This window comes from Mesorhizobium sp. M0633 (assembly GCF_040320645.1).
Taxonomy (GTDB): domain Bacteria; phylum Pseudomonadota; class Alphaproteobacteria; order Rhizobiales; family Rhizobiaceae; genus Mesorhizobium.
On record NZ_JAMYQC010000001.1, the window covers coordinates 1 to 369417 of the forward strand.

General features: G+C 62.5%; 354 protein-coding genes, 3 tRNA genes and 10 pseudogenes. 157 read left to right on the forward strand and 210 right to left on the reverse strand.

All coding sequences use genetic code 11. The features are described from left to right. Window positions 1–286: 286 nt before the first annotated feature. The 4 genes from NKI47_RS00005 to NKI47_RS00020 are packed head-to-tail and all read right to left on the reverse strand — an operon-like array spanning window position 287 to window position 4135. Window positions 287–532 (reverse strand): MoaD/ThiS family protein, encoded by a 246-nt coding sequence (locus NKI47_RS00005; RefSeq protein ID WP_023675441.1) that lies wholly within the window; start codon window positions 530–532, stop codon window positions 287–289. Continuing rightward, on the reverse strand, window positions 532–2796 hold the full coding sequence (locus tag NKI47_RS00010; protein ID WP_023675442.1) for a xanthine dehydrogenase family protein molybdopterin-binding subunit: 2265 nt from the start codon (window positions 2794–2796) through the stop codon (window positions 532–534). Before NKI47_RS00010 ends, NKI47_RS00005 begins: the two co-directional genes overlap by 1 nt. A gap of 2 nt (window positions 2797–2798) precedes the next feature. Beyond that, window positions 2799–3275: a (2Fe-2S)-binding protein gene (locus NKI47_RS00015; RefSeq protein WP_023675443.1), complete on the reverse strand. Its 477-nt coding sequence runs from the start codon at window positions 3273–3275 to the stop codon at window positions 2799–2801. Then, window positions 3275–4135 (reverse strand): FAD binding domain-containing protein, encoded by an 861-nt coding sequence (locus NKI47_RS00020; protein ID WP_352568098.1) that lies wholly within the window; start codon window positions 4133–4135, stop codon window positions 3275–3277. Before NKI47_RS00020 ends, NKI47_RS00015 begins: the two co-directional genes overlap by 1 nt. A 327-nt stretch (window positions 4136–4462) precedes the next feature. On the opposite strand from NKI47_RS00020, the gene NKI47_RS00025 reads away from it, so the two are divergent. Then, window positions 4463–6763, forward strand: coding sequence for a hypothetical protein (locus tag NKI47_RS00025; RefSeq protein WP_352586589.1), 2301 nt, complete (start codon window positions 4463–4465; stop codon window positions 6761–6763). Window positions 6764–6983: 220 nt separating this feature from the next. On the opposite strand, the gene NKI47_RS00030 is transcribed toward NKI47_RS00025, so the two are convergent. Genes NKI47_RS00030 through NKI47_RS00040 form a run of 3 tightly spaced genes read right to left on the reverse strand, consistent with a single transcriptional unit; the run spans window position 6984 to window position 9896 of the window. Beyond that, a complete protein-coding gene (locus NKI47_RS00030) occupies window positions 6984–8627 on the reverse strand; it encodes an MFS transporter (protein ID WP_352586591.1) in 1644 nt (547 codons plus the stop codon). A 16-nt stretch (window positions 8628–8643) separates the two neighbouring features. After that, entirely contained in the window at window positions 8644–8862 is a 219-nt protein-coding gene (locus tag NKI47_RS00035; RefSeq protein ID WP_352586593.1) for a hypothetical protein, read from the reverse strand. Between the two features lie 2 nt (window positions 8863–8864). Then, complete coding sequence (locus tag NKI47_RS00040) at window positions 8865–9896, reverse strand: histone deacetylase family protein (RefSeq protein WP_352586595.1); 1032 nt, start codon at window positions 9894–9896, stop codon at window positions 8865–8867. Between the two features lie 141 nt (window positions 9897–10037). Between NKI47_RS00040 and NKI47_RS00045 the strand changes: the two genes are divergently transcribed. From NKI47_RS00045 to NKI47_RS00120, 16 genes are all read left to right on the forward strand, one after another. Then, window positions 10038–11741, forward strand: a complete 1704-nt coding sequence (locus tag NKI47_RS00045; RefSeq protein ID WP_352586597.1) for an amidohydrolase — start codon at window positions 10038–10040, stop codon at window positions 11739–11741. Between the two features lie 102 nt (window positions 11742–11843). After that, on the forward strand, window positions 11844–12938 hold the full coding sequence (locus NKI47_RS00050; protein WP_352586923.1) for an ABC transporter ATP-binding protein: 1095 nt from the start codon (window positions 11844–11846) through the stop codon (window positions 12936–12938). Further along, a complete protein-coding gene (locus NKI47_RS00055) occupies window positions 12938–13867 on the forward strand; it encodes an ABC transporter permease (protein ID WP_023675452.1) in 930 nt (309 codons plus the stop codon). Before NKI47_RS00050 ends, NKI47_RS00055 begins: the two co-directional genes overlap by 1 nt. Continuing rightward, complete coding sequence (locus NKI47_RS00060) at window positions 13860–14672, forward strand: ABC transporter permease (RefSeq protein WP_023675453.1); 813 nt, start codon at window positions 13860–13862, stop codon at window positions 14670–14672. Before NKI47_RS00055 ends, NKI47_RS00060 begins: the two co-directional genes overlap by 8 nt. Window positions 14673–14699: 27 nt before the next feature. Continuing rightward, window positions 14700–15728, forward strand: coding sequence for an extracellular solute-binding protein (locus tag NKI47_RS00065; RefSeq protein WP_352586599.1), 1029 nt, complete (start codon window positions 14700–14702; stop codon window positions 15726–15728). Window positions 15729–15790: 62 nt separating this feature from the next. Then, complete coding sequence (locus NKI47_RS00070) at window positions 15791–16987, forward strand: serine hydrolase domain-containing protein (RefSeq protein WP_352586601.1); 1197 nt, start codon at window positions 15791–15793, stop codon at window positions 16985–16987. Window positions 16988–17013: 26 nt separating this feature from the next. After that, window positions 17014–18195 (forward strand): serine hydrolase domain-containing protein, encoded by a 1182-nt coding sequence (locus NKI47_RS00075; RefSeq protein WP_352586603.1) that lies wholly within the window; start codon window positions 17014–17016, stop codon window positions 18193–18195. Window positions 18196–18314: 119 nt separating this feature from the next. Next, window positions 18315–20627: a Tex family protein gene (locus NKI47_RS00080; protein ID WP_352586605.1), complete on the forward strand. Its 2313-nt coding sequence runs from the start codon at window positions 18315–18317 to the stop codon at window positions 20625–20627. A gap of 242 nt (window positions 20628–20869) precedes the next feature. Continuing rightward, window positions 20870–22075, forward strand: coding sequence for an acyl-CoA dehydrogenase (locus NKI47_RS00085; RefSeq protein WP_352448169.1), 1206 nt, complete (start codon window positions 20870–20872; stop codon window positions 22073–22075). A 448-nt stretch (window positions 22076–22523) separates the two neighbouring features. Further along, the gene (locus NKI47_RS00090; RefSeq protein WP_352586607.1) at window positions 22524–25895 is read left to right on the forward strand and encodes a transglutaminase family protein; all 3372 of its coding nucleotides are present in this window, start codon (window positions 22524–22526) and stop codon (window positions 25893–25895) included. A gap of 6 nt (window positions 25896–25901) precedes the next feature. Continuing rightward, window positions 25902–28313 (forward strand): circularly permuted type 2 ATP-grasp protein, encoded by a 2412-nt coding sequence (locus NKI47_RS00095; protein WP_352586609.1) that lies wholly within the window; start codon window positions 25902–25904, stop codon window positions 28311–28313. A 7-nt stretch (window positions 28314–28320) separates the two neighbouring features. Beyond that, window positions 28321–29205, forward strand: a complete 885-nt coding sequence (locus NKI47_RS00100; RefSeq protein WP_352586611.1) for a transglutaminase family protein — start codon at window positions 28321–28323, stop codon at window positions 29203–29205. Window positions 29206–29323: 118 nt separating this feature from the next. Next, window positions 29324–30445, forward strand: coding sequence for a DNA topoisomerase IB (locus NKI47_RS00105; protein WP_352586613.1), 1122 nt, complete (start codon window positions 29324–29326; stop codon window positions 30443–30445). A gap of 263 nt (window positions 30446–30708) precedes the next feature. Further along, the gene (locus NKI47_RS00110) at window positions 30709–31239 is read left to right on the forward strand and encodes a dihydrofolate reductase family protein (protein WP_352586615.1); all 531 of its coding nucleotides are present in this window, start codon (window positions 30709–30711) and stop codon (window positions 31237–31239) included. Between the two features lie 185 nt (window positions 31240–31424). Beyond that, the gene (locus tag NKI47_RS00115) at window positions 31425–31754 is read left to right on the forward strand and encodes a type II toxin-antitoxin system RelE/ParE family toxin (RefSeq protein WP_352586617.1); all 330 of its coding nucleotides are present in this window, start codon (window positions 31425–31427) and stop codon (window positions 31752–31754) included. Further along, the gene (locus tag NKI47_RS00120) at window positions 31751–32032 is read left to right on the forward strand and encodes a helix-turn-helix domain-containing protein (protein WP_352586619.1); all 282 of its coding nucleotides are present in this window, start codon (window positions 31751–31753) and stop codon (window positions 32030–32032) included. Before NKI47_RS00115 ends, NKI47_RS00120 begins: the two co-directional genes overlap by 4 nt. Window positions 32033–32132: 100 nt before the next feature. Here NKI47_RS00120 and NKI47_RS00125 read toward each other — a convergent pair whose 3' ends face one another. After that, entirely contained in the window at window positions 32133–32999 is an 867-nt protein-coding gene (locus NKI47_RS00125; protein WP_352586621.1) for a serine hydrolase domain-containing protein, read from the reverse strand. A 327-nt stretch (window positions 33000–33326) separates the two neighbouring features. Between NKI47_RS00125 and NKI47_RS00130 the strand changes: the two genes are divergently transcribed. The 3 genes from NKI47_RS00130 to amaB all read left to right on the forward strand — a co-directional run bounded on the left by NKI47_RS00130 (window position 33327) and on the right by amaB (window position 36671). After that, window positions 33327–33701 (forward strand): YciI family protein, encoded by a 375-nt coding sequence (locus tag NKI47_RS00130; RefSeq protein ID WP_023675462.1) that lies wholly within the window; start codon window positions 33327–33329, stop codon window positions 33699–33701. Further along, complete coding sequence (locus NKI47_RS00135) at window positions 33698–34972, forward strand: RNA polymerase sigma factor (RefSeq protein ID WP_352586623.1); 1275 nt, start codon at window positions 33698–33700, stop codon at window positions 34970–34972. Before NKI47_RS00130 ends, NKI47_RS00135 begins: the two co-directional genes overlap by 4 nt. Window positions 34973–35159: 187 nt before the next feature. After that, the gene (amaB, locus tag NKI47_RS00140) at window positions 35160–36671 is read left to right on the forward strand and encodes an L-piperidine-6-carboxylate dehydrogenase (RefSeq protein WP_352586625.1); all 1512 of its coding nucleotides are present in this window, start codon (window positions 35160–35162) and stop codon (window positions 36669–36671) included. A gap of 59 nt (window positions 36672–36730) precedes the next feature. Here amaB and NKI47_RS00145 read toward each other — a convergent pair. Beyond that, window positions 36731–37594, reverse strand: a pseudogene (locus NKI47_RS00145) (hypothetical protein). A gap of 708 nt (window positions 37595–38302) precedes the next feature. Between NKI47_RS00145 and NKI47_RS00150 the strand changes: the two are divergent. Beyond that, window positions 38303–39115: a nucleotidyltransferase family protein gene (locus NKI47_RS00150; protein WP_352586627.1), complete on the forward strand. Its 813-nt coding sequence runs from the start codon at window positions 38303–38305 to the stop codon at window positions 39113–39115. After that, window positions 39108–39860: a metallophosphoesterase family protein gene (locus NKI47_RS00155; protein WP_023675466.1), complete on the forward strand. Its 753-nt coding sequence runs from the start codon at window positions 39108–39110 to the stop codon at window positions 39858–39860. The genes NKI47_RS00150 and NKI47_RS00155 overlap by 8 nt, the downstream gene beginning before the upstream one ends. A 4-nt stretch (window positions 39861–39864) precedes the next feature. Here NKI47_RS00155 and NKI47_RS00160 read toward each other — a convergent pair whose 3' ends face one another. The 3 genes from NKI47_RS00160 to NKI47_RS00170 are packed head-to-tail and all read right to left on the reverse strand — an operon-like array spanning window position 39865 to window position 42671. After that, window positions 39865–40032, reverse strand: coding sequence for a hypothetical protein (locus NKI47_RS00160; protein ID WP_084640998.1), 168 nt, complete (start codon window positions 40030–40032; stop codon window positions 39865–39867). Window positions 40033–40092: 60 nt separating this feature from the next. After that, entirely contained in the window at window positions 40093–41706 is a 1614-nt protein-coding gene (locus NKI47_RS00165; protein WP_352586629.1) for a DHA2 family efflux MFS transporter permease subunit, read from the reverse strand. Next, a complete protein-coding gene (locus NKI47_RS00170) occupies window positions 41703–42671 on the reverse strand; it encodes an HlyD family secretion protein (RefSeq protein ID WP_352586631.1) in 969 nt (322 codons plus the stop codon). Before NKI47_RS00170 ends, NKI47_RS00165 begins: the two co-directional genes overlap by 4 nt. A gap of 475 nt (window positions 42672–43146) precedes the next feature. On the opposite strand from NKI47_RS00170, the gene NKI47_RS00175 reads away from it, so the two are divergent. Continuing rightward, on the forward strand, window positions 43147–43578 hold the full coding sequence (locus NKI47_RS00175; RefSeq protein WP_023675469.1) for a hypothetical protein: 432 nt from the start codon (window positions 43147–43149) through the stop codon (window positions 43576–43578). Window positions 43579–43863: 285 nt separating this feature from the next. On the opposite strand, the gene NKI47_RS00180 is transcribed toward NKI47_RS00175, so the two are convergent. From NKI47_RS00180 to NKI47_RS00190, 3 genes are all read right to left on the reverse strand, one after another. Beyond that, the gene (locus NKI47_RS00180) at window positions 43864–45054 is read right to left on the reverse strand and encodes an NADH-quinone oxidoreductase subunit D (RefSeq protein ID WP_352586633.1); all 1191 of its coding nucleotides are present in this window, start codon (window positions 45052–45054) and stop codon (window positions 43864–43866) included. A 66-nt stretch (window positions 45055–45120) separates the two neighbouring features. Further along, a complete protein-coding gene (locus tag NKI47_RS00185) occupies window positions 45121–45546 on the reverse strand; it encodes a hypothetical protein (protein WP_352448156.1) in 426 nt (141 codons plus the stop codon). 147 nt (window positions 45547–45693) lie between these two features. Then, window positions 45694–46368 (reverse strand): DUF2161 domain-containing phosphodiesterase, encoded by a 675-nt coding sequence (locus NKI47_RS00190; protein ID WP_352577760.1) that lies wholly within the window; start codon window positions 46366–46368, stop codon window positions 45694–45696. A 341-nt stretch (window positions 46369–46709) separates the two neighbouring features. Between NKI47_RS00190 and NKI47_RS00195 the strand changes: the two genes are divergently transcribed. The 7 genes from NKI47_RS00195 (at window position 46710) to apnL (ending at window position 55053) form a co-directional block, all read left to right on the forward strand. Then, complete coding sequence (locus NKI47_RS00195; RefSeq protein WP_352586635.1) at window positions 46710–47537, forward strand: phosphogluconate dehydrogenase C-terminal domain-containing protein; 828 nt, start codon at window positions 46710–46712, stop codon at window positions 47535–47537. Between the two features lie 266 nt (window positions 47538–47803). Next, window positions 47804–48745 carry a D-ribose ABC transporter substrate-binding protein gene (locus NKI47_RS00200; protein ID WP_023675475.1) on the forward strand — a complete coding sequence of 314 codons (942 nt, stop codon included), beginning with the start codon at window positions 47804–47806 and terminating at the stop codon, window positions 48743–48745. Window positions 48746–48857: 112 nt separating this feature from the next. Then, window positions 48858–49511: a DUF2291 family protein gene (locus NKI47_RS00205; protein ID WP_023675476.1), complete on the forward strand. Its 654-nt coding sequence runs from the start codon at window positions 48858–48860 to the stop codon at window positions 49509–49511. Further along, window positions 49508–51052, forward strand: coding sequence for a sugar ABC transporter ATP-binding protein (locus NKI47_RS00210; protein WP_352586637.1), 1545 nt, complete (start codon window positions 49508–49510; stop codon window positions 51050–51052). Before NKI47_RS00205 ends, NKI47_RS00210 begins: the two co-directional genes overlap by 4 nt. Further along, window positions 51049–52113: an ABC transporter permease gene (locus NKI47_RS00215; protein WP_352586639.1), complete on the forward strand. Its 1065-nt coding sequence runs from the start codon at window positions 51049–51051 to the stop codon at window positions 52111–52113. The genes NKI47_RS00210 and NKI47_RS00215 overlap by 4 nt, the downstream gene beginning before the upstream one ends. A 1-nt stretch (window position 52114) precedes the next feature. Then, window positions 52115–53149 carry a Gfo/Idh/MocA family protein gene (locus tag NKI47_RS00220; protein WP_352586640.1) on the forward strand — a complete coding sequence of 345 codons (1035 nt, stop codon included), beginning with the start codon at window positions 52115–52117 and terminating at the stop codon, window positions 53147–53149. Further along, a complete protein-coding gene (gene apnL / locus NKI47_RS00225) occupies window positions 53146–55053 on the forward strand; it encodes a D-apionate lactonase (protein ID WP_352586641.1) in 1908 nt (635 codons plus the stop codon). Before NKI47_RS00220 ends, apnL begins: the two co-directional genes overlap by 4 nt. A 78-nt stretch (window positions 55054–55131) precedes the next feature. On the opposite strand, the gene NKI47_RS00230 is transcribed toward apnL, so the two are convergent. Both NKI47_RS00230 and NKI47_RS00235 read right to left on the reverse strand, forming a co-directional pair. Then, the gene (locus NKI47_RS00230) at window positions 55132–56100 is read right to left on the reverse strand and encodes a GlxA family transcriptional regulator (RefSeq protein ID WP_198023535.1); all 969 of its coding nucleotides are present in this window, start codon (window positions 56098–56100) and stop codon (window positions 55132–55134) included. Window positions 56101–56412: 312 nt separating this feature from the next. Further along, window positions 56413–57126: a transcriptional regulator NanR gene (locus NKI47_RS00235; protein ID WP_023675482.1), complete on the reverse strand. Its 714-nt coding sequence runs from the start codon at window positions 57124–57126 to the stop codon at window positions 56413–56415. 184 nt (window positions 57127–57310) lie between these two features. Between NKI47_RS00235 and oiaX the strand changes: the two genes are divergently transcribed. Further along, window positions 57311–58585 carry a 3-oxo-isoapionate-4-phosphate decarboxylase OiaX gene (oiaX, locus tag NKI47_RS00240; RefSeq protein ID WP_352586642.1) on the forward strand — a complete coding sequence of 425 codons (1275 nt, stop codon included), beginning with the start codon at window positions 57311–57313 and terminating at the stop codon, window positions 58583–58585. Between the two features lie 4 nt (window positions 58586–58589). Beyond that, a complete protein-coding gene (locus tag NKI47_RS00245; protein WP_352586644.1) occupies window positions 58590–59924 on the forward strand; it encodes a four-carbon acid sugar kinase family protein in 1335 nt (444 codons plus the stop codon). Between the two features lie 113 nt (window positions 59925–60037). On the opposite strand, the gene NKI47_RS00250 is transcribed toward NKI47_RS00245, so the two are convergent. Next, window positions 60038–60535, reverse strand: a complete 498-nt coding sequence (locus tag NKI47_RS00250) for a hypothetical protein (protein ID WP_352586646.1) — start codon at window positions 60533–60535, stop codon at window positions 60038–60040. A 282-nt stretch (window positions 60536–60817) separates the two neighbouring features. Here NKI47_RS00250 and NKI47_RS00255 point away from each other — a divergent pair, with 282 nt between their 5' ends. The 3 genes from NKI47_RS00255 to NKI47_RS00265 all read left to right on the forward strand — a co-directional run bounded on the left by NKI47_RS00255 (window position 60818) and on the right by NKI47_RS00265 (window position 64597). Further along, entirely contained in the window at window positions 60818–62335 is a 1518-nt protein-coding gene (locus tag NKI47_RS00255) for a S10 family peptidase (RefSeq protein ID WP_352586648.1), read from the forward strand. Window positions 62336–62480: 145 nt separating this feature from the next. Beyond that, window positions 62481–63926: a sensor histidine kinase gene (locus tag NKI47_RS00260; RefSeq protein ID WP_502898014.1), complete on the forward strand. Its 1446-nt coding sequence runs from the start codon at window positions 62481–62483 to the stop codon at window positions 63924–63926. Beyond that, entirely contained in the window at window positions 63923–64597 is a 675-nt protein-coding gene (locus NKI47_RS00265) for a LuxR C-terminal-related transcriptional regulator (protein WP_352448141.1), read from the forward strand. The genes NKI47_RS00260 and NKI47_RS00265 overlap by 4 nt, the downstream gene beginning before the upstream one ends. Before the next feature lie 39 nt (window positions 64598–64636). On the opposite strand, the gene NKI47_RS00270 is transcribed toward NKI47_RS00265, so the two are convergent. After that, window positions 64637–65095 carry a hypothetical protein gene (locus NKI47_RS00270; RefSeq protein WP_352586652.1) on the reverse strand — a complete coding sequence of 153 codons (459 nt, stop codon included), beginning with the start codon at window positions 65093–65095 and terminating at the stop codon, window positions 64637–64639. A gap of 896 nt (window positions 65096–65991) precedes the next feature. Here NKI47_RS00270 and NKI47_RS00275 point away from each other — a divergent pair. From NKI47_RS00275 to NKI47_RS00295, 5 genes are all read left to right on the forward strand, one after another. After that, window positions 65992–66996: a LacI family DNA-binding transcriptional regulator gene (locus NKI47_RS00275; RefSeq protein ID WP_352586654.1), complete on the forward strand. Its 1005-nt coding sequence runs from the start codon at window positions 65992–65994 to the stop codon at window positions 66994–66996. Between the two features lie 73 nt (window positions 66997–67069). Next, entirely contained in the window at window positions 67070–68425 is a 1356-nt protein-coding gene (locus NKI47_RS00280; protein WP_023675491.1) for an ABC transporter substrate-binding protein, read from the forward strand. Between the two features lie 21 nt (window positions 68426–68446). Continuing rightward, a complete protein-coding gene (locus tag NKI47_RS00285) occupies window positions 68447–69373 on the forward strand; it encodes a carbohydrate ABC transporter permease (protein ID WP_031211400.1) in 927 nt (308 codons plus the stop codon). Further along, window positions 69366–70208, forward strand: coding sequence for a carbohydrate ABC transporter permease (locus NKI47_RS00290; protein ID WP_023675493.1), 843 nt, complete (start codon window positions 69366–69368; stop codon window positions 70206–70208). Before NKI47_RS00285 ends, NKI47_RS00290 begins: the two co-directional genes overlap by 8 nt. 24 nt (window positions 70209–70232) lie before the next feature. After that, the gene (locus NKI47_RS00295) at window positions 70233–71429 is read left to right on the forward strand and encodes a glycoside hydrolase family 172 protein (protein ID WP_023675494.1); all 1197 of its coding nucleotides are present in this window, start codon (window positions 70233–70235) and stop codon (window positions 71427–71429) included. Window positions 71430–71505: 76 nt separating this feature from the next. Here the strand turns inward: NKI47_RS00295 and NKI47_RS00300 are convergent, their stop codons facing one another. Then, window positions 71506–71931: a VOC family protein gene (locus NKI47_RS00300; protein WP_245274639.1), complete on the reverse strand. Its 426-nt coding sequence runs from the start codon at window positions 71929–71931 to the stop codon at window positions 71506–71508. Between the two features lie 310 nt (window positions 71932–72241). Here NKI47_RS00300 and NKI47_RS00305 point away from each other — a divergent pair, with 310 nt between their 5' ends. Together NKI47_RS00305 and NKI47_RS00310 are read left to right on the forward strand one after the other, a co-directional pair. Then, the gene (locus NKI47_RS00305) at window positions 72242–72625 is read left to right on the forward strand and encodes a hypothetical protein (protein WP_023675496.1); all 384 of its coding nucleotides are present in this window, start codon (window positions 72242–72244) and stop codon (window positions 72623–72625) included. Beyond that, window positions 72622–73062, forward strand: a complete 441-nt coding sequence (locus tag NKI47_RS00310; RefSeq protein ID WP_352586656.1) for a DUF2267 domain-containing protein — start codon at window positions 72622–72624, stop codon at window positions 73060–73062. The genes NKI47_RS00305 and NKI47_RS00310 overlap by 4 nt, the downstream gene beginning before the upstream one ends. A 12-nt stretch (window positions 73063–73074) precedes the next feature. Here NKI47_RS00310 and NKI47_RS00315 read toward each other — a convergent pair whose 3' ends face one another. The 13 genes from NKI47_RS00315 to NKI47_RS00375 form a co-directional block, all read right to left on the reverse strand. After that, entirely contained in the window at window positions 73075–74070 is a 996-nt protein-coding gene (locus NKI47_RS00315) for a LacI family DNA-binding transcriptional regulator (protein ID WP_352586658.1), read from the reverse strand. Window positions 74071–74138: 68 nt separating this feature from the next. Next, window positions 74139–75473 carry a sulfatase family protein gene (locus NKI47_RS00320; RefSeq protein ID WP_352586660.1) on the reverse strand — a complete coding sequence of 445 codons (1335 nt, stop codon included), beginning with the start codon at window positions 75471–75473 and terminating at the stop codon, window positions 74139–74141. Window positions 75474–75495: 22 nt separating this feature from the next. After that, entirely contained in the window at window positions 75496–76311 is an 816-nt protein-coding gene (locus NKI47_RS00325) for a carbohydrate ABC transporter permease (RefSeq protein ID WP_023675500.1), read from the reverse strand. 7 nt (window positions 76312–76318) lie between these two features. Next, window positions 76319–77272 carry a carbohydrate ABC transporter permease gene (locus tag NKI47_RS00330; protein ID WP_352586662.1) on the reverse strand — a complete coding sequence of 318 codons (954 nt, stop codon included), beginning with the start codon at window positions 77270–77272 and terminating at the stop codon, window positions 76319–76321. Between the two features lie 4 nt (window positions 77273–77276). Further along, a complete protein-coding gene (locus NKI47_RS00335; RefSeq protein ID WP_352586664.1) occupies window positions 77277–78524 on the reverse strand; it encodes an ABC transporter substrate-binding protein in 1248 nt (415 codons plus the stop codon). A gap of 157 nt (window positions 78525–78681) precedes the next feature. Continuing rightward, the gene (locus NKI47_RS00340) at window positions 78682–79926 is read right to left on the reverse strand and encodes a flavin-containing monooxygenase (protein ID WP_352586666.1); all 1245 of its coding nucleotides are present in this window, start codon (window positions 79924–79926) and stop codon (window positions 78682–78684) included. Between the two features lie 223 nt (window positions 79927–80149). After that, window positions 80150–80962 carry an SDR family NAD(P)-dependent oxidoreductase gene (locus tag NKI47_RS00345; RefSeq protein WP_352448128.1) on the reverse strand — a complete coding sequence of 271 codons (813 nt, stop codon included), beginning with the start codon at window positions 80960–80962 and terminating at the stop codon, window positions 80150–80152. After that, window positions 80959–81960: a sugar phosphate isomerase/epimerase family protein gene (locus tag NKI47_RS00350; RefSeq protein WP_352448127.1), complete on the reverse strand. Its 1002-nt coding sequence runs from the start codon at window positions 81958–81960 to the stop codon at window positions 80959–80961. Before NKI47_RS00350 ends, NKI47_RS00345 begins: the two co-directional genes overlap by 4 nt. A gap of 37 nt (window positions 81961–81997) precedes the next feature. Beyond that, window positions 81998–82771 (reverse strand): SDR family NAD(P)-dependent oxidoreductase, encoded by a 774-nt coding sequence (locus NKI47_RS00355; protein WP_352454144.1) that lies wholly within the window; start codon window positions 82769–82771, stop codon window positions 81998–82000. A gap of 4 nt (window positions 82772–82775) precedes the next feature. Next, window positions 82776–83873, reverse strand: coding sequence for an ABC transporter ATP-binding protein (locus NKI47_RS00360; protein WP_023675506.1), 1098 nt, complete (start codon window positions 83871–83873; stop codon window positions 82776–82778). A gap of 10 nt (window positions 83874–83883) precedes the next feature. Further along, window positions 83884–84786 carry a carbohydrate ABC transporter permease gene (locus NKI47_RS00365; RefSeq protein WP_292660005.1) on the reverse strand — a complete coding sequence of 301 codons (903 nt, stop codon included), beginning with the start codon at window positions 84784–84786 and terminating at the stop codon, window positions 83884–83886. Then, on the reverse strand, window positions 84779–85717 hold the full coding sequence (locus NKI47_RS00370) for a carbohydrate ABC transporter permease (RefSeq protein WP_352586669.1): 939 nt from the start codon (window positions 85715–85717) through the stop codon (window positions 84779–84781). The genes NKI47_RS00365 and NKI47_RS00370 overlap by 8 nt, the downstream gene beginning before the upstream one ends. 57 nt (window positions 85718–85774) lie before the next feature. After that, a complete protein-coding gene (locus NKI47_RS00375; protein WP_023675509.1) occupies window positions 85775–87040 on the reverse strand; it encodes an ABC transporter substrate-binding protein in 1266 nt (421 codons plus the stop codon). Between the two features lie 143 nt (window positions 87041–87183). On the opposite strand from NKI47_RS00375, the gene NKI47_RS00380 reads away from it, so the two are divergent. Then, window positions 87184–88380, forward strand: coding sequence for an ROK family transcriptional regulator (locus tag NKI47_RS00380; RefSeq protein ID WP_352586671.1), 1197 nt, complete (start codon window positions 87184–87186; stop codon window positions 88378–88380). 58 nt (window positions 88381–88438) lie between these two features. On the opposite strand, the gene NKI47_RS00385 is transcribed toward NKI47_RS00380, so the two are convergent. After that, complete coding sequence (locus NKI47_RS00385; RefSeq protein WP_352469816.1) at window positions 88439–89398, reverse strand: DMT family transporter; 960 nt, start codon at window positions 89396–89398, stop codon at window positions 88439–88441. Window positions 89399–89739: 341 nt separating this feature from the next. On the opposite strand from NKI47_RS00385, the gene NKI47_RS00390 reads away from it, so the two are divergent. After that, window positions 89740–91071, forward strand: a complete 1332-nt coding sequence (locus NKI47_RS00390) for a PQQ-dependent sugar dehydrogenase (protein WP_352586673.1) — start codon at window positions 89740–89742, stop codon at window positions 91069–91071. Between the two features lie 127 nt (window positions 91072–91198). Here the strand turns inward: NKI47_RS00390 and NKI47_RS00395 are convergent, their stop codons facing one another. The 8 genes from NKI47_RS00395 to NKI47_RS00430 form a co-directional block, all read right to left on the reverse strand. Further along, window positions 91199–92707: an aldehyde dehydrogenase family protein gene (locus NKI47_RS00395; RefSeq protein WP_352586675.1), complete on the reverse strand. Its 1509-nt coding sequence runs from the start codon at window positions 92705–92707 to the stop codon at window positions 91199–91201. A gap of 153 nt (window positions 92708–92860) precedes the next feature. Continuing rightward, a complete protein-coding gene (locus NKI47_RS00400; RefSeq protein WP_352452935.1) occupies window positions 92861–93205 on the reverse strand; it encodes a cupin domain-containing protein in 345 nt (114 codons plus the stop codon). 23 nt (window positions 93206–93228) lie between these two features. Further along, the gene (locus NKI47_RS00405; RefSeq protein ID WP_352586677.1) at window positions 93229–93576 is read right to left on the reverse strand and encodes a cupin domain-containing protein; all 348 of its coding nucleotides are present in this window, start codon (window positions 93574–93576) and stop codon (window positions 93229–93231) included. Continuing rightward, the gene (locus NKI47_RS00410) at window positions 93573–94847 is read right to left on the reverse strand and encodes a glycosyltransferase (protein WP_352586679.1); all 1275 of its coding nucleotides are present in this window, start codon (window positions 94845–94847) and stop codon (window positions 93573–93575) included. The genes NKI47_RS00405 and NKI47_RS00410 overlap by 4 nt, the downstream gene beginning before the upstream one ends. An 18-nt stretch (window positions 94848–94865) precedes the next feature. Further along, window positions 94866–95939: an ABC transporter ATP-binding protein gene (locus tag NKI47_RS00415; protein ID WP_352586681.1), complete on the reverse strand. Its 1074-nt coding sequence runs from the start codon at window positions 95937–95939 to the stop codon at window positions 94866–94868. Beyond that, window positions 95936–96730 (reverse strand): ABC transporter permease, encoded by a 795-nt coding sequence (locus NKI47_RS00420; protein ID WP_352586683.1) that lies wholly within the window; start codon window positions 96728–96730, stop codon window positions 95936–95938. Before NKI47_RS00420 ends, NKI47_RS00415 begins: the two co-directional genes overlap by 4 nt. Then, window positions 96723–97565, reverse strand: coding sequence for an ABC transporter permease (locus NKI47_RS00425; RefSeq protein WP_352586926.1), 843 nt, complete (start codon window positions 97563–97565; stop codon window positions 96723–96725). The genes NKI47_RS00420 and NKI47_RS00425 overlap by 8 nt, the downstream gene beginning before the upstream one ends. Window positions 97566–97671: 106 nt before the next feature. Next, on the reverse strand, window positions 97672–98736 hold the full coding sequence (locus NKI47_RS00430; RefSeq protein WP_352586685.1) for a polyamine ABC transporter substrate-binding protein: 1065 nt from the start codon (window positions 98734–98736) through the stop codon (window positions 97672–97674). Window positions 98737–98966: 230 nt separating this feature from the next. Here NKI47_RS00430 and NKI47_RS00435 point away from each other — a divergent pair, with 230 nt between their 5' ends. From NKI47_RS00435 to NKI47_RS00450, 4 genes are read left to right on the forward strand one after another with little or no spacing between them, the layout of a single operon-like run. Further along, complete coding sequence (locus NKI47_RS00435; RefSeq protein ID WP_352586687.1) at window positions 98967–99905, forward strand: GntR family transcriptional regulator; 939 nt, start codon at window positions 98967–98969, stop codon at window positions 99903–99905. A gap of 5 nt (window positions 99906–99910) precedes the next feature. After that, entirely contained in the window at window positions 99911–101206 is a 1296-nt protein-coding gene (locus tag NKI47_RS00440; RefSeq protein ID WP_352452939.1) for a glycosyltransferase, read from the forward strand. Next, window positions 101199–102584: a glutamine synthetase family protein gene (locus NKI47_RS00445; protein WP_352586689.1), complete on the forward strand. Its 1386-nt coding sequence runs from the start codon at window positions 101199–101201 to the stop codon at window positions 102582–102584. Before NKI47_RS00440 ends, NKI47_RS00445 begins: the two co-directional genes overlap by 8 nt. After that, on the forward strand, window positions 102584–103888 hold the full coding sequence (locus NKI47_RS00450) for an NAD(P)/FAD-dependent oxidoreductase (RefSeq protein ID WP_352586691.1): 1305 nt from the start codon (window positions 102584–102586) through the stop codon (window positions 103886–103888). The genes NKI47_RS00445 and NKI47_RS00450 overlap by 1 nt, the downstream gene beginning before the upstream one ends. Before the next feature lie 174 nt (window positions 103889–104062). On the opposite strand, the gene NKI47_RS00455 is transcribed toward NKI47_RS00450, so the two are convergent. The 10 genes and pseudogenes from NKI47_RS00455 to NKI47_RS00500 form a co-directional block, all read right to left on the reverse strand. Then, complete coding sequence (locus NKI47_RS00455; RefSeq protein WP_352586693.1) at window positions 104063–104320, reverse strand: hypothetical protein; 258 nt, start codon at window positions 104318–104320, stop codon at window positions 104063–104065. 335 nt (window positions 104321–104655) lie between these two features. Then, a complete protein-coding gene (locus tag NKI47_RS00460; protein WP_352586695.1) occupies window positions 104656–105195 on the reverse strand; it encodes an NADH-quinone oxidoreductase subunit B family protein in 540 nt (179 codons plus the stop codon). 12 nt (window positions 105196–105207) lie between these two features. Next, the gene (locus NKI47_RS00465) at window positions 105208–106725 is read right to left on the reverse strand and encodes a hydrogenase large subunit (RefSeq protein ID WP_352452926.1); all 1518 of its coding nucleotides are present in this window, start codon (window positions 106723–106725) and stop codon (window positions 105208–105210) included. Between the two features lie 18 nt (window positions 106726–106743). Further along, window positions 106744–108195, reverse strand: coding sequence for a hydrogenase 4 subunit F (locus tag NKI47_RS00470; RefSeq protein ID WP_352586697.1), 1452 nt, complete (start codon window positions 108193–108195; stop codon window positions 106744–106746). Then, the gene (locus NKI47_RS00475) at window positions 108192–108854 is read right to left on the reverse strand and encodes a hydrogenase-4 component E (protein WP_023675519.1); all 663 of its coding nucleotides are present in this window, start codon (window positions 108852–108854) and stop codon (window positions 108192–108194) included. The genes NKI47_RS00470 and NKI47_RS00475 overlap by 4 nt, the downstream gene beginning before the upstream one ends. Beyond that, complete coding sequence (locus NKI47_RS00480) at window positions 108854–109810, reverse strand: respiratory chain complex I subunit 1 family protein (protein ID WP_352586699.1); 957 nt, start codon at window positions 109808–109810, stop codon at window positions 108854–108856. The genes NKI47_RS00475 and NKI47_RS00480 overlap by 1 nt, the downstream gene beginning before the upstream one ends. After that, the gene (gene hyfB / locus NKI47_RS00485; protein WP_502898013.1) at window positions 109801–111822 is read right to left on the reverse strand and encodes a hydrogenase 4 subunit B; all 2022 of its coding nucleotides are present in this window, start codon (window positions 111820–111822) and stop codon (window positions 109801–109803) included. The genes NKI47_RS00480 and hyfB overlap by 10 nt, the downstream gene beginning before the upstream one ends. Continuing rightward, entirely contained in the window at window positions 111819–112133 is a 315-nt protein-coding gene (locus tag NKI47_RS00490; RefSeq protein WP_023675522.1) for a helix-turn-helix domain-containing protein, read from the reverse strand. Before NKI47_RS00490 ends, hyfB begins: the two co-directional genes overlap by 4 nt. A gap of 474 nt (window positions 112134–112607) precedes the next feature. Beyond that, window positions 112608–112922: pseudogene (locus NKI47_RS00495) on the reverse strand (YoaK family protein); the annotation flags it as partial. 97 nt (window positions 112923–113019) lie between these two features. Further along, window positions 113020–113096 (reverse strand) — tRNA-Met (locus NKI47_RS00500). 236 nt (window positions 113097–113332) lie between these two features. Here NKI47_RS00500 and NKI47_RS00505 point away from each other — a divergent pair. Next, a complete protein-coding gene (locus tag NKI47_RS00505) occupies window positions 113333–114292 on the forward strand; it encodes a Gfo/Idh/MocA family protein (RefSeq protein ID WP_352466761.1) in 960 nt (319 codons plus the stop codon). Between the two features lie 13 nt (window positions 114293–114305). On the opposite strand, the gene mnmA is transcribed toward NKI47_RS00505, so the two are convergent. Continuing rightward, a complete protein-coding gene (gene mnmA, locus NKI47_RS00510; protein ID WP_352586701.1) occupies window positions 114306–115496 on the reverse strand; it encodes a tRNA 2-thiouridine(34) synthase MnmA in 1191 nt (396 codons plus the stop codon). A 260-nt stretch (window positions 115497–115756) separates the two neighbouring features. Between mnmA and sciP the strand changes: the two genes are divergently transcribed. Further along, window positions 115757–116032 carry a CtrA inhibitor SciP gene (gene sciP / locus NKI47_RS00515; protein WP_023679563.1) on the forward strand — a complete coding sequence of 92 codons (276 nt, stop codon included), beginning with the start codon at window positions 115757–115759 and terminating at the stop codon, window positions 116030–116032. 57 nt (window positions 116033–116089) lie between these two features. On the opposite strand, the gene NKI47_RS00520 is transcribed toward sciP, so the two are convergent. Continuing rightward, a complete protein-coding gene (locus tag NKI47_RS00520) occupies window positions 116090–117016 on the reverse strand; it encodes an NADP-dependent oxidoreductase (protein WP_352586703.1) in 927 nt (308 codons plus the stop codon). Between the two features lie 93 nt (window positions 117017–117109). Here NKI47_RS00520 and NKI47_RS00525 point away from each other — a divergent pair, with 93 nt between their 5' ends. Beyond that, window positions 117110–117505 carry a winged helix-turn-helix transcriptional regulator gene (locus NKI47_RS00525; protein ID WP_023679561.1) on the forward strand — a complete coding sequence of 132 codons (396 nt, stop codon included), beginning with the start codon at window positions 117110–117112 and terminating at the stop codon, window positions 117503–117505. A 61-nt stretch (window positions 117506–117566) separates the two neighbouring features. Here the strand turns inward: NKI47_RS00525 and NKI47_RS00530 are convergent, their stop codons facing one another. Further along, window positions 117567–117944 carry a flagellar export protein FliJ gene (locus NKI47_RS00530; protein WP_023679560.1) on the reverse strand — a complete coding sequence of 126 codons (378 nt, stop codon included), beginning with the start codon at window positions 117942–117944 and terminating at the stop codon, window positions 117567–117569. Between the two features lie 452 nt (window positions 117945–118396). On the opposite strand from NKI47_RS00530, the gene ctrA reads away from it, so the two are divergent. After that, window positions 118397–119092: a response regulator transcription factor CtrA gene (gene ctrA / locus NKI47_RS00535; RefSeq protein ID WP_006203583.1), complete on the forward strand. Its 696-nt coding sequence runs from the start codon at window positions 118397–118399 to the stop codon at window positions 119090–119092. A 104-nt stretch (window positions 119093–119196) separates the two neighbouring features. On the opposite strand, the gene NKI47_RS00540 is transcribed toward ctrA, so the two are convergent. Further along, a complete protein-coding gene (locus tag NKI47_RS00540; RefSeq protein ID WP_352586705.1) occupies window positions 119197–119565 on the reverse strand; it encodes a response regulator in 369 nt (122 codons plus the stop codon). 238 nt (window positions 119566–119803) lie between these two features. After that, window positions 119804–120433 carry a histidine phosphotransferase ChpT gene (gene chpT, locus NKI47_RS00545; protein WP_023679558.1) on the reverse strand — a complete coding sequence of 210 codons (630 nt, stop codon included), beginning with the start codon at window positions 120431–120433 and terminating at the stop codon, window positions 119804–119806. A gap of 340 nt (window positions 120434–120773) precedes the next feature. On the opposite strand from chpT, the gene NKI47_RS00550 reads away from it, so the two are divergent. Together NKI47_RS00550 and NKI47_RS00555 are read left to right on the forward strand one after the other, a co-directional pair. Beyond that, entirely contained in the window at window positions 120774–121355 is a 582-nt protein-coding gene (locus NKI47_RS00550; RefSeq protein ID WP_023679557.1) for a DUF1134 domain-containing protein, read from the forward strand. A 147-nt stretch (window positions 121356–121502) separates the two neighbouring features. After that, complete coding sequence (locus tag NKI47_RS00555) at window positions 121503–122666, forward strand: coiled-coil domain-containing protein (protein WP_352586707.1); 1164 nt, start codon at window positions 121503–121505, stop codon at window positions 122664–122666. Window positions 122667–122703: 37 nt separating this feature from the next. Here NKI47_RS00555 and NKI47_RS00560 read toward each other — a convergent pair whose 3' ends face one another. Next, window positions 122704–123501, reverse strand: coding sequence for a TrmH family RNA methyltransferase (locus NKI47_RS00560; protein WP_023679555.1), 798 nt, complete (start codon window positions 123499–123501; stop codon window positions 122704–122706). A gap of 314 nt (window positions 123502–123815) precedes the next feature. On the opposite strand from NKI47_RS00560, the gene NKI47_RS00565 reads away from it, so the two are divergent. Further along, a complete protein-coding gene (locus NKI47_RS00565) occupies window positions 123816–124820 on the forward strand; it encodes a L,D-transpeptidase family protein (protein WP_352586709.1) in 1005 nt (334 codons plus the stop codon). Window positions 124821–124891: 71 nt separating this feature from the next. Here the strand turns inward: NKI47_RS00565 and NKI47_RS00570 are convergent, their stop codons facing one another. The 4 genes from NKI47_RS00570 to NKI47_RS00585 form a co-directional block, all read right to left on the reverse strand. Then, window positions 124892–125230, reverse strand: a complete 339-nt coding sequence (locus NKI47_RS00570) for an ArsR/SmtB family transcription factor (protein WP_023679553.1) — start codon at window positions 125228–125230, stop codon at window positions 124892–124894. Window positions 125231–125403: 173 nt separating this feature from the next. Further along, window positions 125404–126165 (reverse strand): HugZ family pyridoxamine 5'-phosphate oxidase, encoded by a 762-nt coding sequence (locus NKI47_RS00575; RefSeq protein ID WP_352586711.1) that lies wholly within the window; start codon window positions 126163–126165, stop codon window positions 125404–125406. Between the two features lie 16 nt (window positions 126166–126181). After that, complete coding sequence (locus tag NKI47_RS00580; protein WP_352586713.1) at window positions 126182–126943, reverse strand: SDR family NAD(P)-dependent oxidoreductase; 762 nt, start codon at window positions 126941–126943, stop codon at window positions 126182–126184. Between the two features lie 63 nt (window positions 126944–127006). Then, complete coding sequence (locus NKI47_RS00585; RefSeq protein ID WP_352586715.1) at window positions 127007–127561, reverse strand: GNAT family N-acetyltransferase; 555 nt, start codon at window positions 127559–127561, stop codon at window positions 127007–127009. 281 nt (window positions 127562–127842) lie between these two features. Between NKI47_RS00585 and NKI47_RS00590 the strand changes: the two genes are divergently transcribed. Next, a complete protein-coding gene (locus NKI47_RS00590; protein WP_352586717.1) occupies window positions 127843–128832 on the forward strand; it encodes a glutathione S-transferase family protein in 990 nt (329 codons plus the stop codon). 10 nt (window positions 128833–128842) lie between these two features. On the opposite strand, the gene NKI47_RS00595 is transcribed toward NKI47_RS00590, so the two are convergent. Continuing rightward, the gene (locus NKI47_RS00595) at window positions 128843–129316 is read right to left on the reverse strand and encodes a hypothetical protein (RefSeq protein WP_352586719.1); all 474 of its coding nucleotides are present in this window, start codon (window positions 129314–129316) and stop codon (window positions 128843–128845) included. Window positions 129317–129407: 91 nt separating this feature from the next. After that, the gene (locus tag NKI47_RS00600) at window positions 129408–129908 is read right to left on the reverse strand and encodes an NUDIX domain-containing protein (RefSeq protein WP_023679547.1); all 501 of its coding nucleotides are present in this window, start codon (window positions 129906–129908) and stop codon (window positions 129408–129410) included. A 53-nt stretch (window positions 129909–129961) separates the two neighbouring features. Between NKI47_RS00600 and NKI47_RS00605 the strand changes: the two genes are divergently transcribed. Next, window positions 129962–130906, forward strand: a complete 945-nt coding sequence (locus NKI47_RS00605) for a metallophosphoesterase family protein (RefSeq protein WP_352586933.1) — start codon at window positions 129962–129964, stop codon at window positions 130904–130906. A 76-nt stretch (window positions 130907–130982) separates the two neighbouring features. Here NKI47_RS00605 and NKI47_RS00610 read toward each other — a convergent pair whose 3' ends face one another. The 4 genes from NKI47_RS00610 to leuA form a co-directional block, all read right to left on the reverse strand. Next, a complete protein-coding gene (locus tag NKI47_RS00610; protein ID WP_352456424.1) occupies window positions 130983–131600 on the reverse strand; it encodes a hypothetical protein in 618 nt (205 codons plus the stop codon). Window positions 131601–131734: 134 nt separating this feature from the next. Further along, complete coding sequence (locus NKI47_RS00615; protein WP_352586721.1) at window positions 131735–132538, reverse strand: alpha/beta fold hydrolase; 804 nt, start codon at window positions 132536–132538, stop codon at window positions 131735–131737. A 227-nt stretch (window positions 132539–132765) separates the two neighbouring features. Further along, complete coding sequence (locus NKI47_RS00620; protein WP_352586723.1) at window positions 132766–134562, reverse strand: tetratricopeptide repeat protein; 1797 nt, start codon at window positions 134560–134562, stop codon at window positions 132766–132768. Between the two features lie 143 nt (window positions 134563–134705). Further along, the gene (leuA, locus tag NKI47_RS00625) at window positions 134706–136442 is read right to left on the reverse strand and encodes a 2-isopropylmalate synthase (protein WP_352586725.1); all 1737 of its coding nucleotides are present in this window, start codon (window positions 136440–136442) and stop codon (window positions 134706–134708) included. Between the two features lie 810 nt (window positions 136443–137252). Between leuA and NKI47_RS00630 the strand changes: the two genes are divergently transcribed. Beyond that, the gene (locus tag NKI47_RS00630; protein ID WP_352568041.1) at window positions 137253–138419 is read left to right on the forward strand and encodes an ATP-grasp domain-containing protein; all 1167 of its coding nucleotides are present in this window, start codon (window positions 137253–137255) and stop codon (window positions 138417–138419) included. Between the two features lie 4 nt (window positions 138420–138423). Then, window positions 138424–139200 carry an esterase family protein gene (locus NKI47_RS00635; RefSeq protein WP_352568040.1) on the forward strand — a complete coding sequence of 259 codons (777 nt, stop codon included), beginning with the start codon at window positions 138424–138426 and terminating at the stop codon, window positions 139198–139200. Between the two features lie 30 nt (window positions 139201–139230). Here NKI47_RS00635 and NKI47_RS00640 read toward each other — a convergent pair. Continuing rightward, a pseudogene (locus NKI47_RS00640) lies at window positions 139231–139350 on the reverse strand (IS5/IS1182 family transposase); the annotation flags it as partial. 78 nt (window positions 139351–139428) lie between these two features. Here NKI47_RS00640 and NKI47_RS00645 point away from each other — a divergent pair. Then, window positions 139429–139514 (forward strand) — tRNA-OTHER (locus NKI47_RS00645). A gap of 204 nt (window positions 139515–139718) precedes the next feature. Next, window positions 139719–140795 (forward strand): siderophore-interacting protein, encoded by a 1077-nt coding sequence (locus tag NKI47_RS00650; RefSeq protein WP_352568039.1) that lies wholly within the window; start codon window positions 139719–139721, stop codon window positions 140793–140795. 257 nt (window positions 140796–141052) lie between these two features. On the opposite strand, the gene NKI47_RS00655 is transcribed toward NKI47_RS00650, so the two are convergent. The 6 genes from NKI47_RS00655 to NKI47_RS00680 form a co-directional block, all read right to left on the reverse strand. Next, window positions 141053–142267: an MFS transporter gene (locus NKI47_RS00655; RefSeq protein WP_352568038.1), complete on the reverse strand. Its 1215-nt coding sequence runs from the start codon at window positions 142265–142267 to the stop codon at window positions 141053–141055. Beyond that, window positions 142267–144354: a TonB-dependent siderophore receptor gene (locus tag NKI47_RS00660; RefSeq protein ID WP_352568037.1), complete on the reverse strand. Its 2088-nt coding sequence runs from the start codon at window positions 144352–144354 to the stop codon at window positions 142267–142269. Before NKI47_RS00660 ends, NKI47_RS00655 begins: the two co-directional genes overlap by 1 nt. Before the next feature lie 186 nt (window positions 144355–144540). Beyond that, complete coding sequence (locus NKI47_RS00665; RefSeq protein ID WP_352568036.1) at window positions 144541–145629, reverse strand: AbrB family transcriptional regulator; 1089 nt, start codon at window positions 145627–145629, stop codon at window positions 144541–144543. 272 nt (window positions 145630–145901) lie between these two features. Beyond that, on the reverse strand, window positions 145902–146210 hold the full coding sequence (locus tag NKI47_RS00670; RefSeq protein ID WP_352450553.1) for a putative quinol monooxygenase: 309 nt from the start codon (window positions 146208–146210) through the stop codon (window positions 145902–145904). Between the two features lie 49 nt (window positions 146211–146259). Next, a complete protein-coding gene (locus NKI47_RS00675; protein WP_352586729.1) occupies window positions 146260–147057 on the reverse strand; it encodes an SDR family NAD(P)-dependent oxidoreductase in 798 nt (265 codons plus the stop codon). Window positions 147058–147228: 171 nt separating this feature from the next. Then, entirely contained in the window at window positions 147229–147687 is a 459-nt protein-coding gene (locus NKI47_RS00680; protein ID WP_352586731.1) for a DsrE family protein, read from the reverse strand. Window positions 147688–147788: 101 nt separating this feature from the next. Between NKI47_RS00680 and NKI47_RS00685 the strand changes: the two genes are divergently transcribed. Continuing rightward, window positions 147789–148877: a hypothetical protein gene (locus NKI47_RS00685; RefSeq protein ID WP_352586733.1), complete on the forward strand. Its 1089-nt coding sequence runs from the start codon at window positions 147789–147791 to the stop codon at window positions 148875–148877. Between the two features lie 229 nt (window positions 148878–149106). On the opposite strand, the gene NKI47_RS00690 is transcribed toward NKI47_RS00685, so the two are convergent. After that, window positions 149107–150036, reverse strand: a complete 930-nt coding sequence (locus NKI47_RS00690) for a cation diffusion facilitator family transporter (protein ID WP_023679526.1) — start codon at window positions 150034–150036, stop codon at window positions 149107–149109. Window positions 150037–150068: 32 nt separating this feature from the next. Continuing rightward, window positions 150069–152258, reverse strand: a complete 2190-nt coding sequence (locus NKI47_RS00695; protein WP_352586735.1) for an anthranilate synthase — start codon at window positions 152256–152258, stop codon at window positions 150069–150071. 320 nt (window positions 152259–152578) lie between these two features. Between NKI47_RS00695 and NKI47_RS00700 the strand changes: the two genes are divergently transcribed. After that, a complete protein-coding gene (locus NKI47_RS00700; protein ID WP_352586737.1) occupies window positions 152579–153349 on the forward strand; it encodes an isocitrate lyase/PEP mutase family protein in 771 nt (256 codons plus the stop codon). A 14-nt stretch (window positions 153350–153363) separates the two neighbouring features. Here the strand turns inward: NKI47_RS00700 and NKI47_RS00705 are convergent, their stop codons facing one another. The 3 genes from NKI47_RS00705 to NKI47_RS00715 form a co-directional block, all read right to left on the reverse strand. Next, window positions 153364–154413, reverse strand: a complete 1050-nt coding sequence (locus tag NKI47_RS00705; protein WP_352586739.1) for a M14 family metallopeptidase — start codon at window positions 154411–154413, stop codon at window positions 153364–153366. Window positions 154414–154514: 101 nt separating this feature from the next. Then, window positions 154515–155894: an FAD-containing oxidoreductase gene (locus tag NKI47_RS00710; protein ID WP_352586741.1), complete on the reverse strand. Its 1380-nt coding sequence runs from the start codon at window positions 155892–155894 to the stop codon at window positions 154515–154517. Next, entirely contained in the window at window positions 155891–156352 is a 462-nt protein-coding gene (locus tag NKI47_RS00715; protein ID WP_352586742.1) for a DUF4126 domain-containing protein, read from the reverse strand. The genes NKI47_RS00710 and NKI47_RS00715 overlap by 4 nt, the downstream gene beginning before the upstream one ends. 145 nt (window positions 156353–156497) lie before the next feature. Between NKI47_RS00715 and NKI47_RS00720 the strand changes: the two genes are divergently transcribed. Further along, complete coding sequence (locus NKI47_RS00720) at window positions 156498–157055, forward strand: sugar O-acetyltransferase (protein WP_352586744.1); 558 nt, start codon at window positions 156498–156500, stop codon at window positions 157053–157055. A gap of 58 nt (window positions 157056–157113) precedes the next feature. Here the strand turns inward: NKI47_RS00720 and NKI47_RS00725 are convergent, their stop codons facing one another. From NKI47_RS00725 to NKI47_RS00735, 3 genes are all read right to left on the reverse strand, one after another. Next, window positions 157114–157623 carry an RES family NAD+ phosphorylase gene (locus NKI47_RS00725; RefSeq protein WP_352586746.1) on the reverse strand — a complete coding sequence of 170 codons (510 nt, stop codon included), beginning with the start codon at window positions 157621–157623 and terminating at the stop codon, window positions 157114–157116. Next, window positions 157620–158099, reverse strand: a complete 480-nt coding sequence (gene parS / locus NKI47_RS00730; protein WP_502898015.1) for a type II RES/Xre toxin-antitoxin system antitoxin — start codon at window positions 158097–158099, stop codon at window positions 157620–157622. Before parS ends, NKI47_RS00725 begins: the two co-directional genes overlap by 4 nt. Before the next feature lie 187 nt (window positions 158100–158286). Continuing rightward, window positions 158287–159276 (reverse strand): helix-turn-helix domain-containing protein, encoded by a 990-nt coding sequence (locus NKI47_RS00735; RefSeq protein ID WP_352568026.1) that lies wholly within the window; start codon window positions 159274–159276, stop codon window positions 158287–158289. A 128-nt stretch (window positions 159277–159404) separates the two neighbouring features. On the opposite strand from NKI47_RS00735, the gene NKI47_RS00740 reads away from it, so the two are divergent. Continuing rightward, the gene (locus tag NKI47_RS00740) at window positions 159405–160052 is read left to right on the forward strand and encodes a cysteine hydrolase family protein (protein WP_023679515.1); all 648 of its coding nucleotides are present in this window, start codon (window positions 159405–159407) and stop codon (window positions 160050–160052) included. 77 nt (window positions 160053–160129) lie between these two features. Here the strand turns inward: NKI47_RS00740 and NKI47_RS00745 are convergent, their stop codons facing one another. The 8 genes from NKI47_RS00745 to NKI47_RS00780 all read right to left on the reverse strand — a co-directional run bounded on the left by NKI47_RS00745 (window position 160130) and on the right by NKI47_RS00780 (window position 170302). Further along, the gene (locus NKI47_RS00745) at window positions 160130–161809 is read right to left on the reverse strand and encodes a formate--tetrahydrofolate ligase (RefSeq protein ID WP_023679514.1); all 1680 of its coding nucleotides are present in this window, start codon (window positions 161807–161809) and stop codon (window positions 160130–160132) included. Between the two features lie 307 nt (window positions 161810–162116). Continuing rightward, window positions 162117–163241, reverse strand: coding sequence for a DUF2333 family protein (locus NKI47_RS00750; RefSeq protein WP_023679513.1), 1125 nt, complete (start codon window positions 163239–163241; stop codon window positions 162117–162119). A gap of 15 nt (window positions 163242–163256) precedes the next feature. Then, the gene (locus NKI47_RS00755) at window positions 163257–164555 is read right to left on the reverse strand and encodes a DUF6638 family protein (RefSeq protein WP_031212593.1); all 1299 of its coding nucleotides are present in this window, start codon (window positions 164553–164555) and stop codon (window positions 163257–163259) included. Window positions 164556–164753: 198 nt separating this feature from the next. After that, window positions 164754–166664, reverse strand: coding sequence for an AAA family ATPase (locus NKI47_RS00760; RefSeq protein WP_023679510.1), 1911 nt, complete (start codon window positions 166662–166664; stop codon window positions 164754–164756). Between the two features lie 24 nt (window positions 166665–166688). Continuing rightward, complete coding sequence (locus NKI47_RS00765; RefSeq protein WP_352586748.1) at window positions 166689–167834, reverse strand: hypothetical protein; 1146 nt, start codon at window positions 167832–167834, stop codon at window positions 166689–166691. A gap of 35 nt (window positions 167835–167869) precedes the next feature. Continuing rightward, window positions 167870–168958 (reverse strand): hypothetical protein, encoded by a 1089-nt coding sequence (locus tag NKI47_RS00770; protein ID WP_023679508.1) that lies wholly within the window; start codon window positions 168956–168958, stop codon window positions 167870–167872. 215 nt (window positions 168959–169173) lie between these two features. Continuing rightward, window positions 169174–169563 carry a c-type cytochrome gene (locus tag NKI47_RS00775; RefSeq protein ID WP_023679507.1) on the reverse strand — a complete coding sequence of 130 codons (390 nt, stop codon included), beginning with the start codon at window positions 169561–169563 and terminating at the stop codon, window positions 169174–169176. 127 nt (window positions 169564–169690) lie between these two features. Further along, on the reverse strand, window positions 169691–170302 hold the full coding sequence (locus tag NKI47_RS00780) for a thymidine kinase (protein ID WP_023679506.1): 612 nt from the start codon (window positions 170300–170302) through the stop codon (window positions 169691–169693). A gap of 237 nt (window positions 170303–170539) precedes the next feature. On the opposite strand from NKI47_RS00780, the gene NKI47_RS00785 reads away from it, so the two are divergent. The 3 genes from NKI47_RS00785 to choV all read left to right on the forward strand — a co-directional run bounded on the left by NKI47_RS00785 (window position 170540) and on the right by choV (window position 173626). Next, window positions 170540–171475, forward strand: coding sequence for a choline ABC transporter substrate-binding protein (locus NKI47_RS00785; RefSeq protein WP_023679505.1), 936 nt, complete (start codon window positions 170540–170542; stop codon window positions 171473–171475). Between the two features lie 118 nt (window positions 171476–171593). After that, the gene (gene choW / locus NKI47_RS00790; protein ID WP_254819158.1) at window positions 171594–172448 is read left to right on the forward strand and encodes a choline ABC transporter permease subunit; all 855 of its coding nucleotides are present in this window, start codon (window positions 171594–171596) and stop codon (window positions 172446–172448) included. Further along, window positions 172445–173626: a choline ABC transporter ATP-binding protein gene (gene choV / locus NKI47_RS00795; protein ID WP_023679503.1), complete on the forward strand. Its 1182-nt coding sequence runs from the start codon at window positions 172445–172447 to the stop codon at window positions 173624–173626. Before choW ends, choV begins: the two co-directional genes overlap by 4 nt. 236 nt (window positions 173627–173862) lie before the next feature. On the opposite strand, the gene NKI47_RS00800 is transcribed toward choV, so the two are convergent. Both NKI47_RS00800 and NKI47_RS00805 read right to left on the reverse strand, forming a co-directional pair. After that, window positions 173863–175272, reverse strand: a complete 1410-nt coding sequence (locus tag NKI47_RS00800; protein ID WP_023679502.1) for an ATP-binding protein — start codon at window positions 175270–175272, stop codon at window positions 173863–173865. Continuing rightward, entirely contained in the window at window positions 175269–175985 is a 717-nt protein-coding gene (locus NKI47_RS00805; protein ID WP_352568020.1) for a response regulator, read from the reverse strand. Before NKI47_RS00805 ends, NKI47_RS00800 begins: the two co-directional genes overlap by 4 nt. A 237-nt stretch (window positions 175986–176222) precedes the next feature. Between NKI47_RS00805 and NKI47_RS00810 the strand changes: the two genes are divergently transcribed. The 3 genes from NKI47_RS00810 (at window position 176223) to clpS (ending at window position 177380) form a co-directional block, all read left to right on the forward strand. Then, a complete protein-coding gene (locus NKI47_RS00810; protein WP_352586936.1) occupies window positions 176223–176567 on the forward strand; it encodes a hypothetical protein in 345 nt (114 codons plus the stop codon). Between the two features lie 34 nt (window positions 176568–176601). Beyond that, window positions 176602–176817 carry a hypothetical protein gene (locus NKI47_RS00815; RefSeq protein ID WP_352456451.1) on the forward strand — a complete coding sequence of 72 codons (216 nt, stop codon included), beginning with the start codon at window positions 176602–176604 and terminating at the stop codon, window positions 176815–176817. A gap of 257 nt (window positions 176818–177074) precedes the next feature. Beyond that, a complete protein-coding gene (gene clpS, locus NKI47_RS00820; protein WP_023679498.1) occupies window positions 177075–177380 on the forward strand; it encodes an ATP-dependent Clp protease adapter ClpS in 306 nt (101 codons plus the stop codon). 175 nt (window positions 177381–177555) lie between these two features. On the opposite strand, the gene NKI47_RS00825 is transcribed toward clpS, so the two are convergent. Genes NKI47_RS00825 through NKI47_RS00840 form a run of 4 tightly spaced genes read right to left on the reverse strand, consistent with a single transcriptional unit; the run spans window position 177556 to window position 184384 of the window. Then, window positions 177556–179643 carry a hypothetical protein gene (locus NKI47_RS00825; RefSeq protein WP_352456452.1) on the reverse strand — a complete coding sequence of 696 codons (2088 nt, stop codon included), beginning with the start codon at window positions 179641–179643 and terminating at the stop codon, window positions 177556–177558. A gap of 3 nt (window positions 179644–179646) precedes the next feature. Beyond that, complete coding sequence (locus tag NKI47_RS00830; RefSeq protein ID WP_352586751.1) at window positions 179647–182469, reverse strand: DUF4159 domain-containing protein; 2823 nt, start codon at window positions 182467–182469, stop codon at window positions 179647–179649. After that, window positions 182466–183380 carry a DUF58 domain-containing protein gene (locus NKI47_RS00835; RefSeq protein WP_352456454.1) on the reverse strand — a complete coding sequence of 305 codons (915 nt, stop codon included), beginning with the start codon at window positions 183378–183380 and terminating at the stop codon, window positions 182466–182468. The genes NKI47_RS00830 and NKI47_RS00835 overlap by 4 nt, the downstream gene beginning before the upstream one ends. Continuing rightward, window positions 183380–184384, reverse strand: a complete 1005-nt coding sequence (locus NKI47_RS00840) for an AAA family ATPase (protein WP_352450525.1) — start codon at window positions 184382–184384, stop codon at window positions 183380–183382. The genes NKI47_RS00835 and NKI47_RS00840 overlap by 1 nt, the downstream gene beginning before the upstream one ends. A 142-nt stretch (window positions 184385–184526) precedes the next feature. Here NKI47_RS00840 and NKI47_RS00845 point away from each other — a divergent pair, with 142 nt between their 5' ends. Genes NKI47_RS00845 through NKI47_RS00855 form a run of 3 tightly spaced genes read left to right on the forward strand, consistent with a single transcriptional unit; the run spans window position 184527 to window position 187067 of the window. After that, the gene (locus NKI47_RS00845) at window positions 184527–185156 is read left to right on the forward strand and encodes a DUF1285 domain-containing protein (protein WP_352586939.1); all 630 of its coding nucleotides are present in this window, start codon (window positions 184527–184529) and stop codon (window positions 185154–185156) included. 13 nt (window positions 185157–185169) lie between these two features. Further along, the gene (locus NKI47_RS00850; protein ID WP_352586754.1) at window positions 185170–185802 is read left to right on the forward strand and encodes a CoA pyrophosphatase; all 633 of its coding nucleotides are present in this window, start codon (window positions 185170–185172) and stop codon (window positions 185800–185802) included. Then, window positions 185799–187067, forward strand: a complete 1269-nt coding sequence (locus tag NKI47_RS00855) for a CCA tRNA nucleotidyltransferase (RefSeq protein WP_352586756.1) — start codon at window positions 185799–185801, stop codon at window positions 187065–187067. The genes NKI47_RS00850 and NKI47_RS00855 overlap by 4 nt, the downstream gene beginning before the upstream one ends. Before the next feature lie 3 nt (window positions 187068–187070). On the opposite strand, the gene NKI47_RS00860 is transcribed toward NKI47_RS00855, so the two are convergent. The 3 genes from NKI47_RS00860 to hemF form a co-directional block, all read right to left on the reverse strand. Further along, window positions 187071–187256, reverse strand: coding sequence for a DUF1059 domain-containing protein (locus NKI47_RS00860; protein ID WP_023679490.1), 186 nt, complete (start codon window positions 187254–187256; stop codon window positions 187071–187073). A 280-nt stretch (window positions 187257–187536) separates the two neighbouring features. Further along, the gene (locus NKI47_RS00865; RefSeq protein ID WP_023679489.1) at window positions 187537–187797 is read right to left on the reverse strand and encodes a DUF1344 domain-containing protein; all 261 of its coding nucleotides are present in this window, start codon (window positions 187795–187797) and stop codon (window positions 187537–187539) included. 257 nt (window positions 187798–188054) lie between these two features. Then, window positions 188055–188969, reverse strand: a complete 915-nt coding sequence (gene hemF, locus NKI47_RS00870; protein WP_023679488.1) for an oxygen-dependent coproporphyrinogen oxidase — start codon at window positions 188967–188969, stop codon at window positions 188055–188057. Between the two features lie 103 nt (window positions 188970–189072). Here hemF and NKI47_RS00875 point away from each other — a divergent pair, with 103 nt between their 5' ends. Beyond that, on the forward strand, window positions 189073–189330 hold the full coding sequence (locus NKI47_RS00875) for a hypothetical protein (protein WP_023679487.1): 258 nt from the start codon (window positions 189073–189075) through the stop codon (window positions 189328–189330). Between the two features lie 36 nt (window positions 189331–189366). On the opposite strand, the gene NKI47_RS00880 is transcribed toward NKI47_RS00875, so the two are convergent. The 3 genes from NKI47_RS00880 to NKI47_RS00890 form a co-directional block, all read right to left on the reverse strand. Continuing rightward, on the reverse strand, window positions 189367–189717 hold the full coding sequence (locus tag NKI47_RS00880) for a hypothetical protein (protein WP_156937440.1): 351 nt from the start codon (window positions 189715–189717) through the stop codon (window positions 189367–189369). A 119-nt stretch (window positions 189718–189836) separates the two neighbouring features. Beyond that, a complete protein-coding gene (gene soxR / locus NKI47_RS00885) occupies window positions 189837–190280 on the reverse strand; it encodes a redox-sensitive transcriptional activator SoxR (protein ID WP_023679485.1) in 444 nt (147 codons plus the stop codon). 170 nt (window positions 190281–190450) lie between these two features. Beyond that, window positions 190451–190909 carry a tRNA (cytidine(34)-2'-O)-methyltransferase gene (locus NKI47_RS00890; protein WP_352586758.1) on the reverse strand — a complete coding sequence of 153 codons (459 nt, stop codon included), beginning with the start codon at window positions 190907–190909 and terminating at the stop codon, window positions 190451–190453. Between the two features lie 283 nt (window positions 190910–191192). Between NKI47_RS00890 and NKI47_RS00895 the strand changes: the two genes are divergently transcribed. Genes NKI47_RS00895 through NKI47_RS00910 form a run of 4 tightly spaced genes read left to right on the forward strand, consistent with a single transcriptional unit; the run spans window position 191193 to window position 195865 of the window. Next, the gene (locus tag NKI47_RS00895) at window positions 191193–191735 is read left to right on the forward strand and encodes a hypothetical protein (RefSeq protein WP_352586760.1); all 543 of its coding nucleotides are present in this window, start codon (window positions 191193–191195) and stop codon (window positions 191733–191735) included. A 26-nt stretch (window positions 191736–191761) separates the two neighbouring features. After that, complete coding sequence (locus NKI47_RS00900; RefSeq protein ID WP_352586762.1) at window positions 191762–193651, forward strand: ABC transporter ATP-binding protein; 1890 nt, start codon at window positions 191762–191764, stop codon at window positions 193649–193651. Further along, complete coding sequence (locus NKI47_RS00905) at window positions 193648–195528, forward strand: ABC transporter ATP-binding protein (protein WP_352568015.1); 1881 nt, start codon at window positions 193648–193650, stop codon at window positions 195526–195528. Before NKI47_RS00900 ends, NKI47_RS00905 begins: the two co-directional genes overlap by 4 nt. A gap of 22 nt (window positions 195529–195550) precedes the next feature. After that, complete coding sequence (locus NKI47_RS00910) at window positions 195551–195865, forward strand: DUF6665 family protein (protein ID WP_352586764.1); 315 nt, start codon at window positions 195551–195553, stop codon at window positions 195863–195865. 27 nt (window positions 195866–195892) lie between these two features. Here NKI47_RS00910 and NKI47_RS00915 read toward each other — a convergent pair whose 3' ends face one another. Beyond that, on the reverse strand, window positions 195893–196249 hold the full coding sequence (locus NKI47_RS00915) for a cupin domain-containing protein (protein WP_352586766.1): 357 nt from the start codon (window positions 196247–196249) through the stop codon (window positions 195893–195895). 281 nt (window positions 196250–196530) lie between these two features. Between NKI47_RS00915 and petA the strand changes: the two genes are divergently transcribed. From petA to NKI47_RS00935, 4 genes are all read left to right on the forward strand, one after another. Then, on the forward strand, window positions 196531–197091 hold the full coding sequence (gene petA, locus NKI47_RS00920; protein WP_023719206.1) for a ubiquinol-cytochrome c reductase iron-sulfur subunit: 561 nt from the start codon (window positions 196531–196533) through the stop codon (window positions 197089–197091). Window positions 197092–197107: 16 nt separating this feature from the next. Beyond that, window positions 197108–198409 (forward strand): cytochrome b, encoded by a 1302-nt coding sequence (locus NKI47_RS00925; protein ID WP_352586768.1) that lies wholly within the window; start codon window positions 197108–197110, stop codon window positions 198407–198409. Between the two features lie 88 nt (window positions 198410–198497). Further along, window positions 198498–199370 (forward strand): cytochrome c1, encoded by an 873-nt coding sequence (locus tag NKI47_RS00930; RefSeq protein ID WP_352586770.1) that lies wholly within the window; start codon window positions 198498–198500, stop codon window positions 199368–199370. Between the two features lie 213 nt (window positions 199371–199583). Continuing rightward, window positions 199584–200129: an adenine phosphoribosyltransferase gene (locus NKI47_RS00935; RefSeq protein WP_023679476.1), complete on the forward strand. Its 546-nt coding sequence runs from the start codon at window positions 199584–199586 to the stop codon at window positions 200127–200129. 43 nt (window positions 200130–200172) lie between these two features. Here NKI47_RS00935 and NKI47_RS00940 read toward each other — a convergent pair whose 3' ends face one another. From NKI47_RS00940 to NKI47_RS00970, 7 genes are all read right to left on the reverse strand, one after another. Continuing rightward, complete coding sequence (locus tag NKI47_RS00940; RefSeq protein WP_352586772.1) at window positions 200173–200643, reverse strand: MaoC family dehydratase; 471 nt, start codon at window positions 200641–200643, stop codon at window positions 200173–200175. Beyond that, the gene (locus NKI47_RS00945; RefSeq protein ID WP_352575772.1) at window positions 200640–201101 is read right to left on the reverse strand and encodes a MaoC family dehydratase; all 462 of its coding nucleotides are present in this window, start codon (window positions 201099–201101) and stop codon (window positions 200640–200642) included. Before NKI47_RS00945 ends, NKI47_RS00940 begins: the two co-directional genes overlap by 4 nt. 134 nt (window positions 201102–201235) lie before the next feature. Further along, window positions 201236–202210: a magnesium/cobalt transporter CorA gene (gene corA, locus NKI47_RS00950; protein ID WP_352508136.1), complete on the reverse strand. Its 975-nt coding sequence runs from the start codon at window positions 202208–202210 to the stop codon at window positions 201236–201238. 217 nt (window positions 202211–202427) lie between these two features. Beyond that, complete coding sequence (gene ychF, locus NKI47_RS00955) at window positions 202428–203531, reverse strand: redox-regulated ATPase YchF (RefSeq protein WP_352586775.1); 1104 nt, start codon at window positions 203529–203531, stop codon at window positions 202428–202430. A gap of 77 nt (window positions 203532–203608) precedes the next feature. Next, window positions 203609–204172, reverse strand: a complete 564-nt coding sequence (locus tag NKI47_RS00960) for a hypothetical protein (protein ID WP_352568010.1) — start codon at window positions 204170–204172, stop codon at window positions 203609–203611. A 3-nt stretch (window positions 204173–204175) separates the two neighbouring features. Next, complete coding sequence (gene pth / locus NKI47_RS00965) at window positions 204176–204901, reverse strand: aminoacyl-tRNA hydrolase (RefSeq protein WP_352568009.1); 726 nt, start codon at window positions 204899–204901, stop codon at window positions 204176–204178. 23 nt (window positions 204902–204924) lie between these two features. After that, complete coding sequence (locus tag NKI47_RS00970) at window positions 204925–205569, reverse strand: 50S ribosomal protein L25/general stress protein Ctc (protein ID WP_352469743.1); 645 nt, start codon at window positions 205567–205569, stop codon at window positions 204925–204927. A 224-nt stretch (window positions 205570–205793) separates the two neighbouring features. Here NKI47_RS00970 and NKI47_RS00975 point away from each other — a divergent pair. Continuing rightward, window positions 205794–205889 (forward strand): annotated as a pseudogene (locus tag NKI47_RS00975) (alpha/beta fold hydrolase); the annotation flags it as partial. A 65-nt stretch (window positions 205890–205954) separates the two neighbouring features. Here NKI47_RS00975 and NKI47_RS00980 read toward each other — a convergent pair. After that, window positions 205955–206704, reverse strand: a complete 750-nt coding sequence (locus tag NKI47_RS00980) for an SDR family oxidoreductase (RefSeq protein ID WP_352586778.1) — start codon at window positions 206702–206704, stop codon at window positions 205955–205957. Window positions 206705–206909: 205 nt separating this feature from the next. Further along, complete coding sequence (locus tag NKI47_RS00985; protein WP_352586780.1) at window positions 206910–208154, reverse strand: MFS transporter; 1245 nt, start codon at window positions 208152–208154, stop codon at window positions 206910–206912. A 128-nt stretch (window positions 208155–208282) separates the two neighbouring features. Here NKI47_RS00985 and NKI47_RS00990 point away from each other — a divergent pair, with 128 nt between their 5' ends. Continuing rightward, entirely contained in the window at window positions 208283–209164 is an 882-nt protein-coding gene (locus tag NKI47_RS00990; protein ID WP_023678428.1) for an AraC family transcriptional regulator, read from the forward strand. 97 nt (window positions 209165–209261) lie between these two features. Here the strand turns inward: NKI47_RS00990 and NKI47_RS00995 are convergent, their stop codons facing one another. From NKI47_RS00995 to lgt, 6 genes are all read right to left on the reverse strand, one after another. Beyond that, a complete protein-coding gene (locus NKI47_RS00995) occupies window positions 209262–210197 on the reverse strand; it encodes a ribose-phosphate pyrophosphokinase (RefSeq protein WP_023678427.1) in 936 nt (311 codons plus the stop codon). A 253-nt stretch (window positions 210198–210450) separates the two neighbouring features. Continuing rightward, complete coding sequence (locus NKI47_RS01000) at window positions 210451–211071, reverse strand: hypothetical protein (RefSeq protein ID WP_352586782.1); 621 nt, start codon at window positions 211069–211071, stop codon at window positions 210451–210453. Between the two features lie 54 nt (window positions 211072–211125). Next, window positions 211126–212277, reverse strand: a complete 1152-nt coding sequence (locus tag NKI47_RS01005; protein ID WP_352586784.1) for a M24 family metallopeptidase — start codon at window positions 212275–212277, stop codon at window positions 211126–211128. Next, entirely contained in the window at window positions 212277–213149 is an 873-nt protein-coding gene (gene pgeF / locus NKI47_RS01010) for a peptidoglycan editing factor PgeF (RefSeq protein WP_352586942.1), read from the reverse strand. Before pgeF ends, NKI47_RS01005 begins: the two co-directional genes overlap by 1 nt. Window positions 213150–213219: 70 nt before the next feature. After that, the gene (locus NKI47_RS01015; RefSeq protein ID WP_352586786.1) at window positions 213220–214308 is read right to left on the reverse strand and encodes a class I SAM-dependent methyltransferase; all 1089 of its coding nucleotides are present in this window, start codon (window positions 214306–214308) and stop codon (window positions 213220–213222) included. Then, a complete protein-coding gene (gene lgt, locus NKI47_RS01020; protein WP_352450498.1) occupies window positions 214305–215156 on the reverse strand; it encodes a prolipoprotein diacylglyceryl transferase in 852 nt (283 codons plus the stop codon). The genes NKI47_RS01015 and lgt overlap by 4 nt, the downstream gene beginning before the upstream one ends. Window positions 215157–215287: 131 nt before the next feature. On the opposite strand from lgt, the gene NKI47_RS01025 reads away from it, so the two are divergent. From NKI47_RS01025 to NKI47_RS01035, 3 genes are all read left to right on the forward strand, one after another. Next, window positions 215288–215590, forward strand: coding sequence for an accessory factor UbiK family protein (locus NKI47_RS01025; RefSeq protein ID WP_352469829.1), 303 nt, complete (start codon window positions 215288–215290; stop codon window positions 215588–215590). Window positions 215591–215921: 331 nt separating this feature from the next. After that, a complete protein-coding gene (locus tag NKI47_RS01030) occupies window positions 215922–216422 on the forward strand; it encodes a type III secretion system chaperone family protein (RefSeq protein ID WP_023678420.1) in 501 nt (166 codons plus the stop codon). Between the two features lie 6 nt (window positions 216423–216428). After that, on the forward strand, window positions 216429–216788 hold the full coding sequence (locus NKI47_RS01035) for a tRNA-binding protein (protein WP_352568003.1): 360 nt from the start codon (window positions 216429–216431) through the stop codon (window positions 216786–216788). A 12-nt stretch (window positions 216789–216800) separates the two neighbouring features. Here the strand turns inward: NKI47_RS01035 and NKI47_RS01040 are convergent, their stop codons facing one another. From NKI47_RS01040 to NKI47_RS01055, 4 genes are all read right to left on the reverse strand, one after another. Then, window positions 216801–217823, reverse strand: a complete 1023-nt coding sequence (locus tag NKI47_RS01040; RefSeq protein WP_352568002.1) for a glycosyltransferase family 4 protein — start codon at window positions 217821–217823, stop codon at window positions 216801–216803. A gap of 205 nt (window positions 217824–218028) precedes the next feature. Then, window positions 218029–219444 (reverse strand): ATP-binding protein, encoded by a 1416-nt coding sequence (locus NKI47_RS01045; RefSeq protein WP_023678416.1) that lies wholly within the window; start codon window positions 219442–219444, stop codon window positions 218029–218031. Between the two features lie 51 nt (window positions 219445–219495). Continuing rightward, entirely contained in the window at window positions 219496–220215 is a 720-nt protein-coding gene (locus NKI47_RS01050; RefSeq protein ID WP_023678415.1) for a response regulator, read from the reverse strand. Next, entirely contained in the window at window positions 220202–220729 is a 528-nt protein-coding gene (locus NKI47_RS01055) for a MarR family winged helix-turn-helix transcriptional regulator (protein WP_023678414.1), read from the reverse strand. The genes NKI47_RS01050 and NKI47_RS01055 overlap by 14 nt, the downstream gene beginning before the upstream one ends. A 249-nt stretch (window positions 220730–220978) precedes the next feature. Here NKI47_RS01055 and NKI47_RS01060 point away from each other — a divergent pair, with 249 nt between their 5' ends. From NKI47_RS01060 to NKI47_RS01070, 3 genes are all read left to right on the forward strand, one after another. Next, window positions 220979–221872 (forward strand): branched-chain amino acid aminotransferase, encoded by an 894-nt coding sequence (locus NKI47_RS01060; protein WP_023678413.1) that lies wholly within the window; start codon window positions 220979–220981, stop codon window positions 221870–221872. Between the two features lie 145 nt (window positions 221873–222017). Beyond that, window positions 222018–222329, forward strand: coding sequence for a hypothetical protein (locus NKI47_RS01065; RefSeq protein WP_023678412.1), 312 nt, complete (start codon window positions 222018–222020; stop codon window positions 222327–222329). 176 nt (window positions 222330–222505) lie between these two features. Continuing rightward, a complete protein-coding gene (locus NKI47_RS01070; RefSeq protein WP_352586789.1) occupies window positions 222506–223147 on the forward strand; it encodes an MBL fold metallo-hydrolase in 642 nt (213 codons plus the stop codon). Window positions 223148–223216: 69 nt separating this feature from the next. Here NKI47_RS01070 and NKI47_RS01075 read toward each other — a convergent pair whose 3' ends face one another. From NKI47_RS01075 to NKI47_RS01085, 3 genes are all read right to left on the reverse strand, one after another. Beyond that, complete coding sequence (locus tag NKI47_RS01075) at window positions 223217–223627, reverse strand: BA14K family protein (protein ID WP_023678410.1); 411 nt, start codon at window positions 223625–223627, stop codon at window positions 223217–223219. Between the two features lie 192 nt (window positions 223628–223819). Continuing rightward, window positions 223820–224032 carry a cold-shock protein gene (locus tag NKI47_RS01080; protein ID WP_006202521.1) on the reverse strand — a complete coding sequence of 71 codons (213 nt, stop codon included), beginning with the start codon at window positions 224030–224032 and terminating at the stop codon, window positions 223820–223822. A 229-nt stretch (window positions 224033–224261) separates the two neighbouring features. After that, window positions 224262–224474: a cold-shock protein gene (locus NKI47_RS01085; RefSeq protein ID WP_006202520.1), complete on the reverse strand. Its 213-nt coding sequence runs from the start codon at window positions 224472–224474 to the stop codon at window positions 224262–224264. Between the two features lie 491 nt (window positions 224475–224965). Between NKI47_RS01085 and NKI47_RS01090 the strand changes: the two genes are divergently transcribed. Next, window positions 224966–225367: a Kazal-type serine protease inhibitor family protein gene (locus NKI47_RS01090; protein WP_023678409.1), complete on the forward strand. Its 402-nt coding sequence runs from the start codon at window positions 224966–224968 to the stop codon at window positions 225365–225367. A gap of 138 nt (window positions 225368–225505) precedes the next feature. Here the strand turns inward: NKI47_RS01090 and NKI47_RS01095 are convergent, their stop codons facing one another. After that, on the reverse strand, window positions 225506–225751 hold the full coding sequence (locus NKI47_RS01095) for a hypothetical protein (protein ID WP_023678408.1): 246 nt from the start codon (window positions 225749–225751) through the stop codon (window positions 225506–225508). Then, complete coding sequence (locus NKI47_RS01100) at window positions 225748–226014, reverse strand: hypothetical protein (protein WP_023678407.1); 267 nt, start codon at window positions 226012–226014, stop codon at window positions 225748–225750. The genes NKI47_RS01095 and NKI47_RS01100 overlap by 4 nt, the downstream gene beginning before the upstream one ends. Before the next feature lie 367 nt (window positions 226015–226381). Between NKI47_RS01100 and NKI47_RS01105 the strand changes: the two genes are divergently transcribed. The 3 genes from NKI47_RS01105 to NKI47_RS01115 all read left to right on the forward strand — a co-directional run bounded on the left by NKI47_RS01105 (window position 226382) and on the right by NKI47_RS01115 (window position 228682). Next, entirely contained in the window at window positions 226382–226564 is a 183-nt protein-coding gene (locus tag NKI47_RS01105) for a hypothetical protein (protein ID WP_023678406.1), read from the forward strand. A 10-nt stretch (window positions 226565–226574) separates the two neighbouring features. Continuing rightward, entirely contained in the window at window positions 226575–226841 is a 267-nt protein-coding gene (locus NKI47_RS01110; RefSeq protein ID WP_023678405.1) for a DUF1488 family protein, read from the forward strand. 185 nt (window positions 226842–227026) lie between these two features. Beyond that, window positions 227027–228682 (forward strand): tetratricopeptide repeat-containing sulfotransferase family protein, encoded by a 1656-nt coding sequence (locus NKI47_RS01115; protein ID WP_352586791.1) that lies wholly within the window; start codon window positions 227027–227029, stop codon window positions 228680–228682. Here NKI47_RS01115 and NKI47_RS01120 read toward each other — a convergent pair. The 6 genes from NKI47_RS01120 to NKI47_RS01145 all read right to left on the reverse strand — a co-directional run bounded on the left by NKI47_RS01120 (window position 228669) and on the right by NKI47_RS01145 (window position 236429). After that, window positions 228669–229022, reverse strand: a complete 354-nt coding sequence (locus NKI47_RS01120) for a DUF1428 domain-containing protein (protein WP_023678403.1) — start codon at window positions 229020–229022, stop codon at window positions 228669–228671. The two genes, NKI47_RS01115 and NKI47_RS01120, sit on opposite strands and share 14 nt — an antisense overlap. Window positions 229023–229099: 77 nt before the next feature. After that, complete coding sequence (locus NKI47_RS01125; RefSeq protein ID WP_352489020.1) at window positions 229100–229528, reverse strand: VOC family protein; 429 nt, start codon at window positions 229526–229528, stop codon at window positions 229100–229102. A gap of 128 nt (window positions 229529–229656) precedes the next feature. Then, entirely contained in the window at window positions 229657–229830 is a 174-nt protein-coding gene (locus NKI47_RS01130) for a hypothetical protein (RefSeq protein WP_352586793.1), read from the reverse strand. A 103-nt stretch (window positions 229831–229933) separates the two neighbouring features. After that, entirely contained in the window at window positions 229934–231463 is a 1530-nt protein-coding gene (locus tag NKI47_RS01135) for an ABC-F family ATP-binding cassette domain-containing protein (RefSeq protein ID WP_352586795.1), read from the reverse strand. Window positions 231464–231894: 431 nt separating this feature from the next. Further along, window positions 231895–235062, reverse strand: a complete 3168-nt coding sequence (gene uvrB / locus NKI47_RS01140) for an excinuclease ABC subunit UvrB (protein WP_352586797.1) — start codon at window positions 235060–235062, stop codon at window positions 231895–231897. 113 nt (window positions 235063–235175) lie between these two features. Further along, window positions 235176–236429: a hypothetical protein gene (locus NKI47_RS01145; RefSeq protein WP_352586799.1), complete on the reverse strand. Its 1254-nt coding sequence runs from the start codon at window positions 236427–236429 to the stop codon at window positions 235176–235178. A gap of 161 nt (window positions 236430–236590) precedes the next feature. Between NKI47_RS01145 and NKI47_RS01150 the strand changes: the two genes are divergently transcribed. Both NKI47_RS01150 and NKI47_RS01155 read left to right on the forward strand, forming a co-directional pair. After that, on the forward strand, window positions 236591–237631 hold the full coding sequence (locus tag NKI47_RS01150; protein ID WP_352586801.1) for a CapA family protein: 1041 nt from the start codon (window positions 236591–236593) through the stop codon (window positions 237629–237631). A 61-nt stretch (window positions 237632–237692) separates the two neighbouring features. Then, window positions 237693–238664 (forward strand): hypothetical protein, encoded by a 972-nt coding sequence (locus tag NKI47_RS01155; RefSeq protein WP_352586803.1) that lies wholly within the window; start codon window positions 237693–237695, stop codon window positions 238662–238664. A gap of 26 nt (window positions 238665–238690) precedes the next feature. Here the strand turns inward: NKI47_RS01155 and NKI47_RS01160 are convergent, their stop codons facing one another. Continuing rightward, a complete protein-coding gene (locus tag NKI47_RS01160) occupies window positions 238691–239176 on the reverse strand; it encodes a YegJ family protein (RefSeq protein WP_352586805.1) in 486 nt (161 codons plus the stop codon). Window positions 239177–239294: 118 nt separating this feature from the next. Between NKI47_RS01160 and NKI47_RS01165 the strand changes: the two genes are divergently transcribed. Beyond that, the gene (locus tag NKI47_RS01165; protein ID WP_352567988.1) at window positions 239295–240917 is read left to right on the forward strand and encodes an FAD-binding oxidoreductase; all 1623 of its coding nucleotides are present in this window, start codon (window positions 239295–239297) and stop codon (window positions 240915–240917) included. 8 nt (window positions 240918–240925) lie between these two features. On the opposite strand, the pseudogene NKI47_RS01170 reads toward NKI47_RS01165, so the two are convergent. From NKI47_RS01170 to NKI47_RS01180, 3 genes and pseudogenes are all read right to left on the reverse strand, one after another. After that, window positions 240926–241442, reverse strand: a pseudogene (locus NKI47_RS01170) (hypothetical protein). Between the two features lie 160 nt (window positions 241443–241602). Further along, window positions 241603–242733: a hypothetical protein gene (locus NKI47_RS01175; protein WP_352586807.1), complete on the reverse strand. Its 1131-nt coding sequence runs from the start codon at window positions 242731–242733 to the stop codon at window positions 241603–241605. A gap of 6 nt (window positions 242734–242739) precedes the next feature. Continuing rightward, entirely contained in the window at window positions 242740–243174 is a 435-nt protein-coding gene (locus NKI47_RS01180; protein ID WP_023719157.1) for a DUF4383 domain-containing protein, read from the reverse strand. Window positions 243175–243911: 737 nt separating this feature from the next. On the opposite strand from NKI47_RS01180, the gene NKI47_RS01185 reads away from it, so the two are divergent. Continuing rightward, entirely contained in the window at window positions 243912–244850 is a 939-nt protein-coding gene (locus NKI47_RS01185) for a diacylglycerol/lipid kinase family protein (RefSeq protein ID WP_352586809.1), read from the forward strand. 99 nt (window positions 244851–244949) lie between these two features. Here NKI47_RS01185 and NKI47_RS01190 read toward each other — a convergent pair whose 3' ends face one another. The 5 genes from NKI47_RS01190 to NKI47_RS01210 all read right to left on the reverse strand — a co-directional run bounded on the left by NKI47_RS01190 (window position 244950) and on the right by NKI47_RS01210 (window position 250365). Beyond that, on the reverse strand, window positions 244950–246161 hold the full coding sequence (locus NKI47_RS01190) for a mandelate racemase/muconate lactonizing enzyme family protein (RefSeq protein ID WP_352586811.1): 1212 nt from the start codon (window positions 246159–246161) through the stop codon (window positions 244950–244952). Continuing rightward, window positions 246158–247774 carry a GMC family oxidoreductase gene (locus tag NKI47_RS01195; protein ID WP_352586813.1) on the reverse strand — a complete coding sequence of 539 codons (1617 nt, stop codon included), beginning with the start codon at window positions 247772–247774 and terminating at the stop codon, window positions 246158–246160. The genes NKI47_RS01190 and NKI47_RS01195 overlap by 4 nt, the downstream gene beginning before the upstream one ends. A 142-nt stretch (window positions 247775–247916) precedes the next feature. Continuing rightward, the gene (locus tag NKI47_RS01200) at window positions 247917–248519 is read right to left on the reverse strand and encodes an SMI1/KNR4 family protein (protein WP_352586815.1); all 603 of its coding nucleotides are present in this window, start codon (window positions 248517–248519) and stop codon (window positions 247917–247919) included. 354 nt (window positions 248520–248873) lie between these two features. Continuing rightward, on the reverse strand, window positions 248874–249446 hold the full coding sequence (locus tag NKI47_RS01205; RefSeq protein ID WP_198023584.1) for a GNAT family N-acetyltransferase: 573 nt from the start codon (window positions 249444–249446) through the stop codon (window positions 248874–248876). 127 nt (window positions 249447–249573) lie between these two features. Then, window positions 249574–250365 (reverse strand): alpha/beta fold hydrolase, encoded by a 792-nt coding sequence (locus NKI47_RS01210; protein WP_023678383.1) that lies wholly within the window; start codon window positions 250363–250365, stop codon window positions 249574–249576. Between the two features lie 106 nt (window positions 250366–250471). On the opposite strand from NKI47_RS01210, the gene NKI47_RS01215 reads away from it, so the two are divergent. The 4 genes from NKI47_RS01215 to NKI47_RS01230 all read left to right on the forward strand — a co-directional run bounded on the left by NKI47_RS01215 (window position 250472) and on the right by NKI47_RS01230 (window position 253693). Continuing rightward, on the forward strand, window positions 250472–251398 hold the full coding sequence (locus NKI47_RS01215; RefSeq protein WP_352586817.1) for a LysR family transcriptional regulator: 927 nt from the start codon (window positions 250472–250474) through the stop codon (window positions 251396–251398). Between the two features lie 263 nt (window positions 251399–251661). After that, window positions 251662–252633 (forward strand): MBL fold metallo-hydrolase, encoded by a 972-nt coding sequence (locus NKI47_RS01220; RefSeq protein ID WP_023678381.1) that lies wholly within the window; start codon window positions 251662–251664, stop codon window positions 252631–252633. 200 nt (window positions 252634–252833) lie between these two features. Then, the gene (locus tag NKI47_RS01225; RefSeq protein WP_023678380.1) at window positions 252834–253229 is read left to right on the forward strand and encodes an acyl-CoA thioesterase; all 396 of its coding nucleotides are present in this window, start codon (window positions 252834–252836) and stop codon (window positions 253227–253229) included. Window positions 253230–253372: 143 nt separating this feature from the next. Further along, complete coding sequence (locus NKI47_RS01230; RefSeq protein WP_023678379.1) at window positions 253373–253693, forward strand: hypothetical protein; 321 nt, start codon at window positions 253373–253375, stop codon at window positions 253691–253693. A 49-nt stretch (window positions 253694–253742) separates the two neighbouring features. Here the strand turns inward: NKI47_RS01230 and NKI47_RS01235 are convergent, their stop codons facing one another. Then, window positions 253743–254111, reverse strand: coding sequence for a winged helix-turn-helix transcriptional regulator (locus NKI47_RS01235; RefSeq protein WP_023678378.1), 369 nt, complete (start codon window positions 254109–254111; stop codon window positions 253743–253745). A 91-nt stretch (window positions 254112–254202) separates the two neighbouring features. Here NKI47_RS01235 and NKI47_RS01240 point away from each other — a divergent pair, with 91 nt between their 5' ends. Next, complete coding sequence (locus tag NKI47_RS01240) at window positions 254203–254808, forward strand: NADPH-dependent FMN reductase (protein ID WP_023678377.1); 606 nt, start codon at window positions 254203–254205, stop codon at window positions 254806–254808. Window positions 254809–254882: 74 nt separating this feature from the next. Here the strand turns inward: NKI47_RS01240 and NKI47_RS01245 are convergent, their stop codons facing one another. Further along, window positions 254883–255275 (reverse strand): winged helix-turn-helix transcriptional regulator, encoded by a 393-nt coding sequence (locus tag NKI47_RS01245; protein WP_023678376.1) that lies wholly within the window; start codon window positions 255273–255275, stop codon window positions 254883–254885. A gap of 98 nt (window positions 255276–255373) precedes the next feature. On the opposite strand from NKI47_RS01245, the gene NKI47_RS01250 reads away from it, so the two are divergent. After that, window positions 255374–256354 carry a quinone oxidoreductase family protein gene (locus NKI47_RS01250; protein WP_352586819.1) on the forward strand — a complete coding sequence of 327 codons (981 nt, stop codon included), beginning with the start codon at window positions 255374–255376 and terminating at the stop codon, window positions 256352–256354. Between the two features lie 41 nt (window positions 256355–256395). Here the strand turns inward: NKI47_RS01250 and NKI47_RS01255 are convergent, their stop codons facing one another. The 5 genes from NKI47_RS01255 to NKI47_RS01275 all read right to left on the reverse strand — a co-directional run bounded on the left by NKI47_RS01255 (window position 256396) and on the right by NKI47_RS01275 (window position 259988). Further along, window positions 256396–256986, reverse strand: a complete 591-nt coding sequence (locus tag NKI47_RS01255; RefSeq protein ID WP_352586821.1) for an HAD family acid phosphatase — start codon at window positions 256984–256986, stop codon at window positions 256396–256398. Between the two features lie 829 nt (window positions 256987–257815). Further along, a complete protein-coding gene (locus NKI47_RS01260) occupies window positions 257816–258250 on the reverse strand; it encodes an FKBP-type peptidyl-prolyl cis-trans isomerase (protein WP_352450461.1) in 435 nt (144 codons plus the stop codon). Between the two features lie 234 nt (window positions 258251–258484). Next, window positions 258485–259210, reverse strand: coding sequence for an SDR family oxidoreductase (locus NKI47_RS01265; RefSeq protein WP_352586823.1), 726 nt, complete (start codon window positions 259208–259210; stop codon window positions 258485–258487). A 34-nt stretch (window positions 259211–259244) separates the two neighbouring features. Continuing rightward, the gene (locus NKI47_RS01270; protein ID WP_352450460.1) at window positions 259245–259730 is read right to left on the reverse strand and encodes a VOC family protein; all 486 of its coding nucleotides are present in this window, start codon (window positions 259728–259730) and stop codon (window positions 259245–259247) included. 72 nt (window positions 259731–259802) lie between these two features. Next, window positions 259803–259988 (reverse strand): DUF1127 domain-containing protein, encoded by a 186-nt coding sequence (locus NKI47_RS01275; RefSeq protein ID WP_352586825.1) that lies wholly within the window; start codon window positions 259986–259988, stop codon window positions 259803–259805. 208 nt (window positions 259989–260196) lie between these two features. Here NKI47_RS01275 and gcvA point away from each other — a divergent pair, with 208 nt between their 5' ends. After that, on the forward strand, window positions 260197–261090 hold the full coding sequence (gcvA, locus tag NKI47_RS01280) for a transcriptional regulator GcvA (protein ID WP_352586827.1): 894 nt from the start codon (window positions 260197–260199) through the stop codon (window positions 261088–261090). 42 nt (window positions 261091–261132) lie between these two features. Here gcvA and NKI47_RS01285 read toward each other — a convergent pair whose 3' ends face one another. The 3 genes from NKI47_RS01285 to NKI47_RS01295 all read right to left on the reverse strand — a co-directional run bounded on the left by NKI47_RS01285 (window position 261133) and on the right by NKI47_RS01295 (window position 264726). Then, on the reverse strand, window positions 261133–261912 hold the full coding sequence (locus tag NKI47_RS01285; RefSeq protein ID WP_352586829.1) for a class I SAM-dependent methyltransferase: 780 nt from the start codon (window positions 261910–261912) through the stop codon (window positions 261133–261135). Window positions 261913–261996: 84 nt separating this feature from the next. Further along, the gene (locus NKI47_RS01290; protein WP_352586945.1) at window positions 261997–262470 is read right to left on the reverse strand and encodes a VOC family protein; all 474 of its coding nucleotides are present in this window, start codon (window positions 262468–262470) and stop codon (window positions 261997–261999) included. A 258-nt stretch (window positions 262471–262728) separates the two neighbouring features. Next, window positions 262729–264726, reverse strand: a complete 1998-nt coding sequence (locus tag NKI47_RS01295) for an ABC transporter ATP-binding protein/permease (RefSeq protein WP_352586831.1) — start codon at window positions 264724–264726, stop codon at window positions 262729–262731. Window positions 264727–265154: 428 nt separating this feature from the next. On the opposite strand from NKI47_RS01295, the gene NKI47_RS01300 reads away from it, so the two are divergent. Continuing rightward, a complete protein-coding gene (locus NKI47_RS01300; protein ID WP_352456962.1) occupies window positions 265155–265445 on the forward strand; it encodes a hypothetical protein in 291 nt (96 codons plus the stop codon). A 52-nt stretch (window positions 265446–265497) separates the two neighbouring features. Here NKI47_RS01300 and NKI47_RS01305 read toward each other — a convergent pair whose 3' ends face one another. Beyond that, the gene (locus NKI47_RS01305; RefSeq protein WP_352456963.1) at window positions 265498–265791 is read right to left on the reverse strand and encodes a hypothetical protein; all 294 of its coding nucleotides are present in this window, start codon (window positions 265789–265791) and stop codon (window positions 265498–265500) included. A 190-nt stretch (window positions 265792–265981) separates the two neighbouring features. Here NKI47_RS01305 and arr point away from each other — a divergent pair, with 190 nt between their 5' ends. Further along, the gene (arr, locus tag NKI47_RS01310) at window positions 265982–266389 is read left to right on the forward strand and encodes an NAD(+)--rifampin ADP-ribosyltransferase (RefSeq protein WP_352456964.1); all 408 of its coding nucleotides are present in this window, start codon (window positions 265982–265984) and stop codon (window positions 266387–266389) included. 133 nt (window positions 266390–266522) lie between these two features. Here the strand turns inward: arr and NKI47_RS01315 are convergent, their stop codons facing one another. The 3 genes from NKI47_RS01315 to NKI47_RS01325 form a co-directional block, all read right to left on the reverse strand. Further along, on the reverse strand, window positions 266523–267260 hold the full coding sequence (locus tag NKI47_RS01315) for a class I SAM-dependent DNA methyltransferase (RefSeq protein WP_352456965.1): 738 nt from the start codon (window positions 267258–267260) through the stop codon (window positions 266523–266525). 76 nt (window positions 267261–267336) lie between these two features. Then, window positions 267337–268647, reverse strand: coding sequence for a hemolysin family protein (locus NKI47_RS01320; RefSeq protein ID WP_352456966.1), 1311 nt, complete (start codon window positions 268645–268647; stop codon window positions 267337–267339). Between the two features lie 59 nt (window positions 268648–268706). Beyond that, window positions 268707–269648, reverse strand: coding sequence for a LysR family transcriptional regulator (locus NKI47_RS01325; protein WP_352586834.1), 942 nt, complete (start codon window positions 269646–269648; stop codon window positions 268707–268709). A gap of 127 nt (window positions 269649–269775) precedes the next feature. Here NKI47_RS01325 and NKI47_RS01330 point away from each other — a divergent pair, with 127 nt between their 5' ends. Then, window positions 269776–270795 (forward strand): zinc-dependent alcohol dehydrogenase family protein, encoded by a 1020-nt coding sequence (locus NKI47_RS01330; protein WP_352586836.1) that lies wholly within the window; start codon window positions 269776–269778, stop codon window positions 270793–270795. Between the two features lie 45 nt (window positions 270796–270840). On the opposite strand, the gene NKI47_RS01335 is transcribed toward NKI47_RS01330, so the two are convergent. The 4 genes from NKI47_RS01335 to NKI47_RS01350 all read right to left on the reverse strand — a co-directional run bounded on the left by NKI47_RS01335 (window position 270841) and on the right by NKI47_RS01350 (window position 274040). After that, a complete protein-coding gene (locus NKI47_RS01335) occupies window positions 270841–271548 on the reverse strand; it encodes an LssY C-terminal domain-containing protein (protein WP_352586838.1) in 708 nt (235 codons plus the stop codon). 66 nt (window positions 271549–271614) lie between these two features. Continuing rightward, on the reverse strand, window positions 271615–272469 hold the full coding sequence (locus NKI47_RS01340) for an extensin-like domain-containing protein (RefSeq protein ID WP_352586840.1): 855 nt from the start codon (window positions 272467–272469) through the stop codon (window positions 271615–271617). Window positions 272470–272587: 118 nt separating this feature from the next. After that, a complete protein-coding gene (locus NKI47_RS01345; RefSeq protein ID WP_352586842.1) occupies window positions 272588–273538 on the reverse strand; it encodes an extensin-like domain-containing protein in 951 nt (316 codons plus the stop codon). A 76-nt stretch (window positions 273539–273614) separates the two neighbouring features. Continuing rightward, window positions 273615–274040, reverse strand: coding sequence for a DUF3775 domain-containing protein (locus NKI47_RS01350; RefSeq protein WP_023678354.1), 426 nt, complete (start codon window positions 274038–274040; stop codon window positions 273615–273617). A 235-nt stretch (window positions 274041–274275) separates the two neighbouring features. On the opposite strand from NKI47_RS01350, the gene NKI47_RS01355 reads away from it, so the two are divergent. Together NKI47_RS01355 and greA are read left to right on the forward strand one after the other, a co-directional pair. Then, window positions 274276–274833 (forward strand): tetratricopeptide repeat protein, encoded by a 558-nt coding sequence (locus NKI47_RS01355; protein ID WP_254819249.1) that lies wholly within the window; start codon window positions 274276–274278, stop codon window positions 274831–274833. A 328-nt stretch (window positions 274834–275161) separates the two neighbouring features. Then, window positions 275162–275635: a transcription elongation factor GreA gene (greA, locus tag NKI47_RS01360; protein ID WP_023719113.1), complete on the forward strand. Its 474-nt coding sequence runs from the start codon at window positions 275162–275164 to the stop codon at window positions 275633–275635. Window positions 275636–275842: 207 nt separating this feature from the next. Here the strand turns inward: greA and waaC are convergent, their stop codons facing one another. From waaC to rfaD, 3 genes are read right to left on the reverse strand one after another with little or no spacing between them, the layout of a single operon-like run. Then, on the reverse strand, window positions 275843–276826 hold the full coding sequence (waaC, locus tag NKI47_RS01365) for a lipopolysaccharide heptosyltransferase I (protein WP_352517062.1): 984 nt from the start codon (window positions 276824–276826) through the stop codon (window positions 275843–275845). Continuing rightward, window positions 276823–277830, reverse strand: coding sequence for a lipopolysaccharide heptosyltransferase II (gene waaF, locus NKI47_RS01370; protein WP_352517063.1), 1008 nt, complete (start codon window positions 277828–277830; stop codon window positions 276823–276825). Before waaF ends, waaC begins: the two co-directional genes overlap by 4 nt. Then, entirely contained in the window at window positions 277803–278753 is a 951-nt protein-coding gene (gene rfaD, locus NKI47_RS01375; protein WP_352586845.1) for an ADP-glyceromanno-heptose 6-epimerase, read from the reverse strand. The genes waaF and rfaD overlap by 28 nt, the downstream gene beginning before the upstream one ends. 177 nt (window positions 278754–278930) lie before the next feature. On the opposite strand from rfaD, the gene NKI47_RS01380 reads away from it, so the two are divergent. The 3 genes from NKI47_RS01380 (at window position 278931) to NKI47_RS01390 (ending at window position 281764) form a co-directional block, all read left to right on the forward strand. After that, window positions 278931–279563, forward strand: a complete 633-nt coding sequence (locus NKI47_RS01380; protein ID WP_023678350.1) for a LysE family translocator — start codon at window positions 278931–278933, stop codon at window positions 279561–279563. 139 nt (window positions 279564–279702) lie between these two features. Beyond that, window positions 279703–281181: a D-glycero-beta-D-manno-heptose-7-phosphate kinase gene (rfaE1, locus tag NKI47_RS01385; RefSeq protein WP_352586847.1), complete on the forward strand. Its 1479-nt coding sequence runs from the start codon at window positions 279703–279705 to the stop codon at window positions 281179–281181. 7 nt (window positions 281182–281188) lie between these two features. Continuing rightward, window positions 281189–281764 (forward strand): D-sedoheptulose-7-phosphate isomerase, encoded by a 576-nt coding sequence (locus tag NKI47_RS01390; protein WP_352586848.1) that lies wholly within the window; start codon window positions 281189–281191, stop codon window positions 281762–281764. A gap of 283 nt (window positions 281765–282047) precedes the next feature. Here NKI47_RS01390 and NKI47_RS01395 read toward each other — a convergent pair whose 3' ends face one another. Continuing rightward, a complete protein-coding gene (locus NKI47_RS01395) occupies window positions 282048–282524 on the reverse strand; it encodes an Lrp/AsnC family transcriptional regulator (RefSeq protein WP_023678347.1) in 477 nt (158 codons plus the stop codon). Window positions 282525–282779: 255 nt separating this feature from the next. On the opposite strand from NKI47_RS01395, the gene trxB reads away from it, so the two are divergent. Further along, a complete protein-coding gene (trxB, locus tag NKI47_RS01400; RefSeq protein ID WP_352586850.1) occupies window positions 282780–283754 on the forward strand; it encodes a thioredoxin-disulfide reductase in 975 nt (324 codons plus the stop codon). A gap of 97 nt (window positions 283755–283851) precedes the next feature. Further along, entirely contained in the window at window positions 283852–284748 is an 897-nt protein-coding gene (locus NKI47_RS01405; protein WP_023719100.1) for a LysR family transcriptional regulator, read from the forward strand. Between the two features lie 104 nt (window positions 284749–284852). Here NKI47_RS01405 and NKI47_RS01410 read toward each other — a convergent pair whose 3' ends face one another. After that, window positions 284853–285497 (reverse strand): TetR/AcrR family transcriptional regulator, encoded by a 645-nt coding sequence (locus NKI47_RS01410; protein WP_023678344.1) that lies wholly within the window; start codon window positions 285495–285497, stop codon window positions 284853–284855. Window positions 285498–285618: 121 nt separating this feature from the next. Between NKI47_RS01410 and NKI47_RS01415 the strand changes: the two genes are divergently transcribed. Next, window positions 285619–286371, forward strand: coding sequence for an SDR family oxidoreductase (locus NKI47_RS01415; RefSeq protein WP_352586852.1), 753 nt, complete (start codon window positions 285619–285621; stop codon window positions 286369–286371). A gap of 19 nt (window positions 286372–286390) precedes the next feature. Here the strand turns inward: NKI47_RS01415 and NKI47_RS01420 are convergent, their stop codons facing one another. From NKI47_RS01420 to NKI47_RS01430, 3 genes are all read right to left on the reverse strand, one after another. Beyond that, entirely contained in the window at window positions 286391–286888 is a 498-nt protein-coding gene (locus NKI47_RS01420; RefSeq protein ID WP_352586854.1) for a methyltransferase family protein, read from the reverse strand. Between the two features lie 819 nt (window positions 286889–287707). Further along, window positions 287708–289759: an elongation factor G gene (locus NKI47_RS01425; protein WP_023678341.1), complete on the reverse strand. Its 2052-nt coding sequence runs from the start codon at window positions 289757–289759 to the stop codon at window positions 287708–287710. A 163-nt stretch (window positions 289760–289922) separates the two neighbouring features. Next, window positions 289923–290789 (reverse strand): alpha/beta fold hydrolase, encoded by an 867-nt coding sequence (locus NKI47_RS01430; RefSeq protein WP_023678340.1) that lies wholly within the window; start codon window positions 290787–290789, stop codon window positions 289923–289925. Window positions 290790–290933: 144 nt separating this feature from the next. Here NKI47_RS01430 and NKI47_RS01435 point away from each other — a divergent pair, with 144 nt between their 5' ends. Both NKI47_RS01435 and NKI47_RS01440 read left to right on the forward strand, forming a co-directional pair. Next, window positions 290934–291533 carry a methyltransferase family protein gene (locus NKI47_RS01435; RefSeq protein WP_084641386.1) on the forward strand — a complete coding sequence of 200 codons (600 nt, stop codon included), beginning with the start codon at window positions 290934–290936 and terminating at the stop codon, window positions 291531–291533. Window positions 291534–291563: 30 nt separating this feature from the next. Then, window positions 291564–291959: a (R)-mandelonitrile lyase gene (locus tag NKI47_RS01440; protein WP_023678338.1), complete on the forward strand. Its 396-nt coding sequence runs from the start codon at window positions 291564–291566 to the stop codon at window positions 291957–291959. A 6-nt stretch (window positions 291960–291965) separates the two neighbouring features. Here NKI47_RS01440 and NKI47_RS01445 read toward each other — a convergent pair whose 3' ends face one another. Beyond that, on the reverse strand, window positions 291966–293168 hold the full coding sequence (locus NKI47_RS01445) for a pyridoxal phosphate-dependent aminotransferase (RefSeq protein WP_023678337.1): 1203 nt from the start codon (window positions 293166–293168) through the stop codon (window positions 291966–291968). 202 nt (window positions 293169–293370) lie between these two features. Here NKI47_RS01445 and NKI47_RS01450 point away from each other — a divergent pair, with 202 nt between their 5' ends. From NKI47_RS01450 to NKI47_RS01460, 3 genes are all read left to right on the forward strand, one after another. Beyond that, window positions 293371–294264, forward strand: a complete 894-nt coding sequence (locus NKI47_RS01450; RefSeq protein WP_352586856.1) for an EAL domain-containing protein — start codon at window positions 293371–293373, stop codon at window positions 294262–294264. After that, complete coding sequence (locus tag NKI47_RS01455; RefSeq protein WP_352586858.1) at window positions 294261–295115, forward strand: EAL domain-containing protein; 855 nt, start codon at window positions 294261–294263, stop codon at window positions 295113–295115. The genes NKI47_RS01450 and NKI47_RS01455 overlap by 4 nt, the downstream gene beginning before the upstream one ends. Before the next feature lie 117 nt (window positions 295116–295232). Beyond that, window positions 295233–295841 (forward strand): glutathione S-transferase family protein, encoded by a 609-nt coding sequence (locus NKI47_RS01460; RefSeq protein ID WP_352586860.1) that lies wholly within the window; start codon window positions 295233–295235, stop codon window positions 295839–295841. Between the two features lie 332 nt (window positions 295842–296173). On the opposite strand, the gene NKI47_RS01465 is transcribed toward NKI47_RS01460, so the two are convergent. Beyond that, window positions 296174–296386 carry a cold-shock protein gene (locus NKI47_RS01465; protein WP_023678332.1) on the reverse strand — a complete coding sequence of 71 codons (213 nt, stop codon included), beginning with the start codon at window positions 296384–296386 and terminating at the stop codon, window positions 296174–296176. A 300-nt stretch (window positions 296387–296686) separates the two neighbouring features. Between NKI47_RS01465 and NKI47_RS01470 the strand changes: the two genes are divergently transcribed. Continuing rightward, on the forward strand, window positions 296687–297013 hold the full coding sequence (locus tag NKI47_RS01470) for a hypothetical protein (RefSeq protein ID WP_023719370.1): 327 nt from the start codon (window positions 296687–296689) through the stop codon (window positions 297011–297013). Window positions 297014–297065: 52 nt separating this feature from the next. Here NKI47_RS01470 and NKI47_RS01475 read toward each other — a convergent pair whose 3' ends face one another. After that, window positions 297066–297638 carry a methylated-DNA--[protein]-cysteine S-methyltransferase gene (locus NKI47_RS01475; RefSeq protein ID WP_352586862.1) on the reverse strand — a complete coding sequence of 191 codons (573 nt, stop codon included), beginning with the start codon at window positions 297636–297638 and terminating at the stop codon, window positions 297066–297068. 162 nt (window positions 297639–297800) lie between these two features. Here NKI47_RS01475 and NKI47_RS01480 point away from each other — a divergent pair, with 162 nt between their 5' ends. The 7 genes and pseudogenes from NKI47_RS01480 (at window position 297801) to NKI47_RS35095 (ending at window position 303285) form a co-directional block, all read left to right on the forward strand. Further along, a complete protein-coding gene (locus NKI47_RS01480; RefSeq protein ID WP_352586864.1) occupies window positions 297801–298622 on the forward strand; it encodes a transglycosylase SLT domain-containing protein in 822 nt (273 codons plus the stop codon). Further along, window positions 298615–299103 (forward strand): GNAT family N-acetyltransferase, encoded by a 489-nt coding sequence (locus NKI47_RS01485; protein ID WP_352586866.1) that lies wholly within the window; start codon window positions 298615–298617, stop codon window positions 299101–299103. The genes NKI47_RS01480 and NKI47_RS01485 overlap by 8 nt, the downstream gene beginning before the upstream one ends. 169 nt (window positions 299104–299272) lie before the next feature. Continuing rightward, window positions 299273–299695 (forward strand): lysozyme inhibitor LprI family protein, encoded by a 423-nt coding sequence (locus tag NKI47_RS01490; protein WP_031212113.1) that lies wholly within the window; start codon window positions 299273–299275, stop codon window positions 299693–299695. A gap of 299 nt (window positions 299696–299994) precedes the next feature. Continuing rightward, window positions 299995–300732 (forward strand): DUF899 family protein, encoded by a 738-nt coding sequence (locus tag NKI47_RS01495; protein WP_352586868.1) that lies wholly within the window; start codon window positions 299995–299997, stop codon window positions 300730–300732. A 119-nt stretch (window positions 300733–300851) separates the two neighbouring features. Next, window positions 300852–301235, forward strand: coding sequence for a DUF6152 family protein (locus NKI47_RS01500; RefSeq protein ID WP_023678324.1), 384 nt, complete (start codon window positions 300852–300854; stop codon window positions 301233–301235). Then, complete coding sequence (locus NKI47_RS01505) at window positions 301236–301700, forward strand: hypothetical protein (RefSeq protein ID WP_352586870.1); 465 nt, start codon at window positions 301236–301238, stop codon at window positions 301698–301700. Between the two features lie 419 nt (window positions 301701–302119). Continuing rightward, window positions 302120–303285 (forward strand): annotated as a pseudogene (locus NKI47_RS35095) (P-loop ATPase, Sll1717 family). A gap of 363 nt (window positions 303286–303648) precedes the next feature. On the opposite strand, the gene carB reads toward NKI47_RS35095, so the two are convergent. Beyond that, window positions 303649–307152, reverse strand: a complete 3504-nt coding sequence (gene carB / locus NKI47_RS01520; RefSeq protein WP_352586876.1) for a carbamoyl-phosphate synthase large subunit — start codon at window positions 307150–307152, stop codon at window positions 303649–303651. 231 nt (window positions 307153–307383) lie between these two features. Beyond that, window positions 307384–308274, reverse strand: coding sequence for an SH3 domain-containing protein (locus NKI47_RS01525; protein WP_352586878.1), 891 nt, complete (start codon window positions 308272–308274; stop codon window positions 307384–307386). 263 nt (window positions 308275–308537) lie between these two features. Here NKI47_RS01525 and NKI47_RS01530 point away from each other — a divergent pair, with 263 nt between their 5' ends. Next, window positions 308538–310964, forward strand: a complete 2427-nt coding sequence (locus tag NKI47_RS01530) for a DNA/RNA non-specific endonuclease (protein ID WP_352586880.1) — start codon at window positions 308538–308540, stop codon at window positions 310962–310964. 86 nt (window positions 310965–311050) lie between these two features. On the opposite strand, the gene NKI47_RS01535 is transcribed toward NKI47_RS01530, so the two are convergent. Then, window positions 311051–311797: a metallophosphoesterase family protein gene (locus tag NKI47_RS01535; RefSeq protein WP_352586882.1), complete on the reverse strand. Its 747-nt coding sequence runs from the start codon at window positions 311795–311797 to the stop codon at window positions 311051–311053. Between the two features lie 94 nt (window positions 311798–311891). Next, window positions 311892–312245, reverse strand: a complete 354-nt coding sequence (locus NKI47_RS01540; RefSeq protein ID WP_352457526.1) for an ArsR/SmtB family transcription factor — start codon at window positions 312243–312245, stop codon at window positions 311892–311894. A 193-nt stretch (window positions 312246–312438) separates the two neighbouring features. Here NKI47_RS01540 and NKI47_RS01545 point away from each other — a divergent pair, with 193 nt between their 5' ends. Next, entirely contained in the window at window positions 312439–313617 is a 1179-nt protein-coding gene (locus NKI47_RS01545) for an MFS transporter (RefSeq protein ID WP_352586884.1), read from the forward strand. 20 nt (window positions 313618–313637) lie between these two features. Here NKI47_RS01545 and NKI47_RS01550 read toward each other — a convergent pair whose 3' ends face one another. Continuing rightward, on the reverse strand, window positions 313638–314096 hold the full coding sequence (locus NKI47_RS01550) for a MarR family winged helix-turn-helix transcriptional regulator (RefSeq protein WP_023678314.1): 459 nt from the start codon (window positions 314094–314096) through the stop codon (window positions 313638–313640). A 197-nt stretch (window positions 314097–314293) separates the two neighbouring features. Between NKI47_RS01550 and NKI47_RS01555 the strand changes: the two genes are divergently transcribed. Further along, window positions 314294–315085, forward strand: a complete 792-nt coding sequence (locus NKI47_RS01555) for an SDR family NAD(P)-dependent oxidoreductase (protein WP_352586886.1) — start codon at window positions 314294–314296, stop codon at window positions 315083–315085. Window positions 315086–315096: 11 nt separating this feature from the next. On the opposite strand, the gene NKI47_RS01560 is transcribed toward NKI47_RS01555, so the two are convergent. Next, window positions 315097–315696 carry a LysE family translocator gene (locus NKI47_RS01560; RefSeq protein ID WP_352586888.1) on the reverse strand — a complete coding sequence of 200 codons (600 nt, stop codon included), beginning with the start codon at window positions 315694–315696 and terminating at the stop codon, window positions 315097–315099. Window positions 315697–315788: 92 nt separating this feature from the next. On the opposite strand from NKI47_RS01560, the gene NKI47_RS01565 reads away from it, so the two are divergent. Beyond that, window positions 315789–316658 (forward strand): LysR substrate-binding domain-containing protein, encoded by an 870-nt coding sequence (locus tag NKI47_RS01565; RefSeq protein WP_352586890.1) that lies wholly within the window; start codon window positions 315789–315791, stop codon window positions 316656–316658. A 56-nt stretch (window positions 316659–316714) separates the two neighbouring features. Here NKI47_RS01565 and NKI47_RS01570 read toward each other — a convergent pair whose 3' ends face one another. Both NKI47_RS01570 and NKI47_RS01575 read right to left on the reverse strand, forming a co-directional pair. Further along, entirely contained in the window at window positions 316715–317368 is a 654-nt protein-coding gene (locus NKI47_RS01570; RefSeq protein WP_023678310.1) for a dihydrofolate reductase family protein, read from the reverse strand. 151 nt (window positions 317369–317519) lie between these two features. Continuing rightward, window positions 317520–318887 (reverse strand): Nramp family divalent metal transporter, encoded by a 1368-nt coding sequence (locus NKI47_RS01575; protein ID WP_023678309.1) that lies wholly within the window; start codon window positions 318885–318887, stop codon window positions 317520–317522. A 236-nt stretch (window positions 318888–319123) separates the two neighbouring features. Between NKI47_RS01575 and mntR the strand changes: the two genes are divergently transcribed. The 3 genes from mntR to NKI47_RS01590 all read left to right on the forward strand — a co-directional run bounded on the left by mntR (window position 319124) and on the right by NKI47_RS01590 (window position 322139). Continuing rightward, on the forward strand, window positions 319124–319579 hold the full coding sequence (mntR, locus tag NKI47_RS01580) for a manganese-binding transcriptional regulator MntR (RefSeq protein WP_023678308.1): 456 nt from the start codon (window positions 319124–319126) through the stop codon (window positions 319577–319579). A gap of 223 nt (window positions 319580–319802) precedes the next feature. After that, window positions 319803–320720 carry a KPN_02809 family neutral zinc metallopeptidase gene (ypfJ, locus tag NKI47_RS01585; RefSeq protein WP_352586892.1) on the forward strand — a complete coding sequence of 306 codons (918 nt, stop codon included), beginning with the start codon at window positions 319803–319805 and terminating at the stop codon, window positions 320718–320720. A 150-nt stretch (window positions 320721–320870) separates the two neighbouring features. Beyond that, the gene (locus NKI47_RS01590) at window positions 320871–322139 is read left to right on the forward strand and encodes a TCR/Tet family MFS transporter (RefSeq protein ID WP_352577727.1); all 1269 of its coding nucleotides are present in this window, start codon (window positions 320871–320873) and stop codon (window positions 322137–322139) included. Between the two features lie 55 nt (window positions 322140–322194). Here the strand turns inward: NKI47_RS01590 and carA are convergent, their stop codons facing one another. After that, window positions 322195–323412, reverse strand: a complete 1218-nt coding sequence (gene carA / locus NKI47_RS01595; RefSeq protein ID WP_084641355.1) for a glutamine-hydrolyzing carbamoyl-phosphate synthase small subunit — start codon at window positions 323410–323412, stop codon at window positions 322195–322197. A gap of 319 nt (window positions 323413–323731) precedes the next feature. On the opposite strand from carA, the gene NKI47_RS01600 reads away from it, so the two are divergent. Both NKI47_RS01600 and NKI47_RS01605 read left to right on the forward strand, forming a co-directional pair. Then, complete coding sequence (locus NKI47_RS01600; protein ID WP_023678304.1) at window positions 323732–324181, forward strand: GatB/YqeY domain-containing protein; 450 nt, start codon at window positions 323732–323734, stop codon at window positions 324179–324181. A gap of 57 nt (window positions 324182–324238) precedes the next feature. Beyond that, window positions 324239–324796: a GNAT family N-acetyltransferase gene (locus NKI47_RS01605; protein WP_352457535.1), complete on the forward strand. Its 558-nt coding sequence runs from the start codon at window positions 324239–324241 to the stop codon at window positions 324794–324796. A gap of 2 nt (window positions 324797–324798) precedes the next feature. Here NKI47_RS01605 and NKI47_RS01610 read toward each other — a convergent pair whose 3' ends face one another. The 3 genes from NKI47_RS01610 to NKI47_RS01620 all read right to left on the reverse strand — a co-directional run bounded on the left by NKI47_RS01610 (window position 324799) and on the right by NKI47_RS01620 (window position 328115). Then, window positions 324799–325980, reverse strand: coding sequence for an MFS transporter (locus NKI47_RS01610; RefSeq protein ID WP_023678302.1), 1182 nt, complete (start codon window positions 325978–325980; stop codon window positions 324799–324801). A 128-nt stretch (window positions 325981–326108) separates the two neighbouring features. Next, window positions 326109–326318 (reverse strand): DUF2061 domain-containing protein, encoded by a 210-nt coding sequence (locus NKI47_RS01615; protein WP_023678301.1) that lies wholly within the window; start codon window positions 326316–326318, stop codon window positions 326109–326111. Window positions 326319–326450: 132 nt separating this feature from the next. Further along, window positions 326451–328115, reverse strand: a complete 1665-nt coding sequence (locus tag NKI47_RS01620; RefSeq protein ID WP_023678300.1) for a Na/Pi cotransporter family protein — start codon at window positions 328113–328115, stop codon at window positions 326451–326453. A gap of 378 nt (window positions 328116–328493) precedes the next feature. On the opposite strand from NKI47_RS01620, the gene NKI47_RS01625 reads away from it, so the two are divergent. The 5 genes from NKI47_RS01625 (at window position 328494) to NKI47_RS01645 (ending at window position 334471) form a co-directional block, all read left to right on the forward strand. Beyond that, a complete protein-coding gene (locus NKI47_RS01625) occupies window positions 328494–328865 on the forward strand; it encodes an RcnB family protein (RefSeq protein ID WP_352567922.1) in 372 nt (123 codons plus the stop codon). Window positions 328866–329022: 157 nt separating this feature from the next. Then, window positions 329023–330984 (forward strand): DNA primase, encoded by a 1962-nt coding sequence (gene dnaG / locus NKI47_RS01630; RefSeq protein ID WP_352567921.1) that lies wholly within the window; start codon window positions 329023–329025, stop codon window positions 330982–330984. Window positions 330985–331358: 374 nt separating this feature from the next. Further along, complete coding sequence (gene rpoD, locus NKI47_RS01635; protein ID WP_023678297.1) at window positions 331359–333380, forward strand: RNA polymerase sigma factor RpoD; 2022 nt, start codon at window positions 331359–331361, stop codon at window positions 333378–333380. 206 nt (window positions 333381–333586) lie between these two features. After that, window positions 333587–333880 carry a GYD domain-containing protein gene (locus NKI47_RS01640; protein ID WP_023678296.1) on the forward strand — a complete coding sequence of 98 codons (294 nt, stop codon included), beginning with the start codon at window positions 333587–333589 and terminating at the stop codon, window positions 333878–333880. A 210-nt stretch (window positions 333881–334090) separates the two neighbouring features. Further along, entirely contained in the window at window positions 334091–334471 is a 381-nt protein-coding gene (locus tag NKI47_RS01645) for a thiol-disulfide oxidoreductase DCC family protein (RefSeq protein ID WP_352457540.1), read from the forward strand. 62 nt (window positions 334472–334533) lie between these two features. On the opposite strand, the gene NKI47_RS01650 is transcribed toward NKI47_RS01645, so the two are convergent. Then, window positions 334534–334791 (reverse strand): DUF2798 domain-containing protein, encoded by a 258-nt coding sequence (locus NKI47_RS01650; protein WP_352570975.1) that lies wholly within the window; start codon window positions 334789–334791, stop codon window positions 334534–334536. Between the two features lie 270 nt (window positions 334792–335061). Here NKI47_RS01650 and NKI47_RS01655 point away from each other — a divergent pair, with 270 nt between their 5' ends. Both NKI47_RS01655 and NKI47_RS01660 read left to right on the forward strand, forming a co-directional pair. Continuing rightward, window positions 335062–335745: a PadR family transcriptional regulator gene (locus NKI47_RS01655; protein WP_352570976.1), complete on the forward strand. Its 684-nt coding sequence runs from the start codon at window positions 335062–335064 to the stop codon at window positions 335743–335745. Window positions 335746–335858: 113 nt separating this feature from the next. Continuing rightward, complete coding sequence (locus NKI47_RS01660) at window positions 335859–336149, forward strand: HlyU family transcriptional regulator (RefSeq protein ID WP_023678291.1); 291 nt, start codon at window positions 335859–335861, stop codon at window positions 336147–336149. 8 nt (window positions 336150–336157) lie between these two features. On the opposite strand, the gene NKI47_RS01665 is transcribed toward NKI47_RS01660, so the two are convergent. From NKI47_RS01665 to NKI47_RS01675, 3 genes are all read right to left on the reverse strand, one after another. Further along, entirely contained in the window at window positions 336158–338731 is a 2574-nt protein-coding gene (locus NKI47_RS01665; RefSeq protein ID WP_352586896.1) for a polynucleotide kinase-phosphatase, read from the reverse strand. Then, window positions 338728–340110 carry a 3' terminal RNA ribose 2'-O-methyltransferase Hen1 gene (locus NKI47_RS01670; protein WP_352570978.1) on the reverse strand — a complete coding sequence of 461 codons (1383 nt, stop codon included), beginning with the start codon at window positions 340108–340110 and terminating at the stop codon, window positions 338728–338730. Before NKI47_RS01670 ends, NKI47_RS01665 begins: the two co-directional genes overlap by 4 nt. Before the next feature lie 131 nt (window positions 340111–340241). After that, window positions 340242–340886: an FMN-dependent NADH-azoreductase gene (locus tag NKI47_RS01675; RefSeq protein WP_023678288.1), complete on the reverse strand. Its 645-nt coding sequence runs from the start codon at window positions 340884–340886 to the stop codon at window positions 340242–340244. A gap of 110 nt (window positions 340887–340996) precedes the next feature. Here NKI47_RS01675 and NKI47_RS01680 point away from each other — a divergent pair, with 110 nt between their 5' ends. Further along, complete coding sequence (locus NKI47_RS01680) at window positions 340997–341953, forward strand: LysR family transcriptional regulator (RefSeq protein WP_023678287.1); 957 nt, start codon at window positions 340997–340999, stop codon at window positions 341951–341953. Here NKI47_RS01680 and NKI47_RS01685 read toward each other — a convergent pair. Beyond that, window positions 341886–342512, reverse strand: coding sequence for a TetR/AcrR family transcriptional regulator (locus NKI47_RS01685; protein ID WP_023678286.1), 627 nt, complete (start codon window positions 342510–342512; stop codon window positions 341886–341888). The genes NKI47_RS01680 and NKI47_RS01685 overlap by 68 nt on opposite strands. A 66-nt stretch (window positions 342513–342578) precedes the next feature. Between NKI47_RS01685 and NKI47_RS01690 the strand changes: the two genes are divergently transcribed. After that, entirely contained in the window at window positions 342579–343004 is a 426-nt protein-coding gene (locus NKI47_RS01690; RefSeq protein WP_023678285.1) for a VOC family protein, read from the forward strand. Here NKI47_RS01690 and NKI47_RS01695 read toward each other — a convergent pair. Beyond that, window positions 343001–343951 (reverse strand): S1C family serine protease, encoded by a 951-nt coding sequence (locus tag NKI47_RS01695; protein ID WP_023678284.1) that lies wholly within the window; start codon window positions 343949–343951, stop codon window positions 343001–343003. The genes NKI47_RS01690 and NKI47_RS01695 overlap by 4 nt on opposite strands. Window positions 343952–344121: 170 nt before the next feature. On the opposite strand from NKI47_RS01695, the gene NKI47_RS01700 reads away from it, so the two are divergent. The 3 genes from NKI47_RS01700 to NKI47_RS01710 all read left to right on the forward strand — a co-directional run bounded on the left by NKI47_RS01700 (window position 344122) and on the right by NKI47_RS01710 (window position 346615). After that, a complete protein-coding gene (locus tag NKI47_RS01700) occupies window positions 344122–344991 on the forward strand; it encodes a S1C family serine protease (RefSeq protein WP_023678283.1) in 870 nt (289 codons plus the stop codon). Between the two features lie 7 nt (window positions 344992–344998). Continuing rightward, window positions 344999–345634, forward strand: a complete 636-nt coding sequence (locus NKI47_RS01705; RefSeq protein ID WP_352570981.1) for a helix-turn-helix transcriptional regulator — start codon at window positions 344999–345001, stop codon at window positions 345632–345634. A gap of 114 nt (window positions 345635–345748) precedes the next feature. Beyond that, window positions 345749–346615, forward strand: coding sequence for an SDR family oxidoreductase (locus NKI47_RS01710; protein ID WP_352571121.1), 867 nt, complete (start codon window positions 345749–345751; stop codon window positions 346613–346615). Between the two features lie 54 nt (window positions 346616–346669). On the opposite strand, the gene NKI47_RS01715 is transcribed toward NKI47_RS01710, so the two are convergent. Together NKI47_RS01715 and NKI47_RS01720 are read right to left on the reverse strand one after the other, a co-directional pair. Beyond that, window positions 346670–347185 (reverse strand): TIGR00645 family protein, encoded by a 516-nt coding sequence (locus NKI47_RS01715; protein ID WP_023678280.1) that lies wholly within the window; start codon window positions 347183–347185, stop codon window positions 346670–346672. A gap of 239 nt (window positions 347186–347424) precedes the next feature. Further along, a complete protein-coding gene (locus NKI47_RS01720) occupies window positions 347425–348852 on the reverse strand; it encodes an OmpA family protein (protein WP_352586899.1) in 1428 nt (475 codons plus the stop codon). A 30-nt stretch (window positions 348853–348882) separates the two neighbouring features. Here NKI47_RS01720 and NKI47_RS01725 point away from each other — a divergent pair, with 30 nt between their 5' ends. From NKI47_RS01725 to NKI47_RS01735, 3 genes are all read left to right on the forward strand, one after another. Continuing rightward, a complete protein-coding gene (locus tag NKI47_RS01725) occupies window positions 348883–349446 on the forward strand; it encodes a hypothetical protein (protein ID WP_352586901.1) in 564 nt (187 codons plus the stop codon). Between the two features lie 298 nt (window positions 349447–349744). Then, window positions 349745–350191 carry a YcgN family cysteine cluster protein gene (locus NKI47_RS01730; RefSeq protein WP_023678278.1) on the forward strand — a complete coding sequence of 149 codons (447 nt, stop codon included), beginning with the start codon at window positions 349745–349747 and terminating at the stop codon, window positions 350189–350191. Window positions 350192–350433: 242 nt separating this feature from the next. Then, the gene (locus NKI47_RS01735; protein ID WP_023678277.1) at window positions 350434–350793 is read left to right on the forward strand and encodes a hypothetical protein; all 360 of its coding nucleotides are present in this window, start codon (window positions 350434–350436) and stop codon (window positions 350791–350793) included. A 126-nt stretch (window positions 350794–350919) separates the two neighbouring features. On the opposite strand, the gene NKI47_RS01740 is transcribed toward NKI47_RS01735, so the two are convergent. Further along, window positions 350920–351630, reverse strand: a complete 711-nt coding sequence (locus NKI47_RS01740) for an SIMPL domain-containing protein (protein WP_023678276.1) — start codon at window positions 351628–351630, stop codon at window positions 350920–350922. A 184-nt stretch (window positions 351631–351814) separates the two neighbouring features. Here NKI47_RS01740 and NKI47_RS01745 point away from each other — a divergent pair. Next, window positions 351815–351890, forward strand: a tRNA-Ile gene (locus NKI47_RS01745). A 21-nt stretch (window positions 351891–351911) separates the two neighbouring features. On the opposite strand, the gene NKI47_RS01750 is transcribed toward NKI47_RS01745, so the two are convergent. The 5 genes from NKI47_RS01750 to NKI47_RS01770 all read right to left on the reverse strand — a co-directional run bounded on the left by NKI47_RS01750 (window position 351912) and on the right by NKI47_RS01770 (window position 358719). Then, complete coding sequence (locus tag NKI47_RS01750; protein WP_352586903.1) at window positions 351912–353129, reverse strand: tyrosine-type recombinase/integrase; 1218 nt, start codon at window positions 353127–353129, stop codon at window positions 351912–351914. Window positions 353130–353800: 671 nt separating this feature from the next. Next, window positions 353801–355114, reverse strand: coding sequence for an HlyD family type I secretion periplasmic adaptor subunit (locus NKI47_RS01755; protein ID WP_352586905.1), 1314 nt, complete (start codon window positions 355112–355114; stop codon window positions 353801–353803). Further along, the gene (locus tag NKI47_RS01760; RefSeq protein ID WP_352586948.1) at window positions 355089–356858 is read right to left on the reverse strand and encodes a type I secretion system permease/ATPase; all 1770 of its coding nucleotides are present in this window, start codon (window positions 356856–356858) and stop codon (window positions 355089–355091) included. Before NKI47_RS01760 ends, NKI47_RS01755 begins: the two co-directional genes overlap by 26 nt. A 386-nt stretch (window positions 356859–357244) precedes the next feature. Next, window positions 357245–358045 (reverse strand): calcium-binding protein, encoded by an 801-nt coding sequence (locus tag NKI47_RS01765; protein WP_023678272.1) that lies wholly within the window; start codon window positions 358043–358045, stop codon window positions 357245–357247. A 464-nt stretch (window positions 358046–358509) separates the two neighbouring features. Beyond that, a complete protein-coding gene (locus tag NKI47_RS01770) occupies window positions 358510–358719 on the reverse strand; it encodes a hypothetical protein (protein ID WP_023678271.1) in 210 nt (69 codons plus the stop codon). A gap of 35 nt (window positions 358720–358754) precedes the next feature. Between NKI47_RS01770 and NKI47_RS01775 the strand changes: the two are divergent. Next, a pseudogene (locus tag NKI47_RS01775) lies at window positions 358755–358910 on the forward strand (hypothetical protein); the annotation flags it as partial. Between the two features lie 29 nt (window positions 358911–358939). Here NKI47_RS01775 and NKI47_RS01780 read toward each other — a convergent pair. From NKI47_RS01780 to NKI47_RS01820, 9 genes and pseudogenes are all read right to left on the reverse strand, one after another. Beyond that, window positions 358940–359201, reverse strand: a pseudogene (locus NKI47_RS01780) (hypothetical protein); the annotation flags it as partial. Between the two features lie 8 nt (window positions 359202–359209). Beyond that, window positions 359210–360172, reverse strand: a complete 963-nt coding sequence (locus tag NKI47_RS01785) for a LysR family transcriptional regulator (protein WP_023678269.1) — start codon at window positions 360170–360172, stop codon at window positions 359210–359212. Window positions 360173–360239: 67 nt separating this feature from the next. Further along, complete coding sequence (locus NKI47_RS01790; protein WP_352586908.1) at window positions 360240–361028, reverse strand: ABC transporter permease; 789 nt, start codon at window positions 361026–361028, stop codon at window positions 360240–360242. Window positions 361029–361031: 3 nt separating this feature from the next. Continuing rightward, window positions 361032–361943: a nodulation factor ABC transporter ATP-binding protein NodI gene (gene nodI, locus NKI47_RS01795; RefSeq protein WP_023678267.1), complete on the reverse strand. Its 912-nt coding sequence runs from the start codon at window positions 361941–361943 to the stop codon at window positions 361032–361034. A gap of 38 nt (window positions 361944–361981) precedes the next feature. Then, window positions 361982–362230: pseudogene (locus tag NKI47_RS01800) on the reverse strand (carbamoyltransferase N-terminal domain-containing protein); the annotation flags it as partial. A gap of 35 nt (window positions 362231–362265) precedes the next feature. Continuing rightward, window positions 362266–362862, reverse strand: coding sequence for a nodulation methyltransferase NodS (nodS, locus tag NKI47_RS01805; RefSeq protein WP_352450799.1), 597 nt, complete (start codon window positions 362860–362862; stop codon window positions 362266–362268). Window positions 362863–362910: 48 nt separating this feature from the next. Then, window positions 362911–364269, reverse strand: a complete 1359-nt coding sequence (nodC, locus tag NKI47_RS01810; protein WP_352586911.1) for a chitooligosaccharide synthase NodC — start codon at window positions 364267–364269, stop codon at window positions 362911–362913. A 14-nt stretch (window positions 364270–364283) separates the two neighbouring features. Further along, on the reverse strand, window positions 364284–364940 hold the full coding sequence (gene nodB / locus NKI47_RS01815) for a chitooligosaccharide deacetylase NodB (protein ID WP_352586914.1): 657 nt from the start codon (window positions 364938–364940) through the stop codon (window positions 364284–364286). Continuing rightward, window positions 364937–365530, reverse strand: a complete 594-nt coding sequence (locus NKI47_RS01820; RefSeq protein ID WP_023678262.1) for a NodA family N-acyltransferase — start codon at window positions 365528–365530, stop codon at window positions 364937–364939. Before NKI47_RS01820 ends, nodB begins: the two co-directional genes overlap by 4 nt. Before the next feature lie 270 nt (window positions 365531–365800). On the opposite strand from NKI47_RS01820, the gene NKI47_RS01825 reads away from it, so the two are divergent. Continuing rightward, the gene (locus NKI47_RS01825) at window positions 365801–366823 is read left to right on the forward strand and encodes a LysR family transcriptional regulator (protein WP_352586917.1); all 1023 of its coding nucleotides are present in this window, start codon (window positions 365801–365803) and stop codon (window positions 366821–366823) included. A 93-nt stretch (window positions 366824–366916) separates the two neighbouring features. Here NKI47_RS01825 and NKI47_RS35100 read toward each other — a convergent pair. From NKI47_RS35100 to NKI47_RS01835, 3 genes and pseudogenes are all read right to left on the reverse strand, one after another. After that, window positions 366917–367161 (reverse strand): annotated as a pseudogene (locus NKI47_RS35100) (IS1634 family transposase); the annotation flags it as partial. Between the two features lie 414 nt (window positions 367162–367575). Next, window positions 367576–368607, reverse strand: a complete 1032-nt coding sequence (locus NKI47_RS01830) for a LacI family DNA-binding transcriptional regulator (RefSeq protein WP_023678260.1) — start codon at window positions 368605–368607, stop codon at window positions 367576–367578. Window positions 368608–368909: 302 nt separating this feature from the next. Next, window positions 368910–369417 (reverse strand): cation:dicarboxylate symporter family transporter (locus NKI47_RS01835; RefSeq protein WP_352586920.1); only part of this gene is annotated, 508 nt, incomplete at its 5' end.

Genomic DNA, 369417 nt, shown 5'->3' on the forward strand with positions numbered 1-369417 from the left:
GTCATCGGATGCTCCTCTCAAGCTGAAGGTTGACACTTCATGCTCGGAGGCCGATGGCCGTCCGTCACCCCTGATCGATTAAAGCCTCACCGACGCTGCCAACGAAGCTCACGCCTCAAACCCCGCGCCCCTCCCGCGAGCGGGTTCGTTCATTGACACAGAAGCAGTCATCGAAAAGGAGCCAAACTCGCAGGCTGAACTGGCCAAGAATTCTCGTGGATAGCCGAGGTTTTTCTCGAGCCTAGGCCATGTCTTGGTCGTCAATGGGTAGGACAGGGTTGTTCAGTTATCCCCCGGCAAGGCGCGGCAGCAGGAAAATCTCCGCCCCTTCCGGCAGTTCCTTCGACCAGGTGTCGCGATAGATCGTCCCGTCGATGGCGACGGCGATGCCGCGATCGATGTAGGGCTCGAGGCCGGGATACTGTTCAGCCAGTTTCCTGAACAGCTCCCTTATGTCCTTCGCCTCGATTTCGACCTTGCTCTTGCCTCCGGCGATCGCGCCGAGCGACCCCCAGAGCGTTACTTCGACCATCAGCCTCCCCGTTCCGCCTCGATCGCCGCCAGGATGCGCGGCGGCGACATCGGGATATGCGTCATCCGCACGCCCGCGGCGTTCGAGACCGCATTGGCGATCGCCGCCAGCGGCGGCACGATAGAGGTCTCGCCGACGCCGCGCACCCCGTAAGGATGGTTAGGATTGGGGATTTCGAGGATCTGCGTGTCGATCATCGGCAGGTCCGAGCAGACCGGAATCCGGTAATCGAGGAAGCCAGGGTTCTGCAGCCGCCCGTCCTTGCCGTAGATATACTCCTCGTTGAGCGCCCAGCCGATGCCTTGTGCGGCACCCCCCTGGTATTGCCCCTCGACATAGGTCGGATGCACCGCCTTGCCGGCGTCCTGAACGACGGTGTAGCGCAGCACCCTGGTCGAGCCTGTCTCGGGATCCACCTCGATATCGCAGATATGGGTGGCGAAGGAGACGCCGGCGCCGTCGGCGACGAGCTCACTGTGGCCTGCGATCGGTCCCCCCGTCTTCCCTGACGCGGCTGCGATCTCCTTCAGCGACAATGCTGCAAGGTTGTCGTATTTCTCGCCCTTGGCAATCGCGTGACCTTTTTCCCAGACCACGTCGTCGACGGGAATGTCCCACATCTGTGCGGCGCGTTCCCGCAACACCTTGATAGCGTTGCGAGCGGCGGAGATCGTCGCCATCGAAGACGAGAAGGTGCCGCGGCTGCCGTCCGTCATATCGTTGTAGCCGAGGCTGGAGGTATCGGCGACCACCGCCTTGATTTGCTCATAGGGGATACCGAGCTCCTCCGCCGCCACCAGCGACAGCGACGCGCGCGAACCACCCACGTCCACGGTTCCGACGGCAAGGGAGACCGAGCCGTCCATGCCGATGTTGAGGTCGGTGCAGGTCTGGCCACCGAAATTGAACCAGAAGCCGCAGGCCATTCCGCGGCCCTGGTTCTTGCCGAGCGGCGCCTTCATGTGCGGATGATTCTTCACCGCCTCCAGCGTCGGCCCGATGCCGATCGGGCCGTATACCGGTCCATAGGACGATCTGGTGCCTTCCTGCGCCGCGTTCCTGATCCGGAACTCGACGGGGTCCATGCCGATCTCCTTGGCCAGCTCGTCGACCGCACTTTCCACCGCAAACGCCGCCATCGGAGCCGACGGCGCGCGATAGGCCGCGGTCTTGGGCCGGTTGACAAGCACTTCGTAGCCGACCGTCCTGACGTTCTCGAGCTTGTAGCAGGCAAAGGCCGTCATGGCGCCGATCTCGGCCCACGTGCCGGCATAGGGGCCGCAGCTATAGCGCAGCGTCGCCTCGGCCGCCGTGATCGTGCCGTCCTTGCGGGCGCCGATCCGAACATCGATCGAGGTGGCGCTGGTCGGGCCGGAGGCGCGGAACACCTCGTCGCGCGTCATGACCAGCTTGACCGGCCGCCCGGCCTTGCGTGACAGCGCCAGTGCCACCGGCTCGGCCCAGACATGGGTCTTGCCGCCGAAACCGCCGCCGATCTCCGAGGAGGTGACGCGCAGCTTCGAGGCTTCCATGCCAAGCAGCTGGGCGCAGTGTTGGCGGTAGACAAAATGGCCTTGCGTACAGACCCAGAGGTCGGCGGTGCCGTCGGAGCTGACATTGGCCACGCAGGCATGCGGCTCGATATAGCCCTGGTGCGTCTGCTCGGTCTTGAAGGAGCGTTCGACGACGAAATCGGCCTGGCCGAAACCTTCATGGATGTCGCCATGGCCGTACTGGGTGCGCTTGGTGACGTTTGAAGGCTTGACGGGCTTTTGCTCGAGGCCCTCGGTGAAGATGGCGTCGTTGATCAGGGGTGCGGAGTGCTTCATCGCCTCGTCGACGTCGGTGACATGCGGCAGCACCTCGTAGTCGACCTCGATCAGCTTCAGTGCCTGCCTCGCCGTGCGGGCATCGACCGCAGCCACCGCGGCCACGGCATGGCCGTCATAGAGCGCTTTCTTGCGCGCCATGCAGTTGTCGAGGATGTCGTACATGGCGGCATCGCCGTCGGTGAGGTCGGGCAGGTCGGCCGCGGTGATCACGGCCTTGACGCCGGCGAGCTTCTCCGCCTTCGACGTGTCGATCTTCCTGATCGTGGCATGTGCATGGGGGCTTCTGAGAACGCGCCCGACCAGTTGCCCGGCCATGTTGAAGTCGGCGCCATAGCGTGCGCGGCCCGTCACCTTGTCGACGCCGTCGGGACGGATGGGACGCGTGCCGACAGAGGTGAAATTGCGTCCGGAGTAACGCGGATCGAAATTCATCGTCATGCTCCCTTCATCACGCTGGCGGCGTCCTGAACGGCACGCACGATCTTGTCATAGCCGGTGCAGCGGCAGAGGTTCCCGGCGAGGCCGAAGCGGATCTCCTCCTCGGTCGGATCGGGATTCTTGGCCAAAAGGTCCTTGGCAGCCATGAGGAAGCCCGGCGTGCAGACGCCGCATTGGAGTGCGGCGTGTTCCAGAAATTTCTGCTGCAGCGGATGCAGCCTGTCGCCATGCGCCATGCCCTCGATGGTCTCGACGTGCCGGCCCTCGGCCTCCGCGCCGAGCACCAGGCACGAGCACACCAGCCGATCGTCGAGGATGATGCTGCAGGCCCCACAGTCGCCGGTGCCGCAGCCTTCCTTGGCGCCCGTCAGCCCCAGGCGATCGCGCAGGACATCAAGCAGCGTCTCGTCCGGCTGGCAAAGAAACTCGACATTGTCGCCGTTGATTGTCGTTGATACTGCCACACCAGCCATCATTTGCCTCCTGCGCGTGCATAGGCGGTCGTGGCGGCCCGCTTGGCCAGCACACCCGCGACTTTCCGTCTGAATTCGATAGTGCCGCGCTTGTCGTCGATCGGGCGGCAGGCGCCCGAGCAGACCTTGGCGAGCCTCTCCAGCGTGGCTTCGTCCAGCTTGGAGCCGATGAGAACCTCGGCGGCCTCCTCGACCAGAATCACCGTCGGCGCCACGGCGCCCAACGCCAGACGGGCGGATTTGACGCGACCTTGCTCATCGAGCGTCAAGTTCACGCCGGCGCTTACCACCGCGATGTCCATCTCCGTGCGCGGAATGAAACGCAGATAGGCATCGCCCGAACGCGGCAGACGGCTGTCGAGCAGGATTGCCTCGACGATCTCGCCCTTGGCCAGCGACGTCTTGCCCGGCCCAGTCGGCACCGCTTCCACGGCAATCGTGCGCCTGGTTCCCGGGCCGACGACCACAGCCTTGGCGCCAGCGGCCACCAGCGCCGGCACGCTGTCGGCGGCCGGCGAGGCGTTGCACAGATTGCCGACGATGGTGCAGCGTCCCTGCACCTGCTTCGAGCCGATCAGCTTGGCCGCTTCGACGACGCCGGGCCATGCCTTCTGCAGGGCCGTGTTCTCGCCCAGCACGGCGCAGGGGACCGCGGCGCCGATGCTGAAGCCCTCGGCTGTTTCCCTGATCTCGCCAAGCCCGTCGATCGCCTTGATGTCGACGATCAGGTCGGGTTCGATAAAGCCGCCTTTCATTCGCACCAAGAGGTCGCTGCCTCCGGCGAGGATGGCGGCCGTGGCGGCTGAACCGGCCAACAGGCCGGCGGCGTCTTCAATTGAAAGCGGACGTATGTAACGCATCGTCTCCCCTTAGTGGTCATAGTCACACCAACTGATATAACCGTCTCTCCACAATGGCCATCCTGTTCGTGCATTCGCGGATTGGGCCAGGCGCCGCAATTTCATTTGCTCGTCCAATTGGACGCGCCGCCAGCCACTAATGCTCGATCGGTCCCTTCGGCATGACCAGCGCGGTGCCGGCTGTCGTCGGGCGCTCGATCATGCGACGGACGCGAGCGCAGTCCAGCACCGCGCCGACCCATCCGTAAGTCATCCGTAAGTGCGCTCCCTCTATGTCCTGTTTCGAACCAGGCGACATGTCTGCGCCGTACAGAGAGGGAAACGAACATGAGCACGCTCCTTGCACCAATTGTGATTGGCCCCGTATCGGTCTTGAGTACCTCGGTCCGTATCGATGGGCCGCTTCCCGGCTCGAGCATTTCCCTCCTGGTAAATGGCGTACCCGTCCCTGCGGTAAATGCCGGCGCCACAACCAGTACCTTTGTGCCGGTCGCCGCAGGCTCCCTCAACGTGGGGGATGCATTGACCGCACGTTGGACGCTCGGCGCCGAAACCAGTGATCCAAGCCCGGTCCCGATCGTCGTGCTCGGGTATCCCTCGACGCTAAGCGCATTGGTGTATTTGAGTCAGGTGCACGAGTGCGTCGACTGGGTGCTGATAGGCGCAGCCTATCCTGGCGCCACGGTCGAGATTTTCAACGGCGGCGCATTGATTGGCAGCGATACTGCACGCGGAAATGTCGTACCAGTGCGCATTCGCGGGGCGATCCAGGCCAACGATGTGCTTAGCGCAGTGCAGTCCGTTCAGACGCCTGCCGGACAGGTGAAGAGCAGTCAGACCCCGAGCTTGCCCGCCGAACAGACGCCGTATCGGGAAAATACCATGCCGGCACCAGCAGTCGGCCCGGTTCCTGGGTGCGCGCAAGCAGTACCCGTCAGGGGGTTGGCTCAAGGCGCCACCACGAAGGTCCACTTCAATGGCGACGTGCTGGAATATCCTTTCGTCGGTGCCAACCTCCTGGCGCTGCTTGGCCGTGCCGCGCACAATCCGGATGTCTTCAGCGCCACGCAGCACTTCGAGCGCTGCAATGCATCAAGTCCGTCATCTGCCCCTCCGGTGATCGTCGACGAAACCTTGCCGGTTAGAAAGCCCGTAATCGACGCCTCACAGTACTCCTGCCCGGCAGCCCGTGCTTTGCCTATCTCCAATCTCGAGCCCGGCGCGACATTGACGATCCAACTTGTCGATCCGACTTCGGGTGCAGCTACCGTGCTCGGGAGAATCGGAGTCGGCGAGGATGTGAGTTCCGGCCAATACTGGATTCCCGACGTGTCGGCCCTGATCCCGGCCTCGCCACCGTTTCCATCGCTCGTCGTCATCCAGGAGCTATGCGGCAAGACAGCCACATCGGATAAGTTGCTAGTGGTAGGGTCTTACCAGGGCAGCGTATTTCCGCCGACCGTCATGGAGCCTGCATTTGAATGTGCAAGCGGCGCTTTCGTCAACAGCGTCGACAACGCGGTCGTACGTTTGTACTCGGATGCGCCAGATTCTCCTGTAATCAGCAAGCCCGTATTCAGTTTTGGCGGCCTCGTCTGGGTCGAGACATTTCGGCCGTTGCGCGCCGGCGAGCACATTCACGCCGAGCTGGAGCTTACTTGTCAGCCCCTCGCACTTCGGGTCGGGGGCCCGATCAAAGTGTCCGACCTGACCCCACTCAAGACCCCGGATATTCAACAGCCCGTCCGGGTCTTCCAGCGGTTAATTTACGTATCAGGCGTGATCCCCGGGGCGCGCGTGCATGTATTCGTGAACGGGAAGTGGCGCGCCAGCGATACGCCACTTGGTTGGACGACGCTCTTCTTCGGGATTTACGTGGGCAAGCTCAAGGTAGAAGACCAAATTACGGTGATGCAGACATTGTGCACGAAGATGTCTCCGCTCACCAGAGTTCCCGTCAATGTCACCCTCGGGGAAATGCTGCTCTCCGCGGCTCCCCCGTCCCTGATAGCGGGCCAGCCGGCGACGATAACCATCAAAGCAGTCGACGCCGATAACAAGTCCCAATCGGTTGGAGGGACCATATCGCAAGGGGGCGCGGTGGTCGGGGCCACCAACACAGCGTTCACGCTATCTCCGCCGACCGGCCAAGCATCGGTCAGCTTGCAAGTTGCAGCCGTTGGCTACAAGACCGAGACCATCAGTATTCCCCTTACTGCGGCGCCGGTCGTCAAGCCGGCGATGCTGACGATAGCAACGGGTCTCTGGTTCAACGCCACTAAGAAAGAAATCACTGAAATCACCTGGCACCTGCAGGGGCCATCCGGCAGCTTTTCAACGACCGAAAAGCCGAACGCAGAGCCGGCGTTGGTTCAGTTCGCGTTGCCCAAGCCGGCCGGCGGCGGGTTCACGCCGTTCACTCTCAGCTGCGAGGTCACATTCCAGTTCCAGGATTTCAATTTCATCTCAGGCGTATCTGGGACGAGGTCGAGTGACTTTATCGAGGGAGGCCTCATAAAGCCGTCTCCATCAACCGTCGAGATGTATTGGAGCGGTACCGACCTGACGATCAACTTCCTGGTAAAGTGGATACAGCAGGGCGATTATTTCGTCATAGAGCTCATGTAGTCGAATCGCCAGCGGAAGGGCGTCAGGGTGGCTGGAGCGGTTCATCGTTTCACGGAAACGGCGAACCGCTCTGTCTCTTCCGGACGGAAAACCGTTTCACACTTTTCCTGGAATTGCGCTGGAGCGGGATGCGTTCAAATTGAACGGTGCATCCCGCTTTATCTATTTGTTTTAACCGCATTTCTGCGACGTCAAGTGATTCCCTTGGCTGCAAAATGCTTTAATGCTCGATCGGTCCCTTCGGCATGACCAGCGCCGTGCCTGCTGTCGTCGGGCGCTCGATCATGCGACGGACGCGAGGTGGCTCGTTGCCGCTGTGCAGCGCCCTTATGCGCTCGCCGATGACCGCGTCGGCGTAGGTGGCGCGCCGATTGTGGCGGATATATTCGACCCAGGTCGGCGTGTGGTAGTGCTCGATCCATATCGAGGGATTTTCGAGATCGCGCGCCAATGTCCAGTTGCGGGCGCCGTCACGGCGGCGAACGCGGCCGCGCTCGGCCATGGTGGCGAGGAATTCCGGTACGTCCTCGTTGCGGATGACATATTCGATCATGATGGCGATGGGACCGCTGCGCGGCTTGAGATCAAGCGCCAGATGCGGCTCCTGAAAACGGTTGAGCGGGTCGAGGTTGAGCACCGCCTGCTGCGGCAGCGGCAGCAGCAGGCCGATGGCGCCTCCCGCCAGCATGGCGACACTGGCCGCCATCAGGGCGACTTCGGCGCCATGCGCGTCGGCGACGACGCCCCAGACCCAGCTGCCGAGCGCGATGCCGCCGAAGGTCGCGGTCTGGTAGACCGAAAGCACGCGGCCGACCACCCAGCGCGGCGTCGACATCTGGACGGTGACGTTGAAGTGCGAAAGCGCGGTCACCCAGCAGGCGCCGCCGAGCAGCAGGCCGAGCGACGTCTGCCAGGCATGATTGCTGACGGCGGCGTTGAAGGCGCAGACGGCGAAGCCGGCGAATGCCATGCGCACCATGGTTTCGCTGGACAGCAGCTGCCGCAGCCTGACGCTGGTCAGCGCGCCGCCGACGGCGCCGATGCCGAAGGCGCCGAGCATGATGCCGTAGCTCAAGGCATCACCCTTGACGACGTCGCGCGCGACCAGCGGCAGCAGCGCCAGGACCGCGCCGGCGCTGAAGCCGAAAGCCGAGCTCCTGACCAGCACCTTGCCGATGTTAGGCGACATGGCGACGTAGCGCAGGCCGGCGCCCATTGCGGCGCCCAGCGTCTCGCGCGGCAAGGTCGATGCCGGCAGTTCCGGCTTCCAGCGGGCCAGCACGACGATGAGGCCGACATAGCTCAGCGTGTTGACGGCGAAGGCCGCGGCAGCGCCTGCCGCGGCAACGATGATGCCACCGATCGCCGGGCCGACGCTGCGCGTCAGGTTGAAGCCCATCGAGTTGAGCGCAATCGCCGCCGGCACCTTGGTGCGAGGCACCATGTCGCCGACCGAAGCCTGCCAGGACGGGCTGTTGAGCGCGGTGCCGCTGTCGATCAGGAAGGTGAAGGCGAGCAGCGTCCACGGCGTCATCAGGTCGAGATAGGTGAAGACGGTCAGAAGAGCCGAGACGACGAGCATGAAGATCTGCGCAATCAGCATGATTTTGCGCCGGTTGAAGCTGTCGGCGATAGCGCCGGCCAGCAGCGCAAACAGCATGATCGGCAAGGTGGTCGAGGCCTGCACCAATGCCACCTGGTAGGACGAGGTGGCGATCGTCGTCATCATCCAGGCGGCGCCAACGCCCTGGATGAGGCCGCCGAAATTGGAGACGAGGCTGGCGGACCACACCGCCCGGAAGATGCCGTGCCGGAACGGCGCCAGCGCCGAGGCGCTTTCGCTTTCCGGTGTGTCGTCGTTCATAAATGCTGTCCCGGGCTCAAATGCGTTTGTTCTTCCGATCAATCGGCCCCGCAAGCCGTGGGTTCAAAAAATAGAACATCATTTCGCAAAGGGCGAACGCATTCTGGAAAAACATCATGGTCCAACAACAAGATAGCGGGCAGGTCAGCGCGTGCCGCTGCAGGCTGAACGATCGGTCAGGCAGGCGGTACCGCTTGCCGAGCGCTGCCATGTGATTGGCAGGCACCGGCGGCACTTCTAGCGGTCCTCGAAGCCGGTCAGCACGCCGACGGCGTTGATGCCGATCTCCTCGACGGCGTAGCCGCCTTCCATGACGAACAGCGTCGGCAGGCCGAGCCTGGCGATGCGGCGGCCGATCCGGGGATAGTCGGGGGTCTTCAGCTTGAACTGGCTGATCGGGTCCTTCTCGAAAGTGTCGACGCCGAGTGAAACCACGACGACGTCAGGAGCATAAGCCGAAAGCCTCGTGCAAGCGTCCTCGAGTGAGGCGTTCCACACGTCCCAGCCGGTGCCGAAGGGCATCGGGTAATTGTCGTTGAAGCCTTCGCCGTCGCCCTCGCCGCGTTCGTCGGCATGGCCGAGGAAAAAGGGATATTCGGTCATCGGATCGCCATGCAGGTTCAGCACCTGAACGTCACCGCGGCGATAGAATATCTCCTGGGTGCCGTTGCCGTGGTGATAATCGATGTCGAGGATCGAAACGCGCCCGGCGCCATGGTCGCGGAACCATTGCGCGGCGACGGCGGCGTTGTTGATGAAGCAATAGCCGCCCATGAAGGCCGCCCCTGCATGGTGCCCTGGCGGGCGGCAGAGGGCGAAGGCGGAAGGCTCACCGGCCTTGACCAGCGCCGCGGCGGTCAGCGCGACGTCATAGGACGACTTGATCGCATCCCATGTGCCTTTGACGAACGTCGCGCCACCGTCGAAGGAGTAGAAGCCGAGCAGCGCATCGATGCCTTTCGGGCGCACGTCGCCGCGAAGGCCGCGCGTCGGCCAGGTGAAGGGAATGGCCGAACCGCTGCGGCCCGACGCTTCCCAGAGCGGCCACACGGTCGGCAGGAAATCGATGTAGTCGCTGGCATGCACCTTCCTGGCGGCGGCAAGGTCGTGGCTTTCCGGCGGCAGGATCGGACCGAGCTTCTCGCTCTCCACCCGCGCCCTGATGAACTCGGCGCGCGAAGGCGTTTCAAAAGCCGGCACGATGGCGCCGGCGATCAATTCGACATTGCCGGAATGGCCGGCATGGAAAGGCGAAAAAACAGTCTTCATGAAATTGTTCCGTGGTGAGACGCGGCGACCCTAACCGTCCTGCACTGCCTTTCACAAGGCGCTGGGCCAACCAGCCATGGCTTGCTGGCCCGGCAGCCGGTCGTCTAGCCTGCCGGCAGCGCAACCGAACTGCGGGTAATCATGAGTTCAAATGCCGACCTGATCGTCACCAATGCCCGTGTGCTGACCATGGACGAAGGCAATCCGACGGCCGAGGCGGTGGCGATAAAGGACGGCAACATCATGGCGGTTGGCGATCGCCGGACGATCGAGGCGCTGAAAGGGCCGGCCACGAAGATCATCGATGCGCAAGGCGGTTCGGTGGTGCCGGGCTTCATCGAAGCGCACATGCATCTTTTCGGCGGCGCGGCCGAACTCGACAATCTGCATCTTCAGGGCGTGCATGGCTTCGATGCGCTGAGCGACGCGATCCGCGCCTACGCTGCGGCACGGCCGAACGCCAAATTGCTGCTTGGGGCCGGCGTCGACTACACCATCCTTTCCAAGGAAGAGCCGGTCACCCGCCATCATCTCGACCGCATTATCCCCGACCGGCCGTTCGCCATGTCTGCTTCCGATCACCACACGATGTGGGCCAACACCAAGGCGCTGGAACTGGCAGGCATCCTGCACGGCAAGCAACTCGGCCCCGGCAACGAGATCGTCATGGGCGCCGACGGCCTTGCGGCGGGCGAATTGCGCGAGGGCGAGGCGTTCGGGCCGATCCTCGAGCTTTCCGGGCAGAATCGCGTTCGGCTCGGCCTCGCGACAGGCGGTGAGCCCGACCCATACCCTTCCGCCGCTGAAATCGCGGCCGACCGCGACCTGATGCATCGCGGGCTGGAATGGTGCGCCCGCCACGGCATCACCTCAATCCAGAACATGGACGGCAATCTCTACCAGCTCGAACTGCTTGCCGGGTTGGAGCAGGAAGGCCGGCTGCTCTGCCGCACCAAGATACCGTTCCACTTCAAAAATTTCATGTCGCTCGACAGGCTGGAAAAGGCATCGAGCATGGCCAGCTCCTACCAATCGGAATGGCTGTCGTCCGGCATGGTCAAGGTGTTTTATGACGGCGTGCTGGAAGGCTGGACCGCGGTCATGGTCGACGACTATGCCGACCGGCCGGGCTGGCGCGGTGAGCCGCTGTTTACGCCGGAGCATCTCGCCGAGGTGGCGGTGGAGGCCGACCGGCGCGGGCTGCAGGTCGCCGTGCATTCGATCGGCGACGGCGCGGTGCGCGCGGTTCTGGACGGTTACGAGGCGGCGCAGCGGAAGAACGGCAAACGCGACAGCCGGCATCGGGTCGAGCACATCGAGGTCACCACTGCCGCCGACGTGCCGCGCTTCGCCGAACTCGGCGTCGTCGCCTCGATGCAGCCGCCGCACCCGCCCGGCGCCATGGACTTCCCGCTGGAGCCGACGCTCTCGCGCATCGGCCGCGAAAGATGGCCGCTCAGCTATGCCTGGCGGACGCTGAAGCAGGCGGGTGCGCATGTCGTCTTCGCTTCCGACTGGCCGGTGTCGCGGATCGAGCCGATCCTGGGCATTCAGGCGGCGATGCTGCGCAAACCTTGGGCAGACGGCGTTCCCGACCAGAGCTTCTCGCTGTTGGAAGCGCTTGCGGGCTATACAGTCGAAGGCGCTTATGCCGAATTCATGGAGCACCGCAAGGGCCGGCTGAAAACCGGCTATCTGGCCGATCTGGTGGTGCTGTCGGCCGATATCGAGACAACTGAACCGGGTTTGTTACACAAGGTGCATCCGGTGACTACCATCTGCGGCGGCAAGATCAGTCATCAGGTTGATGATGGGGCTGACGATGGCACGGAGCTTGCGTTCTGAACCGAGATTCAGATGCATGGTTGCCAAGCCGACCGGCATATGCTGACAATCGAATGGGAACTGGATCCGCCAACAAGAGCGGACATGAAAATGGGGAAGTGCGTGCCGGATCAGCCGGGTAAGAGTGCAATCGAAGTCCGCGGCGTCCGCAAGGTGTTCGGTACCGGGGACGCACAAGTCGCCGCTCTCGACACGGTTTCGGTGTCGATCCGCGAGAACGAGTTCTTCACGCTGCTGGGGCCGTCGGGCTGCGGAAAGACGACGCTGCTGCGGCTGATCGCCGGCTTCGACTTCCCCAGCGAAGGCGAAATCCTGCTGCACGGCCACGACATCGCGCCGCTGCCGCCGTTCAAGCGGCCGGTCAACACCGTCTTCCAGTCCTATGCGCTGTTCCCGCACATGACGGTCGCCGAGAATATCGGCTTCGGGCTGGAGATGCTGGGCAAGCCGAAAGCCGAAATCAAGGCGCGCGTTGCCGAGATGCTGAAGCTGGTCAAAATGGAGGCGCTCAGCGGCCGCCGCACCAGCCAGATCTCCGGCGGCCAGCAGCAGCGCGTGGCACTGGCCCGCGCGCTGGCGCCGCAGCCAAAAGTGCTGTTGCTCGACGAGCCGTTGTCGGCGCTCGACTACAAGCTGCGCAAGGAGATGCAGATCGAACTGAAACGGCTGCAGCACCAGACCGGCATCACCTTCATCTTCGTCACCCACGACCAGGAGGAAGCGCTGACCATGTCGGACCGCATCGCGGTGATGTCGGCCGGCAAGATCCTGCAGGTCGGCACGCCCTGGGACATCTATGACAAGCCGGCCGAGCGCTTCGTCGCCGACTTCATCGGCGAAACCAATTTCCTGACCGCAGCCATCACCGACATCGGCAACGGCAAGGCTCGCGCGACCCTCAAATCCGGCGCAACGATCGACGCGACCGTGGCTGAAGGCTTCCAGCCGAAGGATAATGCTACCGTGGTGGTCAGGCCGGAACACGCCAAGCTGACCAGCGGCAAGGGCGACCTTTCCGGAACCATCGAAAACATCGTCTATTTCGGTACCGACACGCATATTCATGTCCAACTGGACAGCGGCGAAGCCTTCACCGTGCGCCAGCAGAACACGCGCAGCGCAGGCTGCGGTTTCGAGCGGGGCGACAAGGTCGGCGTCTCGATCGGCAACGACGCCGCGCAAGTGCTGAGGGATTGATGGCGAGCGCGTTTTCCCAAGCTGCATTGTTCGAAGCAGAGGCGGAGAAGGCCAGCGCCAGGCGCCACCGCCTGCTTTCGTTGCCAGCTTTGATAATCATCGGCATTTTCGGCGTGCTGCCGCTTCTCATCATCGTCATCTATTCATTTCTTGCCGCAGCACCCTATGGCGGCGTGCAGTGGCAATTCTCGACCGACGCCTATCTGAACTTCCTGTTCCAGCGCGACATCTTCGACGACACGCTGCAGTTCACGCCGGATTTCCTGATCATCTATCTGCGCTCGTTCGTCTTCGCCGTGGTGACGACGGTCATCTGCCTGCTGCTCGGCTTTCCGACAGCCTATTTCATGGCCACGCGACCGCCAGCGCAGCGCAACTGGTGGGTGCTGCTGATCACCATCCCGTTCTGGTCGAACCTGCTGGTGCGCACTCTTGCCATCATGTTCATCATCCGCGACGAGGGCCTCATCAACAACGCACTGATGGCTCTGGGGGTGATCGAGAAACCGATCACCATGCTCTACACCAACTTCGCCATCCAGCTCGGCCTGCTCTATTCGTTCCTGCCGTTCATGGTGCTGCCGCTCTATTCCAGCCTGGAGAAGCTGGATTTCCGGCTGGTCGAGGCCGCCTACGACCTCTACGCGACACGTCGGCAGGTGCTATGGCGGGTGATCATCCCGCTGTCGCTGCCCGGCATCATCGCCGGCTGCCTGCTTGTGTTCATTCCGGCCCTCGGCGCCTATGTGACGCCGCTGATCCTCGGCGGCGGTATCCACCTGATGATCGGCGATCTCATCGCCCAGCAATTCGGCTCCGGGCGCAACTGGCCGCTCGGCTGCGCGCAGGCGCTGATCCTGATGGCAGCGGTGCTGGTGGCGCTCTACTTCTATGTCCGTAACACGTCGGGGAAGATGAGGCATGGCTGACCCCCGCAGCGCCGATATCAAGGACCAACCGGGCTTCCGCTCGATCGCCATCATCTGCCTCTGCGTGCTCTACGCGCCGATCCTGATCCTGATGATCTTCTCGCTGAACACCGGGTCTCTGGTCACGCGTTGGGAAGGCATCGGGCTCGGTTGGTATGGCAGTGCGCTGCTCAACCAGGAATTCCACAACGCCGCCAAGAACACGCTGATCATCTCTGTCACCGCCACGATCATTTCGACGATCGCCGCGACGCTGGCGGCGATCGGCATGACCCGGGTCAAGCCGTGGCGCGGGCTGTCGGCCGCCTTCATGGTCATCAACCTGCCGCTGATGGTTCCGGAGATCATCACGGCGGTGGCGACGCTCTCGTTCTTTGCGCTGATCGCGGGCACTCTCGGGCTCAATTTCGGCATCGGCAATCTGATCCTCGCCCACACCGTCTTTTGCATTCCTTTCGCCTATATGCCGATCCGGGCGCGTCTCGAGGACATGGATCTGACGCTCGAAGCTGCCGCGGCCGATCTCTATGCCACGCCCTGGCATGCTTTCCGGCGCATAACGCTGCCATTGCTGGTTCCCGGCATCCTGTCGGGTGGGGCGCTCGCCTTCATCGTCTCCTTCGACGATTTCACCATCACGCAGCTGGTCGCCGGCCCCGGGCAGACGACGCTGCCCCTCTACATCTGGAACCAGATCAGGCGGCCGATGACGCCGGAGATCAATGCCATCTCCACCATCCTGCTGCTGGTGTCGATCCTGTTCGTCTCGATATCGTTCCTGATCGCGCGCCGCCGCGCCAAGTGAGTCAATGGGAAGGCAAAGGAGACTGTGATGTCTAGGAAACTGATGGCTGCCGTTTCGACGGCAGCACTTTTATGGGCAGTACCTGCACTCGCCGATGGTGAGCTGCACATCTACAATTGGGGTGATTACACCAACCCCAAGCTGATCGAGAAATTCGAAAAACAATACAACGTCAAGGTGACGCTGGACGACTACGATTCCAACGAGACCATGCTGTCGAAGGTGCGCGCCGGCAATTCCGGCTACGACATCGTCGTCCCATCCGACTACACCGTGAAGATCATGATCGATGAGGGCCTGCTCGAAAAGACCGAGCCCAATGCGATGCCGAACGGCAAGAACCTCGACCCGCGCTTCGTCGACATCTACTGGGACAAAGGCCGTCACTACACCGTGCCGTGGCAGTTCGGCACCACCGCGTTCGAAGTCAACACCGACAAATTCAAGGGCGACATCGACACGCTGGCAATCCTGTTCGACCCGCCGGACGAGTTGAAAGGCCAGATCAACATGCTCGACGATGTCAACACCGTGATGCACGCGGCCGAGCGCTATGCCGGCGTGCCGCGTTGCGGCGCCGACAAGGCCAATCTGAAGAAGGTCAACGACATTCTCATGGCCGCCAAGCCGTCATGGAAGACCTTCAGCTACGACACCATCACCAAGATCACCTCGGGCGATGTGATCGTCACGGAGGCGTGGAACGGCGCAACCTATCGTGCGCGCCAGAAAATTCCGGCGATCAAATACGCCTATCCCAAGGAAGGCATCGAAGGCTGGATGGACAATGTGGCCGTGCTGAAAGGCGCGAAGAACCTTGAAAATGCGAAGCTGTTTCAGGATTTCGTCATGGCCCCGGAAAACGCCGCGCTGATTTCGGAATTCGCCGGTTACGACAACGGCATTACCGGGAGCCACAAATTCCTGCCGTCGGACTTCGCCAGCGCGCCGGAAATCAATCCGCCGGCCGGTGCGCCGACTGCGGAATTCGTGCCACCTTGCCCACCGGAAGTGGTCGAGATCTACAACAAGATCTGGACCAATCTGCGCAAATAGGCTCGACGTGGGATCGATCGAAGGGAGGCTTCGGCCTCCCTTCTTTGCGACAAGGGGATTGGATGAAATCTTATCGCAACAGCGAACCGGCGCCGCCGATCATGCAGGGTTCGCCGCCGCGGATGGTGCCGCCGAAGCTCGACTGGGACCGGCCGCCATGGAATCGTTGGGCGTTCCAGCACATCCGCGAATTTCTGCCGACCGTCGAAGTCTGGCGCGGCAATGGCCATCGGCATCGCTTCGAGCGCGCCGAGGTCGATCTCGACGCGCTGCCGGTGAGCGACAGCATGGGGCAGCCGACGACGCTCGCCGGGCTGCTCGACGAGACCTATACCGACGGGTTCCTCGTGCTCAAGGACGGCAAGGTCGCCTATGAGCGCTACTTCAACGGCATGACCGAGCGCACGCTGCATTTGTCGCAGTCAATGGCGAAGTCGGTCACGGGCTCGGTGTTCGGCATATTGGTCGGGCGCGGACTGATCGATCCGGCCTTGTCGGCGACGGTCTATCTGCCGGAGCTGGAAGCGACCGGCTGGGCAGGCGCCAGCGTGCAGCATGTGCTCGACATGACGAGCGGGGTGAGCTTTTCCGAGGAATACACCGATCCCTATTCGGACATCGGCCAGGTCGATGTCGCCACCGGCTGGAAGCCGGTGCCGCCAGGCAGCGATCCGGCCTTTCGCTGGCCGTCGCATATGTTTGAACTGATCCTCGGGCTCAAGGAAAAAATCCGGCCACACGGCGCCGCCTTCGAATACCGCTCGATCGAGACCGACGTGCTTGCCTTCATCATGGAGCGGGTGAGCGGCAAAAGGCTGGCGCAGCTGATTTCGGAAGAGCTATGGCAAAAGCTCGGCGCGGATGAAAGCGCCTGCTTCACTGTCGACAGCGCCGGTTATGCGGTCGCCGACGGCGGCTTCAACGCCACGCTGCGCGATTATGGCCGCTTCGGCCAGCTGATCCTCGACAATGGAGGCGGCATCGTGCCGGCCGACTGGATCGAGGCGACGCGCAATGGCAGGCATGGACCGGATTTCAGTCCCAGCCTGCCGGAAGGCAGCTACCGCAACCAGTTCTGGATCGAGGACCCGCGCTCGCGAGCGCTGATGTGCCGGGGCGTGTTCGGGCAGCTGATCCATATCGACTGGGATACGAAAATGGTCGTGGTGAAGCTTTCGAGCTATCCGGATTTCACCAACATCGGCTATTCGGTGGCGACGCTGAAGGCCGTGCATGCCATTGCCGCGGCGCTCGCCTGAACCTCAAAGAAATCCGCAGGACCACCATGACCGGCAAGACCGCGTTCGAAACCAGATACGGCTTTGCCCGCAAGCAAGTGCTGCTCGGCAATTGGCGCGAAAGCCCGTTCAGCCGGTGGTCGTTCCAGAATGTCGGCGAGCTGGTGCCGAGCGCTGCCGTGGCGGCACAGCCGGGCAGCAGCGAAGCGCCGGCGCAGGATTTCGGCGGGTTACTTGGTGAAAAGGTCGCTCTTGCAGGCGGCGCGGAGACGGTCGCGGCTTTTCTCAGGCGCTCCGATACCGACGCGCTGACGATCATGAAACGCGGCAAATTCGTCGGCGACTGGTTCGCGCCGCATATGGAGTTTGGGGCGCGCCACATCGTCTTTTCGATCAGCAAGTCGCTGACCGCCATTATTGCCGGCATATTGGAAGGCGAGGGGATTTTCGATCCGCAGGCTCCGGTAAGCCGCTATCTGCCCGAAGCCGCCGGCTCGGCCTATGGCGATGCGCGTGTGCGGCACGTGCTCGACATGAGTGTCAGCCTCGATTTCGAAGAGGCCTATCTCGATCCGGAAAGTGCCTTCGCCCGCTATCGCCGCGCCATGCTGTGGAATCCGGGCGGGGGCACCGAGAGCCTGGCCACTTTCCTCATGACGCTGCAGGGTCTGGCCGAGCCGCATGGCCGGACGTTCCGCTACCGTTCGCCCAATTCCGACCTGCTCGGCATCCTGCTCGAACGTGCGTCTGGCCGGCGTTTCGACGATCTGATGCGCGAAAAATTATGGGAGCCGCTCGGCGCCGTCGGCGACGCCTCGGTGACAGTCGACGTGGAAGGCACGGCGCGCACTGCCGGCGGCATTTCGGTGACGCCGCGCGACCTTGCACGCGTCGGCGAGATGATGCGGCAAGGCGGCGTGGCCAATGGCCGCCGCGTCGTGCCGGAAGCCTGGATGCGCGACACGACCGAAACTGGCGGTGACGTCGAGGCCTGGCGGCGCGGCACGATGGCGTTCCTGTTTCCGCGTGGCCGCTATCGCAACAAATGGTACCAGACGGGCGCGGCAAGCGGCGCCTTCTGCGGCATCGGCATCCACGGCCAGTGGCTTTACGTCAATCCGAAGGCCGAAATTGTGATCGCAAAGATGTCGTCGCAGCCGGTACCGGTCGACGATCCGCTCGATCTGGATATGATTTCTTTCTTCGAGGCGCTGAGCCGGATGGTCTGATCCATCCAGACAGCCCGACCTTTCCTGTGGACCTCTCGCCGGGTTGAAAATGGCGCAGTTGGCGCGGCAGTGCTCTGCGCCTATGGTCGCTGCTCGTTTCGACTAGCGACAGGTACGACATGGCAGCCGATATCAAGCGCATCGCAACTATCATAGCCGCCGAGATCGCCGCCCGGCCCGAGCAGGCCGCGGCGGCGATCGGCTTGCTCGATGACGGTGCGACCGTGCCGTTCGTGGCGCGCTACCGCAAGGAGGTCACCGGCGGCCTCGACGACACGCAGCTACGCGACCTCGCCGAGCGGCTCGCCTACCTGCGCGAACTCGACGCGCGCCGCGACACCATCCTTGGTTCGATCCGCGAGCGGGGCAAGCTGACCGAGGAGCTCGAAGGAAAGATCGCTGCAGCCGGCACCAAGGCCGAACTCGAAGACATCTACCTGCCTTACAAGCCGAAGCGCCGGACCAAGGCCGAGATCGCACGCGAGCGCGGGCTCGGGCCTCTGGCGGAAGCTATTCTCGCCGACCGTACGGCCATGCCCGCCGAGCTGGCGCTGGCCTACATCAGCGAAGACGTGGCCGACGCCAAGGCAGCGCTCGAGGGAGCGCGCGACATCCTGTCCGAACAGTTCGCCGAGAATGCCGATCTGGTCGGCAGATTGCGGACCTACATGAAGGAACGCGCCTTTCTGCGCTCGCGCGTCGTCGACGGCAAGCAGGAGGCCGGCGCGAAATTCTCCGACTATTTCGACCATGTCGAGCGCTGGGCCAACGTGCCGAGCCATCGCGCGCTGGCCATGTTGCGCGGCCGCAACGAGGAGGTTCTGTCGCTCGACATCGAAGTCGATGCCGATGACGCCTCTCCGGTGAAACCGGTTGAGCGGATGATCGCCGACGCCTACGCCATCGGCCGCCAGTTGCCGGGAGACCGCTGGCTGATGGAGGTCGCCGGCTGGACCTGGCGCATAAAGCTGTCGCTGCACCTGACGCTCGATCTGATGCGCGATCTGCGCGAGCGGGCCGAAGAAGAAGCCATCCATGTCTTCGCCCGCAATCTCAAGGATTTGCTGCTTGCCGCGCCTGCCGGCTCGCGGCCGACGATGGGGCTCGATCCGGGCATTCGCACCGGCGTCAAGGTGGCGGTGGTGGACGGCACCGGCAAGCTGCTGGCGACGACAACGGTCTATCCGTTCCCGCCGAAGAACGATGTCCGCGGCACGCAGGCCGAACTGGCCAAGCTCATCCAGTTGCACAAGGTCGAGCTGATCTCGATCGGCAACGGCACCGGCAGCCGCGAGACCGAAAGGCTGGTGGCCGACATGCTGGCTGATATGCCTGCCGGGTCCGGGCCGAAGCCGCTCAAGGTGATCGTCAGCGAAGCCGGCGCCTCGGTCTATTCCGCCTCGGCAACGGCGGCGGCGGAATTTCCCGGCCTCGACGTGTCGCTGCGCGGGGCAGTGTCGATCGCGCGGCGCCTGCAGGATCCGCTCGCCGAACTGGTCAAGATCGAGCCCAAGTCGATCGGCGTCGGCCAGTACCAGCACGACGTCGATCAGTACCGCCTCGGCCGCTCGCTGGAAGCGGTGGTCGAGGATGCGGTCAATGCCGTCGGCGTCGATCTCAACACGGCGTCGGCGCCGCTTCTGGCGCGGGTTTCGGGTCTCGGCGCATCGCTGGCCGAGGCGATCGTTGCGCATCGCGATGCCTCCGGCCCGTTCGCCAGCCGTCGCGAACTGTTGAAGGTCTCCCGCCTTGGACCCCGCGCGTTCGAGCAATGCGCCGGCTTCCTGCGGATTCCAAACGGCACCGAACCGCTCGATGCGTCAGCGGTGCATCCGGAAGCCTATGGCGTGGCCAAGAAGATCGTCGCGGCCTGTGGGCGCGACGTCCGCTCGCTGATGGGCGACAGCGCCGCACTCAAGGCGCTTGATCCGCGCGTCTTCGTCGATGAGCGCTTCGGCCTGCCGACGGTGCGCGATATCCTGGCGGAGCTGGAAAAGCCCGGCCGCGATCCGCGCCCCGGCTTCAAGACCGCGACCTTCGCCGACGGCATCGACGACATCAAGGACCTGAAGCCCGGCATGCAGCTTGAAGGCACTGTCACCAATGTCGCCGCCTTCGGCGCCTTCGTCGATATCGGCGTGCACCAGGACGGACTGGTGCACGTCTCGCAACTGGCCGACCGTTTCGTCAAGGACGCGCATGAGGTGGTCAAGGCCGGCGACGTGGTCAAGGTGCGTGTCGTCGACGTCGATATCAAGCGCGAGCGCATCGGTCTGTCGATGCGCAAGGATGGCGACGGTGGCGCACCGAAGCCGCGCGACAATGGCAGCAGGCCGGTGCCGCGCGCGCCCGCGCCCCAACGCCAGCCGGAGCGGCCGGTGCAGCAGGGCGCGTTCGGCGCCGCTTTGGCCGATGCGTTGAAGCGGAAGTAATTTCGCGAGCCGGGCTGCGCCGCCAGGTCAGACGGCGGCGCTCGACATTGATGATCCATCACCAATGCTCATGGATCGGCGAAGCTATTTCGTTTGATTTTTTCAGGACGGGAGCCGATAAGCCGCGCGTTTCAAGATTTCTGTTTCGATGCATGTCGTTATCTCCAAGCTGCCGAACACCCTCGGGTCAGGCCCGCGGGCAAGCTTTGGGCGACATGCATGAGTTTGGGAGACCGAGAGCCATGGCCGCCGACAAGAACGCATTCGTCTGGGATGATCCTTTCCTGATCGAGGACCAGCTTTCGGAGGACGAGCGCATGGTGCGCGATGGCGCCGCGGCGTTTGCCGCCGACAAGCTCGCTCCGAAGATCGAGGAAGCCTATCTCGAGGAAAAGACCGACGCCGGCATCTTCCGCGAAATGGGCGAGGCCGGTCTGCTCGGCATCACCATCCCCGAGGAATATGGCGGGCTCGGCGCCAACTACATCACATACGGGCTGGTCGCGCGGGAAGTGGAGCGGATCGACTCGGGCTATCGCTCGATGATGAGCGTGCAGTCGTCGCTGGTAATGTATCCGATCCATGCCTATGGCTCGGAAGAACAGCGCAAGAAATACCTGCCGAAGCTGGCGTCGGGCGAATGGATCGGCTGCTTTGGCCTGACCGAGCCGGATGCCGGTTCCGACCCGGGCGGCATGAAGACGCGGGCCGAAAAGACCGCGAGCGGCTACAGGATCTCCGGCTCGAAGATGTGGATTTCCAACGCGCCGATCGCCGACGTGTTCGTCGTCTGGGCAAAGTTGTCCGACGAAAGTGGGGGCGCGCATGACAACCAGATTCGCGGCTTTGTCCTGGAAAAGGGCATGAACGGGCTGTCGGCGCCGAAGATCGGCGGCAAGCTGTCGCTGCGAGCTTCGATCACCGGCGAAGTGGTGATGGAAGGCGTCGAGGTCGGCGAGGACGCGTTGCTGCCCAATGTCTCGGGTCTCAAGGGACCGTTCGGCTGCCTCAACCGGGCGCGCTACGGAATTTCCTGGGGCGCCATGGGCGCGGCTGAGGATTGCTGGCACCGCGCCCGCCAGTATGGCCTCGACCGCAAGCAGTTCGGCAAGCCGCTGGCCGGCACGCAGCTTTTCCAGAAGAAGCTCGCCGACATGCAGACCGAGATCGCGCTCGGCCTGCAGGGCAGCCTGCGGGTCGGGCGGCTGATGGATGAAGGCAAGATGGCGCCGGAGATGATCTCGCTCGTCAAGCGCAACAATTGCGGCAAGGCGCTCGACATCGCCCGCCAGGCCCGCGACATGCATGGCGGCAACGGCATCCAGATCGGCTACCATGTCATGCGCCACGCCCAGAACCTGGAAACCGTCAACACCTATGAGGGCACGCATGATGTGCATGCGCTGATCCTCGGACGGGCGCAGACCGGGTTGCAGGCGTTCTTTTAGCATTGGCAGGTGTCCCCCGCTGCCAGGGCGCCACTGCCTGGCATCTCCCCTCGCAAGGCGGGAAATCGGCAATTTTCGCCAACCGCGCCACATTTTGTTCTTGCTTTGTGCCGGCAGCTATGCTACTAATTTCGCTGTGGTGCCAATTCGCACCGACGACCCGCTCACCGAGGCGGGTTTTTCTTTTCAGCTCTTTTCGACCAAGCATCGCGCGGGCTGCTGACATCAATGTCGGCGGGAAGCGCCCGGTGCTGACCCGCCGGCCTTCGGCTCTGCACCGTTGCAACGTCTTGCCGCCACGCCACGGAATTCCAGGCTCGGCGCTCCGTTCGTGAGGCTGTGAAAGCTGCTTAATTTAGGTGCAGCGCAACATCTCTGCTTGGAGAATGGTCAGCATTCGTGTCAGGGTTCAGCGAACTCCTTTTGAAACGCCGACTTCAGGGGCACCATGGCAATTCTGGCAGCCGTCTATCACCTGACCCACTACAAATACGACCGGCCGGTCGTCTTGGGCCCGCAAGTCATAAGGTTGCAGCCTGCGCCGCATTCCCGCACCAAAGTGCTCAGCCATTCGCTGAAGGTCGGGCCGGCAAACCACTTCGTCAATTTGCAGCAGGACCCCTACGGCAATTTCCTGGCCCGCTTCGTCTTCCCTGAACCGGTGATGGAACTGAAGATCGAGGTCGATCTCGTTGCCGACATGACGGTCCACAATCCGTTCGATTTCTTCGTCGAGCCATCGGCCGAGACGTTTCCGTTCGAATACCCTGAAGAGATCCGGGACGATCTGACCATCTACCGAACGCCGGAACCGGCGGGGCCGCTGTTGGAGGCATTCCTGAAAACCCTCGCGCGCCACCCGACCAACACCGTCAATTTTGTCGTCGACCTCAATGCGCGGCTGCAGCGCGAGATCGCCTATATCGTGCGCATGGAAACCGGCGTCTTCTCGCCCGAGGAAACGCTGGCCGCCGGCAAGGGATCGTGCCGCGATTCCACCTGGCTCCTGGTGCAGATACTGAGGAACCTCGGCATCGCCGCGCGTTTCGTCTCCGGCTACCTGATCCAGCTCAAACCCGACCTCGTTGCGCTCGACGGGCCGCCCGGCACGGCGACCGATTTCACCGACCTCCATGCCTGGTGCGAGGTGTATCTGCCGGGGGCCGGCTGGATCGGCTTCGACCCGACCTCCGGCCTGCTCACCGGCGAAAGCCATGTGCCGCTCGCGGCAACGCCGCATTTCCGCAATGCCGCGCCGATCTCCGGCATGGCGAGCTTCGCCAATGTCGAATTCGGCTTCGACATGCGGGTAGACCGCATCGCCGAGCATCCGCGCATTACCAAGCCGTTCTCCGACGAGAGCTGGCAGGCGCTGGACGCGCTGGGGGTCCAGGTCGATGCTGCGCTCCAGGCCGGCGACGTGCGGCTGACCATGGGCGGCGAGCCGACCTTCGTCTCGATCGACGATTTCGAGGCTGCAGAGTGGAACACCGCCGCCGTCGGGCCGACCAAACGCGAAAAGGCTGATGCGCTGATCCGCCGGCTGCGCGAACGCTTCGCGCCGGGCGGCTTCCTGCATTACGGGCAAGGCAAATGGTACCCCGGCGAAAGCCTGCCGCGCTGGACCTTCTCGCTCTACTGGCGCACCGACGGCGAGCCGGTGTGGAGCGACCCGTCGCTGATCGCGCATGAAAAGAGCGAGGCGGATGTCGGACCGAAGCAGGCCGAAGGCCTGCTGACGGCGATCGCCGACGAACTCGGCATCGACAAGACGATGGTCAGCGAAGCCTATGAGGATCCGGCCGAGTGGCTGCTCAAGGAAGGCAAGCTGCCTGACAACGTCGATCCTTCCAATTCGAAGCTGGAGGATCCGGAGGAGCGCAGCCGCATGGCGCGGGTGTTCGAACGCGGGCTGACCAAGCCGTCGGGCTATGTGCTGCCCGTCCAGCGCTGGAACAGCCAGGCTTCCGGACCGCGCTGGCGCTCGGAGAAATGGAAGACGCGGCGCGGCAGGCTGTTCCTGGTGCCCGGCGATTCGCCGGTCGGCTACCGCCTGCCGCTCGGCACGCTGCCCTATGTGCCGCCGGCGCAGTTCCCCTACATAGTCCCGGTCGATCCATCGCTGCCGCGCGGACCACTGCCGGCGCGTGAGGCGATCTTGCCCGGTTCTGCTTCGTCGCCGGCTGCGGCCGAACTGGAGGGCGCCGACGAGATGGCGCGACGCCAGCAGGCGGTATCCTTTACGGCCGTTACCGGCCAGCAGGACCGCGTTGAACAGGAGATCACCGAGATCGGCGGCGCCGTGCGCACGGCCCTTTCGGTCGAGCCGCGCGACGGACGGCTTTGTGTGTTCATGCCGCCGGTCGAGGCGCTGGAGGACTATCTCGAACTGGTGGCGGCGGCGGAGAACGCGGCAAGGGCGATCGGCCTGCCGGTGCACATCGAGGGCTACGGCCCGCCGCACGATCCGCGCCTCAATGTCATCCGCGTGGCACCCGATCCCGGCGTCATCGAGGTCAATATCCACCCCGCCGCGAATTGGCAGGATTGCGTGGCGACGACCACGGCGATCTACGAAGAGGCGCGGCAGACGCGGCTTGGCGCCGACAAGTTCATGATCGACGGCCGCCACACCGGCACCGGCGGCGGCAACCACGTCGTCGTCGGCGGCGCCACGCCCAATGACAGTCCGTTCCTGCGCCGCCCCGACCTGTTGAAGAGCCTGGTGCTGCAATGGCAGCGACATCCGTCGCTGTCCTACCTTTTCTCCGGCCTGTTCATCGGCCCGACCAGCCAGGCGCCGCGCTTCGACGAGGCGCGCCACGATTCGCTTTACGAACTCGAAATCGCGATGGCGCAGGTGCCACATCCGGACAAGGGCGCGGCACCCCTGCCGTGGCTGGTCGACCGGCTGTTCCGCAACCTTCTGACCGACGTGACGGGCAATACGCATCGCTCGGAAATCTGCATCGACAAATTGTTTTCGCCGGACGGGCCGACCGGCCGGCTCGGGCTGGTCGAATTCCGCGGCTTCGAGATGCCACCCAACGCGCGCATGAACCTGGCGCAGCAATTGCTGGTGCGCGCCATCATCGCCCGCGCCTGGAAGAACCCGCTCGACGGCCGCTTCGTGCGCTGGGGCACCTCGCTGCACGACCGTTTCATGCTGCCGCATTATGTCTGGGCGGATTTTCTCGACGTGCTGGACGACCTCAAGCTGAACGGCTTTGCGTTCCGTCCGGAATGGTTCGACGCCCAGCTCGAATTCCGCTTCCCGTTCTGCGGCGAGGTCCAGCATGCCGGCGTCAAGCTGGAGCTCAGGCAGGCGCTCGAGCCGTGGCACGTGATGGGCGAGCAAGGCGCGATCGGCGGCACCGTGCGCTTTGTCGATTCCTCCGTCGAAAGGCTGCAGGTGAAGACCGAGGGGCTCAACCCGGAGCGTCACGCCGTCGTCTGCAACGGCCGCGTCGTGCCGATGAAGGTGACCGACAACCGCGAGATCGCGGTGGCCGGCGTGCGCTTCAAGGCCTGGCAGCCGGCGTCGGGCCTGCATCCGGCGCTGCCGGTCAACACCCCGCTGGTCTTCGACATCTATGACCGCTGGTCGGGCCGCGCGGTCGGCGGCTGCGTCTATCATGTGGCACATCCCGGTGGGCGCAGCTACGACACGTTCCCGGTCAATGGCAACGAAGCGGAGGCGCGGCGGCTCGCCCGCTTCGAGCCGCGTGGCCATACGCCGTCCAGCTATGTGCTGCGCAACGAAGAAGCCTCTGAAGATTTCCCGATGACCCTTGACCTTCGGCGGCCGCAAAGACTCTGATCAGCCATGGCGAAGGGGAATCACAAAAGGCTGCGCAGGAAGCCGCAGGCCCACAGTCTGCTGGAGCACTATCAGCCGATCGACGGCGTCGTCGACGAGATGGTCGATGCGTCAGGCAATCCGCGGCCGGCGTGGCGGCACTTCATCGAGGCGCTGGAGGACCTGGGGCCGGAAAAGCTTGCCCAGCGCTTCGCCCGCGCCGACCAGTACCTGCGCGATGCCGGCGTCTATTACCGCGTCTATGACAAGGCCGGCGCCAACGAGCGGGAATGGCCGCTGGCGCATGTGCCGTTGCTGATCGAGGAGCAGGAATGGGCTGACATCAGCGCCGGCCTGGTCCAGCGCGCCGATCTGTTCGAGGAGACCATCGCCGACATTTACGGTCCGAACCGGCTGGTCGAGAAAGGCATTCTGCCGGCCGGATTGATCGCGGCCAGCCCGGAATATTTGCGGCCGGTCGTCGGCACCAGGCCGGCCAGCGGCCATTTCCTGCATTTCTGCGCCTTCGAGCTCGGTCGTGGCCCGGACGGCCGCTGGTGGGTGCTTGGCGACCGCACACAGGCGCCGTCGGGCGCCGGCTTTGCGCTGGAAAACCGCGTCGCCACCACGAGGGCGCTGTCCGACATCTACGGCGAGATGCATGTGCACCGCCTGGCCGGCTTCTTCCGTCGCTTCCGCGACGCGCTGATCGGCATGGCCAAGCAAGCCGGCGGCCGTGTCGCCATCCTGACGCCGGGACCGCTGAACGAAACCTATTACGAACATGCCTACATCGCCCGCTATCTCGGCATCATGCTGCTCGAGGGCGAGGACCTGACCGTCTCGAGCGGCAGGCTGATGGTGCGCACGGTTTCGGGGCTGATGCCGGTGAGCGTCTTGTGGCGGCGGCTCGACGCCGCCTTCGCCGATCCGCTTGAATTGCGGCCGGACTCGCAGATCGGCACGCCGGGGCTGGTCGAAGCGGTCCGGCAGGGGGCGGTTTCGGCCGTCAATGCATTGTGCTCCGGCCTGATGGAGACGCGCGCGCTGCTCGCCTTCCTGCCGAAGATTTCGCGCGCCCTGCGCAATGAGGAACTGCTGCTGCCGACGGTCGCGACATGGTGGTGCGGGCAGGAGACGGAGCGCGAGCATGTGCTCGCCAATATCGATAGCATGGTGATCGGCCCGGCGCTGTCGACGCGGCTTGCCTTCGAGGACGACGGCTCGACCAAGCTCGGGTCAGCGCTGTCGGTCGAGGAACGGGCCGAACTCGTCGCCAGCATCGAACGGGACGGCGGCGACTTCGTCGGCCAGGAAGCGGTGACGCTGTCGACCACGCCTGTCTATGTCGGCGGCTGGCTGGAGCCGCGGCCGGCAAGCCTGCGCGTCTATCTGGCGCGGACGCCGGAAGGCTGGACGGTGATGCCGGGCGGCTTTGCCCGTGTCGGCTTCTCGCTCGACCCGACGGCCATCGCCATGCAGCGCGGCGGCCAGGCGGCGGATGTCTGGGTGGTCAGCGACAGGCCGGTCGAGCGCGAGACGCTGCTGCCGCAGGAGCACGACAGCTTCACCCGAACCTTGCCGGGCAGCCTGCCCAGCCGCGCGGCTGAGAACCTGACATGGCTCGGTCGCTATATCGAGCGGTCGGAAGACACGGTGCGCATCCTGCGCGCCTACCATGTGCGGCTGGCCGAGACATCCGATCCCGAGATGCCGCTGCTCGCCGATATCAGCGACTATCTCGCGCCGTTCGGCATCGACGTCGAGACGGCAATCCCATTGGGGCTCATCGGCACGCTGGACAGCGCCGTTTACAGCGCCGGGCAGATCCGCGACCGCTTCTCGCCCGATGGCTGGCTGGCATTGAAGGATCTGTCGAAGACCATCCATCAATTTGCCGCGACAGTGGCGCCGGGCGACGACGCGACAAGGGCAATGACGGTCATCCTGCGCAAGCTGGCCGGGTTTTCCGGCCTGCTGCACGAGAACATGTACCGCTTTGCCGGCTGGCGTTTCCTGGAAATCGGCCGCAGGCTCGAACGCGGCATCCAGATAGCCCGCACGCTCGCCCGGCTGACCAGAGCCCAGGCGCCGGAAGGTGCGCTCGACATGATGCTGGAGATCGGCGACAGCGTCATGACCCACCGTCGGCAATATCCGGTGCAGGCGGGACGGCGCACGGTGGTCGACCTTTTGGCGCTCGATCCGCTCAACCCGCGCTCAATCCTTTTCCAGCTCGAACGGCTGAAGGCCGAAATCGCGCTGCTGCCCGCTGTCGGCGCTGAAGGCCATATGTCGCCGGCGGCCAAGGAAATCCTGCAGCTCAACACGTCGATCGCCATCAAGGAGCCCTCGGACATGACGGCCAAGGCCCTCGGCGATCTCGCCAATGAAATCGGCGGGCTCTACAACAGCCTCGCCAAAGCCTATTTCGGGTAGAGACAGCATGCTCTACGACATCAGGCTTCACCTGCGTTACGACTATGATGCGGCGGCCGGCGGCGGCCGCCATCAGGTGCGCGTGCTGCCGCCGACCATCCCTGGCGTGCAGCGCGTCATCGCCGCTTCACTGTCTTTTGTGCCGGCGCCCAGCGAACGTTCCGACTTTTCCGACTTTTTCGGCAACAGTGTCACCTCGATCGCCTTTCGTGACGCGCATGATGCGCTCGACATCAGGATGAGCGCGCGTATTTCAGTGTCGCGGCCCGAACCCGGGCTCGACGTATCGCCGGACATACGCCGGCTGAGGGAAGAACTCGGCGCAGTGCACTCGCTGGCGCCGGCTTCGCCGCATCACTTTCTGGCCGCCAGCGATCATGCCGGCATCGACGCGGCAATCACTGCCTATGCGAAAGGCAGTGCCGGCAGTTCGACAGTCGGCACGGCCATGGCTCTGTGCAACCGCATTCACCGCGATTTCACCTATGACGGCGAGGCGACCACCGTGCAGACGCGGGCCAGCGACGCCTTTGGCCTGAAGCGCGGCGTCTGCCAGGATTTTTCCCACATCATGATCGCCGGCCTGCGCGGCCTCGGTATTCCCGCGGGCTATGTCAGCGGGTTCCTGCGCACCATCCCGCCGCGCGGGAAGCCGCGGCTCGAAGGCGCCGACGCCATGCACGCCTGGGTCAAGGTGTGGTGCGGGCGCGATGCCGGCTGGCAGGAATTCGATCCGACCAATGGCATGCGGGCAAGCAACGACCATATCACGGTCGGCTACGGCCGCGACTACTCCGATGTGGCGCCGATCGTCGGCGTGCTGAAAACCACTGGTGGACAGGCCGGCGAGCAGGCGGTCGACGTCATTCCGGTCGTGCTCGAAAAGGCGTGACGACGCACGTCTTCGTTGCACGGCGACGTCGATAGGCTGTTCTGGAACCAAGAGATCAAGAGGCGTTGGAACCCGCAGCCGGCAAGCGGCTTATCTACGGAAATTCCGTGGAGAGGACATGCTGGACAAATCCGGATCGTCGTCTGGCCGATCGGCTGTGAGGAAAGCTGCACCAAAAAACGGGGTGCCGCAGAACGGAGGGCTGGAGAACGGCGCGCAAGCCTCGGCCGTTCGGGCCTCGCTCAACTATGTCACCGACACTGAACCCGGTATTCGCCGGCTGCGTTCGGGCAAGGGGTTCTCGTACAAAGGACCCGACGGGCGGATTGTCGACGGGGAGGCGCTGGCACGCATCAAGGCGCTCGCCATTCCACCGGCCTGGACGGATGTGTGGATCTCGCCGGATGCCGACGGTCACATCCAGGCGACCGGTCGGGACCAGCGCGGCCGCAAACAATACCGCTATCACCCGCACTGGGCGGAGGAGCGTGACGGCGTCAAATATTCGAGCCTGATCGCCTTCGCCGAAAGCCTGCCCGAACTGCGGCGGCAGATCGACGTCGATTTGCGCCGTCACGGCCTGCCGCTGGAACGCGTCGTTGCGGCTATCGTCTGGCTGCTCGACAACACGATGATCCGTGTCGGCAATGCCGCCTATGCCCGCTACAACAGGAGTTTTGGGCTGACCACGCTGCGTGACCGCCATGTCGACATCAAGGGCTCGAGCCTGCGTTTTGCCTTCATCGGTAAATCCGGCAAGGAATGGAGATTGAAGCTTGTCGATCGCCGGATTGCCAAGGTCGTGCGCGGAGCGCAGGACCTGCCGGGCCAAAAACTGTTCCAGTATCTCGACGAGGACGGAAACAGGCATCCGGTGCGCTCAGACGACGTCAACCGCTATATCAGGGAGAACGCCGGAGCGGAGTTCAGCTCCAAGCACTTCAGAACCTGGGGTGGCACCATCCATGCGGCGTCGCTGTTTGCGCAAACCGAGCGTCCGGAAAGCCAGGCGCAGCAAAAGCGGGTGATGAACAATGTCATCGACAAGGTTGCCGAGCGGCTCGGCAATACGCGCGCGGTTTGTCGCCAATGCTACATCCATCCGGAAGTGTTCCGCGCCTGGTCCGAAGGACGGCTGCTGGACGAAATGGCGGATGCCAACAAAGGCAAGCGCTCGATCGCTGGGCTCGACGACGAGGAGGCCTTGGTCTTGAGATGGCTGAAGGCGAGAGAGGGCTGACGCCGGGACCCACCTCTCAACCGAAATGTGGAAACCAAGCAGATAGAGGTGCCGAATCCGTTTGCAGCATTGGTGTGCTGGGCGATCTTCTTGCCGAAAATATCCTCGTGCGGCATTCTGCGCACCCGATTGTAGCAAAATGTCCCATTTTGCGGCGTCGCAAAATTCAATCGCAAAACTGTCGCTTTAATCGGGATTTTCGCGACAAAGGAATGACGCAGTAGGGTGGCCATCATACCCTGACCGGCACGGAAACTTACGGCATGGCGAAGCTCGTTTTTGGAATGAACCTCTCCCTCGACGGTTATGTCGACCATCAGGAATTTGGACCTGATCCTGCTCTCTTTCGTCATTGGATCGACCACGTCCGCGACCTGACAGGCAGCATTTACGGTCGACGCATGTATGAAGTCATGCGCTATTGGGATGACAACCATCCTGAGTGGACCCCCGAGCAACGCGACTTCGCGATGGCGTGGCGAAGCCAGCCGAAATGGGTCGTGTCCCGCTCGTTGAAGTCGGTCGGCCCTAACGCAACGCTTGTCATGGATGACGTCGAGGTGGCAATACGCGGGCTAAAGACCCAGCTTACAGGGGAGATTTCCGCTTCCGGACCGGAGTTGGCGCAAAGCCTGACTGACCTAGGTCTGATCGACGAATACCGTCTTTACCTTCACCCAGTGGTGCTTGGTCACGGCAAGCCCTTCTTCACCGGTCCTCGGCCGCCGCTCCGCCTTGTGGCCAGCGATCGGGTCGGCGGGGAGGTCATCAGGTTGACTTACGTTCCTGCCTGACCACGGATTGCGCCGACCGTCATGGCCGCTTCGAGGTCGAAAGCCGCTGTCTTCGTGTCGCGAAAATCCTGACTTTTGCACTATTTGCATCCAGATCTGGGTGCGGCAAGGTGACAAGTAGCCCTTGATGCAGCCCGAAGAAAAGAGGCTTGCGGCGACTATACAAATTTTTGTATAGTCGCCGCATGAAAATGCTCAAGTTCCGGGGCAGCGCCCTCAATGATCTGCGCGCTTTCCCGAACTCGGCACGGCGCGAAGCGGGCTACCAGCTCGACAAGGTACAGAATGAGCAACCTCCAACCGACTGGAAGCCAATGGCGACAATCGGGAAGGGTGTGCAGGAGATCAGGATTCGGGACGAAGCCGGCGCCTTCCGGCTGATCTACATCGCCAAAGTCGCCGATGCGGTCTACGTGCTGCATTGCTTTCAGAAGAAAACGCAGAAGACCAGCAAAATGGATCTGGACCTGGCGGCGAAACGCTACGGCGATCTGATGAAGGAGTTAGGCCAATGAGCAACGAGACTTTTGCAAGCGTGTGGGACGCCATCGAAGACACCCCCGCCGAAGCAGAGAACATGAAGCTCCGCTCCACACTGATGATGGCGCTGGAACAGCATATCCGGGCAAAGGGCTGGACGCAGGTCGAAGCCGCGCGCCATCTCGGCGTGACGCAGCCCCGCGTGTCCGATCTCCTGCGCGGTAAGATCAACCTGTTCGCCCTCGACACCCTCGTCAACATGGTGGTCGCGGCCGGACTGCATGTTGAAATGCGCGTTCTGCAATCTGCCTAATCGGCATTTGCCGGTTATTTTGTCGCTTCAATCGGGAATTTCGCGATACGGCAAGATCGCGGAAGGTTGGAAAACGGCCGATCGGCTTCGGGTGGGGGTGTCAAAAGCCGCCGTTTTCCAAGGCACGGAAAACTTCCGCCTCGGGAATGGTGCTTGAAGCGGCGGTTGCCCAAACGACGCATGTTCTCCCCTGCTGCCCATAGACGGCAATTCGACTTCCGGGACCGCTTCCGCTGTGACCGATGGGATGGGCGAGCGGGTTCGTTGCCCGCAGCATCAGCCCCAATCCGTATGCTGGATCGGGATGGAGTTCAGAGCGGAATTGCGGGAGCGGCCTGTGTTCGAGCATTCTGGACAGCGCGTTCCCGTCGACCAAATTGCCGGCGAGTAGATGGCGAAGAAGTCGGGCCGCATCCATCGCCGTGCCGACAACCAATCCGTGATAGACCCAGGCCGGATGGTAGCCGATCGCGTCGCCCATCTGCACGTCTGCTAAATCAGCCGGAGTGAGGGCGAGCCGGGCCGTGGCGAGTTCGGCAGGGATGAATACGAGGTTGGAAAGAGCCTCGGAAAGAGGGACATTCGTTGCCTCCTCGATCAATCGGGCGACCTCCTGGTAGCCGATGTTCGAATAGGCCCACCCTTGACCGGGTTCGTATCGCAGCCGATCCGCTTCGACTGCATTCAACAGGTCATCAACAGACCACGGCGAACGACCCGCTTCAACATCGGCGTGGTAGGCCGGAAGGGAACCGTAGTCTGGTAACCCCGCCTCGTGCTGTAGGAGTTGGGCAGGTGTGAAAGATTTCCCCTCGACAGCTTCGTCGAGGTTGATCTTGCCGCGTTCCGACAGGCGCAACAGAGCAACCGAGAGCGCCGTCTTCGCAAAGCTCCACCATGGAATCGAATCCGTAACCCCCGTTGCGTCTGTTTCGCCATCGTCACGAATGAACACTTTTGCTTCCATGCCGCATCATAGGCAGCCTGGGATGACGACGCGAGAACCGTCCGCTCTTTGGAGAGAATCCGACGTTCATCAACTTCTCGATTGCATCGATTCCGGTGTCGCGAAACTCCTAAGTTTTGCGACAAAATCGATGGCGTTGAATTTTCAGGGAAGTTCCTGCCGCAAAGTCAGTCGCAAAAATTCGAAGTTATGCGACCGACTTTTGCAGCAGAAAGCATTCCACATTTCAGTTAGGGGCTGGGACACCGGACGGAGCGTATTTTTTTGTCGACGCGGTGTCGGGATCGGTCCTAGTGTTTCGTCCTTTGACAGAGAAAAGGACGACCCATGCTCTACGCGATCCTCTGCTATGCCTCTGAAGACGTCGTCTGCTCCTGGAGCAAGGAGCAGGATGATGCGGTCATGGAAAAACTCCTCGGCGTGCAGGAAAAATATGCCCAGGCGGGACGGCTTGGCCCGGTGGCGCGGCTCTTGCCGACGACGGCGGCGACGACGCTGAGGAAGATCAAGGGCGAAGCGGTGGTCATCGACGGCCCGTTTGCCGAAACCAAGGAACAGTTCCTCGGCTTCTACACGCTCGAATGCGCCGACCTCGATGAGGCCGTCGACTTCGCGCGCGAGCTTTCCGAGGTCAACCCGAGCGGCGGCTCCTATGAAATCCGGCCGGTCTCGCTCTTCAATCCCGCCAAGGTTTCCGCATGACCGAACTCGCCTGGATCAGCACAGCAATCAGCACCGCTCGCCCGCAGGTGATGGGGGCATTGCTGCGCTACTTCCGCGACCTCGACGCGGCGGAGGAAGCATTCCAGGACGCCTGCCTGAGGGCACTGAACAACTGGCCGAAAAACGGTCCTCCGCGCGATCCGGCAGCCTGGCTGATCTTCGTCGGCCGCAACAGCGGCATCGATGCGGTGCGCAAGCGCGCCAAGCAGGCGCCGCTGCCGGAGGAGGACCAGATCTCCGATCTGGAGGATGCCGAGAGCGACGTCGCCGAGCGGCTGGACGGCGCGCATTATCGCGACGATATTTTGCGGCTGCTGTTCATCTGCTGCCATCCCGACCTGCCGGCCACACAGCAGATCGCGGTGGCGTTACGCATCGTCTCCGGCCTGACGGTCAAGCAGATCGCCCGCGCCTTCCTCGTCGGTGAAAGCGCCATGGAGCAGCGTATCACGCGCGCCAAGGCGCGTATCGCCGACGCCGGGGTGCCGTTCGAGACGCCGGGAGCGGTCGAGCGCTCCGAACGGCTCGCCGCCGTCGCCGCCATGGTCTACTTGATCTTCAACGAAGGCTATTCCAGCAACAGCGGCGAGGCTTCGGCGCGTGCGCCGCTTTGCGAAGAGGCGATCCGGCTGGCCCGGTTGCTGCTCAGGCTGTTCCAGACCGAGCCGGAGATCATGGGGCTGACGGCGCTGGTGCTGCTGCAGCATGCACGCTCGCCGGCTCGCTTCGACGAGAACGGCGAGATCGTGCTGCTCGAAGACCAGGACCGCAGCCTGTGGAGCCGCAAGATGATCGATGAAGGCCTGGCGCTGGTCGATAAGGCGTTGCGCCATCGCAAGCCCGGTCCCTACCAGGTGCAAGCGGCGATCGCCGCACTGCATGCGCGGGCGGAAAAGCCCGAGGACACGGACTGGAACGAGATCGACCTGCTCTACGGCCTGCTCGAGCAGATGCAGCCGTCGCCGGTGGTGACGCTCAACCGCGCCGTCGCGGTCTCCAAGGTGCGTGGACCGGAAGCCGCACTCGCCATGATCGAGCCGCTGGAGGGAAGGCTTTCCGGCTATTTCCATTTCTTCGGCCTCAAGGGCGGACTGCTGATGCAGCTTGGCCGCGGCGAGGAGGCGCGCGTCGCTTTCGACCGCGCCATCGCGCTTGCCAATACGGCCGCCGAGGCAGCGCATATCCGCATGCATATCGACCGGCTGATGAAAGAAAGCGCCGTGCCGGAAGCCGCCAAGACGGCACGCTAGTTCGCTCTATCTGGCTGGTTCAACAGTCGGACGCCGGCTTGGACCATGCCGGGGTGGCGATTTCTCCCTGAAACGCGTAATGCCACGCCATGACAGCGCCTGGTATGCCGACCGGCAAGGAACCGGTATGGCGAAAAGCTTGGACCGACGCCATATGAGCGACGGGATCTGAAAGGGACGAAACGAAATGACGATTGCGAAGGAAACGGCCGGGGTTCTGGCGAAACTGGGCGTTGCCGAGGGCGCGCTTACGGGCGGCGACCTCATCGTGCGCAGCCCGGTGACCGGCGAGCAGATCGCCGCGCTGAAGACCATCTCGCCGGCCGATGCGGCAACGACCATCGACAATGCCCACAAGGCTTTCCTGGCGTGGCGGCAGGTGCCAGCTCCCAAGCGCGGAGAGCTGGTGCGGCTGCTCGGCGAAGAGTTGCGCACACACAAGGCCGAGCTTGGCCGGTTGGTATCGATCGAAGTTGGCAAGATCCCATCCGAGGGTCTTGGCGAAGTGCAGGAGATGATCGACATCTGCGATTTCGCCGTCGGTCTTTCTCGGCAATTGTACGGCCTGACCATCGCCACCGAGCGTCCCGGCCATCGCATGATGGAAACCTGGCATCCGCTCGGCGTGGTCGGCGTCATTTCGGCCTTCAACTTTCCGGTGGCGGTATGGTCGTGGAACGCGGCACTTGCGCTGGTCTGCGGCGACGCGGTTGTGTGGAAGCCGTCGGAGAAGACACCGCTGACGGCGCTCGCCTGCGAAGCGATCTTCAAGCGCGCAGCAGAACGTTTCGGCGATGCGCCGGAAGGGCTGGCGCCGGTGCTGATCGGTGATCGCGCCGTCGGCGAGATCCTGGTCGACCATCCCAGGGTGCCGCTGGTCTCGGCCACCGGCTCGACACGCATGGGCAGGGATGTCGGCCCACGGCTGGCGAAGCGCTTTGCCCGTGCGGTGCTGGAGCTCGGCGGCAACAATGCCGGCATCGTCTGCCCGACGGCCGATCTGGACATGGCGCTCCGCGCTATCGCCTTCGGCGCCATGGGCACGGCCGGCCAGCGCTGCACGACGCTCAGGCGCCTGTTCGTGCATGAGAGCGTCTATGACCAGCTCGTTCCGCGCCTGAAGAAGGCTTATGAGAGCGTCTCGGTCGGCAATCCGCTGGAGACAAGCGCTCTGGTTGGCCCGCTGATCGACAAGGCTGCCTACGAGAATATGCAGAAGGCGCTGGAGGAGGCGGCTTCGCATGGCGGTAAGATAACCGGCGGAATGCGGGTCGAGAACGGTCACCCCGAGGCCTACTATGTGCGTCCGGCGCTGGTTGAAATGCCGCGGCAGGTTTCGCCGGTGACGGAGGAAACCTTCGCGCCCATCCTCTATGTGATGAAATATTCGGACTTCGACACCGTGCTAGAAGAACACAATGCGGTGGGAGCGGGGCTGTCATCCTCGATCTTTACCCGCGACCTGCAGGAATCCGAGCGCTTTCTCAGCGTCGACGGATCGGACTGCGGCATCGCCAACGTCAATATAGGCACGTCAGGGGCCGAGATCGGCGGTGCCTTCGGTGGCGAGAAGGAGACCGGCGGCGGCCGCGAGTCGGGGTCCGATGCCTGGAAGGCCTATATGCGGCGCGCCACCAATACGGTGAATTATTCCAAAGCGCTGCCGCTTGCGCAGGGCGTGTCGTTCGACATCGATTGAAAAGCCAGACCTCCGTCGCGGCGGCGCCAAGGCTGCCACGACGGCGGTCGGCTCGCGGTTCAGCTGGTTTCGGAAGTTACAACACAATTGTCGAAGGCTGCATCGATGATGGCGAGCTTGACCGCCTGGGCGGTCATGTATTCCTGATAGAACTCGCTCGACACCCACATGACCGAGTGACCGCGCTGGCCCAGCCAGCCGATGCTGCCGAGTTCCTCGGCATCGCGCAATTTGCGTGACAGGTGAGTGCGGGAAAGCTTGAGCCAGTTCGCGAAATCTCCGATTGAGACGACACCGGTCGGGATTCGGTCCAGGTCGGCATGATCGGGGTCGACGCCGGACATCAGCCAATCCATGACGATGCCGCCATTGTCGAGCCAGGTGAACAAGGAAAAAGTCTGTTTTGGCTGCCGCACGGCATGCGACGAAAGCAGGCCGTCGGCCACCAGCGGCTGCAGTTTGGCGAGCACATCCGGTTGTACGACGAATGCAGCCAGTCGAGATACACCGTCCAGGCTGTCCAGCGTTTTGAGATGAGCCATGACCCAGCCGGCAACCGTCTCCAGAGTGCCCGCGGCCGGCTCAAAGGGGCGGATGCGCCCATATTTAATCGGCAGATGCCGGATGAAACCGTAATGCAGCATCTCCTTCAGGAAGGCATCGGCGGTGTTGCGGCTGGCCACCGAATGCCGGCAGATGTCGTCCATGAACCGTGCGGACGTAAGTCCCTTGCGATGACCGTCCGGCTCTCGATTGAAATACAAGCCAAGGCCGATATGGGCCATCAGCCAACGCTGTTGCGTGGCGAATACGGATGCCAGCCGCGGGTTCGCTTCATAGGTCTAGAGAAGCGTCCGCGACTGAGCCTGGACATGGCGACGCAGTGCCGGATGGCTGGCAATGTCTTCAGAAACCAGCGCCATCCCCGCCGAGCCCAACCAAATTTGCAACTGGAAAATGCCGATCACAATTTCAGCCTTCGCGGGTCGTGTCCAGAGCCGGCGCATCAGGATACGAGCTGAATCCCGCCGGCTAGTGGGCTGAATTCCGCGACTTGATCGCCGAGGCCACTGATTTCGCTGCAGAGGGCCAGCCCGCTCGAACCCACCAATGATGACTTCGCCTGTCCAGCCCGTGCTCCCGCCGATGGCGACGCGGAACCAACACAAGCTTTGCTCGTTGAAGAACGCTGATTGGACTGAGACAGTGAGGGACTACAAAATGGAGAATGGCCTTTTCGCCACACCGCCTGCAGCTTTCCGGCAAACAGAGTCGGTCTGGCCGCGGGCGCTCAGGTGGCTGTTGCGCCGGGTGCGCAGCGCCTCCGACAGCTCGGGAACCATGTTGAAGCCAATCCTCTCCGGACCCAAGGATGATAGCGGGCCTACTCCGCCTCGACGCCCTTGAGGCTGACCGCGCTGCGATCTTGACGCCAAAAATGACCGCTCACATATCCTTTTAGGGCCGCGCCGCAGCCGACAACCATGACCGCTTCGAAGGCCTGCCACGGCGGCGTGTCCGCCTGATGCAGCAGGCGAGAGCGGCAGTGCCGCGTAACGGCGGGAACCATCGGGCATGCTTGGCTATTAGATACAGGCGGCTGCTGGTCTGCCGGGCCAGGAGCCATTGCTATGATCATTAATCCCCCACCGGAAAGTGCTATCCCGGCATCCGTTCCGTCGGTCGATCCAAAAGCCGCCCCGACGCTTCGCAATGCCGAGGCGGAGGTCTTTTACATCGAAGCGATCCGCGAACTTGTCGCGACCGGCATCCCCTTTCTCGTCGCCGGCACCTATGCCGTAAGCGCCTATACCGGGATCATCCGCCAGACCAAGGATCTCGACATTTTCTGCAAGGCCGGCGACTGCCCACGCATCCTCGCCCATTTTAAGCAGATCGGCTACGCCGTCGTGGTCGAGGACGACCGGTGGCTGGGCAAAGTGTTCAAGGGCACCCATTTTTTCGACGTCATTTTCGCCTCGATGAACGGCACAATGCCTGTCGACGACCAGTGGCTGGAGCACGCCCGTCAGGGCGAATTGCTGGGCAGCCAGGTGCGGATCATCGGGCCCACCGAGCTTATCTGGTCCAAAAGTTTCATCCAGGACCGCGGTCGCCACGATGGTGCCGACGTCGCGCACACCATCCTCAAGGCCCACGACCAGATCGACTGGCAAAGGCTGCTTTCCTACATGGAAGTTCATTGGGAAGTTCTGCTGATGCATCTCTTGAACTTCCGATGGATCTATCCGACGGAGCGGGGCCGCGTGCCCGCCTGGCTGCTCGACGAGCTGCTTGACCGGCTGGCCAAGCAGCGCGAATTGCCACCTTCCCGGATGAAAATCTGCCGTGGGCGCATGCTTTCACGAACTGACTATGAGATCGACGTCAACGACTGGGGTTTTGCCGACGTCGGCGGTGAAGGAGAACATAGCAATGGCTGACGAGCTCGAAACTGCTTCGCCGAAGGCGGAAAACGGCAGCGCACTCAAAGTCGCCGCCATTGGCGATCTGCATGTCGGCAAGGAGGACCAGGCCTCGTACCGCGATCTTTTCGGCGAGATGTCGCGTGCAGCCCAGGTTCTCGTGCTGACCGGCGACCTTACCAACCTCGGCAAGCCTCGGGAGGCCGAAATCCTTGCCGAGGAACTGCGTGCCTGCACGATCCCGGTCGTCGCCGTACTTGGCAACCACGACTATGAGTCAGGCGCCGTCGAGCAGGTCACCGACATTCTGCGCCAGGCGGGCGTTCACCTGCTCGACGGCGAGGCGACGGAGATTCACGAGGTCGGGTTCGTCGGGGTCAAGGGTTTCGTTGGCGGTTTTGGATCGCGCATGCTCGGCTCCTTCGGCGAACCGGCCATCAAGTCGATGGTGGCGGAAAGCGTGAACGAAGCGATGCGGCTTGAAAACGCAATGCGGCAGGTCCGCGCCAAACGCACGCTTGTCGTTCTGCACTACGCGCCTGTCGTCGAGACGGTCGAAGGCGAGCCGCTGGAGATCTTCCCGTTTCTCGGTTCGTCACGCCTGGCCGAGACAATAGACCGGTTCCAGGTCAGCGCGGTGGTGCATGGCCATGCGCATCGCGGCGCCTACGAGGGCCGCACACCGGGCGGGGCGTCGGTCTATAACGTTGCCATGCATGTCGCCAAGCCGACCGGCCGCCCCTACGCTGTGCTCGAAATCTAATAGGCTAGATATTGAACGCCCGCTTCGGCGGAATATCGTTTTCATCCGGATTGGGAATGGGGTCCTCGTCGGGGAGCCTGTCGGGGTCCGGCTCACGCACGGGCTTGGGATCGGGGATGGGAGGCGGCGGCACCGGGGTCGGGGTTGGCTCGGGTGTGGGAATAGTGGCCATCGTGATCATCTCCTCTTGGCGCAGAACAACGCAATGGGTCAGCTGGTTCCCGCCTTCTGGTCAGCCCATCTCCGGATTCGCCTGTCTGCTGCCCGACTTGCTTGATCGCAGCAGCAGAGCAAGTGGAACGAGCAGGGCGGTTGCCACCGCGCAGTAGCGGAAGACATCGACATAGGCGAGCAGCGTGGCCTGGCGGGCGATCAACTGGCCAAGCCAGCCGATCGCCTGCTGCTTCGCCTCGACCATCGGCGAACCCTGGGCGACGAAATGCTCGGTCGCCTGCCGAAGCGCCTGCTGATAGGCGGGCGACGACTGCACGGTGTGGCCGACCAGATTCGATTGATGGATCTGGGAGCTTTGCGCAATGACGGTGTTGGACAGCGAGACGCCGATGCTGCCGCCGATATTGCGTGCAACGTTGATCAGCGCCGATGCCTGGTTGGTCTTCTGCGGGGGCAGGCCGACATAGGCCGCGGTCGAGATGGGAATGAACAGGAACGGCAGCCCGACCATCAGGAAAACACGGGCAAAGGCAAAGAAGCGGAAGCTGGCGTCCGGGGTGAGCGAGGTCATATGCCAGAGGGCCACTGCGACCACCGACATGCCCATCATGATCAGATATTTGGGCTGCACGATGCTGCCTACAAATCCGGACACCGGCATCAAGATCAGCATGGCGATGCCGCCCGGCATCATCGAAAGGCCCGAGAGCGTCGCGGTGTAGGCAAATGTCGTCTGCTGCAGCTGCGGCACGATCTGGGTGGTGCTGAACAGGATAGCACCGACCGCCATCATGACCAGGAAGGCCGTGCCGAACTGGCGCGTGAACAATAGACGCATGTCGACGACCGGATCGCTGCGACTGAGCTCCCATGGGATAAGCAGCAGGAACGCGATCGCGGAAATCACTGCGAAAGTGGTGATGAAATCCGAGGCGAACCAATCGTAGCGCTGGCCCCGGTCGAGAAAAATCTCCAGGCACCCCAAGGCCGTCGCCACCAGGACGAACCCGATCCCGTCGATCTTCAGGCCGCCCTTCAGCCGTTCCTTGCGTTCGCGTTCGAGTACGTCCGGTTCGACCAACAGCCATTGCACCAGGGCCAGCGACAGGATGCCGAACGGCACGTTGATGAAGAAGATCCAGTGCCAGGAGAAATGGTCGGTCAGCCAGCCGCCGATCGTCGGCCCGACCGTCGGTGCGACGATGACGGCAATGCCGTAAAGCGCGAAGGCCTGCGAGCGCTTTTCAGGCGGAAAGGTGTCGGCAAGGATCGATTGCTCGCTTGGCGCCATGCCGCCGCCGCCGAGGCCCTGAAGGACCCTGAACAGGATGAGCAGTTCCAGGTTGGGCGCCAGTCCGCACAGCAGCGACGCGACGGTGAAGGTCGCCACGCAGAGCATGTAGTAGCGCTTTCGGCCGATGACGCTTGCCAGCCAGCCGCTGACCGGAATGATCACCGAGTTGGCAACGAGATAGGTGGTAATCACCCAGGTGCTTTCATCCATTCCGGCCGCCAGGCTGCCGGCGATGTTGCGCAGGGCGACATTGGCGATCGAGGTGTCCAGCACCAGCATGAAAGTGGCGATGGAGACGACGACGGCGATGAGCCACGGATTGTGTGTCCCGGCGGCGGATCGGCTTTCGCCCTGATTTCTGGTGGTTTCGCCGTTCATCGCACCTTGACCGTCGGCACCACCGACAGGCCTGGCCCGAGAAGCACATCCGGCGGCTTGTCGAAGACGATCTTGACCGGCACGCGCTGCACCACCTTGACGTAATTGCCGGTGGCATTTTCGGCCGGCAGGAGGCTGAAGGCGGTGCCGCTGCCGGCCTGGATACTGTCGACGCGGCCATGGAAGGACTTGTCCGGGTAGGCGTCGATGTCGATGTCGACCGGCTGTCCCTGCCGCATCAGATCGAGCTGCGTCTCCTTGAAATTGGCCTTCACCCAGACCTCGTCGGGAACGAACATCATCAATACCTGGCCGGGTTGGGCGTAGGTGCCCTTAGCGGCGGAAATGCTCGTTGCGCGCCCGGCTGCGGGTGCTGTGATAGTCGTGCGCGACAGCGTCGTGCGGGCTTGCTCCTGGCTGGCCTTTGCCTGCTCGAGCTGCGCCTCGGCGCTCCTGGCCTGTGCCTGCAAGACCGAAACCTGGCTTTTTGCGGAGGCGACATTGGCCTCGGCGCTGTCCAGCGCGGCCTGGTCCTGACGCAACGTCGATGCCGCCTGCTGCGCCTGCTGCTGCGTTGCTGTGCCCCTGGCCAGGAGTTCGCGATTGCGTTGATCCTCGGCCTTGGCGAAATCCAGCGCTGCCTTGGCCTGTGCAACCTGCCTCTGGGCAGCGTTTACCTTTGCGTTTTGAGCCTCGATCTGGGCGGCGACATTGACGATTTCGGCCTCGGCCGCGGCGACGCCGGCATCGGCCTGCTTCAGGTTTGCCTGATAGTCGCTGTCGTCGATACGCAGGAGGACATCGCCCGCCTGTACATGCTGATTGTCGGTAACCGCCAGCTCGGTAATGCGGCCGGCTATTTGCGCACCGATCGTCACTGTGCGCGCATCTATGAAGGCGTCGTCGGTCGATTCGTACTGGCGAGCGTTCAGCCACCAGATCGCGATGCCTGCCGCGACGAGCAACAGCGCAAGCGCGATGGCTGCGGCCGCATAGGGATGGCGCCTGGGAAAGCCGAGCAGACCGGCCTTTCGTTGCGAGGCATTCCCGTCGGGTTTTTCCTGCCGGGGCTCTGCCGATCGCTCACGAGATTCTCGAACCGGGGCCGGTTGCTCCCGGGTTTCATTTACAGGCTCGACGTCTTGTTCGACGCGTTGAGGCTTCGTGTCCAACGGAATTGCTTTCAAGACTGATATGCAGCCGCCGAAGCGGACGCAAAGCCAAACGGCAAGCTTCCGCAAAAGTTCCTGTTCGGAAAACGGGTTCGGTTAACGGGTCGACATCGAACACAGGCGGGGGCGCGTCGGAATTCGAGCGCCGCTTCACCGGGCAGGTGATCCGTACGCCTCATGTTGCGACGGTCCGGCCTTGTCAGCGCTCCATGGCGCGATAATTGCTCATGTAGGCGTGGGCGAATTCACCTGTCGACAGGAGCCGACCATGAAACATCAAACACTCGACCAACTGCAGGCCGTCGCGGAAGTTGAGTCCTTCGCGGCGTATCCGGCGATGACTCGAACCCAGCGGATTGAACGTTGGGCGGAACTTCTCGAACAAAATCCGACGCGATGCCTTGGGGCGCTTCCAGGCACCGAATATATGAACAGGGAAGCGCGTGACAGATCGCGTGGCGCTGGGACGCCGCTCACTGTCGCCTTTGAGGATCCGGTTCTGCGTGCCATGGGCCTCAGCGATGATACCTATGGTGAGGCAAAGCGCTTCTTCGAACTGAGCGACCGGCAGTTGCACCAAATCGTCTGCCATTGCCATGTCGGCGCTACGATGCAAGCGAGATGGGCCGCTGCCAGGGTGCGCGGGATAGTTCGCGGCAACAGATTTGTTGCCTGGATGAAGGGCTTGATCGTGCATTGAGGCGGTACGAGGAACGGCGGAACACGCGTTCTTTCCGCGCCGTGGAGAGCGCTTCCGAACTTGGAAGGGCTCGTGCCCCGTCGGGCCGCGCAGATTGTGAAACTCCTCGACGCTTGGCTGCGCCTTGTCGCGGCCATGCGTCCGTCTTTGATGTGAGAATTTGAGCTGGCCCGCCGAAGGTGAGAGCCTTCGTCTGACCGGCGTCGAGCGCCGTCCAGGCCTGCCTGCGCGGCTACTAACGACGAATGATCCTGCGATCGGGGAAGATCCTGCGACCTGGCTAAACTAGCGATCGATTTCTCCGAACACGATGTCGAGCGAGCCGATGATTGCGGCAACATCGGCGATCATATGGCCTCGGGACAGGAAATCCATCGCTTGCAGGTGGGCGAAGGAAGGTGCGCGGATCTTGCATCGGTAGGGAACGTTGCCCCCGTCCGACACGAGGTAGACGCCGAATTCACCCTTCGGCGCCTCGACGGCGGCATAGACTTCACCGCTCGGCACGCGAATGCCTTCGGTATAAAGTTTGAAGTGGTGAATCGTCGCTTCCATCGAGCGCTTCATCGTGGCACGCGGCGGCGGCGTGATCTTGCGGTTCGGGATCGCGACCGGCCCCTGACCTTCTGGTGAGCGCAACTTTTCCAGACATTGCCGCATGATCCGGACCGACTGGCGCATTTCCTCCATGCGGACGAGATAGCGGTCGTAGCAGTCGCCATGCTTGCCGACCGGGATATCGAAATCCATCTCCGAATAGCATTCGTATGGCTGCGCCTTGCGCAGGTCCCAGGACGCGCCCGATCCGCGCACCATCACGCCGGAAAAGCCCCAGGCCCAGGCATCGTCGAGGCCGATCACGCCGACATCGACATTGCGCTGCTTGAAAATGCGGTTCTCGGTCAACAGCTCTTCGAGATTGTCGCAGACCTTGAGGAACGGATCGCAGAACTTCCAGATGTCGTCGAGGAGTTCCGACGGCAGATCCTGATGCACGCCGCCGACCCTGAAATAATTCGCGTGCATGCGGGCGCCGGACGCGCGCTCATAAAAGACCATCAGCTTCTCGCGCTCGGCGAAACCCCAGAGCGGCGGCGTCAGCGCGCCGATGTCCATGGCTTGCGTGGTGACGTTGAGGAGGTGCGATAACAGCCGGCCTATTTCGCAGAAAAGCACGCGGATGAGCTGTCCGCGTTTCGGAACCGATATTTCGAGGAGCTTCTCGGCGGCGAGACAGAATGCATGCTCCTGGTTCATCGGCGCGACGTAGTCGAGCCGGTCGAAATAGGGCAAGGCCTGCAGGTAGTTCTTGTACTCGATGAGCTTTTCGGTGCCGCGATGCAGCAGGCCGATGTGGGGATCGGCGCGTTCCACGATCTCGCCGTCGAGTTCGAGCACCAGCCGCAGGACGCCGTGAGCGGAGGGATGTTGTGGCCCGAAATTGATGGTGAAGTTGCGAACTGCAGCCTCGGCCATGACAGTCCTCCGCGATCGGGCGGCCTTCGTTTCCGTGCCGGAGCCGGCTTGTCCGCTTTCAGCCGCTCACGTCGTCGTCTGGATGATCAGCGTCAGCGTGCCGTCGCCGTCGATATTGGCCGCCACGACCTGCGTGGAATTAAGCCCGTTCGCCGCCAGCGCCGATGCCGCCTGCGGCGATGCGTCGATCGAACTTTGCAGGATGCGCAAATCCTCGGCGCTGGTCTGAGTGACGACGGCCTCCGCCTGTGCCTTGATGTCAGGAGGCAGATCCTCCATCGCCACGATTGTCACTGCGGTGAAATTCTGGGCGGAGAAGGCTTGGTCAGGTGTAGCCTGGTCGGGAGTGGTCCCTTCGGGCGTGGCTTGCTCTGGCAGGGTTTGCGGGGCCGTCGGCGGGACAGGGGCAAGCTCTGGTCCCACGGATTGCGCATAGACCGGCGAGGCAAGGGCCAGTGCCGAAAGTGTGGCAATTGTCGTCGATAGGCGCATGGCCGTTCCTTCCGTTTGCTCAGCGGACGATCAATTCGGTGACGACAAAACCATCGTGTCGAAATATGGTTCCGTGACCGAGGTGATGTCTTGCCGAAAGCCGTGATTGTCGCGGAAAGCAGGGCGCGAAATCCGGCGTTGCCTGTCTCAGGCAGCGGTGTGGCTGCGATCGGGCTGCGGCCAGCGCTGCAACGCCTCACGGCCCTGAGCGGTCAGTTCGTAGATCCCGCGATCGGTGCGCGCGAACCAGCGATACACATTGTGCAGCAGGATCTTAGGCGCGTTCGGCAGGTTGGGCTTCAAGTCACGCGGCCGCTTTGGGCCGTCGGCGAGGGCTGCGGCGCATGCCAGCGCCTGCTGGCGATAAGCGGTCATGATCGGCGCACGCGAGCCGCCGCCGGCGACAGGATCGCCCTGCCGACGCCGATGTTCGTCAATTAGCTTCGAGCGGCGCCGGGGATCGCGACGCGGAGCCAATGCCGTCGGGCTGAGCAGCACCTGAACCTCGCCGTTCGGTCGCACGCCAAGCAGGCCAAAGCCGAGCCGACGGCAGAGATTGCGGTATCTCACATCGCTCTCACGGCCCTTGCCACGGGCCGACATGCATGCCGCTAGCCAGACCTCGTCGCTCGCCGCCATACGGTCGACGCCCTGGAGGATGAGTTCGAGATTGAACTTCAGCTTCAGCTCGCAGATGACGACGATCGGTGGAGAGTCGGCACTCAGCGCCAGCAGATCGCAGCCGCCGATCTCGCCCTTGACCATAAATCCCAGGCCTTCGAGGAAGGCCTTGACCGGGCTGTAGAGTGACGTTTCGAGCATGGGCCTTTGTTCGCTGCGAATCATCCCGCCGATCGGCGGTTCAGCGCGATGATTGCTCCTTGCCGTTGAACAGGAGGTAAACGACGACCGAGCAAGTGGTCAGAGCCGTGCCATGGCCGCTTGCCAATTTGGTATGCTGGTATAATGTGTACCTAAGGTAGCATGCTCCGCGTAGCTGCGCTGTGCTGGACATCCGGGCGCCCGAGACATCGTCCATGGCATCGTCATTTGAGCGGCGGCTCCCCTGCGTTCTCTAATCCGCCAACCGGCGGCAATGTGCTCACAAGTCAATGGGATGACGATCGGCAGGGCCGTCGTTGGAATTCAGGAGTAACGGACACATGACAACGATTGCGCTGTTTGGTGCGGGCGGCAAAATGGGTTACCGTCTGTCGACCAATTTTCGCGGATCTCCCTATACGATACGCCATGTCGAGGTCAGCGACGCCGGCCGCGAGCGGCTTAAGTCGGGCCTCGGCATCGATGCCGTCAGCGCCGATGAGGCGCTTGATGGCGCCGATGTGGTGATCCTGGCGGTTCCGGACACGCATATCGGCAAGGTTGCGGCGAGTATCGAGAGCAAGCTTGCGTCAGGCACCATGGTCGTCGTGCTCGACGCCGCAGCACCTTTCGCCGGCCACCTGCCGAAGCGGCCGGACCTGACCTATTTCGTCACCCACCCGTGCCATCCGCCGATCTTCAACGACGAGACCGACATGGCGGCCAAGAAGGATTATTTCGGCGGCGTCAAGGCCAAGCAGCACATGGTCAGCGCCTTGATGCAGGGACCGGAGGAAGATTTCGCCAAGGGTGAGGCGATCGCAAAGATCATCTGGGCGCCGGTCATGCGCTCGCATCGCGTCACGGTCGATCAGATGGCGCTGCTCGAGCCCGGCCTTTCTGAAACGGTGTGCGCCTCGCTGCTCGTCATCATGAAAGAGGCCGTCGACGAGGTGGTGGCGCGCGGGGTCGACAAGCAGGCGGCGCTCGACTTCCTGCTTGGGCATATGAACGTGCTTGGCGCCGTCATCTTCGGCGAAACCAAAGGCGTGTTCTCCGACGCCTGCAACAAGGCGATAGAGTTCGGCAAGCCGGTACTGATGCGCGACGACTGGAAACGGGTGTTCGAACCGGAGGAGATTGCCGCGAGCATTCAGCGCATCACTTGAGGGAGCGCCGACGCGTCTTCCGGAACATGTCACCTGAAATTGTCATTGACTCATTATACCAGTTGGCTTAGCTGTTCGATGGATCGGACCGTCAAGCTTCGCAGCAGGCTCAGGGCTGGATGAGTGGAGGATAGGGGGAGCGATCCGTCGAGGTGAAGCCGGCCAAGGGCTTGTGAATCTGACGCGACCCGCCGCCTACGGCCGGCTAACGAAATCGAATGCATATAGCCTTGGGACAAGGCACGAATTTTCAACGGGAGGAATACATGAAACTGACACGCAGAATGACGCTTGCGGCTTTTGCCGGCATGCTGGCGCTTGGTACCGCCGCACCCGCCTATGCGGCGGATCTCATTGCCATCATCACGCCGTCGCATGACAATCCGTTCTTCAAGGCCGAAGCCGTCGGCGCGGAAGCCAAGGCCAAGGAACTCGGTTATGAAGCGCTGGTGCTTGTCCATGACGACGACGCCAACAAGCAGTCCGAGCTGATCGACACGGCGATCGGCCGCGGCGCCAAGGCGATCATCCTTGACAATGCCGGCGCCGACGCCACGGTCGCCGCTGTGCAGAAGGCCAAGGACGCGGGCGTTCCTTCCTTCCTGATCGATCGCGAGATCAATGCCACCGGCGTTGCCGTCGCGCAGATCGTCTCCAACAATTATCAGGGCGCCCAGCTCGGCGCACAGGAATTCGTCAAGCTGATGGGCGAGAAGGGTAATTTCGTCGAGCTCGTCGGCAAGGAATCCGACACCAATGCCGGCATCCGCTCCAAGGGTTACCACGACGTCATCGACGACTATCCGGACCTGAAGATGGTGGCGCAGCAGTCGGCCAATTGGAGCCAGACCGAGGCCTATTCAAAGATGGAATCGATCCTCCAGGCCAATCCCGATATCAAGGGCGTGATCTCCGGCAACGACACGATGGCGATGGGCGCTTATGCGGCACTTGCCGCTGCCGGCCGCAAGGACGTCATCGTCGTCGGCTTCGACGGGTCGAACGACGTGCGCGACTCGATCACCTCCGGCGGCATCAAGGCGACAGTCCTGCAGCCGGCCTTCGCGCAGGCGCAGATGGCGGTCGAGCAGGCCAACGACTTCATCAAGAACAAGAAGTCTCCGGCCGAGGAAAAGCAGCTGATGGACTGCGTCCTGGTCAATGGCGACAATGCCGCCAAGCTGGAGACATTCGCGCTCACCAACTGAGCCGGTGTAACATCAGCAGCAAGGGACGAGCCTCCGGTTCGTCCCTTGCTTCCATTTCGCCCTTTCTTCCATTTCTTTGGGTGCTCCTGACTGCCATGCCGAACGAGCCGACATGTTCAACACGCTGACCCGGCCGATCTTTGTCGCGTTGTTCCTCGCAGCAATAGGCAGCCTGACCGCCTGCAAGATCCTGCCGACGCCGTCGGCGGAAAACGGCGGCACTGGCTCCGCGTTCAATCCCGACAAGATGGTCGAGGACATCTGGGCGGCGAAAGTGATACCCTATCTGCAGCAGAAGGCCGGGCCGTTTCCCGAGGTTCATGCCTTGGCCAAGACCGATCCCGCCGCTGCCGGCGCCAAATACGGCAATCCGAAAAAGCAGGCGAATTCGCCATGGACCTTCGCGGTTCGGCTCGAGGGCAAGGTCGTGGCAGCCAACACACAGTCACGCGCGGCGACGATGGACATCGATGCCGACGGCGACGGCAAGGCGGACGCGCGGGTGCAGATCGGACCCGCCATGCGCGGAACCGCGCTGCGCGACAGCCTCGACTTCATCCAGTTCAACGATTTCACCAACCAGATCGACTTCGCCCAGTTCGGCAAGGCCTTCAACGCCTACGCCGACAAGACCGTGCTTTCCAAGCTGCCGCGCGAGGCACTCGAGGGCCGCAGCGTCGAGGTACTTGGCGCCTATACGCCGGGCAGTGGCCAGGACCTGCCGCTGGTGACGCCGGCGGAGGCAAAGATCGGGCCGAAGCCATGACCGGCGATCAAGATGTCATCCTGAAGCTGGAGGACGTCTCGAAAGTCTATTCCGGCACCGTCGCGGTCAAGCGGGCGAATTTCGAGGTGCGCAAAGGCGCGGTCAACGTGCTGGTCGGCGAAAACGGAGCCGGCAAATCGACGCTGATGAAGATCATCGCCGGCGTCGAGCAACCGACGCTCGGGCGCATCTTGCTGGACGGCGAGGAGGTTTCATTCTCGTCTTCCGGTGATGCCGTGAGCCGCGGCATCGGCATGGTTTTCCAGGAGCTGAATCTGTTCGGCAATCTGACTGTCGCCGAAAATATTTTCGCCACCCGCGAGATCACCAACCGCTTCCACAAGATCGACCGCAAGGAGCAGGAGCGCCGCGCGGCGGAGTTCCTTGAACGCCTGGAAGCCGGCATCCGGCCCGACATGCTGGTCGAGGATCTGCGCATCGGCCAGCAGCAGCTGGTCGAGATCGCCAAGGCGGTTTCGCTCGATGCGCGCATCCTGATCATGGATGAACCGACCTCGGCGCTCAGCGCGGCGGAAGTCGAGATCCTGTTCAAGGTGATTGCCGACCTCAAGGCACGCGGCGTGGCAATCGTCTACATCTCGCACCGGCTCGAGGAGCTGATCCGCATCGGCGACACCATCACGGTGCTACGCGACGGCCGCATCACCGGCCAGGCGGAGATGAAAGACGTCGACACCCAGTGGATCGTGCGGCAGATGATCGGCTCGGACGCCAAGGACTTCGCCAAGGCCGACGGCCACGTGCCGGGCGAGGAAATATTCCGCGCCGAGGACATTTGCCTGCCGCGCGTCACCGGCGGGCTTGCGGTCGATCACGTCTCGCTATCGCTGCGCGCCGGCGAAATTCTCGGCATCTATGGCCTAATGGGCGCCGGACGCAGCGAGCTGTTCGACTGCATCATGGGCCGCCGCGGCCATTCGACGGGCACGATATTCATTGCCGGCAAAAAAGTGCACGAGCGGGACACGACGCGGCGCATCCGGCGCGGCCTGGCGCTGATCCCCGAAGACCGCCAGCGCGAAGGGCTGGTGTCGATCCTCTCCGTCGCCAGCAATCTGACGCTGGCCAGCCTGTCGCGGTTCGTGCGCCTGTTCCACATTCGCGGTGCCGCCGAAAGACAGGCGGTGGCCCGGACGGTGCGCGAACTGGCGATCAAGGTCGCCGATCCGGCGCAGGAAGTCTCGTCGCTGTCAGGCGGCAACCAGCAGAAGGTGGTGATCGGCAAGGCGCTGCTCACCGGCCCGAAGGTGCTGCTGATGGACGAGCCCAGCCGCGGCATCGACGTCGGCGCCAAGGCCGACGTGTTCCGCACCATGCGCAAGCTGTCGCGCGACGGCCTGGGGATTCTGTTTGCCACCTCCGATCTCGACGAAGTGATGGCGTTGTCCGACCGCATCGCGGTAATGAGCAATGGAAAACTGACCGGCATGTTCGACCGCGCCGAGGCGACGGAGGCCGCACTCGTCGCTGCCTCGGCCTTCGGCCACGGACCGGTCCCGCACGGAGAGCAAGGCGCATGACTGACATCCCAGCCAAGGCGGCGGTCAACTCCATGTCGGGCGGGTCGGTCCTGCTGACGCTGATGAAGGCGAGGACGTTCATCGCGCTGATCGCCGTGCTGTTATTCTTCTCGATAGCCGCCCCCAATTTCCTATCGGCCGCCAATCTTATCCTGATGTCGAAGCACGTGGCGCTGAACGCATTCCTCGCAATGGGCATGACCTTCGTCATCATCACCGGCGGCATCGACCTGTCGGTCGGCTCGATCGTCGGCCTGTGCGGCATGGTGGCTGGCTACCTCGTGCTCAACGGCATCGACCTGCAGGTCGGCTACACCATCTATTTCAACGTCTTCGAGATCGCGCTGATCACGCTTGCCGTCGGCATATTGATCGGCGCCGTCAACGGCTTGCTGATCACCAGGCTTAACGTTGCGCCTTTCATTGCCACGCTCGGCGTGCTCTATGTCGCACGCGGCCTGGCGCTGCTGTCGTCGGACGGCCGTACTTTCCCCAATCTCGTCGGCAAGTCCGAACTCGGCACCACAGGGTTCGGCTACCTCGGCGCCGGCCGGCTGCTCGGCTTGCCGGTTTCCATATGGATCTTGGTCGTTGTTGCGGTAGGGGCGGCCTATCTCGCCAAATACACCCCGCTCGGCCGCCACATCTTCGCCGTCGGCGGCAATGAGCGGGCGGCGCGGATTTCAGGCGTCCGCGTCAACATGGTGAAGATGTTCGTCTACATGTTCTCCGGCTTCTGCGCGGCGATCGTCGGGCTGATCATCTCGTCCGAACTGATGGCCTCGCATCCGGCGACCGGAGAGAGCTTCGAACTCAACGCCATTGCCGCGGCAGTGCTCGGCGGCACCTCGATGTCGGGCGGACGCGGTACCATCGGCGGTACCATTGTCGGCGCCTTCGTAATCGGCATCCTTTCGGACGGGCTGGTGATGATGGGAGTGAGCTCGTTCTGGCAGATGGTGATCAAGGGCCTCGTCATCATCGTCGCCGTCGTCGTCGACCAGGCACAGCGCCGGCTGCAGAGCCGTGTCACGCTGATGCAGATGGCAAAGGCCGGCTGAAATGGCGGAGCTGCGGGGAGCGCTGATCGGCTGCGGCTTCTTTGCCCTCAACCAGATGCATGCCTGGCGCGACATAGAGGGCGCCTCGATCGCCGCCATCTGCGACCGTGATCCGGACCGGTTGAGGGTCGTTGGCGACCAGTTCGGGGTCGCACGGCGCTATACCGACGCGGCGGCGCTGTTTGCTGGCGAAAGGCTGGATTTCGTCGACATCGCCACCACCGCACCAAGCCACAGAATGCTCGTGGAGATGGCGGCGCAGCACGGCGTGCCGGCAATCTGCCAAAAACCGTTCGCGCCGACGCTTGCCGACGCCGAGGCGATGGTAAAGGCCTGTGCTGACGCCGGCGTGCCGCTGATGGTGCATGAGAATTTTCGCTGGCAGTCGCCGATCCAGGCGGTGCGTACCGTGCTCGACAGCGGCGAAATCGGCACCCCCTTTTTCGGACGGATCTCGTTCCGCTCTGCCTATGACGTGTTTTCCGGCCAGCCTTATCTGGCGACGGGAAAGCGCTTCATCATCGAGGATCTCGGCATCCACATCCTCGACATTGCCCGCTTCCTGCTGGGCGACGTCTCGACCGTCACTGCGCGAACGGCGCGCATCAATCCCGGCATTGCCGGCGAGGACGTTGCGACGATGCTGATGGACCACACGAGCGGCGCCACTTCCGTGGTCGACTGCAGCTACGCGAGCAAGCTCGCTACCGAGCCGTTTCCGGAGACGCTGATCGAGATCGACGGCAGCGACGGCACGATCCGGCTGGCGCAGGGCTACCGGCTCACCGTCACGGGAAGAAGCGGGACAGTCGTCAGCGATGTCTCGCCACCGCTGCTGGCCTGGGCATCGCGGCCGTGGCACAACATCCAGGAAAGCGTCGTCGCCATTCAAAAGCATTGGGTCGATTGTCTGACCAAGGGAACCGACCCCGCGACCTCGGGCGCGGACAACCTCAAGACATTAGCGCTGGTCGAGGCTGCGTACGCTGGCGCCGCAAGCCGGGAGCCGGTGCAACTCGACGCCTTGCTGAAATGACAGCCGACGCCTTCCTCCTCTACGGTACACGTGCCGTTGAAGCCGAACCGGTCAGGCTGCGCGCCGGCGCGCTGACGGCGGACTTCGTCAACGGCAATCTGCGCACCATCCGGCATGGCGGCACCGAGGTTCTGCGCGCCGTCGCCTTCATCGTTAGGGATCGCGACTGGGGCACCTACGAGCCGGCGCTCACCGATTTAATCATCGACCAGGGCGATGACGCTTTCTTCGTCAGCTATTCGGCAGGTTGTTTCGGACCAGAGGGAAGCCGGCTCGACTTCCGTGCGACCATCAAGGGCTCGGCTGACGGCCAGCTGATCTTCGACGTGAGCGCTCTTCCCGACAACGATTTCGAGACCAATCGCTGCGGCTTCTGCATCCTGCATCCGATTGCCGGCCTGGCCGGCAGCCCGGTCACGGTCGAGCATACCGATGGCAGCGTGGTCGCGACGCGGCTTCCAGAGCTGATCGATGCCTGGCAGCCTTTCAAGGATCTGCGGGCGATCACCCATGAGGTCCGGCCGGGCGTCACCGCCGAATGCCGTATGCAAGGCGATACTTTCGAGATGGAGGACCAGCGCAACTGGTCGGATGCCTCCTACAAGACCTATGTCCGGCCGCTGGCGCTGCCATGGCCATACGTGCTGCCGGCCGGCGAGACCTTCCGCCAGACCATCAGCTTGCGGATAGAGGGTCGCGGGAAAGTGCCGGCGGCTGCGGCAACCGTCGAACCAATTCGCGTCACGCTCGGCAAAGCCGGACCGGCGCTGCCGGATATCGGCGTGATCGTCTATCCGGATGAGGTCGAGGCGGCGCTGGGCAAGCTGCCGATGCTGTCCGAGCTTGGTCCGCAGCAATTGATGTTCCATTACGACCCGACGCGTGGCCATGGGCTCGACGCCTTGCGGGCTTACGCCCGGCTCGCCGCCGCCTATCCGGTCCGGACAATGCTCGAATGTGTCATTGCCGGCGACGGCGATCTCGACGCCGAGCTTTCAGGCGTCGCCGACATGGTGCGCCAGGTCGGGCTCAAGCTTTCGGCCATTGCCGTCTCGCCCTCGGTCGACCGGCAGTCGACGCCGCCGGGCAGCGCATGGCCGCAATGCCCACCGCTCGAAGACGTCTATGCCGCGGCGCGGCGCGCCTTTCCCGACACCCGCCTCGGCGGCGGCATGTTCAGTTATTTCACCGAACTCAATCGCAAGCGTGTGCCGGCTGACCCGCTCGATTTCGTCACGCATTGCACCTGCCCGATCGTGCACGCCGCCGACGATCTCAGCGTCATGCAATCGCTGGAGGCACTGCCTTTCATCACGGCGTCAGTACGAACGATCTTCGGAACAATACCTTATAGGATCGGGCCGTCGACCATTGCCATGCGCCAGAACCCTTATGGCGGCGCGACCAAGGCCAATCCCGACAATCAGCGCATTGCCATGGCCGACCGCGACCCTCGCCATGCCGGGCTGTTCGGGGCCGCGTGGACGATCGGCTATGCCGCGCGCGTTGCGCCGGCCGGGCTCGAAATGCTCACGCTCTGCAGCTTCACCGGACCATTCGGCGTACTGGCCTCGTCGGGCGAACCTGTCGAAGAAGGTGCACCCCGGCCGATTTTCCACGCGGTGAAAGGACTTTGCGATCTGGCCGGCCATGCGCATGTGGCGGCGACAACGACCGATGAGACGCGGGTGCTGGCACTGGCCGGCCGCTCCCAGACAGGCAAGATCATCGTCTGGCTGGCGAACCTTACCTCGGACGACGTTCCAGTCGATGTTTCCGGGCTCGGCTCCGATCGGGGTCCTCTGAAGATCTGGGATGGACGAATATCGCGCAAGATTCCGCGAGATACGTCGGTCCGAGACCATCTTGTGATGACACCCTATGCAATCGTCCGGATCGGCTGAAGTCATTTGCCGAGGCTCATGGATAGCCGCACTTCCGCGGCGGTTGCCCGTAGCCGCAGCACTTCCGTTGCCGACTTGTCACCGGATTTGCTTTCGAAACTCGCCTGGTGCCATTCCAGTTGTCTTGGAAAAAAGACGGCTGAACGAGGCGACGTCCTGATATCCGACGCGATAGCAAATTTCTGAAACACTCAGTTTCGTTTCCTCAAGCATGGATTTTGCCAACTCCAGCCGCCGTTCCTGGATCCATTTTCCCGGCGTTGTCTGGAGTTCGTCGAAAAATCTGCGAGACAGGGTTCGCGAAGACATGCCCAATTCAGTTGCGAGAAATTTCAGATCGATTTCCGACATCTTGTCTTTCGAGAGCTCGCGCAGCTTGTTCTCGAATGGGCTGGCCTCGTTCGAAATTTCGTCGAGAGAAAATTCGTAGGGACTCTGGAATTTGCGCGGCGGAGGAAGAACCAGAAGTTTTCGAATGATCCGCTCCTCTTTCGAGAAGCCCAGATCGATCAGCAAAGCCCTGGCGAGTTCGAGTCCGGAAAACCCGCCTCCGCATGTGTAAAGGCGGTCCTGGCGAATGAGCAGGCGGGAAGCGTCCCATCGCACTTGCGGAAACCGGCGGCTTGCCTCGGCTTTCAGCCACCAGGATATCGTTGCGCGTTTACCGTCCAATAATCCCGAATTGGCGAGCAGATAACACGCGCCGCAATGTGCTGCGATGATTGCGTCCTGCTGTTGCGCGAGCGCGATCAGCGGTTTTGAATGTTCACTCTCCTCGTCGAGCGAGCGCAGAAGCTCCGGAATCTCGACGCCCGGCATCGCAATGAGAATCAGGACATCCATTTTCCGGGATGGTTGAGCCTTCGTCGGGAAGGAAATTCCTGTACTTGATGTCGACGGCGCGCCCCTTGAAACGAACTCACAGGAGAGAACCTGTGACCGGCAGACGTCATTCACAAGCTGAAACATTTCCACGAGCGTCGAGACGACGGCCGAATAGAAATTCGTCGGCAGCCAGATCACGACGTGGAGGCTCCTGTCAGCCATTGCGGTTCTCCGGGTGTCGTTCTCGCCGATTGGCAAATCTAGCATAGTCTTTGCAAGAATTGCCAATTCAAGAAGAAGCCAGGCGCCTCCAAGACGGGCCTATGCGGGCCTGCTGACGAAAGCGGGCGGCGGAAATCCACGGCTGGGAAGATGCAAATGCTGAAATCGCTGAATGAAAACAACGCGGCACATACACCGGATTCAGACGGCAACATAAAACTGCGTCGGTCCGGGCTCAGGCTGATCTGTGGTCAGCCAGTAGGCCGAGAACAAGGTCCGACCGCGACGCCGGTCGGGACCTGCACTTGATTTTCAGTTGCCGGAATTCATCACGTAGAGCGCGCGCGAGCGTTCGAGGTGCTTGATCATCGCCTTCTCGGCGCCATCCGCATCCTTGACTTCGATGCGTCCGACGATCTCTTCGTGCTCGGTCAGCGTGAACTTTTCCTTGCCGGTCCAGATCAGCATTTCGGTGTGGTATTCCTTTAGCCAGCCTAGCATTGCCTCGCTGACGGCGACATAGATCGGGTTACCGGATATTGCCGCGATCTGTGTGTGGAATTTCATGTCGGCGGATATGAAGGCTTCCGAGTTGCCACGATGGCTGCGCTGCTCGGCGACCGTTTCCCGCAGCCGCTGCACGTCCTCGGCTGTGGCCTTTTCTGCAGCTTCCTTGACCATTCCGCGCTCGAAGAAGATGCGCGCGTTCTTGAGGTGCTCGAGCGTGTCTTTCGATGACGACAGGATGATCTTGGCTGCGCCGTCGACCTGCTTGATGATCGACTTGGCGGTGAGCTGCAGCACCTTGGCACGCTCGCCATGCGAGATCGCGACCAGCCCCATATTGCTCAATGCCTGCATCGCCTCGCGGATCGCCGGCCTGCCGACCTCGAAACGCTCCATCAATTCGCGCTCCGACGGCATGTCGTCACCCGGCAGCAATTCGCCGCCGGTGATCAGGCGCTTCAGTCTCAAGAATACTTCGTCGGAAAGCTTGCGCCGGACGATCGGCTCCGAACGGTTCATCGTCGCGAATCACTCCTTTGGCCGGCCCCCTATCTAGCATTTCCGGCGTGAATTCCGGAACGCCTGCTGCCGGCTCGCCCGGCCCTGCCCAGCCGGATAGGGCTTGCAAAGCTTATGTACTCATTATACCAGATTTCAAGGGCCAAGGAACCTTTTTCGAACCACCCCGGCAGGCCGCGCGAATATGATTGTTCTTACCTATCGCATCGAAACGCCCGGCAATATCGAGGCGCTGGCGGCCAAGATTGCAAGCGACCAGTCGACCGGGACCTTCGTCGCGCTGGCCGGCGAGACGGAAGAGCTCAAGGCCAGGGTCGCAGCGCGAGTCCTGGCGATACGGCATCTGCCGGACGCGGACCGGCCGTCCCTTCCCGAAACCGGTTCCGGAGCAAGCCCCGAAGCACGCAACGGCCCGGTCAAGCGCGCCGACATCGATATCGCCTTTCCGCTGGACGCCATCGGCACCGACCTGTCGGCGCTGATGACCATCGCCATCGGCGGCGCCTTTTCGATCAAGGGCCTGTCCGGCATCCGTGTCGTCGACATGAAGCTACCCGAGGAGTACCGGGGCGCGCATCCGGGCCCGCAATTCGGCGTCACGGGCAGCCGCAGGCTGACCGGTGTCGCGGATCGTCCGATCATCGGGACCATCGTCAAGCCGGCGCTGGGACTCCGCCCGTACGAGACGGCCGCAATGGTGCAAGAGCTGATTGCCGCTGGCGTCGACTTCATCAAGGACGACGAGAAGCTGATGAGCCCGGCCTATTCACCGCTGTCGGAGCGAGTGAGGGCAATCATGCCGCTGATCCTCGGCCACGAGCAGAAGAGCGGTAAGAAGGTCATGTATGCCTTCGGCATTTCACATGCCGATCCCGACGAGATGATGCGAAACCACGATCTGGTGGCAAAGGCCGGTGGCAATTGCGCGGTGGTCAACATCAATTCGATCGGCTTTGGTGGCATGGCTTACCTCCGAAAGCGCTCTAGCCTGGTGCTCCATGCCCACCGCAATGGCTGGGACATTCTCACCCGCCATCCCGGCCTCGGCATGGATTTCAAGGTCTGGCAGCAGTTCTGGCGGTTGCTCGGCGTCGACCAGTTCCAGATCAACGGCATCGCCTCGAAATACTGGGAACCCGACTGGTCCTTCGTCGAATCCTTCAAGGCGGTGACCACGCCGATCTTTTCGCCGGCCGATTGCGCATTGCCGGTCGCCGGCTCCGGCCAGTGGGGCGGGCAGGCGCCTGAAACCTTCCAGCGAACCGGCCGAACGGTCGATCTTCTCTATCTCTGCGGCGGTGGCATCGTCAGCCACCCGGACGGGCCGGGCGCCGGCGTGCGCGCCGTGCAGCAGGCCTGGCAGGCGGCGGTCCAAGACATTCCGATGGCGGATTATGCCTTGAGCCATGTCGAGCTGGCGCGGTCGATCGAGAAGTTCGGCGGCGGCGAGGCGGCCTGACGCCATGCAAAACCTCCTTCTGAGTTACTATGGCGACGACCTGACCGGCTCGACCGACGTTATGGAGGCGCTCGAGCTCGGCGGCGTGCCGACCGTCCTGTTCATGCGCCAGCCGGACGAGGCGCTGCTTTCGCAATTTGCGCATTGCCGCGCCCTCGGGCTGGCCGGCACCAGCCGCAGCGAGACGCCGCAGTGGATGGACACGCATCTGCGAGATGCCTTCGCCTGGCTGAAGACCGTCAACGCCGAGATCTGCCACTACAAGGTTTGCTCGACCTTCGATTCCAGCCCGGCAATCGGCAGCATCGGCCGGGCGATCGAAATCGGCCGCTCGGTTTTCCGGCAAGACGGCGTGCCGCTGGTGGTCGGCGCGCCGCAGCTGAAGCGCTACACCGCCTTCGGTCATCTGTTCGCGGCCTATCGCGAAAAATATTTCCGCATCGACCGCCATCCCGTGATGAGCCGCCATCCGACCACGCCGATGGACGAATCCGACCTGCTGATCCATCTGTCGCGCCAGACCAGCCTCGCCTCGGGCCTGGTCGACCTGGCGACGCTGCAGTCTGCGTCGCGGTCGAAAGCATTCGACCGGCTTGTGGAGAATGGCTCAGGTATCGTGCTTGTCGATGTCGATAGCCTGGAAACCCAGGCACTTGCCGGCAAGGAGATTTGGCGCGCTCGCAAGCCGGGCGGTTATTTCGTCGTCGGCTCTTCAGGCATCGAATATGCCTTGCTGGTCGAATGGGCATCGAACCGGATCGTGGATACCAAATCCGCCTTTTCGCCGCCGGGCGCTGCCGACAGGATCGCCGTGGTCTCGGGGAGCTGCTCGCCGACGACGGAACGACAGATCCGTCATTCTCTGGCCGACGGCTTCGACGGGATCGAGCTCGACCCGGTCGAACTGGTTTCTGAGGCTTCGAACGACGCGATTGCGCGCGCGGTGGCAACCGGCCGCTCCAGCCTACGGGCCGGGCGCAGCGTCATCCTCTACACCGCGCTCGGACCTGCGGCCGACCGCGGTGCAGAAATCGATCTCCGGGAAGGCGCCCGCCATAAGCTCGGCCGCGGCCTTGGCGAGGTTCTCCGCGAACTGACGCTTCAAGAGAAGCTACTGCGCGTGGTCATCGCCGGCGGCGACACGTCGAGCCATGCACTTGGCCAGATGGGCGTCGACGCGCTGACTGTGCGAATGCCGCTGCCGGCATCGCCGGGCTCGCCACTTTGTGTGGCGCATTCAAGCATTAAGGCGATCGATGGGCTGGAAATTGCCCTCAAGGGCGGGCAGGTCGGAACCGACCGCTATTTCTCCACTATTCGCGATGGGGTCGGCGGTTGAGAGCGGGGAATATCAGGTCAAATCGGTGATGCTCGATCGGGATCGAGGATAGTCACTAGCCGGCAAACCAGAAATCTCAGGCGTTCAGATCAGCGGCAATGCCACTCATCCCGCTATCTGCCCATTGCCCTGCCTGGATGATACTGACGGGCGTAGGCGACACAGGCGTCCACCGTGCTGACACAGAGCGCATCGCGGTTGTTCGGCAGGTTATTGTCGCCGGCGTAGGCAACCTCGGCAACATGACCGTCAACCATTCGAATTTGTGTGTTGCAATAGCCGCCGGGGGCGACGTTGACGGAACCTCCGAGCGCCGGGACCGGGCCAATGGCCACCGTCGGAACCACAATGTTGAGATTGCCGCGTTGAACGACGCGCTGATAGGTCCAGATCTGGCCGGATTTGCCGACCTCGGCAGTGGCGGTCGGAAAGCCGGCGCACATTCGAACGTCCGCCTCGCTAAGGCCGACCATCTCCCTGCGGGCTGCCGCCGCCGTGGCGTCCTCCTTTGCAGTGCTCGACGTGTCGTCGGGCATGACGCAGGAAGACAGGATGGCGGCGCTTGCCGATAGAAGGAGAAGGGCAAGCTTTCGGGTGTGGAAAGATGTCATACCAACTTCGGATTGCACGGGAGCCCCGAATGCCAACCTAGGAAGTGGGCCAATCGAGTCAACCAGCAGAAAATTCACGAAGTCGTTTGGTCCGCCATTCCGCCGCACGCATCTGCTGGAAGAGGTTGAGGCTGCCGCCGTGACCCTCGCGCCCTATCTTCCGCCTGGGCATCGGATTTCCAAATCCGACCCCTCTTCTTGTCAGATGTACTGGCGCACGGTGCTGTGACTTTGGTTCGGCCGACGGTGTGCTAGTTTCCAGCCAATTGCTCCGGAGACATCATGCCTATCAAGCTGCAAGAAATCGCCGTCGCTCTTCTGCTGTTGGTTGCCGGAGTTGGGGTGGGTCACGCCGAGACGGCCCAGCGGCCGCCGCCCACAGGCGGGGTTCTCTCGCTCCTGCCACCGCCGCAGACTTCCGATCATTCGACCGTCATTGCCGGACGCACACTCGATTACGAGGCCAAGGCCGGCACGCTGTCATTGCCGTCCGGCAAAGGCGATATCACCGCCGAGATTTTCTACGTCGCCTATGCACTGCATTCCGGGAAAGAAACGGGACCGGATCCGCGGCGCCCGATCACCTTCGTGTTCAATGGCGGTCCGGGAGCAGCTTCCGCTTATCTTCATCTCGGCGCGCTCGGTCCGCGGGTCCTGGCGACGGCGGCCGATGGAAGTTTCCTGCCGCCGCCGCAGAGGCTGTTCGACAACCCCGACACTTGGCTCGACATGACCGACTTGGTCTTTGTGGACCCTGTTGGAACCGGCTACAGCCGTGAAGCGCCCGGCACGGAAGCACACAGCTTCTGGGGCGTCAGCCAGGACGCCGCGTCGATAGGCGCGTTTATCCGGCTCTATCTGGCGCAGACGAACCGTACGGCATCGCCTGTCTTCCTGGCTGGCGAAAGCTATGGCGGCTTTCGAGCAGCATTGCTCGCCAGGAAGCTTCAGGAAGACATCGGCATCAGCCCGAGTGGCGTCGTGCTGATTTCGCCGGCGCTCGAATTCACGCTGGTGCGCCCGGACGAGTTCCAGCCGCTCCACTGGGCGCTGGAACTGCCGTCGCTGGCGGCAGTGCGCCTACACAGCGAAGGCGTTTCCGGCCCGGCCCTGCAGGAGCGGCTGGCGGAAGTCGAACGCTATGCGCTCGGCGATTATCTGGCCGCGCTGGCAGGTGGGCTGGAGCAGGGTGGACGCCTGGCGAGCCAGCGTGTCGCCGCAATCACCGGTCTGCCGCTCGATCTCGTCCAGCGGCACTTTGCACGCATTCCCATAGGGCTGTTCGCCAAGGAGTTTGCACGGGCAAAGGGCAATGTTCTCAGCGCCTATGACGGCAACATCGCGACAGCGGACGTGGCGCCAGAGAGCCTGGGAGTCGAGGGTCCCGATCCGGTGCTCGACCGAAGCGTGCCGGCGCTCACCTCCGCTTTCGTCGGCTATGTGCGTGATGAATTGAACTTCCGCACGGATATCAGCTATCGGCTTCTCAACCGTGAAGTCAGCGGCAATTGGGACTATGGGACGAGCGCGACGCGTCAGGGCTATGCGGGTGTCATGGACGACCTTCAACAGGCGCGCGTGCTAAACCCCAGCCTCGGCGTGCTGATCGTCAACGGCTACAGCGACCTGGTGACGCCGTACATGGGCTCGCGCTACCTGCTTGGTCAAATTCCTTCGCTTGCCGGCGCAAAGCCCATTCGCACCGAGGTGCTGGAGGGCGGGCACATGATGTATCTGAGGCCGGATGGACGGGCGGCACTGAAGCAGGCCGCGTCCGAGCTTTACCGAACGACGCAATGAGACGGTTTGCCCAAAAAAGCGCCGGATACGCTGTTCGCCCTCTCATCAGGCCCTAGTTCCATCGCGATTGATCGGTTACACACCTAGGATGGCGTCTTTCAGCGACGTTCGACAACGGATTAGCCGGCTCTCCAGAATCGCGCCACTGGTGCGGCGTGCCGTCGAGCGGGCCATTCGGAACACCAAGCCACACAGGCTGACAAGCCTTGTTGACCGTTGGAATGCGCTGTCGCTGGCAACGCAGTTCCTGCTCGCGGGCGGTCTATTTTCCCTGTCAGCCATGGTGGTGGTGGGGATTTCCGTCACGAACCATATAGAAACCGTGGTCACGCAGAATTCGGCATCCGCAACGGCTCTTTACGTGGACAGCGTTATCGCACCGCTGCTTCCGGATATGCGCAAGAGCGAAGTGCTCGACGAGAGCGTCGCCCACGCGCTCGATGAAACGCTGGGACAAGGGGCACTCGGCACAAGGCTCGAATCCTTCAAGCTCTGGCGTCGCGACGGAACCATCCTGTATTCGACCGACAAGACATTGATCGGCAAGCGCTTTGAACCCAGCGACAATCTCCGGACGGCATTCGCAGGCCAAATGGTTTCGGAGTTCGACAAGCTTGACGATCCGGACAGCGAGGCCGAAAGAGCCAGCGGCTTGCATCTCCTCGAGATCTACAATCCGGTGCTGCAGCCATGGTCGGGGGAAGTGGTGGCCGTTTCGGAATTCTACGAGGTCGCCACTGATTTTGAAAGAAACCTGCATCAGGCGCTCATTCGAACCTGGCTGGACGTTGCCGCCGTCACAGCGGCCTTCTTTCTCGGGCTGTCGGCAATCGTGTTCCGTGGCAGCCGCATGATCAGTTCGCAGAGCCGCTCGTTGAAGCAGCGCATTGCCGAGCTTTCCGATCTGCTTGCGCAAAACAGACTGTTGAGGCTGCGGGTGCAGCGTGCCTCGCAGCGTGCCACCGCACTTAACGAACGCTATCTCAGGCGCATCGGTGCGGACTTGCACGATGGCCCCGCGCAATTGGTTGCTCTCGCGGCGCTAGGGATCGACAGCCCCGTCATTGCCGATCCCGCTACGCCGCAATCGAAGCGTGCACAGGAATTGCTGGCCATCAAAGCACATCTGGACGATGCCATGCGCGAGATCAGGAGCATCAGCAAGGGCCTTGTCCTGCCGCATATCGAGCATGCCGAACTGGGTGAAATTCTCCAGCTAGCCGTACAGGCGCACGAAGAACGAACCGGCGTCAAAGTGAGATTATCGATGACCGGCGGCCATGCGCCGTTGTCGCCGGCGGCCAAGATCTGCATCTTCCGCTTCGTCCAGGAGGCGCTGAACAATGGATTCCGTCATGCCGGAGGTGAAGGTCAGTCGGTCGAGAAACATTTCGACGGCGAGCGCGTTTGTATCGAAGTGGCCGACGCCGGCGCTGGCTTTGACCCGCAAATCGTGCGTCCCGAGAGGCTGGGACTCGTTGGGCTGCGCGAGCGGGTGGAAAGCCTCGGGGGCCAGTTTACCGTGACTTCCTCACAGAGTGGCACAGTCGTAAGAATGGCCCTCAACATCGTTGAAATGGGGCAGACATGACAGTAGCCATCAAGCTCGCCATCGTCGACGACCACCCGCTGTTCAGGGAAGGCGTTGTGCGCACGCTCGATCAGATCGGCGGGTTCGAGATCGTCGGTGAAGGAAGCAGCAGAGACGATGCCCTGCGGATAATCGAAGACCAGCGGCCCGACATTCTGCTGATGGACATCTCGGTTCCTGGAGGTGGCCTTGGCGTGATCGGACCGGCCCTTGAGCGGCATCCGGCACTGAAAATTGTGATGCTGACCGTTTCGGAAGAAAACCAGCACGTGATGACCGCGTTGCAGAGCGGGGCAAGGGGCTATGTTCTGAAGGGGGTCGGGTCGAGGACGTTGGCTGCGATCCTGCGCACGGTAGCGTCGGGCGAACGATATGTCTGTCCACAATTGTCGGCGCGCCTGTTGGCCGATCTCTCGGCTCAATCAAAAGAGCCGGCGAAAGCTGACGGACTTGCCGACCTCACCAGCCGCGAAAGGGAGATCCTGACGCTGGTTGCCGCGGGACTGAGCAACAAGCGGATCGGGCTTCGGCTGAACCTCCATGAAAAGACGATAAAGCACCACATGACGCGAATCCTGGCCAAGCTCAACGTCAGCAACAGGACCGAAGCCGCCATGACCTTGCGCGACGCGACTGAGCGCCGCCATCCGCCTGTTCGCGATCATGCTTGAGCCGAAATTGCCGCACTGCGCGGCCATGTGAACTGGGCCTCAGTTGATCATTCCAAGCAACCTGTCCCGATCGGAACGCGTCGCCAGGCGCCGAATGATGATGCGGCCCTCGGCATCCCGCATTTCATATTGGTCGCTGTCGATGCGCTCACTGAGTCCGTTCGAATGCACCACGCCAATGCTCGGGCCGCTCACCTCGACCCGGTCTCCTGTGGATGCGTTGACAAAGAGTTTTGGCTTGCTATCGGGGTTTACCGCAGGGGCGGGATCAGGGAGATTGTCGTCCTGCGACTTTGCTTTGCCCTTGCCGGCACCAGCGTTCGAGTTCGAATTGCCGGAGTTTCCACCCGAATTGCCCGAATTGCCGTTCCCATTCCCGTTCCCGTTCCCGCCATTGCCGTTCCCGCCATCTTTGGCCCAGGCAGCCTGCGGGCCGAGCGGCTGCGATGATCCATCGACCACGACGCGATAGGGGCTCACGACGAGAATGAAGGTCAAGACGACTACAGAAATGCCGACATGACGTCCTCGTGAAGATCCGGTCCTTCGTTTCCGGGTCGTCATCAATGAACTTGTCAGTCGCATGTCGGAACTCCCCTTAATCATACGGCTTTGTCGTACTGCCTCCTGTTCGAATTCGTGTGATGCTTAAAACAATGGTTTGCGTCCGGAACGTCAAGGCCCACCAGTCCCACGATGGTAACTGGTGGGTCTCGCTAGCGCAGGAAGGGACTATTTACTGCGCAAGTCTTTTGCCTTCCCGTGGTTGCGTCTCTCCGCGATAGCGCCGAGTTCCCACTGTCAGCCAACAATAAATCCAATGGCCGCGATCCCGAAACACAGGCCAAATAACGGAAAAAGCAGCCAACGTGCCTGGTGAATGCTCGGGTCCATGGCGGCCTCCTGTAACAGTCGGCATCGCAACGGGGCTCCTCGGAACTCAGTTCCTGAAACTCTCGCATTTCGGGCTTTTGCGATAGCAGCCTCGGACCAAAGTTTGGCTGTGCGGGTCCTTGGTCGATAGGCCTACAGACTGAAGTCCCTATGCCAGGAGCCACCCTGCATTCGGCGACCTTTGTGTCCAACTGGCAGCTGCGATCCACCGCCCCCTTCGAATGCTTTGCGTTTCTGGCTCTATGGCAGCAACGCCGTTGGTCTACTGCCGCATCGTTGAAACTCCACCAATACAGACCCATATGCGAATTGCGTCGGATGTCTCCTCCCATTGCGTCCGGCGCGTTCCCCTCTGGAGGTTATAGACCTTCACACTTGGCCGGGCTTAACAGTCCGGCCTTTTCTTTTGGCATTTTGCGCAATCCGCCTGATGGCCCTAATTTGCGAGACATCGGTAAAATCGATTTGCAAATGCATTCATGTGCTCATAACCTGTCATCATGAGCACGATTTCCAAAGTTGCCACGCGAGCGGGCGTGTCGCGCACGACCGTGTCGCATGTCATCAACCATGCGGACCGGGTATCGAAATCGCTGCGTGAACGCGTACAAGCGGCGATCGACGAACTCGGCTACACGCCGAACCCGCAGGCGCAAAGTCTGCGCACCGGCCGCACCAACATCGTCGCGATGCTGATCCCGGACATCCGCAACCCGTTCTATCCGGAGCTGGTGAAAACGGCGCAGTCGACGCTCGAAGTGGTCGGCCTCGACATGCTGATCTTCAACACCGACGTGCCGGGCGGACATTCACAGGATCACGGCCGCGAGTATTTGCGCCAGATAGGGCGCAAGCGGGTCGACGGCGTCATCGTTGCCGACTTCGCGCTGCACGGCATGCACAGCGAACTGCTCAGCCTCGATCTGCCCGCCGTCTTCATCGGCCATCTGCCGAACCATGCTGTCGACAGCGTCCAGCTGGACGATTTCGGCGGCGGCTATCTGATGGGCGAGTATCTGGCGAAGAGGGGCCATCGCCGCGTCGCCCATGTCACCGGGCCATCCTTTTTCAAGGAGGCGATGGCGCGTGCTGCCGGCTTCGAAAAAGGGCTCGCCGACAATGGCGTGCCAATCTCCGCCGATCTGCGGTTCGAGGGAAGCTATCTTGCCCCGTCAGGGCGGGAAGCGGTCACCTGGCTCAGGGAGAAGCACGGCGGAAACCTGCCGTCGGCGATGTTCTTCGCCAATTATCTGATGGCCTCCGGTGCGCTGACCGAATTCTACGACCATGGGATCAATATCCCTCAGGATATCGCCATCGCAGTCTTCGATGACCTGCCTCAACTGGAATATGTCAGGCCGAAGCTGACCCGTGTCGGCAACAGTCCGACAATGCTTGCCAAGCGCGCCACGGAAATGCTGCTCGAACGGCTGGGTGGCAAAGTCGAGAGCGCGCCGCGCACCGAAGTGATCCCATGCGCGTTGAGCCCATTCGACAGCGCGTGACGCCAGATGCCGGCAAAGGGAACGGAGGTCCCTTCGCCAACGTTCGACCGAACAACATCCAAGGGAGGAATTGATGACTGACAAAACGACCCGCGACCGGCCATTGGCCAGCCTGAACCGTCGTCGGCTGATCCAGGGCGGCGCCACTTTCGCTGCCGCCGGCCTCACAGGCTTCCCGTTCATCAACAGGATGGCCGTGCGCGCTCAGGAAGCGCCGCTGAAATTCTGGCAGTTCTATGCGCCTGGCGGAGACGTGAAGCCGCAGGTCCAGTGGTTCGAAAAGCTGGTGGCCGACTGGAACGACGGCCACGACCAGAAGGTCGAGCTCGAATATGTCGTCAACAGCGAATACATCTCCGGTTCCAAGCTGGCAACGGCCTTCGCGTCGGGCGAGGGCCCTGACATCTTCCTCATCAGCCCCGGCGATTTCCTGCGTTATTACAATGGCGGCGTGCTTGCCGACCTGACGCCGCATATCGAGGATGCCGCCAAAGCCGATTTCCCGGAAAGCGTCATCGCCAACCGCATGGTGGACGGCAAGATCTACGGTGTGCCGATGGAAGTCGAGCCGATGGCCTTCTACTATTCGGTCAAAGCGTTCGAGGATGCAAAGCTCAACGAGAACGACGTGCCGAAGACCTGGGACGAGCTGTTGGCGGTCGCCAAAAAGCTGACGACGCCCAGTCGCTACGGCGTGCTGTTCGAAACGACTCCCGGCTATTACCAGAACTTCACCTGGTATCCGTTCCTGTGGCAGGGCGGCGGCGAATTCCAGGGCAAGGACGGCAAGAGCGCCTTCGATTCGCCGGCCACCGTCCAGGCGCTGAAACTCTGGCAGGATGCCATCAATACCGGCGTGGCGCCGCGTCAGGTGGTCGGCGGCGGCTTCGACATAGTCGCCAATCTCGGGGCAGGGCTGTGCGCCATGCAGAACTGCGGCATCTGGGGCATTTCGGCGATGGACAACAACGCCAAGGACGTGCCCTACGGCATCTTCAAATTGCCGACACCGGCCAATGGCAAATACGTCACCGTCGGCGGTGGCTGGGCCTTTGTCGCCAATGCCGGAGGCAAGAACCCAGATGCCTCCGCCCAGTTCTGCGCCTGGGCGCTGGCCTCAATGGACCAGGCCTCGATCGACCGGGTCGTCAACTGGTGCACTGTCGCCAAGAGCGACATGCCGCCGCGCAACAGCGCGCTGAAGGCCGGCGCCGATGTCTTCAGCACCGGCAAGTTCGGCACCTTCGCCAAGGAGATCCATCCGGGGACGCGCGCCGAGCCGCGGGTTCCGCCGGAGGCCTACAAGATCATCTCCGACGCCATCCAGTCGGCACAGCTTGGCGGGGTCGATGCCCAGCAGGCGGCGACGACGGCCAGTCAGCAACTCGATGCGTTCCTCGCTTCCTATTCCGGCGCGCCGATCCTTTAGGCCCTTTCCAGCATGGATCAGATGAAACCGCCAGCCGCGGGCGCGAATTCCGCCCGCGGCCTCACCGCCAAGCAAAGGGAGCGCTGCGCCGCATGGCTGTTCGTCCTGCCCGATGCGCTTGGCCTGCTGGTGTTCGTCGGCGTGCCGATGCTGCTGTCGCTCGTAGTCGGGTTCTTCGAGGTCAACGGCTTCGGCGGCTACAGGTTCGTCGGGTTCGGCAATTACAGGCGCATGTGGGGCGACCCGCTGTTCTGGTCGTCCGTGAAGGTGACGGTAGCTTATGCCGTCATGCTGGTGCCGGCGCTCTACGTCGCCGGACTGGGACTGGCGCTTCTGGTGCAGAAGACCAACCGCTTCAACGCGGTCATGCGCTCGATGTTCTTTGCGCCGCAGATGGTCAGCCTGGTCGTGGTGGCGCTCGTGTGGCAGCTCATGCTGGTCGAAAAGGTCGGCATCGTCAGCCGGCTGGCGCCGCTCGTCGGCCTCGGCGGAATTTCGCTGCTCGGCGATCCAAATCTGGCGCTGTTCACGCTGGTGCTGGTCAGCGTCTGGTTCCTGATGGGTTTCTACATGCTGATCTTCCTCGGCGGGCTCCAGGACATCCCGGCAGAGTACTACGAAGCCGCAAAGATCGACGGTGCCGGGCCGGTGACAAGCTTCTGGTACATTACTTTGCCCTTGCTCAAGCCGACCAGCTTCTTCGTCCTCCTGGTCTCGCTCGTCGCGGCTGTCGCCGGCGGCCAGGTCTTCGACCTGATCTATGTGATGACCAAAGGCGGTCCGGTCAATTCGACCTCGGTGCTGATCATCTACATCTACAAGCAGGCATTCCAGTTCGGCGCGTTCGGCTATGCATCGGCAATGGCATCGCTGCTGGTGCTGGCGCTGATGCTGGTCACGGTCTTCTTCTTCGTGCTGACGCGCGGCGGACGCTTCGAGCATGACTGACGGCCGAACTCCTTCCGGCCGTTCGCAGATACGGGCGGCGAGACTTGCCTGGATGCTGGCAACCGCCGCACTTGGCCTGATGACGGTATTCCCGCTTGTCTGGATGCTGGTCATCTCGCTCAAGCCGGCGAGCGACGTCTTCACGCCGAGCCTCATTCCGGAACGGCCGACGCTCGGCAATTTCCTCTACGTACTGACCGAGGTGCCGTTCCTGCGCTATCTCTTCAATTCGTTCTTTGTGTCGGCCACAGTAACCGTCGCTGCGCTGTTCTTCCATTCGATGGCCGGCTATTCGCTCGCACGGCTGCGTTTTCCGGGCCGCGACATTCTGTTCCTCGCCATGTTCTCGACCTTCCTGGTGTCGCTGCCGGTAATCATCGTGCCGCTGTTCATTTTGACGCGGACGCTGCATATGCTGGACAGCTATGCCGGGCTGATCATTCCGGCGATCTTCAACGCGTTCGGCATCTTTCTGCTCAGGCAATACTACCTGTCGCTGCCCAGGGAGTTGGAAGAAGCCGCGATCATGGACGGCGCCGGCTACTGGCGCATCTATTGGAGCATCATCCTGCCGCTCAGCCGGCCGATCCTGTCGGCGCTGGCGATCCTGTTCTTCCTCGCCAACTGGAACGCTTTCCTGTGGCCGCTGACGATCACCTCCGACCTCGATCTCTGGGTGGTGCAGGTTGCGATAGCAAATTTCAAGAGCCAGTACGCCGCCGCCTGGAATTACGTCATGGCCGCCTCGACCATCGTCGCCGTGCCGATGCTGGTCCTCTTCGTGATCTTCCAGCGCCAGATCATGGAATCCATCAAGACAAACGGCCTGAAATAACCGCTGAAGCAAGAGGAGAAACACATGGATAATGCCGGCCTGTCGCCGCTTCGCGGGCTCGCCAAATTGCGCGACGCCAAAACCCGCCGGTTCTCAAGCTACGACCGCACCGGCGGCAATGACGACCGGCTGCATATTGAACCCGGCCAGACGGTGGTGATTGCCGAGCATGACGGTGCCGGCATCGTCACGCATATCTGGGCGACGCTCGCCTGCAAGAGTGAGGACTTCCTGCGCAAGATCGTGCTGCGCGCTTACTGGGATGGCGAGGAATATCCGAGCATCGAAACGCCGATCGGCGATTTCTTCGGCATGGGCCACGCCCGCACGCGCAATTTTGCCAGCCTGCCGGTGCAGGCAAGTCCAGAGGATGGCAAGGCCTTCAACTGCTACTTTCCGATGCCGTTTGCCAGCCACATGCGCTTCACCGTCACCAATGAGGCTGAGGACGACCTGCTTTTCTATTACTATGTCGATCTCGAACTGCATGAGGAACTCGAGGAAGGCCTGGGCCGCTTCCACGCCCAATACAGGCAGCAGCGACCTGATGGCATAGACGAGACGGGGCTGGCCAACGAGCAGGTCCTGTTTGGCGGGGAAAACACCGACGGGAACGGCAACTACACCATCCTGGAGGCGGAAGGTCATGGCCACTATGTCGGCGTGCTCTATTCCGTCTATTCGCGGCGGCGTTCCGCACTATGGGACTGGTATGGCGAGGGCGACGACATGATCTTCGTCGATGGCGAGCCGGGCATTTCCGTGCCGGATACAGTGCGCAAGCCCGATCCGCGCATCGGACCGAAGGCCGAACTGATCGACGATCGCGGCGAGACCGGCCCCGGCGCCAACGATGCCTGGCCGCCGACGCTGCACGGCACCGGCACGGAAGATTATTTCAATACGGCATGGTGCCCGACACAGGACTACAGCGCGCCCTATCACGGCATCATCGCCGCCGGCGGGCCGAACTGGACCGAGCCGGTTACGCTCTATCGCTGGCACATAGAGGACCCGGTCATCTTCCACAAACGCATCCGGGTGACCATCGAGCACGGTCACGCCAATCGCCGCTCGGACGACATTTCGTCGGTCGCCTTCTGGTATCAGGCCGAACCGCACAAACCGTTCGAAGCGCTTGCCGATGTCGAGGACCGCATCCCCACCTATCGCGCGCCTTATCACAATTGGAATGCCGCCTTCGACGAGAAGAGGCGTTAGGCCGGGATGCGTTCGAATTGAACCGTGCATCCCGCGCTATCTGTGTCGGGGCACGACCGTGCCGCAGCGCGCCACCTCAGCTGCGAGGTGGAAGTTGCTGGACAGACCAGGTGTTGCCGTCGGGATCCTCAAAGAAGACAAATCTGCCCCAGGGAAAATCCTTGATATCGCTGACCTCGATACCTTGAGCGGCCAGGTACCGGTGTGCCTCATCGACATCGGGCACGACCAGTTGCAGGCCCCTTATGGATCCCGGGGGGCTGTCGACGAGGCCCTTGCCCATGGCAATCGAACAGGCCGAACCGGGCGGCGTCAATTGCACGAAACGTATCTCGTCGCTTACGGTGTGGTCGTGATCGAGATGAAAGCCGACCTTCCCAACATAAAAGGCAATTGCTCTATCGACGTCCGATACGGGGACCGGGACCAGTTCCAGCTTCCAATCCATGACAGCCCTTTCGCAGCTTGATCGCCAAGTGGTGCCGAACACCGTGGGCGCCATCCCGCCATCTTCCCAATGCCATTGTCGGCGCGGGCCGCTCAGTCAGTCAAGAGATACCCGGGCTCGGGCAACGTGAGGACTGGTCTCATTGCTGACGGCGTTCGGAACCGATGAGCGCAAGCTCAGTTAGACGGAGGACAACCACCTTTCGGATCAGCAAAGACGACTTTAATGATCGGAACGCAGGGCGCCGAATACAACTGTGGGAAGGTTGAACGGGCGTCGTTGACGCGCGAAGGGATTGCTTGGAAGCGACGCTCGCCGAAGCTGGCGAGATCGTCGGACGGCGAAGCCGAAGCGCAATTATGCCGTGAATGCCTACGATTCGGCCTGCCTTCTCCTTGCCGCGATCAAAGACGCCAGCACTGTATCCAAGGGATATCCGAGCCGGCGCGACGTTCTGGCGGCGGTGCGCGATATCCGTTTCAGGGGAAACGCCTATCGCGAGCCGGTGCGGTGGGATGAAAAGGGCGACAATCTGGCCGCTGTGACTGCACTCAACGGGGTGGAAAACGGCCGCTTCCGACAGATCGCCGAAATCCAGCAGATGCAGAGGTCGAGCAGACCTGACGCCGACAGGCTCTCCGACCGAACCGGTTTCCGCCGCTTTGCCAGGACGATTTTCACAGGACCACGAAACAATAATCTCCGGTCGCCGTTTCGCCCGCAGAACCTTTCGAGGAGGCGACGATGAGCGCAACCGGCTTGGACGTTTTTGACAAAACGCTGCAAATAACAAACATCTGGCTTGACGAGATCATGGCGGATCTTGGTCCGGATCGACACGTCGCCTGGCATACATTGGGCGCCGTTCTGCGAACCCTTCGCGACAGGCTGCAGATCGGACTGGCGGCCAAATTGGGAGCGGAACTGCCGCTGCTCGTGCGCGGCGCCTACTATGATCGCTATCGGCCCGCCGACATGCCCGACAAGACACGCTCGCTCGACAAGTTCCTGCAACACATCGCCGATGAATTGAAATCGACCCGTCCTGTCGATCCCGAGGATGCGGCACGCTCAGTGCTGCGTGTGCTTGCACGGCATATCGACCTTGGCCAGTCGGCAAAGGTGCGGGATGCGCTGCCAAAGGAAATCCAGGTCCTCTGGCCTGAAAGCGTGGGCGTCAAATAGCGGCGATCCTGCTCATGCGGACGCGCGACGGACCAACTGCCACGAAACGCTGAAAAGGGTAGGTATTGCGCCCGGCGTTGCCGAGATCAATGAGATCAGATGATCGGCAAGATGGTCGTAGTGGGCAGTTTCGGGGCCGATTGTCGTCAATGCCGGATGACTGAATTCGCCCTCGTCGATATTGCCGCAGCCGATGACTGCAATGTCGCCGGGCACGGAGAGGCCGGCCTCCTCGAATGCGTGCAGGGCGGTCACGGCAGCAAGATCGGATTCGACGAAAAGCGCGGTCGGCCGATCCTTGCGGGCGGCCAGCGCCGTAGCATTGGCAAACGCAGCTTTGCGCCCCTCTGCACCGCCGATCACCAGGTTGTCTCGCAGCGGAAGGCCGCGTGCTTGCAGGAAGCTGCGATAGGCGGCGAGACGGCTCCCGTCCACCGCTTGCTCATGCACCATATAGGCGATGCAGCGATGGCCGGTTCGGTAGAGGTAGTCGAGTCCCTCGAAGACGGCCCTGCCGGTATGCTGGCGCACAACCGAGAAGCCTGCAGGCTCGATGGTCGGATGGAAGATCACCGCTGGCCGGCCCGCGGCCGCCAGGCGCGCGGCCAAGAGCATCACCTCGGGCTCGGAGAGATGCTGCCAGTCGGCGATAATGCCGTCTGCCAGCCCGCTCTCGATTTCCCTCACGATCCGGTCGGTTCGCTCGAAGGTGTCTCCCGCGGTGATAATTGTCGAAAATCCCCTCAGCGCCGCTGCAGATTGGATATCCTGCGCTATCCGGTCGCTGAACGGCACGCCGAGACGAGGCAGTACAAGGCAGATTCGCTCGGCCTGCTGGCGGCGCAGCTGCCGCGCGGTGCGGTTTTGCACGTAGTTGAGCTCAGCGACGGCCTCGAGGATGCGCTGCCGCGCCTCCTTGCCGACGAACTTCAGGCGCGTGCTGTCGCCGCTGAGCAGGTACGACACGGCAGCGGTCGATACATTGGCGCGCCGGGCGACATCGGCCATGGTCGGCGCCTTTCTGCGATCGGAACTTCTCTCGTGCATTGTTGGATCCGCTGCGCGACGTGACATGATCAGCTGTCGCTCAGCCGGATTTCATTCCAGCTTCCATGTCCGGCGGCAAGGATCTCGGGCCTTGCCTCGCCGGCCTCCTCCATCAGGGCAACGATGCGGCCTCGCAGCCATGCACGCGTCTCTGCGTGATCGGGCGAAGCTATGAGATTGGTTAGCTCGTTCGGATCGCCATCGAGGTCGTAGAGCCTCGCCTCGATATAGAAATCGCTGCCGGAATCCCGCCAGCCGTCTTTTCCCGGTGCCTCGACCTCATATTTCCACCGTCTGGTGCGCAAGGCGCGGCCGACATGGTGCTCGCTGATTTGAATGAATATCTCGTCGCGCGGCGGCCGTTCGCCCTGCAGCGCGTCGAGCAGCGAGACGCCCTGCATCGAATTGGGCACTTTCAGGCCGGCCGCGGCGAGCAGGGTCGGCGCGAGATCGACGAGGCTGACCAGGCCTTCATATGTGCCGATGCGCTGGAAGCCGGGGCCGTGGAATAGCGTCGGCACGCGGATCGACGCCTCATGACAGGAACGCTTGTATTCGTTGTTGCGGGTCTTGAAGTGACATCCGTGGTCGGAGGTGAAGAGGATGATCGTGTCGTCAAGCCGGCCAAGGCTGTAGAGCGCCTCGATCAGCCGTCCAAACGCCTCGTCGAGGCGTGCGACCATGCCCAGATAGCCGGGGAAATGTTCCGCTGTCGTGCCGCCAAGTGCGGCGAGATCGCCGGGAATGGCGAGCTTCTTGCGGATCCTGTCCTCGTATCCGAGCGGGGCAGGGTAGTTGTCCGTCTGGTTCTGGTGATGCGGCTCGAGGAAGGACAGGAATAGAAAGAACGGCTCGTCTTCCCTCGATGCGACATAGCGGATTGCAGCGTCGGTTAGGGCATCGACGCGGTATCCCGGCAGCTTCACCGCCTTGCCGTCATTGTCGTGGACGACGGTGTCGAAGGGGCCGGAAGTGAACTCCAGGATGTTGGAGGCCAGCCAGTAGCGATAGCCGCCGCGTTCTTCCTGGGTGACCGGCTCGGCGGACCCCAGGTGCCACTTGCCGATGTAGGCGGTGTCATAACCTGCCGCGACGAAATGATGCGCGAGCGTGCGCTCGCTCTTAGGCAGTGGGATATCGTTACGGTAGCAGCCGGTCGTAGTCGGGTACCGCCCCGTCTGAAAGACGGAGCGGGCGGGGCCGCAAACGGGCTGGCAGGTAAACGAATTCGCCACGAACGTGCCGGTCCCGGCGAGGCGGTCGAAATTTGGCGTAAGCTGGAGCGGATTGCCATGGACGCCAACGGTGTCCCAACGCTGCTGGTCGGTGAAGAAGACGATCACGTTCGGTCGGCGGGACGTCATAGGGTGCAATAACTCCGAATGGTCATTTCATGCCTGCCAGCATCACGCTGCGGACGAAGTAGCGCTGCGTGAAGAGGAACAGCAGCAGGCTCGGGATGAAGAGAATGATCCCGCCCGTCGCCGTCAGGTTCCACTGGGTGAAGAATTCCTGGTTGAAAAGCGTCAGTCCCGTCGTGATCGGCCGCATTTCGGTGGTGTTGACGGCGACCAGCGGCCAGAGGAATTCGTTCCACTGGAACACGAAGGTGAGGAGGGCCAGCGTCGCCAGTGCCGGCCGGACCTGCGGCAGCACGATGCGCCAGTAAAGGCCGAGTTCCGAGCAGCCGTCCATCCGTGCAGCGTCAAGCAACTCGTCGGGAATCGGACGGATGAACTGCCGCATCAGGAAGATTCCGTAGGCGCTCATGGCGAATGGAAGGATAAGGCCCTGATAGGTGTTGAGCCATCCCATCCGCGCGGTGAGCACATAGAGCGGGATCATGCGGATGAAGAATGGGATCATCAGCGTCGACAGCACCGCGACAAACATGACGCGCTTACCGGCGAATTCCATCTTCGCGAAGACGTAGCCGATCAACGGATCGAAGATCAGATGGAGGAAGGTAATCCCGCCGGCGATGATGAAGCTGTTGAGCGTGAAACGCGCGAACGGCGCCTTCTGCCAGATGTCGATGTAATTCGTGAATTGCCACGTCTCGGGGATCAGAATCGGAATGCCGCTGAAGACGTCGGCATCGCTCTGCAGCGACAGCGAAAGCATGTAGAGGAACGGAAAGATCGACAGCGCCACGCAGAAGAGCAGCAGTAGGTAGGACGGGAGCGTTTTTGCGAATGTCATGCCAACCTCAATAGGTGGTTTCGCGGTTGAGCAGCCGGAACTGAACGAAGGTGATGGCCAGGATCAGCAGGAACATCAGGAAAGACAGCGCCGAGGCGTAGCCGATGTTGAGCTCGAAGAAGGCTGCCTCGAACACGTGCAGGCTGAAGAACCGCGTCGCGTCGGCCGGTCCGCCCTTGGTTATCAGGTAGGCCGGCGCCAGCTCTTGCAGCTGGCTGATCGTGCTGACGACCGCGATGAACAGTGTGGTCGGCGTCAACAACGGCCAGGTCAGATAGCGGAATTGCTGCGTCGGCGTGGCGCCGTCGATGGATGCGGCATCATAGAAGTCGGACGGGATCGACTGCAACGCGGAGAGGTAGATCAGCATGGCATAGCCGACATCCTTCCAGACCGTGATGGCGATGAGGGTCGGCAGCGCGGTCGAGGTGTCGCCGAGCCAATTCTGGGTCGGCAGCCCAAGCTCGGCAAGGAAGCTGTTCAAGATGCCAGTGTAGGGATCGAGAATTGCCTGCCACATCAACGCGACGATCACGAAGGAGGTGATGTAGGGAAAGAAGATGATTGCGCGGATCAGAGTGCGCCCCGGGATCGGCCGGTTGAGCACGACCGCCAGTCCGAGGCCAATGGCGATGCTGGCCGCGGTGACGCCTATCGCGAAGGCCAGCGTCACGAAGAGCGACTGCCGAACGCGCGCGTCGCCGAGGGCAGCAACGTAGTTGTCCAGTCCGGCGAATCGGCTCTCGCCGATCAGCGGCTGGCCGCTGTACAGGCTCGCCCAAAACTCCAGTCCTATCGGATAGAAGAGATAGACCGAGAAATAGAGGATTGCTGGCGACAGCAGCAGGTAAGCGAGAAGCGTTTGTCTGGTGCGCCGGCTGAAGCGGGCAGCTCGCCGGGTCGGCATCGCGCCGACGCGAATGTCCGTATCGGCCGTATCGGTGCTGCCGCTGATAAACATCGGCCTAGTTGTTGGCCAGGATGACGTTGGCCTCGGCCGCGAATTTCGGCATGATCTCGGCTGCTGGCTTCTGATTGTAGATGATATCCTCGAGCGCACTTTGCAGAAGCTTCTCGATTCGCGCGTGCTTGCCGGTGAGGCGGAGCTCGGCGGTGACGTCTTGCGCGTAAGGCAGGCATTTGCTGAAGCTGCCGATGACCGGATCGGCCTGAACCTCGGCGTTTTCGGCCCAGGATTTGCGCGGCATCGTCATGCCCGCTTCCTTGGTAGCCGCTAGTTCCGTGTCGAGCGCGACGAGCCGCTTCAACAACTCCCAGGCCTCCTTCGGGTGCTTGGCGTCCTTAGGGATCATCACGCTGACGCCGCCCGCGAACGTCGCCTGCACCTTGTGCTTGAGTGATGGCGCAACCGCCCAGTTGAGCTTCGGGTTGCCCGAGCGGATCGGCTTCACGTCCCACGGACCGGTTATGATCATTGCGACCCGGTTGGCCGTGAACAGCTTTTGCGGACCCTCATAGTCAGCACCCGCCGCCGGCTTGGTCGCTGCTTTTTCCTTGTGGATCAGGTCGGCGAGGAACTGGATCGCTTCGATCGCCTCAGGACTGTCGAGATTGACCTTGTTTGTCTTGGGATCGTAATAGCTTACGCCGTTCTGCAGTAGCCACGACGAATAATATCCGATGCTGGGGTTGGGAGCGAAGCCGAAGCGGGCGCCGGTCGTCGTCGCCTTGGCAACCTTCAGGAACTCCTCCCAGGTCGCAGGCGGCGCGTCGAAGCCCGCCTGCTTAAGCATATCGACGTTGTACACGAGGGTGGCGCAGGTGAGGTGGATCTGGACGCCATAGTACTTGTCGCCGAGTTTGTTGCGCTCGACGGAATAGGCTTGCCAGTCGTCGGGATAGCCGATCGCCTTGCCGTCTTGTTGGATGAAGTCGTTCAGCGGCCGCAGCAGATTCCGCTGGCCAAATTCCTGCACCCAGCCGCCGGGTTCGGCGACGAGATCGGGCGCGTTCTTCGCCGCAAAATCCGCCACCAGCTTGGTGCGCATATCCGGCCACTGGAATTTCTCCCACTGCACCGACCATCCGGTATGATCGGCCTCGAACTTCGCTATTGCATCGGCATAAGCTTGATAGGCGTGGCCGGCGTTCCAATAGAGCGTCAAGGTCTCGGCATGGGCCGCAGTCGCGGTCGTCAGGGCCACGCCCAAAACCATGCCGTGCAGGAATCCGACTGACTTGTAGCGGCTCATCTTGGTCTCCTCCCTGGTTTGCCACCCGCCTTCCTCACAATGGATGGCGTCATATTATTCGATTAATATACCCGCTATACCGCAGTTTTTGTCAAGCTGAGACTTAGTCGTCATCAATGGCCTTGGGTTTAGAAACCCGCCGACGGTGTCCAGGTCGTCACGAACGCCGCACGATGTGTTCGACAAGGCGGGGCGCCTCCTCGGTGACTGCCAATATTGTGCCTGACTTGCGTGTGGAGGCGAAGTCCAACCCAGCGAAGTAAATGCCTGGCAGGGCGGCCACGCCATCCTCGTGAACAGGCTGTCCTTCCGGGTCGAGCAGACCGGAAAGCCTCACCCAACTGAAATCGCCCTTGAAGCCGGTGCACCACACCACGGTCGTGATGCCGGACCCGGCGAGGTCAAGCGAAACGATAGCCGGGTCCGGCCGATGCGCTGTGACAGTATCCGCTGGATCCGGCTCCGACACGGGAGCATCGATTCCAGAGCGGCTGATGTATTCGTCGATATAGCGTTTAACGTTGGCGGAAGCTTCGTCCGCAAAACGAATATGCTCTTCGAGATCCTCGGCGGACGACAGACGGCCGTCGCCCTCGACGCCCGCGAGCCGCCCTAGCAGCACGATGCCTCGGGCGCCGAGCGCTTGCAGGCTTATCGTGTGTTCCACGCCAAGCAGACCACGAGGTGGAATGCGCCCCGCAAGTCGAATGATCTCGTCTCGACGTACGTCGAGAAACCCGCTTTCGACGAGCCAGATCATGATGTCGCGACCTCGGTAGCGCCGCGAGAGCCGCCCGACGCGGCTGGTGGCAAGGAAGACTGTTCGGCCTGCTTCTGCCAGGTCCTCCGCGATCTGGACACCAGACTGGCCGCTTCCGACCACCAGCACCGCTCCAGCCGGAAGATCGGCGGTGCTGCGGTAATCAGAAGCATCGAACTGGCGCAGGCCTGGCGGCAAGGCAGCGGCGAACACTGGGCGCACCGGACAATTCAAGTCGCCGCTTGCGATCACCACGTTGCGTGCCAAAACTGTGCCGCGCGAGGTGGTCAACCGATAGACGCCATTCCCGTTCCCACCGGAGAGCTCGGTCACAACAGTGTCCGGTTCGACCGGTAGTTCGTTTCGCCTGGCGAAATCCTCAAGCAGGGCGACGAACTGGTCGCGCGTCAGGGCACCGAACGGATCTGAACCGTCATAGAAGTCGCCTGGCATGACGGTCTGAACGTTTGGGGTATTCATCCGGAAAGAATCCCACCGCTGCGTGCGCCAGGTCTCTCCGATGCGGCCTCGCTCCAGTACGGCATGGCGCAAGCCTTGCCGTGCCAGCGAATAGCTGACGCCCAGGCCGGCCCAACCGGCCCCGACCACCACCGCATCAAGGATGTTGGCGTCATCCGTCATTTGCCGCGGATCCGGGTGCTAGCGCCGGAGCAGCGGTTCGAGGCGGCACCAACGCCATCAGCGTAACGCCTTGGCCAGCGGACAACCGCCAAACAGCGGCCGATGCTGCCTGAACCCATCCCCGCGATCTGCATGGCTTCGCCCCCGATGCGAGGGCACGATAACAGCTTTATCGGGTCACGGCACAATCAAATACTCATCCGAAACCGGCAATGGTCGCGGCCTAACCTGGAAAGATCGTGAAACCGCCATCGACTCGGATTACCTGCCCGTTGATGAAGCGCGCGCGCGGACCGGCGAGGAAGGCCACCGCTTCGGCGATCTCTTCAGGCTCCGCATACCGGTTCAGCGATTTCTTGCTCGAATCCATGCGCTGCGGATCGACCACGCGGCTCGCCTGGAACCGTGCCGTCTTGGTGGCGCCGGGGCTCACCGCATTGACGCGTACGCCATCGTCGATCAGTTCCTTGGCGAGGCAGCGCGTATAATGGACGACAGCCGCCTTGAGCGTCGAGTAGACCACCTCGGGCGAGCATCCGATATGCGCTGCCGCCGAGGCGATGTTGATCACCGAGCCTGAGCCACGCTTGACCATCGGCGGAACGAACGCCTGGCAGACCAGCATCGTGCCGATGAGGTTGTTCTCGGTTAGAACCTTGATGTCTTCGTAGTCGATGTCCAGTGCGTTGTTGGGATTGGGCTTTACGCCCTTGGCGCCGATGTCGCCGCCGGCGCAGTTTACCAAGACGTGCACGTCGCCGAGCTCCGCCTCGATCTTCCTCTTCATTTCCGCGACAGCTTGCTTGTCGCCGATGTTGCCGGTGACCGCGGTGATGCGCGTCCCATGCTTCTCCAAGCCCCTGGCAGAGTCGCCGAGGTCCGCGAATTCGCCATATTGAGATGGCCGGGCCCAATCGAGGTCGTGGACCGCGACGTTTGCGCCAAGTTCGGCCAAGCGGTCGGCCATCACGCGGCCGAGGCCGCGTCCCGAGCCGGTGACGAAGGCGGTCAGGCCGCTGAGTTCTCGGGCAGTCATGCTGATTTCTCCATTGCAATGAAATCGAATTTCATCATGTTGGCGGCGCTGCGCCGGATCATGTCGAGCTCGTACGAAACGAGCGCACCGTCATCATCGCGCTCCCATGGCGTGCGGTAGTCGGCGTCGTCCGCAAGGCGGTTCAGGCGCGCAGCACTCAGGCAGGCCGCGAATTCGCGGGCGGTCTTCGGCGCATATCCGTTCCACCAGTCGTCGGTGAGACAGCGAACGTGACGGGCCTCCAGCGCGCCGGGCTCAAGCACCGCCGTCAGCGTGTCGTGGTGCTCGCCAAGGATGGCTGCCAGTTCGGCGAAAGGCACGGCGCCGTCGCCGATCGCGCAGCGGACCAGGCGGTAGCCCTCATCCGTGAACTGGACGCGATAGTCCTTGAGGTGAACGTGGCGGACATGGGGCGCGATCCGGCGCGTGAAGGCAAGCGGCGCCTCGCCGACAGGAAAGGTGTTGCCGGTGTCGTAGGTGATGCCGACACCCGGCCCGCCGAGTTCGCAGAACGCAACCAGTTCGTCGCTGCCGAAGTCCTGATGGTTCTCGATGCCGAGCACGCGTCCCTCGGCCGCCGCACGCGGCCCCCATTCCGTCAAGGCAGCGCGAATCGTTGCGTTGAACTCGCTCCATTTCGGACCCCACGCATTGCGGTCGCCGCACAGGACAGGCGTCAGTGCGATACGGATCGTCGTCGCCTCGAGCAGGCGCGCAGCCCGAAAGGCGTTGTCCAGCGGACCTGCCACTAGAAGTCCGCCGCTCACCACCGGGACGATGTCCAGCGCGGCAAGACGCCTGCGCAGGGCGACGATTTCGGCGTCAGTCAAGTCGGTCAACCAGGGTTCGTAGATCTCGAGCGTGCGTGCGCCCAGTTCCTGCGCCAGCGTGATGAAGCCTTCCAGCCCCACGCCGTCCGGATTGTGCCGCGGCGTGCCGCGGCCCTGCAGGCCGAGATAGTAGGTCAGTCCGTAAGGGTTGAGGCCGAGACGAAACATCAGCTTGGCGGTTCCAATGGAGAGCGGAGAGGCGTCACTAGCGCAGACCGGCATCGACGGTTATGGACTGTTTGGTGATCATGCGGCTGTCGTCGGCCGCCAGGAAGAGCACGGTGCGTGCAATCTCCTCGCCCAGCAGGACGCGGCGAATCAATTGCCGCTGCACCGTCTGGTCGACTGCCTCCTGCGTCTTGAACCACAGCTCGCGCTGCCGCTCGGTCATGACGGCGCCGGGTTCGATCGCATTGACGCGGATGTTATCCGGTCCGAACGACCGCGCCAACGCACGCGTCAGCGCCACCACGGCCCCCTTGGCGGTGGCATAGGCCACCATCTGGTCCGCTCCGAACCGCCAGGCAATGGAGGAGAAGTTTATGATCGAGCCGAAGCCGAGTTCCTTCATATGCGGATGCACTGCCTGCGCGGCGAAGAAGTGATGCCTCAGATTGACGTCGAAGCTGCGGTCCCAATAGTCGGCCGTTACCGCGTCGATGGGATGGCGCTGATCATTGGCTGCGTTATTCACCAGGACGGCGACCGGACCAAGCCGCGCGCGCACGCCTGCTACCGACGCCTTTAGCGCATCGACGTCGGTCACATCGCAATGGAGATATAACGGAGCCTGCCCGGCGGCACCAGCGAGCTCGCGCACCAACGCCTCCGCTGGTTCGTCCTGCACATCGAGAAAGGCTATCCGGGCGCCGTTCGCCACGAAGGCGCGGACCATATCGGCGCCAATGCCGGAGGCGCCGCCGGAGATCAGCACGACCCGATCGGTCAAGCTCGGATAAGTCGCGAATTGTACGGACATCAAACTACAGAAGCGCCTTGGTTGTTGGATCGAACAGACAGGCGCGCGACATGTCGATGCCGAGCGTTATCGTCTCGCCCATGACGGGAGCGTCATCCGGCTCGAAACGGCCGGTGATCTCCAGGTCACCCAGCCTGAGCACGGCAAGCGTCTCTGCCCCGGTAGGCTCGACCAATTCGACCGGCGCCTGCATGGACGCCACAGCAGGTTTGCGCGACTTCAGATCGGTCGTGAAACGGTAGATGTGTTCCGGCCGGATACCGAGCACGACGTCCTTTGGCGCACCGGCGGGCATCGGCGCGGCAAGGGCGAGGCTGGCGTCGCTGCCGTCAGCGGCGCGTACCGAGATGCTGGTCGAGCCCGTAAGCCGGGCGGGAATGAAATTCATCGCCGGCGATCCCATGAAACCGGCAACGAACATGTTGGTCGGCCGGTCGTAGATCCGCTTCGGCGTGTCGAACTGCTGTACCGAGCCCTGGTTCATCACCGCAATGCGGGATGCAAGCGTCATCGCCTCGACCTGATCGTGGGTGACATACACCGTGGTCTTGCCGACGCGATGGTGAAGCTTCTTGATTTCGGTACGCATGTCGACGCGCAGCTTGGCGTCGAGGTTGGACAAGGGCTCGTCGAACAAAAACAGCTTCGGGTCGCGCACGAGGGCACGCCCCATCGCAACGCGCTGCCGCTGGCCCCCCGAGAGCTGGCCGGGCTTGCGTTTAAGCAGCTGTTCGATCTGCAGGAGTGCGGCAACCCGCTGGACAGCTTCCGCCTGCGCCGCTTTTGGCACGCCGCGGCTCTCCATGCCGAAGGTGATGTTCTGGCGCACCGTCATGGTGGGATAGAGGGCGTATGACTGGAACACCATCGCAATATCGCGGTCCTTGGGTTGCACCGAGTTCACCAGCCGGTCGCCGATCCATATCTCGCCCGACGTGACGGTTTCCAGTCCGGCGATCATGGCGAGCAAGGTTGACTTGCCGCAACCCGACGGGCCGACAAGGGCGACGAATTCTCCGGTCTTAGCCTCGAGATCGATGCCGGCAAGAATCTCGAGCGAGCCGTAGCTCTTGTGAAGGTTGCGGATCATCAACGCGGACATCGGCGACGCCTCATTTTATGGCGCCCTGGGTGAGGCCGCGCACGAAGTATTTTCCACCAAACAGATAGATCAGCAGCGGAGGCAACGCGCCGATCAGCACGGCTGCGCTCATCACATCGTAAGCACGCGCGGTCGTGCCGCCGGCCGTGAGCGCGACCAACGCCGCCGTAATCGGCTGCTGCTGGCCCGATGTGAAGACGACGCCGAACAAATACTCGTTCCAGATGCCGGTGAACTGCCAGATGACGGTGACAATCAGAATCGGCGGCGACAGGGGCAGGATGATCTTGCGGAAGATCCGCCAGAAGCCGGCGCCGTCGATGCGTGCCGCCTTGATCAGGTCGTCCGGTATGCTGACGTAGAAATTGCGGCAGAACAGGGTGGTGAACGAGATGCCCTGGACGACGTGGATCAACACCAGCCCGTATGTGGAATTGGTCAGGCCGAGCTTGCCGAGCAGGAACGCCCACGGCATCAACGAAATCTGGCCGGGCATGAATACGCCGAGCAGCATCAGATTGAAGATCAGTTCGGAACCCCTGAAGCGCCATTTGGAGAGGATGTAGCCGTTCATGGCGCCGAGAATGGTCGAGATGATGGTGGCGGGGATCGTCATCGCCAGCGAGTTGAAGAAATTGCGCTTCATGCCCTCGCAGGTACCGCTGACGCAGTAGGATCCCCAGGCCTGCGCCCACGCATCGAACCGGAAGCTGCGCGGTACGGAGATGAGGCCGTTGCGGGCAATCTCCGACTGCTCGCGCAATGAGTTGAAGATCACCACCAGCAATGGCACGAGATAGACGACCGCGAAAAGCGTCAGCACGGCATAGACAAGGAAGCGACTCCAGAAATGCCGGCGCGTGGCAGCGGCTTCTTCCGGATCAAAACGGGCATTAGGGGCAATTTCAGCCATTGCGGCCCTCCGCCCGCCGGCGCCAGACGATCCACAAGGAGTACGGCACCAGCACCACCGCGACCGCCGCGAGCATCATCATCGCCGCGGCGGCACCCTCGCCGATTTGGCCGCGCTGGAACATCAGGTCGTAGACATAGATGGCGGGGAAGGTGGTGGACACACCTGGGCCGCCTCGCGTCAACGCCGCCACCAGGTCGAAGGTCTTGATGGCGAATTGTATCTGAATGACCGCCACCGCCAGGAATATCGGAGCGATGGTTGGCAGGATGACCCTCCGATAGGTCCGGAAAACCGACGCGCCGTCGATTTGCGCGGCTTTGACGAGATCCGGATCGACCGACCGCAGACCGGCCAGGAAAAGTGCCATTGCGAAGCCGGACGACTGCCAGATACCGGTTATGATCACCGCATAGATCGCAGTGTTGCGGTTGGCCGTCAGGGCGAAGCTGAAGTCGGTCCAGCCAAGCCCGCGAACGAAGGCCTGGATACCGTCGACAGGATTATAGAGCCAACTCCACACCGTACCGGTGACGATGAAGGACACCGCCAACGGGTAGAGAAAGATGGTGCGCCAAACCGCCTCGCCGCGGACGCGCTGGTCGATCGCGATCGCGAGCAGCAGGCCAACGGCCATCGAGCCAACGATATAGAAGCCGCTGAACAGGAAGAGATTGGTATAGGCGATGTTCCAGCGCCGGTTTGCCCAGAGCGAAGCGTAATTGTCCAGGCCGACGAACCCATAGGTCGGCAACAGCGACGAATTGGACAGCGAGATGTAGAGCGTCCAGAGCGTGAAGACGAAAACATAGATGAAACTCGCCGCTATCGACGGCGCCAGCACCAGAATGGGCACCATCGTGCCCAGGCGCTCGCGCCACGGAGGGGCCGCGGCAGCTGCGGCTGGTACAATCAGATCATGGGTGGACATCGGGCTGCTCCGGCGAGGTCTGGCCGGGAGCTTCGCCCCCGGCCATCATCGGCAGCGTCACTTCTGCGCTTCGGCCGCATCCGCCATCGCATTGGCCGCGTCCTGCGCACTCATATCCGGCGTTGCTACAAACTCCGTGATGCTATCCATTATTGCGCCGCGGACCTTTTGCGGAACCGTCATGTTGTGCGCCATCGAACGCACGAGCGTGCCGGCGGCGATCGAGGCTTGCAGATCCTTTTGCGAGAGCTGCTGGCAGGGATTGAAGCCGTTCGAAAGATCGACGTCGAGGCGGGCCGGAATGGACCCTTTGGTCTGATTGAAAATGGTCTGGAATTCGGGCGACAGGATGATGCTGGCAAGCAGCTTCTGTCCCTCGATATAGTCCGGATCCTTCTGCTTGAAGAACACGACCGAGTCTGAATTCAAGATGAAACCGGGCTTGCCCCAATCGGTCGGCGCCTGGGCGCAGACATAGTCGGTGCCCTCCTTGAAGCCGCCGGCCGTCAGCAGGCCGATCGTCCAGTCGCCCATGATGTGGAAGGCGGCCTCGCCGCGGCCGACGAGATGCGACATGGTATCCCAGTCACGCCCGTTCATGCCGGGGTCCATGTACTTCGAGGTCATGGTGCGAAACTGCTCGAAGGCCTTGACCATGCCGTCGCTGCGCATGGCATCGACGTCGCCCTCGACGAAAGCTTTCTTGTAGAGATCGAGGTCCTGACCGTACACGACCACTTCGAAGACGGTCGAGTCGGTCCAGTCGGCGGTCGAGTGCGAAATGCAGATCTTGCCGCTGGCCACGATCTTGTCGCAGGCGGCGTTGAATTCCGCCCATGTCTTCGGCATCTCGGTGACGCCCGCGTCCTTCATGACCTTCGGCGATGCCCACAGCCAGTTAATGCGGTGGATGTTCATCGGCGCGGCCACCCAATTCCCGGTCGGCTTCATCACCGGCAGCAATTCGGGAGCGACGACCTTCTCCCAATTTTCCGCCTTCGCCAGGTCGTCGAGATTGGCTGTCATGCCCGTCTCGTTCCATTCGGCGATCTCGGGGCCTTTGAGCTGCACAGCGGGAGGTGCGTTGCCGGCGATCACATCAGCACGCAGTTTGGCCAGGGTATTGGCCGTATGGCCTGCGATGGAGGTCTGCTGCCAGGTGCCACCCTTGGCGGTAAACATCTCGCCGAGCTTGGCGATAGCCTGGGCGTCCGATCCGGTGGCCCATTGATGCAAGAGGTTGGTCTTCGGCTCCGCGAGGGCTGTTCCGGTAATCAAGGTGAAGGCGGTAGCGGCCGCAAAGGCCGTCCTCAGGTATTTCATCGTTTCACTCCCATATGTGATGCACGGTTCGTATCGACCGCTTGTGGCCCGCGATTTGAGGTCGTGGCCGGCGAGATTCAGTAATCTCCGTTCTTTCCAAGATGACATATTTGGGCTATCAGTCAACGTGCTTTGTGCCCATCATGAACAAACCTTCGCTTAGAAATTGGCTGATCGACAGGCCGTCCGCGTCGCCGGAGAGCCTGATCGTCCGATGCTTGCGCGAGCGCGGCGTGCTTTCTGCGTCGCAAATTACCCGCATTACCGGTTTGGCGCGGTCGACGGTTTCAACCGCGCTCAACGGCTTGAGAAAATCTGGGATGGTGATCGAATCCTCGGCCCATCATGACGCGGCGAGGGGTATCGGCAGGCCTGCCACGACATTGACGCTCAATCCCGCTGCGGGCACCTGCGTCGGCATCCATCTGGGCCTCGACGAGATGCGGTGTGTCGTCGCTGACGTCTCGCATTCTTTCGTTGCCGAACAAACTATCCCCATGGGTCTGGACTACCAGCCGCAACAGGCGGCCCAGCTCGCCAAGTCAGTAATTGCCCGATGCTACGAAGAGAACGGTCTGCCGATGGCGGGGCTCCTGGGGGTTGGGGTCTCCGTCTCGGGCCCAGTCAGCCGCGAAGGAGTGGTGCTGCGCGCGAGTATCGTTCCGACCTGGGCCGGGGTCAACATCCGCGATGTGTTCGGGCCGGTCCTTGAACAGCCGATCTTCGCCGACAATGAGAGCAACTGCTCGGCTATTGCCGAGCTGATGTGGGGTGCTGCCGTCGGCCAGGACGATTTCGTGCTGTTCAAGGTCGATCTGGGCGTCGGCGGGGCCATTGTCCAGCACGGTCGGCTGGTGAGCGGCATCGCCGGCGGCGCCGGCGAATTCGGGCACATTAGCATCGATCCCGGCGGCGACCTTTGCCGGTGCGGCAATCGAGGATGCCTGGAGCTCTATGCCAGCTTTGCCCGACCGCTCGAGCAGATTTCGCGCATCGTGCGGCGGCCGGTCACGATGGACGACGTGATCATGATGGCCGAGCAGGGCGACGTGAGGGCGCTGCGGATGATCGAGGACACCGCCGAGTTTGCCGGCCGTGGCCTTGGCCTGATCGGTTCGGTTCTCAATCCGCCGCTCATCATCATCGGCGGCCGCATGGCCTTGGCGGGCGACATTCTCCTGGCGCCACTGATCGCATCATATGAACGCCACACGCTCATCAAGTCCCGCGATGTGGCGCCTGCGCTGCGCACGCGGATAATCGTTGGCAAGCACACGGAGAACGATGCATTGCTCGGCGCGGTCGGCCTCGTGCTGCGCCACAACAGCCGGCTTCAGTGACCCGGCTTGCGCTCTGATTTTGCGAGCTGCTCGCCGAAGCAGCGGAACTGATGTTTGCCTACGCGACACGCACCGTGCGCTGCCTCGGCTTGATCGCGGTGGCGAGCAGCAGGCCGGCGATGATGAAGGCGGCGCCGGCGAGATCGTAGTCGTGCAAGCTTTCGCCAAGGACCAGATAAGCGAGAACGGCGACGAAGGCGGTCTGGAGATAGAGCAGCATGCTGGCGCGCCCCGCACCAAGCGTCTCGACGCTACGGTTGTAGAGATAGTACATCAGAGCGCCGCCGGGGCCGGCAACATAGGCGAGAGCCAGAAGGCCGTTCGCATGCAGCGCTGAACGATCCCCGGAAAACAGTTCCCAGAGATAGAAGGGCAGTGCGGCCAGCGCGCCGGCTCCCAGCAGCAGGACCACCATCGGCAGAAGCTCGATAGCGAATTTGGCGCGACGCAGCAGCACGGTGTAGAGGCCCCAACAAAACGCGCTGCCGACGATCCACAACTCGCCGGGATTGAACTGCAGCTGCATCAGCGCGGCAAGGTCGCCGCGCGCCACGATCACCACCATCCCAGCCAGAGCGACCAGCGCTCCAAGCGCTTTCCAGACACCGAGGGGCTCGCCGAGCACGAAGCGGGCAAGCACCATGGTCATGATCGGCGACAGCGCCATGATGATGCCGGCGGTTGTCGCGTTGGTGTAGTTGAGGCCCGTGTAGATCATGCCCTGACACAAGGTTAGCCCGATAGTGCCGATGACCAGCACCTCGATCACCCGGGATTGGATCAGCACGAGCATCGCCCCGTGATGACGATGGACGATAGGCAGCAGGATCGCGCACGCGAGCGTCAGCCGCCAGAAGCAGAGCGCCCAAGGCGGCATCTCGGGGGCAACCCACTTGGCGGCGATATAGACGCCGGCCGACAGGAGCCAGCAGAGCGTCGCGAGGGAATAGGCGAGCGGAAGTGATGCGCCGGGTGTCGCCTTCGCTACACTTGGATGTGCTATCGGCAGCGATTGGATATCCGTCTCCTCCCACCGCAGACTTTAGCAGATTTGCAGCGTCTTGCTAAGCAGCAACAACAGCTGTTTCACCAGCTGGTGCAATCGGTGGGTCATTGTGGGTCCCGCCGTTCACGGTCTCCTTCCATTCGAACGCATGTTGGCCCATGATTCATATTGCGCGACAGATATTCGCGCGGTTGCCACAATCTTCTCGCGCCATATTTCTACCGAGCGCAGATCTGTCGCGAATTCCTGGCCCTGGGATCACGAGCGCCGCTGTTTCGAGGCAATTGGAAGAATAAGCCACTGACTTCCGTTTGCACAAAGAGCGCGACACAAATCCGTGCGGAGGACGTCCGATGCATGCCGGCTTCCCAGGAAGCGTACTCGTAGCGGTGTTGGGCACCGTCATGGCGAGCTGCGCTGGCATTCCGGCGCAAAAAACTGGTGCAATAACCGGCTATGGCCCCAACCCCACTTTACCGAAACCAAGACCGACGCTGATCCCGACTGTTAACATCGCCGAGGCGAAAGGCTGGCAGAAAGAAGGTATGCCGACCCCGGCGAAGGGGCTGACAGTGAACGCCTTCGCCACCGGCCTCGATCATCCGCGCTGGCTACATGTGCTTCCGAACGGCGACGTGCTGGTTGCTGAAACCAATGCCCCTGCCAAGCATGACGAAGGCTTCAGTCTTAGAAAGGTCTTCATGGACCTGGCTATGAAGCGGGCTGGCGCCGCGACCAAAAGCGCCAACCGCATCACGCTCCTGCGCGACACCGATGGCGACGGCATTGCGGATGTACGCACGACGTTCGCGGAAGGCCTCAATTCGCCCTTCGGCATGACGCTGTCCAAAGGCAAACTCTTTGTCGCGAATACCGACGCGCTGGTCGCTTTCCCCTACTCCAATGGCCAGACCCGAGTCAGCACGTCGCCGGAAAAGATCATCGACTTGCCGGCCGGGGACCTCAACCATCATTGGACCAAGGACGTGATCGCAACTCCGGATGGACGCAAGCTCTATGTCACCGTTGGTTCCAACAGCAACGTTGGAGAAAACGGCATAGCCGCGGAGAAGAACCGCGCCGCTGTCCTTGAAGTGGATCGGTCTACCCGCCGCACTCGGGTCTTCGCCTCGGGCCTGCGCAACCCGAACGGGCTCTCCTGGAATCCTGAGACTGGCCAGCTTTGGGTCGCCGTGAACGAGCGTGACGAGATCGGCGACGACCTTGTGCCGGATTACATGACCTCGGTTCGTGACGGCGCTTTCTACGGCTGGCCCTACAGCTACTACGGACAGAACGTCGACGAACGTGCCAAGCCGCAGCGCCCCGATCTCGTGGCGGCAGCGATCAAGCCCGATTACGCCCTGGGCTCTCATACCGCCTCGCTGGGACTGACCTTCTCCAAAGGCGCGCGGCTCGGTCCGGCCTACGGCAACGGCGCCTTCGTCGGCCAGCACGGCTCGTGGAATAGAAGCGTGCACAGCGGCTACAAGGTCATCTTCGTGCCGTTCCATGGTGGCAAACCGAGCGGTCTCCCGAAGGACGTGCTCACTGGCTTCATCGGGCGGAATGGCACGGCGATGGGCCGTCCGGTCGGCGTTGTTATCGATCAGGCCGGCGCACTGCTCGTCGCCGACGACGTCGGTAATGTCATCTGGCGGGTCCGCCGGGCGAATGGCCGTTGAGCGCAGGTGGCCTTTCTGATTCCGACCTCACCAGCCTTCGGCTACAGCGCCACGCCCGATATGGCTGCATTCGGCGGAGACGGATATCCTAAACAATTAGCTAGCAGCACGCCCGAAGATAGTCGTGTCAAGCATGCTTGCGCCCGCCTGCCTCGCGGAAACAGCTGTCAGGATAGGGATACCACCAGCCCTGAATCTCCGGTCTGTGGTCGATGATGACCATCTTCGAGCGGCGGAATGCATCCAGACCCTGGCGGCCGAGCTCGCGGCCGAGGCCCGAAGCCTTCCAGCCCCCGAACGGCAACGCGTCATTGTCTATCAGCGGATTGTTGACCCAGACCATGCCGGCCTCGAGCCGCTCCGCGGCCTCATGCGCTTCGGCAAGATCGGTGGTGAAGACCGAGGCGCCGAGACCGAAGGGGCTGTCGTTGGCAAGCTCTATCGCCTCGTTGAAATCCTTGACCCGGCAGATTGCGGCGACCGGCCCGAAACACTCTTCGCGCACGATTGCCATATCGGCGGTGATGCCGGTCAGGATGGTCGGCTCGTAGAACCAGCCTACATTATGTGCCGGCGGAATGCGTCCGCCGGTGATCGCTTTGGCACCGCTGCGGATCGCATCGTCGACCAGCCGGATGACCTTCGCACGCGCGGCCTCGCTGACCAGCGGTCCGATCTCGGTTTTGTCGAGGCCGTTGCCGATACGCAGCGCGCGCGTTTTCTCGGCAAACAGATCGACGAAGCGGTCGTGAACGGCATCAACCACGAAGAACCGTTCGGCCGAAGTGCAGACCTGGCCAGTGAGATGGAAGGCAGCCGTGACGCTGCCGGCAGCCGCCACGTCCAGGGGGGCGTGTTGGCTGATGATCAGGGGATCGCTGCCGCCGGCCTCGATGACGCAAGGCTTCATGCGCTCTGCACATGCGACGGCGACAGCCTTGCCGGCGGCGACCGAACCGGTGAAAGCAACCGCATGCGTGCGGTCCGAGGCGATCAGCGCCTGCGCCGTTGCTGCTCCGCCTGGCATGCAGGAAACCAGGCCCTCCGGCAGGGAGCGGAACACGGTCATATAATCCAGCGTCGACAATGTTGTCGCTTCGGCGGGCTTGATCACGCAGGCATTGCCGGCGGCAAGCGAGGCGGCGACGGTCCAGCACATCAACAGGATCGGAAAATTGTAAGGCATGATGTGCACCGACGTGCCGTAGGGCTCGTAGCGGGCATACTGGAACGAACCGGCCTGCGTCGTGCCGGCGATCTTGCCGGCGTCGTCACGCGCCATTTCGGCGTAATAGCGGAAGATCGGCGCGCAATTGGCGATCTCGCCGATCGCCTCCGGATAGGGTTTGCCCATCTCGTGCACCATCAGCTCGGCGCAGCGCGTGAAGTCGGCCGCTTCGATGGCGTTCGCGACGGCGTGCAGATGCCGGGCACGGCTCTTGGCGTCGAGCTTTTTCCAGGCCGTTTGCGCCTTGGTCGCTGCGGTGAGCACGGCGTCGATCTCGCCGTCGCTGGCTGCGGTGATCGCGCCGACGGTTTCGAGCGTCGCCGGATCGATCACCGGTTTTGCCGCACCAGTCATTGGCCGATAATCCGGATTGACGAAGAAGGTCGGCCGGTCGGGTGAAAAGTCCATCGTCCTCCCGTGTGCACGGAACCTTTTTGAGAATTCACCCTGCCGAGACAGGCGGCGTGGTTTTCGAGAACCGAAGCGGAGCGGACATTAAAGTGCGTGAGCATCGGAAGAAACGGCGTCAGGTGTCCGGTAGGGTAGAATTATCGAGAAGGTTCAGCGGATCATGTAAACTTTCTTGATGGTCTCGTGGACGGTGCAGACGCCCTTCCAGTCCTGCGGAAAGAACGCTGCGGTGTCCGGTTCGATCTCGATCACCTCGCCGGATTCGTGGACATAGGTGCAGCGTCCCTCGAGGAAATGGCAGAACTCGTCGCGGGTGACGTGGCAGCGCCATTTGCCCGGCGTGCAGACCCACAGTCCGCATTCGGAGCGGCCCTCCGGCCCCTTGTGCAGCAGCTTGCCGGAAGTGCGGGATTCGCCCTCGATCAGGGTGGGGATGACGCCCCAGTCGACCAGGTCGGTGAGGGCGAGCGGCGATTTCATGATCGGTGTCGGCATGTCGGGAGCTCCAGTGGCCGGCTTTAGGCCAGCATGTAAAAGTTGCGGATGGTCTCGTGGACGGTGCATTCGCCGGTCCAACCGGCCGGGAACATGACAACCGTGGCGGCGGATACCTCGATCACCTCGCCGTCGTCCGATCTGTAGGTCGCGCGGCCGGCAACGAAACGGCACAATTCGTCGCGCGGAATCGCCAGCCGCCAGCGACCGGGCGTGCAGACCCAGATGCCGGATTCCGGCTGGTTGTTCGGCCCTTTGTGCACCAGCCTGCCGGTGGAATGCGAAGCGCCTTCCAGCGCATCGGGCTGGGTGCCCCAGTCGACGAGGTCGGTGCGGGTCGAGGCTTGGTGGAGGTGTGGGGCTGAGATCACAGCAATTTCTCCAGCAGTACCGCCGCTTTCTCCGGGCCGTTCTGCGACTGCATCTGGGCCGACGTCTTGGCCAGCTTGGCCTTGATTGCCGGGTCGGTCAGGCAGGTTTCGATCCTGGCGATGAGCTCGGCGTCGCTCCAGTCGTAGCGCGGCATGCCGAAGCCGTGGCCGGTCTCCTCGACCCGCGTCGCATTGTCGTGGCCGTCCCAGACGTAGGGCATGATGATCGCCGGCTTGCCGAAATACAGGCACTCAGTGAACGAGTTGTTGCCGCCATGATGGATCACCGCATCGACCTGCGGGATGACCGAGGGCTGCGGGAACCAGCTCTCGACGATGACGTTTTCGGGCACTTGCGCGTACTGCTCCTTGTAGCCGCCGACATTGACCAGCGCCCGGTAGCGCGTCTTGCCCAACGTTGCGACGATGCGCTTCAGCAGATCGACATCGCCGGCGCCAAGGCTGCCGAAGGAAACATAGAGCAGCGGCCCGTCATTATTCTTCGCAAAAACCGGCACGGTGTAGGGCTTCTCCTGCCGCACGCAGCCTTCCAGATATTGGAATTTTGCCGGGTCGAGCGGATAGCGGCGCTTGAACTTCGCCGCCTCGGGATAGAGCAGCAGATTGAGGTACGGCGAGGCCTCGAAGAACTGGCCGATCGGATACGGCGCTTCGTTGTTCGCTTTCAAAAACGCATTGAAGTCGTCATGGATCGGCTTGATGACGGCGTTGAAATGGTCGCGGTAACGCCGATGGCAGGCGTGGTCGTTCTCGCCGCAGCCGGACAGATGTGGCGGGACGTCCTCGTCCTCGATCTCGTTTTCCGAGCAGGAGATGACGCGCACCCAGGGCTTGCCATACTGCTTGATTGCCGGGAACAGGATGACGTTGTCGACGCAGATGACATCAGGCTTGATCGTCGCAAGCACGCCAGGCAGATCCTTCTCAGCCCATTTGGCGCTGTCGACGATCGCCGTCCAGCAATCCTTCACGTAATTGTCGACCTGGTCGTAGGGCGATTTGCGGAAGTTCGGGATGTGGCCGTTGATGAAGTCTTCCCAGAACTTGGCCATCTGTTCCGGCGGCAGCGGCTCGGACAGGTTCACCGGATGAGCCTCGAAGTCGTAGCCCTTGTAGACGTCGACGAAGCCGGGGTCCGACAGGAACACCGCTCTGTGGCCGCGCGCCTCGATGGCCTGGGCTATGCCGACGGAATTGAGCGCGGGGCCATAGGCGGCCTCCGGAAAGAACGCGATCGTCTTCTGCGCCATGAGAGGTTCTCCTTTCGATCAATCTGCGAAAATTCTGACGTCAGCCGCATCCCAGCCGAGCTCGACTGTATCGCCCGACGAGACCGGGCGGCGATCGGCGGCGTCGGCGGTGACGCGCACCAGGAACGGCTTTGGCGACAGGGCGGTGCGGACGTGCAGCTGCAGATCGAGTCCCTGATAGGCCAGCGCCTCGACCGCGCCGAAGATACGGTTGGCCGTTTCTGCCGACGGGAACAGCCGGATGCGTTCGGGCCGCACTGAAGCTACCGCCGCAGCGCCGGGCGAAAGTGTTGCGGGAACATCGCCGGCGATCCGCACGCCGTTGCTTGCCAGCACGCCGTCGCCGACGGCTTTGCCCGGCACGAAATTCATGACGCCGATGAAGTCGGCGACGAAACGGTCCCCCGGGTGCTCGTAGACCGCATGGGGTGTATCGCATTGCAGCAGCTTGCCGTCCCTGAGCACTGCCATACGGTCGGCCATGACGAGCGATTCCTCCTGATCATGGGTGACGATGACGAAGGTGATGCCGACCTCGTGCTGCAGCCGCTTCAGCTCCAGTTGCATGGCCCCGCGCAATTTCTTGTCGAGTGCACCAAGAGGTTCGTCGAGCAGAAGCAGCCGTGGTCGCTTGACCAGCGCTCGGGCAAGCGCGACGCGCTGCTTCTGCCCGCCAGACAATTGCTCCGGCTTGCGGTCGGCGAAGGCAACGAGTTCGGTCGTCGCCAAAATGGCGTCGACACGGGAGCGGATTTCCTTTGCAGGCAAGCGTTCCATTTCGAGGCCGTAGGAAACATTCGCCCTGACGCTCATATGCGGAAACAGCGCATAGGACTGGAACATCAGATTGACCGGCCGCTTATTGGGCGGGGTCCTGGCGATGTCGCGGCCGTCGAGCAGGATGCGCCCGTCATTGGGCGTCTCAAAGCCGGCCAACATGCGCAGCAGCGTTGTCTTGCCGCAGCCCGAAGGTCCAAGCAAGGCGAAGAACTCGTTCTCGCGGATATCCAGCGAAATGCCGTCGACCGCCGTCACCCGGCCGAACTTCTTCGACACGTTGTCGATCGCCAGCAGCGTGCGGGGCTCGTTCATTGGCCGATCACTCCACGGTTGAGCCGCTGCGACAGGGTCAGCGCGGTGATTGAGACCGCCATGACGATAGTCGCCAATGCATTGATCTCCGGCGTGATGCCGAAGCGAATCATCGAATAGATCTGCATCGGCAGCGTGGTCGAGGCGCGGCCGGCGCCGGCGGTGAAGAAGGCGATGATGAATTCGTCGACCGAAAGGGTGAAGGCGAGCAGCGCGCCGGCGACGACGGCAGGCAGGATCACCGGCAACGTCACCCGCCGAAATGTCGTGAGCGCGGAAGCACCGAGATCGGCAGAGGCCTCGACGATCGACCAGTCGAAGCTTTTCAGCCGCGCGCGCACCACGGAGCAGACGAAGGCGAGATTGAAGACGACATGGGCGAGGATGATGGTGTGCAGGCCCAAGGTGAGATCAAGCATCGAGAAGAAGCTGAGCAGCGCGATCGCCAGCACGATGTCGGGAATGATCATCGGCGCAAAGATCAGCGCCTCGAGACCTTTGCCGTGTTGCCGGCGTATTTCGACGCCGATCGCCAGCAGCGTGCCGAGCAGCGTGGCGATGGCGGTCGAGACAAGCGCCACGATCAGTGTGTTGAGCGCGGCAGAAAGGATTGCGGCGTTTCCGATTAGCGAGACATACCATTTCAGCGAAAAGCCCGACCAGACGGTCGGCAGCCCGCCTTGGTTGAACGACAGCGCCACCAGCACGGCGATCGGGATGTAGAGGAAGGCCAGGACCAGTGAAAGCACGAGCCAGAGCGCGCGCCTCGTGGCGAGGGAGCGCTCAGCCATCGGCGCCTCCTCTCGCTTCGGCGGTGCGGCCCGAGGCGCGATCAGCAGCCAGGGCCTGCGCCGTCAGCACCAGCAGCATGATGGCGATCAGCACCATTGCCAGTGCCGCACCGAAGGGCCAGTCATTAGCCGTGAGGAACTGGTCGTAGACGAGATTGCCGATCATCTGGAAACGGCCGCCGCCGAGCAGCGCCGGCGTGACGAAATTGCCGATCGACAGCACGAAGACGAAAACCGCCCCGGCGGCGATACCCGGCATGGTCAGCGGCAGGATGACCCGGCGAAATGTGGTCACGGCCGACGCGCCGAGATCGCGCGAGGCCTCTGCGAGCTCCGGATTGAGCCGCGACAGCGGCGCGTAGCAGGCCAGGATGACGAAGGGCAGATAGTTGTAGACCAGACCGGCGATGACGGCGCCTTCGGTATAAAGCATCGACAGCGGCTCGCCGGTGTAGCCGAACCAGCGCAGCAGTTGTGTGACCAGCCCTTCGCGGTTGAGCAGCACGATCCAGGCATAGGTACGGATCAGGTAGTTGGACCAGAAGGGCAAGACGGCAAAGAACAGAAACACCGGCTGCAGTTGCCGGGGTGCTGCCGCGATCGCATAGGCGGCGGCATAGCCGATCACCACCGCGACCAGGGTTGCCGTGCCGGCAATGCGCGCCGAATTGAGGAAGATGCCGGCATAGAGCGGGTCGAACACCAGCCCGAAATTCTCCAGCGTGAAAGTGTAGTCGATGCCGCCATAGATGCCGCGCCGGAAGAAGGCGAGCGCCAGCACCAGCGCGCATGGCACGACCATCAAGGCGATGAGCCAGGCCAGCGCCGGCGTCATCAGCAAGGATGAGCGAAGTCTTGTTTGGGACAAGATTGCGGTACCGCATTCAACGGTCGGCGGCGAAAACCCCGCCGTCGACCGGGATCTCTGATTTTGATGTCGGTTATTGCGCGGCCTTGATTTCGCTGACGATCTTCGAGTAGTCGCGTTGGGCATCGCCGACATCGCGCAACTGCTCGAACTTGACCAACTCTGCCACCGGCATGCTCATATTGGGAAATTTGGCGAGAAAATCCGCCGGCAGGCTTTCCATAGCCGGCTTGTTCGGTACCTTGTAGTCGATGTTCTGGGCCGCCCAGGCGTGGTTCTTGGCGTCCAGCATGAAGTTGATGAACTGGAAGGCGGCGTCCTTGTTGGCCGATGCCTTCATCACGACCATCGTATCGACCCAGAGATCCGAGCCTTCTTTCGGTATGGTGTATTTAATTTGTGGATTCTCGGCGATCCCGTAATTGCACCAGCCATCCCAGGCCTGAACCATCAGCGCCTCGCCCGAGACCAGCTTTGAATAAAAGGTCGTGTCGTCATAGGCCAGCAAGGTCTTCTTGGCCGAGATCAGCAGGTCCTTGACTTCGCCGAGCTTTGCCGGATCGGTCTCGTTCACCGAATAGCCCTTGGCGAGTTGGCCGGCGGCAAGCAGCCAGCGGTCGGTCGCCAGCATCGTCGTCTTGCCCTTGAGCGCATCGGACGGGGCGAGAAGGTCGTTCCAGCTCACCGGCTCCGCCTTCACCAGATCCGAACGGTAGCAAAGGCCGGTGGTGCCCCAAGTGTAGGGCACGGAAAAATTGTTGCCGGCGTCGTGCGGCAGCTTCGCCGCCTCGGGATAGAGATTGGCGAGGTTAGGGATATTGGCATGGTCGATCGCCTCGATCAGGCCGAGCTTGTTCAGCACTTCGGCGAAGGGCGAGGAGACGAAGACCACGTCATAGTCCTTGCCGCCGGACGCGACGAGCTTGCCCATGATCTCCTCGTTAGTGGCGTGAACCACGACTTCACCGGAGACACCGGTCGCCGCCTTGAAAGCTTTCATGGCATCCGGCGCCATGTAGCCGTCCCAGTTGGAGATAACGAGGTCGGAGGCAGCCGCCGGCGCTGACAGCGCCAGGCCAAGGCCAAGTGCGATCAAGGATTTCCTTAACGGACGGTGCCGCAGGGTGGTGGTGGTCATGACAGACTCCCATTCTGGTTGATCATCGAACTTAGTCGTCGGACCAGCGCTTGCAGCCGTAGCCGCTTTGATCCTGTTCCCCAGTCTTTTATTGCCGATTGATCTCACAGTACTATTGCAGAAAAAAGTACGTCAATCCATAATTTGTCAACTACGGTGAATCCCGGCCGATCGCATCCGCAAGGGCAATCGGCCAAACCTCAGCCGCCAAGTCCTTCATGAGAATTGCCATGCAAGTTGCAGCTCGACGTCCCCGCACCAACCATCTCGACCTTGCACAGCGCATTCTCGATGTGGCCCGGAAACGCGGCTTTGAACCCGGCGCTCATCTCCCGGAGCAGCAGATCGCTTCGCTCTGCAACGTATCCCGAACTCCGGTGCGGGCCGCGCTGCGTCTGCTCACTGAAAAAGGCGTAGTTCAATGGGAGGCTGAGTCCGGCTATCGCTTGGCCGTAGACCTCACGAGCCAGGCGACCGTCGCCGCCGACCTGCCGAGCGCCGAGGAGGATGAACTTGCCGACATGATCCTGCGAGACCGCTCGGCGCGCCGGCTGGACCAGACGGTCACCGTCGGCGCCCTGATGCGACGGTATAATGCCGAGCGCAGGACGGTACTAAAATCGCTGAAGAAACTGGCCGAGGAAAATCTTCTGGACCGCGCGCCGGGGCAGTCCTGGCTTTTCAGGAGAGTGCCGGACGATCCTGGCGCACAAGGGGAGAGCTATGAATTCCGGCTGTTGCTGGAACCCGCCGCCCTTCTGGCGCCTGGGTTCCGGCTGGATGGGACGCGCGCGGCAGCCTTGCGACAGGGCATGGAAATGCTGCTGGCTCTGCCCGACGCGGCATTCGATTCCAGAGAGTTCCAACGGCTGGACATCGATTTTCACGGGATGATCGCCGGTGGCTCCGCCAACCGCTTCGTCGCCGAGGCGTTGGCCGATCATCTCAGGCTGCGCCGGCTGCCGGGAACGTATGCCGGCGTCAATGTCTTCCGGCTGAAGCAATCATTGCGCGAGCATCTGACCATACTCGACCATCTGGAGAGCCAGCAGTACGAGGTTGCAGCCGATCTGCTTCGGGTCCATCTGCGGCTTTCCCGCAGCCAGCGACCGCAGGCGGCTAGTCGCGGGGCGCCCGCGCTGTTCGGCATGATCAGCCGGCCGGAATAACGAGGATCATGCGCAAAGGCAGCCCGACCATCGCACTGTTTCCGGAAGCGAGCTTCGGCGCTGCGCTGAATTGCGTTGGCATAGCGCAGGCCCTGCGCGCTCGTGGCGCCCGTCCAGTGTTCATCTGCCATGCCGGCTTTTCTGGCGTGTTCGCCGACTATGGGTTTCAGGAATACCAGTTGCCGACTGACGATCCGTTGACCGACAGCGAACGCCAGAGCTACTGGCAGGCCTTCGTGCGCCGTCATCTGCCGCATTTCAGGCTGAGCCCCATCGATCAGCTCGAAACCTACGTTGCCCCGACCTGGCAAGCAATCGTAGACACTGCGGTCAACGCCGAGGCGCCGCTGCGCCAATTGCTGGCGCGGCTGAAGCCGGACGCCGTGGTGCTCGACAACGTCGTCATGTTCCCGGCATTGGCGACCGCCGGCTGCCCGTGGGTGCGCGTCGTCTCCTGCGCCGAAACCGAGCTTCCCGATGCCAATGTGCCACCCTATCTGTCCGGTCTCGCCGCCGACGACCCGAGCCGCGCGGTCTTCGAGGCGCGCTACCTGGCAGCGGTCGCTCCGGCCCATGACCGCTTCAATCGGCTTCGGACCGACGCCGGTCTTGCGCCCTTGCCAACGGGTCTTTTTCTGGAACCTTCGCCCGCCCTCAATCTGCTGCTGACCCCAACGATTGTGCGAAGGCAGCGCGCCGAGCCGCTCGACCCTGCCAGCTTCGTCTATCTCGAAGGCTGCGTCCGCTCGGAAGGGCCGTTCGACGTACCGGTCTTTCCGCGCAATGGCGGACCGCTGGTTTATGTCAGTTTCGGTAGTCTTGGCGCCATGGATGTCGGCCTGATCCAGCGCATGCTCGCCGTTTTCGACAGGCTGCCGGCCCGCTTCATTGTCAATGCCGGAGGTCTGCGCGACAGCTATCGCGCCGTTCCGGACAATGTCTATCTCGACGCCTGGTTTCCACAGCCTTCCGTCGTGGCGAAATGCGACCTCTTCATTCATCATGGCGGCAACAACAGCTTTTGCGAAGCACTGCGTTTCGGCGTGCCGTCGCTGGTCATGCCCTATTGCTGGGACGGGCATGACAATGCGCAACGTGCCGAGGAAACCGGCGTCGGGCGCCACATCAGCCGCGATGGCTGGACGGAAGACGAATTGGAGCGAAGCATTCTTGGCCTGATGGCCGATGCTGCAATGCGCGCACGCCTCCGGGAGAATGCAGTGCATATGGCGCTGACACCCGGAACGGACGTGGCTGCCGAAGCCATTCTCGCTCTCGCAAGGACCCGACCTGATGCTTGACACCACAACAACTGATGCCTCGACCATGAACGGCACCAACGACCCGAAAGACTGGTTGGCCGCTCACGCTGTCAGCGAGGTCGAGTGCCTGGTGCCCGACATGAACGGCGTGCTGCGCGGCAAGGCCCTGCCAGCGGCCAAGTTCCTCAAGGCGATCGAGGACCGAGCACTCTATCTGCCGAGCAGCGCGTTCCTGGTCAGCATCGACGGCCGCTATTCCGGTTCCGTCGACGAGGGGTTCGCCTACCAGGACCCCGACATGCGGATGGTGCCGGATGTCGCAACACTCTGTCTGGCGCCCGGTGGCGGGCCAGGCAAGGCCTATGTCTTCGCCGATGCGTTCCACATGGACGACCGGCCGTGGATGGCTTCGTCGCGGCACGTGTTGCGGGCCGTGCTCGATCTATATCGCCAGCGCGGCTGGCGGGCAGTGGTGGCGCCGGAGCTTGAATTTTATCTCACCGCGCCCAATCCCGATCCCGACAGGCCGGTGACGGCGCCGGTCGGGCGCAATGGCCGCTCCGAAAGCGTGCAGCATCCCTATGACATGGCGGCACTGGAGCAATTCGAGCCGGTGATCCGGCGCCTCTATGACTATGCTGCGGCAGCCGGACTGCCGCTCGACACGCTCATCCATGAATCGGGCACGGCCCAACTGGAGATCAATTTCCTGCATGGCGACGCGCTGCCGCTGGCAGACAAGGTGTTGCTGTTCAAGCGAATGACGCGCCAGGCCGCGCAGGAAGGTGGCATGCAGGCGACCTTCATGGCCAAACCGATAGCCGCACAAGCCGGCAGCTCAATGCATCTCCACATGTCTGTCGTCGACGAGGCCGGCAACACGCTGTTTGCCGGGCGTGACGGCGCCGACACCGAGATGTTCGGGCATTTCATCGGCGGCCTGCAGAAATACATTCCCGAGGTGATGCCGCTGTTTGCGCCGAACGTGAATTCGTTCCGCCGCATCCGGCCGAACCACAGTGCACCCGCCAACATCGAGTGGTCGCACGACAACCGCTCCTGCGGCCTGCGTGTGCCGGCCGGCGGGCGCACCGCGCGGCGCGTGGAAAATCGGCTGCCCGGCGCCGATGCCAATCCCTATCTGGCGATAGCCGGCTCGCTGCTTTGCGGTTATCTCGGCGTCGAGGAGAAGATCGCTCGTTCGACGGAAGCGTCGGGCAATGCCTATCGCAGCAGGAGCACGCTGCCCAAAACCATGGAAGAGGCGCTCGACCGCTTCGCTGCGTGCGATCCGGTTCGGGCGGTGCTCGGCGAGGATTTCTTCCAGACCTATTTGCGCGTCAAGAGCGTTGAGCTCGACCTGTTCCAGAGCGTCGTCACCTCTTGGGAACGCGACCATCTGCTGCTCAAGGTGTGATGATGGGCTTCAATTCTGGGGGCTTCAACTCCGGCCTGGATATCGGCAAATCCTACTATGTGGCGACGGCCAATCCGGCTCCGGACCATCCGGCGCTGCAGGGCGACGTCGACGCCGATCTGGTAGTGGTCGGCGGCGGTTGTACCGGCCTCTCCGCAGCCTTTCATGCAGCCGAACGCGGCCTGAAGGTGGTGCTGCTCGAAGGCGGCAAGATCGGCTGGGGGGCGTCGGGGCGCAATGGCGGCCAGATGATCCCCGGCCTGCGCAAGGGCGCCAAGGGGCTGGTCAAGCTATATGGGCCGGAACGGGGGAGGGCGCTGTTCGATCTCGCCTTCGAGGCGCGGGCCCTCGTGCTCGGTCTGATCGAGCGCCATGCCATCGATTGCGACCTCAGGCTCACCGGCCATCTGGCCGGTGCGGTCAACGGTTCCGACCTGCGCGACCTCGAAGAAGAGGCCGAGTGCCTTTCTACGGTGATGAACTTTCATGATGTCGAGATGCTGTCGGCAGCGCAGGCGCGCGGAATGGTGAACACACCTTATCACGGCGCGATGTACGAGAAGCTCGGTGGCCATATGCATCCGCTGAACTACACGCTCGGTCTTGCTCGCGCCGCGGCTGCGGCGGGCGTCACTATCCACGAGAATTCGGTGGCGCTGCGGCTGGAGCGGGAACCTTCCCCCCGGGTTTCGACGGCCAAAGGCTCGGTCCGGGCCAGGCATGTCGTACTGGCCGGCGATGCGCTGCTCCACGGGCTTGAGCCGCGCGTCAACAGCCGCATCATGCCGGTCGGCAACTACATCATCGCCACCGAGCCGCTGGGCGACACGAGCGACGTCATCCCAAGCAATGTGGCCGTCTCCGACACGCGCTTCGTCGTCAATTACTACCGGCTGTCGGCGGATGGACGCCTGCTGTTCGGCGGCGGCGAGCGCTATACGCCGTCGCCGCCCGCCGACATTGCCGGCTTCGTGCGGCCGCACATGGAAATCACCTTTCCGCAATTGCGCGGCCGCCGCATCGATCACGCCTGGGGCGGGCTGGTCTCGGTGACGACATCGCGCCTGCCGCATGTCGGTCGCTATGGCGACGTCTATTTTGCGCATGGCTATTCGGGCAAGGGGGTGATCCTGTCGACGCTGTCGGGCAAGCTGCTCGCTGAGGCGATCACCGGTGATGCTTCGCGGCTCGATCTGTTTTCGACCCTAAGCCCGCTGCCGTTCCCCGGCGGCACGGCGCTGCGCGGCCCGCTCTATGTGCTCGGCATGCTTTGGTACGCAATGCGTGACCGCATCAAACATTGAGCGCAGGCATGCGCAATGAGGCCGAGCGCCGCCACCAAGCGATTAACGGCTGATTTCGCGGCGGCGTCCGACTTGATCGATGCTTGAATATGGTCCGCAGGCAATGGCCGCGAGTCGGTCCAGGCCCTGCTCCCGAAGCCTGAGCGCCGATAGACCTGCCTGGTATTTCCTCAGCTAATAGATCGATATGATTGCAGGATTAACCGTTTCATATCCCAGGCGCGGCTCCGATTTGTCTTTCGAAATCGCGCTGGAGACAGTTCCGGTTGAACTGCAGTCCAATTTTGTTTCCCTGTTTTTCTTGATCGTGCTGCCCGACAGGTCGGCGCAGCACGACGTTACTGCTGTACTGACCACCCTCTTTTTCTCGTGTGCAACGGCGGCGGTGGATACGGCCATCACAATTGCCGCACAAATAATCGTCAATCTCATTGATTTCCCCCTTAGAGCACCGCAAACGTGTGGTCGACTGCCTTGAGACGCCGGCGAAGACGGTACTCGCGCCTGGCCGGCCCATGCAGCTTCCGACTGCACAAGATTGTAACTACATTAGCTGCAGCGCAAGTAACCATTTCGGACTAGGGAACGGGTTCCCCTTCGATCGAAAGCGCTGGGCTGCCGGCGAAAAAGCAGGCGTTTTAGCCGTTCTCGCCGCCGAGCGCCTTCCAAGTTTGGGACAGAGGTTGGCTGATGCCCTTAAACTCACGGCTACGCATTGGTTGGATCTATGCAGCGACAAGGCCAACCTTGGCAAAGCCTCTACATAGTCACCTTCGGGCAGCACCAGTCTTGGAATTCACGCCCTCAAGCAAGGCGAGCAGGCCTTTCAGAATTTCGATTGGCGGCGGCGGACAACCTGGAATGTGCAGATCGACAGGCAAGGCCTCGGACACTCCGCGCACCACCGCATAGCTGCCGGAGAAACAGCCGCCATTGCCTGCGCAATCTCCCAGTGCGACCACCCATTTTGGGTTGGGTGTTGCGTCGTAGGTCCGCTTCAATGCCTCGCGCATGTTTTTTGTGACCGGCCCGGTGACGAGCAGTACATCGGCATGGCGCGGTGATGCGACGAACCGGATCCCAAAACGCTCGATGTCATAGAAGGCGTTGTTCAGCGCGTGCATCTCAAGTTCGCAGCCGTTGCAGGAACCGGCATCGACCGCCCGGATCGACAGGCTTCGCCCCAATCGTTTGTGAGCAGCCCCATCGAGCGCGCGTGCGAGTTCGTCGACTGCCGTGCTGCTTGCCAACGGCGGATGCTCGGTGAGAGGGGGGCGTATCAGGCTTTCAAAAAGAAGCTTGCGCATGATAGCGTGCCTTCAGAGATCATGGCCCGAATAAGAGCAGTTGAACGATTTGTTGCACAGCGGAAAGTCGGCAACGATGTTTCCTTCGATCGCCGCTTCAAGGAGCGGCCATTGAAACCATGACGGATCACGGAGGTGACAGCGCTCGACCAAGCCGCCCTTGCCAATGCGCAGCCAGGCCAGAATGTCGCCGCGGAAACCTTCGACGAGCGCCATGCCTTCATGCGATCGGTTTGTCTGCGCGAAATCGACGCGGATCGGCCCGTCTGGCAGTTGTCGCAGGACTTGTTCGATCAGGGACAGGCTCTGTTCGACCTCGTGGATACGAATCCATACACGGGCGTTCACATCGCCTTCCTGGAGGAGAGGTACATCGAAGGCGAGTTCGCCATAGGGTGGATAAGCGAGATTGCGTCGGGCATCGAAGTCCCGACCGGAGGCCCGGCCAACGTAGCCTCCGGCGCGATATTGACGAGCGAGTTCCACCTTCAGCCGGCCAGTTGCGACAGTCCGATCCTGCAGCGACGCCGTGTTGTCGTAAAGCTCGACCAGCGCGGGAAACCGCTGCCTGATCTCTGCGATCAGGGACCTGAGCGCTGTCGTGCCCTCATCGCTCAGGAAGCTTGCCACGCCTCCGGGCACGATGCAGTCGCGCATCAAACGATGACCGAAGGCAGCATCGCTTGCCCGCAATACGCGCTCACGCAGCACCCCACAGTGGGCATGCATGAGCGCGAAGGCGGCATCATTGCAGATAGCGCCGATGTCGCCCAGATGATTGGCCAGGCGCTCCAACTCGGCCATGAGCGCTCGCAGCCAGACCGCGCGTGGGGGAACCTGGACACCCAGCGCCGCCTCGACCGCGCGGGCAAAAGCGAGGGAGTATGCCACGGTACTGTCGCCAGAGGTTCTGCCCGCCAATTTGGCTGCACGGTCGATGTCGGACCCCGCCATCAGGCCTTCTATACCCTTGTGCGCGTATCCGAGGCGCTGCTCCAGCCGGACGACCGTTTCACCGCTCGCCGTGAACCGGAAATGGCCCGGCTCGATGATGCCGGCATGCACGGGCCCGACCGGGATCTGATGCAGGCTCTCCCCCTCTGCAGGCAGGAAACTGTACGGGAAGGCAGTCGCAGCAGACGTCCGGACGCGGGTACTCAACGGATAGCTGACACCCCAGTGGCCATGATCAAGCCACCGTCTCGTATCAGGCGCGCCTTGTGGCAGGAGCCCGAACAGGTCAGCAGCCGCACGTTCGAGCCGCAGTGCGGGCGGATGCAGCCGGCCGACCGATGGGTAGCGGCCACTGGGGCATTCCAGGCTGACGACGCCGATGTCCCCGGCGCTTTCATCGAGAAGTGCCATGTGGACGGCGCCTGGCTCACCCCATAGGCCGAGCAAGCTCCAGTGGCCCTCGGCCAGTTGCTCGACGGCAAAGCCCCATTTTTTCGGAGTCACCACGGCGCGCGACCACGGGAAATGATTTTCGACACGTTGGCCAGCAAGGATGAGGTCGATCAGCGCGGGCATGCTCTTTCTCTCCTCTGCTCACCCCAGGATACTTGCGAGGTGCTGGAACCATGTGACCAGCGGTGGCGGCAGATAGATGCCGGCGGCAAACACCAACGCCAAGTGGGAATACATCGGAATGTAGGACGCCTCGGCGGGTGCAGTGCTGCCGCGCGGTTCGCCGAAAGCGACGCCGGTCAGTCGAAGCAGCAGGGCGCCGAAAGCGAGCAGAATCCCGAAAACCAACGGCATCGCCAAAAGAGGGTGTCTTGCAAATGTCGAACTCACGACCAGGAATTCGCTCATAAAGATACCGAGCGGAGGGAGGCCGGCAATGGCAACGACGCCGATGACGAGCGCCCAGCCAAGGGCAGGATGTGTTTCCGTCAGTCCCCGGATTTCGGCGATGTTCTGTGTCCCCTTGACCTGGGCAATGTGGCCGACCGTGAAAAAGATCGCCGACTTGGTCAGGCTGTGCATGACCATGTGCAGCAGCCCGGCAAAATTGGCGAGCGGGCCTCCTATGCCGAAGGCGAACACGATGATGCCCATGTGCTCGATCGAGGAGTACGCGAACAGGCGTTTGATGTCGCGGCGGCGGTAGAGCATGAAGGCCGCGAAGACAAGCGACGTCAGTCCCATCGTGATCATCAATGGCCCAGGTGCGATCGCTTCCGGGCTTGCCGCGAGCAACAGCTTGAAGCGCAGCACGGCATAGAGTGCGACGTTTAACAGCAAGCCCGACAGCACTGCGGAAATCGGCGTTGGACCCTCAGCATGCGCGTCTGGCAGCCAGGCATGTAAGGGCGCAAGGCCGACCTTCGTCCCGTAGCCGAGCAGCAGAAAGATGAAGGCGACATTGAGCAGAGCCGGATCGAAGCGCGCGGCGTGAGCGATGAGCACCGTCCAGACCATCGCATTCGTCCCCTCGCCAACAACCGGCTGTGCAGCCATGTAGACGAGGATGGTGCCGAACAGTGCGAGCGCGATGCCGACGCTGCCCAGAATGAAATATTTCCAGGCTGCCTCCAGCGCTTCGTGCGTGCGGTAGATGCCGACCATGAGCACGGTGGTCAGCGTGGCAAGCTCCACCGCCACCCACATCAAGCCAATATTGTTCGACACGAACGCCAGGTTCATGCCGAACATCATGACCTGGTACATTGCGTGATAAAACCGCAAGTTCGGGACTGTCAGCCGCCCGCTCTCCAGTTCGTGGGCAATGTAGGAAGCGCTGAAGACGCTGGTGGTGAAGCCGACGAATGTGTTGAGCACGATGAAGACGATGTTGAGATCGTCGACGAGCAGATACTGCCCAGGCTGCGGGCGGTCGGTGACAAGAAGCGACAGTGCGGCGAGCAAGGTCAGCAAGCTCGCAGCGACATTGACGCCCGCCGATATCCGGTATTTCGGCAGCGCCGCCAGAAGTGCGGCCGCGAAGACCGGTATCAGCAAAATGGCGGCCACCGCATCGAGGGAAAACGCGGTCAACGGTGTTCTCCCCTGTAGTCGTCGAGCGCGCCGACATCCACCGAATCGAACCTCTCGCGGATGCGGAACAGGAAGACTCCGATGACGATGAAGGCGATAAGGATCGAGAAGGCGACACTGATCTCGACGACCAGAGGCATGCCCTTGGCCCCCGTGGCGGCGAGGACCAGACCGTTCTCGAGCGACATGAATCCGACAACTTGGCTGACGGCGTTGCGGCGGGTGACCATCACCAGCAGCCCCAGCAAAATGATGGACAGCGCGAAAGCCAGGTCCTCGCGGGCGAGGGGATCAGCCTCGGGAGTGACGCGCAGCATCAGGACCATGGACAGGGTCACCAGGCCTATCCCCGCAAGCATCGTCGTACCGATGCCGACGGCGGTCTCGACGTCACGATGGATGCCGAGCCGCTGAATGATGCGATGAAGCCCTACAGGAATGACGATCGCCTTGAAGACGAGGGCGATCGCCGCCGTGACGTAGAGATGATGCGCGTCCTGAATGTATGCCTGCCAAGCTACGGACAGGGCCAGCACGATTGCATGAAGCGCAAAAACGTTGATCAGAGCAAAGAGGCGATCCTGATACAGCATCATGAAACTGACCAGCACCAGGCCGCCGGCGAGCAGGTGAGCGATGTCGAAGGTGAGGCCGTTCATCAGAGGCTCCGCGAGACGAACAGCAGGAGCGTGCCGAGCAGGGCCAGCATCAGCGCTGCCCCGAGGAAATCCGGGACGCGGAAGACGCGCATCTTGGCGATGGCAGTCTCAAACACGGCGAGGAGAACGCCACAGACGGCAAGCTTGCCGACATAGGCGACGACACCCGGAGCAAGGGATTCCAGGCCTGCCCCGGCCCTCGCCAGTCCCCAAGGTAGGAAGACGCAGGAAATCAGCGACACATAGAGCAGAAGCTTGAGGAAGGCGGCAAACTCGATCATCGCCAGATGGCGACCGGAATATTCCAGCACCATCGCCTCATGAACCATGGCGAGTTCCAGATGGGTCGATGGGTTGTCCACGGGTATGCGGGCGTTTTCGGCGATCGCCACCATCACGAGGGCGATGAGCGACATCCCGAGCGACACCCGCAAGCCAACCTCCGGTGACCCCATGAAGGCGGCGACCGTTGAGAGTTGCGTAGCACCCGCGACGAGCGCCAGGCTGAACACGATGAGCAGCATGGCGGGTTCGGCCAGCGAAGCGATCATCACCTCGCGGCTCGAGCCGATGCCGCCGAAGCTCGTGCCGACGTCCATGCCTGCCAGCGCCAGGAAGAACCGGGCGCTTCCCAGCAGTGCGACAATGGCTATGAGATCGGCGGTCCAACTGAATGTGAGGCCGGCGGCGAATGTCGGGATGAGCGCCGCGCCGACCCAGGTGGTGGCAAAGATCAGATAGGGCGTCACGCGAAACAGCCAGGATGCGTTGTCCGCCAGAACGACTTCCTTGCGCATCAGCCGCAAGAGATCGCGGTAAGGTTGGATCAGGGAAGGACCCTGGCGGCGCAAGAGCCGTGCCTTCACCTTGCGGACGAATCCGGTCAGGAGCGGCGCCAGCAAAAGCACCAGCGCCATCTGCGCGCCTTGAACGGCCAACTCGAGAATCACGGCCATAGTGCGAGCACCAGGAGCAGGACAATGAGAAAGAGAAAGACGAGCGTCAGGTAGCGCCTGATCGTCAGGAACTGCAGATGGTTGAGGTGGTCGGTCGCAAAGTCGAGGGCCCGGCCGATAGGCAGGTACAGCGTCTCCCAGATCACATCATGCATTTCGACATTCAGACGAGCCGGACCGGTCTCGCCAGGTGCCGGCATTTCGACGGTTTCCCTTGCACGGAATACGAACGTGCCGAAGACGCGGCGGATAGGCTGCGCGAAACTGACGGCCGTGTACTGCGAGCTCGGGACCACATCCGGGAAGCCACAACCCCAGGCGGGACCCCGACGGAGTGCATGTGATGCAAAGCGATGGATCACATATGCCGCAGCGGATGCGGAAAAGGCGATGAACAGGAACACCAACAGGCCGTTGTAGGAACTGCGGCTCGCTGCAATCGGCACGATAGACAGCCAGGGCTGGGCCATCTGCACAGGCATCCGACTGCCGATCAGTGGCAGTGTCACCGATGAGAGGCCGTCTATCACAAGACCGGGCAGAATGCCGGCCAGGAGACAAAGGGCAGCGAGAATGAACATTGCCGCCAGCGAGTAGCGGTCGACCTCATGCGCCAGTTCCACCGCGGCCGAGCGTGGCCGGCCGAGGAATGTAATCCCGAACGCCTTTACAAAGCAGGCCGCGGCCAGTGCCGCTGACAGCGCCAGCAGACCGCCAACGGCGGGCACCATGACCTTCAGTCCCCATTGTGGCAGATCGGGGCTCTGCAATATGGCCTGAAAGGCCAGCCATTCGGAGACGAAGCCGTTGAAGGGTGGAAGTGCCGAGATCGCGACGCAACCGACGAGAAAGGCAAAACTTGTAAAGGGCATGCGGTGGATGAGACCGCCCAGCTTCTCCATATCCCGCTCTCCGGTTGCCGTCAGCACGGCGCCCGCGCCGAAAAACAGCAGGCTCTTGAAAAAGGAATGGTTGAGGACGTGGAACAGCGCGGCGGTGAGCGCCAGCGCTGCAGCCGACGGCATGGCGTTCGCCTTGAAAGCGAGCGCGAGACCAAGGCTTACGAAGATGACGCCGATGTTTTCAATGGTGCTATAGGCAAGCAGTCGCTTCAGGTCCTTTTCCATCAGCGCGTAGAGGATGCCCAGAACCGCCGTCAGGCCGCCAAGGAAAAGCACGGCAACGCCCGACCACCATGCCGGCTCACCGAGCAGATCGAAAATAACGCGTATGAAGCCATAGACTGCGACCTTGGTCATCACGCCGCTCATGAGAGCCGAGACGTGGCTTGGCGCGGCCGGATGAGCGAGTGGCAGCCAAACGTGCAGCGGGACGAGTCCAGCCTTGGAGCCGGCGCCCAGCAGCATGAGAACCAGGACGAAAGCAGCGGCGAACGGGGTGGGGTCGGCGGCTCGCATCGCGTCGAATGTGTAGGTTCCATCGGATCCGGCGAGCAGGCCGAACGCAAGCAGCAGCGCGAGTGTGCCGAAGCTTGCCATCACGAGATAGATGTAGCCCGCCCGCGCATTGTCCTGCTCGCGATGGTGCGCCATGACGAGCGCCCAGGAGGCGAGCGACATGAATTCCCAAGAAAGCAGGAAAGTGAAGGCGTCGTCGGCCACCACGACAAGGTTCATTCCGGCTAGGAAAGCCGGGAAGAACGGCAGCACCCGATGCGGCGCAGACTCATGCCTGCCGTAGCCGAGGCCATAAAGGCTGGCCATGGAGCCGCCGAAGTTGACGACGATGAGGAAGAAAGTCGAGAGCGCATCCAAACGGAAATGAGCGCCAATCCATGGCAATCCAAGAGGCAACACCACAGTCGACGGGGTGACGGGATTGTCGGCGATGCGGCTCGCGAGAACCATGAGCACGGCCGCCGATATACCTAGCGTCAAGCCGTAGATCAGGCGTGTTCCCGAGTCCGATCTGCGGCTTTCCGCAATCGCAAGCACCGCAGTCCCCAGGAGCGCAGCAACGCCCCACAGGAGGACCGCGGCCCCCGAAATCACGCCACGCTCCTCACGGGGAGTTTGGCATCCGTATCGACCCCGCCAAGGATTTTGGCGGGGTCAAAATCCGCTTTCAGTCGCACGCCGCGCCCGCCGATTTGGCTGGAGGCGCCTTCAGCGATCAATTCCACGCCGGCGAGGTCAAGTGCCCCGATCAGCTTCATGAGAGAATCGACGTTACCCCGAATAATCGACTCGCTGGCTTCCATGCGTTGAATTGTCGGCACGGAAAGACCGGACAATTCGGCAAGCCTGCGCTGGTCGATGCCAAGGAGCGCCCTCGCGGCACGCAACTGTGGAGCAGTTATCACGGTCGCATCCCCCTTTTTGATCAGCTTTGAGATATTATCTCTACGTCTTGCAGCATATATTAAAATGCGGCGCATTCAATTAATGATGCGTGACGCATCTGTCTTGAGGCTGTAGAAAACCGGGCGATACGCCCTGCGCCTCGAACCAAAGCCATGCGGCCATTCCCGTCACGGCCAGTCTTGTCGCCAGCCATCTCGGATTGCGCGTGATGGGCTGGCAATGGGCCTTATCTCGGCCGGCCACTCGATTGGAGCCGCCGCGGGCGCGTTCCTGGGCGGCTATCTCTTCGACCTCACTCTACGTTATGAGTGGGTATGGCGGAGTTCGCTTGCTCTTGCCGTTGGGCCGGTTTCATCGTGTTCGTGCTTCAGGATCGGCCAAAACAGATAGCTGCCGAAATCCAGGAACAGCGCCTTCGCGAATGTGCTGCCAAATCTGGCATGCAGCAAAGCTCTGCAGCGCTATTGCCAAAGCCGCCTCATGCGAACGGAGACGTCCTCCAGGACTGGCATGGAGGCCAGCACAAGGAGAATGGCCGCGAGAAACAACGTCGCCGCGAAGCCGACATGCTTGAAACCCACAGCGCCGATGACGCCGCCGAGAAAGAACAATGCCACAAGCGACGCAAGCAGCCTCAGCTTTCTTCGATCTGCCTTCACGAACAGTTCGTCCGAGTCATTGCCTGAGATGTTCCAATAAAGCAGCTTGCCGAGTTCAATGCCCATGTCAGTCACCAGGCCAATGACATGCGTTGTCCGGATTCTGGCTTCCGACAGCTTGGTGATGATGGTGCAAAACCGGGTGTCAAAATTGCAAAATCGCGCGACCCGCTACATGAGACGACTGGCACCGTACATCTCTATGTATCTGATTTTTCTTGGAATTTGGTAGCGGGAGAGGGACTTGAACCCCCGACCCCAGGATTATGATTCCCGTGCTCTAACCAACTGAGCTACCCCGCCAAGGCGGCGAAGGCCCGAAATCCAGCTTAAATCGGCAGGCATATCGGCGCGTTCGCCAAGGTCGCGCGGATATAAGGTTGCGAGGCCAAGCCTGTCAAGCATCGAAGTGGCTGCCGCGCCGGCATATTGCTGGCGCCTAAAGCTTTGCCGGGCAGACATTTGGGCGCACAGGCCGGGGTTGAGTTCAGCGAGGCACGTCGCTATGTCTCGGCCACGAAAGCCATGGTCATGAATTGATGAAACCGCGCATTGCAGTCCTCGGTTGCGGATACTGGGGCAGCAACCACATCCGCACCCTAAAGGCGCTCGGCGCGCTGCATGCGGTTTCGGACGTCAACCCCGCGCGTGCGGAGGGTTTTGCCAGCGAGCAGGATTGCCTGGCGATAGAGCCGGAGGCGCTGTTTGCCCGCGACGATGTCGACGCCATTGTCATGGCGCTGCCGCCGCAGTTCCATGCCGACATGGCGGTGCGCGCCGTGCTCGGCGGCAAGGACGTGCTGGTGGAGAAGCCGATCGCGCTGACGGTGGCCGATGCCGAACGCTCGGTGCAGGCGGCCGCCGATAATGGCCGTGTCTTCATGGTCGGCCACGTGCTGCGCTTTCATCCCGCCTTCGAGACGCTGAAGGCGCTGATCGACAATGGCGAACTCGGCGAAGTCCGCTACATCCATTCGCATCGGCTCGGCCTCGGCAAGTTCCACACCGAAAACGACGCGCTATGGGATCTGGCGCCGCACGATCTGTCGATGATCCTGGCCATCACCGGCACCGAACCGGTCGAAGTGCGCGGCGAAGGCGCTGCTCTTCTCGACAATCTCAGCGACTTTGCGCATCTGCACATGCGCTTTCCCAACGGCCTGCGCGGCCATCTGTTCGCCTCGCGGCTCAACCCTTACCGCGAACGGCGGCTGACCGTTGTCGGCACCAAGGCGATGGCGGTGTTCGACGATGTCGAGCCGTGGGAGCGCAAGCTTGCCGTCTATCGCCACGCGGTGTGGCAGGACAGCGGCCAATGGGCGTTCACCGCCAACGAGCCGTCCTATGTCGCGGTCGGTGAGGGCATGCCGCTGACGCGCGAGCTGGAGCATTTCATCCACTGCATCGAGACGCGGGCCGAACCGCGCACCAGCGGCGAGGAGGCCATCCGCGTGCTGCGCATCCTGACCGCCGGCACCGTCGCCCATACAAGGCCCTGAGAGAAAACGCCGTCTATTCGGCGGGAACCCGCGCCGGCTGGACGGCAAGCCGCGTCAGCATCGCCTCGGCCTCGGCGCCGCGCTCGGAGCGCTCGATGAAGCCGCCGCCGAACACGCGCGCCTCGTTGCCATCGTCGGAATAGAGCACGCAAGCCTGACCGGGCGCGATGCCGGATTCGCCGTCGACCAGTTCCACCGAAGTGACACCGGCGCGGTGATGCAGCACGGCCGGGCGCGGCGGCCGCGTCGAGCGCACCTTGGCGAAAAGCTCAAGCCCGGCCGCCGGGATAGCGGTCAGCGGGCCATCGCCCAGCCAGTTCATGTTGCGCAAGAAGATCTTGTGGGTCTCCAGCGCCTCGCGCGGGCCGACGACGACGCGGGCCCGGTCGGCGTCGAGATGAACGACGTAGAGCGGCTCGCCCGAGGCGATGCCGATGCCGCGGCGCTGACCGACGGTGTAGCGCAAAATGCCCTCGTGGCGGCCAAGCACGCGCCCGTCTATATGGACGATGTCGCCCGGATTGGCGGCAGCCGGCTTCAGCTTGGCGATGATGTCGGAATACTTGCCCTGCGGCACGAAGCAGATGTCCTGGCTGTCCTGCTTGGCCGCAACCGTCAGTCCCATCTCCTCGGCGATGGCGCGAACCTCAGGCTTCGACAGGCCGCCGAGCGGAAAACGCAGATAGTCGATCTGCGCCTGGGTTGTGGCGAACAGGAAGTAGCTCTGGTCGCGGTCGGCGTCGACCGGCCGGTAAAGCGCGCGGTGGGCGCCATTGGCGCCGGAACGGATGTAGTGGCCGGTCGCCAGCGCGTCGGCGCCGAGTTCCTTGGCGGTCGCAAGAAGGTCGGCGAATTTCACCGTCTGATTGCAGGAAACGCAAGGGATCGGAGTTTCGCCGGCGACATAGCTCTCGGCGAACGGGTCGATCACCGCCTTGCGGAAGCGCTCCTCGTAATCGAGGACGTAATGCGGGATGCCGAGCGTCTCGGAGACGCGGCGGGCATCGTCGATGTCCTGGCCGGCGCAGCATGAGCCGGCCCGGTGCGTTGCCGCGCCGTGGTCATAAAGCTGCAGCGTGACGCCGACGACGTCGTAGCCCTCGCGCTTCAGGAGGCCGGCAACGACCGACGAATCGACACCGCCCGACATGGCGACGACGACGCGGGTGTTTTCGGGGCATCCGGGAAGATCGAGGCTGTTCATGGTTCTTTCGTTCTGCGCGGCGCTTCAATGCCAATGGCCGGAATATAGGTCAAGCGTCTCGGCTGCGCCAGCTTTGCCGGGCCGGCTCATTTTCCTGCCGGGTTCAATGCGCTTGCCGGCAGATGTTTCAAATGCCGATGAAAAGGCTAACGCCGCGTTCATGATCCTTACCTAACCATTAGGGTCTGCTTAGGCAAATTTTAAAGCTGTGGCGGTAATGTGGTGGGGATTGGGTCTTTGAGTTTTTTGTAGAGAGTACGATGACCGATCTAATTAGACCGCGAGTCAAATATGTTATCGGGCCAGACGGCAGCCCACTTACCATCGCCGATCTGCCGCCGACAAACACACGTCGCTGGGTTATCCGGCGCAAGGCGGAAGTGGTGGCGGCGGTGCGTGGCGGGCTTTTGAGCCTCGAAGAGGCATGCCAGCGCTACAAGCTCACCACCGAGGAATTCCTGTCCTGGCAAGCGTCGATCGACGAATACGGCCTTGCCGGCCTGCGCACCACGCGCATCCAGCAATACCGGCATTAGGCCGATAAGGGCGCTGATCAGCGCCCTTACGTTTGCGAGGGGCGACGATCTGCAATTTCAGACCGTCAGCACCACCTTGCCGATCGGCCTGGTGGCGAGAAAGGCATGGGCGGCACCGGCCTGTTCGAGCGGAAACGCCTTTGCCACGTGGACGGCCAGCTTTTTCGCGTCGATCAATTTGCCGAGCTCCACCAGAGCGGCACGGTCGGGCACTACGGACATGCGCTCGACGCGGATGCCTCGCGTCCTGGCCTTTGCCTTGGTGGCATCGCTGACATCGAGCAGCGACACCAGAACGCCGCCGGCCGTGAGCACTTTCAGTGATTGCTCCGCATGCACGCCGCCGAACGGGTCCAGAACCAGATCGATGTCGCGGGCCTTCCCGGTGAAATCATCCCTTGTGTAGTCGATCACCTCGTCGGCGCCGAGCGAGCGGACGAAATCGAGCTTTTCCGGGCTGGCGGTCGCGACGACGTAAGCGCCGTGCGCCTTGGCGATCTGCACCGCCAGATGGCCGACGCCGCCGGCTCCGGCGTGGATCAGCACGCGCTTGCCAGAATCGAGCCGGCCATGGCGGACAAGGCCTTGCCAGGCCGTCAGGCCGGCCAGCGGCAGCGCGGCGGCTTGCGCGTGATCTATGCCTTCAGGTTTCGGCGCAAGCTCATCAGCCGGGACAGCGGCGAGTTCGGCGTAGGCTGCCGCCTGTTTGGGAAAGCGCGTCATGCCGAACACGGCATCGCCGACCTTGAGGCCGGAGACGCCGGAGCCCAGCGCCTCGACAACTCCCGAAACGTCCCAGCCAAGGACAAAAGGCGGCTCGCCAAGCAGCGGATAGTGGCCGCCGCGCACCGCACCATCGACCGGATTGATGCCGGACGCCTCGATGCGGACGAGCACTTCGCCGGCCTCGGGTGATGGCGCGGGGCGATCGGCAATGACGAGGACGTCGGGTCCGCCGAAGGAATTCTGGATAATGGCACGCATGGAAGGCTCTCCTGCTGGTTTTGATGTGCCACTATCACTTGGATAGTTACATTCTCTTGTCTAGTATGTACCTTTTTGATATATACGCACCTCATGGATAGTGAAGATGTTTCCCCTTTCGGCTATGACGCCTTTCGGCGGTCGTGCCCGTCACACGCCGTGCTCGAGACGCTCGCCAGCAAATGGGTCCACCTTGTGATCTGTGCGCTGCGCCGCGGCCGGCTTCGCAACGGCGAACTGGCGCGCAAGCTCGAAGGCGTCACGCCGAAAATGCTGACGCAGACCCTGCGCATCCTCGAACGCGACGGCCTTGTGCGGCGCGAAATCTTCCCGGTCATTCCACCGCGAGTCGAATACGAGCTGACCGAACTCGGCCAGAACCTGGCAGGACTGCTCGATCAGATCAGAGCCTGGTCGGAGCAGCATGTGCCCGACATCAAGGATGCCCGCGCGCGGGCGGCGGAACACCAAGAATATCTGGGTGCCTGAGGCCGGCACCGTTCGGTGCGCAGCAATGGCGCTCAAGCGCGGCGCGCGTTAAAGCCTTGTTTTAGCCGATCATGGCGCTGCGGCTGCCGGCTTCCGTGTCGCGCGTCTTGGTGTCCCGCGATTCCAGCATCTCGGCCTTGGAAAGCTCGGCTTCGGCCTCGCTCAGCAATGATTCGGCGACATTTCGCTGCTGGGCGAGGTCGCTTTGCGAATTCCTGAGGTTGTCGCGGCGCAGGCGTGCCGCCTTGGCGAAGGTCGGATAAGCAAAATGATTGATATCGGTGATGCCGGCCTTCTTCTCTTCGGCGGCGATCTGAAGTTCCAGCTCGACGGCCATGCGCTCGAATTCGGCGATCATCATGTCGAGCTGCAGCAGCTGCCGCCGCTTCTCGCTCACCTGAAATTGCTTCAGCCGAACGAGGTTTTCACGTGACTTCATGATTCGGTACTCCCGGAAACGCACACCTGCACATATCGTCCAATTCACCCGGCAAGGCCCAGGCCTGACCCCGTTTCCACCGGCTTTCCCCGAACTATGGGAAACAAACTCCTAAAGTTTTTTGCCGGCGGTAACCATTCGTTTACGGGCATTGTTAATCATACGGCTCAGGACTTAAGGGCGGGTAAAAATTCTGCTTCTCGTCGCGAAACCTGGCCAACGAGTCCGAAGAGTCACTTAGTCTGGCTTATTAATGTGCCGCATTAACGGTTTGGGTCTGTGATTCGTTATTGGATTCAACAAGGTGTAGAAAGGGGTTAAAAAATCTGATACCGTCACGGACGGGGAATTAGGTTTTATTAACCATTCGATGGCAGCCTCTGCTCAGGGCAATCACTGCTCCGGTCCTGGACGGGTCGTGAAATGGTCCGGCAGCAGAAAAGGGGAATGAAATGCGCGTTCTGCTGATAGAAGACGACAGTGCAACCGCACAAAGCATCGAGCTGATGCTGAAATCAGAAAGTTTCAATGTCTATACGACCGACCTTGGCGAAGAGGGTGTCGATCTAGGCAAGCTTTATGATTACGACATCATTCTCCTCGACCTCAACCTCCCCGACATGTCGGGCTACGAAGTGTTGAGAACACTCCGCCTTTCCAAGGTGAAGACGCCGATCCTCATCCTCTCCGGCATGGCCGGCATCGAGGACAAGGTGCGCGGCCTCGGCTTCGGCGCCGACGATTACATGACCAAGCCCTTCCACAAGGACGAACTGGTCGCCCGCATCCATGCCATCGTGCGGCGTTCCAAGGGCCATGCCCAGTCGGTCATCACCACCGGCGACCTGGTGGTCAATCTCGATGCCAAGACCGTTGAAGTCGGTGGCCAGCGCGTCCATCTGACCGGCAAGGAATATCAGATGCTGGAACTGCTCTCGCTGCGCAAGGGCACCACGCTGACCAAGGAAATGTTCCTCAACCATCTCTATGGCGGCATGGATGAGCCGGAGCTGAAGATCATCGACGTCTTCATCTGCAAGCTGCGCAAGAAGCTCGACGCCGCGTCTGGCGGGCAGAATTACATCGAGACCGTCTGGGGCCGCGGCTATGTGCTGCGTGAGCCTGAAGATATCCGGGTCAGCGCCTGAAGCAAGGGCATGATCCCAAAATGGGCGCCGGCTTTCGGAAAAGAACCTGGTAAAACAACGAGATAGAGCTCATCCCGATTTCATCGAGATTGAACAGGCTCTGATCAGGCGGCAATCTTCAAGGCGCGGAAGCACTCGAGCAGTTGCGGCCGGTTGAACGGCTTCAGCAGGTAGCCCTGGGCGCCGGCGCGCTTTGCCCGCATGATCGCCCCGACGTCGACCTCGACCAGCGAAATCAAAACCTGCGGCGCTACCGGGCTTTCCATGGCGCGCACGCGGCGGATGAGGTCCTGCGCCTGCATGTCCGGCAAGGCGCCGTCGACGACGATGATATCAGGCATGTCGACCGCGCACATCTCGATCGCCTCATGGCCGCTGGCGGCTTCGATCACCATCATGCCGGAACCGCCCAGGATACGCCTTGCAACCTTCCTGATGACGCTCGAATTGTCGACGAACATGCAGCGTTTCATTCCCGGACCCTCTTTGCCATGCGGCAAACCGACAGCGTCGTGGCATCTGCCGGGGAACATAGGCCGATCTGGTAAAGAAGCCGAAAAGCCGTTAGGTAAAATTTTCCTGAAGGTGTTTTAAGCGAAATCTTCTTTCGCAATGCTTCACGCAATTAATCTGCAAGCCGGTCTCACAGATGTTAAGACGACGCCGCAAATATGATTTGGAGAAAATACTTTTCCGGCTCTTAGCAGAACTTCAGACTGCAGAAAGGACGATCTCGTCGGCGGTCGCATGGATCGAAATCGTCATGTTGGCTTCGCGGGCCAGGAGCAGCGTGTAATAGGGCTGCACCGAATGCGCGTCGATCGGCTCTTCCGGCCTGTGGCCGGAATGCAATTCCAGGAATTTGGGCGGCACGCGGAGCATCGGGCCGCTCGCCGCGAGCGCAAAGCGCGGCTCGGTCTCGAGGTTCTCCAGCGTGACCACCAGCCTGCCGCCGCGCGGAATGGCGGCGTTAGCGACGAGGATGAGATTGAGCAGCAGCTTGACCTTGTTCTTGGGCAACAGTGCGCGGGTTCCGTTCCAGATCAGTTCCGGCTTCTCGTTCTTCAGGAAGGCGATGGCCACGGCCTCGGCGTCCCCGGTGTCGATCAGCATGCCGGCGGAACCGGCGGCGCCGAAGGCGATGCGGGCGAATTGCAGGCGGGCGGAGGCGTTTTTGGCGCTTTGGCGGATCAGCTTCATGGCGTCTTCGTCGGCGCCGCCTTCGTCGAGCAGCTCAAGCCCGTTGTTTATGGCGCCGACCGGCGAAATGATGTCGTGGCAGACCCGGCTGCACAGCAGCGCTGCCAGATCGGGTGCGGAAAGGGTGAAAAGCTCGGCCATCGGCAAAAATCCCTGCAAATTTCACAACACAATGACCGGGCGATCATGATCACGCCTGTCCACACGAATCACGCTCTCTCCCAAGCATTCTGAATACACAGCGCTTGTGCGTGCAGCAACAAATCCGAAATCATGATTGTCGAAAATGGCGTGTTCACGCAGCAGGGTGCTGCGCGGGCGATGTGAAAACAGCCTTCGAACCGCCATCTTCATGTGGGAGTTTAATGGTTGAAAAAGGATTACGGCATAGTTTGCCCCTAACAGTCATCCTTAACGGCCGCCAAAGAGCCGTACGGGTGCGAGGCGTCGGCGAAAGTGCTCCCTGACGGAGATTGGAAGCATGGTTTCCCGATTCTACGACCGGACTTTTTTCCGTGTCATCTCAATGACGATCGCGCTCATCGGCCTTGTCGCCTTTTCGGCATCGGCCGCGCGGGCGCAGGAATACACCGCGCAGGAGATCGTCGATTCCGGTCATAAATTCTTCGGCGCGACATCGGGCGGGCTCGCCACCGTCGTCGAGAAGATTTTCGCCACCTATGGCCTGCCGAACGGCTATCTGCTCGGCGAAGAGGGGTCCGGGGCGCTGATCGGTGGCCTGACCTATGGCGAAGGCACGCTCTACACCAAGAATGCCGGCGACCACAAAGTGTTCTGGCAAGGCCCGTCGCTCGGCTGGGATTTCGGCGGCGAGGGCTCGCGCGTCATGATGCTGGTCTACAATCTCGACGATGTGAGCAGCCTCTATAATCGTTTTGGCGGCGTCGCCGGCTCCGCCTATGTCGTCGCCGGCGTCGGTTTCAACGTGCTGAAGAACAACAATGTGCTGCTCGTGCCGATCCGTACCGGCGTCGGCGCCCGTCTCGGCGTCAATCTCGGCTACCTCAAGCTCACCCAACGCGCGACCTGGAATCCGTTCTGACCTGCATGATGGCGCCACTGCGATTGGAGCTGTGATCCCACGGTCTGAGCTTTGCCGCGGCATACTCTTGCCGTGGCGCCGGATTTCCGTCATGCGAAGATGGCAAAGTCGACCTTTGGCGGTTGCCATGCACAACGGATAGTCATCTTGGTCCAGTCGATCCTGTTCTTTGTCCTCGGCTTTCTCTGCGCGGGCTTTCTGGCGCTGATGATTGCTCCGGCCGTGTGGCGGCGGGCGGTGGCGCTGACGCGCAAGCGCGTCGAGGGCTCGATGCCGTTGACGCTGGCCGAGATCCAGGCGGACAAGGATCGCATTCGCGCCGAGTTCGCCGTTTCGGTGCGCCGGCTTGAAATGACCGCCAAATCATTGCGCGAGAAGGCCGCCGAACAGCTGGTCGAGATCGGCCGCGACCGCGAAGCCCTGAAGGAATTGGCGGCCGAGCGACAGGACAAGAACCGGGTCGTCGCCGATCTTACAGCCAGGGGCGAGGAGCTTCGCAAGCGCGATGAGCAGCTGCAGCAGCTGTCGGAACGGCTTGCGGAGACCGAGCGCGCCCTCGAAAAGCGCGGGCTCGAACTGCGGAAACTGGAGCACATGTATGACGACGCCAGTTTTTCATCCAGCAGCAGGCAGATCGAGCTGGTGGCGCGCGAATCCGAGCTGCAGAAGCTGGCGAGCGACATTTCGCTGCTGCGCGGCCAGCGCAAGGAGGCGGACAGGCGCAGCCAGGAATTGGCAGCCGAAAGCAAGGTTTTGCGGGACGCGCTGAAGGCCGAGAAGAAAAGAACCGGCGACCTGGAAAAGAAGGTCGAACGCCTGCTCGCCTCGCTGGCCGATCGCGAGGACAGGCTGGAGCGCCGCGAGAAGGAACTGGTGCGCCTTCGCGAAAAGCCGAAAGGCGCTGAAAGGGCGCCTGCGGTGGGTCTTGCCGGCGTGCCAGGCAGTCAGGTCAATGTGGCCGTCAACGGCGACGTCGAACAGACAACCGCCAAGCTCGACGCCGACCGCGAGCGGCTGGAGGCCAGGCTGACGTCGCTGGCACGCGAGAACAGGCGGCTGAAGACAGATCTTGCTGCCGTCGAAACGTCGAAATCACAGGCCGGAGACGATACCGGCAGCGCCAGCGCGGCGTTGCGCGAAGAGATGAACGATCTGGCGGCGCAAGTCGTGGCCTTGACGGCAAAGCTCGACGGGCCGGATTCACCGATCGCCCGGGCGCTTGCAGCGCCTGAGGATACGCGGCCGGGGAGCGGCGGACGCAGCCTTGCCGATCGGGTGCGGGCGCTGCAGAAGGCCGCTTCGACCGACTGAGATTCCGCAAGCGCGAGCGGGACGCCCCGGCTCTAAATTAGGCTCCGGAAAAATGATGCAGCGCGATAGCTGACGCGGCGGCGACGTTCAGGCTGTCGAAACCTTGCGCCATACCGATCCGCAGCGTCTGCAGGCGGGCAAGCAGGCTTTCCGGCAGGCCTTCGCCCTCAGTGCCGAGATAGAGCGCCAGCCGTTCGTTTGTCTTGGCATCGCGAATGTCGGTCTGCCCGCGCGGCGACAAGGCGAATTGGCTGAAGCCTTGCCGGTCGAGCATGGCGGTGCAGGCCGCGGCGTCGGCAAAGGAGGCGAAGGGAATTTTCAAGGCGGCGCCGACCGAGACGCGGATTGCCTTGCGGTACAGCGGATCGCAGCAGGTCGGATCGAGAAGCACGGCATCCGCGCCAAAGGCGGCGGCATTGCGGAAGATTGAGCCGATATTGTCATGATTGGCGATGCCGACCAGCACCACGATCAGCGCGCGGGCGGGCAGTGCGCCGAGCAAAGCTTCAGCGGAGACGGCCGCGCCCTTGCGGCCGATCGCCAATATGCCGCGATGCATGTGGAATCCGGCAATCCTGTCGATGACTTCGCCGGATGCGACATAGATCGGAAGCCCGGCAGGCGCCTTGCGCAGGACGTCATCGAGGCCGGCCAGCCGGTTCTCGAGCACCAGCACCGATTCTGCCTCGAAGCGACGGGCGGCAAGCAGCGCGTCGAGCACCACCTTGCCTTCGGCGACGAAACGGCCCTGCCGGCCGGCAAGATCGCGTTCCCGGATGTCGAGATAGGCGGCGACGCGAGGATCCTGCGGGTCGTCTATGCGGATCGGATTCATGGCTTCCTCGGCGGACCATGCGTCGGCCGCGAATCGGGATTCGGTTTCGGAAGGCACGATGCCCGATCCGAAGGAGTTCAGACCGTATCTCAGCGTCCAAATGGATGCACGCCGTTCTAACGGTCAAATCCAATCACTAGGCGCCGGGCGGAGACGCCCTGCCTGGCCTCCTGGCGGCACGGCGATATTTGATTTCCGCGGCACGGCTCTTCGGCCAAGCCGCTTCAATGCAGAATTTCGATGGGCGAAGGAACCACACAGGGCCATGCCGCGTCATAGAGGCGGGCTCCTGCTGCGGTCCTGGGAGGACATCGATGATCAGGCTCCTCCTCGTCTTTGCCGCCACGCTTGCCCTCGCATGCGGCGTGGCTCGCGCGGCCAAGCTCGATCCAACCACCGTCAATCAGGCCCAATTCACTATCGGCGAACCGACGGGTGTCGATCCGATGCTGCTGAAGGCGCAGATCCTTCTGGATCGCGCCCGCTTCTCGCCGGGCCTCATCGACGGTCGCCTTTCCCAGAACTTCGCCAAAGCCGTCGCCGCGTTTCAGGTGGCAAACGGACTTCCGCCCGATGGCAAGCTCAGTCCACAGACCTGGAGCAAACTTATCGCAACCTCCGCCAAGCCGGTGCTGGTGACCTATGAGGTGATGCGCAAGGATGTGCGCGGACCTTTCACCAGGCGTATTCCGGCTCGCTTGGAGAGGATGGCCCGCTTGCGGCGGCTCGGCTATCGCAATGCGGTGGAGAGGTTGGCTGAGCGCTTCCACGTCAGCGAACAATTGCTGAGAATGCTCAGTCCGGGCACCAGGTTCAGGAAGCCCGGCACGACCTTGGTGGTGCCTGACGTCGGCAGGGGCGACCCTCCCGCCGGCGTTGCCGTCGTCGAGGTCGACAAGGGCGCCCGCCTGGTGCGTGTGCTCGACCGTGCCGGCAAATGGCTGGCGGTCTACCCCGCCTCGATTGGGAGCGAGGAGAAGCCGGCGCCAAGCGGCATGGCGGAGGTCAGGCGCGTGGTGCACAACCCTACCTATCACTACGATCCGGACTTCGCTTTCAAGGGGGTCAAGACCAAGCGGCCCTTCACCATCGCTGCCGGGCCGAACAACCCCGTGGGATCGGTCTGGATCGATCTCTCCATCGAAAGCTACGGCATCCACGGCACGCCCGAACCGGGCAAGATCGGCACCACCTTTTCGCATGGCTGCATCCGGTTGACCAATTGGGATGCCGAAGACCTTGCCTCCATGGTGCAGCCGGGCACGAAGGTCGAGTTCAAGGACGAGATTGCGCAGGCCGCCGACGAGCGCGTTCAGTAGCAAAGCGGACTTGGCAGCAAAGCGGACTTGGCAGCAAGGCGGATTTGGCGGGGCATTCTCCGCCCGGCCGCTCAGGTCCCGGCGCGACGCAGCCGGTGAGCCATCTGCGACAGTTCACCTTCGCCGAAAATGCCGTCCAGCATGTGCAGCAATTCGCGCACCGCCGCGGACTTGCAGGAATAATAAATCATTTGCCGGTCGCGGCGGGTCTCGACAAGGTCGGAAGCCCTGAGCTTGGCCAGATGCTGTGACAGGGCGGATTGGCTGAGCGATACCTTCTCGGCTATGGCGCCGACCGACATCTCGCCCTCGGCCAGATAGCTCATGATCAACAAACGTTTTTCGTTGCCCATCAGCGTCAGAAACGCAGCCGCGGTTCCGGCGTTGGCGACTAGTTTGTTCGAGACCATAGATCCCCCATGCCTTCTTGCTCATCCGCCGCTATGGGGGCAATAGCGTCGGATTCCATAGACTTTCCCTATAGATGCACGCCAGCGATTCAGCGTCACTCGCAAAGGTAGAACATTTCGCTCAAATCTCAAGGCTTGCTTTCCATGCAAGCCGATTAACCGTGCGGCTGTGATTATTTTGCCGATCGGGCAGCCTTGGCCATGTCGATCAGGACAGGCCTGAGGTCGCGCGCCGCTCTCAGCGGCTCGGGGAAGAAAACCCGACAGACATTGTCGCCCGATATCAGATCCATCCCGTCGGCGTCGAACCCGGTGACGATCCAGCCGTCGCTCTCGGCCCCGCCGAAATGACTTGCGTAGAGGGCAATCGCATCGAGATGGTCGGCGTTCATGTGGTCGAGCGCCGATTGCTCCCCGGCGGCAAGCTCTTCGACGATCGCTCCCGTCGCGACCAGATCGGTGCGGTCGAGCAGATAGGCCTTGCCGAAGCCGCCGTTCAGGCTGGCGCGCTCCGGTTCGAGCCGGAAGATCGAGAAGTCGCCGAGCCCGGCATAGAGTTTTGCCTTGGGATTGCGGTTGAGGTAGCGCCGCTCGGCGCGGGCGTGCTCGTTCGAGCCGCGTTCCAGCCGCACGGCGCGGCAGACGAGCGTCAATCGCGGATGCGCCAGCGGATCGCCCTTGCCGGGTTCGCCGACGAGCAACGAGCAGCGCGGGTCGGCAAGGATGGCGCCGGTATGGGCGGACAGCATCGATACCAGGATCAATGGCGTGCCGTCGATGTCTGTGGCGACGCCGACCCGGCTGGCCAGCGGCGAACCGGTTCCTGGTTCGAGCACTGCCAACGCGCCGAAACGGGCGCTGCGGATCAGCGTCTTTGCCAGCCTGATCGCCTCGGTATCGGTCGCGCGGATCACGTCTTTCCTGGGTTCGTCCAAGGCATCACCGTCGCATTTATTTCGGCGCCATGCGGATGGCGCCGTCGAGGCGAATGGTCTCGCCGTTGAGCATCTGGTTCTCGATGATGTGCAAGGCAAGTGCCGCGTATTCCGAAGGCTCGCCCAAACGGGAAGGGAAGGGCACCGCGGCAGCGAGCGAATCCTGCACCTCCGGCGGCATGCCGGCCATCATCGGCGTCCTGAAGATGCCGGGTGCGATGGTGCAGACGCGAATGCCGGAGCGGGCCAGATCGCGCGCCACCGGCAGCGTCATGCCGACGACGCCGGCCTTGGAGGCGGAATAGGCCGCCTGACCGATCTGGCCGTCATAGGCCGCGACCGACGCGGTGTTGATAATGACGCCGCGCTCGCCGCCCTGCAGCGGTTCGAGCCTGGCGGTCCGGTCGGCGACCAGGCGGATCATGTTGAAGGTGCCGATCAGATTGACCTCGATCACCTTGCGGTATTGATCGAGCGGATGCGGTCCGTCCTTGCCGATCGTCTTCATGCCGACAACGATGCCGGCGCAATTGACCAGGATGCGCGGTGCGCCGAGCGTCTCTGCCGCTTCCGCGACTGCGGCGGCACCGCTCTCGGCGTCGCTCACATTGCATCGGACGGCGATGCCGCCGATGTCAGCCGCTACCTTCGCCGCACGCTCGATGCCGAGATCGAGGACGGCAACCCTGGCGCCGCCGGCGGCAAGAGCGCGCGCCGCCGCCTCGCCAAGGCCGGAGCCGCCACCGGTGACGATCGCAATCTGGCCGTTCGGGTTCATCTCGACGTCCTCCTCCGTGCCCAGACTATGCCGCCAAGCCACCGTGCGACAGCACCGGCACGGTCATGCCATCGCGGCGATGTGCGCGGCAATCCTTGCCTGGTCGGCGTGGCAAACCTCGCCCGCCAGCCTCGCCACCGCGCCCGGCACGATCTCGTGCGCCAAAAGCCGGTCGGGGTCGACCGGACGCGGCATCGAGATCTGCCCGCGCGGGAGCCTTTTGAAGCCGAGCGGGCCGTAGTAGGGTTCGTCGCCGACCAGCGTCACGGCTGGCGCGCCGGCCTTGGCGGCGGCTTCCAGCGCGATTGCCACCAGCCGGCGGCCGATGCCGAGATTTTTGAAGGCCGGCCGCACGGCGAGCGGCCCGAGCATCAGCGCGCGGCCGGCGCCGGCGGCGATGCGCGTCATCCGGACCGAGGCGACGACGATTGCGCCATCGACAGCAACGAAGGACAAAGCCCGCTCATGCGGGCCAGCTTGGCGGATCTTGTAGGCGGCAAGCACGAAACGGCCCGGCCCGAAGGCCTCGTCATTGATGGCTTCGATTTCAGGATCATGCGCCGGAGTTTCCGGCAGGTATTTCACGTCGGCCAGGTATTTCAAGTCGGCAAGGCTCATGGTCTTTGCGTTCCGGTATGCGAGGAAAGGTTTGCTGCAAGCGGCAGCGTTCGCCAGTCAGCGCTTCATCAAGCGCGGGCGCTCTTTCGTCGTCGGTCGAACCGGATCAGGGCAAAGTCGAACATGCGGATTGTCCGCTAGCACCAATTTTCAGCCGCCGCAATCGGCCCGCGCAGCCGACCGCACTCGACGACGCAGCCGTTGACGATCTGTTCAGCGTCGGGGATTTCCGCGGCGCCGCTTGGTGCCCTACATCGAGCAGGAACGCGAAAGGATATTGCATGGGATTGCTAGTCGAAGGCCAATGGCAGGACCGCTGGTACGATAGCGGGGAGAGCGGCGGCAAATTCGTGCGGGCGCAGTCGCAGTGGCGCGACTGGGTGACCCGCGACGGCGCGCCGGCCGAAGGGCGAAAACGCGGCTTCAAGGCCGAGCCCGGCCGCTATCACCTCTATGTCTCGCTCGCCTGCCCGTGGGCGCATCGGACGCTGATCTTTCGCGTGCTCAAAAAACTCGAGGACGTGATTTCCATCTCGGTCGTCCATCATTTCATGGGCGCCGACGGCTGGACGTTCCTGGCCGAGGACGGCGCCACCGGCGACACGCTCTACGGCCTCGATTTCCTGCACCAGATCTACACCAGGGCCGATCCCGGCTATTCGGGCCGGGTCACCGTTCCCGTGCTGTGGGACAAACGCGAGCAGACCATCGTTTCCAACGAATCCGCCGAGATCATCCGCATGCTCAATTCGGCCTTCGACGAATGGGGCGATGCCAAGCTCGATTTCTATCCGCAACCGTTGCGCGGCGAGATCGATGCGGTCAACGCGCTGGTCTATCCCGCGGTCAACAACGGCGTCTACCGTGCCGGCTTCGCCACCACGCAGGCGGCCTACGAGGAGGCGTTCGGCGAATTGTTCTCGACGCTCGACATGCTGGAGGACCGTCTGTCAAGGCAGCGCTATCTCGTCGGCGGCCGCATCACCGAGGCGGACTGGCGGCTGTTCACGACACTGGTCCGCTTCGACCCGGTCTATGTCGGCCATTTCAAGTGCAATCTGCGCCGCATCGCCGACTATCCGAACCTGTCGAATTATCTGCGCGACCTCTACCAGGTGCCAGGCGTCGCCGGCACGGTGAATTTGCACCACATCAAGTCGCATTATTACAGCAGCCACGAGACGATCAACCCGACGCGCATCGTGCCGGTCGGGCCGGAGCTGGACTACGCCGCGCCGCATGACCGGGCGCGATTCAGGAAGGCGGCGTGAGACCGGTGACCTAGCGGAAGGTTTCGGAGTCCATCTTTGCCCTTCTAACGAGTTCAGCTTTCAATATGGTATTTCCAAATCGATTGGAGTAGCCGAGCGACGTTGCCAGGAACGCAACGATGCCGCTGATCATGACGATCAGGACCGACATCTGGGGCGGGATTGCGCGTAACAATCCCGACGGCAGAAGCACAGCCATTCCCAAAATCATTTCTATCATGGTTGAGAAGCCGACCATTTTCCAGAATTCAGTGCGAGTAAAAAGCTGAGCATGTCGCTTTATAAAAACGAAATATGTCACGAATGCCGCAACTAATTGTATTGCGAATTGGATGAATCTTCCAACTTTTGCTAAAATATATGGATCTATCGCAAGAACTATTGTCGAAATTAAGGCTATCACAGAAAATGCTATCACATAAATTCCCGTGTAAAGTGATACATAGAGCGCGATTCTAAACCTATCGTTTTGGCTGTGTTGCATTTTTTCTCCTCATCGCTCAGCATGTATCTCTCTGAGAACAATGGATGCTGCCGGTCTATACCGAAGCAGCCAAAGCTGTTGAAGAGATGATCTACCAGTAAGGCGATGCCGAATTCCCCTCAAAAACTTCGGCAATCCGCCGCAGCGTCGCCGGTGTCGTGCCCTGGGGCAAGCGGTCGAGCGGGAAGAAGCCGGCTTCGGCGATCTCGCGGTCGGGCAGCTTGGGTGCTGGCTGGTCGAACTCTTCGACCAGATAAAGGCCGACATGATCGCGGCGGCTGGCGCGGCGGTTGAAATGCAGGGATTTCAGCACCGCCGGTCCGGTCAGCGCGATGTTGCCTTCCTCGAACAGTTCGCGCGTCAGCGCCTCGATCATCGTCTCGCCCAACTCGACGCCACCGCCCGGAAGGTGCCAGCCCGGGACATAGGTGTGGCGGATGAGGAAGACGGAATTGGAGCGGCGGTCGTGGATCAAGCCGCGCACGCCGAGCGTCATCGGCCGCCGCAGTACGAAGTACAGGTGAAACAGCCTTGCCCTGAAGCCCGGCCAGCCGGTCTGACGCAGGGCTTGCTCCGGATCCGGCGTCGTCATCGTCCGCGAAACCGTGAGTGGAAAGCCGCGCGCGCCTCGCCTATGAAGAAAAGATGTTCAGGCTCGCGCATATTTCCGATGTCCATCTGGGGCCGCTTCCCGATGTAACCTATCGCGATCTCGCCTCCAAGCGCGTGGTCGGTTACGTCAATTGGCAGCGCAACCGCCGCCGCTACATGCACGATGCCGTCATCGACACGATCGTCGCCGACATGAAGGCCAGCGGGCCGGACCATCTCACCATCACCGGTGACCTGGTCAATCTGGCGCTCGACGGTGAGCTCGAGATGGCCAAGCACTGGCTGGAGACGCTGGGCTCGCCCAACGACGTGTCGGTGGTGCCTGGAAACCATGACGCCTATGTGCCGGGCGCCTTCGACAAGACCTGCCGGTCCTGGGCGGCGTGGATGACCGGCGACGGCGTCAATACGCCGGTCGACCGCAACACCTTTCCGTATCTGCGGGTGCGCGGCGAAGTTGCGCTGATCGGCGTCTCGACGGCGCGCGCCACGGCTCCCTTCATGGCCAACGGCTTCTTTCTGGAAGGCCAGGCGGAAAGGCTGCGCGGCATCCTCGACGCCACGGGCAAGCAGGGCCTGTTCCGAGTGATCATGATCCACCACCCGCCGGTGCGCGGCGCCGTTTCGCAGAACAAGCGGCTGTTCGGCATCTCGCGCTTCCACAAGGTTCTTCACCGGCACGGCGCCGAGCTTGTGCTGCACGGCCATTCGCATGTGCCGTCGCTCTTCTTCATCGGCGCCCGCAAGACCAAAATCCCGGTGGTCGGGGTCGCCGCCGCCGGGCAGGCGCCCGGCAGTTCGCATGCGCCGGCGCAATACAATCTGCTCGACATCGACGGTGAAAAGGACAAGTGGCGGATCAGGCTGACGCGCCGCGGCCTGACCGGGCCGGCATTGCCGCCCAGCGACCTGCAGACAATGGAGCTTGGCGTCGAAGCCGAGGCCTCGATGGCTAGAGCAATTCCAGGAAAAGTGTGAAACGGTTTTCCGTCCGGAATTGGGTCAAAACAAAGAGATAGTGCGGTTCAGCGTTTCCGTGAAACGCTGAACCGCTCTAGAAGCTGATTTTCATTGCAACGATGCGGTCCCAGAACAACACGAGCGAAATCGCCAGGCCGACCAGGGCGCCGGCGGCGATCAGGCCGAGGCCCGAGAAGAACGCCGACCAGCCGTTGCTGCGCGCAGGGACATGCAGCGGCGGCTCAGCCTCCGCCACCAGGGCGCGTTTCAGGCCGGCGACGGCCTGCTCGATGCCGCCTTCCATCATTCTCTGGCGTTCGACGACGCGCTCGGCGACATAGCGCGTCACCTGATCGGCAACGACCTTCATCTCGGTCGACTCGGCGAGCACGACGCGGCCGATGCGCGTGTCCTTGAGAAAGCGATAGGTGCGGCGGTCGCGTCCCATGGCGACATGGCTGATCGCGTCGATCCACAGCCGTGGCTGCAGGCCGGACGAGACGGCGAAGTCGAAACTGTCCATATCGGTGGGTACGTCGCCGAAGACCGGCGCGAGTTCGGCGGCAAGCAGATCGAGCCGCATGCGATGCGCTTCGCGCATCTCGACGACGACGTCGTCGCGGTCGGCGAAGGCGTTCTTGACGTCGCGAATGGCATCGGACAGTTTTCGCGACTGATCGATCTGGGTGATGTTCTCGCCTGCGTCCTTCATCGGCGTTGCCTCGCGGGGTTTGGTTAACACCGAATTAACACAGCCGCCGGCAAATTGCACTTGCGAGATCGATGGGTGGGCAAGGGTTCGCTGGATGAGCACCAGCGCCGCCGCCGTGCCTGCGCGAAGACCGATCAGCTCGCCGCAGCGGCGAATCCCCGACGAAGCCGCCTGCTGCGGCGTCGCATATTGCGACGGACGGCCTCGACGATCAGGCCGGGCGCTTCCTCGACCAGCATATGGCCGGCTTCCAGCACGTGGTGCAGATGAAAATGCTTCGGCACGCCGTCCGCTTGGCTGACGGGCAGCATCGCGTCGTCGGTTCCCCAAACCACCATGATTGGCATATTCAGCGTTTCAAGCCCCTCGTTCGGGATGACGCCTTGCCGATCATCCCTGGTCATGGCGGCTGCGAGCTCGACAAGTGTACGCAACTGGCCGGGACGCTGGCGCATCTCGTTGACGAGTTCGACCCTATGCTGCGGCAGCCGGCTTTGCGGTCCCGACATGGCGGCAAGACAGGCGCGGATTTCATCCGTGCCGGCAGCGGCGGCGTAGCGACGCAGCAGCGGACCATTGATCTCAGGACCGAAACCGCCCGGCGCCAGCAGCGTCAGCGACGCCATTCTTTCGGGCTCGCTCAATGCCATCAGGGCGGCCACGGCGCCGCCCATCGAATGACCGACGAGATGAGCCCGCTTTATCCCGCGAGCGGAAAGATCCGCAAGGACGGCACTGGCTGCAATCCTGGCCGGACCGCCGCCCGGAAAATCGAGCGACAGCCCATGCCCCGGCAGATCATAGGCCAACGTCCGCGCGCCGGGCGCCAGAGACGCGGCCACGTCGCGCCAGTCGTCGTGGCAGCCACCGAAACCATGCAGGAAGGCAATCGTTGTCGGGCCGGTGCCCCGTTCGGCAGCGTAAAGGGATGGGGTCATGCAAACTTTATGGCTTGGTGCCGGAATCAATCAGGATGCCGGGGCGGTCTTATGGGAGGATCAGTCTTTGCGGGAGGTCAGACTTATGTGGAGATCAGTCTATGCGGGATCAGACCTATGTGGGATCAGATTGGCCGGTTCAAATTGTGTCTGAATTGCGCTTTGGCCGTCCGGATGGCCAGTAAAATCTTCGCGATCACCTGACGTCGTGCACGCGCCGGGAGACGTCAGCTGGCGCCGCCAAGGCCGGCGGCGCGCAGGGCTTCCACCAGCCGGTTGGTCAGATCGGCGGGATATCTTCGTTCGACGAAAGTTGCGCGCGGATCGGCTGCGAATTTCGGGAATTTGGCGGTCAGTTCCTGCAGCAGCCTGCTCGCCAGCTTCTCGCGGCCGGCAGCCTTGGCGCCGATCAGCCGCGCCGCCAGATAATGCGATTTCATTTCCGTCGTTCGCAAGCCGTCGCTGGCGAGCGTGGCCTTGTTCATGTCGCCCATCATGAACTCTCCGGCGAACAGCCCGTAATCCCACCATGTCGGATGGGCGCTGGCGATGTCCACCGCGTGAGCGATGATCGGGGTGCCCTCGCTGTACCTGCCGGCGAAAACCAGCCCGTAGCCATAGGCGGCGGCCATTGCGAGATCGTAGGGATTGAGCTCATAGGCCTTGCGCATCCAGCGGATCGATTCCGCGGAATCGCCCATGCGCGAATTGAGATAACCAAGGGCGCGGTGCGCGTAGGGGCTGGTCGGGCCCATCTGGATGGCGCGATGGGCAAACGTCATCGCTTTGTCGATCGTCGCGTCGGCGGGATAGGGATAGTGGTCGGTGACCGCTTCGAGATGCAAGGAAGCGAGTTCCGAATAGACGAGCGACGACTTCGCCTCCCGGTTGGCAAGATCTTCGAGGCAGCGGTAAGCGGCTTCGTGCGTCTGGGCGTTCTGGTCGAGATAATATTTGCCGTTGAGCACCAGACACGCCGTCAGCCCGGTCTGGATGCCGCTCTGCTCGATGTAGTTGTAGATCGTGCCCGAGGCGGGAAGAGCCGAGCTCAAAATGCCGGAGATCTGGTCCTCGATGGCGGTGTTCGCGCTGTCGCCGGCGGTCAGGTTGCGTGAGAGCAGCACGCGGCCGGTCGCCACGCTTTGCAGCTCGAGCATGATGTCGCCGCTACGCGGCCCGGGCAGGACATCGAATACGAAGCTGGCGGCGTCGGTTACTGGATCGGGCGGGCTGTCGGCATCACGGCCGATGAAATTGATGGTATCGAAGCCGCTGAGGCCGGCGCGCAGCGATGCGGCGACACGGCGAGCCAGGTCGCTGTCGGCCTTGATGGCGATGTAGACCTGGGGGAGGTTTTCAACGGGAGGCGCTGCAATGCTGCCGGTCGCCACCGCGGTCTCGACCGCCGTGTCGCCGCCGGTCAGCAATACCACGCTGCCCTGGCGAAGGATCAGCACACCCAGCATGAGGATGACCAGCGCGATCGCCAGCCAGAAGAACTGCAAATGGCGTTGCAGCGAAGGAGCAGCAGGGGCGACGGCTGGAACGCTCAGCAATGCAGCCGGATGTGCCCGGTTGCGGGCGTCCTCCAGCGATCCGGGCGGGGCGGTCGTCGCCGCTTCCTCTGTTGCCAGCTCCGGCTTGTTTTCTGCCTTGGGCTCCACCTCCGCCGGCAAGCGAATGGCGTTGAGTTCGTAGGACGGAACATAGCCGCCGCGCGGAATGGCGATCCGGACCGGTTCGGCAACGCCCTCATTGGCGAAATACTGCTGCAGAAGCTCGCGCAGCCTGCCGGCCTGCACCCGCACCACCGCATCGGTCGACGGGTCGAAATCGCCGTCCTTGCCGAACACGTCCATCGCGATGGAGAAGCCCTTGAGCCTGTCGGCTTCGCCTGCCTGCTCGCGCTCGACCAGGTAGCGGAGCAGCTTGCGCGCGCGCTCGGATCGTCCGAACGTTTCGCTGGCAAGCAATCGCTCCAACGTTTCGCGCACTGCGGGGGCGGCAGGCGTGGTATGCTGCAAGTGTCGATCCCTTCGAATTCGGCACAGGTTGAGGTACGATCATATCGCGCTGGCGGCGCCTTACAAGCATGTGCTTATGGTGCGATAGCGTACCCACCGGATAAAATTTCCGGTGGGCTGATGCGCGGGCCTGGCGGTCTCGGCTAGCCGCCCTTTCGGCCGACGATGCGGTTGGCGGCCGAAACCACGGCTTCTAGCGAGGCGGCGACGATGTTGGTGTTGATACCGGCGCCGAACAGCTTGCCGCCCGGATGTTCCATCTCGACATAGGAAATGGCCGAGGCATTCGAGCCGCGCTGCATGGAATGCTCGGAATAATCCAGCACCGACATCGGCACCCCGACATGGCGCGACAGCGCATCGACGAAGCCGTCGATCGGGCCGGTGCCGGTGCCTGATATGGTCACCTCCTTGCCTTTGTCGAGGATCACCGCTTCGACCACGCGCCGGCCCTTGACCTCGGTGTCGGGATAGGTGTGGTGGTCGAGGAACTTCAGCCGCGCGCCGGGCTGGTCGACATAGGTGTCGAGAAAGCGCTCGTAGATGCGCTTGACCGGCACCTCCTTGCCTTCGGCGTCGGTGATCGCCTGGATAGCCTGGCTGAACTCGATCTGCAGGTTGCGCGGCAGGTTGAGGCCGTAATCCGCATGCAGCACATAGGCGATGCCGCCCTTACCGGACTGCGAGTTGATGCGGATGATGGCTTCGTAGCTGCGGCCGACATCGGCCGGGTCGATCGGCAGATAGGGCACCTCCCAATGCGGCGTGTTGGCCTTGCGCAGCGCCTTCATGCCCTTGTTGATGGCATCCTGGTGCGAGCCGGAAAAGGCGGTGTAGACGAGCTCGCCGACATAAGGGTGGCGCTCCGGGATCTTCAGCTGGTTGGAGTATTCGTAGACGTCCTTCATGCGGTTGATGTCGGAGCAGTCGAGCCCGGGATCGACACCTTGCGTGTACATGTTGAGCGCCAGCGTGACGATGTCGACATTGCCGGTGCGCTCGCCATTGCCGAACAGCGTGCCTTCGACGCGGTCGGCGCCTGCCATCAGGCCGAGTTCGGTGGTGGCGATGCCGGTGCCGCGGTCATTGTGCGGATGCAACGAGATCAACAGGTTCTCGCGATCGTCGAGGTTGCGGCACATCCATTCGATGCGGTCGGCATAGATGTTGGGCGTCGACATCTCGACCGTAGAGGGCAGGTTGATGATCAGCTTGTTTTCCGCCGTCGGCTTGACGATCTCGGTGACGGCGTTGCAGATCTCCAGCGCCACTTCGAGCTCGGTGCCGGTAAAGCTCTCCGGCGAATATTCGAAACGGTAGCCGCCGCCGGCTTTCGCCGCCATGTCGGTGATCATCTTGGCCGCATCTGTGGCGATGCGCTTGATCCCGGCGACGTCCTTCTCGAAGACGACGCGGCGCTGCAATTCGCTGGTCGAGTTGTAGAAATGGACGATCGGGTTGGTGGCGCCCTTCAGCGCCTCGAAGGTGCGGGTGATCAGTTCCGGCCGGCACTGCACCAGCACCTGCAGCGAGACGTCGGCGGGCACGTTGCCCTGTTCGATGCACCAGCGGGCGAAATCGAAGTCGGTCTGCGAGGCCGACGGAAAGCCGATCTCGATCTCCTTGAAGCCCATGTCGAGCAGCAGGGCGAACATGCGCGCCTTGCGTTCCTGGCCCATCGGATCGATCAGCGCCTGGTTGCCGTCGCGCAGGTCGACCGAGCACCAGATCGGCGCCTTGTCGATCACTTTCGAAGGCCAGGTGCGATCGGCAAGGCCGACGGTCGGATAGGGTTGGTATTTGCGGGCAGCGTCCGGCATGCCCCTCGCGGGCCTGGCGGTTTCCTCTACATTCAGACGGATATCTTCTCGTGCGTTCATCGTCTTTTCTCCCGGCGGCTCGCGGATCCAGCTTCAGGCAGATTGGTGGCGAGCGGCGCCTTTACCAGAATTTCGTTCGCTTGATGTGACGTGCCAATTTGTGACTGGCCAAGGAGCGTGCGCGTGAGCGGCAATTCGACCGCCGGGCGCTCCTTCAGCGAACCCGGCGATCGCCGATAAGGCCGAGAAGCAGCAGGGTCGAGGCGAGCGCGCGGACGGTCTGGCCGGCAATGCCGGTCGGACGGGACGCAAAAGAGGTGGCGCGCGGGCTCATGGCGGATTTCATACAGGAGCGGGCAAAGCGAGGCAAGTGGGAGCATTGGAGGTGGGTGAAGCTGCCGATCCAGCCTCTCAAGACCTGGGTTCCTCGCCCCGCGAAGCGGGGGAGAGGTGGCCGCCCACGGGTCTTGCCTTCGGCAAGCCCGTGGCAAGGCGCCGCGGCCGGTGTGGGGGCGTTCGTAGGGCGCAGTCCCCTCTCCGTCTCGGCTTCGCCGAGCCACCTCTCCCCACTTTCGTGGGGCGAGGAACCCAAGCTGCAATGAAGGCGCGGCGCCGACATGAAGCGATTTTTCCTGATTACAGCAACTTTGTTCTTGCTTTGTGCCGGCAGCTATGCTACTAATTTGGGTATGGTGCTGACTGGCGCCGAGGACCCGCCGTCGAGGCGGGTTTTTTATTTCACGGTTTTGGCGTCACCTTTCGCGGACCCAGCCGCTCACCTGATCCAGTTGCTCTTCCCCGAGCCCGGCAAATGCGCCAGAGTCGATTGTCGGCGGGGGTGCAATGGCTCGCCGCCGGGAGGGATCGTCCATGAACTTCGTGTTCTTCTCGCCGCATTTTCCAGCCAATGGCGCCGATTTCTGCGACCGGCTGAAGAAGGCCGGCGCCACCGTGCTCGGCATTGGCGACGCGCCGTTCGATGCGCTGGACGGCAAATTGAAGGCAGCCCTTTCGGAATATTACCGCATCGACGACATGGAGGAGTACGAGCCGGTGTTCCGGGCGATCGGCCATTTCATCCACAAATGGGGCCGCGTCGACCGGTTCGAATCGCTCAACGAGCATTGGCTGGAGCTGGAAGCCAATATCCGCACCGACTTCAACATCTTCGGCACCAAGCTCGACTTCGTGAAGAATTTGAAACGCAAGAGCCGCATGCGGGCGTTCTTCCGCAAGAGCGGCGTCGAAACCATCCCGCAACGCAAGTGCTCCGACCGCGCCGGCGCCATGACCTTCATCCGCCGTGTCGGCTATCCCGTGGTGGTGAAGCCGGATTCCGGCTCCGGCGCCTCGAACACTTTCAAAATCTCCAACGCCGGCGAACTCGACAGCTTCTTCAGGGACAAGCCGGAAGGCGTCAGCTTCGTCATGGAGCAATTCATCGAAGGGCTGGTGGTGACCTATGACGGGCTGGTCAACCGCGACGGCGAGGTGGTGCTGGCCGCCAGCCACCGCTACGACCAGAGCGTCATGGAGGTGGTCAACCGCGACCGCCATATGAGCTATGTCTGTTTTCCCGAGATCAGCCGGGCGGTCGAGGAGGCCGGCAGGAAAATCCTCAAGGCGTTCGACGTGCGCGAGCGCTTCTTCCACATCGAGCTGTTCGAAACCAGGGACGACCGGGTCATCGCGCTGGAGGTCAACATGCGGCCGCCTGGCGCCTGGATGACCGATGCCATCAATTACACCTTCGATATCGATGTCTATGCCGCCTGGGCCGACATGGTGGTCAAGGACGCCGCCGGCGGCCCTTACAGGGGCAAGTATTTCACCGCCTATGCCAGCCGCAAGCGGCACCTCAACTATATGCACAGCCATGCCGACGTGCTGGCCGCCCATGGCGGCATGATCGTCCATCATCACGCCATTGAGGAGGTTTTCAGCCGCGCCATGGGAAACTACGCCTATCAGCTGCGCTCCACCGACCCGAAGGCGCTGCGCCGGGCGGTCGACTACATCCATGCGGAAAAGGCGTGAGGCGATGGACGTTTCCTACCACAAGGGTTTTGGCCGCAACCTCGGCCGCGACATGGAATACAAGCGCTACGGCCATGCCGGCCGACCCGTGGTTGTGTTCCCGACTTCGCAAGGGCGGTTCTACCAGTTCGAGGATTCCGGCGCGGTCTCGGCTCTCGCCGAGTTCGTCGACACCGGTCGCATCCAGTTGTTCACGCTGGACGGCATCGATGCGGAATCCTTCTTCGACCGCCATGCCGAGCCGGCCCATCGCATCGCCCGGCATGAAGCGTATTTCCGCTATGTGCGCGAAGAGGCGCTGCCGGAACTCCTGTCTGTCGCGGCCGAGGCCAATGGCGGGCGTACGCTGAAGCCGCTGTTTTGCGGCTGCTCGATGGGCGGATATCATTCGTCGAATTTCGTCTTCCGCTTTCCGGAGCTGGCCAGCGGCGTCATCGCGCTGTCGGGGGTTTACTCGACCCACGATTTCTTCGGCAGCGCGCTCGACGGACAGATTTTCTTCAACTCGCCGCTCGACTACCTGCCCGGTATCGTCGATCCGGGGCTGCTCGTCAGGCTGAAGGCGCTGCGGCTGATCTTCTGCTGCGGGCAGGGTGCCTGGGAGGAACGGATGCTGGCCGATACGCAGGCGCTGGAACAGATCCTGCGTGACAAGTCGATTCCTGCCTGGGTCGACTATTGGGGCGGCGATGTCGCCCATGAATGGCCGTGGTGGCACAAGCAACTGGTCTATTTCTTCGCCCGCTGGCTGGACGACGATCTGATGCACCGGCTGGATTAGGCCGTAGACTCATAAGCGCAGCCACAGTCGCCTTGAGAAGATGTCGTTCAGCACGCGGCGGTCATCCACACGCGGCACGCCTGGCGGCTTGTTGGGCAGGAGCGGCTCGATCACGCGCCACTCGAAGTCGGGCAGGTCGTATCGGCTCATGCCGACGCTGAATCGGCTCGGACGCCACAAGAGAAGCCTCGAATGGCGATCCGCGCAAATTTGCGCTACGAGGCAGGTGCCAGCGTGACGGAATTGGTAAACGTATCACCACAGTGATCCTGAGCCTCTTGGCTCAGGTGCGGGTTCGATCCCTGCCGCTGGCGACGCGCCGCTTTACGAGTTCACGACCTAGAGCATGTCGATATTTAGGTGATGCGGCCTGCAAATGGACTTCCCTTCAGCCTGATTTCAAAACATGACTATACTTATCATCTTTTAGTGGAAACAGCGGGCCGGCTGTGGCATTCCGGCGTGGCGAGGACGCCGTATGGCGAGCTCGGGTTCAAATGGCACCGAAAGGCTGAGCGATGGAGCAATTGAGTGCGCAAACCCGGATCAGCGGTGCCGTCATCCGGTCGGTGATGGACAGGCTGCGCGCCGAGCACGGCGAATCCGAGATCGATACCGGCCTTGCCGATCATTGGGAATTTCGCACGCACTACGGCTCGTTGAAAGCGACGCTCGGTGACGACAACGTGCTGATCCGCGTCGCGGCCGAGGATGAAACCTGCCTGTCCTACATGAAGATGGCGGTCGCCGGCCATTTTTCGCAACATCTCGGCACGACCAGGGGCATCGCCTGGCAGGGCGACGGCAGTGATGCCGGCACGCCGGTGTTCTTCCGCGAGATCACGGTGCTGTCCTCGACGCGGATTTCTCCGCATATGCAGCGCGTCCGCTTCACCGGCAACGATCTCGGCCGCTTTGGCCGTGGCGGCCTGCATGTGCGGCTGCTGCTGCCGCCGCGCGGCAGGCTGCCGGTGTGGCCGTCGATGGGCGCCGACGGCCTGATGGTCTGGCCGTCGGGCGAGGACGCGCTTGTCGTTCGCGTCTACACGATCCGGGCGCTGGACGCCGCAAGTGGCTGGCTGGATGTCGATTTCGTCCTCCACCCCGGTATGGATACGCCGGCGGCCGCTTTCGCCGAAAAGGCGGTTGCCGGCGAGGTCATCGGCATGATCGGACCGGGTGGGGGCGGCGTGCCCGAGGCGCAAAACCTGCTGCTGCTCGGCGACGACACCGCGCTTCCGGCGATCGGCAGGATGCTGGAGCAGCTTTCGCCGTCAACCCGCGCCGAAGCGTTCATTGAGGTCGACGGCCCGGACGACCGGATCGCGCTGGCCGCGGGCGAGACCGTTGCCGTCACCTGGCTATATCGGCATGGGCGCGAGGCTGGCACAGCCAGCCTGTTGCCGGCGGTGCTGCGGCAGCGGAGCCGGACCTCGCTTGCCGACAATCTCTATGTCTGGGCCGGATGCGAGTTCGGCGATTTCCGCGAGATCCGCAGGATCGTCCGCAAGGAATGGTGTGTGCCGCGCGACCGGCATCTGGTCACCGCCTACTGGCGCCGCGGGACGCAAGCGGCGGACGGCGGCGAAGAATAGTGCACCGCCCCTCGGGGGCAGAGGATCGCATATGGATTCTTGCGAAGAAGACCCCCACCCCTAACCCCTCCCCACAAGGGGGAGGGGAACTTTTGCGGCAGCGCCACTCAGCGGCAAACTTCGACGATTCTAGCCGAAACAGCAGCGGCATCGTCCCCCACCCCCTTGTGGGGAGGGGTTAGGGGTGGGGGTACGCGGCCTGGCAAATGCCCCAAACTTCCATATGCGATTCCCCTGCTGCACAAGGGCGGGCGGGGTCACCGGCGGTCGGATACGAAGGCGATCGCCGGGGCGGCCAGAAGCGCGACGAGGCCGGCGCCTGCGAAGAACGCGCCATAGCCGAAATACTGCGCGGCGTAGCCGGCCGCGATCCCGCCGGCCATGCTCACCAGTGCGTCCATGCACTGGAACAGCGTGAAGTCGACGCCCGCCTGTCTTGGATCTGACCAGCGCATGAACTGCGCGTAAAGCGCGACGAAACCGAGAGCCATGAAGCCGGACGAACTGAGCACCGCGATGGCCATCAAAGCGGTGGTCGAGAAGCCACCAAGAAAATCGAAGACCGAAAAGAAGAACAGCGATCCGGCCTGCAGGAAAAGCGCCAGGACGAGCACGTTGCGCGGGCCGAACCATTTGACGAGAGCGCCGCCGGCGAGTGCGGCAGCCAGGCCGACGAACATGCTGCCGACGCCGTTGACAAGTCCGACCATCGAGAGGTCGAGCCCGGCGTCGATCAGGAATGGTCCGAGCATGGCGAGTGCCGCCTTCTGGGCCAGGACATAGATGGCCGACGCTGCCAGGCCGCGCCGAATTTCGTGACGCTTCAACGCGTCGAGGAGGCTGGGAACATGCTCGCGCGTCTCCTCGCGCGCGCGGTTGGCCACGCCAAGCAGGAAGGGCAGGCCGAGCGGCAGGAGCAGCAAAGCCATCGCCCAAACGGCGATGCGCCAGCCATAAGCGTCGACCAGAAACAGAAACAGGCCGGCGCCGATGGCCGAGCCGAGATAGGCGCCGCCGACCTGCGCGGCATTGCCCCAGCCGTGGTTTTCCTTAGCCAGGCTCTGCACGGCGAAACCATCGCAGGCAATGTCGACCGTCGAGGCGGCGAAGGCGACGATGGTCAGGCAGGCCAGAACCGGCCACCAGGCCTCCGGGCCGAGCGCGCCGACGGCCCACAGCCCGGCGATGGACACGAGCCCACCGGCGGCTACGATCGTGCCGGTGCGGTTCTTGCCGACCGGCGGCAGCCGATAGCGCTCGACGGCCGGCGCCCATAGAAACTTGAGCGCCCATGGCAGCGCGATCAGCGAGACCAGGCCGATCCGGTCGAGCGGCAGGCCCTGGTCGCGCATCACCGCCGGCAGGCCCGCCCAGGTGATGCCGCCGATCACGCTCTGCGCGACATAGAGCCCGCCGATCGCCAGGACGATCGCGACAGGCGTCGATGCCCGGCTGGAAACGGCGATCGACATCAGAAGCGGTAGCGCAGGCTAGCGAACAGCGAGCGGCCCTCGTCGCGGTAGCAATAGCCGGCCGAGCAGATGGATTTTTGAGTGTCGAACAGGTTCTTGGCGTTCACCTGCAGCTTCACGCCCTCGAGTTTGGGATTGCGGTAGCCGAAATCGTAGGAGAGCGAGGCGTCGACGAAGGCGCGCGCGTCGTTCTTGAAGGTGTTGGTGTCATCGCCATAGCTCGAGCCGGCGACGCGAACGCCGCTGCCCAGCCCGAGCCCCTGCAGCGTGCCGTCCTCGAACTGGTACTGCCCCCAGAGCGACAGGATGTGATTTGGCGTCGCCGACAGTTCCTTGCCTGCGGTTCCCGTGGCGCCGCGTTCGATTTTCACGCGCAGATAGGTGTAGGAGGCGAGTATGCTGAGACCGTTGTCGAGCGAAGCGCTGGCTTCCAGCTCGACGCCGCGCGAGTTCAGGTCGAGCTGGCGCTGCTTGTTAATACCGGTCGAGGCGTCGAAGACGACGCCATCCTTCTGGTCGATGTCGAACAGAGCGGCGCTGACGGCGGCGTTATAGTCGGCAAATTCGTATTTGACGCCGATTTCCTTCTGCGTCGCAATGGTCGGACGGGCGACGCGACCGACAGGGCTGCTGACATCGTCATAGACGAAGCCGATATTGGGCGAGAACGACGTCGAATAGTTGATATAGGGCGTGATGCCCCATTCGGTCTGGTAAGACAGGCCGAGCCGGCCGGACAAGGCACTGTCGTCCTGCTTGGACTTGGTGAAGTCGGCGGCGGTCGAGGTGGTGTCGGCCCAGTCGTAGCGACCGCTGGCGAACAGGGTGAAATCGTTCCACTCCATCTGGTCATGCAGGTAGGCGCCGAGCTGGTTCATCTCCTGCCCGCCATAGTAAGGAACCGGAGCAGCCTTGATGTCGTCGACGGAGACATAGGAGATACCGCTGCCGGCGTCATAATTGGACCAGGCGTAGTCGATGCCGGCTACCGCCGTGTGCCTGACTTGGCCGGTATCGAATTCGAACTGCGCCATGTTGTCGACGACGAAGTTCTTCATGGTCTCGGTGTAGTGGCCCCAGTAGCGTTTCAGATCCGGGCCGTCCGGGTAATGGCCGCTGTACTCGATGTCGCTGTCGACGGCGCTGTAGCGAAGGTTCTGCCGGACGGTCAGCACGTCGTTGAAACGGTGCTCGAACTCGTAACCGATACGGCCCTGGGTCTGGTCGAAGTCGTTCCAGGCGGGATCGCCCTCGTAGAGGTTCGTTAGAGCGCCACCTGAATTGTAGAAGGCAGCGGTGCCGCCGGTGACGGATTTCGAATATTCCCCGAGGATGGTCAGCTTGGTGTCCTCATCCGGCTTGAAGGTGACTGCCGGCGCCAGATAGATCTTGTCGTCGGGATAACCGGGCAGGTCGGTATCGCTGGTGCGGCCGAGGCTGGTGAAGCGATAGAGGATGCTGCCGTCTTCGTTCACCGGGCCGGAAGCGTCGAGTGCGGCCTGGAAGCGATTGTGTGCGCCGAGCAGCATTTCGACTTCGCGGAACTGTTCTTCCTTGGGGCGCTTGGTGACCAGATTGACGATGCCGCCCGGACCGCTGATGCCGTAAAGCGAGGAGGCCGGACCCTTCAGGATGGTGACGCCTTCGATGCCGTAGGGCTCGGTCTTGAACCAGGCCGAGGGGCCGTTGTACTGGCGCAGCCCGTCGCGGAACATACCGTTGTAAAAGGCCTGGAAGCCGCGCAGGAAGAAGGCATCATAGCGGGTGTCGAAGCCGAAGCTGTTCGGATTGGCGCTGGCGACATAGCCGAGCGATTCGTTCAGCGTGCGTGGCTTCTGGTCCTCGATCTGCTTTTGCGTCACAACCGAAACCGCTTGCGGAATCTTGACTATCGGCGTGTCGGTCTTGGTGCCGATGCGGTCCTTCTTGGCGACGTAGCCGTCTTGCACGAGGATCTCGTCGCTCTCGGCATCGACCTCGATCTTGTTGAGAACGGTGACGCCGCCCTGGTCCTGGGCGTGAGCCGGCGCGGACAGGCCGAGCAGGGTCATGCTGCCCGGCAATGATATCCCCAGGAGCCATGTCATCGTCCGTATCCGCATCAACTCGTCTCCACTCTTCCGTACAACATTGACGGAAGGGGGCTCTCAAATCTGAGTATTTGAGTCAAGTTATTTTTTGAGCTCGTGCGCGTGCTGGCCCGATACGGTCGGCGGCAGCAAAGTGCGACCGGTTTCAGGAAAACCGGCTGCGAATCAAGGAGAGGCAAGCTGCTATGGTTTGAGGCTTCTCGCCACCAGCCGCGCCACGCTTGGGCCGACCAGAAGCACGATCAGGAAGCGTGCCGATTGCAGCGCCATGACGAAGGAGATGTCGACATGCTGCGCGGCGGCGGCGATGATGGCGACGCTGTCCATGCCGCCGGGGCTGGTTGCCAGATAGGCGGTCAGCGGATCGATGCCGAGGAGGCGGCTGATCAGGAAGGCGAGGCCGCCGCAAAAGACGATCAGGGCAATGATCGAGCCGACGATCTGCGGCAGCGCGCGGGCCGCGTGGCGCAAAATGGCCCTGGTGAAATTCAGGCCGATGCTCCAGCCGATCATCGTATAGCTCAAGGCAAGCAGCCAGGGTGGCAACTGCATGGTCACGCCGAGCCCGAGATGGATCACGGTGCCGAAAATGAAGGTGCCGAGGAAAAACGGCGACGGCAGCCGGAAAAGCTTTCCGGCGAGGCCGCCGACCAGCGCCACGCCGAATGTTGCGGCCAAGCTCTGCGGATCGACCGGCGGGAACCAGACGATGGCCGGCACCTCGATGCCTGAGGTGTCGACCCAAAGCTTGGCCACCAGGGCTGCCGTCATCGAGACGCAGATGACGCGCAGATACAGCATGAAGGCGACGAGGCGCTGGTCGGCGCCGAAGGCACCGGCCATCAGCACCATGGCGGTGGCGGCGCCCGGCGACGAGCCCCAGACCGCGGTGGTGCCGGGCAGGATGCGCCAGCGGCTAATCAGCCAGCCGAGCAGGCTGGATGCCGCGACCGTCGCCATCACGACGCCAAGGAACAGCGGCCATTCCTTGTAGAAGACGGGAAAGATATCGGCCGAGATGGAACTGGCGACCAAGCAGCCGACGACCGCCTGGGCTGAGCCGAACAGAACCCGCGGCACGCGCACCGTGGCGCCGTTGGTGCCGGCAGCGATGGCCGCCAGCATCGGTCCGATCAAGAGCGCGGCGGGCAGGGCAGCGAGTTCCAGCGCGCCGGCAAACAGCACCGAGACCACCACCAGGACCGGCCACTGCCAGGCCCTGTGGATCCGCGCCAGGTGCTCGATGGCCGGCGGGTTCGGGGAAGAATCCATAGATGGGGCTCTTAGACCGGTGGCGAAAAAATGCGAACCCCTTTTTGCGCGGAAAAGGGCTTGGGTGGTAATGGCACCAACCATCCGTAGCGATCCTTCGCGCCCCCCTCTGTCCTGCCGGACATCTCCCCCTCGAGTGGGGAGATTGGCAGCTTCGTCGACAGCGCTCTTCTTTGAAGATTGGCGAAGGCCGAAGTGACATTCAATCTCCCCACTTGAGGGGGAGATGGCCGGCAGGCCAGAGGGGGGCGCTGTCCTGCCGGCCTCTCCCTCTATCCCGCCTTCACCGCCGGCAACCCGAACCCGCCAACAGGATGCGTCTCCACCTGGAACTCGAAGCCGGCGATGATCGGCCGTGCCTTGGCGATTGCCGCCTGGACTTCGGGCAGCTGCAGCGAAGCCTTGTGGCTTTCGGCGTCGGTCCACACTTCGGTCACCCAGATCGCGTCGGCATCGGCCGGGTCGGTGGCGATGATGTAGTTCAGGCAGCCGGGCATGGCGCCGGTGCTGGCGAGCAGGATATCCATCATTGCGTCACGCTGGCCGCGCATCGCCCGCATCTTGCCGATCAGTCCGTACATTCGCTTTGCTCCGTTGAGATGACGCAACCAGGAGTATGCAGTTCGTCGCCTACGGCATCAACTGGCCGCCATTGACCTCGATCACCTGGCCGATGATGTAGCCGCTCAACAGATCGGAGGAGAGGAACAGATAGGCGCCGACGCAGTCCTCGGCGGTGCCGGCGCGGCCCTGCGGGATGGTGGCGATCATGCCTTTCATCTGGTCGTCGGTCGAGTAGCGCTCGTGGAAAGGTGTCGCGATCGTGCCGGGCGCCACCGCGTTGACGCGGATGTTGAAACCGATCAGCTCCTTGGCCATGCCGCGCGTGACGTTGGAGACGAAGGCCTTGGCCGAGCCGTAAAGGCCGGCGCCGCCACCGGCGCCGTTGCGCGCGGCGATCGAGGAGGTGTTGACGATGAAGCCACCCTGCCGCTTCAGCCATGGGATTGCTTTGCGCGAAGCTGTCAGCACGGAACGCGCGTTGAGGTCCATCACCGCGTCGTAATGCGCCTCGGTCTGCTCGGCATAGGGCACGCGGCCGAGCATGCCGCCGGCATTGTTGACGAGGCCGTCGAGCCGGCCGAAATGTTGCGCACTGTCCTCGACGACGCGCTCGACATCGGCGGGGATCGAGAAATCGCCCTGGGTGAGGAACACGTCGCCGCCACCGTTGCGAATGGTCGCGGCCAGGTTTTCGGCGGCCACCCGGCTCGAATTGTAGTGCAGCGCGACGCGGCATTTCTGCGCGGCGTAGGCGAGTGCGAGCGCCGCGCCGATGCCGGTCGAGGCGCCGGTGACCAGGACCGCCTTTCCGGCAAGGTCGGGGATGACCAGAGAGGGGCTGACAAGGGTGGTGGTGGCTGGCACGTCTATTCCTCCGGGGACTCTGCCTGCTCTTCGTAGGCCCTCGCAGTCCTCGCGTTCAAGTCCGTAAAAGTTTAGAGCGGTTCACCGTTTCACGGAAACGGCGAACCGCTCCCTCTTTGTCTTGACGCAATTCCGGACGGAAAACCGTTTCACACTTTTCCTGGAATTGCCCTATGGCCTGAGATAGGCGTAGCCCTGGCGTTGCAATTCGGCGAGCTTGACGACGCCGCCCCTGTCGGCCGCATGGAAGCCGTCGAGCAGGTCGGCCAGGCCGATATCCATGCCGTGCATGGTATTTGCGCATGCATGCGGGCTGAGCCCATCCTGGACAAGGCCGGCGAAACGCCCGGAAATGGCGGCCGATATGCCCTTCGACTTGAAGGCGGCAAGTGCTGGGCCGTGCACGACAAGCGCGATGTCGACTTTGCCGTCGGTGCCTTCGAAGTGGTTCTTGATGTTGCCGAGCACGAAATTGACCTTGTCGAGGTCGCTGAGGTGATAGGCGACCTTTTGCCTTTCCTCTTCGGCAGCCGGCGGCTTGACTTCACTAGCTGCGGCCTTGATGGGGCGCAGCCCGAAAAGCCCGGCGGCCCCGGCAAGACCGACGCGGAAAATATCGCGGCGTCGCATGGCTTCATCTCCCATTTGGCCGGCCCGCGCAATTTGCGTGGCCTCGACCTCAATCCTAGCATAAATTGAAGCCACGTCTTGTCGGGGCAGGGGGAGCCAGCATGATATCAAGGACCGTGATGGGCGCCGGAGTTGGGGTTGCCTTGCTTGCCGCCGTCGCCGGTGCTGCTTTCGCCGACGACACGCTCAAACTCACCGAGCTCAGCCCCGACGGCAAGGACGCTTGCTTCGGCCGCGTCTACGACGCCGCGCATCTCAAGTCGCATCCGCAGCAGAAGGTGGCGCGCATCTTCTTCTATTACGGCCGCGATCCGGTCAGCCGAGCAAACGAGGAGCCAAGCACCGGCATCGATTCCTCCTACAATGGCTTCATGGCGACGACGGTACGCGGCGCCGAGGCGCCGGAATGGCTCGGCGGCTGGTGCAGTCATGAGTCGGAGGACGGCAAGACCGGCCCGATCCGCTGCGGCATGGACTGCGATCGCACCATGGCTTCGCTGAAGGTCGACGACAAAGGCCGGCTGATCGTCTCGGACGTGCAGCCCGATCTCTATCTCGACGCCGGATCGGAAGACGAGCTCGGCAAGGCGGAATACGAAAGGCAGGCGCTGGGCAAGGACGACAACGGCTTCAGGCTCGACCCGATGCCGGCCGCCACCTGCAAGGCGGAGTTCGCGCGCATCGACCCGATCGACCCGGCCCTTGGCCCGCCATTGCGCGAGCGGCTGAAGCCGGACCAGCCCTTCTGCTACGGACGCGACTACGACGCCGAGCATCTCGGCTCGCATCCCGATCAGCTGACCCAGTCGATCAGGGTTTTCCGCGGACCGGTCGAGCTGGCGTCTTTCGCCAAGGAGGGCGATCCGGCCAATTGGCCAAGCGGCGCCGATATCGCCGTTTCGGTTACCACGCGGCAGAAATCGGCCAAGGTCACGCAGGTCTATAACTGCCAGGGCGAGGGCGACCAGTGGCGCTGCGCGGCGACCGCGAAGACCGGTGATGCGTCCTGTGACATCGCGCAAAGGGAGGTCTTCCTTCGCCGCGGCGCCAACGGCACGATGATGCTGGCCAACCCGAACGGCGGCCTGCCGATCATCGATTTGTGTTCGAAAGCGGCGGAAGGCGACACAATGTCCGACGACAAGGTCTACCGGCTGGAGCCGATGCCGCAGGCTGCCTGCGGGCTTTAGCAGTTCAGAGACGCGATGCCGGCGAGACAGCACCCCCCTCTGTCCCGCCGGACATCTCCCCCTCAAGGGGGGAGATCGGCAGCTTCACCGACAGCGTTCTTCTTTGAAGATTGGCGAAAGCCAAAGCGACATCCAATCTCCACCCTTGAGGGGGAGATGTCCGGCAGGACAGAGGGGGGTGCTGTCCCGCCGACCTCAAGGTTTTGGATGGCGGCGTCCCGCCGCCACCTCACGCGAAGGGCACGGCCGTCGTGCCCTTGGGCAGTTTCGCCTCGTCGTCGGGCTCGACATGGATGATGACGCGGACGGAAGGGATCTCTGCCTGCAGCGCGTCCTCGATGCGGTCGCAGATGACGTGGCTGGCGCCGACCGACATGTCGGCGTCGACGACCAGGTGGAACTCGATGAAGGTGGCGCGGCCGGCGATGCGCGTCTTCAGGTCGTGGACCTCGAGCGCGCCCTTGCAATTGGCCGAGATGATGTCGCGTATGCGGATATGTTCCTGGGTGTCGACGGCGCGGTCCATCAGCCCGTTCATCGACGAGCCTATGACGTGCCAGCCCTGCCACAGAATGTTCAGCGCCACGATCACCGCAAGAGCCGGATCGAGAACCTGCCAGCCGGTCAGTACGGCGCCGACCAGGCCGATGAACACACCGACCGAGGTCGCCACGTCGGTCATGATGTGCCTGCCGTCGGCAACGAGAGCCGGCGATTTTTCGCGTCGGCCGGTGCGGATCAGCGTCAAGGCCCAGACGGCGTTGATGACGGTTGCGACGCCATTGACGGCAAGGCCGGTCCATGGCTGTTCCAGCAGGGCGGGATGCTGCCAGGACCACCAGACCTCATTGAGGATCAGCAAGGCGGCAAGCACGATCAGCACGCCTTCGAGGACGGCCGAGAAATACTCGGCCTTGTGGTGGCCGAACGGATGGTCCTGGTCGGCTGGCTTGTAGCTGACCTGGATCGCCCAATAGGCGGCGGCAGAGGCAATGACGTTGACGATCGATTCCAGCGCGTCCGAATAAAGCGCGACCGAACCGGTGACGTACCAGGCCACCAGCTTCAGGCCGAGCACGACGCAGGCGACGACGATCGACCAGAAGGCGAGGCTGGCGACCTTCTGCCTGGCGGCGGCTTTGATTTCTGCCGCGGTCACTGGGGAAAAGATCCCAACACTGAGCCCTCGAATTAAGCGGCCTTTTCCTTGGCCTTGCGCGGCAGGTGCGCGACAATGTTCTCGATGATGCGCATGCCGGCATTGTGGCCGAGCGTCATGATCGACTCCGGGTGGAACTGCACTGCGGCGATAGGCTCCTTGCGGTGCTCGAAGGCCATGATGATGCCGTCCTCGGTCTCGGCGGTGACGACAAAACCATCGGGCAGCCGCACCGGATCTGCAAAGATCGAATGATAGCGGCCGACCGTCACCTCCTTGGGCAGGCCGGAGAAGATGATGCCCGGCTTCGACACGCGGATGCGCGACGGCTTGCCATGCATCGGGATGTGCAGTTGGCGCAGCTCGCCACCATAGGCCTCGGCCAGCGCCTGCAGCCCGAGGCAGACGCCGAAGATCGGCAGGTCGCGCGCACGGGCCCGCTTGATGGTGGCGGCGCAGTCGAAGTCCTTCGGCGTGCCGGGGCCGGGCGAGAGCACGACCAGGTTTGGCTTCAGCCGGTCGAAGATCTCGTCCGGCACCGGCGTGCGCACCGTCGAGACGTTGGCGCCGGTCTGGCGGAAATAGTTGGCGAGCGTATGGACGAAACTGTCCTCGTGGTCGACCAGCAGGATGTTGACGCCGTCGCCGACACGCGCGGTGCTGCGTTCGGTGCTGGCGGCATTGCCTGATTTGGCGTCGCGGATGGCGGAGAGCATGGCGGATGCCTTCAGTTCGGTTTCGGCTTCTTCTTCCTCGGGAATGCTGTCGAAGAGCAGCGTGGCGCCGGCGCGCACCTCGGCGATGCCGTCCTTGATGCGAATGGTGCGAAGCGTCAGGCCGGTGTTCATGTCACCGTTGAAATTGACCATGCCGATCGCCCCGCCATACCAGGCGCGCGGGCTCTTCTCGTTCTGCTCGATGAAGCGCATGGCCCATAATTTCGGCGCGCCGGTGACGGTGACCGCCCAGGCATGCGACAGAAAGGCGTCGAAGGCGTCCATGCCTTCGCGCAGCCGCCCCTCGATGTGGTCGACGGTGTGGATCAGGCGGGAGTACATTTCGATCTGGCGGCGGCCGATGACGCGCACCGAGCCCGGCTCGCAGACCCGCGACTTGTCGTTGCGGTCGACGTCCGAGCACATGGTGAGTTCGGATTCGTCCTTCTTCGAATTGAGCAGCTTCAGGATCTGCTCGCTGTCGGAGATGGCGTCGTCGCCGCGCTTGATGGTACCGGAGATCGGGCAGGTCTCGACGCGGCGGCCGTTGACGCGCACGAACATTTCCGGCGAGGCGCCGATCAGATATTCGCCCTCGCCGAGATTGATGAAGAAGGAATAGGGCGAAGGGTTGATGCTCTTCAGCTTGCGGGAAATCTCGGAGGGCTGGGTTTCGCAGCGTTCGTAGAACATCTGCCCCGGCACCACTTCGAACAGGTCGCCGCGCTCGAAGCTCTTCATCGCCTTGCGCACCAGCTTGGCATATTCGCCGGGCTCGTGGTCGCCGCGCGGCGGGATGCGGTCGGCGGTCCTGAACGGCTCGACGATCTCGTCGCGCGGCAGGCCTTCGGTCGAGAAGCCATCGCCGGAATAGTCGTAGCGGTCGGTCCAGGCCTTGGTCGAATAATGGTCGACGACGAGGATCTCGTCGGGCAGGAACAGCACGAGGTCGCGCTGGCTTGGCTTGCGCTCGAGCTTGTAGTCGACCGGATCGAACTGGAAGGCGAGGTCGTAGCCGAAGGCGCCATAGAGGCCGAGATTGGCGTCTTCCTCGGTCTTGAACAAAGCGGTGATGGTGCGCAGCACGGTGAAGACGGAGGGAACGCGGCTGCGTTCCTCTTCAGTGAAGATACGATCGGGCTTGGCGACCTCGAGGCGGATGAGTTTGTTGGACGTCTCGGCGATCGTGACATCGTCAAGGCCGGCAAGCACCGTGCCGATCACCGGCAAAAGCACCTCGCCGCGGCGGTTCAGCGCCTCGATGCGCATGGCGCGGCCGCGTGCCGAGATCACCACCGGCGGATCGATGATGGCGGTGTCCCAGCGCGTATAGCGGCCGGGATATTCGTAATTCGAGGAAAACACGGCGCCGCGGCGCGAATTCAGGCCATCGACATAGCCGTCGATCGCCCCCTCGTAAGGCCGGTCATGGCGCTGGCGGGTAATCGCCACGCCACCCGCCGTGACGAAGCGCTCGGCGCCATTCTCCAGAATTTTCGTCGTCATTGCCGTCTCCATCAGCGTCTTTGGGGCAACGGACCCGGGAATGGCTTGAAAAAACAAATGGCCGCCCGGACATTCCGCTGCGGCCACCCTCTATTGTCACGCGAACGCGTTCGAACAGGCCGCTGTCAGCGAGCCCACCACCAAATGGTCTTGATCGAACGCATATTCATGGCGAAATCCATAGCCGCGAAAAGCGGTATGCGCAACAGGTTTGAAAGTCTGTGGGGTGGCTGCCGCTTTCGCAACCCATGGCACATGGCCAAGACCGGCAGTCCTGCCTAGACTCTGCATCAAACAGCAGGAAGACGGGAAAACATCAAATGACCCAGCAGTTCGACCGCGCACGGACGTTCCATTCCCTCCATGTCAAGGGAAACCCGATTGTCCTCTACAATGCCTGGGACCCAGGCTCCGCCAAGATCATCGAGAAAGCAGGGGCCAAGGCCATCGCCACCGGAAGCTGGCCGGTCGCGGCCGCTTTCGGATTCGCCGATGGCGAGAAAATCCCGTTTGAACTGGCGCTCGAAAACATCAAACGCATCGTTGCGGCGGTGGATGTGCCGGTAACCATGGACCTTGAGGGGGGTTACGGGGTCGCTCCGGAGGTTGTCGCCCGCAGCGTGACGCTCGCCGTGCAGGCTGGAGCCGTCGGCTTTAATTTCGAGGATCAGATCGTCGGCGGCAGTGGGCTGCACGACATCGCCATACAGGTGAGGCGGATCGAAGCGGCTGCAGCGGCGGTGAAGACGTCGGGTATTCCGGCCTTCATTAACACCCGAACCGACATTTTCCTGAAGACTAAACCGAATGCGCACGACAAGGCTCTTCTCGATCAGGCGATCGAGCGGGCGCACGCCTACGAAAGGGCCGGAGCGCATGGCTTCTTTGCGCCGGGGCTTGCCGATGAAGGCCTGATCGAGGCGCTCTGCGAGGCAACGGCATTGCCGGTCAACATCATTGCCCTGGCGCATGTGCCGCCGCGCCAGAGGCTTGCCGAACTCGGCGTCGCCCGCGTGAGCCATGGTCCGGTGCCGTACCGGCAGATGGCCGAATGGCTGGAGGCCAAGGCGCGACAGGCGATTTCGGGGTAGCCTGGCGGGGTGCGTCAGTCCTCCAGCGTTCCCGACCTTGCATCGACGCTCGTCCCGTCGCCGACCAGCTTCAAGAGGTCTTCGCCGGCGCGGATGATGCGGCGGGAACGCCGCGTCAGGATGAGGCCCGCCTGCGGCGCCAACACTTCCGTGCGGCCGTCGGGCTCGCCGGGCGCGTGGACGATGGTGGCAAGGCGCGCACCCTTGGTGACGCGGTCGCCCGGTTTCACGTCGTAAAGGATCGCGCCCGAGCGGGGCGCCGGCATCATCTCGATGTTTTCGAGCGGCGCGACGAGCCCAACGAAGCTGCCAGGCGCGGGCAGCGCCTGATCCTGGATTACGTCGCGCGCCACCAGCAGCCGGTAGAGCCCTTCGGCATCAGCGCCGGCGAGGGCGCCGTCGACATCGAGTATGCCGCGATATTCGACGGTGGTGGCGACGCGCCGGTCGAGGCACGCGACGTCGGCGGGAACGTTCTGATACGGCATGATCGAGGCGCCTTCGAAGGTGCCGTCGGGGTCTTCGTGCCACAGCATCACCGCATCGACGCCCATGGCCGCTGCACAATCCGCCATGGCCGGCCACAGGCTGGTGTGGACGTAAAGATAGGCGAGGCCCTCATCGTCGCAATGCAGGTCGAGCACGATGTCGTGGCCGATGGAGAGCTGCAGCAGCCGCGTTTTCAGCCGCTGGTCGACCGTGCCGTGCGCCGGCAGCAGCGTGAGGTCGGGCGCGGCGAGCCGCGGAAAGCCGCGATTGAAATTGGTGCGCGTGCCCAGATGAAAGCGGCCCTGATGGTCGCCGTAAAGATATTGCGCGCGGCCGATCGGATTAGCCCAGGGCACGATGGTCATATTGCCGGTGATGCGGCCTTCGGCTTCCGCCTTGCTGAGCATCGGCATCAGCGTGTCGATGGCGACGACGCCCGGCAATTCGCCGGCATGAAGTGCCGCCTGCAGATAGACGGAAGGCGCCGTCTTGTCCGTTCCGGCGAAGCGGAAGACGGGGAATTCGTAGGAAACGCCTTCGCTGTCGCCGGCGACGCGTTCGATGGACTTCTGCATGGGATGCCTCCGGGAGAAGAGGCGGAACACATGCCCTTTTGCCGCTGGGCTGTCGATTGGTCCAGCCGGCGCCGCCATCGGCGCACGATTCTACCCGGCCGTCACACCAGCGGCTTCAATTCCTGGGCGATGGTCGGCAGAAGCTCCGAGACGTTCGGGTGGATGTGCACGGCGCGCGCCAGCGTGCTGACCGGCGCTTTGGCATACATCAGGTCGAGCACGCAGTGCACCGCCTCGTCGCCGCCCGGGCCGAGCACCGAACAGCCGAGGATCTCCTTGGTGTCGGCATCGACCAGGATCTTCATGAAGCCTTGCGTCTCACCTTTTTCGACTGCACGGCTGACGCGGGTCATTGGCCGCTGGCCAACCAGGGCGCGGCGGCCGGATTTCCTTACCGCGGCTTCGGTCATGCCGCAGCGGCCGAGTGGTGGGTCGATATAGAGCGCATAGGCCTCGATGCGGTCGCTGACCTTGCGCGGATCGTTGTCGAGCAGGTTGGCGGCGACGATCTCGTAATCGTTGTACGAGGTGTGGGTGAAGGCGCCCTTGCCGTTGCAGTCGCCCATCGCCCAGATGCCGGGCACGCTGGTGCGCAACTGGTCGTCGACGACGATGAAGCCGCGTTTGTCGACCTCGACGCCGGCTTTGTCGAGGCCGAGATCGTCGGTGTTTGGCGTGCGGCCGAGCGCCAGCAGCACATGCGAGCCGACCGCAGCCGCCTTGCCTGGCGAGAAGGTCACGGCGATTTCGTTGCCTCGCCTGGCGAAGCGGATGTCGTCGGCGCCGAGATGGACGGCAATGGCTTCGTTTTCGAGGATCGACAAAATGGCGTCCGAGACATCCTCGTCCTCGCGACCGATCAGACGCGGGCTTTTTTCGATGACCGTGACTTCGGAACCGAAGCGGCGGAACATCTGCGCGAATTCGAGCGAGACATAGCTGCCGCCGACAACGATGAGATGGCGCGGCAGCACGTCGAGATCCATCATCGAGGAATTGGTCAGGTAAGAAATGCCGTCGATGCCGGGCAGGCCGGGCACCGAGGCGCGCCCGCCGGTGTTGAGGAATATCTTTTCGGCGCTCAGCAGATCGTCGCCGACGCGCACCGTGTTGGCGCTTACGAAGCGCGCATGGCCGCGATAGAGCGTGCATTTGTCCATGCCGGCAATCCAGTCTTCGAGATTGCCGCGGGCGTCGTTGGAGACCTTGTCCTTGCGCGCCTTGATCGCCTTGTAGTTTACGCCGACGGGACCGGATAGCGTCACCACCCCGTAATCCGCGGCGGAGCGGGCGAGATGCGCGGCATAGGCGCTTGCCACCATCGTTTTGGTCGGCGTGCAGCCGGTGTTGACGCAAGTGCCGCCGACCAGCTTTCGCTCGATCAGCGCCACGCTCATGCCGGCCGCATTCAGCCTGCCGGCGAGCGGTGGGCCGGCCTGCCCGGCACCGACGATAATGGCGTCGAATGTCTTTGCCGTCATGCCACCGCCGCCACGATCAGAAGCCCGCCGACGATCGCCACAGCGTCCTCGATGAAGGCGGCCGGCGGGTCCTTGCCGAAGGCGGCGGCCAGGCGTTTACGCGCCTCGGCGCCGCCCAGCGTGCCGATCACCGCGCCAACGGCGCCGGCGATCAGGCCGCTGATGGTGGCGCCGCCGGTCGCTCCGATCACCGCGCCGGTGAAAGCGCCCAAGACGATACGCGTGCCGAATTGCTGCGGCACCTTGCGGCTCGGCGCCGAGGGCAGCTGGTCGGTGACCAGTTCGGCGATGGCCAGGATGGTGAAGATGCCGACGGCGATCCAGTGGCCCATGAAGCTCGCCCAGGTGCCGGCGACCGGCAACCAGCCAAGCCAGGAGCCCCAGGCAACCGCGGCGGGCGCGGTCATGGCGCGAAGCCCGGCAACGATGCCAATCAGGAGTGCAAGAATGTACAGCATGATTGATCCCTCGATGGCGGCTTGGGACGTATCCGAGAGGGCAGGCTACCATAGGTCCGGTATTTGACCAGAGGTGGTGTCGCCGCCGGCGCTTCCGTATTTTCACCACTTGTGCTTTGGCAAAATTGAAACTGGAGTTGCAGCCATGGCCGGAAGCGAACGCATGAAAATGGCGGCGGGCGAGTGGTATTGCTGCCTCGATCCGGAACTGGAGGCGTTGCGCATCACGGCGCGAGACGCGGTGTTCGAGCACAACAGCCTGCCGCCCCGGCAGCGTCGCGACATCGGGCCTGGATTGCGGACGCTGCTCGGCGCTGCGGGCGAGGGCGCCCGGATCGAGGCGCAGTTCCACTGCGCTTATGGCTTCAACATCTTTCTCGGCGACCGCGTTTTTCTCAATGCCGGCTGCATCATTCTCGATACGGCGCCAGTGCGCATCGGCAAGGGAACGCTGCTCGGCCCGAATGTGCAGATCTATTGCGCCGAGCACCACAAGGAGGCTGCGGGGCGGCAGGCAGGGCTGGAGATCGCCAGGCCGGTCGAGATCGGCGACAATGCCTGGATCGGCGGCAGTGCCGTCATCCTCGGCGGAGTCAGGATCGGCGATGGCGCCATCGTCGGCGCCGGTGCTGTGGTGACGCGCGACGTGGCGGCGAACACCACGGTGGTCGGCAATCCGGCACGGGTAATCAGCAACAACTGAGCACCGTGCTTCTGTTGCCGGTCACGTCCTCGTTCTGATGGACATGGGGGCGGCTATGTCACTTGGCCGCAGGTGGATGCAACCGTGTGTCGAGCGCAAACGCCTCCTGGGTCTTCATGGCGTATGCCCCTCTGGCGAGGCTCGCGTCGAAGATCAGGTTCCAGCTATGCTGCGATACCGCGCTCGGAATTACCACGAACCGGTGCCGTTGCAGAAGATCGTCGCCAAACGCCTGTTGCCCGGAGCTCGGAATGCCCGGGCGCAACCAGTTGGGATTGGGCACGGCGGCGGGGTCGACGATATGCACATCCGCGACATCGCTGACGATTGCTGCCGTCATGACATGCGCAATCGTGTCGAGCGCCCTGAAGCCCTTATGGACCGCAACCTCGAGGATCGCAGTCGACGGATCGATCGAGCAGTAGACGGCGCGCACGCCCTTGCTGTTCCAGCGTCCGCCCACCCTGTATGCGCCCTCGCCACTATCCCATGTAGGCGCAAACGGGGCTTGATCGAGGCGCCATCCGATGAGGTCGGAGCCACCAAGCGCCGCCGGCAGCGGCGTCATGCATAAACGCCATATTCAAGCCGTTCCAGATAGTCTTCTACAAGCTCGATCCCCGCCGGCGTCGCCAGAAGGTCGATTGGACGACGCTGGTCGAGCCCAATCGCCGGGCGCTCCAGCCATTGCTCTGCCTCCGCCTGCGAACCGAACACGTCGGTAGCTTTCGACAGGATCTCCGCGAACTTCCAGGTGCGTCCGCTCTGGTCCTGACTGAGAGGCTTGGACGGAGCATCCTTGCGGCGCTGGTAGGTGCGCAGGCTCATGCCGACGGCCTTTCCCAGCGAATCGGTCTTCTGGATGAAGACGAGTTGCCCGATAAGATGGTCCAGCGCTGAAGCCGGCAGGCCGTGCAGAAGCAACTCGTGGGCATCCAATGCGCTGCTGAGGCGCCTTGCCAGAATGCGGCTGCCGCCTAGCAATTTCGCCACCTTCTGAAGTTCATTGTTTTTTGCTGCTGGCGCAGCCTTTTCCAATGCCATCGCCACGGCGAGCCCTCTTCGCGTCATCTGTCGCTTTAATATATGACAGATGACGCAGAGCCTTTCAAGCACGACAGGATCGAGAGCAGGGCAATCGCTTCGAGAGAAAAGATAGCCTACTCGGGCCAGATGGCAGTCCAACGTCGGCACTGAAGCGATTGCCCTGGAATCGAGCGCGAGCCGAATTTCACCTCGGCATGTGCGCCACGCGCTCCTCCTGAGCACTCTTCGAGAATTCGCGCCGGTACTGCGCCGGCGAGGTTCTGAGGCGCGCTGCGAAATGCTGGCGCAGCGAGGTAGCGCTGCCGAAGCCGGCCTCGAAGGCAACCGTGTCCATCGATTTTTCCGTTGCTTCCAGCAACCGTTGCGCCAGCTGGACGCGCTGGTCGGTCAGCCAGTCGCCGAAACTGGTGCCGATCGTTTTCTGGAAACGGCGCGTGAACGTCCGGCGGGTGAGGCCGGCGTGACCGGCAACGCTGTCCAGACTGTGCGGCTCACCCAGGGTTTTGCGCACCGCTTCGAGAGCCTGGGTGAAGCGGTCCGCATTGCCGGTCCTGGCGATGGGACGTTCGATGAATTGCGCCTGCCCGCCCTGCCTGTGCGGAGAAAGCACGATCTGCCGGGCAAGGCGAAGTGCCGCCTCCGCGCCGTAACGAGCCCGTACGACGTGCAGGCAGCAGTCGAGCCCGGCGGCGACACCGGCGGATGTCACGACATCGCCATTGTCGATGTAGAGCACTTCCGGTTCGACGAGAATGTCGGGATAGAGTTCCTGCAGCTGATCCGCGTAGGCCCAGTGCGTCGCCGCTCGCCGCCCCGAAAGCAGTCCGGTCGCCGCAACAGCGAACGTTCCCAAGCACAGTCCGACGATCAGCGCGCCGCGCTCGTGCGCGCCAAGCAACGCGTCGATCAATGCGGCTGGAGGCGAGCTCCCGAGATCCTTCCAGCTTGGCACGATGACGATGTCGGCGTCATCGAGCGTGGAAAGCCCGTGCGGGACGCTGATGGTCAGCCCGGCATCGGTGCGGATCGGCCCGTCCTCAATCGCGCAGACCCGGAAGTCGAAGCGCGGCAGGCCGAGCTCCGTGCGATCCGCGCCGAACACGAGACACGGCACGGAGAGATGAAACGGGCTGATGCCATCGAAGGCGATGGCGGCAACGGCAGGATCGGTCATGGGAGCTCCAGCAACGGGTGAGGCCGATTGTCCCAATTCTTTCGAATAATGTCAATCGGGACACTTTTTGCAATCCGGTGCCGAGCTTATCGTCCACCCATCAATGTCCAACGGGAAAGGAAAACCCCATGTCGCAACCAGCCAAAGGCAAAGCTCCACGCCGCGCCCTCATCGTCATCGATGTTCAAAACGACTATGACGGCGGCAACCTCGCCATCCAGCATCCGCCCTTCCGCGACAGCGTCGTCAATGTGGCGCGAGCGATGGATGCGGCCACCGAGGCAGGCGTCAAGGTGGTGGTCATCAAACAGTTGGCGCCGGAAACCTCACCGGTCTTCGCCAAGGGCAGCCATGGCGCCGAGTTGCACCCGGAAATCGCCAGGCGAAACCGTGACCACTACATCGAAAAGAACTTGCCCAGCGCCTTCACCGGCACGGACCTCGAGGAGTGGCTGCGCGCCAACTCTATCGATACGATCACGGTCATCGGCTACATGACGCATAATTGCGACCTGTCGACGGTCATCCACGCCGTGCATATGGGTTTTGAGGTCGAGTTCCTGTCGGACGCAACGGGGTCATTGCCGTACGCCAACAGCGCCGGCTACGCTTCGGGGGAGGAAATCCATCGCGTGGTGACGATCGTCCTGCAGTCGCGCTTCGCGGCCGTTCTCAAGACCGCCGAGTGGATCGATTGTCTGAAGACCGGCGTGGTACCCCAGCACGACACACCCTATGCCTCCAACCAGCGCGCGCTGGCGCGAAGCGCGGCTTAGGGACGAGCTCGTCGCGAAGTCGCCAAAAGGGCGCCGCAGCGTTGCGGCGCCCTTTGCCGTTCAAGCGTTGATTATCCCTAAAACAGGCCTTCGATCTGGCCCATTTCGTTCAGGAAAATCTTTTCCGAGGATGGCGCTTTGGGCAGGCCGGGCATGGTCATCACCTCGCCGCAGATGATGACGACGAAGCCGGCGCCGGCAGACAGCCTGACCTCGCGCACCGGTACGGTGTGGCCGGTCGGCGCGCCGCGCAGATTCGGATCGGTGGAGAAGGAATATTGCGTCTTGGCCATGCAGACCGGCAAATGACCGTAGCCGGCGTGCTCCCAGGCGTGGAGTTGGTCGCGCACCGATTTGTCGGCGATCGCTTCGGAACCGCGATAGATGCGCTGGACGATGGTGTTGATCTTCTCGAACAGCGGCATGGCGTCGGGATAGAGCGGGGCGAATTGCGACGCGCCGGATTCGGCCAACGCCACGACTCTTTTGGCCAGTTCCTCGATGCCGGCCGATCCCTGAGCCCAGTGCTTGCACAGGATCGCCTCTTCGCCCATCGAGGCAACGTAGTCCTTCATCGCCTGGATCTCGGCCTCTGTGTCGGAGTAGAAATGGTTGATGGCGACCACAGCCGGCACACCGAACTGACGGATGTTCTCGATGTGGCGGCCGAGATTGGCGCAGCCCTTCTTGACCGCCTCGACGTTCTCCTTGCCGAGGTCCTCCTTCTTGACGCCGCCATTCATCTTCATGGCGCGAACCGTGGCGACGATGACCGCCGCGGCGGGCCTCAGGCCGGCCTTGCGGCATTTGATGTCGAAGAACTTTTCGGCACCGAGATCGGCGCCGAAACCGGCTTCGGTGACGACGTAGTCGGCAAGCTTCAGCGCCGTCGTCGTGGCAACGACGGAGTTGCAGCCATGCGCGATGTTGGCGAAGGGGCCGCCATGCACGAACGCCGGGTTGTTCTCCAGCGTCTGCACGAGATTGGGCTGCATGGCATCCTTCAAGAGTACGGCCATGGCGCCGTCGGCCTTGAGGTCGCGCGCATAGACGGCCGACTTGTCGCGACGATAGGCGACGATGATGTCGCCGAGGCGCTTTTCCAGGTCCTTCAGGTCGGTCGACAGGCACAGGATGGCCATGACTTCCGAGGCGACTGTGATGTCGAAACCGGCCTCGCGCGGGAAACCGTTGGCGACGCCGCCGAGCGAACAGATGATCTCGCGCAGCGACCGGTCGTTCATGTCCATAACGCGGCGCCAGACGACACGGCGGGTGTCGATGCCGAGCTCGTTGCCCCAATAGATGTGGTTGTCGATCAGCGCCGACAGCAGATTATGCGCGGTGGTGATGGCGTGGAAATCGCCGGTGAAGTGGAGGTTCATGTCCTCCATCGGCACGACCTGCGCGTAGCCACCGCCGGCGGCACCGCCCTTGACGCCGAAATTCGGTCCGAGCGAAGCCTCACGGATGCAGACGATGGCCTTCTTGCCGAGGCGGTTGAGGCCATCGCCCAAGCCCACCGTCGTCGTCGTCTTGCCTTCGCCGGCCGGTGTCGGGTTGATGGCGGTGACGAGGATCAGCTTGCCATCCTTGTTGCCCTTCACCGACTTGATGAACTCGGCCGAGATCTTCGCCTTGTCGTGGCCGTAGGGCAGAAGATGTTCGCTCGGAATGCCGATCTTCTGGCCGATCTCCTGGATCTGCTTCTTCCTGGCGCCGCGCGCGATCTCGATGTCGGACTTCACTTCGGCCATGGACGACTTCCCTCTGAATTGGACGGATTTGACTAGTGTGGTCGCAAGAATAGCCCGGCATTGCAGGCGCGGGCATGTTCTACCCCTGTCGCTGCCGCGGCGTCAACTTTCATGCAACTATGTTTCCTACGAAGAAAATGCCTCTGCGGCCGGCTGCCCTGCTACAGGTTCTTTTCGCGCCGGTTGCCGCGCCGTATAGAAGCCAGAGCAGGCGCGGTTCCGCCGTCTCAAAACAGCCGCGTAATACGCGAAAAGCGACAGAAGCAACGGCGCAAATTCACCAGCGCCGGCTGTGCGGGACGATCCGCTACTGCGTCAGCACGTTGCTGATCTCGACCATGTTCGAGCGCACCCTGAGTATGTAAAACCCCATCGTCGTCAGATGTGTCGGCAACAGCCAGCCGTCCTCGCGGCCATTGGCGATGATGAAGGGCTGGATGCGCAGCGCCGAGACGAATTGCGCGTCCATCGTATCCCACAGGTTCTGCAGGTGCTTTTCCTTGATGACGTCCTCGAAGTCGGCCTGTGCGCCCTTCATCAGCCCGTAATAGGCATAGAGCTGGCCATAGGCGAACCAGAAGCGGTCGTCGGCGCGTGTGTCGAACCAGCCATTATTGTGGTTTTCGGCACGCTCCTTGAGGATCGCCGAGGTGGAACCGATATCGGACGAAATGCGGTCGATATACTGCTTGAGATTGTCGGCGCGGGCATCGAATGTCGCCTGGCAGGCTGCGAGGCGGGCGTTGAAGGAACGCAGCTTGCGCACCGCGTCGCGATAGTAGCTCGGCGTCGGCGTCTTGGGCCCGAACGGGTTCAAGCCGAAATACCAGGTTTCCTCATCGAACTGCAGATTGCCGCGGGCGTCCTGCAGGTCGGCGTCGATCTGCGAGGTGGTGCGGACGCGGCCGAGATTGTCGGCAAGCTCGGTCGCCGTGCGCCGCACCGCCTGGTTGATGCCGCGCTGGAACGACGCCTTGTTGTCCATGAACGGCGTGTGGTCCCAGTCGATGCCGAACAGGCCGAGCTTGTAGAGGATCATCGACGACACCCAGGCATTCTGGTTGACGTTGAAGTCGGTCAGGTCGGCAGCGACCTGGGCAATGGCTGAATTTCCGCAGGTCTTGGCCGTGTCGGTGCCGGCGCCGGCGGAAACCTGTTCACCGGCGGAGCTGTTGCGTTTTTCGAACGTGTATTTGTCGACGTAATTCGGGTCGAAATTGTTCCACCACTGGGTGGCGTAGAAGAAGTTGACATAGAGACCGATCAGCACGAGCACAGCCAGGCCGAGCACCGCCTTCAGGATCCAGCCGCGTTGCGTGTACCAGCGCCCCGCCCACAGGAACGGCCACAGGATCGCGCCGATGAGCAGGCCGATGCCGCGGCCAATCCACTGGAAAATCCGGGTGAAGAAATTCACGATCGGATCAAGCATGGCGATGTCACCCCCTCAGTCAGTCAAGCCGTAGAGGCGTGTGCGAAACGCCACCTTGTCCTTCAGATATGTGGTTTTCAGAACGTCCACAACATGCGATCGCCAGGCGTCGCTGAAGCCTTCATAGTCCCTGTAGAAGCCCGGCTTGTTGAAGACGTAACGCGAAACGAAGTCCTGCGGCACGAAGTCCGAGATCAGCTGGTTGGTCAGCCAGGCGTCGGGATGGTCCGGCTTGGCGCGGATGACCAGGAAGCGCTGCTGCGGGAACACGTCCTCGATCTTGAGATGGCCGAGCTGGGCGATCTCGCGCTTGGCGGCGTTGAGGAAGGGAAAATTGCCGTCCCTGGTGATCAGATCGGTATGGCCGTGGATCCAGGTCTGCAGCCAGACCTTGTCGACGTCGGTCAGATTGCGGTCGGGATCGGCGTCGCGGATCAGCGCGCGCACCACCATTTCGGCGCGATGCTCGAGATAACCGGAGGTTTCGATCCATGAGGCGCGCGGCAACTCGAGGCGGCCGGTCGAGGCGAGGAACTTGAATACCTTGTCGGCGTCGTGGATCGAAAGGTAGCTCACCTGCCATGGCCGCGAGCGGCGGAAGCCCGGCGCTGCCGGGTCGCTGATCACCGTCGTCACGTCGGGATCGACGAACACATAAAGTCCGCCGAAATGGCTGGTCCAATAGGCATTGTGGCGGAAGATCACCTGGTCCGGCACCAGCGCATTCTCGCGGATGTCGCCGCAGATCTTCGCCAGCTCGACCATGTGGGCAAGCATGGCGTTGTCGCGCCAGGCATCCGGTTCCTGCTTCAGCCGGTCGACCAGCTTGCCGAGTTCAGCGGCCTTGCCGAGCACATCCTCGGCCGACAGCACCTTGAATTCGACCTGATTGATCGACAGCAGGTCCTCGATGTCGTCGACCTTGGGGACCGAATCCTCGATCTCGCCGTAGATGACGTCCTTGATCGTCAGCGCATCGATGGCGCGCTGGTTCTTGGACATGAACTCGTACATCAGCAGCGAAGTGTTGGAGAACGCCGTGTGCACCACCGGCAGGTCGATCTGCGACGGCGTCAGGATGATGAAGCGACGGTTGACCTCGTTCGGATCGAGGTAGCTGTAGTCGCCGCATTCCTCGGCGACCTGCGGCGAGAAGCCAGTGCGATCGATCTCGAAGCTTTTCAACTTGGTCGGCTTCAAGCCGAACGCGACCATCGCCTTGTTGTAGCGCTGGATCAGGTGCGGCTCGTCGATCGTCAGCAGCCGGCCGTAGATCAGCTCGTTGTCGCGCAACAGATCGGGTTTCTTAGCCATTATTCCTTCTCCCCGTTCACGGGGAGAAGGTGCCCGAAGGGCGGATGAGGGGCGCGAACGCTCCTTCTCCCCTTGTGGGAGAAGGTGGCCGAGCGAAGCTCGGTCGGATGAGGGGTGTTCCAGCTTGACGAATACCCCTCATCCGTCGCCTTCGGCGACCCCTTCTCCCACAAGGGGAGAAGGGGGCGTCGGCGCATCTCACGCATTCCACAGCCCCTTTTTCTTCATATCCTCGATCTCGCGGACGGCACGCTCCCGCAGACGGGTGTCGCGGATCATCTTGGTCACCGCCGCATCATCGGACTTGTCGGAATAGCGGAACTCGGAATCCGCGTAGCGGTTGATCTCCTGCATGACCATGTCCATCGAGAATGGCCCGCGCAGCTCCTCGATCATGGCTTTCTTGTCGTCGTAACCCTTGTGCATGAAGGCTTCCGGCTTTTCGAACCACTCGTCCGGCAATTCGATGTCCATGGCGCGCATCTTGATGGCATCGGTGACGTTCTTGATGGCGCGACCGGTAAAGCGCGGCTCGGCATCCTTGATCATATGCAGATAAGTGCCGATGTCGGCCATCGTCTTTGGCGCGCCATTCTCCTTCATGTAGCGCTCATAGACCTTCATCAACCCGTCTTCCTGTGGCTTCTCATGCTCCTCGTAAGCTTCCATCACCGCGCGCTGGATCTCTTGCGCCACATAGAGCTTGTGGTCGCCGAGCGGGATCTTGTGGTTCTTGCCGGCGAGCAGAACGAAGATGTCGATGTAGTCGTCGCGGCTCTGCGGGCCGTCGACCAGCCAGCGCGCGCCGGCGCGCTGGCGTAGCGCGTCGTCGACGTTTTCGGGATAGTTGGAGAACATGCCGAACGAGCAGTTGCCGCGCACCACGGTCGCCGCACCTCCAAAGGCGTCCATCAGGACGCCGGTGATTTCCTGCTGGCCGGCCGAGGCGCGGTCGTCGGACCGGCGTGCCGCCACCTGGTCGATATCGTCGATGGTGCCGAAGCCGATGACGCGCGGGTTCAGCACATTGTTGATGAACTGGCGGCAGTTCTGGCCGGACTTGCCCTGGTAGGAGGAGATCTGGTCGACGCCGAAATTCTCGTAGGCGAAGGGATAACCGGCGACCTGGCAATAACCATTGAGAAGACCGGCGATCATCTGGATCAAGGTTGTCTTGCCGGTGCCGGGCGCGCCATCGCCGATAAAAGTGAACAGGAAGCCGCCGAGCTCGACGAACGGGTTCAGCTCGCGCTCGAAGTCATAGGCCATCAGCATCTTGGCAAGCTTGACCGACTGGTATTTGGCGATGTGGTTGCCGACGACCTCTTCCGGTTTTTTGAAGGTCATCACCAGCGGCTTTGCCCGCTTACCCGGCGCGACGTCGAAGCCGTCAAGGGTAAAATCGTCGACGTCGATGCGGATATGCGCGTTCTCGAACGGACCGATGCCGTCGAAGCGGCCCTTTCGCGCCAACAGCCCGTCGATGGCGACGCGGGCAAAGGCGCGGGCGCGGGTCATCAGGTCGGCATCGTCCTTCGAACCCGCTATCGCCCTGTCGAGCCCGGCCACGATCGACTTCACCGCATCCTGTGGCGTGTCGAACAGAAAGTCCGGCTCGGGCGTGTCGTTCGGCGCCTCGCCGTCGCTGTCGATCAGCTGGAACAAATAGGAGGCAAGGCTGAAGGCGGAGATGTAGGCAGAGGCCGACAGCAGCTTCTTGAAGGTGGCAGCTTCATCGCCTTCGAGCGGCGCGCGGGCGTTTTTCGCCTGCAGACTTTCGAGGTCCGAGCCCTCGGCGAAGACATCCGATATGGCCAGCGCTATCGCTGTGCCGCGCCGGGCGCGAAACAACAGCGTGTGCTGCGGGATAGTCAGCAACTGGTCGTCGGAATGGACGGCGGCGACGGTTTTGGAGAGCTCGACCTCGCGCGTGCGGCGCACCGAGCCGACCGAGACGGTAGAGACGAAGCGGCGGTTGGTGCCGGCAAGCGCGGTGCCGGACTCGCGCGATGGGTCCTCCAGCACGACGATGCGAGTGATGAAACTTTGCGCAGTGGCACGGTGCTTTTCAATTGCCGCTTCCGGGATGGTGGTCAGGCCGGTGTCCATGGAGGATGCTCCGCGATTTGATGGTCAGACGTCGCTGATGACCTGCCCTTTGGACAGGATGTGGACCTTGTAGCCCGAAAAGATCTTCTGCGCCTCGCCGGCGGCATAGAGCGCCTGATAGGCCTCGTGCGGAATCAACGCATGGTTCTCATAGCTCGACACGCCTTGCCGCGCGGCCTCGAGATCGTCGGTATTGATGAAGAATTCCTGCGTCGTCTTTTCGCTCGAAAACAGCCCCTTGCGGCCTGGCTTTTCGGCCTTGGAAAAGACCTCCTGGATGGTCCAGGTCAGCAGCCAGGCGTTTTCCGGCTTGCGCACCTTGGCCAGCACTTCGCTCACCGTCGAATTGTTGTCGGTAATCCCTGCAGAATAGAACGGGCCGAGCACGACGCGACGCAGTTGCTTGGGATGCAGCGGCTCGAAATCCTTGTCGAGGTTGACCGCGATGGTCGCCGGCGACAGCGCGTAGGCGGAATTCTTCTCGGTGAAATCGTCGAAACGGTGGGCAAGCTCGGGATTGAGCAAGCCGTCGACCGGCAGCGGAATGTCGACCCTCTCATTAAGTTTGCCACTGGAGTCGACAAGCTGCCGGATCATGTCGTCCGAGGAATCCTCGACCGTCACCATATACACAAGCGGCAGGTTGGCGCTGCCGTCGAAGCAGGCCCAGTGGACCAGATAATAGGGGCGCAACGTCTTCGGATTGACCGACACCTTGACCGTCTGGGCCAGCGTGAACGGGCCGAAGGTGGTCTCGCTCTTGACGTCCTCGAGGAAAAGCCGCTCGGCCATCGACTTCTGCAGCGCTTCGGGAAATTCCTTGTGGCGCAGGATGAAGTCCGCCATTTCCTCGCGCAGCTCATCGGCCAGCGGAAGGTTGGCGAGGCGCGCATCGGCCTGGAGCCGGTCGTTCTCCAACTCGAGCAGGTTCTGGAAGACCGGAAAACCGCTTTCGGCGCGCGAGATGCGGAACGTCTCGGTGAAGCCCAGCCGGTTGCGCCAGCACGAGAACGACTTGTCGAGCCGCGCAATATATTCGGCGACGACCTTGGCGACGATGCCGTGCCGATAGAGCGGCGAGCGATCGTCGCGCATGAACACTTCGAGGCCGCCAAGTGCCGCCGTGATCGCCGAGAAATAGCGCGCCGCAGCTTCGTTTTCGGGGGTCATGCTGCCAGCCCTTGGGAGCAGTGCACGTGCAGCAATTACGATTGCACGTAATTTGCCGAATTGTGCTTCTTCATCACATCGTCGAAGCGGCGGGCGAAGGCATCGTCGGCGAGCTTCTTGCGGCGCTGGATGTCGGCGGTGGCGACCATGTTCTTCTCGTGCATTTCAAGCAGATCGCCGATGTGCTTTTGCGAGGCGGCACCAATGCCGGCCATGGTCTCTTCGGCGGTGTTGTCGACCTGGCTGCCCAGCGTGTTGATCTTGTGGGCGACATCCTGTTGGGCGGCGGTCTTCAGCGAATCTTCCAGCGCCTTGTACAGAACGATGCGCTGCTCGGTATCGATGGTCAGCTTGTTGATCAGCGTCGATTGCGCCGCGATCTGGTTGTTGAGCGAATCGACGAAGGTCTGGAACATCGAGGTGTAGCGCTCCAGCGTCTGGCTTTCGGCCAGCAATTCCTGCTCCTTGGCCTGCTTCTCGTTGTATTCCGTGGCCAGTTTCGAGCGTTCGCCTTCCAGTTGCGTGCGCACCTTCTGGCTGGTCGAGGCGGCGATCTTGTTCTCGATGTCGAGCAGCATCGGGTTGAGCTCCTCGATGCGCTTCTGCACGGTCTCGAGATTGGACATGGTGGTCTTGCGGCGCTCGATCACCTGCGACAGGCTGGCCTCGGAGGTCTTGTAGCGCGTGTCGAGAACCTGCTTCTGAGCCTTGAGGATGCCGACGATGGTGTCGGATTTCGCCAGCAGCTCCTGCAGATTGCCGGCCAGCGACATGTTGCGGACGCGGTCGGTGCGCAGGCGCTGCTTGCGCTGGCTGGAGAAGACACCGACGAAATTTTCCCAGCCGGTGTAGTTCTTCATGCTCTCGAATTCGGCGCCGAAGACGTTGGTGGCGTCCTCGAGGCCGATAATCAGGTCGGCGATATTGCCTTCCATCACCTTCTGCTGCTTCAGCACATCCTCAATGCGGGCATTCTCGATGTCGAAATTGGCGTCGCCGATCTTCTTGTCGGCGGTGGCGAGCGTGTCGAGCACAGTACCGGACTGCTCGATCTTGGTGCGCATGTCCTCTACGACCTGCTTGGTCTTGGCAATCTCGGCATCGAAATTCTGCAATGTCGCCATTGGGGCCTCCCGCTTCGGCATCGGTTTCGTTTCGCAAACCGCCGCGAATATATGTGCCGGGTTTGGCGAATGAAAGACGGAAGACATGGGATTACAGGAAAACAAAAGAATTTCAGGAGGCCGACCGCAGGATAGTCAGGCAATGATTACGGTGTAACTGCCGTCCGGTCAGACACCGCTTCAACCGCGGCTGGACTTTAGGTCGGGAGCGACGCTCAGGGCTTGGGATCGGCCTTGAGGTAGGCGATGACATTGGCGATGTCGTCGTCGCTGGTCAGGCCGGAGAAGGCCATTTTGTTGCCGGGGACCTTCTGCCGCGGCGCCCGCAGGTATTCGGCGAGGTTTGCTTCGTCCCAGACCAGGCCGGCGGCGCCGGCGTCCTTCATCCCCTGCGAGTAGCGGCTGAGATAACTGTCCGCGGTGCCGGCGGTGCGGCCGACGACACCCAGCAGATGCGGGCCGACCTTGTCGTGGTCGCTCGTGGCCTCATGACAGGCCATGCATCTGTTGAAGACTTTCTTGCCGAGAGCGGCATCGCCGTCGGCATGCGCGGCAAGAGCGCCGGCGATGAGGAAAGCAGCGGCAGACGAAATGGCTCGAAGCATGGGAACTCCCCGACGGCTCTGGCTGAGAGGTTCTGAAATAGCAAGCAGGCCTTAAACAAGCGCCGCACGATGGCGCGATTGGTGAACGAATGTCGGCCGGGAGGTCGGATGAAAGCAATAGCGCTGGTCAGGTTTTGGTGAAGCCGATGAAATCGTCGGGCACGGCGCGGCCCATTTCTTCTTCCCAATGGCGGCGGCAGAGCGAGACATAGACATCCTTGCCGATCGCCACCTGTTCGCCCTGTTTCGCCACCTTGCCGTCGGCGCCGAGGCGCACCACCATCGTCGCCTTGCGGCCGCAACGGCAGATGGTGCGCACCTCGCGCAGGTCGTCGGCGATTGCCAGCAGGGTGCGCGATCCGGAAAACAGCTTGCCTTGGAAATCGGTGCGCAGGCCGTAGCACATGACCGGGATGTTCAGCCGGTCGGCGATGCGGGCGAGTTGCCAGACCTGCTCCTCTTCGAGGAACTGCGCCTCATCGACGAAGACGCAATGGACCGTGGCGTGGTCGTGATGCTCGGCGACCCGGGCAAACAGATCGTCGCCGTCGCGGAACATCTCGGCTTCCGTCTCCAGGCCGATGCGCGACGAGATCAGCCCGGTATCGCCCTTGCGGTAGTGGCCGGCGATGAACAGCATCGTCGTCATGCCGCGCTCGCGGTAATTATACGAGGCCTGCAACAGCATCGTCGTCTTGCCGGCATTCATCGTCGCATAATGGAAGTACAGCTTGGCCATGCCGTCCTTTTAAGCCGAGTTGCAACAAAGCGGGGAGGGGGAGCGCCTACATTCCACCGGGAAAAGGCGACTTCCATCCGGAAAGCGGCGGGCGTGTCGCTGATCGGCCAGCCTGCGCCGTTGTTCGTGATTGCCTTAGTGCTTGAAACCGCAGCAGAATGATGTTTGGCTGACGGAACAAAGGCGGAGATAAAACCGTCGCTTCGCTTCACCGAGAACTGAAATGGGAGAATTTTCATGTCGCGTATGAGTTCATTCGTCGCCGGCCTCGGCCTGGCGGCTTTTCTATCCACGACTGGGGCCTTCGCCGGCGATCCGGAAAGCTGCAAGACGGTGCGTCTGTCCGATGTCGGCTGGACCGACATCCAGGCGACCACCGGCGTCGCCTCGGTGCTGCTCACGGCGCTCGGCTACGAGCCGCAGGTGATCCAGCTTTCGGTGCCGGTGACCTATGCGTCCCTGAAGAACAAAGATCTCGACGTGTTCCTCGGAAACTGGATGCCGTCGATGACCAACGACATCAAGGACTATGCCGCCGAAGGCTCGGTCGAGACCGTCAGTGAAAATCTCAGCGGTGCCGGCTACGGCATCGTCGTTCCGACCTATGTCGCCGATGCCGGTGTCAAGACGCTGACCGATCTCGGCAAATTCAAGGACAAGTTCGACGGCAAGATCTACGGCATCGAGGCCGGCAATGACGGCAACCGCATCATCCTCGACATGATCAAGGATCCGAAGACCAATCTCGAAGGCTTCGAACTGGTCGAATCTTCCGAGGCCGGCATGCTCACCCAGGCCGACCAGTCGATGAAGAACAATGAATGGATCGCCTTCCTCGGCTGGACGCCGCATCCGGTGATGGGCGCCATGAAGATCACCTATCTCGAGGGGATGGGAGATAGCGGCTTTGGTGCTGCCACCGTGCATACCAATGTACGCAAGGGCTACATGAGCGAATGTCCGAACGCCGGCAAGTTCATCGCCAATCTGAAGTTCAACCTGGACATGGAAGGCGAGATGATGGACGCGATCCTGAAGGGCGGCGACGCCAATACGGTCGCGACCGACTGGCTGAAGAAGCACCCGGACGCGGTCGCTCCCTGGATCGCCGGCGTCACCACCTTCGACGGCGGCGATGCGGCGGCTGCGGTGAAAACGGCGCTCGGAAGCTGACCCGACCATCTGGCATGACGAGACAAGGGGCAGCCACGGTAGAAATGGCTGCCCTTTTTCATATCCTGTGACAAGATGACCGTCCGGCGAAGGACGGCGCCGGTAGAAGAGGGGCTAGATGGATCCGATCTCCAAATTCCTGGTCAGTTACAAGATTCCCATCGGGGCATGGGGGAAGGCGTTTTTCGGCTTTCTCACCGACAATTTCGACACCATCTTCAGGGCTTTTTCCAACAGCCTCAACTTCCTGCTCGACGGCATCGTCGACGGGCTGCTGTTGCTGCCGCCGGTTCTGCTGATCGCGCTGATCGCTCTGCTCGCCTATTTCCTGCAGCGCTCGAAAGGCCTGGCTTTGGCGGTATTCATCGGATTGCTGTTCATCCTCAACCAGAACCTGTGGAAGCAGACGGTGGAGACGCTGGTGCTGGTGGTCGCCGCCGCCGCCGTGTCGATGGCCATCGGCGTGCCGCTCGGCATCTGGGCCGCGCACAAGCCGAAGGTGTATCGCGTCATGCTGCCGGTGCTCGACCTGATGCAGACATTGCCGACCTTCGTCTACCTGATCCCGGTGCTGACCCTGTTCGGCCTCGGCAACGCGCCCGGCCTGATCGTCACCATCATCTTCGTCATCCCGACCTCGGTTCGGCTCACCCATCTCGGCGTCACCTCGGTGCCGAAATCGATCGTCGAGGCGGGCGAGGCGTTCGGCGCCACCAAGCGCCAGCTGCTGTGGAAGGTCGAGCTGCCTTCGGCGCTGCCGACCATCATGGCTGGGCTGACCCAGTCGATCATGCTGTCGCTGTCGATGGTGGTGTTCGCCGCCCTGATCGGCGCCGGCGGCCTCGGTACGGAAATCAACCGGGCGCTCGGTTCGCGCAGGATCGACCTCGGGCTTGAGGCAGGGCTGGCGATCGTCGTGCTCGCCATCGTGCTCGACCGGATGACGCGCATCGGCGTGGGAGGCAAGAAATGACCGTCGCCGTCGATTTCAGGAATGTCGACATCGTCTTCGGCGCCGACCAGGCAGGCTCGCTGGCGCTGATCGACAGTGGTGCCACCCGAGCCGAGATCCTCGAACAGACCGGCAACGTACTGGGCTGCGCCGGCGCCAGCCTCACCGTGAACGAGGGCGAGATCTCGGTGCTGATGGGGCTTTCCGGCTCCGGCAAATCGACGCTGCTCAGAGCCGTCAACCGGCTGAACGTCGTCTCGCGCGGCCAGGTGCTGGTCAAGGACGGCGACGGTACGGTCGACGTCGTCACCTGCGACGAGGCGACGCTTCGGCGGCTGCGGCAGAAGCAGGTGGCGATGGTGTTCCAGCAGTTCGGGCTGCTGCCGTGGCGCACGGTGGAGGAGAATGTCGGCCTTGGCCTCGAGCTCGCCGGCGTACCCGAAGCCGAGCGCAAGGAGCGGGTGAACAGGCAACTGAAGCTGGTTCATCTCGACCAGTGGTCGAAGAAATATGCGCATGAGCTTTCCGGCGGCATGCAGCAGCGCGTCGGCCTGGCGCGCGCCTTTGCCACCGAGGCGCCGATCCTGCTCATGGACGAGCCGTTCTCGGCGCTCGATCCGCTGATCCGGACCAAGCTGCAGGACGAGTTGCTGCAGCTCCAGGCCGAGCTGAAGAAGACCATCATCTTCGTCAGCCACGACCTCGAGGAGGCGCTGAAGATCGGCACCCATATCACCATCATGGAAGGCGGGCGCATCGTGCAAACCGGCGCGCCGGAAGACATCGTGCTGCGGCCCGCCAACGACTATGTCCGCGACTTCATCGCCAATGTGAACCCGCTCTCGGTGCTGACCGCGTGGAACGTCATGCGCGACCGCCGCGACCTCGAACACGGCGAGAACGGCTGGGTGTGGCTCGACCGGCGCAGGACGACGCGTTTCAAGATCGACGAGCATGGGCTGGTGGCGGCGGCCGAGCGCGACGGCAAGCCCGCGGTATGGGTGTCCTGCGCCGATGTCGAAGCCCAGCCGGAGGAGACGGCGCAGGTGTTCTGGGCCAATCCCGGCACCTCGCTGAAGACCGTGATGCTGGCCATGCATCGCTCGCAGACGGCACCGGTGGCGCTGTTCGACGACCAGTCGCGCTTTGTCGGCGCCATCGGCGTCAGGGATGTGCTGAGCGCGGTGTTGAGAAGGTAGTTTTTCTCCTTGGGGAGAGAACCAAGACCAAACGCCGAGTTCTGTCGCGCCCCCCTCTGTTCTGTCGGACATCTCTCCTGCTTGGGGGAGATCGGCGGTTTCGCGGACGGCTCTCACATTCCAACGTTTGTAATTGGCGAAATCGGCGACGACGGCCAATCTTCCCACCTGTGGAGGAGGTGTCCAGCAGAACAGAGGGGGCGCGAAGGAACGCCGGCTTAGCCCGATACCGCAAGCTAAACCGCAAGCGGCAGGCGCAGCTCCGTCATCAGGCCGCCATCGGGATGGTTGGACAGGCTGACTTCGCCGCCGGCGCTACGGGCGATGTTGCGGGCGATGGTCAAGCCGAGGCCGAGGCCGCCGGTCTGACGGTTGCGCGACTGTTCCAGGCGCACGAACGAGCCGAACACGGCGTCGAGCTCGGCTTGCGGTATGCCCGGACCCTCGTCATGGATCGCCAGCGTGATTGTCTTGCCTGATTGACGCAGGCTGAGATGCGCCCTCTTGCCATAGGTCACCGCGTTCTGGACGAGGTTGGTGACACAGCGCCGTAGCGCGACCGGCCGCGCGACGCAGATCAGGCCGCGCGAGCGCGCGTCCTCATTGTCGAAGGAGACCTCGTCGAAGCCGTCGGCGATCGATTCTACCAGCGACCAGAAATCGATCCTCTCGCTCTTCTCCTCGGTCACCTCGAAAGTGGCGAAGTCGATGACCGAGCTGGCAATGCCTTCGATGTCGGCGAGGTCGTGCGCCAGTGCGGCGCGCACGGACGAATTCCTCAGCAGTTCGAGGCGCAGCCGCATCCTGGTCAGCGGCGTGCGCAGGTCGTGCGCCAGTGCGGCCGCAAGATGCTCGCGGTCCTCGACGTAGGCGCGCAGCCTCGCCTGCATGGCATTGACCGCCTTTGCCGCGGTACGCACCTCGCGGCTGCCGCTCTCGGCGATCGGCGGGCTTTTCAGGTCCTCGCCGATCCGCTTCACCGCGGTCTCCATCATCCGGTAGGGCGCCGTCAGCCGGCGCAGCGACCAGATCGAGGAAGCCACCACCAGCCCGGCGATCAAGGCATAGAGCGGCAGGCTATCGAAGCTCAGTATCGGTCCGGCCGGTGTGTTCGGCTCGGTGAAGTTCAGCCATTGGCCGTCGGCAAAGCGAAGCGAAGCGGTCAGCTTGTCGCTCTGGGCGAAATCGGCCGCCAGCACCAGCAGGTCGCGCTCGACCTGGCCGATATCGGGACCGGCGACCGTCCCACCGGGAGCGTCGGCTTCGTGCGTTGCCGGGTCGCGGCGGACCCGCGCGTCGGTGATGCCGAACTTCGATAGCCGACCGACCAATATGTCTTCCAATTCGGCCAGTTCGTCGTCGCCGGCTATCGACGAAGTAACGGCGGGCGTGTCGGAGACGGTGAGCGCATAAGTGGCGTTGAACAGGCCGGAGGCCGTCGCCTTGCGCTGTTCCGGCGTAGCATCATGCATCAGCTGCACCAGCGAGAAGGCGCGGTCGTTCAGCCGGTAGAGATCGACGACGTCATTGGCGGCGGCACGGTCGCGCGAAACGATGTAAAGGGTCGCGATCTGGCTGATCAGCAGGCCGGCGATGACGATGAGCAGCACCCAGACCGGCAGCGTTTGCGGCAGGATGCGTCTCATTCGGAGGTCGTCTCAGGCAGGAACTGGTAGCCGCCGCTGCGCACGGTCAGGATCAGCTTCGGCGTTTTCGGGTCGTCCTCCATCTTGCGCCGCAGCCGGCTGACCAGAATGTCGACGCTGCGGTCGAAGCTGTAGCCGCTGTCGCCGCCGGACAGCTCGATCAGCTGCTCGCGGCTCAGTACGCGCTGCGCGCTCTTGACGAAGGTCTGCAGGAGATTGAATTCGGCCATCGTCAGCTCGATCCTGACGTCGCCGGGCGCCATCAGCCGGCGGCGCGAACAGTCCATCGTCCAGCCGGCGAAATGGTAGATCTGCCGCGAGGCGGCGCGTCGCGGTTCGGCGGCGCCATTGCGTCTCAAGACGGCACGAATGCGTGCGAGCAGCTCGCGCGGATCGAAGGGTTTCGGCACGTAGTCGTCGGCGCCCATCTCCAGCCCAACCACGCGGTCGGTAGTTTCGGTAACCGCGGTCAGCATGATGATCGGCGTCGAATAATTGGCGCGCAACTCGCGGCAGAGCTCCAGCCCGCTCTTGCCGGGCAGCATGACGTCCAGGACGATCAGGTCGACCTGGGCGCGGCGCAGGATGGTCTCCATCTCGGTGCCGTCGGCGGCGATCGATGTATGCAGCCCTCGCTTCTGAAAAAATTCCTGAAGCAGGTCGCGAATGCCCTTGTCGTCGTCGACGATCAGTATGTGGGGGTCGGATTTCACCGGGAACCTGTCATTTGTGGATCGCCCAAGCGCTGCTTCGGCCGTCAGCCAGACGATAGAATTCAGGCCATAAGTTGGCCAGTGAAGATCGGCGGCTCGATCCGGGCTGCCCAGAAACAATCCAGAAACAAAATTCTACAATCCGGAAAAACTGCCGAAAAAAATCAAAGGCATAAGTGGTGCCGTGGCGGTCAGGTCATCGGCTGCGACACGCGTTACGGGATTACGGACAGACCAATGCAAAGGTTCTCGATCAGTCTGATGGGTGCGTTGCTTTCCATTTCGCTCGTCACGGCCGCGGTCGAACATGCCGATGCAAAACTGGCCGATGCGAAGGTGGCCAATGCAAAGGCGGCCGATGCAAAGGTGGCGACCACCCGCAGCGAGCGTTGCATCGATCTGAACCGCCAGTTTGACGAAGCCCTCGAAACCCATGCCGCGGCAACGCAGGTCACCGCTGCGAAAGCACTTCAAAGAAAGGGAAGCCGGTTCTGCGCCAACAAGAAACAGGCACAGGGAATCCGGATGCTCGCGAATGCTTTGAAGCTGCTTGGAGTGACACCGATCGATCCCGTTCAGTGACACAATCCGATCTGCACAAAAAGGAAGTGAAGCCATGAAAAAGTCCCTCCTCTCCGCCCTCGGTCTCGCCATCGCGCTGGCCGTCTCGATGCCGGTTCTCGGCGCCAGCAGCGCCAATGCCGCGACCACCACCCCGGCTGCGACGACAACGACGACCGCTGCGCCGGCCAAGGCCGTGAAGAAGGTCGCTGCCAAGAAGACCGTCAAGAAGCACAAGAAGCACGCGGTCAAAGCAACTCCGAAGGCCTGATCAAGCGACATCTTTCTACCCTATGAGAAGACCGCTCCAGTTGCGATTTGCCTGGAGCGGTCGTCTTTTTTGTTGCGTGCAGACAGTAGGGCCAGTCCCGGCCCACACCCCCCGTTGAACGCCAGACGGCAGTTCCCACATAGGCACGGACTTTTGAACTGCGCCTGCCGGGAAGCCGATCGCGCGCGGTTGAATGGACGACCGCTTTTGCCCATGTCAAAATGACCGCAAAGCTGTCGTACGCAATTGCCGGTCCAATGCCTGAAATCACGACAAAACCCCGTACCAGCACGAAGCCGAAGGTCGAACGGCCGAAGCTCTACAAGGTCATCCTGGTCAATGACGATTTCACTCCGCGCGAGTTTGTCGTGACGGTGCTGAAGGCCGAGTTCAAGCTCAGCGAAGACCAGGCGCATAGGATAATGATCACCGCGCACCGGCGCGGCGTCTGCGTTGTCGCCGTCTTCACCAGGGATGTCGCCGAGACTAAGGCGGCGCGGGCAACCGATGCCGGCAAGGCCAAGGGCTACCCGCTGATGTTCACGACGGAGCCGGAGGAGTAGGGCGGTTCGCTTTCTTCCTTCTCCCCTTGTGGGAGAAGGTGGCCGAGCGAAGCTCGGTCGGATGAGGGGTGTTCCAGCTTGGCAAGGACGGCACTCCGTCCAGCACCCCTCAACCGTCTTGGCGCTGCGCGCCAATCCACCTTCTCCCACAACAAGGGGAGAAGGATAAACCGCGTTACCGCCCTTCGCGGTACCACATCGAGCCCATCGCCAGAAGCAGCAGGCCGAGGCCGAGGAAGCCGCCGAACAGCGGCACGCGCGAGACGGCCTTGAGCACGCTGTCGTCGGTGGTGCGCAGGCCGATCCAGTCATTGCCGGAAGCCGCGCCCGAGGAACGGACCGGGACTACGGATGGCAGCGTGACGGTGCTGGTCAGGTTGCCAATGGCCGATGCCGGCGCCAGCCGGCGAACGCTGCCGCCGGTTGCCTCAGCCGGTGGTTTCAGCCGGTTCTCGGTGGAGACGACGTCGGTGAATTCCGGGGCGTTGACCGGCCCGACATGGGCCAATGCCGTCAGGTCGCCATTGCCGACCTGATAGAGACCGATTTCGCTGGTCTCGACGCTGCCGAGGAAGACGCCTGGCTCGGATTTCTCGAGCCTGACGATCAGTGCCTTGCCGGACGGCGTGATGACTTGCGCCGGGCCGGGATCGTCGCTCATCGTCTGGCGGCGGATTTCCAGCACCATGCCGCGGCCGTCGGCGGTCAGCCGCTCTTCCTCGAGTTCGGGCTCCTTCATCAGCCAGTGGGCGATGCGCCGGTAGAGCTGGACGTGCGGGCCGCCGCCCTCGAATCCGCGCGCCCACAGCCAGCCCTGATCGGACAAAAGCATGCCGACGCGGCCTTCGCCCTTGCGATCGAGCAGTAGCAGCGGCCGGTTGTCGGCACCCTTCATCACCACCTCGCCCTCGGGGTTCTCGACGCCGATGGTGCGGAACCAGCGGCTCCAGTGCGGCGGCTCGGTCGCGGAGCCGTCGAGCCCACGCGTTACCGGATGACGCTGGCCGGTATCGGTGAGACGTGGGTAGAAGGCCTTGTCGATGACCTCGCCGGTCGGCATTGCCGGCAGTGCCGACATCAGCGGCGTGCGGGCGATCGAGCTTTCGCCGGCATATTCGGGGCCTGCCGCGATCAGTAGCGCGCCGCCCTTTTCGACATACTCGGAGATGTAGTCGTAATAGAGGATCGGCAGCACGTCGCGGTGCTGATAGCGGTCGAAGATGATCAGGTCGAAATCCTTGATCTTCTCGACGAACAGCTCGCGCGTCGGGAAGGCGATCAGCGACAATTCGTTGATCGGCGTGCCATCCTGCTTTTCCGGCGGGCGCAGGATGGTGAAGTGCACGAGGTCGACCGAAGCGTCGGATTTCAGCAAATTGCGCCAGGTGCGCTCGCCGGCATGCGGTTCGCCGGAAACAAGCAGCACGCGCAGATTTTCGCGGATGCCGTCGATCAGCGCGATGGCGCGGTTGTTGGTGTCGGTGAGTTCGCCCGGCTCGTGGTTGATGGCGAGTTCGACGATGTTGCGCCCGGCGCTGGGAATGGTCACCTGCAGCGGCATCGCCTGGCCGATGTTGGCGTGCTCGACCGATACCTGCTCGCCGTTGACCGATACGCGGACATCGACCGGGCCGGTCTCGTTGTTGGTGGCGATGACACGATACGTCATGTCGAGCGGCTTGCCAACGAGGCCGAAGCGCGGCGCATTCTCGAAGCGGATGCGGCGGTCCTTCTCATGCTCGTTGCCGGTAATCAGCGCGTGCAGCGGGGCATTGAAGTCGGGTGCGCCGGGCGGCGCGTCATGCACCTCGCCATCGGTGATCATGATGGCGCCGCCGATGCGCGACGGCGGCACGTCGCGGAAAGCATTTTCGAGTGAGGAAAACAACCGCGTCTCGGTGCGCTCGTCGGCGGCTTCGGACTTGCCGGCCTCGACGACACGGACGTCGAACTGCTTGAAGCGGCCGAGACGCTGCTGAAGCCCGGCCAACGCCTCATCGGTCTGTTTGGTGCGGTCGCCGATATCCTGGCTCTGGCTGCGATCGACGACGACCGCGACGATGCTTTTCAGCGGCTCGCGCTCTTCGTTGAGAAACACCGGATTGAGCAACGCCGCAGCCAGCGCAATCAGGGCTGTCAGGCGGAAGACCGCGCCGCGCTGGCGAAACCAAAGGCCGGCCAGCGCCAGCAGCAGCAGCGGCACCAGAACCACGGCGAGCAGCGGCCAGGTGATGAGCGGTTCGAAGGCGAGCGACCAGTTCATGGTCTATTGCCCCAGCCGTTCGAGCAGCACCGGGACGTGCACCTGGTCGGATTTGTAGTTGCCGGTCAGCATATACATCATGATGTTGACGCCGGCGCGCAGCGCATAGATGCGCTGCATCGGATCCGACGGCACCGTCGGCAATAGCGGGTCGCCATTCTCGTCGACCGCCCAGGCGCCGGCGAAATCATTGGCGGTGATCATGATCGGCGAAACGCCGTCGCCGGTGCGCACCGGGCGGTTCTCGGTGTTGCTGGCTTCGAGCGATGCCTCGACCCAAAGCGGGCTGCCGGCAAAACGGCCAGGAAACTCCGGAAGGATGTAGAAGGATTTGGTCAGCACGTGGTCCGACGGCACCGGCTCCAGCGGTGGCACGTTGAGGTTGCCGAGGATGTCGCGCAGCCGCTCCGTCGCCGGGCTGGTCGAATCCGCACCAATGCCATTGGCGAACTGGTCGCGGGTGTCGAACAAGACCGTTCCGCCCTGCTGCATGTAGGCGTCGATGCGGGCGATGGCGGCCTCGCTGGGCATCGGGGCCGAGGGATCGATCGGCCAGTAGATCAGCGGATAGAAGGAAAGTTCGTCCTTCGAGATGTCGACGCCGGCCGGTGCTCCGGGTTCGAGCGCGGTTTTTTCGATAAGAAAGCGGGTCAGGCCTTCGAGCCCGGCGCGGCTGATCGAATCGACACCCGGCTCGCCGGTCAGCACGTAGGCGATCCGGGTCTTTGAAATGTCCCCGATCGCCTCCGTATCTCCCGGTTTGGCGTCGTCGGCACGCGCGACGTCCGCGTGGCCAATCAAGGCGCCGAGCGCAATCAGCAGGACGGCTGCCGTCGCCGCAGCGCCGGCACGGCGCGGCCGGCGCGACAACAGGCCGCCCATCCAGAATACGGCAAGCGTGTCGAGCACCATCAGCACCAGGGCGGCCGTGACAAGCGGACCTTTGAGGTTGTGCTGCTCGTCGAAGGCATACTGGATGGTGGTGACCGGCACCGTGATTTCAGGCCGGGCCAGCGGCCTGAATGCGCTGTCGCCGCCGAGCAGATTGTGAGCGAACACTCCAGTCTCGGAGCCGTAGAGGCCGGGCGGGTTTTCCAGCGTCACCGGCAGCGGGCCGGCGCCGGGCACCAGCGGCCTGGCATCCGGCGTCGGCGGCACCAGCGTGCCGTCGGCGGCGATCATACGATAGGGTGCCAGCGACGTGGCGGCGGCCTCGGCATTGGCGACAGCCGCGCCCTGGTTGCGCGACAATTGCACGATGCGCCGCAGCATCTCGACGAAGCTGCCGGAGATCGGCAGGTTGGACCACGTCGCCTCGGGGGTGACGTGGAACAGTACGAGGGTGCCCTTGTCCTTCTTCATCCCGGTCACCAGCGGCGTACCGTCGGCAAGCGTGGCCCAGGTGCGCTCGACGATGTCGGGCGTCGGTTCGGCCAGCACCTGCCTGGTGACGGTGACCTCGGTGGGCGGCGCGAGGTCGGCGAAGGGACCGGTTTTCGGGAATTCGGTGACCGGCTGCGGCGCCGTCCATGACAGCGCGCCGCCAAGCGATCGTTCGCCCGTGCGCAGCCGAACTGGCAGCAGGTCGTCGTCATTGCCGGCAGCGGCCAGCCGCGAACCGGCAAAACGCACCAGCGTGCCGCCCTTGTCGACCCAGTCAACCAGCCTTTGCCGCGCTTGTTCCGGAATGGTGCCGACATCGGCCATGAGGATCATCGCCGGCTTCTGGTCGAGCAGTTGCGGGATGGCGTCGGCGAGATCGACGCTCGACGGCTCGACCAGATCGGCGAACGGCTGCAGGGCGCGGCGGATGTAGTAGAGCGGCGACAGCAGCGGTTGCGCCTGGTCGGCCTCGGCCTGCGACAACAGCCCGACGCGGCGGCGTTTTGAGCTCTCATCGAGCACGCGGACGGCACCGGCCTGGCGCTCGCCATCGAGCGCGATGTAGGCGAAGTCGTTACGCAGTTCGAACGGCACCGCCACCGTGCCGGTGGCGGTGGTTCCGCCCGGGGCAAAGGTCAGCGTCGCGTCGGCAATGCGGCGCCCCTTGTCGTCGAAGGCGCCGGCCGTCACCTGTGCAGGTGCCGGATCGCCCGGTGCGCGGATGGCGGTCAGGGCGAAGCCGTCGACCTGGTTGTCGGCGCCGGTCAGGCCGGTCAGCGACAGCCGGTCGGAGACGGCCCAGACAACACGTGCCGCGTTCTTCGACAACAACGTGTTGAAGGCGGCTTCGTCGCCTTGCGCCGCCAAGCCATCGGCGAGCACCGCGACGCTGGCGCCAGGCAGCGACTCCAAGGCTGAAGCGACGCGGGCATAGACGGCGGGGCGGTCGGTCGGGATCGGCCGCGGCTTTGCCGCGCGCAGCCGGTCGAGCGCGGCAGCGGCATCGAAGGGACCGATCTCGGCATTCGGCTTCTCGGCTGTGAAAGCGATGAGCACCGGCACGCCGTTCGAATTGGCATCGGCGATCAGCCGCTCGGCGGTGGCGACCCGCTTGCCCCAGTCGGCGGCACTTGCCCAGTCATTGTCGATCACCAGCGCCAGGGCAGCGCCCTCGGCCGGCAGCTTTTCGCGCGGATTGAAGACCGGTTCGGCAAGTGCTGCCACGACAAGCGCGGCCATCAGCAGCCTGAGCAGCGTCAGCCACCAAGGGCTCTGCTGCGGCGTTTCTTCGCGCCTCAGCACGCGGGCGAGAATCCTGAGCGGCGGAAACACCTCGGTTTGCGGCCTGGGCGGGGTCAGCCGCAGAAGCCACCAGATCACCGGCAGCGCCAGCAGGCCCCACAGCACGATCGGCGCCCCGAAGGAGAGCGGCAGCCAACTCATGCGCGGGCCCTCCCGGCAAAGGCGCCTTCGCCGGTCATCGCCATGTGGATGCGCACCAGCGCCTCGGAGGCAAGGCGATCGGTATGATTGACGGTAAAGCTCCAGCCAAGCCGTTTGCACCAGGCGGCCAGTTCCTGGCGGCGGGCGGCATAAAGCAGGCGATATTCCTCGCCCAGCATTTCGGCGCGGCCGGCGGTCAGCTTGTCGCCGGTCTCAGGATCGGTGAATTCGGTGCGCCCGGCATAGGGGAAGCTTTCCTCGGCCGGATCGGCGACCTCGACCAGATGGGCGCGCACGCCGTGGCGGGCGAGCACGTCCAGCCACGCCATGGTGTCCTCGACCGGGTCGAGGAAATCGCTGACGAGGACGATGTCGCAGAACCGGCGAATGCCGGATAGGTCGGGCTTTGCCGGCAGGTCGGCGGCGTGCATCAGTTGCGCCGCGATGCGCTCGGCGCCATTGCGGGCGGTGAACGGGTCGGTCAGGCCCGGCCAGGCAATGCGCTCGCCGCTGCGCGACAAAAGCTCGGCCATGGCCAGCGCCAGCACCAGGGCGCGCGATTCCTTGGGAACGCTGGCTCCGGTCGATTTGTAGAGCATGGAAGGCGAGGGATCGGCCCACAGCCACACCGTGTGGGCGGCCTCCCATTCACGGTCGCGGACATAGGTGTGATCGTCGCGGGCGGAACGGCGCCAGTCAATGCGCGAGGAATCGCCTTCGACATAGGGCCGGAACTGCCAGAAATTCTCGCCGATACCGCGCTTGCGGCGGCCATGCCAGCCGGCAATTACCGTGTTGACGATGCGGCGCGCCTCGACCAGCAGGTCCGGCACCAACGAAGCCCGCAACCGGCCTCTGGCGAGCGCATCGCGCGTCGCTGCCGGTGCCTGCGCTTCACCGATGCGCGCCATCAAATCCCTTTCGCGAGCTTCGCCACAACATCGCGAACCGTGGTGCCCTCGGCGCGGGCGGCGAAGGTCAGCGCCATGCGGTGCTGCAGCACCGGCTCGGCGAGCGCGCGGACGTCGTCGACCGACGGCGCCAGCCGGCCGTCATAGAGGGCGCGGGCGCGGGTGCACAGCGTCAGCGCCTGGCTGGCGCGCGGGCCTGGGCCCCAGGCGACGTGCTTGTCGGTATCGGCGTTGCCCTGGCCGGGGCGCGCTGAGCGCACCAGCTTGAGGATCGCCTCGACGACGCTTTCCGGCACCGGCATACGGCGGATGAGCGTCTGGATGTCCTTCAGCCGCGCCGGCTGCAGCACGTTTTCAGCCTTGGCATCCTCGATACCGGTGGTTTCCAGCAGGATGCGGCGCTCCGCCTCGATCTCGGGGTAGAGGATATCGACCTGCATCAGGAAGCGGTCGAGCTGCGCTTCCGGCAGCGGATAGGTGCCTTCCTGCTCCAGCGGGTTCTGCGTCGCCAGGACGTGGAACGGTGACGGCAGATCATGGCGCACGCCGGCAATGGTGACGTGGTATTCCTGCATCGACTGCAGCAGCGCCGACTGGGTGCGTGGCGAGGCGCGGTTGATCTCGTCGGCCATCAGCAGTTGCGCAAAGATCGGCCCGGAAATGAAGCGGAACGAACGCTTGCCGAATTCATCCTGCTCCATCACCTCTGAGCCGAGAATGTCCGATGGCATCAGGTCGGGCGTGAACTGGATGCGGCGCGAATCGAGGCCGAGCACGATGCCCAGCGTTTCGACCAGCTTGGTCTTGGCGAGGCCGGGCACGCCGACCAGCAGTGCATGGCCGCCGGCCAGCAATGCGACGAGCGTGCGCTCGACGACGCTTTCCTGGCCGAAAATGACCCGGCCGACGCCGTCACGGACCCTCGAAATGTCGGCCAGCGCTTTCTCGGCCTGCGCCACCATGTCCTTTTCGCTGATTGGGCTTTCCTTGATCATAACGCTCATGCAGCATCGATCCTTCTGTTGGACACCGCTTGGCACCTTGGTGCCGCAGAGAATGCCGCGATTCGGCCTCGCATGCGCCTGCAATGAACTTAAATCACAGACTTAGGCTGACAAGCGGAACAACAGTGACTATTTCGTGACCATGACGGAAGCCGCCGACCATCGTGAAGAGAGCCTGACGGCCGCGACCGAGGCGCGCGGACTGGAGGCGCTGGTCTCGCGCGCGACGCGCGCTGGCAAGGGGCCGGCGCCGGTGGAACGCTGGAATCCGGCATTTTGCGGCGATCTCGACATGGAAATCAAGCAGGACGGCACCTGGTTCTATCTGGGAACGCCGATCGGCCGGATGCCGCTGGTGCAGCTTTTTTCCTCAGTGCTGCGCAAGGACGCGGACGGTAGAACCTACCTGGTGACGCCGGTGGAAAAGGTCGGCATCCGCGTCGCCGACGCGCCCTTCATTGCCGTCGAGATGGACGTGTCGGGCGCCGGCGACGGACAAATCGTCACCTTTCGCACCAATGTCGGCGACGTGGTAGAGGCTGGGGCGGGACACCCGCTGCGCTTCGTCGATGAGGACGAGACAGGTGGCCTGAAGCCTTATGTGCTGGTGCGCGGGCGGCTGGAGGCGCTGGTGGCACGGCCGGTGATGTACGAATTGGTCGAGCACGGCGAAGAGATCGACATCGGTGGCAAGACGATGTTTGCCGTCCGTTCCAAAGGCGAGGTCTATCCAATCATGCCGGCTGAGAAACTGAAACGGCTGAGCGCATGACGGATCGCCTATGATGGATCAGGTGATGCCATTGCCGTTTTCCGCTGCCGGGTTTCGCCAGCGCGTCGCGGCGCAGCCGCTGGCGCATGCCGGCGATGATTTTGGCGACCACCGCTTCAATCCGGGCCATCCCAGGCTGAAGCTGGCCAAGGCGCTGCGCGATGCCGCCGTGCTGATCCCGGTGGTCGATCATGGCCATGAAGCCACGGTCCTTTTGACAAGGCGGGCGGAAAAGCTGCGCAACCATTCGGGGCAGGTGGCTTTCCCCGGTGGTACCATCGATCCAACCGATGCGAGCCCGGAAGCGGCGGCGTTGCGCGAGACATCCGAGGAGATCGGTCTCGATAGTGATTACGTCGAGATCATCGGCCGTCTGCCGGACTACGTTTCCGGCAGCGGCTATCGCATCGCCCCGGTGCTCGGGATTGTGCGGCCCGGTTTCAGCCTGACGCTGAATTCCGACGAAGTCGATGCCGTCTTCGAGGTGCCGCTGGGCTTTCTGATGGACCCCGCCAACCACACCAGAGACAGTCGCATGTGGAACGACCTCGAATGGTTCTATTACGAGATGCCCTATAGCGGCCAGCGCATCTGGGGCGTCACCGCGGGCATCATCCGTACGCTTTATGAAAGGCTCTATTCGTGAGCGATCCAGTGTCGATCGCGGGCAAGGCCGGGTGGCTCGGCGAACGCCACCTGCAGCGCCTGCTCGCCGCGCTGACTGATGGCGGCGAGGAGGCGCGTGTCGCCGGCGGTGCGGTGCGCAACGCGCTCATGGGCCAGCCGGTCGCCGACATCGACATCGCCACCACCACGGTGCCCGAGGAAACCATCCGGCGCGCCGAGGCGGCAGGCTTCAAGACGGTACCGACCGGCATCGAGCATGGCACAGTCACCGCGGTCGGCCACGGCAAGGCCTATGAGGTCACCACGCTGCGTGCCGATATCGAAACCGACGGCCGGCGCGCCAAAGTGTCGTTCGGCCGCGACTGGAAAGCCGACGCTGAGCGGCGTGATTTCACCATCAATGCACTCTATGCCGAAGCCGATGGAACGGTCGTCGATCTGGTCGGCGGTATCGCCGATATCGAAGCGCGGAGGCTGCGATTCATCGGCGATCCGGAAGCGCGTATCCGCGAGGATTATCTGCGCATCCTGCGTTTCTTCCGTTTCTTCGCATGGTATGGCGACGGCAGGCCGGATGCCGAAGGGTTGAAGGCTTGTGCCCGGCTGAAGCAGGGGCTCGACCAGCTCTCGGTCGAGCGCGTCTGGTGGGAATGGAAGAAATTGCTGTCAGCGCCAGATCCGTCGCGGGCGCTGCTGTGGATGCGCCAGGCCGGCGTTCTGACCGCCGTTTTGCCGGAAAGCGAGAAATGGGGCATCGATGCCATCCACGGGCTGACCAAGACCGAGAAGGATCTGGCCTGGGCGCCGGACCCGCTGCTCAGGCTGGAAGCCATCGTGCCGCCGGATGCCGCGCGCATGAAAACGCTTGCCGAGAGATTGAGGCTTTCCGTGAGCGAAGCAAGCCGGCTGCGGAATTGGGCGATCACGGCTGCCGTCGATCCGAAAACGACCGAAGGAGAGTTGGCGAAAAGGCTTTATTTTGGCGACCGCCAAGGCTTTGTCGATCGGTTGCGGCTGTTGCTCGCTTCCGCTCGAGCCCGCGCGGTCGAAGACAATGACGCACTGCTCGAAGCCGGCGGCTTCTCGCGCCTGCTTGCCTTCGCTGCAAAATGGCAAAACCCTGTTTTTCCGGTCAAGGGCGCCGATCTGACGACGCTTGGCGCATCACCGGGGCCGAAGCTTGGTGCAACGTTGAAGAATCTCGAAAAGGAATGGGTCGAGTCCGGTTTTGCGCTTGATCGCGGCGCGCTGCTCAAGCGCGCCGCGGAGGCACTCGAATCCTGACCGTCACGCTGCGTCGCGGACCTTTTCGATGCGCGAGCGGATCGCCTCGATCATCGTCTCGCGGATCACCGTCTCGCCGTGCGTCTCGCGCAGATGCTCGACGGCACGGCGCATGACCTCAGCCTCCTCCTCGGCGCGTGTGTGCCACTCGCAGCCGGGTACGAGCGACCCGCAATGGAATTCCTTCATCGGCTTCTCCTCATTTCCTCCTTGGAGCGCCGCGCCGCGCAATGACACGGAAGCTCCAGACCTTTGACTGCGCGATCCGGAAACCGCGTCCGGTATCCGGGCTACACGCTGGCCAGCTTAGCATAACACGATCGAACGGTTTTGGTTGCCTTAGAGTGCCGTGCGTCCAAGCCGACACGCGGCCCTCTAGTGATCGGGTTGCGAAAAGGCGGAGCATCGCTGCTCCGCCCTCTTACGCTACCCAGGAGTAAGACCTCGTCTTGCTCCAGCGGGCAGGACATCACTTCACGATCTTGACTGCCTCGGCAATTTTATCCTTGCCGCTCATATCCCACGTGACGCGGACCTTTTCGCCGACCTTCAGGCCAGGATCCTTGAAGGTCTGGGGCAACGTAAAGGTGGCTCCGTTATCCAGAACTAGGCTCATCGCCGTTCCATCAAAGCTTTTGATCGTGCCGGTGGTGTGCTTGACCGCAGCGAATGCGGCAGTACCAGAGGCGAGAACGGCAGCGGCGGCTGCGGTCATAATAAGCTTGCGCATGGCATGCTCTCCTGGAAAATGCGGGCACCGCTTGGGAAAGGTGCCCCATTCAATCATGGGCCGTCCGGTCACGTCGGGTCGCGGCTCTCGGGAGTAAAGAACCGCCGGCGTTTCCCGACCCGACGCGACAAATAGCCCAATCTTTACAATGATATATTAGACGAAAAAGATATTTTCTGGCGCGCCTTGCGCCACATTCGCCGTCAAATTCTGGGGATTTGGACCCGATTGCGGCTCACGTCGTGCTCACCGAGATTTTACGGCCATTTCGCTTCTGGCGGCAGGCTGGACAGGATCGAGGCGACATTGCCGCCGGTCTTCAGCCCGAAGATGGTGCCGCGATCGTGAAGCAAGTTGAATTCGACATAACGGCCGCGGCGGATGAGCTGCTCGTCACGGTCGCCATCGGTCCAGTTGTCATTGAAGTTGGCGCGCACCAGATGTCCGTAGACGACGAGAAAAGATCGCCCGACGTCCTGGACGAAGTTGAAATCGGCGTCCCAGCCGCCTTTGTCCTCATCCGAATGCAGCCAGTCGAAGAAGATACCGCCGGTACCGCGTGGCTCGTCGCGGTGCGGCAGGTAGAAGTACTCGTCGCACCAGGCTTTGAATTTCACGTAGTCGGCGATCGCCGCGTTCTTCTCGCAGGCAAATTGCATCGCTCTGTGGAAGGCGATCGTGTCGGGGTCGTCCTGGCTGCGGCGGCGGTCGAGCACCGGTGTCAGGTCGGCGCCGCCGCCGAACCACTGGCGCGAGGTGACGACCATGCGCGTGTTCATATGCACGGCCGGCACGTTAGGGTTCCACGGATGGGCGATCAGCGAAATGCCGCTTGCCCAGAAGGAGGGGTCCTCTTCGGCGCCCGGCATCTGCTTCCTGAATTCGGGCGAGAACTCGCCGTGGACGGTCGAGGTGTGGACGCCGACCTTCTCGAAGACGCGGCCGTGCATCATCGACATGATACCGCCGCCGCCCTTGCCGGCATCGCGTTGCCACGGCGTCTTTTCGAAGCGGCCGGGCGACCAGCTAGCCTGCGGCCCCTGCAGGTCCTGCTCGATCTGCTCGAAGCTGGCACAGATGCGCTCGCGCAACGTCTCGAACCACAGCCGTGCCTTCGTCTTCTTCTGTTCGATGTCGGCTGGCAGCCCCGCCGGTATCTCGGGTCGTTGCAAATCCTGTCTCCGGTTGCGGGCGCGCCCGACAAATGACTCGTCTTTTCCGGCCGCGATCCCTAATCTCTTGGGTGCAAGGGTCAAGTGTGCATGGAGTTCTTTCGTGCGCACCCCGGCAAGACCGCCGCTGGATGGCCTGAAGAAGAGGCTCGACCGTTCGCGCGCCGAGAACGCGCGCATGCCGCGCGACGGCTTCCTGCGCGAGACCTTCGTGCTGCCGCGCTCCGATGCTCGTCTCAAGGCGAAGGAATGGTTCGAGCGCTTTCCTAAGCAGGCCTATTGGACCGAGATCGAAAGCTGGTTCGAGCGGCCGGGCGACGTCATCGAATTCACCATCAGGCGGCTGCCGGCGGCGGATTAACGCTCCGGTCTCGAGGCTGAACGTATCAGGGCTAGTTCATCTGCCCTGAACGATCTTGATAAACACGCTTCTGTCGCCCGTTCCAAGATGCGCTCGTTTCATCTCGGCATACGTCAGGCGCCCATTCGCGAAGGCCCGCACGGTTCTTCCGCACCAGACACGTGGCGCCGCGGCTGCGCTGACATTCATGATCTTGCCAGCTTCCTGCTTCGAACTGAGAGGCGATTGCTCCGAATGCCTGATGCATTCCGTAAGCACTTTCTTATACATGGCAGGACTGCCCTGAACCAAAGTCCTTGCCGTATTCCATTCACCTTCGCTCGGCATGCATCCAGCCAACACAATGGCGCCAAGCAACGCGGCGTAAGTCTTGTATGCAAATTTCAATCCTGCCCCCCAAGGTTAGTTGCAGGGGCGTATCAAGCACGGGCACATGAACTTCACAAGACTGTACAGTGACTAACGGACAGGATAAGTTCGCTGAAGCCGTCCAGACCGTCATGCCTTCAACGCACGACCAGCCTGCGGGCGCCCGCGCCGTCCCTTGCCAGCCTGTCGTTCTTATTCCGCAGCGGACATTTGTCGATCGACATGCAGCCGCAGCCGATGCAGTCGCTCAGCCCGTCGCGCAGCTTCTTGAGCTGACTAATTTTCTGGTCGAGGTCGTCGCGCCAAGCCGTCGAAAGCAGGTTCCAATCCTCGCGCGTCGGCGTCCGGCCTTCAGGCAATGATCGAAGGGCTGTGCCGATCTCGGCCAGCGAAATGCCGACCTCCTGCGCTACCTTGATGATCGCCACCCGTCGCAGCACGTCGCGGCCGTAACGCCGCTGGTTGCCTGATGTGCGGTGGCTGCGGATCAGCCCGCGTGCTTCGTAGAAATGCAGCGCCGACACCGCCACGCCGCTGCGCATCGCCACCTGGCCGACTGTTAATTCCGTTGCCGCAGCCATCTCCGATTTTCCGCTTGACCTCAAGTTAAGTTGAGCTTGTAGCGAAGAAGCCTCGAAGATGCAAACGGCAGGAGAAGGCGATGGGCGTCTGGATGAGAATGACCGGAGAGGACGCAGTGTTGCGTGAGGACGACGCCTTGGTCGCTGCGGCCGGCGATCGCGTACACATCCTAGCGGAGCTGCCGGATCGCCTCGGCCGCCACCATCGCAACGGAAAGCGCGACGTTGATGCTGCGCGCGCCGGGCTGCATCGGGATGATCAGTCGCGCACCCGCCGCCTCGTGAACGGCGTCCGGCACGCCTGCGGATTCACGGCCGAACAAGAGAATGTCGTCGCCGGCAAAGGCAAAATCCGTGTAGGCGGCAGCTGCTTTGGTCGACAGCAGCACCAGCCGCCGCATGGCAAGCTTGCGCCAGTCCTCGAAGGCGTGCCAGTCGACATGCCGGGTGAGCGCCGCCATTTCGAGGTAGTCCATGCCGGCCCGTTTCAGCGCCCGGTCACCGAGCGGGAAGCCCGCCGGTTCGATGATGTCGACGCCGAGACCGAGGCAAGCGGCGAAGCGCAGGATTGTCCCGGTGTTGCCGGCGATATCAGGCTGGTAGAGCGCGATACGGAGACGGTCGTTCATTTCCGCGTCTTTCTAATAAGTGGCAGATCAGCCACAGAGCTCTCGCGGTTTTGGAAATTCCTGGACTGGCGGGTGGTCATTTTCTGCGAAGTCGGTTATACGGCCAGCATTGTCAACCCGAACCGATGGAGGGGTAATTCATGATGGCCATGCACATCCACCACCCCTCTCGTGGGCTTACCAGCCCGACGGCGGTTTCGGTACGACGATTCTCCTGACCTTTTAGACTTCAATCGCACCGATTCCCGCCGAAACCTTTTTCGGCCTTTGAAGGAATCCTGCGATGTTTTTCAAGCTGTGGAAGGGGCTGAACGCCCCACCTGAACACGCTTCGACCGATGCCACCTTTGCCGCGCCGCGCGTGCCCGCGGCCTGGGTTGGTTCACCCCTCTACCTGCATCTTCAACTGGAGGACGGACCGATGTTCGATCCCTGTAGAATACCCGGCTCAAGAAGCCTGCACGAGCGCAAGACTGCGACCTGGGCGCTTTTGATCGGCGAGACCTACTCGTCGGCGGTTCACGCCGAGACCCGCCGGCGTCCGCATCGCGGCATGCTGCCGGACGTCGATTTCTCGCGCGCCGTTCCGGACTATAGCCGGCCGTCGCTGGTGCGCCGGATCATCAGGCTGATCCGGCCTGGTGCAAAAACCGGCGCGAAAATCCGGATCGTCAAAACGTCGTCAGCATCGTCAAACGAGACTGTCGGCGAAAGGCCCGCGACAACCTATATAGCGCGAAGCAGGACCGGCGAGGCGGACGATTCCGTATCGCCGGTCCTTGACGCCATGCGGTCTGGGCACCTCGTCCGTTCGCGTGCCGCGTGAGCGGAAACAGTATTGTGAGCATCTCTATGTTTAGCTGGTTTGAAAAAAGGCTCGATCCGTTCCCTGCCAAGGAGCCGGTCGAGCCGCCGCGGACACTGATCGCCTTCTGCGTGCATTATACGCGCGGCGCGTGGCCCTACATCGCTCTCGATGCGGTACTGGTGACGGCCATCGCCCTTGCCGAGGTGTGGATGTTCGGCTTCATGGGCCGGATCGTCGACTGGCTGTCCGGACAGAATCGCGAGACGTTCCTGCAGACCGAAGGCTTGAAGCTGGTCGGCATGGCCTTCATCGTGGTTTTCGCGCTGCCGGCGACGGTCTGGTTCCATTCGCTGCTCAACCAGCAGACGCTGATGGGTAATTATCCGATGCGTATCCGCTGGCAGGTGCATCGTTACCTGCTCAAGCAGTCGATGAGCTTCTATCAGGACGAGTTTGCCGGGCGGATCGCGACCAAGCTGATGCAGACCGCGCTCGCGGTGCGCGAGTGCGTCATCAAGCTCATCGATGTGCTCAACTATATCGTCGTCTATTTTCTCGGCATGCTGTTCATTGTCGGCTCGGCAGACTGGCGGCTGGCTGCGCCGCTTGCCGTCTGGCTTGCCGGATATGTCCTGCTGTTGCGCTATTTCATCCCGCGGCTGGGCAAGGTCGGCGAGGAGCAGGCCAATGCGCGCTCAACCATGACCGGCCGTGTCGTCGACAGCTACTCCAACATCCAGACGGTCAAGCTGTTCTCGCATGCGCGGCGCGAGGCATCCTTCGCCAAGGACGGTATGGCCGGCTTTCTCGATACAGTCTACCGGTCGATGCGGCTGGTGACACAGCTCTACGGCCTGCTCTACGTCCTAAATTCGCTGCTGTTGTTTTCGGTCACCGCAATCTCGCTATGGCTGTGGCTCGGCCAAGCCGTGACGATCGGCGCCGTCGCCCTGGTCATCGGCCTCGTGCTTCGGCTCTGGGGCATGTCGCAATGGATCATGTGGGAGATGTCCACGCTGTTCGAGAATATCGGCACGGTGCAGGACGGCATCGCCTCGATCTCGCTGCCGCGCCTCGTCGAAGACCGGCCTGGCGCCAAGGATATCGCCGTGACCAAGGGCGAGATCCGTTTTGAGGACATCCGCTTCCACTATGGCAAGCAGAGGGGCGTGATCGAAAGCCTGTCGCTGACGGTGAAGCCGGGCGAGAAGGTCGGCATCGTCGGCCGTTCGGGTGCCGGCAAGTCGACGCTGGTCAATCTTCTGTTGCGCTTCTATGACCTCGAAAGCGGCAAGGTCCTGATCGACGGCCAGGACATTGCGGCGGTGACGCAGGACTCGCTGCGCGCCCAGATCGGCATGGTCACGCAGGACACCTCGCTGCTGCATCGCTCGGTGCGCGAGAATATCCTCTATGGCCGGCCGGACGCCAGTGACCAGATGCTGATCGAGGCGGCGCGGCGCGCCGAGGCGCTGGATTTCATCGCCGGATTGTCGGATTCTAACGGTCGAAAGGGTTTCGACGCGCATGTCGGTGATCGCGGCGTCAAATTGTCCGGCGGCCAGCGGCAACGCATCGCCATAGCCCGTGTTATGCTGAAGGACGCACCAATCCTTATCCTCGACGAAGCGACCTCCGCCCTAGATTCCGAGGCCGAGGCGGCCATCCAGGAGAACCTCTACAGACTGATGCAAGGCAAGACCGTCATCGCCATTGCGCACCGGCTGTCGACGATCGCCGCCATGGACCGGCTCGTCGTCATGGACAAGGGCCGCGTCATCGAGGAAGGTTCGCATGAGGAACTGGTTGCCAGCGGCGGGCTCTACGCCCAGCTCTGGCAGCGCCAGTCGGGCGGCTTCCTGCTCGACGACGGCCCCTCTGCCAACGATGCAGCCGCCAACGATGCACTCGTCAAGGGTGAAGCCGCCGAATGACTGCCATCTACCGCTGGTTCGAGAACTGGGTCTATCCATTCCGGGAGCCTGCGGACCTTCGGCCACCTGCCGGCGTCAGGGGTTTCCTCTGGCATTATGTCGGGCAGGCGAAGATCGCCTTCTTCGCCATGCTGCTGATCGGCGGCATCGCGCCGTTAGTCGAAGCCGGACTGTTCTATTTCGTCGGGCGGCTGGTCGACATCCTCGACCAGCTTCCCGGCGAACGCAGCTGGCACGCGTTGTGGACTGCCGCCGGCCCGGAACTTGTCTTCATGATCGCGGTGGTGCTGGTCATCCGCACCATCGTCGTCGGCCTGTCGGCGCTGGTCGACGAGCAGACGATCACGCCGGGTTTCTATAATCTGGTGCGCTGGCAGGCGCATCGCCATGTCTCGCGCCAATCCTACGCCTTCTTCCAGAACGACTTTGCCGGACGTATCGCGACCAAGGTCTGGCAGGCGGGACAGGCGACCGGCGATCTGATGGAAAGCTTCATCGAGGTCGTCTGGTTCATGGTCGTCTATACGGTAACGACGCTGGCGCTGGTCGCCGGGCTCGATCTCCGGCTGGCGGTGCTGGTGGTGATCTGGATTACCGCCTTCGGCTTGCTGGCCAGGCGCTATTTGCCGGCGATCCGCAAGCATGCCGAAGCCACCGCCGAAGCCGGCTCGATGATCACCGGCCGCCTTGTCGATTCCTATTCGAACGTCCAGACGCTGAAACTGTTCTCGGCCGATGGCGACGACCGCTACATCAGGAACGGCTTCGACATCTATCTCGACGCGCTGCGCCCGTTCACCCGCAGGCTGACCGGCGTGCGCATGGCACTGACGATGCTGTCGGGCATTATGATCACGGCGATCGCCTGCTTTGCCGTTTATCTCTGGGTCGAGGGTTCGATCACAGTCGGCGCCGTGGCTTTCACGCTGTCTTTGGTGCTGCGGCTGAACATGCTGCTCGGCCGGCTGATGATGCAGCTCAACGGCATCTTGCGGAACCTCGGCGTGCTGGAAAACTCCAAGGCGCTGATCTCACAGCCGCTCGGCCTGATTGATGCGCCGGACGCGAAAGAGATTGTCGTCGGCGGCGGGCGTATCGACGTCAGCAATGTCGAGTTCCACTACGGCAAGGGGTCCGGCGTGCTCGACGGCATCGACCTCGTCGTGCGGCCGGGCGAAAAGGTCGGCCTGGTCGGCCCGTCCGGCGCCGGCAAGACGACCTTGGTCAATCTGATCCTGCGCCTGTACGACCTCGAGAGCGGCAAGATCACCATTGACGGGCAGGACGTCTCCAGGGTCACGCAGAATTCGCTGCGCGCCAATATCGGCGTCGTCAGCCAGGATACGGCACTTTTCCACCGCTCGCTGCGCGACAACATCAAGCTCGGCATGCCGGAAGCGACCGACGCCGAGGTGGTCGCGGCAGCGAAGAAGGCCGAGGCGCACGAGTTCATCCTCGGTCTGCGCGACAATCGCGATCGTATCGGCTACGAGGCCTATGTCGGCGAGCGCGGCGTCAAGCTCTCCGGCGGCCAGCGCCAGCGCGTGGCGATCGCCCGCGTCTTCCTCAAGGATGCACCGATCCTGGTGCTCGATGAGGCGACCTCGGCGCTCGATTCCGACATCGAGGCGGCGATCCAGGAAAATCTGGCAAGGCTGATGGAAGGCAAGACGGTCATCGCCATCGCGCATCGGCTGTCGACCATTGCGGCACTCGACCGGCTGGTGGTGCTCGACGAGGGCCGCATCGTCGAGCAAGGCACGCATGACGAGCTGGTCGGGCTCGACGGGCTCTATGCCAGGCTGTGGAAGCGGCAGTCCGGCGGCTTCCTGTTCAACGAGGAGAGCGCGCTGGCCGAGACCCGGCCGGCGGAGTAGTTTCTAAAAACCGGAGTAGACCATGGCGGTGAGAATGCCATCGAATTTCGGACGGTCCGGCGCGCAGGAGAGCGCGTTGGACCTGCTTGGCCATGAAATCCTCGGCGAGAAGGCGGCCGCGCTCGGCCGCGCCGGCCGGCGCGTCGAGGAAACATTGACGAGGCTGCGCGAGAATGGCGACAGCGACGATCGAGCCCGGCTGCTCAGGGATGCAGCCGAAGCGGTGCACAGCTATTTCATCCAGCGCGAACTCTGCGGCCTGCGCAAGCACGACGCGGTGATCCGGGAATACAATATTCCCAAGGCCGTGCTGGCCAGGCTCGGCGCCAGCGCATGATCCGCACCGAAATCGGTTTGGGAGGCGCTATTCCAGCCACTCGGTGATGAAGCTGCCGTTCTCGTGTATGTCGGTGGTTTCCAGCGGGCCTGGTCCGAGATTGGTGAATTTGTGCGGCGTGTTCGGCGGTACGACCAGGATCTGGCCGGCTGTGGCCTCGATCTGCCGGTCGCCGACGGTGAACAGACCGGTCCCGGTCCGGATGATAAAAATCTCGCAATAGGGATGGCTGTGCAGCCTGGGGCCGCCGCCGATCTCGGGCAGGTAGTTGAAGATCAGGCAGCTGCGGGAGCCGTAAGCTCCGCCTTGCAGCCCGCCCTGCCAGTGGTCGGGCCAGCGGTCGGGCGCTTCGGCCCATTTGTCGCGATCTATGACATGCGCCATAGGCCGAGGATAAACCGGGCCAGCGCCAGCTGTCGAGGCGAACGCAGCCAGTTGGTTTTGCTGCTGTTTTCCAATCGTTCCGCCGTGCGAATTACGCCCCCGCGACAATCTGCCCTTGTGCCTTCACCCGTCTGGACAAAAACAGGCTTCACGCATAAACCCAAGTCCCAAATGCCGGAGGAATTCGCTAGCCTGTTCGCCATGCGCAGTCGGGCCGGCGCGATTGAGCGGGGAACAAGGCTCGGCCGCCGGCACGGAAAAGGCGAAAGGATCAGGCACCCGTGAGCGCAACCGACACCCAGGATCCCAACCGTCGTGATTTTCTCTACGTCGCCACTGGCATGGCGGCGGTGGTCGGCGCGGGCGCTGTCGCTTGGCCGTTCATCGATCAGATGCGTCCGGATGCCTCGACGCTGGCCCTTGCCTCGGTTGAGGTCGACGTATCTTCGCTGACGCCAGGAATGTCGCTCGTTGTGAAGTGGCGGGGCAAGCCGGTGGTCGTGCGCAACCGCACCGAGCAAGAGATGAAGGACGGCGAGGCGGTCAATCTCGCCGAGCTCAAGGATCCAATCGCCCGCAACGCCAATTTGCCGGCCGACGCCCCGGCAACCGACGCCAACCGCACCACGCCGGGCAAGGAAGCCTGGATGGTGATGGTCCAGGTCTGCACCCATCTCGGCTGCATCCCGCTCGGCCAGGAAGGCGATTTCGGCGGCTGGTTCTGCCCGTGCCACGGTTCCGTATACGATACCGCCGGCCGCATCCGGAAGGGGCCGGCGCCCGAGAACATGGCGGTGCCGGTGTTCCAGTTCATTTCCGACACCAAGATCCGTATCGGCTGAGGCAAGGGATATTTCCATGAGCGAGGGACACTCGACCTATACGCCCAAGACCGGCATCGGACGCTGGTTCGATTCGCGCATGCCGCTGCCGCGGCTGGTCTATGACAGCTTCATCGCCTATCCGGTGCCGCGCAATTTGAATTACGCCTGGACCTTCGGCGGCATTCTCGCGCTCATGCTGGCGGCGCAGATCCTGACCGGTATCGTGCTGGCCATGCACTACGCGGCCGACAGCACTCTCGCCTTCGATTCGGTCGAGAAGATCATGCGCGACGTCAATTCGGGCTGGCTGCTGCGCTACCTGCATTCGAACGGCGCGTCGTTCTTCTTCGTCGCCGTCTACATCCATATTTTCCGTGGCCTCTACTACGGCTCCTACAAGGCGCCGCGCGAGCTGCTGTGGATCCTCGGCTGCATCATCTACCTCTTGATGATGGCGACCGGGTTCATGGGCTATGTGCTGCCCTGGGGCCAGATGAGCTTCTGGGGCGCCACCGTCATCACCGGCTTCTTCACGGCGATCCCGCTGGTCGGCGACTGGATCCAGCAACTTTTGCTCGGCGGCTTCGCGGTCGACAATCCGACGCTGAACCGCTTCTTTGCGCTGCATTACCTGCTGCCGTTCATGATCGCCGGCGTCGTCGTGCTGCACATCTGGGCGCTTCACGTCGTCGGCCAGAACAATCCGACCGGCATCGAGGTCAAATCGAAGACCGACACGCTCGCCTTCACGCCTTACGCGACCATCAAGGATGGGTTCGGCATGATCGTGTTCCTGTTCGTCTTCGCCTATTTCGTCTTTTATCTGCCGAACTATCTCGGCCATCCGGACAATTACACCGTTGCCAACCCCCTGAAGACGCCGGCCCACATTGTGCCGGAATGGTACTTCCTGCCGTTCTACGCGATCCTGCGCGCTATCACCTTCAATATCGGGCCCATCAACTCCAAGCTCGGCGGCGTGCTCTGCATGTTCGGCGCGATTGTCATGCTGTTCCTGGTGCCGTGGCTCGACACCTCGAAGGTGCGCTCGGCAGTCTACCGGCCCTGGTACAAGCTGTTCTTCTGGCTGTTCGTGGCCGACGCCATCCTGCTCGGCTGGCTGGGCTCGCAGCCGGCCGAGGGCAGCTATGTGTTCATGGCGCAGATGGCGACGCTGTTCTACTTCGCCTTCTTCCTGGTAGCGCTGCCGGTACTTGGGCTGATCGAGACGCCGCGGCGGCTGCCGAATTCGATTACCGAGGCGGTGCTCGGGAAGAACAAGGGTGGCGGTGGACATCCTGCCGGCGCCACGGCCGCGCCGGAAACCAAAGGCTGAGCATGATCCCGAAAAGTGGAAACCGGTTTTCGGACAAGATCATGCTCGAGACGATGACAGCGCGTCAGAGAATCTCAAGGGGATTTGCATGAAGAAGATTCTCACCTCGCTGGCGCTGCTTGGCCTTGTGGCCGCTGGCATTGGGGCCACAGGCACTGGAGCGCGCGCCCAGGAAGAGGCGCACAACGAGGCGGCGCCGACGCATTTCCCGATACACGAACCAAAGGAAATGGACTGGAGCTTCGCCGGGCCGTTCGGCACCTACGACAAGGCCCAGCTGCAGCGCGGGCTGAAGGTCTACAAGGAAGTCTGCTCAGCCTGTCATTCGATGAATTTGGTGGCGTTCCGCACGCTGGAAGGCCTTGGCTATTCGGATGCGCAGATCAAGACGCTGGCGGCCGAATACACGATCCACGACGGCCCGAACGATGCCGGCGACATGTTCGATCGCCCCGGCAAGCCGTCCGACCATTTCCCGGCGCCGTTCCCCAATGCGGAAGCGGCGGCGGCGGCCAATGGCGGCGCAGCACCGCCCGACATGTCGCTGCTGGCCAAGGCGCGCGGCGTCGAACGCGGCTTCCCGCGCTTCGTCTTCGACATCTTCACGCAATATGCCCAGGGCGGTCCCGACTACATCCACTCGCTGCTGACCGGCTACGACCAGCAGCCGCCGGCGGGCATGGTCATACCGGAAGGCACGCATTACAATCCGTACTTCCTGTCCGGCGTGTCGCTGAAGATGCCGAAGCCGCTCTCTGACGGCCAGGTAACCTATGATGACGGCGCGCCGCAGACGGTCGACCAGTATTCGCGCGACGTGTCGGCCTTCCTGATGTGGGCGGCCGAGCCACACCTCGAGGATCGCAAGAAGACCGGCTTTCGCGTGCTGGCCTTCCTGCTGCTGTTCGGTGCGCTGGTCTACCTGACCAAGCGCAAGGTGTGGGCCGGCGTAGCGCACTGAGCCCTGCAACACACGAGACCGGGAGGGCGTCGAAAGGCGCCCTTTTCATTGCAGGCATTTCGATTCATTGCAGCCGTCGCTGAGCACGCCCTTTGCCGGACAATTTTCCGTCAGGCGTCACATGGCGGTAGCCGGACTTAGCTGCACCGGGTTACGATTGGCCAATTCCCTTCACGTCTTCAGCCGAATCTGAAAGGCCCGGAGAGCCGCTTGATGAAATCCTCGCTCGAAGAGACGCTGCTTGCCGCGATCCGCACCATTCCGGATTATCCCAAGCCGGGGGTCCTGTTTCGCGACATCACCACGCTGCTCGGCAATGCGCGGGCCTTCCGCCGCGCCATCGACGAGCTGGTGCATCCCTATGCCGGCCTCAAGATCGACAAGATCGCCGGCATCGAGGCGCGCGGCTTCATCCTCGGCGGCGCCATCGCCCACCAGCTCTCGGCCGGCTTCGTGCCGATCCGCAAGAAGGGCAAGTTGCCTTACGAGACGGTGCGCGTCGCCTACAGCCTGGAATACGGGCTGGACGAGATGGAGATGCACAAGGACGGTGTTTCTCCAGGCGAGAAGGTAATCCTCGTCGACGATTTGATCGCCACCGGCGGCACGGCCGAGGCGGCCGTCAAGCTATTGCGGCAGATCGGCGCCGATATCCTCGCCGCCTGCTTCGTCATCGACCTGCCGGACCTTGGCGGCCGAGAGAGGTTAGAGGCGCTCGGCGTACCGGTGAGGACGCTGATCGGGTTTGAGGGGCATTGAGCGTTTCTTCCTTCTCCCCTGTGGGAGAGGGAAAGAACTCCGCTCATTCCACCTTCACCAGCACGGCACTTTCGAATTCGATGACCTTGTCGCCGGTCGAATCGAAGGCCTCCGAGCAGAGCGTCAGCAGCCGCCAGCCCGGTCGCGAGGCAATGGGGCGATGGGCCAGCGCGGTGCGGGTGAAAGTCACGGTTTCCCCGGCATAGACAGGTTTGGGCCATTTGAGGTTCTTGAAGCCGGGCGAGGGGCCGAATTCCGGCACCGGCCCAGGACCGGGCCAGCGGGCGACCTCTGCCTCTATGCCAGCCTCGAGGTTCAATTTCATCCAGGTGGCGGCGGTGTGCCAGCCCGAGGCGCAGAGCCCGCCGAATATGCTGTTCCTCGCCGCCTCTTCGTCGATATGGAATATCTGCGGGTCGTATTTGCGGGCGAACGCCTTGATCGCCTCCGGTTCGAATCGATGTGAACCGAGCGTGACGGTGATACCGATGCAGAAGAATTCGTCGAGGCTCACGCACGGCCCTCGCGGGTGAGGAACATGACGGTGTTTTCGAGCTCGAAAACACCTTCGCCGCGCTGGTTGAACAACTCGCTGCGCATGGTCACCAGGCCAAGCCTGGGCTTCGATCTGGACAGTCGCTTGGCAAGGACGGTGGTGCTGCCGGTCAACAGGTCGCCGGCCAGGACTGGCCGTTTCCATTTGACCTGGTCGACGCCCGGCGCGCCCTGGGAGGTCGAGTCGAGCAGGAAGGCATCGCACAGCATGCGCATGAACATGGCGCAGGTGTGCCAGCCCGAAGCCGCCAGCCCGCCGAGAATGCTGGCCTGGCCCGCGGCCTCGTCGAGATGCATCGGCTGGGCATCGAATTCACCGGCGAATTCTATGATTTCGGCGGCACTTACCAGCTTGGTGCCGAGGTCGAGCGAAGCGCCCTCGATAAAATCCTCATAAGCCCAGGTCTTTGCGGTCATGGTCTGGAAATCCTGTTCAGGATTGTACGATCGCTACGGGTCCGGGTCCCGGATGCAGGCAGCGTGGCATTTGGTCAAGCAATTTCTATTGCGCCAGCCCGCTGCGCCCAAGCCGCAGCGCGGTATTGACGACCCTATAGCCAGCCGCGGCGGCGGAAATACCAGAAGGGCAGGATTGCCGAAAGCACCATCATGCCGATGGCGAAGGGATAGCCAAAGTGCCATTTGAGCTCAGGGATGATGTCGAAATTCATGCCGTAGATCGAAGCGACAAGCGTCGGCGGCAGGAAGATGACAGCGGCGACGGAGAAGATCTTGATGATGGCGTTCTGCTCGATCGAGATCATGCCGAGCGTCGCGTCGAGCAGGAAGCTGATCTTCTGCGACAGGAACGTGGCGTGGTCGGCGAGCGACAGCACGTCGCGCGACAAGGTCTTGATGCGAGCGCGGGTGTCCTTGCTCATCCTGCTTTGCGTGGAGGCATGGGCGAGAAAGCCGGCAAGGCGCTGCAGCGAGATCAGGCTGTCGCGGATCGAGGAGGCGAGGTCCTCCTTGCGGCCAATGCCTTTCAACAGCTCCTGGAAGTCGCGGTTGCGCTTGGAAACCTTGGTCGAGCGTGCCTCGAAGATGTCGCGCGAGATCGCCTCGACGTCGCGGCCGGCGCGCTCCAGAATGTCGGCGAGGCGGTCGACGATCGCCTCCAGCAGTCCGATCAGGATGGTGTCACCGCTGGTGCAACCGGTCGCCACCTTTTCGGCGCGCAGCGGAAAGGTCTTGAACGCCTTCGGTTCGTGGTACCGCACGGTGATCAGCCTGCTGCCGGCGAGCACGAAGGTAACCGGCGACATCAACGGATCGTTCACCTCGGTCTGCGCAGGCAGAATGGCGGTCATGAAGTAGGCGCCGTCCTCGACGTAGAGACGGCTCGAGATCTCGATCTCTTCCATCTCTTCGCGGGTCGGAACGGCGACGCCGAGCCAGGTCTCGATTGAAGTCTCTTCTTCCTTTGTCGGGTTGAAGAGGTCGACCCAGACGACAGTGTCGCTGTTTTGCAAGAGATCGTCGACCAGGCGCAGGCGATCATTGTCGACGACGAAGGCCTTGATCATCGCCGGGTCTCCCTTGCTGTTGCCAAAGAGCGTTCGTTTGGAGGGGGCGCGTCAGTCACATCGCACGGACACGGGCAGGCGAGGCGCGAGGCCGGTGCAGAGGCCCCTTAGACCCCGCACGATGGCCCGTCAAGCAGCGCAAGAGGCACTGCGACACCCTGCTTTGAAGTTTGTCATCGAGCGACGGCAATGGTGACCATCGGGCTCCCTCGCCGGGTCAGGTGTTGAACTTGAACAGCATGATGTCGCCGTCCTGGACGACATACTCCTTGCCTTCGTCGCGCGCCTTGCCGGCCTCCTTGGCCGCCACTTCGCCGCCCAGCCTGACGAGGTCGTCATAGGCGATGGTCTGGGCGCGGATGAAGCCGCGCTCGAAATCGGTGTGGATGACGCCTGCCGCCTGCGGCGCCTTGGCGCCCTTGTGCACGGTCCAGGCGCGTGTCTCCTTGGGGCCAACGGTAAAGTAGGTGATGAGCTGGAGCAGCTCGTAGCCGGCGCGGATGACCTTGTTCAGGCCGGGTTCGTCCAGACCGAGCGTTGCCAGGAATTCCATTTCCTCTTCGTCCGAGAGCTGGGCGACCTCGGCCTCGATCGCCGCGGAAATCACAACGGTGCGGGCACCTTGCGCGGCGGCCATCTTCTCGACCGCCCTGGTATGCGCGTTGCCGGTGGCGGCATCGGCTTCCGCGACGTTGCAGACGTAAAGCACCGGGTGTGAGGTCAAGAGATTCAGCCCCTGCAGGATGCGCAGATCCTCAGCCGAGATGCCGTTGAGCAGGATGCGGGCGGGCTTGCCGGCCTGCAACAGTTCAAGCGCCGCTTCCATCATCGGAAGTACGGTCGCTGCTTCCTTGTCCTTGCCGGCGGCACGCTTGCGGATCTGCACGATACGGCGCTCGAGGCTGTCGAGGTCGGCAAGCATCAATTCGGTCTCGACGGTCTCGGCATCGGCGACAGGATCGATGCGGCCCTCGACATGGGTGACGTCGTCATCCTCGAAGCAGCGCAGCACATGGACGATGGCGTCGACCTCACGGATGTTGGCGAGGAATTGGTTGCCAAGCCCTTCGCCTTTGGAGGCGCCACGCACCAGGCCGGCAATGTCGACGAACGAGATGCGGGTCGGGATGATCTCCTTCGACTTGCCGATCGCGGCGATCTTCTGCAGGCGCGGGTCGGGCACCGCCACCTCGCCGGTATTCGGTTCGATGGTGCAGAACGGATAATTGGCGGCCTGCGCCGCCGCCGTCCTGGTCAACGCATTGAAGAGCGTCGACTTGCCGACATTGGGCAAGCCAACGATGCCGCATTTGAAACCCATTTTTGTCTGGTCCTATCGGGAAATCGAAATTTGAGCAGGGCTATGGGCGAAAGCGCCGATGATCGTCAAGGCGCAATTCAATTCAGACGCTGCGCGATGTCATCGGTGCCTATCGCCAACGAACGAACGCCGGACCTGCTCAGTATTTGTAGAAGATGCCAGAACGCGTCGACCTCAGCGGTTCCGAAATCGATGGTCAGTTGCCCGTCGAGCAATTGCGCACTGTGAATGACGTTTCCGACGGTCTCTGATGTTTCACGCTCGCCATCGATATCGAACCAGCCGCGAAACCATTCGTCGAAGAGATCGCCGTCGAGCTCATTTATAGGGAATTTAAAATGAGCCTCATCCCACCTGAAAGGTGAGATGAGGACATCCATTCCACCCATCCCGGCGTGAATATCCGGAGAGAATTTCACATAGGAATCGCTGTTGATGAATTGCGGATTTGGCTGTCCGTCATTACTGACGAAATCAACCGCGATGAAATTTCGATAGAAGGAATCGACGTTCGAAAACTTGATTTCGGTCGCATGCGATCCTTGGCTGTTGCGAGCAAGTTCGCCGGCAGCGGCGACGAAATAATCAACATACTTCTGTCTGATGAGACGGACCAATTCCTGAATGTCATCCAGATCCATGGCTCAGTCCTTGCCGCCAAAAAGCTTCTTCAGCATGGCCGCCATCGGGCCGGTTTCGGGCAGCTTGGCCGCCGGCTGCTGCGGCCGCGCCTGGCGGACGTGGCTTTGCGCCTTTGGCGCCTTGGGCGGCGGGCGATCGTCGTCGTCCGTCGGCGTGAGCTTGTCGCGCAGCGCCAGCGTCACGCGGTTCATGAACGAATTGTCGTCGCCCTTGGCAAGCAATCCGGCACCATCGGCGATTGCGTCGAGCAGCACGTCCAGCCATTCGCGGTCGCCCTTGGCGAAATCGCCAAGCACATGGCCGTGCACCATTTCCTTGACGCCGGGATGGCCGACGCCGATGCGCACACGGCGAAAATCCTTGCCGACGTGCTGGTCGAGCGAGCGGATGCCGTTGTGGCCGCCGGAACCGCCACCGACCTTGACCCGCACCTTGCCGGCGGCAAGGTCGATCTCGTCATAAAAGACAGTCAGCGCCGAAGGGCCGAGCTTGTAGAAGCGCAAGGCTTCGCCGACCGACTGGCCGGACAGGTTCATGAAGGTCTGCGGCTTGATCAGGATCACCTTTTCGCCGGCAAGCGTGCCTTCGGCGATCAGACCCTGGAATTTCTTCGACCAGGGCGAAAAGGAATGGCGGCGGGCGATCGCGTCCGCCGCCATGAAGCCGACATTGTGCCGGTTGTTGGCGTATTTCGCGCCCGGATTGCCGAGGCCTGCAAAGACAAGCATCGTCGCCTCCGGGCGGGAAGGGGTTACTTCTCTTCGGCGGCAGGAGCCGCTTCGGGCGCAGCCGCTTCAGTCGTCTCTTCCGCAGCCTCCGGCTTCATCGCCGAGGAGCCGGCAATGGTCGCGATGGTGAAGTCGCGGTCGGAGATCACCGGCTTGACGCCGGCCGGCAAGGTGACGGCCGAAATGTGGATGGAATCGCCGATATCGGTACCGGTGAGATCGACGGTGATGAAATCCGGGATCGCATTGGCTGGGCAGTGGAACTCGACCTCGTGGCGCACGATGTTGAGCACGCCGCCGCGCTTGATGCCGGGCGACTTGTCTTCATTGATGAAGTGCACGGGCACATCGACGTTGACTTCGGTATCCTTGCCGATGCGCAGGAAATCGACATGGACAGGGAAATCCTTGACCGGGTCGAGCTGAAAATCCTTGGGCAGAACCTGGATCTTGTTGCCGTCGACATCGATCGTGGCGACCGTGGTCAGAAACCCGCCGCCATGGATCTTGTAGTAGATGTCCTTGTAGGTCAGCGCAATCGCCAGGGGAGGCTGCTTGTCGCCGTAAATCACTGCAGGCACTTTACCGTTGCGGCGAACTGCACGGGCGGACCCCTTACCGACCTGTTCGCGCGCTTCGGCCTTGAGCTCGTAAGTATCGTGGCTCATGGCATTTCCTTTCGCGTTGTTCTGGAGCGTTCGCGGCCGGCAACGTGCCGGGGCCGTAAACGTCGAAAGCCGCCGGGCCTGCATATCCGAAAGCCGGCAGCCGCATAAGCAAGCGGACCTTTGTTCGGGATCACAAGGGAAGGCAGCCTTCCGCCGCGTTGCCTCCAAGGGTGTCTACGCGGGTGGCGGCTCTATAGCCGAAGGCGGGAACGGGTGCAAGTCATGGCAGGCGACAGGTCTACAAGGGTTTCCCCCATAGCATGGCGACCACCCATGCCGATGTTATAAACACCGACATGCTGGCCTTCTTCAGGGCGTAAGGCCTTTCAGAACGTAACAAAAAACCCGCCATCTGCGGGTGATCTCGTGTCAGGTCGTGCCGATGTCAGGCGATGCTCAAGCCGCCATCGATCAGCATTTCCGCACCGACCATGAACGGGCATTCGTCCGAAGCAAGAAAAACCACCGCGTTGGCAATTTCCTCGGCGGTTCCGAAACGACGGGCAGGCACCAGGCCGACCACAGCTTTCGCACGCGCCTTCGCCGCTTCGGGGTCCAGCCCAAGTTTGTCGTTGAGCGGAGTGTCGATCGGACCCGGGCTGATCACATTGGCGCGAATACCGCGTTCTATCAGTTCGCCCGAGAGCGTCCGGGCGAGCGAAATCATGCCGGCCTTGGCCAGCGCATAGACGTGCGTTCCAGCCATTCCCATATGCGCGTTGACCGAGCCGCTGAGGATGATCGACGACGGGTTCGAAAACAGCGGAACGAGCGCCTTGACCAGGAAGTACGGCCCCTTGAGGTCGACGTCGATGCTCCTGTCAAACGCGGCCTCGGTCCAGTCGCCAAGCGGGCGCAGGTCGGCGATACCGGCATTGAGGAAGAGAGCGTCGAGCTTGCCGAAGGTTTCCTCGATCCGCCGCGCTATGTCGTTCTGGGCAGCAGCATCTCCGGCGTCGGCGGCAATGACAAGCACATCACTGCCGAGGATGGAGCGCGCCTCCTCGAGACGGCTCGTATTTGTTCCGGTGATAGCGACGCGCGCACCTTCCTCGATGAAACGTCGCGCCGTCACCAGGCCGATGCCGCTGGTGCCGCCGGTAATCAATGCGGCCTTGCCTTTTAGTCTGGACATAAGCGAATTGCCTTTCCTGGCGCGGAGCGCTGCGCAGCATCAGGGTTGAGTCCGGTATGTTCAACTTGAAGGCGTTGCTGACCAAAATTTTGCCTTCAGGGGTGACCCTCTCTAACAGGCTTTTCACCCGGCGTATGGTGAAAGAATCATCGAGGGCGCGGCAACTGTCGCGCCCTCGTATCAATTCCGAAAGATGAACTGATTTTTAGCTGGCCGCCGCCTCCATCTTCCTCGCTTCCTTCATGTTAGGCAGGAGGACCGTCAGCAGCCCGAGTAGCGGCAAATAGGAGCAGACCTGGAAGACGAAATCGATGCCCTTCATGTCGGCGACGACACCAAGCACGGCGGCGGCGATGCCGCCCATGCCGAAGGCGAAGCCGAAGAAGATGCCGGCGATCATGCCGACGCGGCCGGGCACCAGTTCCTGCGCGAAGACGACGATGTTCGAGAAGGCCGAGGACAGGATCAGGCCGATCAGCACGGTGAGAACCATTGTCCACTCGAAATTGGCGTAGGGCAGGGCCAGGGTGAAGGGCAGCACGCCGACGATCGAGAACCAGATCATCGCCTTCTGTCCGTAGCGGTCGCCGAACGGGCCGCCGAGCAGGATGCCCAGGGCCGAGGCGCCGAGGAACAGGAACAGCATGACTTGCGACATCTGCACCGAAACGCCGAATTTATGGATGGCATAGAAGGTGTAGTAGCTGGACAGGCTGGCGATGTAGGCGTTCTTGGTCAATACCAGCAAGGTCAGCATCGCCAGCGCGCCCAGGACCTTGCGGCGCGGGAAAGGCGAGACGAAGCCTGCCCCCTTGCGGGTGCCCTGTGCGGCGCGCAGGCGGCTGTACCAGCCGCCAACCTGCCACAGCACGATGATGCCGATCAGCGAGCCGCCGGCAAACCAGGCGATGCTGGTCTGGCCGAAGGGCACGACGATGAAAGCTGCCAGCAGCGGACCCATGGCCTGGCCGAAATTGCCGCCGACCTGGAACAGCGACTGTGCCAGACCGAACCTGCCACCAGAGGCGAAGCGGGCGATGCGCGAGGATTCCGGGTGGAAGATCGCCGAGCCGATGCCGATCAGCGAGGCGCCGATGAGGAGCAGCGAGTAATGTCCGGCATAGGCCAGCACGACCAGCCCGATCAGCGAAGAAGCCATGCCGTAGGGCAGCGAATAAGGCATCGGCCGCTTGTCGGTAATCATGCCGATCACCGGCTGCAGCAAGGATGCCGTCACCTGGAAGGTGAAAGTCAAAAGGCCGATCTGCCAGAAATCGAGACCGTAATTGTCCTTCAGCAGCGGATAGATCGCCGACAGCAGCGACTGCATGATGTCGTTGATGCAATGGCAGAAGCTCACCGCCAGGATGACGGTGAAGGCCGTCGCCTGAGCTGAAATGTGGCTGGCCGCTGCCGGCTTGGCGTCGGCGGTTGCTGTGGTATCGGTCAAGGCAGGCTCCGTGGTCTTTTTAGCGGGCGCTTCCGCAGGCGGTCTTATAGGCCGCAGCCTTATACGTTGCTTGTCACGCGACTTCTTTCGTGGTTTGGTCCAATAGTTTCGCAAGTGGGCCATAGCTGATGCCGCATGGCAGGGAAATGTTCAGAGCGGGCGACACCGATCTCGGGCTGTTGCATGAGCGTCGCTGGCAATGGCTGGAGCAGGCCGTAGGGCCGGCAGTGGCGCTGCCGACCGAATATCCGGACGGCTACCATGTGCCACGGCACCATCATAGCCGCAGCCAGTTGCTGCACGCGCTGGTCGGTGTCGTGCTGGTGACGACGCGGCATGGGCGCTGGATGGTGCCTCCGGACCACGCGATGTGGATCCCCGCCGGCACCGAACATTCCGTCGAGATGCTGGGCGACGTCAGCATGCGGTCCGTCTATGTGATGCCGGAGGCCATTCCCGGCCTGCCGGACGGGTTGCGTGTCGTCGGCATCACCGACCTGATGCACAGCCTGATCGTGGAATCGGAAAAGCTGCCGCAAGGCGCCGAGCTGGAGGGGCGGGGCGGGCTGATCATGAAGCTCCTGCTGCACGAAATCCCGAACCTGCCGGAACGGCCGCTCGGCCTTCCGTTCCCGTCCGATGCAAGGCTGGCGACGCTGTGCCGGCGCTTCGTCTCGGCACCGTCACCGCATGCGACGATCGACGAGTGGGCCGCTATCGTCGGCATGAGCCGCCGCTCTTTCACCCGCGCGTTCCACCGCCAGACCGGATTGTCGCTGTCGACCTGGCGTCAGCAGGCCTGTCTGTTCGCGGCGCTGCCACGGCTGGCCGACGGCGAGCCGATCACGAGGGTGGCGCTCGATCTCGGCTATGACAGCGTGCCGGCGTTCATCACCATGTTCAAGCGCATGCTGGGAGCCTCGCCACGCGGTTACATGCGGGGCGCCCGTGATGCTGGCGAAGGTGTGCGACGAATAAGCGGTCCGGCTCGGCCTGAGTCGCAGCCCTGAAGGGCGTCGCGTTCGACCGGCCTCATGCGAGGCGCTTTGGGTTCTTGATTTTATGCATGTCGTTATCGCAAAACCGCTGCACTTTGCGCGACACGCATCAATCGAACAGGCTCGACACCGATTCCTCGGTCGCCGTGCGCGAGATCGCCTCGCCCATCAATTCGGCGATGGAGATGACGCGGATATTGGCGGCGTCCAGCACTGCCTGGGTCGGCTGGATGGAATCGGTGATGACCAGTTCCTGCAGTTTCGAGGCGCCGATGCGGGCGATGGCGCCGCCGGACAAAACGCCATGGGTAGTATAGGCGGTGACACTGGTGGCGCCGTCGGCAAGCAGCGCATCGGCCGCATTGCACAGCGTGCCGCCCGAATCGATGATGTCGTCGATCAACAGGCAATCCTTGCCGCGCACGTCACCGATGACGTTCATGACTTCCGATTCGCCGGGGCGCTCGCGGCGCTTGTCGACGATGGCAAGCTGGGCGTCGATGCGCTTGGCGAGCGCGCGGGCGCGGACCACGCCGCCGACATCCGGCGACACCACCATGACATTGGCAAGCTGCTTGTATTTCGCTTTTACGTCGCGGGCCATGACCGGCACGGAAAACAGATTGTCGGTCGGGATGTCGAAGAAGCCTTGAATCTGGCCGGCATGGAGATCCAGGGTCAGCACCCGGTTGACGCCCGCCCTCGTGATCATGTTGGCGACCAGCTTGGCCGAGATCGGTGTGCGGCCCGAGGCACGGCGATCCTGCCTGGCATAGCCGAAATAAGGAATAACCGCAGTGATGCGCTTGGCCGAAGAGCGCATGAAGGCGTCGATCATGATGAGCAGTTCCATCAGATGATCGTTGGTCGGGAACGAGGTGGACTGCAGGATGAAGACGTCCTCGCCGCGCACATTCTCCTGGATCTCGACGAAGATTTCCTGATCGGCGAAGCGCCTGACGCTGGCCTTGCCCAGCGGAATGTTGAGGTAGCGGGCGACTGATTCGGCCAGCACCCTGTTGGAATTGCCCGCGAAGAGCTTCATGCACCGTTCCTGGCGAAGGATTGAGAGACTCCGATAGCACTCCAGCCTCTTAGTCGGGCTTTTAGCGGCCCGCGCCGGTATTGCAAGCGTCGTGAATGGGAATCCGCCGGCTAATCTCAATAAACGCTTACGGCTTGAGCATGCGGCGATAGAGCCAGTTCCATGCCGACGGAATCGGGATAGCTTCTAACTTTCAGTCTGAGCATGCTCTTTTCCGAAAACCGGATTCCACTTTTCGGAATCACGCTCCAGGTCAGCCGGCGCCGCCGCCAAGCCAGGTGGCGAACTGGTCGATTGCCTGGTCGGCAATTGCCTGCATGGTCGCCGGCTCGACCGCCGCCCAGCCTTCGCCGCCGCCAACAGAGGGCGCCTTCTGTTGGCCGTTGATGCGATGCAGCCGGTTGCCGGCCGGGTCATAGATGTCCCAGACGTAGATGACGGTGGTGTCCTTGCCTTCCGTCATGGTCGAGAAATAGCCCTTGAGCACATGCGTAGGGGTCTGGTCGGTGCTGCCGGCCAAGGTGATGCCGCGCTGCCTGGCGCGTGTCTGAAGCTCGGCGGTCAGCGGTGTCGCGGCTTCTACTGAGGCGCCGACGATCGGCGCCACCTGCAGCCGGGTCCGCGCAATGGCAGCCGCGCTTTTGGCGGGCGGCACGGCTGCTGCAGCGGAAGGCTGCGCTGTATCTGCGGTTTGCGCGGTGCCGGCAGGCTGAGCCGGAGTTGCGGGGGGCGTTGCGGCACCTCCGGCTCCGGAGAGCGATTGCGTCGATTGCGGGGCAATGGCCGAGGGTTCGAGAACGTCCTTCGCATTGGTGCAGGCCGCCAGTGCCAGCGCCACGAGCAATGACACGGTCGTCACATGCGATCGTCTCATTAGCCTGAAAACTCCTTGGCGACGAACGCCCCTCACACTCTTTCCATTATGGATTCACTGCACGATCAAGTCGAGATCATGGCGGGACAGCGGCTTCGGCTGGGATTCGGTGGTCAGATAGGTGCGGCCAAGCGTCATCGCGGTTTCGGTTTCGGAGTCCATGATGATCATATGGGCGAACAGCGTCATGTTCGGCGCAATCGGTTCGGGATTACCCTGATAGAACATCGGCATATCCATCCAGGACGGGGTGAAGCGGGCGCCGAGCGAATAGCCGCAGGCATTGAGCCGGTGCTTGGTCAAATTGTGGGCTTCGAGGGTGCGGGCATGGGCGTCGAACACGTCGCCGAACGTATTACCGGGCGTCATCGCCTTCTCGACTGCAAGTAGCGCGGCGCGGGCGGCATCGAACAATTCCTGGTGGCGTTTCGATACCTTGCCGGTCAACACCGTGCGCATCATTGCCGCATGGTAGTGGTGGAAGACACCGGCCCATTCGAGCGTCAGCTGGTCGTTCTTGGTGAGCTTGCGGCGACCGGCCTTGTAGCGGCAAAGCAGGGCGTCGACTCCGGAGCCGATGATGAACTCGTTGGCCGGATAATCGCCGCCGCCGGCAAAGATCGCACCTTGCATGGCGGCGAGGATCAGCGCCTCATCGCCGCCCTGCTTGATCAGCGGCAGTGCTGCGTCCAGCGCGTCGTCGGCCAGATTTGCGGCTTTTTCCGCCTTGGCGATTTCTGCCGGGCTCTTGAACAGCCGTAGCCGGCTGACAATGCCGGAGGCATCCGCGATCTGCCCGAAGGTCTGCAACTGCTCGTCGAGGCGCCGGCCATTATAGGCGGTCAGGCCGTGGGTGTCGTATTCGACGCCGATCCGGGCGCCGAGCAGGTCAAGCTCGTTGAGCAGATTGCGCAGATCTACCGCCGGATTGGCGCCGTTGCGGTCCGTCCACAAAACGATGTTGTCGATGATCGAGGTGTGGCGCGCCTGGCGCAAGTCGGCCGAACGCGTCAGCAGCACCATCGAGCCGTTGGCCTTGACCACCAGGCACTGGAAAAAGCAGAAGCCGAAGGTGTCGTAGCCGGTTAGCCAATACATGCTTTCCTGGGCAAACAGCAGGACGGCGTCGAGCTTCTTTTCGGCGATCTCGATCATCAGTCGATCGCGCCGCGCGTCGAATTCCGAGCGTTCGAAATGCAGCGCCATCAGTCAGCCTCCAAAACGATTGCCGAAACCTGCCGCCCGTAGTCGGGCTCGTTGCGATGCGTGCTGCGCCGATAGGAGTAGAAAAGCTCTTCCTCGGCATAGGTGCAGCGGCCAAGTCCTTCGGCGTTGACGCCGCCCTTGGTCAGCCGGTCGACCGTGTAGCGGTTGAGATCGAACATCGCGTGTCCGGCATTTGCGGAGGGCGCGAAATAGCGAGCATTGCCGGCATCGGCGTCGACGAAACGGGCGACGAATTCCGGTCCGACTTCGTAATTCCGTGGGCCGATCGAAGGACCGAGCACTGCGACGATGCGGTCGCGCCGGGCGCCGAGGCTTTCCATTGCCGCGATGGTGTTTTCCAGCACTCCGGTGAAAGCGCCTTTCCAGCCGGCATGGGCGGCGCCGATAATGCGCGCCTCGGCGTCGGCGAAGAGGACCGGTCCGCAGTCGGCGGTCGAGGCACCGACGGCAATGCCCGGCCGGTCGGTGACAATGGCGTCGGCCTTGGGCCGCTCGCCGGCAAAAGGCTCCCTGGCAATGACGACGTCCGGCGAATGAACCTGGTGAGCGGTCAGCAGATGGTTTGCAGGCACGCCCATCCATTCGGCGACCCGGCGGCGATTCTCGCGCACCAGCGTCTGGTCGTCGTTCGAGCCGGTGCCGATGTTGAGGCCCCGGTAGATGCCGCTGGAAATGCCGCCGACTCGCGTGAAGTAGCCGTAGCGGATGCCTTGCGCCGTTTCCAGCAAGGGCGACCGAACGGGATCCGGTTTGGTCTGATTCAGCATGGCGGCTTTGTTGTCCGTATGGGTGATTTCGTCAAGCGAGTTGAAGGGGCGCAGTTGAAGGCTGGTCAGTTGAAGGCTGGTCAGTTGAAGGCTGGCGCAGTTGATGTCGGGCGCTAGTCGGAGACGGGAGAGTGAGAGAGGCGGCAGCGAAAAGTCAATCCGTGCTTGGAAACGGCGGAACGGCAATGCCGGCGGGGAGGACGGCAAGCACCTTGAAGAGTTCGCCCATGGCCAGCGGGCCGGCCAGGCGCTCGACGTCGGCCGCGATCTTTTCGCGAGCTGCCTCATCGGCATTGGCGCCGAGCCGGCCAGCTCGTTCGAGAAGCCCCATCTTGAGCAGGAATTCACCTTGCGTTGAGAGGTGGGCATCGAGGCTGTGTGCCCGAACGGTTGCCGCGAGGGCAGCGAAATCGACATGGGCTGTGAGATCGGCCTGCCCCGGATTGGCCAGCACGTCCTCATGACCATGCTTGCGCAAGGCCTGCAAGGTGTCGCCGATCCCGGGCTGGAGGTGACCATAGTCGAGAAACAGGCCGGCGCCGCCAAATCCGGCAAGTCGCCCGGCGATGGCCGCCATCAGGGCGGCGCGGGCTGGCGCCACCTCGACGATGGCACCTTGCGGCGCATTCTCGGCACCCTCCGGCCGCAGCATCGGGTCAAGCGAGCCAGCGCCGACGAAAAAGCGCAGCCGGTTCGCATCGTCGAGACCGATCATCCGCTCGCGCCAGCCGGCCCCAGCGCGGACGAACTGGCGGATGGGCACCGCGTCAAACAGCTCGTTACCAACAATCAGAAGCGGCCCCTGCGGTAGTGTGTCGACGGCCTCATGCCAGGCGATGGTGGCCGACGTCCCGGCAAGCGTTCGTTTCTGGACCTCGGTCAACCGCAGACTGGTCTCGATCAAGGCGAACGATGCGCTGGCGGTAAGCGTCGGATCGAGCCGCGAAAGCGTGCGCAGCATATCTCTCATCAGCGTGCCGCGGCCGGGGCCTATTTCGGCGATGGCGACCGGCGTCGGCCGGTGGATCGCCAGCCACGCCTGATAGAGCCAGATGGCGACCAGCTCGCCAAACATCTGGCTGACCTCCGGCGCGGTGACGAAGTCGCCGGCGGCGCCGAACGGCTCACGTGTCGTATAATAGCCGTCCTGCGGATCGAACAGGCAGAGCGCCATGTATTCGCTGATGGGGATCGGTCCCACGGCACCGATCAGCTCGGCGATGCGGGTCTTCAGCCGCGTCATGCCGGCTGCGGTTTTGTCACCGGCTTGGCTGTAGCCATCGCCCAGATGCCGGCCAGCACCATCGGCAGTGACAGCACCATTCCCATGGTCAGCCAGCTCGTGCCAAGGAGGTAGCCAAGCTGCTGGTCGGGCTCGCGAAAGAATTCGACGAAGATGCGCGAGGCGCCATAGCCGGCGATGAAGGCGCCGCCGACGAAGCGCGGCGCCTTCAGCTTGAGCCGCGAATGGGTGAGGAAGCGCAGGACAAGGAACAACACCAGCCCTTCGAGCAGCGCCTCGTAGATCTGGCTCGGATGGCGTGCAAATGGGCCGCCATTGGGGAATTCGAATGCCCATGGAACGTCGGTCGGCCGGCCCCATAGTTCGGAATTGATGAAGTTTGCCAGGCGAACGAGGCCAAGCCCCACCGGCACGCCGGCGGCAACCACGTCGAACAGCGACCATGTGCGGATGCCACGAGACCGGGAAAACAGCGTCATTGCGAGAATGACGCCGATCAGGCCGCCATGAAACGACATCCCGCCCTGCCAGACGGCGACGATATCGAGCGGATTGGCAATGTAGCGCGGCAGGTCGTAGAACAGCACGTAGCCGGTGCGTCCGCCGAGCACCACACCGATGGCTGCCCAGACGATGAAGTCATCGAGGTCGACGGGCTTCATCGGCAGGGTGCCGTCGGGCCACAGTTTTGGGTTGGTGACGAGGCGCTTGGCATACCACCAGGCGAACAGAATGCCGACGATGTAGCCGACGCCGTACCAATGCACCGCCAGCGGTCCGATCCGGACGATGACCGGGTCGATGTTGGGAAAGGGCAGGGCGGCCAGCGGCAGCAAATATTCGCTCAACAGGGTCTCCGGGTTCCCAATCAGGTTCGGGCGCGGACCATGCGGCAGGCTTTTGGCGCGGTCAAGGCAAGCATATGCTTGCATTCCGAATCGCGCGCCACTACGTCAATTCGACCAAGCGAGGATTTGCCATGGCGACCGGACCGAACCGCATTCTCGATGAATTCGCCAAGCTGATGACCGATGCAGCCGGTGCCGCGCAAGGCGTGCGGCGCGAGGTGGAGACCGCCTTCAGGGGCCAGGCCGAGCGCATACTCAACTCCATGGACGTGGTGCAGCGCGAGGAATTCGAGGCCGCTCGCGACATGGCGGCGAAGGCCAGGGAAGAAAACACCCGCCTCGCCGCTCGCATCGAGGCGCTTGAGGCCAGGCTTGCCGAATTGACCGGTCAACCAGCGCCTGCGGCTGCGTCAAAGCCGCGTGCAAAAAAATAACAAGAAATAAATCGTTAAACTTTTCCACAAAGCCGGATCGCAAAAAGCGCTTTGTCGTGAATCGCTTACCGGTACTGCGTGAATCTTTGTGACAGCGCCTTTCCACATGCGAATGACGCAGTGCGAAAAATTTGGCTGGTCACGCGACTCCCGATCAATAGACTGAATTTGTTGCATGATTCGGAGCAGGGTCATGCGCCGGGCGGTGGGGTCCGGTCCGGGGTCTTTGCGTTGACGAAGTCCTGGCCGTCCGAGTTCTAGGCAGAATTGTTCGAGTGTGCCTCTCCAGCGGAGCGTGTGGTGGCGCTCCCAGAACGACAGGAAGCATTTCATGGAACTTCTCGAACTCGAATTCTCCCGCGAAATCCATCCGGTGGATGTTATCGAGCAGGTGGCGCACAACAACGATTGGTCCTTCGAGCGGGCCGGCGACGACGAGATCTCGATCTCTGTTGCCGGAAGCTGGACCGACTACCACGTTTCATTCTCCTGGATGGAGGACTATGAGGCGCTGCACCTGGCCTGCGCCTTCGACATCAAGGTCCCGGAGGCGCGCGCGCTCGAGGTGATGCGGCTGCTTTCGCTGATCAACGAGCAGATGCTATTTGGCCATTTCGACCTCTGGGAGCAGGAAGGCGCCATCATGTTCCGCCAGTCGCTGCTGCTGGCCGGTGGGGTCGAGCCGTCGAGCCAGCAGGTCGAGGTGCTGCTGTCGTCGGCGCTGGAGGCCTGCGAATGCTATTTCCAGGCGTTCCAGTTCGTCGTCTGGTCAGGCACTTCGGCCAAGGATGCGTTGGCCGGCGTGCTGTTCGAAACCTACGGAAACGCCTGACCGTCGATGAGTTCGAGCAACGCGCGAAAACCCGAGATCAGCTTTGCCGATTTCGACCGCATCGACATCCGCGCCGGCACGATCGTCGAGGCCGAGCCTTTTCCCGAGGCGCGCAAGCCGGCGATCAAATTGAAAATCGATTTCGGTCCCGTGATCGGGGTGAAGAAATCCTCGGCCCAGATCACGAAATATTATACGCCCGAAACCCTGATCGGCCGGCAGGTGTTCGCGGTGGTCAATTTCCCGCCGCGTCAGATCGGGCCATTCATGTCGGAAGTGCTGACGCTCGGCTTTCCTGACGAGGAGGGCGCCGTCGTCCTTGGCGCGATCGAGCGCAAGGTGCCGGACGGCGGCAGGTTGTTCTAGCTGCGCTGTTGTTCACGCAGCCAGTTTACGCCTGGTACCCAGCGCCTCTTCGACCGTTTCCATGAACATTTCCGCGCAGGCCTTCCAGCTGTAGCGCATCGCGCGTTGCCGCGCCTCGGCGCGGTCGACGTGAAGGGCGGCGAGCGCTGCTTGCCGCAGGTCGTCCGACACCGCGCCGCCGATGCCGTCGCCGACGATATCGATTGGTCCGGTGACGGGATAGGCTGCGACCGGCGTGCCGCTGGCCAGCGCCTCGATGATGACGTTGCCGAACGTGTCGGTACGGCTGGGGAAGACGAAAACATCGGCCGAGGCGTAGATCTCGGCCAGTTCGTCGTTCGGACGATGGCCGAGGAAATGGGCATCGGGATATCTGGCCTTCAGCTTCGCCAATTCCGGCCCTTCGCCTACGACCAACTTGCTGCCGGGCAGGTCGAGGTCGAGGAAGGCCGGCAGGTTCTTTTCGATCGCGACGCGGCCGACGCAGAGGAAGATCGGTCCGGGGAATCCCAGGTCCTTTCTTTTGTCCGGCCGAAAATGATCGGTGTCGACGCCGCGCGTCCACGGCCGGAGCTTGGTGAAACCGCGCGCCGCAAGATCGTTGGCAAGCGACTGTGTGGCAACCAGCGTGCCCTGTCCTGAATTGTGGAAATCGCGCAGCCAGCGATAGGCCCATGCTTCAGGCACCGGCAGGCGTGCGCTCAGATATTCCGGAAAACGTGTGTGATAGCTGGTCGTGAACGGGCGGCCGGCGTTGCGGCAGTAGCGCCGGGCCATAATGCCGAGCGGTCCTTCGGTGACGATATGGATGTGGTCCACCTTGCGCGCCTCGATCAGCCGCGCCACGCGGTGCGGCGTCGTCAGCGCCAGCCTGATATCGGGATAGGTCGGCAGAGGCAGGGTGCGAAAGATATTCGGCGTCAGGAAGTCCGTCTCGATATCGAAGGATTTCAGGGTCTCCGAGAGGCGCTCCAGCGTGTGGACGACGCCGTTGACTTGCGGGCGCCAGGCGTCGGTGACCATCAGGATGCGCATGGCGGTCCCTTGGCGGCAAGCTTGATTGGCTTGCCGCGATGCCTGAACGGCGACCACGCCGCAGCTCTGGCGTCGCACCAGCGCACCCGGGCAGGCGCGGGGTCGAAATGAGGCCGCAGGGCCGAATCAATCAGGATTGCGCGCTTCATTGGCGCTCTTCACCATGGTTTCATGACGGGCCGATGAAGGCCGGGTGTCGCTGCCGTCAAGCGGGGACCTTGATCACCGCCCGAAGGCCGCCGAGCGGGCTGCGTTCGAGGACGATGTCGCCGCCATGGCTGCGGGCAATGTCACGTGCGATGGAGAGGCCAAGGCCGGTGCCGCTGGCGTCGAGGTTGCGGGCCTCGTCGAGCCGCACGAACGGCTTGAATACATCCTCCCGCTTTTCGGGCGGAATGCCCGGACCGTCATCGTCGATGGTGACGAGCAGCGAACCGCGCCCATGATTGGCATTGATCTCCACCGTCTTGGCATAGCGGAATGCATTGCCGACGACGTTGGACAGCAGCCGGGCAAAGGCATTGGGGCGCACGTGCACATGCGGATCGCCGACAAGCACGGTCGACAGCTTGCGCTTGCGCAGCGCGGCTTCCTCGCGAAGCTTGTCGAAGAAGGCTTCGAGATCGAACTGACCTGCGTCTTCCGAAGCTTCGCCGCGTGCAAAGGCAAGGTAGCCTTCCAGCATCGACTGCATGTCGTCGATGTCTTGGTCGAGTGCCTGGGTATCGGCCGCCTTGGTCCCGGCAAGCGCCAATTGCAGTTTGAAGCGGGTGAGGATGGTCCTCAGATCGTGGCTGACGCCGCTCAGCATGGCGGTACGCTGCTCGAGCTGGCGTTCGATGCGTTCGCGCATCTGTATGAAGGCAAAGCCGGCGCGGCGGACTTCCTCGGCTCCGCGCGGGCGAAAATCGCGCGGCATCGGCCGGCCCTTGCCGAAGCTCTCGGCCGCCTCGGCCAGCGTCAGAATCGGCCGGATCTGGTTGCGCAGGAAGGGAATGGCGATCATCAGCAGCACCAGCGAGGTGCCGACCATCCAGATCAGGAAAATATGGGTGTTCGATGCATAGGCCTGGCTGCGGCGCACGAAGACGCGCAGCACCTTGTTCTCGAGCTGGACGCGGACCTCGACGATATTGGAATTGCCGACCGTATCGATCCAGAACGGACGGTTGATCTGGCGGGTGATCTCGGACGAAAGGATCTCGTCGAGGATCGAGAAGAACGGCTTTGGCCCGGGAGGCGGCAGCGGGTCGGGCGGCAGGAGGTCGACCTTCAGCTGCATGCGATCCTGGGCGATGCGGATGACGTTGGCGTAGTCGGCGTCGTGAGGATAGGTCTCTATCAGGTCGATGATGGCGGCGATGTCGCGCACCGTGGCCTGCGACAGGCGCTGCGTCACGGTCTGCCAGTGGCGCTCCATGAAGACAAAGGCGACGACCGACTGCAGCATGATCATCGGCGCGATGACGATGATCAGCGAACGGGCATAGAGCCGCTTCGGCATGTAAAGCGACACCAGGCGCCAGAAACGGTTCCAGGCGCGCGGCACGGCCTTGAGCGCCCGCGTCGCGCGAGCGCTCAAGCCGCCATCTCCCGGCCGTTCGAGTTGCGTGGTCGCCATTCGTCTTTTCGCTCACCGGCGGCCCGGCAAAGGACCGCTGTCGGCGACATTCTATTCCACGCTGAGCCGATACCCAATACCGCGCACTGTCTGCAGCCAGACCGGATTGGACGGATCGCGTTCGATCTTGCGGCGGAGCCGATTGATCTGGACGTCGATCGTGCGCTCGCCGACCTCGGATTCATCGCCGACAAGCTCATGCCGCGGTATCGTTTCGCCGGCACGCGCAGCGAAGATCGCCAGGATTTCCTGCTCGCGGTCGGTCAGCTTGAGCGCCTCGCCGCCGCGCTTCAGCTCACGCCTGGCGATCTGGAACGTATAGGGGCCAAAGACCAGCTGTTCGACCTTAGGCGTTGTCGCGGGGCCGCCGCGGCGCAGGATATTGTTGATACGCAGGATCAGCTCGCGCGGGTCGAACGGTTTAGGCAGATAGTCGTCGGCGCCGGCCTCGAGCCCGGTGATCCGGCTGTCGGTTTCGGACAGTGCGGTGAGCATCAGGATCGGCACGTTTTTCTCCGCCCGCAGCGCCTTGGTGAGGTCGACGCCACTTTCACCCGGCATCATGACGTCGAGCACGATCAGATCGAAGTCGAGGCCGGCGAGCTTGCGCCGCGCCTCGCCGGAATTTCCGGCGACGGTGACGCGAAAGCCGTTTTCGGTCAGATACTGTTTCAGAAGATTGCGGATACGGGTGTCGTCGTCGACCACCAGCAGATGCGGCGCGTCGTCTTCCGGTGCTGTCGGATGATCAACCCTCTCAATGGTCTCCATGGTTTTTCCCTGACATCTTTGCGGGCACAATGTCGATCTGCGCCCTTAGTTCCGGATTGACCATCGCTTCAAGGAACCGTTCGATAACGGCGCGTTCGGTGGCTCCGGAATCTTCCAATGCAGCATGGATGCGGCGCGACTGTGGCCGCGCCAGCGCCAGCGCCAGGGCACGGCCCTTGGCCGTCGGGTAGAGTTCGCGCTGGCGGCGGTCGCGAGGGCCCTGCAATTGCACGATATGGTCGGTGTCGATCAGTTGCTTGAGCACGCGCGCCAGGCTCTGCTTGGTGATCTTGAGCACGTCGAGGAGCTCGGCGACCGTCAGCCCGGGCCGGCGATTGACGAAATGCAGAACCCGGTGATGGGCACGGCCAAAACCGTATTCGGCCAGGATCTGGTCCGGATCGGAGGTAAAGTCGCGATAGGCGAAGAAAAACAACTCGATGATGGCGAAATCGATGCCGTCCTCGTCGGTGATCGCCGTCCTGATCGGTTCTGCGGCTGCGTGGCTCGTCATCTTTTCTCCGTGTGAAGCAGGAAATTATGTCAGCACTATTGACGTATTTTCCGCGCGATGGTAATTTTTGGCAAGCTTTTCGGCGGATTGCGAACGAAAAGGCAAGCGAAGCCGTTTTTTCCGGAACTTCCTGAGTTTGCCAGACCTTAAATATCCGCCTACGCTTTGAGACAATGGCCGCCCACAGCGGCCGAAACGAAACACGCAACGACGCAATGATGTGCGGGCCGCCGCCCGCGGGAGGTTACCATGGCATCCGTTCCCTTCGACCAACTGGACGGCTTTATCTGGATGAACGGCGAATTCGTCAAATGGGCCGACGCCAAGATCCACGTCTTGACCCACGGGCTGCACTACGCCAGCGCGGTATTCGAGGGCGAGCGCGCTTATGGGGGCGAAATTTTCAAGCTGACCGACCACACCGAACGCCTGCATGAATCGGCGCGCCTGCTTGGCTTCAAGATACCCTACTCGGTCGCCGAGATCGACGACGCCTGCCGCACGCTGTTGAAGAAGCAAGGTTTCCAAGACGCCTATGTCCGGCCGATCGCGTGGCGCGGCAGTGAACAGATGGGCGTTTCCGCACAGAACAGCCGGATCAACTGCGCCATCGCCATCTGGCAGTGGCCAAGCTATTTCGACCCGGCGCAGAAGCTCAAGGGTATCCGGCTCGACATGGCCGAATGGCGCCGCCCCGACCCGCGCACCGCACCGTCGAAATCGAAGGCGGCCGGCCTCTACATGATCTGCACCATGTCCAAGCATGCCGCCGAGGCCAAGGGCTATGCCGACGCCATGATGCTCGACTGGCGTGGCCAGGTGGCGGAAGCGACAGGCGCCAACATCTTCTTCGTCAAGGACGGCAAGATCCATACGCCCAAGCCTGATTGCTTCCTTGACGGCATCACCCGCCGCACGGTCATCGACCTTGCCAAGGACCGCGGTGTGGAGGTGATCGAGCGCGCCATCATGCCGGAGGAGCTTGAAGGCTTCCACCAGTGCTTCCTCACCGGGACGGCGGCCGAGGTGACACCGGTTTCGGAGATCGGTCCGTACCGATTCGAGGTCGGCGATATCGCCAAGACATTGATGAACGACTATTCTGCGGCGGTTCAACCCAACCACGCGATTGCTGCAGAATAACGAAAGTCACAGGTTTTTTATCAAGTAGGGGCGGTTTTCGGGCCGCCCCTTTTATTTAAGCGTTTGCGCATTTGACTTTCATTCAATTCGGCGTCTCATGATGGCGTCGGCCTGGGAGGCTGGCAGCTATGGAGGGACTGGAAATATGGATATGAACACGCTTCTTCCGATCATTATTCAGGTGATTACGGGCATCATCGGTGGCCAGGCGGTGGGTGCGGCTATCAAGAGTGCGGCGATGGGGCAGCTTACCAAAATCCTGGGTGGCGCTGTCGGCGGCGTCGGCGGTGCGGCCATCCTCAACAGTCTGCTGGGTGGCGCGGTCGATCCGGCAGCAGCCGCCACGGCGGCAGGGGCCGGCAGCGCGTTGAACATTTCAAATATCGTTGGCGGTGCCGGCGGCGGCGCCATCCTGACCGGCATCATCGGTGCGGTCATGAACGCGATGAAGAAATAAGCTTCGACGTTTCAGGTTGTCAAATGGGCGGCTTCGGCCGCCCATTTCGTTTGCCGTTTGTGGGAGCGGTGGACGCCGTTCGCGTGTGTCTCTACATCAGGGCCTGGTTCAAGGTTGGAGCTCTCCTGACGCGTTCGAGGGGACGCGCAGCACTCCGACAGCGTGAAAGGACGAATATGGGTCAGCTCAACGCCGGCATCGTGCCGGTCACGCCGTTCCAGCAGAACTGCACCATCCTCTTCGACATGGACGACAGACAAGGCGTTGTCGTCGATCCGGGCGGTGACATCGACAAGGTGCTGGCGGCGCTCGAGGACAATGCGATCACTGCCGGCGCGATCTGGATTACGCATGGCCATATCGACCATGCCGGCGGGGCCATGGAACTGAAGGAGGCGCTCGGTATCGAGATCATCGGTCCGCATGCCGCCGACCGGCCGCTGCTCGTCAATCTCGAGAACCAGGCGAAGCGCTACGGCATCACCGATCCCGTGCGCAACTGTGTCCCCGACCGGTTCCTTGCCGAAGGCGAGACCGTTTCGTTCGGCTCGCACGAGTTCGAGGTGCTCCATTGTCCGGGCCACGCACCCGGCCACGTCGTCTACTATAACCGGGCGGCGAAGTTCGCGCATGTCGGCGACGTGCTGTTCCGCGGTTCGGTCGGCCGCACCGATCTGCCGGGCGGCAACCACGCCGCGCTGATCGCCTCGATCAAGGAGAAGCTTTTGCCGTTGGGCGACGACATCGGCTTTATCTGCGGCCATGGTCCCGGCGGCCGTTTTGGTGAGGAGCGGCGGAGCAATCCTTTTCTGGTCTGAAACCGCTTGCCGGAAACAAAAAGCGCGGCCTGTGCGACCGCGCTTTTTTCCGACGGGAAACTGCCTCCGCTAATTGGCGGTGCAGAAATGCTGTTCGCCGTCATAGCCGGTGAACGTGCCGGTACGGGCGTTGAAGCTCCGGTAGCGGTCCGAGCAGTATTCGTACCAGCCGCGGGTCCACGGCTCCGCATAGCTTTCGGCATAGGCCACTCGCGGCTGCACGTAATAACGGCGCACCGGGGCAGGCCTGTAGTATTCATCATCATAGGCCGGGTCGTAATAGCGGGGCTGCGGGCTGGCGAGCGCACCGCCGATCAGGGCACCGGCCGCAAGGCCGAGCACGCCGGCCGCAACGGCGTCGCCGTGGCCGTGGTGGCGGCGGTGATGGCGCCATTCGTCGGCATTCGCCGCGGGCAAGGTCGCAAGCGTGGTCGCAACGACCGCGGCGGACAGGATGGCAGTCTTGAAAATTCGGTTCATGTCGGTCTCCTTCGTGCCGGCCCGGGTCGTTTTCGGGGGATGCGGTCCGGCTTTAACGAAGATTAATATGCGACCGTGGCTGAACGGGGGCTGAACGAAATTTGACCAGGCGGTTCATCTAACTGGGCGGTTCAAGCGTGCGGCAAACACCGCAGGCCAGACCGGCCCACGTCCATTCTGTCCGGGGGTGGTTCAGCCGATCGACAGGTTGACGGCTTTCGGACCCTTGCCGCGCTTGTCCGGCTCGGTGTCGAATGTCACTTTCTGCCCATCCTCAAGACCGGGAAGACCCGACGCCTGCACGGCCGAAATATGGACGAAGACATCCTTTGCCCCGTCGTCCGGCGTGATGAAGCCGAAGCCCTTGGCGTGATTGAAGAATTTGACGGTGCCGGTCTGCGGCATGGGAAGCTCCTTTGATCCCACAAGTCCAGTCTCGGGCCGGCAAATGCCCGGACGGAAATTTGTCCTTTATTTTAGTGCCATCGGCAAGAGAAAGTTTTGCGGGTGCGGGCAAGCATCCCGGAACACAAAAGGCGCGACGAAAACCGCCGCGCCTTTACAGAATTCAAGTTCACTCCAAAAGCCTTGCAGCATCCTCACACCCCGAAAGGACGCGCGGCACGCTGTGGTTTCAGGCAGCGCGGAGATTGACCGCTTTCGGACCCTTGCCCATACGGTCGGGCTCGACATCGAAGGTGACCTTCTGACCGTCGACAAGCGTGCGCAGCCCGGAAGCCTCGATCGCCGAGATGTGGACGAACACATCCTTGGCGCCGCCATCGGGCGTGATGAAGCCGAAGCCTTTGGTAGCGTTGAAGAATTTAACGGTGCCGGTCTGGGCCATTGGGGAAACTCCTTCACCCGTGTCAGTCTTGGTGGTTCCGCCCGCCGCCTGGCGCCGTGGGCAAGTCCCGGTGGTTGCTTCGGCAGTCATGCATTGGCGCATGGGTAAAACCCCCCGCCGAAAACGGGGCTGTCAGAGATTCACAGTATCGGGGAAAGGTCGTCCAAAACGTTCCGCTCTCCGGGTCGCAAATGCCCGAACACAAAATTTATCGCACGGAAACGTGATGCTTGCAAGACACAGCCGCGGGCGGCCCCAACAGGCGCATCCCGACGCATCGCACCGATAGTCCCGGTTCTCTGCGCGGTCATCGGCCAGACTTCACCCAGGCATGGTCCAGCCAGCGGGGCAGGTGCTGTCTTGGCTTGCGCCGGCATACCGCCCTGGCTCGCCAGTTGCAAACAGGGGTTGCATCTGGCAGCGGAATGACGAGGATCGGCCTGACCCAGGCACCATTTGTGCAGGCAGGAGTTTCGAGGGAGGGAACATTCATGCGGTTTCTTGCGGCAATCTTTCCGCGGCAGGTTTTTTCCATCCTGTTCCTGTCGGCAATTCTCGCAGCCTGCACCGTCGTGGTGGATGATGAGGGGCCGGGGCCGCGCCCGCCACGGCCGGGGCCGCAATTCTGCACTAGGCAATATGACCCGGTCTGTGCCCGGCGCGGCGGCGACCGCCAGACCTTCGCCAATGCCTGCCTTGCCGAACGGGCCGGATACCGCATCATTCGCGAGGGCGAGTGCCGCGGCGGTGGTGGTGGCGGTGAGGAGCAGACATTCTGCACCCGCGAATACCGCCCGGTCTGTGCCCGTCGCCATGGCGAACTGCGCACATTCCCCAACGAATGCGAAGCCCGCGCGGCGGATTATCGCGTCGTCGATGACGGGCCCTGCTAGCGCACCGACCTACAGCCTGGCCGGATAAGCACCATCTGGGGGCCGGCGTAGAGCTCAGCGCCGTTCCCGTTGGAGATGCGCAGGCGACGCAGATCTGCGGCACCATCAGCATGTGAAGCAGCGTTGCGGCGCGTCGGCTCAGTTGGCCGGGTTGTCGACCGGTTCGAGATTGTCTTCCGTGGTGACCCGCTCATAGGTCTCCTGATCGCTGCGGATGCGATATTGCGGCGAGCCGTCCTTGACCGGCAGCCGGCTCTTGATCTGGAACAGCTCCGCGGTCTTTTGGGCAAGGCCGGTGCGGCTCTTCATGCGGACGGTCTGGCCGACGGTGAAGATATGCGCCGGCGTGTCCGTGCGCCGCGCATTCTGCTGGAAGCGGATCATGTGACATTCTCCTGGTCGTGCCGAAGCGCTGCGTCGAGCTCGGCATGGTCAATGGCGACAAGCTGGCTGGTCGCGCTTTTCACTGTCCTTGCCGGCAGATGGATGAAAGTGGCGACGCGGCGCCAGGCAGGCCAGGACATGCCGTCGATCAGTTCTTCGTCGTGGTCGATGTCATAGTCGCCGGCCGGCTGCACGCCATCCAGCCCGCCAAGCACGAAAGGTGCCGCGAAATGCGCTATGGAATGGGTGGTGCGAGCAGACATTCTTGTGCCTCGAAGTTCTCGCTTGTGCCTTGAAGTTCTCGTGCCTTGAAGTTTCTTTCCGGCCTGCCCCGGAAGCGGAGCCTGCATTGCGGTACCAGGTGTCGGCGATTTGGATAAGTTTGGCGGGCCGAGAATCCCTGACACCGCGGGGCCAAGCATGGCCCAAAACGGTTTCATACCAATAGTCTGAAAATACGGCTTATTCAAGAAGTTTTCGGCCTCTTACCCCTACCAACGTCAAATTACTTTTCTATAGTTATCCGCAGAACGATGATACGGTCCCGGTGCACCTCAAAAATTGTTTGAAGAACTTCCGAAAAAATTCCTCCGGCATTTGTATTTATCTAGCAATGGAAGGAAGAGAGTCATGAACTCCGCAAGAACACCGGATGTCCCGACAGTTGCAGTCAGTCCTGTCGCAAAGCCGATAAAGGTCTTGTCGCCGCGTCTCACGATAAGAAGCGACGAGGCGGCAAGGCGAAGGATTGCCGACACCGACGGCACGGCGCGGCGGGCGCGCCAGCTTGCCGAAAGCAACCGCCTGATTTGACGCGCAAGCCATGACGCTCAATTTTCCCAATCCCAGCCGCTCCTATGACGCGGCGGCCAAGCGCATTCGTTTCGTCGGCCATGACGGCATGCTCGAAGTCCCGTTCTTTGTCGAGGTCGCGGCACTTTCGGCGGCAAACCCGGCAGCAAGCGGAGCCGAGGCCGAATTTCTCAGCGCCTTCGACGCCAAGCGTTCGTCGATCCACGAGATTGCGCGCCAAGCCTACTCGCACGGCCGCAGGAACATGTATGTGCTGACGCCGGCCGACTTTCGGTAGGCTCCCCCCGGGTTCGAAGGTTTGCTTCGCAGCGACCGCCGTCTGCTCTTGCACGCGCCGCAGCGATGGCCTAGATCGCGGCAGGCGGACAACACGGCAGGTTTCCCATCAACAGAGATCCGAGACAACCGGCAGGCGCACGTTACGGCTCAGGCGGACAGCCGCCGCTGGGGCTCGACCAGCACGTGCAGCAGGCGCTGCAGCTGCACCAGGCCGGGCGCCGGCAGGAAGCCGAGGCGCTTTACCGACAGGTGCTGGCGCAAAAGGCCAACCACCCGGCTGCTGCGCATTTCCTCGGGCTTCTGCTGCACCAGACCGGGCGCAGCGCCGAGGGGCTGGCGCTGATCGAACAATCGGTGCGTCTGCAACCGAACAATCCGGATTTCCTCAACAATCTCGGCACCGTGCTGCGCGACCTCGGCCGGGTCGCGGCCGCCGCCGATCTCTTCCGCAAGGTGGTGGCGATTCGGCCGGACCAGCTGGCGGCGCGTGACAATCTCGGCTCGTCGCTGAAGCAGCTCGGCCAATTCGAAGGCGCCGAGGATATTTATCGCGGCACGATCGGCCGTAACCCGTTCCATGTCCGCGCCCGCGTCGGGCTTGCCGAAACGCTGCAGGAAGCGGGCCGGCTGGATGAGGCACTGGCTGTCTTTCGCGAGGCGCTGACGATCCGGCCGAAGGATGCCGATCTTTTACACGGCCTGGGTGTCGGGCTGATGGAAAAGGGCAATCTCGACGAGGCTGCGGATCTTTTCAGGCAGGCGCTGGCTGTGGACCCCGGCATGGCGAGGGCCTGGCTGATGCTTACCCAGGTCAAGCGCCAGAAGGAGCGCGACGCCGAGCTTGCCCGCATGGAGGCGGAGCACGCCAAGGCGCCGCAAGGCAGCCTGGCGCGCATGCAGCTTTCCTTCGGTCTCGGCAAGGCCAATGACGACCTCAGGCAGTATGGCCGCGCCTTCGACTATTTCGCCGAAGGCAACGCGATCCGCCGCCAGGGCATCGACTACGACGCCGGCAAGACGCGCGGCGAGTTCGAGGCGATGAAGGCGGTGTTCGACAAGGCCTTTTTTGAAAGGCACAGGCCGAGCGGGATAGCCGACGACACGCCGATCTTCGTCGTCGGCATGCCGCGTTCCGGCACCACGCTGGTCGAGCAGATCATCGCCAGCCATCCGCAGGTCTATGGCGCCGGCGAGCTCGGCATATTGAAGACGGCGGTCGGCAAGCAGTTTCCGCTCAGCATGAAGGGCGGCTTTCCCTGGGGCATCGCCGACATGCCCGACAAGGCCTATGCCGAGGCCGGCCAGGCCTATCTCGACATGCTGCACGCCCGCTATCCAGGTTCTCGGCACGTCACCGACAAGATGCCCGGCAATTTCCTCTTGGTGGGCTTCATCCATTTGATGCTGCCGAAGGCCAAGATCATCCATTGCGCGCGCGATGCGGCGGCGACCTGCCTGTCGATCTACAAGGTGCACTTCCGCGGCGACAGCCATCGCTACGGCTACGATCTCGACGAGCTCGCCGATTTCCACAATCTGTACACCGACATCATGGCGCACTGGCACGCCGTGCTGCCTGATGTCGTGCACGACGTTCGCTACGAGGATTTCGTCGCCGACCAGGAAGGCCAGTCGCGGGCGCTGATCGCCCATCTCGGCCTGCCGTGGGACGACGCCGTGCTGTCGTTCCACCAGACCGACCGGCCGGTGCGAACGGCATCGGCTGCGCAAGTGCGCCAGCCGATGTATCAGGGCTCGGTCGACCTGTGGAAGCGCTATGGCGACCGGCTGAAGCCGCTGCACGACAAACTTGATCGAGGGGCGCCTACAGCTCGATGAAGGGCTGAAAACCGCCAAAGATCATGCGCTTGCCGTCGAACGGCATGGTCTCCCAGTCCGACTTGAGGCGCGGGTCGGCCATCACCTTGGCCATCACCGCGTCGCGGCTCTGGCGCGATTCGTAGACCACCCATGAGAAGATGACGACCTCGTCGTCCTTGGCCTGTACGGCGCGCGGGAACGAGGTGAGCTCGCCATAAGGGACGTCGTCGCCGACGCATTCGACGTAGGCAAGTGCACCGTGCTCCTTCCAGACGGCGCCGCCGGTTTCCGCCAGCTTCTTGTAAGCATCGAGCTTTGCCTTCGGTACGGCAAGTACGAAACCGTCGACATAGGACATCTGATTTCCTCCATGCGATCGTTTTCCTCTCCCTCTGGAGCGGGAGAGGTGATTTCAGACACAGCCTGTGTGGAATGCTAAGCTGCTTTCACCGGTGCGTTCATTGCCCATTCGACGCCGAACGGATCACGCATATTGCCCCAGCGGTCGCCCCAGAACATCACCTGTAACGGCACGACTTCCTCGCACCCCGCCTCGATGGCCCGCTTCCACCAGGCGTCGATATCGTCGCTGCCGAGATGGAGCTGCATGGTGTAGCCCTGCGGCTTCACAGCGGCCATTCCATGCTCGGGATAGAAGTCGGAAAGCATCAGGGTCGAACCGTTGATGTGGAGATGGATATGCATGGTGCGGCCCTGTTCGTCCGGCGGATAGGCAAAGACCTGCTCGGCACCGAAGGCCTTTTGGTAAAATTCTGCGGCTTTGAAAGCGCCGTCCAGCTGAAGGTAGGGCGTCAATCCGCCAAGCACTTTGGCGGCGGGCTGGGTCTGCGGCTGGTCATTCATGTCATGCTCCTCTTTGCGTCTGGTTTGCCTTTGCGAACCACAGGACGAACGGAACGGCGACGATCCTACACGGCCGATGGCTTTTTGGATTCGAAATGGCGCCTGCCGCGACGGCCAACTGCCACCTTTCAACCTTCGATGCGAATCCGCGGGCTGTTTTGCCCATCGACGATGATTTCCGGCCAGCCAATATCTTTGCGCAGCTCGATCGGCAATGAAAGGATGGCGCGTTCGCTGCGATAACGGGCGCGAGCCGCCGAGTAACGCGTCACGGCGTGACCTATGGATGACAGAATAGACATGATGCTTTCTCCTCGATTGGCGCCGGCATCACCGTGTCGGCGTCCCAAGGACGTGGCATGCGATCATCATCCGACAGAGCGCCGGAATTTTTTTCGCAATTTTTCAACCGCCGGCTTCGGCTACCTCCCGGAAGAAAGCTTCCGGGTCGTCGACCTCGGTCAGCCGCCCTTTCTCGATCAGCCAGAAGCGGTTGCCAACCGTGCGGATGAAGGAGCGGTCGTGCGAGGCAAGCAGGCAGCTCGCTTGATGTTCCAGCAATTCCGCTTCCAGCGCCTCCTGGCCATCGATGTCGAGATGGTTGGTCGGCTCGTCGAGCAGATAGAAGTTGGGATTGGCGAGCCTGAGCGCCAGCATCATCAGCCGCGCCTTCTGTCCGCCCGACAGCACGCCGATCCTGCGCTCCTGCATGTCGATGCTGACGCCGGCGCCCGCGAGCAGCGAGCGGGCGCGCTGCTCGCCGACATCGAATCTGCGCGAGAGCATCGCCAGCGGCGTGTCGTCGCCGCCGATGCCCGACAATGCCTGGTCGCTATAGCCGGGCACGGTCGACGGCGTCACCTTCACGCCTTGCGCCGCCGTTTCCGGCGCGACGATGGCATTCCGGATCAGGCCGATCAGCCGTGATTTGCCGACGCCGTTACGGCCGAGCAGGACGATGCGGTCGCCTTGGCAGATGTGGCGCTTGCCGGTGCTGAACAGAACCGTGCCGTCAGGTGTTCCGACCACGAAATCGTCGAGCGTGATCAGCACCTTGGCATGGCTGCCGCGATTGGCGAGCTTGATCGCGCCCGCCGATCTTTCGCGGTGTGCCGGCGCTGCCGCTTCTTCCAGACGCTCTGCCCGCTGGTTGAGCTGCTTGGTCTTGACCGTCAAAAGGTCGCTGCCGGAATTGATCCCGATATTGTTGAGCTTGGCGGCCTGCCGGCGCAGCTGCTGCGCCACTTTCATGTCGCGCTGGAACTTGCGCTCGGTCGAGGCATCGACTTCGCTCAATGCGTCCCTGGCTCGTGAATAGGGCAGCGAGAATACCGGCGACTGTTCGGGGCGCAGGAACAGCGTCCGGTTGGTCGTAGCATCGAGAAAAGCGCGGTCGTGGCTGGCAATCACCAGCGGCACCTCACGTGGCAGCGCGTTCAGCCAGGTCTCGAGCTGGCTGATCTTGCCGAGATCGAGGTGATTGGTCGGCTCGTCGAGAAGCAGGACGTCGGGGTCGGTGACCCAGACGCGGGCGATCAGCGCCAGCCTTTGCCAGCCGCCGCTCAAGGCCCGCATCGGCCGCTCGCGCATCGGCTGCGGCACATCGAGCGAGTCGAGAACCACGTCAACGCGCCATTGCTCGCTTTCGGCCTGCTCGGCCGGCAAGGCGTCGGCCACGACCTCATGAAAGCTACGCCCGGCCAAGGCTGCGGGGACGACTTGCTCGACATAGCCGACGCGCAGGCCGCGCGTGCGGGTGATGTCGCCTGATGTCGGCTCCATCTCGCCGGTCAGGCACTTCAGCAAAGTGGATTTGCCCCGACCATTGGCGGCGACGATGCCGAGCCGGTCGCCGGTGCCGATGGTGAGGTCGAGGTTGGAGAAGAGCGGCGCACTCATGGTGACGCCGAGGGACTTGAGGCTGATCAGGGCCATATTGATTTCTCTGGTCTTGCCGGAGCCCGGCTCAATGCACTTTGACGGTGCGCAGGCTGGCCATCAGGCTCGGCGTTGCAGCACCACGAAGGGCGGACCAAAAAATCGAAGCGGGAGAACCCGGACCGTCTCTGGTCAGCCCTGCAAGCAAGCTCGCAGGGCAGAGACAGGGCCGCGCTGACGGTGGTGAGAAAATAACACGCAGCCCTCCTTTCAAGACGTTCGAGTTGTAGAAACTGGCTACACCAAGGGTAGGGCCGATGGCAAGTGGCTAGGCTCCCCCTTCTCCACTTGTGGGAGAAGGTGGCCGCGAAGCGGTCGGATGAGGGGTGCTCCAGCTTGGCACCGACGGCGATCCGTCCAGCACCCCTCAACCGTCTCGGCGCTGCGCGCCGATCCACCTTCTCCCACAAGGGGAGAAGGGAAGCTCGCTACCGCCCCGGCCGACCCGTCTTGCCGGGCCGGCGCTTTTCACGGCGGGCGTCGGCGGGGTCTTCGTAGGAGCCGATACCACTGCGCTGGCGGACAATGGGTTTTGCAAAATCGTCGCGATCCTTCGCGCCCCCCTCTGCCCTGCCGGGCATCTCCCCCACACGGGGGGAGATCGGCTGTGGTTTCGCTGGCACCTTTCCCTCGACCGGCTTCTCGGTGCGCCGCACGGTCATCTCGTCGAGCGAGTTCTTCTTGAACAGCGGCTTGGTCGGTTCGCCCGGGATGCCGAAATCGGAGCCGTGCGCCTCTTCGGCCGACTGCTTCTTGAACAGCGAACGCGACACTGCGCCGGCCGGGGTCGGCATATCCGTGCCCGGCCCCATGGCGTCGAGCGCGGGCTTCGAAAACAGCGGCTTCTTCACCGGCACGGCGCCATCGGCACCCATTTCGTCGAGCGCCGGCTTGCGGAAGAGATTGGGGCGGGCCGCCTCTTCGGCGGCACGTGCCTCGTCGAGCTTGCGGAAACGCTCCTGTTCCTCTGATGTGCGATGTTTGGCCACGCCCTTGTTGTGCTTGCCCTTCTCGCGGCCCGAGACCGGGCTTTCCATGTCGGCATATTTGGCCAGCGGGTCGTCGGAGATGGACAACTCCATCTCGCGCAGCCGCTTGATCTCGTCGCGGATGCGGGCCGCCTTCTCGAAATCGAGGTTAGCGGCGGCGTCGCGCATCTGCTTGTCCATCGCGTCGAGATGCGCCTTCAGATTGTTGCCCATCATCGCGCCGGCGCTGTCGGTGAACTGCGAGATGTCGGCGCGGACATGGTCCTTCTCGTAGACCGAGTCCAGGATGTCCGAAATGCGCGACTTGACCGATTCCGGGGTGATGCCGTTGGCCGCGTTCCACTCCATCTGCTTTTCGCGGCGGCGGTTGGTCTCGGCCATCGCCCGCTCCATCGAGCCGGTGATCTGGTCGGCGTAGAGGATGACCTTGCCGTCGACGTTTCTGGCGGCACGGCCGATGGTCTGGATCAGCGATGTCTCGGAGCGCAGGAAGCCTTCCTTGTCGGCGTCGAGAATGGCGACGAAGCCGCATTCGGGAATGTCGAGGCCTTCGCGCAGCAGGTTGATGCCGACCAGCACGTCGAAGGCGCCGAGGCGCAGGTCGCGCAGGATCTCGATACGCTCCAGCGTGTCGATGTCTGAGTGCATGTAGCGCACGCGAATGCCCTGCTCGTGCAGATACTCGGTCAGGTCCTCGGCCATGCGTTTGGTCAGCACGGTGACCAGCGTGCGGTAGCCGGCCCTGGTGGTCTCGCGGATTTCGCCCACGACATCGTCGACCTGCGTCTTGGCCGGGCGCACCTCGACCGGCGGATCGATCAGGCCGGTCGGGCGGATGACCTGTTCGGCGAAGACACCGCCGGACTGCTCCATCTCCCAACCGCCGGGCGTTGCCGAAACCGCAACGGAAAGCGGGCGCATGGCGTCCCACTCCTCGAAGCGCAGCGGCCGGTTGTCCATGCAGGACGGCAGGCGGAACCCATACTCGGCCAGCGTCGCCTTGCGGCGAAAGTCGCCGCGATACATGCCGCCGATCTGCGGTATGGTGACGTGACTTTCGTCGACAAAGACCAACGCATTGTCGGGGATGTATTCGAACAAGGTCGGCGGCGGATCGCCCGGCTGGCGGCCGGTCAGATAGCGCGAGTAATTCTCGATGCCGGCGCAGGAGCCCGTCGCTTCCAGCATCTCCAGGTCGAAGCGGGTGCGCTGCTCAAGCCGCTGCGCCTCGAGCAACCGACCCGCCCGTTCCAGTTCGACCAGCCGGTGCTTGAGTTCTTCCTTGATCGACTTGATGGCCTGATTGAGGGTCGGACGCGGCGTCACATAGTGCGAATTGGCGTAGATCTTGACGCTCTTCAACTCGCCGGTCTTCTGGCCCGTCAGCGGGTCGAATTCGGTAATCGCCTCGATCTCGTCGCCGAACAGCGAGATGCGCCAGGCGCGGTCCTCGAGGTGGGCCGGGAAGATCTCGATCGTGTCGCCGCGCACCCGGAACGAGCCGCGGACGAAATTGATGTCTTGGCGCTTGTATTGCTGGGCGACGAGGTCGGCGAGCAGCGCGCGCTGGTCGAGCCGGTCGCCGATCTGCATCTGGAAGGTCATCGCCGTATAGGTCTCGACCGAGCCGATACCGTAGATGCAGGACACCGAGGCGACGATGATGACGTCGTCGCGTTCGAGCAGCGAGCGCGTCGCCGAATGGCGCATACGGTCGATCTGCTCGTTGATCGAGGATTCCTTCTCGATGTAGGTGTCGGTCCGGGGCACATAGGCCTCAGGCTGGTAATAGTCGTAGTAGCTGACGAAATACTCGACGGCGTTTTCCGGGAAGAATTTCTTGAATTCGGAATAGAGCTGCGCGGCCAACGTCTTGTTGGGCGCCAGGATCAGAGCGGGGCGCTGCGTCTCCTCGATCACCTTGGCCATGGTGAAGGTCTTGCCCGAGCCCGTGACGCCGAGCAGAACCTGGGTGCGGTCGTTGCTGTTGACGCCCTCGACCAGATCCTTGATCGCCGTCGGCTGGTCGCCGGCGGGCTCGAAATCCGAGACCATCTTGATGGCGATGCCGCCTTCGGATTTTTCCGGCCGGGCGGGACGGTGCGGCGTCCACAGCACGCCGTCCTTGTGCAGCGGATTGCCGGATTCGATGAGTGCCGACAGCGCCGCGACGGTCGCGGTGACGCCGCCGGAGGCCATGGTCTCGGCCTCTTCAAGGGAGACATCGAGGCCAGCGACAGGGTTGAGACCGGCCGCAGTGCGCTCCCGCGCCGAAGCCGCGCCGCCCATCGAGGTGCCGCGTGCCGTACGGCCGGGGGAAGAGGAGCGCTCGGGGATTTTCTTCGCCGGCTTCGGCGATTTGCCGCCGTCTTTGCCGGAAACGCGCCCTTCCTTCTCGGCTTCCTGCTCTATCTGCTCGGCCCAGTCGGCGATCGAGCCGGTCAGCGGCGCGCCGGTGAACTCGGCCTGCGGCGCCTCGGCAAAGCCGCCCTTGTACAAGGGCTCCGACGCATCGAGGAAATCGGTCAGCGGACTGCGCCGCTTGGGCGGCGAAGCGCGCTCGTCATTCGCCGGCGGAGGCGTTTTCTTGTCGGACAGTCTGGCCATGGCCCGAATATGGGAGGTATCGGCCAAAATGGAAAGAGCGGAGTGGCGGGTGGCGCGAGGCGCAATTTGGCTCCTGACAGCAGGCTGTCAGGAGTAACGTCGAAGTGCGCCGCTCAATTAAACCAAAGCGCGAACGTCAGAAACCCGGCGCCGCCGAACTGGCGCTGGATCTGATCGAACTCCTCACTGGTGAGAATCTTGCCGCGTTCGAGATAGGGCGCGATGGCCGGGCCGGTGATCGACAGCACCAGGTCGAAGGGCTTCGGCTTGTCGAAGAAGCGCTTCATGTTGATGCCTTTGTCGGCGATGCGGAAATGCGGCAGCAAGGTGCGGCCTTCCAGCAGATCCTCGGCCATGGCCAAGGCGGCGAGCCAGGCCTGCACCTGCTGCTCGCCGACCTCGAGGCCGGTCAGCGGGCTGGCGCCTTTTTGCTGCGGGCCGGGCAGCCATTCACGGTCATTGTCGGTTTCGGCTCGGATGGCTTTCCAGTCCTCGCGCGACAGCCGGATCATTTCCATGAGATGGCGGCGCGCCGCTTGCCGGCGCTCAGGCTCGACCACTTGCCAGTTGATGAGATGGACCAGGGAGATAAAGTCGGCGATGCGCCATTCGGACGTCAGGATGCCGCCATTCGTGCCACCGTCCAGCGGCACGAGCGTGTCCTGCAGTGGCAGTTTGGCGCGCGGGAACAGCATGTGGAAGGAGCCGTCGAACGTGTCCCTGAAATCATGCGCCAGCCAGAAGTCGGCCTGCGCCATCAGGAACTCGGCATAGCCCTGCAGCCAATAGCCGTCGGCGCGGTCGAAGCGGAAGATGAGGGCGGGCGCGGCCGCGTCTGGCGCACCGCCGCCGCGTGACAGAGACGCCATGATCGCCGCGGCGCTTTCGTCCGGCGCGATGGTGCCGTCCTCGTTGAGGTCGATGCCGAGGCGGGTGAGGTCGATGACCATGCCGATGTCCGCGTCGGGGGGTACCGAACCCAGCGTGGCTGCGGATTTCTCCAGCCGGTCGCGGAAGGCGACGAGAATGGCGCGGAATTGTTCGTAGGTCAGCGGCTCGGGATTGGCATTGTCCGGCACCGGCAGCCGCATCAGCGGCAGCATGAAGGATTGCGGGCTGTCGAAACCGTGGCGGTGCAGACCGCCGGCCAGGATCTCCAGCGCTGTGAAGAATTCGCCGGCGCCGGCGGCGTAGGCGGCTGCCGGATCGCCTGGCGCGGCGGCTTCCAGAGCGGCAAGAGCGCTGTCGCGTTCGGCTACGATTTTTGCCTCAAACAGGGCCGCCGCTTCGGGAGCCGCGGCGCTGGGTAAAGCCAGCGGCAGGAGAAGAATGATGGCGCCTGCCATCAGCCTGAAAAAACGCGTCATCTTGGTCGCCCCTCTTTGTCGCTCCGCACGAACCATACACGCATTTGGCTCACGGCGCATGTTACCTTCGGACGGGCCGGTCATCATTTCATTTATGCTGACAGTCGAAGCTTCAATCAATCCGGCAGACGGTCTACACAGGGCAAACCATTGGGCGTCGCGTGTCGAACTATCCGCTTTCCTACAAACTGTCGTGGCTGCCGCGCTTCCTCCGGCCTTCGCTCGATGGCGACGCGCGCGGCTTTGCTCCGGCGGCCGCAGCCCTGCTCGAACCACTGCCGGCGCGGATGGTGCGGCTGGCTTTCGTCGGCGATATCTCGGCGGTGGCCAATCGCCGCGTGCCGGACTGCGATCCGGCGATTGCGGCACTGCTTGCCTCGGCCGATCTGGTGGTCGGCAATTGCGAAAGCCCGGTGGTGGAGCGGCCGAGCGCTGTTTTGGGCACCAGGCTTGGCACGCACCACGCGATGAGCGAGCGGTTCCTTGCCGAGGCGCTGGCCGCCGCCGGCATTTCGCGTGAAAAACTGGTGCTGTCGCTGGCCAACAACCATGTGCTCGACCAGGGTATTGCCGGCTTCGACGAGACCGTCGCCGCGCTGGAGCAATTAGGCATCCGCACGATCGGCACTGCGGCTCCGGTCGAGCGGTTTGCGGTTGGTTCGCTGACCATAGGCCTTGCCGCCTTTACCTTGTGGCGCAATACCGACGAGGCTCAGTTCGCGGGCCGAGTCTCGATGCAAGCCGATCCGACGCAATGGCCGCACGCTGCCGCTTCGGGTGTCGACCTCCTCTGCGCGGTGCCGCATTGGGATTGGGAATTCCGGCATTTTCCACGTGCGAAGACGCGGGCAATGGCGCGACTTCTGGCCGAACATGGCGTCGGCCTGATCGCCGGACATCATGCCCATGTCGTGCAGCCGATCGAGCGGATCGGCAAGACGCTCGTTGCCTATGGGCTCGGCGATTTCATCGGCACCGCCTTCGCGCGCCAGCCATGGCCCGGCCGCATCGGCGCCATTCTCGTCGTCGACATCAGCGACGATCCCGGCACGCGCGGGGCCATCGCCGCCTACCGGCTGCATGCCTTCGTGCGGCTGCGCGCCGGCGATCACGAGCGGCTGGTCCCGGTTGAAACGCTGGCGGGAAAATCCAGGCAAAGGGTTCTAGCCCGCCTCGATGCGGTCTTCGGTGCCGTGCGCTGACGCAGTCCACCAAACCGGCTATCATGCCCAGCGCGGGCAGGCTTGTGGCGGCGGGTGGGTGATGGAAACTGCGGATTTCATGCCGAGCGAAGCGGTGATCGCCGGCCTCAGGAAGAACATCGAGGCCTATGAGGCGCAACGAGCTTCGGCCCATCGCCGGACGCGCTGGCGGGTGCCACTTTTCATCGGGCTGGTGCTGGTGTTCGTGGCGCTTGTGGCCTGGCTCTTCAACGGGGTTGCCGACCCCAACGAGCAGTGGTTCTCGACCCCGCATGTGTTCCTCTATATCGGCGGATTCCTGGCCGCGATCCTGCTCTATTTCCAGGCGATCAAGCCGGCGAGCAAATTGCAGCAGTCGTTTCGCAGCACGCTGTTGCCGATCATCTTCGGCTTCATCGACGACATGCGGTACCGGCACAACATCAAGCCGAATTCGTTCGACCGGTTGCCGCGCGAGACGGTTGGTCCGTTCAACCGGCAATCTTTCGATGATGTTTTTTCCGGCCGTTATGAGGGGTTTCCGTTCGAGCTTTACGAAGCAGATCTCCGGGAAGGGACGGGCAAGAGCACGACGGCAGTGTTCAAGGGCGTCATCGTCGCCTTCGAGACGATCGTGCCGTTCCCCGGCACATTGGTGGCCGCGCGCCGGACCAACAAGGTCGTCGGCTTCTTCCGCGGCATCTTAGGCAGCAAGATGCAGGAACTGTCCAGCGGCGTGCCGGAGCTCGATGCCGCCTACGAGTTCCGCACCGACAATATCGAGGCGGCGCGGCCGCTGGTGACCGGCCGGCTGGCGCAGGCACTCGAATGGCTTGGCGAAACATGGCCGAAGGAACCGGCACGCGTCGCGCTCAACGGCAGCGACGGCTTTCTGCTGCTTCCGCAGACGAAGAACTTCTTCGAGCTGCCGGACATCTCTGTGCCGCTCGACTATGTCAAGCATGTTGCGCCGATCATCGCCGACATGGCCACGATCCTGGCGACCGCGGCGCTGGTGCGCAAGATCGGGGCGCAGGACGAGGAGGCGGGGTAGCGGCTAAAGCGCCTCGCGCTCGGACATCAGCAGTCGAAGCCGTAATTGTCGCGGAGATAGTCCGCGTCTTCCTTCGACATCTTCTTGAGCATCACACAGACGGTAAAGCTGCCCACCTGATGGCCGTTCTTGGTGTATCCCCAGTCCGAAATTTCGTCCCGGGTGAATTCGATCTCCTGGCCGGCGACGACGTTGTGCACTGCCTGCGGCTCGTTTGCTAAAATTCCGGCAAATCCGCCCGCCGTTCGGTGAAAGGGAATGATCCAGAAATGTTCCGTCGCAGTTCCGTCTTCGATCCTTACCTTCAATTTGAACGTGGCTGTTCCGGACGGCGGCGCCTCGGACAGGATCAGGAAGTCATCCAGGCTGGCGCGGGCCTGCTCAATCGCCGCCGCCATCTCCGGATCGTCCCTTGCCACACCGAGGACTCCCTTTTCACCGCTTTGGGCGTCGGCTGAGACCGGAGCAAACGCGAGTACCAGGGCAATCGTGGCACGGACGGCAAGCTTCATGGTGCGGCTGCTTTCGACGCTTTCGCCAGAACGACTGTGATCATCATTTGCCGAACGTCTGATGGCAACTGGTTTTTGTCTCCATCTGGCGCTATTCCTGGGACAGTGGGGTGGGGCTATGATCGAGGAACGCAAGGGGTTTCGCCTGTCGCGGCGGCTGCTGCTGGGTGCGGCGGTGGTCGGCGGCGCGATGCTCTGGGGCGGGACGACCGTGGCGCGGCTGGCGCGCGGTCCGTCGGGGCAGAAGAATTCCGGGCGCATCGCCGACATTGACGGGATCGACCTGGCGCAGAAGCCGCTGGAGGGCCCGCCAGCCTACGATCCGGCGCTGCCATGGCTGACCAAGGGCGGCAACATCAACGATGCCAGCGGCCTGTCGATGACACCGGTCTACGGCGTTATCGAAGTCAGCGAGGAAGACCACATCGCGAGCGCGCTGGCCCTTGCCCGCGCCAATAGCCTGAAGGTCTCGGTCGCGGCGGTGCGCCATTCGATGGGCGGCCACGCCTTCGACGACAACGCGCTGGTCCTCGACATGCGCAAATTCAACAAGGTCAGTGTCGACCCGACGGCGAAGACGATCACCTTGCAGCCGGGCGCGCGCTGGCACGACATCCAGAACCTTTTGCACCCGCGCTTTGCGGTGAAGGCGATGCAGTCGACCGACATCTTTTCGGTCGGCGGCTCGCTGTCGGTCAACGCGCATGGCATGGACCACCAGGCCGGCTCGGTCGCCGGCTCGATCCGATCGATGCGGGTGATGCTGGCGGACGGTTCGGTGACGACCTGCTCACCGGCCGAAAATACCGAGCTGTTCCGCCACGTCGTCGGCGGCTACGGCCTGTTCGGCGTGGTGCTGGAGGCGACACTCGACATCGTCGACAACGCCGTCTACCGGACCTCGCGCGAGATCATCAAATCGGACGATTTCCCGACGTTCTTCGCCGAGGTTCTGGAGCCAAACAGGGCGATCGGTCTGTTTTATGGGCATCTGTCGACTGCGCCGGGCAATTTCCTCGAGGATATGATCGTCTACCGCTATGACAAGGTGGCCGACCAGCCGCCGGCCGACCAGCCGGCAATCGGTGAACCGGGTTCGGTCGGGCTCAAGCGGGTGATCATCAACCTGGCGAAATGGGGCAGCCTGTTCCAGGAGCTGAAATGGTTCACCGAAAAGACGCTGGAGCCGCAATTCGAGAACTGCACGGTGGCGCGGACGACGGCAATGGCCGAGGGCGAGGCCTGCCTCGTCACGCGCAACAATCCGATGCACGATTCAGTGCCCTATCTGTTCAACGATCTGCTCGATGAGACCGACATCCTGCACGAGTATTTCATCCCGCGGGCGGCCTATAACCCGTTCATCGCGGAAGCGCGCGGGATCCTGCGCAACCAGACCCTGCCGGTGCTCAACGCGTCGGTACGCATCGTCCACAAGGAGGATGTGGCGCTGAATTATGCGCCGGAGCCGGCCTATTCGCTGGTGCTCTACATCAATCAGCCGACAGACGCCGACGGCAATGCCAGGATGCGGGCGCTGACAAGGGCGCTGATCGACGTGACGATCAAGCATGGCGGGCGTTTTTTTCTGCCCTACCAGCTCCACTACACAGGCAAGGAACTGCTTGCCTCCTATCCGGAACTGCCGTCCTTCCTGGCGAAGAAGCTGCAATACGATCCGGGCGAGCTGTTTTCGTCGATTTTTTATCGCGCCGTCAAGGCATTGATCGGCACGGCCTGAAGCGGCGGCTACAGACCGTCAGGCAGCTTCGCCGCCAGCCAGTGCGCCGAACGCCTGGCGATGCCGATCGTTGCCGATGCGGCGCGGCCGAGATCGGTCTTGACCACGGCGTAGCCGGCCTTTCGTGCGGTAGAGCAGGGCGCTGCCGCCATCGACCGCCGCTTCATAGGCGACCGGCCGGACGGCTTCCGTTTCCGTCGCCGTGGCCTGCGTTCCGACCGCAGCACTGGGCCGATGGCTCAGTTCCGGTGGCAGCGGGTCTGTCGCTGCGGTGCTGGCCGTCGTCAATTCAGGCTCGGAAGCGGTCGCAGCGAGCTGCGATGACGAAGACGAGTTCTGTGTCCGGCAGATGCCGGAGACCAGCGGATAGTCGAAATTGCGCTCGTGCAGCATCTGGCTTTTCATCGCCGCTTCGCATTCGGCGATGGTCGACCATTTGGCGGGCGTCTCGCCGATATATTCGCAAAGCCTGGCGTCGCAGTCGCAGCCGACGATGGTCATGGCGACAAGGGCGGTCTTGATCACGGTCTTGTCCCTCCGAGTTGCCTGGCACATGTGCGCAAGACAACGTGTCTACGGCATCATCAATCGTTGCGGAACAAGGCGGGATTTGGCCGCGATTGTGGAATGAGCGTGGCGGAGCGTCACGCAACGTCTTGCCGAGGCCGGCTGTGACCGAAAGGCCTCAGTAATCGTAGACATGCTCGAGCCTGGCGCCCGCCGTCATCAGCGCCGGCAGCACGATGTGCAGCTTGCGCACGGCGACAGTCAGGCCAGTGCGGCGCGTGGAGGGTTCCGCCGGAAGCGGGTAGCTGAACAAGGTGCGTGCACCTTCGGGAACATTGATCTCGTCATTGGAAAGCATGGTGACCATGATCTCGTCATTGCCGCCGATCTCGACGAAGGAGACGCCCTTGTCGATCAGGCGCGGGATCATGTCGGTGAACACCTGATAGCGCCTGGTGACGAAGATCGCGCCGTCGGCGCCGAGATCGCGCTCCAGCAAGGTGTCGGGTTCGTTGCGCGTCACTTCGCCGACCGGACCCTTGGCCCAGACATGAATGTCGAGCAAGGCGGGATCGGTGGTGGCGACGAGCGCCGACTTGATCAGATCGGCGTAGCCCTGCTTGATCGTGTCGGCGAGGCCGAAGGCGAGCTTGCGTTCGCCGGCGCGGAAGGCGCTGTCGTCCGCTGCCGGCTGGACGGCAAACAGGCCGGCACGTTTTTCGGCATAGGGAAACTGGTACCACGGCACCTGGTCGAGAAAACCGGCGTAGTCGGCCGCGACCTTGGCCTGGTAGATGTCGACGGCGGTGCGCTTGCCGGCTGTCGCTTCGGTAATGCGGCCGACCGTATTTTCATAGGCCCACTGGATGGCGTGCTCGATCGTGTGGCTGGTGCCGATGATCACCAGCATCTGGTGGTTGTCGAGGTTGAACTTATAGGTGGAACTGGCGCGGATGACCATCGCATAGTCCTGCCAGAAGCGGCCGATATAGGAGAGATAGGGAAAACCGCTCGGCTGGTTCTTGTCGACGAAGCCGGCATATTCGCGCGCGGCGTAGACGATGGCCCATTCGGGATAGGTGAGAAAGGTCGATTCCTCCGGCCGCTGGTAGCCGGGGATCTCGGCACGGACCTTGTCGGCCAGCGCCTTCGGCGGGGCACCCTCGGCGACGCCCGGCAATGGCGTTGTGTCCAGCGACGGCGTCGTGAGAAAGCCGTAGGCCAGCCCGGCGATCGGGATCAACACAACAATGACGACGAGCCAGAGGATCGCCTTGATGATGCGCTTCAGCCAGCGGAACAGGAACATGGCCGGTCAGGCCGTGGCGAAATGGTCGTACACACGTTTCGACAACCAGAACCCGACATAGACGGCGAAGCCGCCGATGACGATGTGCGGCAGGTTGGCGAAGAAGCGGGCCGGGAATTCGATGTCGTTCAGGGAGCGGAAGCCGTTGATGAAAATGCCGCCATCGAGGCAGCCGGAACCGGTGACCAGGCCGAGCACGCCGTCGAACAGATAGACCGAGCCGAACAGCTTGAAATAGAACACCGCCTGGCGGTGCGAGATGAAGGCGGCGGCCAGCGCCCAGACGCCGGAGAAGGCGTGCAGCAAATCGTCATACCACTGCAGCGAAAACAGGCCGAACAGATTGCCGCCGGCGTCGTTGAAAGCCGGCACATAGCCGATGGCAACAACGCCGAAGAACAGGAAAGCATAGGCAACAGCAAGCTTCTGGATGAGCGTCATGAAATGTCCCCCTGCCGTCAGCCCTTTTAAACGGCCCCCGACGGCAAATGGATAGTAGCTGATTTTGGCGCAGCGTGAAGCGTCGCCGGCAAAATCGTCAGGCGGGGCCACAAAGACAGTCGGCGCCGGGATTTCTCCCAGCGCCTCCCTGTCAGATCAGGACACGGTCGCGGCAGCAACTCCCGAAAGATGTCGCGCCATGCCGGCCTTGATTTTGACGGTCCTGCCAGTCGCCACCCGAGGGCAGCGTCCGTTCCGGACCACGCCGGTCTCCACTCTTGCGAGCTTTGCCCAGCGCGCCATCGAAGGTTTTTGCCGTCCTTCATGGCAGCATCGGTCCGCCGTCGGCGTTCGCACGCTTTCCGCGGCCCCGTAGGTCTCGGCGTCCATCCCTCCAACAAGCAAGCCTGTTCTCGTTCAGGGCCGTACGGGCCTCAGGAAATCCGCCGTTCCGCTTTGCCTTTCGGCGTGGCGATCGGTAGCCGCCTGAGATGGGTTTTAACGTACGTCGGATAAGCGTTTGGCGGAACTGCCGCATGCCTGTGGATAGCGGGATTATCGGGGACTGACCCTGCCAAAATAGCGACTTTCCGATCTCTGCCGCCGCCGGTCGGGATTTGCCGCCTTGATGCCGAACCCGCATTGTCGGGTAATCGCCCCTTGCCCCGCGGCCCGGCGCGGGCTTCAATGCCGGCAAATGATTGGAAGGCGTGTTCGATGGCCTTGGGGAGGCAGGCTTGAAGGTCGCGGTGGTTCTCAATCCGATCGCCGGCGGCGGCAGGCTCAAGCGGCATTGGCCCGAGGTTGCGGCTTCGCTGAAAAGACATTTCGGTGATTTCGAACTGCGTGAAACGCAGGCCGAGGGCGATGCCGAACGGCTGGCGCTCGACCTTGCCGCCATCGGCTTCGAACTGGTGATCGCGGCGGGCGGCGACGGCACCGCCAGCGAAGTCGCCGACGGCCTGCTGAAGGCTTTCCGGGAAAGCGGCCGGACGGCCGAACTCGGGCTGCTGCCGTGCGGCAGCGGCATCGACTTCGCGCGCGGGCTCGGCCTGTCGAACAACGTCGATCTGACGCTGAAGCGGATTGCCGAGGCCAAGGGGCGCAAGGTCGATGCCGGGTGCATCAGCTATGTCGACGACCATGGCGCGCTGGCCAGCCGCCATTTCATCAACATCGCCAGCCTCGGGCTTTCCGGCGCCACCGACCGCGCGGTCAACGCCGACAAGCGCAAGGGCAAGGTTTCGGCCAAGGCGCTGTTCTATTGGCGCACGGTCTGGGAATTCCTCCGTTACCGCTTCCAGGACGTTGCGATCACCATCGACGACGGTGCCCCGGTCGAGGTGCGCATGGCGCTGGTGGCGGTGGCCAACGGAAAATTCTTCGGTGGCGGCATGATGATCGCGCCCGACGCCGAGCTTAATGACGGCGAGTTCGACATCGTCATCCTGCGCGCCGCCGGCAAGCTGAAGCTGATCTGGGACATTCGCCTGCTCTATGGCGGGCGGCACCGCAACCATCCGGCGATCACCATTCTGCGCGGCAAGAAAGTGGTTGTCGAGCCGCTCGGCGATGTGCAAAAGAACGCCGCGCTGATCGACATAGACGGCGAATCGCCAGGTCGTATACCGGCGACCTTCGAAATCCTGCCCGGCGCATTGACGCTGAGATATTGAATCAAGGCGTTGAGGGATTGATTCAAGTCCTTTCGGCGGTGATTCCGATCCTGCGTCCAATGCGTTGAAATCGCGTGACATTGTCGCCCGCTCGACAGGTCACGGCATCAACGGTGTCTGCATCATCTGCAAATGCAGGTCCTTGCCGGTCCAGGGATGCGCCTCGCAGACGGCTTCGTCGAGTTCGACACCGAGGCCTGGCTCCTTCGACGGGATGACGTTGCCGTCCTGCCATTCGATCTTCTTCTTGAGCAGCTTCGCGTGAAAACCGTCCCACTGTTTCAGCGATTCCAGAATGAGGAAATTGGGCAGCGTCACCGCAAGCTGGATGTTGGCGGCGCCGACGATCGGCCCGCAATAGCAGTGCGGCGCGACCTGGATGTGATAGGCCTCGGCCATGGCCGCGATCTTCTTGGTTTCGAGAATGCCGCCGGAGCGGCCAAGGTCCGGCTGCAGAATGGTCGCCGCACGGTTCTCGATGACGCGGGCAAATTCGAATTTCGTCGTCAGTCTTTCCCCGGTTGCGATGGGGATCGAAGTGCCGCGCGCCACTTGAGCCATGACCTCGGGCATGTCGGGCGGCACCGGCTCCTCGAACCACAGCGGATCATAGGGCTCGATGGCGCGAGCCAGGCGCAGCGCGCCCGATGCGGTGAACTGACCGTGCGTGCCGAACAGGATATCGGCGCGGGTGCCGACCGCCTCGCGGATCGCCTTGACCATGCGGGCGGAGAGGTCGACGTCGACGAGGCGCGGCTGGTGGCCGTCGAAGGCGGTGTAGGGGCCGGCCGGGTCGAGCTTGACCGCATTGAAACCCTGCTCGACATATTCCAGCGCGCAGGCAGCAGCCAGGTCGGGGTCGTTGTAGACGTTCTTGCCGCGCGCGTCCTCGGAGTGGACGCTGCCGCTGTGCGGGTAAAGGTAGGTATAGGAACGCAGCGTTTCGTGTACCTGGCCGCCAAGCAGCTTGTAGACCGGCTTGCCGGCCTCTTTGCCGATAATGTCCCAGCAGGCGATTTCGAGCGCCGAAAAGCATCCCATCCCGGACACGTCGGGGCGCTGGGTGAAGCCGGACGAATAGGCGCGGCGGAAGAAATTCTCGACGTCGTGCGGATCGCGGCCGATCAGATAACGTTCCGCCATGTCCTCAACCATCTTCACCGTGACATGGGCCGAGAAGGTGGCGTTGTAGGCTTCGCCATAGCCAACGACGCCGCCATCGGTGGTGAGCTTGACGAAAATGAAATACTTGCCGCCGATGCCGGGTGGCGGATTGCCGACAACCCAGGTCTTGACGTCGGTGATTTTCATTTTTGATCCTCCAATACCAGTTCGGCGCCCTTCCATCCGGTCATGATCGCGGCGGCGTTGGTGTTGCCGGTTATATTGTCGGGAAAGATCGAGGCATCGATGACGCGCAAGGTCTGGATGCCGTGCACCTTGAGGCGCGGATCGACGACGGCGCGCGCCGCGTCCGGCCCCATGCGGCAGGTCGAGACCGGGTGATAGACGGTGCCCGAGCGCTTCCTGAAATCCTGAATGAGATCGGCGTCGGAGGTGATCGAGGGACCAGGCAAAACCTCTTCCTCGATAATCTCGGCCATCGCCGGCATCGAGGCGATCTTCCTGACGAATTTCACCGCCGCCAGCATTTCAGCGACGTCCGCCTCGGTCGAAAAGGCATTGGCGACGATTTTGGGATAATCGCGCGGATTGGCGGAACGGATCATGATTTCGCCGCAGCTCGACGGACGGCAATTGGACAGCCCGATGGAAAAGCCCGGCCATGGATCGGGCGTCAGGATCGGGCGTTCGCCGCTCTTCGGAATGACAGTCGAAAACGCCTGGAAATAGAGCTGCATGTTGGGCCGCGCCGCGGCCGGATCGGTGCGGAAGAAGCCGCCGGCATTGTTCATCGACAGCGACAGCGGGCCTGAGCGCAAAAACACGTATTGCATGCCGACCAGCAGCTTGCCCCACCATGGGTGCAGGATCTGGTTGAGCGTCGGCAGCCTGCCCTTGAAAGTGTAATTGATGCCGACATGGTCCTGCAGGTTTGCCCCGACATTCTCGTTGGCGTGAACGACGGGAATGCCGAGCGCGCCAAGAAGCGCCGACGGGCCGATGCCTGAAAGCTGTAGCAATTGGGGCGAATTGACCGAGCCGCCCGACAGGATGATCTCGCGGCCGGCGCGGGCGGTTTTCGTCGCGCCATTCTGGAGATACTCGACACCGACGGCACGCTTGCTTTCGAACAGGATCTTTGTCGCCAGCGCGTTGATCTCGACGCGGACATTTTTGCGCTTCATCGCCGGGCGCAGGAAGGCGCGCGCCGCCGACATGCGGCGGCCGTTCCTGGTGGTGATCTGGTAGACGCCGACGCCTTCCTGCGAGGCGCCGTTGAAATCCGGGTTGAGCGGCAGGCCGGCCTGGTTGGCGGCGGCGAGATAGCGCTTGGTGAGCGGATGGACGGAGGTCGAGCAGTCGGTGACATGCAGCGGCCCGCCGACGCCGCGCCATTGGTCGGCGCCGGCCTGATTATCCTCCAGCGCCTTGAAGGCGGGCAGCAGGTCATCGAAGCCCCAGCCGGGATTGCCGGCCGCTGCCCAAGCGTCGAAATCCTCACGCGCGCCCCTGATCCAGACCATGGCGTTGATCGAACTCGAGCCGCCGAGCAGCTTGCCGCGCGGCCAGTGGTCGGCATTGCCGGCCAGGCCGGGATCCGGCTCGGCCTTGTAGTTCCAGTTGACCGCCGGGTCGAAGAAGGTCTTGCCGTAGCCGAGCGGCATCTGCACGTAGAAGCGACGGTCGCTGCCGCCGGCCTCGAGCACCAGCACCGAGAAGCGGCCGGAAGCCGACAATCTTTCGGCCAGGACCGAGCCGGCCGAACCGGAGCCGACGATGATGAAATCATAGGTCTGCATGGTGGATACGGCTGGCTCCGGAATTCGGCTCTAACCTAGGCTTGGGCGCGACGCGGCGTCGCCGGGTCTTCCGGCATCCGTTGTGAAAAAAGCGACCGGGGATATTCAGTCTGAATGTCAGCCTGTCGCCTGCTGCCCGAGTTCAGTCGTGTTCGCGCCCATCCGGGTCGAACAAGGCCGCAACCTCATTGGCTTCTTCCAGCAGGAAGGTGAACACGCTTGAGTAGGAGTTGATCGAACCCAACAGAGGATCATCACTCTCCCAGCGAAAGACCCTCCCGTCCGGATTCATGGCAATTAAATTCCTATTATCCCCGAGTGAACCAATAAAGAGAACATCGTCTGGTGCATTGCCTGGCCGTCTCTGTACATTCGGTTCCAGTATGGAGAAGGGTTGTTGACCCGCCTCCACTAAATTTGTGCGTGACCAGCTGCGTCGCAGCCCATAGACGTTTATATAATTCGCAAACAGACCTATCCCGTTGTGGAGCATGAGAAAGCAACGGAAATTATCTGGGAGTCGACGCGAAATTTCAGACTCCATCTGCCCAATTCCGATGGCGTCAAGCGGCGCATACAGTTGATGCAAATACGCTTCAGGCGCTCGATCAGGAGTATGCCCGATCCACTCTGTTCCATCCGGATATGTCTTCGTCCCGAGGCGTTTCCATTTATCGACTAGGGTTCGGAGCTCTCTGTATGCACGAGCGTCTTCATTGCTTGACCATTCTTCCTGCGAACGCATTGTCCCTAATAGCTCCATTTACCCACTTTTGACGGGTTCTAGGGTCTACCTTGTCAACCTGATCTATCACATCGAAAACAACGGGCGAACATCACAGAGTTGGTAATCACGCCCGACGGTGACTTTCGCGCCTACAACCTAAGGTCGCCAGCCAGTTCGTTCGGCCGGAGACGTGAGACTTGCCAAGCTGCGATCCGCTGCGGAAGTCTAGTCTTGCTGTTGCAATGTCGGTGAGCCTCGCTACGGCTTTGATTAATCTGTTTGCGTTCAGTAATGTTCGCCGGTGACAGCGAAGCGGGCGCAATAGCGGCTGGATGGCAACTTTCCACCCATAGCCGAAACTTCAAGCTGCGATCACAGGCGATGATCGGCAATCTGCTTGAAATCATAGCGCATGATCGGGCGGGCCGGCGTTCTGCGAGCGACGACCCTGAACCCGGCGCGCGCGAAGGTGGAGGCATATCCGCTGCCGGAAGCACTCGGCGATACGTCGGCCTCGAAAGGATAGGCTTCGAGTGCCGGAGCATTTGCGCGCCTTGCGACTTCCAGTGCTTCCGCAATCAGCTGGAATGTTACGCCCCGCCTGCGGTATCGTTTTCGCACGTAGAGGCAGGACAGGGACCAGACCGGCCTGTCGTCCACGCGCTTGAGCTGCCATAGCCGATCGAGCCAGGGCAGGGCATCTCGCAGCGTCACCCGGCACCAGCCGACAGCTGTATCGCCGTCGAAAGCGAGCAAACCCGGAGGCGGACCATGCTGGACGGCCTGCCGGAACGCTGCCTTGTTTTCCTCGCCGGGTCGCTTTCGATAAGAACTGCCGATCCGTCCGTACATACACCAACAGCGACTGCAGACGGCGCTGTCACCGAACAGGTCCTCGAGCGCCGGCCACAGATCGGGCGTTAATGGGCGAAAGCCAAGTTCCATGTCAGCCGTCATCCGCTATTGATATTGCCCAGTCTAGCCTGCACTGCGCGCTAGCGCATCATAGGTTGCGGTCCATGCGGGGATGTTCAAACCGGGGTTTCACTCAGCGTCCCTGTCGTGCTCCATCTCAGCGCAGAAAACCAAGCACGGCCTCCATGAACTCGGTGGGGTACTCGACATTCGACAAGTGGACCGCGGGCAGGACAACCAGTTTCGCGCCGGGCACCATCGCCGCGATCAACTCGCTATGGCTGGCGGCTGTCACAGTGTCGTGCCGGCCGGCGATCACCAACGTTGGCCTGGAAATCAGCGCTACGGTTCGGCGAAGGTCCGCATCGCGAACCGCCGCGAACAGACCAGCCAAGCCTTGCCGGTCGATGGCCAGCAGCATGGCGCGAAATTCTTCGATGACGGGCTCGTTGGCCGCCAGCATACGCGCAGGAAACCAGTTGCCCAGGAACATCTCGGCGGTTTCGGACATATCCGGCGCCTGCAGCACGGCGGCAATCCGCTCGTCAAACTGCTTTGCCGGTCCGAGGTAGGACGAGGTGTTGCTCAGGATCAAGCGCTCGATCCGCTCGGGCGCGTGGATGCCGAGCCACTGCCCGACGAAGCCGCCCAACGACAGACCGAGGAAGTGTACGCGTTCAATGCCCAGGGTGTCGAGCAACTCGATCACGTCGCGGCCAAGCCGGTCGAGCGAATAAGCGCCGGCCGGAACGCTCGACCCTCCGTGGCCGCGAAAATCATAGCGCAGAACACGGAAATGGTTCGACAGCTCGCCGACCTGCATGTCCCACATCCGCAGCGTCGTGGCGATGGAATTCGACAGCATCAGCACGGGCTTCCCGGCGTCGCCGTCGATGCGGTAGGCGATGCGTGTGCCATCGCCGACGGTCACGAAATCCAGCTCATTCATGGTGAATACACCTTCCTTCTTGGAGCGTTGAATGTGGCAAAGCCTAGCTGCGGCGCGCTTTTGAGGATATTACAAAGATAGGACTATCTCTGTAATAGAAGCTGACATGGCCGAATTCACTTTGCACGACCTGCAATGCTTCGATGCGGTGGTCCGCTGCGGCGGCTTTCAGCCTGCGGCGGCCATGCTGCATCGCTCGCACCCGGCTGTGTTCGCAGCCGTTGCAAAGCTGGAGCGGCAACTCGACCTCGTTCTCCTGGATCGCAGCGGCTATCGCGTGCGCCCCACCGAGGCAGGGCTGTCGTTCCATCGCAGGGCACAATCGCTGCTGCGCGAGCTCGAGGGCTTGCGGCTTCATGCTGCTCAGCTGTCAATGGGCGAAGAAAGCGAGATCCATGTGGTGATCGGCGACCTTTGCCCGCGTCCGCAGGCATTGGGCATGCTCGGACGGTTCTTCGCCCAGTGTCCGGGCACACGCCTGCACCTGCATTTCGAGGCGGTGGGCGGCCCGTGGGAGCGCCTCTTCGATGACGAAGCCGATTTGATCCTGCACTGGATCGACAAGAGCGATCCGCGGGTGGAATGGATCGATCTGTGCAAGGTGCCATTCGTTCCCGTGGTGGCTTCGGGCTTTCTGCCGGAGCGCATCAAGCGCCCCATCACGCCGGATCAGATGCACGCGTTCACCCAATGTGTCATGCGCGACACGGCCCGCCATTCACCGCAACAAGACTACTTCATGATCGAGGGTGCGCCTCAATGCATGGTGGCCGATCAGGGCATGAAGAAGGAAATCATCCTGCAAGGCCTCGGATGGGGCCACATGCCCCGCTTCCTGATCGAGGAAGAACTGCGCGACGGACGCCTGCAATCCATTGCCGGTCGTCATCTGCCAGGCCGCACCGAGGAGTTGGTGGTGGCGCGCCGCCGCGACCGGCCGCACGGGCCGATCTCGAACCGTCTGTGGGATCATATCGAGCAAGAGGCGCCGACGTTGCGCCGAGCGCTCGAACCCCGGCAACCTGTCCAGTAGGCGAAGCCAGGGCTCGGCGAGGCCGTTTAGCGGACGGCGGACCCAGCAGCCTTACCCGCTTAAGTCGATTGCTGCATAAGCTGCAGCAGTGAACTGCATCCCATCGCTATTCCCGCTGTTTATGAGGCGGATTATTGATGTCGCAAGGAGTTGGCCATGACCCGCGCCGACCACCGCCGAAGGGTGGGTCCGAGCGGTCGGCATCCGCCCCGGCAGCGACGACGTCTGGGACTAGCTTCATCTGCAATTCGAAGGACAAGACCATGAATATCGACCGTCGAACGTTCGGCATCGGCACCTTTAGTGCCGGCGCCCTGCTGCTTTCCCCGATCAGCCTCTTTGGGAGCAACGCTGCGGCTATCGCCGCCCGGTCTCCGGCTTCGCTTGCGAGCGCCCACAGGTTCATGCTCGGCGACCTCGAGATCACAGCACTGAGCGACGGCTACCTCAATCTCGGCCTCGAACTCTTCCCTTCCGCAGATACGGCTGCCGCCGAAGCGCTGCTGGCAAAGGCATTCCTGCCAAAACCACTCCCGACCTCGGTCAATGCTTACCTTGTCACCAAAGGTGACAGACGGGTGCTGATCGATACCGGCACGGCATCGGCGATGGGGCCCATACTGGGACATATACCTGAGGCGCTCGCCGCCGCTGGCGTCAGGCCGGAAGAAATCGACACGGTAATCATCACCCATCTCCATCCCGACCATGCCAACGGCCTTGTCGGTATTGGAGGCAAGGCCGCCTTCCCGGCAGCGGAGGTCGTGGTTGCCGCGCCGGAATTCGCTTTCTGGCACGATGACGGGATCCGGTCCAAGGCGCCCGACCAGATGAAACCGTACTTCGAAATAGCGCGCAAATCGCTGGTGCCTTACCATGGCAAGGTCCGGAAGATCGAAGGCGAAGTCGAGATCGCGCCCGGGATCAGGGCGTTGCCTGCGCCTGGACACACGCCGGGGCATCTCGCGCTTCGAATTGGCTCTGGTGACGCCAACCTGCTGCTCTTCACTGACGTAATCCACGCCTCCGCGCTGCAATTGGCGCATCCGGAATGGGCAATCGCCTTCGACGTGGACCAGGAGGCCGCAATCGCCACACGCAAGAAGGTGCTCGACATGGTGTCGGCGGATGGCCTGCTCGTCGCAGGCATGCACCGGCCCTTTCCAGGCATCGGTCATGTTATTCGCGAGGGCAACGCCTATGGCTACGTCCCGACGCCCTGGCCCGCTTTGTGAAGCACGCCTATTGGTAAGCTTTCTTACCTCGACCATGGAATGCAATCCTGCTGGTGCGCTCGTCTAGCTCCGCACAGCATCTTTTCAACACTGTCGACCGATAGCCGAACCTCAGGCCGCGACCTGTTCAGTGGCGCGTTGACCTGTCCGTGCCATGACGATACGGGATCGGGACAATCGGCTTCGAGAGGATTGGCCAAATGGTGCATTACGCGGACGGGCGGCCGATCGGCGATCTGACGCTCAGGACGCTGGCCATGCCTTCCGACGCCAATGCGGCAGGCGACATTTTTGGCGGCTGGGTGATGGCGCAGATGGATCTCGCCTGCGGCATCCGTGCCGCCGAGCGCGCCAAGGGCCGCGTGGTGACGGCGGCGGTGAAGGAAATGTCCTTCGCCAAGCCGATGAAGATCGGCGACACGCTGTGCATCTATACGCATGTCGAACGCGTCGGCCGCACCTCGATGACGCTCAAGGTCGAGGCCTGGGCGCAGCGCTATCTCTCCGATCTGATGGAGAAGGTCACCCATGCCGACTTCGTCATGGTGGCGCTGGACGGCGAAGGCAAGCCGAAGGCGGTTCCGGCCGAAGGCTGACCCGGCCTGATTCCAGAAGACGGATTTAAACAGCCGTCTCTCCCGCGCGGGGGATGCGGACAGCGATCCCGCGTGGTCTTTGGCTAACGGGTTCCCGCATGCGCGCCTGCAGCGCGACCGACGGGATCTTGGGAGGAAAGACAATGCGTCAACACATGCTGAACGCTGCCCTGGCGGGTGCCTTTGCAGCCTTGTTCTGCCTGTCGTCCGCAAGCGCTTTGGCGGAGGTCAAAAAAGGCGATCCAGGCGCCACCTGCACGTCGGAAAACCGCACCATCAACGGGCAAGCGGCCAAGTGCGAGATCTGCTCGGCGACGAAATGCGACACCAGCGGCACGACGGTGAGCAATTGCCGCAAGGAGACGACCACGACCTGCACAATTGGCGGCAAGGTGGTCAGTCCCAACCCGAAATGGAATCGGATCGAGAAGCTGCCGAAGAGCAAGATGCAGTTACAGCAGTAGGGCTCGTCCGGAGGATCCCGACAGGTTCAAACCCTTGCAGCACAAGGGTTCAGCTGTGCATGGCGTCGAACTTCTCGCGCGCCGCCTTGACGCGCTCGGTGTTCTTGCGTGCCCATTCGCCGAGCGCATCGACCGGCACCAGCAGTTCGTAGCCAAGATCGGTCAATTCGTAGTCGACCCGCGGCGGGATGGTCGGGAACACGGTGCGCGTAACGAAGCCGTCGCGCTCGAGCCCGCGCAAGGTCGTGGTCAGCATCTTTTGCGAAATGCCGCCGACCGCGCTGCGCAACTCGTTGAAACGCAGCGGCCCGTTGCCAAGCTTGCCGACCACGAGCACCGTCCATTTGTCGCCGACGCGCTGCAGGATTTCCGAGATGGCGCGGCAGTCCTCGGTGCGGTGCGGGTGCCTTGGTAACAAAAAAGTGCCTCCTTGCACATTGAGCGGCCAGTTACTCATATAGCTCAGGTATCTAAACGATACCAGTATTCCCGTAAGGAGAGCCCCCTCTATGTCAAAACCCAAAATCGCCATCATCATTGGTTCAACCCGCGCGGCCCGCTTTGCCGACGTCCCGACCCAATGGATTGCCAAGATAGCCAAGTCGCACGCCGACATCGACGTTGAAGTCGTCGACCTGCGCGATTTCCCGCTGCCGTTCTTCGATGAGGTCGCATCCTCCGCCTGGGTGCCGTCGCAGAACGAAGTGGCGCAGCGCTGGCAAAAGAAGGTCGCCGGATTCGACGGCTTCATCTTCACCGCCGCGGAATACAATCATGGCCCGACGGCCGTGCTGAAGAACGCCATCGACTACGCCGCCAACGAGTGGAACAAGAAGCCGGCCGGCTTCGTCGGCTATGGCAGCGTCGGTGGCGCGCGCGCGGTCGAGCAGCTGAGGCTGCATGCGGTCGAGTTGCAGATGGCGCCGGTGAAGTCCGCCGTACACATCGCCTGGGCCGATTTCCTTGCCGTCAAGCAAGGCGACAAGAAGCTCGATGAGTTCGAGCACCTCAACCAGGCGGCAACCGCGCTGGTCAACGACATTGCATGGTGGGCCAGGGTGCTGAAGACGGCGCGTCAGGCCGATGCCGTCGCCGAGGAAGTCAAGGCGGCCTGAGCACAGGTTCGAGCAGTCCTCCCAAGGATTAATTCTCCCAAGCATTGGGGCGGCGCATGCGCCGCCCTTTTTGTTCACACGGCATGGGCGTCCTGCGCTTGCCGTGGTCTGATGATGCAATCGGCAAGGCGGTCCATCTCATTCAGCTCGTCGGCATGATGCTGGCCCCACTGGCAAAGTGCCAGCAGGATCGGCTCGAGGCTGAGGCCGAGCCGCGTCGCCGAATATTCGACGCGCGAAGGTATCTCGGCAAAGATCTCGCGACGGACGAGGCCGTGCTCTTCCATTTCGCGAAGCTGCTGGATCAGCACTTTCTGGGTGATATCGGGCATCAGTGCCTGCAGCGCCGACAGCCGCCGGGGCCCGTCGAAGAGATGGTACAGGATGACCGCCTTCCAGCGGCCCGAAATCACTTTCAGCGCGCGCTCCGCCGGCAGCGTCGGCAGTCTCTTGATCAGCTTGGCCATGGTCACCTCCCGGTCAGCAGCGGACAAATCGGTATGTAGTCGAAGCCAGGCAGATAGTGGCAAACAGCGGCCGATGCCAACAGCGATCGGTGCATGCGATGATAGCCATTCAACTGAGCCGCTTCGGCGGGCCCGACGTTCTCGACATAGTCGCGGTGCCGAAGCCTGAGCCGCAAGCCGGCGAGGTCTTGGTCCGCGTTCATGCGGCCGGGGTGAATTTCTTCGAAGTGCTGATGCGCGCGGATCGCTATGCGGTGACGCCGCAACTGCCGATGATCCCTGGCGTCGAGGCCGCCGGGATCGTGGAGGCGCTTGGGCAGGGGGTGGACGCTTCCTTGCTCGGCACGCGCGTCGCCGCGTCGTTGTTCGCCTCGAGCCGCCCGTTTGGCGGCTATGCCGAGTATGTGACGATCGACGCAAGCCTGGCCGTGCCCTTGCCGGATTCGCTCTCGTTCGAAAACGCGACGGCATTGATGGTGCAAGGACTGACGGCATTGTATCTATCGCGGCAAAGCCCGCCGGCCGGCAGATCGGTGCTGGTCGCCGCTGCCGCGGGCGGCGTCGGTTCGTTGCTCGTCCAGCTTGCCAAGCGCGCCGGCGCGAGCCGTGTCATCGCGGCAGCCGGCAGCAAGGCCAAGCTCGACCTTACTTTGTCGCTGGGAGCCGATGCTGCCGTCGACTACAGCAACACGGATTGGCCGGTGCACGTCCGGTCAGCGACAGACGGCGCTGGCGTCGACATCATCCACGACATTGTCGGCGGCCCGCTGACGGCGGTTGCGCTGGATGCTCTGGCACCTCGCGGAGAGTTGGTGTTTGCAGCACTTGGCAGATACGCGCTCGGCGCCCCGGAGATGGAGGCGATGATCGGCCGCAACCAGTCGCTGAAGGGTTTTGCCCTGCTGCCGTTGCTGTCTAGGGACGGGCTCCGTGACGGCCTTTTGGAGCTTTTCGATCTGGCCGCTGGTGGTCAGCTTGTGGTGACCAAAGGTGGCCGCTTCCCGCTCGACCAGGCCAGCCAGGCGCATCGCCTGCTGGAGGAGCGCGGCGCGACCGGCAAGGTCGTCTTGATACCTTAGTAGGTGCTCCGCAAGGATCCGGGGTTGTGCCGTACAGGCCGTCAGCGAACCCGGTAGAACGGATTTGGCAGCAGGAACAGCTTCTCGGCATGCCCGCCGAACAGGTCGGATGGCTGGTCACCGACATTGGCAATTATCGTGTAGCCGGCCTTTTCGATTTCGGCCCTTATGGGTGACTTGAAATCTGCGGCGGAGCCGTATTTGGCCCCAGGCTGGACCATGTAAAGGTGCTCGTAGCCGGCATAGCCGGCCGACTGCAGGTTCTGTTCGGTTGCCTGACGCTGGTCCTCCGGACGTCCGGTGATGAAGAACACCGCGACTTTCGCCGTTCGCGCCTGCCGGAAAACCTCCAGCACGGCGTCGATGGCCGGATCCTTCGCAAGCTGATCCCAGGCGGCCCAGCCACAGGGACCATCGATTGCGATGTCGCAGGCGCCGCCGATCGGGCGGCCGAAATTGTCACGTGTGATCACTTCCCAGTTGGCCAAAGCCGTCTCGTCGATATCGAGCACCAGTGCGGGGCGAGGCACCTCCATTGCGCGCTTGATGACCCAGTCGCCTGCCTGCTTCGCCACAGCGGCAAGGTCGCGGTCATAGTCGCCGGAATCATGATAATTGGCAGCCGCCAGCATCGCATCGCCGACATTGGCTGGCTGGGACGGGCTTGTGAGAAGGAGCGAGTCGGAACGTGCCGGCGCAGGAACATTTGTGCCAATCATCAGCACGATTGCCCCGGCACGCGCAATTCTATTCCAACCAATCGCCCGCATCACGAGACTTTGCTGTCACGAGAAGTCGGCTGTCAAGCGAGGTCTTCCAAAGGTAGTGTCTCAGTTTGAAATTTGAAATATGCGAAAGCGCCTATCCCGGTTTGCTCGCCTAGGCGAAACCGCCTATGTGCTCAGCGGAAAGCATGGAAGGCACCCAATGTCAGATCCGATTCAGTTGCTACCATTCGCCTTGTTGACAGTCCTCACAGCAATCCCCGCGTGGGTGCTGTTTGGGCGACTAAGAATGTCTCGGGCGTGGGTGCTTCTCTCTGTGGTCCCGTTGGGAATGATAATCATTCTCTGGGTCGTCGCGTATAAGCGCTGGCCAATTCAGGAGGCAGCAATTGCCCACCGGACCTAAAGGCCAGAAGCGCCCCGCCGATGTGATCGGCAACGCCGTCCGCGTCATGCGCCTGCGAGGAAGTCGTGCTTCGGTGGCCAGGCACGCCGCCACCGCCTGACTACGATGGACCGTCGTCCTAATTTCAAACTGAGACACTACCCTTCCACAGGTCCTCGAGACCGCGACGCTGAATTGGACATTCCAGATGCCGAATGTCTCTATGGGTTGCTGCACGCTACACGATTTCCGCCGTCGCGGTCTTTGCCTCCAAACAGGTGACGCACCGCCGGAACCGCCGGTCGAAATGCGTCACCCGAAAATCATGGCCGTCACGCGCTTTGCCGTGCCCTACGCCGCCTGAACGATCTCGACCAGTTCAACGTCGAACACGAGATCGCGCCCGGCCAACGGATGATTGCCGTCGAGCTTGACGCTGGTGTCGTCCACGCCGACGACTGTTACCGGCATCGGGCGCCCTTCCGGGGTTCTGACCTGCAGTCGAGCGCCGATATCGACATTGATGTTGTCTGGTACGCGGGCGCGGTCGACGGTCATGACCGCTTCGGGGCGGTGGGGGCCATAGGCGGCGTCGGCGGGAATGGTGACGGTGCTTTTCGCGCCCACCTCCATACCCTCGACATGGGTTTCGAGACCGGCGATCACTTGTCCTTCACCCAACGTGAATTGCAGCGGTTCGTTGCCGGAAGAATCGAACTGAGTGCCGTCAGCCAGGCGGCCATTGTAATTGATGCGCACGGTGTCGCCATTCTTGGCCTGTGTCATGATAGCCATCCTTTGAAAGTTTCGAGGGGCCGGCCAGAGCTCACGGTCCCGTCCTCGATCATCCACACACTTAGGTGCGCGGCGCGAAACGCTAAAACTAGGGACCTGGCTGCCGATGTAAACCCCGATTGCGCGACGCCGGCATGACCCGCCGGCGTTCGTCGCCTTCGGCAGCAGTGCACCGGTCTAGCAGTCATGCCGGCTCAGCCCATCCAGGCGGCGTGCAAATGGCGGCTAGATCAGGTTATGGCCGCCATCGATGCGGATCGTCTCGCCGGTCGTGAAGTCGCTTTCCATGAGGTAGAGGTAGGCGGCGGCGACGTCCGCAGCGGTCGGAATTTTTCTCGATGGCAACCGGGCAGCCATGTCGGCAAAGAAGCTGGATTTGGCTTCTCCAACAATGTCCCACATCGGTGTATCGACCCATCCGGGCGACACGACATTGACGCGCGTCGGGGCCAGTTCGAGCGCCAGGGCGCGGGCGAAGTAGCTGAATGAACCGGCAATCGCGGAGACGACCGAGCCTCCCGGCACCGGCGGCCGATCCTTATTTATTCCCGAGGTGAAGGTCATCGAGCCGCCGGCTTTCAGGGTGCGCACAGCATGCTTGGAGAGCATGACAGCGCCAATCAGCTTGTTATCGACGAAGCCTCGCACAGCCTCCATGTCGGTACTGCCGATCGGATCGCCGGGCGGCAGTGTTCCGGCGGTCGATACGAGGTGATCGAAGGGACCGACCTCGTCGAACAGGCGAGCGACGTCCGCTTCGTCGGTCATGTCGGCGACCACGCTGGTCACGCGGCCCGCATTGAGCGTCCGTTCGGCAGCCAGCAGTTTCTCGGGCGAGCGTCCGACGATCACGACCTTCGCTCCGCCGTTGAGAGCAGCTTCCGCGACGCCGAGACCGATGCCGGAACTACCGCCGACGACGATGACTTTCCTGTCCACGAGCGATGTCATGAGGGTTCTCCGTTCGTTGCGATTGCGATGAGGGTCAGGCCTTGCCGGCATAGGCGGCTTCGAGGTCGGCGATGATGATCTTGCGCATCCCGTACATCGCCTGCCGGACGCGGTTGGCCTTTTCGCGATCCGGATCGGCACTGAGCCGCGGCAGGATTTCCGGGATGACCTGCCAGTAGACGCCGTATCTGTCGGTGAGCCAGCCGCAGGGTTGTGCCTTGCCGCCGCCGGCGGTGAGCGCCTCATAGTAGTAGTCGGTCTCGGCCTGGTCCCTGGTCTCGATGTAAAGCGAGAGCCGCTCGTTGAAGGGCGGCTGCGGCCCGGCATTGAGCGCAGTAAGGTGCAGTCCTTCGAGCTCGAAATCGAAGGTGGCATGCGGGACCGTCTTGTTGGTTCCGGACACCCAGTCGGTGTATTCGATGGTCTGGAGCGCTTTGCTGTTCTTGAAGACCGAGAGATAGAAATCGCGGGCTTGCTCCGCATCGGTGTTGAACCAGAGGAATGGGTGGATGGTGGCCATGTCCGTTCTCCGTTAATTCCTTGCGACAGCGATCTTTGGCGAAGAGCCTGTCCGCTGTTGCTTTCGTTCAGGCTAGCGGTGGTCCGACGGCCGATAGACCGAACCGTCCCAGTCGCGGGCAAACCCGAGGTCTTCGAGCCGGCGGGTCGAGAAGCGTGCAATCTGCCGCCCGGTCCGGCGCCGGCTGCTCGAGGCGAGGATGCGGCCGGCCATTCCGCTCAGGACGTCGACGATGGGTTCAACTCGTTTGGCGTTCATGGTGCTCTCCTGGAGTGGCGGCAGTTTTGGTTTCAGCAGTTGCCCCGCGACTTTCGTCAGCGAGAGTATCAGTCACATCAAACTCGCCTTTTTGCAGCGGCGGTGAATGACTGATTACGCGAGCAAATATGCCGGCTTCTGGCCTGGACGACAAACGACTTATCGGCGACAATTTGTGAGCATCACTCACACGTACAGGTATCGATCCATGCCCCGGAAGCTGCCTCCCCTCACCACCTTGCCAAGTTTCGAGGCCGCGGCGCGCCTGTTGAGTTTCTCCAAGGCGGCAGAGGAACTTCATGTCACCCACGGTGCGATCAGCCGGGCGATCAAGAATCTTGAGGATCAGCTCGGTGAGCAGCTGTTCGAGCGCGGTACGCGTTCGGTGAGTCTGACAGCCGTTGGCGAGCCCTATGCGCGGGCGGTGCGCGAGGCGCTCGCCCAGTTGGCCACCGCCACCGCTGCAGCAACAGCCCGCTATTCAAGCTCGACATTGAACGTCAGCACCTCCGATGGCTTCGCGGGGAGATGGCTGGTGCCGCGCCTCTATCGCTTTCACCGTGCGCATGGCGACGTCGATGTGCGGGTTTCGACAAGCGGGAAGCTGACCAACTTCCTCGGCGACGGCATCGATGTCGCCGTCCGTTATGGCAGCGGAAACTATCCGGGGCTCACGTCGGAATTCCTCACCGGCGAGGAGGTGTTTCCAGTGTGCAGCCCAAAGCTTCTTGAGGGTGCACATCCGCTCCGCACGCCTCAGGACCTCAAACACCACACGCTGATCCGTGACAGCTTTCCGATCGACTGGGCGACCTGGCTGGCAAGCGCCGGGGTCGAGGGCGTGGACCCGCAGAGCGGGATTACCTTTGACTCGGCCACCTTTGCCATGGAGTCGGCCGCACAAGGCGAGGGGGTGGTGCTCGGCCGGACCATGCTCGTTGCGGCCGACCTTGCCGCCGGGCGACTCGTCCGCCCCTTCGGCCACGCCCTGAAATCCCCCTCCAGCTTCTATTTCGTCTACCCGCCAGAGGCGATCCGTCAGCGCAAAGTCAAGGCTTTTCGGGATTGGCTGCTCTCAGAAGTCGCGCCGCAAATGGACTGACGGGAAGGCCGAGAGAACAGGATCGTCTACATCGCGCAGTCATCATCGGCTCGCCCGAAACGCGGTGACGATCCAGGCACGCGAGTCGAAAAGCACACTGTCCGCCGTCAAATGCGCGTCGAGCAGATCGCGCAACCGCCGCAGCGCCGCGTCGACATCCACATCTGCGCGGGCGAGCGGATCCTTGACCAGTTGCAGGCCAAGCAAAGCGTCATAGGCCGCATCGACGTCCTGGCCGTAGAAGACCGGCTCATGCACTTCGGCAAAGTCGACCGAAACAAAACCGGATGCACGCAAGATCTCCGCGGTGATGGCGGGGTCGCCAAGCGAAAACGGGGTGGCGGCGCCCCCCGATATGGCGGTCCCCGGCGCAATTGCCCGCTGAATGGCAGTTGCCCACTCGTTACGGTCCTGGCATTGCCATACCATCCACACAAGACGTGCCCCTGGTCGCATCGCCCGGGCGATATTGGCGAACGCCGCCGCCGGATCGGCAAAGAACATCACTCCAAATCGACTAATGCACAGATCGAAGCCGGCAGGCGGAAATACCAGCAATTGCGCATCGCCGCGCTCAAAGGCGACGTTTCGCAATCCCTCTTTCGCGCTACACTTCCGGGCGATCTCGAGCATCTCGGCCGATACGTCCACGCCGAGCACGCTGCCTTCCACCGCGACACGGGCAGCATCACGAGAGGATTGTCCCGAACCGCATCCGATATCGAGCACGCGATCGCGCGTTCCCACCTTGACCGCAGCCCTGAAGACCTCGTTGTGCCGTCGCAGTTCGGCGTCGTAAAACGCAGCGCAGTTCAGCACCATCGCACGCCTGCCTGGAGATGATGGGCCGGCAGCATTTCCGGCCGCTCTGCCCTGATCTTTTCGCGTCGGGCCACCCCCGAACTGTCAGCCGCGCCGCGCCGCCTCGATCGCTGCAACGTCGATTTTCTTCATCTCCATCATCGCCTCGAATGCGCGCTTTGCTTCATCGCCGCCGGCGGCCATCGCCTCGGTCAGCACGCGCGGCGTGATTTGCCATAAGATGCCCCATTTGTCCTTGCACCAGCCGCAGGCACTTTCCTGGCCGCCATTGCCGACGATGGCGTTCCAATAGCGGTCGGTCTCCTGCTGATCGTCGGTGGCGATCTGGAAGGAGAAGGCTTCGTTGTGTTTAAACGCGGGCCCGCCATTGAGGCCGAGACAGGGGATGCCGGCGACCGTGAACTCGACCGTCAGCACGTCGCCTGCCTTGCCGGACGGGTAGTCGCTGGGAGCGCGGTGGACGGATTTCACCGAACTGTCGGGAAAAATCTCGGAATAGAAGCGGGCCGCAGCCTCGGCGTCCTTGTCGTACCAAAGGCAGATCGTGTTCTTGGCGATTGTCATTGCTGGTCCCTTTGCTTTCGAAATCAATCTGGGCTTTTGAAATCAACCCGGGTTTTTCACAGCTGGCCTCGGCGTTGCACCGGACATGGAAATGCGCTCGTGCCATCGACGTTCCGACAGCAGCAGCTGCCCGGAATCAAGGTACCACGGCTGGTGCTTTCAAGACCAGATGCGGGCAGTGACTCGAACCGGCGATGGTCCGCCTGGTCCGACCGGCGGCCTCACTCTTTGCGTAGGGCAGCGCCGCTTTGCTCAAGGTCGCGCTGGCTTTCCGTTGGCGCGCCGTTGCCTCAGAAGGCGCATGAGCAAGTTCCGTCTGTCCTTGCGCGGGACGAGTTCGATATCGCTGACAAGTTTTGCGCCGCCCTTGTCCCGCTCCAATGTGATCTTGCGGCTGTGGAAGGCCTCCAGCTCGGCGCGGTGCGCTACGCTTATGATGGTGACCTTCGGCAATTCGCGAATAATCATCTCCATCATCTTGTCCTGGCTCTTCTCGTCGAGTGCCGACGTTGCCTCGTCCAGCACGATGATATCGGGGCGGTGCAGCAGAAGACGCGCGAAGGCGAGGCGCTGCTTTTCGCCACCCGACAAGGTCTGGTCCCATGGCGCGTCCTCCTCGATCCGGTCGTTGAGGTAGTCGAGTCCCACCTTGTCGAGGGCAGCCTTGATCTTATCCAGCGTCCAGTTGTCGGCGGCGCCTGGATAGGCGACAGCGCGGCGAAGCGTCCCGGTCGGGATGTAGGGCCGTTGCGGCAACATGAACAACCGTCTGTCGGCGCGGATGTTGACGCTGCCGCTACCCCATGGCCACAGACCCGCGACGGCCCGCACCAACGTACTCTTGCCCGAGCCGGATTCGCCGGCGACGAGCACCCGCTCGCCTGGTTCGATCACGACCTCGGTTTCCTTGACCACGGCGGTGCCGTCGTCGAGCGACACGGAGAGATTGTTCAGGCTGAGCATCGCATCGCCGCCGGTCTCGCCGCGCTTTATGCGTCCCAGTGTGTTGCTCTGTTCCGCGCGCTCGAGCCCGTCGAGCGACATCATCAGCGAGGCGATGCGCCGTGCACAGGCGTTCCAATCGGCGAGACGGGGATAGTTGTCGACCAGCCATCCGAACGCGCCCTGCACGATGGCAAAGGCCGAGGCAGCCTGCATGACCTGTCCAAGTGTCATGCTGCCTTCGAGGAACTTTGGAGCGCAAAGCAAGACCGGCACGACAGGCGCAAACAGGCTCGACCCCTGAGACACCAGCGCCGTGCGCATGTGCTGGCCTGCAAGGAGCGCCCATTGCCTGAGCACATGGGCAAATGTCTTGTCCATGCCGCTGCGCTCCTCCTCCTCGCCGCCGAGCAATGCGATGCTCTCGCCGTTTTCCCGCACGCGCGTCAGCGTGTAGCGGAACTCGGCTTCCGCCTGATTTTTTCCCTCGGAGAGGTGGACGAAATGGCGGCCAATGACCGCCATCGAAGTGGACGTGATCGCGGAATAGAGCACTGCGGTGATGACCAGGAAGCCGGGAATGGTGACCGTCGAACCTGCAATCGTCAGGGTCAGGGCGCCGCCGATCGTCCACAGCACCACGATGAAGGTCGAGGCCGACAGAAATGCGACGATGACACCGGCGATGAAATCGACGGGCGATTCGGTGGCAATCCGCAAATCCTCGGCGATGCGGGCTTCGGGGTTGCTATGATCGCCGCCGACGAGGTTCAGCTGATAGTAGCGGCCGCTTGCGAGCCAGCGCGCGATGACCGCGGTGGTGAGCCAGGACCGCCAGCGGCGCTGTATCCTCATGCGAAAGAAGACTTGTGCCACCACAAGGCTGGCGCTTCCGATCACGAGTGGCAGGAATACGGCGCTCAGCCAATATACGGTGTGGGCATTGCGTTGCTCAATGGCGTCGAAAATTGCGCGATTCCAGACATTGATCCCATACTGGAAGCCGACATTGGCGACGATCAGGACCAACAGCCCGATCGTCAACGGCCAGGCGACCCTGTCGCCACTGCCGCTCCAGTAACCGCGCGCGCTGATCCAGAAGCGCTTAAGCAGGTATCTCTTGCGCGCCCGCTCGGCCTCTTCAGGTGTCAGCTCAGGATCGGGTTCGGTGACATCCGGCGGCGGCGCGGGCTCGCCGACGACCTCGGACGCGACTTCGACAGTCGACTGTTTCTCGCGGCGCGACTTCTCGGCATCGCGCGATTGGGCGCCGTCAACCGATTTCAGCTTAAATTTAGCCTCGGGCATCCGGCGATAACGGCTTAAAAATCAGAAGGTTTCATAGCGTCCGCTCGAGATCCCAGATGCCAACAACGCCAAGGCTTCTCAGCTGTTCCGGTGCTCGCAGCAGCCTATGGTCGTTCTCGATGACAGGCTTTGATCGTTGCGGGGCAGACCGCCGAGCGTCGGCTGCGGGTCAGTCTGCAACAAAGCATCACCTGCTGCGGTCTCGAGAATTCGCTTCAGGCTCTCAAGATTTGTCCGCATGCTGCATTCGAAGAGGCTGGACGCAAGCGGCGCGAGAAGTGCCATCGGCCCGAGTCAACGGGATCGAGGAGGAGAGATCATCTCGATTGCGATTGCGAGCATCTGCTGCCCAGCCGGACCGCGCCAGCCCCGAGTTCCGGAACAAGGGTGCGATTTTGCCGTTGAGCCAGAAACTGGAAGCGACCCGCATGTCCGAATTGCCGAATGAAGAGATCGAAGGGCGGCTGAACGCCCAGCGCGAGACTCTGGCGCTGGTCGTTGCGCTGCTTGCCAGCAAGGATACGGCACCCGAGCGAATATGGGCCGAACTGGAGGCCCGTTTTCAGTTTCAGAACAGTCAGGAGGACCCTGGCGTCCTGCCAAGCCGCGCATTCGCCATCGAAGCTGCGAAGATGCGGGAGTTCAAGCTGATCGCCGAAGAGGCGCAGGCGCGCAATGCGGAATGGAACCGCAGGGACAAGCCACAGGGCGCCAGCTGAAACCCCGGAGAGTGGATGCAGGACCGGCTATTTTACAATGACTGAGCAAGCGTCAGCTTTGCTGCAAAAGTGTACGTGCCAACTCTTGCCATTCCTCGTCAAGCGTTAAGGTCGACGGCGCCGCCTTGCTGCGGCGATACCAATATTCCGCATTCGACTGGTCGCCTTCCTTGCGGTGGAGATAGGCATGCACGTGCATGCCCGCCGTATCGTCGCGCTGCTGCGCGCACTCGTGCGCCTTAGCCCAATCGCCCTTTGCATCCCACCACAGCGCCTGCAGGGCAGGGCTCAAGCCGGCTGGCGGCTGTGGTTTCGCAATCGAATCCCTGAAGGCTTGCAGATCCATTTTTCCACCTCGGTAAGATGCAGAGCGCCAATAATACCCGCACCGGCAGCCGACCGAAAGCGTGCTTTGGGCGGGATGACCGGAATGGGCGGACGTCCGATAACCGAACGGCCAGACGGTTGATTCGATGACGTGCATGAAATAGTGCGCGCCACGACACCATGACGCCTGAGACAGCGAGGATGAGCCGATGACAGCCTCCGACAAGCCGCGCCAATTCTACCACGGCACCCGGGCCGATCTTAAGCCGGGAGACCTGATCGAAGCCGGTTACAGCTCCAATTACGGGGCGCGAAAGCAGGCAGCCTGGGTCTATCTAACCGGCACTCTGGATGCGGCTATCTGGGGTGCAGAACTGGCCGCCGGTGACGGACGCGAAAGGATCTACATCGTGGAACCAACCGGCCCGGTCATGGACGACCCCAATCTTACGGACAAGAAATTTCCCGGCAATCCGACGCAGTCCTATCGCTGCCGCGAGCCGCTCAGGATCACGGGCGAGGTCACCGAGTGGCAGGGCCACTCCCCCGAGCGGCTGAAAGAGATGAAGGACCATCTCGAACGGCTGAAGGCACAAGGTATCGAGGCAATCGATTGATCGCTGAGTTCTGCGATTGCCAAGCTTGGCTCTGACCTACGGTCGGCGGCAGTCCCCGCGAAATACGGCTCCACGTCCGCAATGGGTCCGCGAGTTGTCGTTGCTTGCAGGGCTGGAGAGCGGATGCTCCTTTTCATCTCGTCGCGAACGTGATGATCTCTGGGCTCGAAGGGCCAAGTGGGCTGCCGTCAAAGCCGCCGAATTGCTGTTCGATCCGTAGCCCCGCGTTCCCCAGCAGGCTCGATAAGGCGTCCGTCTCGAGGAATCGCAAGGTGCTGCGACTAACTTGCGGAAGGCTCGGATGCTTTCCGCCGAACCTGTGGGTGAATGTCACCGTCTGTCCATCGAACCGCATGATCACCTCTGTTGTGATCTGCACCAGCGACCCGTCAGGCAGCTCAACGACGACCGCATTTTCGGGTGTCCAGTGCTCCCACGCCCGCACCGAAGGGTTCCGCGTTTCGAACGCGAAGCATCCGCCTGGCACAAGGGCGTGTCGGACAGCCGCCATGAAATCCCTCAGGTCTTCGTCGCTGACAAGGGCCTGGAATGCGTGCCCCGTCATCACAATGAGATCAAACTCGGCTGTCCAGCCGGCCGATTGGAGATCGCCGAGAACCCATTCGATATCCGCGCGCGTTCGTGCGCGATTCAACACGCCGGGTGCTGGGTCGATGCCGCAGAGCCGCCCTGAATGTCCGGCCAGGCGTGCCTCGTGAAGGAGGGTGCCCGTTCCACATCCGACATCAAGCACCGCGTCTGCTGTTAGAATGCGGGGCAGGTAGAAATCATAGTCGTCGCGCGCAGATCTCGGGTGCCAGGCGTCGTAGACGGCAGCGAGATATGGGTCGGCGAAAAGGTGGTCGACCATAGGCGGTATTCCCAATCAATTTTGACTGTGCGAGCGGCGTCGCCGCGAGCATATAGCCCATAAGTCGCGTCGATCGTTACCGCACGACCTCGCGGTGGCGGCCGGGCAGGCGGGTGGCGATGAGCTTGTCGATGCGGCGGCCGTCGAGGTCGACGACCTCGAAGCGCCAGCCTTGCGCGTCGACACATTCGCCGGTCGCCGGCAGATGGTGCAAATGCGACAGCACATAGCCGGCGACGGTTTCGTAATCGCGGCTCTCAGGCAGGTCGATGCCGAGGACCTCTGCCATCTCGTCGGCCTGCATGTAGCCGGCGAGCAGCCATGAGCCGTCCTCGCGCTTGACGGCGTTTTCCTCTTCGCCGGCGTCGAGATCCGAACGGAAGACGCCGGTGATCGCTTCCAGAATGTCGGCCGGGGTGACGATGCCTTCGAAATGGCCGTATTCGTCATGCACCAGCGCCATCGGCACGTCGGATTCCTTCAGCGTCGCAAGCACGTCCAGCGCGTCGGCCTGGTCATGCACGATCGGCGCGGCCCGCACGTGCCGGCGCGGGTCGAGAGCGCGGCCGCCGAGCATTGCGGCCAGCACGTCGCGGGTCTGGACGACGCCGATCATGGCGTCGACGCCGCCGTCGCCGGCCGGCAGGCGCGAATGCTGGGTGTCCATCAGCAGCTTCCTGATGGCCGCCTCGTCGGATTGCAGATTGATCCAGTCGACTTCGGTGCGCGGCGTCATCACCGCGCGCACGGCACGGTCGCCGAGCCGCATGACGCCGGCGATCATCCGCCGTTCGTCGGATTCGATGGTGCCGTGGTGCTCGGCTTCGGCGACCAGCATCTTGATCTCCTCGTCGGTGACCTTATCCTCGCTCTGACCGCGCTGGCCAAGCAGCCACAGGAGGGCGCGGCCGGAAAAATCGAGCAGGAAGACCAGCGGCGCCGAGACGCTGGCGAGGATGGTCATTGCTGGGGCGACCCTGACGGCTACCCGTTCGGGGTCGCGCAATGCGATCTGCTTGGGCACCAGTTCGCCGATGATCAGCGAGCCATAGGTGATGAGGGCGACGACGATGCCGACGCCGAGCGGATCGGCGAGGCTTTCGCGGATGCCGGCCGACGCCAGGGAGGTGGCCAGCCGCTCGCCGAGCGTGGCGCCGGAAAAGGCACCGGACAAGACGCCGACCAAAGTGATGCCGATCTGCACCGAGGACAGGAATTTTCCCGGATTGGCGCCGAGCGCCAGGGCCCGGCCGGCGCCCTTGACGTTGCGGTCGATCATCGTCTTGAGGCGCGCCGGCCGCGACGAGACGATGGCGAGTTCGGACATCGACAGAAGGCCGTTCACGCAGATGAGGACGACCACGATGGCAATTTCAGCATAAAGCATGCCGGGTCCATAGCATTGCCGCGCGGTTTTCGAAAATAGGACGGTCGCGCTTTTTAAATTTAGCGAGCCGGGCAATCAGGCGGCACCCATGCCGCATCCCAGGGCGGCGCGGAAAAATGCTCGATCAGGGCGTCGACGACGACGCGCACCTTTGGCGCGAGATTGCGTGTTACCGGCCAGATGGCATGCACCACGGTGTTTTCGACAAGACAGTCCGACAGAACCATTTCGAGCTCGCCGCGCCTGATGCTGTCGGCCGTCAGCCATGTCGGCAGATAGACGATGCCGCAGCCGGCCAGTACCGCATCGAGCATCGGTTCGCCGTGGCCGAGCACCAGCCGCGCCTTGGGCGCGAATTTTTCGAGACGGCCGTCGACATGCCTGACTGTCCAGGGGTGGACCGTGCCGTCGCGGCCGTAGCCGATGAGGCTGTGCCTGGCCAGGTCCTCGATCGATAGCGGCCTGCCATGGGCGTCGAGATAGGCGGGGGCGGCGCAGATGGCCGAACGTTGGGCATAGATGCGGCGCGCGGCGATCGACAAGCTGTCGTCGAGGTCGCCCATACGCACCGCCAGGTCGATGCCTTCCTCGATCAGGTCGACGCGCCGGTCGTTGAACGAGATTTCCATCGTCAGGTCCGGGAATTTTTTGGAAATGTCGAACAGCAGCGGGGCGACGCACCGCCGGCCGAAGGCCAAAGGCAGGTCGACGCGCAGCCGCCCGGAAGGCACCTGCTTGCGCGATGCCAACAGCGACCGGGCGGCTTCGATCTCGGCCAGTGCCCTGACGCAGGCTTCGTAATAGCTCAGGCCCTCGCTGGTCGGGCTGAGGCTGCGGGTGGTGCGGTTGAGCAGGCGGACGCCCAATCGCTGTTCCAGCTGCGCGATCGACTTGCCGACCGCCGATTTGGTGACATGCAGCCGTGCGCCAGCGCCGGTGAAGCTGCCGGCCTCCACCGCGTGAATGAATGCGACGATGCCTTGCAAATTGGCCGATTCCAATGAAGCGCTCCTATTGTAGAGTTTTGCTCCTTAATCTGTTGCAGAACATGCCACATGGAAGCACTTTTCTCCATAGTGAAACGGCGTAAATGTCTCGCGCAATCATCAACCACGGAGCGCGAACCAAATGAGCACCGAAAACAGATCCTGGCAGATGAACGGTTTCGGCCTGTCCAGGTTGAAGCCGGCTGATGGAAAGCTGCCCCAACCCGGGCCGCATGATCTTCTGGTACGCGTCACAGCGGTATCGCTGAATTACAAGGACAGGATGATCGTCGATGGCGTGCTGATACCGGACCTCAGCTTTCCGTTCGTGCCGACATCGGACGCGGTAGGCGAAGTAGTCGCCACCGGCAGCGAAGTCAGCCGCTTCGGCATCGGGCAGCGCGTGCTCGGCCAGGTGATCGCCGACTGGCCGGACGGCGACGCCCCGCCGGTGCTGCACAAGCATACGCTTGGTTCGTCACTGCCCGGCATGCTGTCCGAGCATGTGCTTTTTCATGAGGATGCCGCCGTGGCGGCGCCGCCGTCGCTCAGCGACGTCGAGGCATCGACGCTGCCGATCGCGGCGCTGACGGCGTGGTTCGCGCTGGTCGAGGCGGCCAAGCCGATCCCGGGGGAAACCGTTCTCATCCAGGGCACCGGCGGCGTGTCGCTGTTTGCGCTGCAATTTGCCGCCGCCTTCGGCCTGCGCGCCATCGTCACCTCGAGCAGCGACGAGAAGGTCGAGCGGGCGAAGGCGCTCGGCGCCTGGAAGGCGATCAATTATCGCAGCCAGCCGGCATGGGACGAGGCTGCGCGCGAACTGACAAACGGGGCCGGCGTCAGGCATGTGCTGGAAATGGTCGGCGGCGACAATGCGCGGCGCTCGCTCAATGCGCTGGGCGCCGACGGCAGGCTGTCGCTCATCGGCCTTCTCGGCAGCATGGAGCTCAGTTTCCCGATCATTCCGTTCCTGCGCAACCGGATCGTCGTCCAGGGCATATCGATCGGCCACCGCCGCGCTTTCGAGCGAATGAACCAGGCGATCGAGACGCTCGCGATCAAGCCGGTGATCGACAAGGTGTTTGGCTTCGACGAGGTGCCGCAGGCATTCGAGCGTCTGGAGACGGGACCGTTCGGCAAGATCGTGATCACCGTGCCCTGAGCCCGTCGGGACGAAATGGGTCAGACGGGAAGGCCGATCGCGCGCCTACGGCAGTTGCAGCAGGACGCCGATGATGGCCTTGCCGTCGGTGAAATAGGGATCGCCTTCGCCGTTGCGCCCGGTCTTCGTGGCGCCGACGCCTGGTATCTCGCTGGTCGAGATCAGCATGCCGGCGGCGGAGAGGTCGCGCATCAGCCCATCGCGCTCGGCGTCGATGTCGGGGCCGATGTGATGAGTGATCGCGCCGGTGTCATGGCTGAGGCCGACGCCGCGGTCGAAGCTTGCCGAGCCGAGCCAGAGCGGCCGGCCGTCGTCTCCGGTCGCATCGGTCTGCCAGAAGCGGACATGGTGGCGCCGGTCGGCGCTGTCACCGACCGGCTTTTCGAAGGCGAGGTCCTGGGCGCGGCCTTCGAACAGCAGCCGGCTGACCGGCGCGTCGGGATAGGGGCGGTCAAACAGCACGCTTTCGCCGATTTCGATGGCCGTCTTCAGCGTGATGGCGTCTGCCGTATCCCAGCCGGCGACGGCAAAAGCATGGACAAGCTCCTTCTTGGTGCCGACAAGGCCGACATTGATCGGATCGCCCGGAATGCCTTGCGGCGTGTGCGTCACCATCTCGAATTGCTGATTGCGAAAATTGCGGTCCCGCAACGTCCAGAACTCAGGCGCGGCGAAATAGGCGAGCGAAAGATAGGCGGCACAGCATGCCACCAGCCAGGTCGTTGCACGTCGTCGCAGGCTTCGTTGGCTCAAGAGGCACCACCCAAGCGTCTGCGCACCATCTTAACCGGCGCAGCAAGTCTTGGGCAGGGGCTGCAATCAGCGGCAGGCGCGATAGCCGTTCTTGCGGTTCTTGATGTCGAAATGGAAATGGTTGCGGTGATCGTAATTGTAGCCGGGGCCGAGCACGGTGGTGAAATACTGGCAGCCGTCGGCGCGGACATTGTTGAGGAAGCCGCGGGTGCGGAAGGCGAACAGGCCGGGCTTGCGGACGTCGATATCGTCGCCATTGTTGAGTTCGATGCTCATCACGTCGAGCGCATTGCCCTTGCCGTGTTCCGACAAAACACCTTCGCCGGCAATCCTGCGGCAGGAATAGCTCGAGCCCTGGTGGATGGTCTTGACGCCTGAGAAATAGCGCCAGCGGGCCGACGGCACGAGTTCGTTCCTGGTCCAGCCGGCAAAGGTGGCGGCCATGTCGCAGGTCAGCGTCGCGGCCGGCTTCATCTCGACACTGCCGATGGCCGAGACCTTGACCGGATAGTCGATCCCGCACTGGCCTTCATGGATCGGCGCAACGTCGGTGTAGACGACGCCGAGGCGTTTCAATTCCTTGCGGCAATCGATCTCTGTGGCCGGCATCTGTTCGGCCGGCGACATCGGGTTGTCCAGGCGCGGATAGGCGGCCGTCATAAAGGGATTGGACGGGACGAGGCGCTGCATACCCGAATATTGCGGCCCGGAATCTTGCGCGCCGGAATATTGCGGGTCGGAATTGGGCGGGACGGCAGCGGTCTGGCTGCCGACATCGACGGCCGGCTGCAGCGACAGCACGCTGCCGGTATTGCAGGCCGAGACCGCCGCAATGGCAAGCAGGGCGGCAAGCCTGCCGGCTATGCGCGCGCGCCTTGTTTGCCGCGCGGCGGCAAGCGCAGCGCGAAATATTCCGGCCATCGGCAGGTATCCTGTCCCCAGATGGCACAGAGTTTAATCGCCAAGGGTAAAGGAAAAATCAGCGGCGCCGTTCACGCCTGCGGCCAAATTGCGGCGCCCGACCTCGGCGGGCTCGATGTCACTGGCAAAACGTACCACCGTTGCGGCGCGGTTCGAGGTCGAAGTGGAGATGCTGCGAATGATCGGCGTCGCTGCCGGGGCCAAGCACGGTCTTGAACGGTCCGCAGGCTGCCTTGCGCACTGCGTTCAGGAATTTCGCGTCCTTTTCCGGCGGCGCCGGGCCGACATCGATCTCCTTCCCGTCCGAAAGCTTGAAGCTGGCGATATCGAGCGCGTTGCCGAAGGCGTGCTCCGACAATTTGCCGCCGCCATTGCGCGACCGGCAGACAAAGGCGGAGGCCTGGCCGATCGATTTAATATCCGCGCCGAACTCGGCCTTTGCGGCAGGCTGGATGACCGAAGCAGCAAAGCGTGCGGCCGCTTCCGCCATCTGGCAATTCAGCTCGGGCTCCGGGCCGATGGCGATGGATTTGCCGAGCGTCCTCAGCACGATCGGGTAGGGGATCGAGCAACCGACCGCCGTATCGCGCTCGGGCTTGCGCTCCACGAAATCGACGCCCATCGACTTCAGCCGCCTGCGGCAGGCCAATTCTTCGGCCGGCATTTCTTTCTCGGCAATGGCGGCCGATCGAGGATCAGGAAGGATTTTTTTCTCCTCCTTTTTGTCCGCCTCGGCCGGCTTTTCCGACGGGTTCGGTGCGCTTGCCGATGGCTCTGCCTCCGCTGGCTTTTCAGGAGGTAGTGGTGCGATCGCCGGCGGCTCCGGCTGCTTGGCGTTTGGCTGGCCGTTTTGCGGCTGAGTGGCCTGGGGCGGCTCCGGAGCATCCGCCGGGCGCGGTTCGGGGACCGGGATCTCGGTTGGTGGCGGGGGCGTGACTTGCTGGTTGAGCTGCGGAACCGGTGCAGTTTGCGGCAATTGAGGGGCCTTGGCCGATACGGACCCGGCCAGCGGCGTAGCCGCAACGGCCAGCAGCAATCTGCCCAATCTGAAAAAGCCAAACGCCGCCATTACGTCGCAACGGCCAGAATGCAGGGAAGTTGCCTTGAGCGAGGGGGGCGGCCGATCACAATCGGTAACCGCGCCGTCACGCGCCGATCGCTTCCAAGCCTTCCTCGAGCCAGTCCGCCAGCAGCGGCATGCCGAGCAGATATTTTGCCGTGCGCTTGTTGGCGCGCTCGCGGGCGGCGGACAGCGCGTCCGTCCATTCCGTCGCGTCATAGTCGCCGCGGCCGACCCAGGCCAACGCAATCAGTTCGGCCGCTTCGTCGACATTGAGATCGTCGATCAGCTCGCGCAGTTCTTCTTCGGTGAGATCTTCGGAGCTTTCCTCGGCAAGGCCGTCATGATGGTGGTTGTCGTGCGCGTTGCCGTCGAGCTCTACCTCGTGCTCGGCGCCGTCAGCATAGTCTTCGTTGACGGCGGCGCTGAGCGCCTTCGCCTTCAGGATGAACAGGCGCACGGTGTCGGGACCGATCGAAAGCTCCCAGTCTCGTTCAACGCGTTGCTGCACCGGCCGTCTCCCTGCTTCGTGCTCGGTCGGCCGGATGATAGCGGATTTGCAGCGCTCGTCACATTATCTTGCGCGGCGGCGTTGATCGTGAAGCATGATTTCCGATGCCCTCTCTTCCCGGGATAAGATGGCCTTGCTGGGAGAGATCGCGGTTTTGAGATAGGATGACATTTTCCGGGACGAAACGGCGTTGGCCCGGCGTTAGTGTTGCATTGTCAGTTCAAAGGAGAATTCGATGCGCAGACGATTGCTGATTTACGCCATGGCCATCGCCGCCCTGCCGCTGATTGCGGCTCCGGCGTTTTCGGCTGGAGAGGGCGGAGGAGGTGGTGGCGGCGGTGGCGGCAATGGCGGCGGCGGCCAGTCCCAGTGCAAGAAGGGGGAGGCGTGGGACAAGAAACAGAAGAAATGCGTCTCCCCGAAGCAAGGCATGCTGGACGACGACAGCATCTACGATGCCGGTCGCGCGCTGGCGATGGATGGACGCTATGACGAGGCGATCGCCGTGCTCAGCCTCGCCGCCAACAAGCAGGACCCGCGCATCCTCAACTATCTCGGCTATTCGCACCGCCATTCCGGCCGCGTCACCGTCGGCCTCGGCTATTACGAGGAAGCGCTGCGCATCGACCCGAACTACACGCTGGTACGCGAATATCTCGGCGAGGCGCACCTGCAGATCGGCGATCTTGCCGGCGCCCAGGAACAGCTCCGCGAGATCGAGAAGCGCACGGGCAAGGGATCTCGCGAATACGGCATGCTCTCGGAGCAGATCGATCATTTCATGAGGAGCTGATCCTCCGGAACGCTCCTCATAACCGGCTGTGAGCGATCGCAGCCGGTTTTTTGCTGTGCTGCACATGTTGGCCACAACCGAGATTTGGCATCACGGTACACGATACGATCTTGGAAACCCCCGCTTGACGTGGGGTCAGCCGTGCAATCGGTGGATGATTTTTCAAAAACCGACTTTTTGGACGTGAAAAACCCGCGAAGATTGCTATATCTTGCGAAATTGTGGTGAGACGGTTCCGTTAGCCCGAGGCTGCCGGACCGTTTTCTTTTTGTACCATCGACAAGGTCGCTCCCGATTGCGGGGGCGGCGGCAGGAAAGGTCAGGCATTATGAACAAGGTCCCGATGACAGGCGAGGGGTTCGCGTCATTGAAGGAAGAGCTGCGCTGGCGCCAGCAACAGGAGCGGCCGCGTATCATCGAGGCGATTTCCGAAGCGCGCTCGCATGGCGACCTCTCCGAAAATGCCGAATATCACGCGGCAAAAGAGGCACAGAGCCTCAATGAGGGCCGGGTCAACGAACTCGAGGACCTGATCGCGCGGGCCGAGGTGATCGACGTCACCAAGCTCAGCGGCGACAAGGTCAAGTTCGGCGCCACAGTGGTGCTGGTCGACGAGGATACCGAGGAGAAAAAGACCTACCAGATCGTCGGCGACCAGGAAGCCGACGTGAAGTCCGGCCGCATCTCGATCTCCTCGCCGATCGCCCGCGCCCTGATCGGCAAGGAAGTCGGCGACGCCATCGAGGTCAATGCGCCAGGCGGCGCCAGGGGTTATGAGATCGTCCAGGTGCAATTTATCTAGGGGATTGGCGCTGCTCTGCCTTCTCCCCTTGTGGGAGAAGGTGGCCTCGCGAAGCGAGGTCGGATGAGGGGTGTTCCAGCTTGGCTCCCTCCGCACTCCGTCCAACACCCCTCATCCGTCTTGGCGCTGCGCGCCAATCCACCTTCTCCCACAAGGGGAGAAGGGAAGGGGCAGCGCTGACCTTTCTGATTGAATTGATTGAGCAAATCAGCGGCCACCGGCCTGACCAAGCGTCTGGCGCTCCACAAGCCTTTCGGCTTCCGCCATCACCTCCGGCGGCGTGACGCTGTGGCCGGGCCTGGCCAGCAGCGTCGATGAGAACGGCCCGCGCGGGCCGGTCAGGCCAGGCTCGGTAGCGAGGAATATCGCCACCGTCGGCAGGCCGAAAGCGCTGGCGAGATGGGTCAGGCCGGTGTCGGCGCCGATGACCAGCGCCGAGCCGCCGATGACGGCGGCGATCTCGGCTAGCGGCGACCTGGGAACCACCACGGTTTGCGAAATGGCACGGGCGATCGCCTCGGCAACCGCCTGTTCCCGATCGTTCGACCAGGTGGTGACCGGCGTTATTCCCTTGTCCACCAGCAGGCGAGCGGTTTCGATCCAGTCCGCGACCGGCCATTTCTTGTCCTCGCGGCTGGTGCCGTGCAGCAGGAAGGCGGTCTTTTCACCGGCAAAAGTCGATCTTCCGGCTGGCGGCACGATGCCCGATTCAAGCCTGGAAAAATCCAGCTCGTAGCCGAGCGCCAGCCCGAACAGCCATCTCGTGCGCTCGATGGCATGCAGGCCGCGCGGCACGGCGTAGCGATGGCCATAAAACAGGCTCGCCGAAGGCTCGCGGGCGCTCGAACGGTCGAAACCGGCGATCGGCGCTGCCGCCAGCCGCGCCACCAGCGCCGATTTCAGCAAGCCTTGCGCATCGAGAACGAGGTCGTAGCGGCAATCGCGCAAGGCGCGGCGCAAGCCGATCACTTCCCGCCATGTGCCGGGCTGAAGCAGCTTCCTGCGCCAGCGCCGGATCGCCACGCTGTGGATGGTTTGGATGGCTGGATGCAGCGCCACGATGCCGGCAAATGCCTCTTCGACACACCAGTCGAAGGAGATATCCGGCCGAGCGCGGCGCGCGTCCTCGATCGCCGGGAAGGTGTGGATGACGTCGCCCATGGACGATGTCTTGACGATCAGCACTTTCATGCGGCGGCCGGCATTTCCAGCAGCCGCTCCGCCGCCGCCACGACGCGTTCGACCTCCAGCGTCTTCAGGCAGTTGAGATGACCGAGCGGGCAGATTTTTTTGTGGCAGGGCGAACAGGACAGGCCGAGCCAGACCAGTTCGCGGCGCTCGGCGAGCGGCGGCGTGTTCTGCGGCGAGGTCGAGCCGTAGACGGCGACTACCGGCGTGCCGACGGCGGCGGCGACATGCATCAGCCCGCTGTCGTTGGAGACGGCGAGCCTCGCCGCCGCGATCAGGTCGATGGCATCCTCGAGCCGCGTCTGGCCGGCAAGATCGACCGTGCCCGGCGCCAGCGCGGCGATTTCAGCCGTCACCTCAGCGTCGTTCTTCGATCCGAACAGCGCGACGCCAAACCCTTTCGCCATCATCTCACGGGCAAGGCCGGCATAGTGTTCGCTCGGCCAGCGCTTGGCCGGGCCGAATTCGGCGCCGGGCATGAGTGCCACGAATTTCCCCGCCGTCAGCCCGAAACGGCCGAACAATGCTGCCTGGTTGGCTTGATCGACGGCAAGCTTCGGCGCCTGGAACGCGCCGCCCCGGGCAAGGCTGAAATAGGCCTGCGCGGTGCGCCGTTTCAGGCGATCGGGCAAGGGCACGATGTCGGTCAGAAGCCCATAGCGCATTTCCTTGAGATGGCCGACGCGGCGCGGAATGCCGGCAAAGAACGGGATCAGCGCCGACTTCCAGCTTCCCGGCAGGACAAAGGCCATGTCGTAGCGGCCGCGCAGCAGGCGGCCGAAGCGCCTTCGGACGCGGAATTCGAACGCGCCGGATTGCAGCGGCAGGTCGATCTGCTGGCGGATTTCGGGCATGCGCTTGACCAGGGGTGCTGCCCACGCCGGCGCCAGCACGTCGATGGCGGCGTTGGGATGAAGCTCCTTCAGCGCCTGGAACAGGCACTGCGCCATGACCATGTCGCCCACCCAGCGTGGGCCGATCACGAGGATCGTTGGGCTTTCAGCCATTCGACATAATCTCTGACGCCGGTTTCCACTGTGCGGAACTGGCCGTTGTAACCGGCTGCGCGCAAGCGGGACATATCAGCTTGCGTAAAGCTCTGGTAGCTGCCCTTGAGGTGGTCGGGAAACTCGATGAATTCGATCTGGCCCTTGCCGAGCGTATCGATCACCGTCTCGGCAATGGCGCGGAACGGCTGGGCCTTGCCTGTGCCGCAGTTGAAGATGCCGCTCGAGCCGCGTTTCCACAGCCACAGATTGACGTCGGCGACATCGCCGACATGGATGAAATCGCGGCTCTGTTCGCCGGGCCCGAAACCACCATGGGCGCCGAACAGTTTCGGGTTCTGGCCTTGCTCGACCTGGTTGAACAGATGGAAGGCGACCGAGGCCATGGCGCCCTTATGCGCCTCGCGCGGTCCGTAGACGTTGAAATAACGCAGGCCCGCCACCGGCGAGTGGTCGGTATCGAAGACAGTGCGGCGGACATAGTCGTCGAACAGTTTTTTCGAATAGGCATAGACGTTCAGTGGGCGCTCGTATTGCGGCTCCTCGCGGAACTCGGCGCCGCTGCCATAGACGGAAGCGGACGAGGCATAGAGGAAGGGCAAGCGCAGGGCCAGGCAGGCGTGCAGCAGGCGCTTCGAATAGGCGTAGTTGACCTCCATCATGAACTTGCCGTTCCATTCGGTGGTGGTCGAGCAGGCGCCCTGGTGGAAGACGGCCTCGATGCGGCCGAGGTCGCCGGCCTCCATCCGCGCCAGAAAATCGTCCTTGTCGAGATAATCGGCGATCTCGAGATCGGCGAGGTTGGCGATCTTGTGGCCGTCGGTGAGGTCGTCGACGACGAGGATGTCGCTGAAACCCTCGGCGTTGAGCGCGGCGACGATGTTGGAACCGATCATGCCGGCGCCGCCCGTGACGATGATCATGAAAGCCTCTGGTACCTTGTGCCGGTTGTAGCCCTTGTGGGATTCTGGCCTTATAGGGGAGGCGGGCCGGGCTGTCGACAAAGCAGGTGGCGGGGCGGCCGGATGAGCGCCACAGTGCCGCCGCAAAGCTCTCGCTTCAGTCGGTGACCACCGGCGAAGCGTGACAGGAGCAAGGTAATGCCGTCAACCGAACTGCTTGTCGCCTTTTTCGCCACCACGGCGATCTTCGCCTATATCCCCGGTCCCGCCATGCTCTATGCCGCCGCGCAAACCATGGCGCGCGGCCGCTGGTCCGGGCTGATGGCGGCGCTCGGCATCCATCTCGGCGGCTACGTTCATGTCTTCGCCGCCGCTGTCGGCCTGTCGGTGCTTTTCCATGCCGTGCCGGTGCTTTACATGGCGGTCAAGCTGGTCGGTGCGCTGTATCTGGTCTGGCTCGGTGTTTCTTTGTTTCGCGCCAAGGCGCAAGGCGACGTTGTCTTGCCGGGAATTCAGCCGAAATCCGCCCGCCGCGCGTTTTTGGAGAGCGTTGCCGTCGAGGTGCTCAACCCGAAAACGGCGATTTTCTTCATGGCGTTCCTGCCGCAATTCATCGATGCCTCGGCAGCGTTTCCGGTCTGGCTGCAGTTCGTCGTGCTTGGAACGATCGTCAATTTGATGTTCTCGTCGGCCGACATTGTTTGCGTGATACTGGCCGGCGCGGTGATCGCCAGGCTGCGGCAGTCGAGCCGGGCGCAGCGCCTGATGCGGCGCGCCGGCGGTGCGGTGCTTGTCGGACTGGGCGTGCATGTCGCGTTGCAGAAAAGCTGACGCACTGTCTCGCCGCGGCGATCGGTCGAAGGCCTGCCGTTGCGTCGGCTGAAATTGCGGTATATCGGCATCGCCATGAACGGCCGGCCCTGCCCATCGAATTTCCCGTCACCGAAAATCGGCCCTCCCACGCGTTGACATGATCAAGCTGCCCTCTCCCGAACCCCTTCACCGCGCCATCTCGCGCTTCGGCAGCGCCACTGTGCTGGTGGTCGGCGATTTCATCCTCGACCGTTTCGTCAACGGCGTGATCGAGCGCATTTCGCCGGAAGCGCCGATCCCCGTGCTGCACGGGCGCGGCGAAACGCTGGCGATGGGCGGCGCCGGTAATGTCGTCGCCAACATCGTTTCGCTCGGCGCTGCCGTCATACCGGTCTCGGTGATCGGCGCTGACAAGGCCGGCAAGAACCTCATGCGCATGCTCGGCGAATTTGGCGTCGACACCGGCGGGCTGGCGCAGGATGCCGATCGCATGACGTCGTCCAAAAGCCGATTCAGCGCGCTCAACCAGCAGGTGCTGCGTTTCGACGAAGAGGAAATCAAGCCGCTGGGCGATGCCGAGCGCGCGACATTGGTCGGGCATTTTCGCGAAGCGCTGGCGCGCGCCGACATCGTCATCCTGTCCGACTATGGCAAGGGCGTGCTGCTCGACGGCGCCGCCGGCGAGCTGATCTCGATCTGTCGGGAAGCGGGCAAGCCGGTGCTGGTCGACCCGAAGGGCCGCGACTATGCGCGTTATGCCGGCGCGACGGCAATCACGCCCAACCGCAAGGAACTCGGCGAGGCGGTCGGCCGCGCAGTGTTTGCCGACGACGAAATCGAGGCGGCGGCGCGCCAGCTGATTTCGGCGCACGGTTTCGATTTCGTCGTCGCGACGCGCAGCGAAAAGGGCATGAGCGTCATCGGTGCGGACGACGCCCGCCATATCGCCACGCAGGCGCGCGAAGTGTTCGACGTTTCGGGCGCCGGCGACACGGTGATCGCGACGTTTGCACTGGGACTTGCAGCAGGCGCCGACCGCGTCATGGCCGGATCGATCGCCAACGCCGCCGGCGGCGTTGTCGTCGGCAAGCGCGGCACGGCGCGGCTGACGATCGAGGAACTCACCGGTGCGCTGTTTCGCTCGCATGGTCCGGTCGCCCACTTGGATGCGATCCTCGATGCCGCCGCCGCCGCGCGGCTGGTGGCGGGCTGGAAAGACGAGGGCTTGAGCGTCGGCTTCACCAATGGCTGTTTCGATATCCTGCATGCCGGCCATGTCAGCCTGTTGCATGCGGCCCGCAGCCAGTGCGATCGGCTGGTGCTCGGCCTCAACAGCGATGCCTCGGTGCGCCGGCTGAAAGGGCCGGGGCGCCCGGTCAACGACCAGCATGACCGGGCCTGCGTGCTGGCAGCACTTGCCTCGGTCGACGCCGTCGTCATCTTCGAGGAGGATACGCCGCTTTCGCTGATCGAGGCGCTGAGCCCCGACATACTGGTCAAGGGTGCCGACTATACGGTCGATCAGGTGGTTGGCGCCGATGTCGTGCAGAAGGCCGGCGGGCGCGTCGTGCTGGTCGACCTCGTCGCCGGCAAGAGCACGACCGGCACTATCGGCAGGTTGCGCGCCGGGAACTGAGGGTTTCATGTCCGAACTGAACGATTACCTGGCCCGCTCGGCGGCCGCGATTTCGGCGATGGTCGAGCGCGACCTGACCAGCGAGATGGAGCGGGCGGTCAGCGCCGTCGTCGCCGCGCTTTCGCAGGGCAAGGCGCTGCTGATAGCAGGCAATGGCGGTTCGGCCAGCGACGCCATCCATATCGCCGGCGAGCTGGTCGGCCGCTTCCTCAGGGAGCGCAAGGCCTACAACGTCATCGCGCTGCCGGCCAACGCGGCGGTGCTGACCGCCTGGGGCAATGATTACGGCTTCGACACGGTGTTTGCGCGCCAGGTCGAGGCGCATGGTTCGGCGGGCGCCGTGCTGCTCGCCATCTCGACCAGCGGCAATTCGCCAAGCATCCTCGCCGCCGCCCAACAGGCGCGCATGATGGGCATGACGGTGGTCAGCCTGACCGGCGACACCGGCGGCAAGCTGAAGCCGCTCTCCGACATCCTGCTCAACGTACCCTCGACCTCGACGCCGATCATCCAGCAGGGGCATTTGTGCCTCTACCACCATTTGTGCGAAATGGTCGAAACGCGCCTCTGCGACGCAGGGTGATTGCGCCAGGCCGGGTAGAGGCCGTCAATTGTCAACGGGGAGAAGGGACTAGCCGCAACGCTGGCGACCCCTCTCCCCGTCCTTCACGGGGAGAGGGTAAGGTGAGGGGCAGCCCTAGCCTGTAGCGATTATTATTTGACGCATAGCCACATTTTGTTCTTGCTTTGTGCCGGCAGCTATGCTACTAATTTGGGTATGGTGATGATTTCCACCGACGATCCCGCCCGCCGAGGCGGGTTTTTTGTTTCCGGGTTTTTGTTTCGCAGCCGCTTTGCCTGCTCTCTTAAGCCGAAAACGCCACCAGCCCTTCGTCTTTGACCCGGCGGATGGTCAGCGCGGTTCGCACCGTATCGACATTGGGGGCCGAGGCCAGTTCCTCGATGACGAAGGTCTGGAAGGTGCCGAGATCGCTCGCCACGCAATGTAGCAGGAAATCGGACTCGCCCGACACCATCCAGGCGTCGCGCACGATCGGCCAGCCGCGGGTGCGCTCGGCAAAGGTCTTGAGTTCGGCGTCGGCCTGGTGATGCAGGCCGATCAGACAGAAGGCGACGACGTCGAGGCCGAGCGCCGGAGCGTTGAGCAAAGCGCGGTAGCCGCGGATGATGCCGGCCTCTTCCAGCCGCCTGACGCGGCGCAGGCACGGCGGCGCCGAAATGCCGACGCGGCTCGACAGTTCGACATTGGTCATGCGTCCGTCCTGCTGAAGCTCGCGCAGGATCTTCCAGTCGATGGCATCGAGATCGGCCTTGATCGGCATGGTGGCTTCCGTGATGACGCGAAAGAATCTTTCGCGACTTTGTAATTAAACGACTTTGCTGTCTATTCCATCCGCTGGATCGAGGATTTTTGCATCATCTTGCTGCGGGTTGCTTGTCGCCGTCGCCGGCGCCGAAGCCTTCCGGGGACGAACGGCAACTTGCCTTGCTCGCGTCGCAGGCAACACTTACATTACGCGCAACAATCGACGAGAGTTCATGCCACAATCCATGGCTGCTCCCCGCAGAGGTTTTTCATGATCACCAAGCATGCGCCTGTTCTCATCATCGGCTCCGGCCCCGCCGGCTATACGGCGGCGATCTATGCCGCCCGCGCCATGCTCAAGCCGATGCTGGTCGCCGGCCTGCAGCAGGGCGGGCAACTGATGATCACCACCGATGTCGAAAACTATCCGGGCTTCGCCGAACCGATCCAGGGTCCATGGCTGATGAGCGAGATGCTCAGGCAGGCCGAGCATGTCGGCACCGACATCGTCAACGACATCATCACCGAAGTCGACCTCAACGTGCGGCCGTTCCGCGCCAAGGGCGATTCCGGCACGATCTATACCGCCGACGCGCTGATCATCGCCACCGGCGCGCAGGCGAAATGGCTGGGCATCCCGAGCGAACGGACCTTCATGGGATTTGGCGTTTCGGCCTGCGCCACCTGCGACGGCTTCTTCTATCGCGGCAAGGATGTCGCGGTGATCGGCGGCGGCAATTCGGCGGTGGAGGAAGCGCTCTATCTCTCCAACCTGGCCAAGAGCGTCACCGTCATCCACAGGCGCAGCGATTTCCGCGCCGAGCGCATCCTGCGCGAGCGGCTGCTGCGGAAAGATAATATCCGCGTCATCTGGGACGCGGTGGTCGACGAGATCACCGGCAGGCCCGGCAAGGCGCCGCTGCCGCCATCGGTCGAAGGGCTGAAGCTGCGCAACGTGGTGACCGGGCAGGAGATGCATCTGGTGGTCGACGGCGTGTTCGTGGCGATCGGCCACGCGCCGGCGGTCGAGCTGTTTGCCGGCAAGCTGAAGCAAAAGCCGAACGGCTATCTGTGGACGGCGCCGGATTCGACCCGCACCGATATGCCGGGCGTGTTCGCCGCCGGCGACGTGACCGACGATATCTACCGCCAGGCGGTGACGGCGGCCGGGCTCGGCTGCATGGCCGCGCTCGAGGCGGAAAAATATCTGGCGGGGATCGAGGTTCACCGCGAAGCGGCGGAGTGAATGTTGAACAAGCGGCTGAGAAAAGCCGCGCAAAAGCCTGATTTTTCATTCAGACGCCAAAACAGGCGGACGCCAGAAAACAGGACGAGGGGAAATCATGGCGTTGGATTGGGACAAGCTACGCGTGTTTCACGCCGCAGCGGAAGCGGGGTCGTTCACCCATGCCGCGGAAACACTGCATTTGTCGCAATCGGCGATCTCGCGGCAGGTCAGCGCGCTCGAGCATGACGTCGGCGTGCCGCTGTTCAATCGCCATGCCCGCGGCCTGGTGCTGACCGAGCAGGGCGAGATGCTGTTCCGCACGGCACACGACGTGCTGATGAAGCTCGAAACCATCAAATCGCGACTGACCGAAACCAAGGACCGGCCCTCCGGCGTGCTCAGGGTGACGACGACGGTCGGCCTCGGCGCAGGCTGGCTGACCGAGCGCGTGCAAGAGTTCATCGAGCTCTATCCCGAGGTCAGCCTGCAGCTCATCCTGGCCAATGAGGAGCTCGACCTCACCATGCGCCAGGCCGACTGCGCCATCCGGCTGCGCCAGCCGCAGCAGCCCGACCTCATCCAGCGCCGCCTGTTCACCGTGCATTTCCATCTCTACGCGGCGCCCTCCTATGTGAACAAATACGGCAAGCCGAATTCGATTGCCGAGCTGAAGGCCCATCGTATCGTCACCTTCGGCGTGCCGGTGCCGGCGCATCTGTCGGAACTGAACTGGCTGGAAACGGTCGGCGATTTCGAAGGCGGGCAAAGGGTGCCGACGCTGCAGATCAACGACATATTGTCGATCAAGCGGGCGGTGCAGGGCGGCGCCGGCATCGCCATGCTGCCGGATTACGTGGTCAGCAAGGATTCCGGGCTAGTGCAGTTGCTGCCCGAGACCGAAGTGCCGTCCTTCGATACCTATTTCGCCTATCCCGACGCGATGAAGAACCAGGCGAAGCTGCATGTCTTCCGCGATTTCATCATCGCCAAGGCGCGCAGCTGGTCGTTCTGATTTAATGCATGTCGCGCAAAAGTGTGCAGCGGTTTTGCGATAACGACATGCATCAAACAAGAACCTAAAGCGCGTCGCATCAGGTCGGTCGAACGCAACGCGCTTTAGGAACGCGTATCCGCCAGCGTGCTGGCGCCGTAGCGCAAACCGTCGACCAGCAGGGCAACCATGCGCCGCGCCTGGGCAGGGCCGCCGCCATGTGCCGGCATGGCAAGGCTGGCGGCCGCCCCCAACAGATCGCCCGGCTCGATATCGGCGCGCACCTCGCCGGCCGCGGCCGCTGCCTCCAGCAATGTTTGGAGCGCGGGCCGGAGCCGTTGGTTGAAATAGGCAGGCAAAGTGTCGAAGGCCGGATTGCCTGAGTACAAGGCTGCCGCGAGGCCGCGTTTTGCCGTGATGAAATCCACATAGCGCTGCATCCACAGGGCCAGCGCTTCACCGGGCTCATGCTTTCCGGCCAGGATCGGCGCGGCGTCCGCACAGGCGTCAACCTCGTTGCGGAAGACGGCCACGATCAAGTCCGAGCGCTGTGGAAAGTGGCGGTAGACGGTGCCGACGCCGACGCCAGCCTTTTCCGCGATCTCTCGCACCGGAGCCTCCACGCCGGAGGTCGCGAACACCGCCATGGCCGCCCGGAGCAACGCGTCGATGTTGCGCCGTGCGTCGGCGCGCACGTGCCGATCCGCGCGGTCGCGGGGTTCCAGACTATCGCCTTGATCCGTTTTGCCGTTCGGCGTTTTTTCGCCCATCAAATTACCTCTTGCAAACGGAACCTTGTTCCGGATATATGTGGAACGTGGTTCCGTTTGACTTGTATCTAGCACGGCAAGGCGGTGTTGGCCACACATCGGTGCACAAAAGGAGATTACCATGCAGGACAAACCCGTCGCCCTGGTCACCGGGGCCAACAAGGGCATCGGTCTTCAGATCGCCAAGGACCTCGCGGCGAACGGCCTTACCGTGCTCGTAGGATCGCGCAGGCTCGAGCATGCCGAGGCAGCCGCAAAGAGCATCGGAGAGGATGCCCACGCCCTGCAGCTCGACGTCACCGACCAGGCCTCGATCGCCGCCGCGGCAGAGCGCATCCGCATCGAAATCGGCCGCCTCGATGTGCTGGTGAACAATGCCGGCATCTCCCACGCGGGAAAGCCCGGCACGTTGTTCGAGGAGATCATCAACTCGGGCCGCCCGAGTGTTGCCTCTCTCGACGACGTACGCGCGGTGTTCGAGACGAACGTGTTTGGCATCGTCGCCGTCACGCAAGCGATGCTGCGGCTCCTTCGTGAGGCGCCGGCGGCGCGTATCGTCAACGTATCGAGCGGCGCCGGCTCGCTGACATTGAACGCGGATCCGGCCTTTCCGTACCGCACTTCGTTTGGCGCCGTTTACAACCCGTCGAAGACGGCCGTCAACGCGATGACGCTCGCCTTCGCCATCGAGCTCGAGGAGACCGGCATCAAGGTCAACGCTGCCTGCCCGGGCTACACCGCGACGGAGCTGAACAACTTCGAAGGTCCGCGCACCGTCGAACAGGCCGCGCGGGAGCCCGTGCGCCTCGCACTTCTCGACGCTAGCGGTCCGACGGGCACGTTCTCGAACGAGGACGGCCCGCTGCCGTGGTGACGTAGCGTTGGAGCCTGCTTCAGCCGCGCCAAGGTGTCAGGCGGGGCAGCCAGCTTGGTACGGCACGGCGGTAGGCCTCGTATTCGTCGCCGTAGCGGCGGGCAAGCGTCGGTTCCTCATATAGTCTCACGAAGGAGATCATGGCGGCCGCGGCGATGACTAGATAGGCGGCGACCGTCCAGCTCGAAAACAGCAGTGCCTGGCCGAGGACGATCGACAGCACGGCGACGTACATCGGATTGCGGACATGGCGGTAGATGCCGCCGGCGACCAGCCTTTCGGTCGGCGCGACCGGGGCGGGCGTACCCAGGCCCTCCAGGGCAAACCGGGCAAAGGCGTGCAGCAGTATGGCTGTGCCGGCGACAACCAGCAGCCAGCCCACAGGAACGAAACCGGGCAGTCTCGACCAGGGTAGGCGATAGCGATCGGTCAGCAGCCAAGGCAACAGTCCGGCGACCACGCCGGGCGCTACAGCAAGGAAGATGACGCTGCCGGCGATCGCCGAAGTGGCTCGCATATAGCTCTCCTTACGGGCGCGGCCTTGAACGGTCTCCTGCAACGCGCTTCAGGTCTTGTCCGGCATGTAACCCAAACCGCTGCACCCTCAGGTCAAGCTCGATGGCGGGCTTTTAGGCAGCATGCACCAGCAAGGTCTGGCTGCCGAAAAAACAAACGCGTGCTGCACGATTCCACGTCATCCTGCGTTTTTCGACTTTCCGAGCAGGAATCGCTGCTGATTCGCGGCCGCGGATCGATTTTTGCCCTGCCGCCGGCTGTATTTCAGCGATTCAACTGGTCCTATTGCGCTTCGGGACGGATTAGACCACAGCCGGCGCCTTTTTGCATGTGAGTGTTGCAAAATAGATGCTTGTTTCTTGGGCATGAAGAGCACATATATAGCTCATCTCCTGAGCGCGTTCTCCTCCCATTAGCGCTCTCGAGTGTTCCCCTCTGGAGGTTAGCCTTAACAGGCACTTCCAATCAAACTCAGCCGGGTCTTCATTGATCCGGCTTTTTTGTTGCCCGAAACCAACACATCGCCAGAAAATCGGCCGGAGCGGTCGCGTAACAGTGACATGTAACCTCGGGTAACATGCCGCGGGCGCGCCAAATCGATTAAGCAGAGCACAGGACGCGGTGTGGCTCGTCCGGGGGATGGGGGCATCACTCGGACGACCCGGGCTCAGGCAGCTACCGCGTCCGAACCTTCCTCCGCCGCCAGGCACCGGCGGCAAGCATGCGGCGGACCTGCCGTTTCGCCTCCCACGAAGACGGTCCGCAAGAAACGGCGCCCGGATCATCCGGGCGCCGTTTCCTGTTGGGCCGCAAAGGCAGATCAGGCGGCCTTGCCGTTGGCGTTCAGCGCTTCGTCGGCCAACCGGCCGGTGAGTTCGGCCATGTGGTCGAAGACGGCCCGGTAGCTGGCGACACCCGCCGTGGCCGAGCGCAGCTCGATGATGAGGTCGCCGATCTCGGCTTGCGGCATGGTCGCCTCGACGACGTCCCATCCGGGCCAGTCGGGCCGCGCGTCGTAGCCGAGGATCTGGCCGCGCCGCTGCGGGATCAGAGCGATGATCTTCGACGTCGCATCCGACGGCGTGACGATCTCGACCTTCATCACCGGCTCGAGCAGCACCGGCGAGCACGCGGCCATGCCTTCCTTCATCGCCAGCTTCGCTGCCATCTGGAAGGCCATGTCGGAGGAATCGACCGCATGGTAGGAGCCGTCGGAAAGGTTGACGGCAACATCGACGACCGGGAAGCCGAGCGGGCCGGATTTCAGGTAATCGCGCACGCCGGTCTCGACCGACTGGATGTAGGTCTTCGGCACGACGCCGCCGGTGATCGTATCGGTGAACTGGAAGCCTGACCCGCGCGGCAGCGGTTTGATCTCAATCACGACGTCGCCGAACTGGCCGTGGCCGCCTGATTGTTTCTTGTGGCGGCCGCGCTGCTGCGTCGCTTTGCGGATCGTCTCGCGGTAGGGCACGGCCGGCACATGGCCTTCGACCGGGATCTGGTTCTTGCCTTCCAGCCGCTCGCGCACGACGCGCAGATGCATCTCGCCATGGCCGGACAGCACGGTTTCGGCCGAATCCTGGTTGTGATGCAGGTTGAGCGAGGGATCTTCCTCGGCCAGGCGCTGGATGGCCGCCGACATCTTGACCTCGTCCTTGCGCTCTTTCGGCCGCAGCGCGAAGGCGAAGACCGGTTGCGGCGGCGCCAGCGTGACCAGCGGCTGGATGCCGCCCTTGGTCGAGCTCAGCGTCTGGCCGGTCCTGACGGCGTCCAGCTTGCCGAGCGCGACCGTGTCGCCGGCCTTGGCCGAAGTCAGCTTGACCTGGTCCTTGCCGAGCATCTTGTAGATGCCGGAGACCTTTGCCGTTTCGCCATTGGAAAGGAACAGCTCGGCGGCGTCGGCGACCTGGCCGGACAGGATGCGCGACACAGACAGCTTGCCGCCATGCGCGGTGTGGATGGTCTTCATCACCTGGACCACGGTGGCATTGCCATCGAGAGCGCCGAGGCGCTGGCGCGTCGCCTCGATGTCGGGTGCGTCGTGACGGATCGCCTTCAACAGGCGCAGCACGCCATTGCCCTTCTCGGCGGTGCCGATCAGCACCGGCGTCACCATGCCGTCGCGCAGGTCGGCGGCAAGATCGTCGAAGATCGCATCCTTCGGCGGTTCGATCTCGTCCAGCAATTGCTCCATCAGCCGGTCGTCATGGTCGGCGAGCGTCTCCAGCATGGAAAAGCGCGCCTCGAGCTCGCGCGCCTTGTCGTCGCTCGGGATCTGGGCGACCTCGCTCTCGGCATATTCGCGGTAGATGTAGGCACGCTCCAGAGCGAGGTCGATCGAGCCGATGACGACGCCGTCCTTGCGCAGCGGGATCTGGCGCAGCAGCAATGGCACCGAGCTTGCCGGCTGCAGCATCTTCAGCGTGTCGCGCACACCTGCTATCGCCTTGTCGACCTTGTTCAGGAACAGCATGCGCGGCACGCCGAGATCGTCGAGCTTGCGCATGATCAGCTGCAGGGCAGGGATCTTCTTCTCGTCGGCCTCGGCAACGACCACGGCGACGTCGCAGGCGGCCAGCACCGGCTCGGCTTCGAAGGAGAATTCGATGGAGCCGGGACAATCGACGAAGGTGAACGGCTCGCCCATGAAATCGGTGGTGGCGAAGGTCGCCTCGACGCTCATGCCGTGAGCGCGCGCCTCGGGCGAATGATCGGAAACGGTATTTCCGGACGAAACGGGATTCTGGCGGGGAATGGCGCCTGTACGGGCGAGTATGGCTTCGAGAAGTGTCGTCTTACCGCTTGCGAAGGGACCGACTATGGCAATGCATTTCGGTCCCGTGCGTCGTCCTCCGGCGCGAGTACCCATGGCTGACCTCCACTCAGGCGTTTCCCTGTGAGCGGCGGCCGGCCTGTCGGCCGTCGCGGGCGAGGCTTTTTTCAATTTGCCACCTACCCAAAGGGCATCGTCCCACGGGCAGGCCGGGAGGGCAAGGGATTTGAGGTTGAAGGGATTTGAAGTTGGGGCCGGTTCAGCCGGTGCCGGTTAGGCGCGACGCCAGCGAGGGTGCGTCGACGCGCTGCACCGCCACCGTCTCGGCAAAGCGCGCGAGCAACGGATTGAACAGGTCCGCACGCTCCCAGAAAGGCGCATGCCCGGCGCTAGAGATGATGTGGCAATGCTCCCACAGCGAGCCGTATGCGAGTGTCTCAAAATAGCCGAGCCGGACGAACGGATCGTTCTCGCCATTGACGATAGCGACCGGAAACGCGGCTTGCTCGACCACCTGTCTCTGGTCGGCGCCCTTGCCGGTGAGCATGCCGCGCGTCACCGCGGCGCGCAGCCGGCCGTCGGTGCGCAGGATGGCTTGGCGAAAGGACGGATCGGCGGTGTCGCCGAAGCACAGCGTCTCGAAGCGCTCGGCATCGCGTTCGGAATACGTCTTTTTGGACGCCAGCAGCATGTCCCAATGCGCGTGGAAGCCGCGCAGCATGCCGAAAGGACCCTTCGATACCGGCGGCGCGCCGGTCAGCATCAGCCCGCCGACGGCGCGGTGAAAACTTGCGAGTTCGATTGCCACGTGCCCGCCAAGCGACCAGCCGAAGACGACGGCGCGGCCGATCCCCAAAACATCGAGGAGCTGAGCCGCCGATTGGGCAAGGCCGGCGATGGTGTAGTCCGTCGCCGGATCGCGGGCGTCCGACGATTCGCCATGGCCGGGCAGGTCGAAAGCAATCAACCGATGGGCAGCGGCCAACGGGCTGTCGAACTGACGGGCGAATACGGCGCGCGAACTGCCCGAGCCGTGGATCAGGACAAGCGGGATGCCGGGTCCCGACGACTGGCTGAGGCGCAAATCCGCTTGCGGCGTGCGGATCGTGCGGTGGGAAACGGCCATATCTGGTTTGGACCTTGGGATTGTCTCCAGGTCAACATCGCATGCCGAGGTCACCATGTTGTTTAGAACGGTGGTTAAGAAATGATTTCTCGGCTTGCGCCGGGTATGATGAACGAATCCACCACAGCTAACCCCGGGACCCTGATGATGGAATCCACGCTCGACCTTCTCCTCTCGATCAGCAGCATCGCGACGCTCGGGCAATATGCCTGGTCGATGCGCGCGCATTTCCAGTCGCAGACCATGTCTCAAGGCGCGATGATCATTTCGGCCGTCGTGGTCGGCACGGCGCTGTTCTTTCTTGCGCTGCTGTGGATCGAGCGGCAGCCGGTGGCGGCGAAGATCGGCGGGCTCGCCATCGAACTGGCAAGCTCGGCGCTGTTCTGGTGGGCGATCTCGGTCTCCCGCAAGGCGCGGCTGCGGTTCGCATTCGATCCTGACAATCCCGACAGCCTGGTGACCGAAGGCCCTTATCTCCATGTCCGGCATCCGTTCTACACGTCCTACATCATCTTCTGGATCGGATGGGGTATCGCGACCTGGTCGGTCTGGGCGGTGGTTCCGGTCGCCGGCATCGTTACGATCTACGTGATCGCAGCCTTGGACGAAGAGCGAAAATTTTCGCGGACAAGGTTGGCCGATGCCTACGACGCTTACCGCACGCGGACCGGTCTGTTCTGGCCGCGTTTTGCCCGCAGCCGGCAGGAGATGCAGCCGGCATCGGACGAAAGTGGTAGGGTCTAAGACACTGGATTGAATCGAGGACTTGCGACGATGAAGATTATTGCCTGCGGCAGCGTGCCGACGATTGTTGCGCCGGAAAAATACTTCACTGGCCGGGTTTTGCAGACGCCGATCATCGAGAAAGAGGCGCCGGCGCGGCTCAGAGCCACGCTGGTCAGCTTCGAGCCCGGCGCTCGCACCCACTGGCACACGCATCCGCTCGGCCAGACGCTCTATGTCACATCCGGTGCCGGTCTCGTGCAAAGCTGGGGCGGGCCGCTGCAGGAGATCAGGGCCGGCGACGTCATCTCCTTTGCGGCCGGCGAAAAGCACTGGCACGGCGCCGCGCCCAAATCGGCGATGACCCACATCGCCATGCAGGAGGCGCTCGAGGGTGTGCATGTCGATTGGCTGGAGAAGGTGAACGACGAGCAGTATGGCGGCTGAAACGTCTCAGACCAGCGCGGCGGTAAAGCGCTGGATGCGCGTGCAGGCCTCTTCGAGCAGAGCCTCCGACGTGGCGTAGGAGATGCGGAAGTTCGGGCCGAGGCCAAAGGCCGAGCCGAAAACAACCGCCACGCCCTCGGCCTCGAGCAGTTCCGAGCAGAAGGTTTCGTCGCTGTCGATCACCTTGCCGCTCTTGGTCTTCCTGCCGATCAGCTGGGCACAGGAGGGATAGACGTAGAACGCACCCTCCGGCGACGGACAGGTGATGCCGCGCGCCTGGTTGAGCATCGAGACGACGAGATCGCGCCGGCCCTGGAAGATCGCCTTGTTCTTCGGGATGAAATCCTGCGGGCCGTTCAGCGCTTCGACCGCCGCCCATTGGGCGATGGTGCAGGCGCCGGAGGTCTGCTGGCCCTGGATCATGTCCATCGCCTTGATCAGCGGCACCGGGCCTGCCGCGTAGCCGATGCGCCAGCCGGTCATGGCATAGGCCTTCGACACGCCGTTCATCGTCAACGTGCGCTCATAGAGCTTAGGCTCGACCTCGGCGATGGTCTTGAAGACGAAGTCGCCATAAGTCAGGTGCTCGTACATGTCGTCGGTCAGCACCCAGACATGCGGGTGCTTCAACAGCACGTCGGCCAGGCTCTTGAGTTCCGCTTCGGTGTAGGCTGCGCCCGAGGGGTTCGACGGCGAGTTCATCAACAGCCATTTGGTGCGCGGCGTGATCGCCTTTTCCAGCACGGCCGCCGTCAGCTTGAAGCCGTTGTCGATGGAGGTGTCGGCAAAGGCCGAGGTGCCGCCGCAGATCGCCACCATTTCGGGATAACTGACCCAATAGGGGCGCGGGATGATCACCTCGTCGCCGGGGTTCAGCGTCGCCATGAAGGCGTTGAACAGGATCTGCTTGCCGCCGGTGCCGACGATGGTCTGCTCCGGCCGGTAGTCGAGATTGTTCTCGCGCTTGAATTTTTTTGCGATCGCATCGCGCAGCGGCACAATGCCGGATACCGGCGGATATTTCGTCTCACCGCGGCGGATCGCCTCGATCGCGGCGTGCTTGATGTTGTCGGGGGTGTCGAAGTCCGGCTCGCCGGCGCCCAGCCCGATCACATCGCGGCCGGCGTTTTTCAGCTCGCGCGCCTTCTGCGTCACCGCGATGGTCGCGGAAGGCTTTACGCGGGAAAGGACGTCGGCAAGAAAGGCCATGAGAAATATCTCCAGAAAAGACCGGCGGGCGAAGGCGCCGCGGCGCCTCTCATGTCGCATCGTCTTCTCAAGCGCAAGCCCAGCGCAGGCATTGTCGAATGAGCCAGCGCGCAATGCTGGCAACAATAAATTCATCAACGATCGGTAAAAGCTTGAACGGCAGGACCGTGGCCGGTCCGCCAGTCTCGCATAGCGAGGAACCGTGACGCGCAGCATCGGGCTTGCCCATATCATCCGCCATGATGACGGCACCGCCAGCGGTGTCTGGGGGGTCTATACGCTGCAAAGCGCGTTCCAGCCGATCTTCGCCTTCAACAAGGGCAAGCTTTCCGTCGTCGCGTTCGAGGGGCTGATCCGGCCGTTCCGCGAAGGCGAGCCGCAGCCGCCAATGAGTTTCTTCAACAGCTGTCCGGCGGTCGACCGCCTGCATATCGAGGCGCTGACACGGACGCTGCACCTTCTGAACGCCGGCGCCTGCCTGCCGCGAGACGCCTCCATCTTCATCAATTTCGATCCATCGGTGTTCACCGACCGCAGCATCGCCGACAAGGCGCTGCGCGACATGCGGCTGGTGCTGCACGAGGCCGACATCGATCCGCGCCGCGTCGTCTGCGAGGTCACCGAGCAGAAATCGGCGTCGCAGGAAACGCTCTACAATTTCGTCGAGGCGCTCAGGGGCAATGGTTTGCGCATTGCCGTCGACGATTACGGCGCCGAGGAGTCCGACATCAATCGCATCAAGGAACTCAGGCCAGACATCGTCAAGTTCGACGCCGACTGGATCATGACGCTGATGGAGTCCGGTGCCGGCTTCGCCTTGCTGACCGCTATGGTGACAAGCTTCGAAGAGCAAGGCATCCGGACGGTATTCGAGGGCATCGAGACGGGCTGGCAGCTCGAGCTCGCCGAAAAGTCGGGCGCCTCGATGGTGCAAGGCTTCGTGCTGGCACGCCCGGAGCTTGCACCGACCAGCTTTCACGTCTTCGACAAGGCCGGGCAGGCATCAGCGGTGTCGCCCGATAAGGACAAAGTGCCCACGGCCGTTTCGACCTCGCGGCGACCGATGCGGGCTTTCGGGCGCAGGGTGGCATCGTGACCGGGCGGGCCGACATGCGGCGCAAGGTCGGCGAAGCGATCTTTGCCGACGAGGTCGGCATCGAATATGGCGTCTATGGCGCATTCCGGCTGAGGAGCGCCTACCAGCCGGTCTTCGCGGCTCGCGGCAGGTTTCTCGCCGCCGTCGCGGTCGAGGGACTGATCGAGCCGCATCGCGCAGGCAGGCCGGTGGCGCCGCAAATCTTCTTCGAAGGTGTGCCGGCAGCGGATCGGCTGTTGGTCGAAACCATGTGCCGGGTGCTGCATTTGCGCAACTTCCGCAACATCGGCGTCGACGGGCTCGACCTGTTCTTCAATTACAATCCGCTGATCAACGATGACCCCGCACGGGCGCTGGCCGAAATCAGGCTGATGACCAGGCATCTGGCGGATTTCGGCCTGCATCCCGGCATGCTGGTCTGCGAGATCACCGAGCAGGCGGCCGGCGACAAGGTGCTTGTCAGCCTGGCGCGCGAGATGCGGCGCGACGGCGTCCGCATAGCCATCGACGATTTCGGCACCGGGCATTCGACCGAAGAAAGGGTAGCCCTGGTGCAGCCCGACATCGTCAAGATCGACGGCACCTGGTTCGCAGAATTCTGCCGCCATGCCGCCGCCGAGCGGTTTTTCCGGCCGCTGGTTTCGACGCTGCACGACCGTGGCGCCAAGGTGCTGGTCGAAGGCGTCGAGAACGCCACGCATCTGCGCGTCGCGCTGGATGGCGGCGTCGACCTGCTGCAGGGCTTTTACCTTGCCCGGCCGGCGCTGGCCGGTACGCTGTTCGACGAGGAGCCTCTGTCGATCGACAGGCTGCTTGGCAGGGATAACAACGTCATTCCCTTGTTCGGATGAATGCATCAGCGGCGCTGATGGTTACGCCAAAACAAATCACTGGATGAAGCCGCCGCTGCCGCGATAGAGGCTGGATCAAGCCCTGAGACGGGTGGTTGCGAGCAAGGGGCAGTACCGATGATACTCTATGGAATGATCGACAGCGGCAATTGCTACAAGCCGCGCCTGTTGATGGCCAAGCTCGGCATCGCTTTCACCAATGTCGAGGTCAGCTCGCACACCGGCGACACGCGCAAGCCCGACTATGTCGCGAAAAACCCGAACGCCATGGTGCCGCTGCTCGAACTCGACGACGGCCGGCGGCTGGCCGAATCCAATGCCATCCTGCTCTATCTCGCCGAAGGCACGCGGTTTCTGCCGGCGGACAGATACGAACGCGCGCTGGCCTATCAGTGGCTGTTCTTCGAGCAATACAGCCACGAGCCTTATATCGCCGTGCGCAGGGCGCTGCTGACCTTCCCTGAAAGAGCCAAGGACGCAACGCCCGAGCGGCTGGCGCTGACGCTGGAGCGCGGCAACAAGGCGCTCGGCGTCATGGACAAGCACCTGGCCGGGAGCAGCTTCTTCGCCGGTGATATGCTCAGCGTCGCCGACATCGCGCTCTATGCCTATACGCACACGGCCGAGACGGGCGGGTTTCAGCTCGACGCCTATCCGGCGGTGGCCGCCTGGCTGAAAAGGGTCGAGGCCGACCCGGGGCATGTGCCGCTGGAGTGGGTGGGTTGAGTGCAACTCGCCGACTTTGCTGAGCAACGTTGACAATTGGCGAAAGCTTCGGCGAAAGCGTCCTTCTCCCCGTCACTATACGGGGAGAAGGAGCTGTATCGCCGGTTTCGCCAATTGTCGGCGTTTAAAATCCAGACAGCAAAAAGGCGGGACAAAATCCCGCCTTCCCATGCTTGGTAGCCTGATCGGGAGCGTTTTGGCCGGGCCGGCAGCAATCTGCTGCTTCGGCTTGTCGGGGTCTTTCGCTCCAGCGCGCTTCTCGCGCGACCGCCAGTACATCCGTGACTTGCCGCGCGCCCCGGGCTATCGCCCGGCGCGCGCCATTCGCAAAATCAGGCTGCCTTGCTCAGAGATCCAGCGGACGACTTGCCAGTGCGGCGGTCCTGCTCGATCTCGAAGTTGATCTTCTGGCCTTCAACCAGGGTCGACAGTCCAGCACGCTCGACTGCGGAGATGTGAACGAAAACGTCCGCGCCGCCGCTGTCAGGCTGAATGAAGCCGAAACCCTTGGTGGAATTAAACCACTTGACCGTACCTGTTGCCATTTCGATAGTCCTTTACGTTTGCTTTAGTTTGACTGGACCGAAACCCAGCCGGTTTGTATCGAGATTTTGGAGATAGAACGTCAGCAAACGCGAAGATCGCGAGGCCCGGATCGATCGGCCGAAATATCAATGGACGGCATATAATATGCTTTCGCGCAAAAAACAAGACGGGGCGGAAAATGGCGCCGCGACAACCCTGCCCAACGGCCGCCCCAATCGCGTGAGAGCGTCGTCGCTGCGCGCCTGACGCGGGAGGATCGCGCCGGCTTCGGGCGCGACCGGGTTTTGGGGAGAGGGGCCATGAAAATCGTTCTGCTTGCCGCTTGCCTGACGCTGGTGGCCGCCGAGGCGCAGGCGGTCTCGCGCTACGACCCGACCCGCATGAGCTGCGGCAAGGTGCAGGCGACGATCGCGCGCGAGGGTGCGGTCATCCTGCGCTACAGATCGGCGCGCGTGCCGGGCCTGGCGCTCTACGACCGCTATGTGCGGAGCCAGCAATTCTGCGACATCGGCGAAGTCAGGGCGCGGGCCTCGGTGCCGAGCGCCGATACGAATTCGTGCACCGTCTACAAATGCAAGCGGGTGGAGATCGATCGGCGCTTCCGCCGGCGCCTGCTTCCGGATTAGAGTGGGACGAAATGGTGCGCCGGGTGCCGGCCTCGCCTGAATATCAGCACACCTAAAACCCGAACGACACCTGCGCCGGCGGTGGCGGGCCGACGCGTACGCCTTCCATGGCCAGCATCTTTTCCTTGGTGGCCGAGCCGCCAGGGGCGGAAAAGCCGCCGATCTTGCCGCCGGCGGCAAGGATGCGGTGACAGGGGATGACCAGCGGCACCGGGTTGGCGCCGAGTGCGGCGCCTGTCTCACGCGCCAGCCCGGCATGGCCGGCGCGTTTGGCCAGTTCGCCATAGGTGGTGGTTTCGCCGAAGGCGAGTTTTCGCGCCGCGTCATAGATCGCCAGGCGGAACTCGTCGACGCCGCTGAGATCGACCGGCACGCCGGAGAAATCGATATCCTCGCCGGCGGCATAGGCCTTGATCGACGCGATCAGCTCGGCAACCCATTGCGGCTCGGGCTTCACGGCTTGTTCGACGTCGGAGGCATGGCGCAGCAGCCGGCGCTCGACCGCGTCGCGATTGCGCTGCGGCAGGCAGAGCCGGGTCAGTCCGGCTTCGCTCCAGGCGATGCCCATGAAGCCGAGCACGGTTTCGAAGACCGCGTGGCCGGCGGTGGCATGAGAGGCGTCCATGGCGTGCTCCTTTCCGGAATCCTTCGAAGTACAAATCCAGAACAATATCGCATTTCGCGGCCCGGCTCGCCACCCGAAAACCACCGGCTACCGCGGATTGCCCGAGGAAAGATGCTGGTGTAAGGACTTCTTAACACCCGACGAACCGGACCCGAGCGCCGCTTGCCAGCAAAATTCCTCTTTCCCGTCCTTGCGGCGGTGTTGGCCGTGGCCGCTCTCAGCGGTTGCACCTCGACTTCTCCGGTGACCCCGACGCCGGCCTTCACCGAAAATACGGCCAATACCGATGCCAGCTTTACGTTGGCGCTGCCCGACACGGTTTCGGTGCTGCCCGAGCCGTCCGGCGTCGCCCAGACGGCTGCGCTGCCGGTCGAGCCGGCCGCCGCCTTTGCCGGGCCGACGCCGCTGGCGGCAACTACCCCCGCCGTCATGACCGCCAATGCCCTGCCTGTTACCGCGACGCCAGCCGTCGCCATGCCGGTCAGCCAACAGACCGCGGCCATGCCCGGCGTTCAGCCGGTTTCCTACACGGTGCCGCAGAACCCGGCCGTTCTGGCCGCGACCGACCCCACCGAGGGTCAGTCCAACGCCGGCGGCCGCAGCGAGATCGAGCGGCTGATCGAGAAATATTCCGCACTCTACCAGGTGCCGGTCGATCTGGTGCGCAGCGTCGTCAACCGCGAGAGCACCTTCAACCCGAAGGCCTACAATCACGGCCATTGGGGGTTGATGCAGATCAAGCACGCGACGGCGCGCGGCATGGGCTATGACGGGCCGGCAAGCGGCCTGTTCGACGCCGAAACCAATCTGAAATATGCGGTGAAATATCTGCGCGGCGCCTGGCTGGTCAGTGGCGGCAACCCCAAGCGCGCCGACCGGCTCTACCAGAGCGGCTATTATTACGACGCCAAGCGCAAGGGAATGCTGGGCGAAACCGGCCTCGGCAGCGATAGCCTGCGCCGGCGCATGCAGCCCGATGCCTGAGCCGCGTCCGCCGGCGCCAAACGACATCCGCCTGCGCAAGATCCTCGACGACACGCTTCTGGCGCCGCGCTGGCCCGAAGGTTTTTTCATGCGCGCCTTCGAAGCCGCCGATGCACTCGCTTTGCATGCGCTGTTGACCGCGGTGTTCGACGACGGCGCCGACGGGCCGTTCGACGAATGGTGGCCACGCATTTCGGCCGACGCGGAATTCGACCCAGCTTTGTGTTTCCTGGTCATCGACCGCAAGGGCCGGCTGGCGGGCGCGGCGCTCTGCTGGACACGGGCTTTCGTCAAGGACCTTGCCGTCCACCCCGAGGCACGCGGCAAGGGCGTCGCCGAGGCGCTGATGTGGCACGCCTTCGCCGAGTTTCGCGCGCGGGGCGCCGAACATGTCGATCTCAAGACCAACACGGTCGAGAACGCCGCCGCCGTCCGGCTCTACGAACGGCTGGGGATGTTCGAAGTCGACTGGGCGGGGTGAGGCGCGGTCGACAAGCCGACGAACGCCCGGAGCCATGGTGGAGGGCAGGGACCGAGCGCAGGATCCGGAAAGGAAATGGCCACCAAGGCGGCAGGTCGCGTCTTGCCGGTCCGGGCGTCAAGCTGCGACGTTGCGATTCGCGCGGGGGTTTTGACGAAACCGGAGAAACATGCGGCGTTTGCTTTCCAGAACCGGCCTCGCCACCTTGATCCTCGCCGTTCCGCTGTTCGCGGGCGTGGCGCGGGCCGACGATTGCGCCAATGCGCAGGACCAGGGCACCTTGAACGAATGCGCAGGGAATGCGTTCGACAAGGCCGACAAGAAGCTCAACGATGCCTACAAGCAGATCGAAGGGCGGCTGAAGGGCGATGCGGAGACCAAGAAGCTGCTGGTCGATGCTCAACGCAACTGGGTTGCTTTCCGCGACGCCGAATGCGCTTTCCAGGGCGGCCCGCGCGAGGGCGCCGGCAGCATGTATCCGATGGTCGTCTACGATTGCCAGACGGCTCTCACCAACGACCGGGTGAGGGATTTCGAGAACTATCTCAATTGCCCGGAAGGCGAGGTCAGCTGCCCGGTGCCGGCGCAGTAGCGTCGGGCGATTGGCAATCGCATATGGGGGTCCCCCTCATCCGGCCGCTTCGCGGCCACCTTCTCCCCGCCGGGGAGAAGAGGCTGGCATCAACGCCGACGACCTCCTCTCCCCTCGGGGAGAGGTCGGATTGCCCCGAATTGCCCTTCGCAATTCGGTTGGCAATCCGGGTGAGGGGGACTTCTGCCGCCCGCCGCAAAAAATGTCGGAACCGCCCTTCGCCATGCGTCCTTGAGAGGCAAGGCGCGTTGCCGGAACCTTGGCGCGCGTGGTCAAAATCCTAAGAGATGGAGATGACGATGATCAGCTTTCCCAACGAATCCGCTGAATACCGCACCGCCCGCGACACCCTTTTGCAGAAGGAAATCGAGCTGCGCCGCGCCATGGAGGATGTAGCCGTCGCCCGCCGCGCGTTGCCCAAGGGCGGGCTGGTGCCGCAGGATTATGGGTTCGACGGGCTTGGCGCCGACGGCAAGCCGGCCAAGGTCAAGCTGTCGGAGCTGTTTGCGCCCGGCAAAGACACGCTGCTCATCTATAACATGATGTTTCCGCGCCATCCGAATGAGACACGCGACGTCGCGACCAGCGGCGGCACGGCGAAGCTTGCGCGGCAGGATCAGCCGTGCCCGTCCTGCACGGCGCTGCTCGATCAGTTCGACGGCGCCATCGGCCATCTCGAAGCCGCCGGATTCAATTTCGCCGTGGTCGGCAAGATGGCGCTGGAAAATCTGCTGACGCTCGGCCGCGACCGTGGCTGGGTGAACATGCGGCTGGTGTCCTCGGCCGGCAACAGCTTCAAGCGCGACTACCACGCCGAGGACGAATCCGGCGCTCAACTCCCCGTCCTGTCGGTGTTCCACCGCGATGCCGACGGTATCAGGCATTTCTGGAGCTCCGAGCTGGGTTTCACGCTGCCGGAACCCGGCCAGGACCCGCGCGCCATCGGTACCTGCGAGATCTTGTGGAACCTGATGGATTTCGCGCCGGAGGGCCGGCCGGACTGGGACGAGCAGCTGCAGTATGATTGCTGCCACTGACCTTGGCATTCCCTGTCGGCGTATCGGGAAATCCTGCCGGTGCCGGGCTCTTGTCCCGATGTGATTTGACGCTGCGGCGCGCTGACCTACCCTCTAATGCCGAACCGAGGAGACGAGCGATGCTGTCGCCTTTCAACCGGAGCGTCACGCTGGCAGCGGCGGTAATCCTTGCCGCCGTCAGTGCGGCTTATGCCCATCACGGCTGGTCGTGGACGCAGGACGGGTTTTTCGAACTCCGGGGCAAGATAACGGCCATCTATATCGGCAATCCGCACGCCACCCTGGACGTCGATGCCGAGGGCGAGGTCTGGCGGGTGGAGATGGCGCCGCCGTCCCGCACGATCGCCGCCGGCCTCACCGAGGAGGTCGCCAAGGTCGGCAACGAGGTGGCCGCGATCGGCCATCGCTCGCGCGACGAGAGCGAAAAACGCATGAAGGCAGTCCGCGTCATCGTCGGCGGCAAAACCTACGATGTCTATCCCGACCGCGTGCCGCCGGCCTGAATGGACGGGTTTTTTGCCGGCATCGAACAACTCGCTTTGGTGCGGGGGCTGAAGGCCTCCTTCGTCGCCTACCCCATCGTCAATGCGCTCCACATCATGTCGATCGGCGCGCTGCTGACCTGCGTCTGGCTCATGGACCTCAGGATCCTCGGCGCCTTCCGCTCGCTGCCGCAGGCGGCGTTCATCGCGCTGCTGCGCCGCACCGCATTTGCCGCATTCGGCGGTGCGCTGGTCACGGGCTCGCTGCTGTTTTCAGTCCGGGCGAGCGAGTATGCGGCGATGCCGATCTTCCTCGCCAAGATGGGGCTTGTCGTCCTCGCCGGCGCCAACGTCCTCGTGTTTATGCGCCGCGCAAAAGGCGGTGACGAGCCGGCCGGCGGGGCCGTGGCCGTGCTGGCTGTGCTTTCGCTGGTGCTGTGGACTTCGGTCCTTTTCGCCGGACGGTTTATTGGGTTTCTGAACTGAGGCGAGCGGCGGCATTGGTGTTCGTGCGAGATGGTGCGTGGCTACGTCGAACGCAGACGTCGCTGAAGGCGCCGAATATTGTCTGGAAGCAGCGGACACCTCGAGTGCGCATCTGCGCCGTCAATTCCGGCCCCACAACGTCATCAATCGCGTTTATGCCCGACAATTCAAGTTGAGCCGCCGGCGCGCAGCTTCGTGCCGGTGGCTTCATGGCGGATGGAGTTTGATACGAGATCAAGCGTGTCGCGGTGGCGTGACGGGGACGGCGTTCACCATTAGGAAGACGCCACCCACCTGCGCGATTATGGCAGTAGAAAACGATGGTCGAATTTCCTTCAACCTGCTGGGACAAGGCTTGCGATTTTTAACAAACAACCTACCCTAGCTAGGTCACAGGGGCAGAATTGGGCAAAAAAGTGATGCAAAATCCGACGATTTCGTTGCGAGACTTTGATACCTTCGGCGATGTAGCCGCAGAAGACGATCCGGTTTTAGAGTATTTCTTGTTCACAAACGCGGTCGAAAGTATCAGGAATAATGAATCGTTTCTCGTATTGGGCAGAAAGGGAACTGGTAAAACAGCTATTGTCCGATATTTTACCGAGACCGGAGATTCAACTTCTAAGGCGCTGAGTCTCCGGGGCTATCCTTGGAATGTTCACGCCCAACGTATTGATGGCGGGGCATCTGATATTGAGGCATATGTATCATCTTGGCGGTATTTAATAGCTGTCGAATTAGCCTCTCTGGTATTAAAGCAAGAAGGATCTTGGCATAGTAATCTAATAAACAGCCTCGAAAATTTTTTGAAGGATAATTATGGTGGGTCAAATCCAAAACTTGAAGACATACTCAGACCGAAGAAGCTGAAGCTCAATAAGATTTCATTTATGCCCTCCGTTATGGGAAATCAGTTGGGGGGAGTTGATCTGGAGCGAAGCCCGAAGGATCACCAGTTTGGTTTTGAATTGAATGCGCTAACCTCCGCAATAATGGATGCAGTTCGCGATGCGCTTTCGTGGTCGAAGGCAGAAAGCTTGAGTCTACATTTCGACGAATTGGACCAAGGTATTACAGTTCTCGATGAGAGCAGAGAACGAATGATTATTGGTCTCATAATAGCCGCACGCGAAATAGGAGAGAAAGCGAAAAATCAGGAAAGCCTATAAATCCGGTAGTCTATCTTCGTTCAGACATTTGGGAGGAATTAAATTTTTCCGATAAAAACAAGATCAGTCAGACTTTGACGCATGTCCTTGAATGGAACTCTAGCACTTTGCTCGGCTTGATAGAAACACGTATCAAGGCTAAGCTTGGCGCATCGATTGGTTGGGACCGTATCATCGAGCCAGAACTAATGCGCGGCTCTCAGCCGAAATGGAATCACATTTTAAGTCGAACGTTTCTACGTCCAAGAGACGTCATCCGTTTCTTAAATGGCGCACTTAAGGAAGCAAAAAAGCGCGGCATCGAACCAATTTTACTTAGCAATAAAGATATCGTTAACTCTCGCGAGGATTACTCTTCATATCTGAAAGCTGAACTTGATGATGAAATAAAGCCCCACTGGCCCCATTGGGGATAGGCACTTCAGGCTTGCTCCGTCATAAGCACTATTACATTTGAAAAGGGCGATTTTGAGCGTGAGTACAAAGCAAGGGTGAGCAGAGAGAACAAGGTGAGCACTGAGGAAGCGTTAAGCTTGCTGTGCCGGTTTTCGGTAATCGCGTATCCTACTCGGAGTGGGTATGGCGGTTCAGGTTGGGTTTTTCAGTATATCGATCAGCACTCCGGTTGGGATAGTGGGGCCAAGAATTTCAAGGTCCATCTTGGTTTGAAGGAATATGCCAAACTTCGCGAAGCTCGATCTACATAGCAGACAATCTGAACGGGACTCGCCTGCATTCCGGCTGTGGCTGTGGGCACCCCGTATCCAGCGTTGTGTTTGCTAAGCAAAATACTCCTGCAGCGGCCTGACTTCCAAACTCCCCGCCCTTAGCGCCGCAATCGCCTCGGCCACGGCAGCGGCGCCCGAGAGCGTGGTGTAATACGGCACCTTCTGCATCAGCGTCGCGCGGCGCAGCGATTTTGAGTCCGATACCGCTTTCTGGCCGTCCGTAGTGTTGAAGACGATCTGGACCTGGCGGTTGCGGATGGCGTCCTCGATGTGCGGGCGGCCTTCCAGCACCTTGTTTATCTTTTCGGCGACGACGCCGTTCTCGGCGAGGAAGCGGGCGGTGCCTGAGGTGGCGAGCACTTTAAAACCTTGGCCGGCGAGGCGCTTGACCGCCGGCAGAATGCCTTTCTTGTCCTCGTCGCGCACCGAGACGAACAGCGTGCCCGCGCGGGGGAGATCAACACCCGCCCCGAGTTGGCTCTTGGCGAAGGCCAGCGCAAAGTCGCGGTCGAGGCCCATGGCCTCGCCGGTCGAGCGCATTTCCGGGCCGAGCAATATGTCGACGCCGGGAAAGCGGGCGAACGGGAATACCGCTTCCTTGACGGCGATGTGGCCGGGATTGCGTGGGTCGGGCATGGCGCCGTAATGGGCGAAGGCGTCTTCAAGGCTTTCGCCGGCCATGATGCGGGCGGCAATCTTCGCAATCGGCCGCCCGATCGTCTTGGCGACGAAGGGCACGGTGCGCGATGCGCGCGGGTTGACCTCCAGCACATAGACGGTGCCGTCCTTGATCGCGTACTGCACGTTCATCAGCCCGCCGACATTGAGCGCGCGGGCCAGCGCCGCTGTCTGGCGCTCCAGCTCGTCGACCAGCTCGGAAGGCAGCGAATGCACCGGCAGCGAGCAGGCCGAGTCGCCCGAATGGATGCCGGCCTCCTCGATGTGCTCCAATATGCCGGAGACGTAGGTCGACTTGCCGTCGCAGAGGCAATCGACATCGACTTCGATGGCGCCTGAGAGATAGGTGTCGAACAGAAGCGGGTTCTTGCCGAGCAGCGTGTTGATCTGGCCGGTCTTGTCATTGGGATATTTCTGTTTGATGTCCTCCGGCACCAGGCCGGGCACGGTGTCGAGCAGATAGGATTGCAGCATACTCTCATCGTGGATGATCTGCATGGCGCGGCCGCCGAGCACATAGGACGGGCGCACCACCAACGGGAAGCCGAGCTCGCCGGCGACGAGGCGGGCCTGCTCGACCGAATAGGCAATGCCGTTCTTCGGCTGGCTGAGGTTCAGCTTGTGCAACAGCTTCTGGAAACGGTCGCGGTCCTCGGCGAGATCGATCATGTCGGGCGAGGTGCCGAGGATGGGGATGCCGGCCTTCTCCAGCGCGTCCGCCAGCTTCAGCGGCGTCTGGCCACCGAACTGCACGATCACGCCGACCAGCTCGCCGGCCGCCTGCTCGGCGCGCAATATCTCCAGCACGTCCTCCGGCGTCAGCGGGTCGAAATAGAGCCGGTCGGAGGTGTCGTAGTCGGTCGAGACGGTCTCGGGATTGCAGTTGATCATGATCGCCTCGAAGCCGGCGTCGCGCAGCGCAAACGCGGCGTGGCAGCAGCAATAGTCGAATTCGATGCCCTGACCGATGCGGTTGGGGCCGCCGCCGAGAATGACCACCTTTTTCCGAGACGACACTTGCGCCTCGTTGGCCAGCGCGCCTGCGAACGGCACCTCATAGGTCGAGTACATGTAGGCGGTGGGCGAAGCAAACTCGGCGGCGCAGGTGTCGATGCGCTTGTAGACCGGATGAACGTCGAGTGTACGCCTAATCTTCTCGATCTCTTCGACGTCCTTCCTGACCAGGGATGCGAGGCGGGCATCGGAGAAACCCATCGCCTTCAGCATGCGCAGATTGGCGGCGTCCTCGGGAATGCCGTGCTCGCGAATGCGCGCTTCCATGTCGAGAATGCCGGCGATCTGCTCGAGGAACCACGGGTCGATCTTGCACATGGCGTGCACGTCTTCCAGCGAGGTGCCCATGCGGATCGCCTGCGCCACCATGCGCAGCCGGTCCGGCGTCGGCGTGCCCAAGGCGGCGCGAATGGCGTTGCGGTCGTCGACGTGGCTGGCGGCCGTGCTGCCATGGCCGATGCCGGGGATCTCGATTTCGTCCAGCCCGGTCAGGCCGGTTTCCAGCCCGCGTAGCGCTTTCTGCAGCGATTCTTGGAAAGTGCGGCCGATGGCCATGACCTCGCCGACCGACTTCATCGAGGTGGTCAGCACCGGCTCGGCGCCGGGGAATTTCTCGAAGGCAAAGCGCGGGATTTTGGTGACGATATAGTCGATGCTCGGCTCGAACGAGGCCGGCGTGGCGCCGCCGGTGATGTCGTTCTCCAATTCGTCCAGCGTGTAGCCGACAGCGAGCTTGGCGGCGATCTTGGCGATCGGGAAACCGGTCGCCTTGGAAGCCAGCGCCGACGAGCGCGAGACGCGCGGGTTCATCTCGATCACCACCAGGCGGCCGTCTGCCGGGTTGACGGCGAACTGCACGTTGGAGCCGCCGGTCTCGACGCCGATCTCGCGCAGCACCGCGATCGAGGCGTTGCGGATCATCTGGTACTCTTTGTCGGTCAGCGTCAGCGCCGGGGCGACGGTGATCGAGTCGCCGGTATGCACGCCCATCGGGTCGATGTTCTCGATCGAGCAGATGATGATGCAGTTGTCGGCTTTGTCGCGGACAACCTCCATCTCATACTCCTTCCAGCCGAGCACGCTCTCCTCGATCAGCACTTCGGTGGTCGGCGAGGCGTCGAGGCCGGACTGGACGATCTCGAAGAATTCGGCGCGGTTGTAGGCGATGCCGCCGCCGGTGCCGCCCATGGTGAAGGAGGGGCGGATAATTGCGGGCAGGCCGACATGGTCGAGCGCTTGTGCTGCAATCGCCATGGCATGGCTGATATAGCGCTGCTTGCGGTCGCCCTCACCGAGGTTCCAGCGCGTTTCCAGAGCATCGAGCGCGGCGTCGAGATTTTCGGGCTTTTCCGCCTTCAGCGCGGCGCGCTCGGCCTCGTGCGTCTTGCGGTCGGCATTCTTGACGTCGGTGGCGTTGGCCAGCATCGACTTCGGCGTTTCCAGGCCGATCTTGTTCATCGCCTCGCGAAACAGCGCGCGGTCCTCAGCCTTGTCGATTGCGGTGGCGTCGGCGCCGATCATCTCGACCTGATAGCGGTCGAGCACGCCCATGCGGCGCAGCGACAAAGCGGTGTTGAGCGCGGTCTGGCCGCCCATGGTCGGCAGCAGCGCGTCCGGCCGCTCCTTGGCGATGATCTTGGCCACCACTTCGGGCGTGATCGGCTCGATGTACGTGGCGTCGGCCAGTTCCGGATCGGTCATGATGGTGGCCGGATTGGAATTGACCAGGATAACGCGAAAACCCTCTTCCTTCAGCGCCTTGCAGGCCTGGGTGCCGGAATAGTCGAACTCGCAGGCCTGGCCGATGACGATGGGGCCGGCCCCGATGATCAGGATCGACTTGATGTCGGTGCGTCTTGGCATGTCGAAGGTCCGTTCGGCGGGCGGCTTGCACAAAAAGCCGGACGGGATGACCCGGCCGGTTGTGCGCGCGATTCTGGTATCAGGCTAGGAGGGCCTTATAGGGAAGAGTTTTGCCGGATGTAACCCCCTAAAATGCGGGTAGGGCAGTAGGGCAGTAGGGCAGTAGGGCAGTAGGGCAGTAGGGCAGTAGGGCAGTAGGGCAGAGGTTCGAGCGCCCTTAAGCATATTGCCCTACTGCCCTACTGCCTTATTCCCCTTACCACTATCCCCCAGCGCCAACTGGTCCGTGATCTCGAAGCGTTCGGAAGCACCGACGCGGATCATGTTCAGGCTGCCCTCGCGGGTGAAGCGGAATTCGCCGGGTGCGTCCGCACCGGCCGGCTTGCCGGCCTTGAAGCTGATGATGCGCGTGCCGCCATCGGGCCAGGTCACGGTCACGTCGGTCTTGTCGCCGGTGCGCACCACGCCTGCCTTGCAGCTGGTCATCGGCTGGCCGAGATAGCGCGCGCAGGGGATGGCGTTGCCGGCACCGGGTACCGGTGTCCCCGGCGGCTGAAGCCGCGCAACGGTCTGTGCGTCGGCCGGGGGCGCCGCGTTGGCCGCGCCGAAATTCCGGACGGGGTCGGCAGCCACGGGCGGCGATCCATCAACCTGTGCAGTCGAGGGGTTTCCAGCGGTCAGGGCCAAGCGGTAAGCGTCCTCGATCGCCACCCTGCCGATTGCGTCAGCGGAGTTCAGCGTTGTTTCGGGACCGGTTGCGCCGAGGCGCGTTGTCAGATCGGGCAGCGGTTGAGAGGCAGGGTTCTCCGTATCGGCCGCCGCCTGGGGCGTCACTTGCTGGGGATTGATGGGGTCGAGGTAGCGTGCGGGAGCCCATCCGCTCAGCTTCGGGTCGTCAATGTCTTGGACTTTGCACCACTTGTAGCCGCTGACGTCGCCGCAGCCGAGGTTTTTCACGCTCGATCCACTCGGCAGCCGCGCCTCGACCTTGCCCATGGCCGACGCCGTGGCGCGCACGTTCAGGAGATCATCCGGAGCAAGACCCGTCACAATCGAGATGATGGGCTCCGGCTCCTGGCCGTTGGCCGGCAACTCCGCCAGCATCAGCGGAGCAGCAACCATCGCAAGCAGCGTCGTCGGGAGTGTTACTGTGCGCCTAATCATCTGCCATGGGCGGTAGGTTCAATTGCCGAAGGCGCGGCCAGGCACGAAAGCGCCATCGCACGCCAGCCGGTTTTTATAGGCGACGAGGCGGCGCTGTGTAAGCCCGAAAAGGTGCCGCGTGTTGAATCGCGACCAGGCCACTTCCGTGAACTAACAGCCGGCAAAATATTGCACATTTCATGTAAATATGCACTCTCTCAAGTAAGGTTGAGGAGGGCAATATGGTCGACCTTGAAATATTTGCGCAGGTGGAAAACATAGTTCGCCAGCGTATCAAGAAAACGCGCGCCGAGATTGAGGCTTCACTTGGTCACATCGCCAACGGCAATCCGCTGGCCGCCGAACAGACCCTCTCCAGGCGCCTCGACAGGTTGCAGGTAAAGGCGTCGCTCAGCCGCACCGAAGCGGAGATGATATCGGCAGCGATCGACATGAGGTCTGCCGGGGAAAGAAAGGCCGCCGCCAAGCAGCCAGGGCCGGAGGCAATTCTCGGCCCAACGCTCGATTTCATCGGGATCGCATTCCTCGAGCGTGGGCGCCGTGCTGCCGATGCGGTTGGCCGCGTTGCCTTTCTCAACGGCAATCCACAAGGATCGGGTTTTCTGGTCGGGCCAAGGCTGTTCCTCACAAACAACCATGTGATTTCGTCGCCGGCGGATTCCCGGCGCTTCCAGGTTCAGTTCGATTATGAGCAGGACGGTGCGAATGCCGTGCGTACGCCGACGACGTTCCTGTTCGATCCTGAATCCTGTTTCGTGACCGATAGCATAGAGGGTCTGGACTACACGCTGATCGGAGTCGGCGAGCGGCGTTCCGGTCCAAAGGAACTGGGGGAGTTCGGTTTTATCTCGCTGTCGGATGCGCGCGACAAGCATATGCTCGGCGAAATCGCCAACATCGTTCAGCATCCCGATGGCCGCTTCAAGGAACTGGTGTTGCGTGAAAACCGGCTGGTGGCCCGCGACGAAACGGTGCAAGTGCTGCACTATGTCGCCGACACCGAACAGGGTTCGTCCGGTTCACCGGTCTTCAACAATGAATGGGAACCTATTGCCCTGCACCATTGGGCTGGCCCGTTCCACGAGGTGACGGGCATAGGTGGCTATGCGCTTGCGCGCGAGATCAACGAAGGCATACGGATCAGCGCCATCGTTGACGATCTGGGTGCTAGAAAGTCCAAGCTGCCGGGCTCCTCGGCATCGGCGGTTTCGCAAGCTCTGGCGATTTGGGCCGGCATGCCGCGCATGATGGACGAGACAGTTCGGCTGAACGCCGATATTCGCGAAGATGTGCCGGACAAGCCGGTGCAGCGGCCGGAACCGGATCGCAATCCGCCGGCGACGAGACACAATGCCGATGGCTCGGTCACCTGGACTTTTCCCGTCGAGATAAATGTCCGGGCGCCGCTGATCGACCGCGACGGAGGCGATGCGAGACGAAGCGACGGCAAAGGCCCGGCAAGCGAACCCGGGAAGGTGGCCATCGCCGAGGCCGCGGGTTGGAAAACAGAGGATTTCGACGATCGTGGAGGGTATGAGCCCGGCTTCATACCGGGCTTTGTCCTGGCAATGCCGACGGTTGCCAATTCACCCTACCGGTTGGCCAAAAACCTTCTTGCCAAACCGGGAGAGGACCCACACGAATTGCGCTACCATCATTTTTCGGTCTTGATGAACGCCGATCGCAGGCTTGCCTTCGTCACCGCCTGCAATATCGATGGATTCCGCACCAAGGCGGTCAATCGTGAGGACAAGACGGTCATCGACAACCCGTCGCTTGTCGAATTGGGGGTGGAGTCGATTTCCGGTTCGGAAGCCAGCGATGCTTTCCGGCCGGATCGGCGCATCGACCTTGGCGAGCAGATGAACCAGGAATTCTATTCGAGCCAGAATGTGCCTGGATTTCCCGTCGCAAAATCCAAGGAACGAATCGCTCGAATGTTCCAGAAGGGCCATATTACACTTCGCGGCGACCCCGCATGGGGCGTCGATCAGGAGGCGGTCGCGGCAGAACGCGACACGTTCTTTTATACCAATGCTGCGCCGCAAGTCGGCTTCTTCAATCAAGGAAGCTCGCTTGACCATCCCGGCTCCAAAGGGAAGTTGAGATGGCGCGCGGTAGAAACCTATGTGCTGCGCAACGCCTATACGACGCGAGGCCGTGTCACGGTGTTTGCCGGGCCAGTGTTCGGCGAGGACGATCCTCCCTACCGCTTCGACAGCCATGTTCCGCTGAAGTTCTGGAAGATCGCGCTGTGGTCCGATCAAGCTGGCCTGCGCGCCATCGCGCTGCTGGCGGACCAGAAGCCGGTTTTGGAAGTGATGCCCGAAGCGTTCGGCGAGCGTGCCGAGGCATTCGATGACCCGCTTGAAATTGCCAGGGTATCGGAGTTCCTTTCGACGGTGGCCGAGATTGAAGAGCTGACCGGCCTGAACTTTGGCCAGCAGGTGCGCGACGCCGACATTCGGGCCGGTTCCGAATCCGCCCCAGCACAGACTTTCAACCCAACGCAACTAGCGCCCAAGACGTCACGGCCAAAGCCTTCGGCGACCAAGACTTCGACGTCCAAGACTTCGACGTCCAAGACTTCGGCGGCCAGCACCCGACGTCCTGCCAAGCGATCGAAGCGATCGGCGTCTGACGACTGAAGATTGGACCGGTCGCGACTTCTGCCGCTCGAAGGCGGTCATCCGTTCAGCTAGGGATGAGCGAGCTCAGCCTGGGATGAGCAAGCTCAGCCCGACATAAAGCCGGTGCGCAGCGCGTGAGCCCATTCGGGCCGTCCCGCCTGCTCGGCCTGGCGCGCCGCCGCCTCGTGGTCATAATCGACGGCGATGGCTTCGAAACGATCGGGGTGCAGTTCGACGATGCCATAGCGGGCGTGCGGTGAGCCCTGCTCGGAGACATGCGCCGGCGGCGTATCGTCGTGATAGGCCGGGCAGCCGATGCTGCCTGGGTTGAAAATGATCGGACCGCCGGCAATGCGGATCAGCTCGCTGCGGTGGCTGTGGCCACAAAGAATAATACGGCAGGCGGCATCAATCGCGCCGAGCCGCCGCTCGATGGCGGCCAGCGGCGCGCGCACCAGCCGGCCGTCGACGATCGCGTCAGTCAGGTATTTTTCGTCGTGGTCGGGTCGGGCGTGGAAGGCGAGTACGCCGGGCGCCACGTCCAGCGTTAGCGGCAGCGCGAACAGCGCCTCGCGCTGGGCTGCCGTCAGCCTTTCGTACGCGTAGCGGTCGGAAGGCCACATGGCGTCGTCCAGTGGGTCGCGGGCAACGCGGCGGTCGTGGTTGCCGCGCACCGTCGGCAGGTCGAGCCTCTCGATCCGCTCCATGGTCTCGCGCGGCCAGAGCGGGCCGGAAACGCAATCGCCGAGATTGACGATGAGGTCGGCGCCGCCGCGCTGCCGCAGATCGTTGAGCACGGCGTCGAGCGCCAGGACATTGCCGTGGATGTCGGCGAGGACGGCAATGCGCATGGCAGGCTCCGTTAATTGGAATGGCTGGAGGGCGGGTGAAGCTACTTTGCTCGCCTCGCGAGGCGGGCGAGAGCGGAACCCAGCTTCGGGTCGTTCAGGCGCGGACTTCGATCTCGTGGCCGCCGACCGCCGGCAACGATGCGTCGCCGGCCGCGGCAATAACACTGTCGAGCAGGCCCGGGAAGCGGCGGTCGAGATCGTCACGGCGCAGCGTGATCAGCCGGCTGGTTCCAACCGCCTCGGTGCGGGTGACGCCGGCCTCACGCAGCTTGGCCAAATGGTAGCTCAGATTGGTCTTCGAGCAGAGATCGAGGAACCGGCTGCAATTCAGCGGCACGCCCTCTTTGCTGGCGAGATAGCGCACGATGGCCAGTCGCGTCGGGTCGCCGAGCACGGCAAGCACGTTCGGCAGGCTGATCTGGTCGGCGGTGGGATGGGGCAAGGTCATGCCCAGGAATTAAGCACATTCGGAGCCGATTTCAACGCATCTCCTCTCGTGGCTAATGGACACATAGTTTCGTCCCGTCGCCCCGTCCTGACACCGGGCTGTCAGGATGGTTCGGCTATTTTGCAGCGGGTTTATTGACATCATGCCCTGTTATGTCCAATTGTTCAATAACCTTTGAACTAAGGAAATTGCCATGGATAAGCGCCTCATCTGGCTTGCGCTCGGATCGTTCACGATTTCGACCGAAGGTTTCGTCATCTCCAGCCTTTTGCCCGACATTGCAAAGGATGCCGCCATCTCCGTTCCGCTCGCCGGCACGCTGATCACCGCGTTTGCGCTCGCCTATGCGATCGGCACGCCGATCCTGGCAACGCTGACCGGCGAATGGGACCGGCGCCGCGTCATCCTGTGGACGCTGGTGTTCTTCGTGGTGGGCAACGTCGCCGCGGCGCTAAGCTCCTCCTTCGAATTGCTGTTGATCGCGCGCATCGTCATGGCGCTGTCGTCAGGCTTGTTCGCGGCGACCGCACAGGGAACGGCCGTTGCGCTTGTCGACGATCATCACCGCGCCCGCGCCATTGCCGTGGTCGTCGGCGGCACTACGGTTGCGGTCGCGGTCGGAGCACCGCTCGGCGCGCTCGTTGCGACGGTTGCCGGCTGGCGCGGCACCTTCTTTGCCATTGCCGGCCTTGGTGCGCTCGCCGGCGCGATCCTGTGGTACCGGCTGCCGCGCGGCATCGTCGGCACCAGGCTGCCGCTCCGGATGCGGCTGGCAGCGGCACTTCGCCCTGGCGTCATGCCTATCCTGGTGACGACCATCCTGGCCCTGATCGGCGCCTTCACCGTCTTTGCCTTTGTCGCGCCGCTCGCGATCGAAGGCGGCGGACTGAACCCGATCGCGCTTCCCGGAATGCTGCTCGCTTTCGGCGTTGGCGCGGTCATCGGCAATATCGGCGGCGGTCAGGCCGCCGACCGTTTCGGCGCGACGCGCACCGTCTGCTGGTCACTGGCGCTGAGTGCCGCGATGCTGGTCACGTTTTCGCTGATCCCGATGTTCCTGCCGCGCGAGATCGCCGGGCCGGCATTGATGGCCATGATGGTGCCGTGGGGCATCGTCGGCTGGGCATTCCCGCCGGCGCAGGCCAGCCGCATCATCAAGCTGGCGCCCGATGCCGCGCCAATCGTGCTGTCGCTGAACGCTTCGGCGCTCTATCTCGGCGTGGCACTGGGCGCCGTGGTCGGCGCCGCGGTGCTGCGCTATGGCGCACCGGCCGACCTCGGTGTGGTCGCGGCGGCATTCCCGATCGTCGGTCTGGGCGTCGTGCTGGCGGGCCACCTGGCGGCGCGACCGGTGGCGATGCCGGCCGAATAAGGCTGTCAGTGGAGCTTAGTTCAAGTCGCGGCCGGCGGTGCGTCAAAATTCAGCGCGGCGATTTCGTCCAGCGCCGCTCGCAGGCTTGCCGCCTGCTCTTTGCCAAACATCTCCTCGAAGCGCTGCTGAGCGACTTGCCACAGCTTCAGGGCTTCTTCGAGCTTGGTCCGGCCCTGCGGTGTCAGCCTGACGCGCCTGATGCGGCGGTCGGCAGGGTCGGCGAAGGTCTCGACATAACCGTCGCGGATCAGCGGCTTCAGCGTATGACCGAGGGCCGACAGGTCCATGACGAGGGCCGCGGCAATGGCACCCATCGTCGGTTCGTTGCCGACGTGGATTTGATAAAGCAGGCCCTGCTGCGTGGCCTTCAGACCCGATGGGGCCAGCACATCGTCATAGAACTGGCCGAGTTTCCGCGTCGCGCGGCGCAGCATGGCGTTATTGCAAAGCGCCAGGCCGGGCAGGGTGGTTTGGGACATTGGCGGATTTCCGATGAGGGACCGGAAGGGACCCCTCGATGCAAACCAGAAATAGTCCTTGCTCCCCGGATTGACAAGATGGTGGCATATGCCTACGTTCAAATAGTGGCATATGCCAATAATTCGTGTGCCAGTCGAAGCAGGGTGTGTTGCCGTGCGGCACTGGCATTTGGAATCGAACCAGAAGGAGCAAGACAATGAGCAATCAGGACAAAGGTACAGCGGTCGTCACCGGCGCCTCGTCCGGCATCGGCGCGGTCTATGCCGACCGGCTCGCCGGCCTAGGTTATGATCTGGTGCTGGTGGCGCGGCGCGCCGATCGGTTGGAGGAATTGGCGGAGAGGCTCCGCTACGCGTATGGCATCAAGGTCGGCGTCATCAGCGCCGACCTGGCCGACGACGGCGATCTGCGACGGGTCGAGCAGGCGATATCAACCGACGACAGCGTGACGCTGCTGGTCAACAATGCCGGCCTTGGCGGCGCGCAGATGGTGGCAACGGCCGACGCTGATGTGGCCGAGCGCATGATCAAGGTCAATGTCGTGGCTTTGACTCGTTTGACCCGCGCGGTCCTGCCGGAGCTGCTGGCGCGCAACCGCGGTGCCATCGTTAACATCGCGTCGGTGCTGGCCTTCGACACCTCGTTCGGCGGCATCTACAGCGGCACAAAGGCTTATGTCGTCAACTTCACCGAGGCCTTGCAGCGGGAAGTCGCCGACAGCAAGGTCGCCATACAGGTCGTGCTGCCGGGGGCTACGCGGACCGAGTTCTGGGAAGTTGCCGGAAGCAATATTGCCGACCTGCCGGCAGAGATCGTTATGACTGCCGACGATCTGGTCGATGCAGCGCTTGTCGGCCTGGCCAAGGGCGAAACCGTCACCGCGCCCGGGCTCTCCGATCCGGCTGGGTTGGAATCCTATCTTGGTGCGCGGCAAGGTTTCTTCGGCAGCCTGCTGGCCGGCAAGCCGGCGGCACGCTACGCTGCCTGAAATAACTGATCTTACGCTGTCCGCCACATAGGAATGATCGAGGCGGCCAGCAGCAGGCCAAGCACGGCGTTGAGCATGCGCCACTGCCGCTCGGTTCGCAGCAACCGGGCGAGCAGCGTGCCCGCCACGCACCACGCCGCCAGCGATAGGGCCGCTGCAAGACCGAAGACCGTGCCGAGCAGCACGGCGAGCTGCAGCGGCCCGTTGGCGAGCGCGGCAAAGGATGCCGCCGCTCCCAGCCCCATGGCCCAGCCCTTTGGGTTCATCCATTGCAGGCCGGCGCCGCCCAAAAAGCTGTTCGGCTTTGCCATGGCCACGTCCAGGTTGGGCGGACCGCTGCGGCCGATCTTGAGGGCAAGCCACGTCAGATAGAGGGTACCGGCCATTTTCATTGCCAGTTGCAGCGAAGGAGCGGCAGCCAGCAGACCGGCGAGCCCGGCAGCACCTGCCTCAGCCACCGTAGCCAGGCCGGCCGCACTCCCGGCCATCAGCGGGATAGAGCGGCGAAAGCCGAACTGCGCGCCGGACGCCGTCGACAAGGTCGTGGCCATGCCGGGCGTTGAGGTTGAGACCAGCGCGAACAGGACGAGGGGAAGGCCGGTTTCAAACATGCTGCTTCCTTTGAAGCCTGCACCGTAGGCTGTTCGGCTCATCAGTAAATGCAATGTTTGCTATGACAGGCATTAGCAAATATAATAGCCGGATGCTCCGCAACCTCGATACTGCCCTGGTTCGAACCTTCGTCACCGTTGCCGACAAGGCTAGCATGACGGCGGCGGCCAACGTGCTGCATTTGACGCAAGGTGCCGTCAGCCAGCAGATCAAGCGTTTGGAAGAGGTTCTCGGCTGCAGCCTGTTCGATCGCGATCGGCGCGGATTGCGATTGACCCGCTCCGGCGAGCGATTGTTCGGCAAGGGCAAGCGCCTGCTTTCCTTCAATGACGAGATCCTGGCGGAGATGGTGGGCGATGCGGTTGCCGGTCAGGTGAGGCTCGGGGTGCCGTACGAACTTGTCGGCACCTTGCTTGCGCCGGTGCTGAAGGCCTATGCCGAGGCCTATCCGCAGGTCGAGATCTCGCTTGTCTGTGCTTCGTCGCCAGAGTTGGCCGCAGCCTTGGCGAGCGGCACGATAGAGCTCGCGGTGATCGAGGAGCCGATCGGTCGGTCGGCCGGTGAATGCCTTGTTGTTGATCGCCTGGTCTGGGTCGGCGCCAAAGGCGGCGCCGCCCGCGGCAAGCGGCCCTTGCCGGTTTCGATGGTCGCCGAGACCTGTGCGTTCCGCCCGGTGGTGCTGGAGGCGCTTAACGAGCATGGGCTGGAATGGCGCACCGTATTCGAAAACGGCAGCATCGACGCGACGACGGCGACAGTGCGTTCGGACTTGGCCGTCACCACCTGGTTGGCGTCGACCGTGCCTGTCGACCTCGACATTTTGGCCAACGATCCGGAGCTGCCGTCATTGCCGAATTTTTCGATCAATCTGCATTTGCCGAAGCACGACGTCGCGCCGGCTGCACTGGCATTCGCGGGCCACCTCCGCGATGGGTTGGCAGGGCGACGAGAGGCGGCTTAAAAACAGCAAAAAGGACGGCCAGTGTTCAGCCGTCCTTGATCGCCCCGCGGCGGCATCTACTTCCAGTTCTTTCGCCGCTCGATCTCGGCTTCGGACGGCTGCTCCGTGGCAAATGACCCGGTCTTGATCTCGCCGGAGCGTTCATAGCTCGCCATGAGGACGCCGGTGGTCGATGCCTGCGAACGGGTCAGCTTGAAGGCGGCAGGTATCGTGCCGCTGCCGAACAGTTTTTTGCCCTTGCCCAGCACCAGCGGGAAGATCAGCAAGCTGATCTCGTCGATCAGGTCATTGGCGAGCAAGGTCTGGATCAGCTCGCTCGATCCCTGAATGAGCAGGTCGGGGCCGTCCTCCTGCTTCATCCGGCGCAACGTCGCCACGACATCGCTGCCGAGCGGCTGGCTGTTTTGCCAGGACAGCGAATCCGGCCTGTGCGTCGCCACATATTTGGTGACGGCGTTGAAGCTGTCGGCGATCGGATCATTCTTCTGATAAGGCCAGTGGGCGGCGAAGATGTCGTAAGTCTTGCGGCCGAGAAGCAGCGCGAACGGTTTTGAAAACGTCTCGCCCATCGCGGCGCCCATCACATCGTCCCAGTAGTGAAACGTCCAGCCGCCGAATTTGAAGCCGCCGACAGGGTCCTCTTGCGGGCCGCCAGGCGCCTGCATGACGCCGTCGAGGCTGACGAATGTTGCGGCGATGATCTTCCTCATTGGAGCTCCCTTTCCCTGGTCCGTGCCGTCATGGCCGGAGTTCGAGCCAAGGACGGGCGAACGGACATTTGTCCGACAGCGGCCGGCAAATTTCTAGGACCGGGGGCAGGTGACTGCCGACCTTATCGTCTCAGCTTGGAGCCGAGAACGCTCAGCCCAAGCCAACGACCGTATCGTAGAGCAGCTTGAAGTTGAGCACCAGGATGAGCGCGGCAACCACCCAGGCCAGCACGGCAACAGCGCGGGAAATGGCGAAATTGCCCATCTTGCGCTTGTCCGAGACGAACTGCACCAGCGGTACGACAGCGAAGGGGAGCTGCATCGACAGGATTACCTGGCTGAAGACCAGCAACTGGCCGGTTCCCTTCTCGCCATAGAGCGCGGTGACCACCACCACCGGAATGATGGCGATGCCGCGCGTCAGCAGGCGGCGCGCCCATTGCGGGATGCGCAGCCGCAGGAACCCTTCCATCACGATCTGGCCGGCGAGCGTCGCCGTCACCGTCGAGTTCAGGCCGGAGGCGAGCAGCGCTACGGCAAACAGGATGGAAGCGATGCCGAGGCCAAGCAGCGGCGACAGAAGCTCGAAGGCCTGGCCGATCTCGGCAACGTCATGATGACCGGTGCCGTGGAACGCCACCGCCGACACGATCAGGATGGAAGCATTGACGAACAACGCCAGTATCAGCGCGATGGTCGAGTCGGTCGTCGCCCATTTGATGGCGTCGCGCTTACCGCGATCGGTGCGCTCATAGGCGCGGGTCTGCACGATCGAGGAATGCAGATAGAGATTGTGCGGCATCACCGTGGCGCCGATGATGCCGATGGCGATGTAGAGCATGGCCGGATTGGTGACGATCTCGGACGACGGCACGAACATCGAATGCAGGATGGAGCCGACCGGCGGGGCGGCGGCAAAGATCTGGATGGCGAAGCAGCCGAAGATGATAATCAAAAGCGCTATGATGAAGGCCTCGAGGAAACGGAAGCCCTTGTTCATCAGCAACAGCAGCAGGAAGGCATCGAGCGCGGTGATAATAGCGCCGCCGATCAGCGGAATCCCGAACAGCAGTTGCAAGGCGATCGCCGTGCCAATGACCTCGGCCAGGTCGCAGGCGATGATGGCCAATTCGCAAGCGACCCAAAGCATGAAATTGACCGGTCGCGGATAATAGGCGCGGCACGCCTGCGCAAGGTCGCGGCCGGTGGCGATGCCGAGCCGGGCGGCGAGTGCCTGCAGCAGGATCGCCATCAGGTTCGACAACATGATGATGAAAAGCAGCGTGTAGCCGAATTGGGCCCCGCCGGCGAGGTCGGTCGCCCAATTGCCCGGATCCATATAGCCGACCGAAACCATGTAGCCCGGCCCCATGAAGGCGAACAGCCGGCGAAGCCAGATCCCCGAGTGCGGCACCGAGATCGTTGCGTTGACTTCGCGAAGGCTGGGCTGCTCGTCGTCATCCGGGCGGGCAAATCGCCACATGGACCGGGGGGCTGAGGTGGCTTCGGCTTCCGACATGAAATGGCTTTCCACTGGAACGATCGATGTTGTCTCCTTATCTATGCCACGGCTGAACATTATGCAATATGCTATATTTCATTGTCTGAGCTTTTTCCTGTGGCCGCTTGGCCGTGCGGCCGGAACGGCAGTGAACGCCGGTTGCGCCGGCCACCGAATGGAAATAAACGGCCAGAACCAATAGGGTTCCGTGTTATGACCGCAATGTCGATTCAAACTGCCGGGAGGAGCGCGTATTGGCGCTGAAGAAAAGACCGGTTCCTCGCGAAAAGCCGCTGCCTGACGCAGAAATCCACTCGGAAGGCTTCAGGCAGACGCGTGAAGCGCGCCGCAGCGCGCTGGTCGAGGATTATGTCGAGCTCATCGCCGACCTGATCGAGGATGGCAACGAGGCGCGCCAGGTCGATATCGCGGCACGGCTCGGCGTCGCTCAGCCGACGGTGGCGAAAATGCTGACGCGGCTGTGCGCCGACGGGCTGGTCTCCCGGAAGCCTTATCGCGGCGTGTTCCTGACCGATGCCGGCCGCAAGGTTGCGGAAGAGAGCCGCATTCGCCACCAGACGGTCGAGGCCTTCCTGCGCTCGCTCGGGGTCAGCGCCGAGACGGCGCGCATCGACGCCGAGGGCATCGAGCATCATGTCAGCGCCGAGACGCTCGAAGCCTTTCGCAAGGCAATAATCGCCGCCCGCTGAAAAGCACGGCCAGCGTATCTCTTCGCGCGACTCGTTTCCCACGAGCAGGGTGAACGGCACAGACCTTGCGATGTCTCGGCCAGAGCAGGCAAGCGTCAGCAAGCATTGCTTGTTCGCACGAAAAATACTGTGACTTGGCGTAACCATTGAGATAATTGTTGTCGTGTCCGATCGAACCGGGACACGGCCCGATCGGCCGGAAAATTGCATCACGGGGGTTGCCATGCTCTGGAAGGGCCGTCGTCAGAGTGACAATGTCGAGGACGAGCGCGGCCAGAGCGGCGGGCTTGGCGGCGGGCCGGGGCAGTTTCGCATCCCGATCGGCGGTCGTGCCGGCGGCGGCGGCATGTCGGGCATTATCATCGTAGGGTTGATTTTTCTGGCAGGGTGGTATTTCGGCTTCGACCCGAGTCAGATCCTCGATAACAGCGGCTTGCAGCCCGGCGGCGGCCAGATCACCGACAATAGCGGCGAGCAAGGCGGCGGCACCGGTGCGCCGGCATCCGACGAGATGAAGCAGTTCGTGTCGACCGTGCTGGCCGAGACCGAGGATACCTGGACCGGTATTTTCCAGTCCGAGGGCCTGACCTATCAAGATCCAAAACTGGTCCTGTTCAGCGGCCAGATTCGCTCCGCCTGCGGTTCTACCTCGTCAGCGGCCGGACCATTCTACTGTCCCAACGATCGCAAGGTCTATCTCGACACCACCTTCTTCCAGCAGCTCGATCAGCAGTTCGGTGCCTCGGGCGATTTCGCACAGGCCTATGTGATCGCGCATGAGGTCGGCCATCACGTGCAGAACCTCGTCGGCATCCTGCCCAAATTCAACCAGATGCGGCAGAGCATGGGCGAAGCGGACGCCAACCACTTGTCGGTGCAGGTCGAGCTCCAGGCCGACTGCTTTGCCGGCATTTGGGCACATTTCACCGGCCCGAAGGGCATTTTGGAGCAGGGCGACATGGCGGAGGCACTGAACGCCGCCAAGCAGATCGGCGACGACACGCTGCAGAAGAAGATGCAGGGCTACGTCGTGCCGGAAAGCTTCAACCACGGAACGTCGCAGCAGCGGCAGACCTGGCTGGCGCGCGGGTTCCAGAACGGCAAGCTTTCGGACTGCGACACGTTCAACAACCCGATCTGAGCCGACGGTTTTCTCGTAATCCGAGAGACTGGACCGCAGTCAGGGGATGTCAGGATGAAAGCACTCTGCCCGTTCCCTCATTGTTCCCAGCGATGTGCTCGCCTATAAGGTGTGTTCCCGTTCGCTCGGGCGGCCCGAGGAGATACCATCATGATAGACCCCAAAACCGCCAGGCGGGGCCTTGCGCTTGTTTTCACCACCCTGCTGCTCGACATCATCGGCTTCGGCATCATTATGCCGGTGCTGCCCGCCTATCTCAGGGAATTGACCGGCGTCGGCATCAGCGAGGCGGCTATCGAGGGCGGCTGGCTGTTCTTCGTCTATGCGGCGATGCAGTTCGTTTTCGCACCAGTGATGGGCGGGTTGAGCGACCGGTTCGGGCGGCGGCCAATTCTGCTCGCCTCGGTGCTGACGTTCGCTATCGACAATCTGATCTGCGCTATCGCCTGGTCCTATCCGATGCTGTTCATCGGCCGCGTGCTGGCCGGCATTTCCGGCGCCAGTTATTCCACGACATCGGCGTTCATTGCCGATATCTCGACCGACGAAAATCGTGCGAAGAATTTCGGGCTGCTCGGCATTGCTTTCGGCGTCGGCTTCGTCATAGGGCCGGTTCTGGGCGGGTTGCTCGGCACGTTCGGGCCGCGTGTGCCGTTCTATTTCGCTGCCGGGCTTGCTTTCGCAAACTTTCTGATCGCGCTGTTTCTGTTGCCGGAAACACTTGATAACAAGCACCGTCGCCGCTTCGAGTGGAAACGCGCGAACCCGGTCGGCACGCTCGTCCAGATGCGCAACTACGAAGGTATCGGCTGGATCGGACTTGTCTTCTTTCTGATGACTCTGGGGCACATGATGTATCCTGCGGTCTGGTCGTTCGTCTCCAGTTATCGCTATGGCTGGAGCGAACAACAGATCGGCTTCTCGCTCGGCGCTTTCGGCCTGTGCGGGGCGATCGTCATGGCGACAGTCCTGCCGCGCGTGATCCCTAAGCTTGGCGAGTGGAAGACGGCGGTAATCGGTCTGGCATTTACCGCACTCAGCGCCTTCGGCTACGCCTTCGCGTCACAAGGCTGGATGATCTATGCAGTGATCGTCGTCGGATGTCTCGAGGCGTTGGCCGACCCGCCGCTCAGAAGCCTGGCGGCCGCCAAGGTGCCACCTTCCGCCCAAGGCGAACTCCAGGGCGCGATGACCTCGATCTTCTCGATCACCTCGATCATCACACCGCTGCTTTATACGGCGATCTTTTCCTGGTTCACGGGGCCGAACGCGCCCGTGGTTTTCGGCGGTGCCCCCTATCTGCTCGGCGCGATTTTCCTCACGCTGGCGCTCGTCGTCTTCGTCACCAGGGTGGCCAAGCCGACGCCGAAGGAAGTCAAACGCATGCACGCGCAGGAAGCGGTGACAGACGGGGCTTGATCGGCGCCGGGAGCCCGGCCGGCGCCGTCAGTCAAATCCGTTTTTACGCAATGCGCTAAACACGCTCGGCCAGTGCCGGCTCGCCGCGCTTTTCGCGGATCAAGTTGACGAAGCGGCGAAACAGATAGTGCGAATCCTGCGGGCCCGGCGAGGCTTCGGGATGATGCTGGACCGAGAAGACCGGTCTGCCGGTGAGCGCAATGCCGCAATTCGAACCGTCGAACAGCGAGACATGGGTTTCCTCGACGCCGCTCGGCAATGAGTCGGCGTCGACGGCAAAGCCATGGTTCATCGAGACGATCTCGACCTTGCCGGTGGTGTGGTCCTTGACAGGATGATTGGCGCCGTGGTGGCCCTGATGCATTTTTGCGGTCTTGCCGCCCAGCGCCAGCGCGAGCATCTGGTGGCCGAGGCAGATGCCGAAAAGCGGGATTTCGGTCTTCAACAGATCCTGGATGACCGGAACGGCGTAGTCGCCGGTGGCTTCCGGATCGCCAGGGCCGTTGGATAGAAAAATGCCGTCGGGCCGCATCGCCAGGATCTCCTCGGCGCCGGTTTTTGCCGGCACCACAGTGACCTTGGCGCCGAGGCCGGCCAGCAGGCGCAATATGTTGCGCTTGACGCCGTAGTCGACGGCAACGACGTGCATCGACGGATCAGCCTGTTCGCCAAAGCCCTCGTTCCAGACCCAGGGCGTCTCGCGCCAGACCGAGGACTGGCCGGAGGTCACCTCCTTGGCGAGATCAAGCCCGATAAGCCCTGACCATGCGGCGGCGCGGCGCTTGAGGTCATCGACGTCGAAGATACCGTCGGGCGCGTGCGCGATGACGGCATTGGGCATGCCCTTTTCGCGGATCAGCGCGGTCAGCGCCCGCGTGTCGATGCCTGAAAGTGCGACGATGCCGCGCTTCTTCAGCCACTGGTCGAGACCGGTTCCGGCGCGGTAATTCGACGGGTTGGTGACATCGGCCTTGAACACGGCGCCGACGGCGCCGGCGCGGGCCAGCGGGTTGAGGTCCTCGATGTCTTCGTCATTGGTGCCGATATTGCCGATATGCGGAAAGGTGAAAGTGACGATCTGGCCGGCATAGGATGGGTCGGTGAGTATCTCCTGGTAGCCGGTCAGCGCGGTGTTGAAGCAGACCTCGGCGACGGCGGAGCCGGTGGCGCCCAGACCGCGGCCCTCTATGACAGTGCCGTCCGCCAGCACCAGCAGGGCTGTCGGTCTCTCGCTGGCCCAAGGGGGGGTCGACGCGGCTGTCATCGTTGCCATGGCGGCACTCCTAAAGGTTGCGCCCTCAGTCGGCGCAACAAAAGGCGCGAAGCGGCGATCTCACAGCCTCGGCGCGCTAAGTTTTCATTTGTGCCTGTCGTTGCCCAAAACCGCTACGCATTTTTGGGCGACGTGCACTAGAATTCAATTCATGCAAGGCCCAGTACATAGGGGAAGGCGCCAAGGCGGTCAATGATGCCGCGCCGTGCGAGCCTGGATTTATTTCGTCGAATAATATCAGCGGTTTGCCGGACGCTATCGAGTTTGCGTTGAGCTATCGGCACGACTATTGTCCGCGGCATTCGAAGGAGAAAGCACCATGCGAGGCAAAATCGCCGAATCCCTGAAGAGTGCGATGAAGGCGCAGGACAAGCGCCGGCTGCCGACATTGCGGCTGATCCAGGCGGCCATTCATGATCGCGACATCGCCAATCGCGGCGCCGGCAAGGAGCCGGCCAGCGACGACGAAATCCTGCAGATCCTGGCCAAGATGGTGAAGCAGCGCGAAGAATCGGCCAAGGCGTTCGATGACGGCAAGCGGCCGGAGCTTGCAGCGCAGGAGCGCGACGAGATGGCCATCATCCGCGACTTCCTGCCGACGCAACTGGGTCAGGCCGAGACGGAAAGCGCCGTCCGTTCCGCCATCGCCGAGACCGGCGCTAGCGGCGTCAAGGATATGGGCAAGGTGATGGCGGCGCTCAAGGAGAAATACGCCGGTCAGATGGATTTTTCCAAGGCGAGCGGCATCGTCAAGAGCCTGCTTCAGTAAGCTGCCGAAGGCCCTTGCCGTCGCGCCCGCAATCCGGCAGCCAAAAAGCTCGCGCCCGTGATCGAACTCGTCAAACCGGCGCTTGAACACCTGCCGTCCTACAAGGCGGCCCTCGAGCGCGGCTGGTCGCCGGACAATGTGCGGCTGCTCGACGCGACGCGCGAGCAGCTTGCGGCTATCGAAAAGGATCCAGCGACTTTCCTTGGCGATCTCGACGATTCCGATGGCAAGGGACCGCCGATCACCTTGCCCGACGGTTCGACGGTGCCGCGGCTGCCCGGATTCCGGCGCTGGATCTGGGACGGGGAAGTCGCAGGCTCAATCGGCCTGCGCTGGCAGCACGGCACCGCGGCGCTGCCGTCGCATGTGCTCGGCCACATCGGCTATGCGGTGGTGCCGTGGAAACGGGGACGCGGCTATGCGACCGAGGCGCTGCGGCTGATGCTGGTGGAGGCGAGGGCGGTTGGCCTGCCCTTCGTCGAAATCACCTGCAAGCCTCACAATGTGCCCTCGCAGAAGGTCGTTCTGGCCAATGGCGGCCGGCTCGTCGGGCGTTTCTTCGAGGACGCCGCCTATGGCGGCGCGGAAAGCCTGCGCTACCGGATCGATCTGTAGCCCTATTCGGCGGCAGCCGGCAGCGGCGGCGCAGCCCGGCTTCGCCATTCCCAGACATGCGAGGCAAGCGCAACCGCGACCGCGACCAGCATGGCGATCGCGCCAACCACCGGCAGGCTGCGATAGCCATAGCCGGCATTGAGCATCGCCGCGCCGAGCGATGCGGCGAGCGCGATGCCGACATTGAAGCCCGACGGGATGAGCGACGAGGCAAGGTTGGAGGCGTCCGCGGTCCAGGTCAGGATGCGGGTCTGGATCGGCGTGCCGATGGCAAAGTTGAGGCCGCCCCAGACGAAGATCGCTATCACCATCGGCAGCGGGTAAGGGCTGACAGCGTAGATCAAGGCGAGCATTGCCGCCTGTAGGAAAAGCATGGCGATGAGCGACGGCATCAGCTTCCAGTCGGCGAGCCGCCCGCCGACGAAGACGCCGATCGTTGCGCCGACCCCATTGAGCAAGAGCACCCAAGGTATCCATTTCTCGTCGAGGCCTGTGACCTCAAGCAGCGTCGGCGTGATGTAGGTGAACAGGCCGAACTGGCCGATCATCAGCATCAGCATAATAATGAGCGAGGTCCAGACCTGCTGGCGTGCGAGCACGCGGACCTCGCTTCCAAGGCTCGCCGACGGGCTCGACGATCCCGTCTTGCGCGGCAGCAGGGCGCCGATTGCCGTGAAGGCCACCACACCGAGCGCGCACATCACCCAGAATGTCGCATGCCATCCCCAGATGTTGCCGATTGCCGTGCCGGCCGGAACGCCGATTACGTTCGATACGGTGAGGCCGGACAGGATCAGCGCCACCGCCATGCCGCGCTGGTCTTCGCGCACGAGGCCGACGGCCACCACCATGGCAACGCCGAAATAGGCGCCATGCGCCACGGCCACCGCTATCCGCAACAGCAGCATCGAGGCGAAGTCGGGCGCCAGCGCGCAGGCGGCCTGGCCGATGGTGAAGGCTGCAGTCAGTCCAAGCAGCAGGGCCTTGCGGGAGAACCTTTTGGTGGCGAGCGCCAGCAGCGGGCCGCCGACTGCAATGCCGCCGGCATAGCCGGAAACGAGATAGCCGGCGGTCGGGATCGCGACGCCAAGGCCCTCCGCCACCTGCGGCAGCACGCCGGCGATGACGAATTCGGTGGTGCCGAAGGCGAAGGCGGCAATGAACAGGGCAATGAGGGGGAGCATGGCGGAATGGCGATCCTCGGATAAGGTCGCCTCAAACCACGGATGAGGGCAGCGGGCAATCCAGAAATTGTCGACGCCGCTTTAGCTTTTCTTGATCGCCGGTCAGGCGCCCGCCGCGGAGGCAAGAGCTAGGCGGCTGCCTTCCTTCCATAAGGAATTTTCAGCCACGCTCGCTCGTGAAGATAGTAGAGCAGCGACTTGGTGACGACCTCGGTCAGGCCGATGGCCGCGGCGAGCTTGATGCTTCCGGTCACGACGAGCGAAATGATCATCGTGTCGATGGTGCCGGTGACGCGCCAGGAAAGCGCTTTGGCGAAGCTGCGAGAATGGGTGTCCATCGACTTTCCTTGCGGTAGATGCGGCGATCTTTAGCCGACAGACAGGAGGTGGCGCAAAGATAATTTTTGCGCATTGGCCCACAGCAATTTTCATAGGCGATGTTCTGAAGCTACCCGGCCTGTGGACGCAATCTATCCAGCCTTCAGCCGCGAACCGGTGAGCAGGCCGCGCTCCTCAAGCACGGGATAGGCCATCGAGGCGAGCAGCGAGTTGATCTGCTTGAGGTCGCGAATGGTGTCTAGATGAATGGAGCTGGTCTCGACGCTCTTGGGGGTGCCGTCGCGCAGCCGCACGAAATGGCTCTGGCTGGTTTCCTTCTCGCGGTCGCGCAGCCGGTCCTTTTCCAGCACCAACTGGCGAGCGGTCTCCGGATCGCGGGATACCAGCACGTTGAAGGCAAGCCTGGCATTGGCAAGCACCAAGCCATGGAAGGCGCAAAGCTCACGCCAGCCTTCCGGCGTGAACTCCAGCCCGCGCTCGAATTTCTTCTTCACGTGGACCAGCATGTTGCGCACGATGATGTCGCCGACCTGCTCCAGCTTGACGCAGGCGCCGATCAGCTCCTGGCAACGCAGCGCCTCGTCCTCGCTCAACGGGTTCTTGGTGACCTTGGCCAGATAGAGCTTGATCGCAGCGTGCTTCCTGTCGACACGGTCGTCGAGTGCGGCCAACGCGCCGATCTTGTCGGCATCGGCGCTCTCATAGAGCTCGATGATCCGTTTCAGCATGATCTCGACCGTTTCGCAGACCCGCACCACCTCGCGGGTGGCGTTGGCCAATGCCTGGCTCGGCACGTCGAGCGCACTTTCGTTGAGCGCCGAAAGCTCGACGACGTCGAGCGCGTTAGCTTCCTGGGGCTTGGTGCCCAACGCCACGATCCTTTCCGAGGCGCGATAGACCAGGCTCGCCAGCGGTAGGCCGGCGATCAGGATCAGGATGTTGAAGACAATGTGGGCATTGACGATCTGCTCGGGCACCGTGCTGCCCAAGAAGGCGACCGGCGGCTTGAACGTCAGGAACAGGATCAGCATGATCAGCGAACCCATGCCGCGCATCAGGAGATTGCCGATCGGCACGATACGAACGCCGGGTTCTGCGTTGCGGGTTAGAAGCGGCGCGATGATCGAAGAGCCGAGATTGACACCGAGCACCAGCACGATGCCGAGTTCGGGCGGGATGAAGCCGCGGCCGGCCAGCGTCACCATCAGCAGCACCGCGGCGATCGAGGAATGGAACAGCCAGGTGACCAACGCCGCCAGAAGATAGGCGGTGACCGGATCGCCGGAGAAGTAATCGACGATGAGCGGCATCAGCGTGCTCTGGCGCAGTGGCTCCGACGCCTGGCCGATCATCTCCAGCGACAGAAGCAGCAGGCCGATGCCGACCAGGATGCGGCCGAACTGGCGCCAGTCGCGCCGCTCGGTGGCCATGAACATGACGGTGCCGGCGACCAGGCAGATCGGCACCAGCAGCGACAGATCGAAGGTGAGCAGCTTAACCACCAGTGCTGAGCCGATCTCGGCGCCGCGCACCGCAAGCTGGCCCGACATGCCGCTGACAATACCGGAGCCGGCGAATGAGCCGACCAGCAAGGTGACGGCGGTCGAGCTTTGCAGCGCGACAGCCAGGCCGCAGCCGGCCAGAACCGCCATGAACGGATTGCGCATTGTGGCGCGCAGTTTGTGGCGCAGCACATCGCCATAGGCGCGCTCGACGCCGGTCTTCACCAAACGGGTGGCAAACAGCATCAATGCGACCGCACCGGCAAGGTGCAGCAAAACGACAGAGCCACTCATGCCCGACCCCGCAACCCAACAGATGCCAGCGACGCGGGCGCCGTGACGTCAAGGGTGCAAAAGTGGGCGCGAATCGTGGACATTGCAGAGGTTGATATTACTCCGATTTATTTTAGCCGAATAATAAATTTTGCCCGGTTCCGACGCCTGTTGGCACGCGACGGAGCGTGTCGGAAATGGATGGCTGACAAAATGGTTGCATAGACTGCGGAGTTGCGGCGGGTCATGCGTCCATTCGCGGATGCCAGCTTTAAAGGTAGCGCTGAATTAGTCGTTCTAAATATAAGAAATCATTACGAAAACGTAATCTCGGTGTTCAGTTTCGGTTCATCCGTCCGGCTCTATTCCCTAGGCATCGACAACCAAGGAGTACCCGCCATGAAACGCGTCGTTCTTTCCGCCATTGCCTTCTCGATGCTGGCTGCAACCACCTGGCAGGGCCAGGCTGCACCTCTGAACACACCAAACGCGCCGCAGTCGAACTACAGCCAGGTCGACTGGCAAAGGCCCGGCAGGCATGTCGACGTGAACAAGCGCGTCGTAGTGAAGAAAAAGATCGTCGTGAAGCGCAGCCATTGGCGCAACGGCCAGAGATATTCCAGCTGGAAGCGTCACCAGCCGATCCGCGACTATCGCCACTATGGCCTGCGCCGTCCGGGTCCCGGGCAGGAATGGATCCGGGTCGGCAACGACTATCTGCTGGTCAGCGTTCTCTCCGGCCTGATCTTCGGTGCTATCGCCGCGCAATGAGCCCGGAACGGCTGACCGCGCTGCGTCGGTTTAGATCGAGAAGGCGGCCCGCGGGCCGCCTTCTCTTTTTGGCCTGTGAAAACCGGGTATGATCGCCATTAGGAGTCGTCGGGCTTCGCCCGTGTGATTATATGGAGGCCAAACGGGCTGTCCCCCCATGCGCTTTCCACCTGCTTTCCTCGACGAGATCCGCGACCGCGTGCCGATTTCTTCGGTGATCGGCCAGCGCGTCGCGTGGGACAGGAAGAAGACTAACGCGCCGCGCGGCGACTATTGGGCGTGCTGTCCCTTCCATGGCGAGAAGAGCCCGTCCTTCCACTGCGAGGACAAGAAGGGCCGCTACCATTGCTTCGGCTGCTCGGTTTCGGGCGACCATTTCAAGTTCCTGACCGAACTTGACGGGATGAGCTTTCCTGAAGCGGTCGAGAAGATCGCCGACATGGCCGGCGTGCCGATGCCGGTTCGCGATGCCCAGGAGGAGCGGCGCGAAAAGGAACGCGCCAGCCTGACTGACGTCATGGAGATGGCGACGGCGTTCTTCCAGGAACGGCTGCAGGGACCGGAAGGGGCAAAGGCCCGCGCCTATCTGCGCGACCGGGGGCTGACACCGGCGACGCAGCAGTCTTTCCGCCTCGGCTATGCCCCCGACAGCCGCAATGCGCTGAAGGAGCATCTTGCCGCCAAGGGTGTCCCCAAGGCCGACATCGAGGCGTGCGGGCTGGTGCGCCATGGCGACGACGTCCCGGTTTCCTATGATTGGTTCCGCGACCGCATCATGTTCCCGATCCCGGATTCCAGGGGCAAGATCATCGCCTTCGGAGGGCGGGCACTGGCGCCGGATGCGCTGGCCAAATATATGAACTCGCCCGATACGGAGCTCTTCCACAAGGGCAACGTGCTCTACAATTTCGCCCGTGCGCGGCAAGCACTGGGAAAGGGGGCGCTGGCCAAGGGCGGCACCGTCATTGCCGTCGAAGGCTACATGGATGTGATCGCGCTGGCGCAGGCCGGCTTCGAAAACGTGGTGGCGCCGCTCGGCACCGCGTTGACTGAAAACCAGCTCGAACTTCTATGGCGCATGGCTGGCGAGCCGGTGCTGTGCTTCGACGGCGACCAAGCCGGGTTGAAGGCAGCGTGGCGCGCCGCCGACATGGCGCTGCCGGCGGTCCAGGCAGGCCGCTCCGTGCGCTTCGCCCTGCTGCCGGAGGGCAAGGATCCCGACGATCTGGTCAAGGGTGACGGGCCGGATGCGTTCCGCGCCGTGCTTTCCGAGGCGCGGCCGCTGGCCGACCTCTTGTGGATGCGCGAGACCGCCGGCGGCATCTTCGACACGCCGGAACGGCGGGCGGAGCTCGAAAAGACGCTACGCGAACTGACCAGCCGCATCCGCGACGAGAGCCTTCGCTATCACTACCAACAGGAAATGCGCGAGCGCGTGCAGAGCTTCTTCGGTGCCCAGCGCGGACGCCAGGGACGTCAGGACGGACGGCCCGGTGAGCGCTTCCCGGGCAGGGTCTCAGCACCCGGCGGACAGTTTGCACGTGGCGGCGGTGCCGGTGGGCGCACCGCGATCACCGAAAGCCTCGGCCGCTCGGCGCTGGTCAAACGCGGCGGCGAGGGCATGTCGGTGCGCGAGGCGACGATCATTGCGGCCCTCGTCAACCATCCCGTGCTGATCGACGAGAATTTCGCCCATGTCGAGTTCCTCGATCTCGCCAATTCCGATCTGAAGCGGCTGCATGCGGCCATCCTCGACGCCATGGCGCACGATATGGCCAACAACCGCGAGGCTGTAATCGCGACGATCGAGCGGGCCGGCTGCGGTGAGATCTGGCAGCGCGCGGTGGCGCTGATCAAACGTGCGCGGCAATGGCCGGCGCTGGAAACGGCAGCACTCGACGATGCTCGCGATGCGTTCAGCCAAGCTCTCCACTTGCAGCGCAGCGCGCGCACCTTACATAAGGAGCTGAAGCAGGCGGAAGCAGCGCTCGCCAGCGATCCCACGGACGAAAATTACCGGCACCTGGTCGAAATCCAGGCGCAATTTCGTGATGTGCAGGCAACGGAAGCGCTGATCGAAGGGTTTGGCGTATCGTCGGGCAGAGCTGGGCGCGTTTAGATCGAAGCCTCCAGAAGACTGAAATGTAAGGCCGTGCTTGCGCGTTGAATCAAGCGTGCGGTGCTCTAAGTCGGGTAATTGATTCGCTTTTTTCATGCGAATCATGCGAGAGGCGCTTGACCTTCCGGCAGAATGGCGGAATCAGGTCGATTCGAAACGTTAACCCGCCCCGGCATCGACGGGAATGCAGCGATGTAAGGTACTGATCACTGGACAGGCAGTCAGCTTGCCACAGATATCAGGGTTAATCTGGACTTAACGAGAGATGCAGTTACTGGCCCGGTAAAGCGCGTTCTGGAAGGAGCGCATCCAATTTGACCGGACCGGCAGCTTACGCGGCTTTGATACTCAGCCGCTTGGAGAAAATAAAGACTATGGCGACAAAAGAAAAGGAAGAAGTCGAGACCGAACGCGAGGCCGCGACCGATGGCCCTCTGCTCGACCTTTCCGACGATGCTGTCAAGAAGATGATCAAGGCCGCCAAGAAGCGCGGTTATGTCACCATGGACGAGCTGAATTCGGTGCTGCCCTCGGAGGAAGTGACCTCCGAGCAGATCGAGGACACGATGGCCATGCTTTCCGACATGGGCATCAACGTGGTCGAGGACGACGAGCAGGGCGAGGAGCCCGAAGCCGCCGACACCGCCGCTGATGCCGAGGAAGACGCCAACGAGCTCGCCGAGCAGACCGGCACCGCCGTCGCCGCCACCACGACCAAGAAAGAGCCGACCGACCGAACCGACGATCCGGTCCGCATGTATCTGCGCGAGATGGGCTCGGTGGAGCTTCTGTCGCGCGAGGGCGAAATCGCGATCGCCAAGCGCATCGAGGCCGGCCGCGAGACGATGATCGCGGGCCTTTGCGAAAGCCCGCTGACTTTCCAGGCCATCATCATCTGGCGTGACGAGCTCAACGAATCGAAGATCCTGCTGCGCGAGATCATCGACCTCGAGGCGACCTATGCCGGGCCGGAGGCCAAGCAGGCGCCGGTTGTCGAGCGTATCGAGGAAGCCAAGACCGAGGAAAAGTCGCGCCGTTCGCGCGAGGACGAGGACGACATCACCAATGTCGGCGGCGACACGCGTGGCCTGGTGGACGACGACGAGGAAGACGATGACGAGGCGAGCCTGTCGCTGGCGGCCATGGAAGCGGAACTGCGCCCGCAGGTGATGGAGACGCTCGACGTCATTGCCGACACCTACAAGAAACTGCGCAAGCTGCAGGACCAGCAGGTCGAGAACCGGCTGGCCGCCGCCGGCACGCTGTCGCCCAGTCAGGACCGCCGGCTGAAGGAATTGAAGGACCAACTGATCAAGGCGGTGAAGTCGCTGTCCTTGAACACGGCGCGCATCGAGGCGCTGGTCGAGCAGCTCTACGACATCAACAAGCGCCTGGTGCAGAACGAAGGCAAGCTGTTGCGGCTGGCCGAAAGCTATGGCGTGCGCCGCGAGGAATTCCTCAAGGAATATCAGGGCTCGGAGCTCGATCCGAACTGGACCCGCTCGATCGGCAATTTGACTTCGCGCGGCTGGAAGGAATTCACCAAGAACGAGAAGGACGCCATCCGCGACCTGCGCGCCGAGATCCAGAACCTCGCCACCGAGACGGCGATTTCGATCCAGGAATTCCGCAAGATCGTCAACCAGGTGCAGAAGGGCGAGCGCGAAGCCGCGATCGCCAAGAAGGAAATGGTCGAGGCCAATCTGCGCCTCGTCATCTCCATCGCCAAGAAATACACCAATCGCGGCCTGCAGTTCCTCGACCTGATCCAGGAAGGCAATATCGGCCTGATGAAGGCGGTCGACAAATTCGAATACCGCCGCGGCTACAAGTTCTCGACCTACGCGACGTGGTGGATCCGGCAGGCGATCACCCGTTCGATCGCCGACCAGGCGCGCACCATCCGCATTCCGGTGCACATGATCGAAACGATCAACAAGATCGTGCGCACCTCGCGCCAGATGCTGCATGAGATCGGCCGTGAGCCGACGCCGGAAGAACTGGCGGAAAAACTCGCAATGCCGCTGGAAAAAGTGCGCAAGGTGCTGAAGATCGCCAAGGAGCCGATCTCGCTCGAAACGCCGGTTGGCGACGAGGAGGATTCGCATCTCGGCGATTTCATCGAGGACAAGATGGCGATCCTGCCGATCGACGCGGCGATCCAGGCCAATTTGCGCGAGACGACGACGCGCGTGCTGGCCTCGCTGACGCCGCGCGAAGAGCGCGTGCTCAGAATGCGCTTCGGCATCGGCATGAACACCGACCACACGCTTGAAGAGGTCGGCCAGCAATTCTCGGTCACCCGCGAGCGCATCCGCCAGATCGAAGCCAAGGCGCTGCGCAAGCTCAAGCACCCGAGCCGGTCGCGCAAGCTCAGAAGCTTCCTCGACAGCTGAGGCCGGGTGACGGATAAGCAGTTTCAAGGGCGCCGGTGGCGCCCTTTTCCGTTTGGGCAGAGGCGATCACGATTGAACGCGCCGCTCTTGCGTGTCGTGCCCTACGAGAGGATAATTCCGCGACGGACGCATTCTCTGGGCGACAAACCCGGATGCCCGCCCCGGCGGTTGACGCCGTGCTCCGTGGCCCCGGAGGGAGGTGTGCCATGACAACTTACATCGTGCTGATCAACTGGACGGAACAAGGCGCCAAAAACGTGCGCGAGTCGCCGAAGCGGCTCGATGCCGCCAAGAAGATGCTGGGAGACATGGGCGGATCATTCAAGGCATTTTATCTCACCATGGGGGATTGCGACATGGTGGCGGTGCTCGAAGCGCCCGACGATGCCGTCTTGGCTCGTTTCTCGTTAATGCTGGCGACGGCTGGCAACGTCAGGACTCGGACGCTCAAGGCTTTCCCGGAGGATGCCTATCGCGAGATCATCACCTCGCTCGGGTGAGCCGCTGCTCCTGAAGCGCGTCGCGCTGAACGGCCCTTGCGACGCGCTTTAAGCTCTTCTTTTTATGCATGTCGTTATCGTAAAACCGCTGCGTACCCTTTGGGCGACCTGGATCAGCGAAACCGGCCATTCCGCCGGTATCGTGTCACGTTGCGGCGCAACGGCATTTCTCGGATAATCCGTGCGTGTCCTCTGGTGCCGTTTCGAAACATGGCCAAGCCTCTGCTGACTGTCTGGTACAATACGCGCTGTCCGGTCTGCGATGCCGGTATCAGCCGGCAGAAGCGGCGACTGATCGAGGCGGTCAAGGCCGGGCGGATCGAATTTCGCGACATCAATGCCGAACCGGCGGCGCTGGCCGGATACGGCATCGGGCTGGAGGACATCCGGCGCCGGCTGTATGCGATCGACGCCGACGGCAAATTGCTGGCCGGCGCCGATGTTGCCATTGCTGTATGGCGGACGACGCCCGGCGAAGGCTGGCTCGCAACGCTGTTCGGCAATCCCGGCGCACTGCCGTTGACGCGCTATGGCTATGATCGTTTCGCCGATCTGCTCTACGCCTGGAATCGGCGCAAAGGCCGCTGGTAACGGTATTATTCGCTCCGCACCGAAAGGTCCGGAGATTGTTTCCAGGCCTTTCGCGTGCCCTGCTATCGAGCCGCGGGCTCGCAAAGCCAGCCAATGATGCAGCGCACCGCCGGCAGCACCAGCAGCAGCGTCGGAAAGGCCACCAGCCAGGACAGACCCCAAGCCGTCAGCCAAGTGGCCAGCATGTCGGGCTGGAAGCCAAGGCTTTTCAGTGTCGAGATGAACGACACGATGAACGTCATCAGCAACGACAGCACCAGCGGGCCGAGCACGGCGGCATAGCGCGCAGGCAGCTTACTGCGCGGGGTGTTCATGGTCATTTGGATTTCCCTGAAGCATCCGGTTCGTCGCCTTGCATCCATTCGCCGGTATTGTCGGCGTAACTGCCCGGAACGACCGGGGTGGATGCGTTGCTTCACGTCAGACGCTTACGGAGCGGCCTTCGGCCCTCATGCACCCTCTAGCTGCCCTCGCTGGCGAAATCAATCCTGCTGGTGCCATTTTCAGATACATCGTAAGATATATCTTGACTCGACCGTGGCGGGCACTTAGTTGAGATATATCGTAAGACATAACTCAAGGAGCAGACAATGCACAAAGGCGATCATTTCGGGCATCATCGTTTTGGCGAACACGCCGAGCGCGTTTTCATGCATATGGCCGGCAAGTTCGGTGGGCGCGGCGGCTTTGGCCCGTTCGGGCATGGCATGAGAGGCGGCGGACGCGGCGGGCCGGGCGACATGTTCCGCGCCGGCCGCATGCTGGCCGACGGCGATCTCAAGCTGATCACGCTGTCGCTGCTGGCCGAGGCGCCGCGGCACGGCTACGACATCATCAAGGCGCTGGAGGAGCGCACCAGCGGCGTCTACAGCCCGAGCCCCGGCGTGGTCTATCCGACGCTGACCTTCCTGGAGGAGGCCGGCTACGCCGTTTCTGCGCCGGAAGGCAACAAGAAGGTGTTTTCGATCACCGAGGCGGGGCAGGCGCATCTCAACGAAAATCGCGAGATGATCGACCACGTGCTCGACCACCTCGAGCGCTTCGGCCGCAAGATGGCGAAGGCGCGCGACTGGTTCGGCTGGAACGATGAAGGCGAGGACGGCGGCCGGCGCGGCCGCGGCCGCTCGGAAAAGCGCGACGAGTTTCGCGCCGTGCGCCACCGGCTGCGCGCCGCGCTCGGCGAAATCGCCGATGCGCCTGAAGCAAAGCAGGCCGAGGCAATCAGCATATTGGAAGCTGCCGCAGAGGCCTTGGAAGCGTTGTCGCGCGACTGATCTCTGAGTGCCAAGCTAGCTGCGGCCCTTGCCCGCTCGGCCAAGGACCGGTACTGAAAATCATCCTGCACCGCGCTATGTGGTGCAGGATGATTGCCGTTGGAGGATACCCCATGTCTTTTCTGAAGCGTCTTTTCGGCGGAGGCAACGAAGCCGCCGAGCCAAAGACAGCGGCGCCGGCAAAGCAGATCGAGCACAAGGGATTTTTGATCAGCGCCACGCCCTACAAGGCGGAGGGCCAGTACCAGACCTGCGGCGTGGTTTCGAAGGAGATCGACGGCGTGATGAAGGAGCACAAATTCATCCGCGCCGACCGCTTTGCCGGGCTTGATGATGCCGTCGACATCTCGATCAAAAAGGGCATCCAGCTGGTCGACGAGCAAGGCGAAAAGATCTTCGGATAGATCGGCTACTACAGCCTTGGGTCGATTGGCTCGCTTTCCAACGCCAGCACGGCGAAGACACACTCGTGAACCCGGCGTAGCGGCTGCTTGGCGACAAATCGCGTCAGTGCTTCGTGGCCAAGCGCGAACTCCCGGAGCAGGCTGCGCTTGCCGGCCAGGCCGCGTTCTCGGAGGCGGACGAGATTGTCGGGCGCGTCATATTCGGGACCATAGATGATGCGCAAATATTCCGGGCCGCGGACCTTCAGCGCCGGCTGGATGAGCCCCTTCTTGCCACGGCTGACGAAGTCGCGTGGTTTGACCACCATGCCTTCGCCGCCTGAGCCAGTCAGCGCTTCCCACCAGGCGACGGCCTCGGCACACGCGCCGCCGTCGGCCAGATCAACCATACGCCTTCGAGTCGGCGTGACCACGCCGCCACGGGCAGCCAGACGGTCCGCGAGCGACATGTGCCAGACATGGTCCTGGTCAAACCAAATACGTCCCTCGCTGGCCAGCAGGTGGAAAGGCGCGGCCTTAAGGTCCTCGACGCCCGAAACTGGCCATACGTAGGGCGCCCAGGCGGTGGCGTATTTGGCTGCGCGGACGGCCCGGTCTTCAAGGCGTGCGTTCAGGCCGGCTGCATCGACGCCGCGCGCAATAGCACGGGCCAGCGCTTCGCTGCTGGCCTTGAGACCGGCGGCAGAGGATGTGGCCACAGGCGCATACTGGCTTTCGATCAGACTGCCGGCCTTGGCCGACCAAGGCATTATCTCGGCGTCCAGCAGCAGCCAGTCGCTGTTCAATTCCTTCCACAGGTCCGCCGTGTCGACCTCGGCGCGGAGACGGGCGAGCAGGCCCTCCGTCATGGCACTGTCGTTGAAAAAGGAGCGTCCGGTGCGGGTCCAGATTGCGCCGGTTTCGTCGCCAGGGACCCCGAAGCGGCTGCGTGCCGCCTGCGCGTTGCGGCAGAGCGCGATCACTGCCCGCGAACCCATGTGCTTCTCCTCGCACACGATCTGCGCAACGCCGCGCTCGCGGAAGTAAGCGAAGGCATCCTCCGGACGTTCCAGCCAGCCGTCCTGGCTGCTGGTCTCGGACGGCGACATGGTCGGCGGCAGATAGATCAGCCATTGCGGCGAGAGCGCGAAGCGGCTCATCACCTCCAGTGCTGCCGACGCGTTCTCCTCGGCCACGACAATCCGGCCCCTCAGTCCGGTCTCGATCCAACGGCGACCGGAGACATCCTGATAATCGAGCACGCCGTCGGCGTCGGCCTGTGCCGATTTACCGGGACCGGACCCGCCCAGCGGACGTATCGGCTCCGACCAGGTCTGGATTGCCGGCACCTCGACCAGTTCGCGTTCCGGCCAGCGCAAGGCCGTCAGCTTGCCGCCGAATACGCATCCGGTGTCGATGCACAGGGTGTTGTTGACCCATTCAGCCGATAGCGTGGGCGTATGTCCATAGATAATGGCCGTCTTGCCACGATAGGCCGCGGCCCAGTCGGCGCGGACGGGCAGCCCGAACTCGTCGGTCTCGCCTGTGGTCTCGCCGTACAGAGCGAACTCGCGCACAGCGCCGGAACCGCGTCCGATCATCTCTTCCTTGAGGCCGGCATGGGCGACGGCGAGGCCTCCGCCATCGAGCCAGACATGGCTGCGCAGGCCGTCGAGAAAGGCCGGCAGCGCCTCGCGCAGGCCTCGGTCCTGTGCATTTAGCTGATCGACAGTCTGCTGGAGGCCGTGAGCGACCGTGACCTTGCGGCCTTCTAGCCAGCGGCTGAGTTTGCCTTCATGGTTGCCCTGGACACAGTATGCGGTTCCAGCCGCGACCATGCTCATGGCAATGCGCAGCACGTCGGGCGAGTTGGGGCCGCGATCGACGAGGTCGCCGACAAAGACGATCTTGCGGCCCTCTGGTGGGACCACGGTGACCGTTCGGTCGCCCTGATGCTCAGACCAGACGATGCTGTAGCCCAATCGAGCGAGCAGGATATGAAGCTCATCCGAACAGCCGTGGATGTCGCCAATGATATCGAACGGGCCATGGTCGTCGCGCTTATCGGTCCACAGCGGCTGTCGCGACACCTCGGCCGCGTCGATGCTGGCCTCGCTGGTAAGCTTCCAGACTTGGCGGAAGCCCTCGCGTTGCAGGGCGCCAAGACCCTTGCGGATCTCGGTTGTCATGCGCTGGGCGACCCCGGCGCCGAACTGCCGGTCGGCTCGCACCGCATTGCGTGCGACGCACACCTCGACGCCTGGATCGAGGACCACGGCGACGGGCAAAGCGTGCCACTTGCGCGCCAGCTCAATCCAGGCCTTGCGGTCGGCGGCTCGCACATTGGTGGCGTCGATGACGGCCAGCCTGCGGTGTTTAAGCCGTTTGCCGGCTATTTCGCGAACCAGATCGAAGGCATCCGCAGAGACGTCCTGGTCGGTCTCGTCGTCGGAGATCAGCGCCCGGCACTGGTCCGACGAGATAATCTCGGTCGTCAGGAAATGCTTGGCGGCGAAAGTCGACTTGCCCGATCCGGTCGAGCCGATCAGCACGACGAGGGCGAAGTCAGGAATGGTGAGGTTGGTCTTATCGGGTTCTCTCATCGGGTGAACACCGCCATCTGTGTGGGGGCGCCGAGGGTCGGGTCCTCGGCTCCGATACCGCTGAAGGTGGCTGCATAGCCATAGATCTCGCCGATTTTGGCCGCCCAGGCTTGGAACTGAGCCCGGCTCCATTCGAAACGGTGATCGGGATGGCGAAATGCGCCAGAGACCAGTCTTGGAAACAGAGCGTTGTAGTCCGCATTCGGAGTGGTCACGATGACGGATTTGGGCGCCGTCTCACCGAAAACGATGCGTTCGACCAGGGGCAGCCTGTCCTCGTCGAGATGCTCGATGACCTCGACCAGAACGGCGATGTCGGCTGCGGCCCAACGGCTGTCCCGGTAGGTCAGCGATCCATGCAGCAGCGTGACCCGGCCCTCGGGCGGCCCGCCTAATTCGTTCAGCTTGAGACGCTTTGCGGCCCATTCCAGTTCGCGCGCCGCCGGATCCAGACCGAACAGCTTGTGGATCCATCGCTCGCGCACCAGCCTGTCGAGCAGCTTGCCTTCACCGCATCCCAGGTCCGCAACCGTGGTTCCTCCCGTCGCCCGAATGGCGTGGACAACTGCGTCCATGCGCAGATCGTTGAGCCGGATAGGCGTCTCAAGCGCTTCCTCGGGCGTGACGCGCAACTCGGCAGGTTGTGCCTCGCCAGCCGTCTCGGGAGCCAGTCGCTCCAGGGCGATGCGGGTCAAGGCCCTGCGATTGCCAAGATAGCGGCGCACGATCAGGTCTTTGGCCGGATGGTTTTCCAGCCAGCCTTCGCCTTTGGACAGCAGCTTGTCGATCTCTGCTTCGCCGACCCAATAATGCTTGGCATCGTCCATCACCGGGATCAGCACATAGAGGTGGTTCAACAAGGCGCTGAGTCGGCCCGTGCCAGTCAGCTTCAGATGGCCATATCGGGGCTCGCCTGCAGCACCCCCGTTTCCTTCGATTGGCGTCAGATCGACTGTCCAGCCCATGGGTTCGAACAAACTTCGAACCAGAACCTCACCGCCGCGCATTGGCAGTGGAGTAACCACGGCTTCCAGCGGCAGTTCGCTGTCGGCCAGTTCCTGGCGCTCCTTCGATATACCGGTCATCGCCGTCCGCAGCATTTTGTTCAGCGCCACCGACAGGAAGGATGATGCTGCGTAAGGCCGGTCGTTCACATATTGGTCGAGCAGGCCTTCTGCCTGGCCCTTGCCCCGCACCAGTCCCACAGGATCGACATCGAGCAGGAGTGCAGCCTCGCAACGGTCTTCGGTTGCCTCGGGATAGAACAGCCACGCCTTGCCGAAAGACAGGTCGGTCTCGTGCAGGCGATCCGGATGCTTGTGCAGCAAGAAACCGAGATCGGTGGCCGGACGGTGCGTTGTGGCAACGGAAAGGAACATCCGCGACCGATAGCGCAGACAAGCGGAATAACCAATGGCGGTTGTGTGGCCCACCACAATAGGTTGTCGCCAACGACAACAAGGACAGGCGCCGGCGCCTGCCCTTGTACAATTCAGACGATGCTGACGCTTTATGCCGCGGTGGCCACGCGCTCGGCATTTCCGGTCGCAGCCACAATGGCGTCGACCTTGGTCGAGGCCTTGGCCAGCGCTGCTGCCACCGCATCGGCGCCCATGCCGACCCCTTCGATGCGGATGACCTCGACATCGGTCATGCCGAGGAAGCCAAGCACGCTGCGCAGGTAGGGAATGGCGTGATCGAACTGCACGGCCGCACCTTCGGAATAGATGCCGCCCGAAGCCAGTACGATGTAGACCTTCTTGCCGGTGACGAGCCCCTTGGGGCCGTTCTCGCCATAGGCAAAGCTCTTGCCGGAACGGGCAATGTGATCGACCCAGGACTTCAGCGTCGAGGAGATGTTGAAGTTGATGAAGCCGGTGGCGAGAATCACCGTATCGGCCGCGAATAGTTCATCCAGCACGACATCGGAGACGCCAACGACTTCAGCCTGGCGTGAGGTGCGCGCTTCGGCCGGCGTGTAGATGCCGGTCGCATAATCGGCATCGATGTGCGGCAACGGATTGGCGACGAGGTCGCGCACGACAAGCGTGTTCGACGGATCGGCGGCAACAAGCTTTTCAGCGAATTCAGTAGCAATTCGGGTCGAGTGCGAGGCAGCGCCGCGCGGGCTCGATGTGACAAGAAGGATGGACATAATGGGGTCTCCAGGGTTGGATTAAAATCTCCTGGCAAATATGTGTGCGCAGACCCATTTGAAAAACTGGTGTATTTTGTATATTATCCATCTAAAATGTGGATTGAACGATGCAACCGAACCCGACGCTTGACCAACTGCAGATCCTGGTTGCGGTGGCCGAGACCGGCAGCTTCTCGGCCGCCGGGCGCAAATTGAATCGCGCGCAATCGGTGATCAGCTACGCCATCGCCAACCTCGAAGCGCAGCTCGGGCTGAAGCTGTTCGAGCGCGAGGGCACGCGTGAACCGCAACTGACCGATGTCGGCAAGGCGACGCTGGAAGATGCGCGGCGCATGGTCGGCGTGCTGCAACGCATCCGCTCGCGTGTCGACGGATACCGGCAGGGATTGGAGGCGGAAGTTACGCTGTCGGTCGACGTGACGCTACCGTCGCCGGTTCTGGTTCGGGTGCTAAAGGCATTCGAGGCGCAGTTCCCGGCCGTGACGCTGCGTCTCCATATCGGCTCGCTTGGCCTTATCCTCGATCATGTTGTCGGCGGACAGGCCGATCTCGGCATCGGGGGGCTTCTGGGTGAGACGGACGTGAATCTGCTTCGCATCGGCTTCTTCTCCCTGGTGCCAGCCGCAGCGCCTGATCACCCCCTGGCGCTGCTGCCGAGACCAGTGGCGCTAGAGGATGTCCGCGAACACATCCAACTGGTCGTCTCGGACCAGTCCGAGCGTACGCGCGGGCGTGACTATGGCGTCTTCGCCTACCGCACCTGGCGGCTGACGGATGTGCGCACCAAGCACGTGCTGATGCGCGAGGGGCTGGGCTGGGGCGGGCTGCCGCGATGGCTGATTGCCGATGATCTGGCGACCGGCCGGCTCGTCGAACTCGATCTCGAGCCTTACAGCGAAGTCCGCTCGCCGCTCTATGCCATGCACCGCGCCGATCGCAGCCCGAAACCGGCGGCCGCCTGGCTGATCGACCAGTTCAAGCGCCAGCTAGGCTGTTTCAACGAGTTCGAACCGGGTGAGATACCTGAGGAGCAGCCGGAGACAGGCCGTCGATCAGCGCCATGAGAACGGCGCGATAGTCCTCGATCGATGCTCCAGTTTCGATGGCGAGCGCTGCGCGGTCGAAGGCGGCTGCGAGCAAAGCGGTCAGTGCTTCCACAGGCAGTCTCGTCATGGAGTGCGAGCGCATCGCGGCAACAAGGCCTTCGCGCAGCGAACGGTTGCCATGGCGATTGTCGATCGCATCCATGGCGGCGCGGCCCAGCACGGCCGGGCCATCAAGCAGCAAGAGCCGCGTACGGCCGGGCGCACGCATGGCAGCCAGATAGGCATCCGAGCCGGCAATCAGCGCATCGCGGGCAAATAGCGAAGGCGGCGACGCGCGTTCGATCTCTTCCGAGACGGCTTGCGCCTCCTGTTCGACCACAGCGGCAAACAACGCCTGCTTGTCGGCAAAGTGATGATAGAGCGCGCCGCGCGTGACGCCGGCAGCGGCGGCGATCTCGGGTGTGCCGGTCTCGGCATAGGACTTTTCGGTGAACAGTTTGCGAGCCGCGGCGATGAGCTCGGCGCGTGTCGCGGCGGTGCGATCACGGTTGGAGCGACGAGCGGATCCTTGTTGCATACATGCAGCCTGTATGTTAATTCCATTTACCTGCAGACTGTATGTTATTTGCCGGGAGAAGGAAAGATGAGGACGACGAGCTATTATCCGGTGCTGATGACGAGCGACGTTGCCGGCACGGCAGCCTTTTATGTTGCGCATTTCGGCTTCAAGCCGCTGTTTGAGGCCGACTGGTACGTGCATCTGCGCTCGGCCGAAGACCGTCGCGTCAACCTCGGCATCGTCCAGGGCGATCATGAGACGATCCCGGAGGAAGGGCGGGGCCGCACATCTGGCCTGCTGATCAATTTCGAGGTCAGGGATCCGGATGCCATCTATAAGCGGATCACCGCCGCTGGCCTGCCGATCCTGCGGACGCTACGCGACGAACCCTTCGGCCAGCGCCATTTCATCACCAGGGATCCCAATGGCGTGCTGATCGACGTGATCAGGCCGATCCCGCCGAGCCCAGAATTTATGGCGCAATATGCGCAGGGTGCTGCGGCGCGCTAACTCGCCCGCGCCAACGGCATCACGGTGACCTGAGTAATGCCGGAGCGGCGCACCACCGTGCACAGTGTCTCGCGGCCGATTCGCTCGGCGTCGAGCATGCGCACCAGATCGTCGACGCCGGTGACCGGACGGCCGTCGATGGCGGCAATAATGTCGCCTTCCCTGAGGCCGGCTTTGGCCGCCGGGCTGTTCTTTTCGACGGTGCGCAGGCGCACCGCCGTGCTGCTCGATACTTGCGACAAAAGGGCTGCGCGGCGCGGCAGGTTGGTGGTGTCGGCGGAAACGCCGATGAAGGCACGGCGCACACGGCCGAAGCGGATGATTTCCGAGATGACGAAATTGGCGGTGTTGGAGGCAACCGCGAAGGCGATGCCTTGCGCACCGTGGATCATCGCGGTGTTAACGCCGATCACCTCGCCAGCCGAGGACACCAGCGGTCCGCCGGAATTGCCGGGGTTGAGCGCGGCGTCGGTCTGGATGACGTCGTCGATCAGCCGGCCGGTGGAGGCACGCATCGAGCGGCCGAGTGCCGAGACGACGCCAGTGGTGACGGTCCATTCGAAGCCGAGCGGATTGCCTATGGCAATAGCAATCTGGCCGCGCCTCAATCGCTTGGAATCGCCAAGCGGCGCGACGTCGGCAAAGTTGCCGTCGGCGCGCACCAGCGCAATGTCGGTGTCGGGATCGCGGCCGAGCACGCGGCCTTCCCTGGAGGCGCCATCCGGCATTGATACGCGCACGCTGCGCGCATCGCCGACGACGTGGAAGTTGGTGACGACCAGCCCGTCCTGCGCGATGACGAAGCCGGAGCCATGGCCGCCCGGGCCACCGATGCGCTCGATGCGGCAGACGGCGGGCCCGATGCGGTCGACGGCATCGGCGACCGTCGCCGAATAGGCATCGAGAAGGGCATCGTCATATTGCAATTGCTGGGCGGGCAGGGCCATCCGAGGGCTCCGTTTGGAACAAGATGAACAATGCCTATATGTGCGGAGCGGCCGGACCGGCCGCGACCTGACCAGATGGCCAGTCACATGCCCAAACTAGCCGTCAGGCGAGTATCCGCCAACGTCCTGCCGGGCGATATCTGGGTCACGAAGAACCCAGGAGACAGATCATGAGCGATTTCAATCTGAGCACGTTTTCCGACGCCATTGCCGACATCGCGGCAGCCGCGGCACCAGCGACGGCCAGCTTCGCGACCCACCACCGGACGTCAACTGCTTTCCACTGGCGGGACGGCTATTTCGTCACTGCCGAGGAGGCGGTCGAGGCCGGCGAGGAGATCGAGCTGACGTTTTCTTCGGGCGAAGCCGTCAAGGCGGAACTGGTCGGCCGCGACCCGTCCACCGGCACGGCCGTTTTGAAACCGGCCGGCGCGCCGGGCGCCCCGTCACTGGTAAAGGCGGATGCGGTGCGGCCGGGCAACCTGGCGGTCGTGGCGGGCAATAGCGACGGCACCTCGCTCGCTACCTTCGGCACGGTCGGCGAGGTCGGCCCGGCCTGGCGTTCAATGCGCGGCGGCACGATCGACCGGCGCATCAACCTTGCCGTCAATGCCGGCGGCCGTTTCGAGGGTGGCCCTGTGCTCGACGCCAAGGGTGGACTGATCGGCATGCTGCTGTTCGGGCCACGCCGGCGGGCGCTGGTCATGCCTTACGAAACGATCGAGCGGGCAGTCACGACGCTGCGCGAGAAGGGTCATGTGGCGCGCGGCTATCTTGGCGCCGGCCTGCATCCGGTCCGCAATGGTGATACCCAGGGCGCCATGGTGATGAGCCTCGACGATAACGGGCCGGCGAAATCAGCCGGTCTCAGTCTCGGCGACATCATCGTGTCGTGGAACGCAGAGACGGTGCATGGCCCGCGCGAGCTGATCCGCAAGCTCGGGCCGGACAGCGCCGGTGCCTTGGTGACACTCGGCGTGGTGCGCGGCGGCGAGAACCGTGAGGTTTCCCTGACCATCGGTGAAAAGCCACTGAGCTGAGGGATAGATGGTAAGCGGTGAGGTCGCTGGCAGACGGCTGACGGTGCTGATCGCGCTCGGTGACGTCGAGCGCGCGCGAAGTCTGTCCGCCGTTCTCGCCGCGACCGATGATCTGCGGCCGGTTCTGGCCGGCGAAGTCGACGGGCGTGAGGCGGCGGATGTCGCCATCGTCGATGATCATGGGCTACAAGGCGGGCTCGTCGACGCGGCTATGCCTCGCGTGCTGCTATCGTCGCGAGCGGCCCGCGAACGGCCGGCCGATACAGTGTTTGCCGTGCTGCCGGTGCAAGCGGACGAGTTGCTGATCGCCGCCGCCGCGCGGCTCGCGGCTGCGGGCTACCGGATTTCGCGCGACAGCCATGCTCTATCCGATCGGCATCACGATTTGATCTTCCATGACAGCGACCGGTTCGAAGAGGAACTGACCGACGAGCAGATCGTCCGGCCGACGCTTTCGCCGCGCGAGAGCGAAGTGCTGGCGCTGCTGGCCGAGGGCGCCCCCAACAAGGTCATCGCGCGGCGGCTGAACATCTCCGTGCATACGGCGAAGTTCCATGTCGCAGCGATCCTGACGAAGCTCGGTGCCGCCAACCGCACCGATGCGATCGCCATCGCCATGCGGCAGGGCCTGGTGCTGGTCTAGCTCAGATTGTCTCAAGGCCGACGCAGCGTAACCCGCATCCGGTGTGTTGGGCCTTGCGCGGCGGTTCTCAGCCGCGCAAGGATCGTGTCTTTCATGTTGAAGGAAGGCGCAAGGATGTCGCTCAAGGGAAAGACGCTTTTCATCTCCGGCGGGTCGCGCGGCATCGGGCTGGCGATTGCGCTGCGCGCCGCGCGCGATGGCGCCAATGTGACGATCGCGGCCAAGACCGCCGAGCCGCATCCGAAGCTGCCCGGGACGATCTACACGGCGGCGCACGAGATCGAGCAGGCCGGCGGCAAGGCGCTGCCGGTGCTGTGCGACATTCGGGATGAAGAACAGGTCGCCGAAGCGGTCGCCAAGACCGTGGAGAGGTTCGGCGGCATCGATATCTGCGTCAACAACGCCAGTGCCATCCAACTCACCGGCACGCTGGAGACTGATATGAAGCGCTACGATCTGATGCACCAGATCAACACGCGCGGCACTTTTCTCGTCTCCAAAATGTGCATTCCGCACTTGAGGTTGGCGGAAAATCCTCACATCTTGAATCTGGCGCCGCCGCTTGACATGAGGGCCAAGTGGTTCAAGAACCATGTCGCCTACACGATGGCAAAGTTCGGCATGTCGATGTGCACGCTGGGCATGAGCGCCGAGTTCGCCAGGGACGGCATTGCGGTCAATTCGCTATGGCCGATCTCGACCATCGACACGGCGGCGGTGCGTAACCTCCTGGGCGGGGCGACGGTGGCGGCGATGAGCCGTTCGCCCGACATCATGGCCGATGCGGCATACGCCATCCTGGTCAGGCCGTCGCGTGAGGCGACCGGCAATTTCTACATTGACGAAGAAGTGCTGCGCGCTGAGGGCGTCAGCGATTTCTCGGCCTATGCGCCGGGTGCGACAGGCCCGCTCGCCGGCGACTTTTTTGTGCCGGACGAGGTGTTCGGCCGGTCGGATACCAAAATCAAAGGTATCTACTGACGGAAAGTATCTCGCTACAGAAGTATCTCTCAAAAGACCGGCACAGACGCGTGCTCACTCCTCGGCTTTCTTGGCTTTGCCAAGACCCATCAGCCGGTCGATATAGGCAAGCATCAGTGCCGACAGAACGAAGGCCAGATGAATGATGGTCAGCCACATCAGCTGGTCGGTCGTGTAGGAGACCGAGTTCAGGAACACCTGCAAGAGGTGGATCGAGGAGATCGCTACGATTGTCGAGGCGACCTTGACCTTCAGCGAGCCGACATCGATCGTGCCCAGCCAATGCACCTTGCCGTCATTTTCATCGAAGCGGCTGACGAAGTTTTCGTAACCCGAGATGATCACCATCACCACCAGTGAGGCGACCAGCGCGGCATCGATGAGGCCGAGTATTTTCAGGATGGTGTCGGTGTCATCGAGCGTGAAGGCGACGGAGACGAACTCGAACAGCTTCTTGCCGAAGGACACGGCATAGATGGCAAGTGCCGCACCCAGTCCGAGATAGAAGGCGACCAGCAGCCAGCGCGAGGCGAGAATGATCGATTCGATGGCGAGTTCGAGGCGCTTCATGCGGCGATTCGGGCTCCGTTGTCGGAGCGCCGTATTTCGGGCAGGCTGCGGCGGTTTGCAAGGTTTCAAAAAAACGAAACCCCGCCGGGGAGGGGAACCGGCGGGGCTCGTGTGTCCCGCTGGAGTCGGGACAGGGCAGGGAACGCCCTTTCCAGAATCTGGGATGGGTAACCGCGCGTTTCAAGATTGATGACCGCGCGATTCAATGGTTGATCAAATCGCGCGGTTCACATTGCGGTTTATTGGGCGCTGGCCACCGGCGCTACCAGGGGGGTAATCCGGCGGATGGCGACGCGGCGGTTCTCGCGGTTGGGTCCCGACGTGTTGACCTTGAGATACTCCTCGCCATAGCCCTGCGTCGTCAGGTTCTCCGGCGGGATGCCAAAGGCGTTGGTCAAGGCTTCGGCGACCGCCTCGGCGCGGCGGTCGGACAGAGCAAGGTTCGCTTCCGGTGTGCCGACAGCGTCGGTATGGCCCTCGATCAGGAAGCTCTCGGCCGGGTTTTTCTTCAGCAGCTTGTCCATGGCGTTGGCAACACCCTCCAGCTTCTGGACCTCGGTGTCGGAAATCGAGGCCGAACCGAATTCGAAGTTGAGCGTGTCGAGGTCGATGCGGCGGGCGATGTCGCGCACGCGGGCCGAGCGCTTGACCTCGTCGATCGAATAGAGGCGCTGGACCCTCTCGACCGGCGGCCGTTCGAGGAAGGTGTAGTAGTCGTCCGGATCCTCGACCTCTTCGGAATCCAGAATGTATTCCTCTTGCGGGATGGTAAGGCGCATCGGCGGCAGGTCGTCGCCCGGGTCGCGCCAGTCTGCATCATCGTCATAGTTCCGCTCGTCGACATAGCTCAGCACATATTCGCGGCCGTCGGGCGCGATGCGTGAACGCTGGATGACGTCGCCGTAGCGGTTGCGGATGGTGACGATCCGGACACCATTGTCACGCTCGACGATTTCCCGGGTGCGATCGCCCGACAGGTCCTCATAATAGACATTCCTGGCGCCGCGGTGCATGCGCGGTGCATCGCTGCTTTCGACGAACGTCTGGTTGTTGAACTGGAGGATGACGCGGTCGCCGAATTCCCTGACGACGTTGGCACCCTGGGGGCGCGGACGACGACGAACATCCTCGATGTCCGGCGCACGCTCGACGCGCTTGCCTTTTTCCTCGGTCACCGGAACGATCTTTTCAGGCTTGATCTCCCGCTGGGCTGCCCGGTCGTCGGTGGGCGGCGGCCCCTGATCGACCGGAGCCGGCTTCGGGGCTTCCACCTGGTTCTCGCCCTGCTGGGCGGGCTGGTTGCCCTGCTGCTTACCGGCATTTTGGCCGCGCTCCTTGCCACCCTTGCGCTTGCGCAAGACATCCTTCTGGCTGTCCAGAACAGGTGCCTCGTTCGGATTGGCCTGGGCTTCACCCTGGACCGGATTTTCACCCTGGACAGGCGCGGCCTGGCCAGTCGAAGGCTGTTCGCCGGTCGAGGGCTGTTGCTCTCCTGTCACCGGCTGTTCGCCGACAGGCCTCTTGCCACGTTTCTTGATCTTGTCCTGGGGCTGTTCGCCCTGGACGGGAGCGGCCTGCTGCTCGGTCGGAGCCGGTTGGGCCTGTGGGGTCGCTTCCTTATTGGTCGGCGCCGGCTGGCCTTCCGCCTCCGTGGCGGGTCCGGTCAATTCAGCAGGCTTCTTGCGCTTGCCCGGCTTTTGTCCGGGCTCGACAGTCGGAGCCTGTTCTGCCGGGGCAGCCTCGATCTGCTGGTTCTGTTTTTGCTTCTTCTTGCGCGGATTGACGTTGGGCTGGTTGTCGTTTGCCGGCGCTGCCTGCTCGGCCGGTTGTTCCGATGGGGCCGCTTCGATCTGCTGCCGATTGCGCCGCTTCTTGCGGGGTTGCTCGGACTCGGCCGGAGCGATCTGCTCGGCCGGAGCGGATTCTGTTTGCTGCTGCTGATTGCGCCGCTTCTTGCGGGGTTGCTCGGACTCGGCTGGAGCGATCTGCTCGGCCGGAGCGGATTCCGTTTGCTGCTGCTGATTGCGCCGCTTCTTGCGGGGTTGCTCGGACTCGGCTGGAGCCGCCTGCTCGGCCGGAGCGGATTCCGTTTGCTGCTGCTGGTCGCGCTTCTTCTTTCTGGGCTGCTCTGCCTGCTGGCTTTGCGCGCAGGCCTCCGCCGACTCGCCCTCGGCGCAACTCGATTGCACTGGGATGAGCGGCGCTGCGGTACGTTGCACGGGGCTGAATGCGGCATTGCCTTGCAGCGGGAACGCGCCTAGCGGCGCGGACGCCATCAACAGGCCAAGCGCCGTGCCTGCCAGAATCCGTGGTTGGCGTTTCATCATAAACACTCCTTGTGGCGTCCCATCCCTGCCCAAACTTTCAGCAACCATGTTTGGTTCCTGTTTGTAGGTTCTAGCTGTGGCACAGGGCGATTGACCGGCGTTTTGAAGGCGACTTCATGTCATTCGTATGGTCCTGGCGTATGTTCCGGCGTATGATCACGGCGTATCGTTCGGACGAGGGTGCACGGTTGCCGTGCTTGACCTTGAAGCGTCCGAGGGCCACATGCCGACGATGGAAAAGCCATTCTGGAAGACCAAGACGCTCGAGGCGATGACCCCGGCCGAGTGGGAATCACTCTGCGACGGCTGCGGCAAATGCTGCCTGTCCAAACTCGAAGACGAGGACACCGGAGAGATCTACTGGACCAGCGTCGGCTGCCGGCTGTTCGACGCTGGAAGCTGCCGCTGCTCCGACTATGCCAACCGGCTGGCGCGTGTTCCGGATTGCGTCGGGCTGACGCCGCAGAATGTGCGCACCATCAGCTGGCTGCCCAAGACTTGCGCTTACCGGCTGGTGGCCGAGGGCCGCGATCTCTATTGGTGGCACAGGCTGGTGTCGGGAAGCGACGAGACCGTGCACGAGGCCGGCATCTCGATGCGCGGCCGGGTCAGCGCCAGCGAGACCGACCTTGCCGAGCCGGACGACTATTTCGACCATATGCTCGCGGACGAGCCTTAGGATTTTACCGCGAAATCGAGAATCCGGAACCGACGGCAAAACGGACGTTGTCCATCCACCATGCCCACCCTATGCAGCACCGCCGTCCATAACACCGGTTCCAGAAGCGAGAGACTATTCCGGTTCTGCCTCATGAACTGGAGATGAACGGCCGGTTCGCAAAAAATTCAGACAGACGGGTGCATTCTCCTCCCATCGGTTCGACGAAAACGTGTGGAAACCCTCAACAAGGAGAGAAGACAATGTTCAACACCATCAAGACGGCGGCTCTTTCGGCTCTTGTCGGCCTTGGCACGCTTGCTGCCATCCCCGCTCATGCTGACAGCATCTATCTCGGCTTCGGCAACAACCAGGATCCGCGCGTCGGCGTCTATACCGGCGACGAAGATGATGGTTACTATCGCGAACACCGCCGTCATGGCGGCTGGCGCCGGTCCTGTTCGCCGGAGCGTGCCATCGACAAGGCCGAACGCATGGGCCTGCACCGCGCCCGCATCATCGACATCAACCGCCGCACGGTCAAGGTCGCCGGCCGCCAGTATGGCGACCGCGTCGTGATCGTATTCGCCAACGAGCGCGGCTGTCCGATCATCTATCGCTAAGGTCTTCGGGCCTGCGGCCGGCTGACTTGCAGCCGGTAGAGTAGCGGAGCCCTTTCCGCCAGGAAGCGCGGCTCAAAAAACCCCGGAGGATCGATCCTCCGGGGTTTTTCATGCTGCAAGCGATGATCATTTCAATTCGAAAGTCACCGTCACCTGTGCGGTATAGGAATTTTCGCCGGCTTGCACCGGGACCGACGCACCGGCGGCATCGAATGCCTTGGCGTTGATCGGCATCGGCGGTGGTGCGAAATTCTGGTCGGTGATTTCCAGGACCCGGCCGATGCCGACGCCGGCCGCTTCGGCCAGCGTCTTGGCCTTGGCCATGGCATTGGCGACGGCCTTCTTGCGCGCCTCGGTGACGGCTGCCGCCGGATCGTCGTTGGAGAAGGAGATGCCGCCGCCCTGGTTGACGCCGAGCGACACCGCCTTATCGAGAATGTCGCCGGTCTTGTCGATGTCTCGGATGCGCACCGAAAGCGTGTTGGTCACCTGGTAGGCGACAAGCTCGGCCTCCTGGCTGCCGTCGGGCTTGTTGGTGTAGTTATAGCGCGGATTGATCTGGATGCCCGCGGTCTGCAGGTCGCGCTCCTTGATGCCGGACGATTTCATGGCAGCGATCACTGCGGCCATGGCGTCGTTATTGGCATCGAGCGCTGCACGTGCCGTCTTGGCTTCGCGCATGACGCTGAGCGTCAGCAGAGCCAGATCGGGTGCTATCGCCGCCTCGCCTTCACCGGTGACGACGATACGCGGCGGCGGTGGCGAATCGGCGGCGGCCGCGATCGCCGGAAATGCGATTGCGGCGGCAATCGCCAGGGGCAAAATACGTCTGGTCATGAAATCTCCTCGATCTGGGATCCCAAGACAGCCGAGTGTTGGCCGGCGTCCAATGGGCGACGTGCAATAGGTTATCAATATGGGCTGATTTGGGCGATCTCTGCCAGCCCCCTTGGAACGCCTGCTCGGAAAGGCCTCGGAAAGCCTTGTGCGGTTCAGGGAAAAACACTAATCCAGCGCCGTGGGGCCTGTAGCTCAATGGTTAGAGCCGGCGGCTCATAACCGCTTGGTTGGGGGTTCGAGTCCCTCCGGGCCCACCATTGGCTTTTGTGGCCGTTGATTTAATTGGATTTTTTGGCCATTTTTGTCCCACCTCTTTCAATCCCCTCAGAAAGTGGGACAATTTTGTTCTCTTTTCGATCGATAACCAGCAGGTATTTCGCCGCTCTCGCTACCTTCCGGCGACGCGCTTTCTTGATGTAGTGGTCGGGCTGCTGGTACGTAGTCCACCCATATATCGCCTTCAGCTGCTCGTGCGTCGCGCCGTTCTCAGCGGCGATCGTCGCGCCGGCCTTGCGAATTCCATGAGCACTGCAGTGCGGCAGCTCAGCTTGATCACACCACTGGCGCATCTTGTTGCCCAGACCGTTCTCCGAGAACGGGCGACCATACTCATTGACCAGGAAGGTCATCTGGTCGGAGGGCGTGTGCTCAAGTTCCGCCTCTAGTTCGGGCAGAAGCGGGAGCTCCACCAACACCGCATCCTTGTTACGACTGGTCTTCCCAGGCTTAATTCTGATCCACTTCTCCCACTGCTCGGTCTCCTCGTTGTAGACGAGCGTGATGTGCTGTCGACCGAAGATCGCGACGTCGGACAACCGCAGGCCAGTAAACATGAAGATCGAGAGCGCACGTCTGGCTGCGGTACCCAGCGGATGCCGCTTCTCATATTGAACGATCTCCGACACGTCCCATGGGTGCCAGCCGTCGCCGCTCTTTAGCCGTCTGATGCCGCGGGCGGGATTGGAGTCGACGCCCGGAATCTCTGTGTCCTTTGCCCACTCAAACATCGCGCTGATGGCTTTTACGATATTGTTTGCCGCGCCAAGGGCGTCGAGCCTGGTGTCCCTGATCTCCTTAACATGAGACCGTTTCATACCGGCGAATGGCAGAGATCCCTTGGTGGGATACTGAGGATCCGGGTCACCTTCGAGGGGATGAGGTAATTCGCATACGCGCTCCAGAATTGCTCGTCGGCGCGCCATAGTGTCTTGGGTGATTTCCGTGCCGCCCCGACGGTAATACTCCTGGCAAAGCCACAGCAACGTGCCTTTCTTCGCTGGCTCGGAAGGCTTGGGGAGGCGCCGGCAAATCTCGGGAAGAGTGCCGGGCCGAACATAAGTGACCTCGGCGCGCGCGCACCGCAGTTCCTCGAGGAACTCGTCGCTGCCGGTCGGTTCACGGAGCCGGACCTTCTTCCGACCCGGTGCGCGAAAATAGTACCGATCATTGCCGTGGCGATCAGTGTCCTTCACTACGCCCTTAAGATCAATTTTCACGGGCTCATCCGTCATGTTCGTGGTTTTCGATCCCAAGGATTGTCTAGTGGCGGCGAATCTTCGTCAAGCTTTGGTGCTCCTCCGATTTGGCGGTGAGGGAGCTTTCGAAAGGCCAATACAAGTTCCTCGACGTCCCAAACAATGCGCCCCTTGCTCGGCATTCGTGGCTGGGGCATCCGGCCGTCCTGGACCATTTCATCAAAGGTCGTTGAGCTTACGCCGATGAACGTCGCAGCCTGCTCGCGATTGATTCCTACCGGCGGGAGCGAGGGCGGCAAGACGCTCGGGGTGCGTAGCATCGGTTTAGCGCGTTGAAAGCGCGTTTTTGACGCCTGCCTGTCTTCCTATGTACCTGTCCGAATATTGCAGACGCTCAATCATGTCCTAGCCCTGTGCTTGCAGGCTCACCCTAGGTCTCCAAACCTCAGGATCGCTCAAGACACCGGACTCTTTTCCAGCCTTTGTGTACGATGATGGGTATCTTAATGCGCTCGAGGCCAAGAACTGAATGGTCGGCGACTTGGAAGGGCAAAATGACCGTGGAACCACGAATCTGAGTCAGAGGCGGAATCCAACTGAGGAAAGTATGGCTGTGTTTTCAGACGGTTATGACTCTCATGCATGCGTAACAACCAACAAGAATACAAACAAAATATTTCTGTGGATTACTTTCATTCCTCGTGGAATGCGCGACTGATTTGGTCCGACAGCGGCTTCACAAAATAAGAAAGCGCCGTACGCTCGCCCGTCTGGATCATCGCTTCGGCCGGCATGCCGGGCACGAGCGTCAGGTCCTTGAGCTTCGTCAGTTCCGCATGCGGAACCGACAGACGCACCAGGTAATACGAAACGCCGTTTTTTTCGTCCGTCGCCAGATCGGCTGCGATCCGGCTGACATATCCGTTCAATACCGGCGTGGTCCTCAGATTGAAGGCTGACATCCGCAGCACGGCCTTGTGACCAAGCTGGATTTGGTCGATGTCCTTCGGGGTGATTCGTGCTTCAAGCGCAAGATCGTCGCCTTCCGGCACGATTAGCATAATCGGATCGGCCGGCGTGATCACTCCTCCGACCGTATGAATTGCGAGTTGTTGAATGGCGCCTGACTGCGGCGCGACAATATCGATCCGTCGCAGTTCCTGTTCAGCCGCCACCTTGCGCTCAACATACTCCCCAACCTGCGCCTGAACCTCTCTGAGCTCCTGGCCGACTTCCGTCTTGAAATCCGGATCCATCTGCAGGATCTGCAGGCGCGTTTCGGCTATGCGGGCTGCCGTCTGTGCCTGATGTGCAATCTTCTCACCGCGTTCGCCGCCGAAAGTGGCAACCTGCGTCTTCAGACTGTTCAAGCGTTGGTCCGAGACAATGCCTTGGTCGCGCAGCCCACTCAAGGCAGCAATTTCCTTTTGGAGAATCTCGGTGCTTTTCTCACAAGCGATTTCCTGCGCCTTGAGCCCCTCGATCTCGTGCTCATATTGAGTGATGCGTTCCGCTAGCTGCGCCTGCCTTCCATCGCGGGATTGTCTGCGGAATTCGAACAGCCGCGTCTCGCCATGTACTGCCGAAGCTACGTCCGGAACATCTCTGCGGGCGAGCAGCCAGTCCGGGAAGGCGATCTCCGCCAGATCGTCGCGCTCAGCTTCGAGTCGTGCCAGGTTGGCGGCCAGCTCATCGAGCCGCTTGGTGACTACAGCGAGAGTGGCGCGCGTCTGGGTGGCGTCGAGCCGCATGAGGATGTCGCCGGCTTTTACTTTATCACCTTCGCTCACCAGGATTTCTCCCACCACCCCGCCGGTCGGGTGCTGCACCGTCTTCACATAGGAATCGACGACAAAGTGTCCGGACGCGACAACCGCGCCGGAGAGATTCGTGAAGGCCGCCCAGGCTCCGGCTCCTCCCACAAAGATCACGCTCGCCAGCAGGCCCGCCACCAGGTGCCGGCGAATGGACCTGGAAACGTCATTGTTCTGATGAATGCCGGACACCGGGATCCTCCATGTCAGCGCGCTCGTTATCCTGTGTAGACTCGATGGCCTTGACCCCAGCGCCTGATGCCATCGCTGCCCCCTTAAGGACTTTGGAAAGCGCTTCATCACGCGCACCGAATGCTCGCTGCCGTCCACCTTCCATCACCAACACCAAATCCACGGCGCGGATGGCGCTCGGCCGATGGGCAACGACAACCGCAATGCCCTTGCGCTCGCGCACGGAGGCGATCGCCTTAACGACCGCAGCCTCGCCTTCCGCATCGAGATTGGCATTGGGTTCATCCAGCACAACAAGGAAAGGGTCTCGATAAAGAGCACGGGCAAGACCGATACGCTGGCGCTGCCCGGCGGAAAGTGCCGATCCGGCCTCACCAATCGGAGTTTCGTAGCCGTGCTCAAATCGGAGGATCAGTTCGTGCGTGCCCGCTGCCTTCGCCGCGGCGACAATAGCCTCAGGGTCAGGATCGTCTTCAAAACGAGCGATGTTTTCGGCAATGGTGCCGTCGAACAGTTCAACACCTTGCGGCAAATAGCCGATATGGCGGCCTAGCGCTTCCCGGTCCCATTGATCGAGGCTTGCGCTGTCGATGCGAACCTTTCCGGCGACCGGCGCCCATGCGCCGACGATGGCGCGCGAGAGTGTCGACTTGCCCGAACCCGATGCACCGATGATCCCGAGTGCGCTTCCCGCCTGAACGGCAAACGCAAGGCCGGTCACGGTCGGCTTCCTTTCGCCGGGCGGAACGATTGTCACGCCTTCGAGGCGGAGTTCGCGTTCAGGTGCAGGCATTGGCATAACAGGAGCGGTTTCAGGAACCTTTCCTAGGAGGTCCTCCAGCCGCGCCCAACCCTGGCGCGCCATGAGGAAGGGTTTCCAGCTTGAAATGGCCAGATCGACCGGAGCCAGCGCACGCCCCATCATGATCGAACTGGCAATCATGACCCCGGCCGTAGCCTCCTGCCTGATGACAAGGTACGCGCCGACGGCAAGAATGGCCGATTGCAGCAGCACGCGCAACGACTTTGCAATGCCACCCAGCCCACCTGCCACGTCCCCAGCTTTCCGGTTGGCGGCCAGATACTCGGCATTGGCCTTGTGCCATCGGGCAGCGATCCGCTTTCCGAGACCGAGAGCTTGCACGACCTCGGCATTGCAACGCGCTGCTTGCAGTAGGCCATTGCGTACCATGTCGTGGGCAATGGTCTCGCGTATCGGCCGTTGCGAGAGAGTGTTGGTAAGAAGTGTCAGAGATGTGAGACCGATCGCCCCGATAAGTGCCGTCATGCCGATCCAGAAATGAAAGAGGAAGCAAATGGCAAGATAAAGCAGCATCCATGGCAGATCGAAGAACGCTGTCGGACCGTTTCCACCTAAGAATCCGCGAATATTGTCGAGATCGCGAAGCGGCTGCAAGCCGTCGCCCGGCATGCGCGTTAAAAGCGGAAGGCGAACGATCGCATCGTGAACGCGTCCGGAAAACTGTTCATCGAAACGCTCGCCAATCCGCAGCAGCACGCGGGCGCGCAAAACGTCGAGCAGGCATTGGAACGCATAAAGCCCTGCAGCAAGCACGACGAGCCCCACTAGCGTCGATACGCTGCCACTTGCCAGAACGCGGTCGTAGACCTGAAGCATGAACAGCGGCGAGATCAGCGCAAGCACGTTGACCACGCCGCTGATCAACAGAATTCCCCAAATAGCGGAAGTCAGAGGGAAAGGTCTCAAAGCTGAATCCTTCAAGGAATGGTTACTCACGTAGGTCTCCGTGAGGATCTGGCGACCCAGCTCCCTATATTGCTCCCCGAGCGGCAACCGACTCGCTGATTCAGGATCAGTGCTCCCGCCGAATATGTTTGGTTTGGCATCTAATGGAGCGGGTCAACAACAACACCGTCCGGCTGAAGGTTTGGAAGGGCAACGTCATCGTGGCCGGCCGCAAGGGCCCGAACAGGCTTCCGCCTCCACGCGTTCAGGGAGATTTCGGTGTACGACCAGCGCGACGTGCAGGGCTTCGTCAAGCTGTACACGCTGCGACTGCTCCCGGGCGCCCCGGCCCATCGCAAGTAGCGGAAACGGAAAGCGCCCGCCCAGGGGGGCGGGGCGCTGTTCCGTATGGGTTTTCCGGATCAAACGAAGGTGAAGTCCGACGCGGTCAGGCCTAGGTCGGCCACGGTGACCACACCGCCCAGGTGGACGAACTCATGCGCGCTGTTGTCGGCGGTGACATAGGCCAGAGTTGCGACTCTGTCGGTGTAGCTGCTTTGGTAGACAATGATGTCGCCGGCGTGCTCGCCGGAGATCGCACTCGCGGCTTCAGAAGCAGAGTTGAAAGATTCGCCAGTGATCACCACGACGTGTTCGCCGTTCGCACCCGAGGCCGCACCACTGTAGAAGCTGCTCACCGGGTAGCCGGACTGTATGCTGGCGTTGTTGACGAAGTTCGCGCCAAAACCGTCGTTGTAGAGGCCCACCGCATCGAAGGCGAACTTGTCCTCCGCCGGGTTGAAATCGGTGATAGTGGAAATGTCCGGCTTCGACCCGACACTCGGGACGACCCCAGGCACCGGATTGTGGAACTGGAACACGAACGTGTCACTGTCGGTGCCCCCGGTCAACGTGTCCTGGCCGTCACCCACGTAGACGACATCCTGGCCGGGACCGCCGCTGAGCCTGTCATTGTCCTCACCGGAGATGCGCGCGTTGAAGCGGCCGTTGTCGCCGGAGAGATCGTCCCAGCCATCTCCGCCGAAGATGCGGTCGTTACCCTCGCCGCCGAGGGCTCGGTCACTGCCCGCGCCAGCCGAGATCTCGTCGTTGCCGCCACGACCGTCAATCCAGTCATTGCCCCCGAAACCCTCCATCCAATCTTCAAGCTTGGTGCCGAGGAGTGTTTCGGAACCCGGGCCACCCTCGATAATGTTTGCCATCGAAAATACTCCTAATGATGCACCCTGCCTGACGCGTTTCATATTCCTCATCGGATAATTAGAGAAATCGATTGCTTGGATAGACACACATTTACGAAATGGATGCACTCACGTTCACTTCCTTCTGCTGAGCAGTTGCGGGCTCGCAGGCGGCGGGGACGCTGGTCGCCGATGCAATCGATGAAGATTCGACACTCAAACCGGGACTAGACTAGGACGAACTTCGTAACGGGGCCGTCCTGGTTGGGCCCCAAACTTCTCTCTGTTTGCTCGACGCCGGCATACCCGCACCGTGAGCGCTGGACGAGGACAAGTTCCGCTGGCGGAGAACGGCGTGATCGGCTTGCCGCGCCGAAACTGATGGCGCTCGTCGAAGGCATGGACTGGACGCGCGTTCGAGCCGAACGGCGACGGCGTCCGGCCGGAAGGCGGTGGCGAAGTGACTCAGGCGCAAAAGGCGGGCTTCAGGCCGTGTAAAACAAGCTCCTGTCGGCGTCATGACGAGAAGCGCTTCGGCCCGTCCCCACGAAATCGATCCGCTCAAGGCGATGTTCGTCGCCATGGCGGCGGAGAAGGCCGAACTGCAACAACTCCGGAGCGAAACACTCAAGGCCGAGATCGTCCGGATGGCGACACTCAACGAGCGTGCCCAGGAGAGGATCGCCGACCTTCATGGGATCGTCAAGCAGCTGGAGCGCGCCGCTTCGGTCGCAGCTCCGAGAAGCTCGAACGTGCCCAGCAGGCCTTCGCCTTCGAAATCCAGACCGGGCTCGGCGCGATTGAGTCCGAGCTCGAGGCCGCAAGACCGACAGGCGAGCCGCGACGTGCTGCGCGACCGCGCAAGGCGTTCCCGGCGCATCTGGAGCGGGTCGAGATCGTCATCCAGCCCGAGCCATGGGGGAAGAAGCGCTCCCGCAGCCAATCGTCCAGTCCGTCAAACGCGGTCGGCCGCACAGGCTTGCGAAACGGAACAGTCCCGCCCTCGCTTAGATACGAGGCACCGTGTTGCGAGCGCACCCGAATTCGTTCGCCCGTCGGTTCCCCAGCCAAGCTCATGCAGCGGCAGCATCGCTGCCACCTCTTCAGGCTGAAGGATCTGCTCTCCCTGCATCGTTCTCGACAATGCAGGAATCGCCCAATCCCAATCGCCATCCATGCCTCCTCTCATAACCGAGGGGTCGTCGGCCGACAACTGAGACGTCCGGTGCTCTTAGGCGGGGTAATCATACGAGATGCCTCCTGCAACATCATTTCCCGCATCCATAGGCTTGCCGGATCATTATTGTGAAGCGCAGGCCATTGGACGGCCTCCGTGAATGCGGCAGGAAGTGGCGGCGGAAGTTCGACAATCCGCAGGGGTGTTAATTTTGCGAAATGCTGCGCCAGCCGTAAGGGCATTGTCCCGATGCGGTTGGTGCCTGATAGAAGGGGCGGGATCATGCTAAAGCCCTGTACGACGACCTCGATACGTCTCTCGAAACCGTTCTCGAGCAAATACCATTCCTCGATGGAGGGCTGCCGGGTGTCCCCGAATTTAAGCACAACCTGCCCCATCGACAAGTATCGGTCGAATGTAAGTGGCTCTGACAGCTGCTTGTTCGTGCCGCAGCCTACGCATACGAGTATATCTTCGAACAGGGCTGCGCGAGGATGTTTCGACATGAACACTTCCGGCATAATCAGAAAATCAACGTCGCCGCGCCGGAGAAGCTCCTCGGGGTCGTCGGAAATAAGCAGACATTCGAAGCGGACGGCGGGAGCTTCCCGCGCAGCACGCTTTACGATCTTCTTAAAAAATACGAGCGTGAGGTAATCGGAAAGGATGATGCGGAAGCGACGATCCGATCGGGCCGGGTTAAAGGCGTCCCAGGAAATAATCGACAGCTGGATGTGCAGCAATGCCTCCCGGACTGCTGTGGCGAGCCCCTCCGCGCGCGGTGTCAAAATGAGTTCGCGGCCGTTCATCGTAAATAGCTCATCGCTGAAATAGGCGCGTAACCGACCGACGGCGGCGCTCATGGCCGGCTGACTCAGGTTAATACTGCGGGCCGCGGCGGTGACTTTACGCTCCCTGATCAAAGCATCCAGCACAACCAGGAGATTTAGATCGAGTCCCTTAAAACGCATGTATTGACCTATCCGACGCGTGGATGGGTATCGCCCAAAGAAACAATTTTACGAATGGTGAGTAGCGTCAACGCATCAGCCGACGACGAAATAGAGCAACCGATAGGAAGAACGGCAAAACCGTGTATATGCAAAGCGCGCCGATATGCAGGCCCATGCTGCCGGCCGGACGGCCAAGCATCGCCGGACGAATGAGGTCAATTGCATGTGCGAGCGGCAACAAGGAGGCGACGTCCTGAAAAGCGCCGGGCAATTGGTTGACCGGAAACATCGCGCCGCAAAGGAACAGCATGGGTGTTATAACAAGCGTATTATAAAATATGAAATATTCATAACTGGGCGCAAGCGCCGTGACGACCATCGCTAGACTCGCGAAGGCGAGGCCACTGAGAGCGATGACTGGCAGCAAGCAGAGGATGGATGGCCACGATGTGTAGCCGAGCGTGGTGGCAACAATGGTGATTGCTGTGCCCGCCATCAGGGCCTTGGTGGCTGCCCACGCCAATTCGCCGAGTACGATATCGCCGAGCGTCAGCTGAGTGCATAGCATTCCTTCCCAGGTGCGCTGGTTGTCCATGCGTCCGAAACTCCCGTAAACCGTTTCAGCGGTCGCCGATGCCATCGCGCTTGTGGCAACCATGCCAGCCGCGAGAAACGCAATGTACGAAGTGCCCTCAACAGGACCTATCATTGTTCCGAAGCCAAAGCCGAGACCGAACAGATAGATCATCGGATCGGCGAGGTTGCCGAGAACCGATGCAAGCCCGATTTTCTTCCATCCAAGATAGTTGCGGCGCCAAACCGCGACCCAATTCCACGCATTGGCGGGCATGCCCGCCGCATAACGTTCGCCCATTGTTCAGTCCTCCATCTCGCGCCCGGTTAGCCGCAAGAACACATCCTCGAGATTGGGGGGACGCTGCAGAAGGCGCAGACCCGCGCGCCCGCGTAGCTGCCCCAGCACCTGCTCCGGATCGGGTGCATAGCAAAAAAGCGTCTCACCGCTCACCTCGATGCGCTGTGCGTACGGCCGGATCAGCGCACCCAGTTCATGCGGATTGCCGCCGTAGACCTCGACCACGTCACAGCCGATCTGCTCGTCAATGAGTGCGGACGGGCGGCCTTCGGCGATCTTGCGCCCCTCCTCCATAACGCACAGCCGATCGCACAGCCGCTCGGCCTCTTCCATGAAATGGGTAGTCAAAAGAATAGTCTTGCCCCGCGCCAGCAGCGATCGCAGCCGTTCCCAGATCAGGTGGCGGGCCTGCGGATCGAGGCCGGTGGTCGGCTCGTCCATCACCAGCAAGTGCGGGTCATTGATCAGCGCACGCGCGAGCGTCAGGCGCCGCTTCATGCCGCCGGACAGTTCGGCGACGCGCGCATCCGCTTTGTTCTCGAGGCGGGCGAACTCAAGCAGCGACGGTATGACCGCTTCGATCTGGCGTCTGCTCATCCGGAAGTAGCGCCCGAACACCAACAGGTTCTCGCGTACAGTGAACGCGGTATCAAGATTGTCGAACTGCGGGACCACGCCGATGCGCATACGTGCCAAACGCGCGCGCGCCGGCACTGGAGCGCCGAGCACAGTAATCTTCCCCGCATCAGGCGATGTCATGCCGAGGACCATACGCGCAATCGTGCTTTTGCCCGCACCGTTCGGTCCCAAGAGCCCGAAGCATTCCCCCGCCGTAACGCGGAACGACAGTCTGTCGACAACGAGCTTGTCATAAGTTTTGCTTACGTCAGTAAGATCGATCGTTACCGTGGACATGGGTTCATTTTACCGAGAGCGTCGCCACGACTGGCGGTTGCTGTTGCCTGCCGGACCTGAAACTGTGACTCGTCTTCGCCATCCCAGCCGTCGATAACGAACTGATCGACATCACAAGGATTTAGCCCCTGTTCCGCCAAAGCGGCGACAATTGCGTCGAGATTATCGATGGTTTGGTAACGCGGATTGTTGTGCCGCTTTTCCTGCTCTACGCAGAAGACGAGCCGTCCATCCTCGACAAGGGCGATCGCCCCATCATGGGTCAGCTTGGTACCACAGATGCGCATAGTGTCTCCACGTTAACGGCGATAGATTCGATTCATCAGGAAGCGGAAAGCGGGTTCCGGAAACGGACGAGCAAGCAGTCTTCGTTGACCGACTCGCCCCGACACTCAAGACGCTCTACCTCGATCAACGTTTCGTTCAGCATGGCGATGACCGGCTCAGCACCAGCGGCGTGACCCCAGCGACGGCAATTAGCATCCCTTGCCGATCCGAAGATCAGATGCCCGCCTGGCGCAAGCACCCGCACCAGGTTTTTGACGGCCGCGCGCATCTCGGCTATGTCTTCGAGGTAGTATAGGACCTCCGCCACAACGATCAGGTCAAACAACTCGTCGGTCGAAAACTGTTGAACATCGGAGACTATCCAGTTGATGCGCGACGGCTCCTTTATCCGTTGACGTGCTCGAGCAATCGCTTGCGCCACGACATCGATGACGGTGAGCCCTTGGCAGTAGGGGGCTAGTTTTTCCGTGAATGCGCCGGCAGCGCACCCGACTTCGAGGGCATTTGTAATGGAGCCTTGGGCAAGCGCCAGCTGGAGCATTTGCGTGTGGCGCTCCCGCTCGAACGGATTGCCGTCGAGGCGCCACGGATCGTCTGCGGCCAATTCCCGATCGAGCAACTGATGATTCATGTTCTGGGTCAAACTCGTCCACCTCTCGTCCACCTAGGTAATTAGCGATCACTCGTCGCCGCAGATGTTGCTCGACAGCGCTAATCCCGAAGAATCCCGCCCAAGATTGAGCCTGCGAAGCGGAGCTGCATGCGGTGAGAATTCTGCCCTGCTTGATCCAGTGATCGGAGTTTGGGTGGGGGCCTGTTTTCCCCCAGTGTTCGATGTAGCGACAGCAGAGCTTCGCGACAGCCAATCGCTATTGCTCAATGTACACAGCGCGTAGGCCTTCAAGGGAAGTAAGAGAAAGATGTTGATGAACGTGTGCAGGGAAAAGCCCAGAAATCGAAACTGTCGAGCACGAACTGCTACCACGCTGCATCGGACCATGGTCATGGACACAATCATCAGTCCTGTCCACCAAGGCACAGTGCCTGTCAGTGCGAAATGTGCGAGGCCCGTTAGTACCGATAGGGCGAGGAGTAGCGCCCCGAGATTCTGTCCGACCACGTCCAACGTGAGATAGCTATTGAGGCCGGGCAGCAAGCGCAGCCCAAGCAGCGTGTCCCGGAATGTGCTTCGTGCCCAACGGAGTTGTTGGCGCAGATACGGTCCGAGTCTGTTCGGAACGACTGTGGCCGCGATGGCGCTCGGAACGTACTCGGTTCGAAAGCCTGCTTTCAGCATGAGGATAGTGAGATGGCGATCCTCACCGAAGTCGCTTGGCTTGCCCCGAAAAAATTGCGACTCGTACTGGTCCAGTAACAAAAGGAGCGCAGACCGGCGGTACATGGCACATGGGCCGCAACAGCACATAACGGCACCGAAGCGAGCCTGTGCCGCGCGCTCCTCGTTGCAAGCCAGCCAGTACTCCATGTCTATCAGCCTGGTCAGCCAGCTCTCGCTCCGGTTACTGGCCGTCAACTGACCCATGACTGCGCCGACCACTGGATCTCGCATCTTCGGTACAAGCTTGGTAATGACGTCGGACGCGAGTATCGTGTCTGAATCAACGTTAAGCACCAAATCCCCGGATGAGCGGCGTATCGCGGCGATCTGTGCCTTGCGCTTTCCAACATTCTCGGGAAGCAAAATGATGTCGAACCTAGGGTCGCGCGCGTAGGTTTCGTGGACAGTTCCTACGGCTTCGCGATTTCCAGAACCGTCATCAACCACATAGACCCGAAGTCTTCCGGCGTATTCTTGGTCTGCAATGGAAGCCAGGCACTCTGAAAGCGTGCGCGGATCCTCGTTGAAGCAGGGGACGATGACATCCACGCTGGGCAGTTGATCGGAGCCGACGAGATCCTCCAACGCCGATGAGTCGTTTGTCGGCAGAGCATAAATCCCCTGCATGCTCTTATAAGCAGTCGAGAGCAGTGCATATAGCGAAATGGCCACAGTGCTGGTTGTACCAAGAAGAGTCATGGGATCTCGTTTGTTCAGTGATGTTGAGGAAGTGAGCGGATTACAAATCCGCGCTCATGAAGTGCTGGAATCAGCCGGGACAGCGCCGTGACCGTCTGGTCGCGCAGACCGGCGTGAGCGCCCTGGCTCAACTCGCCGGGAGGGCATCCGTCGTGTAAGAGTACGATTGCGCCCGGCCGGACAGAGGCGAGCACGGTATCGATAATCGCGTCGACCCCAGGGCGAGACCAATCTCGAGGGTCGACGGACCAATGGAGGGCCGTCAGCCCGGCGATCTGTGACGCTGTGAAGACTTCTTCGCTCCAGGCGCCGTAGGGCGCGCGAATGTAGCGCACCGAGGCCTGAGGGCACGCCCTCATGATGGCGCCGTTCGCTTCATAGATCTCACGTTGCACTTCGCCGAAGCCGCATTTGTACAGATCCGGATGAGTCATCGTGTGGTTGCCTAGCTCGTGCCCTTCTGCAAACATTCGTTGGATTAGATCCGGGTGCTCTAAGGCGTAGGCGCCGATGACGAAGAAAGTCGCCGGCACCCGCTGCTCTGCCAACACATCCAGAATCTCCGGTGTGAAAAGTGGATTGGGACCGTCGTCGAACGTCAGATAAACGCTGCGACGGCTGGTGCCGTCGGAGCACTCACGGCGCACTTCGTAGCAATCGGGACGGCTCATAGCTCTGGTCCGTTCCGATCGATCATTGCGCCGGTGGGCCATTCGCTGATCGGTCGTCCAACTGGCAGAACAATGACGAGTGCGTCATCGATGCGTGTGGGCGGCAGGTCGAGGCGCGCCTCTGGTCGGGTGGAGCGCACGCGAATTCCCGACAAAACAGCCAAAGGGCTGTATCGCCGCCCGAACCTCTCAACATGATTCCGCAGCGCGTCCCGGACGGTTCCGAAAGCGAATGGAACGCCAAGCTCCTGCAGTGTTGGAAGCATGACATGGATCGAATGGGCGATTCCGAGGCCCTCAAGATCCGGACGTACCCCGTACAGGCCCAGCTCAGCCACCAATAGATCGACCGCGTCAACCTTGACGAAACGGCGCAGTATGCCCATATGGGCCGCTACACCGCTCGAATCATAGGCGATTACGCGGAGTTCAGGCCTAGCTCCGGCCCAGCTTCGACTACCTTCGAACGGTTCTGCGTTGCACGCCCCAGTCGGCCCATAGGTATTTCGAAAGAACTTGGCGAGCTCGACATGGTCGGAGAGCTGCAACTCATTTTCCCAGCACAACTTCCACTGCACCTGCGAGCGCATTCAGGATCTCTCTTTCTTATTAGTTTCTTGCGGGCCGCATTACCCGGCCAAAGCGGCGGCGTTGTTTGACTGCACTCAACCGTTGTCGTTAGCGAAGGTGAGCCAGCCGGTCGGGCTCGCAAATGAGCTCTCTCGATGTTCCCGCCCGTGTCGCGGCGCCGTCGATTTGAGCTTGACGTCGGTCATTTACGTTCCTCTAATGCATGGTTCGTAAATTCGTAAAATTGATTGTTTAGATGATACCCATCCACACGCTGGATAGATCAGGACATGCGTTTTAAGGGGCTGGATCTAAATCTCCTCGTTGTGCTGGACGCTCTGATCAGGGAACGTAAAGTCACCGCGGCGGCCCGGAGTATTAACCTGAGCCAGCCGGCCATGAGCGCCGCCGTCGCTCGGTTACGCGCCTATTTCAGCGATGAGCTATTTGCGATGAACGGCCGCGAGCTCATTTTGACACCGCGCGCGGAGGGGCTCGCCCCAGCAGTCCGGGACGCATTGCTGCACATCCAGCTATCGATTATTTCCTGGGACGCCTTTAACCCAGCCCAATCGGATCGTCTCTTCCGAATCATGCTTTCCGATTACCTCACGCTCGTATTTTTTAAGAAGATCGTAGAGCGTGCTGCGCGGGAAGCTCCCGCCGTCCGCTTCGAATGTCTGCCTATTTCCGACGACCCCGAGGAGCTTCTCCGGCGCGGCGACGTTCATTTTCTGATTATGCCGGAAGTGTTCATGTCGAAACATCCTCGCGCAGCCCTGTTCGAAGATATGCTCGTATGCGTAGGCTGCGGCACGAACAAGCAGCTGTCAGAGCCACTTACATTCGAGCGATACTTGTCCATGGGGCATGTTGTGCTCAGATTCAGGCACACCCGGCAGCCCACCATGGAGGAATGGTATTTGCTCGAGCACGGTTTCGAGAGACGTATCGAGGTCGTCGTACAGGGCTTTAGCATGATCCCGCCCGTTGTATCAGGCACCAACCGCATCGGGACCATGCCCTTACGGCTGGCGCAGCATTTCGCAAAAACAACACCCCTGCGGATTGTCGGACTTCCGCCGCCACTTCCTCATCCCGCATTCACGGAGGCCGTCCAATGGCCTGCGCTTCACAATACTGATCCGGCAAGCCTGTGGATGCGGGAAATGATGTTGCAGGAGGCATCTCGCCTGGCGCCTTTGCTTGAAATTATTGAGCGTCTCGGGCACGCCGGATCCGACCTTGCCGTTGTTGGTACCGAATTGACTGCCGCCTCCGATTTCGCGTGCGAAGTCCCAGAAGAGATTTAGCCCCACTTAAACACCGGCTGTAAGAATAATGTCATTAATCAGCATGTTAGGCGCGCGCCGGCGCGTGTTACCACTACCTTTTTGGGGGTGATCTCAGGCGAGTTGTTTGTCGAGGTGTGTCGCAGAGCGATGCCAGCTGCCTTCAAGACGTTGCCCACTTTTGCCGTGACGTGGTGGTGACGACGCGACCATCCCTTTCGATGGTGGCTCCTGGAGGCGGTCGCGGAGGAGCGGTTGCCATTCGGGGCAGAGCGGCGCAGTTCCTTGCTGAGTACGAGGGCCAGGAACGAGCAGAACACATGCCCGGTTGGTGCTGAGTTGACTGCCGCCTCCGATTTCGCGTGCGAAGTCCCAGAAGATGTTTAGCCCCACTCAAATGCCAACTTTGCCGGCCTTGCCGCGGCTTTTCACGCGCGGCCAGGCGAGGAGATGGCGGTCGACGAGGTCGATCCCAATGGACTGTGCCGGCCTCGCTCGGCTACTGGCGTGAGGCATCCTTGACGACACCGCCCTGCACCGACAAAGTCGAGATGTTGGCAATGAAGCCGGTCGAGGTCGACGCTGCGGATGTAGGGAATTTACCTCGCGCTTCCGCCTGAACGCGCGGCCGATCCGTTCACTCAATCGGCGCTTTCATCCTGGGCCGCGGCTGAGGCCTGTGGGGTGCGGCTACCCCGCGTGGATCGGATCATCAATCAACTTTCTCTCATTTATGAAAGGAAACTCCCCGCTTACGATAGAATCCATCAGCTTCATATATTTTCCGGCAGATGGATGTCGAACGGCAGAAATGTCTGTCCTGGTGTTTCAGCAGTGCCGGTCTCGATAGCCCGCGTCATCAGCGTTATCAGCTCCTGGGAAAGCCGGCGCATTGGCGTGGCGACCGCCATCGTGATGATGTTATCTGCGAGTGCCGCCCGAGATTCCGGCGTGATTTCATTCACGATCGCGACGAGATCGCGACTTTTACCCTCTTCCCGGACCGCGGAGATGGCGCCCTCCATGCCGCCGCCGGCGACATAGAAGCCGACGAGCTCGGGTTCCCGCTGCATGAGATCAAGCGTTGCCTCGTAGGTGACCTGCCGTTTCTCCAGGTTCACAAGCGGATCGAGTACCTCGAACGTCGGCGCGTTCTCACGGCAATAGGAGCGAAAGCCGACGTCACGGAGCTCGTGCCCCTGGAAACGATGGCTACCGACAAACACCGCCACCTTGCCGGGCCGTTTTGCGACCTTGGACACCATCCAAGCGGCCGTGCGCCCCACCTTACGGTTGTTGAGGCCGATATAGCCCTGTCGCACGCCGGCGGCGAAGTCGGAAAGCAGCGAGAAAACCGGAATGCCTTTGGCCTTGAGGTCCTCAACCGCTGCTGTAATTTTTGGGTGGTCCGGTGCCACCATCGCGATCGCATGGCAGCGTGCGCCCAAATCCTTGAGCGGTGCGATTAGGTCGCTCGGCATATGTGACGGGGCGAATTGGATGAGCGGAATGCCGTGGAAGGACTGGGCCAAATTGACCGACGCTTCGACCTCGCGCGCAAAGTCTTGGTAGAAATGCTGGGCCGGTTTTCTCAAGATGAAGCCCAGACGGTAGCACGGTAGGTCTCGCCGCAAGCGCTGCTTGATGAGCCCGGCAGCATGATAGCCGATCGCGTGGGCGGCGTCGTGGACCCGCCGCGCGGTCTCCTCGCGCACCGGATGGCGGGCGTTCAGAACCCGATCGACCGTTGCTACGCTGACTCGGGCTTCGCGGGCGAGATCGGCAATTGTGGGGCGCTTGGTCATGGGTCCTATTCTGATTGGTTTTTGACGCAGGCTGGCTCTCTGTCACCTAGCGCGATTCGACAATGGTTTCGGGTGGGCAAAGTGAAGACGCCCGCACACTGAATGATCGACAGCGTATTGGACTACTCCAGACGTAGACCGGCCGGGTATAACGGAAGGTTCATTCGCTTAGGGCGGCGATGATTTGCACTCACACATTTAGCGCTTCTGATACATGGTCCGTGAGGCGCCGTTTAGAGCCTGCGAGTCGATCGTTCAGGTCATGTGACCAGCTTGGCGAAACCGGTCGCGGTGCGTCGCCCTTACTCGGCGGAGGATAGCCGGTTTGATGCCTCGGCAACCTGATGACCGCAGAAGGCGGCTTTCATCTGCGCTTGGTCCAATTCTCCTTCCCAGCGGGCGACGACGAGGGATGCCACTGCGTTACCAACGCAATTCGTCAACGCCCGGCATTCGGACATGAAGCGGTCGATGCCGAGTATCAGGGCCATCCCAGCAACGGGAACACTCGGAACTACGGCGAGCGTAGCAGCCAGGGTGATGAAGCCCGCACCTGTCACACCTGCAGCGCCCTTGGAGGAAAGCATCGCAACGAGCAGCAGCAGCACCTGATCGCCGATTGACAGATCGGTGTTCGTCGCCTGCGCGATGAAGAGGGCCGCCAGGGTCATGTAGATATTCGTGCCGTCCAGATTGAACGAATATCCGGCCGGGATGACGAGACCCACAACCGAACGCCTGGCGCCCGCCTTCTCCATCTTCTGCATGAGCGAGGGGAGCGCGGCCTCCGAGGAGGACGTTGCGAGGACA

Excerpts from the sequence above, each read along its gene's own strand:
- NKI47_RS01410 (WP_023678344.1), bottom strand. The coding sequence starts at position 285,497 with ATGGGCGAAAAAACGCCGAACGGCAAAACGGATCAAGGCGATAGTCTG.
- NKI47_RS01790 (WP_352586908.1), bottom strand. The coding sequence starts at position 361,028 with ATGGGCGAACGTTATGCGGCGGGCATGCCCGCCAATGCGTGGAATTGG.
- NKI47_RS00335 (WP_352586664.1), bottom strand. The coding sequence starts at position 78,524 with ATGAGCCGCTACAAGTCAGTCGGATTCCTGCACGGCATGGTTTTGGGC.
- NKI47_RS00520 (WP_352586703.1), bottom strand. The coding sequence starts at position 117,016 with ATGCGTGCCATTATCCAGAATTCCTTCGGCGGACCCGACGTCCTCGTC.
- NKI47_RS01000 (WP_352586782.1), bottom strand. The coding sequence starts at position 211,071 with ATGAGACGATCGCATGTGACGACCGTGTCATTGCTCGTGGCGCTGGCA.
- NKI47_RS01650 (WP_352570975.1), bottom strand. The coding sequence starts at position 334,791 with ATGACCATGAACACCCCGCGCAGTAAGCTGCCTGCGCGCTATGCCGCC.
- clpS (WP_023679498.1), top strand. The coding sequence starts at position 177,075 with ATGCCTGAAATCACGACAAAACCCCGTACCAGCACGAAGCCGAAGGTC.
- NKI47_RS00265 (WP_352448141.1), top strand. The coding sequence starts at position 63,923 with ATGACAGTAGCCATCAAGCTCGCCATCGTCGACGACCACCCGCTGTTC.
- NKI47_RS01420 (WP_352586854.1), bottom strand. The coding sequence starts at position 286,888 with ATGCGAGCCACTTCGGCGATCGCCGGCAGCGTCATCTTCCTTGCTGTA.
- NKI47_RS01085 (WP_006202520.1), bottom strand. The coding sequence starts at position 224,474 with ATGGCCCAGACCGGCACCGTTAAATTCTTCAACGCTACCAAAGGCTTC.
- NKI47_RS00410 (WP_352586679.1), bottom strand. The coding sequence starts at position 94,847 with ATGGCGCAGAAGACGATCGCGTTCTTTCCGGAGGCCGCCTATGGCCCC.
- NKI47_RS01130 (WP_352586793.1), bottom strand. The coding sequence starts at position 229,830 with ATGTCTATTCTGTCATCCATAGGTCACGCCGTGACGCGTTACTCGGCG.
- NKI47_RS01015 (WP_352586786.1), bottom strand. The coding sequence starts at position 214,308 with ATGACGCGGCTGAAGACCCGCATCGCCGAGCTGATCGGTGCCGTGGGA.
- NKI47_RS00430 (WP_352586685.1), bottom strand. The coding sequence starts at position 98,736 with ATGACCACCACCACCCTGCGGCACCGTCCGTTAAGGAAATCCTTGATC.
- NKI47_RS00370 (WP_352586669.1), bottom strand. The coding sequence starts at position 85,717 with ATGTCCACCCATGATCTGATTGTACCAGCCGCAGCTGCCGCGGCCCCT.
- NKI47_RS00665 (WP_352568036.1), bottom strand. The coding sequence starts at position 145,629 with ATGGATTCTTCCCCGAACCCGCCGGCCATCGAGCACCTGGCGCGGATC.
- NKI47_RS00200 (WP_023675475.1), top strand. The coding sequence starts at position 47,804 with ATGAAACTGACACGCAGAATGACGCTTGCGGCTTTTGCCGGCATGCTG.
- NKI47_RS00025 (WP_352586589.1), top strand. The coding sequence starts at position 4,463 with ATGAGCACGCTCCTTGCACCAATTGTGATTGGCCCCGTATCGGTCTTG.
- NKI47_RS01685 (WP_023678286.1), bottom strand. The coding sequence starts at position 342,512 with ATGCAACAAGGATCCGCTCGTCGCTCCAACCGTGATCGCACCGCCGCG.
- NKI47_RS01060 (WP_023678413.1), top strand. The coding sequence starts at position 220,979 with ATGGCATCCGTTCCCTTCGACCAACTGGACGGCTTTATCTGGATGAAC.
- NKI47_RS00340 (WP_352586666.1), bottom strand. The coding sequence starts at position 79,926 with ATGACGGATGACGCCAACATCCTTGATGCGGTGGTGGTCGGGGCCGGT.
- NKI47_RS01730 (WP_023678278.1), top strand. The coding sequence starts at position 349,745 with ATGGAAAAGCCATTCTGGAAGACCAAGACGCTCGAGGCGATGACCCCG.
- ypfJ (WP_352586892.1), top strand. The coding sequence starts at position 319,803 with ATGCTCTGGAAGGGCCGTCGTCAGAGTGACAATGTCGAGGACGAGCGC.
- NKI47_RS01470 (WP_023719370.1), top strand. The coding sequence starts at position 296,687 with ATGAAAATCGTTCTGCTTGCCGCTTGCCTGACGCTGGTGGCCGCCGAG.
- NKI47_RS00685 (WP_352586733.1), top strand. The coding sequence starts at position 147,789 with ATGATATCAAGGACCGTGATGGGCGCCGGAGTTGGGGTTGCCTTGCTT.
- NKI47_RS00980 (WP_352586778.1), bottom strand. The coding sequence starts at position 206,704 with ATGTCCAGACTAAAAGGCAAGGCCGCATTGATTACCGGCGGCACCAGC.
- soxR (WP_023679485.1), bottom strand. The coding sequence starts at position 190,280 with ATGGCTGCGGCAACGGAATTAACAGTCGGCCAGGTGGCGATGCGCAGC.
- NKI47_RS01340 (WP_352586840.1), bottom strand. The coding sequence starts at position 272,469 with ATGGCCGGAATATTTCGCGCTGCGCTTGCCGCCGCGCGGCAAACAAGG.
- NKI47_RS00345 (WP_352448128.1), bottom strand. The coding sequence starts at position 80,962 with ATGACTGCCCGAGAACTCAGCGGCCTGACCGCCTTCGTCACCGGCTCG.
- NKI47_RS01265 (WP_352586823.1), bottom strand. The coding sequence starts at position 259,210 with ATGACATCGCTCGTGGACAGGAAAGTCATCGTCGTCGGCGGTAGTTCC.
- NKI47_RS00285 (WP_031211400.1), top strand. The coding sequence starts at position 68,447 with ATGAAACCGCCAGCCGCGGGCGCGAATTCCGCCCGCGGCCTCACCGCC.
- NKI47_RS00130 (WP_023675462.1), top strand. The coding sequence starts at position 33,327 with ATGCTCTACGCGATCCTCTGCTATGCCTCTGAAGACGTCGTCTGCTCC.
- NKI47_RS01700 (WP_023678283.1), top strand. The coding sequence starts at position 344,122 with ATGAGCGATTTCAATCTGAGCACGTTTTCCGACGCCATTGCCGACATC.
- sciP (WP_023679563.1), top strand. The coding sequence starts at position 115,757 with ATGACCGATCTAATTAGACCGCGAGTCAAATATGTTATCGGGCCAGAC.
- NKI47_RS00160 (WP_084640998.1), bottom strand. The coding sequence starts at position 40,032 with ATGGCCACTATTCCCACACCCGAGCCAACCCCGACCCCGGTGCCGCCG.
- NKI47_RS01165 (WP_352567988.1), top strand. The coding sequence starts at position 239,295 with ATGATCGAGGAACGCAAGGGGTTTCGCCTGTCGCGGCGGCTGCTGCTG.
- NKI47_RS00755 (WP_031212593.1), bottom strand. The coding sequence starts at position 164,555 with ATGGCTAAGAAACCCGATCTGTTGCGCGACAACGAGCTGATCTACGGC.
- nodI (WP_023678267.1), bottom strand. The coding sequence starts at position 361,943 with ATGTCCACGGTAACGATCGATCTTACTGACGTAAGCAAAACTTATGAC.
- NKI47_RS01550 (WP_023678314.1), bottom strand. The coding sequence starts at position 314,096 with ATGTCCCAAACCACCCTGCCCGGCCTGGCGCTTTGCAATAACGCCATG.
- NKI47_RS00705 (WP_352586739.1), bottom strand. The coding sequence starts at position 154,413 with ATGCAGAAGTCCATCGAACGCGTCGCCGGCGACAGCGAAGGCGTTTCC.
- waaC (WP_352517062.1), bottom strand. The coding sequence starts at position 276,826 with ATGAAAGTGCTGATCGTCAAGACATCGTCCATGGGCGACGTCATCCAC.
- NKI47_RS01120 (WP_023678403.1), bottom strand. The coding sequence starts at position 229,022 with ATGTCCTATGTCGACGGTTTCGTACTTGCCGTACCGAAGGCAAAGCTC.
- NKI47_RS00325 (WP_023675500.1), bottom strand. The coding sequence starts at position 76,311 with ATGACATTCGCAAAAACGCTCCCGTCCTACCTACTGCTGCTCTTCTGC.
- NKI47_RS01330 (WP_352586836.1), top strand. The coding sequence starts at position 269,776 with ATGAGCACCGAAAACAGATCCTGGCAGATGAACGGTTTCGGCCTGTCC.
- NKI47_RS00280 (WP_023675491.1), top strand. The coding sequence starts at position 67,070 with ATGACTGACAAAACGACCCGCGACCGGCCATTGGCCAGCCTGAACCGT.
- leuA (WP_352586725.1), bottom strand. The coding sequence starts at position 136,442 with ATGAACGCACGAGAAGATATCCGTCTGAATGTAGAGGAAACCGCCAGG.
- NKI47_RS00615 (WP_352586721.1), bottom strand. The coding sequence starts at position 132,538 with ATGACCCCATCCCTTTACGCTGCCGAACGGGGCACCGGCCCGACAACG.
- NKI47_RS00845 (WP_352586939.1), top strand. The coding sequence starts at position 184,527 with ATGACGGAAGCCGCCGACCATCGTGAAGAGAGCCTGACGGCCGCGACC.
- NKI47_RS00010 (WP_023675442.1), bottom strand. The coding sequence starts at position 2,796 with ATGAATTTCGATCCGCGTTACTCCGGACGCAATTTCACCTCTGTCGGC.
- NKI47_RS00185 (WP_352448156.1), bottom strand. The coding sequence starts at position 45,546 with ATGCGCCTATCGACGACAATTGCCACACTTTCGGCACTGGCCCTTGCC.
- gcvA (WP_352586827.1), top strand. The coding sequence starts at position 260,197 with ATGCCCCGGAAGCTGCCTCCCCTCACCACCTTGCCAAGTTTCGAGGCC.
- NKI47_RS00990 (WP_023678428.1), top strand. The coding sequence starts at position 208,283 with ATGCCGCATGGCAGGGAAATGTTCAGAGCGGGCGACACCGATCTCGGG.
- NKI47_RS01095 (WP_023678408.1), bottom strand. The coding sequence starts at position 225,751 with ATGATCCGCTTCCAGCAGAATGCGCGGCGCACGGACACGCCGGCGCAT.
- NKI47_RS00250 (WP_352586646.1), bottom strand. The coding sequence starts at position 60,535 with ATGACATCTTTCCACACCCGAAAGCTTGCCCTTCTCCTTCTATCGGCA.
- NKI47_RS00040 (WP_352586595.1), bottom strand. The coding sequence starts at position 9,896 with ATGAAGACTGTTTTTTCGCCTTTCCATGCCGGCCATTCCGGCAATGTC.
- NKI47_RS00680 (WP_352586731.1), bottom strand. The coding sequence starts at position 147,687 with ATGCGACGCCGCGATATTTTCCGCGTCGGTCTTGCCGGGGCCGCCGGG.
- NKI47_RS00860 (WP_023679490.1), bottom strand. The coding sequence starts at position 187,256 with ATGAAGGAATTCCATTGCGGGTCGCTCGTACCCGGCTGCGAGTGGCAC.
- NKI47_RS00360 (WP_023675506.1), bottom strand. The coding sequence starts at position 83,873 with ATGTCCGCGTTGATGATCCGCAACCTTCACAAGAGCTACGGCTCGCTC.
- NKI47_RS01210 (WP_023678383.1), bottom strand. The coding sequence starts at position 250,365 with ATGAATGAGCTGGATTTCGTGACCGTCGGCGATGGCACACGCATCGCC.
- NKI47_RS00600 (WP_023679547.1), bottom strand. The coding sequence starts at position 129,908 with ATGACGACGCCGGATCCGGAGCAAGCCCTGCGTCAGACCGGCTGGCCG.
- NKI47_RS00085 (WP_352448169.1), top strand. The coding sequence starts at position 20,870 with ATGGCCGCCGACAAGAACGCATTCGTCTGGGATGATCCTTTCCTGATC.
- NKI47_RS01485 (WP_352586866.1), top strand. The coding sequence starts at position 298,615 with ATGCCTGAGCCGCGTCCGCCGGCGCCAAACGACATCCGCCTGCGCAAG.
- NKI47_RS01275 (WP_352586825.1), bottom strand. The coding sequence starts at position 259,988 with ATGAACGCCAAACGAGTTGAACCCATCGTCGACGTCCTGAGCGGAATG.
- NKI47_RS00815 (WP_352456451.1), top strand. The coding sequence starts at position 176,602 with ATGAAAAAGTCCCTCCTCTCCGCCCTCGGTCTCGCCATCGCGCTGGCC.
- NKI47_RS00660 (WP_352568037.1), bottom strand. The coding sequence starts at position 144,354 with ATGACATGGCTCCTGGGGATATCATTGCCGGGCAGCATGACCCTGCTC.
- NKI47_RS01160 (WP_352586805.1), bottom strand. The coding sequence starts at position 239,176 with ATGAAGCTTGCCGTCCGTGCCACGATTGCCCTGGTACTCGCGTTTGCT.
- NKI47_RS00925 (WP_352586768.1), top strand. The coding sequence starts at position 197,108 with ATGAGCGAGGGACACTCGACCTATACGCCCAAGACCGGCATCGGACGC.
- NKI47_RS01555 (WP_352586886.1), top strand. The coding sequence starts at position 314,294 with ATGAGCAATCAGGACAAAGGTACAGCGGTCGTCACCGGCGCCTCGTCC.
- NKI47_RS00175 (WP_023675469.1), top strand. The coding sequence starts at position 43,147 with ATGAAACATCAAACACTCGACCAACTGCAGGCCGTCGCGGAAGTTGAG.
- NKI47_RS00450 (WP_352586691.1), top strand. The coding sequence starts at position 102,584 with ATGATGGGCTTCAATTCTGGGGGCTTCAACTCCGGCCTGGATATCGGC.
- rfaD (WP_352586845.1), bottom strand. The coding sequence starts at position 278,753 with ATGATCATCGTCACGGGCGGCGCCGGCATGATCGGTTCCAACATCGTC.
- NKI47_RS00905 (WP_352568015.1), top strand. The coding sequence starts at position 193,648 with ATGACTGCCATCTACCGCTGGTTCGAGAACTGGGTCTATCCATTCCGG.
- NKI47_RS01225 (WP_023678380.1), top strand. The coding sequence starts at position 252,834 with ATGGTGCATTACGCGGACGGGCGGCCGATCGGCGATCTGACGCTCAGG.
- NKI47_RS01695 (WP_023678284.1), bottom strand. The coding sequence starts at position 343,951 with ATGGCCCTGCCCGCCCAGCAATTGCAATATGACGATGCCCTTCTCGAT.
- rpoD (WP_023678297.1), top strand. The coding sequence starts at position 331,359 with ATGGCGACAAAAGAAAAGGAAGAAGTCGAGACCGAACGCGAGGCCGCG.
- NKI47_RS00330 (WP_352586662.1), bottom strand. The coding sequence starts at position 77,272 with ATGTTTATCAGCGGCAGCACCGATACGGCCGATACGGACATTCGCGTC.
- NKI47_RS00635 (WP_352568040.1), top strand. The coding sequence starts at position 138,424 with ATGGACGTTTCCTACCACAAGGGTTTTGGCCGCAACCTCGGCCGCGAC.
- NKI47_RS00295 (WP_023675494.1), top strand. The coding sequence starts at position 70,233 with ATGGATAATGCCGGCCTGTCGCCGCTTCGCGGGCTCGCCAAATTGCGC.
- carB (WP_352586876.1), bottom strand. The coding sequence starts at position 307,152 with ATGCCAAGACGCACCGACATCAAGTCGATCCTGATCATCGGGGCCGGC.
- NKI47_RS01735 (WP_023678277.1), top strand. The coding sequence starts at position 350,434 with ATGTTCAACACCATCAAGACGGCGGCTCTTTCGGCTCTTGTCGGCCTT.
- NKI47_RS01105 (WP_023678406.1), top strand. The coding sequence starts at position 226,382 with ATGAACTCCGCAAGAACACCGGATGTCCCGACAGTTGCAGTCAGTCCT.
- NKI47_RS01660 (WP_023678291.1), top strand. The coding sequence starts at position 335,859 with ATGTCTTTTCTGAAGCGTCTTTTCGGCGGAGGCAACGAAGCCGCCGAG.
- NKI47_RS00740 (WP_023679515.1), top strand. The coding sequence starts at position 159,405 with ATGTCGCAACCAGCCAAAGGCAAAGCTCCACGCCGCGCCCTCATCGTC.
- NKI47_RS01680 (WP_023678287.1), top strand. The coding sequence starts at position 340,997 with ATGCAACCGAACCCGACGCTTGACCAACTGCAGATCCTGGTTGCGGTG.
- NKI47_RS01540 (WP_352457526.1), bottom strand. The coding sequence starts at position 312,245 with ATGACCTTGCCCCATCCCACCGCCGACCAGATCAGCCTGCCGAACGTG.
- NKI47_RS01705 (WP_352570981.1), top strand. The coding sequence starts at position 344,999 with ATGGTAAGCGGTGAGGTCGCTGGCAGACGGCTGACGGTGCTGATCGCG.
- NKI47_RS01070 (WP_352586789.1), top strand. The coding sequence starts at position 222,506 with ATGGGTCAGCTCAACGCCGGCATCGTGCCGGTCACGCCGTTCCAGCAG.
- NKI47_RS00810 (WP_352586936.1), top strand. The coding sequence starts at position 176,223 with ATGCAAAGGTTCTCGATCAGTCTGATGGGTGCGTTGCTTTCCATTTCG.
- NKI47_RS01035 (WP_352568003.1), top strand. The coding sequence starts at position 216,429 with ATGAGTTCGAGCAACGCGCGAAAACCCGAGATCAGCTTTGCCGATTTC.
- NKI47_RS01575 (WP_023678309.1), bottom strand. The coding sequence starts at position 318,887 with ATGTCGGAAGCCGAAGCCACCTCAGCCCCCCGGTCCATGTGGCGATTT.
- NKI47_RS01590 (WP_352577727.1), top strand. The coding sequence starts at position 320,871 with ATGATAGACCCCAAAACCGCCAGGCGGGGCCTTGCGCTTGTTTTCACC.
- NKI47_RS01005 (WP_352586784.1), bottom strand. The coding sequence starts at position 212,277 with ATGGCGCTGCATTTCGAACGCTCGGAATTCGACGCGCGGCGCGATCGA.
- NKI47_RS01305 (WP_352456963.1), bottom strand. The coding sequence starts at position 265,791 with ATGGATCTGCAAGCCTTCAGGGATTCGATTGCGAAACCACAGCCGCCA.
- NKI47_RS00355 (WP_352454144.1), bottom strand. The coding sequence starts at position 82,771 with ATGTCCGTACAATTCGCGACTTATCCGAGCTTGACCGATCGGGTCGTG.
- NKI47_RS01205 (WP_198023584.1), bottom strand. The coding sequence starts at position 249,446 with ATGGAACTTGGCTTTCGCCCATTAACGCCCGATCTGTGGCCGGCGCTC.
- NKI47_RS01190 (WP_352586811.1), bottom strand. The coding sequence starts at position 246,161 with ATGAAAATCACCGACGTCAAGACCTGGGTTGTCGGCAATCCGCCACCC.
- NKI47_RS00155 (WP_023675466.1), top strand. The coding sequence starts at position 39,108 with ATGGCTGACGAGCTCGAAACTGCTTCGCCGAAGGCGGAAAACGGCAGC.
- NKI47_RS00290 (WP_023675493.1), top strand. The coding sequence starts at position 69,366 with ATGACTGACGGCCGAACTCCTTCCGGCCGTTCGCAGATACGGGCGGCG.
- NKI47_RS01045 (WP_023678416.1), bottom strand. The coding sequence starts at position 219,444 with ATGGCGACCACGCAACTCGAACGGCCGGGAGATGGCGGCTTGAGCGCT.
- NKI47_RS00580 (WP_352586713.1), bottom strand. The coding sequence starts at position 126,943 with ATGAACCCGAACGGCCAGATTGCGATCGTCACCGGTGGCGGCTCCGGC.
- NKI47_RS00525 (WP_023679561.1), top strand. The coding sequence starts at position 117,110 with ATGGATAGTGAAGATGTTTCCCCTTTCGGCTATGACGCCTTTCGGCGG.
- NKI47_RS00825 (WP_352456452.1), bottom strand. The coding sequence starts at position 179,643 with ATGAACTGGTCGCTCGCCTTCGAACCGCTCATCACCTGGCCGCTGCTC.
- NKI47_RS00780 (WP_023679506.1), bottom strand. The coding sequence starts at position 170,302 with ATGGCCAAGCTGTACTTCCATTATGCGACGATGAATGCCGGCAAGACG.
- NKI47_RS00595 (WP_352586719.1), bottom strand. The coding sequence starts at position 129,316 with ATGCAACACAGCCAAAACGATAGGTTTAGAATCGCGCTCTATGTATCA.
- NKI47_RS00550 (WP_023679557.1), top strand. The coding sequence starts at position 120,774 with ATGGTTTCCCGATTCTACGACCGGACTTTTTTCCGTGTCATCTCAATG.
- NKI47_RS01345 (WP_352586842.1), bottom strand. The coding sequence starts at position 273,538 with ATGGCGGCGTTTGGCTTTTTCAGATTGGGCAGATTGCTGCTGGCCGTT.
- NKI47_RS01770 (WP_023678271.1), bottom strand. The coding sequence starts at position 358,719 with ATGAAGGTCGGCGATCCTCTCCTGGGCACGCTCGTTGAGTGTCGCCAT.
- NKI47_RS01495 (WP_352586868.1), top strand. The coding sequence starts at position 299,995 with ATGATCAGCTTTCCCAACGAATCCGCTGAATACCGCACCGCCCGCGAC.
- NKI47_RS00070 (WP_352586601.1), top strand. The coding sequence starts at position 15,791 with ATGAAATCTTATCGCAACAGCGAACCGGCGCCGCCGATCATGCAGGGT.
- NKI47_RS01075 (WP_023678410.1), bottom strand. The coding sequence starts at position 223,627 with ATGAACCGAATTTTCAAGACTGCCATCCTGTCCGCCGCGGTCGTTGCG.
- NKI47_RS01405 (WP_023719100.1), top strand. The coding sequence starts at position 283,852 with ATGGCGTTGGATTGGGACAAGCTACGCGTGTTTCACGCCGCAGCGGAA.
- NKI47_RS01825 (WP_352586917.1), top strand. The coding sequence starts at position 365,801 with ATGCGTTTTAAGGGGCTGGATCTAAATCTCCTCGTTGTGCTGGACGCT.
- NKI47_RS01055 (WP_023678414.1), bottom strand. The coding sequence starts at position 220,729 with ATGACGAGCCACGCAGCCGCAGAACCGATCAGGACGGCGATCACCGAC.
- ychF (WP_352586775.1), bottom strand. The coding sequence starts at position 203,531 with ATGGGTTTCAAATGCGGCATCGTTGGCTTGCCCAATGTCGGCAAGTCG.
- NKI47_RS00075 (WP_352586603.1), top strand. The coding sequence starts at position 17,014 with ATGACCGGCAAGACCGCGTTCGAAACCAGATACGGCTTTGCCCGCAAG.
- NKI47_RS00220 (WP_352586640.1), top strand. The coding sequence starts at position 52,115 with ATGGCGGAGCTGCGGGGAGCGCTGATCGGCTGCGGCTTCTTTGCCCTC.
- nodC (WP_352586911.1), bottom strand. The coding sequence starts at position 364,269 with ATGACTCTTCTTGGTACAACCAGCACTGTGGCCATTTCGCTATATGCA.
- NKI47_RS00110 (WP_352586615.1), top strand. The coding sequence starts at position 30,709 with ATGGCGAAGCTCGTTTTTGGAATGAACCTCTCCCTCGACGGTTATGTC.
- NKI47_RS00915 (WP_352586766.1), bottom strand. The coding sequence starts at position 196,249 with ATGGCGCATGTCATAGATCGCGACAAATGGGCCGAAGCGCCCGACCGC.
- NKI47_RS01425 (WP_023678341.1), bottom strand. The coding sequence starts at position 289,759 with ATGGGTACTCGCGCCGGAGGACGACGCACGGGACCGAAATGCATTGCC.
- NKI47_RS00735 (WP_352568026.1), bottom strand. The coding sequence starts at position 159,276 with ATGACCGATCCTGCCGTTGCCGCCATCGCCTTCGATGGCATCAGCCCG.
- NKI47_RS01270 (WP_352450460.1), bottom strand. The coding sequence starts at position 259,730 with ATGGCCACCATCCACCCATTCCTCTGGTTCAACACCGATGCGGAGCAA.
- NKI47_RS01155 (WP_352586803.1), top strand. The coding sequence starts at position 237,693 with ATGGAAACTGCGGATTTCATGCCGAGCGAAGCGGTGATCGCCGGCCTC.
- NKI47_RS00865 (WP_023679489.1), bottom strand. The coding sequence starts at position 187,797 with ATGCGCAAGCTTATTATGACCGCAGCCGCCGCTGCCGTTCTCGCCTCT.
- NKI47_RS00505 (WP_352466761.1), top strand. The coding sequence starts at position 113,333 with ATGAAACCGCGCATTGCAGTCCTCGGTTGCGGATACTGGGGCAGCAAC.
- NKI47_RS00395 (WP_352586675.1), bottom strand. The coding sequence starts at position 92,707 with ATGGACTTTTCACCCGACCGGCCGACCTTCTTCGTCAATCCGGATTAT.
- NKI47_RS01100 (WP_023678407.1), bottom strand. The coding sequence starts at position 226,014 with ATGTCTGCTCGCACCACCCATTCCATAGCGCATTTCGCGGCACCTTTC.
- NKI47_RS01025 (WP_352469829.1), top strand. The coding sequence starts at position 215,288 with ATGGCGACCGGACCGAACCGCATTCTCGATGAATTCGCCAAGCTGATG.
- NKI47_RS00610 (WP_352456424.1), bottom strand. The coding sequence starts at position 131,600 with ATGAAGGACGCAGGCGAGAACATCACCCAGATCGATCAGTCGCGAAAA.
- NKI47_RS01215 (WP_352586817.1), top strand. The coding sequence starts at position 250,472 with ATGGCCGAATTCACTTTGCACGACCTGCAATGCTTCGATGCGGTGGTC.
- NKI47_RS00840 (WP_352450525.1), bottom strand. The coding sequence starts at position 184,384 with ATGAGCGTTATGATCAAGGAAAGCCCAATCAGCGAAAAGGACATGGTG.
- NKI47_RS00655 (WP_352568038.1), bottom strand. The coding sequence starts at position 142,267 with ATGTCGATCGCCGTTTCCAGCCGGGCATCGACGCCTGTCGCGATCGTC.
- NKI47_RS00060 (WP_023675453.1), top strand. The coding sequence starts at position 13,860 with ATGGCTGACCCCCGCAGCGCCGATATCAAGGACCAACCGGGCTTCCGC.
- NKI47_RS00530 (WP_023679560.1), bottom strand. The coding sequence starts at position 117,944 with ATGAAGTCACGTGAAAACCTCGTTCGGCTGAAGCAATTTCAGGTGAGC.
- rfaE1 (WP_352586847.1), top strand. The coding sequence starts at position 279,703 with ATGATCAAGCTGCCCTCTCCCGAACCCCTTCACCGCGCCATCTCGCGC.
- uvrB (WP_352586797.1), bottom strand. The coding sequence starts at position 235,062 with ATGGCCAGACTGTCCGACAAGAAAACGCCTCCGCCGGCGAATGACGAG.
- NKI47_RS01560 (WP_352586888.1), bottom strand. The coding sequence starts at position 315,696 with ATGTTTGAAACCGGCCTTCCCCTCGTCCTGTTCGCGCTGGTCTCAACC.
- NKI47_RS00120 (WP_352586619.1), top strand. The coding sequence starts at position 31,751 with ATGAGCAACGAGACTTTTGCAAGCGTGTGGGACGCCATCGAAGACACC.
- nodB (WP_352586914.1), bottom strand. The coding sequence starts at position 364,940 with ATGAGCCGTCCCGATTGCTACGAAGTGCGCCGTGAGTGCTCCGACGGC.
- corA (WP_352508136.1), bottom strand. The coding sequence starts at position 202,210 with ATGATCAAGGCCTTCGTCGTCGACAATGATCGCCTGCGCCTGGTCGAC.
- NKI47_RS01285 (WP_352586829.1), bottom strand. The coding sequence starts at position 261,912 with ATGGTGCTGAACTGCGCTGCGTTTTACGACGCCGAACTGCGACGGCAC.
- NKI47_RS00030 (WP_352586591.1), bottom strand. The coding sequence starts at position 8,627 with ATGAACGACGACACACCGGAAAGCGAAAGCGCCTCGGCGCTGGCGCCG.
- NKI47_RS00830 (WP_352586751.1), bottom strand. The coding sequence starts at position 182,469 with ATGAGTTGGCTGCCGCTCTCCTTCGGGGCGCCGATCGTGCTGTGGGGC.
- NKI47_RS01040 (WP_352568002.1), bottom strand. The coding sequence starts at position 217,823 with ATGCGCATCCTGATGGTCACCGACGCCTGGCGCCCGCAAGTCAACGGC.
- NKI47_RS00195 (WP_352586635.1), top strand. The coding sequence starts at position 46,710 with ATGACAACGATTGCGCTGTTTGGTGCGGGCGGCAAAATGGGTTACCGT.
- NKI47_RS00100 (WP_352586611.1), top strand. The coding sequence starts at position 28,321 with ATGCTCTACGACATCAGGCTTCACCTGCGTTACGACTATGATGCGGCG.
- NKI47_RS01435 (WP_084641386.1), top strand. The coding sequence starts at position 290,934 with ATGATGGAATCCACGCTCGACCTTCTCCTCTCGATCAGCAGCATCGCG.
- NKI47_RS00235 (WP_023675482.1), bottom strand. The coding sequence starts at position 57,126 with ATGAACCGTTCGGAGCCGATCGTCCGGCGCAAGCTTTCCGACGAAGTA.
- NKI47_RS01260 (WP_352450461.1), bottom strand. The coding sequence starts at position 258,250 with ATGACACAGGCCAAGAATGGCGACACCGTGCGCATCAATTACAATGGC.
- NKI47_RS01665 (WP_352586896.1), bottom strand. The coding sequence starts at position 338,731 with ATGAGAGAACCCGATAAGACCAACCTCACCATTCCTGACTTCGCCCTC.
- NKI47_RS01445 (WP_023678337.1), bottom strand. The coding sequence starts at position 293,168 with ATGGCCTTTCTTGCCGACGTCCTTTCCCGCGTAAAGCCTTCCGCGACC.
- NKI47_RS00850 (WP_352586754.1), top strand. The coding sequence starts at position 185,170 with ATGGATCAGGTGATGCCATTGCCGTTTTCCGCTGCCGGGTTTCGCCAG.
- NKI47_RS01820 (WP_023678262.1), bottom strand. The coding sequence starts at position 365,530 with ATGCGCTCGCAGGTGCAGTGGAAGTTGTGCTGGGAAAATGAGTTGCAG.
- NKI47_RS01080 (WP_006202521.1), bottom strand. The coding sequence starts at position 224,032 with ATGCCGCAGACCGGCACCGTCAAATTCTTCAATCACGCCAAGGGCTTC.
- NKI47_RS01415 (WP_352586852.1), top strand. The coding sequence starts at position 285,619 with ATGCAGGACAAACCCGTCGCCCTGGTCACCGGGGCCAACAAGGGCATC.
- NKI47_RS01430 (WP_023678340.1), bottom strand. The coding sequence starts at position 290,789 with ATGGCCGTTTCCCACCGCACGATCCGCACGCCGCAAGCGGATTTGCGC.
- NKI47_RS00995 (WP_023678427.1), bottom strand. The coding sequence starts at position 210,197 with ATGAAGCTCTTCGCGGGCAATTCCAACAGGGTGCTGGCCGAATCAGTC.
- NKI47_RS00105 (WP_352586613.1), top strand. The coding sequence starts at position 29,324 with ATGCTGGACAAATCCGGATCGTCGTCTGGCCGATCGGCTGTGAGGAAA.
- NKI47_RS00745 (WP_023679514.1), bottom strand. The coding sequence starts at position 161,809 with ATGGCCGAAGTGAAGTCCGACATCGAGATCGCGCGCGGCGCCAGGAAG.
- NKI47_RS00695 (WP_352586735.1), bottom strand. The coding sequence starts at position 152,258 with ATGACGACGAAAATTCTGGAGAATGGCGCCGAGCGCTTCGTCACGGCG.
- NKI47_RS01030 (WP_023678420.1), top strand. The coding sequence starts at position 215,922 with ATGGAACTTCTCGAACTCGAATTCTCCCGCGAAATCCATCCGGTGGAT.
- NKI47_RS00245 (WP_352586644.1), top strand. The coding sequence starts at position 58,590 with ATGCAAAACCTCCTTCTGAGTTACTATGGCGACGACCTGACCGGCTCG.
- NKI47_RS01670 (WP_352570978.1), bottom strand. The coding sequence starts at position 340,110 with ATGTTCCTTTCCGTTGCCACAACGCACCGTCCGGCCACCGATCTCGGT.
- NKI47_RS00465 (WP_352452926.1), bottom strand. The coding sequence starts at position 106,725 with ATGCCCGCGCTGATCGACCTCATCCTTGCTGGCCAACGTGTCGAAAAT.
- NKI47_RS00400 (WP_352452935.1), bottom strand. The coding sequence starts at position 93,205 with ATGCCGACACCGATCATGAAATCGCCGCTCGCCCTCACCGACCTGGTC.
- NKI47_RS01090 (WP_023678409.1), top strand. The coding sequence starts at position 224,966 with ATGCGGTTTCTTGCGGCAATCTTTCCGCGGCAGGTTTTTTCCATCCTG.
- pth (WP_352568009.1), bottom strand. The coding sequence starts at position 204,901 with ATGCTTGTCTTTGCAGGCCTCGGCAATCCGGGCGCGAAATACGCCAAC.
- NKI47_RS00390 (WP_352586673.1), top strand. The coding sequence starts at position 89,740 with ATGCATGCCGGCTTCCCAGGAAGCGTACTCGTAGCGGTGTTGGGCACC.
- NKI47_RS00475 (WP_023675519.1), bottom strand. The coding sequence starts at position 108,854 with ATGAACGGCCTCACCTTCGACATCGCTCACCTGCTCGCCGGCGGCCTG.
- NKI47_RS00725 (WP_352586746.1), bottom strand. The coding sequence starts at position 157,623 with ATGACGCCGCTGCCGGCGGCGCTTGGTGGCTCCGACCTCATCGGATGG.
- NKI47_RS01525 (WP_352586878.1), bottom strand. The coding sequence starts at position 308,274 with ATGGTTGCTGCTCCGCTGATGCTGGCGGAGTTGCCGGCCAACGGCCAG.
- NKI47_RS00590 (WP_352586717.1), top strand. The coding sequence starts at position 127,843 with ATGGGATTGCTAGTCGAAGGCCAATGGCAGGACCGCTGGTACGATAGC.
- NKI47_RS00460 (WP_352586695.1), bottom strand. The coding sequence starts at position 105,195 with ATGCGCAAGCTTCTTTTTGAAAGCCTGATACGCCCCCCTCTCACCGAG.
- NKI47_RS01475 (WP_352586862.1), bottom strand. The coding sequence starts at position 297,638 with ATGGACGCCTCTCATGCCACCGCCGGCCACGCGGTCTTCGAAACCGTG.
- oiaX (WP_352586642.1), top strand. The coding sequence starts at position 57,311 with ATGATTGTTCTTACCTATCGCATCGAAACGCCCGGCAATATCGAGGCG.
- NKI47_RS01125 (WP_352489020.1), bottom strand. The coding sequence starts at position 229,528 with ATGAATGACCAGCCGCAGACCCAGCCCGCCGCCAAAGTGCTTGGCGGA.
- NKI47_RS01240 (WP_023678377.1), top strand. The coding sequence starts at position 254,203 with ATGTCAAAACCCAAAATCGCCATCATCATTGGTTCAACCCGCGCGGCC.
- NKI47_RS00320 (WP_352586660.1), bottom strand. The coding sequence starts at position 75,473 with ATGACGTCCCGCCGACCGAACGTGATCGTCTTCTTCACCGACCAGCAG.
- NKI47_RS00435 (WP_352586687.1), top strand. The coding sequence starts at position 98,967 with ATGCAAGTTGCAGCTCGACGTCCCCGCACCAACCATCTCGACCTTGCA.
- NKI47_RS00275 (WP_352586654.1), top strand. The coding sequence starts at position 65,992 with ATGAGCACGATTTCCAAAGTTGCCACGCGAGCGGGCGTGTCGCGCACG.
- NKI47_RS01625 (WP_352567922.1), top strand. The coding sequence starts at position 328,494 with ATGAAACGCGTCGTTCTTTCCGCCATTGCCTTCTCGATGCTGGCTGCA.
- NKI47_RS01135 (WP_352586795.1), bottom strand. The coding sequence starts at position 231,463 with ATGGCCCTGATCAGCCTCAAGTCCCTCGGCGTCACCATGAGTGCGCCG.
- NKI47_RS00480 (WP_352586699.1), bottom strand. The coding sequence starts at position 109,810 with ATGGCCGTGATTCTCGAGTTGGCCGTTCAAGGCGCGCAGATGGCGCTG.
- NKI47_RS00020 (WP_352568098.1), bottom strand. The coding sequence starts at position 4,135 with ATGCGTTACATACGTCCGCTTTCAATTGAAGACGCCGCCGGCCTGTTG.
- NKI47_RS00205 (WP_023675476.1), top strand. The coding sequence starts at position 48,858 with ATGTTCAACACGCTGACCCGGCCGATCTTTGTCGCGTTGTTCCTCGCA.
- NKI47_RS00005 (WP_023675441.1), bottom strand. The coding sequence starts at position 532 with ATGGTCGAAGTAACGCTCTGGGGGTCGCTCGGCGCGATCGCCGGAGGC.
- NKI47_RS01645 (WP_352457540.1), top strand. The coding sequence starts at position 334,091 with ATGGCCAAGCCTCTGCTGACTGTCTGGTACAATACGCGCTGTCCGGTC.
- NKI47_RS01530 (WP_352586880.1), top strand. The coding sequence starts at position 308,538 with ATGGTCGACCTTGAAATATTTGCGCAGGTGGAAAACATAGTTCGCCAG.
- NKI47_RS01505 (WP_352586870.1), top strand. The coding sequence starts at position 301,236 with ATGGACGGGTTTTTTGCCGGCATCGAACAACTCGCTTTGGTGCGGGGG.
- NKI47_RS01490 (WP_031212113.1), top strand. The coding sequence starts at position 299,273 with ATGCGGCGTTTGCTTTCCAGAACCGGCCTCGCCACCTTGATCCTCGCC.
- NKI47_RS00080 (WP_352586605.1), top strand. The coding sequence starts at position 18,315 with ATGGCAGCCGATATCAAGCGCATCGCAACTATCATAGCCGCCGAGATC.
- NKI47_RS00945 (WP_352575772.1), bottom strand. The coding sequence starts at position 201,101 with ATGACCGCAAAGACCTGGGCTTATGAGGATTTTATCGAGGGCGCTTCG.
- NKI47_RS01655 (WP_352570976.1), top strand. The coding sequence starts at position 335,062 with ATGCACAAAGGCGATCATTTCGGGCATCATCGTTTTGGCGAACACGCC.
- NKI47_RS01765 (WP_023678272.1), bottom strand. The coding sequence starts at position 358,045 with ATGGCAAACATTATCGAGGGTGGCCCGGGTTCCGAAACACTCCTCGGC.
- NKI47_RS00165 (WP_352586629.1), bottom strand. The coding sequence starts at position 41,706 with ATGAACGGCGAAACCACCAGAAATCAGGGCGAAAGCCGATCCGCCGCC.
- NKI47_RS01295 (WP_352586831.1), bottom strand. The coding sequence starts at position 264,726 with ATGCCCGAGGCTAAATTTAAGCTGAAATCGGTTGACGGCGCCCAATCG.
- carA (WP_084641355.1), bottom strand. The coding sequence starts at position 323,412 with ATGGCAACGATGACAGCCGCGTCGACCCCCCCTTGGGCCAGCGAGAGA.
- NKI47_RS00700 (WP_352586737.1), top strand. The coding sequence starts at position 152,579 with ATGACCCAGCAGTTCGACCGCGCACGGACGTTCCATTCCCTCCATGTC.
- NKI47_RS01610 (WP_023678302.1), bottom strand. The coding sequence starts at position 325,980 with ATGCTCCCCCTCATTGCCCTGTTCATTGCCGCCTTCGCCTTCGGCACC.
- NKI47_RS01740 (WP_023678276.1), bottom strand. The coding sequence starts at position 351,630 with ATGACCAGACGTATTTTGCCCCTGGCGATTGCCGCCGCAATCGCATTT.
- NKI47_RS00180 (WP_352586633.1), bottom strand. The coding sequence starts at position 45,054 with ATGGCCGAGGCTGCAGTTCGCAACTTCACCATCAATTTCGGGCCACAA.
- NKI47_RS00570 (WP_023679553.1), bottom strand. The coding sequence starts at position 125,230 with ATGGTCTCGAACAAACTAGTCGCCAACGCCGGAACCGCGGCTGCGTTT.
- NKI47_RS00760 (WP_023679510.1), bottom strand. The coding sequence starts at position 166,664 with ATGGACACCGGCCTGACCACCATCCCGGAAGCGGCAATTGAAAAGCAC.
- NKI47_RS00455 (WP_352586693.1), bottom strand. The coding sequence starts at position 104,320 with ATGAGATTGACGATTATTTGTGCGGCAATTGTGATGGCCGTATCCACC.
- NKI47_RS01220 (WP_023678381.1), top strand. The coding sequence starts at position 251,662 with ATGAATATCGACCGTCGAACGTTCGGCATCGGCACCTTTAGTGCCGGC.
- NKI47_RS00785 (WP_023679505.1), top strand. The coding sequence starts at position 170,540 with ATGTCGCGTATGAGTTCATTCGTCGCCGGCCTCGGCCTGGCGGCTTTT.
- NKI47_RS01710 (WP_352571121.1), top strand. The coding sequence starts at position 345,749 with ATGTCGCTCAAGGGAAAGACGCTTTTCATCTCCGGCGGGTCGCGCGGC.
- NKI47_RS00300 (WP_245274639.1), bottom strand. The coding sequence starts at position 71,931 with ATGGCGCCCACGGTGTTCGGCACCACTTGGCGATCAAGCTGCGAAAGG.
- NKI47_RS01065 (WP_023678412.1), top strand. The coding sequence starts at position 222,018 with ATGGATATGAACACGCTTCTTCCGATCATTATTCAGGTGATTACGGGC.
- NKI47_RS01715 (WP_023678280.1), bottom strand. The coding sequence starts at position 347,185 with ATGAAGCGCCTCGAACTCGCCATCGAATCGATCATTCTCGCCTCGCGC.
- NKI47_RS00375 (WP_023675509.1), bottom strand. The coding sequence starts at position 87,040 with ATGAAATACCTGAGGACGGCCTTTGCGGCCGCTACCGCCTTCACCTTG.
- NKI47_RS00190 (WP_352577760.1), bottom strand. The coding sequence starts at position 46,368 with ATGCTCGAAACGTCACTCTACAGCCCGGTCAAGGCCTTCCTCGAAGGC.
- NKI47_RS00900 (WP_352586762.1), top strand. The coding sequence starts at position 191,762 with ATGTTTAGCTGGTTTGAAAAAAGGCTCGATCCGTTCCCTGCCAAGGAG.
- NKI47_RS01545 (WP_352586884.1), top strand. The coding sequence starts at position 312,439 with ATGGATAAGCGCCTCATCTGGCTTGCGCTCGGATCGTTCACGATTTCG.
- NKI47_RS01785 (WP_023678269.1), bottom strand. The coding sequence starts at position 360,172 with ATGCGTTTTAAGGGACTCGATCTAAATCTCCTGGTTGTGCTGGATGCT.
- waaF (WP_352517063.1), bottom strand. The coding sequence starts at position 277,830 with ATGGCTGAAAGCCCAACGATCCTCGTGATCGGCCCACGCTGGGTGGGC.
- NKI47_RS00560 (WP_023679555.1), bottom strand. The coding sequence starts at position 123,501 with ATGAATCCGATCCGCATAGACGACCCGCAGGATCCTCGCGTCGCCGCC.
- NKI47_RS00420 (WP_352586683.1), bottom strand. The coding sequence starts at position 96,730 with ATGGCTGAGCGCTCCCTCGCCACGAGGCGCGCGCTCTGGCTCGTGCTT.
- NKI47_RS01255 (WP_352586821.1), bottom strand. The coding sequence starts at position 256,986 with ATGCTGGCGGCTGCCAATTATCATGATTCCGGCGACTATGACCGCGAC.
- NKI47_RS00365 (WP_292660005.1), bottom strand. The coding sequence starts at position 84,786 with ATGGCTGAAATTGCCCCTAATGCCCGTTTTGATCCGGAAGAAGCCGCT.
- greA (WP_023719113.1), top strand. The coding sequence starts at position 275,162 with ATGAACAAGGTCCCGATGACAGGCGAGGGGTTCGCGTCATTGAAGGAA.
- choV (WP_023679503.1), top strand. The coding sequence starts at position 172,445 with ATGACCGTCGCCGTCGATTTCAGGAATGTCGACATCGTCTTCGGCGCC.
- NKI47_RS00055 (WP_023675452.1), top strand. The coding sequence starts at position 12,938 with ATGGCGAGCGCGTTTTCCCAAGCTGCATTGTTCGAAGCAGAGGCGGAG.
- NKI47_RS00720 (WP_352586744.1), top strand. The coding sequence starts at position 156,498 with ATGGCCGGAAGCGAACGCATGAAAATGGCGGCGGGCGAGTGGTATTGC.
- NKI47_RS00715 (WP_352586742.1), bottom strand. The coding sequence starts at position 156,352 with ATGCTGTACATTCTTGCACTCCTGATTGGCATCGTTGCCGGGCTTCGC.
- NKI47_RS00350 (WP_352448127.1), bottom strand. The coding sequence starts at position 81,960 with ATGTTTCGTCTCGGCCTCAACCCTTACGGACTGACCTACTATCTCGGC.
- NKI47_RS01535 (WP_352586882.1), bottom strand. The coding sequence starts at position 311,797 with ATGCGCATTGCCGTCCTCGCCGACATCCACGGCAATGTCCTGGCGCTC.
- NKI47_RS00650 (WP_352568039.1), top strand. The coding sequence starts at position 139,719 with ATGGAGCAATTGAGTGCGCAAACCCGGATCAGCGGTGCCGTCATCCGG.
- NKI47_RS01830 (WP_023678260.1), bottom strand. The coding sequence starts at position 368,607 with ATGACCAAGCGCCCCACAATTGCCGATCTCGCCCGCGAAGCCCGAGTC.
- NKI47_RS00930 (WP_352586770.1), top strand. The coding sequence starts at position 198,498 with ATGAAGAAGATTCTCACCTCGCTGGCGCTGCTTGGCCTTGTGGCCGCT.
- NKI47_RS01565 (WP_352586890.1), top strand. The coding sequence starts at position 315,789 with ATGCTCCGCAACCTCGATACTGCCCTGGTTCGAACCTTCGTCACCGTT.
- NKI47_RS01460 (WP_352586860.1), top strand. The coding sequence starts at position 295,233 with ATGATACTCTATGGAATGATCGACAGCGGCAATTGCTACAAGCCGCGC.
- NKI47_RS00970 (WP_352469743.1), bottom strand. The coding sequence starts at position 205,569 with ATGAGCCACGATACTTACGAGCTCAAGGCCGAAGCGCGCGAACAGGTC.
- NKI47_RS00935 (WP_023679476.1), top strand. The coding sequence starts at position 199,584 with ATGAAATCCTCGCTCGAAGAGACGCTGCTTGCCGCGATCCGCACCATT.
- NKI47_RS00835 (WP_352456454.1), bottom strand. The coding sequence starts at position 183,380 with ATGGCGCGCATCGGTGAAGCGCAGGCACCGGCAGCGACGCGCGATGCG.
- NKI47_RS01245 (WP_023678376.1), bottom strand. The coding sequence starts at position 255,275 with ATGGCCAAGCTGATCAAGAGACTGCCGACGCTGCCGGCGGAGCGCGCG.
- NKI47_RS00095 (WP_352586609.1), top strand. The coding sequence starts at position 25,902 with ATGGCGAAGGGGAATCACAAAAGGCTGCGCAGGAAGCCGCAGGCCCAC.
- NKI47_RS01395 (WP_023678347.1), bottom strand. The coding sequence starts at position 282,524 with ATGCCGATCAAGGCCGATCTCGATGCCATCGACTGGAAGATCCTGCGC.
- dnaG (WP_352567921.1), top strand. The coding sequence starts at position 329,023 with ATGCGCTTTCCACCTGCTTTCCTCGACGAGATCCGCGACCGCGTGCCG.
- NKI47_RS01315 (WP_352456965.1), bottom strand. The coding sequence starts at position 267,260 with ATGGTCGACCACCTTTTCGCCGACCCATATCTCGCTGCCGTCTACGAC.
- NKI47_RS01175 (WP_352586807.1), bottom strand. The coding sequence starts at position 242,733 with ATGTTCCTGTTCCGCTGGCTGAAGCGCATCATCAAGGCGATCCTCTGG.
- NKI47_RS01615 (WP_023678301.1), bottom strand. The coding sequence starts at position 326,318 with ATGGACACCCATTCTCGCAGCTTCGCCAAAGCGCTTTCCTGGCGCGTC.
- NKI47_RS01355 (WP_254819249.1), top strand. The coding sequence starts at position 274,276 with ATGCGCAGACGATTGCTGATTTACGCCATGGCCATCGCCGCCCTGCCG.
- NKI47_RS00230 (WP_198023535.1), bottom strand. The coding sequence starts at position 56,100 with ATGGCTGACAGGAGCCTCCACGTCGTGATCTGGCTGCCGACGAATTTC.
- NKI47_RS00015 (WP_023675443.1), bottom strand. The coding sequence starts at position 3,275 with ATGGCTGGTGTGGCAGTATCAACGACAATCAACGGCGACAATGTCGAG.
- ctrA (WP_006203583.1), top strand. The coding sequence starts at position 118,397 with ATGCGCGTTCTGCTGATAGAAGACGACAGTGCAACCGCACAAAGCATC.
- choW (WP_254819158.1), top strand. The coding sequence starts at position 171,594 with ATGGATCCGATCTCCAAATTCCTGGTCAGTTACAAGATTCCCATCGGG.
- NKI47_RS01440 (WP_023678338.1), top strand. The coding sequence starts at position 291,564 with ATGAAGATTATTGCCTGCGGCAGCGTGCCGACGATTGTTGCGCCGGAA.
- parS (WP_502898015.1), bottom strand. The coding sequence starts at position 158,099 with ATGGCATTGGAAAAGGCTGCGCCAGCAGCAAAAAACAATGAACTTCAG.
- NKI47_RS01230 (WP_023678379.1), top strand. The coding sequence starts at position 253,373 with ATGCGTCAACACATGCTGAACGCTGCCCTGGCGGGTGCCTTTGCAGCC.
- NKI47_RS00765 (WP_352586748.1), bottom strand. The coding sequence starts at position 167,834 with ATGACCCCCGAAAACGAAGCTGCGGCGCGCTATTTCTCGGCGATCACG.
- NKI47_RS00310 (WP_352586656.1), top strand. The coding sequence starts at position 72,622 with ATGAGCGCAACCGGCTTGGACGTTTTTGACAAAACGCTGCAAATAACA.
- NKI47_RS00150 (WP_352586627.1), top strand. The coding sequence starts at position 38,303 with ATGATCATTAATCCCCCACCGGAAAGTGCTATCCCGGCATCCGTTCCG.
- NKI47_RS01320 (WP_352456966.1), bottom strand. The coding sequence starts at position 268,647 with ATGCTTTATGCTGAAATTGCCATCGTGGTCGTCCTCATCTGCGTGAAC.
- NKI47_RS01180 (WP_023719157.1), bottom strand. The coding sequence starts at position 243,174 with ATGACGCTCATCCAGAAGCTTGCTGTTGCCTATGCTTTCCTGTTCTTC.
- NKI47_RS00770 (WP_023679508.1), bottom strand. The coding sequence starts at position 168,958 with ATGGCGACATTGCAGAATTTCGATGCCGAGATTGCCAAGACCAAGCAG.
- NKI47_RS01300 (WP_352456962.1), top strand. The coding sequence starts at position 265,155 with ATGTCCGAATTGCCGAATGAAGAGATCGAAGGGCGGCTGAACGCCCAG.
- amaB (WP_352586625.1), top strand. The coding sequence starts at position 35,160 with ATGACGATTGCGAAGGAAACGGCCGGGGTTCTGGCGAAACTGGGCGTT.
- NKI47_RS00605 (WP_352586933.1), top strand. The coding sequence starts at position 129,962 with ATGTTCAGGCTCGCGCATATTTCCGATGTCCATCTGGGGCCGCTTCCC.
- apnL (WP_352586641.1), top strand. The coding sequence starts at position 53,146 with ATGACAGCCGACGCCTTCCTCCTCTACGGTACACGTGCCGTTGAAGCC.
- NKI47_RS00710 (WP_352586741.1), bottom strand. The coding sequence starts at position 155,894 with ATGACGGCAAAGACATTCGACGCCATTATCGTCGGTGCCGGGCAGGCC.
- NKI47_RS00125 (WP_352586621.1), bottom strand. The coding sequence starts at position 32,999 with ATGGAAGCAAAAGTGTTCATTCGTGACGATGGCGAAACAGACGCAACG.
- NKI47_RS00215 (WP_352586639.1), top strand. The coding sequence starts at position 51,049 with ATGACTGACATCCCAGCCAAGGCGGCGGTCAACTCCATGTCGGGCGGG.
- NKI47_RS00255 (WP_352586648.1), top strand. The coding sequence starts at position 60,818 with ATGCCTATCAAGCTGCAAGAAATCGCCGTCGCTCTTCTGCTGTTGGTT.
- NKI47_RS01675 (WP_023678288.1), bottom strand. The coding sequence starts at position 340,886 with ATGTCCATCCTTCTTGTCACATCGAGCCCGCGCGGCGCTGCCTCGCAC.
- NKI47_RS01570 (WP_023678310.1), bottom strand. The coding sequence starts at position 317,368 with ATGAGGAAGATCATCGCCGCAACATTCGTCAGCCTCGACGGCGTCATG.
- NKI47_RS01390 (WP_352586848.1), top strand. The coding sequence starts at position 281,189 with ATGTCCGAACTGAACGATTACCTGGCCCGCTCGGCGGCCGCGATTTCG.
- NKI47_RS01195 (WP_352586813.1), bottom strand. The coding sequence starts at position 247,774 with ATGCAGACCTATGATTTCATCATCGTCGGCTCCGGTTCGGCCGGCTCG.
- NKI47_RS00045 (WP_352586597.1), top strand. The coding sequence starts at position 10,038 with ATGAGTTCAAATGCCGACCTGATCGTCACCAATGCCCGTGTGCTGACC.
- NKI47_RS00135 (WP_352586623.1), top strand. The coding sequence starts at position 33,698 with ATGACCGAACTCGCCTGGATCAGCACAGCAATCAGCACCGCTCGCCCG.
- trxB (WP_352586850.1), top strand. The coding sequence starts at position 282,780 with ATGATCACCAAGCATGCGCCTGTTCTCATCATCGGCTCCGGCCCCGCC.
- NKI47_RS01500 (WP_023678324.1), top strand. The coding sequence starts at position 300,852 with ATGCTGTCGCCTTTCAACCGGAGCGTCACGCTGGCAGCGGCGGTAATC.
- NKI47_RS00910 (WP_352586764.1), top strand. The coding sequence starts at position 195,551 with ATGGCGGTGAGAATGCCATCGAATTTCGGACGGTCCGGCGCGCAGGAG.
- NKI47_RS01600 (WP_023678304.1), top strand. The coding sequence starts at position 323,732 with ATGCGAGGCAAAATCGCCGAATCCCTGAAGAGTGCGATGAAGGCGCAG.
- NKI47_RS00565 (WP_352586709.1), top strand. The coding sequence starts at position 123,816 with ATGATCAGGCTCCTCCTCGTCTTTGCCGCCACGCTTGCCCTCGCATGC.
- NKI47_RS01640 (WP_023678296.1), top strand. The coding sequence starts at position 333,587 with ATGACAACTTACATCGTGCTGATCAACTGGACGGAACAAGGCGCCAAA.
- NKI47_RS01620 (WP_023678300.1), bottom strand. The coding sequence starts at position 328,115 with ATGAGTGGCTCTGTCGTTTTGCTGCACCTTGCCGGTGCGGTCGCATTG.
- NKI47_RS00960 (WP_352568010.1), bottom strand. The coding sequence starts at position 204,172 with ATGGATCTGGATGACATTCAGGAATTGGTCCGTCTCATCAGACAGAAG.
- NKI47_RS01250 (WP_352586819.1), top strand. The coding sequence starts at position 255,374 with ATGATAGCCATTCAACTGAGCCGCTTCGGCGGGCCCGACGTTCTCGAC.
- NKI47_RS00670 (WP_352450553.1), bottom strand. The coding sequence starts at position 146,210 with ATGTACGGACTGATCGGCAAGATGCGGGCGATGCGCGGCCAGCGTGAC.
- NKI47_RS01380 (WP_023678350.1), top strand. The coding sequence starts at position 278,931 with ATGCCGTCAACCGAACTGCTTGTCGCCTTTTTCGCCACCACGGCGATC.
- NKI47_RS00445 (WP_352586689.1), top strand. The coding sequence starts at position 101,199 with ATGCTTGACACCACAACAACTGATGCCTCGACCATGAACGGCACCAAC.
- NKI47_RS00210 (WP_352586637.1), top strand. The coding sequence starts at position 49,508 with ATGACCGGCGATCAAGATGTCATCCTGAAGCTGGAGGACGTCTCGAAA.
- NKI47_RS01050 (WP_023678415.1), bottom strand. The coding sequence starts at position 220,215 with ATGGAGACCATTGAGAGGGTTGATCATCCGACAGCACCGGAAGACGAC.
- chpT (WP_023679558.1), bottom strand. The coding sequence starts at position 120,433 with ATGGCCGAGCTTTTCACCCTTTCCGCACCCGATCTGGCAGCGCTGCTG.
- NKI47_RS00890 (WP_352586758.1), bottom strand. The coding sequence starts at position 190,909 with ATGAACGACCGTCTCCGTATCGCGCTCTACCAGCCTGATATCGCCGGC.
- NKI47_RS01145 (WP_352586799.1), bottom strand. The coding sequence starts at position 236,429 with ATGACGCGTTTTTTCAGGCTGATGGCAGGCGCCATCATTCTTCTCCTG.
- NKI47_RS01200 (WP_352586815.1), bottom strand. The coding sequence starts at position 248,519 with ATGCGTTCGCAGGAAGAATGGTCAAGCAATGAAGACGCTCGTGCATAC.
- nodS (WP_352450799.1), bottom strand. The coding sequence starts at position 362,862 with ATGAATCATCAGTTGCTCGATCGGGAATTGGCCGCAGACGATCCGTGG.
- NKI47_RS00775 (WP_023679507.1), bottom strand. The coding sequence starts at position 169,563 with ATGCTTCGAGCCATTTCGTCTGCCGCTGCTTTCCTCATCGCCGGCGCT.
- NKI47_RS00315 (WP_352586658.1), bottom strand. The coding sequence starts at position 74,070 with ATGGCCGATGTCGCCCGGCGCGCCAATGTATCGACCGCTGCCGTGTCG.
- NKI47_RS00115 (WP_352586617.1), top strand. The coding sequence starts at position 31,425 with ATGAAAATGCTCAAGTTCCGGGGCAGCGCCCTCAATGATCTGCGCGCT.
- NKI47_RS00750 (WP_023679513.1), bottom strand. The coding sequence starts at position 163,241 with ATGCTTGATCCGATCGTGAATTTCTTCACCCGGATTTTCCAGTGGATT.
- NKI47_RS00895 (WP_352586760.1), top strand. The coding sequence starts at position 191,193 with ATGTTTTTCAAGCTGTGGAAGGGGCTGAACGCCCCACCTGAACACGCT.
- NKI47_RS01690 (WP_023678285.1), top strand. The coding sequence starts at position 342,579 with ATGAGGACGACGAGCTATTATCCGGTGCTGATGACGAGCGACGTTGCC.
- NKI47_RS00630 (WP_352568041.1), top strand. The coding sequence starts at position 137,253 with ATGAACTTCGTGTTCTTCTCGCCGCATTTTCCAGCCAATGGCGCCGAT.
- NKI47_RS00415 (WP_352586681.1), bottom strand. The coding sequence starts at position 95,939 with ATGAACGAGCCCCGCACGCTGCTGGCGATCGACAACGTGTCGAAGAAG.
- NKI47_RS01110 (WP_023678405.1), top strand. The coding sequence starts at position 226,575 with ATGACGCTCAATTTTCCCAATCCCAGCCGCTCCTATGACGCGGCGGCC.
- NKI47_RS00425 (WP_352586926.1), bottom strand. The coding sequence starts at position 97,565 with ATGACGCCGGCGCTGGCCTGGCTCATCGCCTTGATGGTCGTGCCATGC.
- NKI47_RS00540 (WP_352586705.1), bottom strand. The coding sequence starts at position 119,565 with ATGAAACGCTGCATGTTCGTCGACAATTCGAGCGTCATCAGGAAGGTT.
- NKI47_RS00065 (WP_352586599.1), top strand. The coding sequence starts at position 14,700 with ATGTCTAGGAAACTGATGGCTGCCGTTTCGACGGCAGCACTTTTATGG.
- NKI47_RS01465 (WP_023678332.1), bottom strand. The coding sequence starts at position 296,386 with ATGGCAACAGGTACGGTCAAGTGGTTTAATTCCACCAAGGGTTTCGGC.
- mnmA (WP_352586701.1), bottom strand. The coding sequence starts at position 115,496 with ATGAACAGCCTCGATCTTCCCGGATGCCCCGAAAACACCCGCGTCGTC.
- NKI47_RS00585 (WP_352586715.1), bottom strand. The coding sequence starts at position 127,561 with ATGAGCCTTGCCGACTTGAAATACCTGGCCGACGTGAAATACCTGCCG.
- arr (WP_352456964.1), top strand. The coding sequence starts at position 265,982 with ATGACAGCCTCCGACAAGCCGCGCCAATTCTACCACGGCACCCGGGCC.
- NKI47_RS00380 (WP_352586671.1), top strand. The coding sequence starts at position 87,184 with ATGAACAAACCTTCGCTTAGAAATTGGCTGATCGACAGGCCGTCCGCG.
- NKI47_RS00800 (WP_023679502.1), bottom strand. The coding sequence starts at position 175,272 with ATGAGACGCATCCTGCCGCAAACGCTGCCGGTCTGGGTGCTGCTCATC.
- NKI47_RS00090 (WP_352586607.1), top strand. The coding sequence starts at position 22,524 with ATGGCAATTCTGGCAGCCGTCTATCACCTGACCCACTACAAATACGAC.